The following is a 457,239-nucleotide window of genomic DNA, read 5'->3' as shown; positions in this document are numbered from 1 at the left end:
TAGGGGCATCCATCACCTCAAGTGGTGTTTCAACGGCGGTGGTTGTAACCGCCAAATCGCGGGTGACCTCATAGGCCATCAGCATCGAAATTTCGGTCAAAAGCCGCGCGAAATCTTGGGAGGCGCAGTTTTTATCGCGCATCAAGCTCAGCTTATGTTGCACAAGCGGATGGGTCACGATGGTCAGTGTATCGAATTCTGTCATAGTCTTCCCCCTAGCTTTCAAGCCGTTTTGCAACCCGCGCGCGGGTTTCCTCATCACAAAAGGCCGCCGCAAGCGCGGTTTGGTTTATTTCCGTGAATTCTGTCTCACCCCACCCAAAATGCTGCTCCAAGGCCTCATATTCACAGCTCATATTGGTATGGAAAAAGGGTGGATCATCGGTTGACACGGTTACCTTGACCCCAGCCTCGCGCAGACGCGCAAGGGGGTGACTTTTCCAATTTGGGAAAACCCCAAGAAAGACATTCGACACAGGGCAGCATTCCAAAACAACACCCGTATCGGCAAGGCGTGCGACCAAGTCAGGGTCACTGATCGCCTCGACACCATGCCCGATACGGAGCGGATTATAGACATCTAACGTCTCGCGCACCGATTGCGCGCCCCCCCATTCGCCTGCATGAATGGTGAAGGGTAGTCCTGCCTCGGCCGCGCAATCAAAGCTCCATGAAAAATCGCGCAGATGGCCAATCTTCTCGTCTCCCGCCATTCCAAAGCCGCAAATCATGCGCCCCGCCGTTTCCGCAGCACAGCGCGCGGCCCGTTTCGCCTGATCTGGCCCGAAATGACGAACTGCCGTAATCACGCCCCGCATCGTGATCCCAAAAACCCGCTCGGCGGCATCTGCGGCTTCGGTCATCGCAGAAAGATACTCGCGCCAAGCACCAATATCCCCACCGCCGCAAAAATCAGGGGACAGGAAGGTTTCGCAATAAACCACCCCATGGCCTGCTGATGCCTCAAGCACAGACCGCGTCAGACGCGCATAATCTTCGGGCGTGGTGAGAACCGATGTTGCCGCCTCATAGACGCGCAGAAAATGCACAAAATCATGAATGTCATAGCCGCCTTGCGCGGTGAAAATGCCCGATAAATCCACCTTTTTTTCGAAGGCGATCTGACGAATAAAATCAGGCTGTGCTGCCCCCTCAAGGTGAAGGTGCAATTCAACCTTTTTGACGCAGGCCATATCTGACATTGCACTTCCCCTAAAAATAATAGCCAAGCGCGGTGACCACTATGGCAAATAAGGTAGCCGCGCGCCATGAGATCACCCGCTGCGACAAGACCCGGGCGGCCAGACGCACCCCAAATAGGGCAGCGACAAAGGTCATGGCAGCATAGATGATTTGACTGTCAATCTGGCTCATAAGGCAGGGCTTCCAATCTGAAGGGGGCCAAGCCCCAAATGCGCGGTAAGACTTGCGCCAATATCGGCAAAGGCCCGAAGGCCAAGGACTTGTGGCGCATAGTCAGGGGCCACCACCAAAAATGGGACACGTTCACGGGTGTGATCCGTGCCAACCCATGTGGGATCATTGCCATGATCCGCGGTTAAAATCAGCATGTCACCCAGGCGCAGCGCGGCAACAATTGGCGCAATCGCTGCGTCAAACCATTCCAGCGCACCCGCATAACCCGCCACATCGCGGCGATGGCCAAAACGGGCATCAAACTCAACGAAATTGGCGATTGTGAGGCTACCATCGGGGGCGCAATCTACCGCGTGGGCCAGATGTTCCATCAGGCGGGCATCACCTCCCTTATGGCTTTCCGTGATGCCACGATGGGCGAAAATATCGCTGATTTTGCCAATGGCAATGACCGCGCGCCCTGCCTCAGATGCGTGATCCAACAAGGTTGGGTGGGGCGGCATCATCGCGTAATCGCGGCGGTTTTCAGTGCGCTCAAACGCGCCTAGGCGACCCGTAAAGGGGCGCGCGATCACCCGCCCTACCCGCATCGCGTGCAGCTGCGGGGCGATCCTTTCGCAGAGGTCATAGAGACGCTTTAGCCCAAAGACCTCTTCATGCGCGGCAATTTGAAAGACACTATCGGCGGAGGTGTAGCAAATCGGATACCCCGTTTGCAGATGTTGCGCCCCAAGGCGTGCTATGATCTCAGTGCCAGAGGCGTGGCAATTGCCCAAAATCCCCCCAACACCTGCAATTGATTGAACCGCCGCGACCAAAGCTTCAGGGAAACTGGGAAGGGTAGCGGGAAAATAGTGCCATTCCCAAGGCAAGGCGCAGCCCGTCAATTCCCAATGGCCTGATGGCGTGTCTTTGCCTTTGGCGGATTCTTCGGCCACACCCCAAATGGCATTCGGTGCAGCCGGTGTCAGGGGTGCAGGGCAGATGCCGCTTGCCAGATGCAAAGCGGCCCCGAGACCCAGACGATCTAAATTCGGCACTCTCAGCGGCTGTGCCTGCGCGATATGGCCCAAGGTATTCGCGCCTGTATCGGGATGGCCCGCATTGAAATATCGGTCTGCGTCTGGTGCGCCCCCGATACCAACAGAATCCATCACAACCAAAAATCCGCGCGCCATTCAGCCAATCCTTTCATGGATCAAGGCAGGGCGCGGCGGCCTTTCTTCGGAGAGAGTGAAGGCGTCTAACACAATTGCCCCCATATGTTTGGCAATCTCAGGGTCGCGCGCATGAAGGCGCAAAAGCGGGGTCGTGGGGTCGGCCAAATCACCAATCCGCTGGATGTCAGAAAGACCCACACGTTTGTCGATCTGATCCTCTGCCTGTAGGCGTCCCCCGCCAAGATGCACCACAACCTCGCCCAAGGTGCGGGCGTCAATTGCACGGATATAGCCCGTCTTTTGCGGAAAAATATCCACCGCATAGGGCGCTGCAGGCAAGCGATCTCGCCAACGTGCCACAAAATCTGTGGCGCCCCCTTGCGCCGCGACCATACGGCCAAAAACCTCGGCGGCGTGACCTTGGGTCAGCGCGTTTGTCAGTGCCATCTCACCTGCCGCCGCATCAACCGCAAGCCCCGCTTGCACCAAAACCTCACCCCCAAGGCTGATGGTTACGCGGATCAGATCACTGTCGAGCTTTGGACTGCAAAGCGCCTCCATCACCTCCATCATTTCCAAAGAATTGCCCGCTGCACGCGCAAGCGGTTGGTTCATATCGGTGACAAGCGCCGTGGTTTTACAGCCCGCACTTTGTGCTGTATCCACCAAGGATTGAGCCAGTTGCACGGCCTCTTGCGGGGTTTGCATAAAGGCACCCGTGCCGCATTTAACGTCTAAAACCAAGGCCTCTAGCCCTGCTGCCAATTTCTTGGACAAAATAGAGGCCGTGATCAAATCAATGCTTGGCACAGTGGCGGTGATATCACGCAACCCATAAAGCCTGCGATCCGCAGGGGCGATATCGGCATTGGCGCTGACAATCGCACAGCCCACTTGCCCCACAATGCGTTGCAAATCCTCAATGGAGACATCAATCTGCAAGCCCGAAATTGCCGAAAGTTTGTCCAAAGTGCCGCCCGTATGCCCCAAGCCGCGCCCTGAAATCATCGGCACATAGGCCCCGCACGCCGCTAAGGCAGGGGCAAGGATCAGCGACACACAATCGCCCACCCCGCCTGTGGAATGTTTGTCGATCACAGGGCCATCCAGTGACCACCCCAAAACCGTGCCGCTTTCCAGCATACCATGGGTCAGATGGGTGCGGTTCTCAAGGCTGAGACCGCGCAAACATACGGCCATCGCAAAGGCCCCCGCCTGCGCATCGCTGACAGTGCCATCCGCCAACCCTTCGGCAAAGGCAAACATCTCAAATTCGGTCAGAGTTTGCCCCTCTCGCAATTTTGCCAAGATGCTGCGCGGATCGGCCATGATCTGCCCTATTCCATCGCCGATTTCACAAAGGCGCCAGGCAGAATGTCCGCCATGCTCAGGATCGCCTGACCTGTGCCGCGCGTTGTGGCCATGGTGATCAGCACCTCATCTTTGCTGAATTCCAGCAATTTTTGACGACACCCCCCACAAGGGGCGACAGGAACGGGGCTATCTGCGATCACTGCAACCTCTAGGATCTCATGACAGCCTGCGGCAATCATCGCTGAAATTGCGCCCGCCTCGGCACAGGTGCCTTGGGGATAGGCCGCGTTTTCGACATTCACCCCTTGGTAAATCTGCCCATCTGCCCCACGCAGCGCAGCACCAACTGCAAAGCCCGAATACGGGGCATAGGCGCGCGGACGGATTTCTGCGGCGGCGGCCATCAATGCGGGGTCTGGTGTCTTTGTCTGGGGCATGATCCGCACTCCTTGAATTGCGTTGCCTCAATCTGTCCTGACGAACCGATGCACGCAAGGCGAAAGAAAAAGCGGGCCCAAAGGCCCGCCCTTCATCCCGTCTCGCCAAACCCGCCTTAGGCTTTGGGGTAGCCCAAGGTTTTCAAGGCCGCCGCAATCTCGTCTAAAATCGCAGGATCATCAATTGTTGCAGGCATTTTATAGCTTTCGCCATCGGCGATTTTCACCATTGTGCCGCGCAAAATCTTGCCCGAACGGGTTTTGGGCAGGCGATCCACCACAACGGCCAACTTGAACGCCGCAACGGGGCCGATTTTGTCACGCACAAGTTTCACGCATTCAGACACGACATCTGCCGTATCTTTGGTCGCCCCTTTATTGAGACACAAAAACCCCAGAGGCATTTGCCCTTTGAGATCATCTGCCACACCGATCACCGCGCATTCAGCCACATCTGGGTGGGAGGCAAGAACCTCCTCCATCCCACCTGTCGACAAGCGGTGACCCGCCACGTTGATCACATCATCCGTGCGCGCCATGATATAAAGATACCCGTCTTCATCCTTATATCCCGCATCACCCGTCTCGTAATAGCCTTTGAAATGCTCAAGATAGGATTTGCGGAAGCGGGCTTCGGCATTCCACAACGTAGGCAAGGTTGCAGGCGGCAAGGGCAATTTAATCGCAATCACGCCCAATTCGCCCGCAGGCAATTCATGCCCGCCCTCATCCAAAATTTGCACATCATACCCGGGCATTGGCACCGAGGGGCTGCCGATTTTGACAGGCAATTTTTCAATACCCAATGGGTTGCCACAAATGGCCCAACCCGTTTCGGTTTGCCACCAATGGTCAATCACGGGCACGCCAAGTTTTGCCTGCGCCCATTGGATTGTGTCAGGGTCGGCACGCTCACCCGCCAAGAACAGTGATTCAAGGCTAGAGATGTCATATTTCCCAATAAAGCTGCCTACTGGGTCTTCGCGCTTGATCGCGCGAAAGGCCGTTGGGGCGGTAAACAGGCATTTAACTTTATGCTCATCAATCACGCGCCAGAACGTGCCTGCATCAGGCGTGCCAATAGGTTTGCCTTCAAAGACGATTGTGGTGCAGCCAAAGGTCAGAGGCGCGTAACAAATATAGGAATGCCCCACGACCCAACCCACATCAGAAGCGGCCCAAAACACCTCGCCGGGGTTCATGTCGTAGAGATTGCGCATTGACCAATTCAACGCAACCAGATGGCCGCCTGTATGGCGCACAACGCCCTTTGGCTGGCCCGTTGTGCCAGAGGTGTAGAGAATATAGGCGGGGTGGTTGCCCTCTACGGGCACACAAGGCGCAGGCGCAACCCCGTGTTGGAAGCCATACCAATCGACATCGCGCCCATCGGTCAAGCTTGCCAATTCTTGCTCGCGCTGAAAGATCACGCAGAAATCTGGCTTATGGGCGGCGGCCTCGATGGCCGCATCCAAAAGCGGTTTATAATGCACCACGCGGCCCGGCTCGAGGCCACAGGAGGCGGCGATGATACATTTGGGTTGCGCATCATCAATGCGCACCGCCAATTCAGCCGCAGCAAAGCCGCCAAAGACCACCGAATGCACCGCGCCAATACGCGCGCAGGCAAGCATCGCCTCAACCGCCTGTGGCACCATCGGCATATAGATAATGACCCGATCCCCTTTGGTCACACCTTTGGCTTGAAGGCCACCCGCCAGAAGCGCGACACGTTCTTGCAATTCTGCATAGGAAATTTTCTGAACCGTGCTGGTGATGGGGCTGTCATAGATGATAGCGGTGCGATCCCCATGGCCTGCGGCAACATGGCGATCGACCGCGTTCCAACAACCATTCAGTTGACCATCTGCAAACCATTCATAAAGAGGCGCGTTTTCATCAGACAGCGCTTGGGATGGTTCAACCTCCCAATCAATGGCAGAAGCAGCCTCCATCCAAAACCCTTCTGGGTTGGAACGGGCATACTCATAAATCTTTTGATAGCTCATGCGGGCCTCCCTTTGCTTGCGCAATTTTCTATCCCTTCAACCATAGCTTGCGCAAGAAGGTGACTTTGACGCAGGCGCGAAAACTGCGACCATGCGCCACTTTGTTTTAACGGCGGGGACGTTAGATGGGGAATATCGAACAGGAGCCTCCCCCATGACCATGTCCTTAAACGAAGACACAAGCCATTATATCACACGCCATGTCACCTATCGCCTGCCCGTCATCGGGCGCATCGCGCGCGAGGTGGTCGAAGGCGAAGTAGACAACAGTTTTGCCCTTATTATCATGGTTGTTTCGGCTGTTGCCTCGGCCGTTCTGATTTGGGGCTTTCCCGCACTGATCATCTCGGGGCTTGGGGCAACCGCATTGATGTTTGTCACACTGTTGCGCATCACCTTTGGCTAAGGCGCGGCAGTGCGCCTGTCAGCCATAGGTGGCGACAGGCGTGCCTGCGAGGGCGGAGATATTCAACAGCCCCCGCGCGGTGATTGAGGGGGTGACGATATGCGCGCGATTGCCCATCCCCATAAGAATCGGCCCGACTTCCAGCCCGCCCGCCTTCATCTTTAGGATGTTCCGTGCCGCCCCAGCGGCATCAGTATTGGCAAAGACAAGCGCGTTGGCCTGCCCCTCAAGGCGCGAATTGGGGAAAATTCGGGCGCGCAGTTCGGGATCAAGCGCGCTGTCGATATGCATCTCGCCCTCATAGGCGAAATCAAGCGCCATCGCGTCCAGAATATCGAGCGCCGCGCGCATCCGCCGCCCACTGTCACTGTCGAGATTGCCGAATTGACTGCCAGAACACAGCGCAATTTTTGGCGCGATGCCAAAGCGGCGCACATGACGGGCTGTGGCAATCACCGTCTCGGCGATTTGGTCTGGGGTGGGCTGCGCATGAATATGCGTATCGGCAATAAAGAGCGGCCCATCTTCCAAAATCATCAAGGACAGCGCCCCAACAGGATGTAACCCGTCACGGGCCAAAAGCTGGCTGATATATTTCAAGTGCCACAAATACTGGCCAAAGGTGCCGCAGATTAAGCTGTCTGCCTCTTCGCGATACACCATGACCGCGCCGATGGCGGTGGTGTTTGTTCGCATAATCGCACGGGCCAAATCGGGGGTCACCCCGTGGCGTTCCATCACGCTGTGATAGCTGCCCCAATAATCCCGATAGCGCGGGTCATTTTCGGGGTTTACGATTTCGAAATCCACCCGCGGGCGGATGGTCAGGCCTGCCCTCTCGGCCCGCATTTCAATTACATCGGGACGACCGATAAGAATGGGGGTGTCTGTGGTTTCCTCAAGCATGGCTTGGGCCGCACGCAAAACGCGCTCATCCTCGCCTTCTGCGAAAGCGATACGGCGGGTCGTAGTGGCCGCTGCGGCAAAGACAGGGCGCATGATAAGCGCAGAGCGGAACACCGCCTGATTAAGTTTGGCGCGATAGGCGGCGATGTCATCAATGGGCCGCTTCGCCACACCCGAACTCATAGCCGCCTCGGCCACGGCACTGGCCACCACACCCATCAGCCGCGGGTCAAACGGCTTGGGGATCAGATAGTCAGAGCCAAAGGTCAGCTGCTCGCCCTTATAGGCCGCCGCCGCTTCGGCACTGGTGGTGGCGCGCGCCAAGGCGGCGATACCTTCAATACAGGCAATTTGCATCGCGTCATTGATTTCGCTTGCGCCGACATCCAAGGCGCCGCGAAAGATGAACGGAAAGCATAAGACGTTGTTCACCTGATTGGGAAAATCTGACCGCCCCGTGGCAATGATCGCGTCAGGCTTTACCGCGCGCACATCATCGGGGGTGATTTCTGGGTTCGGGTTCGCCAAGGCAAAGACCACAGGACGATCTGCCATGCGCGCAACCATCTCGCGCGTTAAAACACCCGGGCCAGACAGGCCAAGGAACAAATCCGCCCCCTCGATCACATCACTCAAGGAAGCAGGACTATCCCCTTGGGCATATTCGGCCTTTTGCGGGGTCATTCCCGCCTCACGGCCCTGATAGACCAGACCATCCAAATCGCAGAGCCAAACATTCTCACGCTTGAGGCCCAGTTTCAGCAGCATATTGAGGCAGGCAATCCCCGCCGCACCGCCGCCCGTAGACACGACCTTGATATCGGCAAAGGATTTCCCCGCAAGACGCAGCGCATTGGTTGCGGCCGCGCCCACGACAATCGCCGTTCCATGTTGGTCGTCGTGGAAAACGGGAATATTCATTCGCTCACGGCACAGTTTTTCTACGATAAAACAATCTGGCGCTTTGATATCCTCAAGATTGATTGCGCCAAAGGTTGGCTCAAGCGCGCAAACAATATCCGCCAATTTCTCGGGGTCGCTCTCGTTCAATTCAATGTCAAAGCAGTCGATGCCAGCGAATTTCTTGAAAAGAACGGCCTTACCCTCCATCACAGGCTTTGAGGCGAGTGCGCCAATATTACCAAGGCCTAGCACAGCCGTGCCATTGGTCACCACGGCGACAAGGTTGCCGCGTCCTGTATAGCTTTCGGCATGGGCGGGGTCTGCTTTGATTTCAAGGCAGGCTTCAGCAACGCCGGGGCTATAGGCCAAGGACAGGTCGCGCCCATTCGCCAAAGGCTTGGTCGCGCGCACCTCTAGTTTTCCTGGCTTTGGGCCTGCATGATAGGCAAGCGCGCGCTGGCGCAAACTGTCGTTGCTGTCTTCAGTCATGATCTATTCCCAATCGGCTATGGTCGCCAAACAGCCGCAATCGGCCACCCTCCACAATTAGTTTAACGTTAAACTATCGCCTAGGAAAGGGCAAATCCCGTTTGGATTACACGAATTGCTCGCGCAAAAGCCGCTCTTCCAAACCATGACCTGGATCGAACAGGATACGATGGGTCACGTCTTGCGCGCTGGATATCTCGACATGGGTGACATTGTTTACCGAAACGCTATCGGCATCTGCCATCACAGGGCGGTGGTCAGGATCGACCACTTCGAAAATCACGTTGGATGATTTGTTAAGCAGCGCCCCCCGCCACCTGCGCGGACGAAAGGCCGCCACGGCGGTCATCGCCAAAACATCTGCACCAATGGGCAAAATCGGGCCATGGGCGGAATAGTTATAGGCGGTCGAGCCTGCAGGCGTGCATAACAGCGCGCCATCGCAGACCAGTTCTTGCATGCGCAGCTTTCCATCAACATGGATGCGCAGCTTGGCGGCTTGGGGGCCTGCGCGCAGCAAACTGACCTCATTGATCGCCAAAGCCTCGATTGTTTCGCCTGTCGCGCGCCGCGCCTTCATCCGCAACGGGTTGATCTGCGCCTCCTCCGCCGCAGTGAGGCGGGCCATCAAACCATCGGCAGAATACTCATTCATCAAAAAGCCGACCGTGCCACGGTTCATTCCATAGACAGGACGATTAAGCGGTTGGGTTTCGTGCAAGGTCGACAGCATAAAGCCATCCCCGCCAAGCGCCACGATGATATCGGCCTCCTGAGGCGTTGATTGGCCATAAGCCGCGCTCAATTCCGCAAGGGCTGCCTGCGCAATCCGCGCCCGCGAAGCCAAAAAGGCTATTTTCAAATCTTTGCTCATCTGCGCGACCTTTGCGAGACTGGGGTGCCGCCATCCTGTTCCCTGCCATGCCGAAACACAAGACCCCGCAAAACAGTGCAAATTTGCCCGCCTTGCAGGGCGGCAGGGCGCGACTCTCTGTCAAATTGCCGCTTTCGCCCTTTTCCAAGGGGCTGTTCTGCCCTAAACCCCATGCGATAGACAGCGCCCGCGCGTGACCCAACAAAACGCGCCCCCGATGTAAGGAGCCCTCACTATGACTGCGCCCCACCGTGACGATGGATTTTTTACCGAAGCCCTCAGCACCCGTGACCCTGAAATCTTTGGCGCGATTACCAAAGAATTCGGTCGTCAAAGCGAAGAGATCGAATTGATCGCCTCCGAGAACATCGTCTCGGCTGCTGTGATGGCCGCGCAAGGCTCGGTGATGACCAACAAATATGCCGAAGGCTATCCAGGTCGGCGGTATTATGGCGGCTGCGATTATGTCGATATCGCAGAAAACCTTGCGATTGAGCGGGCATGCAAGTTGTTTGACTGTGCGCATGCCAATGTGCAGCCCAATTCAGGCAGCCAGGCGAACCAAGGGGTTTTCACAGCTCTTTTGACGCCCGGCGATACCATCTTGGGCATGAGCCTTGATGCAGGCGGCCACCTGACCCATGGCGCCAAGCCCAACCAATCGGGCAAGTGGTTTAATGCCATTCAATACGGCGTGCGCAAGCAGGACATGGAAATCGACTATGACGCGATTGCCGAACTTGCGGCTGAACATAAGCCCAAAATGCTGATCGCGGGCGGCTCGGCCATTCCGCGTGTCATTGATTTTGCAAAAATGCGTGAGATTGCTGACAGTGTTGGGGCCTATCTTTTGGTCGACATGGCGCATTTCGCGGGGCTAGTGGCATCGGGTCATTACCCTTCGCCTTTCCCACATGCGCATGTTGCAACCACCACCACGCATAAAACCCTGCGCGGGCCACGCGGTGGGATGATCCTGACCAATGACGAAGATATCGCCAAGAAGGTCAATTCCGCCATCTTCCCGGGCATTCAAGGCGGCCCGTTGATGCATGTCATCGCCGCTAAGGCCGTGGCCTTTGGCGAGGCGCTGCGCCCTGAATTCAAGGCCTATCAGACCCAAGTGATCGCCAATTCCAAGGCGCTGGCGGATCAGCTGATGAAGGGGGGCTTGGATATCGTCACTGGCGGCACAGATACGCATTTGATGTTGGTTGACCTGCGCCCCAAAGGCGTAAAAGGCAATGCCACTGAAAAGGCGCTTGGCCGTGCTAATATAACCTGCAACAAAAACGGCATCCCATTTGACACGGAAAAGCCAATGATCACTTCGGGCGTGCGTTTAGGAACACCTGCGGCCACAACGCGTGGCTTTACCGAGACCGAATTCCGCCAAGTTGCGGATTGGATTGTTGAGGTGGTCGATGGCTTGGCAGCGAATGGTGAGGATGGAAATGGCGCCGTAGAGGCGAAAGTTGCCGCAGAGGTAAAGGCACTCTGTCAGCGCTTCCCCATCTATCCAAGCATCTGAAAGCGCTTATAAAATTGTAATGTCACGCGGGGCGGGGTTTGTTAAAAACTCGGCCCCGTTTTCTGTCAGGACAATATTTTCTTCGGCCACTAGAATCCGTCCCTTTCCCAGATCAACAGATGGCTCAAGGGTGAGAACCATACCTGCGTGCAGCACTGTCTGGTCTTGCGGCGTAAGGGATGGCCATTCGGTGAGCGTCACCCCCAACCCATGCCCTAACCGCCCGCCACACGGCGTGCCGCCACGCGCGGCAATTTCGCGGCACAGCATCGCGTGCAGATCCGAGGCGCGTATATTAGGTTCGATCACTTCCATCACGGCATAAATCGCATCTTGTAAAATCTGATGCCCGCGGGCAGCGTCAGGGCTTGGGGTTCCGATAGCAAAATTTCGGTCGAAATCGCAAAAATAGCCGTCTTTCACCGCGCCCGTATCCAACATCAAAATATCACCATTGCGCAGCGGTGTCGGTGCGGCAGGTGAAATCACATCGCCATAGCCTCCCTCGCCAGCCCCCCCTGCGACATAAGACACCCAATCGGCCCCCTCCTCAAGCAGCAGGATTTGAAATGCGCGAAACACCGCATCTAACGGCGTGCCGCCGCGGGCAATTTCATCAACGCGGGCAAAGGCGCGATTGCCAATGGCGCAAGCAGAGCGCAGTTTTTCAATCTCAAGCGCCGATTTTATCTCACGAGTGCGGTGCATGATATCTGTTGCATCCACAAAACTGCGGGGGGCGAGACGGGTTTGCAGCACAAAGAAATCCCCCAAGGGCATCCGCAGCTGTGTCTCCAGGCCCATTGCAACCCCGATCTTTCCACTTTTGGGTGTGACTTCACATAATGCCTCAGCCAGCAGGCTGATCCCGTCATCTTCGGGGCGCGGTGCGGGCCATGTCCGGATATCTGTGATCACCGATTTCCCCATGAGATAAGCCCCGATCTCAGGGATCACGGCCATTGGAGCGCCTGTGGCGGGGATCAGCACAAACCACGGTCGTGCGGGGCTCTCCCAAAAGCGCGTGAGAAAGCCTGTGACGTAGAAAATATCCGCCGCTTGGGTCAGCAAAATTGCATCTAGGCCTATAGCCTGTAGGCGGGCCTGAATCCCACGATGACGGCGGTGATATTCAGCGGGTGGGAACAGATCAGACATCCTCTGGCCCTTCGCTAAGAACACAGAGGACTCGCGCATCTGGCGGAAAGTCATAGCCAAGATAAGCCGCTGCAATTACGCCCGCTGCACCCGATGGCGTGGAGGCAAGCCCCGCTTTAGTCAATCGCGCCACTCCAGAGGCGGCTTGGCCATCTGAGATCGTCAAAAACTGATCTGCATCGCGCGCCAGCCCCGCTAACGCCACAAGCGAGGCTGTCTTACAGTCCAGCCGCCCCATGATTGAGACAGGGCCTTTGCTGTCGACAACATGGCCTGCAGCAATCGCATCTTGAAGGGCGGGAGCTGCATCAGGCTCTACCACAATAATCTGTGGGGCCTGCCCCCATGTGGCGCGCGCATGCGCAGCCAAGGCTCCTGCCATTCCACCCACACCTGCTTGCAAGAAAATATGCGTTGGTGGGCTGTCCATCGCTTCGACCATTTCTGCCCCAATTTGCAAATACCCCTCCATCACCAAATAGCCTTGGGTCATCTCACCCTCCCATGTGCTATCCGGAAGAAGCGTGCCTTCTCCTGCCGATGCGGCGGCCTCAGCCGCGGCAATGCTTTCTTCATATATGGCGCCCGCACGGCGCGGCTCTGCCCCTTGCGCACGGAGGCGATCGGCAAAAGCCTCCGGCACAGTGTCAGACAGATAAATTATTGCACGCGCGCCAAAGACCCGCGCCCCTGCAGCTACAGACAGGCCATGATTGCCTGCACTCGCAGCAATAAATGCGCGCCCCTTGAGGGCTGAGCTGAAATCAGCGGCTCCGTCTTCCATGGCTGCGCGTGCTACGTGGGCGATCACATAGGCCGCTCCCAAGGCTTTAAAACTTCCAAGTCCCATGCGCCCGCGCTCATCTTTAACAAAAAACGCTGCTGTGCCGGCAGTTTTTGCCAAATCATCACGCACCAAAAGAGGCGTGGGCGCGTAAGCAGGACAGTGTTCCAGGAGAGCCTTCACAGGGCTTGCATCATCACTGGGGAAACCCCGCAGATTAGGCAGACCTACCCCACGATAAGGGTTCTGACGGATCACAGTTGGTTGCAAGACTTTGTCTTCCATGGCGCAAAATCCTTTTTTTAAACGCACCAAGCCTAAGACCAGTTAAAAAGCGCTTTTGTATTCCCTGCGTCACTCTAAACATGAAAAACGCCAATGTGCCAAATTAGCCGGGCTCGAACACGCAAACAAGACTAGACCCAAGTCGATTGGCGCGCTATCGCAGTGCTATGCGATTTTTCACGCCCTTTTTGTTAACATTACCCTTCATTTTGTCTGCCTGCAGCACCCAGGACAGCGCTCGCCAAGAAGTGCGTAATGCAAGCTATCCCGCGCTTTTGCCGCTTAGCGCGCTTGAGATTGAAGAGATGCGCAGTCCTGCCAGCGCCGAAACACTAAGCACCCCTGAAGCAACCGTTGGGGAATTGGCTGGTCGCGCGGAAGACCTGCGCCGCCGCGCAGCGGCTTTGGCTAATGAGCCCATTAATTAATGCTTGAGGAATAGTTGTTCTGCCTGCGTTGCACCTTTTCTTGGAAGGAGCTAACAGGGGTTCAACTTGATAATGTGCGCGATACGCACAGCTATTGGAGGTCGGCATCATGGAACGCCCTTTGCGTCTTGCAATCGCAGGTCTTGGCACGGTTGGCACAGGTGTCATAAAGATAATTCAGAACAATGGCGCACTGATCGAGGCTCGCACAGGGCGCAAGGTTACCATTTCTGCCGTAAGCGCACGCAGCCGTGACAAAGATCGCGGCGTGAATTTGGCGAAATACGCATGGGAAGATGATCCCGTTGCGATGGCCAAGCGCGATGATGTGGATGTATTTGTTGAATTGATGGGCGGCTCGGATGGCCCTGCAAAGACGTCGACCGAAGCAGCAATTGCCGCAGGCAAGGATGTTGTCACAGCCAATAAGGCGCTTTTGGCGTTGTATGGACAGGAACTGGCTCAAGCGGCAGAGGATAATAACCTTGTCCTGCGTTTTGAGGCTGCAGTGGCGGGCGGCATCCCAATCATCAAATCTTTGACCGAAGGGTTGGCCGGCAACCAGATCACCCGGATAATGGGGGTGATGAACGGAACCTGCAATTACATCCTCACGCGGATGGGCAATGCAGGCCTCACCTATGAGGAAGCTTTTGCCGAGGCTGATGGCCTTGGCTATTTAGAAGCTGACCCACAGCTTGATGTCGGAGGCATTGATGCCGGACATAAATTGGCGCTTTTGTCCTCTGTCGCTTTTGGAACAAAAGTCGATTTTAGCGGTATAAGCCTCGAGGGCATTGGCGCAGTCACCATCGAAGACATCAATCGCGCTGCTGATCTTGGGTTCAAGATTAAACTTCTCGGAGTGGCGCGTATGACAGCGCGTGGCTTGGAACAACGGATGAGCCCCTGCCTGGTTCCTGCTTCTTCGCCCCTAGGGCAGCTTGAGGGAGGCACCAATATGGTGGTGGTGGAAGGAGACCATGTTGGCCAAATCGTGCTGCGCGGTGCGGGTGCAGGCGAAGGTCCAACGGCAAGTGCAGTGCTGTCAGATATTTGCGATATCGCGCGCAACATACGGATTTCTACATTTGGCCAACGCGCGAATACCCTCAAAGCCGCACCGCCCGCATCGGCGGCCTCGGCTGCGCGTTACTATATTCGCATGACCCTCAACGACAAACCTGGCGCTTTGGCAAAAATTGCCACAGTATTAGGAGATAATGGCATTTCAATTGATCGAATGCGTCAATATGATCACCCTGACGAAGCTGCGCCCGTATTAATAGTAACTCACAAAGCGGCTCAGCCCGCACTGCAAGAGGCGCTTGCAGCCTTGCCGCAGACGGGCGTATTGATGAGCGCCCCAGTTGCTTTGCGCATCGAAGACGTCTGAAAGAAAGGCTATAGCGCCCATGTCGCAAAAATCCGATTTTAATGATCGCTTGCTCTCCCTGGGATTGGCGCGGGTATCTGAAGCAGCGGCAATTGCTTCTGCAGATCTCATTGGTCGGGGCGACGAAAAAGCCGCTGACCAAGCCGCCGTAAACGCCATGCGCGAGCAGTTGAACCTGCTCGATATCCAGGGTGTGGTTGTGATCGGTGAGGGCGAACGAGACGAAGCCCCAATGTTATATATCGGCGAAGAGGTTGGCACGGGAAATGGCCCCGCTGTTGATATAGCGCTCGATCCGCTTGAAGGGACTACCCTGACCGCAAAGGACATGCCAAACGCCTTGACTGTGATTGCGATGGGGCCACGTGGATCTATGCTTCACGCGCCTGATACTTATATGGATAAGCTTGCAATTGGGCCTGGCTACCCTGAAGGCATCCTCAACCTAGATATGACTCCTTCAGAACGTGTTACGGCTCTTGCCAAAGCGCGCGGATGCAGCCCAAACGATATCACAGTCTGTGTTCTTGAGCGCCCCCGACATGAGGCGATAATTTCGGAAATTCGCGGCACAGGCGCCTCGATCCGTTTGATTACCGACGGCGATGTAGCAGGTGTCATTCATACTGCAGAGGCTAATCTGACTGGTATTGATATGTATATGGGCCAAGGTGGTGCACCGGAAGGAGTTCTAGCCGCGGCAGCCTTGAAATGCATGGGCGGACAAATGTGGGGACGACTGCTGTTCCGAAATGAGGACGAGCGTGCTCGCGCTGCCAAAGCCGGTATTACCGATTTTGAACGTGTCTACACGCGCGATGAAATGGTAACAGAGGATGTGATCTTCGCTGCCACAGGTGTGACATCAGGATCGATCCTTTCCGGCATCAAAAGAGAACCAGGTTGGCTGACCACAGAAACGGTCTTAATGCGTTCCAAAACGGGATCAATTCGCCGTATGAGCTACCGTCATCCTACGGGTCGCTAAATGACCCAAACTACAAAACACACGGAGCTCATACCACAAAATCTGTTATGACAGATGATTTGAACGCTAATATCTGCCTGGAAGTAAAGGTATCGCTTACGGGCAAAAGATGGGTCGCGCCCGCAACTGAGATGGCGCGCCATGCAACCGTAATTACGCGTGAAGCGCAACTCCCCCAACCTGTGGCCATGCTTTTGGCGCAGCGCAGAGTATTGTCTGAGCAGGCCAAAAGTTTTTTGAACCCCACACTTCGCGACCTGCTGCCTGACCCAAGCAATTTGCTGGATATGAATAAGGCTGCAGTTCGTATCTTGACCGCTGCCACCAAGCGCCAAAAGATTGCAATTTTTGCAGATTACGATGTCGATGGGGCTAGCTCTGCCACACTTTTGGTCGACTGGCTGCGTCAATTGGGCCACGACGCCACCATATATGTGCCTGATCGAATTGACGAAGGCTATGGCCCAAACATCCCTGCAATGCAGGAACTAGGCGCTTCACATGATCTTATCATCTGTGTTGATTGTGGGACCTTGTCACATGAGCCAATCGCAGCAGCAAACTGTGATGTGGTGGTTCTCGATCACCATTTGGGTGGTGCTGAGTTGCCCAATTGTGTCGCCGTTGTAAACCCAAATCGCCAAGACGAAACTGGAGAATGGGGTCATCTTTGTGCGGCTGCTGTTGTATTTTTAGTATTAGTGGAAATGAACCGTGAGCTAAGAAAAGTTCATGACAAAATCGGCCCTGATCTAATGGCAATGCTAGATCTAGTTGCCCTGGCTACAGTGGCTGACGTTGCGCCATTAATCGGGGTAAATCGCGCATTTGTGCGTCAAGGACTAGCTGTCATGGCAAGACGTGCGCGTCCAGGGATTGTGGCGCTATGCGATGTAGCTCGCCTTGATCGTACTCCAAGCGCCTACCATTTAGGATTCGTCCTCGGCCCACGCATCAATGCAGGAGGACGTATTGGAGAAGCCGATCTTGGTGCGAAACTTTTGTGCGAGACTGAGCCGAATAAGGCCCAAGCGATAGCAACCAAGCTCGAAAGCCTGAACACAGACCGCCGCGAAATCGAGGCTGCAGTACGTAATGCAGCTTTTGCGCAAGCAGAAGCGCGCGGTTTGGATGCACCGCTTGTCTGGGCTGCAAACGATGGATGGCACGCTGGTGTGGTAGGTATTGTTGCAAGCCGACTAAAAGAAGCATCGAACCGTCCAGCCATTGTCATCGGCTTTGATGGGGATGCCGGCAAGGGATCTGGTCGTTCAGTTGCGGGTATTGACCTAGGCGCAGCCATACAAAAGTTAGCGGCAGAGGGCCTGATTGAAAAAGGCGGCGGGCACAAAATGGCTGCAGGTCTAAGTCTCGATCGCGCGCAACTAGAACCCGCGATGGCACGCTTGTCAGATCTTCTAGCTCGTCAAGGTTCAGGTCTCACCATACATCAAGATTTACGGGTCGACGCTATAATCCTACCCTCGGGAGCCACGACGGAATTAATAGAGCTGTTGGACCAAGTAGGACCATTCGGTGCCTCAGCCCCCGCTCCACGCTTTGGCTTTCCAAATATGAAAATCATCTTCTCAAAACCGGTGGGCGAAACTCATTTAAAATTCACTGCCACCGATGGCGGTCCTACGAAAATAGACGGCATTGCTTTTGGTGCTATGGAGGGCCCGCTTGGTCCTGCTTTACAAGAGGCACAGCGATCAGGACGCAACATCCACATCGCAGGGCGGCTCGAGTTGAACTATTGGCAGGGCCGCAGCAAAGTACAATTGCGCCTTGAAGATGCCGCGTGGGCAGATGGCCAAGCAAGCTGAGTTAGACCTAGATCAATTTATGAAATAAAAAATTAGCGCGCAGTAGTACAGAATCCTCTTGCGCCTCAGCCGCACATTTCCTAAGAACCGCCCACACTAAGCGTGGCCCGTTCGTCTATCGGTTAGGACGCCAGGTTTTCAACCTGGAAAGAGGGGTTCGATTCCCCTACGGGCTGCCACATATCCCCCAAAATAATTTTAATCACTTGGTGCATGGCGCTTTCACAAGTAAATGGCGATGTGTGCAGGACAAAATTTTCGTAAAATAGTCGGCTCTTGCAAATCACACGCCGCAGTTAAACACAATTTTATGCTCAACTCGAACCAACATCCAACGCGAGTGGCAGTGTGTTTGCTCCCGCCCGCGCACGCATTGCTTTCATTTGTTTGTTAAAGCTTTGGCACTTTCACGGACTGAGAGGACAGCGCAACGATTTTGGAAATTCGACCAGCGCGTGTTTCTTTACGTTTCGCAGCGTGAAGCCACCGAAGAACGTTTCGGCGATAGCTGGGTGCAGACGAACCAAAAAATTGCCAAGCTACTTCGTTGGCAGAAAGCGCATCCTGCAAATCCTTTGGAGTAATCAGCGCATCCACCTCATCGGTGTCATTCCAGAGACCACTCTGCTTTGAAAACATTATCGCGGCACGGCCAGCTTCGTGCATTTGACCGCTGGCCTCCAATCGCTCTGCTCTGTCCTTGTAGGATTTCGCCCATGCTTGCTGCTTGCGGGGTGAAATAAGTTGCATAGTCTTTTTTTCATCAAGCTGTCGCCTGATGCCATCCATCCAGCCGAACGCAATAAGCTGATCGAGAATCTCATCCCGAGACACGTAAGGGGCGTTCGCAGCTTTCTTCCATGTCACTAACCAAACACTCTCAGATTGAGCGTAATGTTTAATTAGCCAATCGCACAGTTCATTTGCTGATTTGACTTCCAATGTCTCGAATTTATCTCGGGCGTCCATTGCTTAACTGACCATGACGCTTCATCGGATACTATTAAACCACTGAGGTCGATGCACGTGTGGGCTTCGCGTTACTTTTCTTTTCTCTCATAGCAATGAGCACTCCTGAGACAAAAATTATAGTTCCACCGATCCAAGTGAAAACATCTGGGACTTCGCCAAAGAGCCAAAACCCGAATACAATTCCCCAAATTAACTTAACATAGTCAAAAGGCATCAATAAGGTTGGGTCCCCCTCCTTGAATGCCTGGCTAAGGGTGAGCTGAGTGGCAGATCCCAAGCATCCAATAACGACTAACCAAACAAGTTGATTAAAATCTGGGGTTTTCCAAACCAAAATAGCTGGAATAAACGATAAAATGATCGTGGTGACGCCCATCCAAGAAACTATGGTCAAGCTATCGTCAGTTTTTGATAAGATTTTAATAAATAGCATTGATCCAGCCCAAAAAAACGCTGACGCAAGTACCAATATCGAACCAGTGTCAATTTCCAACAAACCTGGGCGAAGAATGATGAGCATTCCTATGAAACCCATGACAATTGCCATCCAACGATAGATCCGGAAGCGCTCACCCAAGAAGATCACGCTTAATATCGCCAAAAAGATTGGGGCTGTGAAACTTAGCGAATTAACGCGAGCTAACGTAATCAATCCTAAACTAGAAAAGAACATTAGCATTGAAGTTGTGTTTAAGAGACCACGGACAAGGTGTAACCGTAACTTAGTCGTTTTTAGAAACTTAAAACGTGATCGAACTATCATCGGTAAAATCACGATAAACCCGAATAGACTCCTGAAAAAAGCGACCTCAAAGGCGTGCAAGTCTTCGGTATTAATCCTTACAAGAACATGCATCGTCGCAGCAAAGAAAGTGGATGCTATCATCAAAAAAATACTTTTTAACGATGCGGATTGATTTGCCCAAACAATCCCAATTTTATTAGTCAAATTTCACCACTTTTCTTTTATTTATAAAATTACTAGCTTCCACAGACACATCACAAAGTTTTCATTGTAAATTCAACAACGCACAGCCGTCCTAGCTAGCATGGTTGACTGATCAATCATTAGGGATTTCCATGAGAAATCATAGAACTTAAACAGACCATATTAATCACTTGTCCACTAACAAAATAACAATTTTCTCAAGACGATCGCGGATGAACACTTACGGATTGTACAGTTGCTTATGCGTTTGAGAGCAAAACTCCCATAGCCAATGCTACAGCTGCTTGAGTTGGATCAATCACAGGTATTCCAAGCGCCTCTTCTACCTTTTTTCGGTGCGTTGCCATTCCAGCACACCCCAATACAAGCACATCAGCGCCCTGTTTTTTCAGAAGTCCGCCCACATTCACAAGTTTTTCGAGCGTTTTAGTGCCCCGTGCGCTTTCATCAACGCTCATATTCAATGGCAATTCACCGGCCAGCCGATCAAGAACTTGCATCCTTGCCATAACTCGCCAATGACGTTGTATGGAGGCGTCTGAGATTGCGATAACTCCAAAGCGATCTGCGCGAGCTAGTGCGCTCAACACTCCACTTTCTTGAATTCCAAAAACAGGCTTTTTGGTAATTGATCGGCAAGCGTGAAGACCTGGATCTGAATAACAAGCTATAACAAAAGCCCCCGCATCCGTTCGGGACTGTACCAAATTAACTAACGGGATAATCACACTATCAGAATCCAACTGACTTTCGATTCCGAACGGCCCCTCCTTCAAAGTCACACACTCAATTGAGGGACTTTTGGGCAGATTAAATTCCTTCAACGCATCCCTTATGCCATCGGTAACCAATTCATTCGAATTTGGATTAATTACTACTATCGGACCATTCATGTAAAAATATTTGCTCCAAAATTGTATATTGGATCAGTTTCTGGCAAATGCGTTCCGGTTAAGCCCGACAAATCGGTACGACCCCGTTTGACAAATACTCCATCACCTGGATTAGCTATCAGCTTATCGTTCTCAACAATCTTTTGACCCCTTGTAAGAACAGTCACTGGCCAACCTGTAATCTCCATCCCTTCAAATGGATTATAATTCACATAATCATGCGTCTCACCAGCCACCTTCGTGAGGTTTGGATCCCATATCGCGATGTCAGCATCTGCACCAATGGCCATTGTCCCTTTGAAAGGGTGCATGCCATACAATCGAGCCGCATTAGTAGATGATAAAGCTACGAACTGATTAAGGTTAATTCGGCCCTTCATCACACCTTCTGAGAACAGAATTGGCAATCGCATCTCAATACCTGGCATTCCGTTCGCTATTTTGCGGAAATCGACATCCGGCCCATTGGCAAACTTACCCGTATCATCGAACCGGTAAGGGGCGTGGTCCGATGACACAACGCTAAACGTTCCAGCAGCGACATGACGCCACAAAATTGATTGCGTATTTTTGTCACGAAGTGGCGGCGAACAAATGTACTTTGCTCCTTCCTTGCCGGAGCGATCTAGATCATTTCGCGTCAATAATAGGTAATGCGGACAAGTTTCACCAAAGATGTATGCACCCTCAGATCTCGCTTCAGCAACCAAGGCGGCGCCCTTCGGTGTCGAAACATGAACAATCATCAACGGGGCATTTGTGAGCTTGGCTAAACTTATTACACGATTGATTGCTTCTTCTTCAGCTATAGCTGGGCGCGATGGAGCGTGAAATTTGGGATCGGTGTAGCCATTCTCCACTAAAGCAGAGGACATCCACGTGAGCATGTCATGATTTTCAGCGTGGACCATGGTAAGGCCCCCGTAGCGTCGCGCCATGGTCATAATATCAAGTATTTGCGCATCACTGACTCGGGTCGCATAAGTCATGAAAATTTTGAAAGAGGTAATCCCCCTCTCAAAGACGCCGGGAAGCTCTGCCAGAACGTCTGCATTCGGATCGGTAAGTATGAGATGATAAGAGTAGTCGATAACTGATTTTGTTGAAGCCCTGCCGTCATAGGTAGAAAGCGTTTCAGCAACACTCTGACCAACTTTTTGAGCTGCGAACGGTACGAAACAAGAATTTCCACCAAACGCCGCTGATATTGATCCAGTTTCATAGTCATCAGCACTCATGAGGCCCATGCCGCTCTCCTGAGCGATGTGGCAATGCGCTTCGATTCCGCCTGGCATTACCAGTTTATTGGTAGCATCAATGACCTCATCACCCGACAAATTGCTACCCAATGTGGCAATCTTACCACCCGAAACGCCAACATCAGCAACGAAGATTTCGGACGCGGTGACAACTTTACCGCCCTTTATCACCAAATCATGCTGCACCGTTTTCTCCAGACCTAATTATATTGAAAATATTTTACTGCAGTTCAGACAATCTTACATTCAGGCGCTCTATTAAACGCGTTAGCTCGGCGTGGTCGACATCGCTAAGCGCAGGACCAGGAGCTCGTACAGTAGGACTTTCAATTACACCTCGACGGAATAGTATCTCCTTGCGTATAGCTAAGCCGATACCAAGCTGATGTTCGTAGCGCACTAAAGGCAAGTAAGCATCAAAGAGGTTTTCAGCTGCATCTAAGTCACCTTCTTGATACCGGTTTACCACGTTCACTAACATTTCAGGGTAGGCAAAACCTGTCATTGCTCCATCAGCTCCGCGCTGAAGTTCTTGAGGAAGAAATAAAGCGGCATTTCCCGTTAGAATAGACAATCTCGGCGTATCGTCAGTGCCACTTTGAGCGCGAACCTGTGACAGTTTAGTTAGTCCAGGCCAATCTTCATGTTTTAGCATAACGATTTGTGCGTAAGTGCGAGTTAAATCGAGGATTGTTTCTACGCTAAAATTAACGCCTGTTGTCTGTGGGTAGTCTTGCAGGCAAATAGGGACATCATCCCCTAGAGCCTTACAAACTTCACCAAAGTAGTTTTTTAATTTAACCTCGTGCACAAGACCAGGCATGGGAGCTACCATTACACCCGCAGCACCATCATCCATGACGGATTTAGTCAGGTCAGATAGGTTCCCCAAACCAGCGCCAGATACGCCAACCACAACGGGAATTCGACCTGCAACACGATCCAAAACATGCTTGGAGAACTGGATGGCATCTTGCGCTGATAGTTTTTGAGCTTCGCCCATTATACCGAGAATGGTCATGCCGGTTACACCACATTCGATGTAAAACTCGATCAATCGGTCAGCGCTTTCTAAATCAAGCGCTCCGTTTTTCGAGAATGGTGTAACGGAAATGATAAATACGCCGCGCGAATGTCTGTTAATCTTTTCAGCCATTTTGACCGCTCCAATATCCTTCTCTAGTCATCAGACGCCCAAACCCACGCAACGCCTTCTCAAACTCAGACGACTTATTCTGAGCGTGCAATGCTTTTGGTCAGTCATTTGTAACTACACCAGCTTGTGTGCCTATCCGTTGATAATGTTCGATACGACGATGCCGGCCAAAGTCAAAAATTGTTGTTTTACCAAAGGTACAAGCATCCATATCACAAGCATGAACAACAAGTTCATCGACCTCAGAGGAAGCTCTCGCAACAACATAACCATTAGGATCTACGATTATTGATCCTGCCATTAGAGGGTGTCCGTCCTCCAAACCGGCTTTTGCAATACCCACCACCCAAGTCGCATTTTGATAAGCGCCTGCAGTCATCGAAAGTTCAGAGTGGTAAAGCCTTTGCTCAATACCTTCATCAGATAACTGACTATTCACCGTCGGAGTATTGTACCCAAGCATCACCAGCTCGACACCTTGCAAACCCATTTCACGATATACTTCGGGCCAACGGCGATCGTTACAGATACACATCCCCATTCTTGCATTCAAATTTTTCCACACTGGAAATCCAAGATTGCCAGGCTCAAAATAGCGTTTTTCAAGATGCTGGAATGAGCGCTCGGGATCATATTCCGAATGCCCAGGCAAATGCACCTTTCTATACTTGCCAATTATGTTCGCATCTCGATCAGTGAGCACAGAAGTGTTGTAGTAATGCCCATCTTGAGTGCGTTCCGCATATCCAAAACTTATCGCTATCTGAGCTTTCTTCGCTGCTGCAAAAAGTGGCGCAGTTGCAGCATTAGGCATTTCATTTTCAAACCAAAAATCAACCTCTGATTGGTTATCAATAAACCAGCGCGGGAAAAAAGTTGTAAGAGCTAGTTCCGGATATACGACCAGATCGCAGCCCGCTTCTTTTGCCTGATCAAGCAAAACAATCATCCGATCCACGACAGCTTCTCTAGTATCGGCTTTTTGAATGGCGCCCATTTGGGCGCCGCCAATCACTATCTCTCTCATAATTCACCTCCCGAACAGCTCAAAAACTTCAACCCAAACGCAACAACTGCCTTGGCTCTGTCCAGACTAGAATAGTCACGTTACAGTGCTAGCTCATAGAGGAAATTCTGAAACACTAATGTTTAAAGAGACAATGGCGAACACATCGATTGATCAACACCCCGTAGCTAAAGGATCGAAATTACAGCTTGATGCCCTCATCATCGGCGCTGGATTTTCCGGCCTATATCAGCTTCATTTATTGCGGGATAAATTGCACTTGAAAGCCGCTATTGTTGAGGCTGGCGCTGGTGTTGGGGGAACTTGGTACTGGAACCGGTACCCGGGCGCTCGGTGTGACTCAGAAAGCCACACATATTGTTATTATTTTTCCGACGAAATTCTGAATGAATGGAGATGGTCAGAGCGATATCCAGGCCAAGCTGAGATACTCTCCTATCTGAATTTTTGTGCAGACAAATTGCATTTGCGACGTGACATTTATCTTGATCAACGCGTCAAAACAGCTGTGTGGAATGAAGACACGGCATGCTGGCAAATACAGTGCAATAGTGGCTTTAGTATTGAAGCAAAATATCTGGTATCGGCGGTAGGCTGCTTGTCCTCGACGAACACTCCAGATTTTGATGGCGCGCAAGAATTTGAAGGTCAAATATACCATACGGGTAAATGGCCTCATGATGGCGTAGATTTTCGCAACAAATCGGTAGCGATTATTGGCACAGGCTCAACCGGAATTCAGGCAATTCCAGTGATTGCAGAAGAGGCGCAGCAGCTAACCGTCTTACAGCGTACCCCCAATTACAGTGTTCCAGCTAGAAATGCTCCACTGCACCCCGATTTTCATTCAAAATTTACAAAAGAACGAAACCATGTAAGGGCTCAGATGCTATCATCACGGCATGGCCATCCATGGACAGCTCCTCCAAGGAATCTAGTTGAAACACCTGAAAACGAACGCACCGAGATTTTAGAAGAAGCCTGGGAGGTAGGAGGCCTTCGGTTCCGCGAAAGTTTTCAGGACATTCTATTCAACGAGCAATCAAATAAGATCATGTCCGATTTTATACGCTCAAAGATATTTGAAATTGTCGGGAACCAAGACACCGCCCAAAAGTTACTGCCGTCCGATCACCCATTCGCGACAAAGCGTCCCCCGATAGATACAAATTATTTCGAAACCTACAATCGCAAGAATGTTCATCTTGTTGATGTTCGTGAAAACCCGATTTCGAAATTAGACAAGCACGGTTTGGTTCTTGAGGACGGGACAAAGATCGAAGTCGATATCATGGTATTTGCCACTGGCTTTGATGCGATGTCCGGCGCACTTCTTAATATGGACATAGTCGGAAAAAACGGCCTTCGGCTGTGTGACGCGTGGCGCGAAGGACCAAAGACCTACCTAGGTGTCGGCGTAGCTCATTTTCCAAATATGTTCATTGTCACTGGGCCAGGCAGCCCATCAGTCTTAACCAATATGCCAAGATCGATTGAACAAAATGTGAATTGGATTTCTGACTTATTACAATTCGCTGAATCTAACAAAGTTCGATCCGTTGAGGTTCGTGAAGAAGCGATGTTTCAATGGACAGAACACGTGAATACAGTTGCAAGTAACACCCTGCTACCTAAGGCAAACCACTCTTGGTATTTGGGAGCTAATATTCCCGGAAAACCACGTGTGTTCATGCCGTATGCTGGCGGGCTAGATGTCTACAGCGCCCATTGTGAAGATATAGCAAAGAACGGTTATACGGGCTTTCAAATGATCCGTGACGTCAGCATGTCGTAAATAATTAATCGCATCTGCGTACAAGCTACCAAATCCAAAGATCACAACAAAAATTGAAGGCCAAAGCGATACCTTGATTTGATGTGTTAAGGTGCTTGACTGCAGGGCAGTCTGGACATATCTGCGACTTTGCTACGGGGCTCAGCCGTAGTTTCACGGCCACGGACGCAACAAAGACGTTAGGCCAAGATTTAAAGTTAAAAAATCATGGGGTTTAACACCTTTTCCTCTGGCGATACGGCGGCAGATAGGCGCGCATCTTTTGCCGAGACCCTCGCCCATTTAGGCGATGCTGCAGGTGCGATCGAGGCGTTAAATTCCGCGCTTGAGTTATCCCCTGATTGGGCGGCTGGATGGTATCGTTTGGGTGAATATCACGAGGCCACAGGCGAAGCAGATTTGGCCCTTTCAGCTTGGCGCAAGGCCATGGCCCTTGACCCAAGCGATCCTTTTGGCGCGGCGATGAAATGTGATCTTGTGGCGCGGGTTGATCCCATTACCGACCGCATGCCCGCAGCCTTTGTCGAAACATTATTCGATCAATATGCGCCGCGCTTTGAGAAATCCCTGCGCGAGGGGCTTGGATATCGCGCCCCAGAATTGATTGCCGAAGGATTGGCGCGCGCAGGCCTACGCCACGCCGATGCTGCGCTGGATTTGGGATGCGGCACAGGTCTGATGGGAGTTCTGTTGCGGCCCCTTGCAGCGCAGCTTGTTGGTTACGACCTCTCTGCGGCCATGTTGTCAGAGGCGCAAGAAAAGGGCTGTTACGACAGGCTGGAAAAATGCGATATCACGGAACTGGCCCTTATCGGCCCAAGTTATGATCTGATCGTTGCGGCGGATGTGTTCAATTATATCGGTGCATTGGAACAGGTGATTGGGTGGTGCGCCGATGCGCTTTTGCCCGAAGGGCGGCTTTGTTTCACGGTTGAGGCTGGGGATGCGCCCCTGCGTCTGATGGCATCGCGCCGCTTCACCCATTCACAGGGATATATCACCGATCTTCTGGCACAAGCGGGCTTTGCCCCGCCGCAGATCACCAAAGCCCCTATTCGCCAAGATCGTGGAGAAGATGTGATGGGGTTGATCGTCTTCGCAACACCTGCCCCCCGCCCAGCCCCCTTGCGCGATGATGATCGCAACGAGGTCATGGCCTAAATCCCCGCCCCGCAAATTATCATTCCCAAAACCACCTGATCGTGCCAGTGATGGGCCATGCGCCCCTGTTTGGTGGGGCCACTCTCACGATGGATTACCGCATGCGCAGCACCGCAGATAAGCCCGTTTTGGGCATTCTTTTTATGATCGGCTTTTGCATCACCGCCCCAATCATGGATGGGATGGCCAAGCTGACCCCAAATGAAGTGCCTGTGCTGCAAATTGTTGCGGCGCGCTTTGGGATTCAAGTTGTGATCTTGATCCCCTTAGCAATCATGATGGGGGTCGCCATGCGTCCCACGGCGCGCGATGTTGTGGGGCATCTGATGCGCGGCTTGATGCTGCTCTTGGCAACATTTTGCTTTTTCTCAGCCATTCGATACATGCCGATTGCAAATGCTATGGCCATCTTCTTTGTCGAGCCATTCATCTTAACCCTCATGGGGGGCCTTTTGCTGGGCGAGCAGGTTGGCCCGCGCCGTATAACCGCCTGTGTTATTGGGTTTATCGGTGCGCTTTTTGTGATCCAACCAAGCTTTCAGGAATTGGGGTTTGTGGCGTTACTCCCCCTTGGCACGGCTGTGACATTTGCCGCCTATATGATCCTCACGCGCACGATGTCAGACCGCCAACATCCAATCGCGCTTCAAGCTTATACGGCCTTGGGGGCATCCCTGTTAATCCTGCCCCTCATTATTGGGTTTGAGGGCACGAACAACCCATGGTTAGATCCCGTTTGGCCCAGTGAATTTGCCATAATGGCCTTATTGGCCGTGGGTATCTTGGCTACAATTTCTCATCTGTTGCTGTCAGTCGCCTTAAAACTGGCACCCACAGCTACAATCGCGCCGCTGCAATATCTCGAAATCGCGGGATCGGTCGCGGTGGGGTATTTCCTGTTCCGAGATTTCCCAGACAGCCTAACTTGGTTAGGTATCGCGATTATCGTGGGATCAGGTTTGTATGTCTTCGCACGCGAGCGGCGCGCAGATTTGGAACGCCGCCCGACACCACCTGTCTAAGCCTGAAACACATCTGCATAGGTTTTGCGCATCTCGGCCTTTTGAACTTTGCCCATTGTGTTGCGCGGCAAGGCCTCGACAATCGCGAAATGACGGGGGCGCTTGAAGCCTGCAAGTTCGGCCTTGGCCGCAGCAAGGATGGCATCCAAATCAATGCTGCCTTCCGCTTCAGGCACCAAGAGCGCCACCACGCTTTCCCCAAAATCGGGGTGCGGCGCCCCGATGACAGCGCTTTCCTTAACCCCTGACTGCGCATCGAGGAACATCTCGATCTCTTTTGGGTAAATGTTAAACCCGCCCGAGATGATCAGATCCTTACCCCGCCCCACGATGGTGACATAGCCATCCGCGTCAATCTTGGCCAAATCGCCCGTGATAAAAAACCCATCTTCAAGCAGTTCTTCACGGGTTTTTTCAGGCATATTCCAATAGCCACAAAATACATTTGGCCCCCGCACATGAAGCATCCCGATCTCACCCGTGGGTAATTCTAGGCGCGTCTCAGGATCACAGACACGCACCTCCACCCCCTTCAGGGGGAAGCCTACCGTTCCTGCGCGCCGATCCCCCGTATAGGGGTTTGAGGTGTTCATATTCGTCTCAGTCATCCCGTATCTTTCAAGAATGCGGTGACCTGTGCGCCCCTCAAAGGCCAAATGGGTTTCCGCCAAAAGCGGCGCAGAGCCAGACACAAACAGCCGCATATGCGCGACCAAGTCACGGGTAAAGCGCGCATCCTCCAACAGTCGCGTGTAAAAGGTCGGCACACCCATCATCGTGGTGGCGCGCGGCAAAAGCTGCAAAATTGCCTCTTGGTCAAATTTTGGCAAAAAGATCATCGCATTGCCCGCCAATAAGCTGACATTGCACGCCACAAAAAGCCCATGAGAATGGAATATCGGCAAAGCGTGCAGCAGCACATCATCGCTTGTAAAGCGCCACTCCTCGGCCAAGGCGCGCGCGTTTGACAGCAGGTTCTCATGGGTCAACATCGCCCCCTTGGAGCGGCCCGTTGTCCCCGAAGTGTAAAGAAGCGCTGCAAGATCATTCTGGCCGCGCGGCACGGGCGTAAATTCCGTGGGGTGTTGCACCGCGGCACGGGCCAAACTGCCCTGCCCTGAGGCATCCAAGGTCAGGATTGTCGCCTTGCAGGTTTCAGCAATTGGGGTCAAGGCGGCCAGTTCAGACGGATCACAAACCACCAGCGCCGCATCCGCATCAGTGATGAAATAGGATAGTTCTGCGGGCGTGTAGGCGGTGTTCAGTGGCAAAAACACAGCACCCGCCGTGATGCACGCCGCATAAAGCGCCAAGGCAGGCGCGGTTTTCTCAACATGCACCGCAACCCGATCCCCCACCCCCACATCGGCGGCACGCAAGGCATGCGCCATTTGGTTGGCCAAACCAAGGAATGCGCTATGTGCCATTTCTGACCCGTCAGGCAAAATGAGAAAGCTGCTCTCCTTGGCCTGATGGGGGGCCAATAAAGCGTCAAAAAGGGGGTTGCTCATTTGCGATTTCCTCACTCCTATAGGCGCGCTGATTTGGGACGTTTTATCGCCCTCTGCCCTAAGAGGCGCAACCCTACTGTCTAGAAAGAAATGGTCAAATGCTGAGTGAAAAATCGGGTTTGTTGGATGAAATTCGCGGTCGCTTCGCCCATGTGGACACCTGCCCCTTTGAAGGGCCTCGGGTGTTTTTCGAGAATGCAGGCGGTGCATTGACGTTGAATTCTGTGGTCGAAACTTCGGCCAAATTCGCCGCCATCCCTGACAATCAAGGCCGTGACAACCCTGCCGCCCATGCCCTTGTGGCGCTGATTGACAAAGCAAAGGCAGATATGCGGTTGTTTTTCAACGCGCCGAAGGGGCAGTTTTTCGTCGGCGAAAGCGGCACAGAATTGCTGTTTCGCTTGATCCGAACCGCGATTGTCGGCACGGGCGCAGGCCGCATTTTGGGCAGCACATTGGAACATCCCGCCTCGCGCAGTGCCGCCGCCCATTGGGCCGAAGTGGCGGGCAAACCCCATATTCTTGTCGCGCATGATGACACCACGGGCACAGTCGGCCCCGAGGCCTATCGCCCCGAAATCACCCCAGATACCCGCGTGGCCACGATCCTGCACACCTCGCCCGTCACGGGCATGGGTGTGGATGTAGGCGCCATTGCCGCCGAAATCCGCAAAATCGCGCCTGATTGCATCATCATCGTTGATGGCATCCAGCACGCCGCGCATGGCAGGCTTGATATCGAAAGCTATGATGTCGATGGCTATGTCATCTCGCCCTATAAGGTCTTCTCGCGTCATGGCTATGGCGTGGCTTGGGTCAGCGACAGGCTGCATGCGATCAAGCACGAACATCTGATTGATGCGCCCGGAAACCCATGGGAATTCGGCACCCGCGATACGGGTGCCTATGTGACCTTTTCCGATGTGGTGGATTATTTTGTCTGGCTCGGCGGTGAAGTTTCAGATCACACCGATCCCCGCGCGCGGATTGTCGCGGCAGGCGAGGCGATCCACGCCCATGAAAAACACCTCACCGATGCCATGATCAACGGCATTGGCAATATCAAAGGCCTAAAAGATATGGCGGAGGTCGACATCATCGGTGGCCTCGATAACCCCGCCCGCGAGGGTCTGGTTTGCCTGACCGTCAAGGGCCAAGCCGCGCCTTATATTGTCACCAAACTGCGCGAACGCGGCATCCGCACCCATACCCGCAAGGCGGATCATTATTCAGGCAACGTGCTCTCCCCCTTGGGCCTAGACGCCGCCGTGCGCGTCTCAATGTGCCACTACAACACCGAAACCGAAGTTGCACAATTCCTCACCGCCATGCGCGAGATTGTGGAGGGGTTGTGACCTTATCGGGAATTTAGAAATCCTAAAAATTTTTTAAGGACGCAGCCGCGCGCGCAAGACGCCTATATTCGCAATGAATTCAGTGTCTTGCGCAAATTTTTGGGAAAATTTTTCGAGCACGCAGCCACGCGCGCGTGGAACGCGTTTCTTTCAATTATTTCAATGAGTTAAGATTTCACTGTGCCCCGCGTGAATTCTGTGCGTTTTGGGCGGTTTCTGGGTGGGACGCGCGCCTGGGCGGCCCCGATTGAGGCGCGGCAGATTAGCCGCCTCGATGCCAAATCCGAATGCCCGGACCCTCATCGGGCGCGCCCACGAACTCAATTCCGCGGGCCTCGAAAAATGACTTTAGTAGTTGAAGATGCCCTTTAGTAGCAGTTGGGACCTTAGCGGCTAGCTCATATCTTTTCAGTGACGACATACTAATTCCGGTGCTCACAGACAGCCCTCTAATTGATAATCCGAGTGCTGCACGTGCCAGAACTATTTGGCTTGCACAAATTTCATGTTGCTCTTGCATTTTGGACCAATTTAGTTCAAAATATGTTTCATGGGTATCCAACCAAATAATTGGCAGAACTTTATCACACGCCTAAACGGCGCATACGCGCCCGCCACGATTAAGTCGTACTATACCGACATGCGCGCGCTAGTCGACTGGTGCGTGAGGCATGGCCTCAATTGGGATGCCTTGTCGCCCAAGAGCGTGTGTGACTTCTTGGAGCATGAAGCCGAACGTGGCATGTGCCATGGCACTGTCGTGCGGCGTGTCTACAGCGCCCGCCGTGTCTTCACGCTGGCGGGAGTGTCTGACCCCACCAATAGTCCAGAAGTCGAATTGTGCCTGCGCCGGATTGCGCGGGCGCGGCCAACGCGGCCCAAGCAGGCTCGGGGTCTCAGTATCGCCGCACTATACGAACTCCGCGACATGCAGCCGGGCACACCTTGGGGGCTCCGCAATAGGGCCCTGCTCTCGCTCGGCTATGACTTGTTGGCGCGCCGATCAGAAATTACCGCGCTGCGCAGCGAGGATGTGAGTTGGCGCCGGGACGGCACGCTGGAGGTGATCCTGCGCCGCTCCAAGACAGATCAGTCCGGTCATGGCCGGATTGCATTCACGTCGCAGCGCTCTGCCAGTCTCTTGGGCGACTGGCTGGAGTGGCGCGGCAGCGAGATAGGGCCCCTCTTCTGCGCGATCTATCGCGGCGTGGCGATCAATCGATCACTCTCTGGTTCCACGGTGAAAAATATTATCAAGTCGAGCGCGCGTGTCGCCGGGTACGACAAGTGGGTCGTCGATGACTTCAGCGCCCACTCACTTCGTGTGGGAGCCGCGCAGGAATTACTGAGACAGGGGCACGACAGTATCGCCATAATGCGTGCGGGTGGCTGGAGGACCCATGCAGTTTTGGCTCGATACCTTGAGAAGGCAGAGCACAACGTTTGGGAAAGTGTGTAGAAGAATTTTGTAGCTCAGAAAAAACATTGATTGCATTTGATATTTTTGTGAATTTGGTTAAATGAAAAAATGAAGAAGGGAGCGCGTTGGAATTCCGGGGGCAACGCACTCGGCTACTAGCCTGAGTCATCAAAAGGCCAGGAATTTAATAGTGAGGACAAATTCTTGGCTTATGAGATTAGCATTGACCTCGGCACTGCCAACATCGTCATCGTCGACAACAAGAATGGCGTCGTCTTAGATGAGCCCTCGGTGATCGCCTATCAGTTGAAAAACGGGCAGAAGCGGCTCTTAGCGGTTGGGGATGACGCCAAACTAATGCTGGGCAAGACGCCGGAGAGTATTTTGGCTATCCGTCCCCTGTCCGATGGCGTGATTGCGGATTTCGACGCGGCCCAGGACATGATTTCTGCCTTCTTTAAAAAAGTTCTGAATAATTTTGCCTTCAGGAAGCCGATAGTATTCGTGTGCGTGCCATATGGCGCCACGCCAGTGGAGAAGCGCGCGATCAAGGCGTCCGTTGAGGCCGCTGGCGGCCGCCGTGTCGGCCTTGTCGAGGAGCCGATGGCGGCCGCACTGGGCGCCGGAATGCCAGTTCTGGAACCTACGGGCTCCATGATCGTGGACATTGGCGGCGGCACGACCGAGGTTGCGGTGCTGTCTCTAGGGGGCATTGTCGTCGCGCAGTCGATCCGAGTTGGCGGGGACCACTTTGACGTGGCGATAGCCGCATTCATCAAAAAGAAATATAATCTAAATGTCGGCTTGGCCACTTGTGAAATGCTGAAATTTGAGATCGGCACAGCCGTCTCGCCCAATGACGGCGTCGGGCGCAAGGCGAGCGTTCGGGGTCGTCACGGCGTCAGTGGCCTGCCACAAGAAATCGAGGTCACGCAGGCAGACATGGCCGAGGCGCTGCGGCCGTTGGTGAGTAGTATCTGCGAGGCCGTGATGCTCCTCCTGGAGCAGACACCGCCTGATTTGGCTGGAGACATTCAGGAAAACGGACTAGTTCTCACGGGAGGTGGGGCTGGCCTCGCAGGGATAGACAAGGCCCTGATGAATGCGACACACCTACCGGCTGTTGTCGCAGAAAATCACAAATACTGCGTGGCATTCGGCACTCAAATTGCGATGAACTTAGGCAAGCGCATCGAGCACGCAATTCAGCGAGATCCCTGAACTAGCTAGTGGTGGCGCCGGAAGCTCGTGCGTGCGCAGCACTGATTAAATTTGGAATAAAATTCACAAAAACATTAACTAAACGCTTGATAGACGGCTTTCTAACAGTTCACCAGTCTCTATTAGGAGCGGATACGCTAGTGTCGCAAATGATGAATTCAGCGTCTTCAAAGACCTCAGAAGATCTATATGGATTGCACTCGTCTCTATCGACGCCGTTTGCCCGTCACTTAAACGGATCAAATGTTTCTTTTCCAACTCTTGCTCCAGGTCTCTAACTGTTTCTTTTTGTTCAACTAATGAGCGCGCAATGTCCACATCGTCGGACATCAGTACTACTATGCCCTGCTGAACATTGCGCAACACATGATCATAAAAATCTAGAAGCTCTGCCTTGCCCTGATCTGAGAAATTTGTCTTTTCGAGGTGTTTTCTTCGAGCCAAGCTAATAATCTTCCTGGCGATTATATCTGAGCCGGTTTCAATATTGACTGCGTTACTCGCTAGGTCGAATGCGCGCGTTCCTATTGCCTCTTTGCGATCAGTGCTTCGTACACTTGACAGGTAAACTCTTACATCGTTTGCCATTCTGGCAATTTTGGCATGCTCATCTCTCAATCCATCTGCAGCGCGCTGGTCGAAGACGTCGAACAAATCCATAGCCTCCCGCAACATAGCTTCGACCCTATTACCCATTTCGACCATTTCGCGGCGTGCGCAAGAAAATGCGCGCTCAGGCTGATTGAGAACTGCCTGATCTAGCACAGAGCGATGGATAGATTGACCGTCAAAGGCTGCGCGAGATGGCACCAATAATTCGATTAAACGTAAAACTGGTCGCAAAAGTAGGAGGCCTATCATGACCAGAGAAAAATTGAACAGTACGTGCAGGCCCAATACTTTTTGTTCGTCGCTCATTCCCTGAAGCAGATCGCTCAATTGGAACTGCGCAATGCAGAATAGGCCCACAAACGCACCACCACCCCGTAAACATAAATTTCCAATCACAACTCTTCGAACGGGCAGCTCAGATCGAAGGGTCAAAACGAATGCAATTAAAGCACCACCCAAGTTTGCTCCCAAAACCATTGCAAAAGCAGCATCCACAGGGAGAATTCCATAGGCTGTGAACATGGCGAGCAACAGGATAGCAGCGACACTCGAGTGGACAAACCAGGCGAATAAAGCAGCCAGAATAAAAGCTGTAATCAGATCCCCAGATAAATATACCGTAATTGCCTGAAGAGCTTGAGCCTCAGCAACAGGTTGACTTGCAAGCCTAATTAAATCCAATGAAACAAAGATTAAGGCCAGTCCAATCAGAATGCGCCCAAGCTGTCGAAAAGTTCGACGAGAACTTCGTAGAAAGAGGGTCACGCCAGCCAAGAGTAGAATGGGCTCCAATACTGCAATTTTAGAATTAAGAATTTGGACTGCGATTGCTGATCCCAAATCTGCGCCCAAAACAAGCGCGAGGCCTGCCCTGGTGGCTATGGCGCCTGCGGACATGAAACCAGCTAGTAGAAGGATAACGGCAGTCGAGCTCTGCAGCAGTATAGCTGCCGCCGCGCCGGTAATTGATGCACTCACTCTGTTTTTAGTGGTGCGCTTCATCCACAAACGGATGTTGTTTCCATATGCGCGTTCAAAACCAGTGCGCACCAACCTTACAGCCCAAATCAGAAGCCCCGCAGCGGCGGCCAAATTCAGAGCAATTATGATTGGTGAATTTTCCATCCTAATGTGACCTAAAACGCGTGTGGACCGCCGAAGTAGGACGTGGGAACAGCACTCCAATGATACCCCGCACCCGTGTCCAGAACGGCAAAACCCGTTGGGCTTTCAAAAAAACCGACAAATGCATCGGGCTGTCGGTTCAACGCAAACGCACTGCAAATGGACGGGGCTGTGACCACCGGGTGGCCGCTCAACTGACAATGGTGCACACCGTGAACATGGCCCGCTAAAACGATAAGACTACGATTTTCTGTAGCCAAGGCTGCAGTCATCGCGCCAATGTTGGTCAAACCGATGGCATCCATAAATTTGATGCCTGTTAGGAATGGTGGATGGTGCATCAATACGACGGTCGGACTTTTATTTGAATGGGCGAGGGTCGACGTCAGTAACGCCAATCCATTTTCGTCGACCGTCCCTGACCCACTCCCCTCTACAAGAGTATCAAGTCCAATTACTTGGGTGCCAGCTATTTCTGCTTCCCAGTTTATGGAGCCACTTTTTGGTAAGGTCATGAAGTCACAGAACACCTCCCGAAATATGCTTCGCTTATCATGGTTTCCAGGTACTGAAAAAATCGGGAGCCCTAATCGATCCAGCTGCACGCGCGCAAATTCGTAACTGCATTGGGTTCCATCGTCGCTTATATCCCCGCTCACCAATACTGCATCAATAGGACTTAAGCCGGGCAACATTTCGATAATGTGATCAATCGTGGACGACAAAACACTCCGGGTATCCAACACGCCAGATGAAGTCGTGCCTTCGGCAACAACGTGCAGATCCGACAGATGTAGAAACCGAGCCATAGGATTATTTAATCCCCGCTCTTAAAAACGCTTGAACAAACTGACGCTGGAAAATCAGGAAAGCTAACAGCAATGGCGCTACGGACATCATAGTCGCCGCTGAAATTACGCTAATGTCTACCCCATTTTCAGGGGCTCCAAAAATCGACAAGCCCACAGTCAGCGGGCGCGTATCAGGGGAGTTCGTGACAATCAGCGGCCAGAGGAAGTTGTTCCAGTGCGTGGATACGGACACCAAGGCGTAGGCGAGGTAGGTTGGACGAGCCAATGGTACGTAAACGCGCCACAGAATTCCAAACCAACTGCAGCCTTCTACGCGCGCAGCTTCATGGAGCTCAATTGGAACCCCTTTAAATGCCTGCCGCATGAGAAAGATGCCGAACGCCGAGGCCATATATGGCATACCGACACCCAGTATCGTATCGAAGAGGCCAAGACGCGACACCATTGCGTAGTTCTCAACGATCAGCACTTCTGGAAGAATAAACAACTGCATCAACACCAGAATGAACATCAAATCTCGTCCCGGGAAACGAACTTGTGCAAAGGCAAAGCCCGCTAGCGTGGTAACAATAAACTGGCCAATCAGAATTACCGTGACCAATGCAAAAGTGTTTAGAAAGTAACGTATCCAGGGCGCACCATCCCACGCTGTACGAAAGTTATCTAGCGTCCAACTCGCCGTGAGATTGAAGTTTACTGCGTCAGACGTCGAATGAAACGCTGCCCAGAACGCGAACACGAGGGGCGAGACCCAGATTATGGCAAGAACAATGGCTCCAAGCGGCTCGATATTTTGAATGGTACGGCTCATTGATAATGGGTCCGCTTATCCAGAATTGTGAATTTGATCCCCGCGACAATGCCTAGGACCAAAAGCACTAGGATCGTCATCGCGGCGGCGTGCGGCGCATCAAAGAACGCAAAAGCCATCTCCCATATATAATAGAGGATAAGTTTTGATGCGTCATTGGGACCACCTTTGGTCAGAATAAACAGGTGATCTATCAGCTTCACTGAATTAATGAGCGCATTGACCATTATGAAAAGGGTCGTCGGCATTAACAAAGGCAAAACAATACGCCTTGTATAAGTCCACCTGCTCGCGCCCTCGATATCAGACGCCTCCTTCAAATCTTCCGGGATGGTCTGAAGCGCAGCGAGATAGAAAATCATAAAAAAGCCAGCCTCTTTCCAGATCGTAACCATGATGACTGCCCACAAGGCCGTCGAGGGCTGGCCTAGCCAGTTGACACTCGGCAGCCCAACCAAGCTACCAATTTGATCCAACACACCGAGACCCGGTGTATAGAAAAATAACCACAAATTTGCTGCCGCGATCATCGGCAGAACTGTTGGCGTAAAATACGCTGTGCGAATGAAGCCGCGTGCCGGGATTTTAGAGTTTGCCCAAAGCGCCATCGCCAATGCGATTACAATTGATATTGGGATCGTCGCACCAGCGTAGATCAAATTGTTTATCACAACTTTCCAAAATGTCGGATCGGCAAATAAGTCAGAGTAATTTTCAAACGCCACATACTCACTCGGACGCCGACGGGTTTGGCGACTGAAGATGCTGGCCCAAAAAGTTGCTACTGAGGGATAAAATGCAAATGTGCTCAACAAAACTACAGCGGGCGAAAGCAAAATCCACCCGTAAATCGCCTGCCGACGTCGCTCTATCTGAACAAATCTTGACATCAAGTTGACCTCTGCAAGACGTTGGACGCCCAAAAATATGGGCGCCCAACAAGTTATTACTGATAAGCGCTCAATAACCGCTCTGCAGCATCTTGTGCTTCGGACAATGCCGCCTCAGGCGTCGCAGCACCCGTCAAAGCCGCCTGAATTGCATTATTTAAGCCTTCACGAACTCGAGCCGTCTCAAAGGTTGAGAACTCTGCAACTGCATTTTCAAGTTGGTTCCGAGCAACCAATGCAGGTGGAAACTCAGCAGTGTAAGCCTTAAGAGCTTCGGTCTCATATGCGGCAGGTGACACACCCATGTAACCCGTTGCAATTGACCAAGCAGCTGCCTGCTCAGGCGACGTCATAAATTCAATCAACCGAAGAGCGGCTGCGCGCTCTTCTGGCGTGGTGTCTTCGAAAACGTAGAAGTTACCGCCGCCGGTTGGCGAGCCTGGACGAACATTGGCCGGCAGTTCTGCCACACCGAAGTCAAAGGTAGCGTTATTTTTAACTGCGGTAAGATTACCCGTGGAGTGCCACATCATTGCTGTTTGTCCTTCTAGGAAGGCTTGGCGCAATGTGCCCCACTCGACAGTACCTTCTGGCATGATGCCATGCTCTTGGCTGAGAGACAGCCAAAACTCCAAAGTATCGACCACTGCCTCATCATCGAAATAAGTAGTCAAGCCATCGTTTGACATAACTTCTTTTCCGTTCTGAATGGCCAACGCCTGGAACATCCAATACGGATAGCCGGTTGATGGGATCATGAGACCGTAGGTGTCACCGTTCGTGAGCGCCTGTCCCATAGAAATCATTTCTTCCCACGTGCTGGGGGGGCTTTCCGGATCTAGACCAGCGGCCCGAAACATATCTTTGTTATAGTAAGCCACAATTGTTGAGCGTTGGAATGGGATCCCCCAAGTCTTCCCTTCAATGCGGCCATTCGCCATCAAGGCAGGATAAAAGCTATCCAGCCAAGCTGGGTCGACACCTTCGATGTCGTCAAACGCAACAATCAGCTCCTGTTCAATCAGATCATAGGCATCGATTGAAAACATGACTGCCAACTGAGCAGGTTCGCCCGACGAAAGAGCCGAAAGCGCTCGAACCCGCGTGTCATCATAGTTGCCTGAATAAATCGCATTGACTGTGATGTCTGGGTTCGCCGCCTCAAAATCGGCAACGATCCCATCGACCACCTCCGTCAAAGCACCCCCTACCGCAATAGGGTAGTACATAGTGAGTTCGGTGTCCGCGATAGCGGGTGTGGCAAGCGCTGTCGCAGCGGTAGCAACAACTCCTAATTTGCGTGAAAGTGTCATTTAGTCCTCCCTGATTTGCATTAGACAGCTAATGCGCGAAGCCCTTAATGGGCATGATTTGCAAGTCGATTGCCTGCACTGTTGAAAAAGTGAAGATCGTTGTCAGAAAACGAAATTTCTATCGTTTCCCCTGATGGGATATTGTGCAGCCCAGGCAGGCTTAGAGTTAAACCTGAAGCGGCTTTGTGCTCCAATCCCACGAAAGTTTCGGAACCCAAAAATTCACACTCAGTCACCTTGCACGAGAGCCGTCCCTTGCCTTTTTGGGCCACTGTTATGTTTTCGGCACGCAAGCCAACTTTGTCGACGCCATCGAAACCTCCCAGTGCAGAGGCATTGATGAGTGCCATTGGCGGCGCCCCGACGAATTCAGCAACAAATGTATTTGCAGGAGAATAATAAAGGTCTTCTGGCGTGCCAGATTGCTGTATGCGGCCATCTTTCATTAAGACGACCATGTCAGCCATACTCATGGCTTCTGTTTGATCATGAGTTACGTAGACAACAGTTATACCGAGATCAATTTGTAGCTTTTTAATATCCTTGCGCACTGATGCACGCAATTTAGCGTCCAGGTTTGATAGCGGCTCATCCATTAAACAAAGTGGCTGGTTTGCGACAATTGCCCGCGCCAGAGCAACACGCTGGCGCTGTCCCCCCGACAGTTCGCCAGGCTTGCGCGCCTCGTATCCAAGCAAACCGGTAATCTCTAGTGCGCGTTGAAGCTTCTTCCGACGCTCTGCCGCTGATACTTTGCGTACCTTAAGCCCGAAAACTACATTTTCAGCGACGCTCAAGTGAGGAAATAGAGCGTAGGACTGAAAGACCATAGAAAGATTACGATCTGATGGCGCAGCATCAGTGACGTCCACGCCATCAATTATGATGCGGCCCTCATCGGGCAGCTCTAAGCCCGACAAAAGTCTCAAAGTAGTAGATTTGCCGCACCCACTCGGCCCCAAGAGAGCCACGAACGCTCCTCTAGGAATAGACAAGCAAACATCTTCAACACCGAGCTGGCCGTTCCAGCGTTTGGCAACGTTGTCAACTTTTACAAAAGTGGAAGGCTCTGTCATTCAGTTCTTCCTACAAACGAAATTCGATCTGCAACTGACTCAACTACAGGATCAAAAATTGGATCGGGCCTTACATCGCAAATGACCTCACTCACATCCGAAATCATTGCCCCGGCCGCGGGTGCAAGCCGACCAAATTTACTGCCGTCTATGACAAGAATTGAACGCTGTGCGTTTAGACGCATGGCCTCACTCGCCCTGACCTCTGCCTCATGAAACTCAAGCAGTCGACCATCCTCAGCCACTCCAGCCGTACCAAAAACCGCAAATTCAGCGCGATAACGGCCGAAAAACGATACCACTTCCTCACCGACAAAATCCCGGTCAGGCAAGCGCAGTTCTCCGCCCGGAAGAATGATCCGATTTGAAAGTTCTTCGCTAAGCGCCATAGCAACGCTTAAGTTATTCGTAATCACGGTCAGCTCTTTGTGATACCTCAGCGCGCGCGCGACAGTGAGAGGCGTCGAGCCAATCGACATGAAAAGTGTTGCACCGTTGGGAATTTGAGACGCCACAACTGATGCGATGGCGCGCTTGCCCATCAAATTCGTACCGGCACGCTGATCAAACGGTGTATTTATGTGCCCGGCGGTGAGCTCAATACGGCCATGAGCTCTCCGCAACGTCTTGCCATCGCACAACACGTCGACGTCTCGGCGAATGGTTTGCATTGATACGCCAAGCATCTCAGATAGCGAGCCAACGCTCACTCCTCCGCGCTCTCTGACGAGCTCCAAAATCAACTCATGCCTACGAATTTTTTTAGACGCCACGACCCGTGCCTCCCACAGAATCAGACGATACACCACAAAAACAACAAAGCAACAAAATTTGTAATTTTATGTTACAATTATACGAAAATTTTGGTAAAACTCTTTGGTAAATTAGAAAAATAATCTTAATTTATCAAATTATGTTGTTTTGTAACTTTCTTTCTATAGAAGAAGAGTGCAGGGTGAATGCGCTGACACTTTGATCGAAAGGCCACCTACATTCATGCATGACGTAGCAAGCATATTTGAACGGTACGAAGCCATTCGGCACAGACTTCCACGGGCTGTCCCTCCAGAGAAATCAAAGCTTATCGGCTCTCTCATCGAAATTTCAGATGATGCGGATGCCTTTGTGTTCGACGCATTTGGAGTTTTAAACGTTGGTGAGACGCCTATCCCTGGAGCGGCGCATAGACTTGATCAACTACGTCAAAACGGGTTCAGAATACGCATCCTGTCAAATGCTGCGAGCTATCCCCACGATCAGGCGACAAAAAAATTTAACAAGCTCGGTATGCGGGTCGAACCTCACGAAGTCATAACGAGCAGAGATGCTGCAATCAGAGATTTAGACGAACGAGTTTGGGGCTGTATTGCTGCAGATTTCGATCATCTAGGCGATATTGGAAAAGATACCATCAAACTATCGGATAAAAGCAATGATTATGACGCAGTAGATGGCTTCCTGTTTCTTTCAACCGAGAGGTGGACCCTTGAGCGCCAGTCGATACTGCGTGACAGCCTCCTGAAACGGCCACGGCCCGTAATCATTGCCAATGCCGATATCGCTGCTCCTCGTGATCACGGGTTTTCACTTGAACCAGGACACTTTGGCCATCTGTTGGCGGATAGCGGCGTGACAGACATTAGATTTTACGGGAAGCCGTTTCCAGAAGTGTTCCAGATGATTGAGCAGTCCCTGCCCAATGTACCTCCCTCCAGAATAGTGATGTGCGGGGATACACTGCACACTGATATTCTTGGAGCGGCTGCACGTAATTGGCGGACCGTCTTAGTAGAACGAGACGGAATGTTCGCAGGGGTCGAAACAAACAACTTTCTGGCCGCTGCTGCGCTGAACCCAACTTGGCGCTTGTCCAGAATTTAAAAGATCAGCTGGCCTGCTTAGACGCCTCCAGCCGAGCCTTGCTGCGGGTTTGTGTGGCAATTCGGTAGCCGTAATCTGCGATTAACCTCTGAACTCGACCAGGATAATCAGTCACAATGGCATCTACCCCAAACCCTAACATTCGCTTGATGTCAGCCGGCTCATTCACCGTCCAAACGGCCACTATCAGGCCAAGTTCTTTTGCCTGATCAATAATATCCTGGCTTACATCTTCAAAATAAGGGCACCAAAGCTTGCCGCCCGCGTCTTTTACCAGCTGGGGGATTGTTTCTTCACACCCATTAAATTCCGGTGAAACCGTTCGGGACGAATCCTCACCGCAATGCGTCTGCGGCGGATTTAAGTACGTCAAAAATGATGTGGGCAAATCCGGCGCATATGCCTGACAAACCTTCAACAAGTCCCAATCAAAACTATGGAGCACCGTTCTCTTTGACAGATCAGTCCTCCGAACAACCTTGACGACTTCCGCGACTAAGCGCTCACGGTATCTGGGAGCAGAAACAAATTGGGGATCAGACTTAATTTCTAGCATTAAGAAAGTATCTGAATGCTGGGTATGCGAAACTAATGTGAGCAAGTCTTCAAGTTTTGGCACATGGACATCGCCAACCTGCGCTTGGTCAGGAAACCGCTGACCATAAGCCGTAGATCCATCAATCCATCCAATTTCATATTGACGGAGTTCATCCCAAGTCAGCTCTGAGATACGTCGTTCTTCCGTAATAAAATGACCGTCGAGCCCTCGGAATGTTGGCGCATGAAGCCTGTGATTGTGCGTAATCACGGGTACGAAATCCGCAGTCATAACAACATCAAATTCAAGCAACTTTACCCCAGTATTAATGGCAAATTCAAAGCCAATCATAGAATTTTCGGGGAGTACGCCGCGGGCGCCTCGGTGACCAACTATTCGAACTGTATTTTGTGCACCGCGAAATGCTTCCGCCGCATCTAGCTCAATCATCCACCAACCTCTTTAGCGAAACTGGATCAAACAAATGAATATTGTCTGCAGCCACACTAAACCGCATGGGCGCTTGCACGCCTTCGAGATTGTGCACCCCATTTAAGCTTGCAGTTACCTGCTGGTCATCAGATGCCTGTAAGCGGCCATGCAAAAGCGTATTCGCGCCCAGGGGCTCTGACATGCGCATCTCAATGCTTATTGATCCCTCATTATCAGGCACAAGATGTTCTGGTCGAATGCCAAGTTTAACGGGGCCATCTGGGAGCCTGGCAGTTCCAATTTTGACAACGTCAACGCAAACCACTTTATCTTTTATGTGGGCGTCAAACACATTCATTGCAGGACTGCCAATGAATTGGGCTGCGAACAAGGTTTGTGGCCTCTCGTATACTTCTAGAGGCGTTCCGATTTGCTCCGCAACACCATCGTTCATGACAATCATCCGATCTGCCATGGTCATGGCTTCAACCTGGTCATGCGTAACGTATAGAGACGTAACTCCGAGAGTTTGTTGCAGCTCGCGTATCTCTAAGCGCATCTGGACGCGCAATTTGGCATCCAAATTTGACAGTGGCTCATCAAAAAGGAAGACAGATGGCTCCCTGACAATTGCGCGCCCCATCGCGACGCGCTGACGCTGACCGCCGGACAATTGTCGTGGCCTACGATCCAGCAAATCAGTCAATTGCAGCAACTTTGCAGCATCTTCGACTTTTGAGTGAATGAGTGCCTTAGGAAGCCCCGCAATTTTGAGGCCGTATCCCATGTTCTCGCGTACCGACATGTGCGGGTAAAGCGCATAGTTTTGAAAAACCATTGCAATATCCCGTTCCATCGGTTCCTTCTCATTCACACGATGATCGGCAATAAAAATATCGCCTGCAGTTACAGTCTCCAAACCGGCAACCATTCGAAGGAGAGTGGACTTTCCGCAGCCTGATGGCCCAACGATAACGATGAATTCTCCGTCCACAATATCTACGCTTATACCGTGTATGACATCGACCGGACCGAAGCTCTTTTTTATATTTTTAAGACTTACCGTCGCCATCCTATTTCTCACTATCAACCAGGCCTCGTACAAACAGCCGTTGCATCGAAACCACTACAAATATGGGCGGAACCATTGCTAGGATCGATGTCGCCATAATTACAGGCCACTCAGCAACATCGTCACCAGAAGGGAACATTTGATTTAGCCCCATCACAATCGTGTTCATGCTTGGATCCGTGGTGATCAAAAGCGGCCACAAATACTGGTTCCATCCATAGATGAACAAGATGACAAAGAGGGCCGCAATATTAGTTCGGCTCATAGGCACAACTATATCGATGAAAAATCGCATAGGCTTTGCGCCGTCGACGCGAGCCGCTTCAGCTAATTCATCTGGTATCGTCAAGAAAAACTGACGGAATAAGAATGTCGCCGTCGCAGAGGCTATGAGAGGGAAAATCAGCCCCGCGTAACTGTTGAGCATTCCAAACCCGGCAACCACCTCAAATGTCGGCACAATACGCACCTCAACTGGCAACATGAGAGTGATGAAGATCATCCAAAAGAAAGTTGTGCGCCCAGGAAAGCGAAAATATACAATTGCAAAAGCTGACAACAATGAAATCACAATTTTCCCAACAGCGATGCCAAGCGCCATCACAAGGCTGTTAAACAGCATCTGCAGAACTGGCACGTTGACGCCTGAAAAGAGAGCCGCCTTATAATTTTCCCAAAAGTGCTCTCCGGGGAGCAGCGGCATTGGCGGTCGAACAATTTCCGGCTGCGTGACCGTAGAGGCGACAAATGCGAGCCATATTGGGAAAAAAACTAACAAAACGCCGCAAATCATAAAGAGATGGCTCAGCCACAATCCCGCACCACGACGCTCCACCATTCCATGAGACTGAGCCATCAATAATGCACCTTTTTCTCGACATATTTAAATTGAATGACTGTCAATAATCCGACCACAAACAGCAAAATCACTGACTGGGCGGAAGAAGATCCCAAGTCTTGTCCGACAAATCCATCAGAGAACACTTTGTACACGAGGATAGTTGTCGCCTGTTGTGGTCCACCGGATGTAATCGTGTGGATTACTCCAAAAGTTTCAAAAAACGCATAGACTACATTAACCACCAATAAGAAAAACGCTGTTGGAGTGATCAATGGTAGAACGATGCCGAAAAACCTGCGCCAAAAATGAGCGCCATCAATAGCAGCCGCCTCAATAACCGATCTCGGCACTGACTGCAGGGCGGCAAAGAAAAATAGGAAATTATAACTGATGCGCCCCCATGCCGAAGCAACGACAACTAAGCCCATTGCCTCGCCATCGTTCAGCACATGGTTCCAATCGTAGCCAAGGTGACCTAGATACCACGAGACTACCCCAACACGGGTATTAAACATAAACATCCACAAAACTCCTGCTACTGCAGGAGCCACGGCATACGGCCAAATGAGAAGCGTTCGGTATAGTCCTGAACCCTTGATTAAGCGATCGGCGACTACGGCTAGAAACAGCGCGGGCACCATAGAACATAGAGTTACCAGCACGGAAAATATGGCCGTTGTCAAAAAAGATGCGCGGTAGTACCGATCCAACAATAGAAACTCAAAATTTCCAAGCCCGACAAATTCTGCGGACAGACCAAAGGGATCTGGAATGAAGAGTGACTGCCAAATGGCTTGCGCAGCGGGATAGAAAAAGAAAACAGCCGACACCAGTACTTGTGGCGCTATCAAAAGCAAGGGCAGAACCCAGCCACGAAAAGTTACACGCTTTTCCATTGTGAGACCCCGATGAGGTGCGGGCCGTAATAGCCCGCACCTAAACCATGGTGATTAGCGGTTCGCCTGCTCGAACCGACGAAGCAAGCCGTTTCCACGCTCAACTGCGCTGTCCATCGCCTCCTGTGGCGACTTATCACCGGACCAAATCGCTTCGAGTTCTTCATCAATAATTCCGCGGATTTGATCAAACGAGCCCAAGCGCAAACCTTTTGAGTTTGCCGTTGGCTCATTAGCTGTCATTTGGATAACAGCCACATCGGTACCTGGGTTTTCGTCATAGAAGCCAGAAGCGCGTGTGGCATCGCCAGCAGCCGCAGTGATGGGCAAGTATCCAGTATTCTGGTGCCAAGCGGCTTGGATATCGGTAGACGACAGGAAGCTTAAGAATTCGCCAACACCGCGATATTCAGCAGCATCATGACCCTCCATGACCCACAAAGACGCACCGCCAATGATTGTGTTTTGAGGTTCAGATGCAATTGCTTCCCAATAAGGAAGTGGCCTCACATCGAAATCAAACTCAGCCTCGGAGCTGATACCCGCGTATCCAGCGGAACTCTCCGTAAACAGAGCACAGTCACCAGAACGGAAGTTCGCGCCACCCTCATTGCGACGACCAGTGTAAATAAACTTACCGTCTTGAGCCCACTCTTGCATAGCAGTCAGGTGTGCGATCTGAGCGGGGCCATTAAATGTCAGTTCCGTATCTAGACCTGCAAAACCATTGTCGCGGGTCGCAAATGGAACATCATGATAAGCCGAGAAATTCTCCAAATGGATCCAGCTCTGCCATGCCGTCACGAGAGGGCAATCCTCTCCTCCTGCCTTCAGAGCGTCAAGGGCTTCCCCAACTTTCTCCCAAGTTGAGAGATCAATATCGGGATCGACGCCAGCTGCCTCGAATGCATCACGGTTGACCCACAAAACAGGTGTCGAGGAGTTAAATGGAAGGGACAACATGTCCCCATCGGTAGAGGTGTAATAACCTTTCACTGCCCCGATATAAGCGTCTGGATCAAACTGCGCACCGCTTTCAGCCATGACCTCATAAACGGGACGCACGGCACCTTCTGCTGCCATCATTGTTGCTGTGCCAACCTCAAAGACCATCAAGACGTGAGGCTGCTCACCTGCGCGGAAAGCCGCGATACCGGCATTCAACGTCTCCGAGTAGTTGCCTTTATGAGTTTGCACTACGACATAATCACTTTGGCTTGCGTTGAATTGTTCAACCTGCTCGGCAACCAGATCTCCCAACCGACCAGTAAACGCATGCCAGAAATGGACTTCCGTCTGAGCATATGCCGCGACTGGTGATAATGCTGCGGCAATCGCTGCACCGCTCACGAGATACTTTTTCATATTTCCCTCCCTTGTGCGCTCATTGGCGCAAAAAATCACACGGGTACCCACCCGAAAAGATCCTCAGATTTACAAGCGTATCTTCAAATATTTATAATGCAAGTAATTATTCTTGTGGATTTTCATAACATTTCATTATAATTATGGCACTAGGGGGTTAACCACATGACATCACGCAACATTCCAAAAATTCGTCAGCTTGAAGCGCTTATGTCAGTTATAGCAAGCGGCTCAATGACTGCAGCGGCATCAAATCTAGGCATAAGCCAACCCGCAATTAGTCGGCTGCTTTCAGACCTAGCAAAAGATTTTGATTTTCAGCTTTTTGAAAAACGCGATGGCCAACTTCGCCCAAGCCAAGAAATTCAAGTTTTAGAACCTGATATCCGTAGAGTGCTCGAACTGATGCGTCACATTGCCGACGTGAGCGCTGACATCACACGTCACAAAGCAGGGCATCTCAGAATTGCTTGCCTGCCAGGATTTGCAACCAGCCACCTGCCAATAGTCGTCGCCAACTTCTTGAAAGACCGCCCCGGTGTGACAATGACCATTGAACCAGATCGTCCAGAAAGAATTTTAGAGTGGATGGTGAATGAGCAATACGACCTCGGCATCACAGGTGAATTTTTTGGACACCCCGCGGTCGAACAAATCGCGCTGAACCTACGTACAGTATGTATCTTTCCTAGTGGGCATCGGCTTGAAAATTTGGAGGAGATTTCGCCATCAGATTTAGCGGACGAGCCCATGATACATACGCGCAAGGACAGTATCTTTTTCAGTCAACTTTCCAATCGCTTCCAAATGGCGAATTGTGCCATCAATTCGCATGTTGAAGTTCGCCAATTCACTGCGGCCTGCGAGCTAATTTGTAATGGGATTGGCGTTTCGGTCGTCAGCGAGCTTGACGCAGTCCAATATGCTCAAAAAGGACTTAGCTTTAGGCCATTTAGGCCATCGCTCCCACATAGAATTTCATTGGTCAGACCCGTCCATAAAGCGCCATCCATGCTCACCATAGACTTTATGGACCACTTTCAAAAAAGTGTTGAAGTGTTCCGCTGTTAATTTGCGCTCTGCGCATGATCAACTCTCAGATTGGTGACAGAGGTTGATATTTTTCGCAGTCCTTTCCCCCGAGTTTCATTCGCAAAAAAAGAGCCAAAGGACCCTACTTTGGCGCACAAATATCTTTGTATTCGTCCGGCTGGCGGTGAAGTGAAAAATTGAAAACGTTCTCGCGCAGTTCTTTACAACGATCCAAATTGATCTTGGCAATTACCAGTTCGTCACCGACGCCCTGTGCTTTGGCCACAATTTCTCCAGTTGGCGCGATGATGCAGCTACCACCGATCAAATCGCAGTTTTCTTCTAATCCTGCTTTTGCAGTCCCGATAATCCAGCAACCATTTGCATATGCACTCGCCTGCATGCACAAATGATTATGAAAATCTTGTAAGTGATCGTGCTCTGGAGCAAGAGGATAATGTCGCGGCGTATTGTAGCCGAGCATGACTAACTCTGCTCCTCGCAAGCCCATGACCCTGAACGTCTCGGGCCAACGCCGGTCATTGCATATACACATGCCAACCTTACCGCCAAACGCATCAAAAACCGGAAATCCTAAGTCTCCTTTCTCAAAGTAACACTTTTCGAGATGTTGAAATGGTCGCCATGGTTCATGTTCAAAATGGCCAGGCAAATGGATTTTACGGTATTTTCCGACAATCTTCCCAGAACCGTCAACAATTATTGATGTGTTGAAACGTTGCTTCTTCCCATTTTGCACAACCAACTCGGCGTAGCCGAGGTAAAAACCAACATTAAGTTTTGCGGCTGCGTCAAATAAAGGCTGCACATCAGCATTCGGCATCTGAGTTTCAAACCATGCATCCAACTCAGCATCATCCTCAGTGTACCATCTCGGAAAAAATGTGGTCAGCGCCAATTCTGGAAACACTACTAATTCAACGCCGCGCGCTTTTGCTTCATGTAGCAATGAAACCATTCGAGACACAGCCGAACTGCGCGGTTCATCCTTAGCTATTGGCCCTAATTGGGCCGCTGCAGCCATATATTCACGCTTCATTTTTTTCACTCTCATTAAGAGACCAATTCGGCCTGGCCTAATACAACCCCCAGCAACACATCGACACCGGGAGCAATATGCTCCGGAGCTGTAAATTCATTGATGTTGTGGCTTAATCCGTCTTTCGAAGGCACAAAGACCATAGCGGTGGGGCAATTTGGCGCGAACATCTGTGCATCATGACCTGCACCAGAGGGCATTAGGCGCACTGAATAACCCAAAGACTTCGCATGAGATTCAATCTCACCGACAAGACCTAAATCAAATTCAACAGGTGCAAACCTAGCAAGACTACGACGTTGAACTTTACACCCTTGTGCCACAGCGAAATCTTCAGCCGCTCGATTAAGGCGCTCTTCAGCTTTTTTGAGCGTCTCATCACAGGTGTTGCGCAAATCAACGGTCAACACTGCACGCTCAGGCACGACGTTTACCAGACCAGGTGAAACGTCAAACATGCCAACGGTGGCCACTTGAGGCGGCCCAAAATCATTCGCAATGGCGCGCGCTTCAACGGCAATTTGTGCAGCAACCAGCCCCGCATCATGTCGCATCACCATCGGCGTAGTACCCGCGTGGCAGGACTGCCCTTCAATGACATATTCAGCCCAAGAAATGCCTTGCACGCCGGTCACCGCGCCAATGGCCAAACTTTCGGCTTCAAGGACTGGCCCTTGTTCAATATGCAGTTCCAGGAAGCAGTGGGGACGTAGAGCAAGCACTGAGGCTTTGCCTGCGTAACCAATACGTAGAAGCTCTTCCCCTACCGTTTTGCCATCAATTCCCTGAACTGACAGCATTTCATCCAAATCCAGCGCGCCCTGTGCAACGCCCGAACCCATCATGTCGGGGGCAAACCGCGCACCCTCTTCATTTGTAAAAAAAGCAATTCCCACTGGCAGACGGGTCACTGCCCCCGCGTCATTCAAGGCCTGAATAATTTCAAGCCCAGCCAAAACGCCTAAAGCTCCATCATACAAACCTCCAGTGGCGACAGTGTCTATATGAGACCCAATGATCACGGGCGCTGCATCGTCAGAGCCTGCGCGCACTCCCCAGGTATTGCCAATTACATCAGTGGTAATTTGAAGGCCTGCCTCTTCCATCCACTGGATGACAAGGTCACGCCCTGCCCTGTCCTCATCGCTTAGAGCGAGACGCTTCACACCACCGCCGTGCAGTGCACCAATTTTGCCCAAGGCGAAGACACGGCCCATCAAGCGGTCTAAGTTGATCTGAACATTCATCTGATTTTCCGAACTTCATCAGCACTGCGCCCTATCAATTTTACGTATAGATCAGGATCCGTGTCACTTTCGGTGCCAAATATGAGAACTCTAGAATTAGCATCCAAACTCAATTTGCTGCGCGCTTGGGAATGATCCGCTGCGGCCATCAGTGCAGCCAAGCCTGCCACGGCCGACTCTCCAGCAACGATTGGTAAGTCTTCTGCGGTCGGATTAGCCAAAACCCGCATCATCATTACTGCGTCATCATCCGTAACTGACATTACGGCATCGGCAGTCTGGCGCAGGATATCCCAAGCGATCACACTAATTTCGCCACAGGCTAGGCCCGCCATTAAAGTGTCTAAATCACCATGCACTGGAGTAGGAGTTCCGTGTCTTATGGATTCAAGCCAACAAGCAGATTGATCAGGATCCGCCAACACAATCACTGGCCGATCATTGCCATATCTGCGCTTGGTGTAGGCAGCCACTGCCGCCGCCATACCGCCAACGCCAGTTTGTAAAAAAATATGTGTAGGCGCAGCCTCCAATTGGTCACAGGCTTCAGCGGCCATTAGTTCGTAACCCTGCATCACGTCCTTTGGTATATCTGTGTAGCCTGGGTACGAGGTATCAGAGACAACGAACCATCCCTCTCGGGTTGCTGACTCTTGTGCCTCACGCACGCTGTCATCGTAATTACCTTTGGTGCGGATTACAGTGGCCCCATAGGCCTCGATAGCGTGCTTGCGACCTTCGCTGACTGTCGAGTGAATTAAGATTACACATTTGCAGCCAAATGTCTGCGCACCCCAGGCGACAGAACGACCGTGGTTGCCATCTGTCGCGCAACACACAGTCACCTGAGATATCAAATCACTATATGTACCGTCTAAGAGCGCACTAATTTTGGGCATTTCAATGCCTTTGATCCTTGCGATTTCACGACGCAACAACTGTGAAACGGCATAAGCTCCACCTAGCGCCTTAAAACTTCCGAGACCAAAACGCGGGCCCTCATCCTTGTAATGTATGCTCTCAACACGTGCTTTGGCAGCGAGTGACTTTAGCTGGATTAGAGGGGTCGGCACATATCCAGGCCAGGCAGAAATAGTGGACTTGGCAATAGCAAATGCGTCATCGTTTAACACGGCCGATTGTTCTGGCCCATATGCGGCCCCCTTGCTTGCCATAGAATTAAGCAAGAGTTCATTGTCTTTCTCTAGGCCTAAAGTGTTGGTGAAGCGCACTGTCAAAGCTCCTCTCAAGGTGGGCTGCGAACGGCCCAGAACGCATCCTGCTCCCACATTAAAGCTTCGCAACGGACACTAAAATATATTTCAAGCTCTTTTAATTTCAGGTTAAGGATGATATAAAAATTTCACAAAAGCAAGAACTATGAAAAATTAATTTCATGTAATTAAGCGGTGATCTGTGTGACAAAAAATAAGAAAAAAGCAGGCGGACCTAGCTCACATAGTGTCATCGTAGATACCCTGCACAGAATTTATCAAGACTTCAGCAAGCAAGAAAAAAGGGTTGCCGATGTCATCCTTGATGCCCCAGGAGAGCTAGGACTTTACTCTGCCTCTGAGTTGGCTGAACGAGCAGATGTGTCCAAGGCCACAATCACACGCTTCGTGAGGCGCGCCCAGTTTTCTAGTTATGAAGAAATGCGGCTCGCCGCGCGTGACGCTCGCAGCTGGGGTTCGCCCTTGTTTCAAACAGGACCGGCCAATAACACTGCAGACAATGAATTTCTGTCAGACTTTTTAGAAGTAGAAACGCGTAATCTGACCCAATCCCTTAACGGCTTGGTGCCGTCTGAAATTGACGAGATGGCCGATGCTCTAGTTGCCTCGCGCAACCTCGTTTTCATGGGATTTCGCAATAGCCATTTTTTAGCCAGCTACGCTCGCAATCAATTTCTACAATTTCGAAGTGGAACACGCATTTCGCCTGGACCAGGCGAAACTATCACTGAGAGTACTGCGGATCTGACGAGTGAAGATGTGGTTTTGGTTATCGGCTTGCGCCGTATCCTCAGCTCGTTAAAAAATGAAATGGAGGCTCTTCATGATCGTGGCGTCCCAATCCTATTACTCACAGATCCCTCCGCGCGTGTCGTGCCAGCATTTGCGCGATGGACCCTTACCTGTCCAGTTGAATCTCCTTACCTGTTTGACAGTTATTCAGGTGTTCAATCAGTATTACGGGTATTGGCATATAAAAGTTTTCAAAAAGCAGGAAAGCGGGGACGCGCTTACATGGAAGCTATTGAGGCGCGACATGCCGAAACTGGTGTGTTCGAATAGCTTAGATGGCGAAATTAACACAACAAACTAATCGCCAATTGGTTGGTGCCGAATGGTGCCATGAAGAGCCCGCAGGGTGTTGCGGATTGACTGTAAATTAGCAGCGGCATCGGGCATCCGTGCCGCGATTGTTCCCATCAAACAATCGATAGTGAAAAGCTGTGCATAGCGCGTCTGTGCAGGCAGCATAAAAAAGGTGTGATCGTTGAAAAATTCGACCGGCAAGACAATTTCGCTCACCTTGGCCAGGGGACTATCAACTTGCGTAATCGCTAACGTCGTTGCGCCGTTCGATCGAGCCAATTCGATAGATTGCACCACTGGCGCGGGGACGCCGGTAGAAGAAATAGCAACGAACAGATCGCCCTTCTTCGCGACGGCTGCAGCCATTCGTTGACGATAGGAATCCAGAATTGATTGGACGGGAAGACCAAGTCGAAACATGCGGTTTTCGAGTTCTTCACACAACACACTTGATGACCCGCCCACGCCAATGCAGTAGGTGATCCGTGATTTGACGACCGCGGCGGCAGCCTTATCCAATACTTTGACGTCAGTTGCCTGCGCTGCACCGCGCAATGCCCCCATTGATGAGTCAAGCATCACCTTAACCAATTCACTGGGGAATGCATCACCGTCCTCCAGGTGCGGTGTGTTTAATACCTGCGTTAGAATTAAATCTTGAGCGAGACGATGCTTTAAAGCTTTAAAGCCTTCTAGGCCAATTCGACGGCACATACGTAAGACAGTTGGTTCGGAAACGGCAGCCCTATCCGCCACTGCTTTTATTGATGCATGTGAGACCCATTCAGTGTTTGCTAAAATGATACGCGCTACCTTGGCTTCGCCGTCGTTCAAATCAGGTACCGAGCTGCGCAAGATATCCATCAAGTTGCCAGAACCACGGCTCGGTAATTTAGATTTGCCTGACGAGGATAGCGGTGGAGTACGTTTCGTCATGTTGCAGTGCTTTCGTCAGTTGCGCGCGTCGGTATTTAGGTGGACCTCGGTCCACAATTCTCATTCATCAAACTTACAATCGCCTCAGAATGGACATAATAAATAAGGCGTTCGCGACAAAATAATCAACTCGGTCAGCAGCGATGATCATTTGACTTTTAGGGCCTGCATCGCCGCGATCTGATTTTATGGGGCAAACTGGCCAAGGTCCTCAACCACTGCCTTCAAACGCCTCACCACCTCCTCTGTTATCTTGTTTCCCTGCTCGACGCTCGCGGCATCAGGCTGGCCCACGACACCACTGCCTCCAGAAATACTGTGCATTGAGCGATAAAGGGTGCCTCCACTCTTATAAAGCATTGAACCGTCGGCCCAGGCGTAACTTTTGACAAAGAACTCCCCTGCCGGCAAATCGATACTTGGCGCAACCGCTCCCGCTGCCATCATCAAGGACGTCTCAAATTCACAAGCATGGCCTGTCCCAAACTGTCCAGTCTCGCTGACTTCAGCGAGCGCATCCCGAGCCAAAGTCCACCATGTCACTAATGCAATTCGACACTCCGGGTGGGCGGCTCCGAAATCCTCTAAGATGACCTGACCGATAGCCTGATTTCCGCCGTGCGAATTGAACAGAAGAATATTCCTAAAGCCAGCGCCACAGACCGAATTTAAAATTGAAATAACATATTCCATCATCACTCGATGGGGCACACTTAACGTTCCGCAAAAATCAAGATGATGCGCCGAGCACCCTACTTTCACTGTTGGGAGAATTAGTTGGCCCCCCGGATCATCCTGATCAAGCCTGGACAAAAAATGAGACCCGATGACTACGTCAGTATCGACAGGCAGATGAGGGCCATGCTGCTCTATGGCCGCCAAGTTCAAAATAACTGGTGTACTGCGCTCAACCTCCTCAATTCGAGCTGATGTCATCTTCTCCCAATACATGGCGCCCTCTACGTGTACAGACACAATTAAATACGTAGCGAAATTACTTAATGACCAAAAAATTGCAAAAGAAATAGTTTTACTATCCAAAAATAAATTTCGTGTTACGGTTGAATCCTAACGATTCTTTTTTGCTAGAGCCGATCACGGAGAACAGAGTGACCGACGCACCGCCCGAAAAAGATTATCCAGGATGGGAGTTTGCGGCCTTATGGAGCGACCGCATTAACCGCGCTGTGGAACTCATATTGGCCATTTTAATGGCGTTGCTCGTTCTGGATGTTTGGCTGGGTGTTATTGATCGCTACTATTTCCGTTGGCAACTCGACTGGCCTGAAGCATTTGCGCGGTACCTAATGATTTGGGCTGCACTTCTTGCGATCTCTGCAGGAATTGCTCGCCGCGATCATATCGGCCTCATGAGTTTCGTTGGACGACTGCCTATTGGTGTCCGTCGCGGATTTCTGATCTTTGCCGACTTAGTCACGCTCGCATTGTTTACCTATCTTTTTGTGACAGGTATCCCATTCGCTGCAGGCGGCTTCGGTAGAGAGGCAATGATCTTCGGGGCGAGTATGGGTCCCTTTTTCACTGCCGTTCCCGCGGCCGCATTCTTGGCCTCAGTTCAAATGTTTCTGACAATGCTGCGCGATCTTGGGTCGCATGTAGACAGGCCCAATCGAGAAGAAAGTTTGACATGATCGTAGCTGTCGTTTTCGTCGGACTTATTTTAATTGGAATGCCAATTGGCTTTGTCATTGGAGCCGCTGGTGTAGTTGGATTGATCTCGCTTGGAGGGACATCATTCCTCGCCATTTCACCATCGCGGATCTTCGCCGGGCTCGATCTTTTCCCGTTTTTAGCCATGCCCTTTTTTATACTTGCCGGCGAGATTATGAATGCGGTGGGAATTACACAGCGCCTCGTTGCCTTTGCGCAAGCTCTAGTTGGGCGGTTCCGGGGGGGATTGGCTCATTCGAATATGCTAGCTTCTGTATTTTTTGCAGGGCTAACTGGTTCGGCAACGGCTGATGCAGCAGCATTCGGGCGGACATTGGTTCCCGCAATGGTTAAAGCCGGTTATCGCCGTGACTATGCCTGTGCGGTTACAGCAGCAGGGTCGATTATCGGACCCACGATCCCACCTTCTGGCTTAATGGTGATTTACGGGTCACTGATGGGCGTTTCGATCGCAGGACTTTTCGCGGCAGGTATCTTGCCTGGCCTGGCGATAGCCGTGGTCTGCATGGGCATTATTGTTATCGGGGGAAAGCGCGAGAACTTGCCCGTCGCAGAACGCGGCGCCACTTTTGCGGAAATTTGGGCAACTTTCAAACATTCGCTAACCGCACTATTTATGCCCATAATTATTCTTGGCGGCATATTGGGCGGCATCGTAACCCCTACCGAAGCCGCATCAATTGCGGTGGCATACGCACTATTTCTCGGCGGGGTCATCTACCGCACATTAGTGTGGCGAGACCTCTACCAAATGCTGATCCGCACTGCTCGGATAACGGGCGTAATTTTTGTGATTATCGCCTTTGCGAACATCTTAGGCTTCTGGCTGACCTTTGAGCGTATTCCGCAGGCTGTCGCACAGGCCGTGCTAACCCTCAGTGAGAACCCCTATGTCATTATAGCAATAATCGTTGCGCTACTCTTAGTGGTCGGCATGATTATGGACATTACTGCAATTCTAATTCTGCTGGCTCCAGTTCTTACGCCGCTGACCGCAAGCATCGGTCTGGAGCCAATTCACGCAGGAATAATCTTTGTCCTCGCCCTAAACATCTCACTAATGACCCCACCGGTTGGCGCATGTCTGTTCGTTTTGTCATCGGTGACGGGCGAAACTGTTGAACGGATTTCTATCAAGCTTTTCCCATTCCTTTTGGCGCAAATCGCAGTCCTATTTGCGTTCGCCTTTATGGAAGACGTCGCGCTAGCCCTGCCTCGTGCTTTCGGGTTTGCAAACTAAACTAAACCAACCTAGGAGGACCTTACGGATGACCAAACTTCGAACAATGACGGCAACACTCGCGCTGTGCGCGGTAGCAGCCACTGCTAATGCCGAACAAACACTTAGATTTGGAACCGACAATAACCCTGATGTTTTTGATAACCCACAACACGCTTGTGCAGGCGTATTCAGCAACATTATGGAGTCTGCCACAAACGGAGAGATTAACGTCGAAATTTTCGGTAATAACCAACTCGGCAACGCATCTGAGCACGTGCAGCAAGTTCGCGACGGCATTATCCATGCGACACTTTCCTCCACGGGCGCCATGGCAAGCTATTACCCGCGGATTGACGTGTTGAACATGCCATTCGCATTTGCCAACAACGCGGCGACATATCATGTGTTTGATGGCGCCTTTGGCCAAGCCTTGGCGGCGGATATCGAAGAAACGCTCGGCGACGTCGTCGTTCTTGGGTTCCCAGATACGGGCGGCTTCTTTGCCATTACCAATTCCAAACAGGAAATCGCGTCACTGGACGACATGGAAGGCGTGCGTATCCGTACGATGACCCTTCCCTCTCACCAGGTCATTATCCAAGCACTCGGTGCTGAAGCTTATCCACTGGCCTGGGGCGAAGTATATTCGGGCCTCCAAACTGGCGTAATTGATGGGCAGATGAACCCCATCCCAATTATTTCGTTCTCGAACTTCAATGAAGTTCAGCAGTACATGACACTGACAAACCACCTGTTCTCGCCATACACGTTCTTAGTGAACCGCGCGATGTATGAGGGCCTCACGCCTGCGCAGCAGGCAACCATGCGCTTGGCTGCGGAAGAGTGTGTGGCCGCCAGCCGCGGGTTGGCACGCATAATCGAGGCATCTGACCGTGGTTTGGCGGGATTGATGCAGACTATGACAGTCACCGCACTAAACGACGAAACTCGGCAGGAGTTTGTCGATGCCGCCCAACCAGCATTTGAACAGCACATCGCAAACAACCTAGACGCCAAGGCAACCGAACTCCTTAACTTGATGAAGTCGGAGCTCGGGGCAGCAAATTCTCAACTTTATATGATGGATTAAGAAATAAGGGCGGCGGCGTTCGCGCCGCCGCCTCCACCGCCATAGATCGGGCATTGAATACAATAATGAATGACGAAAATTGAAAGAGTTTCGAATGTTGGACAATCTGCCCCCGGCTATGTTTGCTACGCTCGATACGCCTTCCGTCCTAGTAGACTTAGATATTGCGGAACGAAATATTCATCGGTTTCAGAGCTTTGCAAATAAAGCGCAAATAACCGTTAGACCTCACATTAAAACTCATAAGTTGCCAGACCTCGCGAAGGCTCAAATCAAAGCGGGTGCAGTGGGCATAACATGCCAGAAAATCAGTGAAGCAGAGGTAATGGCAAACGCTGGTCTGGATGACATTCTCATTACATACAATATTCTTAGCGCATCAAAACTCGACCGACTAAATCGTTTGGCTAGTAAGATTAAATTAACGGTAGTCGCAGACAATCTCACTGTGATTGAAGGCTTGTCAGCAGCCTTTTCTAACACAACTCCGCTAAGGGTCCTTGTTGAGTGTGACACTGGTGCAGGACGATGTGGTGTCCAAACGCCTGAAGCAGCTTGCGAGATTGCGCAGCGCATCAACAACACAGCTGGATTAATGTTTGGCGGCTTGATGACCTATCCTCCTACTGACAGGGAAAAAGAGGTCCAACAGTGGCTGACAGATGCTCAGCATGCTTGCCTCAACGCAGGGCTTCAAGTTGATACAATATCAACCGGCGGAACTCCTGGTATGTGGAAGGCGGATCATGTGCCCGTTGCAACTGAGTATCGTCCGGGAACATACATTTATAACGACCGATCGCTTGTCACTCGAGGAACTGCCAAGTGGGATGATTGTGCACTTACCGTTCTAGCCACTGTTATTTCAACACCCAGTGAAAAAAGAGCTATCATTGATGCAGGCTCAAAAGTTTTAACCTCTGATTTGTTGGGTATGGATGGCTATGGCTATGTCGTTGACCATCCTGATCTTACTATCCACGCATTGTCAGAGGAGCATGGAATAATGCTTTCTAAAACACCCCACCAACTATCGGTGGGCCAACGTGTGCGCATCATTCCCAATCACGCCTGTGTGGTCACTAACATGATGGATCGTATCACGCTGTTGCGTGGTAAAAAAATAGAAGGGGAAGAGATTGTAGCGGCTCGAGGCTGCGTCACTTGATCCTTAGTTAAATGGCTTTCGTTGTACTCAGGTTAAACCCTCAAAAACCATCTAAATAAAATAGGAAGGCTCTAAAATGACTAAAAAGCAAAGCTTAGGCTCCTCCCATGTGCCGCTGTCGCCCGCTGTACGTGCGGGAGATTTCGTTTTTGTCTCTGGTCAGGTGCCCGTCGGTGAGGATGGGGCTATCGTTCCAGGCGGGATCGGACCTGAAACTGACCAAGTACTGGCAAATGTGGCTAAAGCATTAGCCCTCGCTGGGTGTACACTAGCTGACGTCGTCAAAACGACAGTGTGGTTGAGGGACAGAGATGATTTTTCTGCATTCAATGAAGCTTATGGAAAACATTTCCCATCAGATCCTCCCGCCCGTTCAACAGCGGAGTCGCGATTGATGATCGATATCGCTGTCGAAATCGAAGCAATCGCCTACAAGCCGCTATGACAGGGTCGATTGTATTACGCGGTGGCCGGGTAATTGACCCCGCTAATGGCGTTGACCGGGTCGCTGACCTGGTCCTTGGAAAAGACAAAGTCTTAGGTCTCGACGTGCCGGAACCGGATGGGGCACAAGTTATTGATTGCAAGGGAAGCATTGTAACCCCGGGCATGATTGACCTGCACGTACATGTTTATTGGGGCGGTACTTCTCTTGGCGTTAAGCCTGAAAGCTTCGCGGACAAATCTGCATGTACAACACTCGTGGATGCAGGCAGCGCAGGCCCAGGAAATTTTACCGGCTTTAGAGAGCATGTGATTGAGCAATCCAGGGTGCGTATCCTAGCCTATCTCCACGTGTCGTTCGCAGGGATCTACGGCTTTGGCGGCACTATTATGGTCGGTGAGAGCCACGATATGCGCCTGATGGCTGCGCGTGAAGCTGCTGCGGTAGCCTCCGCGCACCCAGGCGTTATCGTTGGCATAAAAGTTAGAATAGGGGCTCACGCTTCTGGGCCATCCGGTATCGCTCCTCTGGATGTAGCGCAGGATGTTGCCGATCGAACGGGCTTGCCGTTAATGGTGCATATCGACGAACCGCCTCCATCTTATTCAGACGTAGTAGCGCGTCTACGAAAAGGAGATGTCCTAACTCATTGCTTCCGACCATTCCCTAATGCACCCTGCCATGGCGACGGCCGCGTGAGGGATGCTGTTTTGGCAGCTCGGGAACGTGGTGTAATTTTTGATATAGCGCATGGCATGGGGTCATTTTCGTGGGATACCGCACGAAAAATGGATGCCGCAGGGTTTCGGCCTGATGTAATTTCGTCAGACATTCATGCATTTTGCATTGACGGTCCGGCACATGACAATCTTAACGTTATGACCAAATTCTTAGCACTCGGCTGGTCAGTCGAAGATGTCATTGCTGCGGCAAGTATTGCTCCTGCTAAAGTTCTGAGCCGGCCAGATCTTGGCCATTTGGGCAAAACTGCTCAGCCTGAGGCTAGCGTAATACGACTAACTCCAGGCACCGTCAATTTGGCAGATGTAACAGGTGAAATCATGAGCCACGATAGCTTGTTGACACCAGTGGGAACTGTTTCCGGAGGCAAATGGCATCCAGCATAATTGCGGTGGACTTTGGCGCAAAAGCTAGCAAGCAACGTCCAATAAATGCATAAGTATTTTTGCTTCACAGATTACTTGTGCCGAAAGGAACCTGTGCGTGGGAAATCTAAAGCTGAATTTGGCACAATTGCGTCAAAACTTACACAAATCGCCTGAATTAGGCTTCCAAGAAACCAAGACCAAAGAAACGATAGCCGGCCTTTTACGTGACTTTGGTCTTGAGGTGTATGAAGGCGCTGGCGTGGTTGGAGTGTTACGATCGGGTTCTGGCAATCACGCTATAGGCCTTCGTGCAGACATGGATGCCTTGCCGATTTTGGAAAAAAGTACTCATGGATACGTCTCAAAGACCCCAGGAGTAATGCATGCCTGTGGCCATGACGGTCACACAACTATGCTCCTCGGCGCGGCGCAGCGGCTCTCTGCTGATAGAAACTTTGATGGGACTGTAATTTTTCTGTTTCAGCCTAATGAAGAAAATGGCCTTGGTGCTCGGGCGATGTTAGATGAAGGTATTCTACAACGTTTTCCAATTGAAGAAGTCTATGCAATCCACAACCTTCCGGGAGCGCCCTTGGGTCAGGTCTCAACTCGCGTTGGACTGATGTGTTCTTCTGAGAGCCTGTTCGAAATCCATATTCATGGACAAGGCGGACACGCATCTATGCCACAAGTTGGCCGCGACACCATCACCGTTGGTTCAGAAATTGTGCAAGCCCTGCAATCCATAGTATCCCGCAAAATTGCACCAGGGGCTGGAGCGGTGGTCTCGGTCACTGAATTCATCACAGACGGCAAGCGTAATGTTTTACCAGGTCAAGCCATCTTGAAAGGTGATGTGCGAGCACGCTGCACAGAAGATAGGACAGCTATCGAAACATATATGCGGCAGATCTCAGATGGTATCGCGGCTGCCCATGGGGTTAACGTATCAGTCGATTTTCGGACCGAGTTCATTGAGACAGTAAATTCAGAAACTCCGACAAATGCTGTCATTCGTGCTGGCAGGGCAGCGGGTTGCGACACAATCGGCGATCGAGATCCCATGAGTTTTTCCGAAGATTTTGCACATTTCTGCCATGAGGTGCCTGGCTGTCTTCTTCTCCTTGGAAACGGCCTCAACGGCACCCACGGGCAGCCATTGCATTCCGATACCTATGACTTCAACGACGCGCTTATACCCATTGGTGTTGAATTCTGGGTACAACTTGTGAAGGATCGGCTGCCCTCAAATCGTCTTGATCGATAACACGCCGAGCCATGCCCAAGTTGACGCAAACCATAAGTACTTCGCGGGAGCAGCTGGTATTTTCTGCAGTCCTTGCTAAGAAGTTTCATTCCCAGAAAATGAGCCAAAGCAACCCTTCTTCGCCGCACAAATATTTTCGCATTCATGCAGCCGTCGATGAAGCGAAAGGTCGAAAACGTTCTCGTGAAGGTTCAATTTTGTTCACCCAATTCTCGCGCCAAACCACGCAATAAGTACTTTTGAACTTTCCCAGTCGCTGTCTTGGGGAGTTCTCCAAAAACAACTGTTTTTGGCGCCTTAAAATGAGCGATATTGTTCCTACAAAAATCAATAATCTCTTGCTCTGTAGGATTACTCCCAACTCTTAATTCTACAAATGCACAAGGGCTTTCACCCCATTTGGCGTGAGGTCTCGCAACAACCGCCGCCAGTTGCACTGCTGGATGGCGGTGCAATACAGCCTCAACTTCGACGGAGGAAATATTCTCTCCCCCAGAAATAATGACATCTTTTAGGCGGTCACGAATTTGCACATACCCATCTGGGTGAACTACGGCAGCATCTCCCGACCAAAACCACCCATCTAAAAATGCGTCTTTAGTGGCGATCTCATTCTTATAATAGCCAGTCATTACGGTGTTGCCGCGGATAGCAATTTCTCCCTGAGTTTTTCCATCTGCGACAACATCGTTACCTGTTTGACGATCCACCACACGTACATCTTCAACCATCGGAAAACTAACGCCCTGCATGGCCTGCATAGACGCCCGTTCTGCCATTGAAAGATCAGCCCACTCATCCTTCCACAAACATTGAGATATGTGGCCGTAAGTTTCGGTTAAACCATAAACTTGCATGACTTCGAGGCCCAAAGCAGCCGCCTTTTCCAAGACAGATGGAGGAGGAGGAGCACCCGCTGTCATCACTTTTATCATTGGTGAAAAAGGATTCTCTGGCGCATCAGGGCTTTCACATAACATTTGCAACACAATGGGAGCCCCACCCATGTGAGTAACACCGTGAACCTTAATCGCCGAAATAAGTTTCGCAGGAAGAGGGTCGCGGGTGAAAACCATATTTCCACCTACAACTGCCATCGCCCACGGGTGGTTCCAGCCATTACAGTGGAACATTGGTACGATGGAGAGGTAAGTTGGCATTTGTGGAAGTGCCCAAGCAGCGACTGTACCCATAGCCATCAGATAGGCGCCGCGATGATGATAGACTACTCCCTTTGGCTGACCCGATGTTCCTGAGGTGTAATTCAAACAAATTGCCTGGTCCTCGGAGCCTGGCAGCCGCCAGTCAATCGGCTGACATTCTATCATCTTGTCATATGTGTCATCTCCACTTGCACTTTGACCTGCCTGAGCATCGACAATTTCAATTACAGGTAACGCTTTTCCATTGATCTCAAATGCTGCCTTGAGAAGCGGCAGAAATGCTTTATCGCAAAGAACAAGGCAACTGTCAGAGTGTTCAAGAATATAGGCAACGGTTTCTTTTTCGAGGCGAGTATTGATCGTATTTAATACGGCCCCGCTCATCGGGACAGCATAATGCAACTCAAAAAGCTGAGGTATATTTGGAGAAATTACCGAAACTGTATCGCCCGGTTTGATGCCGCGCGTAACCAGTGCGCCCGCAACTGAACGGCAACGGAGCGCCATGTCACGCCAAGTGCACTGCTCATCGCCATAAGTCCAAGCCGGATGATCACAATACACCGCGGATGCGCGCTTTAAAAAAGACACGGGCGAAAGAGGCACATGATTAGCTGGATTGAATTTAAGCTCTTCAAAATGCTCTCTCATACCCACTCCTCCTACGCAGGGCCATGCCAGTTAATCTGACAAATTTCCGCAGATCTACCTTCAAAGTCCCACACACGTCCGTGGGCGCGAACTCGCCCCTTATTGGCAGAGGCGATAGTGATTTCAGAACCCATCCAGTAGCCCGTGTTTATCACTTTAACGTCTTCATTCGGGTCAGGACCCTCAATGGGCTCCACCTCGCCCTGAATTATTTTGCCAACTATTAAGCGGCGCTTAGGACCGTCATTTTCAAAAACAACAGGTGCACGCTCAGCTCCCAGAAACTCTGAAACAAGCATTGAAAATAACCCAGTTGTGCCGCGCACTTTACCAGAGAAAATTGACACCAGTCCCTCAAAGGCCTTTTCAGTTGCCCGTTCGTCGATATAGGCGGCTGCCTTCCAGTTTCCTCGGCCCATGTTGCCAGGTATGTCTAGCACCATGCCTATGTTCAGGCCTGCCAAACTTTCACCGTCAAAATTGCCTTCATCAATTCTAACGCCCATCCACGCCTGGCAATAACCTTCGGTCGGTGGATGCTTCCCTAAACTTACAACGCATGGGCAGAAAACTGTACAGTTACAGTTTAAAATTAACTCGCCCTTCAAGTTCCATTCTGGGATCGTATTTTTCATAACTGTCCTCCTACCGTCATTAATATAACAAATTTTATCAGCGCAGCACCAATCAAGATAACCCCCAGAGGCTTAGTCACAAATCGACCAAACTCAGGAAGCTTTTCAAAAACCATGAAAATTGTCGCCGCACCCATCCAAAGAACGTTCATCGCGCCACCAATGAAACCAATCAGCATCAAAAGCCAACAGCATCCAATGCACCACAGTCCAAGCCTGACGCCCATTGAAAACGCCGGCCAGTATCCCGGTTTCCAATACTCCATGAAGAACAATAGCGGATGACGGCACTTGGACAGGCAAGCCATTTTGGACGCACTGAATTGGTAGCCGCCTGAGATACCCAAAAGGATTGCGGTTATCCAAGGGTTTAATAGTTGCCCAGCATCGCTTAGAGCTCCGGCTCTAGCCAATAATATCTGCAATGTAGTGGCGGCGCTTGCAAATATTAACCAAGCCGACAAATAGCCAAGAGCTAGAGCAGTCATGGATCCAGCACTTGTGGCGTCCACGCTCCCAAGGTCGCCAAACACTCGAGCTGCTGGAACAAACGTCGGTAACATCATCGCCGCAGACATCAGTGCCCACATGCTAAAGATCAAACTTGGATTGGAGGAACCGGCTGAAACACACAGAGCTGCCCAGTATTCAGCAGCGGTCATTCCAGGTAATGGCGAGGCATTCATCTTAATTAAAAGAACCCACGAAATAAGAATGACCCCATAAAATCCGACCCAAAAAATACCCCTTGCAAACAAAGGCCAACTTAAGCGGAAGATGGAAAAAAGCCGCGCTTGCATCACAAAAAAGGCATTTCTACGAGACGGCCATTACTGCGCCCTGCTTGGCGGAGTACTTCAACTTGGGCACCCACGGGGACGGCACGGTCAACCAAAGCAAAACCAATGTTGGCTTTGAGCCGATAGGACCAAACACAGTTGGTCAACATTCCAATTTTTTTTCCGGAGGCTACAATATCCTCGCGGTGCACTCCAAGCGGAGCGGGGGTATCGCCCTCCAAAATGATCCCAAGCTGGTGACGCCTAAAACCCTCAACTTTAATTTGCCGCAAAGCCTGTATCCCAATGGTGTCATCGGGCACATGTAAGTCGATGTATTTTTCCATTCTAATTTCAAAAGGATTGGTCTTATCATCGGTGTCACCGCCAACTGAAACAAGGCCACTTTCTACGCGCTCGGGTGTGGCAGGAGCGCCTGGACCAATATCCCAGGGCTTTCCGGCTTCCTTGAATATGTTCCACAACCTTGTCCCAAACTGGGCGTCCTTCAGATAGATTTCAAACCCTCCCTGCTTGGACCAGCCGGAACGTTGAATGGCGACAGGGATCCCCTCAATTTCACATTCTCTAAACCAAAAATACTTCAGCTCTCGCACCCAATTCCCGACCACATGCGCGACAACATCCTCGGCTTTGGGGCCCTGGATTGCCATCGGCGAAACATCGGGCTCACAGATCTCAACGTCGAGACCACGTTCCGCAGCGATTGCCCTAGCCCAGAGCTCTACATCACTGTCGGCGATGGAAAGCCAAAACAAATCATCAGCTAACTTTAGCAAAATCGGATCGTTAAAAATGGTGCCCCGGTGATCACATATCGCCACATATTTTCCTTGTCCGACCTCACACCTTGATAGGTCTCTTGTCACAAGAATTTGTGCCAACTTGGCTGCGTCTTTTCCTTTCAGCTGGACTTGGCGCTCAACACCAACATCCCATTGCGACACCCCATTAATTAGTCGCCAGTACTCACCCTCTGGGTCCCCATATGACGTAGGCATAATCATACGGTTGTAGACGTTTGCCATTTTGAGACCATCAAGGATTGCTGCCTCTAGAAAGGGTGAAGGCTTAATTCGACTATTAGGCTGAAATAAAAACATCTGCTCGCTCCCCAAGATCGAACAAAAGATAGAATTTAGTACTGTGGCACTCAATCAATCGATTTATGATCTTTGCCATTACAAAAAGTTATGCATAGTCATATTCTATGTATCGCGATCTTCCACCACTTACATGGCTTCGTGCGTTTGAAGCATCAGCAAGATTGCTGAGCTTCACGGCTGCGGCGCATGAATTGAACCTTACACAAGCGGCAATTTCCAAACATGTGAAGTCATTAGAGCTGCGCCTGAAACGCCAATTGTTCATTCGCCATCCCCGAAGCTTGGAAATGACAAAGTGGGCGGAGGCGTACCTCCCAAAAGTTCAGGACTCGCTACAAAGGCTATCGCGCGGGACTAGAGAAGTTTTTGGAAGCACTCAAGGGGATGTACTGACAATCCGCTGTGCCATTTCGTTCTTGGTAAACGTGCTATCTGAAAAAATTCCAAAATTCCTGGCTGACCACCCCGATCAGAAAATACGCATCATATCAAGTGTGTGGGTCGATGCATTTGATCATGAAGCCTACGATTTTGATATCCAATATGGAACGGGGACTTTTCCTGGCGCCAAAAGCTATCGTTTATCGTATGAGAAAATTACTCCAGTTTGCGCGCCATCCAGGGCGGAAACCCTGAAGCACCCTGAACAGCTTAGCACTGAGCGACTAATCCATGTACAAGGTTACCAAGATGGGTGGGGCACATGGCTCAATGCGGCAAATCTTCAGGGCGTTGACCACGGACTCGGGCTGCAAGTCGATAACTCGCTAGCCGCATATGAATTGGCTGCACAAGACGCAGGCATTGCACTTGGCAGAAGTTCGTTGGTCGCTAACGACCTGGAAACGGGCCGGTTGGTAGCACCATTTGAGTTTACTCAAGAAATTGAAGAAGGGTTCTTCCTATTAGAGCCTCTAACATCAACAACGCGTGCGGACGCCGCAGCATTTGCGAAATGGTTGTTGAATGAACTTCAATAGTAAATAGAAGCGGATTTTATTGCTCCATACTTTGGCCGGATGATGGAGACCGGGATAGACGCAATTCAGCGGGAGAATGAAAATAAGAATATGACTTCGAATGACACGCCCTCAGACGGGCTCAAAATTGAGTCTCGCTGATTACAAATCAGACCAATTTCCCCAAGGTCTCTATCACCCGGTCAAAGTCTCTGTCATCATTCCAGAGATGCGGCGTAATGCGCAAAGAACCCGCGCGCTCTGATAAATATACATTTTCTTTTGCCAATTGGAGCAAGAGGTCCTCGCGTACACCTGACGGCAACTGTGCGCCAATGAAATGTGCCCCACGGCTTTCAGCGGGAACAGTTTTCAATCCAAGCGCATTGAGCCTGCGACACAAATCTGCATTACGGGCAGCGAGCGTGCTCTCAATCGCCATTACATTCCAATCAAGCAATTGTCGCAGCGCCTCGTTCACACCGGGTAGAAGCGCGAAATTTGCTCGCTCACCCATATCATATCGGACTGCGCCAGCCTCAAATGTTTCTGGGTTCTCAGTGAGACGAGAAAAATTACGCCCACCCTGCCGCGTAACCCAGCCTTCTTCGAGTGGCTTCCCTTCAAAATAGGTGGGATCCACGTAAAGAAATCCAGTAGAATATGGGCAGAGCATCCACTTATAATTTGCCACGGCCGCAAAGTCTGGGCGGATTATAGTTAAGTCAGTGACCAGCGCTCCTGCAGATTGTGTCAAGTCCAAGACGAGCGCAGCACCCACTTCGTCACATCGCGAGCGCATTTTTACCAGGTCAATATAAGCCCCTGTGGTCCAGAGCACGTTAGGCACGGCCACGATAGCGGTGCGCTCATCAATTGCCTGTAGGAGCGCAGCGGTTGCTGCCGCACCCTGGGGAACGTCTACTTCAACAAAATCCCCACCGGTCTCACGCGCTTTGCGCTTCCACGGATAGGTGTGTGACGGAAACTGATTTTTCAGAGTGATAATGCGCTGACCCTGAGTTAGGGGAATGTTATTGGCCGCCGCACTCAACCCGTAAGAGGCGGAGGGAACGACCGCAATTCGGTCCTCAGGCGCATTAACCAACTGCCCAAATAACTTTTTGGCGGTGTCTACTTCTTCAAAAAAATGATCAATGGTTAGCCGCCAGGGTTGCGCCTTCAACCGCACGCCTTCATCGATTGCTGCGACAACAGAATGCATGAGCGGCGACATGTATGCGGTGTTCAGATAGGCGACCTCGTCAGGAATATCGAAGAGATGTTTTTGAGAGGCTATAATCGGCTTACCCATTATCTATTGTCCCTAATTCACTGGGAAAAGCTGTCTTTATTATCACTAGAACACAATCTTTTTCGACATCGCTATTTGCTTTTATTTCGTGATTTTGCACTCACCAAAATTCATTTGTTCCTAATATGTATAGCATAGCTTTGGGGTACCTTAAATTCCAGGAGAATGAAAAACACGCTCCCCATTAATGCGGATGTCCACATCCACCCGATAGGTTTCCAGGGCTTCGAGGTTCAGCTCAATTCCCAACCCTGGAGCATCTGGCAATTCAATCTCTCCATTGGCATTGGGGGCGATCTGAGTAATCGTCAGCTCGCGTGCCAGCGCCGACAAACCGGTGGGATACTCACAGATTTTATGGCTCTGGAGGCCGGCATAAGGTTGGATTGAGGCTGACAGAGCTAGGTTCGATGTGAACGTGTGATTTATGTAGACCACGTCTCGCTCGGCGGCATAGCGCGCCACATCGACCGCAGGCCCAATACCACCAATTCTACCGCAATCAATTTGGATGAAGCCAACGCCTCCAAAGTCAATCAAGTGCTCTGCCATGTGCCGATTATGTGCCGCCTCTCCGCCAGCGGTTTTGACTGTGCTACATTGGCTAGAAAGCGACTGATACGCACGATATGCGTGACCGTGAAAGGGCTCCTCAAATAGCATGACATTGGCAGCCTCCATAGCTGGCAGCCGCGCCGCTGCCGCCTCCACGTCTTCACCAAATATTTGACCGGCATCTATCAAGAGGATGCCGTCTGGACCCAATCCTTCTCGGGCTGCTGCCACTTGATTGGCGTCAGCTTCAACAGACTGGCCAAAAGGTGCCCAACCAAATTTTGCGGCTCGAAAGCCACTGGATCTTATGTCTTTGGCACGGGACAATGTTATCTCAGGGCTGCTGCCAAACAAGACTGAGGCGTAGGGAGTTTTGGCGTATGCCTTCTCCCAATTTAAGAGTTGCCAAACTGGGACGCCTCGAGCCCGGCCAAGCAAGTCCCATAGGGCCATTTCAATTCCGGACCACGTGTGAGCGGCCTGCAGTAGGTCCATAGAGTTGTAAGCAACCTTTGCGGCAATTGCTCTGATATCATTTGGGCTTTCGATCCGCGCCCCGAGCACTGCGTCAGATACTGGACGACATGCGCCGTGCGAGATTGGGCAGACAAATGCAGAAATTGACGGTAATGGAGCTGCCTCACACTCTCCCCATCCCTCGTAATCGCCCCCACGCACCCTGACCACCAATGCGTCCTGGCTCCCATCAGCTGCAACCGTGACTTGCGGCATTGACAGGTAAAAGAAATCAACACTCTCAATCCTCAAACTGGACATGTCTAAGTCTCCTCGACGAGTGATGGGATCACTCTTGTAGTAATCAATCATCACACACAGTGATATCGATTTCGTAAGATGCCTACCCTCAGCAGAGTATCAAAAACATGTCGGAAAAAAAGCTTTTCACTATGGAGGAGTAAGCTGCAAACCGTCAACCGTGGGCCAATTTCTAGAATTTAGCCCAGGCTGAGCTAACATTTAAAATAGGATTGTATTGCAAGAAGAAACAATGACGGATTGCACTGTTATCATTCTGGGATCTGGGCCAAGTGTTACAAAGACACGTAACCATCCGCGCAAACCCTCAGAATTTTTTGTTGCCATCAACAATGCCTGGCGGGTGCGTGAGGATTGGGACTGGCTGATACACCCCGAAGACTTTCCCGCAAATCGACGGCCAAATTCACTGCAAAGAGGACAACGTATCGTTGGCGCACGAGAGTATGTCCCGGTGCAAAATGAATTCGGTGGCTTTGTGTATGCCGGCGGAACAATGGCTTTTACTGCTGGCTACTGGGCGCTCGGAGCACTGAAGCCTCGCGTGATCGCGATGATCGGGTGCGACATGATATATCCGGATAAGGGCCCCACTCACTTTTATGGCCACGGCAAAGCAGATCCATTGCGAGATGATATCACCCTACGGTCACTTGAGGCAAAATCAGCTAGATTTTGGGCCTTAGCGTCAAGGGCTGGCTGTGCGGTCGTGAATTTATCTATGGCGCAACAAACACGGCTCTTATTCCCGCGAGCTTGTCGCTCCGAACTCGAAGGATTAACACCAACACAATTCAAAAAAAACTGCGTGGACAAAGCACTGCAAGCCGAAGCAGCCGCTAACTATTTCGTCCCTTCAGGAAGATACTGGGAAGAGAAAAGTAACTTCGATCCAAAGGTAGTCGACGCAATTGATCTACTTTGGCTAGATGCGGTCGGGCACCAGGTTAAGCTTAATTGATCTGTAAGTGCTTTTTTCGGAGCATTCGGAAAAGAATAAATATCTTTCTCGACAAACCTCACAGGCTACAGATTGGCGGGCGGCGTGGTGACGCTGGTTAACGCGGCAGTCACACACAGAATTGCGCACATTATGCCTGCTTCCAGAAGGATGGAGCGCCGTAGGCCCTGACCAGCCGATGCGGTGGATCGGGCCATTTCCGGAACTAGTTTTAGCTTGTTAATAGCGGCCAATCCCAAGAGCGCTGTCACTAGTATCAGTTTTGCGAGAAGTGTGACGCCATAGTCAGTCGTGACTAGTGAGTGCCAAGAACCCAGCATATTGGAAGCAAAAATCAGTCCAACGACTGCCAAAGCCGGCACTGCCAGGCTCGCAACGACCCCGAACCTGTGGAGGATTACCACACCGCCTGAAGTCATTGATACTCGATACAATGGAGCCAAACTTGCAAACCAAAAACCAACAAACAAAATGTGTGTAACTATTAGTGGAGCGAGAATAAGGCGTGGCTCTCCAAGGGAATGGCCAATGGCAGCGAATGAAGACGCCAAGCATAGGGATCCAATAAGTCCACCAATATATAGAAAGCCTTTCAGCCGGATAGCAATAAAGACTAGGAATGCACCTAAAATTTGCAGCACGGCGAAGGTGCCCAACGGGCTCTCCCAGACGATCTGCAGCATGACCTGGTCCAGCATACCATCAAGCCCAATCCCAGAAATACGAGCCGACCTAGTGGCAATGCGAAGCATCAAAAGAAAGGGCACTAGAATTGCGCAGGCAATGGTGACGCGCTTTACGACCTGCCGGATCCCACTTCCCGCCGCCGGAAAGGACATTATAAATAGTGGACCGCCTAAACATAATAGACTGGCGACATAATTCCCAGCTTTGAGCGCAATTGCGATCACGATAATGCCGTCGAACATTAGTCGACAACCTCAAATGAGAAGGCACCCTCCATCGGATGACCATCACTCGAGAGGCCCCGCCATTCCACCTGATAGTTCCCTGGCGCTAATACTCCTTGTGGAGTTGCAATAAACTCAGTCGTTGGCTCTAAACCAGTTTGGCGTTCGATTTCGGCCTCTCCATGAGGCCCAGTTAGCGAGATAGCAGTCACGCGCATCGGATCGTCAAACCGGATCTCAATCTGATCAACTTCAGTCACGGAGGACATGTTTACGGGGGTGGTTTCTTCAGATTTTGAGTGAGCCTGAGCCCCTCCATAACTGCTCAAAACTAAAACACACGCTAACAAAAGAGGTTTCATTACTGTCGCTCCATTTCATCGTACATGGTCTTAATTTGCTCGGGCCAAGTGGATTTTATATAACTCAGAACCGCTATGATTTCTTCATCACTCAATACACCGTCATACGCGGGCATGTTCGACTGATAGCTAGGGTCATTTATCAGCGCAGCCACACCGTATTTTGTTAAATTAAACAGAGTTAAGCTATCGTGATGCCAAGTGTGACCATCTTCGTTGTGCGGAGGTGCTGGAAGACGTCCGTCTGACCCCCTTTGACGCCAGTTAGGCTCACCTTGAAGATCAGCGCCGTGACAGGCTGCGCAATTGTCTCTATAGATTTGGCTGCCCTGTAAGACCAAAAAAGGGTTTTCAGCGTCGAGTGTGACCGCTTCAGCGGGCTTATTACTACCTAATGCAACATAGCCAATGACACTAATAACGAGGAATCCTGCACCAAGTTTTATTGCTCGTTTCATTTCTAAGTGTATCCTCATCTCTCAGCGAATTGCCTTATCTCAGCACAATGACTGATGGCTTAAATAATTGCTAGGAGCATGCCCGATATGAAACGCATTTATGATTTCTCAAGAAAACCCGCGAAGCGCAATTACACCATAGCGGACCTGCAAGACCTAAAGGTAAATCCCAAAAAACTGTCGATGGCCAACCCGGCAAACCGCGCTGAAATACTCGCGTGCAAAGAGGCAGGCATAGACTTGTTCGTTGGAGGGATGGAGCAAATAGATGACATTCGAGAAATTGCGCCGACCCATTTCGCACGAGTAGGCTCAAGATGGGCGCAATTTGGTTCAAATGCAGAAATTCTAGCTGACGCATTTGAGGCCATGCGACGTGGCGCAGACATGTACTACACACTGCGCTCGCTTGATGCTTTGGAAATGATGTCGAGAGAGGGGATCCCGGTTCAGAGCCACATTGGGTTGATCCCAACCTTCAGTCAGTACTGTGGTGGCCTAAGGGGTTGGGGACGCAATGCCGATGAAGCAATTAAAATTTTTGAAAATCTGAAACGCCTCGAAGAAGTGGGCGTAATTGCGGTCGAAGCCGAATGCATCGCAGAGGAAGTTTTGGAGGCCGTGAACTACAAGACGTCCATCGTCACGTTCTCGCTGGGATCAGGCATGGCCGGGGACGTGATTATGTCCTTTGTTGCCGACATTTGTGGGGAAGATAGCGAAGAGGAAAGGCCGCCAAAGCATGCACACGCATTTGGCAATGTTGGACGCTTACAGAAACAAATTCACGAGGAACGCGTCGCCGCACTCACACAATTTCATAATGAGGTAGCAAACGAAAACTTCCCATATCCAAAAAACAACATTTCGATGCACGAAGGCGAGAAAGACAAATTTCTCGAGGCCTTAGATAAGTGGAGGCCAACGCATCAATAAAATTTTGACTTGATATATAAGAAATGTGGACCTGGATCATACGTGCAACCGCACGTGTAAGTCTTTAACAAACCCTCCTCAGAGGTGGCATAAGCATTGATTTCACGCCGACCTTGGTTTCGCGATATCCAGTGCGTCGTCAGCCTCAGGCCCTCTACCGTAGCTCATGCGTTTCATTTGCTTCAATACCCGATCCATTTCATTATCGGAGAGCACTGGCGGTTCACCTAACGCACAGGCGTTAATGTAAATTTTTGCTAGGGACTCTACCTCGATGGCCATTGCAAGGGCGCCGTCAACATTCTTCCCTAGGCTAATTTGACCATGCTGCGCGAGCAGACACGCCATTCTGCCTTCCAGGGCGTCTATCGCTGCATTGGAGAGCTCTTGGGTGCCAAAAGTCGCATAAGGGGCACATCGAAGGGTATTACCGCCCATTAAACCAACGATATAGTGAAAAGCCGGAATGTCTCGATGGTGACAAGCCACAGCAGTGGCGAAGGTGGAGTGACAGTGCAACACAACATCAACGTCTACACGTGTTTTTAGTATATCGCGATGGAAGCGCCACTCCGATGACGGCCGGGGCCCAAGATAGGTGCCGTCCCAATCCATCTGCACAATATCCTCAGGGCTGATTTGATCGTATGGGGTTGAAGAGGGTGTAATCAAAAATCCATCACCATAGCGTACGGAAAGATTTCCAGATGTGCCCTGATTTATACCGTGCGCATTCATCTTTAAGCAGGTCTCAATCATAATGCCGCGCAGTTTCTTCTCATCAGGTTTCATTCAACTCTCTCCCTTGCAAGCCTTTGCCAATCATCGACATATTTTTTCAAACCTTGGACCTTATCCAGTTTGGATGGATGCCCGAGCGTTGGTGGTAAAACTGTAGATGGGTAACATAATGCGACCGCTCCCCTTGAGAGGCCATCAGCCGCCTCATTTATAAAAGTTTTCGCATTAGGCGCGGATAGGGAGCGTATTGAGTTTACCATTGCTGCGTAGAGTGGCTCCTGCAAGTAGCTCCCGTCTAATATCCATGTTCGATCAGGTCCCAAGGTGTTTGCGCACTCCACCGTAAGAAGCGCACTGTGAATGATCGCCAAGGCAAGACGCTGTTCTTGTGTGTCTGGTTTTGGACCGACTATCTGCCCAGAACGCGCAGAACCTGGAAACTGGCCATTATCATCGCCCAAACTCGGTAGCACCATGGTCCCCTGCAATACCAATTCCTGGATCACACTGAGGTCGGCTCTTGCTCCGGCGGGTTGGACACCTGCGATAGTCTCATATTCACGTCCAGCCATCGTCAGTGCGCCACAAACTGGGTTGCCAAACGGATCTGAATTGCACGTCATCCCCAGTGCCTCATTCAGCTGCAGCGGGTCAAATCCCCCAGCGAGGGCCACGGTCCAAGTGCCGGTAGACACAACGGTGAACTCCTCAAGGCCTAACGATTTATAACTATAAAAATTGGCCGATGAATCATGGATCCCCGCGTGCACTTTAATATCAAGAGGCAGTGAATATTTTTGGGCCAATTCCGGTCGTATCTTTCCAAGCACCGCATCAGACGAGGTCATTGGTGGTAATATTCTCTGCCAGTTGCGATCCCGCACTAACTCCGTCCAACTAGACTGAGGCACATTCCACAAGTGAGACTGAGCACCTAAAATTGTAAATTCACTGACAGCCACACCACTCAAACGCCATGCCCAGTACTGTGGAAGGCATAAAAACCACCGAGCATGCTTAATGGCTTCAGGTAGCTCAGTTTCAATCCAAAAAAGCTGACGGGCTACGTGACTGGCACCCATCATTAAGGCCGAACCACGATCTAGGTAGCTGGCCTCAATATTTTCGTACGCCATAGCGATGTCTTCTGGAAGCTCTTGTTCATAGTCGATCATAGGTACTAAGGCTCCATCGCCAACGACCTCATTACGATCCTCAACCAACACTCCACCCGACCCATGGGCCGCTACGATGAGATCTCCAATGAAGTGGTTTTGATTTAATTCAGCTAGTGTAGAGAACACCCATTCGTTTAGCCCGATAAGATCTGTATGCCGCCAATTTTTAGATTCTACCGACACATTCCGAGTCAAGCGGCTATCTATGACGTCACCACTCTTGCTACATATGAATAATTTGACGTTTGATTTGCCGTGGTCGAGGACGGCAACTGTCTGATTATCCATGCTCACTCACTCCCCTACCACAAAGGCACAATACACTTATGAAGAACCGTATTACGCCTACTGCACGCTACCTTTGCGTAAGTTTTGGCTCAATGGGGTTATTAGTTGCAGCCACATCCGATCATCGCTTGTCCGGAACACCATTCATAACACAAACAAAGCGTACTAGTAGCGGTACAGAGATCCAAAAGCGTCAAGAACTCCTCGAAACTTGGTCGCAAATTGACGCGTTCGGCCGCCGAACTTTCATAACGCTAGAGGCGGGAGGCGTGTTATGAACAATCACTTTCGAGACAGTCGCAAGATTGACCCCAGTCGCGGTGCTGTCACCGGTGACAATACGCCCAATGACCAAGATCGAATTGAAATTGGCCCGACTCAACTTGCCTATGCGGAGTGGGCCGATGCGGGTCTACTTCTACCTGATTTGCAGGAGATGCGACGTTATCGTTGGTTCCGCCTAACGCAGGCAATTCAGGCGCGCGACTACGCCGGCCTCTTGCTCTTTGACCCCCTCAATATTCGCTATGCGACTGACAGCACCAACATGCAGCTGTGGAACACCCACAACCCATTCCGTGCAGTCCTGCTGTGTGCGGACGGGTATATGGTAATGTGGGACTATAAGAACGCGCCATTCCTGTCACAATTCAATCCACTTGTGCGCGAGGCCCGGTCCGGGGCTGATCTCTTCTATTTTGACCGCGGCGACAAAATTGACGTGGCCGCGGATCAATTCTCCAATGAGGTGAGGATCCTCCTTGAGGAGCACGCCGGCCAAAACCACCGCCTCGCCGTTGACAAAATCATGATCCACGGGCTCCGCGCGCTCGAGGCGCAGGGCCTGGAGATCATGGAGGGCGAGGAATTGACCGAGAAGGCCCGCTCAATTAAGGGGCCCGACGAGATACGGGCCATGCGCTGCTCGGTCCACGCCTGCGAGACCGCCATGCAGAAGATGGAGGACTTTGCCCGGACCGAGGTGCCGCGTGGCGGAGTTTCAGAAGACGACATATGGGCGGTGCTGCACGCAGAAAACATTCGCCGAGGGGGTGAGTGGATCGAGACACGCCTACTCACCTCGGGCCCGCGCACCAATCCATGGTTTCAGGAGTGCGGTGGACGGATCGTGCAGAACAATGAAATCATAGCCTTCGACACTGACCTCGTCGGCAGTTATGGCATCTGCACTGACATGAGCCGGACCTGGTGGGTGGGCGATCAACGCCCTCGCCCCGATATGGTGGAGGCAATGCGGCACGCTCACGAGCACATGATGAACAACATGAGCTTACTGAGGCCCGGCATCAGCATCCCAGAGCTCGTGGCGAAATCGCATCGCCTCGCAGACAAATACCAAGCCCAAAAGTATGGGTGCCTGATGCACGGCGTCGGACTGTGCGACGAGTGGCCGTTGGTGGCTTACCCCGACCAGGAGGTCGCCGGGGCATTCGACTACACTCTGCAGCCCGGCATGACGCTCTGCGTGGAGGTACTGGTGAGTGAAGTGGGACAGGATTTCTCGATCAAGTTGGAAGACCAGGTCGTCATCACTGAGTGCGGATACGAAAATCTCTCGACCTATCCGTTTGACCCAGCATTATTGGCTTCATAGTGTTCTAGAGACGCACACCCAGTCATGTCGATTTTTTCCAACCCGCGGCAAAATCTAGCCTGCGTGGTTCAGCGTTGTACTTAACCTTTAAAAATATTTTCGCTTTAGCGAATTTTTGAGCCCGACTTTGTGCTGCCAAGGCTACTAATCAATGAAGCTGTGTACACGACAAGTGCGATCCAAATAAGTGGAAAAGCAATTACTTTAGGCCCAGTAAACGGTTCCTTAAAAATGAACACCGCGCACAGGAATATCATGGTCGGAGCAATATACTGTAAGATAGCAATCGTTGTCAGACGCAGCCGCTTAGCGCCGTTGGAGTACAACAACAAAGGGACAGCAGTCACCGCACCACACCCCAGAAGCAGCAGTGTTGTCACAGGACCCTCTACGAGAAAGCTACCCGCTCCAGTTAAAATTAAATAAAATATGTAACCCAGGGCGAATGGCAGCAACACCAAGACCTCCAAAAGGAAGCCTTGATTGGGGCCAATGGGCAAACGTTTTTTGGCTAGTGCGTACATGCCCCAGCTCACAAAAAGTGCCACTGTCACCACAGGCAGGCTACCCGCTGAAACTGTCAATATTACCACAGCAATTACTGCAAAACCGATTGCCACAAGCTGAATTAAGTTCGGGCGCTCTTTTAAAAAAATAGCCCCAAGTGCAACGCTAAAGAGGGGATTAATATAGTACCCTAGCGCGGCATCTAGCGCGTGGTCATTAGCTATCGCCCAAACATAAACTGTCCAATTGAAGGAGATGAGTGCCGCGGTCAAAAGGCCCATAGACAACATCTTCGGCGACTTTAGGGCTTGCACAAGGTCAGACACTCTACCCAATAATATCAAAACTGCGGCAGCTATTGGAACAGACCAAGCTACTCTATGAGCGACAACCTCCGCCGGTGACACATGTGCAAGTAGCTTCATGTAAATAGGAAGTATTCCCCAAAGGAGGTAAGCTGATACAGCAAATGCGAGGCCCGAACGGCTATCTGTGCTTTCGTTTGCCACTCGATCAACCCTAACTCGCAGAAAAAACTTTAGTGCAACATTATAGTGTTCAAGCAGCACACACTGTTACTTCATCACCATTAGCGATTGGTGAATGTATTCGCCAGTATCCTGAGCGCTTTATGGATTTACAGGGTCAGCTGTAGTAAGAAATACACAACTTAGCTAGAAAAATGCGCCTTGAAGCGATCAATGCAACTCCTGAAACCAGCTTCAAAGTCTCCGTCTCCCTTGTGGTATACGCTCTCAAAAGAGATTACCCCTTGGTAGCTGTCTTGTCGTAAGGAACTAGCAATTTTCGGAAAGTAGGGCGCTAGCTGTCCCTCATCCATTCGGCGCACTTCAAGGTGTGCCCTTGGGGTGTCAACTTGGACGTCCTTTATATGAACGTGGCCTAAGTAACCCTGGCTCAATTCCTTGTAGCCATCAGGAAATGCCACCTCGTGACACCAGCAATTATTAGCTGGATCCCACAGAACGCCCAAGACGTCCTTTGCATCCAGATCATCAATCAGACGACGACCCGTGTAACTGGAATTAACCATCGTGCCATTACCCGTTTCAACCACTAACTTGACACGTTCAGCCCTGGCCAACTCGATTGCTGGCGCAATCAGCGGCAGAATAGCGTCCCACGCGCCCTTCGCGACGTTCCATTGCTCTGCTCCATGACTACCCCAAAGTATTTGCTCCTTCTTTGGCGTCATGATCCGTACTAATCCCGCATCTAAAATGTGTGCCATGTCGATGACGCGTTTAAGTGCGTCCATATGGGTTGTGTGGAGTGTGTCACCGGGTTTGTTGTTTTGGGTCATACCCGCAAAGATGTGACGGGAGAGGCAGGAGACGGGCTTACCGCGATCTCTCAAGAGACTGTCCATTTCTTTGATCTGCTCTGGCGTGTGATCACCCACCTCGGCATCCCAAACAAATTGTAATTCTGCGTATTCTAAGTCGAACTCATCCATTACATCGACGGCATGGTAGAGATCACGGCTGATACCGTCACAAATCACACCAAGTTTCATCTAATGGCCCTCGCCCCATCGCGGTGCAATTCTACACCGACTATTTCCTCAATAACCCGCGTACAAACCCAATTGTCTCCATTGGGGTACTTTATTTTACCTGCATGAAACACTTGCATCGCTTGAGCAGCCATATGCAGCGGCACAGTCATTTGCTGTGCCAAATCAAGGGAAATGGTTAAATCCTTGTGCATGGTAGAGATGTGACTGCCCGTCCCCTCGAATTTACGGTCGATTATATTCTCGAGAGCCGCTTTAGTAACGCCACATCCAGCTCCAGATGTGGTGAAAACATCGTGGATCACTTGCCCCGAAATGCCCGCCTTTGCAGCAAGAACACACGCCTCAAAATTCGCTGCGAAAATCGATCCAATTACTGTCTGCAGGCACGCCTTGACTGTCTGACCTTGTCCGGGGGCTGAACCAACCCGATGAATTTTGGCTGACACAGCCTCCATGACAGGCGCCGCACGATCAAGGATATCTGAAGGAGCGGCGGCCATCATTGTAAGTGTGCCCGATTGTGCTCCGGGGAATCCGCCAGACACTGGAGTATCGACCAAATCGAGCCCAGTCGATTTTAATCCTTCTGCGATCTCTTCAAGCTCATGCGGTTTAATTGTGGCAGTGATCAGAATAATTCCACCCCTACGCATGGCTTCCACTAGCCCACCCTTTCCAAAGATCACCTCCTTGGCCTGCGCGCCAGTCATCACCATTACGAACGCTGCGTCCACATTGCGGCCTAACTCGAACAAATTTTCTGCCGGTGTTCCTCCAAACTCAGAAAAACTAGCCATTCGCTTCTGATCAATGTCAAAGCCCCAAGTCTCAAAGCCAGCCTTGATCAAATTCAAAGCCAAGCCGCTGCCCATATCCCCAAGGCCAACAACCGCTGCCTTCATAATCACCCTCCACTGTTCTGCTTGCCATCCGCCGTTAAAAAGCACCGCACAAGCGGCCAAAAGCCAAGAAAAATCCCTTGCAACTTTCATATTTGATGAAATTTGATGTGATATCTGATTTTAAGCGAGTTTATTTGATGTATTTTGATGTATTAGGTACCATATGACTGGTCGCGCTCGTATCAAGGAAATTGCAAGTCTCGCCAATGTTGGCAGTGCCACTGTCGATAGGGTTATACATGGACGCAGCCATGTGTCGGACGCGACCAGACAAAAGGTTCTCCAAGCCAAATCTGCAATAGAGAGTGGTGCGTGGACGGCGCGCAGCCCTAGGCCATGGCATCTAAAGGTGATTTTGCCTGAAATGGCCGGGCTATCCACTGAATATCTTGCCCAATGTTTTAACGAGTTTGGCGCTTTGGGGAATGCCATTGTCGAATGCGCATTTTCGCCCAAACTGGAGCCTGCCGCCTTAGCTCGCAAACTACGCAACTGTGGCTCAGGCAAGTGGGACGTGATTATATTTCAGGCTCTAGAAGATCCAAGGGTTCGTGATGCTGTCTCCTATCTTAATAATAGAGGAGTGCCTTGCCTTAGTCTTCTCTCTCCCCTGCCTAATGCGCCAGTTATTGGGTTTGTTGGTAGTGACGGACGAGCGGCGGGGCGAACTGCGGGGCTCTTAATGGGTCTAGCATGCCCTCACGGCGGCGAAGTTGTAATTATTTCGGGTGGCCAGTTATATCGTTCCCACGAAAATCGAGAAATGGGGTTTCGCTCTTATCTCAGGAGCCACGCAAAGCACCTTAAAATACTTGAAACTGTGCTAGGCCATGACACGGCTGAACAAAATCACGAGAACTTAAGCCGAATTATCCGTAACACTCCCGGCTTGGTCGGGCTGTACAATGTAGGTGGCGGCAACGAAGGGATTGTGCGTGCCCTGAGTGAGGCCAATTTAACTTCAGAAATTTGCGTCATTGCACACAACCTAACACCCAGAACCCGAAGTCATCTAGGAGAGGGCATTTTTCAATTTATTCTTCACCAAGATATGAGACTGATGGCTGAGCGCGCCATAAATGTTTGCCTAAACTACCTAATCAATGGGCAAAGTGACAACATTCACGTGCCTGTAGAGATTATAACCAGGGAAAATCTGGAACCTCGTGATAGCGGCCAGCAAACATTGAATAGTTTGCCTCAATAAATGATTTATTTATTGCCACTTTCGATCATGTGTGAGCGTCATGCTCACAACATAAACGATATGACTTCGGAGCATTCTTGAGCTTTCTCAAAATTAAAACCATACCACAGCTCTTTTGGAGTGCGCCGGTCCCACTTAGTATGCGCCCCCCTTTTACGTCGTGCGCCATGCTCATATTTGGGCTAATAATTTTTGGGTTTGGGGAGACACTCCTCATAGCATCAGGATCAGGGGTGAGCCCATGGACGGTTTTTGCTCAAGGGATTTCACGCCTTACCGGCTGGAGCATAGGGTTGACGACTTTCGTGGTCAGCTGTGCAGTACTTCTTCTGTGGATCCCGCTAAGACAAATGCCGGGCATCGGGACCATTCTAAACATTATCATCGTAGCCTCAGTGATGGATTTAGCGCTGCCACATATCCCAGTTTTTGAAGAACCAATCTTCAAAATAGCTGAAGGCGCATTGGGTGTATTCACGACTGGATTTGGTGGAGCAATTTATTTGATTGCCAATCTTGGCCCGGGGCCGCGTGATGGCCTGATGACAGGAGCTCAGAGGATTACGGGATTACCGATTGTATGGGTTCGCAGCGCAATTGAAATTTTGGTGGTGACTGTAGGGTGGCTGCTCGGTGGAATTGTGGGCATCGGAACTCTTTTATTCGCATTTGGGATTGGCCCGTCGATTGCACTCAGCATGGCTATTTTAATTTCCTTATTTGGCAAAAAAAATTCACACTAATGGAAAGATTTTTAAGTTTTTATCAAATAAAACGCATGCCAAGCTGCTAGGCAGAACCTTCAAAGCCCTCTTGAAGATTACTAAAATTTTTGAGAGCCCGGCCTAATGCGCTAAAAACTTGACCAAATTTTTATCTGCTGATTAGCTCAGAGGGCGTTTGTAATTCTCATAGGCATGGTGAGTTGAGCTTGGGAGGAAATTGATGTGCTGACAGATAAACAAAAAGAATCTTTTCACACCAATGGCTACCTCGTGGTCGAAGATGTGTTTGATCAAGAAACTATCTTGGAACCCGTACGTAAAGAATACGAAAACCTACTCGATGAGCTCGTTGACGGCTGGATTTCCGAAGGGAAAATTGCAGCTAGCATAAAAAAAGAAGACTTCTACACCAAGCTCATGCACTGCTATGAAGCAGGGTGCGACTGGTTCCAGCCGATGGATATTTCCCTGCCAGGGGATGAGATCAGTGAAAACACACCCATGCACTTTGGTCCCGCCGTCTTCAAACTCCTCACCGCTGACCGACTTCTTGACATCGTAGAAGATCTCATTGGTCCTGAAATCACTTCCAACCCAATCCAACATGTTCGATTGAAACCACCAGCGAAAAGATTGCACCAGGACGAGGTCCGTCCCCACATTGGTAACACGGCATGGCATCAAGACCGTGGTGTTGCCCACGATGAAGCCGACGCCACCGACATGGTTACTGTGTGGTGTGCCGTTAACGACGCGACCGTCAGTAACGGCTGCCTGCAAGTTATTCCAAAGAAGACTGAACAGAGCTTATTGCCTCATTGCCCACAGCGACAAACCACAATAGCGGACGGCTTTTTAGAACAGAGCAATGCAATACCTTTGCCCGTTAAGTCGGGCGGCATTTTAATCCTACATCCGTTGACGCCCCACGCGTCACTAGACAACATGACGAATAAATTCAGATGGTCTTTCGATATACGCTTCAACAAAACCGGGCAGCCTACGGGTAGATCACACTTCCCAGAATTTATTGCGCGTAGCAAAGCAGATCCCGGCCAGGTGCTGACAGACTGGAAAGCTTGGAAAAAATCATGGGAAGAAGCGCGGAAAAAACTCTCGACGCAGAGCCACATACCGATCCACCGCTGGACCAGCGACGCGCCATTTTGTGCTTAAATCCCAGTTCCTGTGTGGTCTGGTAGGCTTCACGGTAGCCGAGGCCTATTTCCGTACAACCAAACCCCCAGGTGCGCAGGGGGTGCGGCTGAAATTGGTTAGTTTTCTACCATTGAATGAAAAGCAGCGCGTTAAGTCTTAGGAACTTCTAATCTTCGTATCTGACATCACTGCCTTTCATTAAATCTGGCAACCACTTCGGCATTTTAAGGCCTTGTGCGACCTGCGCATCCAACTCGGCTTCGAGAGATTTTATGCGTTCCAGCTTTTGAATAACATCATCGATCTTGGCAAAGGGAACTACAACTACTCCGTCAAGGTCAGCAACAATCATGTCACCGGTCTCAACCTGTTGGCCACCAATTTGAATTGGAAAGCCAACTGTTCCGGGCCCCGACATGTAGGGAGATGCAGGTGTGAGGCCTGTACACCAAACCGGCAGACCTACTTCGACAATGCCTGAATAATCGCGGACGGGGCCATCGGTTATAAATCCAGCAGAGCCACAGTTTTTGTACATTCCTATCAATCGATCGCCAGCCGCAGCACAACTCTGATGGGCGTCAGAAGACACAACCACCATCTCGCCGCCTTCGATTAAATCCAGAACAGCAAAGCTAGCTAAAACGTCAGCCGGACCCGAATAAGCCGTTATTGCTGGTCCTGCCGCGACACATTTGATGTCTCGGCCCGCACCCAGGGGTTGAATGTTCTCACTCAGAGCGCCTTTTCCATCTAGCGCATCTGCAACAAAGCTGGTCGGTACATTTTGAAAAGCCGCAACCTGCGCTTTGGTAGGACGGCTAATATTCCTCTTGATGATTAACCTTGGCGGATTTTCAATCATAATGGACCTTTTCTCTAACCTGTAAAAATCAAAGAATGACAAATTTACAGCTCACTGGCTATCAATTTTCGTTAGATGGATATTACGTCTACAGCCATCAATTTAGGCCAGTTTCATGAGCGTGTTAGCGAAGTTGACCGAAAAAATGGATCGGTGCGCGGTTAAAATTTTCTTGCTTTTAAAGTGGTCCATTAGACACAGTTAGTTTGATCACAAGGTGTCGAGACAATGGTTCTAGAAAACAAAAAAAGCGTAACAAAGAATAAGGTAGCTAAAGGCCACCTTTCTGGGATGTTAGTCTTCGAATTTTTCTCGACTGGAATGCCCATGATAGCCGCGTCCGCGGGTGCTGATTTTCTTATGTATGACATGGAGCACACCGGAATTGGATTTGAGACATTAAAAAATCAAATGGCTGCATGCAGAGGGCTCGATATTGCGCCGTTTGTTAGGGTACCTACGGTGGAAGGGAACACAATCGGCCAGGCACTAGATATAGGCGCCCATGGTGTGATGATACCCATGATAGAAACTGCTGACCAGGCAAGAGACCTTGTAAAGCGGGCCTACTACCCACCGATTGGCAAGCGCGGCACTGCATTTGGTGTGGCACACGACGACTATTCAGACAGGGCCCCGGCGGCAATCATGGCAGACGCCAATGAAAAAACCATTTTAATCGCCATGATCGAAACAGCTGAAGGGCTTAAAAACGTCGACGAAATTGCTGCCGTCGAGGGTATTGACGTGCTATGGCTGGGACATTTCGACCTAACCAGCTCTATGGGTATACCCGGGCAACTAGATCACCCCGACTACCTTGCCGCTGTGTCGCGGATTGTATCTGCAGCCAACAAAAATGGGAAACTTGCAGGCTTCATGGCCGTCAACAAAGCGGTCGCTGAGGAGTATTGGGGGCATGGATTTCGTATGATTGCCTATGGCATAGATCACATTTTGCTTAAGGCGGAGCTAAACAGCGGAATTAATTTCATCAATTCTCTCAGTAACAAAACCGTAGAGAATTGATGTGCAAAAGTTCAGGGTAGGAATATCGGGTTCAATTTTTGGAAGTGACGGTGCACCGTGCTTCGACCCACAGATCTTGCAAAAACTCATGGATCGCCCGGACGTTGATGCCACGATCCTACCGGTAGAAAAGACCGAAATTGACGCGCATGATGCCGAAAATTTCAATGCAATCTACTTAATGCTGGAGAAAGTTTCATTCTCACAAATAGCGCCACGCACTGGCCCCTTCACTGGTCGGTTACGCCTGCTGGCGCGCCACGGAGTGGGCTTTGACTCAGTTGATATTGATGGCATGAACAACTTAGGAATTATGGTCACCAATACTCCTGATGCGGTGCGCCGCCCGGTTGCCACGATGGCCATGACTATGATGTTGGCTGTGACCCATCGCATTATTGAGAAGCATAATTTGACGCGTGCCGGCGGGTGGTCCCACAATGCCGATTACATGGGCACGGGGCTGACTGGTAAGGTGTTAGGTGTCCTCGGGGCGGGCAGCATCGGCAAAGAAATACTTCGCCTTGCGCAACCTTTTGAAATGAAATTAGCAGCTGCTGACCCAAATTGCTCCGTAGCAGAACTAAGTGCGTTGGGCGCGGAAAAGTTAAGTACTGAAGAGCTTTTTGAAAAAAGTGATGTCCTAATTATAGCGACATCACTCAACCAGGATACTTATCACCTGGTAGACATGAGTAAGCTGTCCAGAATGAAGCGAACTGCAGCTCTAATAAACGTGGCACGTGGTCCAGTGATTAAGGAAGTTGATCTGATCGAGGCGCTTCAAAAAAATTATCTATCGTGCGCAGGGTTAGATGTTTTTGAACAAGAGCCTGTAGACATGGCGAACCCACTTCTCAAAATGGACAATGTGATCACTACATCTCACTCATTATGCTGGACAGATGAATGCTTCGATAACATCGCACGAGATGCGATCGGGAGCGTTCTGTCATACGCTGACCGGAGAACACCTCAATACATTGTAAACAGAAGCGTGCTAGAGCATCCGAGGCAACAATCCTGGTTTTAAAGATTGTTTTTCATTGGTCTATTTTCATCCTGACCAAAATTTGACTAAGATTGCGATGGCCTTGCTTCCTGACGCCTTAAAAGCCAAGCTCTCCAAAAGGCATTATTAGGAGGGTTAATATGAGCGTTACGCTCTTCGATCTGACAGGAAAGACCGCACTGGTTACAGGGTCTTCACGCGGGCTGGGACTTGCTTTTGCCAAGGGTCTGGCACAGGCCGGAGCAAGTGTAATCCTAAATGGTACTAACGACGAGAACCTCGAGGTTGCCCGTGCTCAGCTACAGGGACTGGGATTGAGCACTAGAGTTTCCGCTTTTGATGTCACCAATGAGCAATCCGTTATCTGTGCGTTCCAAGAACTTGATGCAAACGGAATTAAAGTTGACGTTTTGGTCAACAATGCGGGGATCCAGTTTCGTAAACCAATGCTTGAACTGGAGACTAAGGACTGGCATCGCGTACTAGACACAAATTTGACTGCCGCCTTCATTGTTGGTCGCGAGGCAGCTAAGCGGATGGCCGAACGCGGACACGGCAAGATTATCAATATCGGCTCGCTCACCTCAGAGCTCGCGCGTGCGACGGTGGCTCCCTACACTGTAGCCAAGGGCGGCATCAAAATGCTTACTAAAGCCATGGCAGCAGAGTGGGGAGAATTAGGCATTCAGGCCAATGCTATTGGACCCGGTTACATGATCACAGACATGAACGAGGCGCTTATTAACAACCCAAAGTTTGATGAGTGGGTCAAGTCACGCACACCAATGCGGCGATGGGGGCGGCCTGAGGAATTAGCCGGCACGTGCATATATCTTGCTTCGGACGCCTCTAACTACGTGTCAGGACAAATTATCTATGCCGATGGCGGCATGATTTCAGTTCTCTGAAGGTGATCAGAATGAAAATTGTCTTCTACGGAGCGAATGCAGTCAGTTTTCTACCGGGAGTGTCCGACCGGTTAAAAATTCCCCATGAGATCACCAGCGTACCGGACGCGGTTGATCAAATTGCGCAGGATGAACTTAACGCAGCGGACGTTATAGTGGGTGTCCACTTCAAGTCCCCCGTCACCGCTCGAAATGCGCAACTGTTCCAGCTACCCGCAGCAGGCTACGACCAGGTGGCATTTGACGCTCTTCCGGCCACCTGCAAAGTGTGTAATGCCTTCGGCCACGAGAATGCGATTGCCGAATATGTGATGTCTGCCCTTCTATCCCGTCACGTACCCCTGGCGACGGCAGACGCTCAATTGAGAGCGGGAGCTTGGAATTTGTGGGCTGGTGCGGGCCCCAAAGCGCTACGAACCGAACTGGGTGCGCAGGGCATTGGGATCATTGGCCACGGCCACATCGGGCAGGCCGTTGCAGATCGGGCGGCGGCCTTTGGCATGGCGGTGCATGTTGCCAATCGAAGCCCCGTCACCGACAGACACTATACCGCCGTTTATGGTCTCGACGAACTAAACAATATGCTGGGCGCGGTTGACATTGTGGTCAACACGCTCCCGCTCACGCCCTCCACAGTCTCATTGATTGACCACTCAGCCTTTGCCGCCATGCGGCGCCACTGCGTCTTTCTGAACGTGGGCCGTGGCGGCGTGGTAGAAGAAGACGCACTATACGAGGCCCTCGCGGACGAGAAAATTGCAGGCGCAATCATAGACACGTGGTACAGCTATCCGACTGACGCCGCCACACCACACCGCCCCGCGACGCGCCGCTTCGAGGAGTTGTCAAACATAGTTATGACGCCGCACATGTCTGGCTGGACGGACGGCACTGTAGCGCGGCGGCAGGCAACAATCGCGGACAACATCACACGCCTGACCGAGGGCCGTCCACTCATAAATCAGTTAAATTAGGAAACTCTCCAATGACCAAGATTATGCGCGTCACCCTCACTGAATTCGAATTTGAAGCCGCAAATCTGGCGCCATCCGCCGGGGGCAGTTCAATCGGCGGGCTCTATTACAGAAAGGGCGCATCCACTCCAATCAAAAAGTACGCCGTCGAAATAGAGACAGGAGACGGCTGCATTGGAAGTTACGTCGTGAACTGGGGAGCATCACTCTCGGTATTTGGGCAAATGCAGATGCTGGCGCCAATGCTAATTGGCCGCGAGGCGGAGGAGCGTGAGGGGATCTACGACGACCTCAAGCGTGAGGCCCGCCAGTTTGATCATATGGGGCATGGGCCGCTTGATATCGCCCTGTGGGATTGGCAGGGGAGAGCGCTTGGGTGCTCAATAGCAACACTACTCGGTAGCCACCGGCGGGAATTCCCCGCCTATGCGAGCACCTACCACGGCGACCGCAGTGGTGGGCTAGACTGCAAGGAGGCCTACGGTGACTTCGCCTTGGCCTGCAAGGAAATGGGATATCGCGCCTTTAAAATCCACGGCTGGCATGATGGCAATGCCCGAGAGGAGGCAGAGTTAGTGCTTCACGTGCGTAAGGTTGTGGGAGATGAGATGACGCTGATGCTCGACCCAGCCTGTCAGTTGCGCAATTTCGCGGACACGCTTTACGTCGGGAAGGCCTGCGACGAGGCTAATTACTTTTGGCTTGAAGATCCCTACCGCGACAGCGGCGTCTCAGCCTTTGCCCACAAGAAATTACGCGAAATGTTGCGCACTCCGTTGCTACAAACTGAACACGTGCGTGGCGTTGAACCCAAAGCTGACTTCTTAATTGCGGGCGGCACTGACTTCCTGCGCTCTGATCCCGAATATGACATGGGGATCACGGGCTGCCTTAAAATTCATAATATGGCCGAAAGTTTTGGCGTGGATGTCGAAGTGCATGCCTGTGGACCCGCGCATCGCCATATGATCGCCCGCAGCCGCAACTCAAATTTCTACGAGGTGGCCCTGGTGGGGCCTGACTGCCCAAATGCAGTTCCGCCAGTGTATGAATGCGGCTACACTGACCAACTCGTCTGCATTGACGAAAACGGCATGGTCCAATTGCCTGATGGCGTGGGGCTTGGCGTGGCTTACGACTGGGAGTTTATTGCCGCGCACAAAACACACCAGCTCATTTACAACTAGAGGGCCGATCTAGTCATCAAGACAATATTGGGCCCTGAGCTGGCTATTGGATCTAATCCACACTACAAAATATCATTGAGGCTCAAAAGCACCTTCGGCAGAGAGGCGGCATCCGCACCGCATGAAAAATTTTATTCCAAAAATCGTTGAAGAGAGCCTCAAGCTGTTGGTGCAGCGCCCCGAGTGGGTTCAAGTCGGCGCACTGTGCTATCGCCAGAAAAAAGGGAAATTACAGATCCTGCTGGTCACGAGCCGCGGCACGAAGCGTTGGATTATTCCAAAGGGCTGGCCAATGCCGGGCAAACACGGGTCCCCCGCTGCAAAGCAGGAAGCTTGGGAGGAGGCCGGCGTGGCTGTTGCTCAGATCGAAAGCGAACCGCTCGGACAATATCGCTATCGCAAGAAAATGGCGAGTGGCCTGGCCCTGCCCGTCACGACTTTTGTGTATCCCTGCGAGGTATCGAAGGTCACAAAAAACTACCCCGAGAAAAGCCAGCGTAAGCGTAAGTGGTTCACCCCGAAGAAGGCAGCCAAAAAAGTTTCGGAACCCGAATTAAAAAAGATGATCTTAGATTTCTCGATAGCGATAGCAGGACAAGATACACCCGTGGGGCGCTGACGAACTTCACGGCCTTGGAGAGAGATATGGCACAAAATCAGTTTGATCCACGGCACTTGGAGACCCTCGACCGTGACCTCGATCGTCTTTCTGCAATTGAAGTTGCGTCTAATTATGTTTCGCGCCCAATTGTTGGCCCCAGCCTTGCGTTTGTTTTCATTGCGATAGCCGGTTTAGCCAGTGCCACAATGTTCGGCTTCTCCGATGGTGGCTTCCTAATTGTGTTGGCAGCAATTTTTGGTGCCTACATGGCACTCAACATTGGAGCCAACGACGTCGCAAATAATATGGGGCCAGCCGTAGGCGCAAAGGCAATTACAATGGCCGGCGCAATCGCGATTGCCGTTGTATTCGAGAGCGCGGGCGCGTTGATAGCGGGCGGAGATGTGGTCTCGACCATTGCGAAGGGCATTATTGACCAATCCGCACTGTCTAACACCCAGAGTTTCATTTGGGCTATGCTCGCCGCCCTATTGGCCTCTGCCCTGTGGGTTAACCTAGCGACTTGGATTGGCGCGCCAGTGTCCACCACTCACTCAGTTGTGGGCGGGGTCATGGGCGCGGGCATCGCCGCCGCGGGGTTGGCCAGCGTTAATTGGCCCACCATGAGTGCGATCGCGGCGAGTTGGGTCATCTCACCCGTGTTGGGTGGCGTCATCGCGGCGGGCTTTTTGGCGCTGATCAAGTCTCGGATCATCTATCAGGAAGATAAAATTCAGGCGGCTCGAAAGTGGGTGCCGATTTTACTTGGAATTATGGCCGGTGCATTTGCAACTTACTTGGCGCTCAAGGGCATCAAGAAGTTAGTGAAGATTGATCTCACCACAGCGCTCGGTATCGGAGTGGCAGCGGGCATCTTAGTCACAATCCTAATGTTTCCAGTGATCAAGAAACAATCCGAGGGACTGGAAAATAGAAATAAGTCGCTCAAGGTATTGTTCCGCATACCGCTACTCGTCTCCGCGGCATTGTTGAGTTTCGCACATGGCGCAAACGACGTGGCCAATGCCGTGGGTCCGCTTGCTGCCATTGTGCAGGCCTCGAAATCAGGTATGGTGGAAAGTACCGCAGCCATTCCCCTTTGGGTCATGATTATTGGGGCGCTCGGGATCTCATTTGGCTTATTCCTATTTGGCCCTAAGCTGATCCACATGGTCGGCAATCAAATCACGAAACTTAACCCAATGCGGGCCTACTGCGTGGCCCTCTCAGCGGCTATTACGGTTATTGTGGCCAGCTGGCTCGGGCTACCAGTAAGCTCAACTCACATAGCGGTTGGTGGTGTCTTCGGAGTGGGCTTCTTCCGAGAGTGGGATGCAGATCGTCGGCGACAGAGACTACAGATTGGCCTATCGAAATCTGACCTACCGGGGCGCGAGGAGAAGAAGCGCCGCAAGCTGGTACGCCGGTCACACTTCATGACGATTATCGCCGCATGGGTGATAACAGTCCCATCTGCGGCCTTAATTTCAGCAGCAATTTACTTGGTATTTTCAAACCTCTGAGACGACTATTGTCTACCCAGCGTTATTTGCTAGCCCATAGGCAGTCCTCAGGTGGTTAAAGTGGCGTGCCGCCATACCACGATAGGCCACCCAACCCTCTGCGGTATCCCTCGCCACTTTATCCTCTAGCACCGCCAGGGGGCGTCCAGTTGCATAGGCCAGCATGAGGGTCTGGGCCGCACGCTCGAAAAAATAAAGATCCTCAAACGCATCGGCAACGGTAGGTCCCACGACAGTGACGCCGTGGTTGCCCATCACGAGCACTGATTTATCAGACAGGGCCTCTGCAATCCTTTCGCCTTCCTCTAGCGCGTCCGCAATGCCACCAAAGTGCAGGTCGTACGCGACCCGGCCGAAGAAGCGTGCAGTGTTATTGTCAATCGGCCAGAGTGTGGGGTCTTCAAGGCAGGCTAAGGCAGTCGCATAGGGCGAGTGCACGTGCAACACCACACGCGCGCTCGGCAGTCGCCGGTGGATTGTCCCATGAATACACCAAGCAGATGCATCGGGCGCATTATCCCGCGTCATGACGGATGGGTCACCTGAGTTTAAGGCCAAGAGATCCTCGGGACTGATAGTCGCAAAGTGCTGCCACCGGGGATTTAGAAGAAAGACTTTGCCATCCGGGTCTAGCGCCGCGCTGAAGTGGTTACCGACACTTTCGCTCCAGCCGAGAGCGTGACAAATTCGAAACGCATCGGCTAATTCTGCGCGCAGGGTAATTTCATGTTCGTCCATCATGACTTGAACCGCCCCTCACTGACCAATGCGCGATATGTCGAGCGCATCTCGCCGCGATCAACGTAGCAACCGCGCAGATAGCGATCTCCACTCGTTGCTGAATAGGCCGCGCGCCCGTGAACAATTCGGTGATTATCAAACACCATGCACTCGCCGCCCTTCATCATGAAGCGCATCATATACTTGTCCTCTTGGAGCATACGGCCAAACCGGCAGAAGGCGGGGTAATACTCGTCCAACAGCGTCTGATCGAGGTCAAAAATATCTGCCATGTGCTGGCTAATTGTGAGACCCGACACCTCGCCATGATTGTCGAGTTCAATCACAGTCTGGCGTGAGCGTGCATCGTAGTGGTCGTGTTCACAGAAGAACGGAATTGAGATCGTTGAGAGGAGCTCAAACCCCCGTGGGTCTCGCAGCCGGAAGTCATTAGCCACTGCAACGCCATCAGAGTAAAGGCTCTGCCCTCCCTCAACTGTGTTGACACGACAGTGAAGGAACTGAATGCCCGGCGCAAACTCCTCGGCGGGTGTGTCTGTGTGTAGCTCGAGCGCAGCCGAGGTGTAGGCGGTGTTGGTTGGATTGATGTGAGTGCGCACATCAAAATACGTGCCGAAGAATGTCGGGCGAACATACCCCATCAACTCAGCAGTCTGGGTCAATCCCTCGTCACTGTCGGGCATGTCCGTGACTATCGTAAAGCCATGGACGATCATGGCCTCAATCCACGCTGAGCGCTGTCCAGTGTCTGCAAGGAGATCCGCTTGCGCAAAACGCGGAACGTTGGGGTAGTGATCGCTGTACCAAGCCTCACGCTTGAGGTCAGCTGGATCTGGGCGGGGCTTGCCAATTGCATAAGTTTCAATCCAGTGCAGCGGCATGCGCGTCACGTGATCCTCGTCTGCCCACTCAACGTGCAGGATGCCATCAACAATCCGGGCTGCTTTCGCTCTTGGCGCTTGCTCTAAATGAAAAATGTCAAAACTGCGTTCACGCGTGACTGGGCTGAAGGAACTAGGGCAATTGTCGCGCAGCCAATAATAATTTAGGTAGCGACGGCCCTGCTTGGGTAGGGTCACGAACAGGCCCCTATCCCCCAACTCTACTGCCGTCACGACTGAGGATTTTCCGTCAAGCATTACTTTAGTCCAGATGATTGCAATAATAAATAATTACAATTGCACATTGATTTTTTTAAATATAGATGGATTTATATGAATATAACATAAGTCATGAGTTATAATCATATTATGGACCACTTCCCCCCACTTCGCTTGTTAGTCTGCTTTGAGGCATTCGCCCGGCACGGATCCATGCGCGAGACTGCCGCACAAATGAACGTGAGCCAGCCAGCGATCAGCCAGGCGATTAAGGCGCTCGAGGAATATATTGGCACCACACTATTGGATCGGCGCCGCAAACCAGCAAGCTTGACGGAAGAAGGTGAGATGCTGGCACGCTCTGTGCGGGAGGGATTGAGCCAAATTCGCGCTACCATCAGCGACATTCAGGCAGCGCAAGCGGGACATGAGCTGCAAATCACAGTCGCTTGCACTCTGGGGGTTGCAACCTATTGGCTGATGCCCCGCCTCCCGCAGTTTTACGCGCTGCACCCAGAAATAACGGTGAATGTCCAGGCGCCACCCACAGACTTACCGGTACTGTCGCCGGATATCGATCTGGCCCTGCGTTATGGGGCTCAGAATTGGCGCGACGGGCACAACGAAAAGCTGTTTGATGAAGTGGTCTGTCCCGTGGGAGCCCCTAAGTTCATCGACACACTGCGAGCAAGTGGCACTCCAATATGGAGCGCCCCCTTGATACATGTGCGAAACCCGCACACACAACACTGGGCCGGGTGGGAGGCCTATCTCTCAGCCAAGGGCATGCCAGCGCCCAAGCAGGCAGGGCACTCATTCAATAACTATGTCCAAGCCATGCAGGCAGCTCTGGATGGCCGAGGCCTCATGCTGGGGTGGCGCTCAATTACTGCTGGCGCAATTAATGACGGAACACTTCGACCACTCGCAGATCTAGCCCATAATTTTGGCACGGCATATTACATCTCAAGCTCGAAAACACCGACACAAAATACCCGCTCGTTTATTAACTGGATCAAGACGGTGGCTTAGTCCGCGGGGCTAAGTCTACAAATTATATCGACGTGCAGTTATCTTTCATCTTGATAGAAACAACACGCATGGTAGCCTCACTTAATGAGCGATCCGATTCCAGAGTTGAGACTGTGGCAAGCCGTCCTGTGGAGGGCCACTCAGGATTTACAAACAAGCGAAAGCAGCAGAGGTCGAGAGTTTCAAGACGTCAGGCGCTGGATTGGGGAATACCCATCGAGGGACTTTCGAGAAGTGTGTATGATGGCGAACTTGGAACCTGATTTTGTACACCCGCGGCTTCATAAAGCACTATCAGAAAAGTTAGAGCACCTAGCACCACACAAACAAAGTAAAAACTTTGCCGCCGAGTAGTAGTGGCGACTGAGCTATACTGCTAGTGGGGGTAAGTTATGTTTGGGTGTGCAAAAATTTACTTCCACGGGCAGTCTGCTTGCCAATCAGCGCATTTGCAGATGGGCTCAGGAGACTTCGCGGAGCAATCTGAAGAAAAGCATCGAAACTACGAGCACTGCTGCAAAACCTAACACATCTCCGACAAAAACAGCGCCAGAGGCCCGCACGTCTGTTACATCCAAAGTGTAGTGCAGGGCCGCATTCATCATTGCACCAAACGCACCTGCGAGAACCAGACTTTTCCAATCGATTGAAACCGCGAGATAATTACGCTCGATAAAGTCAAAGCGGCTCAATACCTCAAAGGCCAGAACGCAGGCCACGAGACTCCCCAATGCCAGAACAAGCCCTTCGAGGATCGTGGCCGCATCACCCCCAAGCCCCGCATAGACCGCGCTGATAGGCAGAAGGTAGAGGATGCTTCGCCACCCAAATAAATAGGCCGCTAGCACCCGAACACCATGCGGGAAGAACAGCACACTGCCATAAATAATGCCCGGCACCACGGACTGCTGCAATTTATCCGACACAACGAATACAGCCTCAAAGGCCATCGCGTAAAAGATCGAACACATGACCAAGGCCACAAGATCGGTCATAAGTGCATGCCGCATACGCACAGCCTTACTCGGGAAATTAAAAGATCAAGCCACGATAATATAATCGGACTTGCGACCTGCGCCTGCGCGCTTCAGCTTGCCCTTATCGATCAGGCAGCGCAGGGTGCGAAACTTTGTGCTCACGGGCATGTCCGCAATCAAATCCTGCGCCTCTAAATCATGCAGCGAAAATGAGCCGTCTGCTTTTGCAGCCAATGCCGCGGCACTGAGCACATATTTCTCAGCCTCAGTGAGTTGGTGAATGCCCACTGACGCCTCCATTTTTTCCAACGTATAGCGCAACCGCGCGACATTGGTGAGGAAGTCAAAATTCATAGCCAATTGCCTGCACCTTACAAAAGTTTGCCTCACTGGGTTAGATTATAACCCGCGAAACACTTGCTGCATAGCCGCTCATGTGGCCAAGCACGACCCCGCCACATAACGCTTCGGTTACTTTATGAGCAAAGCGTCAAGTGACTTGCCGGAGGCAAGGTGTGCCTCGACCCACTTTGGCTGGCGCCCACGCCCAGTCCAAGTCTGCTCTGAATTGTCGGGGTTCACGTATTTTGGCGCCACCTTGGATACCGACTTCCTTGGCTTCCCCCCCAACAAGTCCGAAAGCGAAAAGCCCATCTCAGCAGCCTGCTTCTCAAGTTTGGCTAGCGCCTCCCTCTTCATTCGGTCTTCGTAGCCATCGATAGCCTTACTGACGCGCTTATTCAAATCACGGAGTTCAGCTAAGGAAAGGTTGTCAAGATCTATATTCATTTTGATACTCCAAATGAATCACTTGAAACCAATTCAATAAATAGAAGAAAAATTCAAGATTTTTTTATAGGAGCGCCAAAAAAATTTTTAAATTTCTCATCAATAATTAATTAATGAAGCAAAAATAATTAAGTGACTAAAAAACTTCAGAATGAAAAAGTAGATTTAATACCAAAAATATAATAATACTACTCTGGCAACGAAATTTCGTGTCCAGCTCTCTTGTCAGTTCCGAGCCTAGTTACGTAGCCACCTACACACAAAGCTTTGAGTGAACGAAAAAAGAACTCCGAGACACACCGTCCTCTCCCCTCAACATTTCAAGAACCTCAACCGGAGAAAATATATTTTCCGAATTGGATGCTGCAAAGGCTGCCCTCAACACCTTCCTCTCAAGATGAGACAGGCTGCCTATCCCAGCAGCCTGCTCAATGCGCTCCAGACGCGATGCCAGTACACAGATACGAGCTAAACTTGCATGCCGCCCCATTGGAAGCCACTCCAAATAATTTAATCCACGCGGACAACGTATCTCAGCAGGTCAAATCAATCAATTGCGCCAGTAATTGAGGGTAATATTATTCATGCAATGGCAGCCATTTAGTCAAGCTACCATTACATTAGCAATCGCCAGAAATAATAAAAATTCATCGTGAGACGAGCGGCCCCAAGATATCCATGACCATATAGGCCATCAGCTCGCTGGCGACGCCTCTTGAGTTGACGCGTCTGCTTCAGCTTCCGACTGGGCGGCCGCACGCTCGAGTGCAGCTGCCTGCCGGGCTATAAAGTCACAGTGAGCACCCAATTGAGCCGACAGTAATTTACCGTCATGCGAAAGGTCAGCAATTTTCCAACGATACCCGTCGCGCAATAACGTCACGTCCACGCGCTGCGAGCCTGGAGTGCGACCGGTCAATACGGATACCTGTGCTGCTTGCAAGGTCTCTATCTGGCTCTCATAGACCAAGGTTTCAGGGAGTTCCGCGAGGACTGGCAAGACGTCGCCCATCTCTAGTGGCCCCCCATAAGCTTCCTGATGGCAGGCAGCGGCACGGGCCGAGGCCTGCACCAAATCATCGGTGAGATATTGCGGCTGCAGTTCGGGATCTGTGAAAGCGGCCATAACCACCCCACCACGGGGCGGGATCACCTGCGCCAAAGCCTGTTGAGAGGGGCTCAACTCTTCCACAGGGGGCATGCTCATCGGTTGACACCCGGCAAGGAGGGTGGCGGTCAAGATCAAAGCAACGGGCAAGTGGCGCATGGGTTTGGCCCTCCTTGGGGCAGTCGAAATTCTGGTCACGCCTCCCCTAGCAAACCCTTGCGCTTGGGGCAAAGAAATAGCGCGGGCCGAAGATAAATTCAGCCCGCACCTGTGTCTACTTGGCGGGATGCCTTAATCAGTTAGGGTTAGGGCCACAAAGCGTGGATCCCCCGCGCGGCGGATCAGCAAGAGAATAGATTTTTGCCCCGCATCACGCGCCTCTCCAACAATTTGGTCAAATTCTTGCGGAGTGGAAATCGGCATTTGCGCAACTTCGGTCACAATGTCGCCCGCCTGTAGTCCCTTTGCCGCCGCGTCCGAGCTTGGATCGACCGCCTCAATCACCACACCGCTCAGGCCCCGTGCCGCGAGATCTACACGATCCTCTTCGGTGATAGGGCCAAGGCGCAGGCCAAGCACATCCACGGATGCGGGTTTAATCGGTTCGGGCTGCCCCGCGCCGCCTGCATCCGCGGTCTCGCGGCGCCCCAAGGTAACAGAGAGGGTTTCAACGTCACCACTGCGCAGAACGTCCATATCCACCGTTTCCCCAGCAGGGGCCGCGGCCACAACACGCACCAATTCGCGGGTATCCTGAATATCCTGCCCATCAAAGCTGAGGATCACGTCCCCCACCTCGACACCCGCATCACGGGCGGGGCCTTCTGGCACATCTGTGACCAATGCACCGCGTGCCTCCTCCAAGGACAGGCCATCGGCGATATCTTGGGTCACGTCCTGAATGCGCACGCCCAACCATCCACGGCGCGTTTCGCCGAATTGCTGCAATTGATCAACCACATCGCTGACCACGGCCGAGGCCATAGAAAACCCGATACCAATCGAGCCACCGTTGGGTGACAGGATCGCAGTGTTCACGCCGATGACATCGCCCTCGAGGTTGAACAATGGCCCGCCCGAGTTACCGCGATTGATTGCAGCGTCTGTCTGGATGAAATCATCATAGGCCCCAGACAATTCCCGCCCGCGTGCCGATACGACACCGACCGAGACAGAGAACCCCTGCCCGAGCGGGTTTCCCATGGCCATAACCCAATCCCCCACGCGCAGCGCGTCACTATCCCCAAAGGAAACAGAGGTGAGCGAGCTTTCAGGCTCTACCTTCAAAAGCGCAATATCTGTGTTGGGGTCTGTGCCAATCAATTCAGCCTGCAACACCTCGCCCGTGCGGAATTCGACCGAAATCTCATCGGCCCCCTCGATCACATGATTATTGGTGACGATGAACCCATCTTCAGAGATCACAAACCCCGATCCCAAAGCCTGAGAGCGGCGAGGGGCTTGGCCCCCTTGGCCATTGCGGTTCATGAAATCGTTAAAGAAATCTTCAAATGGCGATCCAGGTGGCAACATGGGTTGGATGCCCTGCGGCCCTTGTTGGCGGGCGGCAACGATTGAGGTTGTGGTGATATTCACGACCGCATCGCCCACTTGATCCACCAAATCTGCAAATGTGTCAGGCCGCGCCGATTGCGCATGCGCGGGGCTTTGCAGGGTGATTAGCCCAAGCGCCACAAGTGCGGCAGCCAGTAATAGCGCCGCTTGGCGCAGACGCGAGACCGGCGGTGGCGCAATGGCAATTGCCTTCACTCGCGCCACAGCTCTTGGCCGCATCCATTCCGTGGTTTGATAATCGCGTCTCACCTGCACACTCCTTTTTATCTCCCAAACCACGCCCGGACGAGCTGTGGTTAGGTTCCGTCATAACCAATAGGGTCAGATGAATATTTGGCCGCCCACAAGGTTATTCAAGAACCGTCCCGATAACCCTATCTCACAACCCCGTCACAAGGCCGTGAAAGTAAATTACAAACTTCCCGTAAAGGCCAGAATGATGACCCCAAAACACACCGCGCCAAAGCCGATGAGCCGGCGTGTTTCCACGGGGATCGCTGCGAGAAACGCAATCAGATTCTCCAAACGCGAAGGGGCCAGCACAAAGACCAGCCCCTCGATCAGCAGGGCCATACCAAGCCCTGCAATTATAATGTCCCACGACAATCCCAGCATCAGCGCGGGCTCTGCGAAGACCCCAAGTAATCAAAGAATTCGCTATCAGGGGCCAAGAGGAAGGTTGAATTTCCCGTGCGCAGGGCTTGGCTATAGGCATTCATCGAACGATAGAATTCAAAGAATTCTGTATCCTGCGAAAACGCCTCGGCAAAGATGCGGTTCCGTTCGCCATCTGCCTCACCGCGGATGATTTCGGCTTCGCGGGTTGCCGCTGACACGGTCTCAACCACGGTGCGGTCGGCTTGGGCGCGGACACGCTGTGCAGCCTCGGCACCACGTGCGCGTTCATCTGTGGCTTCACGCTGCCGCTCTGCCTCCATGCGGGCGAAGGTGGCTTCAAGGTTTTGCTGTGGCAATTCCGTGCGCTTGAGGCGCACATCGAGAACTTCAAGACCAACCCGATCGGCCAGGTTGCGTGCCTGTTCCGTGATGCGTGCCATAAGTGAGGCGCGCTCGCTCGACAAAATCGTGTTTGACGTCACACCGTCAGCACCCAACACGGCACGGATCTGTGGGTTGAGAATATCTTGTAGCTGCGCCTCAGCCGCGCGCAGACCGCCCGCGCCAATCGCCTGACGGAAGGCAACAACATCCGAAATCCGATAGCGCGCAAATGCATCAACCACCAAGCGGCGATCATCAGACGGGGTTACCTCAATCGGTTGAGTGTCAAGCGAAAGGATCCGGTCGTCATAATAAACCACCTCTTGGATGAACGGCACTTTGACGTTCAACCCTGGCTCCTCGATGACCTGACGGATTTGACCAAATTGCAGAACAAGCGCCTTTTGACGCTCATCCACGATGAACAGTGAGCTGAACGCCACGGCAACAGCGAGAACGACAACGGGGATTAGGAAAGCAATACGAGACATCAGTTATTCCCCCCTGCTGCAGGGTCAGTTCTGCGCAATTCATTGAGTGGCAAATACGGCACAACGCCATTCCCTCCGCTATTCTCATCCATGACGATCAGGTTCACATCACCCAAAACCTGCTCCATGGTTTCAAGATAGATACGGCGGCGTGTCACTTCGGGCGCCCCGCGATATTCTTGAAGAACCGCCAAGAAACGGCTTGCTTGACCCTCGGCCTCATTGACCACTTGGGCGCGATACCCTTCAGCCTCTTCCAGCAGCTGCGCCGCTTCACCGCGCGCGCCCGCGAGGGCTTGGTTGGCATAGGCATCCGCCTGACGCTCTAGTCGGTCGCGCTCCTGTTCTGCGGCTTGCACGTCACGGAAGGCGTCAATCACCTCGGCGGGCGGGTCAGCGCGGTCAAGGTTAAGGCGCACAATATTAATGCCTGAATCATATCCATCCATCGTGGCTTGGATCAAATCCCGCACCTGATCTGCAACTAGGCCGCGATCCCGGTTTAAAATTGGAGACAGCTCGGACTGCGCGATGACTTCACGCATCGCGGCCTCTGATACAGAGCGTACAGTTGCCTCTGGATCTCGAAGGTTAAAGAGGAAATCTGCGGGGTCTTTAATGTTCCAAACAACTTGGAAATCAATATCGACGATGTTTTCATCCGTGGTCAGCATGAGGCCTTCGCCCGCGCGGGAAGACCCAATCGCCTCGGTGCGCTGCGTGGTGACTTCGATCACTTGGGCGCGCACAAAGGGCCAAGGCGCCAAATGCGGGCCATCGCCCGTGGTGCGATAGAAACTGCCAAAGAATGTTTCAACGCCCTGCTGAGACGGCTGAACCGTGTAAAAGGACGCCAAGAACCAAGCAACGATGCCTGCGCCCGCGCCGAGTAGGAACATGCTGCGTGTCGGTTTAAAACCACCGCCGCCTGCGCCGCCGCCAAAGCCGCCATTGCCGCCACCGCGCCCCCCCATCAAAACGCGGAGTTGCTCTTGGCCCTTGCGAACCAAATCATCCAATTCGGGGATCTGTTGCCCACCTCCCTGTTCAGGGCGGCGCGGGCCGCCATTTCGACCATCATCATCGCCACCTCGATTTCCACCAGAGCCCCAAGGGCCGCCGTTATTTCCAGCCATGCTGCGCTATATCCTCTTGTGATCTCTCATCTTACATATTCAGTCAAATCTGTGCCCTGCCGCGCCACGCTGCACCACATGGGCCATCACCGTCTTGTCACAGATGTGCCTTTGCGCCTGATTTTCAAGCCACGCGGACGGGTGTTTTCAGTGTCACCAATTCCTCCGACATGGTGGGATGCACGGCGCAGACGCGGTCAAAATCTTCCTTGGTTGCGCCCATTTTCACAGCAATACCCGCCAATTGGATCATCTCACCCGCCTGCGGGGCGACAATGTGACAGCCCAAAACGCGGCGCGTTTCAGCGCAAACCACCAATTTCATCATCACCCGATCAGACCGCCCCGCAAAACTGGATTGCATCGGTTTGAAAGAGGTCGCGTAGACCTCAATTGGGCCTGCTGCGCGGGCCTCTTCCTCAGACAGGCCCACAGTGCCAAATTCGGGCTGTGTGAACACCGCCGAGGGGATTAAGTCATGATCCACGGGCGTCTTCTTGCCTTCAAAGACTGTCGCCACAAAGGCCATCGCTTCGCGAATGGCAACGGGGGTCAGGTTCACACGATTGGTCACATCCCCAATCGCATAAATCGAAGGCACGGCGGTTTGGCTGAATTGATCCACCACAATCTCACCACCACGGCCGAATTCCACGCCGAGGGCGTCTAACCCCAACCCATCTGTGTTGGGGCGGCGACCTGTGGCAAAAAACACCTGATCAAAACTTTGCATCTCGCCATTGGTCGCCTCAACACGCAAGCCCGTGTCTGTTTTCTCAATCCCGATCACATCGGTGCCCATATGGATCGAAATCCCATTGGCCCGCATTTGATCGCAAATCAGCCCACGCGCCTCATCATCAAAGCCACGCAGAATTTGCGCGCCGCGATAATATTGCGTGACCTCAACCCCGAGGCCATTGAGAATACAGGCGAACTCGCACGCGATATAGCCACCGCCCACAATCAATATTGATTTCGGCAGTTGCGGCAGGTTGAAAATATCATCCGATACGATGCCATATTCAGCGCCCTTGACATCGGGGCGGACGGGCCGACCGCCCGTAGCGATCAAGATATGTTTCGCGGATTTGATTGTGCCATCGGCAAGGCGCACGGAATGCGGATCCGACAGGGTGGCGCGCTGCGCAAAAACAGTGACACCTGATTTGTCCAACAGGCCGTTATAAACACCTTCCAAGCGATCTAACTCGGCGGATAATTTGCGCTGGAAATTCGGCCAATCAAATGCCCCCAGTGAAATGTCCCACCCATAGGCCGCTGCATCTTCTGCCATCGGCGCATATTCAGAGGCAAAGACCATCAGTTTTTTGGGCACGCATCCGCGGATCACACAGGTGCCTCCCATGCGGCTATCCTCGGCCAAGGCCACCTTAGCCCCCAAACCTGCTGCAACGCGTGCGGCGCGCACCCCGCCAGAGCCACCACCAATTACGAAAAGATCATAGTCAAATGTCATCAATCAGCCTGAGTTGAGGGGTTAGGAGAGGTTAAAGAGGTTATCACCCTCAAGAATTTCGATCTTTTCCCGCTCGACCGTGCCATCGTTGATATTGCGCACCTCAACGGTGCCATCGCCATTGCCGATTACGATAATGTCACAAATATCGAGGAACAGACCGTTCTCCACCACACCTGGGATCTGGTTTAGAACAAGCGAGGCTTGTTGCGGGTTGGCAATGCGCTTGAGATGCAAGTCGATGATGAAATTTCCTTCGTCTGTGCGATAGGGTTCTTCCCCCGAAAGGCGCAAAGATGTGCTGCGACCCAGAACATCGAGATTGACCAACACTTCCTCAATCAGGGCTTTGGTGGTTTGCCATCCAAACGGAATAACCTCAACGGGCAAGGGGAAGGCCCCAAGACCCGTTACCTCTTTTGCAGGGTCGGCAATCACGATCATCTGATCCGAAGCGGTTGCTACGATTTTTTCTTGCAACAAAGCACCACCACCACCTTTGATGAGGTTCAGGTTTGGGTCAAACTCATCCGCGCCGTCAATCGTGAGATCCAGCCATTTCACCTCGTCCAACGTTTTGACTGTGATGCCAACTTCACGGGCAAGCTCTGCTGTGCGGGTTGATGTGGCAACACCTGTGACCTGCAATCCGTCTTCGCGCACCATCTCGCCCAGACAGCGCACCATCCATGCTGCCGTTGATCCCGTCCCAAGCCCAAGGCGCATCCCATCTTCAACAAAATCAACAGCGCGCTTTGCCGCCACATATTTTGCTTTATCAATTGGGCTAAGGTCAGCCGCCATTCGCGCGTCTCCATATTGTCATGCCAAAGGGTCAGCCGCACTGCGCCAGTGGCGTTTGTCGATCTCGCATCATGTTTAACGAAACTTGTTCAGGGATGCGAGGGTCAAAGAGACAAACCGAAACTCTGCAAAACCTGATCACGGTAGCGCGCAGGCAAAATGGCAAGCAGCCCTGCCCCCTTGGCCATTAGACGCAGCGCCCCACCCTCGGCCTTGTTGGATGTGCCAATCTGCCCCATCGGATCGAAGGTCAAACCATCAAGAGGCCAACGCAGCCCCTCAGCGGCACAGGCCACAGGGGCAAAAGGGAACAAAGAGACCCGAGTATCTCGCGGTAATTCAAAAGCTATTTCGCGATGCGCAGGGAGGTGGAAAACCACATCCTGCGCGCTTTGCAAAATGACGGGCGCGCCTTGATGCCGTGCCAAGGCCTGCATCGCGGCCAATCCATGATCGGCGCGCGGCCCGAGAAACCCAAAACCAATGATGCCCGCAACATCCAAAACCCGCAAAGATTTCTCAAAATCGGTGCTGTCCTGCTCGGGAATGTGATGCAGAACATCCCCGAATTGAGCGCGCGTCTCAGGGCTGATGGAATCCATATCGCCAATCACGGCAACGGGCTGCAGACCAAGGCGTAAGGCGTGATTAGCACCACCGTCAGCCGCGACCACAATCGCTCCAGAGTTGACCAGCGCCTTTACTGGCTGTTCTTCAATTTCTCCACCACCTATCAGGCACACAAGACGTTCGGTGTAGGCTAAACTGTTCTCTGACGCTGATATCCCGCCAAAGCTAACCTGGTTATAATTCTCCTCTACGCTCACGAATGCGTTCAATCCAAATTCTGCAACAGTGAAAAAATCGTTTTAGTTTTGGCTCATTAGCCCTAGCGTATCACTCAAAGTGATACTGCAGAAGCTAAAAAACGCTTTTGGAAAATACATGGAGCATAGCTAAACAAAATACTAAGGGGCTCTATAGCTCATGAAGCTGCGCCAATGAATTTGGATTTAAAATGTTAGGATTACAAGTTGATAAATCAATTCAAGCTCAAAGATAAAGTTGTTGTTGTAGTAGGTGGAGCAAACGGTATTGGCGAAGCCTGTGCAAATTATATGGCGTCTTTAGGTTCGCATATAATAATATTGGACAAAGATGGAGCTGCAGCCAAATCGGTTAGCGAGAATATACCAAACTCACTCTCATTCGAGCTTGATATTTGCGACGCAAACCAAATCGACGAAGTGTTCGAGAAAGTCCCGAACGTAGACGTCTTGGTGAATAGTGCCGGCGTAGCGCGTCGGCAACCGGCTCTGGACCATAACAAGTCGGACTGGGATTTGGTTGCAAACGTCAACACCACCGGATCTTTTCTATGTGCTCAGGCTGCAGCCAGAAAGATGGTCAAAGCAAAACAACCGGGATGCATCACAAATATAGCCTCAATTATGGGGCTTTCAGGGGGGGGTATTTACCCCAATGTCTCGTATCAAACGTCAAAGGGAGCTATAGTAAATATGACACGTGCCTTGGCAGTTGAGTGGGCCCCTTATGATATCCGTGTCAACTCTGTTGCCCCTACGTATGTTAGAACGGAATTTATTAGACCGTTACTTGATGACCCCTATACTGTTCGACGCATCGAGGAAATGACGCCCCTAGGCAAGATTGCTGAGCCAGGAGATGTGGCTGCCGCTGTCGCTTTTCTATCGTCGTCAGCAGCATCTATGATCACTGGGCATACTCTCCCCGTCGATGGAGGTTTTTTGGCCCAGTAGTGACAGGGTTACGATGGACCTACCAAACCAAAAGGATACCGAAGTCGATGCAAGAAGTAACTTACGATTTTTCCAATAGAATTGCTGTAGTGACGGGGGGGGCAAACGGAATCGGCTCTCAGATTGCCTCACAATACCTTGATGCCGGAGCCAAGGTAGTCATATGGGATCTCCATCCCCCAAAGAACAAAAGAAAAAATGCAATTTTCAAGGAAGTTGACGTTAGTGACCTCAGCCAAGTCGAAAATGCAACCAAAGACACAATTAACAATTGGGGCAAGATTGATTTCCTCTCACACAATGCTGGTTATGCCGGCCCAACTGAGAACACAATTAACTACGACACGGAAGCTTGGATCAAAACTGTGCAAGTCAATTTAATTGGCACTTATATCGTAGCAAAAACAGTAGCTCCATGTATGGTCTCTGAGGGGTACGGTCGCATAATTAATATGGCGTCTCTTGCAGGCAAAGAGGGTACACCCTACGCATCTGCATATTCTGCGGCAAAAGCTGGTGTAATAGGCTTTACTAAGTCGCTCGCAAAAGAGCTGGCCGAAACCAATGTTCGAGTGAATTGTGTGGCACCTGCCGCAGTAAAAACGAACATTCTCGACCAGATGGAACCTGACTTTGTGGAAACTATGATAGCAAAGTCACCGATGAAGCGCCTTGGCTATGCACGGGAGGTCGCCGATATAGTGATGTGGCTTTCCTCTAGTGCATGCTCATTTAACACCGGCGCTGTTTTTGATATGTCGGGAGGCAGAGCCACGTACTAACGCGTTAGTGTTTACCGTCTTTGTCGCCGTTGTTATCTGCCTGTCCAACGCCCTTGAAAACGGCTTTGAACGGCAGGGCCCACAAAATACCAAGCCCCACATATATGGCAAACTCCACCCAGATGGAGGGGCGCTCAAACAAGCTCATCAGCCACCACGCCGCCGCGATATAGGCAGGCAGCCCGAAGATCAGGATAAGCAGGGACAATCGCTTGCGGGTTTTATAGCCAAGGGCCATGACGGGCAGCTCTCCCTTTGGTCGGTGATCAGATCAATCCGCGAACGGGTCAGTCACAAGAATTGTGTCTTCACGCTCGGGTGAGGTGGAAAGTAGCGCCACGGGGCAGTCAATCAACTCCTCCACACGGCGCACATATTTGATCGCATTGGCAGGCAAATCCGCCCAAGAGCGCGCGCCCTCGGTCGTCTCATGCCACCCTTCCATCTCTTCATAGATTGGCGTGCAGCGTTTTTGCGCCTCAGACGCGGTTGGAAGGTAGTCAATCCGCGTGCCGTCCAATTCATAGCCCACGCAGATTTTGAGCTTGTCAAACCCGTCAAGAACATCCAGCTTCGTCAGCGCAATGCCATTCACACCAGACGTCGCGCAGGTCTGGCGCACAAGGGCGGCGTCAAACCACCCGCAGCGCCGCTTGCGCCCTGTGACCGTGCCAAATTCATGGCCACGCGTCCCCAGACGGGTGCCATCGTCATCGTCCAATTCCGTTGGAAACGGCCCCTCGCCCACGCGGGTTGTATAGGCTTTTACGATGCCCAGCACATAATCAACCGCACCTGGCCCAAGACCGACACCTGTCGCAGCCTGCCCTGCAATGACGTTGGAGGAGGTCACAAAGGGATAGGTGCCAAAATCAATATCCAGCAGCGCGCCTTGTGCGCCCTCGAACAAAATACGCTTACCCGCGCGGCGCTGTTCGTTCAGAACCTTCCAAACGGGTGCGGCATAGGGCAAAATCTCAGGCGCAATGGCCTTAAGCTTTTCGATCAGCGCATCGCGATCGACAGGCGCGATACCAAGGCCACGGCGCAGCGGGTCGTGATGCTGTAGCGCGCGATCAACACGGGCGATCAAGGTGGCCTCATCCGCCAAATCCGCAACCCGCACCGATCGGCGACCAACCTTATCCTCGTAGGCAGGGCCGATGCCGCGGCCTGTGGTGCCGATTTTGGTGCCGGCGCTGGCCGCATCTTCGCGGGCACGATCCAATTCACCATGGATTGGCAGGATCAGCGGGGTATTCTCCGCAATCATCAATGTTTCAGGGCTGATGGTCACACCATCTTGGCGGATTTTGCCGATCTCTTCGATGAGGTGCCAAGGATCTAGAACAACGCCATTTCCAATAACGCTCAGCTTGCCGCCGCGCACCACACCCGAAGGCAGCGCGTTGAGCTTGTAGACCTTGCCATCAATAACCAATGTATGGCCTGCGTTATGCCCGCCTTGAAAGCGGCAAATCACATCTGCGCGCTCGCTGAGCCAGTCGACAAGCTTGCCCTTGCCTTCATCCCCCCATTGCGCGCCAACAACCACAACATTCGCCATTTTACGATCCGTCCTTATCCGCAGGCCAGAATGGCCGGCTCTTGCAAACGATGGCGTCTATAACGACACGCAGCCTCGGTGAAAAGCGCGAAACGCATAGCCCGCCTGCAGCAGAACGCGGGACGGGCCCGCATCCTTGGGTCATGGAACTGTCATATGTGTTGCAATATTCAAAGGATTCGCCTTAAAGTTGTGAAACTCTTGGCTTGCGGCGGCGGGTCGCATCCCCTAAGTAAGCCGCGAAAAGTGACAGATTGTTACAGACACGCACCTGAGGCCGCTCATGGAAAATATCGTTCTCGTCATCCATCTTATCCTCGCAATCTGCTTGATTGCCGTGGTGCTTTTGCAGCGCTCCGAAGGGGGCGGCATGGGCCTTGGTGGCGGCGGTGGTGCAGGCGGTGGCCTTATGACAGGCCGCCAAGCGGCAACAGCCCTCAGCAAACTCACATGGGCCTTTGCGACTGCGTTTTTGATTACATCGGTTACATTGACCATTTTGGCGGCGCAAAACTCGGACACCACATCTGTGCTAGACCGCATTGGCACATCAGCCCCCGCTGACGGGGCCGCAACCGATGGCACAACCGACAGCGCGCCTGCGGCAGATAGCCTTCTGCCCCCAGCACTGGGGGATGCGCCCGCGCTGCCGCCACGGGCGGAATAACGCAGCATCTAAAATTAATTCACCGCTAAGGCCCAATAAATATTGGGCCTTTGTTATTTTTAGCCACATGATATAGCGCTGACCGCTTGCCCTAAGGACACGAATCCTGATACGGTCAAATCCCGTGATACAGGTGGCAAACGCGGTCTGTTTCCAACAGACAAAATAGCCCGCGCGGGAGAATACAGGTATATGGCACGATACATTTTTATCACGGGTGGTGTGGTCTCTTCGCTTGGTAAGGGCCTCGCGTCAGCCGCGCTTGGTGCGTTGCTACAGGCACGTGGCTACACCGTGCGTTTGCGCAAGCTTGACCCCTATCTCAACGTTGATCCTGGGACGATGTCGCCCTTTGAACATGGCGAAGTTTTCGTGACCGATGATGGTGCGGAAACCGATCTGGATTTGGGCCATTACGAGCGCTTCACAGGCGTCTCTGCCCGCGCGACAGACAGCGTCTCATCAGGCCGTATCTATTCCAACGTTTTGGAGAAAGAGCGCCGTGGTGATTACCTAGGCAAAACCATCCAAGTGATTCCCCACGTCACCAATGAGATCAAAGATTTCATCGCCATCGGCGAGGATGAAGTGGATTTCATGCTGTGCGAAATCGGCGGCACGGTCGGCGATATCGAGGGCCTGCCGTTTTTTGAGGCGATCCGTCAATTCGGCCAAGAGCGCCCGCGTGGCCAGTGTATCTTCATGCACCTGACCCTGCTGCCTTATATCAAAGCATCGGGTGAGTTGAAAACGAAGCCCACCCAACACAGCGTAAAGGAGCTGCGCTCTATCGGGCTTGCCCCCGATATTTTGGTATGCCGTTCTGAGGGGCCGATCCCGCGCAAAGAGCGCGAGAAGCTTGCGCTATTTTGCAATGTGCGCCCCGATAGCGTGATTGCCGCACAAGACCTCAGCACGATTTATGATGCACCTTTGGCCTATCACCGCGAAGGGTTGGATCAGGCGGTGTTGGATGCTTTCCAAATCGCCCCCGCCCCGAAACCAGATCTCAGCCGTTGGGAAGATGTATCAGATCGTATCCACAATCCCGAAGGCGAAGTGCGCGTGGCGATTGTTGGCAAATACACGCAGTTGGAAGATGCCTATAAATCTATCGCCGAGGCGCTGACCCATGGCGGCATGGCCAATCGCGTCAAAGTGCGCGCCGAATGGATTGATGCCGAGATTTTCGACCGCGAAGATCCTGCGCCACATCTTGAGGGCTTCCATGCGATCCTTGTCCCTGGTGGGTTTGGCGAGCGCGGAACAGAGGGCAAGATCAAGGCTGCAGAATTCGCCCGAACCCGCAAGATCCCCTATTTGGGCATCTGCTTGGGTATGCAAATGGCGGTGATCGAGGCTGCGCGCAATCTGGCGGGCATGGCCAAAGCAGGGTCGGAGGAATTTGATCACGAAGCGGGTCAAAAGCGGTTCGAGCCGATTGTGTATCACCTCAAAGAATGGGTGCAGGGCAATTATAAAGTCACCCGCAAATCAGATGATGACAAAGGCGGCACGATGCGTTTGGGTGCCTATGATGCGGTTCTCGCAGAAGGCAGCCGCGTAGCCGAGGCCTATGGCACAACCGCCATCGAGGAACGTCATCGCCACCGCTATGAAGTCGATATCAAATATCGTGATAAACTTGAAAAATGCGGTCTGCTTTTCTCGGGCCTTTCGCCCGATGGGAAACTGCCCGAGATTGTCGAGATCAAAGACCACCCGTGGTATATCGGGGTTCAGTTCCATCCAGAATTGAAATCGAAACCCTTCGCACCGCACCCGCTGTTCCGTGACTTTGTGCGGGCGGCCAAGGATGTCAGCAGGCTTGTCTAAGCCTGCCTGACAGGCCCGCGATGCTGTCTTATCAACATATCTATCATGCGGGCAATTTGGCCGATGTGCATAAGCACGCGGCCCTCGCATGGGTATTGGATTACCTGACGCGCAAAGACAAACCGCTGAGTTATCTTGAAACCCATGCGGGGCGGGGGCTTTATGATCTTGCCGCCCCCGAAGCCGTAAAAACGGGCGAGGCAGAGGCAGGCATCGCCCGCTTGCGCGCAGGTTTTGCAGCAGATCATCCTTATGCGACCCTACAGAAAAAAATTGCCGCAAAATACGGCCTACAGGCCTATGCGGGTTCCCCCCTTTTGGCGGCTGAATTATTGCGGCCTATGGATAATTTACATCTCGCGGAATTGCATCCTCAGGAACATGAGGCCCTGCAGGCGGCAATGATCCAAGCGGGCGGGGCGCAGCTCTATCGCCAAGACGGGTTCGAGATGGCGCAATCCATTTGCCCACCTGATCCACGGCGTGGCTTGATGTTGATTGATCCCTCTTATGAGGTGAAGGCCGACTATGCCCGCATCCCAAAAATCATAGGGCAGTTGGCGCGCAAATGGAATGTTGGGATTATAATCTTGTGGTATCCGATCCTCGCGAACACAGCCCATCAGCCGATGGAAACAGAGTTACGCCAAACCTTTGCTGATGCGATGCTTCACCGCCAGACCTTCCCCCCCGCCCGCGAAGGGCATGGGATGATTGGCTCGGGCCTGTTTATTCTCAACCCGCCTTTCGGCATGGAGGCCGCATTGGCCGAGATTGCAGCGGTGTTTGCAAAAGCCAAGGCGCATTAGGCGGGTTCTCTTATCGCAAAAACGGCTTATATTGGGGCCTATGTTTGCAGATCTCCTTCGCCGTCTTGGCGCGCCCAAACCAAAACCCATCACTGATAGCGATGCGCGGCTGGCGCTTTGCGCATTACTCGTGCGCCTTGCGCGCAGTGACGGCGACTATGCCCAAGCGGAACGCGCAAAAATCGCGGAAACCTTAGCGGCGCGCTACCGCCTTGACCAATCAGGCGTTGATGCCCTGATCCATGAGGCCGAGGCGGTTGAAACAGAAGCCCCAGACACGGTGCGCTTTACACGCGTCATCAAGGAGTCGGTCGCCTATGAAGATCGAATTGTGGTGATTGAGGCCCTTTGGGCGATTGCCTTAGCCGATGGGCAGCGCAGCGCGGATGAGGATGCGCTATTACGTATGGTGGCGCCCATGTTGGGGATCAACGACCGCGACAGCGCCCTTGCGCGCCAACGTGTGGCCAAACTTTAGGCAGGCGCGCAAATTACGCGCAAGCCTGCGCGAATTTCGCTGCCATTTCAAAAATGCTGCGCTAGACTGGCCGCATGAGCAGCTATCTCAACGATAATCCAGAGATCAAAACGATCCGCGTTGCGGCCTCTGATCTCAATGGTCAGCCGCGCGGAAAACGCATTGCGCGGCGCTATGCGCAAAAAGCATGGGAAGACGGAACACGCTTTCCCTTCTCCGTCATGAATCTTGATATTTGGGGCGAAGATATCGATGACAGCCCGCTCGTCTTTGAAAGCGGTGATCCCGATGGTCTGCTTCTGCCGACCGAGCGGGGCTTTGTGCCAATGCCGTGGCTGAGCAATCCAACCGCGCTGCTACCGCTTTGGATGTTCCACGAAGATGGCCGCCCGTTTGCGGGTGATCCGCGCCACGCGCTGGCGCGGGTTCTAGATCGGTATAAGGCGCTTGGCCTGACCCCTGTTGTGGCCACTGAGTTGGAATTCTACATCATCGATGATCGCGGCCCCGACTTGCGCGTGCCGCCATCGCCCCGCTCAGGCAAAAGACGCAATCAAGCCGAAATTCTGGCCCTCAGGCAGCTTGATGCCTTTGATCAGTTCTTTACCGAAATTTATGATGCCTGCGAGGCAATGGATATACCCGCCGACACATTGATTTCCGAGGCAGGCCCCGGACAGTTCGAAATCAATATGGTGCACCAATCCGATGCTTTGAAGGCGGCGGATGACGCGTGGCTGTTCAAGCTTTTGGTCAAAGGCGTTGCGCGCAAATACGGCTTTGCCGCCTCGTTTATGGCGAAACCCTACGAAGATTACTCGGGCAACGGAATGCATATGCATTTCTCGGTCCTTGATCAGCAGGGGCGCAATATTTTTGACAATGGCAGCGCCGAAGGATCAGAGGCGCTGCACCATGCCATTGCGGGGTGCTTGAAAGCGATGGCAGGGTCTATGCTGATCTTCGCCCCCCATGCCAGCAGCTATGATCGATTTGTGCCAGGCGCCCATGCCCCGACTGCTTTGGCGTGGGGTTATGAGAACCGCACAACCGCGCTGCGGGTTCCCTCTGGCGCGCCTGCCGCGCGGCGGATCGAACATCGGGTCGCTGGGGGCGATGTGAACCCCTATCTCTTGGTGGCCAGTATTCTTGGTGCGGCACTCACAGGGATTGAGGGCAAACTCACACCCCCCGCGCCCACCCATGGAAACGCCTATGAGGCGGCGAGCCCGCATTTGCCCACCACATGGGGTGAGGCCATCGCGGCCTTTGAAGACTGCCAGATGACCGCGCAAATCTTTCCGCGGGAGTTGGTTGCAAACTACCTCGCCACCAAGCGTCAAGAGATGCATTACATGGCCGAGCTTTCACCCGAAGAGCAGATGCAACTCTACCTCGACACTGTCTAAACTGCCCCCTTGCCGAACGATGCGCGGCGGCGTAGCCTTTGGACATCCTTTTTTTACAGGCCACCCATGATCATTGGCATTTTACAAACAGGCCATATGCCTGACGAATTGAAACCTGATTTCACCGATTACGCGCGGCTTTTTGTCCAGCTTTTAGATGGGCAAGATTTCGAATTCCGCGTCTATAACGTGGTCGATATGGAGTTTCCCGCAGGCATATTTGATGCCGATGGGTGGCTCATTACTGGTTCACGTCATGGGGTCTATGAGGATCATCCGTTTATCCCGCCGCTCGAGGCATTGATCCGCGACATCCACGCCGCGCGCATTCCTTTAGTTGGGGTATGTTTTGGGCACCAAATCATCGCGCAGGCCCTTGGCGGGCGGGTTGAAAAATTTTCAGGCGGCTGGTGTGTCGGACGGCAAGAATACCACCTCAAAGATGGCCGCAAATTGCATTTGAATGCATGGCATCAGGATCAGGTCATTACCCCCTGTGACGGCGCGGAAACCCTTGCCTCGAATGAATTTTGCGCCCATGCGATGCTGTCTTACGGGGGGCATACCTTTACTGTGCAGGCCCATCCAGAATTCGGGGCTGATGTGATTGCGGGGTTGATTGCACATCGGGGTCAAGGGATTGTGCCCGCCCCCCTCTTGCAGCGCGCCAAGGCCGAGCTGTCAGCCCCTACCGATAACGGGATTTTGGCTGAACAGATGGCCAGCCTATTCAAAAGCGCCAAGGTGCCTGCATGAGCAGCGTTTATGACAGTTTTCTTGACAAGCTTCCTGAGGTTGCGCGCAGTTTTCTAGAAAATCGCCGCTTGGACGAGGTGGAATGTATCGTCTCCGACCTTGCAGGTGTTGCGCGTGGTAAGGCCATGCCCGGCCAGAAATTTGCAAGCCAAACCCAGTTTTACCTGCCCAATTCTATCTTCTTCCAAACGATCACGGGGGATTGGGCGGATGCCTCGCCCGATGGGTTCACTGAACCTGATATGGTGTTGACCCCTGATTGGGATACTGCCCTGCCTGCGCCATGGACAGCCGATTGGACTCTACAGGTGATCCATAACATTCATGACCAACAGGGTCAGATGGTGCCTTTTGCCCCGCGCAATGTGCTGCGCCGCGTGGTCGAAATGTATAACGCCAAAGGGCTCGCGCCGATTGTGGCGCCTGAGATGGAATTTTACCTCGTGGCCCCAAACACCGACCCCGCCCGCGAGATCGAGCCACCTATGGGCCGCTCAGGGCGGCGGGCTGCCGCCCGACAGGCCTATTCCATGTCTGCGGTCGATGAATATGGCCCCGTGATTGACGATATCTACGACTTTGCCGAAGCCATGGGCCTTGAGATTGATGGTATTTTGCAAGAGGGCGGCGCAGGCCAAATTGAGTTGAACCTCCGCCATGGCGACCCTGTGCGATTGGCAGATGAGATTTTCTATTTCAAGCGCATGATCCGCGAGGCCGCGTTGCGCCACAACTGCTATGCCACCTTTATGGCGAAACCGATTGAGGGTGAGCCTGGTTCAGCGATGCATATCCATCATTCAGTGGTGGATATGGCCACAGGGCAAAATATCTTCTCGACCCTGTCAGGTGATGAAACGCGCGAATTTCTACATTTCATCGCAGGGCTGCAGAACAACCTGCCTGCTGCGATTGCCCTACTAGCCCCATATGTAAACAGCTATCGCCGCTATGTCCCTGATTTCGCGGCCCCCATTAACCTTGAATGGGGCCGCGATAATCGCACGACAGGCCTGCGTGTGCCCGTGTCCGACCCTGCAAGCCGCCGTGTCGAAAACCGCCTGCCAGGCATGGATTGCAACCCCTATCTTGGGATTGCCGCCTCTCTGGCCTGCGGTTTGATCGGGCTGCAAGAGAGCAAAATGCCAAGCGCAGAATTCAAGGGCGATGCCTATCAAGGCGATGACAATATTCCCCGCGGCCTTGGCGATGCTTTGGATTTATTCGTGGAAAACGCGGCAATGACCGAAATCCTCGGGCCTGAATTTTGTAGCGTCTACAAGACCGTCAAAGACCTCGAATATAAAGAATTCCTGCAAGTCATCAGCCCTTGGGAACGCGAGCATCTTTTGTTGAACGTATGAACCCGCTCTATCGCAACGACATTTCGGGACATCATGCCCCCTCTTGGTATGCGGCCTCAGTGCCCCCCGCGCCTGATCGGCCCGCATTGGCGGATACGATCCGCGCTGATGTGGCCATCTTGGGCGCAGGGTTCACAGGTCTTTGGGCGGCCCTAACCCTTGCTCGCCGTGGCGTGCGGGTTGTGGTTCTAGACGCGCATCGCGTGGGGTTTGGGGCATCGGGACGCAATGGCGGGCAGGTGCATTCTGGCTTTAACAAAGGGCAAGATTGGCTTGAGGCGCGGCTTGGGGCCGATGCGGCCCGCGCCTTGTGGGCCCTTAGCGAAGCGGCGAAGAAAAACCTGCGCGATTTTTGCGAGACCCACGCGCCCGAAGCAGAATATCGCTCAGGCATCGCGCATGGCGCCTATAGCATGGCCGAGCGGGATGAATTGGCCCGCGAGGCAGATTATATGGCCCGCACCTATGGTCATGAAATCCATGTTATGGATCGTTCCCAATTTGCAGAATTGGTCAAATCCCCGCTTTATCGCGGTGGCACGCTTGACCCAAGCGGCGGACATCTGCACCCCTTGGCTTATGCCCAAGCCCTTGCCCGCGCGGCCGAGGCCGAAGGGGCGGTCATCCACGAATGCAGCGAGGTGACAGAAATTGTCCGCGGGGCAAAGGCAACCCTGAAAACCACCAAGGGCAGCGTCATAGCAGATCACGTGATTGTCGCAGGAAATGGATATCTGCCCAATATTCTGCCGCAAGTGAATGCGGCCGTGATGCCCATTAACAGTTTCATCGCTGCGACCGAAGCCCTGCCCCAAAAATGGCAAGAGGTGCTGAGCCAAGATATTGCCGTGGCGGATAGCAAATTTGTTGTGAATTACTATCGCTTCAGCACAGATCGGCGGTTTCTATTCGGGGGACGGGAAAGCTATTCGATTGGCTTTCCCGATGATATCTCCACCGCGCTTGTCGCACGGATGCATCGCCTATTCCCTCAGCTTGAGGGGGTGAAGATCGACTATGTTTGGGGCGGCGCGCTTGGCATCACCCCTACCCGTTTGCCGATGGTCAAGCGCATCGCGCCCAATATCATCGCCGCTGGCGGGTTTTCGGGACAGGGTGTTGCGCTATCAGGCATGGCGGGGCGCGCTATGGCCGAGGCTATTTTGGGGGATGGGCGCGGGCTTGAGACAGTCGCAACTCTTCCCACGCCCCGCTTTCCAGGTGGCAGCGCATTGCGCGCGCCAATCCTTGCCCTTGCAATGACATGGTTCGCTTTGCGCGACCGATTGGGAATTTAGCGTTGCGTCACTGATGCCACAGACGCATGGCGAATTGCCCTGACCGCCCCAGTGTCACAAAAGCTTCGCTAGATTTTGAACCGCGTTTTATGTAAAGATTTTTGAAAGGGACTTTTTCAAAAAGGTGAAATCATGACCGTTGCGCCAAATGTTTATGACGCAGAACCGATCCCCGAAGCCGCGCGTGCCGAGATCGACCGCCTTCTGCACTCTGGCGACCTGTTCCGCTACACCGCCCCCGCCGATGCGCCTGTTGCGCTGCTTGAGCGCGAATTTGCAGATTTGATGGGCGTGAAATACGCGCTAGCGGTGTCCTCTTGTTCCGCCGCGCTGTTTTTATCGCTCGAGGCGCTTGGCCTGAAGCAGGGCGCGCGGGTGATTATTCCCGCCTTCACCTTTGCCGCTGTCCCCTCGTCCATCGTGCATGCACGGATGCAGCCTGTATTGGTCGAAGTGGGCGAAAACTACCGCATTGATTTGGACGATTTCACAGCCAAGATCGACCAAAATATTGATGCGGTTTTGATCAGCCATATGCGCGGCCATACATCTGATATGGATGCCATCAAGGCGCTGTGTGACGCGCGCAATATCCCCGTGATTGAGGACGCGGCCCATTCGCTTGGCACGCTATGGCATGGCGAAAAAATTGGCACCATTGGCAAAGTTGGGTGTTTCTCTTTCCAGTCTTATAAAATGATCAACGCGGGCGAAGGAGGGATTTTAATCTCGAATGATCCCGACCTGATTGCCCGCGCTGTGATCATGTCAGGGGCCTATGAACATAATTGGAAAAAGCACAAAGGCCCGAATGGTCAAAATGACCCAGAATTGGCTGAGGCCTTTGCACGTTGGCAAAACCAATTGCCGCTTTACAACATGCGCCTGCAAAACCTGTCTGCCGCAGTGATCCGTCCGCAATTGCCTGAATTGGCGCGCCGTGTGCGCGATGGCCTTGCCAATCACGACTATGTCGCGGGTGAGTTGAACAAATCACCTTGGCTGAATGTGCCCCCTGCCTTGGCGCCAGAAACACGCGCACCAGATTCTATCCAGTTTAATCTGGTGGATTTTGCGCGCGATGAAGATGCGGTCGCCTTTCAAGATGCAGCAGCAGCGCGCGGCGTGAAGGTGCAGGTCTTTGGCCTATCGACCGACAATGCCCGTGCGTTTTGGAACTGGCAATTCATTCCCGGTGAGAGGCCTGATCTGCCAAAGACCCGCGCGATGTTGATGCGCGCCTGCGATGTGCGTCTGCCTGCCCGCCTAACACGCAGCGAGCTTGACTTTATCATCAACGCGCTGGTGATGGCGGCCGAAGATGTGATGGGGTCAGAGGAGGCCGCCTACGGCACGTAACGCAGCACCCCTGATCTAACAGCAAGACAGGCCCACGCACGATTTTGCGCGGGCTTTTTATTATGGCTTTGGCGCGTTTGCCCAATTGCAGCAGCGCAGATGCGGCGCTAGCCTCTGCACAGACACGCTTGAAGGAGTGACCAGATGCCCGCGCATGATCATAGCCCGCTCAATTCATGGGAAGCCCGCGCTGAAGAATATAGTCTATATGGCTTTACCGATCTCCCATCCGTTCGGGATCGCGGCACTGTCGTTTTAACCCATGGCGAGGGGCCTTATGTGTTCGACACAAACGGCAAACGCTATTTGGACGCGAACTCTGGCCTTTGGAATATGGTCGCGGGGTTTGATCACAAAGGTTTGGCCGAGGCCGCCAAGGCGCAATATGACCGCTTTCCTGGCTATCACGCCTTTTTCGGGCGGATGTCAGATCAGACTGTTGCCCTCTCTGAGCGTTTGATTGAGGTATCCCCCTTTGACAGCGGCAAGGTGTTTTACACCAATTCTGGGTCTGAGGCGAATGACACCATGGTCAAGATGCTATGGTTCATGACACAGGCCGAGGGGCGGCCACAGGGGCGCAAGATTCTGACCCGCAAAAATGCCTATCATGGCGTCACCGCGGTTTCAGCCTCGATGACAGGCAAACCTTACAACAGCCTCTTTGGTCTTCCGATGGAGGGGTTCATCCACCTGACTTGTCCGCATTACTGGCGTGAAGGGCGCGCAGATGAAACCGAGGCAGAATTCAGCGCCCGCCTTGGCGCAGAATTGGAGGAGGTCATCACGCGGGAAGGTGCCGACACAATCGCAGGGTTTTTCGCAGAACCCGTCATGGGGGCAGGCGGCGTGATACCCCCCTCAGCAGGCTATTTCCAGATCGTGCAACAGATCTTGCGCAAGCACAACATCCCGCTCATCGCAGATGAGGTGATCTGCGGCTTTGGTCGCACGGGCAACATATGGGGATGCGACACTTATCAGTTTGTGCCTGATGCGATTATCTCCTCCAAGGTGCTGACCGCAGGCTATTTCCCGATGGGCGCCGTGATTTTAGGGCCAGAATTATCCGCGCGACTGCAATCCACCATCGACCCGGTCGAGGAATTTCCGCACGGCTTCACCGCCTCAGGCCATCCTGTGGGCTGCGCCGTTGCGCTTAAGGCAATCGATGTGGTTCTGAACGAGGGATTGGCCGATATGGTAAAGATCGGCGCACCCCGCATGGAGGCAGGTCTTCGCGAGATCGCGAAGCACCCAAATATCGGCGAGTTGCGCGGGATCGGCTATATGTGGGCGCTTGAGGCGGTGCAGGATCGCGCCACAAAAACCCCCTTTGCCTCTGATTTATCGGTCAGTGAGCGCATCGCCAACACCTGCACGGATCACGGCCTAATTTGCCGCCCCTTGGGACAGTCCGTGGTTCTGTGTCCGCCGTTCAATCTGACCAATGGGCAAATGGACGAAATGTGCGACAAGCTGAACAGCGCATTGAACGCCGTGTTTCGGGAGGTTGCCTAAACAGGGAGTAGGGCCGCACCGATGCGCCGCCCCTCGCCAAGGAGCACATTATAGCTGCGCGCGGCTGAGGGGCTGCCCATCACCTCCACACCCAATCCCGCGCTTTCAAGTGCCGCGCGTAGTTTGGCGGGGATATGCGCAATTTCCGCCCCTGTGCCAATCAGCAAAACATCAATTAAACCCGCCGCTGCAAGCAGGGGCGCGGGATCATCATAGCCGCCCCAATCCTGCCGCCCATTGGGCAAGATCAGCTGAGCGCCGTGATAGACCGCCCCGTCAATTCGGAAAAAGCCTGCGCCATATCCATCAATCGGCATGCCGCCATTATAGCGCACCTCGTTAAGTTCCATCGGACATACGCCCCCCTTCGGATTAGGTTTTTTCCGCGAAGGTCGTGCCTGCCTTCTGGTCTGGTTTTGACCAATCGCGCTTTACGCCAATCATCAACACCACGTTCTTTGCAACATAGATCGAGGAATAGGTGCCAACGATGACACCCCAGAAAATCGCAAAGACGAAGCTGCGGATCACATCCCCCCCCCAAACAAGCAGCGCCAAAAGCGCCAAAAGGGTGGTGCCAGATGTCATCAAGGTGCGGCTGAGTGTTTCATTGGCCGATAGGTTCATCACATCCTGCAAATCGCGTTTTTTGTATTTGATCAAATTCTCGCGCAGGCGGTCAAAAATCACCACAGTATCGTTGATCGAATAACCGATTATCGTCAGAATCGCGGCAATGGTCGCCAGATCGAAACGGATTTGGAGAAGGGAAAAGAGGCCAATGGTCAGCAGAACGTCATGCACCAGCGCCGCAATTGCACCCACCGAAAATTGCCACTCAAATCGCAGCCAAATATAAATCAAAATCGCCGCAAGGGACGCGCCCACCGCAATGAGGGCTGTGGTGATCAATTCACCCGAGACTTTGGGGCCAACGGATTCCACCGATGGGAATGTCATATCAGCGGCGATGGTTTGCAACGCGGCTTCAACCGCCGCGATCATCTCGGGCGTAACAGACTCTTCACCCGCCTGTGCCTGAATTCGGATCATGGCCACATGTCGGTTTTCGCCAAAGCTTGGATCGAACACTTCGGAAATCGCGATATCGCCAAGGCCCAGCGGGCTGAGGGCTTCACGATAGGCCCCAACATCGACAGGGGTCGAGCTTTCGGCGCGGATGGTCGTGCCACCCAAAAAATCAATCCCAAAATTCAGACCAAGCGCGAACCAAATCCCAATGGACAGAAACACCGCCACCACAGAGGCCCCAAAGGTGATACGGGCATGACGGAAGAAGTCGATATTGGTGACTTCTGGAACCAGTCTCAGACGTTTCATATCAGACCTCGATCTTTTTGGGGCGGGCGCGTTCGAACCATGTCACGACCATGACCCGCGTCACATAAAGCGCAGTGAAAACAGATGTGATGATCCCAATGGCCAAAGTGACGGCAAAGCCTTTGACAGGGCCAGAGCCAAGGGTGAACAGGATCACCGCGATTAGGAAGGTTGTGATATTGGCATCCACAATCGCCGACATCGCACGATCATAGCCTAGTTCAATCGCGCGGGCGGGGCCGCGTGCAGTTTTCAATTCTTCACGGATCCGTTCAAAGACCAACACATTGGCATCAACCGCCATACCAATCGTCAGGACGATCCCCGCAATCCCCGGCAATGTCAGGGTAGCACCCACAAGGCTTAGGATACCAAAGATCATCGCCACGTTCATCAGCAGCGCGATATTGGCGAAAAGGCCGAAAAGGCCGTAGCTCGCCTGCATGAACAGCAGCACCGCCACAAAGGCCACAATCGCGGCAATCCGACCCGCTGCGATACTATCAGCCCCCAATTCAGGGCCAATGGTGCGTTCCTCAAGGAAGGTCATCTCAGCAGGCAAGGCCCCTGCGCGCAGAAGAACCGCCAATTGGGTCGAACTTTCGACCGTAAAACTTCCTGTAATCTGACCAGAGCCGCCCGTGATCGCCTGACGGATTGTGGGCGCTGAAATAACCTCATTGTCCAGAACAATGGCAAAAGGCGCACCGACATTAGCGGATGTATATTCCCCAAAGAGGCGCGCGCCATGCGGGTTAAAGCGGAAGCTGACATTGGGATGGCCATTTTGCGCGTCAAAACCGGGTTGGCTGTCAACAAGATCATCGCCCGTCACCACAGGGGTTTCTTCTAGAATATAATACGCGCCCTCTTCATCCATGGAGGGCAGCAGCAGTTGCCGCGCGTCCACACGGGCCTCAGGGTCGCTGGTGCGGGTGATGACAGGGTGAAAGGTCAGGCGTGCCGTGGTGCCAATCAGGTCTTTCAACTCTTGTGCAGAGCCGACACCAGGGACTTGGATCAAAATCCGATTTTCGCCTTGGCGTTGGATTGTCGGCTCGCGGGTGCCTGCCTCATCCACACGGCGGCGCACAATTTCCACAGATTGCTGCATAGTGCGATCATCGGTTGCGATCTTCTCCGCCTCAGAGAGCGAGACGATCAGCACATCGCCCTCGCCGCGCGCCTCAAGGCTGGCTGATCCTACACCTGTTAGGCTGACAACAGGGCCGCCCAAACCGCGGGCCAATTCCACCGCGCGGGCCATGCCCGAAGCCTCACCCAATTGCACCCGCAATTCGCCTGCGGGGGCATCGGTGCGGCGAATGGGGCCGACCTCATCGCGGGCATCGCGCAAGGCATCGCGCAACTCGGGCCACAGCGCGTCCATGCGTGCGGTATAGACATCCTCAACCCGCACCTCAGCCAAAAGATGCGCGCCACCGCGCAAATCAAGCCCAAGATTAACAAGGCTTGAGGGCAGAACAGACGGCCAAAGCGCCAAATCCGCTTCGAGTTCAGGCGTAGAGGGCGCGCCACCTTCGAGGGCAGCAAGGGCATCATTGTGACGCTCGACCCGATCATAGGCCAAATTTGGAACGGCCAAAGCCAGTGCAACCAGAACCACCCCCCAAATCAGGATGCGTTTCCATAGCGGGATATCGAGCATATCTTAGCCTTTTCTCACACAAAGCCCCGTCAAATGGCAGGGCTTGGTCAGTCGAAAATTATTCTTTGGCGGGTTCTGTTTTTGAAACAACCTGCGTGATAGTGTTGCGCACAACGCGGACATTTACACCCGCTGCAATCTCAAGCTCGACCTCGCGCTCATCCTTCACTTTGCTTACCTTACCCATGATACCGCCTGCGGTCACAACCTGATCGCCACGGCGCAGGGCGGCAACCATCGCCTGATGCTCTTTGGCTTTTTTCTGCTGGGGACGGATCAAAAGCAGATACATGATCGCGAAGATCAAAATCAGCGGCACGAATTGTGCAAATGCTTCCATGGTCGGTCTATCCTTATATTCGCGCCCGCAGCGGCGGAGGCTTGATCAAATTCACCCAAGATCGGGCAGATGGTTGGCGGCCTTGGGTGTATAATGATCCAAGGCCCCTCAATTTGGCGGCACGTTACTTTCCCCCCGCCCGAAGCGCAAGGCAGGCCAATACTGCAACTGCGCCCTGCGGCAATCCTGCCATCGCGCCCTATATGGGTATAAGATGCAGTGCTGTCAGCCCCTGGGGCGCCAAGAATTGTAACACCCCCTTTCCCCGCGCCGCGCAATATTGCATACCGCCCAAAAGGGAACCTGCGCCCCGTTCTGAGATAAAGGCAAATCCAATGCATGACATCCGCGCCATTCGTGAAAACCCTGCACAATTTGACGCAAACCTTGCGCGCCGCAGTCTCGCCCCACTATCTGCGGAAATTCTGGTGTTGGACGAGGCACGACGCGCCTGCATCACGGCATCCGAGGCGGCGCAGGCCGAACGCAATGCCGCATCAAAAGATGTGGGGGCGGCCAAAGCCCGCGGTGATGAGGCTGAATTCGAGCGCCTGCGCGCCCTTGTTGCAGAAAAGAAAGACGAAATTGCCCGCCTTGAGGACGAGGCCAAGACCCGTGATGCGGCTTTGCGCGATATGCTGGCCACGATCCCTAACGCGCCCGCAGCTGATGTGCCAGATGGGGCGGATGAGAATGACAATGTGGAATTGCACAAATGGGGCACCCCGCGCAGCTTTGATTTCAAACCTGTAGAGCATTTTGAATTGGCCTCTGTTGCGCCAAGCATGGATTTTGAGACAGCCGCAAAACTGTCAGGCTCGCGCTTTGTGATGCTTGGGAGTGCTGTGGCGCGGATCCACCGCGCCTTGGCGCAATTCATGCTCGACACCCATGTCGATCAAAACGGCCTGACTGAAATGAACGGCCCTGTCCTTGTGCGCCCTGAAACAATGTTCGGCACGGGCCAATTGCCGAAATTCGGCGAAGACAGTTATGAAACCACCAATGGTTGGTGGATGATCCCAACCTCCGAAGTGACGCTGACCAATATCGTCTCAGGCGAAATTGTGGAGGAGGCCGCGTTGCCAATGCGCTATACCGCGCATTCTCTGTGCTTTCGGTCTGAGGCAGGCAGCGCAGGGCGCGATACGGCGGGGATGCTGCGTCAGCACCAGTTCGAAAAAGTTGAAATGGTTTCGATCACGCATCCCGATCACTCGGATGATGAACAAAAGCGGATGTTGCGCTGTGCTGAGGGCATTTTAGAGGCGCTCAATATTCCCTATCGCACCGTCACGCTCTGCACGGGCGATATGGGCTTTGGTGCGGTGCGCACCTTTGACATTGAAGCATGGCTTCCGGGTCAGGATTGCTATCGCGAGATTTCCTCAGTCTCAAGCTGCGGAGATTTCCAAGCACGCCGCATGAATGCGCGCTTCCGCCCATCAGGCGGCGGCAAGCCTGAATTTGTGCATACCCTCAACGGCTCTGGCCTTGCGGTTGGGCGCTGTTTGATCGCAGTGCTTGAAAATGGGCAAGAGGCAGATGGCTCCGTCACCCTGCCCGCGGCGCTGCACCGCTATTTGGGCGGCAAAACACGGCTTTTGGCGGATGGCACGCTTGGCTAACTCTGGTTTAAACCCCACAACATTTCGTGCCGCGGTCACGCTGGTCTTGGTTTTGGCCTTTGCAGGCGCGCCGCTTTTAACCGCGCCTTTCACAGGATTTGATCCCGCAACCCTGCCCTATGATGTCAGCACCCCCCCTGTGCAACCTGCGGGCTATGCTTTCGCGATTTGGGGAGTCATTTACCTATGGCTGATTGCAAGCGCGGGCTATGGGTTGTGGCACCATGCCAACACTCCAAACTGGGATGCCATGCGCTGGCCCCTAATCGTCAGCGCAGGCATTGGCGCAATCTGGATTGAGGTTGCGCTGCGCAGTCCGATTTGGGCCACGATCCTGATTTTCGTCATGCTGATCACCGCCGTTCTGGCCTGTTTGCGCGCACCAATAAGCCCAACCGCATGGGCGCGGGCGCCTTTGGGCCTATACGCGGGGTGGCTTTCGGCTGCGGGGTTTGTGGCGCTTGCAACAACCTTGACGGGTTTTGACATAGTGCCCCGCGAGATCGCAGGTTGGGCAGGTCTTTTGGGGGCGCTCGCAACCGCCTCCGCCTTGACCACGCGGCTCAGGGTCATCACCTATCCGATTGCCGTGATCTGGGCCTTGGTTGGCGTGATTGTGTCGCAATGGCAAAGTGATCCATCGCTAAGCCTTGCCGCCGTTGGCGGGATCGCCGTCCTCGCCTATCAAGGGATCCGTGCCGGCGCGTGAGGCTTGCGCGCAATCTTGCAAATTGGCAAAATAGGGTTTGCAAAGCCAACCAAGGGGCAGATCCATGCGCGCAAATGGCCAAGACACACGCAAGCTCTATGTTGGTGCGAAATTGCGCGAATTACGTCAAAGGCTTGAGCTGACGCAGAAGGACTTCGCGGCCAAGCTTGGCATTTCCTTGCCCTATCTGAACCAAATGGAAAACAACAACCGCCCGCTTTCGACTGTGGTTGTTTTGGCCTTGGCGCAAGAATTTGGTTTTGATGTGACTGAACTGACCTCGGGCGATGCGGAACGCCTGATCTCTGATATGCGCGAGGCCTTGGCAGACCCTGTTTTCACGGATGGCCAACCCGCGCTGACCGATCTGAGGCTGGCCGCCTCAAACGCGCCCGCGCTTGCCCGCAGTTTCCTGTCCCTGCATCGCGCCTATCGTCAGGCGCAAGAGCGCCTCGCCTCCTTGGATGAGGCATTGGGCCGCGATGGCAGCGGCGCTGCCCCCTCACCTTGGGAGGAGGTGCGGGATTTCTTCCATTATTGCGACAATTACATTGATGCCGTGGATCATGCCGCCGAACGTTTTGCCGCGAAAGCGCAAGGGGACTTGGCCGCGCATACCGAGACCATGTTGGCCGCGCAAGGCGTCACAATTCGGCGCGCGACAGATCAGGGATTGCGCCGTTATGATACCGAAACGCGCGTTTTGACGCTGTCGCCACGCGCCGCGCCCGAAACACAGCGCTTTCAATTGCTGCATCAATACGCGCTTTTGGGGCAGGCGCAGTTGTTGGACGCAACGCTTGATTTCGCGCGGTTCCAATCGGAGACAGCGCGCGCCATTGCCCAAGTCGGCATGGCCAATTACTTCGCGGGCGCTGTGTTAATGCCCTATACCCGTTTTGCCGAGGCCGCGCGCACCACACGCCATGATCTAGAACGCCTGTCGATCCAGTTTGGCGCTTCAATTGAACAAGTTGCCCATCGTCTGGCCACCCTACAAAGACCAGGGGCCAAAGGGGTGCCGTTTTTCTTTACCCGTGTCGATCAAGCAGGCACGATTACCAAGCGCCATTCTGCGACACGCTTTCAATTCGCGCGCTTTGGCGGGGCTTGCCCCTTGTGGAATGTCCATCAGGCTTTTGAAACACCGACCCAATTCTTGCGTCAATTGGCCGAAACGCCTGACGGGGTGCGCTATTTTATTTTGGCGCGGGATGTTTCGAAATCAGGTGGGGCATGGGGCGCACCGCTGCGCCGCTTTGCGATCTCTTTGGGCTGCGAGGTTAAACATGCCAAGGAATTGATCTATGCCGATGGCATGCCCTTGGATGATGATGGGGCCTATCAGCCCATCGGAATTTCTTGCCGCATTTGCGAACGGCAAAATTGCCACCAACGCTCTGTGCCGCCTCTCGAAGGAAAACTGCGCGTTGATCCGCATGAACGCGGCACACTGCCCTATCGCCTCGAAACTTAGACCATGCTGAATTGACGGCTGACTACCCTAGGATATAGGGTTTTCGCAACATAGTGACGGAGATGACATCCATGGAATTAGTAGCCTCTCGTATTTTAAACGCAGACCGCGCAACCGTTTGGGCGGCGCTGAATTCCGCCGAGGTGCTCAAGGCCTGCATCCCAGGATGCGAGGAATTGACAGGCAGCCCTGAGGAAGGCTTCGCCGCTACAGTCAAACAGAAGGTTGGGCCTGTTTCAGCAACCTTTAAGGGCGAGGTCACGCTGTCCGATATCGTTCCGCTTGAAAGCTACACAATCACGGGCGAAGGCAAAGGCGGTGTCGCGGGCTTTGCCAAAGGGGGCGCGAAAGTGGCCTTATCCGATGCCGAGCGCGGTGGCACCGAACTGACATATGAAGTTGAGGCCAAAGTTGGCGGTAAAATCGCGCAACTTGGCTCGCGCTTGATTGATAGCTTTGCCACTAAAATGGCTGATCAATTCTTTGAACGCTTTCAGGCGCAGGTCGAAGCAACTGCTTAGGCTTAAGGCGGGGGCCAATCAGGCCCGCCCCCAAAGTTTCAGTCTGCGATTACGCCACCGCCAACATGGCGGCGATTTCGTCTTTGAGACGCATCCGCTCCTTGCGCAGCGCCATTTCAGCTAATTCTTCCAATGGCTCAACACCTGTCTCGGCACGATGCACGGCGCGGTTCACCGCGTGATAATCAGCCGCCAGTTTTGCAAAATGCGCGTTTTGGGTTTTCAGCTCATGGATTTTCTCAGCATCCTGCGGGAAATCTTCGGCCAGTTCATGCGGGGTGTTCGACATCGGTTCACGTCCTTTTGCCATTACAGTCACGCCCCATCTAAATCTCCAAACAGGCAGCGGTCTTTGCGCTAAATCAAATGATTGCGCTTTGCATGCGTCACAGCTTGGCGCTAGGGTTTCGGCATATAAGGGAGGGACAGAATGGAACATTACGTCAATTGGGGCATTTTGGGCGCATCCAATTTTGCACTAAACGAGATGGCACCCGCGCTGCATCTGGCGGGGCGTGGGCGTCTGGCGGGAATTGCCACGCGCGATGTCGGCAAGGCCGCGCCCTTCACTCGGATCGCCCCTGACCTGAACGTGCATCACAGCTATGACGCGCTCTTGGCGGATCCGATGATTGATGCGGTCTATATTCCGCTGCCCCATACGATGCATGTTGAATGGGGGATCAAAGCGCTCCAAGCGGGCAAGCATGTTTTGGTTGAGAAACCAACCGCAATGACCGCGCCCGAAATCCAACCTTTGATCGAAGCCCGAGATAAATCAGGTCTGGTTGCAAGCGAGGCCTTTATGATCGTGCATCACCCGCAATGGCAAATGGCCCGAGAGATTATTGCATCGGGCCAATTGGGGCAGGTGCAGCGCGTGCGTGCAGCCTTTACCTATAACAATGCGGCCGATACCCAGAACATCCGCAATAAGGCAGCCATGGGTGGCGGATCATTGCCCGATATCGGGGTTTACACCATCGGCTCGACCCGTTTTGCAACAGGTGGAACCTTACGCGAGATTTATGACGCGAAAATCGAATATGAGGGCGATTGTGAAGTTACCGCAGAGGCGCGTGCAGGCTTTGACGGGTTTGATGCGCAATGGCTCACCTCGATGCGGATGCACCCGTTCCAAGAGGTCACCTTCCACGGCAGCGATGGGGTTTTGCGCGTCCCAACCCCCTATAATGCGGGCGTGTTCGACCAAGCCCGCCTCGTGATTGAAACAGGGATGGAGCGCCGCGAAATCCGCTTCCCCAAGGTCAATCAATATGTGTTGCAGGTGGAAAATCTGAATGCGGCCATTTTGGATGGTGCCGCACTCAAATGGCGACTGGAAGATGCGGTTGAAACCCAAGAAACCATTGACGCAATCCGCGCCAAGGCAGGGTAAGAAAAAAGGGGCCACGCATCCGCGTGGCCCCTTTTTCTTTGGCTGTGGTGGCGCGGGGTTATTCCATCGCCTCTAGCTCATCAATCATGCTTTCAATCATCGACAGGCCCTTATCCCAAAACGCAGGGTCAGAGGCATCAAGCCCAAAGGGCGCAAGCAGTTCTTTGTGATGCTTTGATCCGCCTGCCTTTAGCATATCGAAATACTTCTCCTCGAACCCGTCTTGGCCCTCCTCATAGGCCGCATAAAGTGCATTCACCAACCCATCGCCAAAAGCGTAGGCATATACGTAGAAGGGCGAATGCACGAAATGCGGGATATAGGCCCAGAAGGTTTCATAGCCTTCCATGAAGTTAAACACAGGCCCAAGGCTTTCGGCTTGGACGCTCATCCAAAGCGCGTTGATATCGTCAGGGGTCAACTCCCCCTCGCGCCGTGCCGCATGGAGTTTGCATTCAAAATCATAAAACGCAATTTGCCGTACGACTGTGTTGATCATATCCTCAACCTTGCCCGCCAACATAACCTTGCGCGCAGCTTGATCTTTAGCTTCGGATAACATTCTGCGGAAGGTCAGCATCTCGCCAAACACGCTTGCCGTCTCCGCCAAGGTCAAAGGCGTGGAGGACAACAATTCGCCCTGCCCTGCCGCAAGGCGCTGATGCACCCCGTGGCCCAATTCATGCGCCAAGGTCATCACATCGCGCGGTTTCCCCAGATAGTTGAGCATCACATAAGGGTGGGCATCTGCCACAGTGGGATGCGCAAAGGCACCGGGCGCTTTGCCCTCTTTCACCGCCGCGTCAATCCAACCATCGGTGAAAAACGGCTCAGCCAATTCGGCCATGCGCGGATCAAAGGCCGAATAAGCCTCGGTCACAATACGGCGCGCCTCGATCCATGGCACCATGCGCTCATCCTCCATCGGCAGGGGCGCGTTGCGATCCCAGACCTCCAAGGTCTCAAGGCCCAGCCACTTGGCCTTAAGCGCGTAATAGCGGTGCGAAAGGCGCGGATAGGCCGCCACGACCGCGTTGCGCAGCGCCTCGACCACCTCGGGCTCGACATGGTTGGCCAAATGCCGTGCCGCCTGCGCGGAAGGCAATTCGCGCCACCGATCCTCGATCTCTTTTTCTTTGGCCAAAGTGTTATGCACCCGCGCAAAGAGGGGCAATTGCGCAGCAAACCCCTTTACCAACGCGCGCGCACCCGCCTCGCGCTTGGCGCGGTTCTGCTCAGATAGGCAATTGAGCGTGGCCTCAATCCCCATCACTTCGCCATCCACCTCAAAGCTCATGCCTGCGATCGTTTCGTCAAAAAGACGGTTCCACGCAGCCGCCCCCACGACCGATTGGTCATGCAGAAATTTCTCCATCTCGTCAGACAGCTGATAGGGCTTCATCGCGCGCATCCGATCAAAGACGGGGCGATACCGCGCCAGTTCGGCATTCGCAGCCGACAACGCCTCAAGATGGGCTTCGTCTAAACGGTTAAACTCAAGGCTAAAGAATACCAGCGCGGTGGTCGCGTTGGTGATCTTGTCCTGACAATCGGACATGAATTTCGCGCGGCCTGCATCGGTGGTTTTTTGGTAATAACGCAAACCTGCAAAGGACATGATGCGCCCTGCCACCATGTCGATCTTTTCATAGCGCAGCACGCAGTCCAGCATGGCCTTGGCATCGAGATTGGCCAATTTGCCCTCGTAATCCGCGGCAAATGCCGCGCATTCTTTGGTCAGAAATTCCATGTCGCGCTTGAGTTCGGGCGCATCAACTGATGGGTAAAGGTCGCTCAAATCCCATTCGGGCAAGTCCGCCCATGCCCCGCCACCTGTCTCGGACTGGGCATCGAATTGGCGGGGATCGGTATGATGGGTCATGGCACTGCCTTTGATAAACTGCGAAATATCTTTCCTAAGATATGCGGTGCAAACCCTGCGCCCTCAACCCCTAAGGCGCAGATTTCCTCTCAGGGCACCCAGTTAAAGGTCAAGATCAACCACAACGGGGAAGTGATCGGATGCCACCAATAGCGCCGTGCGCAGATCAATATCCGCATAGCAGGCGGCATTCTCAAACGGATGCCAGATGCGCCACTGCCCCCGTTTTGCGCGTAAATCTGGGCTAACCATGATGTAATCTAGCAGCGCAGACAGATAGCGCTTTTCCTCTGGGATATAAAACCGCGCGCTGGTTTGTGTTGCCGCAGTCAGGCTTTGCAGCGAGCGCGCGGCATGCGGATCAAACAATTGTTGCGTCCGCGGCAGATCGCAGCCCAAAACAATCTCAAGCGAGGAGCGCCCAAACAGTTTTTCATATTCATCCAAACCTGGCCCGTCATTGAAATCGCCCATCACAATCAACGGATCACCTGCGGCCAAATGGTCATCAACACGGGCACGCAACCAAATCGCTTGGGCCAGTTGTTTGCGCCGATTGGCAATGGCGAGGCGCATCACTTCCTCGGGGCTACGGGCCCCATGCGGGGCTTTGGATTTCACATGAACACCGATCATGCGCATTGCGCCTTTGGCGGTTGTCACCGCGACCTCAAGCGGCGGCTTGGAAAAGCCGATCACATCGGCGCGCGCATCAATATCGAGATCAATTCGGAATTTTCCGTCAAACCGCGGCGCGGCCTCGCTTGCCACGGGATCATGGCGCACATCCATCTGATCAGGATCATACAAAAGCGCAATTTGCTGTTGTGTGTCGTTATCAAACCCTTTGATAGCCTTACGGCAGCGCAGCTCAAATCGGGCTGCAAAATTTTCAAGGGCACACACTGTGTCGCGGGATTTCTTGGTGTCTGGGGCTTCGATGATCATCACCGCATCGGCATTTAGCTCGATGAACACCCGCCCCAAGGCCCGCACTTGATCCGCGCGGGTGATCTTGTAGCGCGATGACCATGTGCCATCTTCAAGCAAGCTGCCATCATCCGCAAACAGCGCATCAAACCATTCGACATTGTAGCTGGCGAGGCGCATCTATCCCCCCTGCCGGGTCTGGGATTTTACAATCTCGTCATAGGCGCGGTTGATCGCCGCCATTTTATGAGCAGCAAGATTAACCGCTTCGGGCGGCACGCCACGGGCCTGCATCTGGTCTGGGTGGTTTTCCCGCACAAGCGTGCGATAGCGGCTGCGAATGTCCTCTGCACTGGCCTCAGGGGATATGCCCAAAATGGCAAAGGGATCTTGCGGCGCATCAGGGATGAATGTTGCGCGCAGCGCCGAAAACCGCACAGGCGAAATTCCAAAAATCTCGGACACCCGCGCCAAAAATTCATCTTCAGCGGGGTGATAATGACCATCGGCTTGGGCGATATGAAACAGACCTGAAAGCAGATCCTCTAAAATTGGTGCGGCGGGCTCAAACATCCGTGCGATGCGGCGCGCATAATCCTGAAATCCCGCTACATCCTCGCGCGCTAGGTTGAAAACACGCGCGGCAGCAGCGGTATCCGCCGCAGGAATATGGAACACTTGCCGAAAGGCTGCGACCTCATCACGGGTGACTTGACCATCCGCCTTGGCCATTTTTGCCCCAAGCGCGATGACTGCAATGGTAAAGGCCACACTGCGCTCGGGCGGACGGCGCAGGCGCTCGAACAGAACCGAGAGGCTTTCACCACGGGCGAGGGCGGATATGGCATCCGATATTTTGGCCCAGATCGACATGGGCCTAGCCATAGCTTGTTTGGCAGGGCTTGTCAGAGTTTTTTGGGCTTTTGCCGCCACTCAAAGATCTTTCTGCATCAAGACCAGATCGTGCCAGCGTTCAAATTTCCACCCCATGCGCGGCATCCGCCCCGTTTCGGTATATCCCATCGATTTATGAAATTTCTGCGCGATGTCATTTTCGCCACCAATACCTGCCACAAAACGCGCGATGCCTGCCTTTCGCCCCTCGTCCTCAAGCGCCGATAGGAGGCGGGGGCCAAGCCCGCGTGCGCGCGCTGATGGGGCCATCAAGATCGTGTGTTCTGCGATGAACCTATAACCATCCCCCCCGCGAAACGGGCCAAAGCGCGCGAACCCAATGACCCGCGCGCCTTCAACCATAACGAGCGCGCATTGATCGGTGAGGATATGCTCCACATCTTCAATCGTCTTGAGCGTGCTTATGAACGTATAGGCCGTGTCACGGATCACATGGTTCCAGATCTCAAGGATCGAAGGAATATGTGCGGCACGGGCGGGACAAATTTCCGGGGTCATTTTGAAGGTGTCGATTGTTGAGAGAACCACATTTTAAAGAACCACCGTGCCAGTTTCAGTCGCAAGCGATACGGAAATCTTAGCCGCATCTGCCGTGGCGATAGACAGGCGAGTATCCGCGAAAAGAGGCGCAAGCGCGGCCCGAAGCGCCTCTGCCTGTGGCGTTTCCAGCGCGAGCGCCTCAAGCCGCACCCCAACCTCATTCAAGCGCGTTGCAGGGTGGCCGCCCGATTGCCATTCGATCAGCGCAGGGAAAAGGCCATCAAACGGCAAAATCCCATCTTCAGGGATCGTCATGCGCCACCGCAGATCACCACGGCCCAAATTCCAGACCTTGCCCACAGGAAAGGGAATTTGCGTCAAAGCAGCGTCCAAATCTGTAACCGCGCAGACCCAAGACCGCGCCCGCGGCGCGCCAGAGAACCGATCCAAATCAAACCAACGCGGTTGCGAAGGTGCGGGAATGTCTGGGCAGGGGGTGATCAGTTCCAAATATTCAGAAGGCCCAAGCCCAATCAGGCGGTTATGAGTGCCCATATCCATATGCTGACCGCCGCCTTGAAAGGTCAGGCCATGGGCCGCAGTCAATTCTGCCTCGGCGCTAGCCAAGTCTTCTGCGGCGATTGCCACGTGATCTAATACCATCATCATCTTCAAGTCGCCTTTATGCAGGGTTATGGTCGCGCGCAAACATCCTTGCGTCTTTGCACGACCTTATGATCGTGTTGAATGAAGATTTGGGCGCAAAGGCAAGAGGCAAAAATGACAACCCCGGATGACAAGGCGCTCTTGCGCAAATCTGCCTTCGCCGCGCGCAAATTGGCCCATACCGAATTAGGGCCTGCGCCTGAAGCCGCGACCGCGCGACTTTTGGCTGAAATCGGGCCAGTAGAGGGCGCAATCATCGCCGCGTATATCCCCATTCGCACGGAAATAGACCCCCGCCCTGCAATGGCACGTTTGGGGCAGAAAAATCGCCTTTGCCTTCCCGTAATCGTGGCCAAGGATACAGCGCTGCTGTTTCGAGAATGGGCTTATGATGGCCCGTTGATCACGGGAGAATTTTGCGCAGAAATCCCGCCCGAAGGGGCAAGCCTGATCCCTGATATCGTCATTGTGCCTTTGGTTGGGTTTGACGATCATGGCCAGCGTCTTGGGTATGGGGGCGGGTTTTACGACCGCAGCCTAGAAGGTCTGCGCGCAGCAAAGCCTAATTTGCGCGCGATTGGCTTTGCCTATAGTGCCCAACGATTTGGCGGCTTGCCCGTTGAGCCAACAGATCAACCTTTGGATGTGGTCGTCACCGAAAGCGGCCTTCACCATGCTGCGCTTGCGCAAAACACCAAAGGGGACTAGGGGTTTCCCCATGAAATGCCTTTTCTTAGGAGATGTGATGGGCCGCGCGGGGCGCGCCGCCATCACCACCCATCTGCCGCGTCTGCGCGAAGACTGGAAACTTGATTTTGTTGTTGTGAATGGCGAGAACGCTACTTCGGGTATGGGCCTGTCGGGTGGGCATGCGAAAGATATTCTGGCGGCTGGGGCTGATTGCATAACTTTGGGCGATCATGCGTTTGATCAAAAGGATATGTTTGGCTTTATCGAAAATGAGCCGCGCGTGATACGGCCCCTAAATATCTCGAAAGCGGCACCCGGACAAGGCGCGCGTATTTTCACAGCACCGGGTGGGCGCAAAGTATTGGTTGCGCAGGCCTTGGGTCAGGTGTTCATGAAACACCCCTATGATGATCCTTTCTCAGCCCTTGATCCAATCCTAAAGTCGCATCCCTTGGGCGGCATGGTGCAAGCGGTCATTGTGGATTTCCACGCTGAAGCGACATCAGAGAAGATGGCCATGGGCCATTACTGCAATGGCCGCGCGAGCCTTGTTGTGGGCACCCACACCCATGTGCCAACGGCAGACACGATGATCTTGTCAAATGGCACCGCCTATCAAACAGATGCGGGGATGTGCGGCGATTATGACAGCGTGATCGGGATGGATAAGGCCGAACCGCTGCGCCGTTTCTTGACCCATATCCCAAAAGAGCGTTTCAGCCCCGCCCTCGGTGAGGCGACTTTATCTGGGGTCTACATTGAAACCGATGACCGCACAGGCCGCGCCACTGTCGCGCGCGCAGTACGGGTCGGCGGCAAGCTGTCTCAGGCAACTGCGTGAATAGGGTGCTTGCGCTCTCCTGATCAGATGGGGAAGATGGGGCTGTGAGCGGGCTGACCTTGGCCTGCACAAGCGAGGGTGCCAATGCTAGACTTGGGACTGACACCAACGGGTGAGGCGATTACAACCCTGATCATTTTGGTTGGGATGTTCATCCTATTCCTGCGCGAGACCTACCCGACCGAGGTGGTGGCAATTGGGGCCGTTGGGCTGCTCCTAATCACAGGTCTTTTGCCCTATAGTGATGGTTTGGCAGTCTTGTCGAACCCCGCACCATGGACAATTGCGGCCATGTTCATCGTCATGGGGGCTTTGGTGCGCACAGGATCGCTTGATCGGGTGACGCGTTTGGCGGAAAGCACGGCCAAAACGCATCCAAAATTGGCGGTGACGCTGTTGCTTGGTTTTGCGGCTTTGGCCTCGGCCTTTATCAACAACACGCCCATTGTGGTCATCATGATCCCGATTTTCGTGCAGGTCGCGAAAATCCTCAAACAATCTGCGTCTAAACTTTTGATCCCGCTTTCCTATGCCGCAATCATGGGGGGCACGCTGACATTGATCGGCACATCAACCAATCTTTTGGTCGATGGGGTGGCGCGCAGTCAGGGACTAGAGCCTTTTACGATTTTTGAGGTAACGCCGCTTGGCCTTGTAGTGGTAGCATGGGGGATGATTTACCTTGCCTTGATCGGCCGGCATCTGCTGCCTGATCGCGCCTCTATGGCCACGCTTTTGGGTGGCAATCGGGCCAAAATGAAATTCTTTACCGAAGTGGCCATTCCAGAAGACAGTGCGCTGATCGGTCAAAATGTCACCGAGGTCGAGCTGTTTACCCGAGACGGGGTGCGCTTGATTGACGTTTTGCGCGGGGATGCCTCGTTGCGGCGCAACATGGACGGGGTCACGCTACAGTTGGGGGATCGTGTGGTTTTGCGCACCGAGATAGCCGAACTTTTGGGGATGCAAAGCTCAAAAGACCTGCGCACGATTGATAAGCTGTCTTCGGTGGAAACCACCACTGTTGAGGTTCTGATTACACCTGGTTGCCGCATGGTGGGTCGATCCCTCGGGTCTATGCGCCTGCGGCGGCGCTATGGCGTTTACCCATTGGCGGCGCATCGGCGGAACCAAAATATCGGTCGGCAATTAGATGACTTGGTTGTGCAAGTGGGCGACACCCTGTTGTTGGAGGGCGATCCCGCCGACATCCAACGCCTTGCGGCTGACATGGATATGGTCGATGTCTCAACCCCGTCCGAACGCCCCTATCGCCGCGAGAAAGCGCCAATCGCGCTGTTGGCTATGGCAGGCATCGTGGTTTTGGCCGCACTGAATTTGGCCCCTATTTTGCCCTTGGCCGTCTTAGCCATGGCCGTGGTTCTGATTGTACGCTGCATTGACGCCGAGGAAGCATTCTCGTTTGTCGAAGGACGGCTTTTGGCTTTGATTTTTGCCATGCTGGCTGTTGGCGCAGCACTTGAACACACGGGCGCCATCGAGCTGTTGGTTGGCAGTCTTGCCCCTTGGCTTGAAAATGTGCCGCCCGTGGTTCTGATTTGGACAATCTATTTCATCACAACACTTCTGACGGAACTGGTGTCCAACAACGCAATCGCCGTGATTATGGCCCCGATTGCCATCGCGCTTGGGCAGACGATGGGGGTGGATCCGCGCCCCTTGGTCGTGGCGGTGATGATTGCAGCCTCTGCCTGTTTTGCGACACCGATTGGATACCAGACCAATATGCTTGTTTACGGGCCTGGGGGCTATCGCTTTACCGACTATCTCAAAGTGGGTATCCCTTTGAATATATCCTTAGGTGTCGTGGTCTGTTTGACCATTCCTCTGCTTTGGCCACTGTGAAAAGGATGGTTCTTCATGACACGCAGTTTTGCACTTGTGCCTTTGATTTTTGCGCTTTGTGCTTGCGCGCTTTCCCAAGCGAACCCAAACCCTACGGACATCCGCCTGTCGCGTGTTGACCTAGAGGTGCGAATGAGTGATGGCACGACCTGCACCGCAACCGCGCCCGAAGCGGATGTGACGCTGCGGCAAGGGGCGCTTGACGGCTGCCCTGATGGCTTTGGCTATGTGGTTGAGATTGACCCGCGCAGCAATATCTTGCGCCGCGTGGTCGAATTGGTGATCAAATCCGTGGCACCCGAAGCCGAGCTTCCCCCGGTGGCAAGCGTGAGCATCACCGATCCGCGGGGCCAGACCTACGAATTTGTATCACCCCGCCCCGTGGCCCCCATTCGCTGATCATTCCGAAAGCCGCGCTTGCGCAATCTGGGCCGCAGGGCTAAAACCCCGCGCGAGTTTCAAACACAAGGACGCATGCCATGGCAGGCCATTCAAAATGGGCGAATATTCAGCATCGCAAAGGGCGGCAGGACAAGCTGCGCTCTAAGCTGTTTTCTAAGCTGGCAAAGGAAATCACCGTTGCCGCGAAGATGGGCGACCCCGATCCTGATAAAAACCCACGTTTGCGCCTTGCCGTGAAAGAAGCGAAGTCAAACTCGGTGCCGAAAGACGTGATTGAGCGCGCGATCAAGAAATCGCAAGGCGGCGATGCGGAGAATTACGAAGAAATCCGCTACGAAGGCTATGGCCCCAACGGGGTTGCGGTCATCGTAGAAGCCATGACAGACAACCGCAATCGCACCGCGTCAAATGTGCGTTCGACCTTTAGCAAGAATGGCGGGAATTTGGGCGAAACAGGGTCGGTTTCCTTTATGTTCGACCGCAAAGGTCAGGTCAGCTATCCCGCCTCAGCAGGGGATGCAGATAGCGTCATGATGGCCGCGATTGAGGCCGGGGCCGAGGATGTCGAAAGCAGCGAAGATGGCCATATCATCTGGTGCGCCGACACCGACCTGTCGGATGTTTCGACCGCCCTTGAGGATCAATTGGGGGAATCGGAAAGCACCAAATTGGTCTGGCGCCCCCAGACGACAACACCGCTTGATCTTGACGGGGCACAGAAGCTGATGAAGCTGATCGATGCGCTTGAAGATGATGACGATGTGCAAACCGTCACAGCGAATTTTGAAATTCCTGACGAGATCATGGATCAACTGTGATCTGATCTGCCCGCATGAGAATGAAAAAAAGCTGGCCATGTGGCCAGCCTTTTTTTGCACCTTATTCAGCGGCGTGTTGGCCCTGCCCGTCAGCGCTGGGTCTGACCAATCTTTTAATATCCAAAACATGCAGCAAGGGCAGGTCAGCAGGAAATTCGCCCTCTTCTGCCAAACGGCTGGGAAAGCCCACCACATGGCACCCCGCATCTTGCGCGGCATAGGCCGCGGCACCGCGATCAACGATTACCAAAACCTTGTTTGCTGGAACCTCTAGCGCCCTGATGCAGCTTTGCATGGCCTCAGGATGGGGGGCGTGGCGGGTGACATCGCCGCGCAGGATCACAGCGTCAAAGGAAATTCCTTCGCGGGCACGGGCCGTTGCCCCCAAAAGCGCGCGCACAGGCATCAAATCCGAGCGCGAGACAAAGCCAAGACCCCGCCCCCCATGGGCCGCAGCACGCAGCACATCGCGCACACCCGAACGCAAGTGAATGTTCTGAGCCAGTTTCGCTGCAAAGATTTTCTGGTGGGTCGCATCAAGTGCATCAGCACGATGATCTTCACCATGCAGCGCCGCATAGGCCGCCGCCAAATGACGATGCCCTACCTCATGGGTCAGGGACGCATATGTTTCCCATGACCAGAACCAATCTAACCCATGGATACGAAAGGCCGCGTTCCACGCGGCAAGGTCAAGCTCTGCACAATCGGCCAATGTGCCAAGCCCACCAAAAATCACCGCATCATAGCCCTGCAACCAGTCAGACATTCACCGCAACTCCTTTGGTTTGACTGAAGCAGATCAACGTAAAGGAACAATGAAATGGCCGCCCTTTCTGCATTGCAGCGTGGCAGGCTGGTGCGCGCTTGTGCAAAAAACAAGCGCGATGCCCAAGAAACAGGCAATCCAAAATTCACCTACTTTGTTTGCGGCACCGCTGGCGTGATTTGACGGCGATTCAAGACCGCTTCGCGCCATGTGATAAAGGAAATAGAGCCAATGATAATCGCCCCACCGAAAATCACATAGGGATCGGCCGCCTCGCCAAACACGACCGCCCCCATCGTGGTCGCCCATACAAGTTGAAGGAAGGTCACAGGCTGCGTGACAGTCAAAGGTGCAGCTGCAAAGGCCAAGGTCATTGTGTAATGTCCCGCCGTGGCGAAACAGGCCACAAGGAACAGCCAAAAAATCTGTTCCCATGTGGGTGTGATCCAAACCGCAAAAGCAAAGGGGGCAAGGCCGATGGTCACTGTGACCGACAGCATCCCAACCACCACTGCTGCATCAACCCGATCTGCCATGATCTTGGCGACCAAATAGCCGCCTGCAAAAAACAGGGCCGTGAAAATCATCGCGAAATGCCCCATCGATAATTCGCGAAAGCCCGGGCGCAAGATCACAAGCGCCCCAACAAAGGCCAAAAGCACCGCAAGCGCGCGGCGCAGCGCCATACGCTCGCCCAAGAAAAGCACTGCCATAACAGTGACATAAACAGGGTTCAGATAGTTCATCGCCGTCACTTCAGCGATGGGGATTTGCGTCATCGCATAGAACCAACAAATCACGCCCAAACTGTGCAACACGCCCCGCAAAGAAAACAGCGCCAGATCCCCCCGCGTCAGGCGCGCGCGCAAAATGGGGCGGATCATCGGGATCAAGAAACCCAAGCCTAAAATATAGCGCAAAAAGGCGGATTGTGCGGGCGGGACATCACTGCCAACATGTTTGACCAAGGCCGTCACTAGAACGAAACAGAGGCCCGTCAACAGCATCCACGCCATCCCAATCACGGGGCGCGTGGCTGTTTCTTTTTTGAGGCGTGGGGTGGTCGTCATAGCGCGCATGATGCGCCAATCTCAAAAAACCACAAGCCGCCCTTTGTCGATTTCAGGTGTAGCAAGCTATAGTTTGCCCCCGATGGAAATTGTCGCCTGCGCAAGCCCCGCAATGGTGCGCAATTATCCAGAGGCAGCCATCCTAAAGGCCCCCCGTCTGGTCACCGCGCCAAAATCATCTCTGCCCGATATTTGGGCCAAGGCACATTTTGGTAATAAGCATGATGCGTTTGGCCCTGCGCGGATCATGCCCTCGCTTGGGGATTGCGTGATTGGCGCACAATCGGGCCTTGGCTGGGTCGCGGCCCCACATGACATGCTCAAAGGCCCCCTTGAAACCGGCAGTTTGGTGCAAATAGGCAGCGGCAGATCGCGGGCCGAAAAACCATTTTACTGGCATCTTCAACAGCGACTTGAAGAGGCGTTTACCTCCCTCATCACAGCCCTGAACGCAGAACCCGCCTGAACGCAGGTTAGGCGGGAATGATCCCGCCCTTAACGGCCAGTTCACGCATTTTCTTTTGCAGCTTTTCAAAGGCACGCACCTCGATCTGGCGCACGCGTTCGCGGCTGACATTGTATTTTCCAGACAGTTCCTCAAGGGTGACAGGCACATCTTGTAGGCGGCGCTGCGCGAGAATCTCACGCTCGCGCTCATTCAAAACTTCCATGGCCTGCTCCATCAAGGCCATACGGCTTTGATACTCATCCCGCTCGGCGTAATCTTCGGCTTGGTTAGCATCCTCATCTTCAAGCCAGTCTTGCCATTGCATGGCACCCTCGCCATCGCTGCCAATCACCGCATTGAGCGAGGCATCCCCGCCCGACAGGCGGCGGTTCATTGAGATCACTTCATCCTCAGTCACACCCAAATCTGTGGCGATTTTGGCGACATTCTCGGGGCGCAAATCGCCCTCCTCCAACACGCCGATACGGGCCTTCGCCTTACGCAGATTGAAGAACAGCTTTTTCTGTGCTGATGTCGTACCAAGTTTTACAAGACTCCAAGAGCGCAGGACGTATTCTTGGATCGCCGCGCGGATCCACCACATCGCGTAGGTGGCGAGACGAAACCCTTTTTCGGGATCAAAACGTTTGACTGCCTGCATCAGGCCCACATTGGCCTCAGAGATCACCTCGGCCTGCGGCAAGCCATACCCACGATACCCCATCGCAATTTTAGCCGCCAAACGCAGATGCGATGTGACCAATTGATGGGCCGCTTCGGTATCTTGATCTTCCACCCAACGCTTGGCCAACATGTATTCTTGTTCGGGCTCAAGCAGGGGGAATTTGCGAATTTCCTGCAAATAGCGGTTCAACCCCTGTTCGGGGGAAGGTGCTGGAAGATTTGCATAGTTGCTCATAAGCATGTGATCCCTGATGTTCGTCTTAATTTGCACGATTTTTTTAAGAAACCGTGAATGTAACGATGATTAACTTTGTCTCAGATGGGAATTTTTATCCCCCATTCAAGGGGAAGCGTGCACAAAGACCCTAGACCTACCTCCGCAACGAGCAGCAAACAAGGCATACTGCCGTTATTTATAGCAAAGCTCACGCGGATATGATCGCAATGCGCCCCACCCCTTGTCACGAGGCAGCCGCGACATAAGCTAAGGCTCAACGCGTGACGAGGGACAAACCATGCTTAACACCACACAAGGATTTCGGGGCGCCGTGACAGCCCCCCATCATTTGGCCGCACAGGCAGGTCAGGATATTCTCGCCGAGGGCGGCAGCGCCGTTGAAGCGATGGTGGCCATGGCCGCAACAATCGCCGTGACCTATCCGCATATGAACGGGATCGGCGGCGATGGGTTTTGGCTGATCAAACGCAAGGATGCCCCTGTGCAGGCGATTTTTGCAGGGGGCCACTCTGCTGCGTTGGCAAGCCAAGCATGGTATGAGGCGGCAGGTTTCACCGATGCAATCCCCACCCGCGGCGCCAAGGCCGCGTTGACTGTTCCAGGATCAGTGGATGGGTGGCGCGCCGCGCTCGAAGCCGCTCCAAGCGCTACCCCCCTGCCCCTGTCTCGCCTTCTTCAGCATGCGATCTATCACGCAGAAGCAGGCTTTCCTGTCAGCAACAACCAATCCCAGTGCATCGCAGATAAGATTGACGGGCTGAAAGATGTGCCTGGATTTGCGGATACCTATCTGTTTGGCGGCGCAATCCCTGTTGCAGGTGCGCGGTTTACACAACCTGCTTTGGCGGCAACGCTGCGCCAGATCGCACAAAAGGGCATTAAAGATTATTATCACGGCGATTTGGCCAAAACCCACGCGGCCTTTCTTGAGGCTCAAGGCAGCCCTTTGCGTCTTGAAGATTTCACCGCATATAGCGCCCGTGCTGTGACACCGCTGTCGGTCAAGACATCAAAAGCGATGCTTTACAACATGATCCCACCCACCCAAGGGATGTCATCACTGATGATTTTGGGGATTTATGATCGCATCCAAACATGGGCCGAAGAAGGGGTCGCGCCTATTCACGCCCTGATCGAAGCCACGAAGCAGGCCTTTATTCTGCGCAATCGTGAATTGGGTGACCTCAGCGCCATGCGGCAACCGCCGGAGACGTTCTTACAAGATCAGGTGCTAGACGATCTGGCAGGGAAAATTGACCACAAGCGCGCATTGCCATGGCCCTATGAGCCAAAGAACGGTGATACAATCTGGATGGGGGCCAGCGATTCTGAAGGCACATCAGTGAGCTTCATCCAAAGCGTCTACTGGGAATTTGGATCAGGCCTGACCTGCCCCGACACGGGCGTGTTTTTCCAAAACCGTGGTGCAGGCTTTGGTATGGGCGATGGCCCGAACCAAATCGCGCCGCGCAAAGTGCCATTCCATACCCTCAACCCCGCAATGGCCGTGTTCGAAGACGGGCGGGTCATGGCCTATGGCACGATGGGCGGCGAAGGGCAGCCACAAACCCAAGCGGCGATTTTTGCGCGCTATGCCTATCTGGGTCAGGAGTTGCAGCAGGCGGTTACCGCGCCGCGATGGCTGTTGGGGCGAACATGGGGCGATGCAACGACCTCTCTGAAACTCGAGGCGCGGTTTGACCCTGACTGGATCACGGCCCTCTCCGATATGGGGCATGAGACAGAAATCTTACCCGATTACAGCGATTTGGTTGGTCATGCGGGCGCTGTTGTCACCCATGTGGACGGCTTGGTTGAGGCCGCGACCGACCCCCGCGCAAATGGTTTGGCCTTGGCGCGCTAAGCTAAGGTTGCCTCAAGGCGGGTGACGAGGGTTGCCATATCCTCGGGCAAACCCGCCTCAAAGCGCATCCATTCGCCACTGGCAGGGTGTGCAAAGCCAAGCGAGGCAGCGTGTAGCGCCTGACGCGGAAATTGGTTCACGGCACCCGCAAGCTCGGGCCCAAACAGCTTTTCCGAAACCCTACGCCGCCCGCCATAGACGGGGTCCCCCACAAGCGCGTGACCTGCATGGGAAAGATGCACGCGAATTTGATGCGTGCGACCCGTCTCTAGCCTGCATTCAATCAAGGCCAAGGCATCGTGATAGCTTTGCAAGGGTTTGACCCGCGTCACGGCGTGACGCCCCCCTTGGAACAGAACCGCTTGACGTTGACGGTCAGTTTTATGGCGCGCCAATTGGGTGGTGATCTTTAGGATATTACCATCCTCAAAACTTGTGCCACGCACACCGCGCAGGCGGGGATCAGCGGGGTCAGGGCTGCCATGGCATAGCGCGATGTAATGCCGCTCGGCACTATGGGCGGCGAATTGGTCGGCCAGCCCATGATGCGCACGATCTGATTTCGCAATGACCAGAAGGCCCGATGTGTCCTTATCGATGCGATGCACGATGCCTGGCCGCTTTTCGCCGCCCACCCCAGATAAATTGCCGCCAAAATGATGCAGCAGCGCATTCACAAGCGTGTGGTCAGGACTGCCTGGTGCGGGGTGGACAACCAAACCTGCGGGCTTATTCACCACAATCAGATCGTCATCCTCGTAGCAAATATCAAGCGGGATATCCTGAGGACGGGTTTCCACCTCTGACGCCTCGGCCACACGAATGGTGACCTGATCGCCCTCAACAACACGCGCGCGGGCATCTGTGATTGTTGCGCCATTGATCGCGACATCCCCTGCCGCAATCAACCGGGCAAGGCGGGATCGGCTGAGCGCGGCTTCTTCTGGCACATCGCGGCCAAGTGCCTTATCAAGACGAGGTGCAGGCTCTGGCCCAATCTCGAAACTAATGATGCGGAGTTCCGCCATGAACACGCCTTCCTCAGGTGACGATCCCCAATCTGCCGCGCTGCCATCCCATCTGGTCTGGCTGCAGCGTATAGTTTGGGTTTTGACCCTTGTGATGATCTTGGGCCTGATAACGGTGGTTTCGGTTTTTGTCACCCGTTTCCCAAAGCCCGCGCAAAATGAAATCACCCTCCCAACCGACCTTACCCTGCCCGAAGGGATCACAGCAACGGCCGTGACCTTTGGCGATGGGTGGATTGCGGTGGTCGATCAGCGCGCGCAGATCATTGTGTTTGACGCGACCACCATGGCCGAAATCGGACGGTTGGAAATAACAACCGCGGACTAACGACAGACTGGGAGAGAGAGATGGTACCGCCTCCCCGGCTTGAACGGGGGACCTCTGGATCCACAATCCAGCGCTCTAACCAACTGAGCTAAGGCGGCACTGTCGGCGGAAATAGCCCCCTCGCGCCGCGATTGCAAGGGGTGGATGACGCGGATATTGTCATTCATGGCGCAAAGGATTAGGGCCTTTGCCGCGAGGGGCAATGCATCCGTGCCTTTTGTCATCTGGAGAGGAAGAGATGAGTATCAATAGCGAAAGCGATATCGCCGCGAATCTACAGATCGGGCCAACAAGCCTTGGGATGGTGCGCATCTATGTCGAGGCCGAAGGTGTCGACCTTCCGCTTGATTTCGATCCTGACGAGGCAGATGAGATCGCCGAAGAATTGCGCCTCGCCGCCGAAGCCGCACGCAAATCGCGCAAATAATCAATAACGCCCCATCGGGTCGCGCATCCGCGCCAAGCGCCGCGCGGCAGTCTGCGCCAGATCATGCGTGATCTTTTTGCGCCGCGCGGGGGCCAGTTTCACCTCTGGCCCCATGCGGATCACTTCGGCATCGTAATCATCCGCAAAGATCAGCCCAGTATCCTCGGGCAGAATTTCGGTTGGGAAATCGGCATCAACCGCCCAGAAATAGCGGTCACACCATTCGAGGTAGCCGTCCCATTTGCCGTCACTGCGAAAATCAGCCACGCCTGATTTGCACTCGATAATCCAAATTTCACCTTTGGGCCCAAGTGCGATGACATCAACGCGCTTGCCCCGTTTGGGGCAAAACTCCTCCAATGTGGTGAAACCAAGCCGCGCAAAATGCCGACACACCCCCCGTGCAAGACGTTGGCCTGCGGTCATTAAATCGGACGGGTGCGGATCAGAGGCAGTCATAGCCATATGATTGGAACAAATACGGAACAAAAGCAAGGCTTGGGTTGATCCCGCCCCACTTGTCGAAAGCCACGGAAAGACCTAAGTGAAGCGGTGACGGTTCTGCGCCATTTGTATCTGTGGCAACATTCCGGTGGCCTTAATCATTTCTGAGGGAGCTGGCTCTGTCACGGCCCTGGTCGCGTTACCTGGCACCCACCTGTATATGCAGGCTCTCGGGAATTACGCCTCTACGGTGGATGCGGTTCCGTCACCTCAGCCTTAAACTTAGCCGCGCTTATCCTCACGGATACGAACGGGAATTGGCTGCATCTCGGGGGTAAGGGCCCGATCACGGCGACCCTGATCGCCTTTGTCATCATCTGATAGGGTCATAATGCGATACCCGATTTGCGCCGAACCGAAGGTAATGGTGCAAAAGATATAAAGCATCACAACGGCAAGAACCCCATAGGCGCTGTTCGGAACCAGATGACGCAGATTGGCAAGGTTGAAACCCAACAGCATCGCAAAAAAGGCAAAGGCGATCACGGCACCAATGGCCGCATGGCGTAGAATGAAATGGATATGTTCTGGCATCTCGCACCTCCCTTTGCAGGATAATTTGGGAATCCCTAAAAAGAGGTTAGCGCAAAGAAACGCCAGTGCAACGGCGATTCCTGCGACAGATCGGCCGCATGGCTTTGGCGGTTAAAACGCTTCGGGGCGTGCTTCGCGGGCGATATGATCTAGCACGGCGTTCACGAATTTTGGTTCGCGCCCTTCGGGAAAGAACGCCCGCGCAATATCAACAAATTCCGTAATGATGACCTTGGGCGGTGTATCAGACCCAACCAATTCCGCCCCAGCCGCGCGAAACAAAGCGCGCAAGGTGGGATCAATGCGGTCAATCGGCCATTTTGCAACCAAGGCACGATCGGTCATTTGGTCAATCTTGGCCTGACGCGCCACAGCATCCTCAAGAAGCTGGGTGAAGAGGTCGATATTGCCCTCAGCCATTTCTTCGCCATCCAGAACCGCACCAAAGCGATGCGCCTCGAATTCGCGGCGCACGGCGTCCACGCTTTGGCCAGAATGCTCCATCTGGAATAGGGCTTGCACCGCGTATAGACGGGCTGCCGATTTCATCTGCCGCGCATTTTGTGGGGCAGTCTCTCGGCTGGGGGTGTCATCTGACGGGGTGCTCATCGGGCTTGTATCAATCCTTGGGGCGCGGCATCTCGCGCGCGCATCATCTGTCATAGGTCGCGCCGCATCTAAGGTGCTTGGCGCGGCGCGTCAACGCAGAGAGGTGTTAACCTTTCCAATCCTGCAATCGGGCGACGTAGCGCGCGAGCATATCAATCTCGATATTCAGGCGCGCGCCCACCGCCATTGCCCCCCATGTAGTGACGGATTTCGTGTGGGGGATCACATTCACACCGAACACATCGCCTTCCACTTCGTTCACCGTCAACGATGTGCCATTCAGCGCGACCGATCCTTTTGGCGCGATAAATCCGGCCAAATCGCGTGGCGCGCGAAACCGCATACGGGTGGATTGGCCTTGGTCATACATTTCAATCAGTTCAGCCACGCCATCCACATGGCCCGAAACGATATGGCCTCCCATCTCATCACCCAAGCGCAAGGCCCGCTCAAGGTTGATGTGATGCCCCTCGACCCAGTCCGAAATCGTGGTTTTCGATACGGTCTCGGCCGAGATATCGACCGCGAACCAATCCTCACCCAATGACACAACCGTCAAACAAACGCCGTCACAGGAAATCGAAGCCCCGATATCAATGCGTGTCGTGTCATAATGTGTAGAAATGCGCGCACGCAAATCCCCGCGCGGCTCTAATGCCGTGACCGTTCCGATATCTGTGATGATGCCAGTGAACATCGGCCTGCCTTTCGTTTGAGACCCTCTTTGTCCCTCTGCCTAGCGCCGCCCCTAAGTTAGAGCAAGAGCGTGCCCAAAAGCTGCGCCAAATTTGTGCCACAATTTAGCCCTACTGCAACCAACATCTGAGCGTATGATTTTTGTGGGATCGCCTCAATCGTCTGCGCAAAGCGTTTTAGACGCGCGACCATTGGCTGATAATATCCGCCCCAACCGCACGATGGGTAAGGCGCGAGAACCGTGGTGCAGCGGCAAGTTCAGAAATCCCTAAAGCACCAAGCGCGGGCTTCCCCTCGGCACCAATCAGGCTGCCTGCGGAAAATACGCTAAGACGATCCACCAAATCCGCCGATAATAGACCTGCGGCCAAAGCCCCCCCGCCCTCGCAGAAAACGGAGGTCAGACCTACATCCCCCAACGCCTGCAATGCGGCGTTCAACTCAAGATGCCCCCCTTGGGACTGGGCAAGCGAGATCAAATGCGCCCCTGCCTCGCCCCAATAGGCACAGGCCTCATGCGGGGCGTCTTGGCCATGGACAAGCCAAAGCGGCGCCTTCACGATAGAGGCTTGCAAGCGCCCCCCACGCGGCAAATCTAACCTGCGCGAAAGGATAACACGCAACGGCTGATGCGGGCTGCCAATATCGCGCAAGGTGAGGTCAGGGTCATCGGCCCGCGCTGTGGCGGCACCGATCATCACAGCATCATGGCAGCCACGCATGACATGGGTCATACTCCGCGCCTCAGGGCCCGTGATCCAGCGGCTTTCGCCACTGGCCGTTGCGATGCGGCCATCAAGCGTTGTTGCCAATTTCAAATGCACCAAGGGCCTGCCGCGTGTCACACGCATGAAAAACCCTGCATGGGCCTGCGCAGCTTCGGGCGCAGCAATATTGGTCGTCACAGATATACCCGCGTCACGCAGCCGCGCGATGCCCTGCCCCGCGGTGCGTGGGTCGGGATCATCTTGGGCGATGACCACACGGGCCACCCCCGCCTCGATCAAGGCCATGCTGCAAGGCGGGGTTTGGCCGTGATGATTGCACGGCTCAAGCGTAACATAGGCAGTCGCCCCCCGCGCGCCCTCCCCCGCTTGAGCCAAGGCTTGCGTTTCAGCATGTGGCCGGCCCGAAGGTGCGGTCACGCCCCGCCCGATTACCAAGCCATCTTTAACAATCAAACAGCCAACAGCAGGGTTTGGCCAAGTGCGACCTTGCCCGCGCTGTCCGAGTGTCAGCGCGGCCCGCATGAAGCGTAAATCTTCTTCCTGCGATGCCGCGATCATTGCGGCTTACCCCTCAGGGGGGATCGGCGGGCGCAATTCAGCAACGAAATCTTCGAAATCATCCGCAGCTTGGAAATTCTTATACACGCTCGCAAAGCGCACATAGGCGACTGTATCAATCCGCGCGAGGCTTTCCATCACGATCTCACCGATGGTTTTCGATGGAATATCCGTGTCGCCGATGCTTTCCAAACGCCGTACAATGCCAGAGATCATTTGATCAATTCGCTCAGGCTCGACCGGACGCTTCTGCATAGAAATACGAATGGAGCGTTCAAGCTTATCGCGGTCGAAATCTTCGCGCTTACCATTGGTTTTCACGACCACCAAATCGCGCAGTTGCACCCTTTCATAAGTGGTGAACCGTCCCCCACAGCCTGGGCAGAGCCTACGGCGGCGGATGGCGACATGGTCTTCGGCGGGGCGGCTGTCTTTGACTTGGGTGTCAACATTTCCGCAAAAGGGGCAACGCATGGTGGTTCCTTATCCCTGCTCAATATCCTGCATCTGGATGTTAGTTATCCACAGCCAGTCTAGGGGAATCAATAGGGATTGGGTAGAGGCAGGTTCAAACTACTGCATTTTGCGACAAAACTACGCTTTCCACGATCACGGACGGATGCAGAAATCTTGCCGATGAATCGCTTGACACCTGCGGCGAAGGCCCGTATCCCCTCGCGAGATTAAGGGGCGTGGAGCCTTCCGCGCCCTTTTATAGTTACATACCGTTCTTATGACGAGGATGATCCAATGTCACGCGTCTGCGAATTGACTGGCAAGGGGCCGATGTCTGGCAACAATGTCAGCCATGCCAACAACAAAACCAAGCGCCGCTTCCTGCCAAACCTGACGGAAGTGAACTTGGGCTCTGAAATTCTTGATCGCAGCTTCAAACTGCGTATTTCCAACTCTGCTTTGCGCACCGTAGATGCGCGCGGCGGTTTGGATGCTGTTCTTCTGCGCGCGAAGGATGACGTCTTGTCGCCCCGCGCCTTGAAGATCAAGCGCGAGATTGCCAAAGCGCAAGCTGCGCAAGCCTAATCATCGCTTATCGAGATCCTGACCTTCGCGGGTGAGGATGCTGCAAGAAACGCCCCCGACCCTTGGTTGCGGGGTGTTTCGTTTTATGCGGCAGCGCGACACCATCGCGCAGGGCCAGACATTATCTTTTGTGGTTTTGATTGGCGCCATGACAAGCAAGGCTTCCAATTGGCTGATGACAGCGCTGATTGCGCTGATGGTGCTAACGAGCAGCGCCCACGCCATGGCGCGCGGTCAAATGGTTTGGGGCGACTTAACCACATTATGCCTCGGGGCCGAGCAGGTCTGGATCGTTACCGATGCGCAGGGCTTGCCACTTCTGGATCAAAACGGGGCGCCTGTCGCGCACAAACACGCCTGCCTTGATTGCCATCTGGCCCATGCTGCCCCGTTGATCCTCAGCCCCGCTTGGCAGGCGAATGCAAGCTATCATAAATTTGACCAGACACGTGAAGCCCCTACCCTAATTAGGGCCTCTCTCCTCCGCCACAAACAGGCCCGAGCCCCCCCATCGTTCTGTGAGTTCAACCCTATTTGAATTTCAACACAGATCTGGATGGAGATATCCAAAATGAAAAAACAGTTTTTCGTCGCGGCAGCCCTCTGCGCGCTGCCCTCTTTTGCGTTGGCCGATATGGTCGTCAGCGATGCCTATGCCCGCAGCACAGGCCCCTCGGCCCCCACAGGTGCGGCCTTTATGCAAATCACCAACGATACGGGCCAAGATGACGTCATTACAGGCGTGATGTCAGATGCGGCTGCCAAAGTTGAACTACACACTCATATCGCCGATGGGGATGGGGTGATGCGTATGGTGCATGTCGAAGCGGGGTTTCCCATTGCAGCAGGCGAAACCATCTTGCTTGAACGTGGCGGCAAGCACGTGATGTTCATGGGGCTGAATGCACCGATGGAAAATGGCGCTGAGATCGAAGTGACGTTCACCTTCGAGACGGCAAGCCCGCTGACGGTGACCATCCCCGTTGATCTTGATCGCATGCCCGAAGGCCATTCCATGAGCGGCCACGGGTCGATGGGCGAAGGCCATAACAACTGATCCCGCAAACCCGCGCAGGCAGGGCATGTGCTTGCGCGGGTTTATCATCTGAGCCCTCTTTCCTATTGGCCCGCCTTGCGCTATCTGACCGCCTACTGCACGCATAGCCTAGGGCCAACATGACCGAGCTTTCTCGCATTCGTAACTTCTCCATCGTGGCGCATATCGACCACGGCAAATCCACCTTGGCGGATCGGCTGATCCAACTGACCGGCACTGTGGCCGAGCGGGATATGAAAGAGCAATTGCTTGACGCGATGGATATCGAGCGCGAACGCGGGATCACCATCAAGGCCAATACTGTGCGGATTGAATACCCTGCCAAGGACGGCCAGACCTACGTTCTGAACCTGATCGATACGCCCGGCCATGTCGATTTCGCCTATGAGGTCAGCCGCTCGATGCGGGCGGTGGAAGGGTCGCTATTGGTTGTGGATGCCAGCCAAGGCGTTGAAGCGCAGACCTTGGCCAATGTGTATCAGGCGATTGAAGCGGATCATGAGATTGTTCCCGTTCTCAATAAGATTGACCTGCCTGCCGCCGAACCTGAGCGGGTTTGCGAACAGATCGAAGATGTGATCGGGATTGATGCCTCAGACGCGGTCATGATTTCCGCGAAAACGGGTTTGGGCATCCCTGACGTTCTAGAGGCAATCGTCACCCGCCTGCCTGCACCCACAGGTGACGCGAATGCACCACTCAAGGCCATGCTGATCGACAGCTATTACGACCCTTATCTCGGCGTGGTCGTTCTGATCCGCGTGGTGGACGGCAAGATCAAAAAGGGCGACCGCGTCCGTATGATGAAAACGGGCGGGCTGTATCAAATTGACCGCCTCGGCGTGTTCCGCCCCCAGATGGAAAATATTGCAGAGCTCGGGCCAGGCGAGATCGGGTTTTTGACCGCCTCCATCAAACAGGTGCGCGACACCCGTGTGGGCGACACCATCACCCATGATAAAGGCGGCTGTGCGGCAGCGCTTCCCGGGTTCAAGCCCTCGATCCCTGTGGTGTTCTGCGGCCTTTTCCCTGTGGATGCCAATGATTTCGAAGACCTGCGCGATGCGATTGAGAAATTGGCCCTCAATGACGCAAGCTTTACCTATGAGATGGAAACGTCAGCCGCGCTTGGGTTCGGCTTCCGCTGCGGGTTCTTGGGTCTTTTGCACCTTGAGGTCATCCGCGATCGTCTCGAACGTGAATATGATATCGACCTAATCACCACCGCGCCTTCGGTGATTTATCATGTGCACATGCGTGATGGATCGATGGTAGAATTGCACAATCCCGCGGATATGCCCGACCTGACCTATGTCGATCATATCGAAGAGCCGCGGATCAAGGCCACGATCCTTGTGCCTGATGATTTCTTGGGCGACGTTTTAAAACTGTGCCAAGACCGCCGCGGGGTGCAGCTTGACCTAACCTATGCGGGCAACCGCGCGATGGTGGTCTATGATTTGCCGCTGAACGAAGTGGTATTTGACTTCTACGACCGCCTGAAATCAGTGACAAAGGGCTACGCAAGCTTTGACTATCAGATGACGGGCTATCAACAGGATTACTTGGTCAAAATGCAGATCCTGGTGAACGATGAGCCAGTTGATGCCCTATCGACCATGGTGCATCGTGATCGGGCCGAACAACGGGGCCGCATGATGTGCGAAAAACTCAAGGAGCTGATCCCCCGCCATATGTTCAAAATCCCGATCCAAGCCGCGATCGGCGGGCGCATCATCGCACGCGAAACCTTGGCCGCGCTGCGCAAGGACGTGACTGCAAAATGTTACGGTGGGGATGCAACCCGCAAGCGGAAACTTTTGGATAAGCAGAAAGCGGGCAAGAAGAAGATGCGCCAATTCGGTAGGGTCGAAATCCCGCAAAGCGCCTTTATCAACGCGTTGAAGATGGATGATTGAGGGCGCAGCAAGGCATCAACCTGATCGGAACAGAAAAGAGATGTCAGAACCACTGGGCTATAGCGGCACGCAGATTGCGCTGCATTGGGGGATAGCCGCCCTCATCATTTATCAATTCGTCTACCACGAAGGCATTGAAGAGGCCTATGAGCAGGCGCTTGAAACAGGCGTTTACGCGCAATCCTTGGGATGGGCGAGCCACGCCATTCCGGGGATTATAGTGCTGCTTTTGGTGATCTGGCGGCTTGTTCTGCGCCTGCGGTGCGGCGCGCCTGATGCCCCCGCCGAAGAACCCACGATTTTCGCGCGGCTGTCGCATACCGCCCATTGGGCATTTTATGCGCTGATGCTGGCCTTGCCGATCACAGGGATACTGGCATGGGGTGGTCAGATTAAGGCGAGCGCCGAGGTGCATGATGTTCTCAAGTCGTTTCTCATGCTTTTGGCCTTGGTGCATGTGGGCGCGGTATTAATGCATCAATTTGTCTGGAAGACCAATATCATGCAGCGCATGAAACGCGCAGGTTAGCCCAAGAACACCTTAAGGCTTTCCACAAATTCCCGCGGAGTGTCAGCATGGAGCCAATGCCCAGCTTGCGGAATTTTGGCAAATTTCGCATTGGGAAATAGTGCCTTAATGGAGGGGCGATGCTCGGGTAGAACATAATCGGAACGCCCGCCCGATAGGAACAAGATATCACCGTCAAAGGGAGTAAGATCCCCCTCCGGCCAGCCTGTGATCTTCGCCATTTCGCGCGAGAGAACATCTAAATTTAGACGCCAAGCCTGTCCCTTAGCGTCCAGAGATTGCAGCAAAAACGCGCGTACCCCTGCATCGTCCACATGGGCCTGCAATTGGCGATCTGCATCCCCGCGCGTCGCAACCGCGCCGAGATCGATCGCGCGCATGGCATCAATCATAGGTTGTTGCGAATGGCCATAGGTCACTGGGGAAATATCCGCGATCACGGCGCGGCGGATCAATTCGGGCCGCTTCAGTGCCAACATCATTACGGCTTTGCCACCCATCGAATGGCCAACCACATCGGCACAGGCGCCATGCGCCTCGATCACTTGGGCCAGATCATTGGCCAGATCAGGGTAGCTGTGACTGTCATACCATGGGCTTGCGCCATGGTTGCGCATATCAACGGTGAGGCAATGTCGTTCGACCCGTTTTGCAATCACACCCCAATTGCGCGCTGATCCATAAAGACCATGTGCGATCAAAAGAGGCGGGCGATCCTGCGGCGTGCCATGTTCGACAATGTTCAACATAGGCCGCTTTTTAGGGGATCCCCCGCCCCTTGGAAAGGTGACTTAATGTGCGGGCGCCACAAAGGTGCCATTGCGCAAATCCGCAATTGCTTGGCGGATTTCGTCTTGGGTGTTCATCACAATTGGCCCATGCCACGCGACAGGCTCTTCGATCGGTGCGCCTGAGATCAGAAGGAACCGCACACCTTTAGGCCCCGCCTGCACGGTGATCTCATCGCCTGTGCCAAATCGGATCAACGTGCGGTCGCCAGACATATCGCGAATGTTCACTTCTTGCCCCATGACCTCTTTTTCCAAAAGCACGCCTGTGGGTTGACTTGCATCTGCGAACGCGGCTTGGCCTTCGAAGACATAGGCAAAGGCGCGGCGATAGGTGTCGATGCGGAAGTTTTTCTTCACGCCCGCAGGGATCGAAACATCCAAATATTGGGGATCAGCAGCAATGCCATCAACGGGGCCTTTCTTGCCCCAAAATTCTCCAACGATCACTTTGACACGGGTGCCATCGTCATCAATCACCTCTGGAATTTCTTGCGCGGCTACGTCTTGATAGCGCGGATCCGTCATTTTCATAGATGATGGCAGATTACCCCACAGCTGAAACCCGTGCATTTGTCCTTTGGCATTTCCGAGCGGCATTTCTTGGTGCAAGATACCCCGCCCTGCAGTCATCCATTGCACCGATCCTGCCCCCAATTTGCCAGTATTGCCAAGGCTGTCTGAGTGCTCAACCGTGCCTGCCAGCACATAGGTGATGGTCTCGATCCCACGATGGGGATGCCACGGGAACCCTTTCTGGAAATACGCGGGGTCTTCGTTGCGAAAATCGTCAAACAACAAGAACGGGTCAAGTTCGGTTGGATCGTGAAAGCCAAAGGCACGGTGCAAATGCACCCCTGCCCCTTCCAAAGTGGGCTTTGCGCTGCGCTCTTCTACAACAGGACGGATCGACATGAGCTTTCTCCTTCTTATGCCCCACACGGTCTGCAGGGTCGCGTTGTGGATCAAACTAGTGCGCAGCCCCCACCATGACAATCTGCACAAATCCGCAAAAAGATGTGCATCTTTGCGAGGGCCAATATTCCATGTATGAGCAAGGAGCAGATTTCAGCGAAAGGAATGCTTCGTGGCCAAGAAACGCGCCCCACACGAGATTATCGGTTATATCGCCCCCAATATTGCCCGCCGCAGCTTTGCGGTGTTTTGTTTGGGTGGCCTGGGGTTTCTGCTGATCATGATTGCGGCCACAAACCCGCCCCAACATCTCTTCTGGCTCTTGCTATTAATTGTGTTTGGCGTGGGGTCATTGGGGATGGCCTATAAATTGTGGAAAGCCTCATCGCATAAGCTGATCCTGACCCGCGAATGTCTGCGCGAAGAAAATGGCCGCGTGTTGTTCCATATCGACAATGTCGAAAGCGTGGATCGTGGGTTTCTAGCGATGAAGCCGGCGGGGGGCTTTATCGTATTTTTGCACAAACCCGAGGAAGGGGGACGCGTTTATGCCCCTGGTCTTTGGCGGCGTTGGGGGAAATCTGTTGCCGTTGGCGGCGTCACTTCGGCAGGCGAAGCCAAAGCTGTGGCCGATTTGATCAAAATCATATTGGCGGAGCGGGATTTGGAGGCGGAATCCTAAAGCGCGAGGCCGCCCCCGAAAGAGGTCGGCAAAATACCTGAGTTTGTCGCAACTTGACGAAACCCTTCTGCGCTGCTGTCCTAGGGTGAGCCTAGGGACAAAGGGAGAGGTCAGATGCGCTATTCAGGCCTTCGTGTGATCAGCGAAGGATTGCGAGGGCAAAAATCATGGACGCGCGCGTGGCGCGATCCTGCTCCAAAAGCGCAGTATGACATGATTATCATTGGCGGTGGCGGCCACGGTCTGGCAACCGCCTATTACCTCGCCAAAAATCATGGCATCACAAATATTGCCGTGCTTGAGAAGGGCTATTTGGGCGGTGGCAATATCGGTCGTAATACCACCATTGTGCGCGCAAATTACCTACTTGAAGGCAATTCTCAATTTTACAGCCATTCCCTGAAACTGTGGGAAGGGCTAGAGCAAGACCTGAATTACAATGTCATGCACAGCCAGCGCGGCATCATCAACCTGTTCCATTCAGACGGGCAACGTGATGCCTTTGCGCGGCGCGGGAATGCGATGATCAATCAAGGCGATGATGCGATCTTGTTGGATCGCGATGAATTGCGGCGCATGATCCCCTATCTCGATTATGATCAAACACGTTTCCCAATTTTTGGCGGGCTCTACCACAAACGCGGCGGCACAGCGCGGCATGATGCGGTGGCTTGGGGCTATGCCCGCGCGGCGGATCAACGCGGTGTAGACCTCATCCAGAATTGCGAAGTCACAGGGATTGATGTGCATCAGGGCCGCGTCACGGGTGTCCAAACCACGCGGGGTGCAATTAGCGCACGCAAGATTGGCGTTGTGGTGGCGGGACGCAGTTCTCAGGTGGCCGCAATGGCAGGCCTGCGCTTGCCCATTGAGAGCCATGTGTTGCAGGCCTTTGTCACCGAAGGGCTAAAGCCTGCAATTGACCATGTGATCACTTATGGCATGGGGCATTTCTATATCAGCCAGTCTGACAAGGGCGGACTGGTCTTTGGCGGTGACCTTGATTTTTATGCATCCTATGCCTCGCGCGGGAACCTGCCCACCGCAGAGCATGTGGTGGAAACAGGCATGACGCTCATGCCGATGATCGGACAGGCCAAAATGCTGCGCTCTTGGGGCGGGATTATGGATATGTCCTCGGATGGCAGCCCCATTATCGACAAAAGCCCGATAGAGGGCCTCTATTTGAATTGTGGGTGGTGTTATGGCGGCTTTAAGGCTGTGCCGGGATCGGGTTATGCCTTCGCGCATCTTATGGCCACAGATCAGCCGCATCAAAGCGCCGAGCGCTTTCGCCTCGACCGGTTTGAGACGGGGCGGGGCCTCATGGATGAAGAAGGCCGCGGCAGCCAACATAATTTGCATTAGAGATCGAGACGGTTATGCGTATCCCCTGCCCCATTTGCGGCGAAAGAGACAGCCGCGAATTTCGTCCCAAAGGCGATATTACATATGCAGATCGCCCTGCGGCTGAGGCGGGCGTGGCGGCGTGGCACAGCTATCTGCATTTGCGAGACAATCAACCGGGCCAAATCGTTGAGATTTGGCGCCATGCACACGGCTGCGGGGCGTGGATATCTGTAACTCGAAACACAGTCAGCCACGCCATCCTAGGGGCACAGTTGCTACGCGATCGAGGGCAAGATCATGCGGGTTGAGGGCAAAGGACGGATCAATCGCGACAAGCCGCTCAATTTTACCTTTGACGGCAAAACCTATCAGGGGTTCGAGGGCGATAGCCTTGCCTCTGCCCTTCTGGCCAATGATGTCGCATTAGTCGGGCGCAGTTTCAAATATCACCGCCCCCGCGGGATCGTGACGGCAGGCTCGGATGATCCAAACGGCTTGGTTGAACTGTCACGCGGGCCATATGGGGCCGCAATCCCGAACACACGCGCCACAATGCAATCCCTCTATGAGGGGCTTGTTGCGAACAGTCAAAACCATCTTGGGCCGCTTGGGTTTGATCTTTTGGCCGTGAATGATCTGGCCGCGCCCTTCTTAAGCGCGGGGTTTTACTACAAAACATTCATGTGGCCGCGCCGCTTTTGGGAAGCGGTTTACGAACCCCTGATCCGCCGCGCAGCGGGTTTGGGCCGCTTGTCCCGCGAGATGCAGGCAGAACCATCTGAAAAGGCCTTTGGGCATTGTGATCTTCTGGTCATTGGCGCTGGCCCTTCGGGCCTGACTGCCGCCCTTGTCGCGGCTGAGGCGGGCGCGGATGTGATCCTTGTTGACGAGAACACAGAACTCGGCGGCAGGCTTTGGCTTGAGGATGCTGCAATTGACGATATGCCTGCGCAAACTTGGCTCGCGCAGATATCGGCCAAGCTTTCTGCCATGCCCAATGTGCGGATCATGCCGCGTTGCACAGTCACGGGGGCCTATGATGGTGGCACCTATGGCATGATCGAGCGCGTGGGACTTGAGCACGCCCCGAATGGCACTGTGCCACGCGAATGTTTCTGGCGCATCACTGCGCGCGCTGCGATTTTGGCCACAGGCGCTGTTGAACGGCCCATCGCATTTGCAGACAATGATCGCCCCGCCATTATGATGGCAGGCGCAATGCGATCCTATCTCGACCGCTACGGCGTCTTGCCAGCGCGCAAAATCGCGCTGTTTGTCAGCACGGATCAAGGACATCGCGACGCGCTTGCCTTGCAGGCCGCGGGGGCAACCCTTGCCGCCGTCATCGATCCGCGCAGCGATGCGCCTGCGCTTGGCGATTATCCCCTTTATCGTGGTGCGGAGGTCGTGGCGACACGCGGCCGCACGCGTATCTCGGGCATAACCATTCGTGATGCCGCGGGAAAAACCACCGATATGGACATAGGCGCTTTGGGAATGTCTGGGGGATGGAACCCCAATATTCACCTTGCCTGCCATATGGGCGCCCGCGCAATTTGGAACGCGGAGAAATCCTGTTTTCTTGCCCCTGAGGGCGCGGTGCCTGCCCTGCATTACGCAGGCAGTGCTGCAGGATATTTCAGCACTGCCGAGTGTTTCACCTCGGGGTTTGCAGCGGCGATCAATGCCCTGTCCGAATTGGGCCTGACGGCCCCTCATACGCCCTGCCCAATCGCCCCCGCTTCGCGCGAGACAGCGAGGCCCCATTGGGTGGTTTCTGGCAAAAAGCGGGCATGGATTGATTTTGCCAATGATGTGACCACCAAAGATATCCGCCTTGCCGCGCAAGAAGGGTATCAATCGGTCGAACATATGAAGCGCTACACGACCCAAGGAATGGCGCCCGATCAAGGACGCAGTTCAAACACGACCGCGATTGCGGTTTTGGCAGATGCCACGGGTCGTGGAATTTCCGAGACTGGCACGACAACCTATCGCCCGCCCTTTGTGCCCGTGTCCCTTGGTGCGTTTGGCGCGGGCGCGCAAGGCAAAGGGTTTGCACCCGAACGCCTGACCACCAGCCATGCAGCAAGTGTTGCCCGCAATGCCCCGATGGTGGCCACGGGCCTGTGGTATCGTGCATCCTATTTCCCACAAAATGGCGAGACAACATGGCTGGAATCCTGCAACCGCGAGGTGGGCTATGTGCGCAATACGGTCGGTGTTGTCGATGTTTCCACTTTGGGCAAAATCGCCGTTTCTGGCCCTGATGCCGCGCGGTTTCTTGATTTTGTCTACAGCAATACGATGTCGACCCTGCCAGAGGGGCGTGTGCGCTATGGTTTGATGCTGCGCGAAGATGGGTTTGTTATGGATGACGGAACCTGCGCGCGGGTAGGCCCCTATGACTATGTGATCACCACGACCACTGCCGCCGCAGCCGAGGTCATGGCGCATCTGGAATTTGTGGCGCAGGTCTTTTGCCCTAATTGGAAACTCAGCCTGACCTCTACAACAGAGGCTTGGGCGCAATTCGCGGTGGCAGGGCCAAAGGCGTTTGACCTTGTGGCGGGTCTGACCACAGACCTGCGCCGGGATGAATTGCCCTTTATGGGATGGGTCGCGCGGGATGTTTTGGGCGTGCCTGCCCGCATTTTCCGCATCTCTTTCTCAGGCGAGGAAGGGTATGAAATCGCGGTTCCCGTGGGCTATGGCGCAAGCCTTTATGACGCGCTTATGCCCCGCGCCGAAGCGATGGGGGGCGGGCCTTATGGGGTCGAGGCCCTCAATGTCTTGCGTCTTGAAAAGGGCTTTATCACCCATGCCGAAATCAATGGCCGCGTGACCGCGGGTGACTTGGGCATGGCGGGGCTATTGTCCAAGAAGAAAAGTGATTTCATCGGCCGTGCAGGCGCGGCGCGCGAAGGGTTGCTTGACCCTGCGCGCCCCGCATTAATCGGGTTGCGCCCTGTTGATGGCCAATCAAAAATTCTTGCAGGCGGGCATTTGTTCGAGGCCGATTCAAAACCCAGTCGGGAAACCTCAAAAGGCTACGTATCTTCCGCCTGTTTCTCGCCAACCTTGGGCCATCCAATCGCACTTGGCTTCTTTGTGGATGGGCGCGCACGACATGGGGATCAGGTGAAAATGGTTGATCATCTACGCGGGCAAGAAACCCTTTGCGAGATTTGCCCGCCTGTCTTCTTTGACCCTGACGGAGGGCGGATGCGTGACTGATCTTTCCCTAGCCCCAGTTGTAACGGGCCCCAGTGAAATCTCTCATGGCGCGACTCAGCTCAGCATTGATGCCCCCCAAAACATCACGGCACTCTTGCCCCATCCAAACTGCCTTAATGCGGTGAACACGATCCTGAAATCTGATTTGGGCCTAAAATTTCCTGCGCCTAGTGAGGTCGTCACAAATGACACACTGCGGCTGATTTGGAACGGGCTAGATCATGCGCTTCTTTTGGGGGCTTCAGCCCCCCTTGCCCCCTTGGCACCTTACGCGCTTATGGCAGATCAAAGCGGGGCTTTGGCGCGGTTCACGCTGACAGGGCCTGATCTGGCCGAGGTTTTGGCGCGGCTTTGTCCTTTGGATCTGCGCCCGACCGCCTTCGGGCCACGGCGTTCTGCGCGCAGTTTATTGAGCCATATTGATGCGCTATTTGTGACAGCCGATGACGGAGATCACATCGAGATATTTGTGATGCGATCCATGGCACAATCAGCCCTGACCGAACTGACCCATGCTATGCAAGGGGTGGCAGCGCGCAGATCAGCCGCGCTGTGAATTTGCCCACAGGGTTCTCCACAGAGGATCGCGCGGCGGCATCTGGACAGCGCCTGCGTTCGCGCAGATACTCGCCCCATGAGTTTACCGCCTGGATTTTTGGATGAATTGCGCACCCGCATCTCGCTGTCGCAGGTGGTCGGGCGCAAAGTCATGTGGGACAACCGCAAATCCAATGCGGCCAAGGGGGATATGTGGGCCCCTTGCCCCTTTCACCAAGAGAAAACCGCATCCTTCCATGTCGATGATCGCAAGGGGTTTTATTATTGTTTCGGCTGTCAGGCCAAAGGCGATGCAATCAGCTTTGTGAAAGATACTGAAAATGTCAGCTTCATAGAGGCGATTGAAATCCTTGCGCGTGAGGCAGGTATGCCCATGCCAGAACGAGATCCACGCGCACAGGAAAAATCAGACGCGCGCGAGAAATTGGCACAGGCCACCGAGGCGGCGGTGCAATTCTATAAGCTACAGTTGAAATCCTCTGCGGCCCGTGACGCACGGGATTATCTTGAAAAGCGGGGCATAAATGAAGCCACGCTTGCGCGATTTGAAATCGGCTTTGCCCCATCAGCACGGCGCGGGGCCTTTGAGGCATTGCAGGCCAAAGGTTTCGCTGCCGAGGATATCATCACCGCAGGGATTGCCAGCAAACCCGATGACGGTGGCGCGCCCTATGATGCGTTTCGAGATCGGATCATGTTTCCCATCCGTGATCCGCGCGGGCGCTGCATCGGCTTTGGTGGGCGCGCGATGGATCCGAACGCACGCGCCAAATATCTCAACAGTCGCGAGACACCTCTGTTCGATAAGGGGCGCGCCTTGTTCAATCACGGCCCCGCCCGCGAAGCCGCGGGCAAGGGCCAGCCTTTGATCGTGGCAGAAGGCTATATGGATGTCATCGCGCTATGGCGTGCAGGGTTTGAGGCGGCGGTGGCCCCGCTTGGCACCGCCATCACCGCCGATCAATTGCACCTCATGTGGCGCATTTCGCCCGAGCCGATCATCGCCCTTGACGGGGATAAGGCGGGCTTGCGCGCCGCAATGCGCCTGATTGATCTAGCCCTGCCCATGTTGGGTGCGCAAAAATCCCTGCGGTTTTGCATCCTTCCTGAGGGCCAAGACCCTGATGATCTGATCCGTGCCAAAGGGCGCGGCGCAATGCAAACCCTGATTGACGGGGCGCAGCCCTTGGTCAACCTCTTGTGGCAGCGCGAAACCGAAGGCCGTGTTTTTGACAGCCCCGAACGGCGCGCCGAATTGGACAAATCGCTGCGCCGCGCCACGGCACAGATCCAAGATCCTGATTTACGCCACCACTACGATACAGCATTCAAAGACCTCAAATGGCAGCTGTTCCGCCAAAAACGGCAGAGTTCGGCAGCACCTAAAACAGCCCGCAGCCCCCGCAAGGCTGGGTTTATGCGCCCTGACCTCCCTCTCGAACCTTTGGCGGAAACCCTTGCCTCGGCCCTCGCATCAGGGGCAATTAGCGAAAAAGATCTGCGTTGGTCGGTCATCTTGGCGTTGTTGTGTCTTTACCCCGCCTTGCTCGATCATTTTGAGCCGCAGCTTGACCGACTACACCCTGAGCTGGAGGAATATCGCCGCCTGAGTGCGCATCTTTTGGGGACGCGATGCCGTGACAAAGAAAGCCTTAACCAAGAATTAGAGGCTTTTGGGTTATCTCCCCTTCTTGAAAATCTGCTCTCAATGGGCCATGTGCGCATCACACCGCCCATTTTATCGCAGGGCGCGGAAGACAAAGCACGAGACTGCCTCACGGAGGAATTCGCGAAACTGGCCGCGTGGCATGGGATCGACCATGAAATGGCCGAAGCCCTTGAGGGGTTGGATCGCACCGAAGACGATCCGCACCTGTCATGGCGTTTAACTCAGGCCTTAAAGACGTTACAACAAGCCACAAAGCCGAAAAGAAACGACCAAGCGGATGCCAGTGAAGACACATCTGCATATTCAAACCGCCTGCGCCACTTGATAGAGGAGCGCGTGTGGGAGAAGAAAAAACGTTAATCCGCTTTGCGAATCACTGATTCGCACTACAATGATTTCAGGTGCAAGCGTCAGCCGACCTTGGCCGAGCTTGAACGAAAAGGATAATCGCCGATGGCCAAAGACAGCGATGACGGCAAACCCGAAGGCGAAGAGACCGAAATCGGTCTAGATATGAGCCAAGCTGCCGTTAAAAAAATGATCGCCGAGGCCCGCGCACGTGGCTTTATCACCTATGATCAATTGAACGCTGTCTTGCCGCCTGAACAGGTCTCCTCTGAACAGATCGAAGATGTCATGTCGATGCTGTCTGAGATGGGCGTGAATATCATCGAAGATGATGAGGTCGAGGACGAGGAAAACAAATCCTCAGGCGGTGAGTTAGTGGAAACCTCCACCTCGCGTGAAGTGGCCTTGGCCAGCAGCGAGACCGAAAAACTGGACCGCACAGATGACCCTGTGCGAATGTATCTGCGCGAAATGGGCAGCGTTGAGTTGCTCTCGCGTGAAGGTGAAATTGCGATTGCCAAGCGCATTGAAGCGGGCCGCAACACCATGATCGCAGGGCTTTGTGAAAGCCCCCTGACCTTTCAGGCGATCACCATCTGGCGGGACGAATTGCTAGAAGAAGATATTCTTCTGCGGGATGTGATTGACCTAGACGCCACATTTGGCCGCTCAATCGGTGAAGAAGACGATGATGCGCCCGTGGTTGGTGGTTTGGATGGCGACAACCGCGACAGCGGAAGTGCTGCATCGAACCAGAGTGACGAGCAAGAATTGGACGCGGATGGGAACCCAATCGCCCGCGATGATGACGAGGACGAGGACGATCAAGCCAATATGAGCCTGGCCGCGATGGAGGCCGCCCTTAAGCCACGCGTTTTGGAAACCCTGGATCGTATCGCCAATGACTACATCTATCTGGCCGAAATGCAGGACAAGCGTATCTCGGCCACGCTTAACGAAGATTCGAGCTTTGATTCGGGCGATGAGGCCACCTATCAAAAACTGCGCGGCGAGATTGTGGAATTGGTGAATGAACTGCACCTACACAACAACCGTATCGAGGCGCTGATTGACCAGCTTTACGGCATCAACCGCCGCATCATGTCGATCGACAGCGCCATGGTGAAACTGGCGGATCAGGCTCGCATCAATCGCCATGAATTCATCGAGGCCTATCGCGGCTATGAACTTGACCCCACATGGGTGGATCGCATGGCCGAAAAACCTGGCCGTGGGTGGCAAGCCCTGATGGAACGCTCCCGCGATAAGGTCGAAGACTTGCGGGCCGATATGGCTCAAGTTGGCCAATATGTCGGCCTTGATATCAGCGAATTCCGCCGCATCGTGAACCAAGTCCAAAAGGGCGAGAAAGAGGCGCGTCAGGCGAAGAAAGAAATGGTCGAGGCAAACCTGCGCCTCGTGATCTCCATCGCCAAGAAATACACCAATCGCGGCCTGCAATTCTTGGATTTGATTCAAGAGGGCAATATCGGCCTGATGAAGGCGGTGGATAAATTCGAATATCGCCGCGGCTATAAATTCTCGACCTATGCGACATGGTGGATCAGGCAGGCGATCACGCGTTCGATTGCGGATCAGGCCCGCACCATCCGCATCCCCGTGCATATGATTGAAACGATCAACAAACTGGTGCGCACGGGCCGTCAGATGTTGCACGAAATCGGCCGCGAACCAACGCCCGAGGAATTGGCCGAAAAGCTACAAATGCCGCTTGAGAAAGTGCGCAAGGTCATGAAAATCGCCAAGGAACCTATTTCCTTGGAAACCCCGATTGGGGATGAAGAAGACAGCCAGCTTGGCGATTTCATCGAAGACAAGAATGCCGTTCTACCCTTGGACAGCGCCATTCAGGAAAACCTGAAGGAAACCACGACCCGCGTTCTGGCCTCGCTCACGCCGCGTGAAGAGCGCGTGCTGCGAATGCGCTTTGGCATCGGAATGAACACCGACCACACACTTGAGGAAGTGGGGCAACAATTCAGCGTGACCCGCGAACGCATCCGCCAAATTGAGGCGAAGGCGCTGCGGAAGCTGAAACATCCAAGCAGATCACGGAAGTTGCGGAGTTTCTTGGATCAGTGATGCACGGCCTGCCTTGGCTTTTGTTGATCGCCAAAGTCGCGCTCATACGGAAAACGGCCTAAGGGGCCATTTTGCCCAAAATCTCCGCCGCCGCCGCATCGGGGCTGATTTTGCCCTCTGCCACATCACGCACGCGGGTCTCGATGGCGGCGCGGATCGTCTTATCCTCGCGCAACCGCGCCAATAACCCGTCGCGCAATTCTGTCTCGAACCAATGGGCCGCTTGCGTGGCGCGGGTTTCTTCCCAGACGCCCGCCGCCTGCCGCCACTGGGCCAAATTTTGCATCTCGACCCATGCTGTCTCAATCCCTGCCCCTTCCACGGCAGAAACGGCCAGTGCCTTGGGGAACCCTTCGGGGTCTTGCGGGCGTTTGCGCAACAGCCGCAGCGCGCCTGCGTAATCGGCCACTGTGCGGGTTGCGGTGGCACGCAAATCACCATCGGCCTTGTTCACCAAGATCAGATCGGCGATTTCCATGATCCCGCGCTTGACCCCTTGCAATTCATCCCCGCCTGCAGGCGCCAAAAGCAGCACGAAAAGATCGCACATCTCGGCCACCATAGTTTCGGATTGACCCACGCCCACTGTCTCGATCAAGACCACATCAAACCCCGCCGCCTCACAAAGCGACACCGCCGCGCGGGTGCGGCGCGCCACGCCGCCGAGGCTTGCCTGACTGGGTGAGGGGCGGATAAAGGCAGAAGGCACGCGCGAGAGCTGCTCCATCCGTGTCTTATCGCCCAAGATTGACCCGCCTGAGCGCGCAGAGCTTGGATCAACCGCCAAAACCGCAACGCGCAGCCCTGCATCGGTCAGCATCATCCCAAAGGCCTCGATAAAGGTGGATTTCCCAACACCGGGCGTGCCCGAGAGGCCGATGCGCAGCGCCTCACGCCCATGGCCGCGCAGCGCGTCCAAAAGTGCGGCCGCCTGCGCACGATGATCGGCGCGGCTGCTTTCGACCAAGGTCACGGCACGGGCAAGCGCACGGCGTTCACCCGCCAAAATCCGATCCTTGAGATCGAGAATGTCCAATTCTGCCGTCATCGGGGCTGATTACTCCTTGACCTTACAAGGGCTTTTCTGCCTGTTCGGCCAAGCTACGTCCACCCCGAAAGATTTTTGCCGCCCTATGCGCCTGCCGATTGATGATATCCTGCCCGAGTTGATCGCCGCCCTTGCGCGCGCAGGCCGCGCCGTTTTGCAGGCCCCGCCCGGCGCAGGCAAAACCACCCGTGTGCCCCTTGTCCTGCTTGAGGCGGGGGCGGTGCAGGGTCGTATCCTCATGCTTGAACCCCGCCGTTTGGCCGCGCGTGCCGCTGCCGAACGCATGGCGCAAACCTTGGGCGAGGGGGTGGGGCAGACCATCGGCTACCGCATGCGCGGCGACAGCAAAACAGGCCCCTCCACGCGGATTGAGGTTGTGACCGAAGGCATTCTCACCCGCATGATCCAAGACGCGCCCGACCTGCCTGAAATTGGCGCGATCATATTTGATGAATTTCACGAGCGGTCGCTCAATGCTGATCTTGGCCTTGCCTTGAGTTGGGAATTACGCAGCGCGCTTCGGCCAGATCTAAAGATCTTGGTCATGTCGGCCACATTGGATGCGGCCCCCGTGGCGGCACTCCTTGATGACGCGCCCCTTGTCACATCAGCAGGCCAAGCCTTTGAGGTGGTGACCCATCACCTGCCCGCCCCCCTGCCGAAGGAGACGCGGCTTGAGCGCGCGATGGCCGATCTGATCCTGCAGGCCCTGCACGAAACGGACGGGGGCATCTTGGCCTTTTTGCCGGGTCAAGGCGAGATTGCGCGCACCGCAGCCCTGCTTTACTTACCCCGCGATATTCGCCTGCATCAACTTTATGGGGCAATGCCCTTGGCCGCACAGCGTGCGGCCATTACCCCCGAGGCAGATGGTGCGCGAAAATTGGTGCTTGCCACATCTATTGCAGAAACCTCACTGACCATTGCGGATATATCTGTGGTCATCGACAGTGGCCGCGCGAGGCGCGCGCGGTTTGACCCCGCCTCAGGCATGACGCGGCTTGTGACCGAACCCGTCAGCCGCGCCGAGGCGGATCAACGCCGTGGCCGCGCGGGTCGCGTCTCGGCAGGCATTTGTTATCGAAATTGGACGAAGAGCAGCGAAGGCGCACTGCCCGCTTTCCCCCCCGCAGAAATCGAGGCCGCCGATCTGACGGGCTTGGCATTGGAGCTGGCCCTTTGGGGCAGCGCGGATGGTTTGCCTTTTCTTACACCGCCCCCTCTGGGCGCTCTGGCTGAGGCGCGGGCCTTGTTGCAGGGGCTTGGGGGGTTGGACGCCGAAGGACGGATCACGCCCCATGGGCGCGCGATGGCGGCAATGCCCTTGCACCCGCGTCTTGCGCATATGCTGTTGTCTGGGGATGCGCGCGCCGCCCGTATTGCGGCCCTTTTGGGCGAGCGTGACCCCCTACAGGGGCAAACTTCGCAAAGTGATCTGAAACTGCGGTTGCGCCTTTTGGATGAGCCTGCAGGAAAAACCCCTACCCTTGCGCGTATCCGTCAGGAAATGGCGCGCCTCAAACCCTTGGCCAAAGGTCGCGCGTTAAGTGACGCGCAATATCTGGCTTTGGCCTATCCCGACCGCATCGGGATGCGCCGCAAGGGGGATGCCCCGCGATACATTCTGTCAGGTGGAAAAGGTGCCATCTTTGACGCAGGCGATGAATTGGCAGGCGCGCGCTTGATTGTTGCGAGTGATCTTGATGGCAACTCTCGCGAAGCCCGGATCAGGGGGGCGCTTGCCCTGACCGAAGCCGAGTTGCGCGACATCTATGGCGATCAAATTGCATGGCAAAAGATTTGCGACTGGAACCCGCGCTTGCGGCGCGTTGAAACCAAGCTGCAAGAACGCTTTGGCGCACTCATCCTAGACGAAAGGCATGACCCTATTCCAGACCCAGAGGAGGTTGCAAAAGCCCTCTGTGCGGGTATTCGCGACCTTGGCCTGAACGCGTTAGGGTGGACACGTGGCGCAAAATTTCTGCGGGCGCGCATTGCCTTTGCGGGCTTGGCCGATGTCCGCGATGAGGCGCTTTTGGCACGGCTTGAAGAGTGGGCTTTGCCCTTCCTCGGCACAGCGCGCACCGCAGATGATCTGGGGCGGTTCGACCCAAGCGAGGGGCTAAAGCTGTTGGTGGGATATGAGGCCTTAGCCGAGCTTGATCGTCTTGCACCTGCACATTGGACAACCCCCTTGGGGCGGCAAGTCGCGATTGACTATGGCGATGCCCAACCCGCCATTGCACTGCGCATCCAAGAAGTCTTTGGCGTGACCGAGCATCCGCGCATAGGGCCAGACCGCTTGCCCATTAAATTCACGCTGCTCTCTCCTGCGCAGCGCCCTATTCAGGTGACGCAAGATCTGCCGCAATTTTGGGAAGGCTCTTATGCGGATGTGCGCAAGGATATGCGCGCGCAATATCCTCGCCACCCTTGGCCCGAAGATCCACGCGCGGCTGACCCAACCCTGCGGGCCAAACCGCGCGGGACATAACCCTATTCTGCCGCAATCGCGCGGGTGGCTTCGATGGCCTCCCACAGGCGGGCGGGGGTAAAGGGCATCTCAACCTTGGCCCCCATATCCGCAAGCGCATCATTGACAGCATTGGAAACTGCCGCCAACGCACCCACTGTGCCTGCCTCGCCGCAGCCCTTCATCCCCAATGGGTTCGCGATTGAGGGAACAGGGCGGATGGAGAAGCCGATAAACGGCATATTATCGGCGCGCGGCATCGCGTAATCCATGAAGGTTGCTGTCAACAGCTGACCATCTGCGTCATAAACCACGCGCTCGCAAACCGCCTGACCAATCCCCTGCGCCACGCCACCATGCACTTGGCCCTCGGCCAACATGGGGTTCATCATATTGCCGAAATCATCTACCACAGTGTAGCGATCCACGGCCATCACACCTGTTTCGGGGTCAATCTCGACCTCTGCGATATGGCACCCATTGGGATAGGAACGTCCGGGCAGTTTGACATATTCCTGCACAACACACAGATCCGCACGGCCCGCACCGCGCGCGGCCTCGGCAGCCTCTAGCAGCGTTACCACCACATTTGATCCAGGCGCGCGGAAGACCCCTTCATCGGCATCGAAATTGACATCATCCGCATCGAGATGATCCGCCATGAAATCGCGCAAGCCACCGATGAGGCTGTCGCCTGCGGCGCGCAGCGCCATGCCCTGCACAGTGACCGAGCGCGATCCACCCGTGCCGCCACCCATTTCGATCAAATCACTATCGCCCTGCACGATCTCAATCGCCTCAAGCGGAAGGCCCGTTTGATCATGGACAAGCTGCGGATAGACCGTTTCGTGGCCCTGCCCGTTTGATTGCGTCCCGACATAAACGCGCGCGCCTGCATCAGTGAGTTCGATCTTGGCCCGCTCATCGGGGTCGCCTAGGATTGACTCGATATAGTAACAAATCCCCGCGCCGCGCAGTTTGCCCTTGGCAGCGCTGGCCGCACGGCGTGCATCAAAGCCTGATAGATCCGCTTTTTCCAAAGCACGATCCAAAAGCGCCCCAAACTCGCCCACATCGTATAGCTCCCCCGTTGCGGTGCGATAGGGCATCTGATCGGGGCGAATGAAATTGCGCCAGCGCAATTCGGCGGGATCCACCCCCAAGACGCGGGCAGCGTGATCCATGCTGCGCTCAAGGCAGAAAATCGCCTCAGGGCGCCCCGCCCCACGATAGGCATCGACCTGCGCGGTGTTTGTAAATACCGCACGGTTGCGGAAAAATACATTTTGAATGTCATAGGTGCCCGTCAAAACGCGGGCGAATAGGTTTGATTGGATCAGCTGCCCATATTGCGAGACATAAGCCCCAAGGTTCGACCAACTGTCCAAATGATAGGCCACGAGGCGATAATTCTCGTCAAAGCCAAGCTCGCTCACTGTGACCAAATCGCGGCCCGCGTTATCGGCCAACATGGCCTCGGTGCGATCGGACATCCACCGCACAGGGCGGCCCAGATGGCGGGCGGCCATCGCGGTTAGGAAATATTCGGGATAGCCCATGGTCTTCATCCCGAACCCGCCGCCTACATCGGGCGTGGTCACACGGACTTGCGAAGGATCAATGCCAAAGAATTTGGATAGATCACCTTTGGTGCCCCAGACCCCCTGACCATTTACGCCCAGATGGATACGCTCACCCTGCGGTTCCGCGAAACACCCACGCGGCTCGATTGAATTGACGATGATGCGGTTGTCTTCGATGCGCAGACTGACACGATGTTTGGCCTGCTCCATCGCAGTTTTAACAGCCGCCTCATCGCCATGTTCCCAATTATAGGCCACGTTATCGGGCGCTTCGTCATGCAGCGCCGCGCCGCCTGCAGAAAGATCTAATTTCACGGGCAGGTCATCAATATCCAATTCGATCAGTTCAGCTGCATCGCGCGCCTGAGCAAGGCTATCTGCCACGATGAAGGCCACGGCCTCGCCCACAAACCTCACACGCGAGGTGGTCAGGACGGGGCGGCGCGGGGCAGCCGCATCGCTGCCATCGCCGTTTTTCACAGTGACATAGCGCATCGCATTCAGATACCCCGCCGCCTCGATATCAGCGCCCGTGATGATCATATGCACCCCATCCGCCGCACGCGCGGCATCAAGATCAAGGGTGGTGATAGTGCCATGTGCAACAGGGCTGCGTAGCACGAACCCCACCAAGGCATCCTTTGGCGCAATATCATCAATATAGCGCCCCTGCCCCGTCAAAAGACGAGCATCTTCAAGGCGTTTCACCGATTGGCTTGATCCAAACTTTTTCATGATCCCTCCTACTGGCACGGCGCTGAGCTGCGAAACGCGCCTTCGCTTATGTTGCACAGTAGCGGGCCAGATCGATCTGTCCAGTCTCGCCCGCCGCTTTCTCACGATTTCCCGTAGAGAAGCGCCCCCTTGCCCCTTGGCCTCACCCGCCCCATTGGGTAAGGGAGGCTCTGAGAAACCACACGCAGATGCAGCCCGAAGGCGGATCAAATGGAAAAGACATTCGACGCAAAATCAGCCGAAGCGCGGATTTCCGCGAAATGGGAAGCAGGGGAATGCTTTAAGGCAGGGGCCAATGCCAAAGCAGGTTCCGAGGCGTTTAGCATCATGATCCCGCCCCCCAATGTGACGGGCGTGCTGCATGTGGGCCATGCGTTCAACAACACGCTGCAAGATGTGCTTGTGCGGTGGCATCGGATGCGCGGCTTTGACACGCTGTGGCAGCCTGGCACCGATCACGCGGGCATCGCCACGCAGATGGTGGTCGAGCGCGAATTGGCCAAGGAGGGCAAATCGCGCCGCGATATGAGCCGCGAGGAATTCCTCTCTCATGTTTGGGCGTGGAAAAAGAAATCTGGCGGCACGATCATCGAACAGCTTAAGCGCCTTGGAGCCTCCTGCGACTGGTCACGCGAGGCCTTCACCATGTCAGGCGCACCCAATGCGCCCGCAGGCGAAGAAGGCAATTTCCACGATGCTGTGATCAAGGTCTTTGTAGATATGTATAACAAAGGCTTCATCTATCGCGGCAAGCGGTTGGTGAACTGGGATCCGCATTTCGAGACTGCGATTTCCGATCTTGAGGTCGAGAATATCGACCAGACAGGCCATATGTGGCATTTCAAATATCCGCTCGCGGGTGGGGCCACCTATGAATATGTCGAGAAGGATGAGGACGGAAACGTCACCTTGCGTGAGACGCGCGATTATATCTCGATTGCCACGACACGGCCCGAAACCATGCTGGGCGATGGCGCGGTGGCCGTCCATCCCGATGACGAACGCTACAAGCCCATCGTGGGGATGCTCTGCGAAATTCCTGTCGGGCCGAAGGAACATCGCCGCCTGATCCCGATCATCACCGATGAATATCCCGACCCGAATTTCGGCTCGGGCGCGGTTAAGATCACGGGCGCGCATGATTTCAACGATTACGGCGTGGCCAAGCGGGGCAATATCCCCTGCTATCGCCTGATGGACACGCGCGCGCATCTGCGCGCCGATGGCGCAGCCTATGCCGAGGCGGCGGCGATTGCGCAGGAAGTGGCCAATGGGGAGAAGACCCTGACTGAGGCCGAAGTGGACACGCTGAACCTTGTTCCCGACCATCTGCGCGGGATAGAGCGTTACGCCGCCCGTGATGCGGTTGTGGCGGAGATCACCGCCGAAGGTCTGGCTGTGATGACCCGCGCCGATGACCCCCGCCTTGGCAAAACTGCGCTGAAACCAGACGCGGAAGGCGCGGATGCCTTGGTGCCTTTGGTCGAAGAAAAGACCATCACGCAACCCTTCGGGGATCGCTCAAAGGTCGTGATCGAGCCGATGCTGACCGACCAATGGTTTGTTGACACCGCCAAGATCGTGGAGCCCGCGCTAGAGGCCGTGCGCGAGGGGCGCACGCGGATCATGCCCGAACAGCACCGCAAGGTCTATTTCCACTGGCTCGAGAATATCGAGCCATGGACGATCTCGCGGCAGTTGTGGTGGGGGCATCAGATCCCTGTGTGGTATGATGACGAAGGCGGAATGTATTGCGCGCCAATAGAGGCGGAAGCGCAGGCGATGGCAGGCGGCAAATCCCTGACCCGTGACCCTGATGTCCTCGACACTTGGTTCTCCTCTGGCCTTTGGCCCATTGGTACGCTTGGCTGGCCTGAAAAGACACCAGAATTGGAACGCTATTTCCCGACCTCAACGCTTGTGTCGGGCTTTGACATCATCTTCTTCTGGGTTGCGCGGATGATGATGATGCAATTGGCCGTGGTCGATGATATTCCCTTCCGTGACGTTTACGTCCACGCGTTGGTGCGCGATGAAAAGGGGCGCAAGATGTCGAAGAGTATCGGCAACGTGCTTGATCCCCTCGAATTGATTGACGAGTTTGGCGCGGATGCGCTGCGCTTTACGCTGACCTCCATGGCGGCGATGGGGCGCGATTTGAAACTGTCGAAAGACCGCATCGCGGGCTATCGCAATTTCGGCACGAAACTGTGGAACGCCGCGCGGTTTGCGGAAATGAACGATTGCAAACCTGTTGCAGGGTTTAATCCAAAATCGGTCAGCCAAACTGTGAACAAATGGATCATCGGCGAAACCGCGCAGGCGCGTTTGGCCCATGACGAGGCGTTGTCGCAATATCGGTTCAACGATGCGGCAAACGGGCTTTATGCCTTTATTTGGGGTAAGGTGTGCGATTGGTATGTCGAATTCGCCAAGCCGCTTTTTGCCTCTGATGACGCGGCTGTCATCGCCGAAACCCGCGCGACCATGGCATGGGTCATCGACCAATGTCTGATCCTTTTGCACCCCACAATGCCCTTCATCACCGAAGACCTGTGGGGCGAGATTGCAAATCGTCCCAAAATGCTGGTGCATACAGATTGGCCCGACTATGGCGCGGAACTGGTCGATGCCGAGGCCGCACGCGAGATGACTTGGGTGATTTCGCTGATCGAAGAAATCCGCTCCGTGCGCGCACAAATGCATGTCCCCGTGGGGCTTAAGGTGCAATTGCTGCAACTTGATCTCGATGCGCGCGGTCAGGCCGCGTGGGACAATAACGCAGCAATGATCGAACGGCTTGCCCGCATCTCGGAGCTGACCCATGCTCATACCATGCCCAAAGGCGCGGTTACAGTTGCGGTTGAGGGCGGCACATTCGGCCTGCCCGTGGCTGATCTGATTGATGTGGCCGAGGAAAAGGCGCGCTTGCAAAAGCTGCTGGATAAATTGGCCAAGGAAATCGGTGGGCTGAAGGGCCGCGTGAACAACCCCAAATTCGTGGCAAGCGCCCCCGAGGATGTGGTCGCGGAGGCCCGCGAAAACCTTGCTGCCCGTGAGGAAGAAGAAGCCAAGATTAAAACCGCCTTCGCGCGTTTGGCGGAATTGGGCTAAGACGAACGCGGCGGCGCACGAGCGCCGCTGCTGCGTCAATCACAGTGCAAAATGTGCAAGGAAGGGCTTGGTAGCGGAGGAGGGACTTGAACCCCCGACACGCGGATTATGATTCCGCTGCTCTAACCAACTGAGCTACTCCGCCAGAAGCATCGCGGAAGTAGGACAAGCGGGGGCAAGCGTCAACCTCAAAATCGAAGCGCCCGCGCAGTTTTTCAATCCACCCGCCCGCTTGGCTCAATCGCGAGATCCTCCAAGATTGGACAATCGGGGCGGTGATCCCCCGAACAGCGCGACACAAGATCGGCCAAGGTCGCCCGCATCGCGGCCAATTTGGCCATTTTCGCATCAATATCCTGCAAATGGTATTGCGCGATCTCTTTCACATCGGCGCTTGCGCGCCCGCGATCCTCGTAAAGGGCCAAAAGCGCACGGCATTCCTCGATGGAAAACCCCAGTTCACGGGCGCGCCCAAGAAAGCCCAGCTTATGCACATCTTGTTGCGAAAAACTACGGTATCCGTTTTCACCACGCGCAGGGGCAATTAAACCAATTTCCTCGTAATAGCGGATGGTTTTGGCGGGCAGGCCCGTGGCCATGGCCGTTTGCGAGATATTCATCAATGCCCCCCCACATGACGCAGGCGTAGCGCGTTCATCACCACAAAGACCGAGCTTGCCGCCATTACGCCCGCCGCCAACATCGGGTTCAAAAGCGGCCCTCCGATCAGGGCCAATGCCCCTGCTGCCACAGGGATCAACGCCACATTATAGCCAAAAGCCCAAAACAGATTCTGCCAAATATTGCACAAAGTGGCCCGCGACAGGGTCATGGCATCCACAACACCCCATGGCGCGCCAGACACCAGAACCACATCTGCCGCCTGCATCGCGATATCGGTGCCACTGCCAAGCGCGATGCCCACATCTGCCTGCGCCAAAACAGGGGCGTCATTGATTCCATCACCGACAAAAACAACGCGCTGCCCCGCCTTTTGCCACGCAGCCACAAGTGCCAATTTATCTTCAGGCTTGAGGCGAGCATGGGCTTCTGTGATGTCCAATTCTGCGGCAAGCGCATCAACCGCAGGCGCCGCATCGCCTGAAAGAAGCGCGATCTTCAGACCCATGTTTTTCAACGCGTCAATCGTGTTGCGGGCATCTTTCTTAGCAGGGTCACGAAAGGCCAAACTGCCGGCATAGGCACCATCCTGTGCCAAGTGAATCAGGCTTGCACCCTGAGGGGGAATGTCTGGGACACTGACACCCAACTCTGCCAAATAGGCCTCTGTGCCTAGGGCGATCTCCGCGCCCCCGACAATCGCGCGGACGCCACCACCGATGCTGTTCTGGAACCCTTGCATCGCCGCGATGGTCAGCCCACGCGCCTCGGCCTCGGCCACAATTGCTTGGGCGAAAGGATGTTCTGATCCACGCTCAACACTTGCGGCCAAGGCAATCAGGCGATCTTCGTTCTGCGCGTTGTAACACGCCATAAGCGCAGGCGCGCCCGTGCTGAGGGTGCCTGTTTTGTCAAAGGCCACAATTTCAGCTTGCCGCAAATCTTGCAGTGCACGCCCCTCACGGAAATGCACCCCCAATTCCGCAGCGCGCCCCGTTCCCGCCATAACAGACACAGGTGTCGCCAGACCCATGGCGCAGGGGCAGGCAATAATGAGAACAGACACGCCAATCACCAAAGCCTGCACGGGGGATGGGCCAAAGACCCACCAAAGCGCCGTGGTTACAAACCCCACAGCGATCACGACAGGCACAAAAACCGCCGCAACGCGATTTATCAAAGATTGAATGGGCAGGCGCGTCATCTGCGCCTTTGTGACCATATCCACGATCTGCGCGAGAACCGTTTGCCCATCTGTTGCAGTCACGCGGTAAATGGCGCTGCCCGCGCGGTTCATCGTGCCGCCCACAACACTATCACCCACAGATTTCGTCACTGGAACAGGCTCGCCTGTGATCATGCTTTCTTCAACCAAGGCCTCGCCCTCGGTCACGATGCCATCGGTGGCAATTTTCTCACCTGGTTTGACGCGGATTAGATCCCCGATCCGCAGTTCAGACGCTGCCACCTGCCGCTCGGCCCCACCTTGCAAGAGGGTGGCTGTGTCAGGGCGCAGTTCCATGAGGCTGCGAATGGCTGCGCCCGCCTGACCACGCGCGCGAAATTCCAAAAAACGTCCTAAAAGGATCAAGGTGACGATGACCGCAGCGGCCTCGAAATAGATGAAGCGGCTGGCTTCTGGGATCAAACCCGGTGCAAATGTGACCACAGTGGAAAAGGCCCATGCCGCCGTGGCCCCCAACGCAACCAAGGAATTCATCTCTGGCGCGCCGCGCAGCAACGCAGGCACCCCTTGGCGGAAAAACACCGCACCTGGGCCAAATAAGACCAAGGTGGTCAGGGCGAATTGCACCAGACGAGTTGTAAATTCCCCAAAGGTCGCAACCTGCCAGTGATGAAATGCGGGGATAAGATGCCCGCCCATCTCCATGATAAAGACAGGCAGGGTTAGGAGCGCCGCCAAGATCAACTGTCGCTTCAGCAGGTGCCCTTCATTCTCTGCGCCGCTCTCGGGCTGCACCTCTGCCGCGGATGGCTCAGGCAGGATTGGATAGCCTGCTTGGCGCATCATATCGGTTAAATCGGAAATGGCCAAATCGGGGGTCGCGGTGACATAGGCCTCTTTCATGGCTAGATTGACTTCGGCTTTGATCACGGCGGGATGGGCATTTAAGGCTTTTTCAGCGCGGGAGGCACAGCCCCCGCAACTGAGATTTTCCACGGCAAAACGCCAGTGAGTGGTCTGCGCAGGGTCAAGCGCAACGGGATATCCCGCCTTGCGCATCGCTGCATCCATCGCCGACAGATCAAACTCTGGCGTGGCTGTCACTTGGGCAGTTTTGGTGGTCAAATTGACCTGAGCAGAACGAACATGCGGCAACGCCGCAAGCGCCTTTTCGGCCCGCGCAGCACAGCCGCCACAAGAGAGGTTCTCAACAGTCAGAGGGATCACGCGCTGCGCTTGGTGGTCTAGCATTCTAAAGGGTCACTTATCATTCAGTTGGGGCATTTCCCCCTTCAGATAAGGGTTCCAGTTACTGGAAGGTCAACCCCCTTTGATGAGTGCCTGCAAATATTGCCCATATTCATTCTTGCCAAACAACTGGGCGCGCGCGGCAAGATCTGCCGCCGAAATCCAGCCTTTGTGATAGGCGATCTCATCGGGGCTGCCTGTCCGCAAACCTTGGCGTTTTTGCAATGTATAGACGAATTCCGAAGCCTCGAGCAGACTGGCATGAGTGCCTGTGTCAAGCCACGCATACCCGCGCCCCATTTGGCAAACATCCAATTGCCCATCGTCAAGGGCGCTTTTGAACTGGGCTTGATCCTACGGGGTGGTGATGATCGCAATCTCGCGGATATCGGCCAACATCAGCACCGAAAGCGGATATTAGATCATAGGCTTATCATAAATCGGCAAAAGCTGTTTCGAGAGAGCCATGGTAATCGGATAAAGCCACGTTCCCGTGCCACCCGCCAAAATGATGCCTTTGCGTGCCATAGATTCCCCGTGCGTTCCGCGGGCCTGATGTCAGCTTATGCTATGCAGGGGGCAAGGTTGAAGCAGAAACTTCAACGGAACGGGGCGGTCACTTGACCGCCCCTTCCGATAGATTACCCCACCACGTTTTCGGCAGGGCCGTATGGATAGCCCGTAATATCCTCGGCCCCATCCTTGGTGATGATCAAAATATCATGTTCGCGATAGCCGCCCGCGCCTCCCATTCCCTCAGGGATTGTCAGCATCGGCTCCATGGAAATCACCATGCCTTCTTCGAGAACAGTGTCGATATCCTCGCGCAGCTCAAGACCTGCTTCGCGGCCGTAATAATGGCTTAACACCCCAAAGGAATGGCCATAGCCAAAACTGCGATATTGCAGCAAATCGCGTTCCACGAAGAAATCATTGATCGCATGGGTGATCTCAGCACAGCTGACACCCGGCTTCATCAGGCTCATACCCAATTCATGCGCCTCGATATTCGCCTGCCAATAACCAAGGCTTGCCGCATCCACTTCGCCCACAAACATCGTGCGCTCAAGCGCGGTGTAATAGCCCGAGATCATTGGGAAGGTATTGAGGCTCAGGATATCGCCGCGCTGCAAAACCCGCCCCGTGACAGGGTTATGCGCTCCATCGGTGTTAAGCCCCGATTGGAACCATACCCAAGTGTCCCGATATTCGGCATCGGGAAAGCGTTTGGCAATTTCCAGCTCCATCGCATCGCGGCCTGCCATGGCGACATCAATCTCGCGCACCCCCGCCTTCACGGCGTCCCGAATGGCATAACCGCCCACATCGGCAACTTTCGCACCTGCGCGGATCAACTCGCGCTCGGCGACAGATTTCACCATGCGCTGGCGCATCGTAGCAGGCGCGACATCGGCGGTGGATTTTGGCGCCAAGAACTCAGTGAGAAGCGCAAATTGGCTCAAGACCAGATGATCGGCTTCGTAACCAACTGCCTTGCCCTGCCCTGCCACATGGGCCACGGCGCGCCAGTAATTGTTGCGCTGCCAATCGGTATAGGTGATCCCATCACAGGCACAGCGCCGCCATGGCTGCCCCGCATCAATGCCCGCAGAGATCACGACCGCCTCAGATGCGGTCACAACCAACGCATAGGGGCGGCCAAAGGCACAGTAGAGAAAACCCGAATAATAGGCGATATTATGCATCGAACTCAGCACAACCGCATCTAGGCCTTGCGCATCCATAATTGCGCGCAGCCCCATCAGACGGGCGTCATACTCAGCTTGAGAAAACGGAAGAATGGCTTTTTCGCCATTGTGGAAACGGAAGAATTCAGGTCGCTGCATCGCCGACCCTCCTTTGACAGAAGACCCCGGCGTTCAGGGCGGTTAAGGTCTGCCATAGGACGACGCCATCGTCCCCAACCTCGTGGCACTATCTGCTGCGAAAGCCTTGAGTCGTGCAAGTCCCCTCTAGCGGCCTAGCACGCCTTCGGTCTAAGGTTTTGCCATGTTGAGCTATTTTCTCAATCGGGCGCTTGCGATGATCCTTAGCCTTGCCGTGGCAAGCGTGGTTATCTTTTGCCTCATTGAGGTGATCCCCGGTGATCCTGCCAGTTTCATGCTTGGCCTAAATGCCACAAACGAGGCGGTTGCAAACCTTCGGGCGGAACTGGGCCTCGATGGGGGACTTCTGCCCCGATATCTGGCATGGGTCGAGGGCATGGTGCAGGGAGATTTTGGCCTATCCTACACCTATCGCGTGCCCGTGGCCGATTTGATCCAAGATAGGCTTGCCGTTTCACTGCCCTTGGCCATTTACGCGCTGATCCTGTCAACTGCCCTCGCGATCCCTGTGGGGGTGCTGGCCGCGGCCAAGCGCGGCGCATGGCCCGATCTTGGGGTGATGGCGGCTGCGCAAATCGGCATTGCGATCCCCAATTTCTGGTTTGCAATGCTGTTGGTGCTGCTGTTCGCGATACAATTACAATGGGTGTCGGCGGGTGGATTTGCGGGATGGGACAGCTTTGGGGCGGGGCTCGCCTCGCTCACGCTGCCCGCTTTCGCCTTGGCCCTGCCGCAGGCGGCCATTTTGGCGCGGGTTTTGCGTTCGGCCCTCTTAGAGACATTAGAGCAAGACTATATCCGCACCGCCCGCGCCAAGGGCCTAAGCCGCAGGCAAACCCTATGGCGTCATGCGTTGCGCAATGCAGGCATTCCCGTGATGACGATCTTGGGCCTGCAATTCTCGTTTCTGCTTGCGGGTGCCATTATCATCGAGAATGTTTTCTTTCTTCCTGGGCTTGGTCGCCTGATCTTTCAGGGCATCACCCAACGCGATTTAATCGTGGTCGAGTCGGTCACCATGCTGCTTGTGTTCGCCGTGATCCTTGTGACCTTTTTGGTTGATCTGGCCTATGCGGCCCTTGACCCTAGGCTGCGCAGATGAAGGTGCAGCGATCCTTAATCCTTGGCGGTGCGATTAGCCTGTTTTTCCTTGCCCTCGCCACCCTTAGCCTCCTCTGGGTGCCCCATGAGGTCACAAGCCTTGCGATTGCCAATCGCCTGCATGGGCCAAGCGCCACCTATCTGCTTGGCACGGATCAATTCGGGCGTGATGTCCTATCTTTGCTGATGGTGGGCGCGCAAACCTCTATTGCGGTGGCGGTGGCGGCCATTGGCATTGGGGCAAGCATTGGCGTGCCTTTGGGTCTGCTGGCAGCCGCACAGCATGGGCGCTTTGGCGATGAACTGATTATGCGGGGCAATGATCTGATCTTTGCCTTTCCCGCGCTGGTGATCGCCATTCTGATCACTGCAACCTACGGCCCCTCGGCGTTTAACGCGATCCTTGCAATTGGCATTTTCAATATCCCCGTCTTTGCCCGCGTGACCCGTGCAGGGGCGCTGCCACTTTGGACATTGGATTACATCCTTGCCGCGCGTGTGGCGGGAAAATCCAAGTTTCGGATCAGCCTTGAACATATCTTGCCCAATATTCTGAACCTGATCATCGTGCAGGCCACGATCCAATTCAGCCTTGGGATTCTTGCTGAGGCCGCGCTCTCCTATGTTGGGCTTGGGGCACAACCGCCGACCCCCAGTTGGGGCCGCATGTTGGCCGAGGCGCAAACTATGATCTACACCCATCCGATGCTGGCCATTCTTCCCGGGGCCTGCATCATGGCCTTAGTTCTTGGCTTGAACTTGGCGGGGGATGGGCTGCGCGATCACCTTGACCCAAGACTGGAGCGCGCCCTGAAATGACCGCTTCGCCCCGCCTTGAACTGAAGAACCTGACAATCACCCATGACGGGGGCGCATTGGTTTCTGATCTTTCCCTGACGCTCGCCGCGCATCGGATCACGGCCTTGGTTGGGGAATCTGGATCAGGCAAATCGATGACGGCGCTGGCGATTATGGGCCTATTGCCCCAAGGATGCAGCGCGCATGGTTCGGTTCTGCTCAATGGCACTGACAGTCTCTTGGGCCTGTCAGATCGAAAAATGTGCCAGTTGCGCGGTCGAAGGATTGGGATGATTTTCCAAGAACCCATGACCGCGCTGAACCCCGTTCTGCAAATCGGCGCACAGGTTGCCGAAACCCTTATGGTGCATCGCATCGCTCCCAATCGGCGGGCCGCAATGGCGCAGGCGCGCACCGTTTTAGATCGGGTTGGCTTGGCGCAGATCGCGCTTGATCGTTATCCGCATGAGCTGTCTGGCGGACAAAGGCAGCGCGTGGCCATTGCCGCCGCGATCGCGGCAGCGCCCGAAGTTTTAATCGCGGACGAGGCGACAACCGCGCTCGATGTCACCACCCAACAGGGGATTTTAGCGCTTTTGAAAACCCTCGTTGCCGAGGATGGCATGGCGCTTTTACTGATCACGCATGATCTGGCCGTTGTGGCCTCGATGGCCGATGAGGTGGCGGTAATGAACCAAGGCCGCATCATTGAAAAAGGCGAGACAAAGCAGCTTTTGTCCCGCCCGCGCGACCCTTACACCAAGGCGCTCTTATCCGCCGCCCGCCCCGCCCCAAAAGAGACCGAACCCCTGACAGGCGAGACACTCTTATCTGTCGAAGGGGTCAGTCGCATCTATCCGCCCAAACGCCTAGGCTTGCGCAAATCTGAACCCTTCGTTGCGGTGCGTGATGCAAATCTTACCCTTAGGCGAGGGGAATGTTTGGGGATCGTTGGGGGCTCTGGATGCGGAAAATCCACGCTCGCCCGTGCCATTTTGGGGCTAGAGGCCGCGCAGTCAGGGAAGATTGTCTTAGACGGCACAGAGGTGCATCCGAACATGCCGCTTGAAAATCGGCGGCGTCTGTCGATTGTGTTTCAAGACCCCTATGGCAGCTTTGACCCCCGTTGGCGGGTGGGGCGCGTGATCGCGGAACCGCTTGATCTGCAAAATGTCCCATCTAATGAGGTCACATCTCGCGTTGCGACTGCACTTGAGCAGGTCGGGCTTTCGCCTCAGGATGCGCAAAAATACCCGCATCAATTCTCAGGCGGGCAAAGACAGCGCATTGCCATTGCCCGCGCGCTGATCACGCGACCCGATATCTTGGTGCTTGATGAGGCGGTTTCAGCCCTTGATGTCTCCGTGCGCGCACGGGTTTTGGACTTGCTAAAATCACTGCAACAGGAATTGCAGCTTTCGTATATTTTCATCACCCACGATCTCACGGTTGTGGCCCATATGGCCGACACTATTGCGGTGATGGAAAATGGGGTGATTGTCGAACAGGGGCCAGCGCCCCAAATTCTATCTGCCCCCAGACATCCTTATGCACAAAACTTACTCAACACCGCGCCCCGCTTGGACGCGGCCCCACAGAAAGGGACAGTTTCATGAGGCTTGCAGGAAAAACCGCAATTGTAACAGGCGGCGCATCGGGATTTGGCGCAGGGATCGTGCGCAAATTCCGCGCCGAAGGGGCCGAGGTGATGATTGCCGATCTCAATGGTGCAGCAGCTCATAACATGGCACAGGTCACGGGCAGCCTTGCCCATGAAACCGATGTCGCCAAGGGCGAGAGCGTGGCCGCCCTCGCCCAATCTGCGCTCTCCGCGTGGGGGCGTATTGATGTTGTTGTGAACAATGCGGGCATCACCCATCTGCCGCAGATGATGGAAGATGTTACCGAGGAGATGTTCGACCGCGTCCTCGCGGTGAATGCGAAATCTGTTTATCTGATGGCCCGTGAAATCGTGCCGTATATGAAAACTGCAAAAGCGGGCGCGATCCTCAATATCGCCTCAACCGCGGGCCTCAGCCCACGACCAAAGCTGAATTGGTATAATGCTTCAAAAGGTTGGATGATCACCGCAACCAAGGCGATGGCGGTGGAACTGGCCCCTCAAGGTATCCGCGTCAACGCGCTATGCCCTGTGGCGGGGGAAACCCCGCTTTTGTCCAGTTTTATGGGCGAGGACACGCCCGAAATGCGGGAAAAATTTCTATCAACCATCCCTTTGGGCCGCTTTTCCACGCCCGAGGATATGGGCAATGCTGCGTGCTTCTTGTGCTCGGATGAGGCCTCAATGATCACCGGTGCCGCCTTGGAGGTTGATGGCGGGCGCTGCATCTAGGGGGATTGCGATGTTTGAGAAAGGCGCGAAAAACTTAATCACCGATGTCGCGGGCCTATATGTCGGCCACGCTCAGGATGATGTGATCAAAACAGGGGTCACTGTTCTGACAGCCGAGCGCCCCTTTGTGGCAGGGGTGCATATCATGGGCGGTGCGCCTGGCACGCGAGAAACGGCGCTCTTATCGCCTGAGCGATTGGTGCAGGAGGTGGATGCACTGGTTCTTTCGGGCGGGTCTGCCTTTGGCCTTGATGCGGCCTCAGGCGTGATGGATGGCTTGCGGGCCGCAGGGCGCGGCTTCGCCGTTGGGGATCAACAGGTGCCAATCGTGCCCGCCGCAATTCTCTTTGATCTGATCAATGGCGGTGACAAAGCATGGGGTCAAAACCCCTATGCCGCCTTGGGACGTGCGGCGTTTGAGGCGGCATCGGCTGATTTTGACCTTGGGACAGTGGGCGCAGGAACTGGCGCGCTGACCGCAGACCTCAAGGGTGGGCTTGGCTCAGCCTCGGTCACCTTTGACGGGATCACGGTGGGCGCTCTGGTCGCTGTCAACGCATTGGGCCGCGTGACTATCGGCGATGGCCCACAATTCTGGGCAGCCCCATTTGAAATGGGTGCAGAATTTGGCGGGCTTGGAACAGGGGCGTTCGATCCATCCGCACGCCCCTTGGTCAAAGGTCATCGGGACGGGGCAACCACCATCGCGATTGTGGCGACAGATGCGATCTTGACCCAAGCGCAAGCCACCCGCATGGCCACCGCCGCGCATGATGGCATGGCGCGCGCGATTTACCCCGCGCATACGCCGATGGATGGGGATTTGGTCTTTGCCGCTGCAACGGGCGCGCGCGCCCTTCGCGATCCGCTCATGGATACGCTGCATTTGGGAAATGCGGCAGCCCTGTGCCTTAGCCGCGCGATTGCCCGCGCGGTCTATGAGGCCACCCCTGCAGCACATGATCCCCTGCCCACATGGGCCGAGAAATTTGGCTGATCACTCAAAAAGCCCCGTCTGGGCAGGCGGGGTAGGAACGGGCAGCCCTAGATGCGCAAAGGCCGATTGCGTCAGCATCCGCCCCCGCGGGCTGCGCGCGATCAGGCCTTGTTGCAAGAGATAGGGTTCAACCACCTCTTCGAGCGCATCGCGGCTTTCGGAAAGGGCGGCTGCAAGCGTTTCAATCCCGACAGGGCCGCCGCCATAAGACTCCGCGATTAGGCGCAAATACCGCCGATCTGCCCCGTCAAGCCCAAGCTTATCGACCCCAAGCCGTGTCAGGGCGCGATCTGCAATCGCCGCCGTTACGCGGCCATCCCCCTCGACCACGGCGAAATCGACCACGCGGCGCAATAAGCGCCCTGCAATGCGCGGGGTGCCGCGGGCGCGCTTGGCGATCTCGCGCGCCCCCTCCTCATCGGCAGGGGCGCCCATCAGGCGCGCGCCACGGGTCACAATCTGCTCCAACTCGGGCGTGTCATAATACACCAGACGCGTGGGGATGCCGAACCGATCCCGCAAGGGCGTGGTCAACAGCCCCAAGCGCGTGGTGGCCCCGATCAAGGTAAAGGGCTGCAATTCGATGCGCACAGATCGCGCGGCGGGCCCCTCACCTATGACCAGATCCAGTGCAAAATCCTCCATCGCGGGATAGAGCACCTCTTCGACTGCGGGGTTCAGGCGGTGAATTTCGTCAATAAACAAGACATCTCGCGGCTCAAGATTGGTGAGGATCGCGGCCAAATCCCCCGCTTTTGCCAAAACGGGGCCAGAGGTCATGCGAAAATTCACCCCCAATTCGCGCGCCATAATTTGCGCCAAGGTGGTCTTGCCCAAGCCGGGGGGGCCATGAAACAGCACATGGTCCATCGCCTCACCGCGCTTGCGGGCACTTTCGATAAACACCCGCAAATTCGCCCGCGCTTCGGCCTGACCAATAAACTCGGTCAGAAGTTCAGGACGCAAAGCGCGATCTTCGCGCAGATCATCCTGCGGGTGCGGATCGGGGCGCAATGTTGGATCAGGCGTGCTCATATCAATCCTTCGGGGCCAAGAGGCGCAGTGCCGCACGGATCAGCGCAGGGGTCGTGTCGGCCTCGTCTGCCGCGCGCGCAACCGCACTTGCCGCGTCAGAGGGGCCATAGCCCAAATTGGTCAGGGCTGAAATTGCCTCAGCCTGACTTTGCGCATCGGCCTGCGCGGTTGCAGGCGGCGGCGGTGCTGCAGGGGTTGATGCAGGCCCCTGCGGGCCTTCCACCACGGGCGCAGGGGCATTCTGCGCCAAATCGCGGGCCAGACTGCCGCCCATCGCCATCAAAGCGGGGCCTTTATCCTTTAGTTCATTGACCACACGCTGCGCCAATTTCGGGCCCACACCAGGGGCTGCTTTGACCGCGCCCCAATCCCCAATCGCAATGGCACGGGCCAAGGCCTCTGTGCCAAGCGCACCCGAGATTGCCATCGCGGCTTTGGCCCCCACGCCCTGAACAGACACCAACAAACGATGCCACTCACGATCATACGGGGTTAAAAACCCAAAAAGCTGCAAAAGGTCTTCGCGCACCAGAAGTTCGGTGTAAAGGCTTGCCACCTGCCCCGCATTCGGCAGGTTCGCAAGAGTGCGTTCTGAGCAATAAACCACATAGCCCACGCCACCGACATCCAAAAGCACATGGTCACTGGCGCGGTAATCCACGCGGCCTGTCAATTTCCCGATCACAGGCTTGCCCCCACTGCTTTCATGATCCGCGTCTGCGATTGCGCATGATGGGCATGACATATCGCAATCGCCAAAGCGTCAGCAGCATCAGGGGATTTTGGCGCGCATCCGGGCAATTGCAGTCGCACCATATGTCCAATCTGATCTTTATGCGCGTGCCCCACCCCAACCACGGTTTTCTTTACTGTGTTTGGCGCATATTCAGCCACAGGCAAGCCTGCCTTGGCAGGGGCCAACATCGCAACACCACGCGCCTGCCCCAATTTCAACGTAGCCGCGCCATCACGATTGACAAAGGTCTGTTCGACCGCCGCGCAATGTGGTGCAAATTCGGCAAGGACGGCGATTAATCCATCATATAGCGCCAAAAGACGCGGGGCGAGATCATCGCCCACCCCTTCGATAACGCCATTTGATATGTGGCGTAGGCGCGGGCCATCCGCCTCGATTACGCCCCACCCAAGATAGCGAAGCCCTGGGTCAATACCGATGATACGCATGGCCTGCTCGCCCTTTGTGGTTCTTTGCGTCAGCTTAGCCCATCAATAGCACGAAACAAGAACATTCAACAAGCGGGGCGTGCCAATCACCCCATGTAGCGCAGTGTCAGCGCCGCCCATTCCCCATGCTCGGACGCATAAACCCGCTCGAACCCTGCCGCGAGATAGGCGGCAGTGACGTCCTCAGCCTGCTCCAACAAAAGGCCTGACAAGATCAAATAACCGCCCTGCGCGGCATGACGCGCCATATCGGGGGCCAGTTCGATCAGTGGCCCCTTTAGGATATTGGCAAAGATCAAATCAAAGGGCGCGCGGGCTGCAAGGGTGGGATGATCAAACCCTGCGGCTTGCACAGCCTCGATCCGATCTGCGAGGTCATTCGCTTGGGCGTTTACACGGGCGACATCAACCGCGATCTCATCAATATCAGAGGCCAGAACAGTCTGCGGAAAGACCCGTGCCGCAGCCAAGGCCAAGACCGCCGTGCCACAGCCAATATCAACCACATTTTTGAAAACATGGCCCTCAGTGAGCAGGCGATCAAACGCAATCAAACATCCAGAGGTGGTGCCGTGATGCCCTGTGCCAAAGGCCATTGCGGCCTCAATCAGCAAGGGCACGGCATCGTTTGGAACTGTATCGGCATCATGGCTGCCGTAAAGGTAAAACCGCCCCGCGCGCACAGGGTGCAATTCACGGCGCACCTGCGCGACCCAATCGGTTTCGGGCAATTCTGAGACGACAAATTCCCGCGCGCCATGCGATGCCGCCAAAAGCGCCAATCCGATCTCATTGGGGGCCTCAAGGAAATAACCGCCCACCTCCCAACGGCCAGAGCCGTCTTCGATCTCAAAAACCCCTACGCCATAGGGCGCGGGATCAAGTGCCTCTATGGCCTCACCCAAGGCTTCGGCGGCGGATTTAGCAGGCAATGTGGTAAAGGCGGTAAAGGTCGTCATAAGCACCCTATTTGATCACAGTGGTGATGGGCGCAGCCACGGGTAAACCGCGCCGCGCAAGTAAGGTTTCATTCCCCGCCTCTGGATGACGCGGCACCAAAAGCGACAAGGCGAAAGATGTCGCAGCCATCCCTGACGCAAGCAGGAACACCGCAATCGGCGAGGTCAGCCAGATATACCCCAAGATCGCAGGCAAGAACACCGCTGCGATATGGTTGATGGTAAAGGCCACGGCGGCCGTAGGCGCAATATCAGCGGGATCTGCGATTTTCTGAAAATAGGTTTTGATGGCGAGGGCCAGCGCAAAAAAGATGTGGTTGCCGACATAGAGCACCGCCGCCATACCCACGCCCCAATCAAAATGATAGAGGCCCGCATAAAGCAGGAAAATCACGAACAAGCCCGCATATTCAAACATCAAGGCCGCACGTTCCCCAAAAAAGGCAACAGCACGACCCAGAAGCGGTGCTGCGATCATATTGGCGACCAATGTGACCATGAACAGCGCTGTGATCTCATGCACGGCAAAGCCATAGCGCTCGACCATCATGAAGCCTGCAAACACCACGAAAATCTGCCGCCGCGCGCCCGACATGAATTGCAGCGCATAGTAGAGCCAATAGCGGCGGCGCAGGATCATTTTGCGGTTCTGCGGGGTTGGGCCCTCAAATTGGGGGAAGGCGAAAAATGCAATCACTGCAACCAAGGCGGTGAAGCCGCCCGCCACCCCATAGACCAAGTCATAGCTCAAATCATAAGCACGCCATGTCAGCACGATTAACCCATAGGCCAAAAGCGTGGCCAAAGACCCCATCGACATCAGCCAACCAATGGTCTGTGGCGCGCGCTTTTTGTCGATCCATTGCAATTGAAGCGATTGGTTGACTGTCTCGTAATAATGGAACCCGATGGAGGAGATCAGGGTGACAATCAACAACCCCCCCAAGGAGGGGAATTGCGAGGTCAGCGCCGTGGCCAGACCCAACATAACCAAGGACACAAGCGCCAATTTCTGCTCGCGGATCACAAGCAATAGGGCAATCACGCCAATCGCGAGAAACCCTGGAATTTCGCGCACTGAATGCAGCCATCCTATATCAGCCCCGTCAAACCCTGCCGCCTCAATCACAAAATTATTGAGCAATGCAGACCATGTGGCAAAGGCCACAGGCATCGCAAAAGCCATCAGGAACAAAAGAACCTGCGGGCGCTGCCAGCGCGGCAAATGTGAGGTTTCAGAGAGGGGCACGAGCTTCATAGACTTTGCCATAGGCCCGAAGGGCTAGGCTTGGCAATTGAAACTTTCACCCCATACAATCTGCCAAAAGAAATTCCGCCGCCGCATCAAGGCGAATATGCGGGGGGCCAAGCCCCGCGCGCAGGCTTGATATAGGCGGGGCGAAATCTGTCACCGCGAATTCATGATCCGACCAATCCCGCGCGCCTTCGCGTGCAGGGGCAAGGATATGGTCGGGATGGTCTGGCAAGTGGCCCGCATAAAGGGCGCGCATCTGATTAGATTGCCCAACACGGCCCCGCACCAGATCAACCTCGGCCCCGTCTAGAATGCGGCTTTCCTCAACGGTGCTGCGCAGGCCTGCAATCGCCATAGCCCGCGTTTTCGCCCCCCGATAATCGGCGCGCTGTTTGGCCTGTTGCACCAAAGCCTCAAGAAGATTGGCATAGGCCTGATGCTGGGATTGATGCAGGTAATCTGCCTTGGTCGCGGCAAAAAGGATACGATCGGTTTTTTGCCCCAAGAGTGCCGCCAAAGGGCCATTCGCGCCGTGGCGGAACACCGACAAAATACCCGCCATCGCCTGTCGCAAATCTTCTAAGACCTCAGGCCCACCTTGCATGGCGCTGAGCAGATCCACTAAAACCACCTGACGATCAATGCGGGCAAAATGCGCGCGAAAGAACGGCCGCACTATTTGCGATTTATAGGCCTCAAAGCGCCGCGCGGCCTCGCGCGCGATTGTGCCACGCCTCAGGGCCTCAATCGGCAAGGGGCAAAAGGTTAGCGCAGGGCTGCCCTGCAATTCGCCCGGCAAGATAAAACGGCCGGGGGTCAATTGGCTGAACCCCGCCGCGCGCGCCGCGTGCAGATAGGCGGTGAAACTTTGCGCAAGGGCCGAGGCCTGCATCTCATCATGGCGCGTCTCAGCCACAGCTTCGGTGGCCATCGCCAAGAAATCTCGCGCCGCGGCCAAGCTCTGCGCTTTGGCGGAAATCTGCGCCAAACTGGACTTAGACCATTGCGCGTAGCTTTGCGTCAACAGTCCCAAATCCAACAACCATTCACCCGGATAATCAGTGATATCCAAATGCAAGCGGCGTGGGCCCGTCAGACGCGCAAACCGTGATTTTGGCGTGACGCGCAAGGACAAGCGCAATTGCGAAACGCTGCGCGTGCCAATCGGCCAATGCGCCTCTGGCCCCGTCATCGCGGCAAGATGGCTTTCGTAATCAAATCGCGCGACTGTATCATCGGGTTGTGGTTGCAGGTAGGCCGCTTCAATCCGACCTTCGCGCTCGGGCGAGAATGCCGCCATGCGGCCCCGCTCCATCAAATTGGCCACGAGAGAGGTGATAAACACCGTCTTTCCTGCGCGAGACACCCCTGTCACCCCCAAGCGCAGGCTTGGGTTTGAAAAGGCGCGCGTCAATGCTTCGCCCGTGCTCTCCACGCTGTCACGCAGCATATCGCCCAAAGATGATATCACGCTTGGCCTGCCGCCATCTAATGCCTTGCGCAAAGATAGGATGCCAAAGCCGCCATGGATAGGGGGTTATGGGCAATTGCATGGCGCGCGCGTTTCCGTTAGCCAAAGCCATGGCCCGTTATGCGCTCAAAGTCGAATATGATGGTCGCCCCTTTGCGGGGTGGCAACGTCAGGCTGATCAACCCTCAGTGCAGGGTGCGATTGAGGCTGCGCTTTCACAGCTTGAGGCGGATGTGCCCTCCATCGCTGCGGCAGGGCGGACAGATGCAGGCGTTCATGCCACGGGTCAGGTCGCGCAATGTGACATGGCCCAAGAGTGGCAGCCCTTTCGCCTGTCTGAGGCGCTGAATTATCATTTGAAACCTTTACCGGTGGCAATTGTGGCCTGTGCGCCCGTGTCAGAGGATTGGCACGCGCGGTTTTCCGCAGTTGAGCGGCGCTATACCTATCGGCTGATCAACCGCCGCGCGCCCTTGACCCTTGATGTGGGGCAGGCATGGGCCGTCAAGCAGCCCCTTGATCTTGCCGCCATGCAAGAGGCCGCACGCCATTTGATCGGCAAGCATGATTTCACAACCTTCCGTGCCTCTATCTGTCAGGCGAAATCGCCCGTCAAAACCCTTGATGAAATACGGATTGAGGCCTTCCCGCGCAGCGATGCGGTTGAATTTCAATTTCACCTGCGCGCGCGCTCGTTCCTGCATAATCAAGTGCGCTCGATTGTCGGCACGCTTGAGCGGGTTGGGGCGGGATCATGGTCGCCTGACGATGTGCGCATCAGCCTAGAGGCGCGCGATCGGGCCGCCTGCGGCCCTGTTGCGCCGCCTGATGGATTAATCCTGACGGGCGTGGGGTATCCAGATGATCCGTTTAGGGGTCAAGGATCATGACCCCCACCGCTTGGCCCGTGACCCGCGAAATTGTGCTTGTGGGGGGCGGGCATAGTCACGCGCTTGTCGCGCGTATGTGGGGGATGCGGCCGCTTGCGGGTGCGCGCTTGACCCTTGTCTCGCCCAACCCAACGGCGGCCTATTCAGGGATGCTGCCCGGTGCGATTGCGGGGCATTACCAACAAGACGAAATCGAGATTGATCTGGTTCGCCTTGCCCGTTTCGCCAATGCCCGCCTCATCCTTGCCCCCGCCATTGGGATTGATCGAGCGGAAAAACGCCTGCATCTCGCAGGGGGCAGGTCTATTTCCTATGATATAATGTCGATTGATATTGGCATCACGACTGATATGCCCGCCTTAGCAGGCTTTGCAGATCATGCCGTGCCCGTCAAACCTCTCGAGGGGTTTGCAGCCGCATGGGAGGGCTTTCTGACCCAAGCTCCCAATTCTGCACGCATCGCCCTTATCGGCGGCGGAATTGCGGGGGTTGAGGTCGCCATGGCCGTGGCGCACCGCCTGCGCACCACAGGGCGCAAGCCCGAGGTGACGATATTTGAGCGGGCACAGGCGTTGCAAGAATTGCCTCCGCGCGCGGCACGGCTTTTGCGACAAGACTTGCGCACCCAAAATATTACCCTGCGCGAGGGCGTAGAGATCACCGAGATCACCGCGCAAATGATCCATCTGCGAGATGAGTCCCCGCTGCCCTTTGATTTGATCCTTGGCGCGGCGGGCGCGCGGGCGCATCCGTGGCTGGCAGAGACAGGGCTTGCACTCAAAGATGGGTTCATCCGCGTGGGCGCCGATCTGCGCAGCGTGACAGACCCCGATATTTTCGCCACGGGGGATTGCGCGCATTTTGATCATGCCTCCCGCAGTAAGGCGGGCGTTTATGCGGTGCGCGCGGCAAAGCCCCTCTTTCACAATCTGCGCGCGGCTGTGATGGGGCGCAGTTCGCGCATCTATCAGCCGCAACGCCACTATCTCAAGCTGATTTCCTTGGGCGATAAGCGGGCCATTGCCACGCGCGGGCGGGTGGCTGCATCCTTTCCCTTTCTGTGGATGTGGAAAGACCAAATTGATCGCAAGTTCATGCGACAGCTGACCCAGTTGCCTGAGATGGCGGCACGACCGCAACCGCCGCAAGAACACGCGCTTGGCATAATCGAGGCCATGGGGCCAAAACCGCAATGCGGCGGCTGTGGCGCAAAACTGGGCCAAGCCGCGCTTGAGGCCGCCCTGCCCCCACCCCCAACCCACCGCAAAGACATTGAGATTGGGCGGGGGGATGATGCGGCGGTGCTGCATATGGGCGGCGCGCGCCAAGTGATTAGCACAGATCATCTGCGCGCGTTTTGCAATGACCCGGCCGTGATGGCGCGTATCACTGCCATTCACGCACTTGGCGACATTTGGGCCATGGGGGCCGCCCCGCAATCAGCCTTGGCAATGATCACCCTGCCCCCCTTATCTGAACCGCTGCAAAGTGCTTGGTTGACCGAAATCATGTCAGCCGCCGCCGAGGTAATGTCAGCGGCAGGCGCCGATATTATCGGCGGCCATAGTGCGGCGGGGGCGGAACTGAGCATCGGGTTCACTGTTACAGGTCTTGTTGCAGATCGCGCAATCGGACTTACGGGGGCGCAAGCAGGGGATGCGCTGATCCTGACCAAACCCATTGGCACAGGCGTTCTTCTGGCGGCAGAGATGCAAGGATTGGCAAAGGGCGGCGACATTGCGCGCCTTTATCAGGGACTTACGACACCGCAGGGGGCGGTGGCGGATATTCTCGTCCCCCATGCGCGCACCATGACCGATGTGACGGGGTTCGGCCTTGCGGGCCATATCATGAATATCGCCCGTGCCTCGGGCTTGGGGGCGCAGATTTGGCTTGATCAAATTCCTCTCTATCAAGGCGCGCTTGATTTGGCGGCGGCGGGGGTGCAATCGACCCTCTACCCGCAAACCCGCGCGCATCTTTTGGGGCAAATACGGGGCACAAGATCGGGCCCGCGCGCCGATTTGTTATTTGATCCTCAAACCGCAGGCGGACTTTTGGCAGCCCTGCCCCAAACCGTCCTGCCAGAGGTGCAAGCGGGACTTCGGGCCGCAGGTCACAACGGATGGGTTATTGGCAAAATAACGGATCAAACTGGCACGCTAGAGATCAGCTGAGGGGATTGAACCACAGCCCCCAAGCCGCTAATCCCGTGGTCTATGACCCAAGATGCAGTCACACCCTATTTCACCCGCGCTGATGGCAGCTATCTCTTCGCCCGTTGGGGTCGGCCTATCGCCCCTGTGGTGTTTGGGGTTGAGGATGCGACCGTGTCCATCGTCAAGGGCGCGCTTGAGGCGATTGTCGCACTCGCGGGCCACCAGATGGCCGAGACAGATCCCGAACTGGGCGCGAATTTCATGGTGTTTTTCATCCGTGATTGGGACGAGGTGCTTGCCACACCCAATATGGATCGCCTGCTGCCCGATTTGGCCGAGATCATTGCGCGGCTCAAATCGATAGATGCCAACCAGTATCGCGCATTTCGGTTTGATGCAGATGGTGGCATCAAAGCGGCCTTTGTTTTTGTGCGCATGGATGCGGATTTATCGCGTCTACCCGCAGATACCATCGCGCTGTCACAAGCGGTGCAGACGATTTTACTTTGGTCGGATCAAGCCTTTCCAGGGCAATCCCCACTGGCCGCAGGGACCGATGGCGCGGCGCGCCTGAAACCTGAAATTGCCGCGATTATTCGCGCAGGCTATGATCCTGTTATGCCCGTCTGCGCGCAAGACAGCACGCATGGCCTACGCATGGCGGCACGGGTGGCTGTCTTGGAGCATAGAAATTGAACATGACGCATCACTGGCCCATCCGTGTTTATTACGAAGATACCGATCTGGCGGGGATCGTCTATTATGCCAATTACCTAAAATTCATTGAGCGCGCCCGCAGCGAGATGGTGCGCGACCTTGGCATTGATCAAGCGGCGCTAAAGGCCACCCAAGATATCGTATTTGCCGTGCGCCGCGTTGAGGCTGATTACCGCGCTCCCGCAAAATTCGATGATGAATTGGTGGTTGAAACCAAAATTCTGCGCGCAAGCCCTGTGCGCTTGGAATTGAGCCAAGATGTCATGCGCGCAGGCACCGTGATCTTTGCCGCCAAAATCACCCTCGCCACGATCAATGGTCAAGGCGGCGTGGCGAAACTGCAGCCCGAAGTGCTGTCGAAATTCCGCTAAGCCCTGAAAGCAAGGATTTGCTAATCACGCGGGCTTGAGCGCGCGCCCATTCCCAAGTGATTTTGAACCTGATATAGGTGCATGTGACCCCATACTGAGTGCCGCAAAAAGAACGGCGCCGATTTGGGGGTGCTTTGCTCAAAAGGCAAGGTCGGGCATTGAGGCAAATAGAAAGAACGGGCATGGACGCTACAACGCTTAGCATGGCGCAAGAGGCTGATTTCACCCTCATGGCGCTGTTTTTCCGCGCATCCTTTATTGTGCAGGCCGTGATGATCGCACTGATCGTGGCCTCCGTTTGGGTCTGGGCGATCACGATCAACAAATTTCGGATTTATCGCCGCGCAAGGCAAAACACAGCGGATTTTGACGCGGCTTTTTGGTCGGGTCAGCCGCTTGATTTGCTCTATGATCAAATCGCGGAAAGCCCGCAATCGGCCGCGGAACGTGTCTTTGTGGCCGGCATGGCCGAATGGCGCAACTCGCTGCGTGACGATGGCGCGCTCATCCCTGGTGTGCAGCAACGCGTGGATCGCTCGATGGATGTGGCGATTGCCCGCGAAGCAGAGCGCCTAACCGCGGGCTTGACCTTCCTTGCCACAACAGGCGCAACGGCACCGTTTGTTGGCCTCTTTGGTACAGTTTGGGGGATCATGCGATCCTTCCAAGAAATCGCGATTTCTGGCAACACATCCCTTGCCGTTGTGGCGCCTGGTATTGCCGAGGCCCTGCTTGCAACGGGTCTTGGCCTGTTGGCCGCGATCCCTGCCGTGATTTTCTACAACAAACTGTCGTCCGACTCAGATCGGATCATTGCAGGCTATGAGAGCTTTGCAGATGAGTTTTCCACCCTCTTGTCACGGCAGCTTGACTGATGGGGGCCTCGTTTGCGCAAAAATCGGGCGGCGGTCGCAGACGCGGCCGCAGACGGGAGGGCAGCAGCCGCGCCATGTCCGAAATCAACGTCACGCCCTTCGTGGACGTGATGTTATGCCTTTTGATCATCTTCATGGTGGCCGCCCCGTTGATGACTGTTGGTGTGCCGATTAACCTGCCAGACACCGCCGCAGAAGCCCTGCCGAGTGAGGAAGAAGAACCGCTTACTGTAACCATCGCCCCCGATGGGCGGGTGATGATCCAAACCACCGAAGTTTCGCGGGATGAACTGGTCACGCGGCTGTTGGCCATTGCAGGCGAGCGCGACAGCACGCGCATTTTCCTGCGCGCAGATGGCGCCATTTCCTATGAGCAAGTGATGCAAATCATGGGCGCGCTGAATGCGGGCGGCTTTCGCGAAATCGGCCTTGTGACCGATTCGGGCGGGCCTGCGCTGGATGGCGCGGCGGGCAGCGGGCCTGAGGGGTAGGTTTGATGCGGCGGGAGCTTTATGTCTCGGCTGGGCTGCACATCGCGCTGCTCTTATGGGTGGCGTTTGGAGATATTTTGTTTCACCGCAACACGGAAACCGATTTTCAGGTGACGGGCGTTCAAATCATCTCAACCGCTGAATTTGAAGAACTCACCCAAGCGGCGAGCCTGCCGCCTGCGCCCGAACCTGCGCCAGAGCCAGCGCCAGACCCTTCACCGCAACCCGAGGTGCAACCACAGCCCCCAGAAATCAGCGCACCCCCTTTGGGCGCAGAGAATGCGCCCCCGTCAGACACGCCAACACCTGAGGCTGCGCCGCGCGTGGCACCAACACCCGCGCCTGCACCGCCGCCTGACGCCGAAATCGCGCCGACTGTTGTCGAGGCAACCCCTGAGCCTGATGCACAGAGTGAAACACCCGTTGAACAAGAGGTGGCCCAAGCCCCCGAAGCCGCAACGACCCAGATCGTAACAGAGGCCGAAACACCCGCAGCAAGCCTTGCACCGATTGCGTCACCTGTGCCGACCGCACGGCCACAGCGCCCCACACCCGAACCAACACCCGAACCAGAGCCGGAGCCTGAACCTGAACCCGCGCCTGAACCTGCTGACCCGCTCGCTGATGCGATTGCGGCGGCGGTTGCAGATGCGGTCAGCGCCCCTGCGACACCCTCCGTCCCCTCTGGCCCGCCCCTCAGCAGCGGCGAGGTGGATGGTTTGATCGCGGATGTGCGCGACTGTTGGAATGTGGGCGCGCTATCCTCCGAGGCGCAGCGCACAATTGTCACCATCTCGGTCACCTTGGGGCAAGATGGGCGGCCAGATGCGGGGTCTATCCGAATGATCGACAGTTCTGGTGGCTCGGATGCATCGGTCTCCCAAGCATTTGAAGTAGGACGCCGTGCGATTTTGCGCTGTGGCGCAAACGGGTTTAACCTGCCTCCAGAAAAATATGACCAATGGCAAACCATCGAGATGGTCTTCAACCCTGAACAGATGAGGCTGAGATGAAGGCGCAGTTGATTACAGTTTTTCGCGGCTTGGGGCTGTGCCTTGCGCTTGGCGCAAGCAGCCTACCCGCATGGGCCCAAGGTGCAGGCGGGCCTTTGCGAATTGAAATCACCGAAGGTGTGATTGAGCCGCTCCCCTTCGCCCTGCCTATCTTTATCGCGGATACGCCCGACATGGCCGATGCCGCCCAAGATATCACGCGGGTGATTGCCGCCGATCTGCGTGGCACAGGCCTGTTTCGCGAAATCCCAGCCGAGGCTCATATTTCCACAATCACCAGTTTTGACAGCCCCGTGCAATTTGCCGATTGGCAAGCCATCAATGCCCAAGCCCTGATCACAGGTTCGGTGGGCCGCACCCCAGAGGGGCAGATGGTTGTGCGCTTTCGGCTTTTTGATGTGTTCTCGCAACTGCCGCTCGGGGATGGGCTGCAATTCGTGGCAACACCCGAAACATGGCGGCGCATGGCGCATCGGGTGGCAGATCAAGTCTATAGCCGCATTACAGGCGAAAGCGGATATTTCGACACACGCGTGGCCTTCATCAACGAGGAAGGGCCCAAAAACGCGCGGCTCAAGCGTCTGGCCCTGATGGATTATGACGGCGCGAATGTTCAATATCTAACAGATAGCAGCGCGATTGTTCTTGCGCCCCGCTTTTCGCCAGATGGGCGCAGCTTGCTCTACACATCCTATGAAAGTGGCACGCCGCGCATCTATCAGATGGATATTGCGAGCGTGACCCACCGTCCTTTGGCCGATCTTCCTGGAACCATGACCTTTGCCCCGCGCTATTCCCCTGACGGGCAGCGCGTTGTGTTTTCGGTCGAACGGGGCGGAAATAGTGATATTTATGTGCTTGATTTGGTCACGGGCACGCAGACACGTTTGACCGAAGCGCCTTCGATTGAAACGGCCCCAAGCTTTTCACCAGATGGCAGCCAAGTCGTGTTTGAAAGCGACCGCTCTGGCAACCAGCAGCTTTACATCATGCCTGCCACGGGTGGCCCTGCGCAGCGTATCAGCCGCGGCAGTGGTCGTTATGGCACCCCAGTCTGGAGCCCGCGCGGCGACTATATCGCCTTCACCAAACAAGAGTCAGGACGGTTCCATATCGGCGTGATGCGCATTGATGGCAGCGAAGAGCGTCTTTTGACAGCGTCTTTCCTTGATGAAGGGCCAACCTGGGCGCCGAATGGGCGCGTGGTTATGTTCACCCGCGAAACTGCAGGCACAAATGGGGCGCCTGCGCTTTATTCGGTCGATATTTCGGGGCGCAACCTTCAGCGTGTCGCTACACCGGGAATGGCGTCCGATCCCGCTTGGTCGCCGCTGTTGCAATAACCCGCACGTGATTGGCCAAATCATTATGCCCGATTCACAACGCGCTTTGGACATGTTACACAGGGCCAAAGCGGTGCCCACAATCGGGGTGGAATGACCTGCCCCTTGTCTTAGGAATGTAAACGATGAAACTTTTGGTAAAATCAACTTTGATGGTTGCGATGCTTGGTCTTGCAGCCTGTTCGCAAGCAGGGCTTGGCGGCAATGGCGCAAGTGGCCAATATGGCGCGGGCGCAGGCGGGAATTTCGACCCTGCAAGCCCCGAATATTTCAACCAAACCATTGGTGACCGCGTGTTCTTTGCGGTGGATCAATCGAACCTGTCGGCTGAGGCAATTGCGACCCTAGACCAACAGGCAAACTGGCTGTTGAGCAACCCAAACTACACCGCGATTATCGAGGGTCACGCGGATGAACAAGGCACGCGCGAGTATAACCTTGCGCTTGGCGCGCGCCGCGCGGCATCGGCACAGGAATATCTGATCAGCCGTGGGGTGGCCCCCAATCGTCTGTCGACAATCTCTTATGGTAAAGAGCGCCCGATTGAGATTTGCTCGAACGAAGCGTGCTATAGCCGCAACCGGCGCGCGGTGACGGTGATTGCCGCTGGTGCGGGGGCCTAAACGATATGCTCAAGCGGGCGCTGATCTGCGGGGTTATGGTCATTGGCCTTGGGGGCGGCATGCCGCCCCAAGCGGCCTTTGCCCAAACTGACCAAGCCCAAAGCCTTGCCGATATTCGGCAAGAGCTATCGGTGCTTTACTTCGAGATACAGCGCCTCAGGCTTGAGCTCTCAACAACGGGCGGGCCAAGCCTGCCCGCAGGAACGGCGAACCCGCTTTCGCGGCTTGATGCCATTGAGGCGGAATTGCGCCGTATGACCGCCGCAACCGAAACGCTGCAATTGCGCATCGAGGCGATTGTGGGTGACGGCACCAACCGCATTGGTGATCTGGAATTCCGCCTGTGTGAATTGGAACCTAACTGCGATATCGCAACGCTGGGTGATACGCCCTCCTTGGGCGGTGTTGCCCCCAGTGGGGACACAGGCACGCCCTTGGGCCAAGGCAGCACCCTTGCGCCCGCGCCAAGCACCGGCGGGGCCAGTGATGGCCCGCAATTGGCCGTTGCAGAACAATCGGATTTTGACCGTGCCCTTGCGGCCTATGATGCGGGCAATTGGGCAGAGGCCGCACAAGCCTTTAGCCGCTTCGCAGAAACTTATCCCGGCGGCCCGCTGTCGGGCGAAGCACATTTCCTGCGCGGTGAGGCCGAAGTCCAGCAAGGGGCTTGGAGCCGTGCAGCCCGCGCCTTTCTTGACAGTTTCTCAGGCAGCCCCGATGGCCCTCGCGCGCCTGCGGCCTTGGCCCGCCTTGGGCAATCCTTAGGCGAATTGGGCCAAATTGAGGAAGCCTGTATCACGCTGTCGGAGGTCGCTACGCGCTATCCAGAGGCACGCAGCGAAATTGCGACTGCCGAAGCAACGCGCGCGGCGCTTGCGTGCAATTGAGCCTAAGCGATAAATTTCACAGTGAGATGGCGCGGCTATGCCCCGCGCCTTTACCGCCAGTTTTGGCCATCATGGTTTCAGGTGGCAGCGATAGCCTTGCCTTGATGATGCTGGCCCATGATTGGGCCGTAGAGATGCGCCAAGACCCTGACAATGGCCCCGTGACGCTGATTGCGATTACTGTGGATCACGGACTACGCCCCGAAAGCGCCGCTGAGGCGGAAGGGGTGGCGAAAATCGCACATGATCTTGGGATTGATCACGTCACATTGCAATGGAAATGGGATGGCGTGGGCAACTTACAGGCCGCCGCGCGCGCTGCGCGCTATAGTCTTGTTCAAGAATGGCGCAGACGCAAACGGCCTGAAATTGGCGCGATCCTTGTGGGCCATACCCGTGATGATCAGGCCGAAACCTTTTTGATGCGCCTATCGCGCGGATCGGGCGTTGAGGGGTTGGCCGCGATGAAAGCCTTGCCGCTATCGCATAAGGCCGCAGATGCGGCAGGGGCTGCCCCGGTTATTCGCCCAATCCTTTGGGCGTCCCGCGCTGACCTGCGTGCGGCCCTGCAAGCGCGCAGGATGCAATGGATCGATGACCCCTCAAACGATAACGAAGATTATCTGCGCGTGCGCACGCGCAAAGAGATGCGCGATCTGGCCGAAATTGGTCTTGATGTCGACACCCTCACGCGCACGGCAGACCACATGGCCCGCGCCAGCGTTGCACTTTGGGCGCGCGCGGCGGATGTGGCCCGCGATGTTGTCACCGAACCCTATCCAGGCATTCTGCGGTTTGACCTTACGCGCCTTGAACGGATTGAAGAAGAAACCCAATTGCGCCTCTTGGCACATGGGATTGGGTGCTTGACCCAAGCCCCCTACAGGCCCCGCCTCAGCAGCCTAGAGGCCTTGGCAGAAGCCGCATATGCGGGGCGCGGGGCAACGCTTCAAGGGGTGCAAAGTTTTGTGCAAGATGATGCGCTGATCTTGGTGCGTGAATTGCGCGCAGTGGCCGATTATGAATGCCCTGCAGATGGGGCGTCAGCATGGGACGGGCGGTGGCGCATCAAAGGGCGCCGTTTGGGCGAGGCTGTGATCCGCCCCATGGGCGCGCAAAGCCTTGCTGCGCTTGAGTTGCCAAAGGGTTTGCCAAAGGCCGCGTTTCAGTCTTATCCCGCGCTTTGGGCGGGCCAAGCCTTGGTTGCCGTGCCCTATTTGGCGCGCGAGGGACTATGCGCGCCGCAATATGATCCATCGGCAGAGTTCCACCGATCTATATTATCGCATTGAAGTCAGCCAAAGCTTCCTTATCTTAGAGGGAACGCAAGCGCGCATGTGGCGCGGCTGCCGCGAAAGCGAGGAGAATTCTCTTGGGCAATGCTCGTAATATCGCCTTTTGGGTCATTTTGTTTTTGTTGATCCTTGCGCTGTTCAATCTGTTCAGTGGCAACCAGTCATCGGTCAATGCCCGATCAGTGGCTTATTCTGATTTCATCTCTCAAGTCGAACAAGGCTCGGTGAGCACGGCAACGATAGATGGCGAAGCAGTGCAGTTCACCACTTCGGAGGGCACATTTGAAACCACCCGTCCTGCGGACAATGACATCGCCACCGCCTTGATTGACCAAGGCGTGCGGGTCGAGGTTCGCCCACAGGAGCAGTCGGGGTTTATGTCCATTTTGTCGCTGTGGCTGCCCGTTCTGGTTCTCATCGGAATCTGGATTTTCTTCATGAATCGCATGCAAGGCGGCGGTCGCGGCGGGGCAATGGGTTTTGGAAAATCCAAGGCAAAACTGCTGACCGAGAAGCATGGCCGCGTCACCTTTGACGATGTTGCAGGCATTGATGAAGCCAAGGAAGAATTGGAAGAAATCGTTGAATTCCTAAGGAATCCGCAGAAATTCAGCAAGCTTGGTGGCAAGATCCCCAAGGGCGCGCTGCTTGTCGGCCCTCCTGGAACGGGTAAGACCTTGCTTGCACGCGCCATCGCTGGCGAGGCGGGTGTGCCCTTCTTCACCATCTCTGGCTCTGACTTTGTCGAGATGTTCGTGGGTGTCGGCGCAAGCCGCGTGCGCGATATGTTTGAGCAGGCCAAAAAGAACGCGCCTTGTATCGTCTTTATTGACGAGATTGACGCGGTCGGGCGCTCACGCGGTGTTGGCTATGGCGGCGGCAATGATGAACGCGAGCAAACCTTGAACCAGCTTCTGGTTGAGATGGACGGCTTCGAGGCCAACGAGGGTATTATCATCGTGGCGGCGACCAACCGCCCAGATGTTCTTGACCCTGCCCTTCTGCGTCCAGGTCGTTTCGACCGTCAGGTGCAGGTGCCCAACCCAGACATCAAAGGCCGTGAAAAAATCTTGGGTGTTCATGCGCGCAAAGTGCCTCTTGGCCCGAATGTCGATCTGCGAATCATCGCACGGGGCACGCCAGGCTTTTCGGGCGCTGATTTGGCCAATTTGGTGAATGAAGCCGCTTTGATGGCGGCCCGCGTCAATCGCCGCTTTGTCACGATGGAAGATTTCGAGAATGCCAAAGACAAGGTGATGATGGGGGCTGAACGCCGCTCAATGGTGATGACTGAGGATGAAAAACGCCTTACCGCCTATCACGAAGCGGGCCACGCGGTGGTTGGATTGAACGTGCCGCAGCACGATCCAATTCACAAAGCGACAATCATCCCGCGCGGTCGTGCCTTGGGTTTGGTTCTCTCCCTGCCTGAACGCGATCAACTGTCAGTCAGCTACACAAAATACACCTCGAAAATCGCAATGGCGATGGGGGGCCGTGTGGCTGAGGAATTAGTGTTTGGCAAAGAGAACGTCACCTCTGGGGCGGCCTCTGACATTCAACAGGTCAGCCGCATTGCGCGCGCCATGGTCACGCAATTTGGCTATGCCGAAGAGCTAGGCTATGTCGATTACGCGAATGAGCAGCAATCCTATTTGGGCTCTTATGGCGGCGGCACGAACCATTCGGCGGCCACGCAAAAGATCATTGACGACAAGGTCAAGGAATTGGTGGATCAAGGTTATGAGACCGCCAAGCGCATTTTGACCGAAAAGCGCGATGATCTTGAGCGTTTGGCACAAGGTCTGCTTGAATATGAAACCCTCACAGGCTCTGAGATCACCCGTGTTGTCGCGGGCGAACCTTTGAACCGAGGCGATGATGGGGATGACACAGGCACAGGCGGTGGCGCCTCGATCACCGCGATTCCAAAAACCAAATCGCGCAAACCGCGCAATGACAATGGCGGGATGGAGCCTGAACCCACGCCCTAAGCGGCCATGGTTTTCTAGACCACAAGACACCCCCCGATCCGTTTCGATCTGGGGGTGTTTTCATTTCTACGCGCTCTGCTTCTGGCGCACCACGGCGCGAAAAGGTCGAAAACAGTCCGCGCGATTCAGAATCGCCTCCCTATAGTCGCGCTGAATTCGACCTTTTTTCTCAACCCCAAACTATGAATGGGACACGCGCATCATGGCCTTCAAAACCGACATCGAAATTGCACGCGCCGCAAACAAACAGCCAATCAAAGAGATCGGCGAAAAGCTGGATATCCCATATGCGGCGCTGCTGCCCTATGGGCACGACAAGGCAAAAGTGTCTCAGGATTTCATCGACAGCCTTGAGGGCCGCGACAATGGCAAGCTGATCCTTGTAACTGCGATCAACCCCACCCCTGCGGGCGAAGGTAAAACCACCACCACAGTGGGGCTTGGGGATGGTCTTTGTGCAATTGGCAAAAAGGCCGCGATTTGTATCCGCGAAGCCTCGCTTGGGCCAAACTTTGGCATGAAGGGTGGTGCAGCTGGCGGTGGCTTGGCGCAAGTTGTCCCAATGGAAGAAATGAACCTGCATTTTACAGGCGATTTTCATGCGATTACGGCGGCGCATAACCTGCTCTCTGCGATGATCGACAACCATATCTACTGGGGCAACGAGCTGCAGATTGACGAGCGCCGCGTGGTCTGGCGCCGTGTTCTCGATATGAACGACCGCGCCTTGCGCGATGTTGTGACCTCGCTTGGCGGTGTGTCCAACGGTTTCCCAAGGCAGACAGGGTTTGACATCACAGTGGCCTCCGAAGTGATGGCCATCTTGTGCTTGGCAGATGATTTGGCGGATTTGCAGCGCCGTTTGGGGGATATGATCGTGGCCTATCGCCGTGACCGCAGCCCGATTTACGCACGCGACATCAAGGCCGATGGCGCAATGACTGTTCTGCTCAAAGATGCCATGCAGCCAAACCTCGTGCAGACCCTCGAGAACAACCCCGCTTTTGTGCATGGTGGCCCCTTTGCCAATATCGCGCATGGCTGTAACTCGGTCATTGCCACCAAAACCGCGCTGAAATTGGCGGATTATGTGGTCACCGAAGCGGGCTTTGGTGCGGATCTCGGCGCTGAAAAATTCATGAATATCAAATGCCGCAAAGCAGGGCTTTCGCCCGATTGCGTGGTCTTGGTTGCCACTGTGCGGGCAATGAAAATGAATGGTGGCGTTGCTAAGGCTGACTTGGGCGCAGAAAATGTTGAAGCGGTCAAAAAAGGCTGCCCAAACCTTGGTCGCCACATTGATAACCTCAAAGGTTTTGGTGTTCCTGTGGTTGTCGCAATCAACCATTTCTACAGCGACACAGATGCCGAAGTCGCCGCCGTTCAGGACTATGTGAAATCACTGGGATCTGAGGCCATCTTGTGCCGCCACTGGGCAGAAGGATCAAAGGGGATCACCGACCTTGCGACCCGCGTGGCGCAATTGGCGGATAGCGGTTCTGCTGCCTTCCAAACGCTCTATGCCGATGACATGCCACTGTTCCAAAAAATCGAAACAGTGGCCAAGCGGATTTATCGCGCGGACGAGGTGTTAGCGGATCAAAAAATCCGTGATCAGCTCAAAGCATGGGAGGATGCAGGCTATCAAAACCTGCCCGTCTGTATGGCAAAAACACAATATAGCTTTACCACAGATCCAAACCGCCGCGGCGCACCAACAGGCCATTCCTTGCCCGTGCGCGAAGTGCGTCTTTCGGCAGGTGCAGGGTTTATCGTTGTGATCTGCGGCGAGATCATGACCATGCCTGGCCTGCCGCGCGTCCCCAGTGCGGAGAATATCCGCCTGAATGACGCAGGCGAGGTTGAGGGGCTGTTCTAAGCGCCTTTTTCAATAACGCGATCCCCGCCCGTTGCAGCAGTAACGCGGTGGGGATATGTGTCTTGCCAATAGACCGAAAAACGACCCCGAATAAGGAATGACGCCATGACCGCCCATATCATTGACGGCAAAGCTTTCTCGGCCAAAGTTCAGCAAATGGTGACTGACCATGTGACCGCAATGAAAGCAGATCATGGCATCACCCCAGGCCTTGCTGTGGTGTTGGTCGGCGAAGATCCTGCAAGCGAGGTTTATGTGCGCTCAAAAGGCAAGCGCACAGTTGAGGCGGGGATGAATTCCTATGAACACCGCCTTGATGCCACAACCTCGCAGGCGGAACTTCTGGCCTTGATTGATCAATTGAACGCGGATCAATCGGTGCATGGTATTTTGGTGCAATTGCCCCTGCCTGACCACATTGACAGCGCGCTTGTGATCAATGCGATTGATCCTGCGAAGGATGTGGATGGATTCCATATTTCGAATGTGGGTCTGCTTGGAACGGGGCAGAAATCCATGGTGCCCTGCACGCCATTGGGCTGCCTGATGATGTTGCGCGATCATCACGGCAGCCTTTCTGGCCTCAACGCTGTGGTTGTTGGGCGCTCGAATATTGTGGGCAAACCTATGGCGCAACTTTTGCTTGGCGACAGCTGCACTGTCACCATCGCCCATTCCCGCAGCAAGGATTTGGCCGCAATTTGCCGTGGCGCAGATATTCTGGTGGCCGCTGTCGGCCGCCCCGAGATGATCACGGGTGTCTTCGTCAAAGAGGGGGCTACGGTGATTGATGTGGGCATCAACCGCATCGCCACCCCTGAGGGCAAAACCCGCCTTGTCGGCGATTGTCATTTTGACAGCTGCGCGGCCCAAGCGGGCGCGATCACCCCTGTTCCTGGCGGTGTCGGGCCAATGACCATTGCCTGCCTTTTGGCTAATACGCTCACCGCCTGCGCGCGCAGCCATGGCTTGCCCGAGCCCGAAGGGCTTACCGCTTAAGCGGGATCATGACAGGCGGCTGTCCCAAAACGATGGCCGCCGCATCTGCCCCCAATAGCCCGGCAAAGGCGGGATCATCGGCCCAAAGACCGCCCGTATAAGCCCCAAATGCGGGCAAGATCAGGCGCTGTGCATCCATCAAAAACGCAGCGCGCGACAGGCTACGCCCACGCAAAGCCACGCGCATTTTTGGATGATAATGACCTGAAATCTCAAACCGCTCTTTGGGTAAATCAGCCCGCGCGATATGGCGCAGGATAAAGGGCGGCGTTTCAAATTCATCCAGATGTTCGCCCGAAAGATTTACAGGGCCTGCATCATGATTGCCCAAAATCCAAACCCATTTGCGCCCTGCTTGGATGGGCCCTAAACGCCGCGCCAAATAGGGCGAGAGGTTCCGCGCGGCCTCTAGGTCGTCAAAACTATCCCCCAGACAGATCACCACAGCGGGATCATAGGTGGCAATCTCTTCCGTCAATCGCGCAAGGGTTTCAGGGGTGTCATAGGGCGGCAATAACCCTGCACCACGCCGCGCCATCCGTTCAGATTTTCCCAGATGAAGGTCGGACACAATGAGAACATCCGCCTTTGGCCAATAAAGCGCGCCTTGCGGCGTAGCCAAAAGGCGTTCCATGCCAAACTGAAATTCAAGATGGGCTTGCATCGCCTATAGATGCGCCAAGCCAAAGACAGGGGCAAGCCCCCTCACCTGTGACCAAGCGCGGCTTGGGGCAGGAATTTTGCGGCTTCTTCCTCCAACAGACGTTGATCGGCAGAACCATGGACAGGGATGCGCCCCGCCTCAAGCAACAAGGGCGCTGCAAATGGGCTGACGCGGGGCAGCGCGATATGGTCAATACGCCCGCCTACGCGGGCCAACATTTCATCAATGCGACCAAAATCGACCAACCCCCGCAACGCATCACGGCGCGTCATCTCAAGTAAGATATGGTCGCTGTCATATTTGCGCAGCGTGTCATAAAGGATATCTGACGAAAACACAGCCTGCCGCCCTGTTTTCTTGGTGCCATTCACGCTGCGCTCGATCAGCCCAGAGATCAACGCAACCGCCTTGAAACTGCGCTTCATGACGGCGTTTTCTGACAGCCACCCTTCAAAGGCCGCACGCAATAAATCAGGCGCAAAGAGCGGCCTTGGATCAGCTATGGGATCAAGCCCCCAAATCAGCGTGGCATAATCATTGGCCACAAAGCCCATCGGGGCGAGACCCAGTTGATCCATGCGATGGGTCAGAACAAGGCCAAGGGTCTGCTGTGCATTGCGCCCCGCAAAACCATGCACACAAAGATGTGCGCGGCCCTCATGGGGGTAGGTTTCCACCAGCAATCGGTCACGCTGCGGCAAGCGGGACAGGCGCGTCTGATGATCCAGCCAGTCGGCAATATGGGCGGGCAAACCCGACCAATCGCCACTTTCCAATCGCGCCAAAATGCGATCAGAGAGTTGTAGGGAAGTTGCGAATTTCGTTCCCATGAATGTTGCAATTTTCGGCCGCTTTTGGGGGCTTGGGCTGACCTCAACCACCAATTCGCGCATGCCCTCATAGCGCACGATCTGCCCCCCGATGAGGAAACTGTCGCCTTGGCGCAATTGCGCGGCAAAGTTTTCTTCAACCTCGCCCAAAGGTGCCCCGCCGCGCCGTTTGGCCATGCGCACTTTCAACCTGTCGGTTTCGATAATCGTGCCAATATTTTGGCGGATGCGCGCCGCACTGCGTGGATCTCGCAAAGCTAGCGTCCCATCGGGCCGCGTGACCAGTCTTTGCCAGCGATCATAAGCGCGCAGCGCGTAGCCACCTGTCGCGCAAAACTCCAAGGCGCGGTCGAACTCGGCACGGGTCACGCCCGCATAGGGCGCGGCTGAGGTGATCTCGGCATAAAGATCATCGGGTGCAATCGGCCCTGCACAGGCACAGATCAAGATATGCTGGCACAGAACGTCCAGCCCGCCCTGACGGATGGGGTCATCTTCAAGCTCGCCATCGCGCACCGCCTCAAGCGCCGCTTGGCATTCGAGATATTCAAAGCGGTTGGCGGGCAAAATACGCGCCTTAGATGCAAGATCAAAGCGGTGCCCCGCGCGCCCGATGCGTTGCACAAGGCGCTTAACCTCTTTGGGTGCACCAATTTGGATCACCAGATCAACATCGCCCCAGTCGATCCCCAGATCGAGACTGCCTGTGCAGACGATTGCGCGCAGGCTGCCCTCACTCATCGCGGCCTCGACCTTAGCGCGGGCCTCGCGCGACAACGCGCCGTGATGGATGCCAATCGGCAGGGTGTCCTCATTGGCCTGCCACAATTCGTGGAAAAACAGTTCGGCATTGGCGCGGGTGTTGTGAAAGATCAGCGTGGCGCGATGGCGTTTAATTTGGTTATAGACCGCCTGCACGCCATATCGCCCGCCGCCCCCCGCCCATGGGGGCGGGATATCCGCCTCAAGAATGGCGATATCGGGCGCGGGGCCTTGCGGCGCGGTGATGATCTCAGCCCCGCTGTCCGGCGCCAAATAGGCCGCGATTTGAGAGGGGTCTTTTACTGTGGCGGACAAACCCACACGGGTCATCTGGGGGGACAACCGCGCAAGCCGCGCGAGACACAACATCAGTTGATCGCCCCGTTTGCTGTCAATCAGCGCATGAATTTCATCTAGAATAACCCGCTTCACCGAGGCAAAAATTTTATCCGCGTCAGGATAGGACAATAACAGCGCAAGCGATTCAGGCGTGGTCAGCAAAATCTGAGGCGGGTCAGCGCGTTGACGCCGCCGCATATGGGCCGATGTATCACCCGTTCGATCCTCAATACGAATATCAAGGCCCATATCGGCAACAGGGATCTGAAGATTGCGCCTGATATCTGCCGCAAGCGCCTTGAGCGGCGAGATGTAGAGCGTGTGCAGCCCTTGTTTGGGTGCATGGATCAAATCCACAAGCGAAGGGAGAAAGCCCGACAGGGTTTTGCCCGCACCCGTGGGGGCGATCAAAACCTGCGCAGGTGATGTCGCGCGCAGCATCGCGCGCTGATGCGGGTGCATCTGCCATCCGCGCGTAGCGAACCAATTGTCAATTTGGGCAGGCAATGCGTCCATACCCCGATCATAGGGCGGCCCGCCTGCCCGTCCAATCAAAGATCAGATTTGCGCCGCGCCTAATCCAAGATAAAGGATCAATGTGCCCGCTAAGGCCACGCCCATAGGAAACAATTTTCCGGCCTCCCAACTGGCCCATGTTGCGGTAGCCTTGCGGATCAAGGTGATTTTGCCCGCGATACGATGCACCAACCACGACGCCAACAAAACGCCTGCAAAAAGAACCAAAAATGCTGCCCATCCCGTTTGCCGAGACCCGGGCCTATGTGCCAAAAGTGGCTGGGGTGTGGCAGGTGGCGCGGCTGTTATGCATCACGCCACCTGAATTGATTTCGGATGGCTGCGTTTTTGCAACCATGCAGCCCTAAGGGTCAGACAATATGCGCCTCTGTTGCCGCGCGCAGTTCAGCTTCGGTGACACCATCGGCCAGTTGCACGATCTTGAGGCCGCCTTCGACCACATCCAGAACGCCCAAATTGGTGATGATACGATGCACAACGCCCGTTCCTGTCAGCGGCAAGGTGCAAGATTTCAAAACCTTGCTTTCCCCATGCTTGTTGGTGTGATCCATCACAACCACAACACGGCGCACGCCTGCGACCAAGTCCATCGCGCCGCCCATACCTTTGACCAATTTGCCAGGGATCATCCAATTGGCAAGATCGCCCGTCTCAGACACTTCCATCGCGCCCAAAATTGCCATCGCAATCTTGCCGCCACGGATCATCGCAAATGATGTTGCGCTGTCAAAATAGGCGGTATGGGGCAATTCAGTGATCGTCTGCTTACCCGCATTGATCAGGTCTGGATCTTCCTCACCCTCATAGGGGAAAGGCCCCATGCCCAGCATTCCGTTTTCGGATTGCAAGGTCACGGTCATGCCTTCTGGAATATAATTTGACACGAGGGTTGGAATCCCGATGCCAAGGTTCACATACATCCCGTCTTCAAGTTCTTGTGCCGCGCGGGCGGCCATTTGATTGCGATCCCATGGCATGGATTAGGCCTCCTCACGCTGGCGCACAGTGCGCTGTTCAATTCGTTTCTCATGCTGGCCCTTGATCAAGCGATGCACGAAAATTCCAGGCAAATGGATATGATCAGGGTCTAGGCTGCCCGCGGGCACGATTTCTTCGACCTCCATGATGCAAACCTTGCCACAGGTCGCAGCAGGCACATTGAAGTTCCGCGCGGTCTTACGGAAAATCGCATTGCCCGTTTCATCAGCCTTCCACGCTTTGACGATAGATATATCCGCGAAAATCCCTTCCTCAAGGATATAGGTTTCGCCGTTAAAATCTTTGTGGTCTTTGCCTTCGGCAATCACTGTGCCCACACCTGTCTTGGTGTAGAACCCCGGAATGCCTGCCCCCCCTGCGCGCATCCGCTCGGCCAAAGTGCCTTGGGGGTTGAATTCCAGTTCCAATTCACCCGCCAGATATTGGCGCATGAATTCTGCGTTCTCGCCCACATAAGAAGACATCATCTTTTTGATCTGGCGTGTGGCCAGAAGTTTGCCCAAACCAAAATCATCAACGCCCGCGTTGTTGGAGGCCACGGTCAAATCTTTAACACCGCTGTCCACGATGCCATCAATCAGCAATTCAGGAATCCCGCAGAGGCCAAAGCCGCCTGCCGCGATCAGCATTCCATCCTGCAAAAGGCCATCCAAAGCCTCAGCAGCAGAGCCATAGATTTTCTTCATCGGGTCTCACCCTTTTTCCAAAAAGATTTGTGGCAAATTGACCCGCAACCTGCGCAGTGTCAACGTGCTGCAATGCAGCAAATATCAGTTTGCGGGTCTGTTAGCGCATATCAGAAAGGCTTGCTTCCATCTCGGCGATCCATTCGCTCACAAATGCATCAAACCGCATATCGGGTTGCTGTGCGGTGATCCGTTCTGACAAAGGATCAGGGGCGGTGATGCGACTGCCGCTCATAACCTCCAGAACCGCATGGGCGCAGAACGGCACGTGCAATTCGGAATAACCGCCTTCATGCACCATCACGAGGCGACCCTCGCACAGCGCGTCAGCCGCGTCCCGCACCTGTTCTGCCATCGCACGGAACGTGTGGCTGCCTGCCATCATTCGCCCCAAAGGATCAACACCTGACGCGTCAAACCCACAAGCGATGATAATCACATCAGGCGCAAAGCGTTCCAATTCGGGGATCACCAAACGCTCCATCGCCTCAAGATAGGCATTATGCCCGCCCCCGGGGGGCAGCGGGATATTGAGGTTAAACCCTGCCCCAGCACCCGATCCACGATCCTCAAACGCACCGCTATCGCGGGGATAATTGCGATCTTGGTGAAGGGAGATGGTCAGAACATCATCACGATCATAGAAAATCGCCTCAGTTCCGTTGCCGTGATGCACATCCCAGTCAATCACGGCACATTTCGTGGCCAGCCCTTCGGCCCGCGCGGCCTCAATCGCGATGGCGATATTGGCAAGGAGGCAAAACCCATTGGGAAAATCAGGCAAACAGTGATGCCCTGGCGGACGAGACAGCGCATAGGCATTCTCCAAATCCCCCTCAAGCACTGCAAACAGGGCTGATTTGGCCAAACCGGCAGACAGGGCTGCAATCTCGAACCCATCGGGGCCGAAAGGTGTGCGCAACCCCAACTCGCCCCCACCCTGCGCTGAGATATCTTGAAACTGGCGCAAATAGGTTTCGGGATGAATGCGCAAAATATCTTCATCGGTTGCAGGATCCGCATGGCGGGGCGCAAGTTCAGACCACAGTCCCGTGATCTCAAGTAGGTTTTTCAAGCGCCGCTTCGTTTCAGGATTTTCGGGCAGGCCGCCTGCGGCAAGAGGTTGAACCAATCCGCCCACAGGGGCGAGAAAGGCATAATTGCCACCCGAATGCCAAAAGCAGCGCTCATCCCAGAAAAACCCTGTTGCCATGATCAAACCTTTCCTCATCACCAAATCCACCGCGCGCATCTTGCACCCTAAGAGACAGAGTGCAAGTTTGCTGCTCATTGGCTTTTGAGAGGCACCCCTTGCGCAAATCCCTACCCGACCTCAGCGCCTATGCGCAGACCGGCATACGGCTAAATTTACGTGTCACCGCAAAGGCCGCGCAGAACCGTATCGTGGTCGAAGAAGACCTGTTGCGGGTCTATGTGACCCAAGCACCCGATAGCGGCAAAGCAAATCGTGCGGTTCTAAAACTCTTGGCTCAGGCAATCGGGATCGCGCCCTCATGCCTGACGCTGATACGCGGCGAGACGGATCGGAACAAAGTGGTTGGCGTGAATATGGGCTAAACACTGCGGCTTTGCCAAACCGTATAAAGGCCCGAGGCAACAATAATCAAACTGCCAATCAAGGTCAGGGCATCGGGACGTTCGCCAAACACGGCCACGGCCAAGATCATCGCGAAAACCAAACGGGTATACCGAAATGGGGCAATAACTGCAATTTGCCCTGTTCGCATGGCCATAGTCAGGCACATATAGGCGGCAACGCCAAATAAGATGGCAGGCCCTGTCAGAACCATGCCGCCCGCGCCTAGTGGGGCCACGCCGCCCTGATAACCCCAAACGATACCGCCTGCGATGCTCAGCATGATAAACCCGTAAACGCCAAGCTGCGCCGTTGTCATGCTCTTTGGTGCGGCGCGTGTCGCCAGATCACGGCCAGCAAAGCCGATCATGCCCAAGACCGCGAAGAGGGACTGCGGTTCAAACGCGTCCAGCCCAGGCCGTAGGATTAATAGCACCCCAACAAACCCTGCGCCAATCGCCGCCCATTGCCGCCAGCCCACGGTTTCGCGAAAGACCATTACCGCCCCCGCCGCCACCACCAAAGGTGTGGCTTGCAAAATCGCACTGGCCGAGGACAGGGGCGTTAAGGCAATCGCGACCGTGTAACATACCCGACCCGTTATTTCGAACAAGGCACGCCACGCCATGGCGCGACCAAAGGCCTGAGGGTGCAAGATCACCTCGCCCCGAAGGCGCGCCATGGCCACAAAGGCCAACAGCCCACCAAGCCCAAAGGTCACCATAACTTGGCCCAAGGGAATATGCGCCGCTGCCGCCTTGATAAAGACATCCTCGAGGGTAAAGGCAAGCATTGCCAAAACCATGAACAAACTGCAGCGCAAATTGGCCGCGTGATGGGATGTATCAGGGGTCATTGGGGGGTCTTAGCGGGTCGGGCGATCAATCCGATACACCCCTTCTGGCAAGTTCAGCGCTGCCGCCAACTCCCGCAACTGCGCCATAGAGATTGAGATTTTCTGAATGCTATCACTGCGCGGGTCATATTGTTCAACCTGAACGACCTCTTCAAAAGCCGTCAGCACGACATCCTCTTGGAGCGGGCTTTCCCCCTCATCCATCAAGGTTACAACCGTGGCGTCAAAATCATGCTCAATGCTAAACATAAGATCACGCTAGGGGGGAATTTCCCTCTTGGCAATCATGTGATCCTCTCGTGATGAGAATTCGATTGAGATATCTCAAAATGGGCTGCTAAATAGGGTTGGCCTCAACAAAAAGGTATTTGGTTCTGATGCGTGCAATTCTGATTTTGCCGATGCTTGCATTCCTTGCCGCGTGTCAGGTGGCAAGCCCGCCACCAAGCGGCGCACCTACAAGCACGGCAAGCAGCGATAATCTGCCCAAACTAGCCCCAGATGTGGCAATGAATAATTTCCGCACAGTAGTCGCCAAGGTCGAACCCATTGCCGAAGATATTTGCCGCCAAGAAACACCAGATCAAAACTGTAATTTCACCATTGCGATTGAGCGTGACAGAAATGCAGGCATCAACGCGTTTCAAACCTTAGACAATGTGGGCAACCCATATCTGGTCTTTACGATTGGCCTTATTGAAGATGCGCGCAATATTGACGAATTGGCCTTTGTGATGGGTCATGAGGCTGCGCATCACATCGCCCGCCATATTCCCCGCCAACGGGCCTCTGCCCAAGGGGGGGCGTTAATTTTCGGCGTGCTTGCAGGGATTGCGGGTGGCGATGCCTCTATGGTGCAAAACGCGGCGGATATTGGCGCCACAGTGGGCGCGCGCCGTTTTAGCCAAGATCACGAATTGCAAGCCGATGCTTTGGGCACTGTCATCGCCTATCGCGCGGGGTTTGATCCGGAGCTTGGCGCGCAATATTTTACCCGCCTGCCTGATCCGGGCGAAACCTTTCTTGGAACGCACCCGCCCAATGCGAACCGCATTCAAATCGTGCGGGATACGATGGCAAGCTTGCGCTAAGGGTGAGGGTCAGGCGATCTGACCCCAAAGATCATATTCACTGGCCTCATCAACTGCCACAGTCACGATGTCGCCCGCTTTGAGATCTTGGTACTCTTCATCGATAAAGAGATTGCCATCAATCTCTGGCGCGTCTGATTTGGTGCGGCAGGTGGCCCCTTCATCGTCCACCTCATCCACGATCACCTCAAGACGCGTGCCAATTTTGTCGGCCAATTTCGCCTCGGAAATGCTCTGCGCCTTTTCCATAAAGCGCGCAAAACGCTCATCCTTGACCTCTTGCGGCACATGGTCTGGCAAATCATTTGACCGCGCACCCGCAACATTTTCGTATGTGAAACAGCCGACCCGATCGAGCTGCGCCTCATCCAACCAATCAAGCAGGATCTGGAATTCGGCCTCTGTTTCGCCCGGATACCCCACGATAAAGGTTGAGCGCAGGGTGATCTCAGGGCAGTCCACACGCCAAGCTGCGATTTCGTCTAAGGTTTTACTTGATGCCGCAGGGCGGGCCATACGTTGCAACGTATCGCGATGGGCATGTTGGAATGGGATATCCAGATAAGGCAGAACCAACCCTTCGGCCATCAAAGGGATCAACTCCCGCACATGCGGATAGGGGTAGACGTAATGCAACCGCACCCACGCGCCCAGTTGGCCCAAATCGCGCGCCAAAGGAAGAATTGGGAATTTCTCATCCCGACCAGCCCAATCCGTGCCATAGGCCGAGGTGTCCTGACTGATGACCAGAAGTTCCTTCACCCCTGCCTCAACCAGTTTTTCTGCCTCACGCAACACGGCCTTTGCGGGACGGCTTTGCAGGCGGCCCCGCATATCGGGGATGATGCAAAACTTGCACTTGTGATTGCAGCCCTCGGAAATCTTGAGATAGCTGTAATGACGGGGCGTTAGGCTTACGCCTGAACTTGGCAAAAGATCGACAAACGGATCAGGCGCGGGTGGCACGGCGGCATGCACCGCATCCAAGACCTGCTCATATTGGTGCGGGCCCGTTACGGCCAGAACACGCGGGTGCGCACCTGTGATATAGTCAGGCTCGGCCCCCAAACAGCCCGTCACGATCACGCGGCCATTTTCGCGCAGCGCCTCGCCAATCGCGTCCAAACTTTCGGCCTTGGCGCTGTCGAGAAAGCCGCAGGTGTTCACAATTACCGCATCGGCACCGCCATAATCGGCGCTGATCCCATAGCCTTCGGCGCGCAGTCGGGTCAGGATCCGCTCACTATCCACAAGCGCCTTGGGGCAGCCAAGCGAGACCATCCCGATTTTGGGCTGACCCTCGCGGATCGTCTCCTCAATACGCGCACGGGCAAGATCTGGGCGAAGATTTGGTGGATTCTGTGTCATATCCCGCGCTATAGCGTGGCTTTTGGCCATCGTGAAGCAAGAAAGCACTCAGGCACCATCGGCGCGGGGCCACATCCAGCCTAATCTTGTTCTGCCGTGACCTCGCGCAACCTTGAACATAAAGGCACCGCCAAGGCTTTACGGCCCCGAACCATAGCCGCTAAACGCAAAGGTGCTTGGGGTTACAAAAATAGTTTGGGGGATTCTCGATGAAGTGGGTGTTGCGGGTCATTTTGGCTGTCGTGATTTTCGTGGGCGTGGCTGTTGGAGGGATTGCGTTAATTCCAGCGGACACCATTGCCAGATTGGCGATAGAGCGGCTATCGACCAGCCTCGCGCGTGATGTGACCCTGACGGGCGCAGTGCGGCCAAGTTTTTACCCCATGATCGGGATCAGCGCCGAAGGTTTTGAAATTTCCAACCCTGACTGGGCTGCGGATCAAGGCCCGATGCTGCGGGCTGAGGCGTTGCATATCGGGGTCGAAGTCATGCCCCTTTTTTCTGGCGAGGTGCGGATTGCGCGCGCGGAACTGATAAAGCCTGACATCATTTTGCTGCGAAACGCGGATGGACAGGCCAATTGGGAATTTTCAACCACCGCCCCCACAGCCGAGACAGGCACAAGCGGTGACCTGCCGCAAGTCAGCCTCAGCCTTGCACAGATCAGCGATGGCACCCTGCGCTATACTGATGCCACAACAGCGCAAAGCTATGCGGCCGAAGCAGTCAATCTTCGCCTTGAAGCGCCCGATCTGAACGGCAGTCTGACAGGCAGCTTTAACGCCGCAATCAATGGCGCGCGCTTGAGGGGCGATGTGACTCTCACCACCCTTGCTGATGCGCTTGCGGGGCGTGAGGCGCGCATTGATATGTCCCTGTCTTGGACAGGCGGCAGCCTTGGCTATCGCGGCGCGCTTATGCTTGCCCCGTTCAGCCTTACGGGCGAGGTGAATGCCGATATCACCGACCTGACCCCGATCACGACTGCGGCGGGTGTCGCAGCGGTGACTTTGCCCGCGGGATTGGGTCGCGATAGTATCGCGCTGAACGGCCCCATTGCGATCACGCCCGAGGGCGTTGCGCAGATCATGGATGCAACCCTTGCGCTAGATGACACGGCCATAACCCTATCTGCAGATCTCAGCACAGGCGGTGAGCGCCCTAAGATCACGGGCCGCATCGCGGGCGGGCGCGTTGACCTAAGCGCCCTGACAGAAGGCAGCGCAACCGAGGGCAGCAGCGCAGGCGGCGGATGGCCGCGTGACGAAATCGACCTCACGGGCCTCTTCGCGGTAGATGCCGATCTTGATCTGGCCCTTGCCGAATTGGATTTGGGTATGATGCGGCTGTCAGATATTGCGCTACAAACCACGCTTGATGCGGGCCGTCTGCAGCTCGATTTGGCGCGCGCCGTGGCCTATGGCGGCACGATTGCAGGGCAAACTGTGATAAATGGCCGTGGCAATGGATCCGTGGCCAGCAACATGGCGATCCGTGCGGTGCAATTGCAGCCCTTGTTGCAAGATTTTGCAGATTATGACCGCCTTTCAGGCACGGGAAACGTCACCTTTAACATTTTAGCAGGCGGGCGGTCTGTAGCGGCATGGATGAATAGCCTTGAGGGCATTGCCGCGCTTGAATTTGGTCAGGGGGCGATTGAGGGGCTTGATCTTGCGGGGATGATCCGCAATCTCGACAGCTCCTATCGGGGCGAAGGCGCGCGCACAGTCTATGACAGCATCACCGCGACCCTTGCGATTGTGGGCGGTGTGGCGCGCAATGACGACCTCACCCTGACCGCTGGATGGGGCGGTGTCACAGGGACGGGCGAGATCAATATTGGGGGCCAGTCAGTGGAATATCGCGTGATCCCCGCTGTGCAAACATCCTCCGATGGGTCGAATATTGCCGTGCCCGTCATCGTGCGCGGCCCTTGGGCTGATCTCAGTTTTGCACCTGATCTAGAATATTTGGCCAATCAGCGGCTAGAACTAGAACGCGCAGAACTTGAAGCTGCGGCCCAAGCCCGCATTGACGAAGAGCGTGCTAGGCTGGAACAAGAGGCGCGCGATCGGCTTAAACTGCCCGCCGAGGGCGATGCGCGCGATGCCATCGAAAATCAACTGCGCAATGAGGTCGAAGGTGCCTTGCGCGGCCTGTTCGGGGGGAATTGATCTATGCGCCGCCTTATAATCACAGCCCTGTGCGGGATGCTTGTGGCCTGTATTGGCACGCCCGAACCTGAACTTTACCCGGGCGAAACAGCAGAAATTCGGGCCCTAGTGAATAAAATGGCGCGCCAATATGATGTGCCCGCCCCCCTGATCCACCGCGTGATCCAACGTGAAAGCGACTATCGCGCCCATGCCCGCAACGGCCCCTATTACGGGATGATGCAAATCTTGCCCGCCACAGCCCGCAATATGGGGTTTGCGGGTGAAGATGCCGATTTATTGGATGCAGAAACCAACCTCACCTATGCGGTCAAATATCTGCGCGGCGCTTGGCTGCTGTCAGATGGATCTTATGACACGGCCGTCATGCATTACGCGCGCGGCTATTACTATGTGGCACGGGACAGATGCATGTTGGTCGAGACAGGCCTGCGGGAACGCGAGGTCAGGCGGGACTGTCAGGGGTGAGACGACTATTTCCGCGCATCATCGCTGCCTTAATGCATGCTCGGCAGAACCAGATCAGGGGGGCGATGGCCATCTGCAAAGGTCTTAATGTTGATCAAGACCTTCTCGCCCATCTCAATCCGCCCTTCGAGGGTCGCTGACCCCATATGAGGAAGGAGGATCACATCATCCAATTCCCGCAATCGGGGGTTTACATCATGGCCACGCTCAAAAACATCCAAGCCCGCACCCGCGATCTCGCCCGCGCGCAACATGCGGGTGAGTGCGTTTTCATCAATCACCTCTCCACGCGATGTATTCACAATCACCGCTGATGGCTTCATCAGCTTCAACCTGCGTGCGTTGATCAAATGAAAGGTCGAAGGGGTGTGCGGGCAATTCACTGAAATCACATCCATCCGCGCCAACATTTGATCCAAGCTTTCCCAATAAGTCGCGCCGAGCGCGGCCTCTATATCAGCGTGAACCCTGCGGCGGTTGTGGTAGTGAACCTGCATTCCAAAAGCAGCCGCGCGGCGGGCTACGGCCTGACCGATGCGCCCCATGCCCAAAATACCCAAACGCTTACCCGCGATACGCCCCCCCATAAAGGCGGTTGGCGCCCAACCCTGCCATGCGCCCGTTTGCATGACAGCCTGCCCTTCTGGCACGCGGCGCAGAACACCCAAGATCATCGCCATGGTCATATCGGCGGTATCATCCGTCATGACGCCGGGTGTATTGGTGACCAAGACCCCGCGTTGGCGTGCGGTGGCAACGTCAATATGATCGACCCCTGCACCATAATTGGCAATCAGCTTGAGCCGTTCGCCCGCTTGCCCCAACATGCCTGCATCAATCTGATCCGTCACACATGGCACCAGAACATCTGCCGATTTCATAGCTGCGACCAGATCATCGCGGCTCATTTTGCGGTCTTCGTCATTGAGCTGAACATCAAATAATTCGCTCATGCGGGTTTCCACCGCTTCGGGCAAATGGCGGGTAACGACAACTTTTAACCTTGGTGCGACCATGGGCTTCTCCTGAGGCGGATGGCATGTCTGACGCTGTTACCCTTCCCCATTCTGCGCGCGGGTGCAAGCGTTCGCGGGGCCTTGGCCGCGACGGGCGCTTCGTAATGTCATCTTCCCCCGCGATGGCTTTCTCGCTATGGTGTGGGAAAGATCAAAATAACCCAGCCCAAAGCGGCGGGACGAGGCCTATTGAGGATAGTCATGCCACGGTCAGATTGGCGCATAACCCTAGCGATGGGTGCGGTTTGTCTTGTGTTTGCGGCCACCGCAGGGGCGCAAAGCACGGATGGCGCGGTGCCGTTGCCACGCCCTGATAATCTTGTGCCAGTCGAGACACCCGAACTTGAGACCGCCACCCCCTCCCCAACGCCCAGTTTTGACGCCCCGACCACTGGGCCAGAAACAGGCTTTCCGCTGCCGCGCTATGTTTCGATGGATGCGACACGCGGCTATGCACGGCGCGGCCCCTCGCGCAACCACCGCATTGATTGGGTCTTTCAAGAACGCGATATGCCGCTTATGGTTGTGGCCGAGCATGGGCATTGGCGGCGGGTCGTTGATCATGACGGGGTGGGCGGATGGATGCATTACGCCCTTTTGTCAGGGCGGCGCACAGCGCAAATTGACATTGACCTTGCCGATTTGCGCCAACGCCCTGATCCAGAGGCCACTATCATTGCCCAAGCCCAACGCGGCGTGGTCGGACGGGTAAGCGAATGCGAACGCGACTGGTGTCGCTTTGCAGTTGATGGGTATACAGGATGGGTCGAGAAATCCGCCCTTTGGGGCGTGATGGAGGACGAGATTTTCGACTAGTCCCCTGCGCAAACGGGGCAAGCCGCATTGCGCTTTAGCTTGACGATCCGTGTCTCAGGCGCAAGCCCATCATAGAGCAGCATACGCCCCAGAAGCCCCTGACCCGCACCTGTAATCTGCTTGATGGCCTCAAGTGCCATCATGGTGCCCACCACCCCTGGAAGCGCGCCGATGACACCCGTCTCGGCACAGGTGGCAGCCATCCCTGCCTGTGGTGGATTGGGAAAGACACAGGCCATGCATGCCCCGCCAGCACTTGGATGATAGAGGGTGATCTGCCCCTCCCATGCTGAAATTGCCCCTGCCAAAAGCGGGCGCTTGGCAGACACCGCAGCGCGGTTGATCATCACCCGCGTTTCAAACTGATCCGTGCCATCAATGATCAGATCATAGTCCGCGAATAGCTCTGCCGCGATCGTCTCGTCCAAAGCACGATTGTAAGGGCGGATATCAAGATGCGGATTTATCGCCTTCATCGCACGTTCTGCTGAAAACACTTTGGGCATATCTTGATCGGCATCGCGGTGAATGATTTGGCGTTGCAGATTCGACAGGCTGACATGATCCGCGTCAATCACCCCAATGCGCCCGACCCCCGCAGCTGCGAGATACAGCAAAACAGGCGAGCCCAAACCACCCGCCCCCACCACCAAAACCTTGGCCGATTTCAGCGCCTTTTGCCCCTGCCCACCAATGTCAGGCAGGGTGATGTGGCGGGCATAGCGCTCTAATTCCTCTGGCGTGAAGGTGCCGCTTTGGCGCGGCGCGGGCGTGATCATGGGCCGGGCCACGCGGCGCAAGCGGTTTAGAGCCGCGCGATAGGCCAGAACCAACAGAACCGCGCCGCCTAGAATCAACCATGGCGCGGCAGTTTCGCCTGTCGCGATGCGCAAAGGGTGGCCCTCGGGCAATACGAAATGGCCCAAGACAACCACCCCATAGACAAGGGCGATCATCACAAGACGGGGGGTATACGCGGTTTTCATCACGGCCCCAAAGCCCCAAAGCGCAGCCATGATTGCAAAAACCGTGACCATCAGCCCTGCCCAGTCGAGCCGAAACCACCCGCCCCACGCGCGGTTTCATCCAAACCCGACACAAGCGTAAAACGCACTTGGGTTACTGGCGCCACAACGCCTTGAGCAATCCGATCCCCATGGCCAATAACAAAAGGTGCATCGCCCAAATTGATGAGGATAACTCCCAATGGCCCGCGATAATCGCAGTCAACCGTTCCGGGCGCATTGGCAAGCGTCACCCCGTGTTTCAGGGCAAGGCCAGATCTCGGCCGAATTTGCAGCTCATACCCGCGTGGCACAGCCACACGAAACCCTGTTTGGATCAAGGCGCGCGTCTGCGAGGCAAGCGTCAGCCCTGCCTCGCGGGCGTCAGCCGTGAACTGTGCGCGCAGATCAAAACCCGCCGCCCCATCGGTTTCATATCGCGGCAGGGGCAGGTCAGGATCGGCCCAGTCTTCGCGCAAGAACTTTACTTCTACTTGCGCCATTATGCCCGCCCCAAAGCCTCGGCCACGCGCAGGGCAAGGCGTGCTGCAGTCTCAGATTTGCTCAAGCGCGGCCATGGATCAGCACCTGTGCGCGTGATCAGAGTGACCGCATTATATGCCCCCCCCATGATCCCCGTTTCAGGGGACACATCATTGGCCACAATCCAATCACATCCTTTGCGCGCCAATTTCGCCTGCGCATGATCAACCAGATTTTCGGTTTCGGCAGCAAAGCCCACAACCAAGGTCGGGCGGCCTTTTTTCATCTGTGCCACAGATGCCAAAATATCGGGGTTTTCCGCAAAGCTGAGACGGGGCAGCGCGCCATCGCCTGATTTCTTGATCTTTTGGTTCGCGGCATTATCCACGCGCCAATCGGCAACGGCAGCGGCAAATATAGCGGCATCTGCAGGCAGGGCCTCTGTCACGGCCTTTGCCATCTGCGCGGCAGTCTCGACCTTGATGACATCCACACCATGAGGCGGTGGCACAGATGCAGGGCCTGTGACGAAACTGACCCGCGCGCCCAAATCGCGACAGGCCGCAGCAAGTGCCGCCCCCTGCGCCCCTGACGAGCGGTTGGCGATATAGCGCACAGGATCTATGGGTTCATGTGTTGGGCCAGAGGTAATCAGAACATGTCGCCCCGCAAGCGGGCCTTCCGCAAATTGCGCGGCAATTGCGCTGACAATCTCATCGGGTTCGGCCATGCGGCCTAGTCCAAATTCGCCGCAGGCCATGCTGCCCTCATTGGGGCCAACAGAACGAATCCCATCCCCCAAAAGCTGCGCCAAATTGCGTTGCGTGGCGGGATGTTCCCACATCCGCACATTCATTGCAGGGGCGATCAGCGCGGGCTTGTCAGTTGCCATCAGCAGGGTCGAGGCCAGATCATCTGCATGACCGCCCGCCATTTTGGCCATCAAATTCGCCGTTGCTGGGGCCACCACAACTAGATCTGAGGCGCGGGATAATTCGATATGGCCCATTTCGGCCTCATCGGTCAGATCAAAGAGATGCGTGTATGGCTTTTGGCCCGCGAGGGCTGCGACCGAAAGTGGTGTCACAAATTCTTGTGCCGCCTGTGTAAGGACAGGGGTAACAGCGGCCCCTTGGTCGCGCAAACGGCGGATCAGCTCAAGGCATTTATAGGCCGCGATCCCGCCCCCTATGATCAACAATATACGTTTCCCCGAAATCATGATGATCTCACCTTTTCGCCTGTTCTGTTGCGAAACCTATGTGGCGCGGCGGCGTGGGGCAATGGGAAATGCCCCTCACGCGGCCCCTTTGCGGCGCAGCGCGCCCAGAATTTCTCCGAATGAAAAGGCGCCTAACAGGCGACCAAAAAGGGCATAGGCCCCGGCACCAACTGCAATCAGCCCCGCAAGCGCGAGATAGCGCACGCCCCCCACCTCAAGAACGGGGGCAAGGATCAATCCCGCACCATAGAGCACCGCCCCCATCGCAATGGCCGCCCCCGCAATGCGTGGAATGCGCGTGAGATACCGCGCATCATAGGCAGCGACATCACCATAGGTCTTTGCACCACGGCGCAGCTGATAGGCCATGACCCATGCAGAAATGGTGGTGGCCAATGCGGCGGCAATATAGCCGATGAAAAAAGCAAGCCCGATGGCGAGAGCGGCATTTATCACCATTGCCACCACGGCATAGTGAAATGGGCGCTTGGTATCCTCGCGCGCGTAAAACACGGGCTGCCAGATTTTCTGAAGAACAAAGGCGGGCAGCCCTGCCCCATAAATCGCCACCGCCCAAGCCGTGGCAATAGTGTCTTGGCCCTCAAAGGCCCCACGTTCGAACAAGACCGAGACCAAAGGCACAGGGATAACCATCAACGCAACCGCGGCAGGAATGGTCAGAGTCATCCCAATCTCAGCCGCACGCGATAAGGCCTGCCGGCCCCCTGCATCATCGCCTGCCCGCAAGCGGCGCGAAAGATCTGGCAACAACACAATCCCGATTGCGATCCCAACCACACCGAGCGGCAATTGATATAGCCTGTCGGCATAAGACAACCATGCAATCGCCCCATCAAAGAAGCTTGCAACCTGACGCCCCACCAAAAGGTTGATCTGCACCACCCCGCCTGCAAGCATGGCAGGCCCTGCCAAAACGGCCAGTCGGCGCAGATCAGGCGTGAATTTCGGCCAAGTTGGGCGGATGACCAACCCTGCGCGTGCAGCTGCCCCCCACACCAAAACCAGTTGCGCCACGCCCGCCACGGGCACCCCCCAAGACAGGGCCAGCCCGATCATGCGCGCGGCTTCGGGGCTGTCCGTAGCGCTCTGCGCGCCAAAGATCAGCGCCGAGACAAGGATCACATTCAACAGCACAGGCGCCGCAGCAGCCGCCGCAAAGCGCCCCGCAGCGTTCAGCATGCCCGAAATCAACGCCGCCAGTGAGATCAGCAAAATATAGGCGAAACAGATACGGCCAAATTCCACCGCGATCCCAAAGCGGGGATCATCGGCAAAGCCCGATGCCATCGCCAAAACCAACCAAGGCATGGCAATCTGCGCAAGCAAGGTGAAGCCAATCAGAAACACAGCGAGCATGGATAGTGCATTGCGCGCAAATGGCATCGCATCGCCGCCGCCTTCGAGTTTTTTAGAAAAAATCGGCACAAAGGCCGTGTTCATTGCACCCTCAGCAAAAAAGCGGCGGAACATATTTGGTAAAGAAAACGCCACCAAAAACGCCTCGGCCACGCCGCCCGCACCAAGATAGCGGGCAATCAGAATATCGCGCAGAAATCCCAAGACGCGGCTGACCAATGTCCAACCGCCGACCGTGAGAAAGCCAAAGCCCAATCTGATTTGCGGGGCCGCCACAGCCGCTAGACCCCTGCCCGCTCGGCCACGCGCGCGATGGCATCGCGCAACTTGCGCTCCAACACATCTTGGCGGGATTTGGAGTGGAGTTTTAGACCAAACATATCTTTCACGTAAAACACATCTACCACCTGAACACCAAAGGTCGCGATCATCGCACTCGCAATGTAAATATTGTTCGCGGCCAAGGTCTTGGTCAGATCATATAGCAGACCAGGACGGTCGCGTGTATCCACTTCGATAATGGTGTAGATTTCCGACCCGTCATTATCGAAGGTGATATTGGTCGCCACGTTAAACGTGCGCTCGCGCTTTTTGATCTTGTCGCGCCCCTCAAACGCTTTTGAGGCTACAACCTCGCCCTTTAGGGTTTTGTCGATCATCGAGGTCAGACGCGGCAGGCGGGCATCCTCATAGGGGTTGCCATCAGCATCTTGAACCCAGAACACGGCAGTCGCATAACCATCTTTCGAGGTATAGGTGCGGGCATCGACCACATTCGCGCCCACCAGTGACAGGGCGCCAGAAAGGCGGCTAAAGATGCCTGGGTGATCCACAAGCGCAAAGCAGACGCGGGTCGCATCGCGGTCAGTATCACGCTGTGTGTCAATCCGGATTTCATCATCCCGAAGGCCAAGCAGCATATTGGCAAAGATAATCTGGCTGGCCAGATCAAGCCCTTGCCAATAGGGGCCATAATGGCGGTCTATTTCAGTTTTAAGATCCGCCTTAGGCCAAGTTGCCAAAGCATCGCGCAGGGCCTTTTTTCCCTCACTTTCCAATTTGTCGCGGTTAAGATCCTCAAGACCCGTCTCCAAGGCTTCAGCCGTGGCGCGATAGAGGCCGCGCAACAGCGTGGCTTTCCAGTTGTTCCATGTGTCAGGCCCAACCCCGCGAATATCGCAAACTGTCAAAACAGTCAGCAAATCCAGACGCTGCCGCGTTTTTACCAGCTTGGCGAAGTCCCGCACTGTGCGGGGATCTGCAATGTCGCGTTTTTGGGCCATGTCGGACATCAACAGGTGGTAGCGCACAAGCCATTCCACTGTTTCAGTCTCATCGGGTTTGAGGCCCAAGCGAGGGCAGAGTGCACGCGCAATCCGCGCGCCCAAAATCGAATGATCTTCTTTCCGACCTTTGCCAATGTCATGCAGCAAACAGGCCACATAAAGCACTTTGCGGTTTACCCCACGCTTCAAAATACCAGATGCAATGGGCAATTCCTCGACCAATTCGCCCCGTTCGATCTGCGCAAGGGTAGAGACAACTTGGATCGTATGCTCGTCCACTGTGTAGCTGTGATACATATTGAATTGCATCATCGCCACGATAGCCGCAAAATCAGGGATGAATGCGCCCAAGAACCCCAATTCATTCATCCGCCGCAAGGCACGTTCGGGATTGCCTTGTTTCAAAAGCAAATCAAGGAAAATGCGGTTCGCCTCTTTGTCGCGGCGCATTTCTGTGTCAATGAGGTGCAAATTGGCCGAGATCATCCGCATTGCATCAGGGTGCAGAAGATAGCCCGTGCGCAAGGCTTCCTCAAAAATGCGTAATAGATTGATCTTATCGGCCAAAAACGCCTTTTCATTTTCGACAGTCAGACGATTTTGTTTCAGCGCATAGCCGTCTTTGAGTTTCTTTTTGCGACTGCGCCCGCGCAAAAAGCCCAAGATCATCGGTTCGCCTTTGGCGTGACTGGCCTCAAGCGCGGTCAAAAAGATGCGGGTTAATTCGCCCACGCGGGTGGCATGGCGGAAATAATCCTGCATGAAATGCTCAACCGCACGGCGGCCTGAGTGATCGGCATATTGCATCCGTTCCGCGACCTGCACTTGCAAATCGAAACTCAAACCATCCTGTGCGCGGCCTGCAATTGCGTGCAAATGACAGCGCACCGACCACAAGAACCGTTCGGCCGCATCAAACGCGTCAAATTCTTCGCGGCTGAACACCTTGAGGGCAACCAGATCTTCGGCCCGCGCCACGCCATGCTGATATTTCGCAATCCAATAGAGCGTCTGCAAATCGCGCAGACCGCCCTTCCCCTCTTTTACATTCGGCTCCAACATATAGCGTTGGCCACCTTGCTTTTTGTGGCGGCTGACCCGTTCCTCAAGCTTGGCTTCGATAAATTCGGAAAGGCTGCCCTCAAACAAATCTTTGCGCAGTGCCGTCTTGAGCTTGGCCGATAATTCGGCATTGCCCGTCAAGTGGCGCATTTCCAACAAGGCCGTGCGGATTGTAAAATCCTCGCGCCCTAGACGCAGACAATCTTTGATGTTGCGGGTGGCGTGGCCCACTTTCAGCTTGAGATCCCAAAGCATGTAGAGACTAGATTCAATCACGCTTTCGACCCAACCTGTGCTTTTCCATGGGGTCAAAAACAGAAGATCAACATCCGAGAACGGGGCCATCTCGCCACGCCCATAGCCGCCAACCGCCAAGATCGCCATCCTCTCCCCCTCGGTCGGGGTGGGATTGGGGTGCAAGCGTGTAGATGAGACGCGCAGCACCTGCTGCACCAACCCATCGGTCAGATGCACATAGGCGCGCGTCACACGGCGTGCGGTGAGGGGATTTTCCGCAAATGCCGCATCAATGGCAGATCGACCCTTTGCTTGGGCATCTTGCAAGATCGCCACGACCGCCGCGCGAATTTTGGCAGGATCGCTCAGATCAGATATCGCGTCATCAATTGCCGCCGTCACGGCCTCTGCGTCAAAAATATCTTCAGCGGGATAAATCAATTGCCCCGCTGCAGATGGGATGACCGAAAAGCGTGGGTTCTGCTCAGAATCCAGCGCCGAGGGTTCTTGGGGCGGGGTCAACAAGGATGATCTGCCTGTCTTGCAAAGTCACTACGGCAAGGCCGCGTTCAATAGAGCCATCGGGTAGCAATCGGAATACGCCGTTCGCGCCCGCAAAGCCAGAGCCTGATGCAAAATCCACACCGCCCAAACGGCCCGTGCGACCTACGGTGTCAATCACAGCGCGCATCCCGTCATAGGCCAAGGGCGCAAGGTTATGGGGGGCTTGCTGATAGGCCAATTGATAGCGCGTGCGAAACGCACTTTCGGCATTGGGATCGGGCAAGACAAACCACCCGCCCTGTAAGCCACGAATTTCCAAGGTCTGCGCAGGGATATCCCAACGGGTCAGACCAATGATTTTGGTGGCCTCAGTGTCAAAGCCATTATCTGGCAAGAGTTGACCGAAGAGCGGCAAAGCCCCTGAGGCGTCCGCGGTCAAAATCATCGCATTTGCGCCAGTTTGTGCGACCATTGCCTCAACCTCAGGCAAGGCAGCAACAACGCCAGTCTGACTGAACTCATAGGCGATTTCACCCACAACCGTGGCACCTGAGGCCGCCGCCGCACGGCGCACCGCATCACGCGCCACTTCACCCGCCAAATTGCGCGCATGCACCACCATGATGCGATCACGGCCATTCGCCGCCGCATAGGACACCATCCGCGCGGCGGCATTGTCGTAAGTCAGGCCAAGCACAAACAGATTGCGCCCTGCAATGCTGGCATTGTTCGAGAAACTAAGAACCGAGACATTGGTATTCGCCACGGCCACACCAACCGCCGCCGCCGCGTCCGAGCGCAATGGCCCAAGGATCACATCCGCCCCTTCCGCCACCGCCTGCTGTGCCACAGCTGCGGCCGTGCCTGCATCGGCTTGGGTTGGATAAACCACCAATTCGATTTGCGTGCCAACGGCCTCGGCGGCTGCGAGGCGCGCGGCGTTCTCAAGGCTACTGGCCAGAAGGTCGTCCCCTGCATTGGGCGAACCATAGGGCAGCAGCATCGCAACGCGCACCGATTGCCCGACCTGTGGCCCCGTTCCCATTGTGGCCTGACAGGCCGACAGAACCACGCCAAACAGCAAAAGCAAACTCAACCGCAAGAACTTGTGAAATCTTGTCAAAGCAGGGATCATAGTGATCTCTCCCAGTGGGGCCATTTTGCACAAACCCTAGCCAGTCCTGTCCGCCAAGTAAACGCTCGCAATGGACAGACTGCGCAGATATGTAAGTGAGCTGATGCGAAACGACACAGAAAACGGGCGCGAATTTGCCTACACCCCCCGCGACAGCAAACTGGCCGCAGGTTTGTATTTTGTCGCAACCCCGATTGGCAGCGCGCGCGACATCACCTTGCGCGGCTTAGACATTCTCGCCAGCTGCGATGTCATCGCCGCAGAAGACACGCGCACCTTGCGCCATTTGATGGAAATTCATGGGGTGGCGCTGAATGGCCGCGCAGTCTTGCCCTATCACGATCACAACGGCGCAGAGATGCGGCCAAGGATCATGTCCCTTTTGACCGAAGGAAAATCCGTGGCCTATGCATCAGAGGCAGGGACGCCGTTGGTGGCCGACCCTGGTTTCGCCTTGGGGCGTGCTGCCATTGCGGATGGGCATATGGTCACCACCGCACCGGGGGCATCCGCCTCATTGGCCGCACTGACCGTGTCGGGCCTGCCCAGTGACCGCTTTCTTTTTGCGGGTTTCCCACCCCCAAAATCGGGAGAACGGCGCAAATTTCTGCAAGATTTGGATCAGACCCAAGCAACGCTGATCTTATATGAAAGCCCGAAGCGCATTCATAAATTGTTAAACGAGATGGCCGAGATTTGGAGCCAAGATCGCCAGATCGCTCTGTGCCGCGAATTGACCAAAAAATTTGAGGAGGTCATTCGCGGATCGCTTGCAGATGTGATTGCGGCGATCGAAGGTCGAGCATTGAAAGGTGAGATCGTGGTTGTCATTGACCGCGCGGAAAAGCAAGCCGCTGATGAGGCCACCGTGATTGCGGCGCTTCGGGCGCGACTTAAGACAGCACGGCTGAAGGAGGCTGCGGCGCAGGTGGCAACCGAACTGGGCCTGCCGAAACGCGATGTTTATCAATTGGGTCTGTCCTTGGACGCGGATCCGTGAGCGGGAAAACCGCCTATCTTGCGGGGCTATCTGCCGAGGATCAGGTGGCGCGGCTCTATGAAACCCATGGCTATCACTTGCGGGCGCGGCGATGGCGCGGGCGGGGCGGCGAGATAGATCTGATTTTTGAAAAATCAGGCGAAATAACTTTTGTGGAAGTTAAAAAATCGCGGGATTCTGACACCGCTGTGTCACGGGTCAGCCTCGCACAAAGAGCGCGCATCCTACAGACAGGTGATGAGTATTTGGGTCTTTGTCCCATGGGCCTTGCGACACCGTGCCGTTATGATCTCGCAGCCCTCAACCAGATCAGACAGGTTCACATCATCGCGAATGCGTTTCTCGAATAGCCTGCCTGACATGAATTGGGCATTGCGTCCCCCCCTGCCAAAGGCCATGAAAGGGTTGGTATAGATACGGGGTGAGACATGGCACTAAAAGTCGCAATGCAGATGGATCCAATAGCGCCGATTAACATTGAAGCGGATAGCACGTTTCGCGTGGGGCTGGAGGCACAAGCGCGGGGGCATGAGCTGTTTTACTACACTCCAGATCGTTTGTTTTTTGACGAGGGTCGTGTCTGCGCGCGCGGGTGGCCGATCACCTTACGCTGCGAAAAAGGGAACCACTTCACCCTTGGGGCAGAGCAGACCATCGACCTAGGCGATTGGGATGTGGTGCTTTTGCGCCAAGACCCGCCTTTTGACATGGGTTACATCACCACCACCCATCTTTTGGAACGGATTCATCCCAAAACCTTGATCGTGAATGACCCGTTTTGGGTGCGCAATTATCCTGAAAAATTGTTGGTTCTGGAATTCCCCGATTTAACCCCGCCCACTATGATCGCCCGCGATCTTGGCGCTTTGCGTGAGTTCCGCGCGCGCCATGGGGAAATCATCATCAAACCGCTCTACGGCAATGGTGGCGCGGGCGTTTTTCGTCTTGAGCCAACGGATCGCAACCTCAATTCCTTGCATGAGATGTTCACTTCTATCAGCCGCGAACCCCTGATTGCGCAAAAATTCTTGCCTGATGTGACGGCGGGGGACAAGCGGATCATCTTGATTGACGGCGAGCCCGTTGGGGCGATCAACCGCGTGCCTGCCGAAGGCGAAACCCGATCAAATATGCATGTTGGCGGACGGGCTGAAAAAATCGGGCTGACCGCGCGCGAACATGAGATCTGCGCCAAAATTGGCCCGCTGCTGCGCGAAAAAGGCCAGATTTTTGTGGGGATTGATGTGATCGGCGATTACCTAACCGAGATCAACGTGACCTCACCTACGGGAATTCAAGAATTAGAACGCTTTGACGGGATCAATGTCGCCGAAATCATTTGGCAAGCCATCGAGGCACGGCGTGCGGGCTAATCTTCACGCCCTGTGCTGATGCGATAACTGACCGCTTCTAGGATATGCGCCTCTTCGGTTTTGTCGGATGCTGCCAAATCCGCAATGGTGCGCCCCATCCTGTGCCAAGGACACCACCGCTAGGGGCAATATCCAATTCTCACAACAGACCATCTGCCTTCTCTCTGGTGAAATTCTGTGACCGAGAGAGGGGGGATGGTATGGGCATAAGCCTGATATGCGCTTAGCCCTGAATGACGCGCGATTTGCGTTAGGATTGCGCCGAAATGGCATGTAAAGATCACATCTTGATCAGGGTGCTGCGCCAGAACGCGATCAGACGCGCGGCTCACCCGCGCAATGACCATCGCCCAACTTTCCCCGTTGGGCGGGCAGATGTCTTCCCCACCCTCCCAAAAGGCGCGCGAAAGTTCAGGGGCAGATTGGCTAACCGCATCAAACCCCTGCCCCTCCCATTCGCCAAAATGAAATTCGCGCAGATCAGGCTCATGAGGCAAGCGCAGGCGCGGCGATAGCGCATCTGCAGTGGCCTCAGCACGGTTGAGGTCAGAGGAAATCATCACTGCCTGTGCGGGAAGATAGGCGTCAAGCCGCGCGATTTGCGCGTGATCGCTGAGATCAGCAGGAACATCACGCCACCCCGTGATCACCTTGGCATGGGTCGGCCCATGACGCAGCCAAAAGGCACGGCGCATCACCCCTGCCCCTTTGGCAACTGCCCTTTGAGGACGACAGGCAGACCTGCGGCCACCATCACCACAAGATCCGCTGCGGCAGCGATGGCTTGGTTCAATTCCCCTTGATCCTGACGAAAGGCCCGCGAGAGGGGATGATCCGGCACAACGCCCATTCCAAGCTCGTTCGAAATAATGACAACAGGGGCCGGGCAATCAGCTATGGCGCGGGCCAGCGCCGCCCATTCAGCCCGCCAGTCCCGTTTAGCCATACCCAGATTGGCCAACCACAGCGTAGCGCAATCAATCAACACGGCCTCGCTTTTGTGCAGTTGCGTCAGAGCCGCAGGAATATCGGTCGGCACTTCGACTGTGCGCCACTGGGCCGCCGCACGCGCGGATTTATGCTTGGCGATTTTGGCTTCCATCTCGGCATCATGGGCCTGTGCTGTCGCGAGATAAACGGGCGACAGCCCCGTGTTCAGCACCAAATCCTCGCCAAAGCGCGACTTGCCAGACGCCGCACCGCCAAAAACCAATGTCAAACCCGCCAAACCCGTCAAAAGAAATTCCTCACCAAAAGTGATCCATTCATCATGCTGCCGCGTAACACCAATAGAACCGCACAAGATGCGGAACAAGACACTGCCAAAAATGATACGCCAACAGGGGGTGCTTTATGGCTTTGGACATGAGTGGAGAAAAAGCGCTTTCGCGCCGTGCGATGAAAGCGGAACTGTTAGACGCAGAGACGGAATTGCGACTGGCCTATGCTTGGCGCGATCATCGCGATGAGGAAGCCTTGCACCGTCTGGTGACGGCCTATATGCGCCTTGCGATTTCCATGGCCGCTAAATTCAAGCGCTACGGCGCGCCGATGAATGACCTGATCCAAGAGGCGGGTCTGGGTTTGATGAAGGCGGCAGATAAATTTGACCCTGATCGTGGCGTGCGGTTTTCAACCTATGCCGTGTGGTGGATCAAGGCATCTATCCAAGATTACGTAATGCGCAATTGGTCGATGGTGCGCACGGGGTCTACCTCCAGCCAAAAATCACTTTTCTTCAACATGCGCCGCGTGCAGACGCGCATCGAACGCGAGGCAATGGCCGCAGGCCAAAACCTCGACAAGCATCAATTGTTGCAGATGATCGCCACAGAGGTCGGCGTGCCGCTGCATGATGTTGAGATGATGGAAGGTCGCCTTGCAGGATCTGATTATTCTTTGAACGCCACGCAATCCGTTGAGGATGAAGGACGCGAATGGATCGACACGCTTGAGGATGACAGCGAACAGGCTGCAGATTTGGTTGAGCAGGCCCGCGACCGCGCGCAACTGCGCGAATGGTTGTTGAATGCCTTGTCATCATTGAACGAGCGCGAGCGGTTCATTGTGCGCGAACGCAAATTGCGGGATGAGCCGCGCACGTTGGAATCCTTGGGCGAAGAACTGGGCCTGTCCAAGGAACGTGTGCGCCAACTTGAGGCTGCCGCATTTGCCAAGATGCGCAAATCCCTTGAGGCGCAATCGCATGAGGTGACAGCATTTCTCGCGGGTTGATCCTTCACGCGCCCCTTGTGTTGATTTTTGGCTTGGCCATCTTGGCCATGACCACAAACACGCCGCAAGCGGTGGTAACAAAATCCCCGATTGAGCCAATAATCGTGGCTGCCGCCCGCTAGATCAGCGTTTGCGAAGGCGTTGCAAAAGCAAGGCCAACCCCCCTGGGATCAATACAAGCGACAGGGCAAATCCTGTCACAAATCCTGAAAGATCAGAGACCACGCTGCCCCAATCGCCTTGCAAAAAAGCGAATAAGATTTGAATGGCCAAAAGCATTGCAATCAGGGAAAAAGCACGCATCGGATTGTCACCTGTCCGACCCATATTGGCCCAGAGGATAAAGGTGAAGGCACCGATCAGAGCATAGACACCCGGATACCCGCCGATCAGGGGATAGGTGCTGTTTAACAAGCCCACAAAGGCCAAAGCCCCGATGATGGAACCCGCAAAGAACAGAACCAAGATCGACAGCCCTGAGAAAACCTGTGACACCATTTTGCCAATGGCCAGTATGAACACGCTGACGAACACGGCATGGATAAAACCGCCATGGATCAGCGGGTAGGTCACAAGACGCATCAGATCATTTGCGGGATAGCTGTTACTGGCAAACATCCAAGCGGCAATTTCGTGGAACACGCCATAATCCCGCACCGCGGCCATGCGCCACCCAATCCCGCCTGACCCGCCCAAAAGCCCAGCAGTGGCCAGCTGAAACATCACCTCAAGGCCAAAGATCACCACAGCCAAACCAAGAACGACTGGGTGAAGGTCGTTGAACAGGCTATTATTCTCTTGATCCATGGCTGCACCTTCGGTTGACCTTATTGCGCCTCGTGGGTAAGCGATGCGCAAGGCAAATGCCAGTATTGTGGAATGATTTTCTTCTGGCATCCAATCACAACCGCAATAGGTCACCAATGGCTGAGACAAAATTCACACCACGCGTCTTTTCAGGCATCCAACCTTCGGGCGGGCTGACCCTTGGGAATTACTTGGGCGCGATGAAGCGTTTTGTAGATATGCAAGAGGCGGGCGGATTTCAGACCATCTATTGCATGGTGGACATGCACGCGATTACCGTTTGGCAGAACCCAAGTGACCTTACCAAAAACACCCGCGAGCTTTGTGCGGGCTTCATTGCCGCAGGGATTGATCCAGAAAAATCCATCCTCTTCAATCAAAGCCAAGTGCCTGAACATGCGCAGCTTGGGTGGTTGTTTAATTGTGTGGCCCGCATGGGATGGATGGGCCGCATGACCCAATGGAAGGACAAAGCGGGGAAAAACGCCGAAAACGCCTCGCTGGGGTTATTCGCATATCCCGCGCTGATGGCCGCCGATATTTTGGTCTATCACGCCACCCATGTGCCGGTTGGCGAAGATCAAAAACAACATTTGGAACTGACCCGCGATATTGCGGCCAAGTTCAACCATGATTTTGGGGTCGACTTCTTCCCGATCGCTGAGCCCGTGATTGAAGGGGCGGCAACACGGGTTATGAGCCTAAAAGACGGCACCAAAAAGATGTCGAAATCCGACCCTGCAGATGCAAGTCGGATCAATATGACCGATGATGCTGATGCGATTTCCAAGAAAATCCGCAAGGCGAAGACGGACCCTGATCCGCTGCCGGATGCATTGGCCGAACTGGCGGCGCGGCCCGAGGCCCGCAATCTGGTCAATATCTACGCCGCTTTGGCAGAAATTGATCCGCAGGCCGTTTTGGATCAGCATCAAGGAGCGCTCTTTGGTCATTTCAAAATGGCGCTGTCTGATTTGGCTGTGGCAAAACTTGCCCCAATCTCGGCGGAAATGGCGCGCCTGATGCAGGATCAGGCCGAAATTGATCGCATTCTCGGTCGCGGTGCAGAACGTGCGCGCGAAATTGCAGCGCCGATTTTGGCGCAGGCCTATGACATTGTCGGGATGGTGCGCAGCTAGACGCCATTAGTGCATTTTTGCACAGAACCCCTACGAAATGGTCAGTTTATGTGCGCATGCTTTGGGAGCAGATTGCCCGTAAAGGAGGACATCATGACATATACTGCACCTGACAGCTTGGCCATTGGCCATGTCCACCTGAAAGTCACCGATCTTGAGCGCTCTATCGCATTTTATCGCGATGTCTTGGGGTTAGAGCTAAAACAACGCTATGGCCGCCAAGCGGCATTTCTATCGGCCGGGGGATATCACCACCATATTGGTCTCAACACTTGGGAATCCGCGGGGGCTGGCCCCGCACCGCGGCGGGCGGCGGGTCTTTACCACGTAGCTTTCCTCTATCCTGACCGCAAAAGCCTTGGCCGTGCCTTGGCGAATGTGGTTGCCAAGGGCGTGCAGCTTGAAGGGGCGGCGGACCATGGCGTGTCTGAGGCGCTCTATCTTTCTGACCCCGATGGCAACGGGATTGAACTCTGCCGCGACCGCGCGCCTGCTGATTGGCCCCGCGATGCATCAGGCGCATTGGAGATGGTCAATGCCCCGCTTGATCTAGAGGCGCTCTTGGCGGAGGCTTGACTTTTTGCTGCATTGCGGCGTATATTTTGCAAACGCGGCAAGAATAGTGCCGCGCTTAACACTTTCTTTGTCATACCGATGTTAAGGTTTGCACGCATCCTAAGGCAGGGCGCTTTTGCGCCCTCAACCTCCGTTGGCTGATTTCGGTCGACGGTTCACACGAAACGGAGGTTCGACATGACTACGATATCGAAGAATGAAACACCGCAGTCGCCCAAATTGGGCGCAGCACCACAGGCGGCAAAGCCTGCTCAAGATCCGAAAGCTGGCCCAAAACCCGCGTCATCAGCGATGGAATATCAATTGGGCTTTGCAACTGGCCCAACGGGCTGAAGCGGCCTATAGGTAGCCATGAGGAGGATCACTCATGGCAACTGGCAGCAATATAAAAACCTATTTCAACGGCGCGTGGCATGATGGGGATATCCCTGTCATCCGCGCCGCTGATCATGGCGCTTGGCTTGGCTCCAATGTGTTTGACGGCGCGCGCTATGTGGACGGGCTCGTGCCAGACTTGATGGCGCATTGCGCAAGGGTCAACAGATCTGCTGAGGCGTTGATGATCACGCCAAGCCATAGCCCAAAGGCCATGTTTGAAATCATTTGGGAAGGATTGGCGCGCTATCCCGCGGATGCCGCCGTATATATTCGCCCCATGTATTGGGCGCTTGATGGGGGCGAATTGGGGATATTGCCAAAGGCGGGCGCAACAGGATTTGCGATCAGCCTTGAAGAAATCCCAATGCCCGACCCCAAGAAAACCGTGCGCCTGACCACCACATCCTTCCGCCGCCCCGTCTTGGCGGATAATGTGGTCAACGCAAAAGCAGGCTGCCTATACCCCAACAATGCGCGGATGCTTCTTGAGGCGAAAACCAAGGGTTTTGACAACGCACTTGTGGCCGATGCGATGGGGAATGTTGCGGAAACCGCCACCGCAAATGTCTTTATGGTGCGCGATGGCGTGGTCTATACGCCAATTCCAAATGGCACATTTTTGGCAGGCATAACACGCGCGCGCCATATCAAAAACATGCGCGAAAATGGCATCACGGTGGTTGAAACCGTGCTCAGTTTTGATGATTTCCGCCGCGCCGATGAGGTATTTTTGACGGGGAACTTGCAAAAAATCACCCCCGTCAGCGCCTTTGACGAGATCTCCTATGAGATCGGGCCCATCAGCCAGAAAGCGCGCGATCTCTATTGGGATTGGGCGCGCAGCGAGGCGGCCTCATAAGGCATCACGCGTTTGTTGTTGAAATGGCGCGTGCAAATGCGCATCCTTTGATACGGTGAGAGGGGATGAAAATATGCGTAAGTTTCTGGTGGTTCTAGACGACACGCGTGAATGTCTTAACGCGATGCGCTTTGCCGCGATGCGCGCAGCCAACACCAAGGGCGCGGTTGAAATCCTCTCCATCATCCCACCTGAGGAATTCCAACACTGGATCGGCATTGGCGATTTGATGCGCGCCGAAGCGCGGGAACGGATCGAGGCACATTTCGAAGTGTTTGCAAAATGGATGCGCGACCGACAGGGGATTGATCCCAGTCTCGCCATCCGTGAAGGGGAACCTGTCCAAGAAATTCTCGCCCATATTCACGATGATCCCAATATTGGTGTGTTGGTTCTTGGGGCAGGATCGGGCAAGGGTGGGCCTGGCCCATTGGTCACTCAATTGACGAAACAGGCCGGCAGTTTGCCTGCGCCGATCACCATTGTTCCAGGTGAGTTGACCAAAGAACAGCTTGAGCAAATCACCTGATTGCTAAGTTTTAGAACTATTCTAAAACTTGACTTATCGGGGGTGCCATATCATATCAGGCTCATGCTTGCGCGCAGGAGAAAGCCCAATGTTTATTCAAACGGAATCCACCCCGAACCCAGCCACGCTGAAGTTTTTGCCAGGGCAAACCGTTCTGGACATGGGCACAGCCGATTTTCCATCGCGCGAGACGGCGGATAAATCGCCACTTGCCGCGCGCATTTTTGCGGTTGATGGCGTAACGGCGGTATTTTTTGGCACCGATTTCGTGACTGTGACCAAGGCCGATACAATCGAATGGGATCATATCAAGCCTGCCCTTCTCGGCGCGATTATGGAGCATTTCCAGTCTGGCGCGCCCGTGATGGGGGATGAGGGGCCCGCCGCAGGGGGCCATGCTGACCACAGCGGCGAGGATGCCGAGATCGTGGGTCAGATCAAAGAATTGCTCGACACCCGTGTGCGCCCTGCTGTGGCGCAAGATGGCGGCGACATTACCTTTCACGGCTTTGATCGTGGGGTGGTGTATCTGCATATGCAAGGGGCCTGCGCGGGCTGCCCCTCATCAACCTTGACCCTGAAAATGGGTATTGAAAATCTGTTGCGCCATTACATCCCCGAAGTGGTGGAAGTGCGCCCTGTCACGGTCTAATCCCCTTTGCTTTGCTTAGGGATAGATACATCGGCCGCGCATTGCGCGGCCGCTTTGGTAGACGGGGGCACAGTCCTTGCTGCGCGGTTTGAACCAATGGCGAAAGGTCAGGCGGAACGCCTGATGCCTTTGGTAGATGAGATTTTCGCAGAAGCAGGTAAAACAGCCGCAGACTTGGGTGCCATTGGTGTTGGCATCGGGCCGGGCAATTTCACAGGCCTACGTATTTCCGTCTCAGCCGCCCGTGGTCTTGCACTGGCCTTGGCGCGACCTGCGATTGGTGTCTCAATTTTTGAAGCGCGCCGTTATGGGATCAAAGGCCCCCTCAGCGTGATCGAAGATGCCCGCCGCGATGAGGCCTATCTGCAAAGCTTTGATGATCAGGGCCGCGCAGATGAAGCGCGGCTTGTCACCCTGAACACGCTCTCCGCTCGTGAACTGGCTCAGCAGGTCACAGGAAGTTTGGGGCCGCAAATTGCCGATGCTTATGGGCTAACCCATGTCGCCCCACCTGTCATGATCGCCACAGCAATCGCCCATATCGCCGAGGCCAAACAAGCTACAGATATGCCGCTGCCGCGCCCTTCGCCGCTTTACTTGCGCGCGGCAGATGCAGCCCCTGCGCGCGAATATGGGCCGCGTTTGCTGTGACCCGCACCGCTGCACAAATGGCCGAATTACACGCCCGCGCCTTTAACCAAGGCGGCGCATGGACGCGCAAGGATTTTGAAGAGTTGCTTGTGGCGCACAATATGACCATCAGCCATCATGATCACGGCTTTGCCGTTCTTCGGATCGTGCCACCAGAGGCTGAAATCTTAACCATTGCAATTGACCCAAACCATCAGGGAAAGGGTCACGGAAAAGCTCTGCTTTCTAGACTAATCTCAATAGCTAAGGAGGCTCAAATTAAAGAGATTTTTTTGGAAGTGGACAACAAAAACAGTATTGGCCGGGCGCTCTACACCTCTTTTGGTTTCAACGAAATTGGATTTCGCAAAGGCTATTATCAGTACAAAAATGGCAAGTGCAGCGATGCGATAATGTTAGCAAAAACTCTAGATACAAATTAAAAATCGCCGATTGATCCAAAATCATTGTGAAAGTTTTATTTTTTTTCCAATATCCTCTCCTGCCAGTAGACTACCCAATAAAAAACGATTTGGCATAGATCTCGTAACCACCAGGCCCATTCCCTAGGTTCAGATCACAAACATGGAGGTTAAAATGAAATTTGTAAAACAAACTAGCCTTGCAATAGGCTTCACGCTCTTATGCACTGCATCAGCCAATGCATTCACTGCATGCCAAGTTACTGACGTTGGCGGAATTGATGACGCTAGCTTCAACCAAACAGCTTGGCATGGGGTTGAAAACGCGATTGCCAATAGAGGGATCGAAGGAAGATTTTTAGAGTCCCAATCAGAAACTGACTACGCAGCTAATCTCAACGCATTGATGGATGGATCATGCGATATAATTGTTACAGTAGGTTTCCTGATGGGAGAAGCCACCGCTAATGCGGCCACTGCAAACCCTAATCAAAAATTCTCAATTGTGGATTTTGCATATGATCCCACAATTCCAAACGTCCTTGGGCAAGTTTTCGCGACTGACGAAGCCGCGTTTTTAGCTGGATACCTGGCCGCAGGAATGACAGAAACAGGTACTATCGGCACATTTGGGGGTTTAAACATACCTCCTGTGACAGCCTTCATGAATGGCCTTGTATATGGCGTTGACTATTATAATGAACAACACGGTACATCCGTAGCAGTTCTTGGCTGGAACCCAAGTTCACAGGAAGGCCTATTTACGAATAACTTCGATAGCTTGGATGACGGCCGTGCATTTGCACAAAACCTATATGATGAAGGTGCCGATATTGTAATGCCAGTAGCTGGTCCCGTTGGCTTGGGCTCGGCTGCACTAGCGGCAGAACTAGGTTCCGACAGTTTGAAAATTATCGGCGTGGACGCCGATTTAGTTGCTACTGATCCAGAACGTGCTGATGTATACCTAACTTCAGTCCTCAAGCGTATGGATAGTACTGTTGAAGCAGTTATCAACGCAGCTATGGATGGATCTTTTGAAGGAGGCCTTACCGTTGGCACTTTAGCTAACAACGGAGTCGGGATCGCACCATATCATAACTTTGAGAGTGCCGTCCCCTCTGAATTAAAGGCGGAAATTGACGCGGTTCGTGCCGGAATAATTGACGGCTCGATTTCGGTAGGGCCTTAAAAACCTAATCCCTCCCCTGATAAGTTCGGGGGAGGGATCCTTAAGGGTCTATGATAATGGACATAGAATTAAAAGGCATTACAAAACGGTTTGGTTCTGTAATTGCGAACGATCAAATTAACCTGCAAATCAAAGCGGGCGAAGTGCTGGGCTTACTTGGTGAAAATGGCGCTGGAAAATCCACGCTTATGAACATCCTTTCTGGGCTTTATGCGCCCGATGAAGGAAAATTACTAATCGATGGCATTGAAGTAAATTTTCGAGGCCCTGGAGACAGTATCTCTGCAGGAATAGGGATGGTTCATCAGCATTTTATGCTGGTACCAATATTTTCAGTCGCTGAAAATGTAGTTCTTGGAGTTGAGCCAGTTAAGACAGCTGACTATTTAGATTTATCAAAGGCTCGCACTCTAGTTAATAAAATTAGCTCTGAATATGGCCTATCAGTTCCCCCAGATGCCATTATCGAAGATCTTCCAGTTGGGATACAACAGAAAGTTGAAATTATAAAAGTTTTATTTCGAGAAGCTAATGTAATTATTTTTGACGAGCCAACTGCGGTCCTGACACCAGGTGAAGTAGAAGACTTTTTTTCAATAGTAAGGGCCCTTAAAGCGTCAGGTAAGGCGATAGTATTTATTACTCATAAATTACACGAAATCAAAGAAATCGCCGATCGTGTTACAGTGCTGAGGCATGGGCGTATTACAGGCGAAGGAAATCCTAAAAGACTTACCAAAGAAAAGCTTGCAGAGATGATGGTCGGGCGACAGGTGTCTTTTACTGTAAATAAAATAAAGTCAAAAATAGGCCACCCTATTTTAAAGCTCGATAATGTCGAGCTCTATACAAAAGATAACGAACGAGTTCTAAAAAATATAAATTTCAGTATTAACGCTGGAGAAATAGTAGGTGTTGCCGGTATTCAGGGGAATGGCCAGACAGAATTAATAGAAGTCATTACAGGATTAAGAAAAAACTACGCAGGTGAAATGTTTTTGGGCGAACTAGATATTACGAAAGCTAATGCACGCCAGCGCCATATAGCAGGTATGGCCCACATTCCAGAAGACCGTCATAAATTTGGAATGGTTGAAAACTTTTCAATCACAGAAAATATTATTATCAATAATTACTACGAAAATATTATCTCTAATTTTATCACAATAAATTGGAAAAAAGCTAGGTCGATTGCAGAACTATTGTGTGAAGAATTCGATGTGCGGACACCGTCAGTTGAACTTAATGGCAAGAGCTTGTCTGGCGGCAATCAACAAAAAATGGTTGTTGCAAGAGAACTAGGCCGCAAACCAAAAATCGTCATTGCTGCACAACCGACGAGAGGCGTTGATGTTGGCTCGATAGAGTATATCCACAGCCGCCTCGTCCAGAGCCGTGATGATGGAAATGGTGTGTTACTTGTTTCATCTGAGTTAGACGAAATCATATCTTTATCTGACCGGATACTTGTCATGTATGATGGCTCTATTGTTGCAGAATTTGACAATACAGATGCAAAACCCAAGCGAAACCAAATTGGACTAGCGATGGCAGGTTCGACAGAAGAAATTTACAATGATCACTAAATCAACTTTTCGAAAAACTGCCGCTGATTTACTAATGCTACAGCAAGGCGCTTACCGAGACGCCATAGTTTTGCCGATCATAGCTATAGCAACTGCGCTCCTAATTGGCGCGCTTATAATGACTGCAACCGGAGTTGATATTGATACTATTGGTAGAAGTTTTTCTGCATTGGGATACGGTGCATTTGGATCAATTAATGCAATTTCTGAAACTTTTACCGCCGCGATACCGTTAATATTAGCAGGTTTGGGGATTGGCTTAGGCTTCCGAGCGGGATTATTCAACATCGGAGCAGAAGGCCAGATAATTATCGGTGGCCTACTAGCAGTAATCTTTAGTTTTACTTTCTCAGATCTGCCAACAATCGTTTTAGTTACTTTTACGTTAATTGTGGGATCCTTGGCAGGAGCAGCCTACGCGGGAATTGCGGGGGTGTTGCGTGCTGTCACAGGCGCGCACGAAGTAATTCTTACAATTATGTTGAATTTAATAAGCTATCGGATCCTTGACTATGCATTACGCCAACCATTCATACAAAAAGATGGTCGCTCGGATCCAATATCTAAGTCGGTCCCAGACAATGGACAATTACCAAAATTACTAGACTGGATAGATCCAAATCTACGCCTTCATGTAGGTGTTTTTTTGATGCTAGGGGCTGTCATCCTACTGTGGTGGTTAATAAGAAAATCAAAAATGGGTTTTGCCATTCGTACAAACGGAGAGAACTCGCATGCAGCGCTTTACGCGGGCATGAACCCCAAGATGGTAATTATAGGCTCCATGGCAATAGCCGGAGGATTAGCCGGCCTTGCTGGCGCAGTGCAAATTTCGGGCGTTTTAGAACGCGCCAGTCCTGGTTTTTCCGCGGGTATTGGATTTGATGCAATCGCGGTGGCGCTCTTAGGTCGTAGCCATCCAATTGGAATTTTATTCGCGGGGATATTGTTTGGGGGACTTGAAGCAGGCGGCCGCCAAATGCAAATTGATGCAGGAGTTTCAATCGATCTAATTAGTATAATCCAAGCATTGGTTGTTGTGTTTATCGCTGCACCCTTAATTATTCGTACGATTACTCCATGGGCATTCTCAAAAAATAAGAGAACATCATGAGGATTTCCGATATTTTTAATCATAAAAAAATAAATAGATCTCAAACGAGTGGGATAATCCTTTTAACGCTTTCCGCGATTGTTCTGTTCTTTTTGAATGTACCAGATGGATCGTATGCAACTTTCAAACTATCGCGGCCAAACGATGCCCTACCTTTGAAAGACTTAGTTCTATCCGGTGGACCATTTAACACTGTGGCTTCAATGATCCTCGCATTTATTGGTGTGCGGCAATTTTTGAAGGGAGGTGGCCGATGGATCGCGCTTTCTTTAGGATTTGGCTTTCTGATAACAGTCGCCGCTTTTCTGGTTTGGGCCACTGCTGATAAAAGTCTTAATCTCACAGGAATGCTGCAAGCTACCGTAGTGAGGGCCGTACCAATAGCATTAGGTGCACTTGCGGGCCTTCTTTCAGAAAGAGTTGCAGTGATCAATATTGCTATCGAGGGAATGCTACTTGCGGGCGCATTCACGGGTGCACTGGCAGGATCATTGTTCGGTGGCTGGGGCGGAATGATTAGTGCAATAATCATTGGTGGAAGCTTTGGCTTTATCCTCGCAACGTTAGTTATCACTTTCCGTATGGATCAAATTATTGCCGGAGTGGTCATAAACCTATTAGTGCTTGGACTTACCTCATACGTATCCTCGCAGGTTTTTTCCGAATACAGACATCTGAACAACGCGCCAGTATTTAGGGCAATAAAAATCCCATTACTAAGCGATATACCTATAATCGGACCAGTAATTTTTTCCCAAAATATATTTGTTTATGGCGCACTAATTTTAGTTGCAATCACCACCTATTATCTTTTCTACACGCGCAATGGCCTTAGGGCTCGAGCAGTGGGCGAACATCCGAAAGCGGCAGACACCTTAGGTATAAACGTAATTCGTACGAGGTATTTCCACGTTGTGTTGGCCGGCGCAGTCGCTGGCTTTGGCGGGGCTTGGTTCACGCTCGGTTCAGTTGGACGATTTGATGAAGGGATGACCGGCGGCCGTGGCTTCATCGGCTTGGCGGCGATGATATTTGGACGTTGGCATCCTGTAGGTGCATTGTCAGCTGCACTCGTTTTTGGCTTTGCCGATAGTCTTCAACAAAAACTTGCGCTGCTGAATACTCCAATACCATCTGAATTTCTTGCGATGGCACCTTACTTAGCAACTATAGTCGTCGTCGCAGGTATAATCGGACATGCACGGCCTCCTGGCGCAATAGGAAAACCGTACCAGAAAGAATAGCCAACCACTCAAAATGTGATTTGACTATTTGTTCTCCACCAAACGCAAACTATAAATGAAATTATTGCAGTTAAAAAATGGATAATATCTCAAAAATTCAGTCAATTACGGGAACTATGCCACCCGATATAGGTGTAATCTTAGGGTCAGGAATGGGCCATCTTTTAGATTTAGTTCAGGGACACAAGATACCCTACTCTGATCTTTTAAATTTTCCAATTTCTAAGGTTTCAGGTCACAAATCTGAACTTGTTATAGGAGAATTGGAAGGTCGCAGAGTTTTAATTTTTAATGGCCGAAGTCACTACTATGAACAAGGCAAAGCAGATGCAATGCGCACACCGTTAGAAACTTTCAAGAAACTCGGTGGCAAGAGGATTATAATCACCAACGCGGCGGGATCGTTAAGTTCAGAATCTCTTCCCGGAGACTTAATGTTAATAAACGATCACATCAATTTTTCAGGACTAAACCCACTTATCGGTATCGAAGACGATGCCCGATTTGTTCCGATGAAAAATGCTTATAGTACTGCGATGCGTGCAGACTTGCGCCATGCCGCAGAGGAAAAGGGCATCCGCCTTCGCGAAGGGGTCTATGCGTGGTATTCTGGCCCTTCCTTCGAGACGCCAGCCGAAATCCGCGCAATCCGCACCCTTGGCGCAGATGCGGTGGGAATGTCCACTGTGCCCGAAGTCATCTTATGTCGCTTTTTAGGTCTTGAGGTTGCGGCGATATCGGTCATCACAAACATGGCAGCAGGCCTCTCTGATGAAGCCATCAGCCATGAGCATACAAAGGCCATGGCCCCCTTGGGAGCACAGAAATTCGAAAGCCTTTTGCGGCACTATCTCAAAAATGGTTAAAGAAATTTAACTTTTCCCGACTGTCTGCCTGTGCTGTAACGGGATAAGAGTGATGAACGGCCCCCCTTATGCAAATCTATCTGCCCATCGCCGAAGTCAGTGTTGACGCTTTTGCCATTCTCGGGATTGGCGGATTGGTTGGCATATTGTCAGGTATGTTCGGGGTCGGCGGCGGCTTTTTGATCACGCCTTTGCTGTTTTTCATCGGCATCCCCCCCGCTGTGGCGGTTGCCACATCCGCCAGTCAGGTCGTGGCGTCATCCGTTTCAGGCGTGATGGCCCATCTCAAGCGGCGCACAGTTGATTTGCGCATGGGTGCGGTTTTGCTGATTGGCGGCTTGATCGGCGCAGGCGCAGGTGTGCAGCTTTTCGCGATTTTGCGCGCCATGGGTCAGGTCGATCTGGTGGTGCAGATTTCCTATGTGGTGTTCTTGGGCATCATCGGCAGCATGATGTTTGTCGAAAGCCTACGCGCCTTGCGCAGAAGTCGCCATGGCACAGCCCCAAAGCGGCGCAAACATAACTGGGTTCACGCCCTGCCCTTCAAAATGAAATTCCGTGTTTCGGGGCTGTATATTTCTGTAATCCCCCCACTTGTTGCAGGGGCGTTTGTCGGGCTTTTGGCGGCCATCATGGGGGTCGGTGGCGGGTTCATCATGGTGCCTGTCATGATCTATCTCCTGGGAATGCCCACCAAAGTTGTGGTTGGCACATCCCTGTTCCAGATTATTTTTGTCACTGGCTTTGCCACTGTGATGCATGCCGCAACGAACCGCACGGTCGATATTTTTTTGGCGATTGTTCTTTTGGTCGGCGGCGCGATTGGCGCGCAAATCGGAACGCAAATCGGCACAAAATTACGGGCCGAGCAATTGCGGATTTTATTGGCGAGCCTCGTCTTGATCGTCTGTGCAAAATTGGCTTTTGATCTCTTGGTCGAACCCGCCGAGCTCTATTCCATATCCTACCAAGCGGGGGTGGGACTATGAGAATGCTTGTCGCAGTCTTGGTTTATCTGTCCACGCTGCTGCCGGTCTGGGCCGAAGATGTGGTCGCTGGGTTCAGCCAAGACAGCATCTCGATTACGACCAATTTCTCTGGTTCGGAAATTTTGATTTTTGGCGCTGTGCGGCGCGAAGCGCCCATTGCACGCAATACAGACCTTGAGGTCGTGGTGACTGTCGCAGGCCCAAGCCGCCCTGTCACAATGCGGCGTAAGGAACGCTTTGGCGGGATTTGGATCAACCGCGCCTTTGCGCATATCGATGCTGCGCCAACATTTTATGCTGTCGCCACCAGCGCCCCCTATCGTGACGCGATTAGCAGTGTTTCTGATGTGCTTTATAGCATCTCTCTGCCGCGTGCGTTTCGCAATGCCGCTGGCGGAGCAGATCATACCAGTGGGTTCCTCGAAGCCCTAGCCCGTCTGCGCGCCGAAGAAGGCCTCTATCAGATTAATGAAAACAGTGTCGATCTGCGGGAAGATACCCTATTTTCGACCTCTATCACCCTGCCCGCAAATTTGGTTGAGGGGGATTACTTGGTGCGCATTTTCCTGACCCGTGAAGGGCGCGTCATCAGTGCACATGAAAACACGATTGCCGTTCAAAAAGTCGGGATTGAGCGCGCAGCCTATCGTCTCGCAAATGAACAGCCGCTGCTTTACGGGTTTTTGGCGCTCTTCATCGCCATTGCCGTGGGGTGGCTTGTCTCCGCTCTATTCCGCATGATCCGGGCCTAATTGGGCAGCTAAGACCAAAGGAGCGCTTGGCACCTCCAGATCACTGACCCCAAGCGGGCTTTTGGGTTTTGACAGCATATAGCGCGTCACCCAAATCAAGCGGTTCTCAGCCCGCGTAATCGCCACATAGGCCAAGCGTTTCCACAAAGGTTGGCTCGCTTCGACACGGCCCATGCGGCTTGCCGCGTAAAGATCAGGGGCAAAGACCTGCACATCGGGCCATTGGCTGCCTTGTGCCTTATGGATCGTCACCGCAGCCCCATGCAAAAACGCAGCGCCCATATGGGCGGCATAGGGGATGAATGGTTCCTCCTCATCGGGCAGTTCAATTTTCACGATAGAGGCGGCCGAAAGGCGCGGCGCCTCGGCCCCTATGACATGCAAGCGCGAAAACCCAGGTTTCGAGCCTGGCCCAACATAGACAACCTGCGCCCCCTTAATCAAACCGCGGGCCTCAAGATCAATGCGCTTCTTGCGATGCTTCAGCGGCAATTCAATCCCATCACAAATCAGAGGTTCGCCTGGCAATAGCGCATCAGAGGGCACGCAATGCACCGATCGGAAGCCCGTGATCAATCGCACCCTTGTGGTATTGCGCCAAACCAAAACGGGGCTGCGGGCCATCAAATCACTATCAGCGCGCGGCGAAACAACCACGCGCTCATCCCGCGCGGCCGCCTGCTCAATCATCCGTTCAAATTGCTCGAACTCAAGCGCGGGATCCCCCAAGGCATGGGCCAGATCAAGGATCGGGTTATCTGCATCTTGGCGATGGATACGGCCCAAGGAAAAAACCGCTTTTTGATTGATCTGCTCGAACACCATTTTGCCTGACTGCCCCACGGGCGCCAATTGGGCAGGATCGCCGAACAGAACAAGCGCGGGAAATATCTCGCGCAAATCCGTGAATTGCTTATCATCCAACATGCTGGCCTCATCGACCAGACCGATATCCAACGGCTCCTCTCGCCGTTTCCAGCCTGTGATGAAATCTGATCCCCGCAACCCCGCCGCTGCCAAGGCTGCAGGAACCGATTTATGCGTTTCATAGGTCAGGCGCGCGCGCTCGAGCGCCTCATCACTCAGGGCTTCAATCTGCGGCCTTTCCCCCTGCCCTGTAAGCCATTCTGCGACCTTTTCAAATTCAGGGTCATAAACAGGCGTATACAGAATACGGTGGATCGTTGTGGCTGGCACCCCACGCATGCGCAAAACGCTTGCGGCTTTATTGGTGGGGGCAAGGATTGCAGCAGACCTGCGGTCTTTTCGGCGGCGTGGCTCGAAATCACCTGTGATCAGGTCGACCCCGGCGGTCTCAAGACCTTTTACCAAGGCCGATAGTAGCATCGTTTTCCCAGAGCCCGCTTTTCCCGTAATCGCCAGAACGCCTGATTGGCCATCTGAGATTGGGGTGATCGTCTCGGCTTCAATGTCCACACCATGCCCCGCCAACATGGCGGCAATACTATCAAAGGCCTCGGCCTGATCGGAAGAGAAGGTCAACGCAGACATGGGCTCACCCTAACGCCCAAGATGCCCCCCTTCCACGGCAAAAACACCACTTCGGAGAAGTTAACCAAAATTCATGGAAAGTGTTTTTCAAATTTTGGGTTTTTTTTATTCATCTTGGCACGGCATGTGCAGCACCAGAGCGCCCGCAGGGGAAGCCTGTCGGGATACGGCTCGGAGACTCTGGCCATAATTAATTGGTACGGGAAAACCCAACATGTCCATGGAAGATGAAGAACTGCTTGAGGCAGTTTTGGCTTTGCTTATGACTGAAACATCAGATTTCAGCGATTGCGCCAAAACTTGCAAAAGAATGGCCCGAAGTGGGCGTGTCCGATGTGATCGGCGTAGTGCTAAAAGCCTGCGAAGTGATCGCACGCACTTTCAAGGATGGCGAAAATCGTCAAGACATCCGCAAAGGGCGTGAGTTCGCGCTATGGCTCTCTTACACGGCTTACGAATTACCCAGCGCGGGGTCGATCCCGTGCTCATGCAAGACCTGCACAAGGTTGAGGGCGCAGATTAGGCAGCGCCCAACTCGACAGCCAAAACCGCTGCACAATCCCCTGATTTAATCAGGCCTGGTGCGTGGCGAGCCACGAGCAAACCATCACGCTTGGCCAGAAGGCCGAGCGGGGGTTTGCCTGTGGCCTCAACAGGCCAAATACGGGCGACAAGATCGCCCGCGCGCAGGCGCGCGCCCAAATCAACAACGGGTTCATAAAGCCCATTCATCTCGGCAAAGGTAAAACAATCCGCATCAGGCATATCTAACAGGCTGCTTGGTGCCTGTTCTACCTTGCCCTGCAAAACGCCCAAATGAACCAAAAAATTGCGCACCCCGCGCTTGGCGATCGCGACTGTTTCCGCACGCGCCATCCCTGCGCCACCAAGCTCGGTCGTCACGAAGGTTTTCCCTGCGCGCTCAACCGCGCCGTCAAACATACCTGTGTCATCAATCTCAAGCATTTTAACAGTATATGGTGCGCCAAAGGCGCGGGCGGCCTGCGCACAAGCCTGATCTTGGGCCGCATCGGGCAAGACATGGCTAGCGGCAAAGGGCAGAAAATCCAACGTCTTGCCGCCTGAGTGGAAATCCAAAACCGCATCAACCCACGGCAGGAGTTCATCGTTGAGATATGCTGCGATTTTCTGTGTGACCGTGCCCCGCGCATTTCCAGGAAAGGCGCGGTTCATATTACCTTGATCAATCGGCGATGTGCGGCTTGCCGCCAAAAAGGCGGGCGTATTCATCTGCGGCAGAATGATGACCCGCCCCGCGACATCAGAGGCCTCAAGCGAATAGGCCAAATCATGCAGGGCAATCGGCCCTTCATACTCATCCCCGTGATTGCCGCCCGTCAACAAAACGGTCGGGCCATCCCCATTGCCGATGACGCATATCGGAATCATAACATGGCCCCATGCGCTGTCATCGCGGCTATGGGATAGGCGCAAATGGCCATGCGCCTTGCCCATGCCATCAAGGGCAATGGTTGGGGTCATTTCACAAATACCTCGCGTGGCAAGTTAGACAGGCATTCAACACCTGTCTCGGTGATTAGGATCGGCTCAGTGATTTCAAGCCCGCCATCATCCAACCACAAAGCAGGCATGAAATGGAAGGTCATTCCTGGTTTAAGAACGGAACGATCCCCGCGCCGAAAGCTCATCGTGCGCTCGCCCCAGTCAGGCGGATAGCTTAGACCAATCGCGTAGCCACAACGACTGTCTTTCTCGAACCCCATTTCATTGAGCTTTTTGTTAAAGGCATTCGCAATATCTTCACAGAAATTCCCTGGCTTCGCTTGTTCAAGGCCTGCATGGATTGCCTCGACCACCGCCTCTTCGGCACGGCGATATTTTTCAGGCGGCTCGCCCAAGAATAGGGTTCGCGATTGAGGGCAATGATAGCGGCGATAACAGCCTGCGATTTCAAAAAAGGTCGCTTCGCCCGCAGCCATAGGTTTGTCATCCCATGTCAGATGCGGGGCCGTGGCATCCACACCTGAGGGGGTCAGGGGCACGATGGCGGGATAATCGCCCCAATGACCATCCGCACCCAAAATGCCTGTGCGGCTAATCTCGGCCACAAGAGCGTTTTTCGGCATGCCGGGCTCAGCCGTTTCACGGATGACTTCGTGCATCCGCTCCACAATCTTTGCAGCGCGGCGCATATAGGTGATTTCCTGCTCGGATTTCACCGCGCGTTGCCAATTGACCAAACCTGTGCTGTCCACAAATTCAGCATCAGGCAGCCCCTTCACTAGAGCCGCATAGGCAGCAGCAGAGAAATAGTAATTATCCATCTCAACGCCAATGCGCCCTCGCAGGCCACCATGATCATGGATCAGGCTCGCAAGGGTTTCATGCGGGTGTTTTTCGGGGTTTTGCACATAGGTGTCATCATAGCCAACCACAGCGTCATCTGACATCCAGACTGTGCGTAAAGCACCCAATCCATCCATCGCGCGGCCCCACCAAATCGGCTCGCCTTTATGGCCCAAGAGCACCGCTTGATGGACGTAAAATGACCAACCGTCATAGCCCGTCAACCACGCCATATTGGACGGGTCAGTTACAATGATGAAATCCAAATTTCGCGCGGCCATCTCGGCGCGCGTGCGCGCAATACGCGCCTGATATTCTTGGGTTGGAAAGTTATGAATGCGAGAAACCATCTGCCGCCTCCTGTTGGTGGGCCAAGTTTTCGATAATTCACCGCCCACCGCTTCCCGCTTCGCGTCATTGCTTGCACCAAAAACGTCGCTTGCGCCAATCACAGTGTCGGGTCTGTGATCCATGACTTCGCCGCAAGGCATGGCACTGGGACGGATTTTCTCTTAGGCTTGCGGCAAACGTGCCAAACCACATGACAAAGGACAAAGCCGATGCTTACCAATGATCAGCTGTCGAAATGGGATCGCGACAGCTTCATGCACCCTTCAACACATCTTGCGCAGCACGCCCGCGGCGAAAGCCCCAATCGGATCGTGCAAACCGCAAGCGGCTGTCACATCACCGACCGCGATGGAAATCGTTTTTTGGACGCATTTGCTGGGCTTTACTGCGTGAATATCGGCTATGGCCGTCAAGAAGTGGCCGAGGCCATTGCCGAGCAAGCCCGCGAATTGGCATATTACCACGCCTATGTAGGCCATGGCACTGAAGCCTCAATCACGCTTGCGCAGATGGTCATGGATCGTGCGCCCGACCATATGTCAAAGGTCTATTTCGGGCTTGGTGGATCGGATGCCAATGAAACCAACATCAAACTGGTTTGGTATTACAACAATATCCGTGGGTTGCCGCAGAAGAAAAAGATCATCTCGCGCTGGCGCGGCTATCACGGCTCAGGCCTGATGTCGGGATCCCTGACAGGGTTGAGCCTGTTCCATCAAAAATTTGACCTGCCTCTTGATGCGGTCTTGCACACAACCAGCCCTTATTACTTCCGCCGTGATGACCTCAGCCTCTCCGAGGCGGAATTCTCTGCCAAATGCGCGGCTGATCTTGAGGAGCTGATCGCCCGCGCAGGTGCAGACACTATCGCGGCCTTTATCGCAGAACCCTTGCTGGGAACAGGCGGGATTGTACCGCCGCCGGCAGGGTATTGGGAGGCAATCCAACCCGTTCTGCAAAAGCATGACATCTTGTTGATTGCAGATGAAGTGGTCACGGGCTTTGGCCGCATGGGATCAATGTTTGGCTCGCCCCATTATGGCATCACACCAGACATCATGACCATCGCCAAGGGCCTAACCTCGGCCTATGCGCCGCTCTCAGGATCCATTATTTCCAACAAAGTTTGGAAGGTTCTTGAGGATGGCACCGATGAATTCGGCCCCTTGGGGCATGGTTGGACATATTCCGCCCACCCCATCGGCGCGGCGGCAGGTGTTGCCAATCTCAAACTTTTGGACAGCCTGAATTTGGTTGAGAATGCCCGTGACACGGGCGCCTATTTCAACCAAGCCATGCGCACCGCCCTTTCCGAGCATGCCCATGTGGGCGAGGTGCGCGGTGATGGCATGCTCTGCGCGGTGGAATTGGTCGAGGATCGCGACACTCGCACCTTCTTTGACCCCGCCAAAAAGATTACCCCCCAGATTGTCGCCGAAATGGCGCGGCGCGGGGTGATTGCACGGGCCATGCCACAGGGCGATATCATTGGCTATGCGCCACCGCTATGCCTCAGCCGCGAGGAAGCTGATACTGTCGTCAGCGTGACGGCCGAGGCAATCAAAGAGGTTTTGGAACGACGTTAAATGAGGTCAATGCAACTTGGCCCCATTTCAAATCCATAATTTCTCAGAAAACAGGAGCTCTTAGCAGTATCACAGAATAGCTGCCCTCAAGCGTTGTAACTTTAAAAAACCGAGTTCCCTCAAGACCATTTGTCACTGCATTTTACCAGCATCAAAATACTCTTGAGGGACCTACACGCTCTTTTTGCTAACTTTTAGACGGACACGATTTGTGGCTTCTTTGGTGCCGTCATGATCTGTGCCAAACCAAACGTCTAATGGAACCTCCATAGTTCCATAGTTACATTCAAAATACCTATGATGTAACTGATGATGGAAGTCCGCCGAGTCGAGTAACGTCGTCTTTTTAGCCAGAATTTTTTCAAAACCAGAATGTGAAAAAGCCGGGCCAAGCGACGTCATAAATAGATGAACAAAGACTATAGCGGGTTCGGACGGTATCACAAAATGTATCAATACTGACGATTGATAAATTAAGTTTTCGATTGGATGCATTGAAATGCCAGACCATGGACCGGTGTGCACGTTCCTATGATGGGTACTGTGGACATGCTTGTACAAGAAGGGATGATGCAGCAACCGATGGATAAAATAAAAATGACCAGATCGAACCATTGGCAGCACCAAAAGCCATGCAAAAAATTGTAAAGGGTGGTCGTTGAATGGCATCACGCTTATCAAGCCATTGGCGAGAAGGTTCAAATACAAAATCTCGTATGCCGTCCACACGGTAACACCGCTAACCAGGCTCCAAAAAATATTGTCATACACCTGGTCATTAAAACTGAAAAACTTGTTTTTTTGGGCCATTTTTCGTTTTAAAAATTTAAAGTCATCGCCCTGCATCCTTAAAGAATAAAGATACATATGAAGTGACCCGGCCACCAAAAATAGTATGGCTGAGTTACGAACATAGGTTAAAGCTATAATTTCAGAACTTGGTTCCTGAAAGGCTTCAAGGCTAGGAGTTAAGTAATGATAAGCTCCAACCGCTAGTATTGCGATAAACAATGCCCGTGAAATGCTGATCCAACGGAAAACAATCCATCTGAACGTCTTCGCGACATCGATAGGCCACTCAAACAACGGATTGTATCGAATAGGCTCATTTGGACTATAGTTCCAAGATTTTTTATCAACGGAAGAATTAGCCATTTTTTATCACCAAGCCCAAAAACACAAGACACCGTACCCAAGAGACCACCTAGATCGAAAAAAGCGAATTCGTCAGCGGAACCCGTATGCTACTGCAGAATTCGTAATCTTCATAGTTCTCAAACAGTTTTGACAAAGCTTACCTTATTATTTCATCTTTCTATAAGTGTAAGCTTCAGAGGCAGTGTACCTATGACAGAACTCAAAGCATGCCCATTTATGCGACTTCATCCTGATGACAACACACTTGTTGCGAGAATTAACGCTGATGAGGGCACAAAGATCGACATGGATGGAGGCCAGGTGCAATTGTCTCAAATGATCCCAATGGCTCACAAGATCGCCTGCAGGCATATCAAGTCTGGAGATGTAGTCTTAAAATATGGCATGCCGATCGGCGTAGCTACAGTGGACATCGCGCCTGGCGAACATGTGCACGTCCACAACGTACGTTCTGCCTATACACCAAGCGTTGTATTACACGACGCAGATGCCGTCAGCTGAGGAGAGTAAAATGATTGAAGGCTGGCTGCGACAAGATGGCAGAAAAGGTATACGAAACAGTGTTTTAGTAGCGTATTTAGTGGAATGCGCACATTTTGTAGCATCCGAAATCGTGACAGAGTTCCGGGGCCAAGACGTACAATTAATTGGTTTTCCAGGTTGCTTTCCTAATGAATATGCTGCGCAAATGATGGAGCGCCTCTGCACCCATCCCAATGTTGGTGCAGTCCTATTCGTTTCTCTGGGATGTGAAAGCTTCGACAAAGTGCGTGTTTCTGCAGCCGTAGAAGCATCGGGCAGGCCCGTCCGCACGCTTGTAATTCAGAAAGCAGGTGGCACTAAATCGACAATAAAATTAGGCCAGGACTGGATAAAAAGCGCACTTTTAGAAATTGACAATGTTTCGCGCACACCGTTGGCACCCTCTGACCTAGTAATCGGGACGGTCTGTGGCGGATCAGATGGAACATCAGGCATATCAGGTAATCCTGCCGCTGGACGCGCATTCGATTTCCTAGTAGCCGAAGGCGCAGCCTGTATTTTCGAAGAAACAGGGGAGCTAATCGGTTGCGAAGAAATCATGGCAGAACGCGCAGTGACCCCAGAATTAGGGCAGGCAATACGAGAAAGTGTACTCAAAGCCGAACGTTATTATCAAACACTTGGGTATGGGAGCTTTGCTGCAGGTAATGCCGCAGGTGGGTTATCCACAATTGAAGAAAAATCACTCGGGGCCTATGTAAAATCCGGCAGTAGTCAAATATCCGGCCTTATCAAACCAGGCGATATCCCTCCATGCGGCGGACTGTATCTAATGGACGTGGTACCGGATGGAGACGTTCGGTTTGGCTTCCCGAACATCAGCGACAATGCTGAAATCGTTGAGATGATAGCCTCTGGTGCGCACATGACCCTATTCGTCACAGGGCGCGGCTCAGTGGTAGGCTCTGCAATATCACCAGTCATTAAAATTTGTGCCAATCCAGAGACCTATCGTGCCCTATTTGACGATATGGATATTAACGCAGGCGACATTATCGAAGGTCATCGTACGATCGACGAAGTAGGACAAGAGATTAGTGAACTTGTATATGCTGTCGCAGGCGGTCAACAAACTAAATCTGAACAGCTCGGTCATCGAGAATTCATACTTACCTACAAAAGCTTTGAGCCGATTGGACCAGCCTGTTTACCAAATCTTCATTCATAACTTGAGTGTTTATTGGCAAAGCATCCAATCATAGCTAACGGTTGCTCTGGGCTTTGAGAAACAAACAATCAAGAGTGCGCTGATTACGTGGCCGGTTGTACTGATGTGTTGGGTGCTTTTGAGCCATATTCAAAAGGCACTACAGCGAGTAGAAAGCGCATAAGCGCGCCCCCCAGTGCGATCGCCGTCAACGCCAAGATCGCTGCGAATGACAGGGTAGGCACACCAGACAAGCCAGCACCCACGGTGCATCCGCCGGCCAGAACTGCGCCGAAGCCCATCAGTCCGGCACCAGCCAAATAGCGCGCGGTTTGGCGAGGGCTGTCAAAGCTAGACCAAGCAAATTGCCCCCGTAAGAGCGCCGCCGAACCCGCACCCAGCACTGTGCCTCCCATCAATCCCACACCAAAGCCAGGCGCAATGGCGGTCGAGGCAACAACCCAAAACAAAGTTTCGGTGACAGGTGCCGTGAAAGACAGGCTTTGCAATGCGATTGGATCGAAGTCGTCAAACAAGATATAGCCCGTGCCAACCCAGCCCAGAGGCACCAAAAGCCCCAACAGCGCTGCCAGACCCAGCATTCCGGCCCCAAGGCCCGAACGCCAGGCAAAGACCAATGCAGCGCCCGCAATCAGCGCCGCCAACAGGAGTGGCGTACCCGGCAGAGCAGGGGCTAATTCCATGGTGATAGCTTTTAAGCTAGTGTGCAGGCCCGACAGCACCCCTTTTAACGTGGCATGGGCGACAATTGCGAATACCACTAGCACCAGAAGCGCTCGCAGATTGCCGCTCGCGCTCAGTACAGTCAGCCGCGACACGCATCCGCGCGTCAAGATCATGCCAGCGCCAAAGGCGAACCCGCCAACGACAATGGCCACAACGGGCAGATTTGTGACCATGAAGCGATGACCTGCAAAATCGATCCAGCCCATCAGTGTGGCTGCCTGCGTACCCAGCGTAGCTGTGGCCAGCGCCATCAGCCAGATACCGGCGGCTTGACGGCGGTCCTCACCATCGATCATCCGGCGAAAGCAGAGGCGCGTGATTTGCGCCAAAGCACCAAAGGCGCATCCCAAAATCAATGCAAACCACAGAGCGGCCTGAGGAGCAGTAAGGGTTTCAAAGCCCAGCTGTTCGAACATGGCGAATCCTCACAAAAGCGGAACTTTGTCCTCTTTCGCGAGAAAATAAGGTGCTGACAAGCCCAGAATAGCCCAGAAACACGGCTAAATGTGGAACATTTGTTCTGTTTTTTTGCATAGAGGCAAACGCCTTTCTGCCCAAGCGCCGAGGCAAGAGAAAATGGCCCGCCAGATCCGGTGGGCCATAACAATGGTTCTTTTTGTTTTACCGCCCGCGAGTGCCCATACTTAGTTGAAGCGCAGCGCGTGGGTAGTCAATCCTGGCGACCCAAAGGTAACGCTCTAATAGACCCGTAGCGGCGATATAACAGTGGCAGGGTGGGGTGTTAGAGCTTTTCGGGCAGGGTGACTACCCTCAGTCCCTAAATGTAATCTGACATGGATTTTTATTTTGGCGATGCGTTGTTGTTGAATGGGAATCATCTTGCAAAAAAAGGGATACAAATTATTTTCATGAGACCCATTGAAGTGTAATTTAATGAAACTATTACTCAACGGAACCTATCAAGATTAATACAGGTTATGGAGTTTCAACAATGTCACTCAATTCCTTACGAACTATCATTGTTAGTTTTTTAATTCTGATAATTTTTGCTCCAACATACGCATTTTCAGCCTCTGAATTTATAAAAATGCAGTGCTCTGGAGAACGTGAATTGATGCTGATCGCAGAAAATACTTATGATGGTCAGGTAAGAGGTGGCAATGATTTTATTTTTACTGAGATTAGTCCCGATAGGTTAAATTTTTCTTCTAAAGGCTCTGAATGGTCTGTTGATCTTGCTACTGGCAGTCTTTCAATGGACGGGATGTCTTTCCCTCAGCTGGTCACCTGCGAAGTGGAAACTATTAGTACCATTGAAGTGATCGCTCCTGCCACATCTGTACAATGCAAAATTGAGAACGAGGTTTACCCTTTTTTAATCGATAATGATTATGGGGATGTAGTTATTGGTGGCGATATATACAAAGTTAGCCAATTTTCTAACTACATATACATGAATAGTGACGCTGGCGTTTATACAATAGAACGAAGCACTGGTAATATGTACTCAGGATCGAGCATGATCGAGGGGATGAATTGTTCCATCGAAGATACTGACTTGGCATTAAACACTGCCCCTTTATATTCTGCGAATGGAAATATTGATCCGGCAAACATCAGTTCATGGCAATTGCCACAACCGCTAATCCTAACTTATCTGGAGCTTGAAGAACGGCCGGAAGAGTTCAGTTACGAGTATCGTCTGGAAGCAGATATCGCCACCAATGCCGATTACGTGATAACGGTAGTTTTCAATATTGGTTTTTTTGCGGTTGATGATACCTTTTTAGGCGGCTGTTCAGAGGTGGAGGATATAGCGCCTCGTGATCCAGCCAGTCTAAGATGCGATGTGGTTTTGGCGGAACGTCCATCTAACGGTTATCAAATCAAGTATTCAATTTTTGGATATCAGGAGAACTGATTTTTGATTTGGCAGGTTTACAAGCTCCAACTTTGAAGCCTGTGACCCACCGTTTGAACATTGCGATCCTTGACGGTTAGTTGTTTCGGTGGTCTCATTCTTGGATGAGGCATCGTATTAGTCAAATAGCAATCACCACACTTCTAGCCGTAACATCAGCTACGGCACAGGAAGTTGATCCTCGCATAGAGGCAATGGTCTCAGAACTTCATGCAGAAGGTTACACGGAGTTTACGCTCAATGACTCCATCTTCACGCCACCGACTTTGGTAGCTGAACAAGCGGCTATCCTTCTTCGGCTAAGGCTTGATCCTGATACTCTTGCACCAACAGCAGCTTCTATGGCGTTAGACACAGACGGTGACGGCATACTCTCTGCACGAGAGCGGCGTAAGCGGATTGAGCTAGTTGACGCATCTGGTCAAGCAATCTTGGCGTTGAGCGTAATAAACGAAGTAACTAACCGTATTGAACAACATATGCAGGCGTCTTTGGTATTTGTTCAATCTCTAGGGGGTGCTGGTGGTTGGGTTGCCATTCGTACAAATATACTGTTTGGCGGTTGTGATGCTGATCCAAATGAAGACTGTCACTTTGATCCAATATGTGGGTGTGAAGCTCCATATGCAAACCTGTCCCCTGTTGGCAAAGCTTTGGCTGATGGCAAAATCGGTGGTGGACAAAATAGCGATGCTGTTAGAGATGCCGCAAGAGATGCCGTAGCGCCTGCCATCAATGATCGTGCTAACGATGCCAGAGATGCCGCCAGAGACACCGCAAGAGATGCCATCAGTGATCGTGCAAGCGATAGACGATAGGGCCACGCCATGAAGCGCATCATCTTAGCCACAACCATTGCAGCCGCCACATTCGCAGGGCCAGCTTCTGCAGGACAGAATGATGGATAACCTTCTTCACCCAGCTACTCACTACAAGCAACGATGCCCTAGATGTCAGTCACCACTGAACACGATTGTTGTGCATGGGCATGAGCAGTGCGCAATATGTAAGTCCAATATTTTTGAATGCTGTTCAGGCGATACTTGTGAGACTGACCACAACCTGAATGTGGGCTATAAGCGGGGATGAAATTGACGGGTCATTCCGATGGCCCCCTAAACCCCTCCTTTGGAGCCTATGCGTACGTGTCGCCATACGTGCCACTGTACGTAACAAATGGTATTTTGTGGATTATATCTATATATTTTATAATAAAATAAATGGGTTAGGAGGATTTGGTGGAGCCTAGGGGGATCGAACCCCTGACCTCTTGCATGCCATGCAAGCGCTCTCCCAGCTGAGCTAAGGCCCCAAAACCGTTTGCAACATTCGTTGCGATCTGCGGTTTATGGTGTCGCGCGGGGCAGATCAAGGGAAAAAACCGCCCCACACGCAATGGTCAGCAGAGTGATCTACTCTTCATCATCCGAGCCGACATCGGCAATGTCATCAAGCGAGACATTATCGTCATCGTCATCTTCGAGAAGATCGTCATCCAGATCGGAATCATCATCCAATACCAAATCATCTTCATCATCCAAGATCACTTCATCGTCCTCACGGTCTTTGGCCTTGGCGGCAGACGCAGCAGATGGTTTTTCCGCAACCAAGCTGCGGCCACCTTTACCGGTGTCCAATGTAACCACCTCGCCCGTATATGGGCTAACGATCGGGTCTTTTTTAAGGTCGTAGAAACGCTTGCCTGTGGTTGGGCATACGCGTTTAACACCCCATTCCTCTTTGGGCATGACACCCCCTTCAATGAACGCTATCGAGAGAATTGCGATCCCCTGCCATAATGTGAATAGGGTGTCAAAGGCTTTCCGAATACTAATTCGCGGATTGCCCGTTTAATTGATGAAAGACGGAGGCTTATTGCGATGCTGCGCAAGATATCATCTTGGATTCACCATTTGGATGGGCCACAGCCCGTTGAGGTGGTGATCAAGAAATCAGTGCGCGCCACGCGGTTTTCCTTACGGGTGTCCAACAGAGATGGCACTGTCAGCCTAACCATGCCCCATTGGGCGCTCGAAAGTGAGGCTTTGGCCTTTTTGAACGCTCGCCGTGAATGGTTGATGAGGCATCTACAAGACCGCCCAGCAGCACAGCGCCCTGCTATTGGTGCGGTGATTCCCATCGAAGGTGCTCCCCATCCGATCATCGAAGGCAGTGGCCGTTCGGCAAAGCTTGCCGATGGGTGTTTAAGCGTTGCCGATGATCCACGCTTGCCCATTCGCGTGGCCGCGTTTCTGAAAACCCGCGCCAATGCGCGGCTCCACGCAGCCTCTGAATATTACGCTAATAAATTGGGAAGACAGTTTTCCAAGCTCACACTTCGTGACACCAAAAGCCGCTGGGGCAGTTGCTCGGCGCAGGGTCATTTGATGTATTCTTGGCGACTGATCATGGCCCCGCCTGAGGTGCTAGATTATGTCGCCGCCCATGAGGTTGCGCATTTGGCAGAAATGAACCACGGTCCAAAATTCTGGGCACATTGCGCCTCGCTCTGCCCTGATTATCAACGGCATCGCGCATGGCTGAAAACCCATGGGAACGAGATTTTAGCGTGGCGCTTTGAGAGCTTGCCAACAGGATAGGGTTTGTGATCACATATGGCCTATGCCGACTAACCCGCGCCCAACTGAACAAACCGTTGCGGTGGCCCATGAACGGGTCTATCGCGCTTTGCGCTCGCGCATTATGCATGGCGAAATTTTGCCAGGGCGGGCGATGACGCTGCGTGGAATTGGCCAAGAATTTCAGGTCTCGATGACGCCTGCACGCGAGGCGGTTAGGCGTTTGGTGAGCGAAGGCGCACTGTCCCTATCGGCGTCAGGCCGCGTGTCGACCCCCGAACTCAGCAATGAACGGATCGAAGAACTGGCGGCGTTGCGCGCATTGCTTGAGCCTGAATTGGCCGCACGCGCCCTGCCGCGGGCGCATATGGCCCTCATCGAACGAATGGAAAGCACTAATAGCGCTATTGCAGGGGTGATCCATACGGGCGATGCCATTGCCTATATCCGCCACAACCTTGAATTCCACCGCACGCTCTATTTGCGGGCGCAAGCGCCAGCAATGTTAGCTTTGGCCGAAACGGTTTGGCTGCAATTGGGACCAACAATGCGCGCGCTCTACGGGCGGCTACACCGAACCGATGCGCCACAGCATCATCGTTCCATCCTCGCCGCATTAAAAGCTGGAGATGAGCCAGGGCTGCGATTGGCTGTTCGGGCCGATGTCACCCATGGATTGAGGCTATTGGCCACCTGAGGCTGACCATTAACCATTGCTTAAACTGCATCAGGTTTTGAATGGGCCATGCGGTTTACAGTCCCCCAATCAAGAACCCGCCGTTAGACTTGCCCAAGGTTTTTTCAACTGTTGTGCAAGACACCCCAATGGAGAGATGCCGAATGCCTCCCCTGCATTCGGCATCTCTTTGTTTCAAACGCCGCAAGTCAGGCGTGGATCGCCCCATCCCCACAGGCCAATGCCGCCTCGCGCACTGCCTCAGAGAATGTAGGATGCGCATGACAAGTCAGCGCCAAATCCTGCGCACTGGCGCCAAATTCCATCGCGACACAAACCTCATGGATCAAATCCCCTGCCGCAGGGCCAATGATATGAGCCCCCAAAATGCGGTCAGTGTCTTTGTCGGCAAGGATTTTCACAAAACCATCCGCCGCGAAATTCGCCTTAGCGCGGCCGTTGCCCATAAAGGAGAATTTCCCAACCTTATAGGCGCGGCCCTCAGCCTTCAGCATCTCCTCAGTCGCGCCAACCGAAGCCACTTCGGGGTTTGTGTAAACCACGCCGGGGATCACACCATAATTTACATGACCATGTTTGCCCGCGACAACCTCGGCAACGGCCATACCTTCGTCCTCGGCTTTATGCGCCAACATTGGGCCTGCGATGCAATCACCAATCGCATAAACGCCCTTAATATTGGTCTGCCAGTGGCCATCCGTTTTGATTTGGCCGCGCTCGGACAGTTCCACCCCAAGCGCATCAAGGCCAAGCCCCTCGGTGTAGGGTTTGCGCCCAGTCGCAACCAGAACCACATCTGCAACAACCTGATGGTCGCTATCATCTTTCTTTAATTTGTAGCTGACAGTCGCATTGGTCTTGGTCGTTTTTACCCCTTGAACAGCGGCCCCAAGCGTAAATTTCAAACCCTGTTTTGAAAGAATTTTTTGGAAATTCTTGGCAACTTCATTGTCCATACCGGGGGTAATGGTATCGAGATACTCAATCACCTCGACCTCGACCCCAAGACGGGCATAGACCGACCCAAGCTCAAGACCGATGACCCCAGCACCAATGACAACCATTTTCTTGGGCACTTTACCCAGAGCCAAGGCACCCTCAGAAGTGACCACGACTTTTTCGTCTACCTCAATGCCTGGCAGCGTGGACGGCGTTGAGCCAGATGCAATAATGATCGATTTTGCGTTATGGGTTGTGTCACCAACCTTCACCTGACCCGCTGCGGGGATGGAACCGAAACCTTTGATCCAATCCACCTTGTTCTTTTTGAACAGGAATTCGATCCCTTTGGTGTTTTGGCCAATCACATCATCTTTATACGCCAGCATACCTTTCCAATCGACCTTGGGCGCAGCACCTTTGAGGCCCATCTTGGCGAAGTTATGTTCTGCCTCGTGCAAGGCATGGCTTGCGTGCAGCAGCGCCTTAGAAGGAATGCAGCCAATATTAAGGCATGTGCCGCCCAATGTGTCGCGGGCTTCGACACAGGCGGTTTTTAGACCCAACTGTGCGCAACGGATTGCGCACACATAGCCACCAGGGCCTGCGCCAATAACGATAACATCATAATCTGCCATAATCTTCGCCTCCTTAGCGCTCGGTCGTGGCCCTGTGTCAGGCCGAACTCGCCAAGCGCATAGGAAATTGGCGTGCGCGAAACAAGGATTTTCACCCCTCACCCCCCCAAAAACGGGCCAAAATAGCGCGGCTCAGGGGGTGATTTTCGACTTTGTGATCACAAATTAAAAAACTGCGATCACAACCATAGAGATTGTCGCAAAGAACCCAACCGCCCAAATGATAGACCGCCACGGCGTAAGTCCCTGCGCATAGGCAGGCACATAAAGAATCCGCGCCACCAAATAGGCATGTGCGCAGATTTTAGTGGCGGCATTAGACGCCCCAAGCGCTGTCACCAAACCCACCGCTATGGCAAAAAGGATCAATGCCTCAAAATGGTTGTTTAAGGCGCGCTGCAATCGGCCCGCAACACCCGTTAGGCTTTTGGCTGTATCCCTCGGGCTCATGGAATACCCGACCCCGACCTGTAAATTCGCAACAACGCCGTAAAGTATCAATTGGAATACCTGTAAAAAGAAAGCGAGGGCGAGAATGTAGAGCTCGGTCGTCAATGTGGTTTGCATGCCTAAGCCTTTCGTTGCAGCGGGCCAAGCTATCGCAGCTTGGGTGGTTTATCTGGATCCGATCCCGGCGCGGGGCGTTTCCGTGGCTTTTCAACCTGCGGCAAATCAAAACGCAAGCCAACCTTCGCTAATTTCGCGACAAAGGCCTCATGTGCCGGCAAAAACACCACATCAAGCATTCCCGCCTCAACGCCCGACAGATGGAGCGTTTCTGAAACGGCACGCGCCAAGGCCTCATGCGCCTCGGGCGCAGCATCGATAAAGCATAGGATATGGCTGTGACTGCCATCGGCATACTCGGCTAAGGCAAGATAGGCACCTGCGGCCAACCCCGTCAGCCCTGCTAATTTGGCATCCAACGCAATGAACATATCTTGTGGCAGGCCGCGTGGTGCGTTCAGCGACACGGGGCGCGCATCTATGGATGTTGGCCCCTTCTCTGCAATATCGCGCAGCCAAATCATCGCAGCGCCGTCAAGCAAGATCTCGCTGGGCGCGACCCCAAGGTTCAAGCCCAGACCAATATCCTGAGGCGCCAACATTTTGGCCAAGGCCCGCCCCGTAAGCGCAGCATAGGGCGCTTCTACCCAGTCCACGAACTGAGACAGCCGCTCTTCTCGGTCAAAGGCTAAGACGAAGGAAACCCCCTCAGATGTCAGGATTTTTGGCTCAATCCGATCCTGCCCAGCGGCCATTGGGCGCTCAAGCAGCACGAATAGCTCGGCCCCCAAAAGGCGGTCATAGAACCGCAGTCGCGGCATCTGGGCATCTGGGTCTGCTTGCATTTGCGCATAGGCATGATCCAAGGGCGTTTCGGTCATCCATCAACACTCCAACATCTTGCGCAAAAGACGCGCAGTTCAGGATTATTCACCCCGTCCCGTATTGCCCCGCCTCGGCCTGCGCAAGGGCGGGGGGCAGGATCACACGCAATCTTGCAACAAAATGCCAAACACTTTACCTATCTATAAGTGTCTTTCCTGTCGCGCCTGACGAGGTGGCTTATCAGCGCAGTTTTGAAAATACATTGCTTGCCTTCCTTGTGTTTTCGGGCATCTACCTGTTGATATCAATGACAGCATCCATTCTTCGCGAACAGGTATCGGCGTAAAAACTATGAGAGACGTGCAAATCGGAAATCTGACGGTCGGCAACGACCGCCCGCTCACCCTTATTGCGGGGCCTTGCCAATTGGAAAGCGCGGATCATGCGCAGATGATTGCAGGTATCCTAAAAGAGGCCTGCGAAAAGGCAGGCGCGCAGTACATTTTCAAGGGCAGCTTTGATAAGGCCAATCGCACCTCACTCAATGCCGCGCGCCCCTTGGGCTTGGATAAAGGCCTTGAGGTTTTGGCATCTGTTAAATCCACGATTGGCGTGCCTGTTCTGACCGATATTCACGAAAAAGAGCAATGCGCGCCCGTGGCCGAGGTGGTGGATGTTCTCCAGATCCCTGCTTTTCTGTGTCGCCAAACCGCCCTTTTGCTAGCGGCGGGAAGGACGGGTGCCGTGATCAACGTCAAAAAGGGACAGTTTCTTGCCCCGTGGGATATTCCCAATGTGGTCGCCAAAATCGAAAGCACGGGCAATGATCGGATCCTGCTCACCGAGCGCGGGGTCAGTTTCGGCTATAACCGCCTCGTGGTTGATATGCAGTCTCTGCCCGAGATGGCAAAAACGGGCTGCCCCGTTGTAATGGATGCAACCCACGCTGTGGCACAACCTGGGGGCTTGGGTGGCGCATCAGGCGGGCAGCGCGAATTTGCACCTGTTTTGGCCCGCGCCGCCGTGGCGGTTGGTGTGGCCGCGGTCTTTACCGAGACGCACCAAGACCCCGACAACGCCCCTTGCGATGGCCCCAACATGATCCGCCTGGCGGATATGCCCGCATTAATTGAAATGTTGATGCAGCTTGACCACTTGGCCAAAGCCAACCCAATCCGCATTTAACCCAAGCCCAATAAGGTATTCGTCATGACAAAACCCCTCACCGAGGTCACCCCGAATACATGGGCCTTCTTGCGCGATCCGATGATCAAACCGACAGGGTTTCGCGAATATGATGCACGCTGGCGTTTTCCCGAAGAGATTAACCTGCCAGGCGTTACTGCCTTGGGTCTAGGGCTTGGCACACAAATGCATGAGGCCGGCATTCGCCCTGAGATCGTGGTGGCCAATGATTACCGCGACTATTCGCTCTCGGTCAAAAACGCGCTGATCTTGGGTTTGATGCAGGCGGGGATCAAGGTGCGGGATATCGGCCCCGCCCTCAGCCCGATGGCCTATTTTGCGCAATTTCACCTTGATGCGCCAGCCGTGGCCATGGTGACAGCCAGCCATAACCCCAATGGATGGACAGGGGTGAAAATGGGATTTGAAAAGCCCCTCACCCATGGCCCAGTCGAGATGGCGCGTTTGCGCGATATCGTTTTGGACGGCGCGGGCGTGGCGCGCACGGGCGGCGCGTATGAGTTTGTCGATGGCGTCAAAGAGGCCTATTTGGATGATCTCGTTGGCGATTTCAAAATGACCCGCAAGCTGCGCGTGGTCTGCGCCACGGGCAATGGCACGGCTTCGGCCTTTGCCCCTGAGTTATTCGCGCGCATGGGGGTCGAGGTGGTCGCATCGCATAATGCGCTTGATTACACATTCCCGCATTACAACCCAAACCCCGAAGCGATGGAAATGTTGCATGACATGGCGGACACGGTGCGTGAAAGCGGCGCTGATTTCGCGCTTGGGTTTGACGGGGACGGCGATCGTTGCGGCGTGGTCGACAATGAAGGCGAAGAAATTTTCGCCGATAAGATGGGCGTGATCTTGGCCCGCGATCTGGCCAAACATCACAAGGGTGCGATTTTCGTAGCTGATGTGAAATCTACGGGGCTGTATGCCTCTGACCCTGAATTGCGGGCGCTTGGCGCGCGGGCGGATTATTGGAAAACCGGCCACAGCCATATGAAACGCCGCGTGCATGAATTGGGCGCACTCGCGGGGTTCGAAAAATCGGGCCACTACTTCTTCGCGCCGCCTCTGGGACGTGGCTATGATTGCGGCATGCGCGTTGCGGTAGAAATCTGCAAATTGATGGATCGCAACCCTTACGCCTCTGTGGCGGATCTGCGCCGCGCTTTGCCCCAAACCTACGCCACCCCGACCATGTCGCCCTATTGCGCGGACACGCAAAAATACGATGTTCTCGCTCGGTTGGTGGAAAAACTCGTGGCTTTACATGGTCAAGGCGGCTCACTGGGCGGGCAGAAAATCGTGGATGTCGTAACGGTAAATGGCGCGCGGGTGGTGTTGGAAAATGGCGGATGGGGCCTTGTGCGGGCCTCATCCAATACGCCAAATTTGGTGGTTGTCTGCGAAAGTCCCGCCAGTGAAGCAGAAATGCGCGCAATCTTCCAAGACCTAGACGCGATCATTCGAACAGAACCCGATGTCGGGGCCTATGATCAAACGATTTGAGACCACGAAAATAAACCAAAGATTTTTCACACAAGGGTCTTGATCCTACGACCCGCGCAAAGTAACTAGCGCGTCACAGTTGGGGTGTAGCCAAGTGGTAAGGCAACGGTTTTTGGTACCGCGTACCGTAGGTTCGAATCCTACCACCCCAGCCAGTTCTTCCCAAAACTGACCGCTACACCCGACAGGTAACAAAATGGCGCGCTCGCGGCTGATCATGCCATCCCAGCAGTGGATACGTCTATATTTCGTTGGGATTGCGCGCTTTGATGCGCGCATCCTTTCGCGATAGCTGATAGGGTCTCTCATTGGACAGGTTCGGAATTTGTGCCCTCGCGTGATCTGCACGACTCAAATCCAAATCGCAGATACGCAAAGCAGGCGCGGCCGTGCCTGCATCCACCAAAATCTCGCCCCATGGCGCGACAATCATCGAATGACCATAGGTGCTGCGCCCATCTTCATGGCTGCCTGATTGGGCGGCGGCTACGATAAAACTGCCCGTCTCAATGGCACGAGCACGCAGAAGAACCTCCCAATGAGCTTGGCCCGTGGTCACAGTAAAGGCCGATGGCACAAAGATCATGCGCGCGCCCGCCTTGGCATAGTCGCGAAAGAGATGGGCAAAGCGGATATCATAACACACGCTCATCCCCCACGGGCCCCAAGGGGTGTCGACCAACATCGCCTGATCCCCCGCGCTAAATCGGCTCGACTCTCCAATTGGGGCCTGCCCGTCCAATGCGATATCAAACAGATGAATTTTATCATAGACCGCGACCACATCCCCATCAGGCGCGATCAAAACAGCGTGATTGCGGAATTTTTCTGCGCCTTCAGGTCGGATCGGTGTTGTGCCTGCTTGGATCCAAAGGTTGTGCCTGCGCGCCGCATTGCGCGCGGCATCCAGAAACGGATCTTCCGAAGCGGTCTTGACCTGTGCCAAAGCTTTCTCACGATCGCGGCACATCAAACCCGCCACTTCAGGCAGACATAAAAGATCGGCGCCCGCTGCCGCCGCATCGCGTGCAAACTCTTGCATCACGGCGATATTTGGGGCGTGGGTCGTGGCAGAACACATCTGCCCAAGAGCCACACGCAGATGATCGGCGTCCTCGCTCATGACCCGCCTGCCTCGGCGCGGGCAATAAGGTTTGCAACCTCAGGGCCAAGTGCCTCGACCACCAAAGCCACGCCCTTGGCATTAGGGTGAATGCCATCGGGCTGCATCAAATCGCTCAATGCCTCTTGGCGGTTACTTTCTACGGCCGCGGCAATAGGCCCAAGAAAATCAAGCACGAGACTAGTCTCATATTGGGCCGCAAGATCGGGATAAATAGCGTCAAATTCAGCCTTAAATGCGGGGCCGTAATTGTTGGGCGCGGGCAAGCCCACCAAAAGAACAGGCAAATTGCGCGCAGATATTTTCTGCAAAATTGCCTCAAGGTTGGCGCGGCTGGTTGCAGGTGGAATGCCACGCAACAGGTCATTCCCCCCCAATGCCACGATCACGGCATCCACATCAGGGGTCAACGTCCAGTCAATCCGAGACAGCCCGCCTGCGGTCGTGTCACCCGAGACACCCGCATTGACGACTTGTGCATCAAGACCTTGCTCATTGAGCCAATTTTGCAGCTGCGGCACAAAACCTTCGCCTTGGGGCAAGCCGTATCCTTGCGTCAGACTGTCGCCCAAGGCAACAACCTGCACCTGCGCGGCGCCCGTCTGTGGTAGCAGCATCAGCAGCACGCCAAAGAGCGCCGCCCAGACAGGCCGCCCCTTGCCGCAGCGCGGCAAAACCCCATATCGAGATGCAACCAAGTATGCGGGGTTATTGAACATGGCCGAAACCATCCTTTCGCTTGAAGACGCGGGTCTGTCCTTGATAGGCAATGCGGGCCCTGTCGATATCCTACATGGGGTGTCTTTGACGATAAGCAAAGGGGAAAGCGTCAGCCTCGTTGGGCCATCGGGTTCGGGCAAGTCCTCGCTCTTAATGTTGATGGGTGGATTAGAGCGCCCCACATCGGGCACAGTGCGTGCGCTTGATCATGATTTAGGGCGTATGGATGAAGATGCCTTGGCGCGGTATCGCCGCAACCATATGGGCGTTGTTTTTCAATCTTTTCACCTGATCCCAACCATGACCGCGCTTGAGAATGTTGCAACGCCCCTTGAATTGGCAGGGGTGGCCGATGCGTTTGATCGGGCCGAGGCGGAACTGGCTTCGGTTGGCCTTGCGCATCGTGCGGGGCATTATCCTGCGCAAATGTCCGGCGGTGAACAACAGCGTGTGGCCTTGGCCCGTGCGGCAGCACCGCGCCCCTCGATCTTATTGGCGGATGAACCCACAGGGAATTTGGACGCAACCAATGGGGCGCAGATCATGGACCTTCTGATGGATCTGCAAACCCGTCACGGGGCTACGCTGATCCTCGTCACCCATGCTTCGGAACTGGCCGCAAAATGTGACCGCATGGTCACCTTGCGCGATGGTCGGGTCGTCTCAGAAACACGCCCGCAAAAAGGATCGCGCACATGATCATGGCGTGGCGAATTGCGCAGCGCGAATTGCGCGCACAATGGCGTGGGGGGTTGCGTGGTTTTCGCATTTTTCTCGCCTGTTTGATTTTGGGCGTGGCGGCTATCGGCACTGTTGGCACAGTGCGCAGCGCAATTGGCGATGGCTTGTCGCGTGAGGGGGCGGTGATCCTTGGCGGAGACGCTGAAATGGAATTCACCTATCGCGGCCCAAATGATGAAGAGCGCGCCTTTATGGCGGCAATCTCAACGGATCTCTCTGAGACCATCGAACTGCGGTCTATGGCGGGTTTCACGGGGCCCGAGGGGATGGATTACGCCCTGACCCAATTGCGGGCGGTCGATGCGGCCTATCCGCTCTATGGCGCGGCGGGTCTTATACCAGATCACCCGATCCAAGAGGCCATTTCTGCGCAAAATGGCCTGCATGGCGCTGTGATGCAGCAAGTGCTGATTGATCGTTTGGGCATGCAAATTGGTGATGTCTTCACCATTGGAACGGCAGAATTTCAGCTGCGCGCCGCCCTTGATGCAGAACCTGATGGCGCGGCAGGCGGCTTTGGCCTTGGCCCGCGCACCATCATATCGCTGGACGGATTGACCGCCTCAGGCCTGATCCAACCCGGCACACTTTATGAAACCGAAGTGCGGCTGAAACTGCCCGAAGGGGCAAATTTCGATAGCTTGCGCAGTCAGATGGAGGCAGCTTTTCCCGAAGGCGGTATCCGCTGGCAAGACAGCCGCCGCGCGGCCCCGGGGGTGCAACGCTTTGTCGATCGTATCGGCACGTTCTTGGTGTTGGTTGGCCTCGCAGGTCTGGCCGTAGGTGGGGTTGGCATTGCTGCCGCGGTGCGGGCCTATTTGGAAAATCGTCTATCCACCATTGCGATCCTGAAAACCATCGGGGCCGAGGGGCATACAATCTTTGCCGCCTATCTGATCCAAATTATTATTTTGGGTGCCGTTGGTGTTGGCATGGGCGTGGTGCTTGGGGCGGTGTTACCGCTTGTGGCGGCTCCGTTCTTGGCCCCGCATATGCCTGTGGATTTGAACATAACCATTGCCCCTGCTGCCCTTCTTGAGGCGGCAAGCTATGGCGCGCTGACGGCGTTAATCTTTACGCTGCTACCGTTGGCGCAAACCGAACGCTTGCGCGCCGCAGCGATCTTTCGAGATGCGGCAAGCCCGGCCATTGCCACCCCGCGCAAACGCTATATCGCAGCGCTGCTTGGCCTATGCGCAGCGCTCTTGGGTTTGGCGCTATGGCGGTCTGGCGTGCCGATTTTGACGCTTGGCGCAGCAGGGGGGATTGCCGCAGCACTTTTGATCCTATGGATGGCTGCATGGGTGTTGCGCCGCGTCTTACGCAATTTGGCGCGCGGGCGCGCCTTACGCGGACGGGTTATGCTGCGCGCGGCCCTCGCTGCGATTGCCGCCCCCCGTTCAGAAGCAACCGCGGTGATGATCTCGCTGGGTCTGGGCCTGTCAGTTCTGGCGGCGGTGGGGCAAATCTCATCCAATCTACAAAATGCGATTGACCGCGACCTTCCCGAGGTTGCCCCCTCCTATTTCTTTGTCGATATCCAACCAAACCAGATTGACGCCTTTCTCACCCGCACGGCAAGCGACCCGGCGGTATCACGGGTGGAAACCGCGCCTATGCTGCGCGGCATCGTGACGGGGATCAACGGGCAAGACGCGCGCGAAGTGGCAGGGGATCACTGGGTCGTGCGCGGGGATCGTGGCCTGACCTATCTGGACGAAGCCCCACCACCTGAACAAATCGTTGCAGGGCAATGGTGGAATGAAGGCTATGACGGGCCTCCTTTGATGGCCTTTTCCGCCGAAGAGGCCGCCGAATTAGGTGTCGGGCTTGGCGATCAGATCACTGTTAACGTTTTGGGGCGGGACATCACCGCGACCATTGCCGTGCTGCGTGAGGTTGATTTCTCGAATGCAGGGATTGGGTTTGTTATGACCCTCTCCTCTAACGCGCTTGCAGGCGCACCTCATACATTCATCGCAACAGTCTATGCCGAAGACTCCGCAGAAGCGCAGTTGTTGCGTGATATTGCGGGCGATGCCCCCAATATTACCGCCATTCGCATCCGTGATGCACTAGACCGCGTGGCCGAGGCGCTTGGGGCCATTGCAACGGCAACGTCCCTTGGCGCAGGCGTGACCCTGTTGACAGGATTGATCGTCTTAATCGGTGCGGCCGCATCGGGCGAACGGGCGCGCAGCTATGAGGCGGCACTTTTGAAAACCCTCGGCGCCTCGCGTGGGCAAATCCTGTCATCCTTCGCCCTTCGTTCCGCATTGTTAGGGGCGATGGCGGGCTTGGTCGCCCTTGGCGCAGGCACGCTTGGAGGCTTTGCGGTCATGGAATTTGTGATGGAGGCGCCCTTTCAGTTTGATCTCACCTCGGCCATTCTCATCATTGGGGGCGGTGCCTTGGTCAGCCTTGCTGCGGGGCTTGGTTACGCATGGCGACCTTTGGCCATGCGCCCTGCGGGACGGTTGCGCGCGCGCGATTAAGCGCGCGGCCGCACCGCAAATTTAGCCTTGCTTATGCGCCCATATCCGCGCAGATTTTAACCATGTTCAAACTGTTCAAGCGCACCCCCAAACCCACAGGACAGGCAGCCCTAGGTCAGGGCAAAGGCGGGCAACCGCGGCCTGAATTGGCAAGCTATATCGTGGGCGACCTTATGGGCTGCGCTAGTTTGCTTGAAGGCATTTTGGCGCGCATTGATGCCCATATCGGCAATAGTGGCGCAACAAATCCACAATTGGTGTTCGTTGGAAATTACCTGCACGCGGGCGGGCAAGGGCTAGCCACGCTCGATCGCCTGATGGATCTGACCCAAGAATTTCCAAATAACGTCACCTGTCTTTGCGGTGCGCAGGAGCGACTTTTGCTCGATAGTTTAGACGCGCCGGCGGTGCGACTTCAACGCTGGCTGCGTGCAGGGGCCCCGCGATTTTTACATGAACTCAAGCTTGACCCGAACCTGCCCCCCGATGACTTGGTTGCACATTTATCAGAAGTCTTGGGAGAGGCGCGCATTGCGTGGTTAGCCAACCTGCCGTTGTTTTGGAAATCAGGCAGCTTGGCTGCAACCCATGCTGGCGCTGATCCGCATCATCCGCTTGACCAACAAAGCGGGCGCAATCTGATCTGGGGCCATCCTGAATTTGCCTATCGCCTGCGTGGAGATGGCCTATGGATAGCCCACGGCCATAACGCTGTCGAAAGCGCAACCCAAGCGGAGGGGCGCATCGCGCTAAACACCCGCCCCGATGAAACAGGACGCCTAAGCGCCGTGGCAATTTTGCCCGATGGCAGCACCACCGAATTGCATACCTAAGAGAGAGGTGAGCGCGGACTAACCGGGGAGAGCTGATCAATCCGCGCTTTTAAGGAGAAATCGGGTGTCCCTCAGGGGTGACGGCAGGATCCCGTCAGGACACCCGAAACGCTTTGCCCATCTCAAACCACTGGAAGGGACTAACAACCAGAGACTTGGGCCTTGCGTGTAAATGGCCTTTGCGCGCGTGCCTTCGCATCGGCCCAATCAGATTTGCGCCTGATCATGACCAAGATTTAGGGTCACCCTTGCTGAAAGAAAATATTGCATTAAAACATATTTTGATAGGAAAAAACTAACGAGGCATCTGCCATGCCAATTCCAAAAATTCCGCTTACCTTGCGCCAACTTCGGTACTTGGTCGCGATTGAGGAAACGGGCCATTTCCGCCTAGCGGCAGAATCCTGTGGGATATCGCAACCCTCGCTCTCGGTGCAGATCAAAGCCCTGGAGGAGGCATTATCCCTGACCCTGATTGAACGGGGGCGCGGGCCTGTCAAATTGACCCTAGCGGGACGCGAAGTTGTGGCGCGCGCGCGCGATATTTTGGACGCGACCCAAGCAATTGTTGATCTATCCGCAACCTTGCAAACGGGCCTCGCGGGCACATTGCGCCTTGGCACGTCCACCACGCTGGGGCCTTATCTGATGCCACATATCGTGGGCGATTTGCATCGCTCCCACCCTGATTTGCGTCTCTATGTGCGCGAGGCGGCGCCACATGACCTTGCCCGTCAAATCAGCGAAGGGGGCCATGATCTGATCCTGACGCAGTTGCCAATCCCTGGCGCGTCTTTGGTCACGGAACGATTGTTCCGAGAGCCCTTGGTCGTGGCAATCTCAGCCGATCATCCGCTCGCGCAGCGCAGCCAAATTGAGCCGCAAGACCTCAGCGGCGAAACAATCCTGTCACTGTCACCGAATTATGCGCTGCATGATCAGATATCTGCACTTTGTGTTGAAACAGGGGCGACATTGTCGCGCGAATATGAGGGCACATCGCTTGATGCCCTGCGCCAGATGGTTGCAATGGGGATGGGGACCACGTTTTTGCCTGCGCTTTATGTGCGTTCTGAAATATTGGGGCGCGCGCAGGATGTTGCGGTAAGGCCTTTTAAGGGCAAGCGTTTTTCGCGCTCTATTGGGCTTGTATGGCGCTCAACCTCAGGGGCCAGCACTGCGCATCGGCAATTGGCCGATGTGATCCGCAGCTATGCGCGTCAATTGCCCGAACTGATCATCGAGGGCTAGGCGCGCCCCAATATCGCACCGCTTTTGCCGCGCTTGCGCCCTTCTGCCGCCGTTCTTGAGTGAAACAATCTGTGCCATAGAGGCTCAATGTTGAGCCGCAGTGTAAAAGGCGTCAGAGTATGAATGAGCAGCAAGACGAAAACAATCAACGGCTATGCCTTGCCGATTTAGAGGCGCTGAGTTTTGACAGCCTCAGCAGATTGTCGGCCCAAAACACATCAAGCCAAACCTCTTGCACGCCGCATCGCCCGCGCCGAAGCCGAAGGACGCGCCAGCGCAGGCCTTCGCTATTTATTGCATTGCCTTGAGGATCTGGCGCTTGGTCGCTGTGATGGGGGGACGATGCCGAAATTGCAGCCCAGACAAGGCATGCGGTTACATTGTGACATCGCCAACGGCTTTTTGCCCGCGGCCTTTGATCTGGCCCTGCCCGAGTTTCTGCAGATCGCCGAGGCGGAAGGGGCGGCCTGTTTGGCCTTTGCCAATGGTCATAGCCCAGGATTTCTGCCGCAGATGGCCGAAGACGTTGCGCGGCGCGGCTATGTGAGCTTGGCGCTATCGACCGATACGGCCTGCATCAGCACAAACCCGCCTTTGCCACCGACTTTGGGGGATAATCCAATGGCACTAGCAGTCCCTGACAAGCGCGGACAAGGTGTGTTGATTTTTGAACAAGGCCAAGCCGCGATATTGCGCGACACTGTATTTGATCACATCAAATCAGGAACCACCCTGCCGCCCCAGCTTGCGCTTGATGATCACGGGCGCGCCACGCAAAACCCCCGCGCAGCGATTGATGGCAGCATCTTGCCTGTTCAGGGCAGCTACGGGTTCAATATTGCGGTGATGGTCGAAATTCTCGTGCTCAGCCTTGTTGGGGCGGGGGCCTCGGCCATGATCAGTGACCCTGATGATCCAAGCAGCGGGCCGCTGCGCATGGGGCATTGTCTTTTTGCCATCAAGCCGCAATCATACGGGCAGGTATCGGCGCTTGAGCAATTCACCCAAGCGCTTCTTGCCGATGCCACCAATAGGTTGCAGGCGTTTTCGCGCAGGCAAAAATTTGAAACCGCGCTGACAGAAGGGGTCGCTGTGCCTCAGGCGCTATTGGAACGGATCATCGCCGCATGACGCGACCCGATCTTAAGGGGATCAGCCTCAAGAGCCTTGAGACCTTCGAGGTCATGGCGCGCACGGGATCGCTGTCCGATGCGGCCGAGGAGATGGGTCTATCCGTGCCCGCCGCCTCGCAACAACTGCGCAATTTATCTTTGGCGGTGGGGGTTGAATTGATTGACACCCGCAGGCGGCCTATTGGCCTGACACCTGCAGGGCGGTTGTTCTTAAAACGGGTGGAAGTGGCGCTTGGCGCGCTGCGTGCAGGGCAAAAAGATCTGAGCCGCTTGAACCTATCGGGCATATCCGCCCTGGGTCTTGGGGTTATTGATGATTTTGAGAATGATCTAACCCCACAATTGGCCGCACGTTTGGCCGAGAGGCTCAGCGATTGTAAATTCCGCCTGCAAACTGGGGCGAGTCACATCTTGCTGAATATGTTGGCCAAGCGGAACCTTGATATGATCATTTGCGCCGCACCGCAGACCGCGCCCGCCGATATCGTGGCGCACCCGATTTTGCAGGATCCCTATATTTTGGCCTTCCCAAAAGGATATGCTTTTGAGGGAAGGTTCGAAGACTTGGGCGGGCTTGCTTTTTTTGGTCGCGACCCTGCGCAGGTTATGGCGCAGCATATTGATGAGTATCTTCAGGCGCATGATATGCAGGTTAGTCGCAGATTTGAGATCGACTCGAACCAATCCATTTCGGCCCTTGTGGCGGCAGGACTTGGCTTCACCATTACAACGCCCCTGAGCCTGATGCGGAGCGAGCGATTTGCTGATGGGATTGACACCTACCCCTTGCCCGCGCCCGCGCAAACGCGCCAGATCATGCTCTATTGCACCGATGACTGGACGGGCGCCATTCCCAGTGAAATGGCGAACCTGATCCGCGATCTTTCACAAAAGCTGTTCATCGCGCCAGCCCTGCAAAGGATGCCTTGGCTGGGGGCGGATTTCCGTGTGCTTTAGCGCTCTTAATTTCAGGTGACTCGCGCGCGGTTTTGGCCCTCCATCAACCGATAATCAGGAAAAACACCACATGTTGGGGTTGCGCCGCAGCGCAGAATTTAGCGCCAACTCTCTAAAAACGCGCAAATACAACCTATGGTTAAAAATGCTCACCACCAAACTAGGTATGTTTTCCAAGGAAATTTTCGAAAATTGTTAATAAATTTACAAATTCTGCAACGCAGTGTAAATTTATTACACAGAAATCGTGGAAATCAGGATGTATTCCTTCTGAAGCCAAAAACTTGTTGTAAACTGTTTGTGATTGATAGCGGTGTGCCTGATTGGGAAATCAGGCCAAGGATGGGGCCGCTGTCGACTTTGCGAAACCGCCCAATGGAGGGGGCAAGGACGCAAAATTTGGGGATCGGGGAGGATCTGTTTTAGTCATCACATGAGCTGCGTTTGTGTCGTTTGTTTACGTTGAACAAGCACGAACCGCCATATTTCCACGAAGGGATCGGGGTGAGCGACACCCAAGCTGCGGCGCGGCACCCTTTGTCAAACGACATCCGCGCCGCCACCTTTGAGGGAGAACTACATTGCCAACGACTTCGAAATTCCCTGATCTTCTTGCTGGCGCGCACATTGACGCGGATAAATACACAGCAATGTATGAGGCCTCCATTTCCGATCCCGAGGCGTTTTGGGGTGAACAAGGTAAGCGCCTTGATTGGATCAAGCCCTACACCAAGGTGAAAAACACCTCCTTTGCCTATGACAACGTAGATATCCGTTGGTATGAAGACGGCACGCTGAACGTAGCGGCGAACTGCATTGATCGTCATCTGGCAACGCGCGGCGATCAGACTGCGATTTTGTTTGAACCAGACGATCCAAACGAAGCCGCGCAGCATATCACCTATTCACAGCTTGGCGATGAAGTGGGCCGTTTTGCCAACACCCTGAAATCATTGGGCGTTAAGCGCGGTGATCGTGTTGTTCTCTATTTGCCGATGATCCCCGAGGCCGCCTATGCCATGCTGGCCTGCGCGCGCATCGGCGCGATCCACTCCGTGGTCTTCGCGGGCTTCTCGCCTGACGCATTGGCAAATCGGATCAATGACTCGGAAGCACGGGTTGTCATCACTTCGGACGGCGCCCCCGCGGCGGTCGTGTGACCGATCTGAAATCTAACGTGGATAAGGCTCTTTTGCATTGTGATGACCATGTGAAATGCTTGGTTGTGAAGCGCACAGGCCAAGATGTAGCTTGGGCCGATGGTCGCGATATCTGGTATCATGAGGCCTCTGCGGGCCAATCCTCCGCCTGCCCTGCGGAAGAAATGAACGCTGAAGATCCGCTGTTCATTCTTTACACCTCGGGCTCAACGGGCAAGCCGAAGGGTGTTGTTCATACGTCAGGCGGCTATCTGACTTATGCTGCGATGACGCATCAATACACATTCGACTATCATGATGGCGATGTGTTCTGGTGCACCGCAGATGTAGGCTGGGTGACAGGCCACAGCTATATCATCTACGGCCCGCTTGCGAATGGCGCGACAACTTTGATGTTTGAAGGCGTGCCAACCTATCCTGACGCGGGTCGTTTCTGGGCTGTTTGTGAAAAGCACAAAGTGAACCATTTCTACACCGCCCCTACAGCCATTCGTTTGCTGATGGGTCAGGGTAATGAATTCGTGACCAAATATGATCTCTCTAGCCTCAAGCTTTTGGGGTCGGTGGGCGAGCCTATAAACCCCGAAGCATGGAATTGGTATAATGACGTTGTTGGCAAGGGGAACTGCCCCATTGTTGACACATGGTGGCAGACCGAAACGGGCGGCCATTTGATTACGCCTCTGCCAGGTGCAACCAAACTTAAGCCGGGCTCAGCAACAAATCCATTCTTCGGCGTTCAGCCCGTGCTGTTGGATGCGACCACAGGTCAAGAAATCCACGAAACCGCCGCAGAAGGCGTTTTGTGTATCAAAGACAGCTGGCCTGGTCAGATGCGCACCCTGTGGGGTGATCCTGATCGATTTGTGCAAGCTTATTTCAGTGACTATAGAGGTTATTACTTCACTGGGGACGGATGCCGCCGTGACGAAGATGGTTATTACTGGATCACGGGCCGCGTGGATGATGTGATCAACGTGTCGGGCCACCGCATGGGCACAGCCGAAGTTGAATCGGCGCTTGTGGCACATGAAAAAGTATCAGAGGCCGCAGTGGTGGGCTTCCCCCATGATCTCAAAGGTCAGGGGATCTATTGCTACGTCACGTTGATGGCGGGCGAAGAGCCCTCCGAAGAATTGCGGGCAGAATTGACCAATTGGGTGCGTAAAGAGATCGGCCCAATTGCAAAACCAGACGCACTGCAATTTGCACCTGGCCTGCCCAAAACGCGGTCGGGGAAAATCATGCGCCGCATTTTGCGTAAGATTGCCGAAAACGATTTCGGCAGCCTTGGTGACACATCAACCTTGGCAGATCCAAGCGTGGTGGATGACCTCATCGCCAATCGCATCGTCAAGTAACGCGTGGAATTCAGTAAATGACGGCAGATACGATGACACGACCAGTTAACTTAATCCTTCTCGGGCCTCCGGGCGCTGGGAAGGGCACCCAAGCCCGCATGCTAGAAGAGGCATTCGGGCTTGTGCAGCTGTCCACTGGTGACTTGCTGCGTGGCGCAGTCAATGCAGGCACACCCGCAGGCTTGGCCGCGAAATCGGTTATGGAAAAGGGCGAGTTGGTCTCGGATGAGATTGTGCTCGCCGTTCTCGAAGAACGCCTTCAGCAGCCCGATGTGGCCGCAGGCACAATTCTGGATGGTTTTCCCCGCACTGCCGCGCAAGCCGAGGCGCTTGATGGCCTTTTGGCGGCACGCAACCAGCAGATTGACGCTGTCATCAGCCTTGAGGTGGATGATGAAGCGATGGTGGCCCGCGTATCGGGTCGCTATACCTGCGCCGATTGTGGCGAGGGATATCATGACGAATTCAAGCAACCCGCAACAGCGGGTGTTTGTGACAAATGTCAGGGCAGCTCGTTTAAGCGCCGCCCTGATGATAATGCCGAAACAGTGCGCACGCGCCTGTCGGCATATCATGCCCAAACGGCCCCCCTTATCGACTATTACAATGCCCGCGGCACGCTTAGCAAAGTCGCGGCTATGGGGGCTATTGACGATATTGCCAAGGCACTTGGCAAGATCGTGTCCCACCTCACTGGGGCGTAATTGGGCAAAAGAATTCTGTCGGCGCCTTAGGAGGAGGCGGCGTCAGATGTCACCGTTGGGGCAGTGCCTCACTGGTTAGAAACCGAAGGGAGATATCAATGGCCGAAAAGGCAAATAACTCTGAATACTGGGCCGCGAACATCCGCTTGGTCACCCTATGCTTGGTGATCTGGGCGCTGTGTTCCTATGGCTTTGCTATTCTTTTCCGCCCGATGCTTAGCGGCATCGCGGTGGGTGGCACAGATCTGGGCTTCTGGTTTGCTCAGCAAGGTTCAATCCTCGTATTCCTTGTTCTGATTTTCTTCTACGCAGCGCGTATGAATAAATTAGACAAAGAATATGGCGTGGACGAAGAGTAAGGGACGGGCCAGATTATGGAACAAACAACACTCAATATTATCGTTGTGGGGCTGTCGTTTGCGCTCTACTTCGGTATCGCAATTTGGGCCCGCGCGGGCTCCACATCTGAATTCTACGCCGCGGGGCGTGGTGTTCCGCCTGTCTTAAACGGTATGGCAACTGCAGCTGACTGGATGTCGGCGGCCTCCTTCATCTCGATGGCAGGTCTTATCGCATTCGTAGGCTATAACAACTCGACCTTCCTCATGGGCTGGACGGGCGGTTACGTGCTTATGGCGATGCTTCTTGCACCCTATTTGCGCAAATTTGGCAAGTATACGGTTCCTGAGTTCGTAGGCGACCGTTTCTACAGCCAAACTGCACGCGTTGTGGCCGTAGCCTCACTGATTGTGATGTCCGTGACTTACGTTATCGGTCAGATGACTGGTGCTGGCGTGGCCTTCTCTCGCTTCCTCGAAGTTGACAAAACAACGGGTCTCTACATTGCCTCCGCAACCGTTTTCGTTTACGCGGTTTTAGGTGGCATGAAGGGCATCACCTATACGCAGGTGGCGCAGTATTGTGTTCTGATCACTGCGTATACGATCCCTGCTGTGTTCATCTCACTGCAACTGACAGGTAACCCAATCCCAAGCCTCGGCCTCTTCTCCGAGCATACCGCCTCTGGCCAGCCTCTGCTGACCACATTGGACGGCTTGCTGACGGATCTGGGCTTCAATGCTTACACCACAGGCTCTAGCCCATGGTTGATGGCTTTGTTTACCTTGTCTCTAATGATTGGTACCGCGGGTCTGCCCCACGTGATCATTCGCTTCTTCACCGTTCCCAAAGTGTCAGACGCACGTTGGTCTGCTGGCTGGGCGCTGGTGTTCATCGCGCTGCTTTACCTAACCGCTCCTGCGGTGGGTGCTATGGCTCGTTTGAACATCATGACCACCATGTGGCCAAATGGCGTTCAAGGTGAGCCTGTTGCACAAGCTGATCTGCCTGATTGGTTCAACACTTGGTCGGTGACTGGCCTTCTGGCTGTTGAAGACAAGAACGGCGATGGCCTGATCCAGTACTACAATGAAAATAACGCTGGTATGGCTGAAATGGCAGCTGAGCGTGGTTGGGCAGGAAACGAGCTTGTCACGTTCAACCGTGACATCCTCGTTTTGGCAAACCCAGAAATCGCACAGCTTCCAGGTTGGGTTGTCGCTCTGATCGCGGCAGGTGGTCTGGCAGCGGCTCTGTCCACTGCGGCGGGTCTTCTGTTGGCGATCTCCTCTTCCATCAGCCACGACTTGATCAAGTCGGTGATCAATCCTGACATCTCCGAGAGAGGCGAGCTTCTGGCCGCACGCATCTCGATGGCAGGCGCGATTGCTTTGGCAACCTATCTTGGTCTGAACCCTCCAGGCTTTGCGGCGCAAACCGTGGCTCTGGCATTCGGTCTGGCAGCAGCTTCGCTGTTCCCAACACTGATGATGGGTATCTTCTCCAAGCGCATGAACTCCGCAGGTGCAACAGCAGGTATGCTTGCAGGTCTGATTTCGACCTGTCTCTACCTGTTCACATTCTTGGGTTGGTTCTTCATCCCAGGCACCAACATGCTGGAGAACACTGCAGCGAACTACCTGTTCGGCATTCCACCAACCCATTTCGGGCCAGTGGGCGCGTTGCTGAACTTTGCAGTCGCATTCGCAGTATCCCGCGTGACAGCAGAGCCTCCGCAGGAGATCCAAGACCTCGTGGAATCCGTACGTATCCCACGTGGCTCAGGTGCAGCCCTCAACAAGTGATCCTTTGATCACTTAGGGGCTACCCCTTAAGAAAAATGGGCGCATTCCGATCAATCGGGATGCGCCTTTTTCATAAATAGTCTAGGCTGAGCCAGACCGACCAAACAGACCCAGATCCAGATGCCAAAAGAAATCCTGACACTTCTGTCACAAACGCACCCCTATGACAGCTTACCGCATGATTATCTGGCGGAACTGGCAGGGCAGGTGAACCGCTCCATGGCGAAAGCGGGCGCTGTGATTTATCACGCGGGCGCGCCGCTTGAGGCGCTTTACCTCATCGTGTCAGGGCAGGTTGATATCACCGAACCCAATGGTGAACTGGTCTCGATCCTCGGCCCCAAAAACTCCTTCGGAGAGCGTGGCTTGATGCGCGATGGTATTGCGCCTGTCACCGCAACCGCCGTGAAACCAACCGAATTTTTGGAAATCTCGGCGCCACTTTTCCATAAATTGGTGAAAGAGCACCCCGCCTTTCTAGATTTCTTTGACCGCACCCGCCCAGCCCGCGCCAAGCGCAGTGCGTTGTCGACCCAAACCTTGGGCGATTTAATGACGCACAATCCTCTGACCTGCACAGCGCAAGACAGCTTGCTGAGCGCCGCGAAAAAGATGCGGGATCACCGCGTCTCTTGCTTGCTTGTCACCTCCAAAACGGGGGCGCTGCAAGGGATCATCACCACACGCGACTTAACCAATCGCGCTATGGCGGCGGGGCTGCCATCAGACACGGCCGTGGCTGAAGTGATGACGCGTGATCCCAAGACCTTGCCCGCCTCCGCCCTCGTGGCTGATGCGCTGCATTTGATGGTCGAGCATGGGTTTACCCATATGCCCGTCATGGATCGCGGGCAGCCCGAAGGCATATTAAGCCAGACCGATATGATGCGCTTTCAGGCGACCAGTTCCGCCTCAATCATCATGGATATCGCCTATGCCGCGAATAGCGCAGAAATTGCCAAATATGTAAAAGGCATCCCTGCCCTTTTGATGCAATTGGTTGGGGCAAATAATGATCATCAGGTGGTCACACGCCTGATCACCGATATCGGCGATGCCGCGACCCGGCGGTTGCTAAAACTTGCCGAAGACCATCTTGGGCCGCCGCCTGTGCCCTATCTGTGGCTGGCCTGCGGCAGCCAAGGTCGGCAAGAACAAACGGGCGTGTCCGACCAAGACAATTGCCTGATCATAGACGATGCCATGCGCCCAGAAGATGACGCGTATTTCGCCGCTTTGGCAAAATTCGTCTCGGATGGTTTAGATGAGGCAGGCTATTTCTACTGCCCAGGTGATATGATGGCGACCGCCGCGCGTTGGCGGCAACCCTTACGCGTTTGGCGAAACTATTTCTCGAAATGGATCAACAAACCTGACACCGAGGCGCAGATGTTGGCATCGGTGATGTTTGACCTACGGCCCATTGGCGGCACGATGGCCCTGTTTGACGATCTTCACGCCTCGACCCTTGCAGAGGCTTCGGGAAATTCGATTTTTGTGGCTCATATGATTTCCAATTCGCTCAAGCATACGCCCCCGCTTGGTCTCTTTCGGGGCTTTGCCACTGTTCGGTCAGGCGAGCATAAAGATCGCATTGATCTCAAGCATAACGGCGTTGTGCCCGTGGTGGATTTGGGGCGCATCTATGCGCTGAAAGGACAGTTGACCGAAGTAAACACCCGCGCGCGCTTGGTTGCCGCAATTGACGGAGGTGCGGTTTCTGCCTCGGGCGGACGGGATTTATTGGATGCCTATGACATGATCGCGGAAGCGCGGCTTGCGCATCAAGCGCGCAAAATACGCAATGGCCACGCGCCCGATAATTTCATGGCACCTGCTTATTTATCCGATTTTGATCGAAGTCATCTCCGCGATGCCTTCGTTGTGATTAAAACAATGCAATCGGCAATCGGACAGCAGAGCGGGTTTCTATAACCCCTGCGCCTGTTTTTGATTGCCACGAAAAGAGAAAGACCAACGAAATGCAAATGTTCCTCGTCCTTATTGCGGCACTGTCCTCAGCCTTTGCAGGGGCAGGCATCGCCTATGGCCTGCGCCGCCTGATAGGAGAGCGGATACCAAAATGGTTTGTGCCTGCGGGCGCAGGGCTGGCGATGATCCTGACCACGATATCCCTAGAATACTCATGGGCGCGCGGCGTCATGGCCACCCTGCCCACAGACACTGTAATGATCGCCACCCGCGAACAGCGCGCAGCTTGGCAGCCATGGACATATGTGAAGCCATGGATCAAAGGCTTTGTCGCGGTTACCCCGTCAGAGACTGTCGAAACAGTCGAAGGCTCGGGCCAATGGGTTGTGCAAACGCGCCTGCACGAGCGGTGGCAACCCGCGATCATCAAGCCTATCTTGGTGGATTGCACGACCCCCGCCCGCGCAGAGATTTTTCCAACCACCAGTTTTGATGCCGATGGCCGCGCCGAGAATGCCGATTGGTTAGCGGTTTCCCCTGATGATCCGTTGATTGCCGTGGTCTGCCCAACTCTGGGCGGCTAGGCCGCGTCACCGCTGCGGGAGGAGGAGGCCCGCACGCCCATGTTCACCCATCTTAGTTTGCGTTTGCGCATCTTTTTGTTCTTTGCGCTCTTGGCCTTTGGGGGCGCGGCCCTGCTGACTGCGGGTCTGGTGATCGGGTATGTTCGTTTGGGCGAGGATCACGCGCTATCGGCCTTTATCACCGCAGGGGCGGTAGGGGCATTTGCAATTATCGGCCTGTCTGCTTGGGTTTGGACGAAGTTCGATGAATATGTCGCCCGCCCCCTTGAGGCATTGGCCGCGGATATGCGCGCCCGCGCCCATGCCAATGTGGATGATGAAATCAATCCAAACTATGCGCGATATTTGGGTGATTTAGCCCCTGCTGCTGCGGCTGTTGCCGCGCATTTGACCGAAACGCGCAACGCAATGGCATTGGCCGTGGGGCGTGAAACAGCACGGCTCGGCCTTGAGAAGCAGCGGCTTGAAACCTTACTGGCTGAAATTCCCGATGGGGTCGTGTTCTGCACGCCTGACCATAAAATCGCGCTTTACAATGGCAAGATGCGGGATCTCTTCAATGATGATGAGGGGTTGGGTCTGAACCGCCCCCTTGATCAGCTTTTGCGCATGGCCCCCTTGCGGGAGGCTTATGGCAGGCTGTTGCGCGCACAGAGCGCCAAAGGCACGGATATTTTGGTAACAACCCGCCACGATGCACGCCTTTTCGAGGCACGGATGCGCTTATTCTGGCTCGAAGGTCAGGAAACAGCCGATCCTGCCTATCTCTTGTGCTTGCAAGACCGATCCAAGGATTTAGCACTGCATGGCACGCGCGAGGCCCTGTTTTCCGATTTAATTGAGGCCGTGGATGCCGTTTTGCGAGACCTGCCTCAAGGGGCGCCACGTGCACAGTTGGAAAAGACGTTGCGCGATGTGCAAAAAGAAAAGGTCAAAACCGATACAGCATGGTGGCCCCTTGAGCAGCTTGACCTATCCGATATTGCAATCGCGCTTGCCACGCGCTTGGCGCAAAAGGATATCCAACTGCAGTATGACGCGCTGCCTGACTTGCGACTGCGCGCCGATGGCTTTGCTATCAGCCGCTTGTTAGAGCGCCTGACGCTGTCATGGATTGGCGCGGGGGCGTCTGACATTCGACTTGCGGCCCGTCTGACAGAGGGAGAGGCCATTCTTGACTTGCAGGGAGATGCAAAGGCCCCTGACGCAGCACGGCTCAAAGACTGGTTAGACAGCCCCCTGATCACGGGCCATTCACGCTTTGCGGGGGCCGATGTTTTACGCAGCCACGGCGCCAAGATCAAAGCCACAGATCATAGGATCAGCCTGTCCCTAGCCGCCGCCCCCGAAGCGCTGCAAACGCCGCGCGTGATCCAATATGATTTTGACCTGTTGCAAACCGCACTGCCTGCTGAGCTGTCACAGGCCCCGTTAAAGAACTTGTCTTTCGTGGTGTTCGACACAGAAACCACCGGGTTGAACCCGCAAGTCGATGAAATCTGTCAGATTGCCGCGATGCGGATCGTAAACGGCAAATTGGTCGAGAGCGAACGCTTTGACACATTGGTCAACCCTGCGCGCAAAATCCCTGCGGCCTCAACAGCGGTGCATCACATCACCAATGAGATGGTGGCAGACGCCCCATCGGTTGTTGATGCCTTATCGCGGTTTCATCGCTTTGCCGATGGCGCGGTTCTGGTGGCCCATAACGCCCCCTTTGACATGGCCTTTCTACAGCGGCGTGAAGGGGCCATTGGCGCGCGTTTTGATCAGCCGATCTTAGACACTGTTCTGTGTTCGGCCATCCTTTTTGGTCAGTCTGCGGAACACACATTGGACGCGCTATGTGACCGCCTTAGCATCCGCATACCCGACAATGCCCGTCATACCGCACTTGGCGACACATTGGGAACGGCGCGGGCCTTTGTGAAGATGTTGCCCATGCTTGAGGCGACAGATATCCAAAATTTGGGACAGTTGATCACGGCCTTTGATCGTCATGCGCGGCTCTTGCGCCATTTGAACTAAGGCGCGAAGGCTTGACATTCCCTTGCCCGCGCGCGTACTAAGGGCACAACTTCCAGCAAGCTTTGGCTTTCTGGTCTTAGGATATGTCCAAGATCGCCCCCCGTCAGCGAGTTTCGCCCACGGGGGCCTTGGTGCATTGCAATGCGGTGGCCTGATGCACAGAACACCAAAGAGATGACGCGAAAAAGGGGCCTTGGCCAATGTTTGAAACACTTTCAGAACGCCTCTCCTCGGTCTTTGAGGGGCTGACAAAGCAAGGTGCTTTGTCTGCTGATGATGTGAAAACAGCCCTGCGCGAAGTGCGGGTGGCTTTGCTTGAGGCAGATGTCTCTTTGCCTGTGGCGCGTGAATTTATTCGCGCGGTCGAGAAAAAGGCCACAGGCGCTGCGGTGACCAAATCGGTGACCCCTGGTCAACAGGTCGTCAAAATTGTGCATGACGAATTGATCGCCACGCTTCAGGGCGAAGGCGAGATTGGCGCACTGAAAATAGACAACCCGCCTGCACCCATCCTGATGGTGGGTCTGCAAGGGTCAGGGAAAACCACAACAACCGCGAAACTGGCCAAGCGCCTGAAGGAGCGCGAAGGCAAGCGCGTGTTGATGGCATCCCTTGACACAAACCGCCCTGCCGCGATGGAGCAGTTGGCCATCCTTGGCCAACAAATTGGCGTGGATACCCTGCCCATCATCAAAGGTGAAAACCCTGAGACGATTGCAAAGCGCGCCAAAACCCAAGCAGGGCTTGGCGGCTATGATGTCTATATCCTCGACACCGCAGGGCGCTTGCATATTGATCAAGACCTGATCGCGCAGGCCGCAGCCGTGCGTGACATTGCCAACCCGCGCGAGACACTCTTGGTCGTGGATGGCCTCACGGGCCAAGATGCGGTGAATGTTGCACAGGAATTTGACGATAAAATTGGCGTCTCTGGCATCGTTTTGACCCGTATGGACGGCGATGGTCGCGGCGGCGCGGCACTGTCGATGCGCGCCATCACGGGCAAACCGATCCGCTTTGTGGGTTTGGGTGAAAAGCTCGAGGCGCTTGAGACATTCGAAGCACAGCGTGTCGCTGGCCGCATCTTAGGCATGGGCGATATCGTGGCCCTTGTTGAAAAAGCCCAGGAAACCCTAGAAGCTGAACAGGCGGAGCGCATGATGAAGCGCTTCCAAAAAGGTCAGTTCAACATGAATGACCTTAAAGGCCAACTAGAGCAGATGCTGAAAATGGGCGGGATGCAGGGCATGATGTCGATGATGCCGGGCATGGCCAAGATGCAAAAGCAGCTTGATGATGCAGGGCTTGATGACAAGGTGATCAAACGCCAGATCGCGCTGATCCAATCCATGACGAAGCGGGAAAGGGCCAACCCTGACCTTTTGCAGGCAAGCCGCAAAAAGCGCATTGCCGCAGGCGCAGGGCAAGATGTCTCTGACCTGAACAAACTTTTGAAAATGCACCGCCAGATGGCCGATGCGATGAAGAAGCTGGGCAAAATGGGCAAAGGTGGGATGCTCAAGCAGGGCCTTGGCGCATTAATGGGCAAAGGCGCACCCAAAGATTTGACGGGCATGGATCCTTCAGCAATGGATCCCAAAGCGATGGAGGCCGCAGCCCGCAAGATGGGGCTTGGCGGCTTGGGTGGCGGCGGCGGTCTGCCGCCCCTGACGGGCTTTGGCAAAAAGAAATAAAGGGATTGCATCATGACCGATACAGCCGCCCGCGCCGCAGCGCTGCTCAAGGAACATCGCGCCTCGATTGATCGCTTGGACGCAATCCTCGTCTATACTCTTGGCGAGCGGTTTAAGCACACCCAAGCCGTGGGGAAATTGAAGGCACAACATGATCTGCCCCCGTCCGACCCAGACCGCGAAGCCAAACAAATCGCGCGGCTTGAGCGTTTGGCTGAGGAGGCCGATCTCGACCCCGAATTCGCCAAGACCTTTCTGAAATTCATCATTCAGGAGGTCATCCGTCACCATGAACAACACATTGAAAACGGGCAATAAACAAAAACGCCCCGATCATCTATCCGAAGGAGAAGACTAACATGGCAATGAAAATCCGCTTGGCCCGTGGTGGCTCGAAAAAGCGCCCATTCTACAGCATCGTGGCCTCTGACAGCCGCATGCCCCGCGATGGCCGCTTCATCGAGAAGCTCGGCACATATAACCCGCTCTTGGCAAAAGACAGCGAAGATCGCGTGAAAATGAACATGGAGCGCGTGAAATACTGGCTCGAGCAGGGCGCACAGCCCACCGACCGCGTAAGCCGTTTCTTGGAAGCAGCTGGCGTGTTGGCCGCGAAAACCCGCAACAACCCGAACAAAGCTGTTCCAGGCAAAAAGGCACAAGAGCGCGCAGAAGAAAAAGCCGCTAAGGCCGCAGAAGCAGCCGAAGCAGCAGCCGCACCTGCACCTGCCGCAGAAGAGGCGCCCGCAGAAGAGGCCGTTGTTGAAGAAGCAGCTGCACCTGAAGAAACGCCTGCCGCTGAGGAAGCCGCAGAAGAAGCAGTTGCACCTGAAGAAGCGCCTGCCGCTGAGGAAGCCGCAGAAGAAGCAAAGGCTGAGTAATCAGCCCCCTGCCTTGCCCCCGCTTGTTATGTCTTGGGGGCAAGGCGGCCTTAGGGCCAAGCGTAGATGTGGCTTTGAGTATCTTAAATGCGCCGCCTGATCCTAATTTCGATCCTGTGCCTTGTCGCCTATATAGGTGGGCGCGTTGAAGAACGGCGCAATGCGCAAGCGGCCTGTCTTGCCCTTTCGGGCGAATGGGTCAGCGCAGATCGGTTATGCCTAAGAGAGGGCCCCGTGGAATGAGCGATCAAAACCTGATTTGTGTCGGTGCGATTGCAGGCTCCTTTGGCGTGCGCGGTGAAGTGCGCCTCAAAAGTTTTTGCGCCAATCCCGAAGATATCGGCACTTACACCCCGCTGTTTTCTGAAAAAGGCGATCGAAGCTTTGATCTTAAAATCACCCGTGCGGTCAAAGGTGGCTTTGCCGCGCGGGTTGTTGGGGTCATGACAAAAGAAGCGGCAGATGGCCTTCGCGGCACCCGTTTGTTTGCCCCGCGCACGGCCCTGCCCGCTCTTCCTGATGACGAGTTTTATCACAGCGACCTTCTCGGTCTTAACGTGGTCGACACAGGCGGCGCAGCGCGCGGCAAGGTGGCAGCCGTTTTGAACCATGGCGCAGGTGATATTCTCGAACTGCGCAGCGTGCCCAATCACAAAGGCAGCGTTCTTGTGCCCTTTACACAGGCGGTTGTCCCCACAGTTGACCTCAGCGCCAAGCGCATCGTGATTGATCCGCCAGAAGGCTTGTTTGACGATGACGTCTAAACCACCCCGCAGCTATGGCCGTCTGTCGATTTCGGCCAATGCCACCCCACGCGATTTGATGGGGCCGCAGCGCCTAAAGGATGCATGGTGCGCGAAGGTCATCACACTCTTTCCTGACATGTTTCCAGGTGTCTTGGGGGGCTCGCTGACAGGTAAGGCATTGCAAAGCGGTCTTTGGGCCTTAGACACTATCGACCTGCGCATCTTCGGCGAGGGCAAGCACCGCAATGTTGATGATACGCCCGCAGGCGGCGGCGCAGGGCTGGTCTTGCGTCCCGACATTTTGGGGCGCGCCATGGACATGGCCGCTGATAACACACCACGTGACCCTGCACGCTGGCCGCGTGTCTATCTGTCACCTCGGGGGCGGCCTTTTACACAGGCCGATGCCGCGCGCCTTGCGAGCTGTGACGGCATGACCCTTTTATGCGGGCGGTTCGAAGGGGTGGATCAACGTGTAATTGACCATTACGAGATGGAAGAAATCTCGCTGGGTGATTTTGTTCTGACGGGCGGCGAGATTGCCGCCCAAGCGGTGCTTGACGCCACCATTCGCCTTATTCCGGGTGTCTTGGGAAATTTTGACTCGACCCAAGAAGAAAGTTTTTCCAATGGCCTGTTGGAGCATCCGCATTATACCCGCCCCGCTGAATGGCGCGGGATGGCGATCCCCGAGGTTTTGACATCTGGCAATCACGCCCGCGTTGCGGAATGGCGCCATGCCCAAGCCGAGGCTTTAACGCAATCGCGCCGTCCTGATCTTTGGGCGGAATATCTCTCTAAACAGGGCAAGACAGGGCGCGATAAGGCTTGATCCTTTGGGATTTGCAGCCTATACGCCATCCGTCCGCAGTCGGAATCGGCTGATCGGGCCCCTTTGGTTTTTCTTGGGGCTTCGTCCCCGCGCTTTTGCGGAACTTCGGCGCAAGGCAGATTAGCCAAAGATCACATTAGGAAAGTCAGCGTGACCTCTGGCGGACACCCCCATATGGGAACAGGTGGATCCGGTCGAAGACCAGAGCTCTCAGATGCGACCACACCTTCGCGGAGCAACCGCGAGCATTTAGAGGAGAAGATCCAATGGATCTGATCGCACAAATCGAGGCGGAACAGATTGCCGCCCTTGGGAAGACCATTCCCGATTTCAAAGCTGGCGACACCATTCGCGTTGGCTTTAAAGTGACCGAAGGGTCGCGTTCTCGTGTTCAGATGTATGAAGGCGTTTGCATCAGCCGTAAAAACGGCAAAGGGATCGCAGGTTCGTTCACTGTTCGCAAAATTTCATTTGGTGAAGGCGTAGAGCGCGTATTCCCCCTCTACTCGACCAATATCGATTCAATCGAAGTGGTGCGCCGCGGCCGTGTTCGCCGTGCGAAGCTGTACTACTTGCGTGATCGCCGTGGTAAGTCGGCCCGTATCGCCGAGAAAACAAACTATCGCGAACTCAGCGATAATGCCGAAGCGTAAGAAGGGCTTAGACGATGAAAAAAGACATCCATCCCGATTACCACGTCATCGATGTCAAAATGACCGATGGTACCGTTGTTCAGATGAAATCCACTTGGGGTTCCGAGGGCGATACGCTTGCGCTGGATATTGACCCTTCCGTGCACCCTGCATGGACAGGTGGTGGCGCGCGCTTGATGGATACAGGCGGCCGCGTTTCCAAGTTCAAAAAGAAATACGAAGGTCTGGGTTTCTAATCCAAACCCACCTGACTATTTCAAAACACCGTCCCTTTGGGACGGTGTTTTTTATTTTAACCACAATTTAAATGTCTTTGCTGCTTAACAGTGCTGAATTCCTTCCGTGTATTGAATGTCAACAGAATGCACCCCAAATGGCACAGCTCTTTCAATTCAGCAGGTGGTATTTCGGGTTATGTAATCCGGCGAATGGACGCCATGATTTCATCCCGCTCGAAGACGTTTTGCCAATCATCGCGCATCAGGGCTGGGATGCCGAATTCGATTGCTTTGTTGCACGCGTCCGAGAAAACACCGTCCTGAACATTAAAGATTACAGCACCCAAAATGTTCATATGACCGAGCAAGAAGTCACGTGCGCATTCCTCAGAAACGCCAGTTTTCACAACTTCGTCCATCGCTTGTTTCATCACGACCAGAAGCGAGGCACAGACGGTTTCGGACAGGCCAGGTTCTAGGTAGGCCATCTGTTCGACCGTCACGCGGTATGTGGTGCGCACGGGCGCGTAGATCGCTTTCGCCACCTCATCGCCGATCGCGTAGTGCTCTTCTGGGCCCTGCATCAGGGCATTCACGACGCCCTGCGGATGAGCCACCCCACCGAAACGATCGAGGCGCGCAGCTTCTTTGGCTTCATTGTGGTAGATCATCGGGTGACATGGGTGGGTCACAAAGTAAGTGATATCTTTTCGTTCTGGCAAATGGCCCGCGAAAGGTGCAGCCGCATCGAGGATCACAACCATTGTGCCTGGGTTCAGTTTGTCGACGATGCTTGTGGCGACAGCGCCAATGGCCGTATCCGGAACAGCAAGAAGCACGACGTCAGCGTTAGCAATTGCGGTCTCAGCATCAACGCAATCAACACCAACGGCCTCTTTTAGGCGTGCGCGGCCAGCTTCGCTCACTTCAATGTGGGACACATCAAAGTCAGTTTTAGCCAAATTGAGAGAGCATCGGACTCCCATTTTGCCACCAGCGCCAAAAACTGCCACGTTCGTCATAATATGTTCTCCTACCGCTCTATCCGAGCCCCTTGCATGCTATGCATCTCTGCCCTGCCCACATTGATACTTCGTTTGCCCGTGAAGCGCAAAAGATGAAAATTCTATCAGCTACGACGGCCTATCATACAGAAATAGAAAAAGCCCCGCTCTGCAGAGCGGGGCTTTTTCATTTCATAGCGGGGTCTAAAGCCAGCGCGATGATTACTCATCTTTGTTCAAGGCAGCTCCAAGAATATCGCCCAAGCTTGCACCAGAATCGGATGAGCCATACTGCTCGACCGCATCTTTTTCTTCGGCGATTTCGCGTGCCTTGATCGACAGACCCAGTTTGCGGGTCTTTACATCGATATTGGTTACGCGCACATCAATCTTGTCACCAACCGAGAAACGGTCAGGACGCTGATCACCGCGGTCGCGACTGAGGTCCGAGCGGCGAATGAAGGATTTCATGCCTTCATATTCCACTTCCAGACCACCTTCTTCGATCGAAGTCACAACAACAGTGATGACCGAGCCACGTTTCACGCCGCCAACTGCATCTGCGAATGGGTCGCCATCAACGGCTTTGATCGACAAGGAGATACGTTCTTTCTCAACGTCAACTTCGGAAACAACCGCCTTGACCATATCGCCTTTGTGGTAATCGCCGATCACATCCTCGCCACGGCCTTCCCATGTCAGGTCAGACAGGTGAACCATACCGTCAATGTCGTTGTCGAGGCCGATGAACAAACCAAATTCAGTGATGTTCTTGATCTCGCCTTCAACCGCGGTGCCAACAGGATGGGTTTCTGCAAACACTTCCCATGGGTTGCGCATGGTCTGCTTGAGGCCAAGCGATACGCGGCGCTTGGAGCTGTCGATCTCCAGAACCATTACTTCAACTTCTTGGCTGGTCGAAACGATCTTGCCAGGATGCACGTTTTTCTTTGTCCATGACATCTCAGACACGTGCACAAGACCTTCAACGCCAGGCTCCAGCTCAACAAATGCACCGTAATCGGTGATGTTGGTCACGCGGCCCATGTGAACGGATTCAAGCGGGAATTTCGCTTCAACGGAATCCCATGGATCGTCCAACAGCTGCTTCATGCCGAGGCTGATACGATGGGTGTCTTTGTTGACCTTGATCACCTGAACCTTCACGGTCTCACCAATTGTGAGAACCTCTTTTGGATCATTCACACGGCGCCATGCCATGTCGGTGACGTGCAACAGGCCGTCAACACCGCCCAAGTCAACAAATGCGCCGTATTCGGTGATGTTCTTGACCACACCATCCACGATGTCGCCTTCGCCCAGTTTGCCGATAACTTCGGCGCGCTGCTCGGCGCGGCTTTCCTCAAGGATTGCACGGCGGGACACAACGATATTACCACGGCGGCGATCCATTTTCAGGATTTGGAATGGCTGCTTGAGGCCCATCAAAGGCCCTGCATCCCGCACGGGGCGCACGTCAACCTGAGACCCAGGCAAGAACGCAACAGCACCGCCAAGATCAACGGTGAAGCCGCCTTTGACGCGGCCAAAGATTGCACCATCGACACGCTCTTCTGCGGCATATGCTTTTTCCAAGCGATCCCATGCGGCTTCGCGGCGGGCCATTTCGCGGCTCAGAACCGCTTCGCCACGCGCGTTTTCCACATTGCGCAAGTAAACCTCTACCTCATCACCAACTGCGATTTCGGGGGCCTCGCCGGGATTTGCGAATTCTTTAAGGTCGATGCGGCCTTCCATTTTGTAGCCCACATCAATGATGGCTTGGCCCGCTTCGATTGCGATGACCTTACCAGTGACAACCGCACCTTCTGCGGGGGTATCAATCTCGAAGCTTTCGTTCAGAAGGGCTTCGAATTCTTCCATAGTTGCTTTAGCGCACATAAATATTCAGTTCCTTTTCATAGAGCTATTCGGGCCATGCGGTTGTCTCCGCAGGTCTTTGGTTTCGTTTTCAATCGCCCCCTCGAAAATGATGAAGGGCCGGAGGATATCCCGACCCTGCTCAATCCGAGACGTTGACCGTCTGCTTGATTGCGTGGCTCATACAGTCATTGCGCCAGTATGACAAGGGTTTTGGCCATTTTTCACACTAGCCCTTGAGGCGGGCTGTCACATGTTCTGCCGCAAGGCGAACAGCTGCCTCAATGTCCAAATCGCTGGTGTCGATCACCACCGCATCCTCGGCGGCACGCAATGGGGCATCTGCACGCGACATATCGCGGCTGTCGCGCTCAATGATCTCGTTCAAGATCTGCGCTTCATCTCCCCCAAGTTCCAAATAGCGGCGATGCGCGCGCACTTCGGGGCGGGCTGTGATGAATAATTTCAAATCCGCATCGGGGCAGATCACCGTGCCAATATCGCGCCCATCCAAAACGGCGCCGCCACTTTGACGGGCAAACTCGCGTTGAAATGTCACCAAGGCACTGCGCACCTCGGGGATCACAGCAACTTTTGAGGCGGCTTGCCCCGCCGCATGGCTGCGCAGATCAGTGCGGGCCAGATCGGCGGCTGTCAGATTTTGCGCGGCCATCTCAGGCGCGGCGCCATCGGCCACTTTTGCCCCAACGGCCCGATAAAGCAGGCCTGTATCGAGATGGGCAAAGCCAAATTGATCAGCCAAGCGGCGGCTTATCGTGCCCTTACCTGCGGCCGCAGGCCCATCAATGGCGACCGTGAAAATCAAACGTCCACCTCGCCAAGCGTGGCGCCAAGCCCCCGCATCAGGTCAATGAAGATGGGGAATGAAGTCGTAATTGGCCCGCCATCATCAATTTGCACGGGTTCTTTCGTGGACAGCCCCAAGCACAAGAAAGACATGGCGATCCGATGATCCAAATGCGTTGCACATATCGCGCCGCCTTGCACACCGCCCGCACCGCGGCCCTGCACAATCCACCAATCAGGGCCATCTTCCACCTCAACCCCATTTGCGCGCAGACCTGTGGCCATGGCATCAATGCGGTCGCTTTCCTTGACGCGCAGTTCTTTGACCCCGCGCATCACAGTCGCGCCCGTGGCATTCGCGGCCACAACCGACAGAATTGGGTATTCATCAATCATACTTGCGGCGCGCTCAGGCGGAACTTCGATCCCCTTGAGACGAGGTGAGAAACGCGCACGGATGTCTGCCATAGGCTCTCCGCCTTCATCGCGGATGTTTTCATAGGTCAAATCCGCCCCCATCTCGATCAGGGTTTCAAACAAACCTGCGCGGGTGGGGTTAAGTCCGATATTTGGCACCAATACATCTGAGCGTTCCGTGATAAGCGCCGCACAAATTGGAAAGGCCGCGGAGGAGGGATCACGGGGCACAGTGATATCCTGTGGGCGCAATTCTGGTTGGCCCTCTAAGGTGATCACGCGCCCCTCATCGGTCTGCTCGCTCGCAATCGTTGCGCCAAAACCCGCAAGCATCCGTTCGGTATGGTCCCGCGTGGCCTCTTCTTCGATGACCACAGTTTGTCCGCGCACATTCAAGCCCGCCAACAGAACCGCAGATTTGACCTGCGCTGATGGCACAGGCAACTTATAGCGCACAGGCACGGGGGTTTCCGCACCGATAATCGTCATCGGCAAGCGCCCTCCTGAGCGCCCAAAGGCCTGTGCACCAAAAAGGGCGAGCGGGTCTGTGACCCGTGCCATGGGGCGCTTATTGAGGCTTGCATCGCCTGTAAAGGTGGCGGCAATTGGGGTTGTGGCCATAGCCCCCATAATCAGACGCACACCCGTTCCAGAATTGCCGCAATCAATCACATGATCAGGCTCGGCAAAGCCACCAACACCAACGCCGTCCACATGCCACTCGCCATCCCCAATACGCGTTACGCGGGCACCAAAGGAGGCCATCGCCTTGGCCGTATCCAAAACATCTTGCCCCTCAAGCAACCCTTTGATGCGCGTTTGCCCAATGGCCATCGCCCCAAAAATAAGGCTGCGATGCGAGATGGATTTATCGCCTGGCACATGCGCCTCGCCCGACAAACCCGCGGATTTCCGCGCCTGCATTTTGATAGGTTTTCCGTGGGCAGACATGCTTCATTCCCTCGCAAATTAACTTGGCCCATCTGATAGCGGTGACAGCCCGCCGCGTCCACAGGCTTTGAGGGTATTACCCCAATCGGCGGAAGGTCAGATAATGGGGAACCCGCCCCTCCCGCAGGGCTTTTTGTTCGTAACGGGTGGAAATCCAATCGCCCCAAGGTTTGCGCCAATCCTCTGGCCCTTCGGCCAACCATTCAAACCCTACCTTTGGAACTTCCTCCAATGTCTGGCGGACATAGTCGGGAATATCAGTGGCAACCCGAAAAATCGCGCCGGGCTGCAAAACCCGCGCTAAAGGTTCCAAATGCTCAGGCGTGACGAAACGGCGGCGATGGTGGCGTTTCTTCGGCCACGGATCAGGATAAAGCAAAAACGCACGCGCTATTGATGCATCAGGCAGCACATCAAAAATATCGCGCACATCGCCCGGAAAAACCCGCAGATTGGCGACACCGCTGGCGCGGATTTTGCCAAGCAGCATGGCCACGCCATTGATATAGGGCTCGCAACCAATCAATCCGACATTGGGGTTCAGCGCGGCTTGGTGCACCATGTGCTCGCCGCCGCCAAACCCGACCTCAAGCCAAACATCGCGCCCGCCAAACAGCGTCTCAAGATCAAGGGCTGTGCGATCGGGGTTCTCGTCCCAATCAACCGCGCCAGGACTAAGCTTGGCCAAGTCCTGTTCCAAATAGGCTGCTTGGCTGTCGCGCAGGTTATGCCCTTTACGGCGGCCATAGAAATTGCGGTGGGGTCTGGCTTCGGTCATCTTTGAAAGAAGGCCCCACCAAAATCGGTCAGGGCCATACTCCATGTGCAAGGTTCAAATTAGAGCGCGGATTTGATCGCATCGACCAGATCAGTGCGCTCCCACGAGAAGCCACCATCTGCCTCGGGGGCGCGGCCAAAATGGCCATAGGCCGCGGTGCGCTGGAAGATTGGCTTATTCAAACCCAAATGCAGGCGAATGCCGCGTGGGGTCAGGTTCATCGCCTGCGCCACGGCGCGCTCAATCGCGGCCTCATCGACATTGCCCGTGCCATGTGTGTCGGCATAGATCGACAAAGGCTTGGCCACGCCAATCGCATAGGAAAGCTGAATAGTGCAGCGATCTGCAAGACCCGCAGCCACCACGTTTTTCGCCAAATAGCGCGCCGCATAGGCGGCTGAGCGATCCACCTTGGTTGGATCTTTGCCCGAGAACGCACCGCCGCCATGTGGGGCCGCGCCACCATAGGTGTCTACGATGATCTTGCGCCCTGTGAGGCCCGCATCGCCATCAGGGCCACCAATGACGAATTTACCCGTTGGGTTAACGTGCCATTCTGTGGCGGCGGTCAGCCACCCCTCGGGCAGCACTTCGCGGATATAAGGCTCGACCAAGTCCCGCACACCAGCGGAGGTCATGCTTTCGTCCAAATGCTGTGTCGACAAAACCAAGGAAGTGATTTCAACTGGCTTGCCATCCTCATAGCGCACAGAAAGCTGCGATTTCGCATCTGGCCCAAGCTGCGGGGCCGCGCCCGATTTGCGTGCCTCAGCCAAACGGCGCAGGATCGCATGGGAATATTGGATCGGGGCGGGCATCAGATCAGGGGTTTCATTGGTGGCAAAGCCAAACATGATCCCTTGGTCGCCTGCACCCTCGTCTTTATCCTCTGCGGCGTTCACGCCTTGTGCGATATGGGCGGATTGCTCGTGCAAGAGGTTGGTGATCTCACAGGTTTTCCAATGGAATTTGTCCTGCTCATACCCAATGTCGCGGATACACGCGCGGGCGATATCTTCGATACGGCCCATGTAGTCGCGCAGCTTATCTTGGTCGGACAAACCAACCTCGCCGCCGATAACAACGCGATTGGTCGTGGCGAAAGTCTCGCAGGCAACACGCGCTTCGGGTTCTTCGGACAAAAACGCGTCCAAGACCGCATCAGAGATACGATCGCATACTTTATCAGGATGACCTTCCGAAACGGATTCGGAGGTGAAAACATAGTGCTTACGGGACATAATAAGTGCTCCATTGGGATTAAAGCCGCCACGTCAGGAAGCCGTTGTGGGGCCAAGATTGCGCCGCTTTATCTTCAACTGCGGGTGGGATCAACCATGTCAACACGCCGCTTACGCAAAAATGCGCCCAAGAGCCCGAAAAGCATCGCCCCATAAGCTACATCCCCAAACCGCGCATAAAGGGTCGTGGGTAAGGATGGGGGCAAGGTGGCATCAATCACACCCATCTCTCCCATTCCCAAAGCAGACATGATTTCGCCACGCGCATCTATCACGGCGCTGACCCCTGTATTGGCGGCGCGCAAAACGGGCAAACCTTGCTCTGCTGCGCGCAGCTGAAGCAGGGCCAAATGCTGGTACGGGCCTGAAAACTGACCAAACCACGCATCATTGGTGGCATGGAACATCCAATCAGGGCGCGGCACATCCGTGATATAATGCGGGAAAATCGCCTCGTAACAGACCATCGGGAACACCGTTCCAAGATCTGCGCCGAGGTCAAAGACCTGTGGCCCTGACCCGCGTGAGAAACTTAGACCCATGCGATTTGCGAGCCCGTGCAACCCCATCTCGCGCGCAAGGGATTGCAAGGGCATATATTCCCCGAAAGGCACCAAATGATGCTTATCATAGGTTGCAGTCACTGCGCCGGTTTGATCCACCAAGGCAAGGGAGTTATAAGCAACCTCCCCGTCAAGACGTTGTGCGCCCAAAAACAATATGCCACCGCCTGCAGCAGAGGCCAGATCCTGGCGGATGGTTTCAGTATTCTCCAAGAGCGAAGTTAAAACCGTTTCGGGATAAAGCACCAAATCGGGCCGTGCGCCCCCTGCCTCACGGACGGGCAGAGCGGTGAGATCAAGAATCCGATCTTGAAAAAACGGCTTCATCTCAGGCCGCCATTTGAGGTCTTGTGCAGCATTGGGTTGAATGATGCGGATGAGCGGCGCATCTGGGGCCGCCTGTGGCGCGGGAAAGACTGGCATGAACACCCAAAGCGCCACAATGCCGCCCAACAGCCCCCCAACGAAACGCCACGCGCCGTTAATTGTAAAATGGGCCAAAAGACCCGCCGCACCGAGCAACAGGAGGCCCATCCCATGCGCACCGATGACCCCTGCCAAAATCCGTAGATTGGTGCCAATCATGGCGTGGCCAAACATTGCCCAAGGAAACCCCGTCAGGATATAGCCGCGCAGATATTCCCCGAATGACAGCGCCAGAACTATCGCCATGATGCGGGCCGCGCGGCCTTGGGGACGGGCCAAGGCGCAGATCACCCAGACGGGCAGTGCGAAAAACAGGGCCAACCCACCTGATAAGCCCAAAATCGCGAAAGGGGCCATCCACCCCTCTTGCGCTGCATAGACCATGAAGGGCTCGACAATCCAATGCAGCGCAAGGATGAAGTAGCCCAATCCCCCCCAAAACGCAGAAACCGCGGCGGCCTTAGGGGTTGGCGATTGGGCCAAGAGATAGATCAAAGCGCCCAATCCCAACGGGATCGCGATGAGTATGTTAAACGGCGCAATGCCCAGAGCCGCGCCTAAACCTGCGCAAAATGCCAACAGACGTGGATCGCGCAGCCGTGTCATGATCACGCAGCGTCACCTTTGGGCAATCGCACACGCAACCGTTTGATCCGCCGCGCATCGGCATCGACAACTTCAAACTCGGCACCAGAAGGATGCGGAACGATTTCCCCGCGCGCGGGAATACGCCCCGTTAGTTTGAACACCAAACCACCAAGGGTGTCTATTTCCTCATCTTCGTCAGTGTCCAGCAGTTTGATCCCAATCTCGGCTTCAAACTCGTCTAATGGGGCGCGGGCAAGGGCGAGATAAGCGCCTGATTTCTCATGGCTCCATGGGCTGTCTTCTTCGACATCATGCTCATCTTCAATCTCACCGATGACCTGTTCGATCAAATCTTCGATGGTCACCAAACCATCGACACCGCCATATTCATCAATCACCAAAGCCATATGGGTGCGCTCGGTCTGCATTTTTTGCAGAAGCACCCCAATCGGCATGGAGGGCGGTGCATAAAGCAAGGGCCGCAGCATAGAGCGTAAATCGAAATCACCGTCCGACTTGTGAAAGCCATGGCCTAAAGCAACGTCTTTCAAATGGACGAGGCCGATGGGGCTATCGAGGGTGCTATCGTAAACAGGTAGGCGCGTGTTGCCGCTTTCGCGAAACACCGCGATGAGATCGTCAAGGCTGATATCAGCGGGCACCGCCGTTATCTCGACACGCGGGATCGACACATCCTCGACCCGCAAACGGCGCAGATTGGACATGCCAAATTGCGCAAAGGATTTACCCTCGCTTGCGGGGTGGCTCAAGCTTTCGCCTTCGGCATGATCTGCATGATCGGGGTCTGATGGGCTAGACCCAAAAAGACGGGAGAAGAAACTTTGCCTTTGCGGCAGAGGCTCGTCATCAAGGGGCGCGCTTTGCGCCGCGATAGACGAGGGTTCGGGATTTGAGCTCATAGCCCCTTTCCAAGGTTACACTGACAAAACTCGTGCCATCCACCCTAATATGGGTCAGCAACCCCCAGTCTGGCAAGGATGCGTGTCTCTAAACTTTCCATCACCGTGGCATCGGGGTCATTTACATGATCAAATCCCAACAAATGAAGGATCGAATGAACCATCAAATGGGTCAAATGATCATCAAAATCTTTGCCCTGCTCCTCCGCCTCGCGGGCGCAAGTCTCATAGGCGACTGCAATATCGCCCAATTCATGTGGTGGGCCATCCGCGGCGGGGGTCGGCAATTGGGGCATTTGACCAAGGGGCAGATCAATCTCTTCTACGGGCCAAGACAACACATTGGTCGGTGTCGGCTTGCCGCGAAAATCGCTGTTTAGGGTTGCGATGCGGGTATCGTCACAGGCCAAAACCGAAACTGCAAACCGCGCAGGATCAAGCCTAAGCTCGGCACATATACCTTCTGCCGCGCGCGCAGTGACATCTTCAATGTCACAGGCCTGCCACGCAGGGTTTTCCATCAGAATGTCAATTTCCATGCGCCTTGCGCCTAACCTTTAACCTCATCGGCGTCATAGGCCTCGATAATCTTGGCGACCATCGGATGACGCACCACATCTTTTGCGGTGAAATAGTTAAAGCTGATCCCTGAGACAGCACCCAAAATGCGTTCGGCCTCAGCAAGGCCAGAATTTACGCCACGCGGCAAATCAACCTGACTGCGATCACCCGTGATAACCATGCGGCTGCCGCGTCCCAGACGGGTCAAGAACATCTTCATTTGCATTGTGGTTGCGTTTTGGGCTTCGTCCAAAACCACATAGGCATTGGCCAATGTCCGCCCCCGCATAAACGCCAAAGGTGCAATTTCAATGGTTTTTTCTTCCATAAATTTCTGCAATTGCCGACCGGGCAGAAAATCGTGCAGCGCATCATAAAGGGGCTGCATATAGGGATCGACCTTGTCCTTCATATCCCCAGGCAAGAATCCCAAACGCTCGCCCGCTTCTACGGCGGGGCGCGACAAGATGATCCGATCCACATGGCCATTGATCAAGCGGTTCACAGCGACAGCAACCGCCAAATAGGTTTTTCCCGTTCCCGCAGGGCCGATCCCAAAGGCCAGTTCGTTTTTCAGCAAGTTTTGAACATAGGCTTTTTGCGCATCGGTGCGAGGCTCGACCGTTTTCTTGCGGGTGCCGATTTCCAACGAGGATGCACCAAACATTTCAATCTGGTCACCCGCGCTAACGCCTGTCCCCTCAACAGAGCCACGCATACGGATTGCGCCCTCGACATCTTCGGCCTCTACTGATTTTCCTGCCTCTAATCGCGCATAGAGACTGCCCAAAACTTCGGCCGCGCGCTCCCGCGCCTCGCCATGCACGACCAATTGGTTGCCACGGCGAATGATCTGCACCAATAGCGTTGTTTCAATTTGCGTGAGATTTCGGTCGAATTCTCCACAAAGGTCGATCAGAAGGCGATTGTCAGGAAAGCTCAGCTGCAAATCCGCAGGGGGGCCAGATTTAGGGGTGGCGGGTGCGCTCAACGTGGACAATGCCAACATACTCTCCTTCGCTCAGAGAAGATTCCTGAGTTGAGAGTGCCAAGCCCTCGCAGCCAAATCAATAGCTAGTGTGATATGCACGAAAATTTCACATATCTAGGCGACAGATGACCGATTTTTGCGCCTAGAACAGACCAGAGGAGCGAGTATCAGGCACAACCCCACCTGTAGCGTAGTCACCAACAACTGAATTTGGCAGCGCAAGAGCCGTGCAAACAGGCAAGCCAGACACGGGATCACGGCGGCGCGACCAATACCCTTCCGCGCCATCGTCAATCATCCAAATGTGGCAACCATCAGGGTCGAGATAGATGGCGGCCTGTAACTGGCTCAGGTCTTTTGCGTCAAAACCGCGATCACGATTACTCGCAATTGGGCGGTCTAGACCTGAACAACCCGACAAAAATGTAGCCGCCCTGATTAGGGTAATCGCCAAATATCGCTGACGCATCATGGCCCCCTTCATCTATAACATACGATTTCAACGCGGCGGTTGCGCTGCATATTGGAGGTGCTGTCATTGGGCGCAATTGGTCGGCGTTCGCCATAGCCAATTTCACGCGCCACGCACGCCCCAACACCGTGCGCCACATTGGCCACCGATTCGGCACGGGCCTGCGAGAGGCGGATATTGTATTCATCTGAGGTGCGCGCATCACTATGCCCATAAATCGCATAGGCAAACGCACCCGCCGAGCGGAAAAACTGTTCCAACTGCGCGCGACCATTTGCGGTCAAATGCGCGCTGTCTGTCGCGAAAAAAACATCGCTATTCGTCACTGCGCAGGCGTTGACGCGCATACAGACAGGCATCCCCGTTTGGGGATTCACACGTCCCTCCATGTAGCCCTCAAGACCGCCATCGGCGACCCAATGCATACAGCAGTCAGGATCAATCCAGATCCCCGGCTGCACGCGGCCAGAAATAGACCCACTCTGCGCCGCCGCGAATTGTGGCACAAAGGCAAGCAGCCCAATCGCCAAAAACCGCACGGCATGTGCCATTCCATGTTGGATAAGCTTTTCAAAAGCACGCCCAATCTCAAAATTCTTTCCCTGCGACCATCCAGCTAAAATGCGGAAGAATGGTTAACAGCGCGATTATTCGAGAGAATATCCGAGCAATTTCGCTTCGGAAAGAAAAATATATCAATATTTAGATATAAATTGAGAAAAAATCTCAACAAATTGTTAGAAATTGTTCCTATTGGGGCATCCTAACCGCCAAAGGCCACCCCAGACATCCGCAGACTATACCAACGCGCCTGTCAAGGAATTGGTGGCAGACTTAATGATTCGAACCATTGCCACTTGGCCAATTAATTCCGCGGGCGCGATAGCATGAACCGAATGCAAATAGCCCGATTTCCCAATCAATTGCCCTTCTTGGCGCCCATGCTTTTCAAACAGAACTGGCATTTCGCGCCCCACCATACCGTCTTGAGCCGCCCTTTGTTGTTCGGTCAAAAGCGCCTGCAATTCTTGCAAACGGGCATCTGCAATCTCAGGCGCGACATCTGCACGCTCGGCTGCGGGCGTGCCGGGACGCGCGGAATATTTGAAGGAATAGGCCTGTCCGTAATTCACTTTGCGCACCAAATCCATCGTTTGCGCGAAGTCTTCATCTGTCTCGCCGGGGAAGCCCACGATGAAATCCCCTGACAGCAACAAATCAGGGCGCGCGTCACGGATGCGTGCGATCAGGTCGAGATAGTCCTGCGCGGTATGTTTGCGGTTCATCGCTTTGAGAATACGATCAGACCCCGATTGCACAGGCAAATGAAGATAGGGCATCAGCTTGTCACAATCGCCAAAAGCCGCGATCAGGTCATCTTCCATGTCATTAGGGTGCGATGTGGTAAAGCGGATACGCGCCAAATCTTCGATTTTCGCCAATTCACGGATCAGGCGCGCAAGCCCCCATTCACGCCCATCCTCATCTTGCCCATGATAGGCATTCACATTTTGCCCCAAAAGCGTGATTTCGCGCACGCCGCGTTCGACCAGATCGCGCGCCTCCCCCAAAATGCGCGCAACGGGGCGACTGACCTCAGCGCCGCGGGTATAGGGCACAACGCAAAACGCACAGAATTTGTCGCAGCCTTCCTGCACCGTCAAAAACGCACAAGGCCCGCGCTTAGCACGGCGATCTTTTGGCAGATGCAGAAACTTATCTTCTTCGGGGAAATCCGTATCAAGGGCCTTTTCCCCTGCCTCAACCGCGCGCATCATGGCAGGAAGACGGTGATAAGTCTGCGGGCCAACGACCAAGTCCACAATCGGTTGACGGCGCATAATCTCTTCGCCTTCGGCCTGCGCGACACAGCCCGCAACACCGATTTTCAGATTGGGGTTTTCATCGCGCAAAGGTTTCAGGCGGCCCAATTCCGAGTAGATCTTTTCCGATGCCTTCTCGCGAATGTGGCACGTGTTCAGCAGGATCATATCCGCTTCTTCCGCACTGCCCACCTGCTCATAGCCCTGACCAGACAGCGCCTCTGCCATACGCTCGCTGTCATAGACATTCATCTGGCAGCCATAGGTTTTCACGAATAGCTTTTTGGGTTCAGTCATTGCATGGGGCCTTTTTCGCAGATCGCAGCACAGGGTCATTTAGCCCAAGAGGGGGCGCACATCAACGCATGTGACCCATTGCAATAGACCACAAAGCCCCGCAAATTGGGTTTGGGTTACAAAAATTTCAGAATTGGTCGGAATAAACCGCATATGCAGATCAAAGACTATGCATCTTTGGCCGAATTTCGCCGCCTGCCGCGGGGTGGGTTTGGCAAGGGGCCTTTTGCAATTTTGATTGCAGAGGATCGGGTTGAATTGGCCTCGACACTGTCTCATTTGATGCAATTGGGGTTTCGCCATGTGTTCATCGCAGCCCCCACTGGTTTGGACATTACCCCCGAGACAGAGGGGCACACCCCAAACACTGTTTCGATTATTCGCGCGCAAACCCGCCGCGCAGATGCTGCCGCCCGTCTTGTGAATGCGCTAATCCCTCTCGTGCCAAATGAATGGGTTCATTACTGCTATAACGCTGAATATTTCTTTTACCCGTTCTGCGAGGATCGCACTGACAGCGAAATGGCAGCCTTCATCGCGGAAGAACGCCGCGACTGCGCGCTGACCTATGTGATTGATCTCTACGCACAAGACCTGAACATCGCACCAAGTGCCGTGAACCTAGAGCATGCCATGCTCGACAGTGCAGGGTATTTTGCCGATGCGCGCCGTGATGAAACGGGCCGCGCTAAGGATCGCGAACATGATTTTTTGGGCGGTTTACGCTGGCGCTTTGAGGAACATGTTCCCAAAGAACGGCGGCGCATTGATCGGATCGGGTTCTTTCGGGCGAAGGAAGGGCTGCAAATGTTCGAAGATCATCGCCTCAGTGACGAGGAAATGAACACTTTTGCGTGCCAATGGCACCATTCCATCACCGCAACCATCTGTTCGTTTCGCGTGGCCAAAGCACTGCGCAGCAATGCAGGGTCTCGCTATGAGATCGGGGATTTTCGCTGGCACCGCTCAAAGCGGTTCCAATAGTCTAGTCAGCAATTGATGGATTTGGGGCTGATGGAACCGGGGCAATGGTTCTAGGGCCACGCCCAGTCCTGCCACCGATCACCGCCTGCGCGCGCGAGGGAGGGCGCACGCGCAGGGGTGTCTGAAGGTCTGTCTCAGACCTCTACATCTGTTACTTCAAGTGCAGGTGTTTGTTTGGATGCCTTGCCAGATGTGATTGCAATCTGACGCGGTTTTTTTGCCTCTGGCACCTCACGCAAGAGATCTACATGCAACATGCCGTTCTCATGGCTTGCTTGGGTCACACGCACATGATCGGCCAATTGGAACCGCTTCTCAAAGGCGCGGGTCGCAATGCCACGATGCAAATAGGTGCGGGCGGTGTCGTCTTTCTCTTTGCGGGCCGCGATGACCAGTTCCGTCTCGCGTTGCTCAACACGCAATTCAGCCTCTGAAAAACCCGCAACAGCGATTGAAATACGATAGGTATTCTCATCGGTTTTTTCGATATTATAGGGGGGATAGCTGTTCGCGCCCGTTTCCTGCGTCAGCAGGCTGTCTAACAAATCAGCCATACGATCAAAGCCGACAGTGGCGCGGTATAGGGGGGTTAGGTCGTAGTTTCGCATAGGACATCCTCCATCAGAAGCGATACCAAGGTTTTCGTGGCGCTCTACATCATGAGACACGCCAACAAAGGTTCAGGTCGGCCCGCTTGGCGGCACCGACCTCTCTGATATTGGAAGCAGCTGTTCGGGTTTCAAGACCCCTGAAACAGGGATTTAGCGCAAGATTGGCACAGGCATTTCCTGCGGTGCGCGCGACATCGCAGGCGGTTTCGGCCCACCTGTGGCCCAATCAAGCAACTCGACCGTATGCACCACAGGATGCCCTGTGCCTGACCCAATTTGCATCATGCAGCCGATATTGCCCGCAGCAATCACATCGGGCCGCAAGGCCTCAAGCGTGCGGATTTTGCGCGCCTTAAGCTTGCCCGAGATTTCAGGCTGCATGAGGTTATATGTGCCTGCCGATCCACAGCATAGGTGACTGTCGGCAGGTTCCAGCACCGTGAACCCTGCGGCTCTGAGCAAATCCTTTGGCGCGGTTTTCACCTTTTGCCCATGTTGCAGCGAACAGGCCGCATGATAGGCCACGTTCAAATCTTCGGGGGCTTTGGCGGCAGACAAGTCCAACTTTTGTAGAAGCTCTGAAATATCCATCGCAAGACCTGAGATGGTTGCAGCATCTTCCGCCAAAGTATCATTGCGGAACATATGTCCGTAATCCTTGACTGTGGTTCCACAGCCAGACGTGTTGATCACAATCGCGTCCAATCCTGCGCCGCGCGCCTCGCGCATCCATGCTTTGATATTGGCTGCCGCAAAGGCATGCGATTCCGTCTCGCGGCCCATGTGATGGGTCAAGGCCCCACAGCAGCCCGCATCTTCGGCCACAACCACCTCGCAGCCCAAACGGCGCAACAGGCGAATTGTGGCATCGTTGATATCCGTATTCAGCGCCCGTTGTGCGCATCCCGTCATCAAAGCAACCCGCATTTTGCGCGTGCCATGCGGCGCAAAACTTTGCGCATCATCATTGCGACTAACGGGCGGGATTTGCGCAGGCACCATGTTCAACATCGCCTTGAGCCGCGCATCAGGCATCAAAAAGGCAAAAGGCCGCCCAATCTTCGCCCCCAAAAGTGCAAGGCGAAACCGTGTCGGATAGGGCAGAATTTTCGCCAAGGCAAAGCGCAGAACACGATCCATAAAGGGGCGCTTATAGGTGCGCTCAATATGGGCGCGGGCGTGGTCGACCAAATGCATGTAATGCACCCCCGAAGGGCAGGTGGTCATGCAGGCCAAACAGGACAAGCAGCGGTCAATATGTTTGACGGTGTTTGCGTCTGCTGGACGCCCAGATTCAAGCATATCCTTGATCAGATAAATCCGCCCACGCGGACTGTCTAACTCATCGCCCAACACTTGATAGGTTGGGCAAGTGGCCGTGCAAAATCCGCAATGGACACAGGCGCGCAAAATCTCGTTCGAGCGCTCAGTGGCGGGATCAGCAAGCTGTTCTAGGGTGAATGTCGTCTGCATGGCGAAACACGCCCTTCCTTATGCGGCAGGCATGGCCGTGGCCATCAGCCCTGTGTTCAAAATTCCTTTTGGGTCGAATTTGCGGCGCAACCCATCTGACAGCGCCGCCAAAGGCGCAGGCTCAGGGTGGAAGGTCGGGATGCGCGCATGCGTGGCCTCAGATGCACGGATCAGCGTGGCATGGCCACCAGATGCACCAAGGGTCTTGCGCAGATCATGCCCTTCGCCAACCAAGGCCCAAATGAGACCGCCACCCCAGTCATAGATCACTTCGCCCTTGATTTTCGCGCCGATTGCAGGCCCGTCACTAGGTTTGCACGAGATGCGCCAGACATCGCCCGTTTGCCCCGCAAACGCAGTCACATCACGTTGATCTTTCCACATCTGGCGCACCAGATCGGGATCAGATATCACCTCCACTTCCCCGAACTCGGCAAGAACGCCGCGTAGGGCATCTGTCCGATAGGCCACGCTTTTGGCAAAACCTTCAAGACGCAGCATGGTGCGTGACCTGCTACCACGATTGGCGGCATGCGCGGCCCCTGTCACCTCATAGGGCGAAGCTAGGGCGCGCGACAGCGCGGCCACGGCGGACTGATCCGACAGCCCCTCAAGGATCAGGCAGGCGCAGGTTTCGACTTCAGGAAGAAGCTTGAAGGAGACTTCGGAAAGAACCCCAAGCGTGCCGTAACTGCCTGCCATCAGTTTCACGAGGTCATAGCCCGTGACGTTTTTCATCACGCGACCGCCATTCTTGATGACGGTTCCCGCCCCATCAACAAAACGCACGCCGATCAAGCTGTCACGCGCGGCGCCCGCTTGAATGCGGCGCGGCCCCGAAACATTGCCAGCAACCACCCCACCGATTGTGGGCGTGCCGTCTGTGCCCAAAAGCGCGCGATGATCCATCGGCTCGAAGGGCAGGCGCTGGTTCTCGGCATGAAGCACGGCCTCAATTTCGGCCAAGGGCGTACCAGCTTGCGCGACCAAGGTCAGCGCACCCGGCTCGTAAAGCGTGATCCCCGTCAAGGCCGCCGTTGACAAAACTTCGCCCGCAACCGCGCGGCCAATCGGGCGGGTGCCACCACCACGGATCGCCATGGGATGTTTTGCTACGGCGAGACAATCGGCCAATTCAGCCTCAGATTTCGGTTGCAACATAGCGCAACGTCCCTTTCATAAGGTAGGCCCCCAAGAGCGAGATCGGGGGATGAAATTTCGCTTAGGCAGCGTGATCGCGGCGGGTTTCAGTGACCGAAAGCGGAAACACCTTTGCAGGGTTCAAGAGCCATTTGGGGTCGAACACATCCTTCACCCAAAGCTGCGCTTCGAGGTCTGTTGGGGTATATTGCGTCAGCATCAGATCACGCTTTTCAATACCCACCCCATGTTCGCCCGTCAGGCAACCGCCCACCTCAACACAGAGCTTGAGGATATCCGCGCCAAAAGCCTCGCACAGCTCCAGATCGCCTGGTTTGTTGGCATCAAACAGGATCAACGGGTGCATATTGCCATCCCCTGCATGGAAGACATTGGCAACGCCAAGTCCGTATTCCTTGCTCATCTCGCCGATGCGGCGCAGAACGTAAGGCAAGCTTGAGACGGGGATCGTGCCGTCAAGGCACATATAATCATTGATCTGACCCATCGCACCGAAGGCGGATTTTCGGCCCAACCAAATGCGTGCGGCCTGATCGGCATCTGCCGCCTCACGCAATTCCACGGGATTGTGGCGCTTGGCAATGTCGAGGATCACATCCAATTGTTCGCGGATTTCCGCTTCAGATCCTTCAACCTCGACAATCAACAAGGCCTCGCACATCGGGTAGCCCGCCTTGGCAAAGGCCTCGGTCGCCTCGATACAGGGTCGATCCATGAATTCGATTGCCACAGGCAGAACGCCCGCCTTGATAATATCAGAGACGCATTCCCCTGCGACCTCATTGCTGTCAAATCCCATCAATACGGGGCGCGCACCTTCGGGTTTGCGGAGGATACGCAAAGTGGCCTCCGTGACTACGCCAAGCTGTCCTTCGCTGCCGCAAATCACGCCCAAAAGATCAAGGCCGCCCGCATCCAAATGCGCGCCTCCAATCTCAACAACTGTGCCATCCATCATCACCATCGTGATGCCCAATAAGTTATTGGTCGTCACCCCATATTTCAGGCAATGCGCACCGCCAGAATTCATTCCGATATTCCCCGCAATCGCGCAGGCCAATTGGCTTGATGGATCGGGGGCGTAGAAAAAATCATTCGCCTCAACAGCGCCCGTCACGCTGAGATTGGTGCGCCCTGTCTGCACACGGATGAATCGATTGTCGTAATCGGTTTCCAACACCTGTGTCAGGCGCGCCACCCCCAAAATGACGCTATCGGCCGTAGGCAAGGCCCCGCCTGCAAGCGAGGTGCCAGAACCACGCGGAACAACAGGCACACCCTCTTCGTGGCAAATGCGCAGCACCTCAGAGACTTCAGCCGTGGACTGGGGCAACACCGCCGCCAAAGGCGGGCAGCGATAGGCCGTCAAAGCGTCACATTCATAGGCCCGCGTTTCATGCGGATCATCAATAACCGCATCATGGGGCAGCACATCGTGCAACCGCGAAATGATCCGCGTGCGCTTGGCCAAAATGGCGGGGTTTGGTTTTGGCATTTCCATAATCAGCCCTCCCTGCGGTATTGGTAAGATTTCTAGACCAATTTGAAGGATTGCGCAAGCAAAAGCCATGCGCGACCGAATTGCCCATAGACGAGACATAACAAAAGAGGCAGCAAGGCAGCATGGATTGGGTCAAAGTCATACATATTCTTTGCGTCATGGGCTGGATGACAGGTATTTTTGCTGTCCCCCGCGCCATTATCTTTTGGAAACGGGAATATGCGTGGCTTGGTGAATTTGGCCCAACAGGCGATCTGACGATTCGCATTTACCGCTTTTCGCTAGGGCTTGGTGTCATTGCGATTGCCACTGGGCTATGGCTTGGGTGGTTTTGGAATTTCGCGCCTTGGGTCTGGGTGAAACTGGGCCTCGTCAGCCTGCTTGGCGCGCATTACGCGTGGACGGGTCGCTTGATCCTGCGCGCCCTAAAAGGCGAGTTCCGCGAAAGCGATTTTTACCTGCGGGTCTTTAATGAGGTCAGCGTGTTTGGCGCCATCGCCGTTTTAATCGTGGTGGTCTTTAAGCCCTTCTAAAGCGCCCTTCACGCAGCCATGCGGCGGCAAGCGCAGCCAAACCTACGATCAGATACACCCAAACAGGAACAAGCGGTCGGGCGCGCACATCCTCCGTGACAAAGGCGTCACGGGCATAAATCCCCATCCAACCGCGCCCCACTGCACCGCGCCCTTCTGGCACAAGACGCAGACCAGGCAGAGCATCGCGGAGGAAAAACACCGCCCCGCCCGTTGCCTCTAGGTGAGGACGAAGAAGATCGCCTGTCGCTACAACCTCGTTAAATTCACGCGGGTTGGCAGGGCCAATGCCCACAACGATATCTGACAGATCTGCCGCATTTGGATCGCTTACGCGGTAAAGCCCATCTTCGGGGGCAAGATAGCTGCCTTCAAACATGCCTTCGGCCGTCTCACGCAATGGCACGGTGATGTCTTCCCCATCTGGCGCTGTCACAATGACTAAGGCAACGCCCGCCCCCATAGTTTGACGAATGATGCGCATCTCGCGACCATCGGCTTCGGCGCTTAGCGCCTCCTCCTCAAGATCTGGCTCTTTCATCATCCAATGGGCCAGACGGCGCAAAAGCTCTAATTGTGGGCCGCCGCCCTCGTATCCCCGATCCCACAGCCATGCATGATCCGAGGCCAAGAGCGCGACACGCCCCTCGCCCACACGATCAAGGATCAAAAGCGGCGCATCACCCACCCCCTCAAGCACGACGTCGCCCGCGTTTGGGGCAACCTCAACTTGCCGGAACCACCGCCCCCATGGCTGATCTGATCCTGCTATGGGTAAATGCGCCGCCTCAAGGCCACGCGTCACAGGGTGGCGCGCACCAAGGCGGGAAAGATGCGGCACATATGGTTCTTCAAACACGCGCGCGGTCGGCTCGGCGGGCAAAATATCGGCCAAAGGTGAGCGATACAGCGACCCTGCCCCCGCAAAATCTGGGCCCGCCGCCACCAAAACCGCGCCGCCATCGCGGACATAGCGCGCCACATTTTCAAGATAGATCAGGGGCAATATCCCGCGCCGTTGATACCGATCAAAGATGATCAAATCAAAATCATCAATTTGATCCATGAACAGCTCACGCGTGGGAAAGGCAATCAAGGACAATTCCGACACAGGAACATTGTCGCGCTTTTCAGGGGGGCGCAGAATGGTAAAATGCACCAAATCCACCGCAGGGTCAGATTTCAACAAATTGCGCCATGTCCGTTGGCCCATATGTGGCTCGCCGGAGACAAGCAACACCGACAAACGATCCCGCACCCCATTGACCTGCGCATAAGCGACATTGTTGCGCGGGGTTAATTCCCCCGCCTGCACAGGCACCTCAAAGCGCACAACGTTTCGTCCTGCATGGGCGAGGTTCAATGTTAATTCAAGCGGCTGCCCAATTGGCACAATCGCGCGTTGTCGCTCGTTCCCGTCAATCGAATAAATCACCTCGGTCTGGCGCGCATCCACCCCATCAGGGAGGGGGCCGAAATCACTGACACGCAATGCAATTTTTACATCTTCGCCCAAAATGCCATAGGCGGGGGCAGTTTCAATTTGAAGGGCACGATCCCAATCATCCGTCTGCCCCGTGATCAGCGCGTGAACGGGGCCAATCCCTCTGGGCATTGCGTCCAGATCATGCACTTGCCCATCTGTCAGCAAAAATGCGCCAGCAATGCGCTCTTGGGGCAATTCCGCGGCAAGCCCGCTTAAGGCAGACAACAGCTGCGTCCCTTGATTGCCATCCGCATCGGCCACATAGCGCAGTTCAACCTCGACCCCTTTTGCCTCTAATTCTGCGACAAGGGCGGCAAGCGCGGCTTCGGTTTGGGCGGGACGATCGGCCAAGCCTTGCGATGCCGATTGATCCACCACCACTAGGGCGATATCGGCCAGAGGGGCGCGGGTTTCCTCCTGCCAGATTGGGCGCATCAGCGCCACAAGTGCAACCATCGCCGCAACGGCACGATAGGGCCACCCGCGCAGGCCGCGCAGTACAGCATAGCCCGTGATCACCAACAACACAGCCGCCAAAACAGCCACGCCCATGGGAGGGAGATAAGGATCGAATAGGATCATCATACCCATCCTTTAATTCCCCAATCTTTGCAGCAAGGCCGGCACATGGACTTGGTCGGATTTGTAATTTCCAGACAAGACATGCATTACAAGATTGACCCCAAACCGGAGCGCAATTTCGCGTTGCCGTTCACCGGCATATCCGTGCCCAATGGGCAAGAGTGGACGACCTACCCCATCAACCGCCCATGCCGCAGCCCAGTCATTGCCACCAATAATCACGGGGCTCACCCCATCATTGAGCGCGCGAAAGGGCATGCCCTCGGCAGGGTCAGGTTCGGGTGGGGCCGCCTCAACCCAAATATCGCGCGATGTATAGCGCCCTGGGAAATCGGCCAATAAATAGAAGGCGCGGGTCAAAACATGATCCTCTGGGATTGGCGCGAGGGGCGGAATGTCCAAGCCCTGCGCCAAATCCTGCAAACGGCGTGCAGCGGGCGTTGCGCCACCAATGCCGCCAAGATCCCCATCTCGGGTATCAAAAACAATCATGCCCCCACCGCGCAAATAGGCATTGAGGCGCTGATAGACATCATCAGAAGGGCGGTTTTGGCCTTCTGTCACGGGCCAATATAGGAGCGGGAAAAACGCCAACTCATCGCGCGTCAACTCTACACCTACGGGTGGGCTCGGCTCAATCGTGGTGCGCGCCCAAAGCGTATCGGACAAACCCTGCAGCCCTGCGCGCGAAATCTCGTCCACCGCATCATCGCCGGTAACGACATATGCCAAGCGCAAATCTTCGGTAGCCATCAGGCCAAACATGTCTTCGGGCGCTAGGGTTTGCGCGTCACTGGGTGCGAAGGGTGCAACCAAGACCACCACAAAAAGCGCGGCTTTGGCCCGCACAGACAGCCGCCCCGTAACAGCCAAGCTGCCAATCATGTCTGCGGCAAGCGCAATCAGCGCCAATAGGAACAACCAAGGTGCAAGGGGCGTTGGTGGGGCGCTCAGCCCCCGTATGACCGACACATTTTCAGGCCAATCTGCCACGGTCAGATCCTGCGCAGATTTAATCACATTTAGCGCCACGCGACCCGTGGTGGTCTGATACAGGCCTGGCGGCATATCGGCCGATAGTGCCCCGTTTTGCAAATCTTCACCTGCAACTGTGATTTCGCCCTGCGCATCATAAAGCGCACCAAACCCGTCCAACACTTGCGCAGAAACAAAGCTAAGCCCTGTGTAATCTTTGCTCTCCGTGCTGATCGGGAGGGTAGAGACAGAGAGCCGCTCTAACATCTGCACAAACAGACCCGACAGCGGCAGGTTCGACCATTCTGCATTGGCGGTCACATGGAACAAGACGACACGACCTGCGCCCCGTGTCATTTGCGTGACCAATGGCGTGCCATCTTCCAAGGCGGCCAAACTGCGCGCCGCCAAATCTGGGCCTGGCTGCGCCAAAACCTGTTGGCTGACCGTAACCTCATCAGGAATGGCAAGGCCAAAAAAGGGGGATGTCTCTGGGAAATGGTCTAGCTTGCGCGGATCGGCCCATGACATCGCCCCGCCCAAAGCACGCCCACCTTGGCGCAGTTGCACGGGCATCAATGCATCGGCTTGCATCTCGGCGGGTGACAATGCGGCCATTCGTGGCCCAGCAAAGCGTAATAACAGACCGCCTTGTTCCACCCATGCCGTCAAATCAGATTGTTCTGTTTCGGGCAAACGGGTCACATCAACCAAAATGATCACATCGGGGTTTGCGGGCAAAATCTCGGCCAAACCGTCCTCGATAAGATCGACATTTGGGGCCAGCGCCTCGCGCAGATAATGAAATGGGGAAAGCAAGGCCTGCCCTTCCTGAGGGGCATTTGTCGCGACCAAACCGATCTCGCGCCGTGCGAGACTGTCATCAATCAATAAACGCGCAGCCGCCTGCGGTTGTCCCGCCACTTCAAAGCGGGTCAGGCGATTGCGCAATTCGGGCGGCAGGGTAAGGGCAAGGTTAGCCGCTACAGCCCCCTCTTCAAAGACCGCTTCAGCCTCAACCAACACGCGCGGCACGCCTGATGGATCCGGCCCAAACCCTTGCACGAGATAACGCGCCGTTGGCAACGCAGGCCATTCCGCGCGCAAGAGCCTAAGTGTGACACCATCCCCGCCTTGCTCAAGCGGGGCAAGGGCGACCATCCGCAAAAGATTGTCGCCCGTTTCGATCACGCGCAGCCGCGCCGCCCGCGCCGCCAAAAGCTCAGCTAGGCCCGCGCGTTCACTGCCATGCGCCAATCCGTCTGAAAACCAAAGCCCGTCAAAGAGGATGGATTGCTCTGCGAACCAGTCTGACCATGCGCCATAATCGGGCACGAAGGGTGCGGGACGCATCGCAGACAACCGCGTGATTTGCTCATCCCCAGAGGTCAACAGCGCCTCAAGCGAAGCCTGAGGCTGCTCGGTCAGGCTAATGACGACAGCAGCACGCCCATCGCGGATGGCGGCGCGCAAATTGGCCTCGATGGCCTGTTGTTCTACAGACCAATCAAGCGCGCTTGCCCAACCCCCATCGCGCAAAATCACCAAAGGGGCTTGTGGCGTTTCATCCCCCTCAGACGGAGGCGGGTTCAACAAGGGGCCAGACAAGGCCAAGATTAAAAACCCTGCCGCCATAAGGCGTAGCATCAACAGCCACCACGGGGTTTTGGCACTGTCATTTTCTTGATCGGTCAATCCCAGCAAAAAGATCAGCGCGGGGAAGTAAACGCGCTTTGGCTGCGGCGGCACAACGCGCAACAGCCAACAAAGGGCGGGCAACACCGCCAAAGCCGCCAAGGCCCATGCCGCCGAAAATCCAAGCGCCCCAATCATTGCCGCGCCTCTAACAAAGCCTGATAGATAGACTTCAACGCCACACTGGCAGGGTGGTCGGTTACATGAGTGAAAAAGGGCCATCCATGGCGCTGTGCCTCGGTCATCAGATTGGCACGATGGGCGTCTAACCGTGCTTGATACTCATGGCGCAATGCATCTGCCGCTTGCGTCTCGAACTCGGGCCCTGCGTGATGATCTTGGAACAAAACGCGTCCCGCAAAAGGGAAGGCCATTTCAGCGGGATCCATAAGATGAAGAATGACACCGCGCGCGCCCGCCTCGGTCGCCTTGCGCAGAACCATGGCCAATTCATCCGTCCCCCGCAGAAAATCGGACAGGATCACGATCTTTGCGCCTTTGGGTATGCTCTGCGCCATGACCGCGCCTGATTTTGGGGCAAGCAAATCGCGTACCAAACCTTCGCGCTGTGTGACCCCTGCACGCGGCGGGGTCTGGCTATTTAACCACCCGACCCGTTCACCCGCGCGTAAAACCAATTCGGCCAAGGCCAACGCAATCACATCCGCGCGCATCCGTTTTTGCGCCATTGGATCAGAGAGAGAACTATACCGCATAGAGGCTGCAGGGTCAGACCATATCAGCAGGCTTTGCGCAGCCTGCCATTCGGTTTGGCGGGCGTAATATCCATCCCCTCGCCCCGACCTGCGCCAATCAATCGCTGTGGCGCTGTCCCCTGCTTGGACATGTCGATATTGCCAAAACTCATCCCCCCCGCCTGCGCGGCGGCGGCCATGATCCCCCAAATGCAGGCTGGACGCCAAATGCTCTGCCGCAACCAACAACGCGGGCAAACGTGCGGCATGGGCAGCCGCATCAGCGCGGAGGCGCATGAGATCGTTTGGATCACTATGCAAGGCGCGTGGGGGCATTTAGGCTGCGTGATCCAAAACAAGATCAATTTCGCGGGTCAAGAGAGCGGCCAGATCATGGCCTTCGGCCCGCGCGGCAAAACCAAGCGCCATGCGGTGGATCAAAACAGCAGGGGCCATAGCGCGAATATCCTCGACAGAAGGCGCATATCGCCCCTCCATCAACGCCCGTGCGCGCACCGAAACCATCAAGGCCTGCGCGGCACGCGGCCCCGCACCCCAAGCCAAATGCGCCGCGATCCGCGCGGGATCAGCCGCAGGGTCAGGGCGACATCCGCGCACCAGATCAAGGATCATGTCACAAATCCGATCCCCTACGGGCATGTGGCGCACCAATTTTTGTGCCGCAATCAAATCGGCTTCGGTAAAGACTTGGGCTGTTGCCGCCTCACTTGGGCCCGTTGTCGCAATCAATATGTCCCGCTCCGCCGCGCGATCAGGATAGGCCACATCAATGCGCAACAAAAAGCGATCAAGCTGCGCCTCAGGCAATGGATATGTGCCCTCTTGTTCAATCGGGTTCTGCGTGGCCAGAACCAAAAATGGGGCGGGCAATGGGCGTGCAGCACCCGCGATTGTGACCTCTCGCTCCTGCATCGCTTGCAGGAGGGCGCTTTGCGTGCGCGGGCTGGCGCGATTGATCTCATCGGCCATCAACAGCTGACAAAATACAGGCCCCTCCAAAAAGCGAAAGCTGCGCTGCCCATCTGCGCCTGTATCCAAAACTTCGGACCCCAGAATATCGGCGGGCATCAGGTCAGGGGTAAATTGCACCCGATTGGCACGCAGACCCATGACTTGGGCCATCGTATCGACAAGCCGTGTTTTCCCCAAACCAGGCAACCCCATCAGCAGGGCATGGCCGTTTGACAACATCGCTGCCAGGGCCAAACTGACCACTTGATCTTGACCGATAATGCGTTTGGAAATTTCTGCCCGCGCCTGACCAAGCTGCGCACCAAGCCGATCAATCTCGGATGTCAGGTTTTCAAGCTCAGCCATAGAAATGCTCCGCATAATGATTATGTTGGGGTCGTAACCTGTTCGCTAGTAAATCTAACTATGGCGCCGACCACAAATGGCAAAAGCCCATAGGAGACAAAACATCGTGACCATGACGCCTGAATCCCTATTGGCCGCCGCGACCAATGCGCAAAAGCAAGGCAAACTGCCCCCTGTAGATCAATGGAACCCACCCTTTTGCGGCGATATCGACATGGAAATTCGGCGTGACGGGACATGGTTTTACAACGGCACCCCGATTGGGCGACCGCGCATGGTGCGCCTGTTTTCAACGATTCTGAAACGGGAGGGGGACAAATACTTCCTTGTGACCCCCGTAGAAAAGGTGGGGATCAGGGTCGAAGATGCCCCGTTCGTAGCGCAGGATTTTACCGTGATAGGCGAGGGCGCGGCGCAAGAGGTGCAATTCACAACCAATGTGGGCGACACCGTCAGGGCCAGCGCCCAAAGCCCCATTCGCCTCACCCGCAGCGCAGATGGGAAACCTTCGCCTTACGTTATGGTGCGCAGCGGCCTTGAGGCGCTTATCGATCGCAAGAGCTTTTATCGGCTTGTCGATCTTGGTGTGGCGTATAACACGAGCGGCGCAGACTGGTTCGGCGTCTGGTCTTGCGGGACATTCTTTCCCTTTATTCCTGTCTCAGAACTCACAACCTAAGCCAAAGCTCTACTGGCGTCATGCCGCTGAAACTCAAGCGCAGAGGCGAAGCACCACGGACAAACAAACCTAAAATGTAAGGAAAATGGCGCGCTGGGGAGGATTCGAACCCCCGACCCCTTGATTCGTAGTCAAGTACTCTATCCAACTGAGCTACCAGCGCGTGGAGGTGGCTCTTAACGCCCATGTCACCGCAGCGCAAGGGCGAATTCACCCCAAAGGTTGCGAGGGCAGCCAAATTCTAAATTCAGTGCCCTCAGAGGTGCTGCATTCTAAAGTCAGCGCGCCACCATGCCCGCGCACCAATTCCGCCGCTATGGCAAGGCCAAGACCCGAGCCACCTTTGCGCGCGCTGCCTTGGAAAGGTTTGAACAAATGTTCTAGAGCCTTTTCTGACAGTCCCGGGCCCGTGTCGCGAATACGAATTTCCCACCCGTCTTCATTTGGCGCAGCTTGGGCCGAGATACAGATCACGCCTGCCCCCCCTTGTGCTGCAATGGCCTGCCTTGCGTTGCTGATAAGGTTGCTCAACACGCGGAAAATCTGTTCAGCATCACAGCGCAGGGTCAAACCTGTTTCAACAGAGATATCGAATTCAATCGCCTCCGCATCTGGCCCAAGCGATTCACTTTCCACCACATCGCGCAGTAACCCCGCTGCATCGACCCGTGCTAAGGCAGGTGGTGGCTCTTGCGCACGGCCAAAGGCCAAGGTGCCTTCGCAAAGATTGACCGCCCGTGACAAGGATTGCAGCAACTTTGGCGCGGTGCGCTGCACGGCAGGATCATCGCTGCCCTCCAAACGATCCGCCATCAGACTGGCTGTGGTCAGGATATTTCGCAAATCATGGCTGATTTTGGCCACAGCCGCGCCCATCTGCGCGAGATGATCCTTCTGCTTCAGGGCGGCGGTCAGTTGGGTCTGCATCTTATTCAAAGCGACCTCGGCATCCCGCAACTCATGCAAGCCCGCGCTTGGCGTTATGATGCGGCGGGCATCTTCGGGTGCATCTGCATAGGCGCGCACCTGCCCGACCACGCGGTTCATAGGTGTCACAAGGAAAAACCGCACAGAGAAAAATAAAAGCGCCGCCGTGAAGGCAGAAATCACCGCCGACAGGGCAAGGATCCGCAGGCCAAACTCGACCATCGCGGCGCGTAAGGGGGCGCTGTGCATGGTCACCTCGATCTCAAGGCCCGCATCGCGCACAGGCGCCCCAATCACGCGGATTGTGCGATCTCTTTGATCCCAAAGCTGCATCATGGCATCGCGGATCAAACCCAAGGATGGAGGATTGCGCAGATCATAGGTGGTGGCCACAGGTGGGATTTGCGGCGCAGCGAGCACCAGTTCCCGCACCGCGTCCCGCCGCAACACAACGTTTAAAACATCAGCATTGCGCAGCAATTCATCCTCAAGCGCAGGATCAACCATCCCATCATTCGCCAAAAGGGCCAGTGACGCAATTTGCGCCCTCTCAAGGCGCGACAAAAGATAATCCTCACGGAATCGGGCCACCGATGGCACGAAGATCAAAACCTCTGCCAACATTACGAAGCACAGGGTCAAAATCAAAAATCGTCCCGAGAGTGTGTTAAACACGAAACCTTCCCCGCATACCCTCAACCACATAGATAGTTGTTTTATTGTGGAATTGTAACGCCCCGCGCATATGTTGCGCGATTCTATGCCCATCACAATAAACTTGAGTTAGGTTGCATTTTACCGCGCGCATTTATTGACACGCCGCTTTGCTTTGCGTATGCCGCAGGCCTTATACGGATTCTTTTGGTCGTGTGACTTGCGCGCGTAGGCGCGCGCCGACCAACAAACTGGAGCAAGCCGATGTCAAAACGGACTTTTCAGCCTTCGAACCTCGTGCGCAAGCGCCGTCATGGCTTCCGCGCACGCATGGCGACCAAAGCAGGCCGCAAGGTTTTGAACGCGCGCCGCGCGCGTGGCCGCAAATCTCTGAGCGCATAAGCGTTTCTCAGGCTTTGAGGGGCAACCCTCAACGCGCCCCTGCCGAGATTTCGTCAGGGGCTTTTTGCATTTGAACGCCAGATCGAGTTTGGATCATGGAAACCTTGCGCAAACGTGCCGATTTCTTACGGGCTGCCAAAGCGGCCCGTGCGCCTGCGCCTGCCTTCTTGCTTCAGGCGCGCAAGCGTGATGCGGATGAGGGCGTGGATCCAAAGGTGATCCGCGTTGGCTATACCTGCTCCAAAAAGATCGGCAATGCGGTGGCGCGTAACCGCGCAAAGCGCCGCTTGCGTGAAATTGCGCGCGACACACTGGCCCTGCATGGGCAAGCGGGGTGGGACTATGTGTTGGTGGGCCGCCCTGAAGTCACTTTGTTGCATCCTTATGCGCAAATGCAGGTGGAGTTGGTCGCAGCCTTATCCCGCATCCACGCGCCGCGAACGCGGGGGGCGTAGATGCGCATCTTGGCATGGATCCTATCTTTGCCCATTCGGGCTTATCGGCTGATTTTCAGCCCATGGGTGGGGTTTAACTGCCGCTATCAGCCGACCTGCAGCGCCTATGCGCTTGAGGCGCTTGAGCGACATGGGCCGATCAAAGGCAGCTATCTTTTGCTGCGCCGCATTGGACGCTGCCACCCTCTTGGCGGATCAGGTTATGACCCGGTGCCGCCAAAGGGCGAGGATCAAACCCGTTCAAAATAAATGATGACCTCGCCGATGGTCACGCCAAAGCGCTTCATATAGGCACGGTTGAGCAATCGGTCATCACTCAAGAGCCACATCCAGTCATCAAAGCTGACCCGCAGGGTTTCACCCTGCCCCACTGGCAAATCGATCGTATAGGCCCAATTAAAGACATCTCCACGCTCCTCACCCGCTGCGATGCCGATCACACCGTCAGCCGTGCCTTGCCATCGTTGTTCGTCCAGCCTTTCCAAGAGCCAAATACGCTGTTCAGTGCTGCCATCTTCATAAACGAAATCTTCGACCAAACGCAGGGTTTCCCCATCCCATGTCCCGTTGATCTTCACCTCAAAGCGGCGGCGCACCTCGCCCAAGACATCCTGAAACTGACCATAGGCCACAAGATCACCTTGAAAGAACTCTTCTAGTTTCAAGTTGCGGGTGCTGAGATTTGGATCATCAAGCGCAGGTTTACCCGTGCAGGCCGCCAACATCAAAAGCACCGCCAATGCCAATTTTTTCATGATGCCCCATCCTTATCTGCCTATTTGCGAAGCTAGCGCAAACGAGCAGAAAGCAAGTTTACTTGACGTTTCTGCCTTGCCTCGCCTATGGCAGGCACATCAAAACCACGTGAAGATGAAGGCCGCACCATGTTGGACGATGCAGAGGATATCCACCCGCTCTTTCACGGCGCGCCCTCAAGCACCGAATTTAAGAAACTGCGCAAGCGGATCATCCGTGAAACCCGCGAAGCGATTGACCGCTACGGCATGATCGAGCGCGGCGCGAAATGGTTGGTCTGTCTGTCGGGCGGCAAAGACAGTTACACGCTTGTGGCAGCCTTGACCGAATTGCAGTGGCGCGGCGTGCTGCCCGTACAGATTTTGGCCTGCAACCTAGATCAGGGCCAACCTGGATTTCCTGCAACGGTGTTGCCAGAGTTTCTCACAAAGATGGGCGTGCCGCATCGGATTGAATACCAAGACACCTATTCAATTGTGATGGATAAAGTGCCGCAAGGCCGCACTTATTGCGCGCTGTGTTCACGATTGCGCCGTGGCAACTTATATCGCATTGCCCGCGAAGAAGGGTGTTCAGCCGTGGTTTTGGGCCACCACCGCGATGACATTCTGGAAACATTTTTCCTCAATCTGTTTCACGGCGGCAAACTGGCCTCGATGCCACCCAAGCTTTTGAATGATGAAGGGGATCTTTTTGTCTATCGTCCGCTGGCCCATGTCAGCGAAGCGGATTGTGAAAGCTTCGCCCGCGCGATGAACTATCCCATCATTCCCTGTGATCTTTGCGGATCGCAAGACGGGCTACAACGCCAAGCCATCAAACGCCTCTTGGATGAGTGGGAGGCCCGCGCACCTGGACGGCGGCAAAAGATTTTCTCGGCCTTGATGAATGCGCGCCCTTCGCATCTGCTTGACCCTGAATTATTTGATTTCATCGGCTTGACGCGGCGTGCCGAAAATACGGGCCAAGACTAGGCCAGATTGGCGCAGTTCTCGCGATATTCGGCGCAAACCCCTTGACCTTTGCGCCGCTAGCCTATTGAACCCGACTGTCAATAAATCATAGGGCATAGCGCGATCATGGAAGATCAGAACAAGAACCTGATCCTGGCCACGGCCTTGAGCTTTCTCGTCATTTTGGTGTGGTTTCTTTTGTTTCCCCCCGAAGACCCACAGGTAACGCAAACGGACGCGGCAGTCGCATCCGATACGGCCGCGCCCGCAGATGCCATTCTGCCGCCAAGCGCAGGGTCAAGCGACCCCGTTCTGATCGGTGCGGAAGAAACACGCGCCGTGGCTTTATCCTCCTCGGCACGCGTGGCGATTGAAACCGATGAATTGCTCGGCTCAATCTCACTGTTGGGCGGGCGGATTGATGACCTATCCCTGAAAAACTATCGTGAAACGATTGATGAAGACGCAAATATCGTGCGCCTTCTGTCGCCAGTTGGCGGCCCAAATGCCTATTACGCCCTTTATGGATGGGCGCCCGGCGGCGCGCTTGATTTTGACCAAGTGCCTGGCCCTAACAGCGAATGGCGTTTGGTCGAGGGCGAAACCCTAACGACCACAACCCCCGTTACCCTTGAATGGGATAATGGAAACGGCCTGATTTTTAATCGCGTGATCTCGGTTGATGAGAATTTCATTTTCTCTGTGACGCAATCTGTGCGCAACACCACAGGCGAAGCTGTGCGCTTGGCCCCTTACGGTATCGTGGCCCGCCACGGCCTACCCGCAGATTTGCAGAATTTCTTCATCCTTCATGAAGGTGTTGTTCGTAAAGCAGACGGCACTTTGGACGAGATCGGTTATGAAAACGTCACCGAATTCGATGTCATGCCCAGCGAAGGCGCGGCGGCAGAATTGGTGGATATTGCCGACAACGGCTGGATCGGTTTTACCGATAAATATTGGATGACCACCTTGATCCCCGGCGCGGGTCAGCCCTTTGTGGCCGCAACGCGCCACGTGGCGGGGGCGGACATCTATCAAACCGAAGCGCGGATGCCTGCAGTTGATGTTTCTGCTGGGGCAACGGCCGAAGTCACCACCATGCTCTTTGCAGGGGCGAAGGAATGGGAAACCATCCGCAACTATCAAGACGCAGGCGGGATTGATCGCTTTCTCGACTCGATTGACTGGGGTTGGTTCTATTTCATCACCAAGCCTATGTTCTGGCTGCTGCACAATCTGAATGTGATGATTGGCAATATGGGTCTTGCGATTATTGCGCTGACCTTCATCGTCAAGGCTGTCTTATTCCCGCTTGCCTATAAATCCTATGCCTCTATGGCGCGGATGAAAGAACTTCAACCAGAGATGGAGAAGCTGAAAGAGCGCGCAGGTGATGACCGCGAAGCCATGCAAAAAGGCATGATGGAGCTCTATAAGAAGAACAAGGTGAACCCCGCTTCGGGCTGCTTGCCGATTTTGCTGCAGATCCCGATTTTCTTCTCGCTCTATAAGGTGATTTTCGTGACGCTAGAATTGCGCCACGCACCGTTCTTTGGCTGGATTCGGGATCTATCCGCGCCTGATACGACCTCGATCTTCAACCTGTTCGGCCTGTTCCCATGGCCCGCGCCAGAGCCAGGCACGATGCTTGCGCTGATCTTTATCGGGGTTCTGCCCATCCTTTTGGGCATCTCGATGTGGTTGCAGCAAAAGCTGAATCCAGCGCCCACTGACCCAACACAAGCCGCTATTTTCGCGTGGTTGCCCTTTATCTTTATGTTCATGTTGGGCCATTTCGCGACAGGCTTGTTGATTTACTGGATCGTGAACAACACCCTGACCTTTGCGCAGCAATACACGATCATGCGCCACCAAGGGTATAAGCCCGATCTGTTTGGCAATATCCGCGCAAGTTTCAAACGCGGCGGAGCAAAGAACGCCAAGTGAGCGTCACACTCGATCAAATATGGCGACACCCGATTAAGGGTATTGGCGCAGAACGTATTTCGGGGGCCTTTATGGCCCCCGATTGCGCTTTGCCGCTTGATCGCGCCTATGCGGTCATTGAAGCGGGGGCTGACCCCTTGCAGGGGCAATGGCAGCCCTGCCGAAATTTCCTGCGCGGCGCAAAAGCCCCTCAGCTTATGGCCATCACGGCCTACTGTTTGGACAATGGCACAGTCTGCCTGTCGCACCCTGATTTGCCAGATCACATATTCGACCCAAATGGCGACCACAGCGATTTGATTGCATGGCTAGGGGCAATTTATCCGCCCGAGCGACCCGCCCCGAAGGCGGTGGTCGCAGCGCCTAAATCAGGCATGACCGATGCAAATTTTGCCTCGATTTCAATTCTAAATCTTGCCTCGCTGCGCGCCTTAGAGGCGCGGGCCGATATGCCACTGGATCCGCGCCGCTTTCGTGGGAATCTTTGGCTTGAGGGTCTAGCCCCTTGGGAAGAGCTTGACCTGATTGGGGCGAGCCTTGTGATTGGCGAGGCCCGCCTAAAAATCGTAGGACCAATAACCCGTTGTCGCGCAACTGAAGCAAATCCTGACACAGGGGTAAGGGATGTGCCAACTCTGCAAATATTGCAAAGCGGTTGGGATCACAGCGAATTTGGCGTATACGCAAAAACCACCCAAGCAGGGCATATCGCCCAAGGGGATAAAGTGGAGATTATCTGGTGAGTGCAGCCCTGCCTTTCCCGCTGGCCGAAGATGCCGATGAGATCAGCCTTGAGAAGGGGCGGCTGCTTTTTGCGCGCGGTGCAGATTTTGTCAAAGGCGTTGTTGCCATGGATGGCCTGCCCCCTGCAGATCGGCTTGAAATATGCTTTGCTGGGCGCTCGAATGTTGGGAAATCTTCGCTGATCAATGCGCTGACTGGGCGTAAAAACTTGGCACGGGCCTCAAACACACCCGGACGGACGCAAGAAATCAACTTCTTCACACTTGGCGAGAGCCATTATGTGGTCGACTTGCCGGGCTATGGCTATGCAGAAGCGCCTGTTGCGGTGGTCGAGAAATGGCAGAAATTGCTCAAGGCCTATCTGTCAGGCCGCGTCTCATTGCGCCGCGCTTTCGTGCTTATCGACACACGGCATGGGATCAAGGCGGTTGATGACGAGATCATGACCCTGCTTGATCAATCAGCTGTGACCTTTCAGGTCGTGATGACCAAAGCCGACAAGGTAAAAGAAGCTGAACGCGATAAAATTTTGGCCCAAGTGCGCAAGGCGCTGTCAAAACACCCCGCCGCCTATCCCGAGCTCTTGATGACCTCGTCAGAAAAAGGTTGGGGTATTGAAAACCTTCGGGCCTTGATCGCAGGGCTTGCTTGAGAACAGCCACCTTCACAGCCAAGCCTTCCTGCCTTATGGAAGTAATCGAGCGCGCCCAATATAGCGCGGGATCAGTTTGGAACGCCAAAGATGAAGAAGCAGACAGCCAAAATGCGTGATTTTCTCTCGACCGCCCGCACCTTGAACGAAGCCCTGCCTTACTTGCAGCGCTATCACGGGGCGATTGTGGTGATCAAATTGGGCGGTCATGCGATGGGATCGGATGAGGGGATGGCCTCATTCGCGCGCGATGTGATGCTGATGCGCACTGTTGGGGTGAACCCTGTGGTGGTGCATGGCGGCGGGCCAATGATCAATGAGATGCTTGAAAAGCTTGGCGTGACCTCCACCTTCACGCGCGGCAAGCGGGTCACAGATACCGCCACGATGGATGTTGTGGAAATGGTTCTATCGGGTCAGGTTAATAAGCGGATCGTGCAGGCGATCAACGCCGAAGGCGGGCGCGCAGTTGGTCTGTCGGGCAAAGATGCCTCGATGATCACCTGCACAATGGCCGACCCCGAACTTGGCTTTGTCGGCGAACCCAGTGAGGTAGACACGACCCTTCTGCGGCAACTCTTTGAAGCCGAGATGATCCCTGTGATTGCCCCCATCGGTGCAGATCGTGATGGTCACAGCTATAATATCAATGGCGACACGGCAGCGGGGGCTATTGCCGCCGCCCTGAAGGCAGATCGCCTGCTGCTTTTGACTGATGTGTCGGGCGTCAAAAATGCCGATGGCGAAGTGGTAACCGAATTGAGCGCCGCCGATGTTGAGGCCATGACCGAAAGCGGGGTCATTGCAGGCGGCATGATCCCCAAAACCGAAACGGCCCTGTCAGCCGTGCGCGCAGGCGTGCGCGCTGCCGTTATTTTGGACGGGCGCGCGCCCAATGCCTGCCTTTTGGAATTGTTCACGGATCACGGGGCAGGATCAATCATCCGCGCCTAGTTTCGCTTGCGCAGCGCAGAACAATCAGCGCAGGCTAAAGAATGAACCTGACCGACCTTTTACAAGGCGCGCATGCGCGGCACCTGCGCATTTTGGGGCATTTTGCCCCAGAGGACAGTCACGGCCTAGGCCATGAGGTAAAAACCGTGGTGCTTTTGGGGCCTGATGAGCCTCAGTTTTGGTCTGCGTTTGAAGACAGCGCCGAATATCGTGATGGCGCCCCTGACCCGATGGATCGCTGGTCTGCGCGGGTCATCGGTGACTGGGCCCGCGAGATTGGGGGAGAAGCCTATTTTCCCTTTGGTGGCCCACCCTATGCACCATTTTACCAATGGGCTTTGGCGACAGGTGCGGTATGGCCCAGCCCAATAAGGCTGCTCATCCATGCGCAATCAGGATTGTTTGTCTCCTTTCGCGGCGCACTTGGCTTGCCCTATGCGATACCTCAAGCGCCTGCCCAAGACCGCCCATGCGACAGCTGCACGCACCAACCCTGCCGCAGCGCATGCCCTGTCGCAGCTTTTGACGGATCGGGCTATGATACGATCCGATGCCACGACCATCTGAACACAATGGCGGGGGCAGATTGCATGACCAAGGGCTGCAGGGCGCGGCGCGCCTGCCCGATCTCACAAAACTTTGGACGCGTTGAGGCGCAATCACATTTCCACATGCGGAGCTTTCACCCATGACCCTGACGTTGATCTTAATACGCCATGCAAAATCAGATTGGGGCAATGCAGGGTTGGATGACCATGACCGCCCCCTCAATGCCCGCGGGATAGAGGATGCACCGCGCGTTGGAACATGGCTTGCGGCGCAGGGGTATCGGCCTGATCACGTGCTTAGCTCGACCGCAACCCGTGCTGTCGATACATGGGCGGCGATTTCCCGATGCCTCAGCGGTGCGGAAATCGAAGTTTCTTATACACGCGCGCTTTATCTCGCGATGCCGCCTGATATGCTGAATGTCATCAGGGCCAGTGAGGGCCGCACATTGGGCGTCATCGGGCATAATCCCGGTATTGGTAGCTTGGCGCGCTCGCTGGTGGCAACACAACCCCAACACGAGAAATTCACCCGCTACCCTACAGCCGCGACCTTAGTCGTGGACTTTAACGCAACATCTTGGGCCAATATAGAAATAGGCGCGGGGGTCGCCCGCGCCTTTATCACCCCGCGTGACTTGCCCTAAGCGGGATCAGTGCCCCAAGATTTGGCTCAAGAACAACTTGGTGCGGTCATTTTGCGGGTTGGTGAAGAACGGCTCAGGCTCGTTTTGCTCAACAATCTGGCCTGCATCCATAAAGATCACGCGATTGGCAACCTGACGGGCAAAACCCATCTCATGGGTCACGCAGAGCATGGTCATACCTTCTTCAGCCAATTGGATCATCGTATCCAAAACTTCCTTGATCATCTCAGGGTCAAGTGCCGATGTCGGTTCGTCAAACAGCATGATACGCGGACGCATACAGAGACTGCGCGCGATGGCCACACGCTGCTGCTGGCCCCCTGACAGCTGACCTGGATATTTATGCGCTTGATCGGGGATTTTCACCTTCTCAAGGAAATACATTGCCGTTTCTTCGGCCTCTTTCTTGGGCGTCTTGCGCACCCAAATTGGGGCCAATGTGCAGTTTTCCAAAATGGTCAAATGCGGAAACAGGTTGAAATGCTGAAAGCACATCCCAACCTCGGAACGGATTTTGTCAATGTTCTTGAGGTCATTTGACAGCAATGTGCCATCCACAGTGATGGAGCCCTTTTGATGCTCCTCCAATGCATTGATGCAGCGGATCAGCGTAGATTTCCCCGAGCCAGATGGCCCGCAGATCACGATACGTTCGCCGCTGTTCACAGTGAGGTTGATGTCCCGCAAAACATGGAACGAACCATACCATTTGTTCATATCGCGAATTTCAACCGCCACCTCATCGGTGACTTTCATCTGCGAACGGTTGATCTCACGATCTTGGATGGAGGGGGTGGCTTCACTCATATCGGCCTCTCCTTAATGACGATCTGTTGCGAGCTTGCGCTCAAGATATTGCGAATAGCGGGACATCGCGTAGCAAAACACAAAGAAGCAAAGCCCGATGAAGATGAACAATTCCCAGTAAATCCCATTCCATTCGGTCGTGGCGCGGATCGCGTTAGACAATCCGATTGGGTCAAGCAGACCTATGAACACCACGAGGGTTGTGTCTTTGAACAAACCGATAAACGTGTTCACGATGCCCGGGATTGAGATTTTCAAAGCCTGAGGCAGGATGATCAAGCGCATGGATTGCCAGTAATCCAAGCCCAGACTATCTGCCCCCTCATATTGCCCACGAGGCAGGGCGGCCAAACCACCGCGCACAACCTCGGCCATATAGGCAGCGGCAAAGAGCGTGACCATGATAATCACGCGGAGCATCAGGTCAAAATTCGTCCCAGGCGGCAGGAAGTAGTTCAACAAAAGCGATGCCGTGAACAGCCACACAATCAACGGAACGCCACGGATCACCTCAATAAAGATCACCGAGAATTTGTTGATGATGAACAAATCAGACTGACGCCCAAGCGCCAGCAAAATCCCAAGCGGCAAAGACAGAACAATGCCCGTGATCCCGATGATCAGCGCCAACATGAACCCGCCGAAATCCTTGGATTGAATATTTTCAATTCCAATGGGCAAAATGCCATCGGCCAGTCCCGTTAGTGGGGCAACCCCAAAGCGCCAATAGATCAGCGGCACAAGGATGCTCGCCAGGATGCCTGCCAAAGCCCCGAATTGCCGTGTGATCTGGCCATAGGCCAACCATGCCAAAACAAAGCCCAGAGCCGTCAGGATTGGCCCCCAAATCGACCCGCCCCATAACAGCCAGTAGCAAATGAAGGGCGACACGGCCGAGAAGATCGCCAATTTGCGGCCACCAAAGTTGAACATCACAGGCGCAACGGCGATGAAAAACACAATCAAAGCCACAACAGGGCGCCAATATGCATCGGCGGGGTAGAACCCAAAGAGAAGTTGGTTCCAACGCTCGCTCAAGACGGCCCAACAGGCGACATTGCGACCATCGGCGTAAAGCGCGTCACGCACCTCACGGCATTCACTCAGTGAATTTGCAGTCCAAATGCCATATGCGAACCATTGGAAAACATGGCTGACCACCCAATAGATCGCGACCAAAGACAGAATTGTTAGGATTGTATTGAGCGGGCCAGAGAACAGGTTTTCACGCACCCATTTCACCACGCCTGCTTCCGAGACAGGCGGGGCCTGCTCGGGCAGCATCTCGGTGCGCACATAAGAAACGGAGCTATTCGCAGAATTTGCCATCTCAGCGCTCCTTCAACTTAACGGCGTTGTTGTAGACATTCATCACGCCCGAAATGATTAGGGATGTGACCAAGTAAAAGACGCCCAAGAGGAGCATCCCTTCAAGCTCGCGGCCTGTTTGGTTGATCGTGATCCCACCCAAGGTAGACCGCACATCCATATAACCCACAGCAATCGCCAAGGAGGAGTTCTTGGTCAGGTTTAGATATTGCGAAATCAGGGGTGGAATGATCACGCGCAAGGCCTGCGGCAGGATCACCAAATTCATCGTGCGGTTGGGGCGCAGGCCCAAGGCAAAGGCTGCTTCAGTTTGCCCGCGTGACACCGCCAAAATCCCTGAGCGCACAATCTCTGCGATGAACGCACCCGTGTAGAGCGACAACGCAAACCACAAGGCAATCAGCGAGTTGCGCACCTGTAGGCCGCCCGTAAAGTTGAACCCACCCAATTCAGGCAACTGCAGCGTGACTGGCCCGCCCAGAATGAAGTAGAAAACAACCGAAGGCACAAAGAACAAAGCCGTAGAAATCCAGAACACAGGCAGGATTTGACCCGTTGCCTCTTGTTTTTTGCGCGCATAGCGGCGGAAGGCCCAAATGGCAAAGAGTGAAGCAAAAAACACAGCCACAAGCAGGGTTGAGCCCTCACCCCAAATCGGACGTGGGATAAAGATACCGCGATTTGTAATCGCGATACTGTCGAACAGGATCATGGACGCATCCCCGCCTTCGCGGAAATCGCGCGGCTGTGGGGTGGCTTCGGTCATGACGGCGAAGATCACAAGGATCCACAACAGCAACGGCACATTGCGGAACCCTTCTACATAAACCGCCATCAACCGCGCTACGATCCAGTTTTTTGACAGACGCAAAACGCCTGCGATCACGCCAATTATCGTGGCAAGAATACAGCCCAGAAAAGCGACAAGCAGCGTGTTTAATATCCCAATAATCGCAGCACGGCCATGGGTGCTGTCGTTGGAATATTCGATCAAGCGCTGGTTGATATCATAGCCTGCGCGCGACCCTAGAAAGCCAAAATCAAAATCTTTGCCAAGCGCGGACAGGTTTTGAACCGTGTTCCAGCCAAGCTGCCAAAGAAAGGCCATGATCGTAATGAAAGCGAATACTTGGATCGTCATTGAGCGATAACGACGATCGTAAATCAATTGACCCAAGCGGAAGGGTTCAGAACTTGGATCCGGTATCGAGGCCATGGCGGAATCCTGTCAATAAATCAGCGTAAAAAAGTTTGAGTGCGGCACAAACGGGTCGCAACACTTTCAGCGTAATTTTGGATATTAAAATAGAAGAAGGGCGCGAGAATGCCGCGCCCAACTTCCGTTCAGACCTTAGCGGAATGGTGGGGTGTAGAGCAGGCCACCATTAGTCCACTGCGCGTTCAAGCCGCGTGCCAGACCGATTGGGGTGCTTTCGCCCAAGTAACGCTCAAAGATCTCGCCATAGTTACCACCAGCAGAGATCGCGTTAACCGCCCAGTTTGCCTCAAGACCGAGCATCGCGCCGAGGTCGCCCTCAGTGCCAAGAATACGGTTGATTTCTGGGTTCTGACCAGGTGCAGCAGCCAATTCAGCAATGTTTGCCGAAGTGATGCCCAGCTCTTCAGCTGCGATCAAAGCGTTCAAAGACCAGCGAACGATGTCGCCCCACTCGTTGTCGCCGTGACGAACAAGCGGCCCGAGAGGCTCTTTAGAGATGATTTCAGGCAGAACAACGTGGTCACCTGGGTTCTCGAAGGTCGCGCGGGTTGCCGCAAGACCAGACGCGTCTGTGGTGTAAACGTCACAAGCGTTTGCGAGATACTGCTGCTGTGCTTCCGCGTTTGTTTCGATAGGCACGGGCTCGTAGCTCATGTTGTTCGAAGCAAAGAAGTCAGCCAAGTTCAACTCGGTGGTTGTGCCAGTCTGGATACATACGGTTGCACCGTCCAACTCAAGCGCGGAAGACACGCCCAAGGATGCAGGAACCATAAAGCCCTGACCGTCATAGTAGTTCACGCCCACGAATTCGAACTTCAGATCAACGTCACGGCTGAAGGTCCATGTGGTGTTACGTGCCAACATATCAACTTCGCCAGAGGCCAACGCGGTGAAGCGGGTCTGACCAGTGGTTGGAACGAACTCAACCGCCATTGGGTCGCCGAATACGGCGGCTGCAACGGCACGGCATACCGCAACGTCAAAACCTTCCCAAACGCCGCTGGCATTTGGTTCTGCGAAGCCTGTGAGACCTGTGGTCACACCACAGTTCATGCTGCCACGCGCTTTGACCTCATCAAGGGTCGACGCTTGGGACATACCCGCAGCCATACCAGCAACTGCCAGCGTAGCTAGGACTACAGATTTTTTCATATTTACCTCTTCCTATTGGACCGCCCTTTTGGGCTGTTTCCTCAATGGCCGTAAGACCACCTTCATGTGAGTGGCCCGCAGAAGCGAGCCAATGCCGCTTAATTGGGCAAAAATACCGCCCAAGGTCAAGGCTTGAAGCTAGGTTTACGAAACGTAAAGCCTAACTTTACAGCAGCCGTTCGTGGGATGCTTGCTGCTTAGGCAGATTACATATTCATTAAAAAACAAGGCCTCAACCTGCCACAAGGGCCTCGTGCCCGCCTGCAAGTCTGTAAAAATGTGCTGCGTGAAGAAAAGCGTCCTTTTTCTTCGCGGCCACATCCAAGGCTTCTTCGTCTTCGCCCCAAAGCTCTGCCTGAAAATTTTCATCGATTCGCGACAGATTCCATGCCTCTTGCGGCGAGAACTGGCCTTTCGCCACGGCAAGCCCCAATAGGGCTGAGCCAGAGATGGAAATCAGGTCATGCAATGCGGTCAAAGAAAAATTATCAAACTGCGAGAGAAGTTGATGCACCCGATCAAGGCTATCTTGCGGTTGCGGTACAGGCAAAACGCCGATTGTGACGATCAAGGGCGCGTTAAGCTCGCTTGCAGCCCAGTCCAAGACGGGTCGCCATCCCGCTTCTTGGCGTGTGGCCAATTCCTGTGGATGATCGGCCCTGTGACAGAGTAAATCTGTCTCAGCATAGGCCGCTAGCATCGCCACAACCTCTAGCTTTTGTGCGCTGACCTTATCAATCGCGGCATTTGCCGACCGTGTGACAGGCATGGTGAGGGGATTAATCTCTTCGGCTTGGGCCATCCATTCTGCTGCAATCGCCTCGGCCATGGTTTGGGTTGGCACAATCAGCGGCGCCTTAAGCGGTGTTTTGACGGCCCGTGTGTCCAAGTGAACCGTATAGCCACCTTCCACCGTTTCAACGCTGGCAGATGTCCAAAAACGGCGGGCTTTCCATTCGCTCATGTCAGGCTCCAAATTCGTTCAAGGGCAGCGGGCAAATCACCAAAGTGCTGCAAAATGGGGTCGGCCCCAGACTGCCGCAAATCCTCTACGCTGTGATACCCCCAAGAGACGCCAATAGCCTGTGCACCTGCGGCCTTCGCCATTTCGACATCATAGGTCGTGTCACCAATCACCACGGCCCGCGCGGCGGGCACATCACATTCAGACAAACAGGCCTTCAACATTGCGGGATGTGGCTTTGAGGGGTGATCATCGGCGACCTGAACGGAGGCAAAATAGGGTCGCAGCCCATGTTGATCCAAAATATGTTCCATCCCCCGCCGTGACTTGCCAGTTGCAATAGCCAAAACAAAGCGCGGGTCAGACTGCAGTTTCTCTAGAACTGACATCGCCCCCTCAAACAACGGCGACAAGGCCGCCCCATCCGCGCTGAGGCGCAAAGATTGAAAGGCCGCCTTATACCCTTCGACCAAATCGGCGCGCATCTCGGCACTATGATCAGGCGCAAGGCGCAGCATGGCCACGGGTAGCGATAGGCCTACGATTGACAAGGTCTGCGCACGGCTTGGCGCAGGCAAATCAAGGCCGCCAAATGCCGCCTCCATCGAAGCTACAATATGTGCCTGACTGTCGATTAACGTGCCATCGACATCGAAAATGATCAGATAAGGCGCAGTCATCCAAGCTCGTCATAAAACGGGTCAACGGGCACATCTTCGGCGCGCCAGTCGAACAATTCCCAAGTGCGGGCCATGTGATCAGGCAAGGCTGCGGTTAACGTTAGATCCCGTTTTGTGAAAGGGTGACGGAATTTCAGATAGCGCGCGTGAAGATGCAGTTTGCGGCTGATTTCACCCCCCAATTGCGCGCCCCATCCATCGCCCAAATTTTCCTGACTGCTGCCGCCATATTTGCCATCCCCCACGATCGGGTGGCCAAGCTCTGCGATATGGGCGCGCAGTTGATGGGTGCGACCAGTAATCGGCACCATCGCCACCCATGACACCCGCCCCCCAAGCGCAGAGAGCGTTGCATAATCCGTCTCGGCCCGCTTGGCCCCATCGGTGGTGGCGATTTCAGACGGATGAAGGCAGCGCATCTTTTCGCCTTCGCCCCCTTTGCCATGGCCTGCGGCCTTTACCAGTCCAAACTTGATTTTGCCCATTCGGGGCAAAGGCGCGCCTGCAACGGCGGCCCAGTAAATCTTGCGCGTCTCACGATGGCGAAAGGCATCGGTGAGGGCCTGCGCGGCTTGCCTGCTGCGCGCCAAGAGCAAAACGCCCGATGTGTCCTTATCCAAGCGATGAACAAGGCGCGGCTTATCCTCACCCTCGCGCGCGAGACAGGTCGCCAAAGCATCAACGTGCCGCCCCCCTTGCCCGCTGCCGCCTTGTGTGGGCAAACCTGCGGGTTTGTTAATCGCAATCAGATGATCATCTTGATAGAAGACCGTGCGGCGCATCATCGCGGCATCCGCGTCCGAGATGGCCGATTTCTGCACCCGCGGCGCGCTAAGCGCATCTTCGGGCATTGGGTCAGGCAAGGGGGGAATGCGCACCTCCTGCCCAGATTGCAGGCGTGTTGCGGGTTTCACGCGCCCACCATCGACACGGATTTCACCTTTACGGCACATCTTCTCAATGCGGCCTTGCGGGATATGCGGGAAAAGGCGGCGGAACCACCGATCAAGCCGCTGGTCCGCATCTGCATCTGCGACAGCCAAAACCTGAACACCCGTCATGGCAGCGCCACCCGTGTCAGCATCAACCCCAAGAAAATCGCAACGAGAGACAGGATGACTGAGCCCAGAATATATGCCGCCGCCAACCCTAAATCGCCCCGCTCATAAAGCGTGATGACCTCAAGCGAAAAGGAAGAAAATGTTGTAAACCCGCCCAAGATCCCCGTCATGACGAAAGGGGATAAATGGGTCAGCCCGCGCTGTGCGGCAAGACCCACAAAAAGACCCATCAATAAAGAGCCAAGGATATTGACCGATATCACCCCAACAGGAAACGCGGTCTGCCCAAGCGCACGATGTAGACCCACGCCAACGAGATAGCGCAGCGATGCACCAATCGCGCCCCCAAGGGCCACCTGAAAAACTGTCCAAATCATGGGTGGCTCTTTCTGCCCCTGCCTGTCTGTTGTCAACCAAAAGCCGCGGCACGGGTCACTCATCGCGGTTTCGGTCGCGCCTAAGCTTCGCAAAATATGCCACCCGCTTTCCAAGATCACGCTCAAACCCACGCTCTACAGGTTCATAGAAACTGGGGCGCGTGATTGTATCGGGAAAGTAATTCTGCCCAGAAAACCCATCTTCTGCATCGTGATCATAGGCATAGCCTGCGCCATAGCCCTGCTCTTTCATCAGCTTTGTTGGGGCGTTTAAGATATGCTTTGGAGGGGCAAGTGACCCTGTCTGCGCCGCCAATTTACGCGCGGCCTTATAGGCGACATAGGCGGCATTCGATTTTGGCGCGAGGGCCAGATAGATCACAGCATTGGCCAAGGCCAGCTCACCCTCGGGCGAGCCCAAACGCTCGTAGCTTTGCCACGCGGCCAAACACACCTGCTGCGCCTGTGGGTCAGCAAGGGCAATATCCTCTACCGCCATACGCGTCAGACGGCGCGCCAAGAACCGCGGGTCTTCGCCCCCCTCCAACATGCGCGAGAACCAATAGAGAGCAGCGTCTGGATCAGACCCGCGAATGGATTTGTGCAAAGCAGAAATCAGGTTGTAATGGCCATCGCCCGACTTGTCATATTGCGCGGCGCGGCGCTGTAGTCGCACAGAGAGCGTGGCCGCGGACACCCCCGCATGGTCGGGCCATGCAGCCACCTGTTCGATGAGGTTCAACATGGCACGCCCGTCCCCATCGGCCATGGCAATGAGGGCCGCTTGAGTTTCTTCAGGCAAGGCCAAATCGCGCACCAATTCGCGCTCAGCCCGTGCCAAAAGGGCGCGCAGGTCGTCCTCGCTAAGACGGTTCAAGGTGAGAACCTGCGCGCGAGACAGCACAGCGGAATTGATCTCAAAACTGGGGTTCTCGGTCGTGGCCCCCACTAACAAGATTGTGCCATCCTCCATCAGGGGCAAAAAACTATCTTGTTGGGCTTTGTTAAAGCGGTGGATTTCATCCACGAATAAAAGCGTGCCCTGCCCCGCTTTGCGGCGCAGCTTTGCGGCATCGAATGTTTTGCGCAGCTCCGCCACGCCTGAAAAAATCGCGCTGATCTGTTCAAACTGGAAATCCGTCTCGCGCGCCAAAAGCCGTGCAAGCGTGGTCTTGCCCACGCCAGGTGGCCCCCAGAAAATCAACGAGGACAGCGCCCCGGCATCCAACATCAACCGCAAACTGCCCTCAGGCCCTAGCAAATGCTGCTGACCAATCACATCCTTCAACTCGGACGGGCGCACACGATCTGCCAAGGGGCGCATAGCCTGCGCCTTTGGGGAGGGGTCTGGATCAGATTGAAAGAGATCACTCATGGCCAAAGCCTAGCCTTTGCAGAGGCAGAGGAAAATCCCCCATGCGCGGTCGTGCAAAAAGAAAACCCCCCGCGATTGGCGCGAGGGGTTTTCAAAACTATTCGCAAAAGAGTTGCGCTTATTCAGCAGCCGCTTCTTCTGCAGCAAGGCGGGCACGATCTGCGGCACCTTTTGCTTCGGGATCACGATCCACGAATTCGATGATGGCCATTGGCGCCATGTCACCATAGCGGAAACCCGCCTTGAGAACGCGCACATAGCCGCCCTGACGCTCCGCATAGCGGGGGCCGAGAACTTCGAACAATTTCTTTACATGGGCGTCTTGCTTCAACGCAGCAGCCGCTTGACGGCGTGCGTGCAAGTCACCGCGCTTGCCCAATGTGATCAGCTTCTCAACCACACGGCGCAGGTCTTTCGCCTTAGGCAGGGTGGTTTTGATCTGCTCATGCTCAATCAATGAGCCAGCAAGGTTCGAGAACATCGCTTTGCGGTGTTCATGGGTTCTGTTCAGACGGCGATAGCCAGATCCGTGACGCATGGTTAAATCTCCTTCATTTCATGCTTTGTCCGAGAGCCGTGCGTTGCGTCTCTCTCCTTATTGGGGCGGGATGCCCGGGGGTGCGAGAGGCGCGCATCACGCGCGCCCCTTGCGAAATCAAAAATTGTCTTCGTATTTCTTAGCCAGCTCTTCGATATTGTCTGGCGGCCAATCAACGATATCCATACCCAAATGCAGGCCCATACCAGACAGAACTTCCTTGATCTCGTTCAAGGACTTGCGGCCAAAGTTTGGCGTGCGCAGCATCTCGGCTTCGGTTTTCTGGATCAGATCACCGATATAGACGATGTTGTCATTCTTCAGGCAGTTTGCAGAGCGAACCGACAATTCCAACTCGTCCACCTTCTTGAGGAGCAACGGGTTGAATTCGAGATCATCATCATCATCCTGACGACCTGCGGCTTCTGGCTCGTCAAAGTTGACGAAGATCTGCAATTGATCCTGCAAGATACGTGCAGCATAGGCCAAGGCATCCTCAGGGGTGACCGAGCCATCTGTTTCCACTTTGACAGTCAGTTTGTCGTAATCGAGAACCTGACCTTCACGGGTCGGCTGCACGTCATAGGATACTTTCTTGACGGGCGAATAGATCGCGTCAATCGGGATCAGACCAATTGGCGCATCTTCCGGGCGGTTCTTATCTGCAGAGACATAGCCTTTGCCCGTGTTCACCGTCAGTTCCATGAAGAAATCCGCGCCGTCATCCAAGTGACAGATCACGTGATCCTTGTTCAGAACTTCAATACCTGCGCTTTCGGAAATGTCGCCTGCGGTGACAACCTTAGGCCCTTTTGCGGTCACGGAAAGGCGCTTTGGCCCCTCAACTTCCATGCGCAAGGCCACGCCTTTGAGGTTGAGAACGATATCCGTCACATCCTCGCGCACACCGGCGACCGAGGAAAACTCGTGCAAGACGTTGTCGATCTGCACAGATGTGATGGCCGCGCCTTGCAGCGAGCTCATCAAAACGCGGCGCAGCGCGTTGCCAAGCGTCAGACCAAAGCCACGCTCAAGCGGCTCGGCAATCGCAGTTGCCTTGCGCGCAGGGTCGGTGCCAGGGTTTACAACCAGCTGGGTTGGCTTGATCAGTTCTTGCCAATTCTTATGGATCATTGTGGAGCCTCCATTCCTGTCGCTGACCGATCCAAGGCCAGAGACGCTCGAGGATCAAATAACCACTCAGGCCGCGTGACGCGCACGCGGCCCAAGAAAAATCGCATTTGTCACACGCGGCGACGCTTTGGCGGGCGGCAGCCATTGTGCGCGATTGGGGTCACGTCACGAATAGACGTGATCTGGAACCCAACAGCGGCCAAAGCACGAAGTGCGGATTCACGACCAGAGCCTGGCCCCTGCACTTCGACTTCGAGTGTTTTCACACCATGTTCCTGTGCCTTGCGGCCCGCATCTTCTGCGGCCATCTGCGCGGCATAGGGGGTGGATTTACGGCTGCCCTTGAACCCCATCGTGCCCGCAGACGACCAAGAGATCGCATTGCCCTGCACGTCAGAGATCAGGATTTTTGTGTTGTTGAACGAGCTGTTCACATGCGCCACACCAGCGGCGATGTTTTTACGTTCTTTGCGTTTTACGCGGGTCTTATCACGAGCCATTTATCTGCCTCCCCTTACTTCTTCTTACCCGCGATTGCCTTTGCAGGCCCCTTACGGGTTCGCGCGTTGGTGTGGGTGCGCTGACCGCGCACAGGCAGGTTGCGGCGATGACGGAGGCCACGATAGCACCCCAAATCCATCAAACGCTTTACGTTCATCTGAACTTCACGGCGCAAGTCACCTTCTACGGTGAAATTCGCATCGATATGTTCACGAATTTTCAAGACTTCGGCGTCAGACAATTCATTCACGCGGCGCGCAGGGTCGATCCCCACGGCTTCGCAGATTGAATATGCAGATGATTGGCCAATGCCAGTGATATATGTCAGCGCAATAGGAACGCGCTTGGCTGTGGGGATGTTGACCCCTGCGATACGTGCCACTTATCTTTCCTCTCGTTGCGGTTCCGTAGCCCCAGAACCTTTTTTCACAACCAAAAGGTCTTGCTGCAAAAAAGCCGCAAGACCTTTTTCGATTTATCAGGCGGCATCCGCCCGATGATTCCCTTCATGGGAAGCCTGCGCATAGGCTTTTTCCCTTCCCCCGTCAAGGGGATAGGGGTTAAGATCTGGGTTGATTAAGTATGGCTGCGATGCCGCCTGCGACCGCATCAATCTCGCCCAAACCATCCACCGCCTGCAAATGCCCCTTGGCATAGTAGTAGCCAATCAGCGGCGATGTCTTTTTGTAATATTCCATCAGGCGCTGTCGTAGACTGTCTTCGTTGTCATCCGCGCGGCGCTTGAACTCGGCACCGCCACAGGTGCTGCAGGTGCCATCGGCAGGAATTGGTTTGGTGATGTCATTATACACCTCACCGCAGCCACCGCAGGTTGAGCGCGCCGTGATCCGCGCCACAAGGGCCTCATTATCCACACGCATTTCAATCACTGCATCAAGTGCAAGACCCATCTCGGCCAGCAATGCCTCAAGCGCATCTGCCTGTGCCAAAGTGCGGGGAAACCCGTCAAAGATCACGCCGCCTGCGAGGCCTGCATCTAATTTCTCGCGGATCAGGCCAATGACGATCTCATCCGTCACCAATTCACCACGGGCCATCACATCGGCGACCCGTTTGCCCATTTCCGTGCCAGAGGCCTGCGCCTCGCGCAACATATCCCCAGTGGAAAGCTGAACCATGCTACGCGCCTCAACCAAGAGGCGCGCTTGGGTTCCCTTGCCCGCACCTGGGGGGCCGAGGAGAATAATCGCGGTCATTTGCGCTGTGGCGTGCGGCGCTTGGTACGCCCCGTGCCCGTCCCTTTGCGGCCACGCAGTTGAGACCGCTCAAGCAAGCCCTCGTATTGATGGGCAAGCAAATGCGATTGGATCTGCTGCACGGTGTCCATGCCGACCGAGACGATGATCAGAATGGATGTGCCGCCGAAATAAGCCGTGATTGACAAGTTCGAGCGCACAATCTCGGGCAAGAGGGCGACCAAGGTCAAATACCCTGCACCCAGCACAAGAACGCGGTTCACCACATATTCCAAATATTCCGAAGTGCGCTGACCAGGACGGATGCCCGGGATAAACCCATTTTGGTTTTTCAGATTGTCCGCCACATCATCGGTCTTGAAGGCCACGTTCAGCGTATAGAAATAGGTGAAGAAAATCAGCATACCAGCAAAGAACAGCAGATAGAGGGGCTGACCGGGGCCAAAATTTGCAAGGATCCATGACAGAGCTGGCCCTGCCGCTTCACTGCCCGAGAAGGTGGTCATGGTTGTTGGCAACAACAACAAGGAAGATGCAAAGATCGCTGGGATAACGCCCGCAGGGTTAACTTTGATCGGCAAATGGCTACTGCCGCCGTCATAGACCTTCATGCCGACTTGGCGGCGGGGGTATTGAATGTGGATCTTGCGCAGGCTGCGCTCCATGAACACAACGAAAAACAGCGTTGCAATCAACATCACAATCACGCCCAAAACCATAGGCGTGGACAAGGCACCAGAACGGCCCTGTTCAAAAAATTGCGCCAGAGCCGCAGGGATTTCTGCGATGATACCAACAAAGATGATCAGAGAAATACCGTTACCGATGCCGCGCTGCGTGATCTGCTCGCCAAGCCACATCAGGAACATCGTGCCGCCCACTAGGGTGATCACACAGGCCGCGCGGAAATACCAACCCGGATCCGAGGCAAGACCGCCCGACTCCATGCTGACAGCCAGACCATAGGCCTGCGCGGTTGCCAAGGCGACCGTGCCGTAGCGCGTATATTGGTTGATCTTCTTACGGCCTTGTTCGCCCTCTTTCTTCAACTGCTCCAAGGCAGGCACCATCGAGGTCATCAGCTGCACAATGATCGAGGCCGAGATATAGGGCATGATCCCCAATGCGAACACACCCATGCGGCTTAGGGCGCCGCCTGTGAACATGTTCAGAACACCGCCCAATCCCGCAGAAGCCGCGTCAAAGAAATTGCGCAACTCTTGCCCGTCAATCCCTGGAACAGGAATATAGGTGCCGATCCGATAAATGATCAAAAGACCAAGCGTGAACCAAATGCGCTGGCGCAATTCGGACGCTTTGCCAAACGACTTCCAACTCAGATTAGCCGCCATCTGTTCAGCTGCTGAAGCCATACCGCCCCTCATCATGTATTGCGCCGCAAGACCGAGCTTGCGATCTTGCGGCGCGAAAAACCCTGCCCTTGATGTATGCGGCTCAGCCGCAAGTCTCAAGGCTCATCTTGGTCGAAAGCCTGCGGCAGATTACTCTGCCGCTGCTGGTGCCGCTACGTTGAGCTTGCCACCTGCTTTTTCAACAGCTTCAACCGCTGCTTTGGAAGCACCTGTGACAGTGATCGTTACTTTCTTCGAGATGTCACCTTTGGCCAAAACGCGGATGCCGTCCAATTTGCGGCGCACCAAGCCCGATGCAACCAATGCATCTTCGGTGATTTCTGCTTTTGCGTCCAATTTGCCCGCCTCGAGGAATTTCTCGATCAGGCCCAAATTGATGACAGCGAATTCTTTGCGGTTTGGCTTGTTGAAGCCACGCTTTGGAAGGCGCTGATAGAGGGGCATCTGGCCGCCTTCATAGGCGTTGATGGCCACACCCGAACGGGATTTCTGACCTTTGATACCACGGCCACCCATTTTACCTTTGCCAGAACCAGGGCCACGGCCAATACGCTTGGCTTTCTTGGTTGCACCTGGGTTATCGCGCAATTCATTCAGTTTCATGTCGCTACTCCTTTAGCCGGAATTACCACCCGAGCGACCGTGGCGGCAAACGCGGCATAATGATCAAAAGCGCCCCAGAAATCTGGGGCAGGATTAAGGGCGCGGATTAACCGCGCTCCTCAATGATTTCTACCAGATGCGGGATCTTGTTGATCATACCACGCACGGAAGGGGTATCTTCCAACTCGCGGGTTTTGTACATCTTGTTCAAACCCAAACCAATCAGCGTTGCGCGCTGATCTTGAGGGCGGCGGATCGGCGAGCCGATCTGTTTTACAACGATAGTTTTAGCCATTGCTCACTCTCCTCAGGCGTCTGCCGCAACTTCGGCTTCGGGCTTGCGCAGGATGTCGGCAACTTTCTTGCCGCGGCGCGCAGCCACCTGACGAGGCGAGCTTTCCTGACGCAGACCATCAAGGGTTGCGCGGATCATGTTGTAGGGGTTCTGCGAGCCCAATGATTTCGCAACAACGTCCTTGATGCCAAGCATCTCGAACACGGCGCGCATTGGACCACCCGCGATGATCCCCGTCCCTTCAGGGGCGGTGCGCATCACGACATTGCCTGCGCCATGACGGCCCTGCGCGTCGTGGTGCAGAGTGCGGCCTTCGCGCAGAGGCACGCGAATAAGGTTGCGCTTGGCTTGTTCGGTTGCCTTACGGATCGCTTCAGGCACTTCTTTGGCTTTCCCTTTGCCAAAGCCCACACGACCACGCTGGTCACCGACAACCACAAGAGCGGCAAAGCCAAAACGCTTACCACCTTTTACGGTCTTCGATACGCGGTTGATTGCGACCAGACGGTCGGCGAATTCTGGGGTTTCTTCGCGCTCTTCGCGGCGACGGCCCCGACGTTGTTCACGTTCTGCCATGTTTGGCATCCTTCAGTTCTGGCGCATCCCGCGCGCCTGTTTTGGTCAATCGCAGTGAGGGGCACATGAAAGGCCCTCTCCCCGATCATCGAGGCGGCACTTGCGCGCCGCCTACATGGATTAGAACTTCAAACCACCTTCGCGGGCTGCGTCAGCCAAAGCTTTGACGCGGCCGTGGAACAAGAAACCGCCACGGTCGAAATAGCATTCCGACACGCCGGCTTTCTTTGCACGGTCTGCAATCGCTGCGCCCACTTTTGCGGCCGCTTCGACATTGTTCTTGCCAACAACGCCCAGATCTTTTTCGAGCGAAGATGCCGAGGCCAAAGTCACGCCTTTTACATCGTCGATCAACTGAACGCTGATATTCTTGTTCGAGCGGTGAACAGAGAGGCGCGCGCGCCCGTCTGCCATTTTCCGCAGCTTGTTCCGAACGCGCAGGCGGCGCTTGAGGAACAGTTCTCGTTTGCTGTTTGCCATCTTCGTCGCCCTTACTTCTTCTTACCTTCCTTGCGGAAGATATATTCGCCCTTGTAGCGGATCCCTTTGCCCTTATAGGGCTCGGGCGCACGCCATTCGCGAATGTTTGCTGCAACCTGACCGACCAATTGCTGATCAATCCCTTCGATCACCACTTCGGTTGGCTTTGGTGTTGTCACCGTCACACCTTGTGGCACTTGGAAATCCACATCGTGGCTGTAACCCAAGGACAGTTTCAGAACATTGCCTTGGATCGCGGCGCGGTAACCCACACCTGTGATCTCCAGCTCTTTCTTGAAGCCATCCGTCACGCCCGTGACAAGGTTCTGAACCATCGAACGGCTCATACCCCATTGCTGGCGGGCACGCTTGGACTTGCCGCGTGGTGTCACATCAACCGCGTTGTCATTGACTGCGATTGTGACATCATCGGTGGCGGTAAAGCTACGGGTGCCTTTCGGCCCCTTCACCTCAATCGTCTGGCCCGACACAGTGGCTGTTACACCACCAGGCAGTCCGACCGGTTTTTTCCCAATACGAGACATGCTTCAGGCCTCCTTAGAATACGGTGCAGAGAACTTCGCCGCCGACATTGGCCTGACGTGCATTCGCATCGGACATCACACCTTTGGAGGTGGAGACGATGGAAACACCAAGACCTTGCCGAACCTGCGGAATATCCTGCACGTTCATGTAAACACGACGACCGGGGGTGGATACGCGCTTAATCTCGCGGATCACAGGGCTGCCTTCATAGTATTTCAGGCTGATTTCCAGCGCGGGATGCCCTGCGGCATCAGAGGTGCGCTCGTAGCCGCGGATATAGCCTTCATCGGCCAACACATCCAAAACCCAAGCACGCAGCTTGGAAGCGGGCGTCACGACTGTGGACTTGCCACGCATCTGCGCATTGCGGATGCGGGTCAGCATATCACCAAGAGGATCATTCATCTGTCAGACCTCCTTACCAGCTCGACTTAACCATGCCGGGGATTTGGCCGTTCGAGGCCAATTCACGCAGCATGATACGCGAGACTTTCAGCTTACGGTAATAGGCCTTTGGGCGCCCCGTGAGCTGGCAACGGTTATGAAGACGAGTGGCTGAGCTATTACGTGGCAGCTCTGCCAATTTCAGACGAGCCTTAAAACGCTCTTCCATCGGCTTCGATTCATCATTCGCGATTTCTTTTAGCGCGGCACGCTTTGTTGCGTATTTCGCAACAAGCTTTTGGCGCTTAACTTCGCGTGCAACCATGGACTTCTTTGCCATTGTTCTACTCTCCTCCCGCGATCACGAATTGAAGGGCATGTTGAAATGCTTCAACAGCGCCTTGGCTTCCGCGTCAGTTTTCGCGGTGGTGCAAATGATAATGTCCATCCCCCAAACCTCATCGACCTTGTCGAAGTTGATTTCAGGGAAAACGATATGTTCTTTGATCCCCATGGCGTAGTTGCCACGGCCGTCAAAGGACTTGCCAGACACGCCGCGGAAGTCGCGGATGCGCGGCATAGCCACAGTGATCAGACGATCAAGGAATTCATACATGCGGTCGCCGCGCAGGGTAACCTTTGCGCCAAGAGGCATATCTTCGCGAACACGGAAGCCCGCGATAGATTTCTTTGCCTTGGTCACAACGGCCTGCTGGCCTGCAATCGCGCTGAGGTCTTCCTGAGCGGATTTGACTTTTTTGCTGTCGCGCACGGCTTCGGCGCCTGCGCCGATGTTCAGAACGATCTTATCCAAACGTGGAATTTGCATATCATTCTTATAGCCGAACTCTTCCTTCATCGCAGGGCGAACAGTCGAAGCAAAAGCCGCCTTCAGGCGTGGGGTATAGTTTGCCGTATCAAGCATTAGATGGCCTCCCCCGTGGTTTTGGCGATACGCACCTTCTTGCCGTCTTCAACCTTGAAGCCAATACGGGTGGGTTTGCCGTTTTTGTCCAGAAGCGCCAAATTGGACAGGTCAATTGGCATCGCCTTTGGCAGGCGGCCGCCTTGGCCCTGTGCAGATTGGCGGGTGTGACGGATGGCGATGTTCACGCCGTCCACGATGGCTTTGTTGGCCTTTGGCATAACGGCAGAGATTTCACCCTCTTTGCCCTTATCCTTGCCAGCAAGCACGACGACCTTGTCGCCCTTTTTCAACTTGGCAGCCATATTACAGCACCTCCGGAGCGAGCGAGATGATCTTCATGAAGTTCTTCGCACGCAACTCACGCACAACTGGCCCGAAGATACGGGTGCCAACAGGCTCGTTGTTGTTGTTGAGGATCACGGCCGCATTGCGGTCGAAACGGATAGCTGTGCCATCTTCGCGGCGAACTTCTTTTGCGGTGCGCACGACAACGGCCTTACGGACATCGCCCTTTTTTACACGACCGCGTGGGATGGCTTCCTTCACGGAGACCACGATGATGTCACCCACCGAGGCATATTTCCGCTTGGATCCACCCAGAACCTTGATGCACTGAACTCGGCGAGCGCCAGAGTTGTCAGCTACATCCAGATTGGTCTGCATCTGGATCATAGTGGTATCTCCCGACCTTTGGGGGCGCCGATGCGGACATTACCCCCAGGGTTTCGTTAAACTGAAATTCAGCGCTTAGTTTGCGATGACTTCCCAGCGTTTCGACTTCGAAATTGGCGCACATTCCTGAATGCGGACGATATCGCCAACTTTGAATTGGTTCTGCGGATCGTGGGCCCGATACTTCTTGGACTTACGAACCGTCTTCTTCATCACTGGGTGCGTAAAGCGGCGCTCTACAGACACGGTGACAGTTTGTTCATTCTGATCAGAGGTGACAACACCTTGCAGGATACGTTTGGGCATTAGTTGGCCTCCCCTGCGGCTGCTGCTGCCTTCTGAGATAGAATCGTGTTCACACGGGCCACGTCACGGCGCACTTGGCGCATACGAGCGGTGTTTTCCAATTGGCCAGTGGCCTGTTGGAAGCGCAGGTTAAACGCCTCCTTCTTCAACTGAACAAGCTGATCACGCAGCTGGTCAGGCGTTTTATCACGTAGGTCTTGCGCGTTCATCGCGTTGGTCTTCCTTTTCAACAATCAACGGAGGGCCGCAAAAAGCGTCACCCTGATTCCGTTGGAGTAGGTGGATAGGGGCGGCACATACGCGCATCTTGGGCATATGGCAACCCCACGGGGGAATTTATCCGCGTTTTTCAAAGGCGGTTGTGGTCTACCCTCGCCCCGCACCTAGACCTAGGCTATGGTTCCGTCATCCGTTCCGCGCGGCTTGGCGCATCTTGATCTAAGGAAGGCCTATGGCACAGATATCATCCTTATTCGTCACACGCCTCTATCACGGCAATCTGCAAGAGGCAGCCCCTCACCTTGATTTGGCCGAGTTAGAGCAATCTTGCCTCGTTATCGCAGAAGATGACGAAGCGGGTCAAACATGGTGCGAGGAAAACGGATATCCTGGATATACGTCCTATGCCTCGCTCACCGATCTGCCTTGGCGCTTTCCGATCTTTGCGGATTTGGTGAAAATTCTCGATCATCATGTCGCTGAATTCGTCAAGGATTTGGAATTCGATTTGGATGGCCGCGCTCTGGTTCTTGAGGATTTATGGATCAACATCCTGCCCAAAGGCGGCACGCATAGCTCGCATATTCATCCGCATTCGGTGATTTCAGGGACGACCTATGTTGCAATGCCCGAAGGTGCATCAGCGTTGAAACTGGAAGACCCGCGCCTGTCGCGCATGATGGCGGCCCCAACGCGCGCCAAGACCGCACGCGCAGAATTACAGCCCTTTATCTATGTAAAGCCGAATGTCGGTGATGTGCTGCTCTGGGAAAGCTGGTTGCGCCATGAGGTGCCCATGAATATGGCCGAGGATGAACGGATCAGCGTCAGCTTTAATTATCGTTGGGACTAAAGAAAAACCCCCGCTGATTGCTCTGCGGGGGTTTTGATTTTCACAAACGAAACTGAAATTACCAGTCTTCGCGTGCCACTGTGCGTGTTTTGATTGGCAGCTTCATCGCGGCAAGGCGCAGCGCCTCGCGTGCGATTTCTTCGTTTACGCCGTCAATCTCAAACATAACGCGGCCTGGTTTGACCTTGCACGCCCAGTAATCGACCGAACCTTTACCTTTACCCATACGCACTTCGGTTGGCTTCGAAGTTACAGGGGTATCAGGGAAGATGCGGATCCATACACGACCTTGACGCTTCATGTGGCGTGTCAGGGCGCGGCGGGCAGCTTCGATCTGGCGCGCGGTAACGCGCTCAGGCTGAAGGGCTTTCAGGCCAAAGGTGCCAAAGTTCAGGTCAGACCCGCCTTTTGCTTCACCCTTGATGCGGCCTTTGTGCATCTTGCGGAATTTTGTGCGCTTTGGTTGCAGCATCTGTCAAACTCCTCAGCGATCACGGCGCGGGCGTGGTGCCCCACCGCTATCCTGCATTTCGGCCAAACGGCGATCACGCGCCGATGGATCATGCTCAAGGATTTCACCCTTGAAGATCCAGACCTTGATCCCAATGATCCCGTAAGGTGTGGACGCCTCTGCATGCGCGTAGTCAATGTCTGCGCGCAATGTGTGAAGCGGCACGCGGCCCTCACGATACCATTCGGTACGAGCGATTTCAGCGCCACCCAAGCGACCAGCCACGTTGACACGGATACCCAAGGCACCCATGCGCATCGCGTTCTGCACGGCGCGCTTCATTGCGCGGCGGAACGAAACGCGGCGCTCAAGCTGCTGCGCGATGGACTCTGCCACCAATGCCGCATCAACTTCTGGCTTACGCACTTCAACGATGTTGAGGTGCAATTCGCTGTCGGTCATTGCGGCCAGCTTTTTGCGCAGGCCTTCAATATCCGCACCTTTTTTCCCGATGATAACACCAGGGCGCGCGGTGTGGATGGTGACGCGGCACTTGCGGTGCGGACGCTCGATGATGACTTTGGAGACACCAGCTTGCTTGCACTCTTTCGCCACGAATTCACGCATACGCAGATCTTCGAGCAACAGGTTGCCGTAATCCTTGGTGTCCGCATACCAGCGGCTGTCCCAAGTGCGGTTGACCTGCAGGCGCATGCCAATTGGATTTACCTTATGACCCATTACGCTTGCTCCTCGACCTGGCGAACCTTGATGGTTAGTTCAGAGAACGGCTTGTGGATGCGGCCAAACCGACCACGGGCACGTGGACGACCACGCTTCATGATCAGGTTCTTGCCGACATATGCTTCGGCAACGACCAATTCATCCACATCAAGGCTGTGGTTGTTTTCAGCATTCGCAATGGCAGACTGAAGGCATTTCTTCACGTCAATCGCGATGCGCTTGTTGGAGAAGGTCAACGCGGTCAATGCCTTGTCAACTTTCTTCCCACGGATCATTTGCGCGACGAGGTTCAATTTCTGCGGGCTTGTGCGCAACATGCGCAGTTTTGCCATCGCTTCATTGTCCGCCACGCGGCGGGGATTCTTATCCTTGCCCATGGCTTACTTCCTTTTCGCTTTCTTATCCGCAGCGTGCCCGTAATAGGTGCGCGTTGGGGAATATTCACCGAATTTCTGACCGATCATGTCTTCAGTGACGTTCACGGGAATATGCTTTTGCCCGTTATAGACACCAAAGGTGAGGCCAACGAATTGCGGCAGGATGGTTGAACGGCGCGACCAGATTTTGATCACTTCGTTGCGGCCAGACTCCCGCGCTTTTTCTGCCTTCTTGAGGACGTATGCGTCGACAAAAGGGCCTTTCCATACAGAACGGCTCATCTATTAACGCCCTTTCTTCTTGGCATGACGCGAGCGGATAATTAGCTTCTGCGATGCCTTGTTCTTGTTGCGGGTGCGTGTGCCCTTGGTATCCTTACCCCATGGGGTAACTGGCGTACGGCCACCAGATGTGCGGCCTTCACCACCACCATGTGGGTGATCGATTGGGTTCATCGCAACACCACGGACGCTTGGACGCTTGCCCATGTGGCGGACGCGGCCCGCTTTGCCAAGGTTTTGGTTCGAGTTGTCAGGGTTTGACACGGCACCAATGGTTGCCATGCATTCCTGACGCACCAGACGCAATTCACCAGAAGAGAGGCGGATCTGAGCATAGCCACCGTCACGACCAACGAACTGGGCATATGTGCCCGCCGCGCGTGCGATTTGGCCGCCCTTACCGGGCTTCAATTCGATATTGTGAACGATTGTCCCGATGGGCATGCCCGAAAATGGCATTGCGTTACCGGGCTTAATATCTGCTTTTGCAGAGGCGACAACCGCATCGCCAACAGCCAAACGCTGTGGCGCGAGGATATAGGCCTGCTCGCCATCGCTGTAGCGGATCAACGCAATGAAGGCGGTGCGGTTAGGATCGTATTCGATCCGTTCAACCGTGGCTGTGACGTCAAATTTACGACGCTTGAAATCCACGATACGATAGAGACGCTTCGCGCCACCACCGCGGCGGCGTGCGGTAATCCGTCCGGTATTGTTCCGACCGCCCTTTTTCGTCAAACCCTCAGTCAGGGATTTGACAGGACGTCCTTTCCACAGCTCCGAACGGTCGATCAGCACCAGCCCGCGCTGGCCCGGCGTCGTCGGCTTATACGACTTAAGTGCCATGCTTTCTGTCTTCCGTTTGCTAACGGCAGGTCATTAAAAACCCACCTATGTTGTAAGTCCCCCGAATTGGGTGACCGATAAATGAGGGCCCCGAAGGTCCCAGTGAAATGTAGTTCATGCGAACAACAGCAAAGCCCCAGACGAATCTGGGGCTATCGCGATGGCGCTGTGTAGGAAAGTGACGCCCTAAGGTCAAGGCCCCTTCCCGACTGTGCAGCTGCCTTTGCGATGGACAAGGCCCCAACCGCATCCGCAGTCGGGGCCTCGCTCAGGTCAGATCAGGCAAAACGCCCGAACGTGGGACAGATCAAAGACCTGTAGCCACGTCGATTGTGTTGCCTTCTTCCAGCGTTACATAGGCCTTCTTAACATCCTTACGGGTGCCCGCGATGCCACGGAAACGCTTGTTTTTGCCTTTGGTGACAGTTGTATTGACTGCTTTCACCTTCACACCAAACAGGCTTTCAACGGCCTCCTTGATCTGGGGTTTATTCGCATCAATCGCAACTTCGAACACAACCGCATTGTTCTCGGAGGCCATAGTGGCTTTTTCCGTGATGATCGGGCGGCGGATCACGTCATAATGTTCTGGCTTCGTGCTCATTTTAGGCGAGCCTCCAGTGCTTCGACACCCGCCTTCGTCAACACCAGAGTGTCGCGCTTGAGGATGTCATAGACATTCGCGCCCATGGATGGCAGCACATCGAGACCCTCGATGTTACGCGCCGCTTGGGCGAAGTTCGCATCAACCGTTGCACCGTCAATGATCAAGGCACGCTTCCAACCGAGGTTCTTCACCTGCTTGGCCAACTGTGCGGTTTTCGCCTCGGCCATGGCCGCTGCTTCGATGATCACCAACTCGCCTGCTGCCACTTTGGCAGACAAGGCGTGCTTCAGACCAAGCTTACGGAACTTCTTAGGAAGCTCGTGCGCATGGCTGCGTGGGGTTGGGCCTTTGTAAATGCCACCCTTACGGAAGATCGGCGCCTTACGAGACCCGTGGCGCGCGCCACCAGTGCCCTTTTGGCGATAGATCTTCTTGGTCGAATAGCTGACTTCAGAACGGGTTTTAACCTTGTGCGTGCCGGCCTGCGCCTTGTTACGCTGCCAACGGACAACGCGGTGCAGGATGTCAGCACGGGGCTCAAGACCAAAAATGTCATCGCCAAGATCAACAGATCCCGCTTTGCCACCGTCCAATTTAATGACGTCAAGTTTCATTATGCTTCACCTCCCTCGGCGGGGGCGTCCTCTGCGGGGGCCTCGGTTGCAGGCGCAGCTGCGGCGGCGGCGGATTTCAAAGCAGCAGGCAAAACAGCATTCTCAGGGAATGGCTTTTTCACCGCGTCTTTGATGGTCACCCAACCACCTTTGGTGCCAGGAACAGCGCCCTTGACCATGATCAGGCCACGATCTGCATCGGTGCGGACAACTTGCAGGTTTTGAGTGGTGACGCGCACCGAGCCCAAATGGCCTGCCATTTTCTTGCCCTTAAACACGCGGCCAGGATCTTGACACTGACCTGTCGAACCATGCGAACGGTGGCTGATCGAAACGCCGTGAGACGCACGCAAACCGCCGAAGTTGTGGCGCTTCATCGCACCCGCGAAACCTTTACCGGTCGAGGTGCCCGACACGTCAACGAATTGGCCTTCGAAATAATGGTCTGCGGTGATTTCTTCACCAACGGCCACCAAATTCTCAGGGTCGACGCGGAATTCCGCAAGCTTACGCTTAGGCTCAACCTTTGCAGCGGCGAAATGGCCGCGCATTGGCGCCGAAACGCGCTTTGCTTTTGCGGAACCTGCACCGAGCTGGATGGCGGTGTAGCCATCTTTATCAGCGGTGCGCTGTGCCACAACCTGAAGACCATCCAATTGCAAAACGGTCACAGGGATCTGACGACCATCTTCCATGAACAGGCGGGTCATACCCAATTTTTTAGCGATCACTCCAGAGCGCAACATATCCGATGCCCCCCTTAGACCTTGATCTCGACATCCACGCCAGCGGCGAGGTCGAGCTTCATCAATGCATCCACGGTCTGTGGTGTTGGATCAACAATATCCAACAGACGCTTATGGGTGCGAATTTCCCACTGGTCGCGGCTCTTCTTGTCGATGTGAGGCCCACGCAAAACAGTGAATTTTTCGATCTTGTTTGGCAGCGGGATAGGCCCGCGCACCTGTGCACCCGTCCGCTTGGCGGTGTTCACGATTTCCTGCGTGCTAGCATCCAGAACGCGGTAATCAAACGCCTTGAGGCGGATACGGATGTTTTGGCTTTGAATGGCCATTACTCTGATCCTTTACGATTGAGAGGAGGGCAATGTGTCATCACATCCCCTCGTCAAACCGGTTTCAATTTGGGTGCGCAATTGCACCCAGCGGGTGAAGTTGGCACACGGGGTCTCCCCCGCGCGCCAATCTCAAATTTTAAGCGATGATTTTGGAGACCACGCCTGCGCCGACTGTGCGGCCGCCTTCGCGGATGGCGAAGCGCAGACCATCTTCCATCGCGATGGGGGCGATCAGCTCGACTTCGAACTTCAGGTTGTCGCCGGGCATAACCATTTCCGTGCCAGAAGGCAGGGTCACAGTGCCGGTGACGTCCGTGGTGCGGAAGTAGAACTGAGGACGGTAGTTCGCGAAGAATGGGGTGTGACGACCACCTTCTTCTTTCGTGAGGATATAGGCCTCAGCTTCGAACTTCGTGTGTGGCTTCACAGAACCTGGCTTGCAGAGAACCTGACCACGCTCAACGCCCTCACGGTCAACACCACGCAGAAGCGCGCCGATGTTGTCGCCCGCTTCACCACGGTCAAGCAGCTTGCGGAACATCTCAACGCCTGTGCAGGTCGTCTTGGAGGTGTCGCGGATACCAACGATCTCAATCTCGTCACCCACATTGATCACACCGCGCTCAACACGGCCCGTCACAACTGTGCCGCGGCCAGAAATCGAGAACACGTCTTCGATCGGCATCAAGAAAGGCTGGTCAACTGCGCGTGCAGGCGTTGGGATGTAGCTGTCAACAGCTTCCATCAACGCGCGGATCGAGTTCTCACCGATCTCTGCGTCACGACCTTCCATCGCCGCCAAAGCAGACCCTTTAACAACAGGAATGTCATCGCCAGGGAAGTCGTAAGAAGACAGAAGCTCGCGGATTTCCATCTCAACAAGTTCCAACAACTCTTCGTCATCAACCTGATCGACTTTGTTCATGTAAACAACCATCGCAGGGATACCAACCTGACGACCAAGCAAAATGTGCTCGCGCGTCTGTGGCATAGGGCCATCCGCCGCGTTCACAACCAAGATCGCGCCGTCCATCTGCGCCGCACCTGTGATCATGTTCTTCACATAGTCAGCGTGACCAGGGCAGTCCACATGCGCGTAGTGACGCGCATCTGTCTCATACTCAACGTGCGCAGTCGAAATCGTGATCCCGCGCGCCTTCTCTTCAGGGGCGCCGTCAATCTGATCATACGCCTTGAAATCACCAAAATACTTCGTGATCGCTGCCGTCAGTGTCGTCTTGCCGTGGTCAACGTGACCAATCGTGCCAATGTTCACGTGCGGCTTATTACGTTCAAACTTTTCCTTTGCCATGATGGCCTCCTTGTCTTGTTCAGAGCGGCGGGAAACTGCCCGCCCTACGGTTGGTGGGTAGGGCGGGGTCCACCCCGCCACCCTGGTTTAGGCGTATTTCGATTGAATCTCGTCCGAGATGTTCTGCGGAACAGGATTGTAGTGATCGAACAGCATGGTGAACTGCGCGCGGCCCGAAGACATCGAACGCAGAGTGTTGATGTAGCCAAACATGTTCGCCAACGGAACGAAGGCATTGATCGCAACAGCGTTACCGCGTGGCTCTTGGCCAGAAACCTGACCACGGCGCGATGTCAAATCGCCAATGATCGACCCTGTGTATTCTTCAGGGGTGACCACCTCGACCTTCATCATCGGCTCAAGCAGTTTCGCGCCTGCTTTTTTCAGACCTTCGCGCATACACATACGAGATGCGATTTCGAAGGCGAGAACGGAGGAGTCCACATCGTGGAATTTACCGTCCAAAAGCGCGACTTTGAAGTCGATCACAGGGAAGCCTGCGAGCGGGCCAGAGTCCATAACGGACTGGATGCCCTTTTCAACACCGGGGATGTATTCCTTAGGAACAGCACCACCAACGATGCGCGACTCAAAGCTATACCCTTCGCCGGGCTCAGTTGGCGTGATTTCCAACTTAACTTCCGCGTATTGACCCGAACCACCCGACTGCTTCTTGTGGGTGTAAGTATGCTCAACCGCGTGACCAATGGTTTCGCGATAGGCCACCTGGGGCGCACCAATATTCGCTTCCACTTTGAATTCACGCTTCAGACGATCCACCAGAATGTCGAGGTGCAATTCGCCCATGCCCTTCATGATGGTCTGGCCTGATTCAAGGTCAGTTTCCACACGGAAAGAGGGGTCTTCTGCCGCCAGACGCTGAAGACCTTGAGACATTTTCTCTTGGTCGTTCTTTGTCTTTGGCTCAATCGCGATCTCGATCACAGGATCGGGGAAGGTCATGGTTTCGAGAACCACAGGATCTGCCGCATCGCAAAGCGTGTCACCTGTTGTGGTTTCTTTCAGACCTGCCAAGGCGATGATGTCGCCTGCAAAGGCCTCATCAATCTCTTCGCGGTTGTTGGAGTGCATCATCATCATACGACCAACACGCTCTTTTTTGCCTTTGGTCGCATTGAGGATAGAACCGCCCTTTTCCAATTTGCCCGAGTAGATACGGGTAAAGGTCAAGGAGCCAACAAACGGGTCGTTCATGATTTTGAACGCCAGACCTGCAAAGGCCATGTTGTCATCTGCGCGGCGTGCAATGTTACGGGTTTCCGTCTCATCGCCTGGCTTAAAGCCCATGTAGTCAACCACATCGAGAGGGCCGGGCAAGAAGTCAATCACAGCATTGAGCAAAGGCTGAACGCCTTTGTTCTTGAACGCAGAGCCGCCCAACACAGGCACGAAGCTCAAGGACAAGGTGCCTTTACGGATCAGCTTGCGCAGGGTCGCGATGTCTGGCTCGTTGCCTTCGAGATAGGCTTCCATCGCCGCATCATCCTGCTCAACCGCATTCTCGATCAGGATCGAGCGCCACTCGTCAGCGGTATCCTGCAGGTCAGCGCGGATTGGCTGGCGCTTCCAAGATGCACCAAGGTCTTCGCCTTCCCAAACCCATTCTTCCATCGTGATCAGGTCGACAATGCCTTCCAGCTTGTCTTCGGCACCGATGGGGAAGTTCACAGGAACAGGTGTTGCACCTGTGCGGTCTTTGATCATCTTCACGCAGTTGAAGAAGTCAGCCCCGATCTTGTCCATCTTGTTGACGAACACGATGCGAGGCACCTTGTAGCGATCCGCCTGACGCCAAACGGTTTCCGTCTGAGGCTCAACGCCTGCGTTACCATCAAGCAAGCAAACCGCACCATCGAGAACGGCCAAAGAACGCTCAACTTCGATGGTGAAGTCAACGTGTCCAGGTGTGTCGATGATGTTATAACGGAACTTCGTGTCCGAAGTGCCTTCCGCGGATGGGTCTTCTTGCCACTGCCAGAACGTGGTGGTCGCAGCGGAGGTAATGGTGATCCCACGCTCCTGCTCCTGCTCCATCCAGTCCATGGTGGCTGCGCCATCATGCACTTCGCCGATCTTATGCGAGCGGCCTGTGTAATACAGGATACGTTCTGTGGTTGTGGTTTTGCCCGCGTCAATATGGGCCATAATCCCAAAGTTGCGGTAGCGCTCCAGCGGATATTCGCGTGCCATCTGGTGGTCCTCAGGCTAGAATTAAAATTACCAACGATAATGGCTGAACGCTTTGTTCGCATCCGCCATCTTGTGGGTGTCTTCACGTTTCTTGACGGCTGCGCCGCGTGCGTTGACCGCATCCACCAATTCGCCTGCAAGGCGCTCTTCCATGGTGTTTTCGTTACGGGCACGGGCCGCATTAATCAGCCAGCGGATCGCAAGCGCTTCACGGCGCTCAGGGCGCACTTCAACAGGAACCTGATAGGTCGCACCGCCCACACGGCGGGAGCGCACTTCAACAGCAGGTTTGATATTGTCGAGCGCTTCGTGGAACACTTCCACAGGCGCGCGCTTGAGACGCTGCTCAACGCGATCAAACGCGTTGTAAACGATCTTTTCTGCGACCGATTTTTTACCATCGATCATCAGATTATTCATGAACTTTGTCAGAACACGATCACCAAATTTGGCGTCGGGCAAAACTTCGCGTTTTTCAGCGCTGTGACGACGGGACATGTCTGTATCCTCTTACTTCGGACGCTTCGCGCCATATTTCGAACGACGCTGACGGCGATCTTTAACGCCCTGCGTATCAAGCACACCGCGCAGAATGTGATAACGCACACCTGGAAGGTCTTTCACACGGCCGCCACGGATCAGAACAACAGAGTGCTCTTGGAGGTTGTGTTTCTCACCAGGAATGTAGCTGATGACCTCAAAACCATTCGTCAGGCGCACCTTGGCAACCTTACGCATAGCCGAGTTCGGCTTCTTTGGCGTCGTGGTGTAGACGCGTGTGCATACGCCGCGCTTTTGCGGGCAGGATTCCAAGTGCTGCGACTTGGAGCGTTTTACTTTGGGCTGCCGCGGTTTACGGATCAGCTGTTGAATCGTAGGCATTCGGTTCCCCGTCTTGCTCATGTCAAAGGGCATCTTGCGTATGCAAAACACCAAAACCGCAAGCGCCCTTTCCCTACCTGGAGGCCGCCGCGGTGGAATTCTCAGAGGATCGAGGCATCAAATCGCCTGGATCATGACCACTCAGTTCTGTATCTCGGGCAAGCTCGCGCAACGCGCAAAATGCCGCTCATGGCGCGGCGTATAGGGGGAATCGTATGGGGTGTCAACAGCGGCAGGGTCTGCGCTAGTCCCGCTGCATTTGAGACGGGCCAGATATTGGGGCATCGGCCACTGCGGTTGCCGTCAGCGAGGCCGCCAACCGTTCAGCACGGCGCGCCACGCGATGTTCACGCAGCAACGTGAAAATGCCCGAGGCCACGACAATTGCAGCCCCAATTAAAGTCAAAAGATCGGGCCAATCCCCAAACGCGAAGAACCCCAAAATCAGCGCCCAAACAAGGGCGGTGTAGCGAAACGGCGCGACCACGCCAATTTCACCTACGCGCATGGTCATGATAGAAAACAGATAGCCCCCAATGATGCAGATTGCAGCGCCAATGATATAGGTCGCCTCAATCATGTTGATCGGTTGCCAATCTTCACTGATGGACAAAACCCCACCCGATAGGCCCACTGCAATGGCCGTGATAAAGGCCACACCCATCGAGGGGGCGTCGGGTGACAAGCGGCGGGTCAGAAGATCACGAATGGTCACAAAACCCACAGTCATCAGCGCATAGATGGAGTAGATGGTGAACCCCTCGCCCCCAGGTTTTACGATCAGCATGACACCTGCAAAACCAACCGCAATGGCCAGCATCCGCCGCCACCCGACAGGTTCGCGGAACACGAGAAAGGCAACCAACGTCACACTCAGCGGCAGAGCCGCCAGAATTGCGGCAACATTGGCCAAAGGCATATGGATCAATGCAATCATAAACGTGATCATGGCGGCTATTTCGGCCAATATGCGGCTGATCACCTTGCCGCGATCCACAGGTGGAATGTTAAAGCGCAGCTTCCCCATCCACCAAAGCAGGGCCACCATCATAATGGCCGTTAGAACCCCCCGCAAAAAGATCATCTGAAACAGTGGCACAGTCTGAGTGACCAGTTTCACCAATGTATCATTGAGCGTAAAGGCGGCCATGGCGCCTGACATCAGCAATGCGCCCTTGATATTGGGTGTCAAAAACCGCGCTCCTTGGTGGTCTGAGCGAAAATCTAGGCTCAGTCATCGTCACTATTGGGGTCACTTTCGCGCAATCGCACAAGCGCATCAAGGGTCTTGATCGGTTGCAGCGCAAAGCGGTCGCGCATCAGGGTTTGTGCTTTGGTGATCTCCATCAACTCGGCAGTGGGGGGATAGAACGATTACTGTCATTCACCCCATGCAGCGTGCGCACGAACATCACATCATTTGGATCACACCATGTGCGCACATTGGCTGCAATCTTGCGATGGTTCCACCGATAAACATTGGCGAGACTGTCATTATGCGTGACCATCGCACTGGCCAATCCCAAGGGGCCGATTTCCGAAAATTCCCAATAGGGTTTTTCTTGGGAATTCATGTTCCAATAAATGCCACGATGAAAGGCGATAGCGGCAGGCGTGTCTTCATCAGCCCACCCCAGTTTCAACAACTGATCTGCGACCGCGCGTGTCTTGTCGATATAGTCACAGGCCACGGCATCATCGTCATCAATGCGAAACCCCGTGATGAATTTCGAATGACGATCCCACCCACGCCGAAAGGCGCGGCGGGTGGAGTTTAAAGGCCCCGCTGCCTTAAGGGTGCAAACCTGCAGGAAGGGATAAGGGCCCATCAAATCCTTCAGACGCCGCCGCCACCGATAGGGCATCGTATCCGCGATCAAAGCGATCAATTTGAAATCCTGATCCGTTTGAGCGGCCAAGGACTGGAGACAGATTTGTTCAAACAACACAAATCGCTGCTTCATGCGCGCAGGATCATAGAGCATGGCCTCTAGCGCCCATTGCTTCATAGTGGCCGAAGCAAAGCCACCTTCGCCCGCATAGGAAAAACGGCAGACGCCCACAATCTGATTGGATAAATTCTTGGCCATATGCCGCTTTCATTCCCAGTTTAGCACCCCAAGCTTACGAGATGGGCGCGCATCGGGAAAGAGGCGGTATAAAAAAGGAAACGCCCCATTGCGAGATCGCAACGGGGCGCTTCAATGGCTTACTGCGCATAGCGCAAGACGCTCTTACTCTTCGCCCTCGCTTGCAGCGTCTGCAGTGGCATCGGCCAGATCAGCATCGCTTGGTGCAGCCAGGGCTGCAGCGGCTTCTGCCTCAGCGCGGGCCGCCTCAATCACCTTGTTGTCACGCTCGGCTGCGATGCGGCGAACGCGCTGTGTCGCGCCGCCTGTGCCCGCAGGGATCAAGCGACCCACGATAACGTTTTCCTTGAGGCCAACCAACTTGTCGCGCTTGCCCTGCACCGAAGCCTCGGTGAGAACGCGGGTTGTCTCTTGGAAGGACGCCGCAGAGATAAAGCTACGAGTCTGCAAGCTGGCCTTAGTGATACCAAGCAACACGGGCTCACCTGTCGCTGGACGACCACCACGGGCTTCGACCTTGGCGTTCTCCTCATCGAATTCTGCTTTGTCGACATGCTCACCCTTCAGCAGCGTTGTCTCGCCTGAGTCGAGGATTTCAATTTTCTGCAACATCTGGCGCACGATCACTTCGATATGCTTATCGTTGATCTTCACACCTTGCAGACGATAGACGTCCTGCACCTCGTCAATGAGGTAATCTGCCAAAGCCTCGATCCCCATGATCCGCAAAATATCATGCGGTGCAGGGTTGCCGTCCATGATGTAATCGCCCTTCTGAACGAAATCACCTTCGACAACGGGGATGTGCTTGCCTTTTGGAACCATGTATTCCACGGGCTCCATTGACTCATCAACAGGCACAACACTGATGCGGCGCTTGTTTTTGAAGTCACGGCCAAAGCGCACATAACCATCAACCTCTGCGATGATGGCGTGGTCTTTTGGACGGCGGGCTTCGAACAATTCCGCAACGCGCGGCAGACCACCGGTAATGTCCTTGGTCTTTGCACCTTCGCGCGGGATACGGGCCACAACATCACCCGCCTCGACAGATTGGCCATCTTCCACCGAAAGAATGGCGTCCACCGACATCGGATAGGTCACAGGGTTGCCCTGATCATTGCGCACAGGTTCGCCATCGGCACCCACGATCAAGATTTCAGGCTTAAGTTCATTGCCCTTTGGCGCAGCGCGCCAATCCATCACGATCTTCTGGGTCATGCCAGTCGCGTCATCAGTTTCATCGCGAACTGCGATGCCGCTGACGAGGTCGACATATTTCACTGTGCCCGATTTCTCGGCGATGATTGGAAGGGTGTATGGATCCCACTCAAACAAGCGGTCGCCACGAGACACTTTCGCGCCCTCGGCCACGTGCACCTTGGTGCCGTATCCCAGTTTGAACGCGGCGCGCTCGACCCCGTTATCATCAATGATAGCAATCTGCATATTGCGGCCAACAACGATCACATCGCCTGCGGCGTTCTTCAGCGTGTTGGCGTTGCGATACTCAATTTTGCCTTCTTGACCGGCTTCTTGGAAACTCTGCTGGCCACCTTGTGCAACCCCACCAATGTGGAATGTGCGCATCGTCAGCTGTGTGCCAGGTTCACCAATGGACTGAGCCGCGATGATACCGACCGCTTCACCCACGTTTACACGCGTGCCGCGTGCAAGATCACGACCATAACAGACGGCGCAAACCCCCTCTTCCGCCTCACAGGTCAAAGGCGAACGGATTTTGATCGATGCAAGACCGGCGGCTTCCACCGCATCTGCCTTGCGCTCGTCAATCAGTTCACCCTTGGAGACGATCACTTCGCCCGTTGCAGGTGCGATGACGTCTTCGCCAGCCGAGCGGCCCAAAATCCGCTCTGCCAATGAAGAGACAACCTCGCCATCATTGATCGCTGCTTCAGCGGTGATTGTGGCATCAGTGCCGCAATCGACCATACGCACGATGCAATCCTGCGCCACGTCCACCAAACGGCGGGTCAAGTAGCCCGAGTTCGCCGTTTTAAGCGCCGTGTCAGACAGACCCTTACGGGCGCCGTGGGTCGAGTTGAAGTATTCAAGAACGGTCAGACCTTCCTTAAAGTTCGAGATGATTGGCGTCTCGATGATCTCGCCCGATGGTTTGGCCATCAGACCGCGCATACCACCCAGCTGCTTCATCTGCGTCACAGAACCCCGCGCGCCCGAGTGGGCCATCATGTAAACGGAGTTTGGCTCGGACTCTGCGCCATTCTCATCGAATTTCTTCGCCGAGATGGTCGCCATCATCGCATCAGTGACTTTGTCGTTGGCCTTCGACCACGCATCAATCACCTTGTTGTATTTCTCACCTTGGGTGATGAGACCGTCCATATATTGCTGTTCGAATTCCTTCACTTGGTCGCGGGTTTCATCAACCAACGTCCATTTCGTGTCAGGAACAACCATGTCGTCCTTACCGAAGGAGATACCTGCACGGAACGCTTCACGGAAACCAAGGCTCATGATCTGGTCACAGAAAATGACGCTCTCTTTTTGACCGCAATAGCGATAGACAGTGTCGATGACCTGCTGCACTTCTTTTTTGCGCAGCAAGCGGTTCACCAATTCAAACGGCGCTTTTGCGTTTAGCGGCAGAAGCGCGCCAATGCGCAAACGGCCAGGCGTGGTTTCAAACCGCTGGTAAACCTCGTTGCCCTCGTCATCAATTTGCTTGATGCGCGCGGTCACTTTGGCGTGCAGATGCACCTCACCTGCGGTCAGGGCGTGCTCGACCTCCTCGATGGAGGAGAAGGACATGCCTTCACCCTTCATGCCTTCGCGTTCCATGGTCACATAGTAGAGACCCAAAACCATGTCCTGAGACGGCACAATGATCGGTGCGCCGTTTGCAGGCGACAGAACGTTGTTCGTGGACATCATCAAAACGCGGGCTTCAAGCTGCGCTTCAAGGCTCAATGGAACGTGAACGGCCATCTGGTCGCCGTCAAAGTCTGCGTTAAACGCAGAACAGACCAAAGGGTGCAGCTGAATAGCCTTACCTTCAATCAAGACAGGCTCGAATGCCTGAATGCCCAAGCGGTGCAAGGTCGGCGCGCGGTTCAAAAGAACGGGATGCTCGCGGATCACTTCGTCCAAGATATCCCAAACTTCGGGGCGCTCTTTTTCAACCAATTTCTTGGCTTGCTTGACTGTCGAAGACAGGCCCTTGGCTTCAAGGCGCGAATAGATAAACGGCTTGAACAGTTCCAAGGCCATTTTCTTTGGCAGGCCGCACTGGTGAAGTTTCAGCTCAGGGCCCGTCACAATGACCGAACGGCCGGAGAAGTCGACCCGCTTACCCAAAAGGTTCTGACGGAAACGACCCTGCTTGCCCTTGAGCATATCAGACAGCGATTTCAGCGGGCGCTTATTGGCACCTGTGATCACGCGACCACGGCGGCCATTGTCAAACAACGCATCTACAGATTCCTGCAACATCCGCTTTTCGTTACGGATGATGATGTCAGGTGCGCGCAATTCGATCAGACGCTTCAGACGGTTGTTGCGGTTGATCACGCGGCGATAAAGATCGTTCAAATCCGATGTCGCGAAACGACCACCATCAAGCGGCACAAGCGGACGCAATTCTGGTGGGATCACGGGGATCACTGTCAGCACCATCCATTCTGGGCGGTTGCCAGACTCGATGAAATTCTCAACAATCTTGAGGCGCTTGATGATCTTCTTCGGCTTCAACTCACCGGTGGCTTCCTTAAGGTCTTCGCGCAGCTGTGCTGCTTCAGCCTCAAGGTCGATATTGGCAAGCATTTCGCGGATCGCTTCCGCGCCGATATTTGCTTGGAATGCATCAGACCCATAAGCGTCCTGCGCATCCAAGAACTCTTCTTCGGACAAAAGCTGACCATAGCTCAGATCGGTCAGACCTGGCTCAATCACCACATAGTTTTCGAAATACAGGATCCGCTCCAGATCACGCAGCGTCATATCCAGCATCAGGCCAATGCGGGATGGCAGCGATTTCAGGAACCAAATATGCGCAACAGGTGCAGCCAATTCGATATGGCCCATGCGTTCGCGGCGTACCTTTTGCAAGGTCACCTCAACGCCGCATTTTTCGCAGACAACGCCACGATACTTCATGCGCTTATATTTGCCGCACAGACATTCGTAATCTTTTACAGGTCCAAAGATACGCGCGCAGAACAGGCCGTCACGCTCGGGCTTAAATGTGCGGTAGTTGATCGTCTCAGGCTTTTTGATCTCGCCATAAGACCAGCTGAGAATACGCTCAGGGCTGGCAAGCGAGACTTTAATCTCGTCAAACGCTTTTGGCGCGACAAGCGGGTTGAACGGGTTGTTCGTGAGTTCCTGGTTCATTTTCAAATCCTTGAATTCGGGCAGAGAGATGGGGGATCACGCAGCGGCGGGGACGGGCCCCGCCAACCGCTTACTCTTCATCCTCCGCATCCAGGAGTTCCATGTTGAGGCCGAGGCCACGCACTTCCTTGACGAGAACGTTGAACGATTCAGGCACGCCTGCTTCGAAATTGTCCTCGCCTTTGACGATCGATTCATAGACCTTGGTGCGGCCTGCAACGTCATCCGACTTAACAGTAAGCATTTCCTGCAAGGTGTATGCAGCGCCATAAGCCTCCAAGGCCCAGACCTCCATCTCACCAAAGCGCTGCCCACCGAATTGCGCCTTACCGCCGAGCGGCTGTTGAGTGACAAGGCTGTATGGCCCTGTCGAGCGCGCGTGGATTTTGTCATCCACGAGGTGATGCAGTTTCAGCAGGTATTTCACACCCACGGTGACGGGACGAGCGAATTGCTCACCCGAGCGGCCATCGTAAAGAACCGATTGGCCCGATGTGTCAAAGCCCGCGCGGGTCAGCGCATCGTTTACATCGGCCTCTTTTGCGCCGTCAAATACAGGCGTTGCAATCGGAACACCGCGGGTCACGGTTGAAGCGGACTCAACCAATGCTGTGTCGTCCAGATCGGCAAAGGCCTCGCCATACACCTCATCACCATAAGCGATTTTGAGGGCATCGCGCACAGGCGTCATGTCACCAGAGCGGCGATATTCGTCCAAGGCTTCGTCAATCTTCAGACCCAGACCGCGTGCGGCCCAACCCATATGGGTTTCCAAAATCTGACCCACGTTCATACGCGAAGGCACGCCGAGAGGGTTCAGAACGAAATCAACAGGGGTGCCATCTGCAAGGAAAGGCATATCCTCCATCGGAACCACTTTCGAGATCACACCCTTGTTGCCGTGACGGCCCGCCATCTTATCACCTGGCTGAAGCTTGCGCTTCACGGCGATAAAGACTTTGACCATTTTCATCACGCCTGGAGGCAGGTCATCGCCGCGGCGAACTTTCTCGACCTTATCCTCAAAACGATGATCCAAGGTGCGCTTCTGTGCGTCAAACTGTTGGTTCAGCGCCTCTACTTCAGCGGCGTCTTTTTCATCACCAAGGGCAAGCTGCCACCACTGGCCGTGGCTGAGCGTTTCAAGCAACTCTTCCGTGATCTCAGACCCTGCTTTGACGCCTTTTGGCCCTTTTACCGCAGTTTTGCCAAGCAGCATGGACTTGAGGCGCGCATAGATGTTGCGCTCAAGAATTGCCAACTCGTCATCACGGTCGCGTGCCAGACGCTCGACAATCTCGCGCTCAATTTGCAGCGCACGCTCGTCCTTGTCGACACCATGGCGGTTGAAAACGCGCACTTCCACGACTGTCCCGAAATCACCCGGTGGCAGGCGCAAAGATGTATCACGCACATCAGACGCTTTTTCACCAAAGATCGCCCGCAGAAGTTTTTCTTCTGGGGTCATTGGGCTTTCACCCTTTGGCGTGATCTTACCAACAAGAATGTCACCGGGCCCAACTTCGGCGCCGATATAGACGATGCCCGCCTCATCGAGGTTGCGAAGGGCTTCTTCCCCTACGTTTGGAATGTCGCGGGTTATTTCCTCAGGCCCAAGCTTGGTGTCACGGGCAGCAACTTCGAATTCCTCGATATGGATCGAGGTGAAAACGTCATCACGCACGATGCGCTCGGAAATGAGGATCGAGTCTTCGTAGTTGTAGCCATTCCATGGCATGAACGCGACAACCACGTTCTTACCCAAGGCCAATTCGCCCATATCGGTCGAGGGGCCATCGGCAATCACTTCACCTTTGCCAACACGATCGCCCACTTTCACCAAGGGGCGCTGGTTGATGCAGGTGTTCTGGTTTGAGCGCTGGAATTTACGAAGGCGGTAAATATCCACGCCCGCATCGCCCAGTTCCAGATCTTCGGTGGCGCGCACAACGATACGTTCTGCATCGACTTGATCGATGATCCCGCCACGTTTGGCCATGATCGCCGCACCAGAATCGCGTGCAACAACACTTTCGATGCCTGTGCCTACGAAAGGCGCGTCAGCTTGCAACAGCGGAACCGCCTGACGTTGCATGTTCGAGCCCATCAAAGCGCGGTTCGCGTCATCGTTTTCCAAGAATGGAATGAGCGAGGCAGCAACCGAAACCAACTGCTTGGGCGATACGTCAATCAGGTCAACCTGATCGCGCGGTGCAAGCGTGTATTCGCCCGATTGACGGGTGTTCACCAGATCATTGATGAACTTGCCGCTTGCGTCCAAGGTCGCGTTGGCCTGCGCAACTGTGTGGCGCATTTCTTCGGTCGCGGACATGTAGACGACCTCATCGGTCACTTTGGTGCCCACAACGCGGCGATATGGCGTTTCGATGAAGCCATATTTGTTCACCCGCGCGAAGGTCGCAAGCGAGTTGATCAGACCAATATTGGGCCCTTCTGGCGTTTCAATCGGGCACATACGGCCATAATGGGTTGGGTGAACGTCACGAACCTCGAACCCTGCGCGCTCGCGCGTCAGACCGCCAGGCCCAAGAGCCGACAAGCGGCGCTTGTGGGTGACTTCCGACAGCGGGTTGGTCTGGTCCATGAACTGAGACAACTGGCTTGAGCCAAAGAATTCGCGAACAGCCGCAGCGGCGGGTTTCGCGTTGATAAGATCCTGTGGCATCACAGTATCGATTTCGACCGAGGACATACGTTCCTTGATCGCGCGCTCCATACGAAGCAGGCCCACGCGATACTGGTTCTCCATCAATTCACCCACCGAACGCACGCGGCGGTTGCCCAAATGGTCAATATCGTCAATGTCGCCCTTGCCATCGCGCAGTTCAACCAAGGCTTTGATGCAGGCAACGATATCTTCGCGGCGCAGAATGCGGGTTGTGTCAGGCGCATCGAGATCGAGGCGCATGTTCATCTTAACGCGACCAACGGCAGACAGATCATAGCGCTCGCTGTCGAAGAACAGCGTGTCAAAGAGGGCGCTTGCCGCTTCAACGGTTGGTGGCTCGCCTGGGCGCATGACCCGATAGATATCCATCAACGCACCTTCGCGGTTCATGTTCTTATCAACCGCCATAGTGTTGCGGATATAGGCGCCAACATTGATGTTATCGATGTCGAGAACTGGGATGTCGGTGATGCCCGCATCCATCAGATCCTTCAGCGTGCCACCCGTGACATTGCCATCCTTGTCGGTTTCCCATGTCAACTCGTCCCCAGCTTCGACATAAATCGCGCCAGTTTCTTCGTTGATGATATCCTTCGCAACAAAGCGGCCCACGATGTGATCGAAAGGGACCAACAGTTCGGAGACTTTACCCTCATCAATCAGCTGCTTCACAGCGCGCGGGGTGATCTTCTTGCCTGCCTCAGCGATGACTTCACCCGTGGCTGCATCAACAAGATCAAATGTAGGACGGGTGCCGCGCACGCGCTCGGGGAAGAACTTGGTTGCCCAACCTTTGTTCTTAACAGAGCGGAACATCACAGTGTCATAATAGGCATCCATGATGCCTTCTTGATCCAAACCAAGCGCATAAAGCAGCGTGGTCACTGGCAATTTGCGGCGGCGGTCAATGCGCGCAAATACGATATCCTTGGCGTCAAACTCGAAATCCAACCAAGAGCCGCGATAAGGGATGATGCGGCAAGCAAACAAAAGCTTGCCCGAAGAATGGCTTTTGCCTTTGTCATGGTCGAAGAACACACCAGGGGAACGGTGCATTTGGCTGACGATCACGCGCTCGGTGCCGTTCACGATGAACGTGCCATTTGGCGTCATCAAAGGCATATCGCCCATGAACACATCTTGCTCTTTGATGTCTTTGACGGATTTTGCGCCCGTATCCTCGTCAACATCAAATACGATCAAACGCAAGGTCACCTTGAGCGGCGCAGCATAAGTCAAATCGCGGCTTTGGCATTCCTCGACATCAAACTTCGGGGCTTCCAATTCGTATTTAACGAATTCCAAAACCGAAGTTTCGTTGAAATCTTTGATCGGGAAAACCGACTGGAAAACACCCTTGATGCCTTCACCATCCAAAGGCGTGTCTTGGTCGCCTGATTTCAGGAAGAGGTCATAGGAAGATTTCTGAACCTCGATTAGGTTCGGCATTTCCAATACTTCACGGATTTTGCCATAAAATTTGCGAATGCGCTTCTGGCCTGCGTAGGTCTGAGCCATGCTCTGATACACCTTTCGTTTCTTTCGCTCCACGCGCACCGTCGGGGCCACGGCACGGGGGGCTTTGAAACAAGCGGATGGAGGATCCATTCATGCCTGCCGTCCCACCGGCAAGCTCCCGATCCTGCACCACACCTAGAAGAAGGTCTTGGCCACCAAGGCCCTCATCTAGGTGAGGATGGCTGGACAGGAAAAACCCACCCAGCCACATCGCAACATGGGGAATGCGCCAAGCGCATTCCTTCCATGATTACTTGAGTTCGACTTCTGCGCCAGCTGCTTCGAGCTTGGCTTTGATGTCGTCTGCTTCTGCTTTTGCAACGCCTTCTTTGACGGCCTTGCCACCTGCTTCAACGAGGTTCTTCGCTTCAACGAGGCCAAGACCTGTGATGCCGCGAACTTCTTTGATGACAGCAATTTTATTGCCGCCAGCAGATTTCAGGATAACGTCAAATTCGGTTTTCTCTTCAGCAGCTGCGCCGGCGTCACCACCAGCAGCAGGGCCTGCCATCATGACAGCGCCGCCTGCAGCAGGCTCGATGCCATATTCGTCTTTGAGGTAGTTCTTCAGTTCTTGTGCTTCGAGAAGGGTTAAGCCCACGATCTCTTCGGCAAGTTTTTTGATATCAGCCATTTTTCGGTTTCCGTATCTAAATTTGTGATCCAACGTCATGCGACATAGCCAAACATAACGGGTCTCAAGGTTGCATTATGCGGCTTCGGCCTTCTCTTCGATGGTCGAAAGGATGCTCGCAATATTCGAAGCAGGTGCGCCAATTGCGCCAGCGATGTTGGAAGCAGGTGCCCCAATGCAGCCCACGATCGAAGCAATAAGCTCCTCACGGGATGGCATGGACGCAACGGCTTTAACGCCAGCTTGATCAAGTACAGTGCCGCCCATAGCACCGCCAATAATGACGAATTTTTCATTCGCCTTGGCGTAGTCCTGGACAACCTTGGCCGCAGCCACAGGATCCTCGGAATAGGACAACACAGTCATGCCCGTCATCAGGTCAGCAATGCCTTCGGCAGGCGTTCCTTGAAGGGCGATCTTGGCGAGCCTGTTCTTGGCGACGCGTACAGACCCACCAGCTTCGCGCATTTTCGCGCGCAGGTCTTGCATCTCAGCAACCGTGAGGCCCGCGTAGTGAGACACCACGACAACGCCAGAGCTTTCAAAGATTTGGCCGAGTTCCTCGACCACTCTCTCTTTCTGGGCTCTATCCACAGTTCTACTCCAATTAGGGGGTCACCCCCCGGCTCAAGTTTGGCAGGTTTCCCTACCTCTTCGGGTCCAAGTGAGGGGCCCGAGCCAGACCGCCCGAAGGCGCGGTGGCCTTGCGGAAATCCGAAACTCGTTTCCCATCTCAGGAAGGATTTACGGGCATGTGCCCACCCTCCGTCTCGGACAGGTGACCGCGCCCACGAGCGAATCGCAGACACGGGTCGAAACGGGGCCATACGACAGAACGCAAAGAAACCCAAGAGGGAACACCACTTTGTGACCAAAGTTGTCCCACCCGAGTTCTTGCGGTCAAACCCCGCGGCTTTCGGCCCCCTCGCACAGAGAGGGCCAAAACTGTTTACGCGTTGGTCGCGCTTTCAACGCTAACCGACACGCCAGGCCCCATGGTGGAGCTGAGCGTGATACGCTTCAAATAAGTGCCCTTCGCGCCTGCTGGCTTGGACTTCGATACTGCGTCAACAAAGGCCCGGATATTTTCCGCCAGTTTCGCTGCGTCAAAGCTGGCTTTGCCAACTGCACAATGAACGATGCCCGCCTTCTCGACCTTGAACTGAACCTGACCGCCTTTGGCCGCTTCTACGGCCTCTTTAACGTCCATGGTCACAGTGCCGATTTTTGGGTTTGGCATCAGGTTACGAGGCCCAAGAACCTTACCCAAACGGCCCACGATTGGCATCATGTCAGGGGTTGCGATGCAGCGATCAAACTCGATCTTGCCGCCCTGAACGATTTCCATCAGGTCTTCTGCGCCAACGATATCCGCGCCGGCGGCATTGGCTTCGTCTGCCTTAGGACCGCGTGCGAAAACCGCAACGCGCACAGATTTGCCTGTGCCATTTGGCAAGGTCACTGTGCCGCGCACCATTTGGTCAGCGTGACGAGGGTCAACACCCAAGTTCATTGAAATATCAACCGACTCATCGAATTTTGCCGAAGCATTGGCTTTGATCAGCTCAACAGCTTCTTCGATTGTGATGTCTTCTTTTCCTGCGAAGGCGGCACGGGCTGCCGTTACGCGCTTACCAATCTTGCCCATAACTTACCCTTTCACCTCAATACCCATCGACTTTGCAGAGCCGAGGATGATTTTCATTGCCGCTTCAACATCGTTCGCGCTGAGGTCTTTCATTTTGGCTTCAGCGATTTCACGAACCTGAGCAACAGTCACAGTTGCGATGGTCTCACGACCAGGATTTTCTGCACCGCGTGGGCGGTTGCGCTTGCCAACAGATTTCAAACCTGCGGCCTTTTTCAAGTAATAAGACGCAGGCGGCGTCTTGATTTCCATCGCAAAAGATTTGTCTTGATAATAGGTGATCAAGGTAGGGCAAGGTGCGCCTTGCTCCATATCTGCGGTCTTGGCGTTGAACGCCTTGCAGAATTCCATGATGTTAATCCCGCGCTGACCCAATGCAGGGCCAACAGGTGGGGATGGGTTAGCTTGACCTGCAGGGATCTGCAGCTTCATCGTTCCAGCAAGTTTCTTGGCCATTTGGCCTCTCCTTTTTTTCATCGGCACAGCTTGGCTGCACCCTATCAGGATCGGGACGCGTCCCTTTCCCAGTCGCTAGCGTGGTTCGGCACATCATGCGCGCATGATCCTGCCTCCCACGAATGAGCGGAGCCTGCGCGCCGCACCCACATCAGGCGGTTTTCGACACCTGCGTGAATTCCAATTCCACGGGCGTTGCGCGCCCGAAAATCGAGACCGTCACCTTGAGGCGCTGGTTCTCATCATCAACTTCTTCGACCATGCCATCAAAATCTTCAAACGGCCCGTCATTAACCTTAACCTTTTCACCAACATCAAAAGTAATGGTCGAGCGGGGGCTGGCCTCGCCCTCTTCGACACGGTTTAGGATTACGTTCACTTCGTCATCGCGCATCGGCATGGGGCGGCCCTGCGGCCCAAGGAACCCTGTGACGCGCGGGATCGAAGAAACAGCATGATAGGCGCGGTCGGTCAATTCCATTCGCACCAAAACATAGCCAGGCATAAAGCGGCGCGGGACGGTTACTTTCTTGCCACGGCGAATCTCGATCACTTCCTCTTCAGGAACGAGAACTTCTTCGATCTCATCCTCGAGGCCCTTTTCGGCCACGGCGTTTCTGATCTGCTCGGCGATGCGCTTTTCAAAATTTGACAGCACACTCACCGAATACCACCGTTTCGCCATCCGCTTCTTCCATCCTCGAAGTAAGGCGCGATCGCGCGCCAATTATTTTAGTGTCCAACCGCTTGGCATCATGCCGCGCGTGCCGTCCCGAAACAAAAAATCAGCGTGTATCTCGAATCGATACACGCCGCCGGGAAATATTCTTTGTCCCCCTACCCCCCGAAATAGGGAAAATCAAGGGTTCAAGGGTCTTAGCCTACCGCCGTCAGCAGCAATTCCAAACCTTGGCGGATCAGCCAATCGACCATGAAAAAGAACAACGCTGCCAAAACCGCCATCGCGAATACCATCGCGGTGGTGGTCACAAGCTCGCGGCGGGTCGGCCAAACGATCTTGGCGATCTCGGCGCGGGTTTGTTGAACAAATTGGATCGGGTTGGCCATGGTCTTTTACCTTTTTCGATTGTCGGCTGATATAGGCAAGCGCGGCCGATGATGCAAGCCGCGAAGCGCGCTATATGCAGTCCAAGGCTGATAATCGGAAAAGTGGCAGGGGCAGCAGGATTCGAACCCGCGGCCTACGGATTTGGAATCCGTTGCTCTACCAACTGAGCTATACCCCTAAGGCCGTGCATGCTGATAGCGGGGCTTGGCCCCCAATGCAAGAGGAAGGCTGCGCAGATTTCTATGGTTTATCTCCCGCTTGATGCTTGCACGGCGGGACAGTTTGCGCGAAGGAACCTAGCTATGACCAAGACCGCCACAACCCTACGCAAAAGGATCGCAAATTCCGCCTTTGCAAATCGCGCGGTTGCAGCGGTTTTTGGGGCATGGGCACAGTTGGTGCGCGCAACCTCGCGCCGCGAGGAAGAGGGTTGGGCACAGGTTGAGACGGCATTGGCCACCCATGGCGCTGTGATCATCGTTTGTTGGCATCAACGGCTGATGATGACGCCCTTTATGTTTGATCTTTCTAAATATCGCTGTCGCAGCCTGACGTCTGATGCACGGGCGGGGCGGTTGGTGGGCCATATCCACCGCCATTTCGGCTATGAAAGCGTGCCAATGCCGCGCGGTATCCTTGGGGCCGCTGAAATGCGCCTGATCCTGAAAGGGTTGCGCGAGGGCATCTCGATTGGCGTCTCGCCAGATGGGCCACGCGGGCCTGCGCGGGTCGCAAAATCAACCCCGATCCAATGGGCGCGCTCCGCCCAAGTGCCTGTGGTCAGTTTTACTTTTTCAGCCAAACATTATCTCACATGGCCAACATGGGATCGGCTGATCTTTCCGCTGCCCTTTACCAAACTGCATCTGCGTTGGCGGGTTTGGGAGGCGACTGTGCCCCCGAAGCTCTCGGAGGCCGAGACCGCCACACTGGCCGAAAGACTGCAATCCTTCATGGATGCAGAGGCGCTCGCAGCAGATCAAAAAGTAGGTCACAATACCGCACAGCTTTAATGAAAAAAGCCGCCCCCGAAGGCGCGGCTTTCTTTGAGTTTAGAAAATCGCTAACGATTAAGCGATGATTTTGGAGACCACGCCTGCGCCGACTGTGCGGCCGCCTTCGCGGATGGCGAAGCGCAGACCATCTTCCATCGCGATGGGGGCGATCAGCTCGACTTCGAACTTCAGGTTGTCGCCGGGCATAACCATTTCCGTGCCAGAAGGCAGGGTCACAGTGCCGGTGACGTCCGTGGTGCGGAAGTAGAACTGAGGACGGTAGTTCGCGAAGAATGGGGTGTGACGACCACCTTCTTCTTTCGTGAGGATATAGGCCTCAGCTTCGAACTTCGTGTGTGGCTTCACAGAACCTGGCTTGCAGAGAACCTGACCACGCTCAACGCCCTCACGGTCAACACCACGCAGAAGCGCGCCGATGTTGTCGCCCGCTTCACCACGGTCAAGCAGCTTGCGGAACATCTCAACGCCTGTGCAGGTCGTCTTGGAGGTGTCGCGGATACCAACGATCTCAATCTCGTCACCCACATTGATCACACCGCGCTCAACACGGCCCGTCACAACTGTGCCGCGGCCAGAAATCGAGAACACGTCTTCGATCGGCATCAAGAAAGGCTGGTCAACTGCGCGTGCAGGCGTTGGGATGTAGCTGTCAACAGCTTCCATCAACGCGCGGATCGAGTTCTCACCGATCTCTGCGTCACGACCTTCCATCGCCGCCAAAGCAGACCCTTTAACAACAGGAATGTCATCGCCAGGGAAGTCGTAAGAAGACAGAAGCTCGCGGATTTCCATCTCAACAAGTTCCAACAACTCTTCGTCATCAACCTGATCGACTTTGTTCATGTAAACAACCATCGCAGGGATACCAACCTGACGACCAAGCAAAATGTGCTCGCGCGTCTGTGGCATAGGGCCATCCGCCGCGTTCACAACCAAGATCGCGCCGTCCATCTGCGCCGCACCTGTGATCATGTTCTTCACATAGTCAGCGTGACCAGGGCAGTCCACATGCGCGTAGTGACGCGCATCTGTCTCATACTCAACGTGCGCAGTCGAAATCGTGATCCCGCGCGCCTTCTCTTCAGGGGCGCCGTCAATCTGATCATACGCCTTGAAATCACCAAAATACTTCGTGATCGCTGCCGTCAGTGTCGTCTTGCCGTGGTCAACGTGACCAATCGTGCCAATGTTCACGTGCGGCTTATTACGTTCAAACTTTTCCTTTGCCATAGCCCTGGCGCCTCATTTTTTGGGGGGCAAAATCTGTGCCCGAGTTCAACACGCGCGCTCGTTACGAGGCTTGAGACAAAAAATCAAGACGACATTCAGACCATTCAGCCCATGGTTGCAAACTGGCTTAGGGCGTAGGACGTGGAACGGGCCTGACAGTTGGCGTGGCACTGGTTTCTGCCATGGCCATTTCGGGCACCTCAAGGGCAGTAAGATCCGCATCAGCCAAAGGATCGGGGGGCACATCTAACCCCTCAAGCGCCGCATTGGCCGCATCGGGGTCAATGCCAAACCATTGCGGGTTTTCAAGCATCCATGCCTGCACGCGCTTCGCCGCGTTGCGGGCCAAAATCTGCATCTGTTCTTCGCGGTCACGGGTGAAGCCCGATCCAAATATCGTATCGGGTGACGCGCCCTCAAAAATGGTGATTTGGTTGGGTGCCTCATGCAATTTCACCCCTGCCGCATCGTCCCAAATATTGGCAGAAATCACCAAAACCGATTTTGGGCTGAGAAGGACGGGAATACCAGGAGGGGCCAGAGAATAGGCATCTACACTCAGCGCAATATGGTAGAGCTTATCCCCCTCATAGGCCCCAAATCGGCGATCAATCTCTGAGGAGATCACCGCAATCCACTCTTCGGGCGTGGCATCGCGTGAGGGGGAGACTTGCTGCATATTATCAGCAACAACAATATTGAACCCCAAGGCAAAATCCCCCATCGGGATTTGCGCCTGACCCAAAGGATCGAGGGCTGCACAACCAAGTAGCAGCAGGGATATCATTCCCGCCGTAACACCGCGCCTTGAGAATGTTAAAAATCGCATGACAGACCCCCAGTGTTGTCAAAGCGGTTATGTAAAGCGGTTATCCCTTGGGAAACCGCGCGGTGCCATGCGCCCTGCCGTGGCCCGTTTGCCAATCCAATCGGCAAGTTCTGTTTCCGTGCGGGTGCGCCCCGCAGGATCAGACCAACTTAGACCATCGGCCAAACGCAAGCCACGCGCATCGACCAAACCGCCATCTTTGTATTTTTGCAGCCGCACACCTTTACCGCGCGCAAGTTCGGGCAGTTCGTCAAGAGGGAAGATCAGCACTTTGCGATTTTCACCGACAACTGCGATGTGATCATCCTCTGCCGCCAATCTATGGCAGACAACCGCACGTACACCTTCGCGCAGGTTCAAGACTTGCCGCCCTGTGCGCGTCTGCGCCAAAACCTCATCTTCAGCAACGAGGAACCCATCCCCCGCACTTGAGGCCAAAAGTAATTTCTGCCCCTCAAGATAGGGGAAGAACGCCAAAATCTCGGCCTCATTGGGCAAATCTACCATCAGGCGCAAAGGTTCGCCCAAGCCGCGCCCACCGGGCAGGTTCGAAGCTTGGATCGTGTAGAAACGTCCGTTGGAGGCAAAAGCCAGCAACTTATCGGTTGTTTCCGCATGGAACAGGAAACGGCCCGCATCACCATCGCGGAACTTCATCTCTGTGCCAAGATCAACATGGCCTTTGACCGCCCGCACCCATCCCATGGCTGAACACACCACCGTAACCGGTTCGCGCTCAATCATCGCCTCAAGCGGCACATCTTCAATCTCGCCCGCTTCGGCAAAGGCGGTGCGGCGTGCGCCGCCTTCGGCGCTTGCGCCAAATTTCTTGCGGAATTCACGCAATTCATCGGCAATCCGTGCCCATTGCAGGCTTTCGGTTTCCAACAAATCCTCTAGGCTCGCACGTTCTTCCATCAGAGCGTCACGTTCGCGCTGCAATTCCATCTCCTCCAGTCGGCGCAGACTGCGCAGACGCATATTGAGAATGGCATCGGTCTGCGTTTCGGTCAGTTCACCCTCGCCTTCGGGCGGGGTCTGATAATCCAATTCGGAGGTAGCGCGCACGAATGTGCGTGACCAATCTTCGCGCATCACTGCAGCTTTGGGGTCTTGGTCATAGCGGATAATATCAATCACGCGGTCAAGATTAAGGAAGGCGATCAGAAAGCCTTCAAGAACCTCTAAGCGGTGATCGATTTTTGCCATGCGATGCTCGGAACGGCGGATCAACACATCGCGGCGATGGTCGAGGAAGGCGCGCAGCACTTCCTTGAGGCTGCACACTTTTGGCACGCGCCCATCAATCAGCACATTCATATTCAGCGAAAACCGCGTCTCAAGGTCTGAATTGCGGAACAGCATCCCCATCAAAACTTCTGGGTCTACATTGCGCGAGCGCGGCTCAAGCACGATGCGAATATCTTCGGTCGATTCATCCCGAAGATCGGCCAAAATTGGCACTTTTTTCGTTTGGATCAGTTCGGCCAGCTTTTCGATCAGCTTGGATTTCTGAACCTGAAACGGAATTTCTGTAACCACGATCACCCATGATCCGCGGCCTTGATCCTCGACCTCCCATTTTGCGCGCAAGCGAAACGCGCCACGGCCCGTGCGATATGTTTCCGCAATACTATCACGCGGCTCGACAATCACGCCGCTCGTGGGGAAATCGGGGCCTTGGATATAATTCAAAAGTGTTTCATCGCGGGCATCTGGGGTTTTGATCAAATGCAAACATGCGGCAATGAGCTCGTCCAAATTATGCGGAGGAATGTTTGTGGCCATGCCCACCGCAATCCCGCTCGCCCCGTTGGCCAAAAGATTGGGGAAGGCTGCGGGCAGAACCTCGGGTTCCGTCAAGGTGCCATCGTAATTTGGGCGAAAATCAACGGCGTTTTCGTCCAACCCTTCAAGCAGCGCCTCGGCCATCGCGGTCATACGCGCCTCAGTATATCGGCTTGCCGCGGGGTTATCGCCATCAATATTTCCAAAATTTCCCTGACCATCAACCAGTGGATAGCGCAGGTTAAAATCTTGGGCCAAGCGCGCCATTGCGTCATAAATCGCGGCATCGCCATGTGGGTGGTAATTCCCCATCACATCGCCCGAGATTTTCGCAGATTTACGGAAGCCCCCGTTCGAGGCCAAACGCAACTCGCGCATTGCAAACAGGATACGGCGATGAACAGGTTTCAGGCCATCACGCGCATCAGGCAGGGCGCGATGCATGATGGTGGAGAGCGCATATTGCAGATAGCGCGTGCCAATGGCACGGCTGAGCGGCTCAATTTCCCGCTTCTCGTCAAAACTGTCATTCTGCTCGCTCATTGCACAACCTGATAGGCAAATTGCCCCGACCAAACAAGCGCCCCGTGCACCCATTGCGATAAATTATTCCTCGCCTGCGCGGTTTTTTGCCCCAGATCGCCAGAATAGCATGCCGCCGCTGTGATCCGTGATTGCGCATTTTGTGCATCACACATAGGCAAAGGCTGCGACAGGGCAAAGGCAAAGACCATGACAAAATCTATTCTGATAACAGGCTGTTCGTCAGGCATCGGGGCGTGCTGCGCGCGCGGGTTGCGGGCACGCGGTTGGCGGGTGATCGCAAGCGCCCGCAAAGCGGCGGATGTTGCGGCGCTGCGCGCCGATGGGTTCGAGGCCGTGCAATTGGATTACGCCGACCCTGCATCTGTGGAGACAGGGCTTGCAAACTGCCTTAAGGTGACGGGCGGCACCCTTGATGCGCTCTTCTCAAACGGGGCCTTTGGTATCCCCGGTGCAGTCGAAGATTTGCCACGCGGCGCTTTGGCTGAGATTTTCGAAACCAATGTTTTCGGAGTTCATGATCTGACGCGCCGCGTGATCCCTGTGATGCGCGCACAGGGGCATGGCCGCATCGTGCAACATTCGTCTATCTTAGGGCTTGTGACCTTGAAATGGCGCGCGGCCTATGTGTCGACCAAATTCGCGCTTGAAGGGCTGACCGACACGCTGCGCCTTGAGATGCGCGACACAAATATCAGCATCAGCACATTGAACACGGGCCCCGTCACCTCGAAAATCCGACAGAATTCCATTCCGCTTTTCGAAAAATGGATTGATTGGGAAAATTCTGCACGCGCGGATCAATATCGCAACGGCTTGTTGAAACGCCTTTATGAGGAGCGTGGGCCTGACCCGTTTGAACTGCCCCCCGAGGCGGTTCTGAAGAAGCTTGTTCATGCGCTTGAGGCATCACGCCCCAAGCCGCGCTATTACATCACAACGCCAAGCTATTTCATGTCGACCGCGAAACGGGTGTTACCAACCCGCACTCTTGATTGGCTGATCGCAAAAGGGTGAGATTGCCGCATCCGTCCATTGCCCTCTGGCAAAAATAATTCGCCTCTGTGAAAAACGCACTAGCTGTGGCCTATCACAGACCGCCACGACCGAAGGGAAACCCAAATGATCAACGACCCGCTTTTTATTGTTGTCGCCTTGGCCTGTCTGGTCGTTGTGGCGATCTTGTTTCTTGGCATTAATTCCTTCCGCAAAGGCACCGCCGAAAGCGCGAAGCAATCAAATAAATTCATGCAAGCCCGTATCATCGCACAATTTGTGGCGGTGATTTTGATCGTTCTTTTTGTCATTTTGCGCGGCTAGGCAGCCAATTAAGGGAGCAGACCCATGGTCGTTTTGAACAAAATTTACACAAAAACAGGTGATGACGGTGAAACCGCCTTGGGTGATGGCAGCCGAGTGGCGAAACATTCCATGCGCGTCACAGCATATGGAACCGTGGACGAGTTAAACGCGACCTTGGGCATCGCGCGGCTTGAAGCCAGTGACGAGATGAGTGCGCATCTTGCCCGCATCCAGAACGATCTTTTCGACCTAGGGGCTGATCTTTGCACCCCAAATATCGAGAAAGACGCCGAACGCCCCTATCCCGCCCTACGCATTGTTGAGGTGCAAGTGACGCGTTTGGAAAAAGAAATCGACAAGATGAACGCCGATTTGGAACCGCTGCGCAGTTTCATTTTGCCAGGTGGCACCGCCTTGTCGGCACATCTGCACATGTGTCGCACCGTCTGCCGCCGCGCCGAGCGCAATTGCGTGGAATTGGCAACAATGGAATCGGTCAACCCTATGGCGGTGAAATATCTAAACCGCCTTTCTGATTGGTTCTTCGTTGCAGGTCGCGTAGCCAATGAAGGTGGCAAAGCGGATATTTTGTGGACACCCGGCGCCAATCGCGAGGCTGAGTAGGTTACCGCAAACAAGCCATTAAAATTAGTTTTCTCGAGAGCAGCGCCGCGTTAGAGCGTCTCAGATGCCGCTTTTGGTCTGTTGCCGCAGGGAATCAGCGATTACAACAGCGTCTGAATAATCGCGCCGCGGCGCGTGATCGAAATGCTTTAACTGGAGAACGTGCGGATGAAAATTCTGGTGCCGGTCAAGCGCGTGATCGACTATAACGTAAAAGTTCGTGTCAAAGCGGATGGCTCGGGTGTTGATCTCGCCAATGTGAAAATGTCGATGAACCCGTTTGACGAGATTGCCGTGGAACAGGCAATCCGCCTGAAAGAAGCGGGCAAGGCTGAGGAAGTGGTGGTTGTGTCCATCGGCGTCAAACAGGCGCAAGACACATTGCGCACCGCTTTGGCTATGGGGGCAGATCGCGCGATCCTTGTAGAAGCCGCCGATGATGTGCATCAGGATATCGAGCCTCTGGCCGTTGCCAAAATCCTGAAGGCTGTGATTGCGGACGAGGGCCCAAGCCTTGTGATTGCAGGCAAGCAGGCCATCGACAATGACATGAACGCAACCGGTCAGATGCTTGCCGCCCTTCTAGGGTGGAGCCAAGCAACCTTCGCCTCTGCCCTTGAGGTCGAGGGCGACAGCGCCACCGTGACCCGCGAGGTTGATGGCGGCTTGCAGACAATTACGGTCAAAATGCCTGCAATCGTCACAGTTGACCTACGCTTGAACGAGCCGCGTTACGCGTCGCTGCCAAACATCATGAAGGCGAAGAAAAAGCCCCTCGATGAAAAAACGGCGGCAGATTACGGCGTGGATGTGACCCCGCGTTTGACAGTGATCAAAACGACCGAGCCAGAAACCCGCAAAGCGGGCATCAAGGTGGCTTCGGTAGAAGAGCTTATCTCGAAACTTAAAGACGAAGCGGGGGTAATCTGATGGCGGTTCTTCTTCTTGCAGATGTCACCAACGGCCAGCTTGCCGTTGATCAGGTGTCCAAGGCCCTGACAGCCGTATCTGGCTTGGGCGATGTTCATATTCTGGTTGCAGGCGAAGGTGGCGATGCCGCTGCTGCAGAGGCCGCAACCCTTGCGGGCGCATCCAAAGTAATCTTTGCGGGCGATCACGGCTTTTGCCACATGTTGGCCGAACCCGTTGCAGATTTGATCTTGTCGATGGCGGGCGGCTATAGCCATATTGCCGCTGCGGCGACCTCGGACGCAAAAAACGTGCTGCCCCGTGTGGCGGCTTTGTTGGACGTGATGATCATTTCCGAAGTTGTGGGCCTTGTGGATGCAGACACGTTCGAGCGTCCCATTTACGCGGGCAACGCCATTCAAACGGTAAAATCAAACGACAGCGTGAAGGTCATGACCATCCGCACCGCAGGGTTCGATGCCGCCGCCACTGGCAACTCGGCCCCTGTTGAGGCCCTTGGCACAGCCGCCACAACAGGCCTGTCCCAATGGGTTGAGGATAAGGTGGCTGCTTCGGATCGTCCCGAACTAACCTCTGCAGGGATCGTTGTTTCGGGCGGCCGCGGCGTTGGCAGCCAAGAACAATTTGCCCTCATTGAAGGACTGGCCGACAAGCTGGGCGCTGCGGTTGGCGCAAGCCGTGCTGCGGTCGATTCTGGCTACGCCCCCAATGATTGGCAGGTGGGCCAGACAGGTAAGGTTGTCGCGCCGGATCTCTATGTTGCCGTTGGTATCTCAGGTGCCATTCAGCACCTTGCGGGTATGAAAGACAGCAAGGTGATTGTGGCAATCAACAAAGACGAAGAAGCCCCCATCTTCCAAGTGGCGGATTACGGGCTGGTTGGGGATTTGTTTGATGTCGTGCCTGAATTGACAGGCAAGCTCTGATCCAATCAAACTTGGCACTAAAGACCCGCGCCCCGAATTGGTAGCGCGGGTTTTGTTTTTTCTAAAGCTTGAGGATTTTTTCTGAGAGGTCACGCGCCGCGCGGACATGGATATCAGGCCCAAGCAAAGCGCGCGCTATTTTCTCCTCTCCCAATCCAAAGAACATGCCCCGCGTTGGTTTTTGTTGTTCCTCACGCGTTGTCACGCAGATCGTCAATGAGGCCGCTTGCGCAGCAATTTCTTCCAACATTCCTTTGGTGACAAAAAGCGGGTCTGACCCCAACTCACGGCAATAGCCCGTTTCCGCAGGAGGGCGATGCCCGATCCATAGCAAGCGAACTGGGCAAATGGCGCGGTTCAAAAGGCTGCGCATACGCGCCATCCAAGCCATCTTTAATTCATCCACAACGATCTGAAACCGATCTTCGGAACAGGTTAAAAGATGTTCCAACATATGGCGCGACAAGTGGAAATCCGTGAAATCAACCTCGCGATAGATTACCCGTAATATGTCAGAGGGTTGCAGGAACCTATCATTGCGGCGTTGATGCACCTGATAAAAGCGGTTGGTCAGGTGATGCGCACCTGTAATTTGCAACACAATCGCCTCGGCCCTACTCATCGCATCGGCGATAGCCCCATCGCCAAGCGCCAATTCCAACCCCGCATTCATTGCGGCCATATTCGCCACGGGGCGCCCCAACATCGCCGACAAGCGGTCAGGATAGGGCTGCGGCACTAATTTGCCGAATGTCTCAGAGCCGCCCAAACACAGCAAAAACGGCTTGGTTAGATCAATTTGCGGCCCACGAAACCGCATCGGTGACCCCTTATAGGTCACAAGTTTATAATCGAGGGGGCCATGCCCCTTGAAGGCAAAGCTCATTGCCTGCTCCCACCTTGATTCGTCTCACCCAAGGGAAAGAATGGCCAAAGCCTCTTACGAATTCCCTAACCATCAGATTTTACGAGATTTTATGTTGATTTTTGAATGATCCTGCAGCTTTGCGTTCTCAACTGCTGCAGCGCTTTTGCGCGGTTACGGCTTGTGTCTTTGGGGCTTCGCCTTTTATGGTGCGGCATGCAAAGACCACGCGTTTTCAAGACAAAGGTTCAGCGATGGAAATCAGCAAAATCGGCATCGTAGGCGCAGGCCAGATGGGCAATGGCATCGCGCATGTCTGCGCCTTGGCAGGTTATGAAATCTGGCTGAACGATGTCAGCCAAGATCAGTTGGACAAGGGCGTAGCGCTGATTGACCGCAACCTTGAGCGCCAAGTAAGCCGCGAGAAAATCTCGGCCGCAGATAAGGCAAGTGCCTTGGCGCGCATCCATACGACATTGCACCTCTCTGACTTAGGCAAAACTGATCTCGTCATCGAGGCCGCGACTGAACGCGAAACTGTGAAGCAAGCCATCTTCGAAGATCTGCTTCCACATTTGCAGCCGCATACTATTTTGACATCCAACACCTCCTCTATCTCCATCACGCGCTTGGCCAGTCGCACGGATCGGCCTGAGAAATTTATGGGGTTCCACTTTATGAACCCTGTGCCCGTTATGCAGTTGGTTGAACTGATCCGCGGCATCGCAACAGATAACGAAACCTTTACGGCCTGTAAGGCGGTCGTGGATCGCCTTGGAAAAACATCGGCCACAGCAGAAGATTTTCCTGCGTTCATCGTTAATCGCATCCTGATGCCGATGATCAACGAGGCGGTTTATACCCTCTATGAAGGTGTCGGCAGCGTGCAATCAATTGACGAGTCGATGAAGCTTGGCGCCAATCATCCAATGGGGCCGCTTGAATTGGCGGATTTTATCGGTTTGGACACCTGCCTTGCCATTATGAATGTCTTACATGATGGATTGGCCGATACGAAATATCGGCCTTGCCCGCTTTTGACCAAATATGTCGAGGCAGGGTGGCTGGGACGCAAGACCGAGCGTGGCTTTTACGATTATCGGGGCGAAGTGCCCGTGCCCACCCGCTAGGGCCTAGACATAAATCGCGCGTCAGGGTTGTCTTTCAAAGACAAAACATGCGCCCTCAAATCAGCCATAAATTGACGCGGGGAGGCGCTGGCCTCCTTCCAGTCTTCTGGTAGGATCGGGTGCCCGATTACAGGGGCCTGCGGTTTATCAAACGCATTGGCCACCTCATGCAGCAAAAGACCCTGCCGCAAAATGGGCGAAATCCGATTGGCAATTTGATACCACCGCGAATTTGATCCAGGGAAATTGAGCGGCAAAATTGTTGCCCCCGATGTGCGGATCATCTTTGCGGTAAACACATTCCATTCCGCTTCAACCGCAGGGCCGAAGGCGGTTTTTGCGGCGGCGACCACCCCTGATGGGAAAAGCGCAATCAACCCGCCCGCCTTGAGATGACTCATCGCTTTGTCGCGCATTTCAACCATTTTGCGCTGGGCCTCGAATTCATGGGGAAACGGCACGGGGATCATGTATTGAGCCGCGCTTTCATCAATTCCAGTCAAGAGCGCGCGGGTCAAAATGCGGTAATCTGGCCTTTTGCGCCCGATCAGATCAGCCAAGATCATGCCATCCACCAAACCATGCGGATGATTGGCCACCAACACCACGGGCCCTGTTGCGGGAATACGGTCAAGCTGTGCCTCTGGGGTCAGCAAATCAATGCCCATGACCTTCATCGTAGCAGGCCAAAACTCCTGCCCTTTCGGGGCACCAAGTTTTTCAAATGCACGCACGCGGCGGATAATCGTGATCTTGCCCGTCATCCATTCTATCGCGCGAATAATCGTGCGTGTGACGGGGCTGTCGAATGTGTTGGAGTAGGTCAAGCTGCGCCGATCATAGACGGGGCCTTGCGGCACTTTGGCCGCCACAATGGGCGCTGCGCCAGATTTTGTTTCTGTCGTCTCAGTCACGCAGTCTGTCCCCTCCAGCCGCTTGTCGCAAACGGACCTTAACGGCCTTCGCCAAATTTATCTGCGACGAGCTCCGTTAGCGCCTCTGCCAGAGATTGCGCTTGAGTGCCAGTTGTTTCAACCTCAATTTCAGTGCCAATCGAGGCAGCAAGCATCAAAAGGCCCATAATCGAGTCGCCCGAAGCAGAAATGCCATCTTTGCTCACTGTCGCTTCGGCATCGAATTTTTCGACTGTTTCAACAAATTTCGCAGAGGCCCGCGCGTGTAGGCCTTTTTCATTCACGACTTTCAGAACACAGCGTACCGTCTCAGTCATTCAGGGGTTCCATCAAAGCTGTTGATATAGCGCCGCCCCGCCTCGGTGGCGCGCGCCACCGCTTGATCCAAGGGCAAATGGCGCGATTTGGCCAATTTGATCAGCATCGGCAGATTAACACCGGTCAGAATTTTGCGGTTGGCACTGCGGCACGCAGGCAAGGATAAGTTCGAGGGTGAACCACCATACATATCGGTAACCACAACCACACCATAGCCTGTATCCACGGCATCTGCGGCGGCAGAAATATCACGTTGGCAGGTGGCGCGATCATCTTCGGGGCCGATGGGGATCGCGCGGGCCGCGTGAACAGGCCCCACCACATGTTCAGTCGCGGCCAACAATTCGCGGGCCAATCCACCATGTGCAACGATAACAATCCCTATCACCCGCAAGACCCTATTGTATTTCAGGGCGTGGCGATGAGGCCGCGCCGCTCCAATTCTCTATGACGTTTTGACACTTGCCAGCCCGCTTGTGCAAGGTGGCTTACGATGATTTCCGTCATTGCAACAGAGCGGTGTTGCCCCCCCGTGCACCCAAACGCAACTGTCAGATGCGTTTTTCCTTCGTCAACATAAGCAGGAAGGAGCGTTTCAATCAGTCCCAAAACTTGGGTGGAGAAGGGCGCGAACCGCGGATCTTTGGCAATGAAATCGCGCACGGCTTGGTCGCGCCCATCAGATCGGCGCAGATCATCGTGCCAATACGGATTTTCCAAAAAGCGACAGTCAAACACCATATCGGCGCCAGTCGGCAAGCCGCGCTTGTAAGAAAAGCTTTGGATCGTCAGCGCCAAGCGATGCGGGGTTGTTGCGCTAAAATGGCGCGCAATCTCCTCGCGCAACTCATGCGGGCTGAGGGTGCTGGTATCGATCAGGCTTGTGGCGCGGGCGCGCACGGGACTAAGCAATTCCTTCTCACGGCGTATGCCTGTCAGTGTATCCTCAGCGGGGGCCATTGGATGACGCCGCCGCGTCTCTGAAAAGCGGCGAACAAGAACATCATCGGCGCAGTCGAGATAAACCAGTTCGGATAAAACCTGCTCATGCGCGGCCAATCCATCGACCGCAGCAATCAATGCCTGTGCGGAGAAATCGCGGTTTCGTGGATCTGTGCCCAGCGCCAGAGGCCGCGTCAAAGGTGGGCCTTCCAAGAGGCGGGGTAAGAGCGACAATGGCAGGTTATCAATCGCCTCGTATCCTAAATCCTCTAATGTATGGATGGCGCTGCTGCGGCCCGCACCAGACGGCCCTGTGACAAAGACCACCCGTTGCGCCTCGTCATCTCCGGAGGGGCGCTTGTGTTTTGGGTGGCCTGTTTTATCTTCGCTATCCATCGGCTTGGCACTTGTTAAGAACGGGTGGCATTGGCGCTTTTTCACAACTGTAGCGCAAATGGGCTGCGATCCAAGCGATTACGCGAGCGGGGCGAAGCCATGTCGCAGGGCGTGAACCACCGCGCTGGTCTGCGGGACGCGCGCATTGACGCTCAAAAGACGCGCAAAATGCCCGCGCCACATCGCCATGCGGGTGGCAGGCAGGCGTGGCTGCGGCATGTCTTGCAGATGTAAGACAAGCGCAAGGCCCGCCTGATCCACCAATGGACCCGCATTCAAAAGCCCAATCCCCCGCGCCTCAATCATCGGCAGGCGTTCAGGGGGCGCGCGCAAGGTTAAACCTTCGGCATCTGCCTCAAGCAGGATCGCGTCATCACAGATCAGCTCTGCACCAAACGCCATCAAATCAAGCGCAAGCAAGGATTTGCCTGCACCAGATGCCCCCAAGATAAGCACTCCCTGCCCTTCATACGCCACCGCCGTGGCGTGCAAACGCAGCGCAGCATCGTGCATATGGCCAAACTGCGCCAAATCGAGCGCATTGGCGAAATCCCCACGATCCTCAGCCATAGATTAAATCGGCAAGCCTACGATGAACCGCGCACCAAGCGGGTCGGAGGTGACATCAGCCTCAGTGGGGCGAATATTTTCAGTCCAAATTACCCCACCATGCGCCTCAACAATCTGCTTGGAAATCGCAAGGCCGAGGCCCGAGTGATTGCCAAATTGTGCTTGGGGCCGCTCTGAATAGAAACGGGTGAACACTTTCGTCAGCGCGTCATCAGGGATGGCTGGCCCTGTATCTTCTACCACCACCAAAATGCGATCCTCTCTTTTGCGCGCCCAGATGCGGACAGCATCCCCAGCATCGCAGAAAGACAAGGCATTGGACAAGAGGTTGACAAAGACCTGCGCCAAACGCCCCTCTAGCCCAGTGATCAGGATGGGCGCATCTGGCAAATCCGTGATCAAACTCACATCTTTCGCGCGCGCCTCGCCCGCGTGATAGTCGCAGATGTTGCGCAAGGTTCACAGAAGATCGAATTCTTCTTCCTCCTCCTTGACCAAATCAGCATCTAATCGCGAGGCATTCGAAATATCTGACACAAGCCTGTCCAATCGTTGCACATCATGGGTGATCACCTCATAGAGCCTGCTGCGCTGATCATCCGTATTGGCGCGCTGCAAAGTGCTGACCGCTGACTGCAAACTGGCCAATGGGTTTTTGATCTCATAGCTGACATCTGCGGCAAACTGCTCGTTTGATTCAATCCGATCATAGAGCGCGCCCACCATGCCACGCAGGGCCGCAGAGAGACGGCCTATTTCATCTAGTCGCCCCGTAAGATCAGGGATGCGGACACGGGTGAGGCTAAGCTTGCGGGCATTTTTATCGCGGCCCAGTTCGGCGGCATCGGCCAAATCGGACAGAGGGTTGGCAATGGTTGAGGCCAAGACAAGCGACAAAACAATCGAAATATTTCGAATCACGGTTTTTCTGCGGCCAGAATGTGGCATCTGCTTGTGAACGAACCGTTAGCGCCTCAACAAATCGGGCGAGTTCGACAAAATTTGTCCAATCGGGGAAATGGTTGCGCTAACTGTGCGGATGCGTCCTGTTCAGTAATAAAACCGTCATGTTATACGGGGCTCACGCGGGGTTGAGTGCAGCTCTGTTCCCGCGTTGATTTTCATCACTGCCGGGCAGCATCGGCACAGGAGCACAAGAGAACATGAGCACAGGACGCGTGAACCCCGCCCATCGGCTGGAGCATCAAGGCATTTCGGATCTGGGCCAGGTTCACTATAACCTGCTTGAACCTGCACTGATCCAAGCCGCTTTGACCCGCAATGAGGGTCGCCTTGGCAACGGCGGCACTCTGTTGGTCAGCACGGGGAAATATACGGGCCGCTCTCCTAAAGATAAATTTGTTGTCGCAACCCCTTCGGTCGAGCCGCATATCTGGTGGGACAACAACGCCCGCATGGAAATGGATGCCTTCGATCGCCTCTATTCCGACATGGTCGCGCATATGAAAGGCGGCGAATATTTCGTGCAAGATCTCTACGCTGGCGCGGATGCAGACCACCGCCTTGATGTGCGCGTGATCTCGGAGTTGGCATGGCACAACCTGTTCATCCGTCACCTGCTGCGCCGCCCATCGCGCACAGAACTGGACAGCTTTGTGCCCGAATTCACAATCGTCAATTGCCCCAGCTTTAAGGCGGATCCTGCGAAACATGGCTGCCGCACGGATACAGTGATCGTACTGAATTTTGACAAAAAACTGATCTTGATCGGTGGCACCGAATATGCGGGCGAAAACAAGAAATCGGTTTTCACCTTGTTGAACTATCTCTTGCCTGAGAAGGGCGTCATGCCGATGCATTGCTCGGCCAATCACGCCACGGGTAACCCTGATGATAGCGCGGTGTTCTTTGGTCTTTCTGGCACAGGAAAAACCACGCTTTCCGCTGATCCTGTTCGCGTGTTGATTGGTGATGATGAGCATGGATGGTCAGAAAATGGCATCTTCAATTTTGAGGGTGGCTGTTACGCCAAGACCATCAACCTGCGCAAAGAGGCAGAACCAGAAATCTACGCCACGACCCATAGTTTCGGCACTGTGATCGAAAATATGGTCTATGACGAAGAAACGCTCGAGCTTGATTTTGACGATGCAAGCCTGACGGCAAACACCCGCTGCGCCTATCCGTTGGAGCAGATCTCAAACGCATCCGACACAGGGCTTGGCGGGCATCCGAAAAATATCATCATGCTGACCTGTGATGCTTTTGGTGTTTTACCTCCGATTGCGCGCCTGACCCCTGCGCAGGCGATGTATCATTTCCTGTCAGGTTTCACCTCTAAGGTTGCCGGCACAGAGCGCGGCGTGACCGAGCCAGAACCAACCTTCTCAACCTGTTTTGGCGCCCCCTTTATGCCGCGCCGCCCTGAGGCCTATGGCAACCTTCTGCGCGAAAAAATCGCTGTTTACGGGTCGACCTGCTGGCTTGTGAACACGGGCTGGACGGGCGGGGCCTATGGCACAGGGTCGCGCATGCCCATTAAAGCAACCCGCGCCCTTTTGACCGCGGCACTGGATGGGTCACTCAATCAAGGCCAATTCCGCAAAGACCCTAATTTCGGGTTCGAAGTGCCTGTCGGCCTTAAAGGGGTGGATGATGCCTTGCTTGATCCACGCAGCACATGGTCAGATGCCGCAGCCTATGATGCGCAGGCCGCAAAATTGGTTGGGATGTTCGCAGATAACTTTGCGCAATATGTGCCCTACATAGACGAAGACGTAAAGGCAGCCGCGATCAGCTAAACCTCATCACAAGAGCAAGGCTTCGAAAACCGCCCCCGACACAGGGGCGGTTTTTTCATCAGCCCATCAGACCGCGGCGCACCAAATTGGCCCCTGCCACCAGTAGAACGATCAAAGTGATCTTACGAAATTTGACGGGATCAAGCCGATCAGACAGCTTAAACCCCACCTGCATGCCCAGAAAGGCAGGGATGAGCAGCGCCACCGAAAACGGTGCCGTGGAAAGGTTCAGCACCCCTGAGGAAAGATGCCCCGTCAACAGGCTGACCGACCCCAGACCATAGACCACACCCTGCACCAACATCTGGCGGGCCTTTGGGGTATCAAGAGCAATGAGATAAAGAACCGTGGGCGGCCCCCATGTGCCTGTCAGCCCCCCCAAAGCCCCCGCCAAAGTGCCGACACCCCATTCCGCCTTGCGGCGGTGCTGCGGTGGAATGTGAAATTTGATGCCCATCAACTGGATCAGGGTTAACACCACCACAGGCAAACCAAGGATCAGATACATCGTTCGGTTTGGTATGACGGTCACAAATTGCGCAACGATAATGATCATCACACAGACGATCAGGATATACCGCCAATATTCCGCGAACGCCGTTTTGGCCTCAGCCCAGCCATAACGGGCCACCTGCAATCCGTTGGAAAGGACGATCGGGAAAATGATGCCTGCAATCGCCAATTGCGGCTCTAGAAACATCGACAGACCCGAAATCATGATCAAGGGCATGGCAAAGCCAACCGCACCTTTCACGAAACCCGCTGCGAAAGTCACGCCAAGGGCGAGGGCGAAAGCCCAATATGGCATAAGGTGTAAGAAATCTGTCATGGCTGCTCCCTGCCTTGGTCAGGGTATTGCGCACATCCAACACCAAAACAAGCGCGACATTTTAATTCTTTTCGGTGCATTTTTTCGAATTAATGTTGCGCTGCGCCTGCAAAATGATTTAGAAGCAGGTGCAGAATCGAAAGATAAGCTTGCCCTTGCGCACCCTCAATTTGGAGAGACGCTATGCCCCGTGACGCCGAAATGACCGCTGCCCCTGTGATCTTGGCCAATCTCACCGCTTTGACGGCAGAGGCCCTGCCCCCAGTCGAGGCGGTTTTGGCCCGTGCCAAAGACGCCGTGCGCGATTTGGTGACAGTGGACGGGAAAATCTCGGGCGCGGCGATTGAGGCGGAACAGACTGCTGCCCATGGTCTGGCCTGGCTTGCCACCTATGTTGAGGCACTGCGCCAGATGCAAACATGGGCCGAACTCTTGGGCAGTGAGGGCAAGTTTGGTGATATTGAACAATTAATCTTGCAAATTGCTTTTGGCGAATATCTGGCCCAACTTCAGGGCGGGATTGCCATGAACCAAGGCGAAGTGCTGCGCCTGCCTGAACTTGGGCTTGGGAACACAGATGCAAATCTTCTGAAAACGGATGCAATCGCCACATTGGTCATACGCGGCAACACCCAAGCGGCCCGTTTGCGCCTTGTTGAGTTGATGCAGGAGCGCGCCGCAGAAATCACTGTTGGCGCCTCAGGCCTTGAAGATGAATTGGAAATGATCCGCGAACAATTCCGCCGCTATGCGCTGGAAAAGGTCGAGCCTTTCGCACATGACTGGCATCTGAAAGACGAACTGATCCCCCTCTCGGTGATCGAAGAGCTGGCAGAGATGGGCGTGTTCGGCCTCACCATTCCAGAGGAGTATGGTGGCTTTGGCCTGTCCAAAGCGGCGATGTGTGTCGTCTCGGAAGAACTTAGCCGCGGATATATTGGTGTGGGGTCCCTTGCAACGCGTTCAGAAATCGCAGCTGAGTTGATCCTTGCTGGGGGAACGGATGAGCAAAAGAAAAAATGGCTGCCCGCCTTGGCAAGCGCCGAGAAGCTGCCAACAGCCGTGTTCACCGAACCCAACACTGGCTCAGACTTGGGCAGCCTGCGCACCCGCGCGGTCAAGGATAAGGCGGGCAATTACCGCATCACGGGTAACAAGACATGGATCACGCACGCGTCACGCACCCATGTCATGACCCTCTTGGCCCGTACTGACCCCACGACCACCGATTACCGTGGTCTGTCAATGTTCTTGGCCGAAAAGACACCGGGCGATGACGAAAACCCCTTCCCCACCGCAGGTATGACCGGCGGCGAGATCGAGGTCTTGGGTTATCGCGGCATGAAAGAATATGAACTTGGCTTCGACAATTTCGAGGTGAAGGGCGAGAACCTTTTGGGCGGCCAAGAGGGGCAAGGCTTCAAGCAACTGATGCAAACTTTTGAAAGCGCGCGCATCCAAACCGCTGCCCGCGCCATCGGCGTGGCACAATCCGCCTTGGATGTTTCGATGCAATATGCCCAAGATCGCAAACAATTCGGCAAATCCCTAATCGAATTCCCGCGTGTTGCCTCAAAATTGGCCATGATGGCCGTAGAAATCATGATTGCGCGGCAACTGACCTATTTCTCCGCTCGCGAAAAAGACAATGACCGCCGTTGCGACCTTGAGGCAGGAATGGCCAAATTGCTTGGCGCACGGGTGGCATGGGCCGCCGCGGATAACGGATTGCAAATTCATGGCGGCAATGGGTTTGCGCTTGAATATAAAATCAGCCGTATTTTGTGCGATGCCCGTATCCTTAACATCTTTGAAGGCGCGGCAGAGATCCAAGCTCAGGTGATTGCGCGCCGCCTACTGGGCTAATCATGCGCGCCTTGAGGGCATGGCCCGCCCTTCTGGCACTTGCCGCCTGCAATGAAGACACGCCTATGCCCCCTGTCGGGGCATGGGTCTTGCAGTCTGATCCAAGCATAACCTTGGAGGTGGACGCAGAATTTAACTTTTACGGTCAAGGCCCCTGCAACCGTTATTTTGGTCGGTTCGAAGTGGTGGATACTGGCCTTAGGTCAGGCCTAATTGGCGCTACGCTGATGGCCTGCCCCAATCTCGACCAAGAATTCGCCTATTTCAGCGCCCTTGAGGCGACCCGCAGCACGTCTGTGAAGGATGGGCAATTGGTTCTGCGCAGTGCTGAGGGCGCAGCCCTCGTTTTCAGCCCTCAACCTTGACGGTTGAGGATATCCACTAAGCGCCCACGCGCGGCGGGAAGTGGGCGATCCCCCAAACTGGGGGCCAAATGATTGGCCAAGAAATGCCCTGTCAGGCGCAAGCCTGCTTGCAGTTCAGCGTGATCAGCGGGGCCAACCCCCTGCAAAAAACGCGGCAAGGGCAAAAGGCGATCTGCCCATTCACCCGCCGCATCGCGCGCCACAGCGCGCCCTGTGCGCGGCGACACATAGGCCAAATCCTGCGACACACCTGTGCGGGCGCAGTGGCTTAGATCAAGGCCAAAGCCCAACTCAGACAACAGCGCCAATTCCCATTGCACATAGGCATCGAGCCAATGATCCGCACCAAGCCCATCCAGCAGTGCAAGGCTATGGGCATAAAGCGCGGGGTAAGCGCTGCGTTCAGGCAGGGCAAAAGACAAAAGTGCGCAAACCGCGTTGAGCCCTGCAAGCTGCACAGGGTCGCTCATCACAGGGGCCGCGCGCGCGATCAAAGGCTCGATTGTGAAGGCGCCCATATGATCCGCGAGGCGCGCGCGCCATGTCGCCTGAAGCTGCGTTCCAACTTGCAAATGGGCGGCCATTTTGCGAGAGGCGCCACCCCGCAAAACGCCCACGAAACGGCCCTGCTCTGCCGTGAAAATTTCAAGGATGGCGGCAGATTCCCCATGACGCCGCGCCGCGAGCAATACACCTTCTGCGTGCCATTCCATCAGATCAGACCCTTTGCTGAGGCTAAAGCAATCCCTCTTGATCTAGCATATGCCGACCCGCACGATCTTCCACCTCAATCACCCAAAGATCAGGGTCAAATTCGCGCTGTTTGGCGATGGCTGCATCCACCTCGGCCTCTGGCCCTTGCGTCAGCACATCCCAGACCCGCGCACCAGTCTCTAGATCAAACCCACGATGAAACAAGGAGGCAGTGCCATCAAGCAAGGACAGCTTAACCAAGACCGCACCCGCATCGCTGTCACCCCGCGCCACGACAAAGGCGGGGATCTCGGACAAAGACAGCCGCCGCAGATAGGCCTGAACCCAAAACTCTGCGCGCAGACGGGGGGTCACTTGGTGTTCCCGTCCTTAAAATCGAGGCCCATTTCTGAGTAGCGCTCAGATTCTTCGAGCCAATTCGGGCGCACTTTAACCTGCAAAAATAGATGCACTTTGCGGCCAAGAAACTCGGCCAATTCTTCGCGCGCGGCGCGCGAAACAGCCTTAATTGTTTCGCCCCGATGGCCCAACAAAATGCCCTTATGTCCGTCACGGTTGACGTAAATCACTTGATCAATGCGCGCGCTGCCATCATCGCGTTCCTGCCAACTCTCGGTTTCCACCGTCAATTGATAGGGCAATTCTTGATGCAGGCGCAGTGTTAGCTTTTCACGGGTCATTTCCGCAGCGATCATGCGCATTGGCAAATCCGCAATCTGATCCTCAGGGTAAAGCCACGGCCCCTCTGGCATCTCTTGCGCCAACCATTCGCGCAAATCGCCCACACCATGGCCGCGCTCTGCTGAGATCATAAAGGTTTTCACAAATGGAAAAGCCGCGTTGGCCTCTTCGGTCAGCTTCAACAACTGAGGGGCCTCAACGCGGTCGATTTTGTTTATCGCCAAAGCGATCTTCCGACCCGAGGCCTTTTCAAGCAAACCGCTCAAGATTTCCCTGACCCCTTCGGTCAATCCACGATGGGCCTCGATGAGCAGGACAACCACATCCGCATCTGCGGCCCCTGTCCAAGCGGCCGCGACCATCGCCCGATCCAAACGGCGGCGCGGCCGAAACAGACCAGGCGTGTCGACAAAAACAATCTGGCTTTCTCCCTCAAGCACCACACCACGAATACGTGCGCGGGTGGTCTGCACCTTATGGGTCACAATTGAAACTTTTGCCCCGACCATATGATTAAGCAAGGTAGATTTACCTGCGTTCGGCTCACCAATAAGGGCAACAAATCCAGCGCGGCTGGTCATGGGCAGTTCCTTTTTTCAACGATCTTTGGGCATAGCGGGAAATCAGCCCTAGCGCCAGACGCATTAAGCGGAACCACCCTCTAGGGCGGCAAGCAATTTTTTTGCGGCTTCTTGTTCGGCATGACGCTTGGCTTTGGCACTGGCCTGCGCGGCCTCGCCCGAACTGAGCGTAACTTCGATGGTGAAGGTGGGGGCATGATCTGGCCCCTCACGGCTTAGCTCGGCATAGCGAGGCAAGCCTTTGCCCTTGGCCTGCGCCCATTCCTGCAAGGCGGTTTTCGCATCGCGGGCGTCATCGGCCACTGTATCGGCCTTGCCCGCCCAAAGACGACGGATCAGCCCACGCACCGCGTCATAGCCTGCATCCAAATAGACGGCGGCAATCACAGCCTCCATCGCATCGCCCAAAAGGGCATCTTTGCGGCGCCCTCCCGTCATCATTTCGGATTTGCCCAATTTCAACACCGCGCCCAAATCTACGCTGCGCGCGACTTCGGCACAGGTTTCCTTGCGCACAAGTGCGTTAAAACGGGGGGCCAATTGCCCCTCTGGCGCGTCTTGATCCTGTTCGAGCAACAGCTCAGCAATGACCAATCCCAAAACGCGATCTCCCAAGAATTCCAAGCGTTGATTATCCGCACGGGTCGGAGAGGAGAGCGAAGAATGCGTCAAAGCCCGCAAAATCAATTCGGGGCGGGAAAAGCTATGCCCTAAACGGGCGCAAAACTCGTCAATCTCACGCGATAATTTCACTGTAATGCTCTAAAAAACCGATCACTGCGCCATGTCCAGAAATAGACCATGCGATTCCCTGCAGAGGAAAAGATCACCCGATCTGCGCGACCCAAAAGATTTTCAACAGGCACGAATCCAACCCCGCCAATAGAACGTGGGAAACGGCTATCTTGAGAGTTGTCACGATTGTCGCCCATCACGAAGACATGGCCTTCGGGCACGGTAAATTCGGGGGTGTTGTCCGCGAAGGAGCGGTCATCAATATTTAACACCGCATGCGATACCCCATTGGGAAGCGTTTCAATCGCGCGGTCTTTTTCGCAGATCCCACCCGCCCCAACAGGCGCATTGGAACAGCGCGGCAGGTGGCCCAACGGGCCTTGTGGCTCGAACGCCTCAACGAAAGGTGCTGTTGGCTCTTGTGGGACGGGCGTGCCATTGATGATCAACTGGCCGTCTTGAACTTGGATCACATCCCCGGGCAGACCAATAACACGCTTGATAAAATCTGCGTCATTGGTGGGATGGCGGAAGACGGCGATATCACCACGCTCGGGCAATGTCTCGAAGATGCGGCCCGGGAAGGGACACATCGAGAAAGGGCAGCTGTGACGCGAATAGCCATAGGCCATTTTATTCACAAACAGGAAATCACCGATCAGCAACGTGTCTTTCATCGAGCCTGACGGGATCCAAAATGGCTGAAAGAACAAGGTGCGAAACACACCCGCAATCAACAGCGCGTAGACAATCGTTTTGATCGTCTCACCAATTCCCTCTTTTTTTGCCTTATAGCTTGCCATGCGTTTCGCCCCATCCGCTAAAAAATCGCGGTGGCCTTCGCCTGTGGCACCCTTGTGTCGCATCGCGGCAGGATTGCCAAAACGTCAACCGACCCATGCCCCTCATGGGCTGCGCGCGCCCTGCTGTCAAGCAAGCGAACCGTTTGGCTGGGTTGGCATAGCGGGAAGTTGCGCAGATATCTCATCAGGCAGCGCCTCGATCACAACGAATGCCTGCGCCCATGGGTGATCATCGGTCAATGTAACGTGGATAACGGCATCATACCCTTCTGGGATCATTTCGTTGAGCCGCTCTTGCGCCCATCCTGTGACGTGCATCACGGGCTGGCCCGTTTCCAAATTCGTCACCGACATATCGCGCCACGCAATCCCCATGCGCAGCCCCGTTCCCAGTGCCTTGGAACAGGCCTCTTTGGCGGCCCATCTTTTGGCGTAAACCGCAGCAGGGTTTTGCATGCGTTCGGCACGTTTTTGTTCATGTTCGGTGAACACGCGGTTGCGGAACCGATCACCAAACCGATCAAGCGCACGTTGGATGCGTTCGATATTTGCCAGATCCGTTCCGATCCCCAAAATCACGCGCGGGCCTCCTCCATCAGGCGGCGCATTTCACCGATGGCCGCAGACAACCCTGTAAACACCGCTTCGCCGATCAAGAAATGACCAATATTCAATTCGCGCACCTCTTTGATGGCCGCAATCGGGGTGACTGTCTCATAATTCAATCCGTGCCCCATATGCACCTCAAGGCCCAGATCAGCCGCCTGTTTTGCACCTGCAATCAAGCGAGAAAGTTCGGCTTTGTGGGCCTCCATCTCACCCTCGGCATGGTAATCGCAATAGGCCCCCGTATGCAGTTCAATAACAGGCGCCCCAATGCGCGCGGCCGCCGCGATTTGCAGCGGGTCTGCGGCGATGAACATCGACACACGGATGCCGGCATCGCGCAAAGGCGCAATGAATTCCGCAAGGCGCGCCTCGTCCCCTGCCACATCAAGGCCACCTTCGGTGGTGCGTTCTTCGCGCCGCTCAGGAACGATACAGGCGGCATGCGGGCGATGAGACAGGGCGATTCTTTGCATCTCCGCGGTGGCGGCCATCTCGAAATTGAGCGGGGTTTTAATCGCCGCCATCAGCCCCGCGATATCTTCGTCCCGAATGTGACGGCGGTCTTCGCGCAAATGCGCCGTGATGCCATCAGCCCCCGCCGCTTCGGCCAAGAGGGCAGCCCGCGCAGGATCAGGAAGCGCACCACCGCGCGCGTTTCGCAATGTTGCGACATGGTCAATATTGACCCCCAGCCTAAGATCGCGGGTCATCTGGTGCCTCCCACCTATTGGACAATGAACATTAATCTAGCGTTTTGCGCCCGAAGTGCCAGCCTGTTCGCGGCGTTTCTCAATCTTCGCTCTGCGCTTGGCAATACGGCGCTTTTGATACGCACGGATCAGAGGCACACTGATAAAATAGGCCAAGATTGATGATAAAATCCCCGGAATAATCGCCCCAATCATCCATGGGAAAAATGCCGTGTCATAGAAAATCTTGAGTTCATGCCAATGCGCGGGCGCCCCTGAGAAGATCGACCACAGGTTATGCAACAAATCACCCGCCGCCCCCCGAAACCGCGCAATCAACCCTGCATTCACATCACTGCGCATGGTTGAGCCAAGCATGAAATGCCCTGTTTCAAGCGAGATTATCGCAATCGGCACATAGGTCAGCGGGTTGCCGACAAAAGTCGCCAGAAGCGAAGCAATCACATTGCCCCGCAAGATCCATGCAAGCAGAGCTGCGATGAAAAAGTGGAACCCAAAAAAGGGCGTAAAGACCGCAAATACACCAGCGGCAACACCGCGCCCAATCGATTCCGCCGATCCCGGCAGGCGGTTCAGACGATGGGTGACATATTGGAAGGCACGCATCCATCCGCCACGCGGATAGACCAATTCGGCCACAATCCGAAGCAAGGGTCGCTGATCCCTTCGCTTAAACACCACGGATTGTTCCTCTCCCTTACTCGCGTAGCTACACCCGCGCCGTGTCGGGTCTAAGGATGCCTTTCGACATCTCGATAACGGCCAAGCTTAGCGACATCGCTATCAGCTTCCAATGCCATCATCACCGCATGCAGATGTTCAGCATCCCTTACATCAACATCAATTAATAAACGAAAGAAGTCTGGCTTTCGGTCGATAAAATGTAAATCAGAGATATTGGCATTTTGTTCGCCAATCAATGTGCAAATTCTTCCCAAAACACCGTTAAAATTCGAAATCGTCACGTTGATCGTGACGTTATGCACCGCAGCGTGCCGACCTTCTGACCAATGCAGGTCAATCCAACGCTCGGGCGCGTTGTCGAATTCAGCCAAAGATTCGCAGTCAATCGCATGAACCATTGGCCCACGCCCCCGATAGGTGATGCCCACAATCCGTTCACCTGGCACGGGCTGGCAACATTGGGCACGCTGCACATCTGACCCCGAAGGCAAACCAATCACAGCCCGCTTTTGATCGACATCGACAAAATCACCGCTGGTGGCGAGTTCTGGATAAAGCTTGGTCACCACATCGCGCGCCGAAATTTCAGCAGATCCGATCCGCGCCAAAACCTCGTCACCATCTTCTAAGCCAAGCGCCTTGGCGGCTGTGTCCAAGGCCTTGGGGGTGGATTTCTTATTGGCATGCTCAAACGCCACCCGCGCCAATTCGCGCCCCAATTTGATGTAACGCCCCCGATCCTCTTCGCGGAGGCGGCGGCGGATTGCGGCCTTGGCACGACCTGTCACCACGATATCAATCCATGTGGCCTGCGGGCTTTGACCTTCGGCGGTCACAACCTCGACCGATTGGCCATTTTTCAGGCGTGTCCAAAGCGGCACGCGAATGCCATCAACCTTGGCCCCCACGCAAGAATGGCCAATGCGCGTGTGAATCGAATAGGCAAAATCCAACGGGGTCGCCCCGCGCGGCAACTTCACAACATCCCCTTTAGGCGTGAAGCAAAACACTTGGTCGGAATACATTTCCAACTTCACATGTTCGAGGAATTCGTCATGATCCTCGGCCATCTCAAAGCGTTCTGTCAGCGTGGACAACCATTTTGCAGGATCAACCGCAAACGGGTTCGCCGCGCGCACACCGTCTCGATAGGACCAATGCGCCGCGACACCAGATTCAGCAACTTCGTGCATCTGGCGCGTGCGGATTTGGATTTCAACACGCTTACCATCTCGCCCTGAAACAGAGGTATGGATCGAACGATAGCCGTTCGACTTGGGCTGGCTGATGTAATCCTTGAATCTTCCCGGAACAGAACGCCATCTTTGATGCATCGCCCCTAAAACGCGATAGCATTCATCCTCTGTCTCAACGATGACGCGAAATCCGTAAATGTCAGACAAACGCGAAAACGCGAGGTCTTTTTCCTGCATTTTGCGCCAAATCGAAAAGGGCTTTTTGGCACGCCCATAGACATCGCCAGAAATACCATGCTTGGCCAAAACGGCTTCGATATCATCGGTGATCTTTGGGATCACATCGCCCGATTCTTTCTGCAGGGTCAAAAAGCGGCGCATGATCGAATTGCGCGCTTCGGGATTGACCACGCGAAAGGCGAGGTCTTCCAACTCCTCGCGCATCCATTGCATCCCCATACGGCCTGCAAGCGGCGCGTAGATATCCATTGTCTCGCGCGATTTTTGCAGCTGCTTTTCGGCGCGCATATGGCGGATGGTGCGCATATTGTGCAATCGGTCGGCCAGTTTCACGAGGATCACGCGCAGATCCTTGGACATGGCCATGAACAATTTGCGGAAGTTCTCAGCCTGCTTTGATTCGCGATTGGACAGCTGCAAATTGGTCAGCTTGGTCACGCCATCGACCAATTCCGCAACATCCGTCCCAAAACGGCTTTCCAGTTCGGAATAGGTGCCCTTGGTATCTTCGATCGTGTCATGCAGCAGCGCCGTTGCGATTGTGGCATCGTCCAGCCGCATCTCGGTTAGGATCGCTGCCACCGAAACAGGGTGGGTGAAATAAGCCTCACCCGATTGGCGCATTTGACCCTGATGCATATCCTGCGCATAGGAATAGGCCCCCCGCAGGAGGGCCTCATTGCATTTTGGATTGTAGTTTCGGACAAGACTGATCAGATCATCGGCGTCAAAAAGGCCGCTTCGATCTGATCCATTTCCGTCCATAAATCGCCTATATTACTTCTGCCCCTGCGCTTCAAGCAGGGCACGCAACATCTGTTCTTCGGTCATGTCATCCGCTTGTGGACGATCCTGATCGGCGCTTTGCAGCAATGTCATCGTGTCTTCTTCAGGCTCATCAACCTCAATCTGAGTTTGATGCGATTCAATGAAACGCTCGCGCAGGCCATCTGCGGATTGTGTCTCTTCTGCAATCTCGCGCAAAGCAACGACAGGATTCTTGTCATTGTCGCGATCCACAGTAAGCGGCGAGCCAGACGCCATTTCGCGGGCGCGATGTGCAGCAAGCATCACCAATTCAAAGCGGTTGGGAACCTTGTCTACGCAATCTTCTACCGTCACGCGGGCCATACTAAACTCTCCAAGGCTGATTAAGGGAGGGGCGCAAGCCTCGTAAATAGTCAGACCGCCCCCGAAATACAAGTGCAAAAGACCGCGCGCGCGCTCACAGTGGATTGATCTCACGACACTGTTCGGGCGGCAATTTTGCGCGCAATTCAGAAACCGTTTCGCCAAGGATCGGGTGACACCAATTTGGGGCAACATCACAGAGCGGGATTAAAACAAAGCCGCGCTCAGCCATGCGGGGGTGGGGTAAAATCAATTGATCAGGCGCGCGCGATTGCGCCTCTTTTGTCGAAAGATTGGCCCAAACTTGCCATGTGTCTGGATCTGGCAAAACCAAATTGCCGAGGCCTAAAAGATCTAAATCCAACCCACGCGCGGCCCAGCGTTGCAGACGGCTACGGCCAAAATCAGCCTCTATGGCATGCAGCTTTTCCAGCAGCAAATTTGGGCCTAACGGCCAGTCAAAGGAGATCGCTGCATTCACAAAATCAGGGCCAGAACCTGCAGGAAATGCAGGGGTTCGATAGAATTGGCTCAACTTGAAATCGCCACCACCCTGCGCGGTCACATAGTCCCGCAACTGTGCAATCGCACGATCCAAAACCACGCGCGGCGCCTGCCCCTCGACAGGTAGATTTGAGCCGAGCGCGACAAGTGCCTTGCGCGGCTCCGCATTAGAAAGGAAAGCTTGCGCCAAATGATTTATCCCCTATTTTGCTCTGCATTGCTGATCGTGATATTTTGACGAATTATTCAAGGCCACGATTGGTCTGTTTATTATAAGGTCTTTCAAATGTTTTATCGTGATGAGCGCCTCGCGCTCTTTATTGACGGCTCAAATCTTTATGCGGCAGCCAAGGCTTTGGCTTTTGATATCGACTATAAACACTTACGCCAAGAATTCATGCAACGCGGAAAACTTCTTCGCGCATTTTACTATACGGCCCTTCTTGAGAATGACGAATACTCCCCGATTCGCCCTCTGGTGGATTGGTTGAACTACAACGGGTTCACCATGGTGACGAAAGCCGCCAAGGAATTCACAGATGCGCAAGGGCGGCGCAAGATCAAAGGGAATATGGATATTGATTTGGCGGTCGATGCGATGGAAATCGCAGACCATGTCGATCATATCGTGCTGTTTTCTGGCGATGGCGATTTTCGTCCGCTTGTGGCTGCCATCCAACGCAAGGGCGTTCGGGTTTCGGTTGTGTCCACCATCCGCTCGAACCCACCTATGATTGCCGATGACCTAAGGCGGCAGGCGGACAATTTCATTGAATTGGACGAGTTAAAAGACGCAGTAGGACGCCCCCCGCGCGAAAATGGCGGTGAGGATGACTTTGAGGAAAGCTATTAAGGCGCCCCGCGCACAGGACCGCGCCCCTCTTCCTCCCCCACCAGATAGAGCGACAACATCTTCGACAAATCCCCCAAGCGCACAGGCTTGGTCAGATAGGCGTCCATGCCGACATCAATCCCCTTTTGGCGGTCATGGCCAACGGCGTCAGCTGTGATGGCGATTATAGGGATTTTTGAGAACCCTGACGCACTTTCACGCGCCCGAATTTCGCGGGCCATTTCAAAACCATTCATCGTGGGCATGTGACAATCGGTGAGGATCAGATCGAAGCAGTCTTGATCCAGCGCTGCAAGCGCCTCGCGCCCATTGATTCGCAGGAAATGTGGCATGTGTGAGGCGTTTGCGCCGATGCCGTTTAGGCAGAAACGCTAGACGGCGGGGCCACAAAGACTTAACTGTGGGGTGATCGGAGAGATACTATGCAAAAACCGCCCCTCACCCTCTATTTGGCCGCGCCGCGCGGATTTTGCGCAGGTGTAGATCGCGCAATTAAAATCGTGGAAATGGCTCTCGAGAAATGGGGCGCACCCGTCTTTGTGCGCCATGAAATCGTGCATAACAAATTCGTGGTGGATGCCCTACGCGAAAAGGGCGCAGTTTTTGTCGAAGAATTGGACGAGTGCCCAAATGATCGACCCGTGATTTTTTCTGCCCATGGGGTGCCCAAATCTGTTCCCGCAACCGCAGAGCGGCGGCAGATGATATATGTTGATGCAACCTGCCCGCTTGTGTCCAAAGTGCATATCGAGGCGGCGCGGCATCATGAGGCGGGGTTGCAGATCGTGATGATCGGCCACGCGGGCCATCCGGAAACGATTGGCACTATGGGCCAATTGCCCGAAGGCGAAGTCGTCTTGGTTGAAACAGTAGCGGATGTGGCGGCCCTCACGGTGCGCGACCCCCTGAAACTGGCCTTTGTGACGCAAACCACCCTTTCGATTGATGACACCGCCGATGTTGTTGCGGCCCTCAAGACACAGTTCCCTGCGATTATCGGCCCGCACAAAGAAGACATTTGCTACGCCACCACCAACCGCCAAGAGGCCGTCAAGGCGATGGCGGTCAAGGCAGATGCCATGCTTGTCGTGGGCGCGCCCAATTCCTCAAATTCAAAACGCTTGGTCGAGGTGGGGGCAAAAATGGGCTGCAACTATGCGCAGCTTGTGCAACGGGCGACTGATATTGACTGGCGCGCGCTTGAGGGGATTACCAGCCTTGGTCTGACGGCGGGCGCATCTGCGCCAGAGCTGTTGGTCAATGAGGTGATTGATGCCGTGCGGGCGCGCTATGATGTGACAGTCGAACAGGTTGAGACTGCCGTGGAAAATGTTGAGTTCAAAGTGCCGCGCATCCTGCGTGAGCCTGCCTAACCATCGCCCATGGATCCGCTTTACCCATTTGTTTTTGCAGGGCTGTTTTCGCCTGGGCCAAATGTTATCCTCTTGACCACATCAGGCGCGCTGTTCGGGTTTCGCGCGACCATTCCGCATATTTTCGGTGTCGCCGCAGGGGTGGGGGTGATTGCTGCTGCCTCAAGCTTAGGTGTCAGCGCGATTTTATTGGCCTATCCAGTGGCTGCCTTAGTGATGAAAATAGCCGCAGCATCTTGGATCCTTTATATGGCATCCACCCTATGGCGGGCCAGACCGGCAGATCCTAAGGCGCGACAGGTCGCAAAGCCGTTTACCTTTCTTCAGGCTGTGATGTTTCAATGGGTCAATCCCAAGGTTTGGGCCGTTAGCCTTGCCGCTGCTGCGGGCTTTGGCGCGGGTGGCACGCTTTTGACAGAAGCCTTGCGCCTTTCGTCCGCCTTTTCAGGAATTAATCTTTTTGTCTGTCTGTTTTGGGCAGCAGCAGGAACGGCCTTGGCGCGGCTTCTGACCACGCCGCGTGCATGGAATATTTTTCGCAAAACCATGGCAAGCGCCCTCGCGCTGACAGCCGCAATGGTCTTTATGTGAGCCCCGCCCTATATTGCGCCACAGGGTCAGGCTGCGACCCAATCAACCAATCAGGCCCGATGCAATGTTCCGATTTTTCGAAACACTGGTAGATCCCTATACGCCCTACGCCGATGAGGATACGCCCCCCAATCGACTCTGGCCGTTTTTGCGCGGCTATGCGCAACCCTTCAAACGGGTGTTCATCGCAGCCGCCTTTATGTCGATGGTGGTCGCTTCGATTGAATTGGGGCTGATCGTCTATTTGGGGCGCGTTGTTGATCTGCTATCAGTCAGTAGTCCCGCAGAACTGTTTGCAAATCACGGGCTCGAGCTTGGCTTAGTCGCGCTCTTTGTGGTGCTAGTCCGCCCTTTGATGCAGCTTTTGGATGTGGGGCTTTTGAACAATGCGATCCTGCCGAATTTCGGCACGCTGATCCGTTGGCGGGCACATCGGCATGTTTTACGTCAATCGGTCGGATGGTTCGAAAATGATTTTGCGGGCCGTATCGCAGGGCGGATTATGCAAACCCCGCCCGCCGCAGGCGATGCGGTGTTTCAGATTTTTGACGCCATCACATTTTCAATCGCCTATTTCATCGGCGCGGTGATCCTACTGACCCAGTCAGACCCACGGCTTGCCGTGCCCTTGGTGATTTGGTGCGGGCTCTATGGGCTGTTGGTGCGCTGGACAATCCGCAATGTCACCCCCGCCTCCAAGGCCAGTTCAGATGCGCGATCCATGACAACGGGACGGGTCGTTGACAGCTATACCAACATCCACTCGGTCAAGCTTTTCGCGCATACAACACGCGAACTGGACTATGCCTACGAGGCGATTGAGCATACCCGCCAAACATTCGCCCGCGAGATGCGGATATTCACGATAATGGACGTCACGCTATTGACCTTGAACGGACTTTTGATTGTGTCCGTTGTCGGTTGGTCGGTCTGGTTGTGGTATACGGGAACGGCGACTGTGGGCGTTGTGGCGGCGGCAGCCGCCCTCACCTTACAACTCAATGCAATGACGGGCTGGATCATGTGGGCTCTCTCAAGCCTATTCCGAGAATTGGGGGTGGTGATGGAGGGGATGGAGACCATTGCCCAACCGATCACATTGCGTGACCGCCAAAACGCATCCGCGCTCAAATTCGAGAAAGGATTGATCGAATTTGATGCGGTCAGTCACCATTATGGGCGCGGCGCGGGTGGCTTAGATCGCCTCAGTTTATCCATCCAGCCCGGCGAAAAGGTCGGGCTTGTCGGGCGCTCTGGCGCTGGGAAATCGACCCTCGTTAAACTTTTGCTACGATTTTATGATTGCGAAGGCGGCGTAATCCGCATTGATGGCCAAAATATTGCCGATGTGACCCAAGACAGCCTGCGCGCCACAATCGGCGTTGTGCAGCAAGACAGCAGCCTGTTGCACCGCTCCGTGCGCGACAACATCGCCTATGGCCGCCCCGATACAAGTGATGCTGACGTAATCCGCGCCGCAGAACGCGCCGAGGCCTTAGGGTTCATCCATGATCTAGAAGACCCAGAGGGCCGCACAGGGTTTGAGGCCCATGTTGGCGAACGCGGGGTGAAACTTTCAGGCGGACAAAGACAGCGCATTGCGCTTGCGCGGGTGGTTCTGAAAGATGCGCCGATTTTAATTTTAGACGAGGCCACAAGCGCGCTTGATAGCGAGATTGAAGCGAGCATCCAAAACACGCTGAGCGACCTGATGGCAGGCAAAACCGTGATTGCGATTGCGCATAGACTGTCGACCATTGCGCAGATGGATCGCATCATCGTTTTAGATGAAGGCCACATCATCGAAGATGGCCCACATGAGGTGCTTTTGGCAAAGGGCGGGCTCTATGCTTCGCTGTGGAACCGCCAATCGGGCGGCTTTCTTAATCCAGACGGAGGTTCCGCGTGAGCGAAGAAACCCTCACCATCACCCGCCTCGGACATCGCGGCGATGGCATTGCACAGAACGCGGGCGGAGGCCAAATCCTTGTCCCCCTTACCCTGCCTGACGAGGTGGTGCGCGGCGTGGTAAACGAAGGTCAATTGGACGGGGCCAAAATTGTGACCCCTTCCCCCGCGCGGGTAAAACCTGTCTGCGCGCATTATAAATCCTGTGGCGGGTGCAGCCTGCAACATGCCTCGGACACATTTGTCAGTGCGTGGAAGGCAGACCAAATTGCAATTGCGCTTGCCGCGCACGGGATCACAACTGATATCCGCGCAACCCTAACTTCGCCTGCGCACTCACGCAGGCGCGCCACCTTTGCCGCGCGGCGTACAAAATCGGGGACGATGGTAGGATTTCATGCCCGAAAATCGGACGTCCTTGTGCCGATCGGCGAATGTCACCTTTTGCCCGATGAGATGGTGGCCACGCTGCCCGTATTGGCCGAGATCGCCCGTTTGGGGGGATCGCGCAGTGCGGTTTTGGGCTTTAGCCTAACCCAGTCGGAAATCGGGCTTGACCTCCACGTGACGGGCGGCAAGCCCTTGGATCATGCGCTGCGGGTTGAATTGCCAAAATTCCGCACCGAATTTCTGCGCCTGACATGGGGGGATGAGGTCGTCTTTATGGAAACCCCACCCTATCACCAAATGGGGCACGCGCGTGTCACCCCACCCGCAGGTGCATTTTTGCAAGCCACCAAAGCGGGCGAAGCAGCGCTTTTGGCCACTGCACGCAGCGCGATTTCGGGGGCCACACGCATCATTGACCTTTTTGCGGGATGTGGAACCTTTACCTTTCCACTGGCCAAAACAGCGCCCGTGCACGCAGTCGAAGGCAGCGCCGATATGGTCAAGACCTTGCAAAACGCCGCCCGCTATGCGGACGGGCTAAAGCCCATTACCGCCGAAACCCGCGACCTGTTTCGCCGCCCCGTTTTAAGTGACGAATTAGCCAAATATGACGCGGTGGTCATCGACCCGCCCCGTGCAGGCGCACAGGCACAGGTGCATGAATTGGCGAAAACCGACATCCCCCAGATTGCATTTCTATCCTGCAACCCGATCAGTTTTGCACGTGACGCAAAAACCCTCATTGACGCAGGTTATTACCTTGAATGGGCGCAGCCCATCGACCAATTCCGTTGGTCGCCGCATATAGAACTTGCCGCCCGCTTTATCCGACCCCTTATGACGCGGTAACGCGCTCAAGGATGGCTGCTATGACCAGTGATTTTACGACCACGCGACAGATACTTGCCGATTGGCTAGACCGCCCTCACATCCGCCAATTCATCATCGGCGTGATCATTTTTAACGCCATTCTTTTGGGCCTTGAGACACCGCCCGAAGTTATGGGCACGGCGGGCACTATTATCCTGACATTGGACTGGATTTGCCTTGCGATTTTCGTGATCGAAATTGCGCTGAAACTGGTGGCCCATGGCGCGCGGTTTTTCCGCTCGGGATGGAACGTTTTTGATTTCTTGATTGTTGGGATCGCGCTGATGCCCGCCACCCACGGGCTGTCAGTTCTGCGCGCCTTGCGCATCTTGCGGGTATTGCGGGTCATCTCAGCAGCGCCACGATTGCGCCGCGTGGTCGAGGGGTTTGTGACCGCCCTGCCAGGAATGGGCAGCGTGTTCTTGCTGATGGGGATCATCTTTTACATCGGTGCCGTGATGGCAACCAAACTGTTCGGGGCATCTTTCCCCGAATGGTTCGGCACGCTTGGCGCGTCTTTCTATTCCCTGTTCCAAATCATGACGTTGGAAAGTTGGTCCATGGGCATCGTGCGCCCCGTGATGGATGTTTATCCTTACGCGTGGCTGTTCTTTGTGCCTTTCATCATGGTCACGACCTTTGCGGTGGTGAACCTGCTGGTTGGCCTGATCGTCAATTCCATGCAAGACGCTCATGCCGAAGAAAGCAATGCCGCCACAGATGCCTATCGTGATGAGGTGCTAGACCGACTGCGCAAGATTGAGGAGCGGTTGGGGAAGTAGGCGTTTAAGCCCGCTTCCCCAAAACATCTACGCCCAAGGTCACGAAAACCTTGGTCACGATATCCTCGGCATTCATGCCTGCCACCGCATACATGTCGCGCGGGCTGGCTTGGTCGATGAAAATATCGGGCAGCACCATGGAGCGGTATTTGATCCCCCGATCAAACACGCCCGTTTCCGCCAGATGATGCGCGACATGGCTGCCAAAGCCGCCAATTGCCCCTTCTTCAATGGTGATCAGCGCCTCGTGATGACGGGCGAGTTGGTCGATCAAATCTGTATCCAACGGTTTGGCAAAACGCGCGTCAGCAATCGTGGGCGTGATCCCTTTCTGGGCCAAAATCTCCGCAGCTTCGCGCACTTCTTTCAGGCGGGTGCCAAAGTTCAAGAGAGCCACGCGATTGCCGTCTGCGATCATCCGCCCCTTGCCGATTTCAAGCGCCTGACCGCGTGCAGGTAACTCGACCCCAACACCTTCGCCGCGCGGAAAGCGGAAGGCAGACGGGCGATCCCCAATCTCTAGGGCGGTGCGCACCATATGCACCAATTCCGCTTCATCGGCAGCCGCCATCACCACGAAATCGGGCAAATTTGCCAGATAGGCGATGTCAAAACTGCCCGCATGGGTGGCGCCATCGGCACCAACAAGCCCCGCGCGATCAATCGCAAAGCGCACAGGCAGACGTTGTATGGCCACGTCATGCACAACTTGATCATAGCCGCGTTGCAAGAAGGTCGAATAAAGCGCGCAGAAGGGTTTCAACCCACCCGCCGCCATACCCGCCGAAAAGGTCACCGCATGCTGTTCGGCAATGCCCACATCAAAACAGCGTTCGGGAAAGCGTTCTTCAAATAGGTTCAGGCCTGTTCCGTCTGGCATCGCCGCCGTGATAGCCGTCACCAACGGATCCTCGGCGGCCTCGGCAATCAGCGCATCTGCAAAGACACGCGTATATGAGGGCGCGTTTGAGGGCGCTTTGTGTTGCTTGCCCGTGACCACATCGAAGCGCGCGGTGGCGTGGCCGCGATCTGGGCGATCTTCGGCATAGCCTTTGCCCTTCTTGGTAATCGCATGAATGAGCATCGGCCCATCCGCCCGCGCCTTGACGGTGCGCAAAACCGCAAGCAGCTGATCCATATCATGTCCATCAATCGGGCCAATATAATCAAAGCCCAATTCTTCGAACAAGGTGCCGCCGACTGTCGCGGATTTCAGAAGTTCTTTCGCGCGGCGCGCCCCGTGTTGGAACGGCTCGGGCAAAAGCGATACTGCGCCCTTGGCGGCGGCTTTGAATTCCTGAAACGGCGCGCCTGCATAAAGACGGGACAAATAAGCCGACATCGCACCTGTTGGCGGCGCAATCGACATTTCATTGTCGTTGAGGATCACAATCAACCGCTTTTTCAGATGGCCCGCATTGTTCAGGGCCTCATAGGCCATGCCTGCGGAAATGGAACCATCACCGATAATCGCAATCGCATCTCCCAAACCTGTCTCGCAGGCACCGCTTAAATCGCGCGCAACGGCAAAGCCGAGCGCCGCAGAAATAGAGGTGGAACTATGCGCAGCGCCAAATGGGTCATAGGGCGACTCGCTGCGTTTCGTGAAACCTGACAAGCCACCCTTTTGGCGCAGACTGCGGATACGATCCCGCCGCCCTGTCAAAATCTTATGCGGATAACATTGGTGGCTGACATCCCAAATGATCTTGTCACGCGGGGCATCAAATACGGCATGAAGTGCCACCGTCAACTCAACCACACCCAGACCAGCCCCCAAATGCCCACCCGTCTCGGAGACAGCCGAAATCGTCTCGGCGCGCAATTCATCGGCCAAGCGGGTCAGATCATGATCAGAAAACCGCTGCAAATCGCGCGGCGTGGTCACTTGATCCAAAAGCGGTGTTTTAGGTCTATCTGTCATCGGCCCTCCAGTGGTCGCCATATAGCCATGACAGGGGCCAAGGGCAACGGATCACGCCTATCTGTCGCGGGCAATGATGAATCGGGCAAGGTCGCGCAGGCTTTGGGCTTTATCCCCGAATGGTGCAAGAGCCGTTTCCGCCTCAGCGACCAAGCGCGCTGCCTCAGCCTTGGCACCGTCTAGCCCCAGAAGCGTGACAAAGGTCGCTTTGCCCGCATCGGCATCTTTGCGCAGGGCCTTACCTGCCTTGCTGCTGTCGCCTTCCACATCCAAAATGTCATCAGCAATCTGAAAGGCGAGGCCAATTGCACGGGCATATGCCCTCAACGGTGCGGGATCTTGGCCCGCTATGATCGCTGCGGCATGGGCGGGCCATTCCAACAGCGCGCCCGTTTTATTGCTTTGCAATTCCGTGATTTGTTCAAGGGTCAAGGGGGACGCAGCGGTTTCTGCGGCAATGTCCTGCGCCTGCCCTAAAACCATACCGCGCGCACCTGCGGCTTCAGCCAAGGTCGACACCAATTTGATCCGCACCTCCGCAGCCCCAAGATTAGGATCAGCCAAAAGCGTGAATGCAAAACTTTGCAGCGCATCCCCCGCGAGAACCGCAATCGCCTCGTTCCATTTTTTGTGAACAGTGGGCTGACCGCGGCGCAGGTCGTCATCGTCCATGCAAGGCAGATCATCGTGGATCAGGCTATAGGCATGGATGGCCTCAACCGCACCCGCCGCAGGAAGCGCGGAGGCCGCAGGAATGCCATATAGCGCCGATGCCTCAAGCACCAAAAACCCACGCAAACCCTTGCCACCCTGCAACGCATAGCGCATCGCCGCCGCGACATCATCTGTGCCATATTGCGCAAGCGACTCGGTCAAGAACGCAGCAATGACGCGGGAATGGGTGCTGAGGCGGGTTTGAAACTCAATAGGGGCCAAAGGCGCTCAAAGCCCCTCAACTGGGGTGCTGCCCGTTGGCGCGCCTGTGCCATCTAGGGTGATTTTGGAGACTTTTTCTTCGGCCTCTTTGAGCTTGGACTCACAACGTGCGCGCAGCGCAGCCCCCCGTTCATAGAGCGCGATGGATTGGTCAAGTGGCACATCCCCACGCTCAAGCTTGGCCACGACTTCCTCTAGGGCGCGCAAGGCGTCTTCAAAACTCATCTGCGCAAGGTCGTTGTCATCTGTCATTTCGAAGCTTCCATCAATTCTGTGACATGGGCCGCAACACTGCGCCCCAGTGAGGGCAGATCATAACCGCCCTCTAGCGCCGAGACCACCCGCCCCGCGCATTGGGTTTCGGCAAATGCGCAAATTTCTCGCGTCAGCCATGCAAAATCCGTTTCATCCCAATTTAGATTGGCCAATGGATCGGCCTGATGCGCGTCAAAACCTGCGGAAATCAGGATAAGGTCAGGCGCAAATTCAGCCAATCGCGGAAATACATCGCGAAGATAGGCCTGTTGCATCAAGGCCCCGTCTGAATTGGGTGGAAGGGGCACATTCAGGATGTTACCCGCCACGCCACGTTCGCCACGCGCCCCCGATCCTGGATAAAGCGGCATCTGGTGTGACGAGACAAACAAAGCGCGGGTTTCATCCCACAGCAAATCTTGCGTGCCATTGCCGTGATGCACATCGAAATCAATCACGGCCACCCGTGCGGCCCCCGCCCGCTCGAGTGCATGTTTGGCCCCAATCGCTACTGACCCAAAGAGACAAAACCCCATGGCTGTTGCAGTTTCGGCGTGATGCCCAGGTGGTCGCGTGAGGACGAATGCGTTTTTGGCGCGGCCCTCCATCACGGCATCTATTGCTGCGATCATACCCCCTACACCCGAAAGCGTGGCCTGCCATGACGCGGGCGACAGAAAGGTATCGCCATCAAGCGCAACTTGCCCTTGTGTGGGCAAAGCCGCTTTGAGTTGATCAATATAGGCTTGGGGGTGGCACAATCGCAGATCGTCTTCCGTGGCCAATGGGGCTGCGTGGCGTTCAAGCCCCACGAAATCTACGCCATCCAAATGGGCCTTTATGGCCGCAATGCGCGCCACCTGTTCGGGATGGCCCTCTGGCGTCAGATGATCTTGCGCAAATGGGTTTTCAAATAGCCATGTCGCCATCAGTCAGGCACCAACATGTAGCCCGCGCCGCGGACAGTTTGCAGATAACGGGGTTGTTTCGGGTCAGCTTCAATCTTGCGGCGTAGACGGGTGATTTGCACATCAATCGCGCGCTCTTGCGCAGGGTCGCCGCCTGCCATCTTGTCACGGCCCAATTCTTCGACCAACTGCTGACGGGTCACAGAACTGTTCACATGGGTTGCAAAGATCCGCATCAATGCGGCCTCGGTTGCAGTCAGGCGCAAAGGCTGATCACCCTGCCACAACTCGCCACGATCAATGTCAAAGCGCATGGCACCAAGATGCAGCAGTTTGGGCAGGTTTTGGCTGGCTTCGGATTGTGGCATACGGCGCAGGATCGCGCCGATACGCAATAGCAATTCCTTGGGCTCAAAGGGTTTTGGCAAATAATCATCTGCCCCCGCCTCAAAACCTGCAATACGATCTTGCGCCTCGCCCTTGGCCGTCAAAAGCAAGATTGGGCAATCCATCGTTTTGCGCAAATCTTGTGTCAGGGTAATGCCATCCTCACCCGGCATCATCACATCAAGCACAATCAAATCGAAATCCAACCCCTGCAACAGGCGGCGGGCTTGCGCAGCATCGCGCGCAACACTGGCCAGAAACCCGTTGCGGATCAGAAATTTCTGCAACAGCCCGCGGATGCGTTCATCATCATCCACGATCAGGATATGCGGGTTGGTGTCTGCCATTTTAGGTATCCAAACCTGCTTGGAAATGGCGCAGCATCTCAGGATCCATCATCTGCTCAAGGACAGCACGAAATCCTGCCACGGCCTCTGGCCCCGCATTGCGATAGGCCGCGCGCATGCGGTTGCGCTGCGCCTCTGACAATTCGCGTTCAAGCTTGGCGCCTGTTTCGGTGAGATAAAGATGCCGTTCGCGCTTATCCTGCACCCCAACGCGGCTTTCGACCAAACCATCGGCGATCAGACTCCGCAGAACGCGATTGAGGGACTGCTTGGTCACGCCCAGAATATTCAGCAGGTTATTGACTGTCGTTCCAGGGGTGCGGTTGATGAAATGGATGGCACGATGATGGGCGCGACCATATTCGTAATTTTGTAAAATGCGATCAGGATCAGCGGTAAATCCCCGATAGGCGAAGAACATAGCCTCAATCCCGCGGCGCAGCTGCTCATCCGTCAAAAAGAGCAAGCTTTCGCCCGTGCCGATAGGGTTATTGACTGCACGTTCTGCCATCTTCATCTCCCGCATCTTTTTGGGTCTTTGGCATCGGAACCAAGGAACACTTCACAGTTTATGTCAGCCTTGTTGACTTTCCAAGAATCAATTGTTACCGAATTGCCAGTTTTGCGAAATATTATGTCCGAAACGACCGTATTTTGCACAACATTTGCAAACTGGCGCAGATATGCGCCCTGAAGGAAAGATGGGATTGGAAAGATGAGCGGCACCTACGATAACCGCGATGGGAAAATCTGGCTGGATGGGGCTTTGGTCGATTGGCGCGAGGCCAATGTGCATATTCTGACCCATGCGATGCATTATGCATCTTCCGTCTTTGAGGGCGAGCGCGCCTATGGTGGCAAAATTTTCCTCAGCCGCGCTCATTCCGAACGGCTGCATTTTTCCGCAGGCCAATTGGACTTCGAAATTCCATTTACCGTTGACCAAATTGAGGCAGCCAAGGCCGAGGTTCTCGCGGCCAATGGCCTGAGCGATGCCTATGTGCGCGCGGTTGCGTGGCGCGGCGCGGGTGAGGATATGGGTGTCTCCTCTCGCCGTAACCCCGTTCGTTTGGCCATCGCGGCATGGGGCTGGGGCAATTACTATGGGGATGCAAAAACCAAAGGCGCCAAACTTGATATAGCGCGTTGGAAACGCCCCTCGCCCGAAACGGCGCCAAGCCATGCCAAGGCCGCAGGCCTGTATATGATCTGCACAATGTCTAAGCATGAGGCCGAAGCCAAAGGCTGCTCGGATGCCATGATGTTTGATTATCGCGGCTATGTCGCCGAGGCGACAGGCGCAAATATCTTCTTCGTCAAAGATGGCGAAGTGCATACACCAAAGCCAGATTGCTTCCTCAATGGCCTAACCCGCCAGACAGTTATCGGTATGTTGAACGATCGCCAAATCAAGGTGCATGAGCGTCATATCATGCCGGAAGAATTGGAAGGGTTTGAACAATGCTGGCTGACGGGAACCGCCGCAGAAGTCACCCCAGTGGGTCAGATTGGTAGCTATAATTTCGAGGTTGGCGCCCTGACGCGGGACATCTCGGACGCCTACGAAAAACTGGTTCGCGCCTAAGCGACACCACGCATCACGGCCCGCAAGATCAGCTGACCTTGCGGGCCTTTTTATGATCTCCCTTGCATTTCTTAGAATTCATGCCACCATCAGGCTATGGTGATGCATACTCAATCCTTTGGCGCTTCCCATATTCCCGAAAAGGTCGCCTTTGATCGTGGCGAATTATCGGCGATCCTGTCGATTTACGGCCGCATGGTGGCTGCAGGTGAATGGCGCGATTATGGAATGTCGCTGCTGAGTGATGTTGCGATTTTCTCAGTTTTCCGCCGCACCGCCGAACACCCCATTTATCGGATTGAAAAGCGCCCCAAATTGGCAGGCAAGCAGGGAATGTATTCCGTGATTGGGATGGACGGGCGCATTCTCAAGCGCGGGCATGATCTGCGCAATGTGCTGCGCGTGCTAGAGCGCAAATTGATCCGCGCCGTTGACGATTAATACCCCGTCATTCTATCAAAACATGTTTGCGCGCGGTGATCTCGCCGCCGCCAGACGTGCGAATGCGCGCCTCGGCATGGGCAAGCGGCTCATAGGCCACCGCCATGTGATGGGCATTTGCGTGCAACAGCATCTCTTCATCGGCCATGATCCCGACATGGCCCCTCCAAAACACCAAATCCCCGCGGCGCAGTGGTGCACCCTCGGGCAAAAGCGCGCCGAGCGCTGCCTCTTGTTGGTCACTGTCCCGTGGACAGTCTTGACCACAGGCGCGCATCGCCAATTGGATCAGGCCAGAGCAATCAATGCCCCATCGGCTGCTGCCGCCCCAAAGATAAGGGGTTCCAAGGAATAGATCAGCCACGCCCACCGCATCCGAAAACCGCGCCGTTAATGGGCGCAGGTGGGATTTTGGAACATGATGCCCCGTCTGGATGCGATGAAAGCTTTCACCCTCTTTCGCAGGCTCAACCACGTTGACACGTGCGCCGAAAAAGATCGACACATCGGGCGACGATTTTACATCGGGGCGCGGATAGAGATGGGTTGCGGGGGCGGTGACCCAATGGGTGACGGGCGTTTCTGCCGCAAGGGCCTGCAATAAAATATAACCTACTTGGCCGTCCCGCTCTGCTTGACCAAAAACTTGCCCATCGCGCGTTTCAAGCGCCAAAAACCGCTCGCCAAACAACAATTGGCTCGCCCGCGTGCCCTTTGGTTCGGTCATGATATTGGCCAACGGTTGCTGCACCGTCATCCATGTGCCGTCCAAGAATTCATCCGCCATAACCTGACCTTGCAGCGCCCGAAGCGCCACCCGCCCATTGCTTGCCGTGATCCGTGGATCGCTTGCCATGTCTTAAACCCCTTCAGACAGCACCGCGTATAGCGCACGAATGCCCTGACCCAAACCCCCTTTTGGGCGCGCAGGTGCATCACTTTGCTGCCAAGCAAAAATATCGAAGTGACAATAGCGCGCGGCGCCTTGGGTGAAGCGGCGCAAAAACAAGGCCGCCGTAATCGACCCCGCCATGCCCCCAGAGGGCGCGTTATCCAGATCGGCAATGCCCGGTTCAATCATAGCCTCATAAGGGGCGTGAAAGGGCATACGCCAAACAGGGTCGAACTGATCAGGGCTTTTGGCAGTAATCTGCGCGGCAAGACCCTCATCATCAGTGTAAAATGGCGCAAGGTCTGGCCCCACTGCGACCCGCGCAGCGCCAGTTAATGTTGCCATAGAAATCATTAGATCGGGGGCGCCTTCAGCCCCAAGCGCCAAGGCATCAGCCAAGACCAGCCGCCCCTCTGCATCGGTATTGTTGATCTCGACCGTCATGCCGTTGCGGGCGGTCAAAATATCACTGGGGCGAAAGGCTGAACCATCAACGGCATTTTCAACTGCAGGGATCAAAACCCGCAACCGCAGCTTTAGACCCGCATCCATGATCATCTGAGCAAGGCCCAAAACATTGGCAGCCCCCCCCATATCCTTTTTCATCGTGCCCATTGATGATCCAGGTTTCAGGTTCAAACCGCCTGTGTCAAAACACACGCCCTTGCCCACCAAGGTGATTTGCGGCCCGCCTTCGCCCCAAGTCATATCAATCAAACGAGGCGCGCGGGGACTGGCCCGACCGACCGCATGGATCATCGGGAAATTCTGCGCCAATAGATCGTCCCCAAGGATCACGGAAATCTTGGCGTTATAGCGCGCCGCCAACTCGCGGGCGGCCCCCTCCAATTCTTCGGGGCCCATGTCTTGCGCAGGGGTGTTGACCAGATCACGCACCATGGCCTCGGCTTGGGCGAGCCGTTCGAAATGCGGGGCATCTATGCCCGCAAGCGCCACTAAGGCCGCCTCGCGACCCGATTTTTTACGATAGTGGTCAAACCGATATTCCGCCAGTAAATACCCCAGTGCAATTTCTTCGCGAAGGTTTTGCGGGTGGGCCTCCAATGAGGCTGAGGCCACCTCATAAAGACCTTTTGGCAAATCAGAAATCGCGGCACCTGCAGCGAACCGTTTCCTGATCCGATCAGCGGACGTTCCTACCCCCAACAAAACAGCCGCAATTCCACCCGCCTCATTGGGCAGAAGACAGGTTTTGCCCAATGCCCCGCTAAAGCCATGGGTCACGGCCCATTGCCGTGAGGCAGCGCCCAACTGAGCCAAAGCTGCATCAGCCCCATCGGCGCTGATCGCATGAACAGGGATTGCGTCCGTATCAGGAAATTCATCTGGGCGGGCAAATCGCAGCGCGTGGGACATTCCGTCATTCCTTTGAGGTCAGGGCAATATCGCTGAACCGCAAAGTAACAACACCATCCCGCGCCGCAAGGGCGATCACACACTCATATCCTCAATATCGTAAATCGCATAAACAGATCGCTCACCCACACGGCGCAAACGAGCGAAGGTTGCGCCGATTGCGGCCATATCTTGGCGCGCCATCACGATATGAACATCGCGCGCCACCCGCGCCAAGGTCGCCATACCGATCTTGCTGGCAGAGTCGGCAATCTCAGCGAAAATCTTTTTCCGTTCAAGCGTGCTGTCGACACAGTCAATCTGCGCGAGCGCGATCATGATACGCTCTAGCCCCACAGCCACTTCATATTCTGCTTGCGTCTCGCCAATATCGCGACAAAGCCGCTCTAACCTGTCGGGATCAAACCGCGCAGGTTCTTCAAAACGCAAGACGGTCACCACATCCGTCATTTTCCCATCCCACCATGCGCTGCATGTGGTCACAGGGTGATATTTGGGGGTGAAGAAAAGGTTGATTTGAGACAGGAATGAAAAGACAGTTTATAGAAAATTATCAGAGATTGTGATCAAGTGCTCTGAAGGGACATTATGGATGCACCGCATTAAATCACTGCCAAGTTATTTGCTTGAACGCTATCAGGATTGGAAAGTGAAATCCTTTCCTGAGAACCGTGATTGGTTTCGCAAATTGGCAACCGAAGGGCAGAGTCCAAAGGCCATGGTCATAGCCTGCTGCGACAGCCGCGTTGCCGTGACATCCGTGTTTGGACAGCGCACAGGTGAATTATTCATTCACCGCAACATCGCCAATCTGGTGCCCCCTTTTACCCCTGACGGGCAGCATCACGGCACCGCTGCCGCGGTCGAGTTTGCAATTAAGAACCTCAAAATCGAGCATCTCATCATCATGGGCCATTCCAATTGCGGCGGCGTGCGGGGGTGTATTGACATGTGCCAAGGCCGCGCCCCCGATTTGGAAAAGAAAGAAAGCTTTGTGGGCCGTTGGTTGGATGTTTTGCGGCCAGGATTTGAGAGGGTCAAAGATATCACCCCCCCTGAGGTTCAACAAACCATGCTGGAAAAAGAGGGGATACAAGTCTCGCTTGAAAACCTGATGAGCTATCCCGTGGTGGCCGAGGCTGTAGGTTCAAAGAACCTGACCCTGCATGGGATTTGGGCCGATATCGCGGATATGGATATCGAAAGCTATGACGGCACATTGCGCCATTTTGTGAAAGTCTAAACTTTACCACTTGGCCCCGCTTCGTTAGGCAACGCTGAGCAAAATCTGGAGGTGTTCATGGACTCGATCCTGTCGCTCGCGGCGCAGAACCTGATCTCGCCCATCATCTTGTTTTTCGTCTTAGGATTTGCAGCTGCTTTTGCGCGCTCTGACCTCAGCGTGCCCGAGGCCGTAGCGAAAGGGATGTCGCTCTATTTGCTCTTTGCCATTGGCTTCAAAGGCGGGGCCAGCGTGGCCGCGCATGGCATTGACCAAACGCTGATCTTCTCGATTTTGGCTGGGGTGATTTTGTCGTTTGTTCTGCCTTTCATAGCCTTCGCTTTGCTGCGCGTGATGACGGGGCTAACGGCCATTGATGCCGCCGCAGTGGCGGCACATTACGGCTCGATCTCGATCGTGACCTTTGTCGCGGCAAGTTCAGTGCTGCAAACCGCAGGTTTGATGAGCGAAGGCTATATGGTCGCGGTCGCCGCCGCGATGGAGGCCCCTGCAATCTTAGCAGCCCTGTGGCTTGTGGCACGGGCGGATGCAAAAGCGGGTCAAGGCGGCGGTATGGATGCGGGTCTGCTGCGGGAAATCCTGCTAAATGGGTCTATTGTTTTGCTCATCGGATCCTTCATTATTGGCGGGATCACGGGCCAAGAGGGCTTGGATAAAATCGCCTCTTTCATCGTATCCCCCTTCCAAGGTGTGCTGTGCCTTTTCCTTTTGGATATGGGCCTTGTGGCGGGGCGCGGCCTGCGGGATGCGCGGCATTTGCTGAAGCCAGGGCTTTTCGCCTTTGGCGTGCTGATGCCCTTAATCGGCAGTTGTCTTGGCCTTGGAGCCGGGTTGCTTTTGGGTCTGTCGACAGGCGGCGTGATGTTGATGATGACGCTCTCCGCCTCGGCCTCTTATATCGCGGTGCCTGCTGCAATGCGCGTGGCCCTGCCTGAGGCCAATCCTTCAATTTATCTCACCATGTCACTTGGGATTACGTTCCCGTTCAATTTGACATTGGGCATACCAATTTATCTGGCATTGGCGCGCGCCGCCACGGGAGGCTAAGGCAATGGAAACGCATAAGGCAAAGCGGGTTGAGATCACAATTGAGGCGGTCATGGAAACCCGCCTCACGGATGCATTGGTCAAGGCGGGGGTGACAGGCTTCACCATCCTACCCGTTTTGGGCGGGTCGGGCCGTTCAGGACAATGGAGCCGCGAGGGTCAGGTCAGCCGTGCAGGCGGAATGATCAACGTGGTCTGCATCATTCGCCCAGAAAAGCTAGAGGCGCTGCTCAAAGCGGCATTCGCAGTGGTGGAGCGGCATATCGGCGTGGTCAGCGTGACTGACTGCGAAGTCCTCCGCGCCGAACGATTTTAAGAAAAAGGGGGGCCAACGGCCCCCCAATATATCTGATGCGCAACGCCATGCGTCAGCCTTTTTTCAGAACCCGATTGCCCAAGGTTTCTGCAATCTGAACCGCATTCAACGCAGCGCCTTTGCGCAGGTTGTCACTGACGCACCAAATATTCAGACCATTCTCAATCGTGCTGTCTTGACGGATACGGCTGATAAAGGTGGCATAATCGCCGACACATTCCACGGGGGTCACATAACCGCCCGCCTCACGCTTATCGACCACCATCACACCTGGGGCCTCGCGCAGAATGTCACGGGCTTCTTCCTCGTCTAGGAAATCTTCAAACTCGATATTGATCGCCTCGGAATGGCCAACAAAGACAGGCACACGCACGCAGGTTGCAGTTACCTTAACCGAAGGATCGAGGATTTTCTTGGTCTCAGCGACCATTTTCCACTCTTCCTTAGTAGACCCATCTTCCATGAACACATCAATATGCGGGATCACATTGAAGGCAATCTGCTTGGGGTAAACGCTCGGGGCAACTTCCTGACCTGGAACGAACATTCCCTTTGTCTGGTTCCACAGCTCATCCATCGCATCTTTGCCTGTGCCAGACACAGACTGATAGGTCGACACCACAACACGCTTGATCCGCGCGCGGTCATGAAGCGGCTTCAATGCAACAACCATCTGGGCGGTGGAGCAATTGGGGTTCGCGATGATGTTCTTCTTCGCATAGCCCTCAACCGCCCCAGGGTTCACCTCAGGGACAACCAAAGGCACATCAGGATCATAGCGATAGAGCGAGGAATTATCGATCACGATACAACCTTGCGAGGCCGCAATCGGTGCATAGGTTTTTGTAGCTTCAGACCCAACCGCGAAAAATGCTATATCCCAGCCTGTGAAATCGAATGTATCGAGATCCTTGGTCTTTAGGGTCTTGTCACCAAAGCTGCATTCTGTGCCAAGCGATTTACGCGAGGCAAGCACGGCGATCTCGTCAACGGGGAATTGACGCTCGTCTAGAATGTTGAGCATTTCGCGGCCCACATTGCCCGTGGCGCCGACAACGACAACTTTGTAACCCATGTTCCATATCCTTCAGGCTTACGACTGCGCATGCCCTTAAATCATGTGCGACCAAAGCGAAAGGGGCACTTGGCGCGCAATCTGGTCGCGCTTAGTCAAGGCGATCTTCGCTAAAGAGGTAAATTGCGCATCCGATCAGAACGGCAAGCCCAAAGACCCCAAACAAGGCCCCATAGGCGGCAGGCAAGGCCATCGTGCCTGACAGCGCAGTGAAGAAAGGGGCTGAGGTGAATTGCATCACACCCACCCCACCGATGCCAAACAAATTCATCAAGGTCACACCACGCCCAACCAAATGCGGGGGAAAGAAGCTGCGCCCATGGGCAACAAGGGCAGGGAAGGACGCCCCAAACAACCCCAAGGCCGCAACCAGAACAGTAGCTGTCAAAATACTGCTTTCGGGCACAGCCCAAATCGCCAAACAGGCGAAGGCACCCAACAGGTTCCCAATCAAGATAACCCATTTGCGCGTGCCAAAAAACCGATCCAGCGGGCCATAGGCAAAACTGCCCACCACCATCGCAACCCCCATGATCAGGCTCACCGTGCCGATCTCAGCAACAGTTAGATCAAAGACATCCCCCACATAAGGCCCAACCCACAGGCCACGCACCCCCGCTGACGGGGCATAGCCCACAAACATCAACGGGAAGATAAGCCAAAGCGCAGGAATGCGCAGCAGATCCATCAAGCTGCCTTTTTGATCGCCTTCTGGTTTTGCGGGGTCTTTGATCAAGAGGAACAAAGCCAGCGCAACAAGACCCGTCACAAGCGCCAAGCCCCAAACGGTTTCGCGCCACCCCACGGCCTCAACCGCCCAAGCCATGGGTGTTGCAGCTGCCAAGTTGCCCATTGATCCAATGCCAATCGTCACACCTGCCAGCGTGGCAAAGATGGCCGCAGAATAAACCCGCGCAAAGATGTAATAGGTTGCCATCAAAACGGGCGAACAGCCCAATCCGATCAACCCCATTGCAATTTGCACATCGCGCACATCCGCCGCAGTCGCAAACAGGGCAGCACCCCCCGCACCGCCAACAAGCAGCAACACCGATGCGGTCAGGCGCGGCCCAATGCGGTCAAGTGCGATACCCACAGGAATTTGCATCGCGGCAAAAACGGCGAACCACACGCCCGAAGCTGTCGCCAAGCTTTGCGGAGTAGCTCCGATATCGGATGCCAAAACAGGGGCCATGACGGCCAAAAACGCACGATAAAACTGGCTCAGCACATAGGCGAGCACAAGAAAAGCAATGCCCGCTTTCATGGCTGGCTGTCCTCCTCATCCCTCAGGCAAACTGATGCCGTAGCACCAAGGCAAGGGCAAGCCAGAAGTTAAATCTGATAATTTTTGTCGGAATTTATTTGACCCGCCGCGTGAATCGTGATCAAAAGCTGCATCCCGACTAAAATTGTCGGAAATAACTCGAACAGGAGCTTTAGGATGACCCGACCCCTCTCCCTGCTGCTTGGCAGCGTCGTTTTTCTAACCACCCTAACCGCGGCGCAGGCGCAGGAATTGAACCTGTATTCTTCGCGCCATTACGACACGGATGAGCGGCTATATTCTGATTTTACCGCTGCAACAGGCATCACCATCAACCGCATCGAAGGCAATGCAGATGAGCTGATCGCGCGGATGCAGGCCGAGGGCGCCAATAGCCCTGCAGATGTGTTTTTGACTGTTGACACAGTGCGCTTGGCGCGGGCTGCCGAAATGGGACTGTTGCAGCCCGTGGAAAGCGATGTGCTAGAAACCCGCATTCCTTCTCATCTTCAAGATGACAGCAACCAGTGGTTCGCGTTCTCGCAGCGCGCACGGATTTTGTTCTATGACAAAACCGATGTCGCCAACCCGCCCCAAACCTATCAGGATTTGGCCAAGCCAGAATATGCAGGCCAGATCTGCATCCGCTCTGCCACGAATGTCTATACACAGAACTTCACAGCAGCCTTGATCGCACATTTGGGTGTCGATGCTGTGGAGGACTGGGCCAACGCCGTGGTAGAAAATTTCGCCCGCGCGCCCCAAGGTGGCGACACGGATCAGCTGCGCGGCATTGCCTCTGGTGAATGTGACATTGCGATGTCGAACACCTACTACTTCGCCCGCATCCTGCGCCAAGGGGACGACCAAATCACCCCTGACCAACTGGCCAATATCGGATGGGTTTTTCCAAACCAGAACGATATCGGCGCGCATATGAACGTGTCTGGCGGTGGGGTCGCGGCCCATGCCCCGAACCGCGAGAACGCGATTGCCTTTCTGGAGTATCTGACCTCAGATCAGGCGCAACAGTATTTCTCAGCGGGCAATGATGAATACCCTGCCGTTCCGGGTGTGGGCCTCGCCCCATCGGTCGCGGCACTGGGCATCTTCCGCCCTGATGCGATTGATCTGTCGGATATTGCCGAAAATGTCGGCGCAGCGGTTGAGGTTCTGAACACCGCAGGTTGGGAATAGGTTCGCGCAACAGGCCACGAACCACCAAACAACTCACGAGCGCCCTATCAAGTGGCGCTCGTTTGCTTTTGGGGCGCTGAGGCGTGTTATGTCCTGACCCCACATTGCCCACCTATGGGCGCGGGGTATGACTAACCCGTTCACCTATCTTCTCGGCTCAGGCTCCAACATAAGATGGCAACTGGGACCAAACCAACGGCGCCAATGATCAGACTGGGAACTGCGGCCTCAGCCAGTCGTTCATCCGCTGCCAATCGGTGCGCTTGCACGGCGAGCGTATCATAGTTGAAGGGGCGCAGGATTAAGGTGGCGGGCAGCTCCTTCATCACATCCACGAAAACAATCAGCAGCGCAGTCAAGATCGAAGGCTGTAGGATCGGCACATGGATCCGCCGCAACATAGGTGCAGGCCCATGCCCCAATGTGCGCGCGACCGCGTCCATGTTGGGGTTCAGGGTGGCCATGCCCGCCTCATAGGTGTTCAGCGCCACCGCCATAAATCGCACCATATAGGCCATGATCATCAGCCAGATCGACCCGCTGATCAAAAGGCCCGTATCAATACCGAAATTCGTCTCCATGAAGTGGTCAAGCGCATTGTCAAAGGCCGCAAAGGGAAACAGCAGACCTACCGCAATCACGCCACCGGGCACAGCATACCCAATGCCCGCAACCCTAAGGGCCGTTTTTGACATCGGCGTGGGCCGCAAGCGCGCACGAAATCCAAGCGCGATGGCCGCCCCTACAGTCAGGAAGGCGGCAATCGCTGCAAGTGTCAAAGAATGCCGCAAGAAGCCCAAATAGCGCTCTGTGAAAAGGATATACGCTTGGTCAGCCGCAAGTGAGATCAAGATCCACACGGGCAAAACAAAGCCAAAAAGAACGGGCAAACCGCAGAATAAAATAGCCCCCAAAGCAGCGCGGCCATTGAGGGTGACAGGCTCCATCACCTCAAGTCTACGGCCCGCGTCATGATGACGGGAATTGCGGCGCTGTCGGCGTTCGAAAGTGGCAAGGGTCAAGGCCACAACCAACAGACACAGGGCAAGCTGCGCCGCCGCTGCGCGGTCAAACAAGCCAAACCAACTGACATAGATGCCCGTGGCAAAGGTCTGAACACCGAAATAGGCGGTGGTTCCGTAATCAGCCAAGGTTTCCATCAAAGCAAGCAGCACACCCCCTGCAATCGCCGGGCGAGCAACGGGCAGACTGACGCGCCAGAATGCGCCCCATGGCCCCTGCCCCAACGTGCGCGCCGCGATATAGGCGGTAGCGCTTTGGCGCAGAAACGCTGCGCGCGCCAGAAGATAAACATAAGGGTAAAGCACCAAGACCAACATTGCCGCCGCACCACCAAGTGATCTGATTTCAGGGAACCAGTAATCGCGAGGGCCCCATCCCATAAAGGCGCGCAAGGTGGACTGCACGAGTCCTGGATGATCAAGCAAATCCGTATAGGCATAAGCCAGAACATAGGCTGGGAAGGCCAAAGGCAGGGCGAGGGCAATTTCCAACACCCGCCGCCCAAAAAACCGCGTCATGGTGACAAGCCATGCGGCACCCGTCCCAATTACGGCCGTTCCTAGCCCTACGATCACACTGAGTTGCAAGGTCGCCCCGACATAGCGGGGCAGAACGCTTTGGCTAAGACTAACAATTGTGTCCAAACCACCCGAAAGCGCGGCAATCGCCACAGCAATCATCGGCAGAAGGCATAATGCGACCACAAGCTTGCCCAAAAGGCCAAACCAATGATCCCCCGTGATGCGCATTTTCTCAGTCATGAGAGAGGGCTTATGTGATTTTCAGACCTGAGGGAAGACATCCGATTAAAACAGTCGGAAATATGCGCCGCTAGTCTGTTTCTTCCTTACCGCGCAAAATTGCCGTCATCCGTGGCACGCTTGGTGCCCCAATGCGGCCATGTGTACGCAACACAGGCTTTTGGCTATCCGCAGGCCGGCTATCTTCGCGCAGCACGATATAAATACCTGACGCGATGATAACGGCTGCACCGATTACTGTGGCTTGATCCACCCCTTCGCCGAAAAACATTGTGCCAAAAAACACGGCCCAAAGGATCTGCGAATATTGCATGGGCGCAACGATCACCGCATCAGCCATGCGATAGGCCAAAATCACAAGCCACATCGCAAGCAAGGCCAAAATTGCGACCAGCGCCATCAATGCCATATCCAAGAGCGGCATCGGCTCGTAGACGAAAGGCAGTAGCGCGCCCATGACGATAAAATTGGCCATCATCGGATAAAGCATCAGGGTAACGGAGCGTTCCTCAGACCCGATCTTGCGCAAAATCACCGAGACTAAGGCGCCGCCAAATGCAGCCGCCAGCGCGGATAAATGCCCAAGGTTCAAATCCGCCGCCCCTGGTCGAAGCACGATCAAAACACCGACAAGCCCCATGACCACCGCGCTTGTGCGCCGAATGCCAATGCGTTCGCCCAACATAGGGATTGCCAGCAATGTGATCAGAACTGGCATCGCAAAAATGATCGCATAGGTCTGGGTCAAGGGCAGGGTTGAGAATGCGTAAAATGCAGTCGCCCCCGTGAACACCACCGCAATTGACCGCAATGCTGTCCAGAACGGGTATTTGGGCCGCAATGTTTCTGGCTTGGGCTCGCCCATCAGCAACAACATGGTGACGGGAAAGCCAAACAAAACCGAGAAGAACACAATCTGAAAGACCGAATAGCTTGCGCCAAGATATTTGATCACCACATCGTGGGTGGCGTAAATTCCGAATGCCGCCAATGCGATCAATGCGCCTTTGATATTGGTGCTCTTGCGATCTTTGGACATGGCATTTCCTTGGCTTATTACTCAATCAAGGCATCGGCACAGCCGCTTGCCAACATTGAATATGCGAGATGGCGATATTCCTGCCCCCGATGCTGCAGCTTTGCATCGGGTGGCATATATAAACAAAAACACCCGCTCAACCTTGCGGTCAAGCGGGTGAAAATCATAACAGAGCCGAAACTTACAAAGACGCGTCTAGCGCTTTGACAATGGCATCGCCCATCTGAGCGGTCGAAACGGGTGATCCGCCCTCTGGCCCCATCAAATCGGCTGTGCGCAGGCCATCGGCCAAAACGGCCTCAACCGCTTTTTCCAAACGGGTCGCCTCATCCCCTTGATCAAAGCTATAGCGCAGCGCCATCGCAAAGCTGAGAATGCACGCAATCGGGTTTGCTTTGCCTTGGCCTGCAATATCAGGTGCAGAGCCGTGAACGGGCTCATACAATGATTTGGGGCGGCCATTTGCCATCGGCGCACCCAGACTTGCCGAAGGCAACATGCCCAAAGACCCTGTCAACATTGCTGCCAAATCCGACAGCAGATCACCAAAGAGGTTATCAGTCACGATCACATCAAACTGCTTTGGCCAACGGGTCAGCTGCATTGCGCCAGCGTCAGCATACATATGCGACAATTCCACATCAGAATATTCAGCAGCATGCACTTCGGTCACAACCTGACGCCACAACACGCCCGATTCCATAACATTGGCCTTCTCCATTGAGCAGACCTTGTTGTTGCGGCGGCGCGCCAGCTCGAAGGCCGACCGCGCCACGCGGGCGATTTCGCTCTCGGTGTAACGCTGGGTGTTCACGCCAACGCGCTCATTGCCTTCTTGATGAATGCCGCGTGGCTCACCGAAATATACCCCACTGGTCAGTTCGCGGATGATCATGATGTCCAGACCGCCGACCACATCCGCCTTCAACGAAGAAAAATCCGCGAGGGCATCGAAACACTGCGCAGGCCGAAGGTTCGCATAGAGATCCATCTCTTTGCGCAGGCGCAGCAGGCCGCGCTCGGGCTTTACGCTGAAATCGAGATTGTCATATTTCGGGCCGCCGACCGCGCCAAGCAATACCGCATCAACGCTTTGCGCTTTTTCCATCGTCTTATCGGTCAAAGGCGTGCCATGCGCATCATATGCGCAACCGCCCACCAAATCTTCGGTGACATCAAAAGTCAGGCCACGCTTTGCGCCATACCAGTCGATGATTTTACGCACCTCGGTCATAACCTCGGGGCCGATCCCGTCACCGGGAAGAATGAGAAGCGATGGGTTGCTCATGGAACTAATCCGTCTTGAAAATCCTGATTGCGCACGCCCTATCCTTTGACTGCGTCTGGGTCAAGAAAGGGCCAGTCTTTTATCAGGTGTCAGCGCCGCAATGATCCTCTTTTGATAGCTGCGGATCATGTAGCGCAACCGCAGCAGGGCCATTGCCCTGACCAACAGGCACATTGGCAAAAAGGCCCATAGGGTCACAACCCAAACCGCGCCTTGCCCATCATAGGCAAGGGTGCTCCCTGTCTGCGAAAAAACAGAACCCAAGACAGGCGGCAATATCAGCGGCAGGCCCAAGTCCCATATGATATTTCTGCGCGCATCACATTTTAAACGATGGGTCACATCGCTGCCCACTGTCGGGTCGAACATGGGCAGGTTTACCCACATGTTGATCGACATTCCCCGACCAGGCCATTTGCTAAAACGTATGAACAGGGCGAATATGAGTAATGTGCCAAGGGCGATGGTCAGGGCCAGAGCGGCCATGATCCGGACGTGATCCATGGACTCCACGGACAGGGGCGCTGCCCCAATGGTGCGCTCTATTGGCCATTGCACTGACTGTACCCTCTGGCCCGTTGAACTGCTGCAAATGAACAGGGTCAGCTGAAACAAGGCTCAGCAAGATTAACACCGAAAACAAGGCCAAAATGCGCAGACGATTATAGGGGGGCGCATCTCGAAACTCGATGATAGCGGGATGACGGGCGCTATATTCAAACACCACAAAGAGGGCCGCAATCAATCCAAACAGCATAACGCCTTCCACATCCCCGCGGGATGTATCGCCAAGGACAAGCGATGTTGTCGCGATAACAAAAAACACCAATACTGCCCTAAGCACAGCGCCAAAAAGCTGTGAAAGCACCTGCTCTTCCTCGTTCTGGATGGGGTCGGTTCATGCCTGCCCCTTATTCCACAATTTCGCCTCATTCTGACGATAAGGCCGCCTCAATTTCCATAATATTGCCTAAATTTAATACCTAATAAAACACATTAAAAAAGACCCCCACACCGATGAGGATGCAGGGGCCTGAAATTTATCCAGTCGGATCAGGGCAACAGCGCAGACGCGCTTGAAACTAGACCCAAGGACGCGCGGATTGCGCGGTTGCTTCAAAGGCGTCAATGGCCTCAACCTTGGTCAAGGACAGCCCGATATCATCCAATCCATTGAGCAAGCAATGTTTGCGGAACGGGTCGATTTCGAAGGCGATCTTCTGGCCATCGGGGCGGGTGATCTCTTGAGCCTCAAGGTCGATGGTCATAGTCGCATTCGCGCCGTTTGACGCGTCATCCATCAGCTTATCGACCTCTTCCTGCGGCAGAGGGATCGGCAAAATTCCGTTCTTAAAGCAGTTGTTGAAGAAAATATCAGCAAAGCTCGGTGCAATTACGCAACGAATGCCAAAATCCAACAAGGCCCAAGGCGCGTGTTCGCGCGAGGAGCCGCAGCCAAAATTGTCGCCAGCGACCAAAATCTGCGCGTCCCGATAAGCAGGTTTATTCAGAACGAACTCGGGGAGTTCGTTGCCTGATTGATCAAAGCGCATCTCGTCAAAGAGGTTTTTTCCCAAACCAGAGCGTTTGATCGTTTTCAAAAACTGCTTGGGGATGATCATATCTGTGTCGATATTGATCAGCGGAAGCGGGGCTGGAATCCCCGTCAGGGTTGTAAACTTATCCATAGGCCTCTCCTTGAAATTGGTCAGGCTTTAGCCAATCTGGCACGCAGGGGCAAGCCATACTCACACCCTGCGTTCATGGGATCATAAAACTCAGACCTGCCCAACGCGTGCCCCACACGGCGCCATCTTCTTGGGGTGTAATCTCATCCAAAACAACAGCATCGGCAAAATAGTCGTAACCTGACATGACAGGCAAGTTCACCTCGCCTTGATCATTGGTGCGATGCAGCGTGATCGTAACCTCGCCTTCGGGGCTGCGCGCAAACAGCTCAACCTGAACAGCGGCGCGCGGCGTGTCTTGATCAAAAAGCTGCAGCAAGAACCCATCGCTCACATCGTCATGATAGGGGTTCTCCAATGCAATGAATTCGGTCGACAGACCAAATCGCTGATCTTGTCCCGCCCCCTCACCTACGGCGAACAACGCCTTTACATGGCGGGTATAGGCCTCGGAAAAACCTGCGCGCGGCAGTCCGCGTGCATTGTGGCGCGCTTCGATTGCGCCAAAATCCTTATGCGCGGAAAATGCTGCAAATGTTTCCCACTCTGACCATGTGACCAATTTCGGCGTGCTCTCGTGGATCATCACCACCAATCCATCAGCAACACCCGAAACATGGGCGGCAGGGCGATCCCCAAAACGCCCCTCAACAGGCCGCAAACCATTGGCATCAGCAATTTCAAACCGCGTGAAATCTCGCGGCAGATACACCATCGGCGCACCACGAAATTCGGTGCCAACACGCAGGTCAGCGCGAATATCCCCGCCTGACGGAACCATGTATTCGAGGGGATCAATCCAAAATTCATGCGCAAATAACTTGCCCGCCAACAAAATTGCGCCAATGTTCAGACAAACGGCCAGTTTCATTGCATCTCTCCCCTTTAACCTAGGCAGTGACGATGATCTTAAGACGCATTTTGTCAAACAATTCCCACATCACTTTTTTGTTGGCGGCCCTCTGCTTGATGTTCAGCACATCAGCGCGGGCCCATGAAATCCGCCCCGCAGTGGCCGATGTGTCTGTCACCACCGATGCGGTGGAGATGAGCATCTCCCTGACGCTAGAGCCGCTGATTGCAGGCATTAACCTTGCGGGTCTAGAGAACACCAATGACGCGCCAGAGGCGTTGATCTATGACCAATTGCGCGCGCAATCGCCCGAGGCCCTGCGCACCGCGTTCGAGGGGGCATGGCCGCGCATTCAGGACAATATCCAGATTATGGTGGATGGGGTGACACTGCCCCCTGAATTTGTGGGTGTCAGCATCGCACCCAATCCCGATTTGGAATTACCACGCGACACCACTTTGACCCTGCGCGCAGATTTACCTATGGGGGATGCGCCCGTTCAAATTGGCTGGAGCGCGGCTTATGGCGAATTGGTGCTGCGTCAGGTCGGCGGCGGCGCGGATGCCTATCAAGGCTTTCTCGCCAATGGCGAATTATCAGCACCTTTGCCCCGCGGCACTGCTCTCAGCGAGGGGGCATGGCCCGTCTTTACCCGATATGTTGTCGCTGGGTTTGAGCATATTATCCCCTTAGGGATAGATCATATTCTGTTTGTTTTGGGCCTGTTTTTCTTCTCGCTGCGCCTCAAGCCTTTGTTGCTTCAGGTCAGCGCATTTACTTTGGCCCATACCATTACGCTCGCCCTTGCAAGTCTTGAGATTGTGCGCGTCCCCGCCTCGGTGGTCGAGCCATTAATCGCTGCTTCAATCGTCTATGTGGGTGTCGAAAACATTCTTGGCCGTGAAAACCTACGCGCCCGTACCGCGTTGGTGTTCGGGTTTGGCCTGTTGCACGGGCTCGGCTTTGCCTCGGTTCTTGGGGATTTTGGGATCACTGCAGACCGCTTTGGCGTGGCATTGGTCGGGTTCAATATTGGAGTCGAATTTGGTCAGCTTGCGGTAATCGGTCTGGCCTTCCTTGCGGTTGGCCTCTGGTTTGGCAAGCGTGATTGGTATCGCCCCTTCATCGCAATCCCCGCCTCGGTGGTCATCTCCGCCATTGGGGCCTATTGGGTGGTCGAGCGCACCTTGCTGTGACGCAACAAAAAAGCCCCGCCAAATCGGCGGGGCTTTTTCGAAATTCACCAAAGGCGAAATTACATCATCTCGCGCACATCGGTGAGGCGTCCTGTTATCGCCGCAGCCGCAGCCATTGCAGGGCTCATCAAATGGGTGCGGCCACCGCGCCCCTGACGCCCCTCAAAGTTGCGGTTTGATGTTGCTGCACAGCGTTCACCAGGCTGCAGTTGGTCAGGGTTCATCGCAAGACACATGGAGCACCCCGCGAGACGCCATTCAAAACCTGCCTCGATGAAGATATCAGCCAAACCTTCTTCTTCAGCCTGCGCGCGCACAAGGCCAGAGCCGGGCACAACCATCGCGCGCTTTACAGCGATTTTCTTACCCTTAAGAATTTCAGCTGCCGCGCGCAAATCTTCGATGCGGCCATTTGTGCAAGACCCGATAAACACCGTGTCAATCTCGACATCCTGCAAACGCTGACCCGGTTTGAGGCCCATATATTCCAAGGAACGGCGCGCAGCATCGACCTTACCGCCTTTGAAATCTTCGGGTGCAGGGACAAAATCGGTAATTGGCAATACATCCTCAGGGCTAGTGCCCCATGTCACCACGGGCGCAATGTCCTCGCCCTTGATGGTGATGACCTTATCCCAATGTGCGTCCTCATCCGAGAACAGGGTCTTCCACCATGTCAAAGCGGCCTCCCATTGCGCGCCCTTTGGCGCGTGGGGACGGCCCATTACATAGTCAAAGGTCTTTTGATCAGGCGCGATCAGGCCCGCGCGCGCGCCGCCTTCAATCGCCATGTTGCATACCGTCATGCGCCCTTCCATCGACAATTCGCGAATGGCTTGGCCGCAATATTCGATCACATAGCCTGTGCCGCCCGCCGTGCCCGTATGGCCGATGACGGATAGGGTAATGTCCTTGGCCGTCACGCCTGGGCGCAGACTGCCTGTGATCTCGACCTTCATATTCTTGGATTTTTTCTGAATCAGGGTCTGGGTGGCCAGAACATGCTCAACCTCAGATGTGCCGATCCCATGCGCAAGCGCCCCAAAGGCCCCATGGGTCGCGGTATGGCTGTCGCCACAAACCACGGTCATGCCTGGCAATGTCCAGCCCTGTTCAGGGCCAACAATATGCACAATGCCCTGACGCACATCAGAAACGGGGTAATAGTGTATCCCGAAATCCTTGGCGTTTTTATCAAGCGCCTCAACCTGAATGCGGCTTTCCTCATTCATCCCACCTTTCAAACGATCAGGTGTGGTGGGGACGTTATGATCTGGCACAGCGATGGTTTTCTCTGGCGCACGCACAGTGCGCCCTGCCATACGCAGACCCTCGAAGGCCTGTGGGCTTGTCACCTCATGAACAAGGTGGCGATCAATATACAAAAGGCAGGTGCCATCCTCAGCCTCATGGACGAGATGGGCATCCCAGATTTTGTCATAAAGCGTTTTTCCTGCGGTCATGTCTTTACTCCTTACGGGCGATTGGATCAGGGAAATCGGTTTGCGTCACAAGGACGGCAAACGCCCCCTGTCGCCAGAGGCACGCCCGAAAAAGCGCCACGGCAGGCGCGCGCGATCATCCATGTCAAACACCCGTGTCATATGGGCCATTTACTGCGCTTGAGGCTGCGGCGCAAGCGGTGAGCGCGCCACCTAGCCGTTGAGATCAGAGAGGTTAAAGGATGGCGCCAGCATATCTGGGTCAAGCCGCAATTCGATCAGATGCAAGCCTCCCTCCAAAGCCGCCTCAAAGGCAGGCGCAAATTCAGCTGTGCGGGTCACCAAATGACCCGTCCCGCCATAGGCCTTTGCCAAGGCGACATAATCAGGGTTGAATAAATCCGTGCCAGACACGCGCGCTGGATAGGTTTTCTCTTGGTGCATCCGAATGGTGCCGTAGCGGCCATTATTGGCGATCACGACGACAATATCCGCCCCAAATTGCCGCGCGGTCGACAGCTCCTGCAAGGTCATTTGCAAGCAACCATCCCCCGCCATGCAAATCACAGGGGTTTCATGATGCGCCAATTTGGCCGCGACCGCCGCAGGCAATCCATATCCCATCGAGCCAGAAGTCGGCGCAAGCTGTTGACCGTAGCGGCGATAAGAGAAATAACGATGCACAAAAGCCGCGTAATTGCCTGCGCCATTGGTCACGATCCCACGCCCCCCAAGAATACGGGACATCTCAAGCACGACTTCCTCAAGGCGCACATCACCCGTTGTGGTTTGGGGGTTTTGCCACGCGCGATAGGCCGCATGCGCGCGCGCGGCGCGACCCTGATCTTGTGCGGGGATATCGTCGAGAACCGCTCGCGCCACCCGCAGAAAAGCGGGGATTTCACAAACCATACTTGCATCAGGGCGAAAGACGCGACCCAATTCATCCGGATCAGGATGCGCGTGATAAAGCCGCCCCTGCCAACCCTTACGCGGATCGCGCAACACATATCCACCTGTCACCACCTCACCCAAGCGGGTGCCTAGGGCCAGAACCCCATCCGCCTTGGCAAAACTTTGCATGGTTGCAGGACAGGCCCCGACACCCAAATACCCCGCGAAGCAAGGGTGATGATTATCAACGTAATCCTGTCGCCTGAAACTGGTGGCGATTGGGATGTCCAAATGTGCTGCAATCTTTTCAGCATCCGCGCGGGTCTGTTCTGACCAATCGCTGCCACCCACCACCATCATGGGTAATTTGCACGCAGCGAGGGCGCCAAGCCATTCCCAAACAATCTGCGGATCAGGCAAAGAGGACGAAACACCCGAATGGGCCAAATCAACACAGTCCGCCACAGCCGAAAGAATATCCTCGGGTAGAGCCAAAACCACGGGCCCCTTCCGGCCCGATTGCGCCACGCGAAACGCGCGCGCGATATATTCTGGCAGTCGGTCAGTTTCCTCCACCTCCGCGACCCATTTCACGAGCGGGCCGAAAAACGCACGATAATCAACCTCTTGGAAAGCTGCGCGATCCCGATGCGCCAGCGGAACCTGCCCGACAAAACAGACCAAAGGGGTGCTGTCATGCATGGCCACATGCAGACCAGAGGCGGCATTGCTGGCCCCAGGCCCGCGGGTAACGAATAAAACGCCCACCTCGCCCGTGGTTTTTGCATGGGCCTCGGCCATCATGGCCGCACCCCCCTCTTGGCGACACACGATGTTCTCGATTTGGTGGTCGTAAAGCCCATCCAATGCGGCCAGAAAACTTTCACCTGGAACAGAGAAAATACGCCGCACCCCATGCGCTGCAAGTTGATCTGCAAGGATTTTGCCGCCATGGCGTGAAGGGGGGGTCATTGTTTCAATCTCTATCCTGACTATCTTTGCGAGGAGCATAGACGAAGAAGGGTGCGAGATGTCCAGAGGAAGATTAATCGGGCTGTGCGGGGCGTTGCGCAAAGGATCAAGCAATCGAAAACTGATGAACGCGGCTGCGCAGAGCTTTGACCCCGCTGAATTTATTGAAGCGAATTTGCAGCTTCCGCTCTATGATGGGGATGTTGAAGACAGCCAAGGCATCCCTGACGCGGTGATCCGCCTGCGCGATCAAATCGCAGCGGCGGATGCGGTGATCATCTCGACCCCCGAATATAACAAGGCGCTGTCAGGCGTTTTAAAAAATGCGCTTGATTGGATCAGTCGCACCGACAGCAACCCGTGGCGCGATAAACCCGTTGCGATTATGTCTTCAGCAGCAGGGCGCGCAGGCGGCGAGCGGGCGCAATATTCACTGCGCCTCTGTCTAACGCCATTTCGTCCACATCTTTTGACTGGGCCCGAGCTCTGTTTGGCGCAAGGGCCAGATCAATTTGATGGCGAGGTTTTGATCAATGCGCGCGCGCAAAAAACCCTTGATGAATTGATGGGTGAATTGCGGCGTGCAGCGGGGCTTTAGGCCTGTGCTGGCAAGGACACAGCGGGTGCGAAATCAGAGGGGATAGTATCGCGCCCCTCCAGCACCAAATCTGCCATGACATCGGCAACACGGGGGGCAATGCCAAACCCAATCTTAAAGCCACCATTGGCAATAAAGTGATCCGTCCGAAGCGGATGCCGCCCCAGCATTGGCGCGCGGCTTTTGGCACGGGGGCGCAGACCCGCCCAACGCGTGACAACCTGCGCCTCTGCCAAAGCGGGGCATAGCCTGCGCGCCTTTTCAATCAAAAAATCTAGATTGGCGTCCGTGCTGGATGGATCATTAAAGTCGCGCTCTGACGTTGACCCGATGGCAACCTGCCCGCGCCCCTGCGGCCCTTCATGCGGCACGAAATGCACCCCATCTATGAAAAGCTGTGGAAGGCTGCCCATATCCGCATCAAGGATTGCCGCCTGTCCCTTTTGGCCCGCGCCCACCACCGCGCCAAAAGCATCGGATAGCTCTGCCAAACCTGCGGCACCTGTAGCCTCAACCACGGCCCCCATCAGCGGGGCATCACTGACGATCTGCCCACCCTTGGCCCGCAAAGCTGCGGCCAAGGCGACCAAACCCTGACGCGGAGCAAGCCTTGCGCTGAGACTGTCGAAAATAACCTGCGCGGTGGGGCTTGTGATCCATGGCGCATAATCGGCGGCAGGGCGGATTTCCCAGATATAACGGCCCTGCCAATGGGTCTTGGCCCCGCTTTGACGCGCGCGCGCTAGATCAAGCCCTGCCTGATCCATGATCGGCTGCACGCGTCCGACCCGCGCATAGCCAGAAGGCAGGTTTGCGGCGTCAGCGACACCTGCCCAAAATACGGCTGCCCCATCAAGAGCTTCGAATTGGAATTGTTTTTTCGCGTTCCATTGTTCGGGCACGTGAGGGGCCAAGGCCCCCACAACACCGCCAGAGGAACCTGCGCCAATGCCGTTAGGATCGATAACTTGCACCTTTGCGCCGCGCGCGGCACAGGCCCATGCAATCGCAAGCCCAAAGATCCCTGCCCCCAAAACTGTCACATCGTAGCGCATGATTTCGGCCCTTGCCAAATTTCGGCGACAGGCTCAGTTTGCCACAAGCCCGCAATGTCGCGGGTCTTTTAAGGCAAGCCATGAATAAGAGCCAGCCACATCCCCTTGAATGGCGGACGGGTGATGTTCCCGTCTCGCGCCAATTCGATGATCCGTTCTTTTCGCTCGATAACGGATTGGCGGAAACCACCTATGTCTTCCTCAGCGGCAATGACCTACCCGAACGGTTTTGCGATGGGTTTCACATTGCGGAACTTGGCTTTGGCACGGGCTTGAATTTTCTGGCCAGCCTTGCCGCGTTTCGCGCGGCCAAGACCGTGGGCGTTTTACATTTCACATCGTTTGAAGCCTTCCCGCTGCAAAGTGATGACTTGACCCGCGCATGGGGGGCGCATCGCGCGAATTTGCCCGCCGATGCCTGTGCCGCGCTGACCCAAACCCCTAATTTGCCACCACAAATCATAGGCCCTGACTACGTTTTGCAGCTTGTTTTCGGTGATGCGCGCATGACATTGCCCCAATGGGATGGGGTCGCAGATGCGTGGTTTCTTGACGGGTTTTCACCTGCCAAAAACCCCGAGCTTTGGGAAGATGATCTTATGCAAACCGTGGCAGAGCATACCAAACAGGGCGGCACTTGTGCGACCTACACCGCCGCAGGCGCAGTGCGCCGCGCCCTTGAGTGCGCGGGGTTTTCTATCACGAGGGCGCAAGGGTTTGGCCGCAAACGCCATATGACGAAGGGGCGCAAGAATTGATCGAGCAGAACACCCGCAAGGGCATTTTCCTGATGATTGCCACGACCATCGTCTTTGCCATTCAAGACGGGATCAGCCGCCATTTGGCGGGTGAATACAATGTCATGATGGTCGTGATGATCCGCTATTGGTTCTTTGCGGCATTCGTCATCGCCATATCCGCCCGCAAGGCAGGCGGGCTCAAGGCGGCTGCCGCCACCAACCAACCTTTTTTGCAGGCCTTCCGTGGGATTCTGTTGGCAGCCGAAGTTTGCGTGGCGGTGTTGTCCTTCACGCTTCTCGGTCTGGTCGAAAGCCACGCGATCTTTGCCTGCTATCCGCTTTTGGTTGCGGCCCTATCAGGGCCAATCCTTGGTGAAAAGGTGGGCTGGCGCAGATGGGCGGCCATTGGCACGGGCTTTATCGGCATCCTCATCATCCTTGAACCTGGCGTGACTGTTTTTGCCATTGAGGCGCTAATCCCATTGGCATCGGCGCTGATGTTCGCGGTCTATGGGCTTTTGACGCGCTATGTGTCCCGCCAAGACAGCGCGGCAACCAGTTTCTTTTGGACGGGGATCACGGGTGCGATCTTTATGACAGCAGTGGGCATCTGGTTTTGGGAGGCCATGGCCCCAACCGATTGGATCTGGATGGGTTTTTTGTGCATGACAGGCGCGCTTGGGCATTATTTACTGATCCGCGCTTATGAAGTGGCCGAAGCCAGTGCCGTGCAGCCTTTCGCCTATTTGCAGATGCCGTTTTCCTCGATCATCGGGATATTAATCTTCGGCGATGTGCTGCGGGAAAACGTGGCACTGGGCGCAGGGCTTGTGGTTGCGGCAGGGTTGTTCACCCTATTCCGCGCCCGCGCCAAAGAAAAAGCGGAGCAAATCAACGCCGTTGCAGCAGTTCCGACAAATGCGGACGCTGCAACGCCCCCTTCAGACGCGCCTCGTAAATCTGAAGGCTCTCCGTGACGCGCATGATGTAATTGCGCGTTTCGGTAAAAGGCACAGCTTCGATCCAATCCACAATATCAACGGAGGGATCGCGCGGATCACCAAATCGCTCGATCCAAGAAGTCGCGCGTGAAGGCCCCGCATTATAAGCAACAGCCAAAAGCACGGGGTTCGTCCCGAAATCTTCGCTGAGATATTGCAAATATCCTGCGCCAAGCCGCGCGTTATAGGCGGGGTCGCTCAGCAAGCGCTGCTCTTCATAAGCAATGCCTTGTCGGCGCGCCTCGGATTGGGCCGTGCGCGGCATCACTTGCATCAAACCGCGCGCGCCTGCAGGGCTGATAACTGTGGGGTTAAACTCGGACTCGCGCCGCGCGATAGACAGAACAAAAGCAGGGTCAAACCCCAAATCTGCCGATGCCAAATCGGTCACGGGAAAATAGGCAGGCATGATCTCATGCCCATCCAAAGCCGCGCGTTTTGCAATCATGACCGCATAATGCGGCTCGCGCAATTCAAGCGCGAATTGCGCCAGCGCACCCGCCTCGGCACGGCTCAGGCTTTCGGTCAAATGGGTCATAAAGCGTTCCGCCAAATCCCCCTCGCCGGCCTGATGTAGCAACAACGCCGCGTGAAACACCGAAGAATTCGCAAAGGAAGCCTGCCGCCAATCGCCAAATTGCTCGCGGCCTAGGAACCCTTCATCTTGCGGGAAACCTCCGCGCTCTGCGGCCAATTGACCATAAAAACTCGATTGGAATTCAGCGCCATGGGCATAGGCAGAACGGGCCGCCTCTGTGTTGCCCAAGGCCTCATGCGCGCGTCCAATCCAATAGCCCGCACGCCCTGACGAAATGGGTGAATCCACAACCGATCGCATGGCCTCAAAATGGGTCAAGGCGCGGGCAGCATTGCCAGATTTCAGGGCATTATATCCCGCCAACCATTCCAATTCCGCGTAATCGCTTGCATCGCGTTCGGGCGAGAGGAAATGCGGCGCGGCTAATTGGTAGGCCTGCGCAAAATCCCCTTCACGCATCACATCACGGGCCAATGAGGCACGCCGCCACGACCAATATTCAGGGCGACCCAATCCGTCTTGCGAGTTTGAGCGCGCCAACATCATCTCACGCGCGCCATCCCAAAGCCCCGCCTCCATGCGCCATCGAAACCGCTCAAAAGCAAGCCCCGCATCATCTGCATATTGTGCTGGAACAGCATCAATCAGCGCATTGATGCCATCACTGCGCCCAGCCCGAAGGGCCAAACGCGCCGCCGCCAAGGCACGTGCCCCACTCTCCACTTCGGCCATCATCTGCTCGGCAAGGGCGGTTTCACCCTCCCAGAGCAACATATCAAGCCGCGCAAAATTCAGCTCGGCCAGATCCGAACGATGCCGCGCCAAGAGATCTGCAACCAAATCGCGGGACAGTGGCATGGTCATCCAAGCCTCACGCAGCACTTGCTGATAGGCTGTGTTGCTTCCACGCGCCTCAAGGGCCGCCAACAAACCGCGCAGCCCATCGGTGGTCAGGGGCATAGCACCGCCAAAATAGACAATAACCTGATCAGGGCTGCCCCCCTCAGCCATGGCCCCCTCACCTTGTTGGTGAAGATATGGCAGACCCGGCCAATCGCTACGGCGCTCTAGAAAATCGGGATATTCTGCCGCTGTGCCCCCTTCGGCGCGCAAAATAACCCATTGCACAACATCGCGGGCAACAGCGTCAGACAGACCCGATTGAAGCGCGCGCGCGCGCTCAAAATCGCGCTCTGTTGCCGCCGCGATTGCCTCGCTGAGGGGGCTTTGGGCCAACGCAGCGCGAATTGGCATCACCAATGCGACCAAAGCCAAACCCACGGCCATAATGATCTTATGCCATCTACGTCCTGTGCCTATCGCGCCTGTCACGGGTGAACCCCTATATTTTAAAAGATTAAAACCTGCTCGGGCGCTGTTATGCACCTCTTTGACCCCCAAGCTATATCTTCCCTCGACATCTGCAAGAGAGGAACTTGGCAATTCTGTCGAAGATCGCTAGTGTCCGCGCGGTCTTGCGCTTATGTTGGGACGGCAAGGCAGATCATCTGTCCAGAAACGAAAAAAGGAAGCGTGTCATGTTTAAAGGCTCTATGCCCGCATTGGTAACGCCGTTCACAAACGGCGCTGTTGATTTCGGCACGCTTGAAAAACTCGTGGACTGGCAGATCACCGAAGGCAGCCACGGGCTTGTGCCTGTTGGCACCACAGGCGAAAGCCCGACCCTGAGCCATGAAGATCATGAGGCCGTGATCAAGGCGGTTGTGAAAACCGCCGCAGGGCGCGTGCCCGTTATTGCAGGGGCAGGATCCAACAACACAGTCGAGGCATTGCGCTTTGTGCAATTCGCCAAGGATGTAGGGGCGGAGGCCGCTTTGGTGGTAACGCCCTATTACAACAAGCCCACGCAAAGAGGCATGATTGCCCATTTCGAGGCGTTAAATGAAGTCGGCATTCCGATCATCATCTACAACATTCCACCCCGCTCTGTGGTGGATATGATGCCTGATACGATGGGCGCACTCGCCAAGTTGCCAAATATTATCGGGGTGAAGGATGCCACTGGTGATCTCAGCCGTGTGCCCAAGCAACGCATTACCTGTGGCACGGATTTCGTGCAGCTGTCAGGTGAGGATGCCACTGCCATAGGCTTTAACGCACAAGGCGGTGTGGGCTGTATTTCCGTCACAGCGAATGTTGCGCCCGCACTCTGTGCCGCGATGCAAGAGGCAACTCTACGCGGCGATTACGCGGCAGCGCTTGAGTATCAAGACAAGCTTATGCCGCTGCATGAGGCCATTTTCCTTGAACCAGGTGTCGCCGGTGCAAAATATGGGCTGTCTCTGTTGGGGCGCGCAAATGATGAGGTGCGGCTGCCATTGACCACGCTGAGCGATGCTACGAAAGCACGGATCAAATCGGCCATGCAGCACGCGGGTCTGATCGCCTGATCGGCAAGAAGGGCCGATATGGCAAAGAAAGACGAGAATAAGAACTACAAGGTCATTGCCGAGAACCGCCGCGCGCGGTTTGACTATGCCATTGAATCTGACCTTGAGGTTGGGATCGTCTTGCAAGGCTCAGAGGTGAAGTCGCTGCGCCAAGGCCAATCCAATATCGCCGACAGCTATGCGGCGGTTGAGGATGGCGAATTGTGGTTGGTGGCCGCCTATATCGCACCATATGCCCAAGCCAAAACTTGGGGTCATGAAGAACGGCGTAAACGCAAACTTCTTTGCTCGAAGCGGGAGGTCGCGCGTCTGTGGAACGCCTCACAACGCGAAGGCATGACCCTTGTGCCCTTGGTCATGTATTTCAACGATCGTGGCATCGTGAAGCTCAAGATTGGCATCGCCAAAGGCAAGAAAGTCGCCGATAAGCGCGAAACCAGCGCCAAGCGTGATTGGAACCGCCAAAAGCAGCGGATTCTCAAACAGAACGGGTAAGCTGTCATGCGCCCTTTGCCTGATCATCAATTTGGGCTAGGTCTGTCTGGAGGTCGCCTTGACCCAAACGCGCCTTGGAGTTTGCTATGACTGATGATCCTAAAACCCTAGTCTCAACCGAATGGCTTGCGGCCCATCTGTCGGATCCTGACATGCGGATTTTGGATGCATCTTGGTATTTGCCCGATATGAACCGCGATGCTCGCGCGGAATATGACGCGGGCCATATTCCCGGCGCTCGCTTCTTTAATATTGACGAGATTAGCGACACCCAATCTGCCTTGCCCCATATGGCACCACCCTCTGAAAAATTCATGTCGCGGATGCGCGCGATGGGTGTGGGTGATGGGCATCAGGTGGTGGTCTATGACGGCGCGGGCATATTTTCAGCCGCCCGCGTGTGGTGGCTTTTCCGCCTGATGGGCAAAACGGACATCGCCGTTCTTGATGGGGGTTTGAAAAAATGGAAGGCCGAAGGTCGCCCCTTGGAGGATATGGCACCAATCCTGCGCGACCGCCACATGACCGCACAACGCCAAGCAAATTTGGTCATGGATGTGACCCAAGTCGCTGCTGCCGTGAAATTGCGCGATTGGCAGATTGTTGATGCGCGCGGCCCCGCGCGGTTCCGCGGTGAGGAACCTGAACCACGGGCAGGACTGCGTGCTGGCCATATTCCGGGCGCATTGAACGTGCATTATGCCACGCTGCTCAATTCCGATGGCACCATGAAAAAAGGCGAGGCTTTGCGCGCCGCCTTTACTGATCAAGGCGTTGATCTGGAGCGGCGGATTATCACAAGCTGCGGCTCTGGCGTAACGGCGGCTATTTTGTCCTTGGGGCTAGAGATCCTTGGCCATCGCGATCATGCGCTTTATGATGGATCTTGGGCCGAATGGGGCCAATTCGATCAGCTGAAAGTTGAAACGGGATGAGCCTGATTAAGGCAGGAACCGAGGTTCCCTATCGCGTCACTTTTTTGAGTATGACCGCGCGGCCTGACAACCAAACGGCACTGCCCCAAGACATCATGCTTGAGCGCGCTATGGATCCGCCCCTTTGGTATTTTTTTGCGCTCTATGACGCGGTGGGACGCGATTACGAATGGGTGGATCAACATAATCGTCCCGAGGCTGAACTGCGCGCCTTTCTCGAAAGCCCCTTGGTCGAGCTGTGGGTCGCCAAACGTGGCGGCGTGCCGCAAGGGTTTTTCATCCTTGACTTCACCGACCCGCCGATCTGCGATCTGGCCTATTTTGGCCTCACGCCAAATGCCGTTGGCCAGGGGTTGGGCCGCGCCCTTTTAAACCAAGCATTGGCACAAGCATGGGATGGCGCAGGCGTCACATCCGTCACAATAAACACCTGCACGCTTGACCATCCGCGCGCACTGGCGCTCTATCAATCGGCGGGTTTCGTGGCTGAGCGGTTCGAAGATCGCAGTCGCGTTCTGACCCGCGACAGAGACACATCGCTTCACCCTGCCTAAAGGCCTATGATGTTTGAAACGCTGACCGCCCCCGAAGCTGATAAAATCATCCGTCTGATGGGGATTTTTGCGGCTGACCCGCGCCCTGAAAAAATCGACCTTGGCGTAGGGGTCTATAGAAACAGCCAAGGGCAGACCCCAATCATGGCAGCGGTCAAACAGGCCGAGCGTAAGATTTGGGACGCACAGCACAGCAAATCTTATGTCTCGCTTGCAGGCGATAAAGCCTATCTTGATGCGGTCGAGGAGCTGCTATTTTCCACGCGCGGGGCCAAAGCCGCGATTGCAACACCTGGTGGAACGGGGGCATTGCGCCAATGTTTTGAGGCGCTCAAATATCTGCGCCCAAACCTGACGGTATGGCTGCCAGAACCAACATGGCCCAACCACGCCTCAATCCTGCGTTATTTGGGTCTGCAGGTTCAAACCTATCGCTTCCGCGATGAGGCAACAGGCGGGTTAGATCACGCAGGCCTGATGGCGGATCTGGCACAAGTGGCACAAGGGGATGCCGTGGTCATCCACGGCTGCTGTCACAATCCAACGGGGATTGAACCAACCCCAGACACATGGCGCGACATCGCCGTGACACTGGCCAAGCGCGGGGCCCTGCCCGTGATTGATATGGCCTATCTGGGATTTGGCAGTGGGATTGAACAAGATCGCGCGGGTTTAGATGTGATCTGCGCTGAATGCCCCGAAGTTTTGGTGGGGTTTTCAGCCTCTAAATCCTTTGGGCTGTATCGGGATCGCGTGGGTGCGGTTCTGGCTCAATGCCACAGCCCTGCCATTCAATCTGAGATGCAAGGCTTGCTGACATGGCTTAATCGCCAGAATTATGCCTTTCCCCCAGATCATGGGACGCGGGTGGTGCAAGTGATTTTGGATGATCCCGAACTGCGTGCAAACTGGGTGGCCGAGCTATCGGCGATGCGTCACGAGATTGACGCGAACCGCCAATGCTTTGCCGATGATTTGCGTCAGCACCAAATGGGTCGCCTTGCAGATCAAATCGCGGCACAACGCGGGATGTTCTCGCTGCTGGGCCTCAGCCCCAATGACGTGCGTCAGTTGCGCGAAACGCGGGGGATTTATCTGGTTGAGGACAGTCGCGTCAATCTTGCAGCAATGACACCCACCGCCAGCCGCATCGTGGCCGAAGCCATTTCAACGCTTGCACAAGCTGGGCAATCAGCATAGAGCGCGCCCTGTCCCGCAATGCGCGCGGGGCCAAGTCTCCGACTACCTTGTCAAAACGGATGAACATTATGAAATCTTCCTATCTTCCTGGCATCCTTGCCATGGCGGCCATCGTTTTGGCCTCAAATATCCTTGTGCAGTTTCTATTCGGCAATTGGCTGACATGGGGTGCCTTTACCTATCCATTGGCCTTTTTGGTCACTGACATCATGAACCGCGTCTATGGTGTGGCAGCCGCGCGGCGCGTTGTATTTGCGGGTTTTGTGACGGGCGTGATCTGCTCTCTCATAGGCACGCAAATCATGGGCGAGTTTGGGCCATTGGTGACGTTGCGTATTGCTCTTGGTTCTGGCCTTGCGTTCCTCGTGGCGCAGTTGATGGATGTGGCCATATTTGACCGCCTGCGCGCTGGCGCATGGTGGCGCGCGCCTGTCGTCTCGACCTTAGTTGGGTCTAGCCTTGATACCGCGCTGTTCTTCACCATCGCGTTTTCGGCAAGCCTCAGCTTCCTTGAACCTGCCAATGATGTCTCTTGGGCGGGCGACATATTGCCCATCTTGGGCCACGGCCCCGAAGCGCCGCTGTGGGTATCCCTTGCCATTGCTGACTGGTTGGTCAAGCTCGCGCTCGCGTTGATCGCGCTTGTGCCATTCCGCCTGATTACCCGCAAAGTTTTGGCACAGGTTGCGTAAAAACTTTTGACAAACACAAAATATGTGGCAACCTGTGGATAACAGCAACGTAATGAAAGGAGGTGATCCAGTGTCTAGAGAGGTATTGGAGAAAGGGTTCGGGACAGCGATGGAGGTGCGCCTTTAAGCAGCCTTAAGGGCAATAACCGAAATGGCTGGGCGATGATTTCCTAACCGCGCCCACCTCCTGATTTCTCGAAGGGCCGCTTGCAAGAGCGGCCCTTTTCGATGAGAGGTTTCCTATGACTGAGATAGATCATCTTGCATTGGCCCGCCGCGAAGGCCTGCCCGATGCGCTGCGTATTCTGTTGCAGGATTACCCGCGCGAGATATGGCAAGCGCATCCAAATTTTGGTGGCTTGGTCGCATTCTGGTTGGACCGCCACCTTATGTTCCGCAGACTTGACGCCATGTTGACCGATGCGGTGCAACAGGCGCTAGATCGCAACAATGATCCGCAAAACTTTGCGCGCAACATATCTCGCTTTGGCGGGATGCTGCTTGAGCAATTGCACGGCCATCACATGATCGAAGATCAGCATTATTTTCCGTTGCTTGCGCAAAGAGAGCCCAAACTTGAACGTGGTTTTGACATTCTTGACCATGACCACCACGCGCTTGATCCGTTGTTGGCGGAGTTTGCCACAGCAGCGAATGGGGCGATTACGGGCGCGCTTGCGGGCAAGGGGCCAGATGCAATTGCCCCTCTTGAGCGCGAGATGACCCGCCTGTCCCGTCTGTTGGATCGGCATTTGCAAGATGAAGAAGAACTGGTGGTTCCCGTTATTCTAAAATTCGGCTCTTCAGGCCTAGACGGATAACGCAAAGCCCCCGCCAGTGGGGGGCTTTGAAAGAACGTTTAGAAATCTAAGTTCTCAACACTCAGTGCGTTGGCTTGGATGAATTCGCGGCGGGGTTCTACGACATCGCCCATCAGTTTGGTAAAAATGTCATCCGCATCGGCCAGATCGTCAATTTTGACCTGCAACAAGGTGCGCGCCTCTGGATCGAGGGTGGTTTCCCACAGCTGGCCTGGGTTCATCTCACCCAAACCCTTATAGCGTTGCAGGGTCAGGCCCTTTTCACCCTCCGCCAAAATGGCATCCAGCAATTCGGTCGGGCCATGGATGATCTGGCTACGTTCTTTACGGGCAAGATGCGCTGGCTTTGCAAAAATCTCGCGTGTTTCGGCGCTGACGGAGGAGAGCTTGCGCGCCTCACCAGACCGCAGAACTGCACCATCAAGGTTTCTGATTTCTTCCACCCCGCGCAAAACGCGGCTAAGGCGGATCCCATGATCTTGGGTAATACGCCCTTGCCATCCGCGCTCGTATTCCACGGCGACCAAGTCGAGGCGCGCCGCGATTTGATCCGCAACACCCTGAAGATCGCTGTTCAAGCGGTCTTGATCAAAGCCACCCGCAAGCGCGGCCTGTTCAAGGATGTGACGGGGATAATGGGTTGGGAAGGCTTCAAGAACACGGCGGAAGGCACGCGCGCCCTCAACAACGCGCGCCAAATCTGCGCCTGCAATTTCTTCGCCAGAGGGCATACGCAGCACTGCGCCATCAACGCCCATTTGAATCAGGTAATCCTCAAGCGCTGCTTGGTCTTTCAAATAGACCTCGGATTTACCGCGCGCCACCTTGTAAAGCGGCGGCTGCGCAATAAAGAGATTTCCCGCCTCAATGATCTGCGGCATCTGACGGAAGAAGAAGGTCAACAACAGCGTGCGGATATGCGCGCCATCAACATCCGCATCCGTCATGATGACAATCTTGTGGTAGCGCAGTTTTGATAGGTCAAACTCGTCTCGCCCGATGCCTGTGCCAAGCGCGGTGATCAGCGTGCCGATCTCTTGGCTTGACAACATGCGATCAAAGCGCGCGCGTTCCACGTTAAGGATTTTCCCGCGCAGAGGCAGAACCGCCTGATTATGCCGCGACCGGCCCTGTTTGGCGGAACCGCCGGCGCTGTCGCCCTCGACCAAGAACAATTCAGATTTGGCGGGATCTTTTTCCTGACAATCCGCCAATTTACCGGGCAGGCTGGCCACATCCATTGCCGTTTTGCGGCGAGTCAACTCGCGCGCTTTACGCGCGGCTTCGCGGGCCAAAGCCGCTTCGACAATCTTGCCCACGATATTGCGGGCCTCTTGGGGATGTTCTTCAAACCATTCGCCAAGCTTTTCGTTGACCAAATTCTCCACCGCAGGGCGCACTTCTGAGGACACCAATTTGTCCTTGGTCTGGCTTGAGAATTTTGGATCAGGCACTTTGACAGACAACACGCAGGTCAGCCCCTCGCGCGCATCATCGCCTGTGAAATTGACCTTTTCGCGCTTAGCGATACCCGATGTATTTGCGTAGTGGTTGATCGTGCGGGTCAGCGCACCACGAAAACCTGCCAAATGCGTGCCGCCATCACGTTGTGGGATGTTATTGGTGAAGGGCAGCACGTTCTCATGATAGCTGTCATTCCACCACATCGCGACCTCAACGCCGATGCCATCGCGTTCGCCCGACATAAAAATTGGATCTTCCAGCATTCCTGATTTGGAGCGGTCGATATATTTCACGAATTCGCGCACACCGCCCTCATAGACCATCTCGCTGCGCAAAGGTTCGGCTGGGCGTTCATCCTCAAGCACGATTTTGACGCCCGAGTTCAAAAAAGCCAATTCACGCAGACGCGTCTCTAGGGTTTTGAAACTATATTCCAAGTTCGAAAATGTGGTCAGCGAGGCGAGAAACCGCACTTCCGTGCCCTTTTCACCATCGGAGTCCCCCACAACGCGCAAATGCTCGACCGTTTCGCCACGTTCGAACTTGGCGTAATGCTCTTTGCCATTACGCCAAATGCGCAGTTCCAGCCAATCGGAAAGGGCGTTTACAACCGACACGCCCACACCATGCAGACCGCCAGAAACCTTATAGGAGTTCTGGTCGAATTTGCCGCCTGCGTGCAGCTGGGTCATAATCACTTCGGCAGCAGACACGCCTTCCTCAGCATGCATATCCACAGGGATACCACGGCCATTATCGCGCACGGAAACTGAATTATCGGCATGAATTTTGACGGAAACTTGCGTGGCGTGACCTGCCAATGCCTCGTCAATGCCGTTATCGACAACCTCATACACCATATGGTGCAGGCCAGAGCCATCATCAGTGTCACCGATATACATACCGGGACGCTTGCGAACTGCCTCTAAGCCCTTGAGAACTTTGATGGAATCTGCGCCGTATTCCTGCGGCGCGGGCGCGTTTTCGGCCATGGGGACCTCTGCCTGTTTCTTATGCGGTTTTATAACGCGTTGTTGTGGGAATGTCACGCCTTTGCCACAATATTTAGCGGTTGAACACCGCAATCGCTATGGCCACCAAGATCAGCAGGCCGCCCGCGATCTTGTTAATCCGTGTCAGCGCCACTGGGTTCGTCACAAGGCGGCGCGCACGATCCACAAAAAGCGCAAAAAACGTATTTCCAACCAATGGCACAAACATGGAGATGGCCCCAATCAGGGCGATATCGGTCGCGTTAATCGTGCTGAGATCAAAGAACCCCGGCAGCATCCCCATGTAGAATAAAATCGCTTTGGGGTTGGCTAAAATCACCGCAAGGCCTGCAATGAACCCTGCCCAGACCCCTTTGCGATTAAGGCGGCTATCGGCGCTGATTTGGTGGCCTGCATGACGGATTAGCATGACCCCCATACCTACAAAAACAACCACAGCGAGCCAACGCAGCGCCTCCATCACCCAATCATAGCTTGCGACAATCCATGCAAGCCCGACCAAGGCCAGAACTGACCATGCGGTATCCCCCAGTGCCACCCCCAGCATCAGGGGAAACGCCCCACGCATCCCATGCGCCAATGTGCGCGCGGTCAAGGCCAACCACACAGGGCCAGGGGTGAGAAACAGCACGAAAAGCGCGCCCGCATAGAGCGCCATTTGGGCGAGCGTTATTGTCATTGTCCTACCTAATTGGCCGCCTCCACCCCGAGCGGCACCTCTTGCGCACGCGCGCCAAATTCCATGAACAATTCTGCGCCAGTGCCTGTCAAGAAAGCTTGTGCATTCAGCGCGCATATTTCGTCAAAGAGGGCTGCTCGCCTGTCTGCATCAAGATGTGCCGCCACTTCATCCAACAGCACCAAAGGTGCGCGGCCCGTGTCCTGCTTTAACGCGCGGGCATTGGCCAAAATCAGAGAGACCAAAAGGGCCTTTTGCTCACCCGTGGAGCATTGCCGCGCTGGGGCATCCTTGACGCGATAAATCGCGCCAAGATCAGTGCGATGCGGCCCAACCAACGTGCGCCCTGCTGCCATGTCCCGTGACCGTGTATCAGACCACAACGTGACCAAATCGGTGGGCGCGGTAAAACCCTCTCCCTCCTCCAAGGTCAGATCTGCGATAGGGAACCTGGTTTCCGCCTCCTCTTGCGCGGCAGCAATGCGGGTCAAGGCAGCGCTGCGATTGGCACATATTTGCTCTGCGGCACTCATCATCTGACGTTCAAGCGCTGCATACCAACCCGCATCGCGCACCTGATCCTTTAGCAAGCGATTGCGATCCCGCATGGATTTTTCATAGGCCAGAACCGCCTCACCATGATCTGGAAAGAAGCTCAGCGTAATGCGATCCAAAAACCGCCTGCGCCCTTCGGCCCCTTCAATCCAAAGCCGATCTTGCGATGGCACCAGCCAAACCATCCGCAAAAGGCGCGCAAGCGCCAATTGGGGCGCGGATTTCTCATCTATCTCGACCTGACGGGGGCTGCTTGGCTCGGCGCGGGTGATGAGCTCATGCACAGTGTCGTCAATCTGCAGGGTCGCCGCCACGCGCCACCCAATCACCTCTGGGCGGCGGATCAAATCCTCGGACGGGGCGCGCCGCAGCCCCCGACCAGGGGACAGCATCGAAATCGCTTCTAAGATATTTGTCTTACCCGCCCCATTTGGCCCATAAATCGCAACAGGCCGCCCATCGAAAGACATCCGCAAACCACGATGGCTGCGAAAATACGACAGATGCAAATTCGAGATATAGGCACTCATCCCGCGCGCTCTTTCAATCCACTTGGCGCGCGCGGCGCCTCAGACCCGCATCGGCATTACAACATAGATCGCGCTGGTGTCGTTCCCTTCGCGCATCAAGGTTGGATCACCCGATGAATTGAACATGAACACAGCGTTCTCGCGATCCACTTGGCTGGCGATTTCAAGCAGGTATTTAGCGTTAAAGCCGATCTCGAGCTTTTCATCCGCATAGGCAACCGCCAACTCTTCCTCGGCGGCGCCTGCATCTGGGGCATTTACCGACAGAACCAAACGATCCTCATCAAGGGACAGTTTCACCGCGCGTGAGCGCTCGGACGACACTGTGGCAACACGATCAACTGCACGCGCGAATTCAGAGGCATCCACCTCCAATTTGCGAGTGTTTCCCGATGGGATCACGCGCTGATAATCAGGGAAGGTTCCATCAATCACCTTCGAGGTCAGCGTGATCTCAGGTGTAGCGAATCGAATTTTTGTCTCAGATACGGAAACCGCAATCACCGCATCGTCATCTTCCAACAATTTGCGGATTTCACCCACGGTTTTGCGCGGCACGATCACGCCGGGCATGGCCTCGGCACCTGTGGGCAACTCGGTATCCACGCGCGCCAAGCGGTGACCATCTGTGGCAACCGCGCGCAGCATCCGTCCCTCTTCACCTTCGGCAATATGGAAATAAACGCCGTTGAGATAATAGCGTGTTTCCTCAGTCGAAATCGCGAATTTGGATTTATCGAACAAGCGGCGCAGCGCCGGCGCTTTGGCCGAGAAATTTGCGCTATATTCGGACGAAGACATCACAGGAAAATCTTCCTTGGGCAATGTCGCCAAAGAGAAATTCGATCGGCCCGCCTGAACGATTAAGCGACCCGAGGCTGCATCATCACTGATTTGCACCAAGGCCCCGTCAGGCAGTTTGCGCGTAATTTCATGCAGTGTGACCGCCGAAACCGTGGTGGCACCCGCTTGTTCGACATGGGCATCCACCTTGTCGACCACCTCAATATCAAGGTCGGTGGCACGAAAGGAAACATGGCTACCATCCGCCTCGATCAACACATTCGCCAAAATAGGGATCGTGTTACGGCGTTCGACAACAGATTGGGCTTGGCTGACAGCTTTGAGCAGGGCCGCGCGCTCGATCGAAAATTTCATAGCCTCGTCTCCAACATATAGCGGGGCGCAGAGGTTACTATCTCTGCGCCGCAGCACAAGTATTTTATCAGCAATGTTTCGATTGGCACAGTCGCGGTCAATGACAATCTTTCGATTGGCATGGCTTAGTGCGGAAAATCACGCCTCCAAAAGACGGCGCAGCAATTCTGCATCTTCCACGAATTGGCTATCCGTGCTCATCAATTCTTCGATTTTGCGGACGCCATGCAAAATGGTCGTATGATCACGGCCCCCAAATTTGCGCCCAATTTCTGGCAAGGATCGCGTTGTGTATTTCTTGCACAAATACATCGCCATTTGCCGAGGACGCACAATATTGCGCGCGCGATTGGGACTCATCAAATCTGCTGGACGCACTTTGTAATAGTCGCAGGTTTTTTTGATGATTTCATCCATCGTCACCTTGCGGCTGGTCGCGCGCAAAATGTCAGAAAGGCATTCTTGGGTCAGATCGAGCGTGATCTCAGCACCAACCAGGTCAGCAAAGGCGCAAAGACGCGTCAAGGCTCCTTCAAGCACCCGCACATTCGATGAGACACGATGCGCAATGAATTCCAAAACCCCGTCTGCGATTTTCAAATCACGATAGCGTTGGCGCTGTGTCTCGAGTTTGGATTGCAGGATACCAAGGCGCAATTCATAGTCGGTTGGATGTAAATCCACCACCAAGCCGCATTGCAAACGCGAGGCGATCCGACTGTCAAGATCCTCCATATCAACGGGCGCACGATCCCCCGAAATGATAATCTGTTTACCAAGTTCCACCAAAGCGTTGAACGTGTGAAAGAACTCTTCTTGTGTAGAATTCTTGCCTGCGATGAATTGCACATCATCAACCATTAAAACATCAACCGAACGGAACATCTGCTTAAAGCCGATCGTATCTTTTTCCCGCAACGCACGAACAAAGCGATACATGAACTGTTCAGCAGATAAGTAATGAATGCGCTGATTGGGCTTGTTTTTGGTCAACTCCCAAGCAATCGCGTGCATCAAGTGGGTCTTGCCAAGGCCAACACCGCCGTAAAGAAACAGCGGGTTAAACGCCACGGGGCCACCTTCGGCAACACGGCGCGCGGCAGCATGGGCCAACTCATTCGGTTTGCCCACGATAAAATTCTCGAACGTGTAAGCAGGGTTCAAATTAGACAAAGGAATGTCCGCATCGGCGCTGATCGCGGCCGAGAGGTCAGGCGCAGACTGCACTAGCGCCCCAACTGCAGGCGTTTGCAGTGCACTAGGTGTTTGGGACGTGCTCTGCACCAAGAATTCCAAGCGGTCTACTGCAAGCCCTGCGCCATGCAGGTGGCGCAAAATTACATCCCCAAATTTTTGCGAAACCCAAGTTCCAAAGAAATTCGTGGGGACACGGAAACGCGCGATGCGGGCATCGATGCTGTCAAACTCAATCGGCTCAATCCAAGATTTGAAGTTATTTTTTCCAATCGCCGATTGCAGTTCATTACACACATCCGCCCACTTGTCGTTCGTCATCATGCACCTACGCTTATTTTTAATTTTGCCGCATGAGAACCACCGTTCTGGCAGTTCCCACGCGGATCATCCCCGCTTAACGTTTTCAGAAAATCTGCCTGACCCATTGCAAGTCCAACAGCATAATTATGCCCGCTTGCAACGTCCAAACCGCGAGAGCGAACCGTCTTGAACAATCTTTACAAAAAAGGTGCCCACTCGCAGTTTGCGAGATCCTTTTTTGCCGTTCTTAAAATACGGTCACTCTCTCGAGGGAACACAAACACCTTCGGTGCATACACTTGGCATCTAAGCCATAGGTCACAGCGATAACCATGCGTAGAAACGCAAAGGCATCACTCAACCTATGGGCAGACTAATCCACCCTGTGCCGCGCACAAAAATTTGCGCGCGTTGGTTTTTACACCTGTCAGCTGTCCCCCCAGACAATCTGAATCACCTTGCGAAGCTAGCGGGAGTCGCGCCCCCCTCGCAATAGAACTTCACGCTTGACACAATTCTTTTTCAAACCCGAATCTGATGCATCCACAGAACGGCCTTGATCAGCAAAGATTTTCCCAAAAAAAAACGCCCGCAGAAGCGGGCGAATTTGTCATAATAATTAGGTCAAAGCCTAATATTACTTGGCCGAAAGCGCCTTCACACGGGCCGATAGGCGCGACATTTTCCGCGCAACCGTGTTTTTATGCAGGACACCTTTTGTCACACCGCGCATCAGCTCAGGCTGTACATCGCGCAACGCGGCTGCAGCAACAGACGCATCGCCTGTTGCAATCGCTTCTTCAACTTTGCGCAGGTAGGTGCGGATACGCGAACGGCGCGCTTTATTTACTTCATAGCGACGCTCATTCTGGCGGGCGCGTTTTTTGGACTGAGGCGTATTTGCCATTGGTTGATCCCTTCTCTCAGGCTCGTATCAATTAAAATGCAACGCGCGCCTGTCCAGCACCAACCACGGGTTTATAACCGGGTCCTCTGGCCAAAGCGGGCCTCACACGCATGTCTGAGACGCGCAGTACGGGAATTCTGACAGAATGTGAAGCCCTGAATCACTTGTCGCGAAACTGGGCTTCGCGCTTTTCAAGAAAGGCTGCCATGCCTTCCTTTTGATCTTCAGTGGCGAATAGCGCATGAAACAGGCGGCGTTCAAACAAAACGCCTTCACGAAGCGTGGTTTCATAGCTGCGATTGACCGATTCTTTGACAGCCATCACAGTGACCATGGATTTCTCAGCAATCTTGGCCGCCGCACCCATGACCTCTTCCATCAATTTTTTGGCAGGGACAACACGGCTGACAAGACCTGCCCGCTCTGCTTCTTCAGCAGTCATAAAGCGGCCTGTCAGATGCATATCCATCGCTTTCGACTTACCCACAAAACGGGTGAGGCGCTGCGTGCCGCCGATCCCCGCGACAATGCCCAAATTGATCTCAGGCTGTCCGAATTTTGCAGTATCCGCTGCAATGATGAAGTCGCACATCATCGCCAACTCGCATCCCCCGCCCAAGGCATAACCCGCAACGGCGGCAATAATGGGCTTACGACAGCGCAGTAATTCTTCGGTCTCAGTTGTGAATAAATCGCCTGCGAATACATCGACAAAGCTTTTCTCGGACATTTCTTTGACATCTGCCCCAGCGGCAAAGGCCTTATCCGAGCCAGTAATAACGATTACGCGAACCTTATCATTAGAATTGGCGGATTTAATGACCTTGGACAATTCGCCGAGCAACTGAATGTTCAGCGCGTTCAACGCATCGGGTCTGTTCAGCTTGATTAGGCAGACATGGTTTTCAATGTCCACAATCAGGGTTTCATAGGCCATCGCCAGTCAATCCTCGCAGGTTCGCATGTGCGACAGGGTTAACAGGATAAGCCAAAAGTTGAAACTACCTTTGGCAGGCAGGGCAGTAGAAACTTGACCGCCCCGATTGCACAATACGGCGGATCACGCCCGCGCATCCCGACTTGAGGCAAGGCTGGCCTTCGCGGTCATAGGCTTGGAATCCATGCTGGAAATATCCTAATTCCCCATCTGCTTGGCGATAGTCACGCAAGGATGACCCGCCCGCTTCAAGTGCCTCGGATAAAACCTCGCGAATGATTGGGACAAGGGACGCAACACGCGCAGGTGCAATTCGACCTGCTTGACGGGTTGGGGATATCCCCGCGCGAAACAGGGATTCGCAAACATAGATATTTCCCAAGCCCGCCACGATCCGCTGGTCGAGCAATGCCGCCTTGATCGGTGTTTTGCGCCCAGACAGCGCATCGACCAAATAGCGTTCATCAAACTGGTTGCCCAAAGGTTCTGGGCCAATCTCGCGGATCAGCCAGTGATCCGCCTCACCCGCAGTCGCAAACAAATCCATCGCACCAAATCGGCGTGGATCGTTAAAGGTGACACGCGCGCCTTGTGCCATTTCGAAAACAACGTGATCATGTTTTTGAGGGGCAGGATGGCCATGCACGAACTGCGCAAGTGTCTCGCGAGCGCCTTCAGGCAGCGAAATCAACATTCGCCCCGACATGCCCAAATGGATCAAGACAGTCGTGCCGCGATCTAAATCCATCAAGATGTATTTCGACCGCCGCCGCAAACGCAGGATACGCGCTCCAGAAACATCCCGCGCCATATTGGCAGGGAATGGCCAACGCAAACCCTCACGATTGAGGCGCAATTCTGTGATCACCTGCCCCTCCATGACGGGGATAAGACCACGGCGCACTGTTTCCACTTCGGGAAGTTCTGGCAAATTCTTCACTCCTTGTTCCAAGCGTCGCATTGTCAGGCGGCCCTTGCTGCCTATAAGAGGGGGGAGTTGAGAAGGAGGGCAAGGCCCGATGACATCGAAAGATGAAAGCCAAGACAGCCGCACCACCCATTTCGGTTTCCAAACCGTGGGCGAGGATGAAAAGGCAGGCATGGTGCATGGCGTGTTTTCCAATGTGGCAAGCCGCTATGATGTGATGAATGATGTCATGTCCGCAGGTATTCACCGCGTTTGGAAAGATGCGATGATGGATTGGCTTGCCCCGCGCGCGGGTCAGGACTTGCTCGATGTTGCGGGAGGGACGGGCGATATCGCTTTCCGCTTTCTCAAACGCGCGCCTTCTGCGAAGGCAACAGTGCTTGATATGACGCAATCCATGCTGATCGAGGGGCAAAAGCGCGCTGAAGCCGCGCATATGGCCGACAGCCTGAATTGGATTGTGGGCGATGCCATGGCGCTGCCCTTTGAAAACAATCGTTTTGACGTCTACACCATCAGCTTCGGCATCCGTAACGTAACCCGAGTGCAGGATGCGCTGAATGAGGCGTTTCGTGTCCTCAAACCTGGTGGACGCCTGATGGTTTTGGAATTCAGCCAATTGCCGAATACGGGCCTGCAAAAGCTTTATGATCTCTATTCATTCAATGTGATCCCGCGCATGGGTCAGATAATTGCCAATGATCGCGACAGCTATCAATATTTGGTCGAGTCGATCCGTAAATTTCCCGATCAAGAGACCTTTGCAGGGATGATCCGCACCGCTGGGTTTGAGCAAGTATCCTATCGTAATCTCAGCTTTGGCATCGCCGCGCTGCATTCTGGTTGGAAAATTTAACCGATGCGCGGGCCACATAATATTTGGCGTGTTATCCGCACAGGCGCCACATTCGAGCGCACAGGTGCGATGCGTGTGGCGCTTGAGGCGCTGAAGGCACCGCGATCCTTGCGCATTACAGCACGGGTTTTGGGCCTGCCGTTTGCATGGCTGGGGCATCGCGGTGACCCCGCCCTACCACCTGTAACACGCGCGCTGACGGCCCTTGGCCCTGCCTATATCAAATTTGGACAAATTCTATCGACCCGCCCTGATGTGGTGGGTTCAGAATTGGCGCAACAATTGCGCGTTCTGCAAGATAAGCTGCCACCCTTCTCGACAGAGCGCGCCAAAAAGGTCATTTCCGATGAATTGGAAATTCCTGTCGACCAATTATTCAGCTCCTTTTCCGAGCCAGTCGCAGCCGCCTCTATCGCGCAAGTGCATCAAGCGACGTTGGCTGAGACAGGACAAGAGGTTGCAGTTAAGGTGTTACGCCCCCAAATCGGGCGCGCCTTTCGCAAAGATATCAATGCCTTTTACCTGATCGCGTGGCTGGTCGAAACCCTTGCGCCTGCCACGCGGCGGTTGCGTCCACGTGAAGTGGTCGAGCATTTCGAAGGTGTGGTTCTGCAGGAACTTGATCTGAGGATCGAAGCTGCCGCAGCAGGGGAATTTGCGGCCAACACGGCAAATGACGAAGGCTTTGATGTGCCTCAAATTCAATGGGGCCTGTCATCACGGCAGGTGATGACGATGAGTTGGGCCAAAGGTGTGCCGCTTGGCGATGTCGCAGCGATTGACGCGGCAGGCTTTGACCGCCGCGCCTTAGCTGCGCGCGTGCTGCAGATGTTCCTACGCCACGCTCTGCGGGATGGCTATTTCCATGCCGATATGCACCAAGGCAATCTCAAAGTTTCACCTGTGGGTGACATTGTGGCCTTGGATTTCGGAATCATGGGGCGGCTCGATGAATACACGCGCCGCGTCTACGCCGAAATTTTGATGGGCTTTATTCGCAAAGATTACCGCCGCGTGGCAGAGGTGCATTTTGAAGCGGGATATGTGCCCGCCGATCGCGATGTTGATCAATTCGCACAAGCCCTCAGATCAGTTGGCGAGCCAATTTTCGGCATGGATGCAAGCCGCATTTCCATGGCACGACTTCTGTCATATCTCTTTGATGTGACTGAAAAATTTGGCATGGAAACGCGCACTGAACTGATCTTGCTGCAACGCACAATGGTTGTTGTTGAGGGGGTTGCGCGCTCCCTTGATCCACATATCAATATTTGGGATGTGGCAAAGCCCGTGGTGGAAGATTACATCGCCCGCAACATTGGACCTAAAGCCGTAATCGCCGACCTTCTGAAAACGGCAAAGGTGCTCGCGCGGTTCGGGCCACGCTTGCCAGATTTAGCTGAGGCGGCGCTGCTTGCGCAGGTCAACACCAAACCCACAAAGCCTGTCTCGAGGTGGAAGGAGCGTGTGGCCTATGGCGCGCTCGGCTTTGGTTTGGCGGGGGGAATTTTGGCAATCGCTGAATTTCTATAAGCGTCTTTATGGCATGCGCAGCGCCTCAACCTGATCGGCGGCGATTTCAACCCCACCTGCCATTGTCCTTGCCCCCAAACTCTGCCGCCCCTCTGTGGGTCGGCGATTGGTCGCGCCTGTGCCATTTTGCGCCACGGAGAGCTCGGAAAAGGGGCTTTCACCGCCAAATGCGCCCTCGCCACCACCAGAAATTCGGGCAATTGGAACATTGGGGCTAAAATAATCTGCGATACCCTTGCGCTGCTGCTCGGTTGTGGCGTTCAAAAGCCACATCAACATAAAGAACGCCATCATCGCGGTCACAAAATCCGCATAGGCCACTTTCCACGCGCCGCCGTGATGACCATCCCCGCCAACAACCTTTTTCCGTTTAATGATAATGGGGCGATTTTTCAGATCATCAACCATAGGCGGCATCCACATTCCCAAAGACAAAGCCTCACGAGCCCATAGCGTAATGCGAGAAACTTTAGGATCGGGTAAACGGCTTTTGCACTTCCCCCAAAGCCGTGGTTAACTGCGCGAAAGAACAATCTGCTCATATAGGATGGCATAACGATGGCGCGGATGATTTACATTCTCAATGGCCCAAACCTTAATCTCTTGGGCAAGCGAGAGCCGCATATTTACGGGCATGAAACCCTTGAAGATGTTGAACGGCGGTGTAAGGCGCTGATTCCCGAAGGGTTTGATCTCTCTTTGCGCCAATCAAATCACGAAGGCCAACTCATTGACTGGATCCATGAGGCGCGCGAAGCCGCCTGTGGTATTGTCATCAATCCAGGCGCCTATACCCATACCTCAATCGCAATTTATGATGCGCTTTGTGCCTATGAGGGGCCAGTGATTGAGGTGCATATATCGAATGTTCATAAACGCGAAGCGTTTCGCCATCATTCCTATGTCTCTGGACGTGCCGAAGGCGTGATCGCAGGGCTTGGGCTTGACGGATATGAGGCCGCCACGCGGCGTATCGTGACCTTAAATGGCGCGTAACTACACCACGCGGCGGTCATGCCCTAGTTTTCGGATATAGGTTTCCAAAGTCGCGCCAAGCATATCATTGCGGCGGG

At 54.8% G+C, this 457,239-nt stretch carries 454 protein-coding genes, 7 tRNA genes, 1 other RNA gene, 8 pseudogenes and 1 riboswitch (2 of these 471 running past the window's edge); of the genes and pseudogenes, 207 read left to right on the top strand and 263 right to left on the bottom strand.

The window, feature by feature from the left end; all coding sequences use genetic code 11:
• The 7 genes from upp to AAC621_RS09530 all read right to left on the bottom strand — a co-directional run.
• Positions 1-205 carry the beginning of a uracil phosphoribosyltransferase gene (gene upp, locus AAC621_RS09560; RefSeq protein WP_340254848.1) on the bottom strand. 434 nt of this gene lie to the left of the window's left edge, so only the first 205 of its 639 coding nucleotides appear in the window; it begins with the start codon at positions 203-205; its stop codon lies beyond the left edge, outside the window.
• A 10-nt stretch (positions 206-215) separates the two neighbouring features.
• The gene (locus tag AAC621_RS09555; RefSeq protein WP_340254845.1) at positions 216-1,202 is read right to left on the bottom strand and encodes an adenosine deaminase; all 987 of its coding nucleotides are present in this window, start codon (positions 1,200-1,202) and stop codon (positions 216-218) included.
• A 10-nt stretch (positions 1,203-1,212) separates the two neighbouring features.
• Complete coding sequence (locus tag AAC621_RS09550; RefSeq protein ID WP_340245198.1) at positions 1,213-1,374, bottom strand: hypothetical protein; 162 nt, start codon at positions 1,372-1,374, stop codon at positions 1,213-1,215.
• Positions 1,371-2,555, bottom strand: a complete 1,185-nt coding sequence (locus AAC621_RS09545) for a phosphopentomutase (RefSeq protein ID WP_340254841.1) — start codon at positions 2,553-2,555, stop codon at positions 1,371-1,373. The genes AAC621_RS09550 and AAC621_RS09545 overlap by 4 nt, the downstream gene beginning before the upstream one ends.
• Positions 2,556-3,866, bottom strand: a complete 1,311-nt coding sequence (locus tag AAC621_RS09540) for a thymidine phosphorylase (protein ID WP_340254838.1) — start codon at positions 3,864-3,866, stop codon at positions 2,556-2,558. It abuts the gene before it with no gap.
• 8 nt (positions 3,867-3,874) lie between these two features.
• The gene (locus AAC621_RS09535) at positions 3,875-4,288 is read right to left on the bottom strand and encodes a cytidine deaminase (protein ID WP_340254836.1); all 414 of its coding nucleotides are present in this window, start codon (positions 4,286-4,288) and stop codon (positions 3,875-3,877) included.
• A gap of 116 nt (positions 4,289-4,404) precedes the next feature.
• On the bottom strand, positions 4,405-6,297 hold the full coding sequence (locus AAC621_RS09530; RefSeq protein ID WP_340254834.1) for a propionyl-CoA synthetase: 1,893 nt from the start codon (positions 6,295-6,297) through the stop codon (positions 4,405-4,407).
• Between the two features lie 154 nt (positions 6,298-6,451).
• Here AAC621_RS09530 and AAC621_RS09525 point away from each other — a divergent pair, with 154 nt between their 5' ends.
• Entirely contained in the window at positions 6,452-6,703 is a 252-nt protein-coding gene (locus AAC621_RS09525; protein WP_340254832.1) for a hypothetical protein, read from the top strand.
• 18 nt (positions 6,704-6,721) lie between these two features.
• On the opposite strand, the gene AAC621_RS09520 is transcribed toward AAC621_RS09525, so the two are convergent.
• Together AAC621_RS09520 and AAC621_RS09515 are read right to left on the bottom strand one after the other, a co-directional pair.
• Positions 6,722-9,001 (bottom strand): NADP-dependent malic enzyme, encoded by a 2,280-nt coding sequence (locus tag AAC621_RS09520; RefSeq protein ID WP_340254830.1) that lies wholly within the window; start codon positions 8,999-9,001, stop codon positions 6,722-6,724.
• Positions 9,002-9,107: 106 nt separating this feature from the next.
• Positions 9,108-9,875 (bottom strand): NAD kinase, encoded by a 768-nt coding sequence (locus tag AAC621_RS09515; protein ID WP_340254827.1) that lies wholly within the window; start codon positions 9,873-9,875, stop codon positions 9,108-9,110.
• Between the two features lie 235 nt (positions 9,876-10,110).
• Between AAC621_RS09515 and glyA the strand changes: the two genes are divergently transcribed.
• Positions 10,111-11,406 carry a serine hydroxymethyltransferase gene (gene glyA, locus AAC621_RS09510; protein WP_340254824.1) on the top strand — a complete coding sequence of 432 codons (1,296 nt, stop codon included), beginning with the start codon at positions 10,111-10,113 and terminating at the stop codon, positions 11,404-11,406.
• Between the two features lie 6 nt (positions 11,407-11,412).
• On the opposite strand, the gene AAC621_RS09505 is transcribed toward glyA, so the two are convergent.
• Complete coding sequence (locus AAC621_RS09505) at positions 11,413-12,564, bottom strand: M24 family metallopeptidase (protein WP_340254821.1); 1,152 nt, start codon at positions 12,562-12,564, stop codon at positions 11,413-11,415.
• The gene (locus tag AAC621_RS09500) at positions 12,557-13,633 is read right to left on the bottom strand and encodes a pyridoxal-phosphate dependent enzyme (protein ID WP_340254818.1); all 1,077 of its coding nucleotides are present in this window, start codon (positions 13,631-13,633) and stop codon (positions 12,557-12,559) included. The genes AAC621_RS09505 and AAC621_RS09500 overlap by 8 nt, the downstream gene beginning before the upstream one ends.
• 248 nt (positions 13,634-13,881) lie before the next feature.
• On the opposite strand from AAC621_RS09500, the gene AAC621_RS09495 reads away from it, so the two are divergent.
• The 5 genes from AAC621_RS09495 to AAC621_RS09475 all read left to right on the top strand — a co-directional run bounded on the left by AAC621_RS09495 (position 13,882) and on the right by AAC621_RS09475 (position 18,453).
• On the top strand, positions 13,882-14,061 hold the full coding sequence (locus AAC621_RS09495; protein ID WP_340254815.1) for a hypothetical protein: 180 nt from the start codon (positions 13,882-13,884) through the stop codon (positions 14,059-14,061).
• 109 nt (positions 14,062-14,170) lie between these two features.
• Entirely contained in the window at positions 14,171-15,457 is a 1,287-nt protein-coding gene (locus AAC621_RS09490; protein WP_340254812.1) for a homoserine dehydrogenase, read from the top strand.
• Between the two features lie 19 nt (positions 15,458-15,476).
• The gene (gene glpX, locus AAC621_RS09485; RefSeq protein ID WP_340254809.1) at positions 15,477-16,445 is read left to right on the top strand and encodes a class II fructose-bisphosphatase; all 969 of its coding nucleotides are present in this window, start codon (positions 15,477-15,479) and stop codon (positions 16,443-16,445) included.
• A 47-nt stretch (positions 16,446-16,492) separates the two neighbouring features.
• The gene (recJ, locus tag AAC621_RS09480) at positions 16,493-18,274 is read left to right on the top strand and encodes a single-stranded-DNA-specific exonuclease RecJ (protein ID WP_340254806.1); all 1,782 of its coding nucleotides are present in this window, start codon (positions 16,493-16,495) and stop codon (positions 18,272-18,274) included.
• A gap of 104 nt (positions 18,275-18,378) precedes the next feature.
• A tRNA-Glu gene (locus AAC621_RS09475) sits at positions 18,379-18,453 on the top strand.
• Between the two features lie 211 nt (positions 18,454-18,664).
• On the opposite strand, the gene AAC621_RS09470 is transcribed toward AAC621_RS09475, so the two are convergent.
• The 6 genes from AAC621_RS09470 to AAC621_RS09445 all read right to left on the bottom strand — a co-directional run bounded on the left by AAC621_RS09470 (position 18,665) and on the right by AAC621_RS09445 (position 24,530).
• Positions 18,665-19,243 carry a YdeI/OmpD-associated family protein gene (locus AAC621_RS09470; protein WP_340254803.1) on the bottom strand — a complete coding sequence of 193 codons (579 nt, stop codon included), beginning with the start codon at positions 19,241-19,243 and terminating at the stop codon, positions 18,665-18,667.
• Positions 19,244-19,277: 34 nt separating this feature from the next.
• On the bottom strand, positions 19,278-20,195 hold the full coding sequence (locus AAC621_RS09465; protein ID WP_340254800.1) for a DMT family transporter: 918 nt from the start codon (positions 20,193-20,195) through the stop codon (positions 19,278-19,280).
• A gap of 239 nt (positions 20,196-20,434) precedes the next feature.
• Positions 20,435-21,088, bottom strand: a complete 654-nt coding sequence (locus AAC621_RS09460; protein ID WP_340254797.1) for an aspartate/glutamate racemase family protein — start codon at positions 21,086-21,088, stop codon at positions 20,435-20,437.
• Positions 21,085-22,533 (bottom strand): dihydropyrimidinase, encoded by a 1,449-nt coding sequence (hydA, locus tag AAC621_RS09455; RefSeq protein ID WP_340254794.1) that lies wholly within the window; start codon positions 22,531-22,533, stop codon positions 21,085-21,087. Before hydA ends, AAC621_RS09460 begins: the two co-directional genes overlap by 4 nt.
• Positions 22,534-22,567: 34 nt before the next feature.
• Complete coding sequence (locus tag AAC621_RS09450; RefSeq protein ID WP_340254791.1) at positions 22,568-23,503, bottom strand: dihydrodipicolinate synthase family protein; 936 nt, start codon at positions 23,501-23,503, stop codon at positions 22,568-22,570.
• 100 nt (positions 23,504-23,603) lie between these two features.
• Positions 23,604-24,530, bottom strand: a complete 927-nt coding sequence (locus tag AAC621_RS09445) for an N-carbamoyl-D-amino-acid hydrolase (protein WP_340254788.1) — start codon at positions 24,528-24,530, stop codon at positions 23,604-23,606.
• A gap of 118 nt (positions 24,531-24,648) precedes the next feature.
• On the opposite strand from AAC621_RS09445, the gene AAC621_RS09440 reads away from it, so the two are divergent.
• The 3 genes from AAC621_RS09440 to AAC621_RS09430 all read left to right on the top strand — a co-directional run bounded on the left by AAC621_RS09440 (position 24,649) and on the right by AAC621_RS09430 (position 28,508).
• Positions 24,649-26,325 carry a flavin-containing monooxygenase gene (locus AAC621_RS09440; protein ID WP_340254785.1) on the top strand — a complete coding sequence of 559 codons (1,677 nt, stop codon included), beginning with the start codon at positions 24,649-24,651 and terminating at the stop codon, positions 26,323-26,325.
• 207 nt (positions 26,326-26,532) lie between these two features.
• Positions 26,533-27,486: a class I SAM-dependent DNA methyltransferase gene (locus AAC621_RS09435; RefSeq protein ID WP_340254782.1), complete on the top strand. Its 954-nt coding sequence runs from the start codon at positions 26,533-26,535 to the stop codon at positions 27,484-27,486.
• A 101-nt stretch (positions 27,487-27,587) separates the two neighbouring features.
• Positions 27,588-28,508 (top strand): DMT family transporter, encoded by a 921-nt coding sequence (locus tag AAC621_RS09430; protein WP_340254779.1) that lies wholly within the window; start codon positions 27,588-27,590, stop codon positions 28,506-28,508.
• Here AAC621_RS09430 and AAC621_RS09425 read toward each other — a convergent pair.
• Complete coding sequence (locus AAC621_RS09425; protein ID WP_340254776.1) at positions 28,505-30,019, bottom strand: malonate--CoA ligase; 1,515 nt, start codon at positions 30,017-30,019, stop codon at positions 28,505-28,507. The genes AAC621_RS09430 and AAC621_RS09425 overlap by 4 nt on opposite strands.
• Positions 30,020-30,117: 98 nt before the next feature.
• Between AAC621_RS09425 and AAC621_RS09420 the strand changes: the two genes are divergently transcribed.
• The 3 genes from AAC621_RS09420 to AAC621_RS09410 all read left to right on the top strand — a co-directional run bounded on the left by AAC621_RS09420 (position 30,118) and on the right by AAC621_RS09410 (position 34,015).
• Positions 30,118-31,374, top strand: coding sequence for an aminotransferase class V-fold PLP-dependent enzyme (locus AAC621_RS09420; protein ID WP_340254773.1), 1,257 nt, complete (start codon positions 30,118-30,120; stop codon positions 31,372-31,374).
• A 550-nt stretch (positions 31,375-31,924) separates the two neighbouring features.
• Entirely contained in the window at positions 31,925-32,833 is a 909-nt protein-coding gene (locus tag AAC621_RS09415; RefSeq protein WP_340254771.1) for a tyrosine-type recombinase/integrase, read from the top strand.
• Positions 32,834-32,998: 165 nt separating this feature from the next.
• Positions 32,999-34,015, top strand: a complete 1,017-nt coding sequence (locus AAC621_RS09410; RefSeq protein WP_340254768.1) for a rod shape-determining protein — start codon at positions 32,999-33,001, stop codon at positions 34,013-34,015.
• Positions 34,016-34,093: 78 nt separating this feature from the next.
• Here the strand turns inward: AAC621_RS09410 and AAC621_RS09405 are convergent, their stop codons facing one another.
• From AAC621_RS09405 to AAC621_RS09375, 7 genes are read right to left on the bottom strand one after another with little or no spacing between them, the layout of a single operon-like run.
• The gene (locus AAC621_RS09405; RefSeq protein ID WP_340254765.1) at positions 34,094-35,752 is read right to left on the bottom strand and encodes a Na/Pi cotransporter family protein; all 1,659 of its coding nucleotides are present in this window, start codon (positions 35,750-35,752) and stop codon (positions 34,094-34,096) included.
• An 11-nt stretch (positions 35,753-35,763) separates the two neighbouring features.
• A complete protein-coding gene (locus AAC621_RS09400; protein ID WP_340254763.1) occupies positions 35,764-36,561 on the bottom strand; it encodes a metallophosphoesterase in 798 nt (265 codons plus the stop codon).
• Between the two features lie 4 nt (positions 36,562-36,565).
• Positions 36,566-37,375 carry a carbohydrate ABC transporter permease gene (locus AAC621_RS09395; protein WP_340254761.1) on the bottom strand — a complete coding sequence of 270 codons (810 nt, stop codon included), beginning with the start codon at positions 37,373-37,375 and terminating at the stop codon, positions 36,566-36,568.
• Positions 37,372-38,265 (bottom strand): carbohydrate ABC transporter permease, encoded by an 894-nt coding sequence (locus tag AAC621_RS09390; protein WP_340254759.1) that lies wholly within the window; start codon positions 38,263-38,265, stop codon positions 37,372-37,374. Before AAC621_RS09390 ends, AAC621_RS09395 begins: the two co-directional genes overlap by 4 nt.
• A gap of 56 nt (positions 38,266-38,321) precedes the next feature.
• Positions 38,322-39,578 carry an ABC transporter substrate-binding protein gene (locus AAC621_RS09385; protein WP_340254756.1) on the bottom strand — a complete coding sequence of 419 codons (1,257 nt, stop codon included), beginning with the start codon at positions 39,576-39,578 and terminating at the stop codon, positions 38,322-38,324.
• 44 nt (positions 39,579-39,622) lie between these two features.
• Positions 39,623-40,654, bottom strand: a complete 1,032-nt coding sequence (locus tag AAC621_RS09380; RefSeq protein ID WP_340254753.1) for an ABC transporter ATP-binding protein — start codon at positions 40,652-40,654, stop codon at positions 39,623-39,625.
• On the bottom strand, positions 40,651-41,427 hold the full coding sequence (locus AAC621_RS09375; protein ID WP_340254750.1) for a DeoR/GlpR family DNA-binding transcription regulator: 777 nt from the start codon (positions 41,425-41,427) through the stop codon (positions 40,651-40,653). The genes AAC621_RS09380 and AAC621_RS09375 overlap by 4 nt, the downstream gene beginning before the upstream one ends.
• Before the next feature lie 223 nt (positions 41,428-41,650).
• On the opposite strand from AAC621_RS09375, the gene AAC621_RS09370 reads away from it, so the two are divergent.
• The gene (locus AAC621_RS09370; protein WP_340254747.1) at positions 41,651-42,535 is read left to right on the top strand and encodes an HAD-IIA family hydrolase; all 885 of its coding nucleotides are present in this window, start codon (positions 41,651-41,653) and stop codon (positions 42,533-42,535) included.
• Positions 42,536-42,539: 4 nt separating this feature from the next.
• On the opposite strand, the gene AAC621_RS09365 is transcribed toward AAC621_RS09370, so the two are convergent.
• From AAC621_RS09365 to ugpB, 5 genes are read right to left on the bottom strand one after another with little or no spacing between them, the layout of a single operon-like run.
• Positions 42,540-43,523, bottom strand: coding sequence for a glycerophosphodiester phosphodiesterase family protein (locus tag AAC621_RS09365; RefSeq protein WP_340254744.1), 984 nt, complete (start codon positions 43,521-43,523; stop codon positions 42,540-42,542).
• Entirely contained in the window at positions 43,516-44,577 is a 1,062-nt protein-coding gene (gene ugpC, locus AAC621_RS09360; protein WP_340254741.1) for a sn-glycerol-3-phosphate ABC transporter ATP-binding protein UgpC, read from the bottom strand. The genes AAC621_RS09365 and ugpC overlap by 8 nt, the downstream gene beginning before the upstream one ends.
• 1 nt (position 44,578) lies before the next feature.
• Positions 44,579-45,415, bottom strand: a complete 837-nt coding sequence (gene ugpE, locus AAC621_RS09355; protein WP_340256440.1) for a sn-glycerol-3-phosphate ABC transporter permease UgpE — start codon at positions 45,413-45,415, stop codon at positions 44,579-44,581.
• Positions 45,416-45,432: 17 nt separating this feature from the next.
• The gene (gene ugpA, locus AAC621_RS09350; RefSeq protein ID WP_340254738.1) at positions 45,433-46,314 is read right to left on the bottom strand and encodes a sn-glycerol-3-phosphate ABC transporter permease UgpA; all 882 of its coding nucleotides are present in this window, start codon (positions 46,312-46,314) and stop codon (positions 45,433-45,435) included.
• Positions 46,315-46,368: 54 nt separating this feature from the next.
• Positions 46,369-47,679: a sn-glycerol-3-phosphate ABC transporter substrate-binding protein UgpB gene (gene ugpB / locus AAC621_RS09345; protein ID WP_340254735.1), complete on the bottom strand. Its 1,311-nt coding sequence runs from the start codon at positions 47,677-47,679 to the stop codon at positions 46,369-46,371.
• 165 nt (positions 47,680-47,844) lie between these two features.
• Here ugpB and AAC621_RS09340 point away from each other — a divergent pair, with 165 nt between their 5' ends.
• Entirely contained in the window at positions 47,845-48,750 is a 906-nt protein-coding gene (locus tag AAC621_RS09340; protein ID WP_340254732.1) for a LysR substrate-binding domain-containing protein, read from the top strand.
• 103 nt (positions 48,751-48,853) lie between these two features.
• Here AAC621_RS09340 and AAC621_RS09335 read toward each other — a convergent pair whose 3' ends face one another.
• The 3 genes from AAC621_RS09335 to AAC621_RS09325 are packed head-to-tail and all read right to left on the bottom strand — an operon-like array spanning position 48,854 to position 52,250.
• Positions 48,854-49,771 (bottom strand): N-carbamoyl-D-amino-acid hydrolase, encoded by a 918-nt coding sequence (locus AAC621_RS09335; protein WP_340254729.1) that lies wholly within the window; start codon positions 49,769-49,771, stop codon positions 48,854-48,856.
• A 14-nt stretch (positions 49,772-49,785) separates the two neighbouring features.
• On the bottom strand, positions 49,786-51,018 hold the full coding sequence (locus AAC621_RS09330) for a Zn-dependent hydrolase (protein ID WP_340254726.1): 1,233 nt from the start codon (positions 51,016-51,018) through the stop codon (positions 49,786-49,788).
• A complete protein-coding gene (locus tag AAC621_RS09325) occupies positions 51,015-52,250 on the bottom strand; it encodes a diaminopropionate ammonia-lyase (RefSeq protein WP_340256437.1) in 1,236 nt (411 codons plus the stop codon). The genes AAC621_RS09330 and AAC621_RS09325 overlap by 4 nt, the downstream gene beginning before the upstream one ends.
• A gap of 186 nt (positions 52,251-52,436) precedes the next feature.
• Here AAC621_RS09325 and AAC621_RS09320 point away from each other — a divergent pair, with 186 nt between their 5' ends.
• The gene (locus AAC621_RS09320; RefSeq protein ID WP_340254723.1) at positions 52,437-53,315 is read left to right on the top strand and encodes a MurR/RpiR family transcriptional regulator; all 879 of its coding nucleotides are present in this window, start codon (positions 52,437-52,439) and stop codon (positions 53,313-53,315) included.
• A 27-nt stretch (positions 53,316-53,342) separates the two neighbouring features.
• On the opposite strand, the gene AAC621_RS09315 is transcribed toward AAC621_RS09320, so the two are convergent.
• Positions 53,343-54,275: a MurR/RpiR family transcriptional regulator gene (locus AAC621_RS09315; protein WP_340254720.1), complete on the bottom strand. Its 933-nt coding sequence runs from the start codon at positions 54,273-54,275 to the stop codon at positions 53,343-53,345.
• Positions 54,276-54,461: 186 nt separating this feature from the next.
• Positions 54,462-55,316, bottom strand: coding sequence for a creatininase family protein (locus AAC621_RS09310; RefSeq protein WP_340254717.1), 855 nt, complete (start codon positions 55,314-55,316; stop codon positions 54,462-54,464).
• 68 nt (positions 55,317-55,384) lie between these two features.
• Between AAC621_RS09310 and AAC621_RS09305 the strand changes: the two genes are divergently transcribed.
• The 7 genes from AAC621_RS09305 to AAC621_RS09275 all read left to right on the top strand — a co-directional run bounded on the left by AAC621_RS09305 (position 55,385) and on the right by AAC621_RS09275 (position 62,268).
• On the top strand, positions 55,385-55,927 hold the full coding sequence (locus AAC621_RS09305) for a TRAP transporter small permease (protein ID WP_340254713.1): 543 nt from the start codon (positions 55,385-55,387) through the stop codon (positions 55,925-55,927).
• On the top strand, positions 55,924-57,207 hold the full coding sequence (locus AAC621_RS09300) for a TRAP transporter large permease (protein ID WP_340254710.1): 1,284 nt from the start codon (positions 55,924-55,926) through the stop codon (positions 57,205-57,207). The genes AAC621_RS09305 and AAC621_RS09300 overlap by 4 nt, the downstream gene beginning before the upstream one ends.
• A gap of 28 nt (positions 57,208-57,235) precedes the next feature.
• Positions 57,236-58,279: a TRAP transporter substrate-binding protein gene (locus tag AAC621_RS09295; RefSeq protein ID WP_340254707.1), complete on the top strand. Its 1,044-nt coding sequence runs from the start codon at positions 57,236-57,238 to the stop codon at positions 58,277-58,279.
• A 94-nt stretch (positions 58,280-58,373) separates the two neighbouring features.
• Positions 58,374-59,447 carry a D-TA family PLP-dependent enzyme gene (locus tag AAC621_RS09290; RefSeq protein WP_340254704.1) on the top strand — a complete coding sequence of 358 codons (1,074 nt, stop codon included), beginning with the start codon at positions 58,374-58,376 and terminating at the stop codon, positions 59,445-59,447.
• Between the two features lie 76 nt (positions 59,448-59,523).
• Positions 59,524-59,892, top strand: a complete 369-nt coding sequence (locus AAC621_RS09285) for a RidA family protein (RefSeq protein ID WP_340254701.1) — start codon at positions 59,524-59,526, stop codon at positions 59,890-59,892.
• Entirely contained in the window at positions 59,889-61,019 is a 1,131-nt protein-coding gene (locus AAC621_RS09280) for an amidohydrolase/deacetylase family metallohydrolase (RefSeq protein ID WP_340254698.1), read from the top strand. The genes AAC621_RS09285 and AAC621_RS09280 overlap by 4 nt, the downstream gene beginning before the upstream one ends.
• Positions 61,020-61,116: 97 nt before the next feature.
• The gene (locus AAC621_RS09275) at positions 61,117-62,268 is read left to right on the top strand and encodes an amidohydrolase (protein ID WP_340254695.1); all 1,152 of its coding nucleotides are present in this window, start codon (positions 61,117-61,119) and stop codon (positions 62,266-62,268) included.
• A gap of 191 nt (positions 62,269-62,459) precedes the next feature.
• Here AAC621_RS09275 and AAC621_RS09270 read toward each other — a convergent pair whose 3' ends face one another.
• The 4 genes from AAC621_RS09270 to AAC621_RS09255 are packed head-to-tail and all read right to left on the bottom strand — an operon-like array spanning position 62,460 to position 66,620.
• Positions 62,460-64,082, bottom strand: a complete 1,623-nt coding sequence (locus AAC621_RS09270) for an AMP-binding protein (RefSeq protein ID WP_340254692.1) — start codon at positions 64,080-64,082, stop codon at positions 62,460-62,462.
• 11 nt (positions 64,083-64,093) lie between these two features.
• Entirely contained in the window at positions 64,094-64,717 is a 624-nt protein-coding gene (locus AAC621_RS09265; RefSeq protein WP_340254689.1) for a DUF1326 domain-containing protein, read from the bottom strand.
• Positions 64,714-65,517, bottom strand: coding sequence for a DUF2182 domain-containing protein (locus AAC621_RS09260; RefSeq protein WP_340254686.1), 804 nt, complete (start codon positions 65,515-65,517; stop codon positions 64,714-64,716). The genes AAC621_RS09265 and AAC621_RS09260 overlap by 4 nt, the downstream gene beginning before the upstream one ends.
• Complete coding sequence (locus AAC621_RS09255) at positions 65,517-66,620, bottom strand: glycine cleavage T C-terminal barrel domain-containing protein (RefSeq protein ID WP_340254683.1); 1,104 nt, start codon at positions 66,618-66,620, stop codon at positions 65,517-65,519. Before AAC621_RS09255 ends, AAC621_RS09260 begins: the two co-directional genes overlap by 1 nt.
• Before the next feature lie 107 nt (positions 66,621-66,727).
• On the opposite strand from AAC621_RS09255, the gene AAC621_RS09250 reads away from it, so the two are divergent.
• On the top strand, positions 66,728-67,603 hold the full coding sequence (locus AAC621_RS09250) for a LysR substrate-binding domain-containing protein (protein ID WP_340254680.1): 876 nt from the start codon (positions 66,728-66,730) through the stop codon (positions 67,601-67,603).
• Positions 67,604-67,751: 148 nt separating this feature from the next.
• Here the strand turns inward: AAC621_RS09250 and AAC621_RS09245 are convergent, their stop codons facing one another.
• Both AAC621_RS09245 and AAC621_RS09240 read right to left on the bottom strand, forming a co-directional pair.
• Positions 67,752-68,897, bottom strand: coding sequence for an aminotransferase class V-fold PLP-dependent enzyme (locus AAC621_RS09245; protein ID WP_340254677.1), 1,146 nt, complete (start codon positions 68,895-68,897; stop codon positions 67,752-67,754).
• A gap of 150 nt (positions 68,898-69,047) precedes the next feature.
• Positions 69,048-70,280 (bottom strand): mandelate racemase/muconate lactonizing enzyme family protein, encoded by a 1,233-nt coding sequence (locus tag AAC621_RS09240; RefSeq protein ID WP_340254674.1) that lies wholly within the window; start codon positions 70,278-70,280, stop codon positions 69,048-69,050.
• Between the two features lie 181 nt (positions 70,281-70,461).
• Between AAC621_RS09240 and AAC621_RS09235 the strand changes: the two genes are divergently transcribed.
• Positions 70,462-71,190, top strand: coding sequence for a hypothetical protein (locus AAC621_RS09235; RefSeq protein WP_340254671.1), 729 nt, complete (start codon positions 70,462-70,464; stop codon positions 71,188-71,190).
• A 65-nt stretch (positions 71,191-71,255) separates the two neighbouring features.
• Here the strand turns inward: AAC621_RS09235 and AAC621_RS09230 are convergent, their stop codons facing one another.
• Genes AAC621_RS09230 through AAC621_RS09220 form a run of 3 tightly spaced genes read right to left on the bottom strand, consistent with a single transcriptional unit; the run spans position 71,256 to position 72,921 of the window.
• Complete coding sequence (locus AAC621_RS09230) at positions 71,256-72,119, bottom strand: copper resistance D family protein (RefSeq protein WP_340254668.1); 864 nt, start codon at positions 72,117-72,119, stop codon at positions 71,256-71,258.
• On the bottom strand, positions 72,119-72,463 hold the full coding sequence (locus tag AAC621_RS09225; protein ID WP_340254666.1) for a copper resistance CopC family protein: 345 nt from the start codon (positions 72,461-72,463) through the stop codon (positions 72,119-72,121). Before AAC621_RS09225 ends, AAC621_RS09230 begins: the two co-directional genes overlap by 1 nt.
• Entirely contained in the window at positions 72,463-72,921 is a 459-nt protein-coding gene (locus AAC621_RS09220) for a c-type cytochrome (RefSeq protein ID WP_340254664.1), read from the bottom strand. The genes AAC621_RS09225 and AAC621_RS09220 overlap by 1 nt, the downstream gene beginning before the upstream one ends.
• Positions 72,922-73,008: 87 nt before the next feature.
• Here AAC621_RS09220 and AAC621_RS09215 point away from each other — a divergent pair, with 87 nt between their 5' ends.
• Positions 73,009-73,857, top strand: a complete 849-nt coding sequence (locus tag AAC621_RS09215; protein WP_340254662.1) for a 3-methyl-2-oxobutanoate hydroxymethyltransferase — start codon at positions 73,009-73,011, stop codon at positions 73,855-73,857.
• A 102-nt stretch (positions 73,858-73,959) separates the two neighbouring features.
• Here the strand turns inward: AAC621_RS09215 and AAC621_RS09210 are convergent, their stop codons facing one another.
• Together AAC621_RS09210 and AAC621_RS09205 are read right to left on the bottom strand one after the other, a co-directional pair.
• Complete coding sequence (locus AAC621_RS09210) at positions 73,960-74,649, bottom strand: class II aldolase/adducin family protein (RefSeq protein WP_340254659.1); 690 nt, start codon at positions 74,647-74,649, stop codon at positions 73,960-73,962.
• Positions 74,646-76,064: an FGGY family carbohydrate kinase gene (locus tag AAC621_RS09205; RefSeq protein WP_340254656.1), complete on the bottom strand. Its 1,419-nt coding sequence runs from the start codon at positions 76,062-76,064 to the stop codon at positions 74,646-74,648. Before AAC621_RS09205 ends, AAC621_RS09210 begins: the two co-directional genes overlap by 4 nt.
• 274 nt (positions 76,065-76,338) lie before the next feature.
• Here AAC621_RS09205 and dddP point away from each other — a divergent pair, with 274 nt between their 5' ends.
• Positions 76,339-77,679 (top strand): dimethylsulfonioproprionate lyase DddP, encoded by a 1,341-nt coding sequence (dddP, locus tag AAC621_RS09200; protein ID WP_340254653.1) that lies wholly within the window; start codon positions 76,339-76,341, stop codon positions 77,677-77,679.
• A 104-nt stretch (positions 77,680-77,783) separates the two neighbouring features.
• Here the strand turns inward: dddP and rarD are convergent, their stop codons facing one another.
• The 3 genes from rarD to AAC621_RS09185 form a co-directional block, all read right to left on the bottom strand.
• Positions 77,784-78,716 (bottom strand): EamA family transporter RarD, encoded by a 933-nt coding sequence (gene rarD, locus AAC621_RS09195; protein ID WP_445322520.1) that lies wholly within the window; start codon positions 78,714-78,716, stop codon positions 77,784-77,786.
• 140 nt (positions 78,717-78,856) lie between these two features.
• Positions 78,857-79,723 (bottom strand): sugar phosphate isomerase/epimerase family protein, encoded by an 867-nt coding sequence (locus AAC621_RS09190; protein WP_340254647.1) that lies wholly within the window; start codon positions 79,721-79,723, stop codon positions 78,857-78,859.
• Positions 79,720-80,628: an NAD(P)-dependent oxidoreductase gene (locus tag AAC621_RS09185; protein ID WP_340254644.1), complete on the bottom strand. Its 909-nt coding sequence runs from the start codon at positions 80,626-80,628 to the stop codon at positions 79,720-79,722. The genes AAC621_RS09190 and AAC621_RS09185 overlap by 4 nt, the downstream gene beginning before the upstream one ends.
• A 163-nt stretch (positions 80,629-80,791) precedes the next feature.
• On the opposite strand from AAC621_RS09185, the pseudogene AAC621_RS12275 reads away from it, so the two are divergent.
• From AAC621_RS12275 to AAC621_RS09170, 4 genes and pseudogenes are all read left to right on the top strand, one after another.
• Positions 80,792-80,905: pseudogene (locus AAC621_RS12275) on the top strand (LacI family DNA-binding transcriptional regulator); the annotation flags it as partial.
• 72 nt (positions 80,906-80,977) lie between these two features.
• Positions 80,978-81,835, top strand: coding sequence for a substrate-binding domain-containing protein (locus tag AAC621_RS09180; protein ID WP_340254637.1), 858 nt, complete (start codon positions 80,978-80,980; stop codon positions 81,833-81,835).
• A 140-nt stretch (positions 81,836-81,975) separates the two neighbouring features.
• Positions 81,976-82,578 (top strand): membrane protein YczE, encoded by a 603-nt coding sequence (gene yczE, locus AAC621_RS09175; protein ID WP_445322519.1) that lies wholly within the window; start codon positions 81,976-81,978, stop codon positions 82,576-82,578.
• Between the two features lie 204 nt (positions 82,579-82,782).
• Positions 82,783-83,736: a phytanoyl-CoA dioxygenase family protein gene (locus tag AAC621_RS09170; RefSeq protein ID WP_340254631.1), complete on the top strand. Its 954-nt coding sequence runs from the start codon at positions 82,783-82,785 to the stop codon at positions 83,734-83,736.
• A gap of 148 nt (positions 83,737-83,884) precedes the next feature.
• Here AAC621_RS09170 and AAC621_RS09165 read toward each other — a convergent pair whose 3' ends face one another.
• Positions 83,885-84,583, bottom strand: coding sequence for an RraA family protein (locus AAC621_RS09165; protein WP_340254628.1), 699 nt, complete (start codon positions 84,581-84,583; stop codon positions 83,885-83,887).
• Positions 84,584-84,811: 228 nt separating this feature from the next.
• Here AAC621_RS09165 and AAC621_RS09160 point away from each other — a divergent pair, with 228 nt between their 5' ends.
• The 7 genes from AAC621_RS09160 to AAC621_RS09130 all read left to right on the top strand — a co-directional run bounded on the left by AAC621_RS09160 (position 84,812) and on the right by AAC621_RS09130 (position 91,817).
• Positions 84,812-85,612 carry an HpcH/HpaI aldolase family protein gene (locus tag AAC621_RS09160; protein WP_340254625.1) on the top strand — a complete coding sequence of 267 codons (801 nt, stop codon included), beginning with the start codon at positions 84,812-84,814 and terminating at the stop codon, positions 85,610-85,612.
• Position 85,613: 1 nt separating this feature from the next.
• On the top strand, positions 85,614-86,645 hold the full coding sequence (locus tag AAC621_RS09155) for a 2-hydroxyacid dehydrogenase (protein ID WP_340254622.1): 1,032 nt from the start codon (positions 85,614-85,616) through the stop codon (positions 86,643-86,645).
• A gap of 119 nt (positions 86,646-86,764) precedes the next feature.
• Positions 86,765-87,532, top strand: coding sequence for an SDR family oxidoreductase (locus tag AAC621_RS09150; protein WP_340254619.1), 768 nt, complete (start codon positions 86,765-86,767; stop codon positions 87,530-87,532).
• Positions 87,533-87,543: 11 nt separating this feature from the next.
• Positions 87,544-88,506, top strand: a complete 963-nt coding sequence (locus AAC621_RS09145) for a 2-hydroxyacid dehydrogenase (RefSeq protein WP_340254616.1) — start codon at positions 87,544-87,546, stop codon at positions 88,504-88,506.
• An 11-nt stretch (positions 88,507-88,517) separates the two neighbouring features.
• Complete coding sequence (locus tag AAC621_RS09140; protein WP_340254613.1) at positions 88,518-89,693, top strand: enolase C-terminal domain-like protein; 1,176 nt, start codon at positions 88,518-88,520, stop codon at positions 89,691-89,693.
• A 121-nt stretch (positions 89,694-89,814) separates the two neighbouring features.
• Positions 89,815-90,312, top strand: coding sequence for an NUDIX hydrolase (locus AAC621_RS09135; protein WP_340254610.1), 498 nt, complete (start codon positions 89,815-89,817; stop codon positions 90,310-90,312).
• A 26-nt stretch (positions 90,313-90,338) separates the two neighbouring features.
• On the top strand, positions 90,339-91,817 hold the full coding sequence (locus AAC621_RS09130; RefSeq protein ID WP_340254607.1) for an inorganic phosphate transporter: 1,479 nt from the start codon (positions 90,339-90,341) through the stop codon (positions 91,815-91,817).
• Positions 91,818-91,829: 12 nt separating this feature from the next.
• On the opposite strand, the gene AAC621_RS09125 is transcribed toward AAC621_RS09130, so the two are convergent.
• Positions 91,830-92,558 carry a class II aldolase/adducin family protein gene (locus AAC621_RS09125; protein ID WP_340254604.1) on the bottom strand — a complete coding sequence of 243 codons (729 nt, stop codon included), beginning with the start codon at positions 92,556-92,558 and terminating at the stop codon, positions 91,830-91,832.
• The gene (locus tag AAC621_RS09120) at positions 92,555-93,697 is read right to left on the bottom strand and encodes a TauD/TfdA family dioxygenase (protein WP_340254601.1); all 1,143 of its coding nucleotides are present in this window, start codon (positions 93,695-93,697) and stop codon (positions 92,555-92,557) included. The genes AAC621_RS09125 and AAC621_RS09120 overlap by 4 nt, the downstream gene beginning before the upstream one ends.
• A 93-nt stretch (positions 93,698-93,790) precedes the next feature.
• Between AAC621_RS09120 and AAC621_RS09115 the strand changes: the two genes are divergently transcribed.
• Complete coding sequence (locus tag AAC621_RS09115) at positions 93,791-94,690, top strand: LysR substrate-binding domain-containing protein (RefSeq protein WP_340254598.1); 900 nt, start codon at positions 93,791-93,793, stop codon at positions 94,688-94,690.
• A gap of 461 nt (positions 94,691-95,151) precedes the next feature.
• Here the strand turns inward: AAC621_RS09115 and AAC621_RS09110 are convergent, their stop codons facing one another.
• The 11 genes from AAC621_RS09110 to AAC621_RS09060 all read right to left on the bottom strand — a co-directional run bounded on the left by AAC621_RS09110 (position 95,152) and on the right by AAC621_RS09060 (position 104,879).
• On the bottom strand, positions 95,152-95,700 hold the full coding sequence (locus AAC621_RS09110; RefSeq protein WP_340254595.1) for a hypothetical protein: 549 nt from the start codon (positions 95,698-95,700) through the stop codon (positions 95,152-95,154).
• A 30-nt stretch (positions 95,701-95,730) separates the two neighbouring features.
• On the bottom strand, positions 95,731-96,021 hold the full coding sequence (locus AAC621_RS09105; protein ID WP_340254592.1) for a hypothetical protein: 291 nt from the start codon (positions 96,019-96,021) through the stop codon (positions 95,731-95,733).
• A 117-nt stretch (positions 96,022-96,138) separates the two neighbouring features.
• Positions 96,139-96,456, bottom strand: a complete 318-nt coding sequence (locus tag AAC621_RS09100) for an H-NS histone family protein (RefSeq protein WP_340254589.1) — start codon at positions 96,454-96,456, stop codon at positions 96,139-96,141.
• 694 nt (positions 96,457-97,150) lie between these two features.
• On the bottom strand, positions 97,151-97,723 hold the full coding sequence (locus tag AAC621_RS09095) for a hypothetical protein (RefSeq protein WP_340254586.1): 573 nt from the start codon (positions 97,721-97,723) through the stop codon (positions 97,151-97,153).
• 132 nt (positions 97,724-97,855) lie between these two features.
• Positions 97,856-99,358: a Do family serine endopeptidase gene (locus AAC621_RS09090; RefSeq protein ID WP_340256433.1), complete on the bottom strand. Its 1,503-nt coding sequence runs from the start codon at positions 99,356-99,358 to the stop codon at positions 97,856-97,858.
• Between the two features lie 192 nt (positions 99,359-99,550).
• On the bottom strand, positions 99,551-99,754 hold the full coding sequence (locus AAC621_RS09085) for a DUF2065 domain-containing protein (protein ID WP_340254583.1): 204 nt from the start codon (positions 99,752-99,754) through the stop codon (positions 99,551-99,553).
• A complete protein-coding gene (gene hflC, locus AAC621_RS09080) occupies positions 99,754-100,632 on the bottom strand; it encodes a protease modulator HflC (protein ID WP_340254580.1) in 879 nt (292 codons plus the stop codon). Before hflC ends, AAC621_RS09085 begins: the two co-directional genes overlap by 1 nt.
• Positions 100,632-101,768 carry an FtsH protease activity modulator HflK gene (gene hflK, locus AAC621_RS09075; protein WP_340254577.1) on the bottom strand — a complete coding sequence of 379 codons (1,137 nt, stop codon included), beginning with the start codon at positions 101,766-101,768 and terminating at the stop codon, positions 100,632-100,634. Before hflK ends, hflC begins: the two co-directional genes overlap by 1 nt.
• 124 nt (positions 101,769-101,892) lie before the next feature.
• Positions 101,893-103,248 (bottom strand): glutathione-disulfide reductase, encoded by a 1,356-nt coding sequence (gene gorA / locus AAC621_RS09070; RefSeq protein ID WP_340254574.1) that lies wholly within the window; start codon positions 103,246-103,248, stop codon positions 101,893-101,895.
• Between the two features lie 21 nt (positions 103,249-103,269).
• Positions 103,270-104,052 (bottom strand): ribose-5-phosphate isomerase RpiA, encoded by a 783-nt coding sequence (rpiA, locus tag AAC621_RS09065; RefSeq protein WP_340254571.1) that lies wholly within the window; start codon positions 104,050-104,052, stop codon positions 103,270-103,272.
• 104 nt (positions 104,053-104,156) lie between these two features.
• Entirely contained in the window at positions 104,157-104,879 is a 723-nt protein-coding gene (locus AAC621_RS09060; RefSeq protein WP_340254568.1) for a thiamine diphosphokinase, read from the bottom strand.
• A 207-nt stretch (positions 104,880-105,086) separates the two neighbouring features.
• Here AAC621_RS09060 and AAC621_RS09055 point away from each other — a divergent pair, with 207 nt between their 5' ends.
• Together AAC621_RS09055 and AAC621_RS09050 are read left to right on the top strand one after the other, a co-directional pair.
• Positions 105,087-105,833, top strand: coding sequence for an SDR family NAD(P)-dependent oxidoreductase (locus AAC621_RS09055; protein WP_340254566.1), 747 nt, complete (start codon positions 105,087-105,089; stop codon positions 105,831-105,833).
• 47 nt (positions 105,834-105,880) lie between these two features.
• Complete coding sequence (locus AAC621_RS09050; protein ID WP_340254563.1) at positions 105,881-106,615, top strand: SDR family NAD(P)-dependent oxidoreductase; 735 nt, start codon at positions 105,881-105,883, stop codon at positions 106,613-106,615.
• Between the two features lie 4 nt (positions 106,616-106,619).
• Here the strand turns inward: AAC621_RS09050 and AAC621_RS09045 are convergent, their stop codons facing one another.
• Positions 106,620-106,853, bottom strand: a complete 234-nt coding sequence (locus tag AAC621_RS09045; RefSeq protein WP_340254560.1) for a DUF2842 domain-containing protein — start codon at positions 106,851-106,853, stop codon at positions 106,620-106,622.
• A 33-nt stretch (positions 106,854-106,886) separates the two neighbouring features.
• Entirely contained in the window at positions 106,887-108,182 is a 1,296-nt protein-coding gene (locus tag AAC621_RS09040; RefSeq protein WP_340254557.1) for an adenylosuccinate synthase, read from the bottom strand.
• 283 nt (positions 108,183-108,465) lie between these two features.
• On the opposite strand from AAC621_RS09040, the gene secG reads away from it, so the two are divergent.
• From secG to AAC621_RS08990, 10 genes are all read left to right on the top strand, one after another.
• The gene (secG, locus tag AAC621_RS09035) at positions 108,466-108,849 is read left to right on the top strand and encodes a preprotein translocase subunit SecG (protein WP_340254554.1); all 384 of its coding nucleotides are present in this window, start codon (positions 108,466-108,468) and stop codon (positions 108,847-108,849) included.
• A gap of 192 nt (positions 108,850-109,041) precedes the next feature.
• Positions 109,042-110,685, top strand: coding sequence for a CTP synthase (locus tag AAC621_RS09030; protein ID WP_317655514.1), 1,644 nt, complete (start codon positions 109,042-109,044; stop codon positions 110,683-110,685).
• A 20-nt stretch (positions 110,686-110,705) separates the two neighbouring features.
• Entirely contained in the window at positions 110,706-111,494 is a 789-nt protein-coding gene (gene rlmJ / locus AAC621_RS09025; protein WP_340254551.1) for a 23S rRNA (adenine(2030)-N(6))-methyltransferase RlmJ, read from the top strand.
• A 40-nt stretch (positions 111,495-111,534) separates the two neighbouring features.
• Positions 111,535-111,972: a tellurite resistance TerB family protein gene (locus AAC621_RS09020; RefSeq protein WP_340254548.1), complete on the top strand. Its 438-nt coding sequence runs from the start codon at positions 111,535-111,537 to the stop codon at positions 111,970-111,972.
• A gap of 74 nt (positions 111,973-112,046) precedes the next feature.
• Positions 112,047-113,381 (top strand): glutamine synthetase family protein, encoded by a 1,335-nt coding sequence (locus tag AAC621_RS09015; protein WP_340254545.1) that lies wholly within the window; start codon positions 112,047-112,049, stop codon positions 113,379-113,381.
• A gap of 66 nt (positions 113,382-113,447) precedes the next feature.
• Entirely contained in the window at positions 113,448-114,137 is a 690-nt protein-coding gene (locus AAC621_RS09010) for a type 1 glutamine amidotransferase (protein ID WP_340254542.1), read from the top strand.
• Positions 114,134-115,501: a glutamine synthetase family protein gene (locus AAC621_RS09005; protein WP_340254539.1), complete on the top strand. Its 1,368-nt coding sequence runs from the start codon at positions 114,134-114,136 to the stop codon at positions 115,499-115,501. The genes AAC621_RS09010 and AAC621_RS09005 overlap by 4 nt, the downstream gene beginning before the upstream one ends.
• Positions 115,498-116,799 carry an NAD(P)/FAD-dependent oxidoreductase gene (locus AAC621_RS09000; protein WP_340254536.1) on the top strand — a complete coding sequence of 434 codons (1,302 nt, stop codon included), beginning with the start codon at positions 115,498-115,500 and terminating at the stop codon, positions 116,797-116,799. Before AAC621_RS09005 ends, AAC621_RS09000 begins: the two co-directional genes overlap by 4 nt.
• A 132-nt stretch (positions 116,800-116,931) precedes the next feature.
• Positions 116,932-118,158 (top strand): DegT/DnrJ/EryC1/StrS family aminotransferase, encoded by a 1,227-nt coding sequence (locus tag AAC621_RS08995; RefSeq protein WP_340254533.1) that lies wholly within the window; start codon positions 116,932-116,934, stop codon positions 118,156-118,158.
• A 144-nt stretch (positions 118,159-118,302) separates the two neighbouring features.
• A complete protein-coding gene (locus AAC621_RS08990) occupies positions 118,303-119,679 on the top strand; it encodes an aminotransferase (RefSeq protein WP_340254530.1) in 1,377 nt (458 codons plus the stop codon).
• On the opposite strand, the gene AAC621_RS08985 is transcribed toward AAC621_RS08990, so the two are convergent.
• Genes AAC621_RS08985 through yajC form a run of 4 tightly spaced genes read right to left on the bottom strand, consistent with a single transcriptional unit; the run spans position 119,676 to position 123,029 of the window.
• Entirely contained in the window at positions 119,676-120,029 is a 354-nt protein-coding gene (locus AAC621_RS08985) for an Mth938-like domain-containing protein (RefSeq protein ID WP_340254527.1), read from the bottom strand. The genes AAC621_RS08990 and AAC621_RS08985 overlap by 4 nt on opposite strands.
• 22 nt (positions 120,030-120,051) lie before the next feature.
• Positions 120,052-121,020 (bottom strand): protein translocase subunit SecF, encoded by a 969-nt coding sequence (gene secF / locus AAC621_RS08980; protein ID WP_340254524.1) that lies wholly within the window; start codon positions 121,018-121,020, stop codon positions 120,052-120,054.
• A 1-nt stretch (position 121,021) separates the two neighbouring features.
• Positions 121,022-122,689 (bottom strand): protein translocase subunit SecD, encoded by a 1,668-nt coding sequence (gene secD, locus AAC621_RS08975; RefSeq protein ID WP_340254521.1) that lies wholly within the window; start codon positions 122,687-122,689, stop codon positions 121,022-121,024.
• 58 nt (positions 122,690-122,747) lie between these two features.
• Positions 122,748-123,029: a preprotein translocase subunit YajC gene (yajC, locus tag AAC621_RS08970; protein ID WP_340254518.1), complete on the bottom strand. Its 282-nt coding sequence runs from the start codon at positions 123,027-123,029 to the stop codon at positions 122,748-122,750.
• 335 nt (positions 123,030-123,364) lie between these two features.
• On the opposite strand from yajC, the gene serS reads away from it, so the two are divergent.
• The 4 genes from serS to AAC621_RS08950 all read left to right on the top strand — a co-directional run bounded on the left by serS (position 123,365) and on the right by AAC621_RS08950 (position 127,364).
• Positions 123,365-124,657: a serine--tRNA ligase gene (gene serS, locus AAC621_RS08965; RefSeq protein ID WP_340254515.1), complete on the top strand. Its 1,293-nt coding sequence runs from the start codon at positions 123,365-123,367 to the stop codon at positions 124,655-124,657.
• On the top strand, positions 124,641-125,366 hold the full coding sequence (locus AAC621_RS08960) for a hypothetical protein (protein ID WP_340254512.1): 726 nt from the start codon (positions 124,641-124,643) through the stop codon (positions 125,364-125,366). Before serS ends, AAC621_RS08960 begins: the two co-directional genes overlap by 17 nt.
• Before the next feature lie 64 nt (positions 125,367-125,430).
• On the top strand, positions 125,431-126,843 hold the full coding sequence (locus tag AAC621_RS08955; protein ID WP_340254509.1) for a helix-turn-helix domain-containing protein: 1,413 nt from the start codon (positions 125,431-125,433) through the stop codon (positions 126,841-126,843).
• A gap of 71 nt (positions 126,844-126,914) precedes the next feature.
• On the top strand, positions 126,915-127,364 hold the full coding sequence (locus tag AAC621_RS08950) for a CoxG family protein (RefSeq protein WP_340254507.1): 450 nt from the start codon (positions 126,915-126,917) through the stop codon (positions 127,362-127,364).
• Between the two features lie 49 nt (positions 127,365-127,413).
• Here AAC621_RS08950 and AAC621_RS08945 read toward each other — a convergent pair whose 3' ends face one another.
• Complete coding sequence (locus tag AAC621_RS08945; protein WP_340256430.1) at positions 127,414-127,653, bottom strand: YdcH family protein; 240 nt, start codon at positions 127,651-127,653, stop codon at positions 127,414-127,416.
• A 141-nt stretch (positions 127,654-127,794) separates the two neighbouring features.
• Here AAC621_RS08945 and AAC621_RS08940 point away from each other — a divergent pair, with 141 nt between their 5' ends.
• On the top strand, positions 127,795-128,763 hold the full coding sequence (locus AAC621_RS08940; RefSeq protein ID WP_340254505.1) for a Gfo/Idh/MocA family protein: 969 nt from the start codon (positions 127,795-127,797) through the stop codon (positions 128,761-128,763).
• Positions 128,764-128,821: 58 nt separating this feature from the next.
• Here AAC621_RS08940 and AAC621_RS08935 read toward each other — a convergent pair whose 3' ends face one another.
• The 5 genes from AAC621_RS08935 to AAC621_RS08915 form a co-directional block, all read right to left on the bottom strand.
• On the bottom strand, positions 128,822-130,645 hold the full coding sequence (locus AAC621_RS08935; protein ID WP_340254502.1) for a M3 family oligoendopeptidase: 1,824 nt from the start codon (positions 130,643-130,645) through the stop codon (positions 128,822-128,824).
• 102 nt (positions 130,646-130,747) lie between these two features.
• Positions 130,748-131,755 carry an endonuclease/exonuclease/phosphatase family protein gene (locus AAC621_RS08930; RefSeq protein ID WP_340254499.1) on the bottom strand — a complete coding sequence of 336 codons (1,008 nt, stop codon included), beginning with the start codon at positions 131,753-131,755 and terminating at the stop codon, positions 130,748-130,750.
• Positions 131,756-132,448: a molecular chaperone DjiA gene (locus AAC621_RS08925; protein ID WP_340254496.1), complete on the bottom strand. Its 693-nt coding sequence runs from the start codon at positions 132,446-132,448 to the stop codon at positions 131,756-131,758. It lies immediately after the preceding gene.
• 60 nt (positions 132,449-132,508) lie between these two features.
• Complete coding sequence (locus tag AAC621_RS08920) at positions 132,509-132,988, bottom strand: GNAT family N-acetyltransferase (RefSeq protein ID WP_340254493.1); 480 nt, start codon at positions 132,986-132,988, stop codon at positions 132,509-132,511.
• A gap of 33 nt (positions 132,989-133,021) precedes the next feature.
• Complete coding sequence (locus AAC621_RS08915; protein WP_340254490.1) at positions 133,022-133,639, bottom strand: VOC family protein; 618 nt, start codon at positions 133,637-133,639, stop codon at positions 133,022-133,024.
• A gap of 111 nt (positions 133,640-133,750) precedes the next feature.
• Here AAC621_RS08915 and AAC621_RS08910 point away from each other — a divergent pair, with 111 nt between their 5' ends.
• The 5 genes from AAC621_RS08910 to AAC621_RS08890 all read left to right on the top strand — a co-directional run bounded on the left by AAC621_RS08910 (position 133,751) and on the right by AAC621_RS08890 (position 138,253).
• A complete protein-coding gene (locus AAC621_RS08910) occupies positions 133,751-134,344 on the top strand; it encodes a 5-formyltetrahydrofolate cyclo-ligase (RefSeq protein WP_340254487.1) in 594 nt (197 codons plus the stop codon).
• A gap of 10 nt (positions 134,345-134,354) precedes the next feature.
• Positions 134,355-135,167: a TIGR00282 family metallophosphoesterase gene (locus AAC621_RS08905; protein WP_317655543.1), complete on the top strand. Its 813-nt coding sequence runs from the start codon at positions 134,355-134,357 to the stop codon at positions 135,165-135,167.
• Positions 135,168-135,251: 84 nt separating this feature from the next.
• Positions 135,252-137,033, top strand: a complete 1,782-nt coding sequence (locus AAC621_RS08900; protein ID WP_340254484.1) for an SLC13 family permease — start codon at positions 135,252-135,254, stop codon at positions 137,031-137,033.
• Between the two features lie 15 nt (positions 137,034-137,048).
• Positions 137,049-137,432 carry a hypothetical protein gene (locus AAC621_RS08895; protein WP_340254481.1) on the top strand — a complete coding sequence of 128 codons (384 nt, stop codon included), beginning with the start codon at positions 137,049-137,051 and terminating at the stop codon, positions 137,430-137,432.
• An 80-nt stretch (positions 137,433-137,512) separates the two neighbouring features.
• A complete protein-coding gene (locus AAC621_RS08890; protein WP_340254478.1) occupies positions 137,513-138,253 on the top strand; it encodes a YebC/PmpR family DNA-binding transcriptional regulator in 741 nt (246 codons plus the stop codon).
• 61 nt (positions 138,254-138,314) lie between these two features.
• Here the strand turns inward: AAC621_RS08890 and AAC621_RS08885 are convergent, their stop codons facing one another.
• Both AAC621_RS08885 and AAC621_RS08880 read right to left on the bottom strand, forming a co-directional pair.
• Positions 138,315-139,022, bottom strand: coding sequence for an HAD family hydrolase (locus AAC621_RS08885; protein WP_340254475.1), 708 nt, complete (start codon positions 139,020-139,022; stop codon positions 138,315-138,317).
• 149 nt (positions 139,023-139,171) lie between these two features.
• Entirely contained in the window at positions 139,172-140,101 is a 930-nt protein-coding gene (locus tag AAC621_RS08880) for a DMT family transporter (RefSeq protein ID WP_340254472.1), read from the bottom strand.
• Position 140,102: 1 nt separating this feature from the next.
• Here AAC621_RS08880 and AAC621_RS08875 point away from each other — a divergent pair, with 1 nt between their 5' ends.
• Complete coding sequence (locus AAC621_RS08875) at positions 140,103-140,558, top strand: hypothetical protein (protein WP_340254469.1); 456 nt, start codon at positions 140,103-140,105, stop codon at positions 140,556-140,558.
• A 7-nt stretch (positions 140,559-140,565) separates the two neighbouring features.
• Here the strand turns inward: AAC621_RS08875 and rpoH are convergent, their stop codons facing one another.
• The gene (gene rpoH, locus AAC621_RS08870; protein WP_340254466.1) at positions 140,566-141,459 is read right to left on the bottom strand and encodes an RNA polymerase sigma factor RpoH; all 894 of its coding nucleotides are present in this window, start codon (positions 141,457-141,459) and stop codon (positions 140,566-140,568) included.
• 280 nt (positions 141,460-141,739) lie between these two features.
• Here rpoH and AAC621_RS08865 point away from each other — a divergent pair, with 280 nt between their 5' ends.
• A complete protein-coding gene (locus AAC621_RS08865; protein WP_340254463.1) occupies positions 141,740-143,326 on the top strand; it encodes a gamma-glutamyltransferase family protein in 1,587 nt (528 codons plus the stop codon).
• Here the strand turns inward: AAC621_RS08865 and AAC621_RS08860 are convergent.
• Positions 143,323-144,354, bottom strand: coding sequence for an RluA family pseudouridine synthase (locus AAC621_RS08860; RefSeq protein WP_340254460.1), 1,032 nt, complete (start codon positions 144,352-144,354; stop codon positions 143,323-143,325). The two genes, AAC621_RS08865 and AAC621_RS08860, sit on opposite strands and share 4 nt — an antisense overlap.
• On the opposite strand from AAC621_RS08860, the gene AAC621_RS08855 reads away from it, so the two are divergent.
• The gene (locus AAC621_RS08855) at positions 144,353-144,682 is read left to right on the top strand and encodes a DUF6476 family protein (protein ID WP_340254457.1); all 330 of its coding nucleotides are present in this window, start codon (positions 144,353-144,355) and stop codon (positions 144,680-144,682) included. The two genes, AAC621_RS08860 and AAC621_RS08855, sit on opposite strands and share 2 nt — an antisense overlap.
• 21 nt (positions 144,683-144,703) lie before the next feature.
• On the opposite strand, the gene AAC621_RS08850 is transcribed toward AAC621_RS08855, so the two are convergent.
• Positions 144,704-144,780: transfer RNA gene (locus tag AAC621_RS08850), tRNA-His, on the bottom strand.
• Between the two features lie 140 nt (positions 144,781-144,920).
• On the opposite strand from AAC621_RS08850, the gene AAC621_RS08845 reads away from it, so the two are divergent.
• A complete protein-coding gene (locus AAC621_RS08845; protein ID WP_317655555.1) occupies positions 144,921-145,109 on the top strand; it encodes a DUF6324 family protein in 189 nt (62 codons plus the stop codon).
• Here AAC621_RS08845 and AAC621_RS08840 read toward each other — a convergent pair whose 3' ends face one another.
• A complete protein-coding gene (locus tag AAC621_RS08840) occupies positions 145,110-145,568 on the bottom strand; it encodes an MmcB family DNA repair protein (RefSeq protein WP_340254450.1) in 459 nt (152 codons plus the stop codon). It abuts the gene before it with no gap.
• Between the two features lie 96 nt (positions 145,569-145,664).
• On the opposite strand from AAC621_RS08840, the gene ssrS reads away from it, so the two are divergent.
• A non-coding RNA gene (gene ssrS / locus AAC621_RS08835) (6S RNA) lies at positions 145,665-145,820 on the top strand.
• A gap of 15 nt (positions 145,821-145,835) precedes the next feature.
• On the opposite strand, the gene AAC621_RS08830 is transcribed toward ssrS, so the two are convergent.
• From AAC621_RS08830 to nrdR, 5 genes are all read right to left on the bottom strand, one after another.
• Positions 145,836-146,147 (bottom strand): hypothetical protein, encoded by a 312-nt coding sequence (locus AAC621_RS08830; protein WP_340254447.1) that lies wholly within the window; start codon positions 146,145-146,147, stop codon positions 145,836-145,838.
• Between the two features lie 111 nt (positions 146,148-146,258).
• Positions 146,259-146,756 (bottom strand): transcription antitermination factor NusB, encoded by a 498-nt coding sequence (nusB, locus tag AAC621_RS08825; protein ID WP_317655558.1) that lies wholly within the window; start codon positions 146,754-146,756, stop codon positions 146,259-146,261.
• Positions 146,757-146,862: 106 nt separating this feature from the next.
• Complete coding sequence (locus AAC621_RS08820) at positions 146,863-147,453, bottom strand: riboflavin synthase (RefSeq protein ID WP_340254444.1); 591 nt, start codon at positions 147,451-147,453, stop codon at positions 146,863-146,865.
• Positions 147,454-147,628: 175 nt separating this feature from the next.
• On the bottom strand, positions 147,629-148,738 hold the full coding sequence (ribD, locus tag AAC621_RS08815) for a bifunctional diaminohydroxyphosphoribosylaminopyrimidine deaminase/5-amino-6-(5-phosphoribosylamino)uracil reductase RibD (protein WP_340254441.1): 1,110 nt from the start codon (positions 148,736-148,738) through the stop codon (positions 147,629-147,631).
• A 6-nt stretch (positions 148,739-148,744) separates the two neighbouring features.
• Positions 148,745-149,212 carry a transcriptional regulator NrdR gene (gene nrdR, locus AAC621_RS08810; RefSeq protein ID WP_317655566.1) on the bottom strand — a complete coding sequence of 156 codons (468 nt, stop codon included), beginning with the start codon at positions 149,210-149,212 and terminating at the stop codon, positions 148,745-148,747.
• Between the two features lie 276 nt (positions 149,213-149,488).
• Between nrdR and rpmB the strand changes: the two genes are divergently transcribed.
• The 5 genes from rpmB to AAC621_RS08785 all read left to right on the top strand — a co-directional run bounded on the left by rpmB (position 149,489) and on the right by AAC621_RS08785 (position 153,284).
• Positions 149,489-149,779: a 50S ribosomal protein L28 gene (rpmB, locus tag AAC621_RS08805; RefSeq protein WP_340254438.1), complete on the top strand. Its 291-nt coding sequence runs from the start codon at positions 149,489-149,491 to the stop codon at positions 149,777-149,779.
• Between the two features lie 175 nt (positions 149,780-149,954).
• Positions 149,955-150,317 (top strand): hypothetical protein, encoded by a 363-nt coding sequence (locus AAC621_RS08800; protein ID WP_340254435.1) that lies wholly within the window; start codon positions 149,955-149,957, stop codon positions 150,315-150,317.
• A gap of 33 nt (positions 150,318-150,350) precedes the next feature.
• Complete coding sequence (locus AAC621_RS08795; RefSeq protein WP_340254432.1) at positions 150,351-150,836, top strand: copper chaperone PCu(A)C; 486 nt, start codon at positions 150,351-150,353, stop codon at positions 150,834-150,836.
• Positions 150,837-150,955: 119 nt separating this feature from the next.
• Positions 150,956-152,755 carry a translation elongation factor 4 gene (gene lepA / locus AAC621_RS08790; RefSeq protein WP_340254429.1) on the top strand — a complete coding sequence of 600 codons (1,800 nt, stop codon included), beginning with the start codon at positions 150,956-150,958 and terminating at the stop codon, positions 152,753-152,755.
• A gap of 40 nt (positions 152,756-152,795) precedes the next feature.
• On the top strand, positions 152,796-153,284 hold the full coding sequence (locus AAC621_RS08785) for a cytochrome b (protein WP_340254426.1): 489 nt from the start codon (positions 152,796-152,798) through the stop codon (positions 153,282-153,284).
• Here the strand turns inward: AAC621_RS08785 and AAC621_RS08780 are convergent.
• Positions 153,281-154,033, bottom strand: a complete 753-nt coding sequence (locus AAC621_RS08780) for an alpha/beta fold hydrolase (protein ID WP_340254423.1) — start codon at positions 154,031-154,033, stop codon at positions 153,281-153,283. The two genes, AAC621_RS08785 and AAC621_RS08780, sit on opposite strands and share 4 nt — an antisense overlap.
• Before the next feature lie 42 nt (positions 154,034-154,075).
• Entirely contained in the window at positions 154,076-154,987 is a 912-nt protein-coding gene (locus tag AAC621_RS08775; RefSeq protein WP_340254420.1) for a pirin family protein, read from the bottom strand.
• A gap of 172 nt (positions 154,988-155,159) precedes the next feature.
• Here AAC621_RS08775 and AAC621_RS08770 point away from each other — a divergent pair, with 172 nt between their 5' ends.
• The 7 genes from AAC621_RS08770 (at position 155,160) to rpoD (ending at position 164,934) form a co-directional block, all read left to right on the top strand.
• Positions 155,160-155,669 (top strand): hypothetical protein, encoded by a 510-nt coding sequence (locus tag AAC621_RS08770; protein WP_340254417.1) that lies wholly within the window; start codon positions 155,160-155,162, stop codon positions 155,667-155,669.
• A gap of 114 nt (positions 155,670-155,783) precedes the next feature.
• On the top strand, positions 155,784-157,037 hold the full coding sequence (locus AAC621_RS08765; RefSeq protein WP_340254414.1) for a sarcosine oxidase subunit beta family protein: 1,254 nt from the start codon (positions 155,784-155,786) through the stop codon (positions 157,035-157,037).
• Positions 157,038-157,051: 14 nt separating this feature from the next.
• The gene (locus tag AAC621_RS08760) at positions 157,052-157,327 is read left to right on the top strand and encodes a sarcosine oxidase subunit delta (protein ID WP_340254411.1); all 276 of its coding nucleotides are present in this window, start codon (positions 157,052-157,054) and stop codon (positions 157,325-157,327) included.
• Positions 157,317-160,256 carry a sarcosine oxidase subunit alpha family protein gene (locus AAC621_RS08755; RefSeq protein ID WP_340254408.1) on the top strand — a complete coding sequence of 980 codons (2,940 nt, stop codon included), beginning with the start codon at positions 157,317-157,319 and terminating at the stop codon, positions 160,254-160,256. Before AAC621_RS08760 ends, AAC621_RS08755 begins: the two co-directional genes overlap by 11 nt.
• The gene (locus AAC621_RS08750; protein ID WP_340254405.1) at positions 160,249-160,812 is read left to right on the top strand and encodes a sarcosine oxidase subunit gamma; all 564 of its coding nucleotides are present in this window, start codon (positions 160,249-160,251) and stop codon (positions 160,810-160,812) included. Before AAC621_RS08755 ends, AAC621_RS08750 begins: the two co-directional genes overlap by 8 nt.
• A 78-nt stretch (positions 160,813-160,890) precedes the next feature.
• The gene (dnaG, locus tag AAC621_RS08745; protein WP_340254402.1) at positions 160,891-162,843 is read left to right on the top strand and encodes a DNA primase; all 1,953 of its coding nucleotides are present in this window, start codon (positions 160,891-160,893) and stop codon (positions 162,841-162,843) included.
• Positions 162,844-162,936: 93 nt separating this feature from the next.
• Positions 162,937-164,934, top strand: a complete 1,998-nt coding sequence (rpoD, locus tag AAC621_RS08740) for an RNA polymerase sigma factor RpoD (protein WP_340254399.1) — start codon at positions 162,937-162,939, stop codon at positions 164,932-164,934.
• 58 nt (positions 164,935-164,992) lie between these two features.
• Here the strand turns inward: rpoD and meaB are convergent, their stop codons facing one another.
• Complete coding sequence (gene meaB, locus AAC621_RS08735; RefSeq protein ID WP_445322501.1) at positions 164,993-165,982, bottom strand: methylmalonyl Co-A mutase-associated GTPase MeaB; 990 nt, start codon at positions 165,980-165,982, stop codon at positions 164,993-164,995.
• Positions 165,983-166,067: 85 nt separating this feature from the next.
• Here meaB and hrpB point away from each other — a divergent pair, with 85 nt between their 5' ends.
• Positions 166,068-168,476, top strand: coding sequence for an ATP-dependent helicase HrpB (gene hrpB / locus AAC621_RS08730; protein WP_340256424.1), 2,409 nt, complete (start codon positions 166,068-166,070; stop codon positions 168,474-168,476).
• A 2-nt stretch (positions 168,477-168,478) separates the two neighbouring features.
• Here hrpB and AAC621_RS08725 read toward each other — a convergent pair whose 3' ends face one another.
• Positions 168,479-170,773: a xanthine dehydrogenase family protein molybdopterin-binding subunit gene (locus AAC621_RS08725; protein WP_340254396.1), complete on the bottom strand. Its 2,295-nt coding sequence runs from the start codon at positions 170,771-170,773 to the stop codon at positions 168,479-168,481.
• Between the two features lie 210 nt (positions 170,774-170,983).
• On the opposite strand from AAC621_RS08725, the gene AAC621_RS08720 reads away from it, so the two are divergent.
• Positions 170,984-173,887, top strand: a complete 2,904-nt coding sequence (locus AAC621_RS08720) for a valine--tRNA ligase (protein ID WP_340254393.1) — start codon at positions 170,984-170,986, stop codon at positions 173,885-173,887.
• A 68-nt stretch (positions 173,888-173,955) separates the two neighbouring features.
• Here AAC621_RS08720 and AAC621_RS08715 read toward each other — a convergent pair.
• The 5 genes and pseudogenes from AAC621_RS08715 to AAC621_RS08695 form a co-directional block, all read right to left on the bottom strand.
• Positions 173,956-174,032, bottom strand: a tRNA-Met gene (locus AAC621_RS08715).
• A gap of 70 nt (positions 174,033-174,102) precedes the next feature.
• On the bottom strand, positions 174,103-174,507 hold the full coding sequence (gene cueR / locus AAC621_RS08710; RefSeq protein ID WP_340254390.1) for a Cu(I)-responsive transcriptional regulator: 405 nt from the start codon (positions 174,505-174,507) through the stop codon (positions 174,103-174,105).
• Positions 174,507-176,945, bottom strand: coding sequence for a heavy metal translocating P-type ATPase (locus tag AAC621_RS08705; RefSeq protein ID WP_340254387.1), 2,439 nt, complete (start codon positions 176,943-176,945; stop codon positions 174,507-174,509). The genes cueR and AAC621_RS08705 overlap by 1 nt, the downstream gene beginning before the upstream one ends.
• A 69-nt stretch (positions 176,946-177,014) precedes the next feature.
• Positions 177,015-177,470 (bottom strand): annotated as a pseudogene (locus AAC621_RS08700) (sugar phosphate nucleotidyltransferase).
• Between the two features lie 113 nt (positions 177,471-177,583).
• Positions 177,584-178,789: an aminopeptidase P family protein gene (locus tag AAC621_RS08695; RefSeq protein ID WP_340254384.1), complete on the bottom strand. Its 1,206-nt coding sequence runs from the start codon at positions 178,787-178,789 to the stop codon at positions 177,584-177,586.
• A 163-nt stretch (positions 178,790-178,952) separates the two neighbouring features.
• On the opposite strand from AAC621_RS08695, the gene AAC621_RS08690 reads away from it, so the two are divergent.
• The 5 genes from AAC621_RS08690 to AAC621_RS08670 are packed head-to-tail and all read left to right on the top strand — an operon-like array spanning position 178,953 to position 184,038.
• Complete coding sequence (locus AAC621_RS08690) at positions 178,953-179,891, top strand: ABC transporter permease (RefSeq protein ID WP_340254381.1); 939 nt, start codon at positions 178,953-178,955, stop codon at positions 179,889-179,891.
• Entirely contained in the window at positions 179,888-180,709 is an 822-nt protein-coding gene (locus tag AAC621_RS08685) for an ABC transporter permease (protein WP_340254378.1), read from the top strand. Before AAC621_RS08690 ends, AAC621_RS08685 begins: the two co-directional genes overlap by 4 nt.
• Complete coding sequence (locus AAC621_RS08680) at positions 180,706-182,304, top strand: ABC transporter ATP-binding protein (protein WP_340254375.1); 1,599 nt, start codon at positions 180,706-180,708, stop codon at positions 182,302-182,304. The genes AAC621_RS08685 and AAC621_RS08680 overlap by 4 nt, the downstream gene beginning before the upstream one ends.
• Positions 182,301-183,041 (top strand): glucose 1-dehydrogenase, encoded by a 741-nt coding sequence (locus tag AAC621_RS08675; protein WP_340254372.1) that lies wholly within the window; start codon positions 182,301-182,303, stop codon positions 183,039-183,041. Before AAC621_RS08680 ends, AAC621_RS08675 begins: the two co-directional genes overlap by 4 nt.
• A gap of 10 nt (positions 183,042-183,051) precedes the next feature.
• The gene (locus tag AAC621_RS08670) at positions 183,052-184,038 is read left to right on the top strand and encodes a P1 family peptidase (protein ID WP_340254369.1); all 987 of its coding nucleotides are present in this window, start codon (positions 183,052-183,054) and stop codon (positions 184,036-184,038) included.
• Here AAC621_RS08670 and ruvB read toward each other — a convergent pair whose 3' ends face one another.
• The 6 genes from ruvB to AAC621_RS08640 form a co-directional block, all read right to left on the bottom strand.
• Positions 184,039-185,073 (bottom strand): Holliday junction branch migration DNA helicase RuvB, encoded by a 1,035-nt coding sequence (gene ruvB, locus AAC621_RS08665; protein WP_317655609.1) that lies wholly within the window; start codon positions 185,071-185,073, stop codon positions 184,039-184,041.
• Between the two features lies 1 nt (position 185,074).
• Positions 185,075-185,758 (bottom strand): Holliday junction branch migration protein RuvA, encoded by a 684-nt coding sequence (gene ruvA / locus AAC621_RS08660; protein WP_340254366.1) that lies wholly within the window; start codon positions 185,756-185,758, stop codon positions 185,075-185,077.
• Positions 185,755-186,258 carry a crossover junction endodeoxyribonuclease RuvC gene (gene ruvC / locus AAC621_RS08655; RefSeq protein ID WP_340254363.1) on the bottom strand — a complete coding sequence of 168 codons (504 nt, stop codon included), beginning with the start codon at positions 186,256-186,258 and terminating at the stop codon, positions 185,755-185,757. Before ruvC ends, ruvA begins: the two co-directional genes overlap by 4 nt.
• An 86-nt stretch (positions 186,259-186,344) precedes the next feature.
• Positions 186,345-187,217: a 50S ribosomal protein L11 methyltransferase gene (locus tag AAC621_RS08650; protein WP_340254360.1), complete on the bottom strand. Its 873-nt coding sequence runs from the start codon at positions 187,215-187,217 to the stop codon at positions 186,345-186,347.
• A 7-nt stretch (positions 187,218-187,224) separates the two neighbouring features.
• Complete coding sequence (locus AAC621_RS08645; protein ID WP_340254357.1) at positions 187,225-188,475, bottom strand: MFS transporter; 1,251 nt, start codon at positions 188,473-188,475, stop codon at positions 187,225-187,227.
• Positions 188,476-188,521: 46 nt separating this feature from the next.
• Positions 188,522-189,922: a YcjX family protein gene (locus AAC621_RS08640; protein ID WP_445322518.1), complete on the bottom strand. Its 1,401-nt coding sequence runs from the start codon at positions 189,920-189,922 to the stop codon at positions 188,522-188,524.
• A 131-nt stretch (positions 189,923-190,053) separates the two neighbouring features.
• Here AAC621_RS08640 and truA point away from each other — a divergent pair, with 131 nt between their 5' ends.
• From truA to folD, 14 genes are all read left to right on the top strand, one after another.
• The gene (gene truA, locus AAC621_RS08635; RefSeq protein WP_340256421.1) at positions 190,054-190,833 is read left to right on the top strand and encodes a tRNA pseudouridine(38-40) synthase TruA; all 780 of its coding nucleotides are present in this window, start codon (positions 190,054-190,056) and stop codon (positions 190,831-190,833) included.
• Positions 190,830-193,010 carry a selenide, water dikinase SelD gene (selD, locus tag AAC621_RS08630; protein WP_340254351.1) on the top strand — a complete coding sequence of 727 codons (2,181 nt, stop codon included), beginning with the start codon at positions 190,830-190,832 and terminating at the stop codon, positions 193,008-193,010. Before truA ends, selD begins: the two co-directional genes overlap by 4 nt.
• A 42-nt stretch (positions 193,011-193,052) precedes the next feature.
• On the top strand, positions 193,053-193,688 hold the full coding sequence (locus tag AAC621_RS08625) for a hypothetical protein (RefSeq protein ID WP_340254348.1): 636 nt from the start codon (positions 193,053-193,055) through the stop codon (positions 193,686-193,688).
• Positions 193,689-193,690: 2 nt separating this feature from the next.
• The gene (gene ybgC / locus AAC621_RS08620) at positions 193,691-194,080 is read left to right on the top strand and encodes a tol-pal system-associated acyl-CoA thioesterase (RefSeq protein ID WP_340254345.1); all 390 of its coding nucleotides are present in this window, start codon (positions 193,691-193,693) and stop codon (positions 194,078-194,080) included.
• Positions 194,081-194,262: 182 nt separating this feature from the next.
• Entirely contained in the window at positions 194,263-194,955 is a 693-nt protein-coding gene (gene tolQ, locus AAC621_RS08615) for a protein TolQ (protein WP_317655619.1), read from the top strand.
• Positions 194,955-195,446, top strand: coding sequence for a protein TolR (gene tolR / locus AAC621_RS08610; protein ID WP_340254342.1), 492 nt, complete (start codon positions 194,955-194,957; stop codon positions 195,444-195,446). The genes tolQ and tolR overlap by 1 nt, the downstream gene beginning before the upstream one ends.
• Positions 195,447-195,451: 5 nt before the next feature.
• On the top strand, positions 195,452-196,459 hold the full coding sequence (locus AAC621_RS08605; protein WP_340254339.1) for a hypothetical protein: 1,008 nt from the start codon (positions 195,452-195,454) through the stop codon (positions 196,457-196,459).
• A complete protein-coding gene (tolB, locus tag AAC621_RS08600) occupies positions 196,456-197,802 on the top strand; it encodes a Tol-Pal system beta propeller repeat protein TolB (RefSeq protein WP_445322500.1) in 1,347 nt (448 codons plus the stop codon). Before AAC621_RS08605 ends, tolB begins: the two co-directional genes overlap by 4 nt.
• 125 nt (positions 197,803-197,927) lie before the next feature.
• Positions 197,928-198,425 carry a peptidoglycan-associated lipoprotein Pal gene (gene pal, locus AAC621_RS08595; RefSeq protein ID WP_340254337.1) on the top strand — a complete coding sequence of 166 codons (498 nt, stop codon included), beginning with the start codon at positions 197,928-197,930 and terminating at the stop codon, positions 198,423-198,425.
• Between the two features lie 5 nt (positions 198,426-198,430).
• A complete protein-coding gene (gene ybgF, locus AAC621_RS08590; protein ID WP_340254334.1) occupies positions 198,431-199,312 on the top strand; it encodes a tol-pal system protein YbgF in 882 nt (293 codons plus the stop codon).
• Positions 199,309-200,604 carry a tRNA lysidine(34) synthetase TilS gene (gene tilS, locus AAC621_RS08585; RefSeq protein ID WP_340254331.1) on the top strand — a complete coding sequence of 432 codons (1,296 nt, stop codon included), beginning with the start codon at positions 199,309-199,311 and terminating at the stop codon, positions 200,602-200,604. Before ybgF ends, tilS begins: the two co-directional genes overlap by 4 nt.
• 80 nt (positions 200,605-200,684) lie before the next feature.
• Positions 200,685-202,601, top strand: coding sequence for an ATP-dependent zinc metalloprotease FtsH (gene ftsH, locus AAC621_RS08580; RefSeq protein WP_340254328.1), 1,917 nt, complete (start codon positions 200,685-200,687; stop codon positions 202,599-202,601).
• Between the two features lie 202 nt (positions 202,602-202,803).
• Complete coding sequence (locus tag AAC621_RS08575; RefSeq protein WP_340254325.1) at positions 202,804-204,480, top strand: formate--tetrahydrofolate ligase; 1,677 nt, start codon at positions 202,804-202,806, stop codon at positions 204,478-204,480.
• Positions 204,481-204,585: 105 nt separating this feature from the next.
• The gene (folD, locus tag AAC621_RS08570; protein ID WP_340254322.1) at positions 204,586-205,479 is read left to right on the top strand and encodes a bifunctional methylenetetrahydrofolate dehydrogenase/methenyltetrahydrofolate cyclohydrolase FolD; all 894 of its coding nucleotides are present in this window, start codon (positions 204,586-204,588) and stop codon (positions 205,477-205,479) included.
• Here folD and pdeM read toward each other — a convergent pair.
• Genes pdeM through AAC621_RS08555 form a run of 3 tightly spaced genes read right to left on the bottom strand, consistent with a single transcriptional unit; the run spans position 205,469 to position 208,818 of the window.
• Positions 205,469-206,143 carry a ligase-associated DNA damage response endonuclease PdeM gene (pdeM, locus tag AAC621_RS08565; protein WP_340254320.1) on the bottom strand — a complete coding sequence of 225 codons (675 nt, stop codon included), beginning with the start codon at positions 206,141-206,143 and terminating at the stop codon, positions 205,469-205,471. The genes folD and pdeM overlap by 11 nt on opposite strands.
• A gap of 41 nt (positions 206,144-206,184) precedes the next feature.
• Positions 206,185-208,590, bottom strand: a complete 2,406-nt coding sequence (locus tag AAC621_RS08560; RefSeq protein ID WP_340254318.1) for a ligase-associated DNA damage response DEXH box helicase — start codon at positions 208,588-208,590, stop codon at positions 206,185-206,187.
• A gap of 42 nt (positions 208,591-208,632) precedes the next feature.
• A complete protein-coding gene (locus AAC621_RS08555) occupies positions 208,633-208,818 on the bottom strand; it encodes a hypothetical protein (protein ID WP_340254316.1) in 186 nt (61 codons plus the stop codon).
• A 14-nt stretch (positions 208,819-208,832) separates the two neighbouring features.
• On the opposite strand from AAC621_RS08555, the pseudogene AAC621_RS08550 reads away from it, so the two are divergent.
• Positions 208,833-208,958, top strand: a pseudogene (locus tag AAC621_RS08550) (lytic transglycosylase domain-containing protein); the annotation flags it as partial.
• Between the two features lie 3 nt (positions 208,959-208,961).
• On the opposite strand, the gene AAC621_RS08545 reads toward AAC621_RS08550, so the two are convergent.
• From AAC621_RS08545 to AAC621_RS08535, 3 genes are all read right to left on the bottom strand, one after another.
• Complete coding sequence (locus tag AAC621_RS08545) at positions 208,962-209,588, bottom strand: CoA transferase subunit B (protein ID WP_317655652.1); 627 nt, start codon at positions 209,586-209,588, stop codon at positions 208,962-208,964.
• A gap of 3 nt (positions 209,589-209,591) precedes the next feature.
• Entirely contained in the window at positions 209,592-210,296 is a 705-nt protein-coding gene (locus AAC621_RS08540; RefSeq protein ID WP_317655654.1) for a CoA transferase subunit A, read from the bottom strand.
• Between the two features lie 100 nt (positions 210,297-210,396).
• Complete coding sequence (locus tag AAC621_RS08535; RefSeq protein WP_340256415.1) at positions 210,397-211,509, bottom strand: class II histone deacetylase; 1,113 nt, start codon at positions 211,507-211,509, stop codon at positions 210,397-210,399.
• Between the two features lie 98 nt (positions 211,510-211,607).
• Between AAC621_RS08535 and AAC621_RS08530 the strand changes: the two genes are divergently transcribed.
• On the top strand, positions 211,608-211,874 hold the full coding sequence (locus tag AAC621_RS08530) for a DUF167 domain-containing protein (RefSeq protein ID WP_340254313.1): 267 nt from the start codon (positions 211,608-211,610) through the stop codon (positions 211,872-211,874).
• On the opposite strand, the gene AAC621_RS08525 is transcribed toward AAC621_RS08530, so the two are convergent.
• Together AAC621_RS08525 and AAC621_RS08520 are read right to left on the bottom strand one after the other, a co-directional pair.
• Positions 211,871-212,749, bottom strand: coding sequence for a DMT family transporter (locus AAC621_RS08525; RefSeq protein ID WP_340254310.1), 879 nt, complete (start codon positions 212,747-212,749; stop codon positions 211,871-211,873). The genes AAC621_RS08530 and AAC621_RS08525 overlap by 4 nt on opposite strands.
• 9 nt (positions 212,750-212,758) lie before the next feature.
• Positions 212,759-212,998 carry a hypothetical protein gene (locus tag AAC621_RS08520; RefSeq protein WP_317655657.1) on the bottom strand — a complete coding sequence of 80 codons (240 nt, stop codon included), beginning with the start codon at positions 212,996-212,998 and terminating at the stop codon, positions 212,759-212,761.
• Between the two features lie 128 nt (positions 212,999-213,126).
• Here AAC621_RS08520 and AAC621_RS08515 point away from each other — a divergent pair, with 128 nt between their 5' ends.
• Positions 213,127-213,840, top strand: a complete 714-nt coding sequence (locus AAC621_RS08515) for a M48 family metalloprotease (RefSeq protein WP_340254308.1) — start codon at positions 213,127-213,129, stop codon at positions 213,838-213,840.
• A gap of 9 nt (positions 213,841-213,849) precedes the next feature.
• On the opposite strand, the gene rimO is transcribed toward AAC621_RS08515, so the two are convergent.
• Complete coding sequence (rimO, locus tag AAC621_RS08510) at positions 213,850-215,208, bottom strand: 30S ribosomal protein S12 methylthiotransferase RimO (protein ID WP_340254305.1); 1,359 nt, start codon at positions 215,206-215,208, stop codon at positions 213,850-213,852.
• Positions 215,209-215,417: 209 nt separating this feature from the next.
• On the opposite strand from rimO, the gene AAC621_RS08505 reads away from it, so the two are divergent.
• Positions 215,418-217,382 carry an AsmA family protein gene (locus AAC621_RS08505; protein WP_340254302.1) on the top strand — a complete coding sequence of 655 codons (1,965 nt, stop codon included), beginning with the start codon at positions 215,418-215,420 and terminating at the stop codon, positions 217,380-217,382.
• A gap of 3 nt (positions 217,383-217,385) precedes the next feature.
• Positions 217,386-217,850: a lytic transglycosylase domain-containing protein gene (locus tag AAC621_RS08500; protein WP_340254299.1), complete on the top strand. Its 465-nt coding sequence runs from the start codon at positions 217,386-217,388 to the stop codon at positions 217,848-217,850.
• 29 nt (positions 217,851-217,879) lie between these two features.
• Here AAC621_RS08500 and AAC621_RS08495 read toward each other — a convergent pair whose 3' ends face one another.
• Positions 217,880-218,866, bottom strand: a complete 987-nt coding sequence (locus AAC621_RS08495) for a 2-hydroxyacid dehydrogenase (RefSeq protein WP_340254296.1) — start codon at positions 218,864-218,866, stop codon at positions 217,880-217,882.
• Positions 218,867-219,067: 201 nt separating this feature from the next.
• On the opposite strand from AAC621_RS08495, the gene AAC621_RS08490 reads away from it, so the two are divergent.
• On the top strand, positions 219,068-219,682 hold the full coding sequence (locus tag AAC621_RS08490; protein ID WP_340254293.1) for an SH3 domain-containing protein: 615 nt from the start codon (positions 219,068-219,070) through the stop codon (positions 219,680-219,682).
• Here AAC621_RS08490 and AAC621_RS08485 read toward each other — a convergent pair.
• The 6 genes from AAC621_RS08485 to AAC621_RS08460 all read right to left on the bottom strand — a co-directional run bounded on the left by AAC621_RS08485 (position 219,679) and on the right by AAC621_RS08460 (position 228,016).
• Positions 219,679-220,719, bottom strand: coding sequence for a HesA/MoeB/ThiF family protein (locus tag AAC621_RS08485; protein ID WP_340254290.1), 1,041 nt, complete (start codon positions 220,717-220,719; stop codon positions 219,679-219,681). The genes AAC621_RS08490 and AAC621_RS08485 overlap by 4 nt on opposite strands.
• Entirely contained in the window at positions 220,719-221,189 is a 471-nt protein-coding gene (gene dut, locus AAC621_RS08480) for a dUTP diphosphatase (protein WP_340254288.1), read from the bottom strand. Before dut ends, AAC621_RS08485 begins: the two co-directional genes overlap by 1 nt.
• The gene (coaBC, locus tag AAC621_RS08475) at positions 221,189-222,391 is read right to left on the bottom strand and encodes a bifunctional phosphopantothenoylcysteine decarboxylase/phosphopantothenate--cysteine ligase CoaBC (RefSeq protein ID WP_340254286.1); all 1,203 of its coding nucleotides are present in this window, start codon (positions 222,389-222,391) and stop codon (positions 221,189-221,191) included. Before coaBC ends, dut begins: the two co-directional genes overlap by 1 nt.
• 75 nt (positions 222,392-222,466) lie before the next feature.
• Positions 222,467-224,044, bottom strand: coding sequence for a murein biosynthesis integral membrane protein MurJ (murJ, locus tag AAC621_RS08470; protein ID WP_340254284.1), 1,578 nt, complete (start codon positions 224,042-224,044; stop codon positions 222,467-222,469).
• Between the two features lie 5 nt (positions 224,045-224,049).
• A complete protein-coding gene (locus AAC621_RS08465) occupies positions 224,050-226,875 on the bottom strand; it encodes a [protein-PII] uridylyltransferase (protein ID WP_445322517.1) in 2,826 nt (941 codons plus the stop codon).
• Positions 226,838-228,016, bottom strand: a complete 1,179-nt coding sequence (locus tag AAC621_RS08460; RefSeq protein WP_340254282.1) for a penicillin-binding protein activator — start codon at positions 228,014-228,016, stop codon at positions 226,838-226,840. The genes AAC621_RS08465 and AAC621_RS08460 overlap by 38 nt, the downstream gene beginning before the upstream one ends.
• Positions 228,017-228,095: 79 nt before the next feature.
• Here AAC621_RS08460 and rsmI point away from each other — a divergent pair, with 79 nt between their 5' ends.
• The 3 genes from rsmI to gshB all read left to right on the top strand — a co-directional run bounded on the left by rsmI (position 228,096) and on the right by gshB (position 230,365).
• Positions 228,096-228,992, top strand: coding sequence for a 16S rRNA (cytidine(1402)-2'-O)-methyltransferase (gene rsmI / locus AAC621_RS08455; protein WP_340254279.1), 897 nt, complete (start codon positions 228,096-228,098; stop codon positions 228,990-228,992).
• The gene (locus tag AAC621_RS08450) at positions 228,989-229,342 is read left to right on the top strand and encodes a YraN family protein (RefSeq protein ID WP_340254277.1); all 354 of its coding nucleotides are present in this window, start codon (positions 228,989-228,991) and stop codon (positions 229,340-229,342) included. Before rsmI ends, AAC621_RS08450 begins: the two co-directional genes overlap by 4 nt.
• Positions 229,343-229,420: 78 nt before the next feature.
• A complete protein-coding gene (gene gshB / locus AAC621_RS08445; protein ID WP_340254274.1) occupies positions 229,421-230,365 on the top strand; it encodes a glutathione synthase in 945 nt (314 codons plus the stop codon).
• Here the strand turns inward: gshB and AAC621_RS08440 are convergent.
• The 3 genes from AAC621_RS08440 to cobU are packed head-to-tail and all read right to left on the bottom strand — an operon-like array spanning position 230,362 to position 231,680.
• Entirely contained in the window at positions 230,362-230,463 is a 102-nt protein-coding gene (locus AAC621_RS08440; RefSeq protein WP_340254272.1) for a magnesium chelatase subunit ChlI family protein, read from the bottom strand. The two genes, gshB and AAC621_RS08440, sit on opposite strands and share 4 nt — an antisense overlap.
• A gap of 21 nt (positions 230,464-230,484) precedes the next feature.
• Positions 230,485-231,060: a histidine phosphatase family protein gene (locus AAC621_RS08435; protein WP_340254269.1), complete on the bottom strand. Its 576-nt coding sequence runs from the start codon at positions 231,058-231,060 to the stop codon at positions 230,485-230,487.
• Positions 231,060-231,680: a bifunctional adenosylcobinamide kinase/adenosylcobinamide-phosphate guanylyltransferase gene (gene cobU, locus AAC621_RS08430; protein ID WP_340254267.1), complete on the bottom strand. Its 621-nt coding sequence runs from the start codon at positions 231,678-231,680 to the stop codon at positions 231,060-231,062. The genes AAC621_RS08435 and cobU overlap by 1 nt, the downstream gene beginning before the upstream one ends.
• Before the next feature lie 38 nt (positions 231,681-231,718).
• Here cobU and AAC621_RS08425 point away from each other — a divergent pair, with 38 nt between their 5' ends.
• Positions 231,719-232,600, top strand: coding sequence for an RNA polymerase factor sigma-32 (locus AAC621_RS08425; RefSeq protein ID WP_340254264.1), 882 nt, complete (start codon positions 231,719-231,721; stop codon positions 232,598-232,600).
• Positions 232,601-232,723: 123 nt separating this feature from the next.
• On the opposite strand, the gene AAC621_RS08420 is transcribed toward AAC621_RS08425, so the two are convergent.
• Positions 232,724-233,407, bottom strand: coding sequence for a rhomboid family intramembrane serine protease (locus AAC621_RS08420; RefSeq protein ID WP_340254261.1), 684 nt, complete (start codon positions 233,405-233,407; stop codon positions 232,724-232,726).
• A gap of 116 nt (positions 233,408-233,523) precedes the next feature.
• On the opposite strand from AAC621_RS08420, the gene trpS reads away from it, so the two are divergent.
• From trpS to AAC621_RS08345, 15 genes are all read left to right on the top strand, one after another.
• Positions 233,524-234,546, top strand: a complete 1,023-nt coding sequence (trpS, locus tag AAC621_RS08415) for a tryptophan--tRNA ligase (RefSeq protein ID WP_340244483.1) — start codon at positions 233,524-233,526, stop codon at positions 234,544-234,546.
• Between the two features lie 93 nt (positions 234,547-234,639).
• Entirely contained in the window at positions 234,640-235,122 is a 483-nt protein-coding gene (locus AAC621_RS08410; RefSeq protein WP_340254258.1) for a VOC family protein, read from the top strand.
• 177 nt (positions 235,123-235,299) lie between these two features.
• On the top strand, positions 235,300-235,455 hold the full coding sequence (locus AAC621_RS08405) for a hypothetical protein (RefSeq protein WP_340254255.1): 156 nt from the start codon (positions 235,300-235,302) through the stop codon (positions 235,453-235,455).
• Positions 235,456-235,489: 34 nt separating this feature from the next.
• Positions 235,490-236,359 carry a branched-chain amino acid aminotransferase gene (locus AAC621_RS08400; protein ID WP_340254252.1) on the top strand — a complete coding sequence of 290 codons (870 nt, stop codon included), beginning with the start codon at positions 235,490-235,492 and terminating at the stop codon, positions 236,357-236,359.
• Between the two features lie 73 nt (positions 236,360-236,432).
• Complete coding sequence (locus AAC621_RS08395) at positions 236,433-236,888, top strand: universal stress protein (RefSeq protein WP_317655687.1); 456 nt, start codon at positions 236,433-236,435, stop codon at positions 236,886-236,888.
• Between the two features lie 88 nt (positions 236,889-236,976).
• Positions 236,977-237,540, top strand: coding sequence for a NifU family protein (locus AAC621_RS08390; protein WP_317655688.1), 564 nt, complete (start codon positions 236,977-236,979; stop codon positions 237,538-237,540).
• A gap of 6 nt (positions 237,541-237,546) precedes the next feature.
• Entirely contained in the window at positions 237,547-238,191 is a 645-nt protein-coding gene (gene tsaB / locus AAC621_RS08385) for a tRNA (adenosine(37)-N6)-threonylcarbamoyltransferase complex dimerization subunit type 1 TsaB (RefSeq protein ID WP_340254249.1), read from the top strand.
• Positions 238,188-238,613 carry a ribosomal protein S18-alanine N-acetyltransferase gene (rimI, locus tag AAC621_RS08380; protein WP_340254246.1) on the top strand — a complete coding sequence of 142 codons (426 nt, stop codon included), beginning with the start codon at positions 238,188-238,190 and terminating at the stop codon, positions 238,611-238,613. Before tsaB ends, rimI begins: the two co-directional genes overlap by 4 nt.
• 154 nt (positions 238,614-238,767) lie before the next feature.
• The gene (locus AAC621_RS08375; RefSeq protein WP_340254243.1) at positions 238,768-239,784 is read left to right on the top strand and encodes a BMP family lipoprotein; all 1,017 of its coding nucleotides are present in this window, start codon (positions 238,768-238,770) and stop codon (positions 239,782-239,784) included.
• A gap of 56 nt (positions 239,785-239,840) precedes the next feature.
• Positions 239,841-241,370, top strand: coding sequence for an ABC transporter ATP-binding protein (locus tag AAC621_RS08370; RefSeq protein ID WP_340254240.1), 1,530 nt, complete (start codon positions 239,841-239,843; stop codon positions 241,368-241,370).
• The gene (locus AAC621_RS08365; protein ID WP_340254238.1) at positions 241,360-242,484 is read left to right on the top strand and encodes an ABC transporter permease; all 1,125 of its coding nucleotides are present in this window, start codon (positions 241,360-241,362) and stop codon (positions 242,482-242,484) included. The genes AAC621_RS08370 and AAC621_RS08365 overlap by 11 nt, the downstream gene beginning before the upstream one ends.
• Complete coding sequence (locus AAC621_RS08360; protein WP_340254236.1) at positions 242,481-243,728, top strand: ABC transporter permease; 1,248 nt, start codon at positions 242,481-242,483, stop codon at positions 243,726-243,728. Before AAC621_RS08365 ends, AAC621_RS08360 begins: the two co-directional genes overlap by 4 nt.
• Before the next feature lie 77 nt (positions 243,729-243,805).
• Positions 243,806-244,594 carry a purine-nucleoside phosphorylase gene (locus AAC621_RS08355; protein WP_340254233.1) on the top strand — a complete coding sequence of 263 codons (789 nt, stop codon included), beginning with the start codon at positions 243,806-243,808 and terminating at the stop codon, positions 244,592-244,594.
• Between the two features lie 68 nt (positions 244,595-244,662).
• A complete protein-coding gene (locus AAC621_RS08350; protein ID WP_340254230.1) occupies positions 244,663-245,583 on the top strand; it encodes a sulfite exporter TauE/SafE family protein in 921 nt (306 codons plus the stop codon).
• 2 nt (positions 245,584-245,585) lie between these two features.
• On the top strand, positions 245,586-246,335 hold the full coding sequence (locus tag AAC621_RS08345) for a TIGR02186 family protein (protein WP_340254227.1): 750 nt from the start codon (positions 245,586-245,588) through the stop codon (positions 246,333-246,335).
• Here AAC621_RS08345 and AAC621_RS08340 read toward each other — a convergent pair.
• From AAC621_RS08340 to doeA, 3 genes are all read right to left on the bottom strand, one after another.
• Complete coding sequence (locus AAC621_RS08340) at positions 246,312-247,847, bottom strand: ATP-dependent DNA helicase (protein ID WP_340254224.1); 1,536 nt, start codon at positions 247,845-247,847, stop codon at positions 246,312-246,314. The genes AAC621_RS08345 and AAC621_RS08340 overlap by 24 nt on opposite strands.
• A gap of 519 nt (positions 247,848-248,366) precedes the next feature.
• Complete coding sequence (gene doeB / locus AAC621_RS08335; RefSeq protein WP_340254222.1) at positions 248,367-249,350, bottom strand: N(2)-acetyl-L-2,4-diaminobutanoate deacetylase DoeB; 984 nt, start codon at positions 249,348-249,350, stop codon at positions 248,367-248,369.
• Positions 249,347-250,525, bottom strand: a complete 1,179-nt coding sequence (gene doeA / locus AAC621_RS08330; RefSeq protein ID WP_340244512.1) for an ectoine hydrolase DoeA — start codon at positions 250,523-250,525, stop codon at positions 249,347-249,349. The genes doeB and doeA overlap by 4 nt, the downstream gene beginning before the upstream one ends.
• Positions 250,526-250,735: 210 nt before the next feature.
• On the opposite strand from doeA, the gene AAC621_RS08325 reads away from it, so the two are divergent.
• On the top strand, positions 250,736-252,112 hold the full coding sequence (locus AAC621_RS08325; RefSeq protein ID WP_340254219.1) for an aspartate aminotransferase family protein: 1,377 nt from the start codon (positions 250,736-250,738) through the stop codon (positions 252,110-252,112).
• A gap of 171 nt (positions 252,113-252,283) precedes the next feature.
• On the opposite strand, the gene AAC621_RS08320 is transcribed toward AAC621_RS08325, so the two are convergent.
• Positions 252,284-253,267 (bottom strand): sterol desaturase family protein, encoded by a 984-nt coding sequence (locus AAC621_RS08320; protein ID WP_340254217.1) that lies wholly within the window; start codon positions 253,265-253,267, stop codon positions 252,284-252,286.
• 192 nt (positions 253,268-253,459) lie between these two features.
• Between AAC621_RS08320 and AAC621_RS08315 the strand changes: the two genes are divergently transcribed.
• On the top strand, positions 253,460-253,771 hold the full coding sequence (locus tag AAC621_RS08315) for a UxaA family hydrolase (protein ID WP_340254214.1): 312 nt from the start codon (positions 253,460-253,462) through the stop codon (positions 253,769-253,771).
• 10 nt (positions 253,772-253,781) lie between these two features.
• Positions 253,782-254,981, top strand: coding sequence for a UxaA family hydrolase (locus AAC621_RS08310; protein ID WP_340254211.1), 1,200 nt, complete (start codon positions 253,782-253,784; stop codon positions 254,979-254,981).
• 83 nt (positions 254,982-255,064) lie between these two features.
• Here AAC621_RS08310 and AAC621_RS08305 read toward each other — a convergent pair whose 3' ends face one another.
• Positions 255,065-256,123 (bottom strand): YeeE/YedE family protein, encoded by a 1,059-nt coding sequence (locus AAC621_RS08305; RefSeq protein ID WP_340254208.1) that lies wholly within the window; start codon positions 256,121-256,123, stop codon positions 255,065-255,067.
• Between the two features lie 536 nt (positions 256,124-256,659).
• Between AAC621_RS08305 and AAC621_RS08300 the strand changes: the two genes are divergently transcribed.
• Together AAC621_RS08300 and AAC621_RS08295 are read left to right on the top strand one after the other, a co-directional pair.
• Positions 256,660-257,589 carry a hypothetical protein gene (locus tag AAC621_RS08300; protein ID WP_340254205.1) on the top strand — a complete coding sequence of 310 codons (930 nt, stop codon included), beginning with the start codon at positions 256,660-256,662 and terminating at the stop codon, positions 257,587-257,589.
• A gap of 194 nt (positions 257,590-257,783) precedes the next feature.
• Positions 257,784-258,407 carry a hypothetical protein gene (locus tag AAC621_RS08295; protein WP_340254202.1) on the top strand — a complete coding sequence of 208 codons (624 nt, stop codon included), beginning with the start codon at positions 257,784-257,786 and terminating at the stop codon, positions 258,405-258,407.
• A 418-nt stretch (positions 258,408-258,825) separates the two neighbouring features.
• Here AAC621_RS08295 and AAC621_RS08290 read toward each other — a convergent pair.
• Both AAC621_RS08290 and AAC621_RS08285 read right to left on the bottom strand, forming a co-directional pair.
• Positions 258,826-258,901, bottom strand: a tRNA-Ala gene (locus AAC621_RS08290).
• Positions 258,902-259,001: 100 nt separating this feature from the next.
• On the bottom strand, positions 259,002-259,337 hold the full coding sequence (locus tag AAC621_RS08285; protein ID WP_340254199.1) for a TIGR02300 family protein: 336 nt from the start codon (positions 259,335-259,337) through the stop codon (positions 259,002-259,004).
• Between the two features lie 132 nt (positions 259,338-259,469).
• On the opposite strand from AAC621_RS08285, the gene AAC621_RS08280 reads away from it, so the two are divergent.
• Together AAC621_RS08280 and AAC621_RS08275 are read left to right on the top strand one after the other, a co-directional pair.
• Positions 259,470-260,189, top strand: coding sequence for a M48 family metallopeptidase (locus AAC621_RS08280; protein ID WP_340254196.1), 720 nt, complete (start codon positions 259,470-259,472; stop codon positions 260,187-260,189).
• A gap of 22 nt (positions 260,190-260,211) precedes the next feature.
• Positions 260,212-260,865, top strand: a complete 654-nt coding sequence (locus tag AAC621_RS08275) for a GntR family transcriptional regulator (protein WP_340254193.1) — start codon at positions 260,212-260,214, stop codon at positions 260,863-260,865.
• A 188-nt stretch (positions 260,866-261,053) separates the two neighbouring features.
• On the opposite strand, the gene lpdA is transcribed toward AAC621_RS08275, so the two are convergent.
• From lpdA to AAC621_RS08260, 3 genes are all read right to left on the bottom strand, one after another.
• Positions 261,054-262,442 (bottom strand): dihydrolipoyl dehydrogenase, encoded by a 1,389-nt coding sequence (lpdA, locus tag AAC621_RS08270; protein WP_340254190.1) that lies wholly within the window; start codon positions 262,440-262,442, stop codon positions 261,054-261,056.
• 165 nt (positions 262,443-262,607) lie between these two features.
• Positions 262,608-263,009: an MAPEG family protein gene (locus tag AAC621_RS08265; RefSeq protein ID WP_340254187.1), complete on the bottom strand. Its 402-nt coding sequence runs from the start codon at positions 263,007-263,009 to the stop codon at positions 262,608-262,610.
• Between the two features lie 29 nt (positions 263,010-263,038).
• The gene (locus tag AAC621_RS08260; RefSeq protein WP_340254184.1) at positions 263,039-263,830 is read right to left on the bottom strand and encodes an SseB family protein; all 792 of its coding nucleotides are present in this window, start codon (positions 263,828-263,830) and stop codon (positions 263,039-263,041) included.
• A gap of 128 nt (positions 263,831-263,958) precedes the next feature.
• Between AAC621_RS08260 and AAC621_RS12270 the strand changes: the two are divergent.
• The 4 genes and pseudogenes from AAC621_RS12270 to AAC621_RS08245 all read left to right on the top strand — a co-directional run.
• A pseudogene (locus AAC621_RS12270) lies at positions 263,959-264,120 on the top strand (capsule biosynthesis protein); the annotation flags it as partial.
• Between the two features lie 5 nt (positions 264,121-264,125).
• Positions 264,126-264,959: a 3-deoxy-8-phosphooctulonate synthase gene (kdsA, locus tag AAC621_RS08255; protein ID WP_340254181.1), complete on the top strand. Its 834-nt coding sequence runs from the start codon at positions 264,126-264,128 to the stop codon at positions 264,957-264,959.
• A 24-nt stretch (positions 264,960-264,983) separates the two neighbouring features.
• The gene (locus AAC621_RS08250; RefSeq protein WP_340254178.1) at positions 264,984-266,480 is read left to right on the top strand and encodes a phosphomannomutase/phosphoglucomutase; all 1,497 of its coding nucleotides are present in this window, start codon (positions 264,984-264,986) and stop codon (positions 266,478-266,480) included.
• 80 nt (positions 266,481-266,560) lie between these two features.
• A tRNA-Gln gene (locus AAC621_RS08245) sits at positions 266,561-266,635 on the top strand.
• Positions 266,636-266,721: 86 nt separating this feature from the next.
• Here AAC621_RS08245 and AAC621_RS08240 read toward each other — a convergent pair.
• Together AAC621_RS08240 and AAC621_RS08235 are read right to left on the bottom strand one after the other, a co-directional pair.
• Positions 266,722-267,603 (bottom strand): carbon-nitrogen hydrolase family protein, encoded by an 882-nt coding sequence (locus AAC621_RS08240; protein WP_340254175.1) that lies wholly within the window; start codon positions 267,601-267,603, stop codon positions 266,722-266,724.
• Positions 267,600-268,322 (bottom strand): arylesterase, encoded by a 723-nt coding sequence (locus tag AAC621_RS08235; protein WP_445322499.1) that lies wholly within the window; start codon positions 268,320-268,322, stop codon positions 267,600-267,602. Before AAC621_RS08235 ends, AAC621_RS08240 begins: the two co-directional genes overlap by 4 nt.
• On the opposite strand from AAC621_RS08235, the gene AAC621_RS08230 reads away from it, so the two are divergent.
• The 21 genes and pseudogenes from AAC621_RS08230 (at position 268,321) to rpmE (ending at position 290,688) form a co-directional block, all read left to right on the top strand.
• Positions 268,321-269,022 carry an ABC transporter ATP-binding protein gene (locus AAC621_RS08230; protein ID WP_340254172.1) on the top strand — a complete coding sequence of 234 codons (702 nt, stop codon included), beginning with the start codon at positions 268,321-268,323 and terminating at the stop codon, positions 269,020-269,022. The genes AAC621_RS08235 and AAC621_RS08230 overlap by 2 nt on opposite strands.
• Before the next feature lie 2 nt (positions 269,023-269,024).
• Positions 269,025-271,559 carry an ABC transporter permease gene (locus AAC621_RS08225; RefSeq protein WP_445322498.1) on the top strand — a complete coding sequence of 845 codons (2,535 nt, stop codon included), beginning with the start codon at positions 269,025-269,027 and terminating at the stop codon, positions 271,557-271,559.
• Positions 271,508-272,392 (top strand): serine/threonine protein phosphatase, encoded by an 885-nt coding sequence (locus AAC621_RS08220; RefSeq protein ID WP_340254167.1) that lies wholly within the window; start codon positions 271,508-271,510, stop codon positions 272,390-272,392. The genes AAC621_RS08225 and AAC621_RS08220 overlap by 52 nt, the downstream gene beginning before the upstream one ends.
• Before the next feature lie 312 nt (positions 272,393-272,704).
• A complete protein-coding gene (locus AAC621_RS08215; protein ID WP_340254164.1) occupies positions 272,705-273,643 on the top strand; it encodes a hydrogen peroxide-inducible genes activator in 939 nt (312 codons plus the stop codon).
• 183 nt (positions 273,644-273,826) lie between these two features.
• The gene (locus tag AAC621_RS08210; protein WP_340254161.1) at positions 273,827-274,774 is read left to right on the top strand and encodes an Ldh family oxidoreductase; all 948 of its coding nucleotides are present in this window, start codon (positions 273,827-273,829) and stop codon (positions 274,772-274,774) included.
• Positions 274,771-275,733 carry a LysR family transcriptional regulator gene (locus AAC621_RS08205; RefSeq protein ID WP_340254158.1) on the top strand — a complete coding sequence of 321 codons (963 nt, stop codon included), beginning with the start codon at positions 274,771-274,773 and terminating at the stop codon, positions 275,731-275,733. The genes AAC621_RS08210 and AAC621_RS08205 overlap by 4 nt, the downstream gene beginning before the upstream one ends.
• Before the next feature lie 650 nt (positions 275,734-276,383).
• Positions 276,384-278,254 (top strand): annotated as a pseudogene (gene acs / locus AAC621_RS08200) (acetate--CoA ligase).
• A 17-nt stretch (positions 278,255-278,271) separates the two neighbouring features.
• On the top strand, positions 278,272-278,958 hold the full coding sequence (locus AAC621_RS08195) for an adenylate kinase (RefSeq protein ID WP_340254155.1): 687 nt from the start codon (positions 278,272-278,274) through the stop codon (positions 278,956-278,958).
• A gap of 98 nt (positions 278,959-279,056) precedes the next feature.
• Complete coding sequence (locus AAC621_RS08190) at positions 279,057-279,317, top strand: DUF4212 domain-containing protein (RefSeq protein WP_317655725.1); 261 nt, start codon at positions 279,057-279,059, stop codon at positions 279,315-279,317.
• Positions 279,318-279,332: 15 nt separating this feature from the next.
• Positions 279,333-281,102, top strand: coding sequence for a sodium:solute symporter family protein (locus tag AAC621_RS08185; protein WP_340254151.1), 1,770 nt, complete (start codon positions 279,333-279,335; stop codon positions 281,100-281,102).
• Positions 281,103-281,222: 120 nt separating this feature from the next.
• A complete protein-coding gene (locus AAC621_RS08180) occupies positions 281,223-283,037 on the top strand; it encodes a DUF294 nucleotidyltransferase-like domain-containing protein (protein ID WP_340254148.1) in 1,815 nt (604 codons plus the stop codon).
• Between the two features lie 47 nt (positions 283,038-283,084).
• The gene (locus AAC621_RS08175; protein ID WP_340254146.1) at positions 283,085-283,618 is read left to right on the top strand and encodes a hypothetical protein; all 534 of its coding nucleotides are present in this window, start codon (positions 283,085-283,087) and stop codon (positions 283,616-283,618) included.
• A 39-nt stretch (positions 283,619-283,657) separates the two neighbouring features.
• The gene (locus tag AAC621_RS08170) at positions 283,658-285,646 is read left to right on the top strand and encodes a 3'-5' exonuclease (RefSeq protein ID WP_340254144.1); all 1,989 of its coding nucleotides are present in this window, start codon (positions 283,658-283,660) and stop codon (positions 285,644-285,646) included.
• 200 nt (positions 285,647-285,846) lie between these two features.
• On the top strand, positions 285,847-287,340 hold the full coding sequence (gene ffh, locus AAC621_RS08165) for a signal recognition particle protein (protein ID WP_340254142.1): 1,494 nt from the start codon (positions 285,847-285,849) through the stop codon (positions 287,338-287,340).
• A 12-nt stretch (positions 287,341-287,352) separates the two neighbouring features.
• Complete coding sequence (locus tag AAC621_RS08160) at positions 287,353-287,658, top strand: chorismate mutase (RefSeq protein ID WP_317655731.1); 306 nt, start codon at positions 287,353-287,355, stop codon at positions 287,656-287,658.
• 41 nt (positions 287,659-287,699) lie between these two features.
• Positions 287,700-288,098, top strand: a pseudogene (gene rpsP, locus AAC621_RS08155) (30S ribosomal protein S16); the annotation flags it as partial.
• A gap of 210 nt (positions 288,099-288,308) precedes the next feature.
• A complete protein-coding gene (locus AAC621_RS08150) occupies positions 288,309-288,464 on the top strand; it encodes a hypothetical protein (RefSeq protein ID WP_340254140.1) in 156 nt (51 codons plus the stop codon).
• Positions 288,461-288,985: a ribosome maturation factor RimM gene (gene rimM, locus AAC621_RS08145; protein WP_340244548.1), complete on the top strand. Its 525-nt coding sequence runs from the start codon at positions 288,461-288,463 to the stop codon at positions 288,983-288,985. Before AAC621_RS08150 ends, rimM begins: the two co-directional genes overlap by 4 nt.
• Positions 288,975-289,799: a tRNA (guanosine(37)-N1)-methyltransferase TrmD gene (gene trmD, locus AAC621_RS08140; RefSeq protein WP_340254138.1), complete on the top strand. Its 825-nt coding sequence runs from the start codon at positions 288,975-288,977 to the stop codon at positions 289,797-289,799. Before rimM ends, trmD begins: the two co-directional genes overlap by 11 nt.
• Before the next feature lie 266 nt (positions 289,800-290,065).
• Positions 290,066-290,452, top strand: a complete 387-nt coding sequence (gene rplS, locus AAC621_RS08135; RefSeq protein WP_317655735.1) for a 50S ribosomal protein L19 — start codon at positions 290,066-290,068, stop codon at positions 290,450-290,452.
• A gap of 14 nt (positions 290,453-290,466) precedes the next feature.
• Positions 290,467-290,688 (top strand): 50S ribosomal protein L31, encoded by a 222-nt coding sequence (gene rpmE / locus AAC621_RS08130; RefSeq protein WP_317655736.1) that lies wholly within the window; start codon positions 290,467-290,469, stop codon positions 290,686-290,688.
• Between the two features lie 176 nt (positions 290,689-290,864).
• On the opposite strand, the gene AAC621_RS08125 is transcribed toward rpmE, so the two are convergent.
• The 13 genes from AAC621_RS08125 to miaB all read right to left on the bottom strand — a co-directional run bounded on the left by AAC621_RS08125 (position 290,865) and on the right by miaB (position 304,390).
• Entirely contained in the window at positions 290,865-291,692 is an 828-nt protein-coding gene (locus AAC621_RS08125) for a phosphogluconate dehydrogenase C-terminal domain-containing protein (RefSeq protein WP_340254135.1), read from the bottom strand.
• Positions 291,693-291,896: 204 nt separating this feature from the next.
• Positions 291,897-293,576: a 30S ribosomal protein S1 gene (gene rpsA, locus AAC621_RS08120; protein ID WP_340254133.1), complete on the bottom strand. Its 1,680-nt coding sequence runs from the start codon at positions 293,574-293,576 to the stop codon at positions 291,897-291,899.
• 208 nt (positions 293,577-293,784) lie between these two features.
• The gene (locus tag AAC621_RS08115; RefSeq protein WP_317655741.1) at positions 293,785-294,381 is read right to left on the bottom strand and encodes a (d)CMP kinase; all 597 of its coding nucleotides are present in this window, start codon (positions 294,379-294,381) and stop codon (positions 293,785-293,787) included.
• Positions 294,378-295,730 (bottom strand): 3-phosphoshikimate 1-carboxyvinyltransferase, encoded by a 1,353-nt coding sequence (aroA, locus tag AAC621_RS08110; protein ID WP_340254130.1) that lies wholly within the window; start codon positions 295,728-295,730, stop codon positions 294,378-294,380. The genes AAC621_RS08115 and aroA overlap by 4 nt, the downstream gene beginning before the upstream one ends.
• A 76-nt stretch (positions 295,731-295,806) precedes the next feature.
• A complete protein-coding gene (trmB, locus tag AAC621_RS08105; RefSeq protein WP_340254127.1) occupies positions 295,807-296,508 on the bottom strand; it encodes a tRNA (guanine(46)-N(7))-methyltransferase TrmB in 702 nt (233 codons plus the stop codon).
• A gap of 59 nt (positions 296,509-296,567) precedes the next feature.
• Positions 296,568-297,749, bottom strand: a complete 1,182-nt coding sequence (gene metK, locus AAC621_RS08100) for a methionine adenosyltransferase (protein ID WP_340254125.1) — start codon at positions 297,747-297,749, stop codon at positions 296,568-296,570.
• 6 nt (positions 297,750-297,755) lie between these two features.
• Positions 297,756-297,805: riboswitch (SAM-SAH riboswitch) on the bottom strand.
• Between the two features lie 18 nt (positions 297,806-297,823).
• A complete protein-coding gene (gene lnt / locus AAC621_RS08095; RefSeq protein ID WP_340254122.1) occupies positions 297,824-299,344 on the bottom strand; it encodes an apolipoprotein N-acyltransferase in 1,521 nt (506 codons plus the stop codon).
• 2 nt (positions 299,345-299,346) lie between these two features.
• Complete coding sequence (locus tag AAC621_RS08090) at positions 299,347-300,246, bottom strand: hemolysin family protein (protein WP_340254119.1); 900 nt, start codon at positions 300,244-300,246, stop codon at positions 299,347-299,349.
• Positions 300,247-300,290: 44 nt separating this feature from the next.
• Entirely contained in the window at positions 300,291-300,785 is a 495-nt protein-coding gene (gene ybeY, locus AAC621_RS08085) for an rRNA maturation RNase YbeY (protein WP_340254116.1), read from the bottom strand.
• Positions 300,786-300,796: 11 nt separating this feature from the next.
• Positions 300,797-301,816: a PhoH family protein gene (locus AAC621_RS08080; RefSeq protein ID WP_445322497.1), complete on the bottom strand. Its 1,020-nt coding sequence runs from the start codon at positions 301,814-301,816 to the stop codon at positions 300,797-300,799.
• Between the two features lie 124 nt (positions 301,817-301,940).
• Positions 301,941-302,267, bottom strand: a complete 327-nt coding sequence (locus tag AAC621_RS08075; RefSeq protein ID WP_340254113.1) for a hypothetical protein — start codon at positions 302,265-302,267, stop codon at positions 301,941-301,943.
• Positions 302,268-302,278: 11 nt separating this feature from the next.
• Complete coding sequence (locus tag AAC621_RS08070) at positions 302,279-302,821, bottom strand: OmpA family protein (RefSeq protein ID WP_340254110.1); 543 nt, start codon at positions 302,819-302,821, stop codon at positions 302,279-302,281.
• A 246-nt stretch (positions 302,822-303,067) separates the two neighbouring features.
• Positions 303,068-304,390 carry a tRNA (N6-isopentenyl adenosine(37)-C2)-methylthiotransferase MiaB gene (gene miaB / locus AAC621_RS08065; RefSeq protein WP_340244573.1) on the bottom strand — a complete coding sequence of 441 codons (1,323 nt, stop codon included), beginning with the start codon at positions 304,388-304,390 and terminating at the stop codon, positions 303,068-303,070.
• A gap of 153 nt (positions 304,391-304,543) precedes the next feature.
• On the opposite strand from miaB, the gene AAC621_RS08060 reads away from it, so the two are divergent.
• The gene (locus AAC621_RS08060; protein ID WP_340254108.1) at positions 304,544-305,374 is read left to right on the top strand and encodes a hypothetical protein; all 831 of its coding nucleotides are present in this window, start codon (positions 304,544-304,546) and stop codon (positions 305,372-305,374) included.
• Positions 305,375-305,508: 134 nt separating this feature from the next.
• On the opposite strand, the gene AAC621_RS08055 is transcribed toward AAC621_RS08060, so the two are convergent.
• The 4 genes from AAC621_RS08055 to AAC621_RS08040 form a co-directional block, all read right to left on the bottom strand.
• Positions 305,509-305,982 (bottom strand): Hsp20 family protein, encoded by a 474-nt coding sequence (locus AAC621_RS08055; protein ID WP_340244575.1) that lies wholly within the window; start codon positions 305,980-305,982, stop codon positions 305,509-305,511.
• A 153-nt stretch (positions 305,983-306,135) separates the two neighbouring features.
• Positions 306,136-307,458, bottom strand: coding sequence for a glycolate oxidase subunit GlcF (gene glcF / locus AAC621_RS08050; protein WP_340254105.1), 1,323 nt, complete (start codon positions 307,456-307,458; stop codon positions 306,136-306,138).
• Between the two features lie 18 nt (positions 307,459-307,476).
• Positions 307,477-308,616, bottom strand: a complete 1,140-nt coding sequence (locus AAC621_RS08045; protein WP_340256403.1) for an FAD-binding protein — start codon at positions 308,614-308,616, stop codon at positions 307,477-307,479.
• Between the two features lie 64 nt (positions 308,617-308,680).
• Positions 308,681-310,120: an FAD-linked oxidase C-terminal domain-containing protein gene (locus AAC621_RS08040; protein ID WP_340254102.1), complete on the bottom strand. Its 1,440-nt coding sequence runs from the start codon at positions 310,118-310,120 to the stop codon at positions 308,681-308,683.
• 122 nt (positions 310,121-310,242) lie between these two features.
• Here AAC621_RS08040 and AAC621_RS08035 point away from each other — a divergent pair, with 122 nt between their 5' ends.
• Entirely contained in the window at positions 310,243-310,653 is a 411-nt protein-coding gene (locus AAC621_RS08035; RefSeq protein WP_340254099.1) for a CopD family protein, read from the top strand.
• On the opposite strand, the gene AAC621_RS08030 is transcribed toward AAC621_RS08035, so the two are convergent.
• From AAC621_RS08030 to AAC621_RS08015, 4 genes are read right to left on the bottom strand one after another with little or no spacing between them, the layout of a single operon-like run.
• Entirely contained in the window at positions 310,640-312,730 is a 2,091-nt protein-coding gene (locus tag AAC621_RS08030) for a hypothetical protein (protein ID WP_340254096.1), read from the bottom strand. The genes AAC621_RS08035 and AAC621_RS08030 overlap by 14 nt on opposite strands.
• A 3-nt stretch (positions 312,731-312,733) precedes the next feature.
• Positions 312,734-315,529 (bottom strand): DUF4159 domain-containing protein, encoded by a 2,796-nt coding sequence (locus AAC621_RS08025; protein ID WP_340254093.1) that lies wholly within the window; start codon positions 315,527-315,529, stop codon positions 312,734-312,736.
• Complete coding sequence (locus tag AAC621_RS08020; RefSeq protein ID WP_340254090.1) at positions 315,526-316,422, bottom strand: DUF58 domain-containing protein; 897 nt, start codon at positions 316,420-316,422, stop codon at positions 315,526-315,528. Before AAC621_RS08020 ends, AAC621_RS08025 begins: the two co-directional genes overlap by 4 nt.
• Positions 316,423-317,424 (bottom strand): AAA family ATPase, encoded by a 1,002-nt coding sequence (locus AAC621_RS08015; RefSeq protein ID WP_340254087.1) that lies wholly within the window; start codon positions 317,422-317,424, stop codon positions 316,423-316,425.
• A 112-nt stretch (positions 317,425-317,536) separates the two neighbouring features.
• On the opposite strand from AAC621_RS08015, the gene AAC621_RS08010 reads away from it, so the two are divergent.
• Complete coding sequence (locus AAC621_RS08010) at positions 317,537-318,103, top strand: DUF1285 domain-containing protein (RefSeq protein WP_340254084.1); 567 nt, start codon at positions 317,537-317,539, stop codon at positions 318,101-318,103.
• A gap of 86 nt (positions 318,104-318,189) precedes the next feature.
• Here AAC621_RS08010 and AAC621_RS08005 read toward each other — a convergent pair.
• Positions 318,190-318,266: transfer RNA gene (locus tag AAC621_RS08005), tRNA-Arg, on the bottom strand.
• 47 nt (positions 318,267-318,313) lie between these two features.
• On the bottom strand, positions 318,314-319,705 hold the full coding sequence (locus AAC621_RS08000) for a sensor histidine kinase (RefSeq protein ID WP_340254081.1): 1,392 nt from the start codon (positions 319,703-319,705) through the stop codon (positions 318,314-318,316).
• 243 nt (positions 319,706-319,948) lie between these two features.
• On the opposite strand from AAC621_RS08000, the gene rpmH reads away from it, so the two are divergent.
• From rpmH to yidD, 3 genes are all read left to right on the top strand, one after another.
• Positions 319,949-320,086: a 50S ribosomal protein L34 gene (gene rpmH / locus AAC621_RS07995; protein WP_317657449.1), complete on the top strand. Its 138-nt coding sequence runs from the start codon at positions 319,949-319,951 to the stop codon at positions 320,084-320,086.
• A gap of 95 nt (positions 320,087-320,181) precedes the next feature.
• On the top strand, positions 320,182-320,541 hold the full coding sequence (gene rnpA, locus AAC621_RS07990) for a ribonuclease P protein component (RefSeq protein ID WP_340254079.1): 360 nt from the start codon (positions 320,182-320,184) through the stop codon (positions 320,539-320,541).
• The gene (gene yidD, locus AAC621_RS07985; protein WP_340254077.1) at positions 320,542-320,790 is read left to right on the top strand and encodes a membrane protein insertion efficiency factor YidD; all 249 of its coding nucleotides are present in this window, start codon (positions 320,542-320,544) and stop codon (positions 320,788-320,790) included.
• On the opposite strand, the gene AAC621_RS07980 is transcribed toward yidD, so the two are convergent.
• Entirely contained in the window at positions 320,772-321,296 is a 525-nt protein-coding gene (locus tag AAC621_RS07980) for a DUF3833 domain-containing protein (protein ID WP_340254075.1), read from the bottom strand. The genes yidD and AAC621_RS07980 overlap by 19 nt on opposite strands.
• 129 nt (positions 321,297-321,425) lie before the next feature.
• Here AAC621_RS07980 and ttcA point away from each other — a divergent pair, with 129 nt between their 5' ends.
• From ttcA to AAC621_RS07945, 7 genes are all read left to right on the top strand, one after another.
• The gene (ttcA, locus tag AAC621_RS07975) at positions 321,426-322,271 is read left to right on the top strand and encodes a tRNA 2-thiocytidine(32) synthetase TtcA (protein ID WP_340254073.1); all 846 of its coding nucleotides are present in this window, start codon (positions 321,426-321,428) and stop codon (positions 322,269-322,271) included.
• Positions 322,272-322,376: 105 nt separating this feature from the next.
• Positions 322,377-324,200, top strand: coding sequence for a membrane protein insertase YidC (gene yidC / locus AAC621_RS07970; RefSeq protein WP_340254070.1), 1,824 nt, complete (start codon positions 322,377-322,379; stop codon positions 324,198-324,200).
• Complete coding sequence (locus AAC621_RS07965; protein WP_340254067.1) at positions 324,197-324,943, top strand: MOSC domain-containing protein; 747 nt, start codon at positions 324,197-324,199, stop codon at positions 324,941-324,943. The genes yidC and AAC621_RS07965 overlap by 4 nt, the downstream gene beginning before the upstream one ends.
• Complete coding sequence (gene yihA / locus AAC621_RS07960; protein WP_317657443.1) at positions 324,940-325,596, top strand: ribosome biogenesis GTP-binding protein YihA/YsxC; 657 nt, start codon at positions 324,940-324,942, stop codon at positions 325,594-325,596. The genes AAC621_RS07965 and yihA overlap by 4 nt, the downstream gene beginning before the upstream one ends.
• A gap of 90 nt (positions 325,597-325,686) precedes the next feature.
• Complete coding sequence (gene argB / locus AAC621_RS07955; protein WP_340254064.1) at positions 325,687-326,550, top strand: acetylglutamate kinase; 864 nt, start codon at positions 325,687-325,689, stop codon at positions 326,548-326,550.
• Between the two features lie 41 nt (positions 326,551-326,591).
• Positions 326,592-327,242 (top strand): ferredoxin, encoded by a 651-nt coding sequence (locus AAC621_RS07950; RefSeq protein WP_340254062.1) that lies wholly within the window; start codon positions 326,592-326,594, stop codon positions 327,240-327,242.
• The gene (locus tag AAC621_RS07945; protein WP_340254059.1) at positions 327,239-327,745 is read left to right on the top strand and encodes a SixA phosphatase family protein; all 507 of its coding nucleotides are present in this window, start codon (positions 327,239-327,241) and stop codon (positions 327,743-327,745) included. Before AAC621_RS07950 ends, AAC621_RS07945 begins: the two co-directional genes overlap by 4 nt.
• A 6-nt stretch (positions 327,746-327,751) precedes the next feature.
• Here the strand turns inward: AAC621_RS07945 and AAC621_RS07940 are convergent, their stop codons facing one another.
• From AAC621_RS07940 to rpmC, 27 genes are all read right to left on the bottom strand, one after another.
• Positions 327,752-328,552, bottom strand: a complete 801-nt coding sequence (locus tag AAC621_RS07940) for an amino acid ABC transporter ATP-binding protein (protein ID WP_340254056.1) — start codon at positions 328,550-328,552, stop codon at positions 327,752-327,754.
• 12 nt (positions 328,553-328,564) lie between these two features.
• Complete coding sequence (locus AAC621_RS07935; RefSeq protein ID WP_340254054.1) at positions 328,565-329,881, bottom strand: amino acid ABC transporter permease; 1,317 nt, start codon at positions 329,879-329,881, stop codon at positions 328,565-328,567.
• A gap of 1 nt (position 329,882) precedes the next feature.
• A complete protein-coding gene (locus AAC621_RS07930; protein ID WP_340254051.1) occupies positions 329,883-331,097 on the bottom strand; it encodes an amino acid ABC transporter permease in 1,215 nt (404 codons plus the stop codon).
• 135 nt (positions 331,098-331,232) lie between these two features.
• The gene (locus tag AAC621_RS07925; RefSeq protein WP_340254049.1) at positions 331,233-332,252 is read right to left on the bottom strand and encodes an amino acid ABC transporter substrate-binding protein; all 1,020 of its coding nucleotides are present in this window, start codon (positions 332,250-332,252) and stop codon (positions 331,233-331,235) included.
• A 232-nt stretch (positions 332,253-332,484) separates the two neighbouring features.
• Complete coding sequence (locus AAC621_RS07920; RefSeq protein ID WP_340254046.1) at positions 332,485-333,216, bottom strand: ATP12 family chaperone protein; 732 nt, start codon at positions 333,214-333,216, stop codon at positions 332,485-332,487.
• Positions 333,213-333,896 carry an HAD-IA family hydrolase gene (locus tag AAC621_RS07915; RefSeq protein ID WP_340254043.1) on the bottom strand — a complete coding sequence of 228 codons (684 nt, stop codon included), beginning with the start codon at positions 333,894-333,896 and terminating at the stop codon, positions 333,213-333,215. Before AAC621_RS07915 ends, AAC621_RS07920 begins: the two co-directional genes overlap by 4 nt.
• A complete protein-coding gene (locus AAC621_RS07910) occupies positions 333,893-334,957 on the bottom strand; it encodes an RluA family pseudouridine synthase (protein WP_340254041.1) in 1,065 nt (354 codons plus the stop codon). Before AAC621_RS07910 ends, AAC621_RS07915 begins: the two co-directional genes overlap by 4 nt.
• On the bottom strand, positions 334,954-335,334 hold the full coding sequence (gene crcB / locus AAC621_RS07905) for a fluoride efflux transporter CrcB (RefSeq protein ID WP_340254038.1): 381 nt from the start codon (positions 335,332-335,334) through the stop codon (positions 334,954-334,956). The genes AAC621_RS07910 and crcB overlap by 4 nt, the downstream gene beginning before the upstream one ends.
• Positions 335,335-335,389: 55 nt before the next feature.
• Positions 335,390-336,709, bottom strand: coding sequence for a replication-associated recombination protein A (locus tag AAC621_RS07900; RefSeq protein ID WP_340254035.1), 1,320 nt, complete (start codon positions 336,707-336,709; stop codon positions 335,390-335,392).
• A gap of 118 nt (positions 336,710-336,827) precedes the next feature.
• Positions 336,828-337,247 carry a 50S ribosomal protein L17 gene (gene rplQ, locus AAC621_RS07895; RefSeq protein WP_317657430.1) on the bottom strand — a complete coding sequence of 140 codons (420 nt, stop codon included), beginning with the start codon at positions 337,245-337,247 and terminating at the stop codon, positions 336,828-336,830.
• Positions 337,248-337,364: 117 nt separating this feature from the next.
• Complete coding sequence (locus AAC621_RS07890) at positions 337,365-338,381, bottom strand: DNA-directed RNA polymerase subunit alpha (protein ID WP_317657429.1); 1,017 nt, start codon at positions 338,379-338,381, stop codon at positions 337,365-337,367.
• A 110-nt stretch (positions 338,382-338,491) separates the two neighbouring features.
• A complete protein-coding gene (rpsK, locus tag AAC621_RS07885; RefSeq protein WP_317657428.1) occupies positions 338,492-338,881 on the bottom strand; it encodes a 30S ribosomal protein S11 in 390 nt (129 codons plus the stop codon).
• Between the two features lie 14 nt (positions 338,882-338,895).
• Positions 338,896-339,264: a 30S ribosomal protein S13 gene (rpsM, locus tag AAC621_RS07880; RefSeq protein ID WP_317657427.1), complete on the bottom strand. Its 369-nt coding sequence runs from the start codon at positions 339,262-339,264 to the stop codon at positions 338,896-338,898.
• 178 nt (positions 339,265-339,442) lie between these two features.
• Entirely contained in the window at positions 339,443-340,099 is a 657-nt protein-coding gene (locus AAC621_RS07875) for an adenylate kinase (RefSeq protein WP_340254033.1), read from the bottom strand.
• On the bottom strand, positions 340,096-341,472 hold the full coding sequence (gene secY / locus AAC621_RS07870; RefSeq protein ID WP_340254030.1) for a preprotein translocase subunit SecY: 1,377 nt from the start codon (positions 341,470-341,472) through the stop codon (positions 340,096-340,098). Before secY ends, AAC621_RS07875 begins: the two co-directional genes overlap by 4 nt.
• A gap of 129 nt (positions 341,473-341,601) precedes the next feature.
• Positions 341,602-342,075: a 50S ribosomal protein L15 gene (rplO, locus tag AAC621_RS07865; RefSeq protein ID WP_340254027.1), complete on the bottom strand. Its 474-nt coding sequence runs from the start codon at positions 342,073-342,075 to the stop codon at positions 341,602-341,604.
• Between the two features lie 106 nt (positions 342,076-342,181).
• The gene (gene rpmD, locus AAC621_RS07860) at positions 342,182-342,370 is read right to left on the bottom strand and encodes a 50S ribosomal protein L30 (RefSeq protein WP_340254025.1); all 189 of its coding nucleotides are present in this window, start codon (positions 342,368-342,370) and stop codon (positions 342,182-342,184) included.
• A gap of 12 nt (positions 342,371-342,382) precedes the next feature.
• A complete protein-coding gene (gene rpsE, locus AAC621_RS07855; RefSeq protein ID WP_317657423.1) occupies positions 342,383-342,946 on the bottom strand; it encodes a 30S ribosomal protein S5 in 564 nt (187 codons plus the stop codon).
• A gap of 120 nt (positions 342,947-343,066) precedes the next feature.
• Positions 343,067-343,426: a 50S ribosomal protein L18 gene (gene rplR / locus AAC621_RS07850; RefSeq protein WP_317657422.1), complete on the bottom strand. Its 360-nt coding sequence runs from the start codon at positions 343,424-343,426 to the stop codon at positions 343,067-343,069.
• A gap of 11 nt (positions 343,427-343,437) precedes the next feature.
• A complete protein-coding gene (rplF, locus tag AAC621_RS07845) occupies positions 343,438-343,971 on the bottom strand; it encodes a 50S ribosomal protein L6 (RefSeq protein WP_317657421.1) in 534 nt (177 codons plus the stop codon).
• 13 nt (positions 343,972-343,984) lie between these two features.
• Positions 343,985-344,377, bottom strand: a complete 393-nt coding sequence (gene rpsH, locus AAC621_RS07840; RefSeq protein ID WP_317657420.1) for a 30S ribosomal protein S8 — start codon at positions 344,375-344,377, stop codon at positions 343,985-343,987.
• 13 nt (positions 344,378-344,390) lie between these two features.
• Positions 344,391-344,696, bottom strand: coding sequence for a 30S ribosomal protein S14 (gene rpsN / locus AAC621_RS07835; RefSeq protein WP_340244635.1), 306 nt, complete (start codon positions 344,694-344,696; stop codon positions 344,391-344,393).
• Between the two features lie 21 nt (positions 344,697-344,717).
• Entirely contained in the window at positions 344,718-345,281 is a 564-nt protein-coding gene (rplE, locus tag AAC621_RS07830) for a 50S ribosomal protein L5 (RefSeq protein WP_317657418.1), read from the bottom strand.
• A complete protein-coding gene (gene rplX / locus AAC621_RS07825) occupies positions 345,281-345,586 on the bottom strand; it encodes a 50S ribosomal protein L24 (protein WP_340254021.1) in 306 nt (101 codons plus the stop codon). The genes rplE and rplX overlap by 1 nt, the downstream gene beginning before the upstream one ends.
• Position 345,587: 1 nt before the next feature.
• Entirely contained in the window at positions 345,588-345,956 is a 369-nt protein-coding gene (gene rplN / locus AAC621_RS07820) for a 50S ribosomal protein L14 (RefSeq protein WP_005621870.1), read from the bottom strand.
• A 75-nt stretch (positions 345,957-346,031) separates the two neighbouring features.
• On the bottom strand, positions 346,032-346,262 hold the full coding sequence (rpsQ, locus tag AAC621_RS07815; RefSeq protein ID WP_317657416.1) for a 30S ribosomal protein S17: 231 nt from the start codon (positions 346,260-346,262) through the stop codon (positions 346,032-346,034).
• Positions 346,262-346,471 (bottom strand): 50S ribosomal protein L29, encoded by a 210-nt coding sequence (gene rpmC / locus AAC621_RS07810; RefSeq protein ID WP_317657415.1) that lies wholly within the window; start codon positions 346,469-346,471, stop codon positions 346,262-346,264. The genes rpsQ and rpmC overlap by 1 nt, the downstream gene beginning before the upstream one ends.
• 242 nt (positions 346,472-346,713) lie before the next feature.
• On the opposite strand from rpmC, the gene AAC621_RS07805 reads away from it, so the two are divergent.
• Positions 346,714-347,334: a 2OG-Fe(II) oxygenase family protein gene (locus tag AAC621_RS07805; RefSeq protein ID WP_340254018.1), complete on the top strand. Its 621-nt coding sequence runs from the start codon at positions 346,714-346,716 to the stop codon at positions 347,332-347,334.
• A 58-nt stretch (positions 347,335-347,392) separates the two neighbouring features.
• On the opposite strand, the gene rplP is transcribed toward AAC621_RS07805, so the two are convergent.
• The 24 genes from rplP to AAC621_RS07685 form a co-directional block, all read right to left on the bottom strand.
• Complete coding sequence (gene rplP / locus AAC621_RS07800; protein WP_317657413.1) at positions 347,393-347,806, bottom strand: 50S ribosomal protein L16; 414 nt, start codon at positions 347,804-347,806, stop codon at positions 347,393-347,395.
• Positions 347,807-347,818: 12 nt separating this feature from the next.
• Positions 347,819-348,526 carry a 30S ribosomal protein S3 gene (gene rpsC / locus AAC621_RS07795; RefSeq protein WP_317657412.1) on the bottom strand — a complete coding sequence of 236 codons (708 nt, stop codon included), beginning with the start codon at positions 348,524-348,526 and terminating at the stop codon, positions 347,819-347,821.
• Positions 348,526-348,906 carry a 50S ribosomal protein L22 gene (gene rplV, locus AAC621_RS07790; protein ID WP_317657411.1) on the bottom strand — a complete coding sequence of 127 codons (381 nt, stop codon included), beginning with the start codon at positions 348,904-348,906 and terminating at the stop codon, positions 348,526-348,528. The genes rpsC and rplV overlap by 1 nt, the downstream gene beginning before the upstream one ends.
• A gap of 3 nt (positions 348,907-348,909) precedes the next feature.
• Entirely contained in the window at positions 348,910-349,188 is a 279-nt protein-coding gene (gene rpsS, locus AAC621_RS07785) for a 30S ribosomal protein S19 (protein WP_217777634.1), read from the bottom strand.
• Positions 349,189-349,191: 3 nt separating this feature from the next.
• A complete protein-coding gene (gene rplB, locus AAC621_RS07780) occupies positions 349,192-350,034 on the bottom strand; it encodes a 50S ribosomal protein L2 (protein ID WP_317657410.1) in 843 nt (280 codons plus the stop codon).
• A gap of 307 nt (positions 350,035-350,341) precedes the next feature.
• Positions 350,342-350,638 carry a 50S ribosomal protein L23 gene (locus AAC621_RS07775; protein ID WP_317657409.1) on the bottom strand — a complete coding sequence of 99 codons (297 nt, stop codon included), beginning with the start codon at positions 350,636-350,638 and terminating at the stop codon, positions 350,342-350,344.
• Complete coding sequence (gene rplD / locus AAC621_RS07770; protein WP_317657408.1) at positions 350,635-351,255, bottom strand: 50S ribosomal protein L4; 621 nt, start codon at positions 351,253-351,255, stop codon at positions 350,635-350,637. Before rplD ends, AAC621_RS07775 begins: the two co-directional genes overlap by 4 nt.
• A complete protein-coding gene (gene rplC / locus AAC621_RS07765) occupies positions 351,255-352,001 on the bottom strand; it encodes a 50S ribosomal protein L3 (RefSeq protein ID WP_340254015.1) in 747 nt (248 codons plus the stop codon). Before rplC ends, rplD begins: the two co-directional genes overlap by 1 nt.
• 14 nt (positions 352,002-352,015) lie before the next feature.
• Positions 352,016-352,324: a 30S ribosomal protein S10 gene (rpsJ, locus tag AAC621_RS07760; protein WP_010400227.1), complete on the bottom strand. Its 309-nt coding sequence runs from the start codon at positions 352,322-352,324 to the stop codon at positions 352,016-352,018.
• Between the two features lie 145 nt (positions 352,325-352,469).
• Entirely contained in the window at positions 352,470-353,645 is a 1,176-nt protein-coding gene (tuf, locus tag AAC621_RS07755) for an elongation factor Tu (protein ID WP_340243653.1), read from the bottom strand.
• 87 nt (positions 353,646-353,732) lie between these two features.
• Complete coding sequence (gene fusA / locus AAC621_RS07750) at positions 353,733-355,856, bottom strand: elongation factor G (RefSeq protein ID WP_340254012.1); 2,124 nt, start codon at positions 355,854-355,856, stop codon at positions 353,733-353,735.
• A 27-nt stretch (positions 355,857-355,883) separates the two neighbouring features.
• A complete protein-coding gene (gene rpsG, locus AAC621_RS07745) occupies positions 355,884-356,354 on the bottom strand; it encodes a 30S ribosomal protein S7 (protein ID WP_317657479.1) in 471 nt (156 codons plus the stop codon).
• A 12-nt stretch (positions 356,355-356,366) separates the two neighbouring features.
• Complete coding sequence (gene rpsL, locus AAC621_RS07740; protein WP_150420941.1) at positions 356,367-356,738, bottom strand: 30S ribosomal protein S12; 372 nt, start codon at positions 356,736-356,738, stop codon at positions 356,367-356,369.
• 244 nt (positions 356,739-356,982) lie between these two features.
• Entirely contained in the window at positions 356,983-357,930 is a 948-nt protein-coding gene (locus tag AAC621_RS07735; RefSeq protein ID WP_340254009.1) for a DMT family transporter, read from the bottom strand.
• A gap of 154 nt (positions 357,931-358,084) precedes the next feature.
• Positions 358,085-358,828, bottom strand: a complete 744-nt coding sequence (locus tag AAC621_RS07730) for a glycosyltransferase (protein WP_340254006.1) — start codon at positions 358,826-358,828, stop codon at positions 358,085-358,087.
• Positions 358,829-358,972: 144 nt separating this feature from the next.
• On the bottom strand, positions 358,973-363,202 hold the full coding sequence (gene rpoC, locus AAC621_RS07725; RefSeq protein ID WP_340254003.1) for a DNA-directed RNA polymerase subunit beta': 4,230 nt from the start codon (positions 363,200-363,202) through the stop codon (positions 358,973-358,975).
• A 70-nt stretch (positions 363,203-363,272) separates the two neighbouring features.
• Positions 363,273-367,409 carry a DNA-directed RNA polymerase subunit beta gene (gene rpoB / locus AAC621_RS07720; protein ID WP_340254000.1) on the bottom strand — a complete coding sequence of 1,379 codons (4,137 nt, stop codon included), beginning with the start codon at positions 367,407-367,409 and terminating at the stop codon, positions 363,273-363,275.
• A 250-nt stretch (positions 367,410-367,659) separates the two neighbouring features.
• The gene (gene rplL, locus AAC621_RS07715; protein ID WP_317657484.1) at positions 367,660-368,043 is read right to left on the bottom strand and encodes a 50S ribosomal protein L7/L12; all 384 of its coding nucleotides are present in this window, start codon (positions 368,041-368,043) and stop codon (positions 367,660-367,662) included.
• Positions 368,044-368,118: 75 nt separating this feature from the next.
• Positions 368,119-368,637 carry a 50S ribosomal protein L10 gene (rplJ, locus tag AAC621_RS07710; protein WP_340253997.1) on the bottom strand — a complete coding sequence of 173 codons (519 nt, stop codon included), beginning with the start codon at positions 368,635-368,637 and terminating at the stop codon, positions 368,119-368,121.
• Between the two features lie 355 nt (positions 368,638-368,992).
• On the bottom strand, positions 368,993-369,691 hold the full coding sequence (gene rplA / locus AAC621_RS07705; RefSeq protein ID WP_340253994.1) for a 50S ribosomal protein L1: 699 nt from the start codon (positions 369,689-369,691) through the stop codon (positions 368,993-368,995).
• Positions 369,692-369,694: 3 nt separating this feature from the next.
• A complete protein-coding gene (rplK, locus tag AAC621_RS07700; RefSeq protein WP_340253991.1) occupies positions 369,695-370,147 on the bottom strand; it encodes a 50S ribosomal protein L11 in 453 nt (150 codons plus the stop codon).
• Between the two features lie 151 nt (positions 370,148-370,298).
• A complete protein-coding gene (gene nusG, locus AAC621_RS07695) occupies positions 370,299-370,832 on the bottom strand; it encodes a transcription termination/antitermination protein NusG (protein WP_340253988.1) in 534 nt (177 codons plus the stop codon).
• 191 nt (positions 370,833-371,023) lie between these two features.
• Positions 371,024-371,215: a preprotein translocase subunit SecE gene (gene secE, locus AAC621_RS07690; protein ID WP_317657489.1), complete on the bottom strand. Its 192-nt coding sequence runs from the start codon at positions 371,213-371,215 to the stop codon at positions 371,024-371,026.
• A 103-nt stretch (positions 371,216-371,318) separates the two neighbouring features.
• Positions 371,319-371,394, bottom strand: a tRNA-Trp gene (locus tag AAC621_RS07685).
• Positions 371,395-371,518: 124 nt separating this feature from the next.
• Between AAC621_RS07685 and AAC621_RS07680 the strand changes: the two genes are divergently transcribed.
• A complete protein-coding gene (locus AAC621_RS07680) occupies positions 371,519-372,229 on the top strand; it encodes a lysophospholipid acyltransferase family protein (RefSeq protein ID WP_340253985.1) in 711 nt (236 codons plus the stop codon).
• Between the two features lie 57 nt (positions 372,230-372,286).
• Here AAC621_RS07680 and tuf (AAC621_RS07675) read toward each other — a convergent pair whose 3' ends face one another.
• The 3 genes from tuf (AAC621_RS07675) to AAC621_RS07665 form a co-directional block, all read right to left on the bottom strand.
• Entirely contained in the window at positions 372,287-373,462 is a 1,176-nt protein-coding gene (tuf, locus tag AAC621_RS07675) for an elongation factor Tu (protein ID WP_340243653.1), read from the bottom strand.
• Positions 373,463-373,589: 127 nt separating this feature from the next.
• The gene (locus AAC621_RS07670) at positions 373,590-374,291 is read right to left on the bottom strand and encodes a hypothetical protein (RefSeq protein ID WP_340253982.1); all 702 of its coding nucleotides are present in this window, start codon (positions 374,289-374,291) and stop codon (positions 373,590-373,592) included.
• 27 nt (positions 374,292-374,318) lie between these two features.
• Positions 374,319-376,622, bottom strand: a complete 2,304-nt coding sequence (locus AAC621_RS07665) for a DNA topoisomerase IV subunit A (RefSeq protein ID WP_340253979.1) — start codon at positions 376,620-376,622, stop codon at positions 374,319-374,321.
• Positions 376,623-376,811: 189 nt separating this feature from the next.
• Between AAC621_RS07665 and AAC621_RS07660 the strand changes: the two genes are divergently transcribed.
• The 5 genes from AAC621_RS07660 to AAC621_RS07640 all read left to right on the top strand — a co-directional run bounded on the left by AAC621_RS07660 (position 376,812) and on the right by AAC621_RS07640 (position 380,404).
• A complete protein-coding gene (locus tag AAC621_RS07660; protein ID WP_340253976.1) occupies positions 376,812-377,639 on the top strand; it encodes an SDR family NAD(P)-dependent oxidoreductase in 828 nt (275 codons plus the stop codon).
• Positions 377,640-377,744: 105 nt separating this feature from the next.
• On the top strand, positions 377,745-377,942 hold the full coding sequence (locus AAC621_RS07655) for a twin transmembrane helix small protein (protein WP_317657285.1): 198 nt from the start codon (positions 377,745-377,747) through the stop codon (positions 377,940-377,942).
• Between the two features lie 24 nt (positions 377,943-377,966).
• Complete coding sequence (locus AAC621_RS07650; protein WP_340253973.1) at positions 377,967-378,548, top strand: cob(I)yrinic acid a,c-diamide adenosyltransferase; 582 nt, start codon at positions 377,967-377,969, stop codon at positions 378,546-378,548.
• 168 nt (positions 378,549-378,716) lie between these two features.
• A complete protein-coding gene (locus AAC621_RS07645; RefSeq protein ID WP_340253970.1) occupies positions 378,717-379,478 on the top strand; it encodes an electron transfer flavoprotein subunit beta/FixA family protein in 762 nt (253 codons plus the stop codon).
• On the top strand, positions 379,478-380,404 hold the full coding sequence (locus AAC621_RS07640; RefSeq protein WP_340253967.1) for an electron transfer flavoprotein subunit alpha/FixB family protein: 927 nt from the start codon (positions 379,478-379,480) through the stop codon (positions 380,402-380,404). The genes AAC621_RS07645 and AAC621_RS07640 overlap by 1 nt, the downstream gene beginning before the upstream one ends.
• Positions 380,405-380,465: 61 nt before the next feature.
• Here the strand turns inward: AAC621_RS07640 and AAC621_RS07635 are convergent, their stop codons facing one another.
• The gene (locus tag AAC621_RS07635; RefSeq protein ID WP_340253965.1) at positions 380,466-381,290 is read right to left on the bottom strand and encodes a DUF6473 family protein; all 825 of its coding nucleotides are present in this window, start codon (positions 381,288-381,290) and stop codon (positions 380,466-380,468) included.
• Between the two features lie 233 nt (positions 381,291-381,523).
• Between AAC621_RS07635 and AAC621_RS07630 the strand changes: the two genes are divergently transcribed.
• Entirely contained in the window at positions 381,524-382,399 is an 876-nt protein-coding gene (locus tag AAC621_RS07630) for a 3-hydroxybutyryl-CoA dehydrogenase (RefSeq protein ID WP_340253962.1), read from the top strand.
• Here the strand turns inward: AAC621_RS07630 and AAC621_RS07625 are convergent.
• The 6 genes and pseudogenes from AAC621_RS07625 to AAC621_RS07600 form a co-directional block, all read right to left on the bottom strand.
• Positions 382,396-383,274 (bottom strand): lysophospholipid acyltransferase family protein, encoded by an 879-nt coding sequence (locus AAC621_RS07625; protein WP_340256400.1) that lies wholly within the window; start codon positions 383,272-383,274, stop codon positions 382,396-382,398. The genes AAC621_RS07630 and AAC621_RS07625 overlap by 4 nt on opposite strands.
• A 77-nt stretch (positions 383,275-383,351) precedes the next feature.
• Entirely contained in the window at positions 383,352-383,630 is a 279-nt protein-coding gene (locus AAC621_RS07620) for an HPr family phosphocarrier protein (protein ID WP_340253959.1), read from the bottom strand.
• Positions 383,627-384,019, bottom strand: coding sequence for a PTS sugar transporter subunit IIA (locus AAC621_RS07615; RefSeq protein ID WP_317657278.1), 393 nt, complete (start codon positions 384,017-384,019; stop codon positions 383,627-383,629). Before AAC621_RS07615 ends, AAC621_RS07620 begins: the two co-directional genes overlap by 4 nt.
• Positions 384,020-384,039: 20 nt before the next feature.
• On the bottom strand, positions 384,040-384,969 hold the full coding sequence (rapZ, locus tag AAC621_RS07610; protein ID WP_340253956.1) for an RNase adapter RapZ: 930 nt from the start codon (positions 384,967-384,969) through the stop codon (positions 384,040-384,042).
• A gap of 78 nt (positions 384,970-385,047) precedes the next feature.
• Positions 385,048-385,539 (bottom strand): HPr kinase/phosphorylase, encoded by a 492-nt coding sequence (locus tag AAC621_RS07605; protein WP_340253953.1) that lies wholly within the window; start codon positions 385,537-385,539, stop codon positions 385,048-385,050.
• Between the two features lie 3 nt (positions 385,540-385,542).
• A pseudogene (locus AAC621_RS07600) lies at positions 385,543-386,448 on the bottom strand (sensor histidine kinase); the annotation flags it as partial.
• 254 nt (positions 386,449-386,702) lie between these two features.
• On the opposite strand from AAC621_RS07600, the gene AAC621_RS07595 reads away from it, so the two are divergent.
• A complete protein-coding gene (locus tag AAC621_RS07595; protein ID WP_340253951.1) occupies positions 386,703-388,301 on the top strand; it encodes a phosphoenolpyruvate carboxykinase in 1,599 nt (532 codons plus the stop codon).
• A gap of 58 nt (positions 388,302-388,359) precedes the next feature.
• On the opposite strand, the gene AAC621_RS07590 is transcribed toward AAC621_RS07595, so the two are convergent.
• Entirely contained in the window at positions 388,360-389,130 is a 771-nt protein-coding gene (locus AAC621_RS07590) for a sulfite exporter TauE/SafE family protein (RefSeq protein WP_340253948.1), read from the bottom strand.
• Between AAC621_RS07590 and AAC621_RS07585 the strand changes: the two genes are divergently transcribed.
• The 3 genes from AAC621_RS07585 to AAC621_RS07575 are packed head-to-tail and all read left to right on the top strand — an operon-like array spanning position 389,129 to position 391,361.
• On the top strand, positions 389,129-389,335 hold the full coding sequence (locus AAC621_RS07585; RefSeq protein ID WP_340253945.1) for a hypothetical protein: 207 nt from the start codon (positions 389,129-389,131) through the stop codon (positions 389,333-389,335). The two genes, AAC621_RS07590 and AAC621_RS07585, sit on opposite strands and share 2 nt — an antisense overlap.
• Positions 389,314-390,996 carry an acyl-CoA dehydrogenase family protein gene (locus tag AAC621_RS07580; protein ID WP_340253942.1) on the top strand — a complete coding sequence of 561 codons (1,683 nt, stop codon included), beginning with the start codon at positions 389,314-389,316 and terminating at the stop codon, positions 390,994-390,996. The genes AAC621_RS07585 and AAC621_RS07580 overlap by 22 nt, the downstream gene beginning before the upstream one ends.
• Before the next feature lie 2 nt (positions 390,997-390,998).
• Positions 390,999-391,361, top strand: coding sequence for an META domain-containing protein (locus AAC621_RS07575; protein ID WP_340253939.1), 363 nt, complete (start codon positions 390,999-391,001; stop codon positions 391,359-391,361).
• Here AAC621_RS07575 and recO read toward each other — a convergent pair.
• The 11 genes from recO to folK form a co-directional block, all read right to left on the bottom strand.
• Entirely contained in the window at positions 391,352-392,074 is a 723-nt protein-coding gene (recO, locus tag AAC621_RS07570) for a DNA repair protein RecO (protein ID WP_340253936.1), read from the bottom strand. The genes AAC621_RS07575 and recO overlap by 10 nt on opposite strands.
• A 22-nt stretch (positions 392,075-392,096) precedes the next feature.
• Complete coding sequence (locus AAC621_RS07565; RefSeq protein WP_340253933.1) at positions 392,097-392,429, bottom strand: DUF1491 family protein; 333 nt, start codon at positions 392,427-392,429, stop codon at positions 392,097-392,099.
• Complete coding sequence (era, locus tag AAC621_RS07560) at positions 392,426-393,337, bottom strand: GTPase Era (protein WP_340253930.1); 912 nt, start codon at positions 393,335-393,337, stop codon at positions 392,426-392,428. The genes AAC621_RS07565 and era overlap by 4 nt, the downstream gene beginning before the upstream one ends.
• Positions 393,338-393,400: 63 nt before the next feature.
• Positions 393,401-394,090, bottom strand: coding sequence for a ribonuclease III (gene rnc / locus AAC621_RS07555; RefSeq protein WP_317657266.1), 690 nt, complete (start codon positions 394,088-394,090; stop codon positions 393,401-393,403).
• Positions 394,087-394,875 carry a signal peptidase I gene (gene lepB, locus AAC621_RS07550; protein WP_340253927.1) on the bottom strand — a complete coding sequence of 263 codons (789 nt, stop codon included), beginning with the start codon at positions 394,873-394,875 and terminating at the stop codon, positions 394,087-394,089. Before lepB ends, rnc begins: the two co-directional genes overlap by 4 nt.
• A gap of 126 nt (positions 394,876-395,001) precedes the next feature.
• On the bottom strand, positions 395,002-395,454 hold the full coding sequence (acpS, locus tag AAC621_RS07545) for a holo-ACP synthase (RefSeq protein ID WP_340253924.1): 453 nt from the start codon (positions 395,452-395,454) through the stop codon (positions 395,002-395,004).
• Positions 395,451-396,194 carry a pyridoxine 5'-phosphate synthase gene (locus tag AAC621_RS07540; RefSeq protein WP_340253921.1) on the bottom strand — a complete coding sequence of 248 codons (744 nt, stop codon included), beginning with the start codon at positions 396,192-396,194 and terminating at the stop codon, positions 395,451-395,453. The genes acpS and AAC621_RS07540 overlap by 4 nt, the downstream gene beginning before the upstream one ends.
• A 36-nt stretch (positions 396,195-396,230) precedes the next feature.
• Positions 396,231-396,872, bottom strand: a complete 642-nt coding sequence (locus tag AAC621_RS07535; RefSeq protein ID WP_340253918.1) for a DUF2062 domain-containing protein — start codon at positions 396,870-396,872, stop codon at positions 396,231-396,233.
• Positions 396,873-396,925: 53 nt separating this feature from the next.
• Positions 396,926-399,079 (bottom strand): RelA/SpoT family protein, encoded by a 2,154-nt coding sequence (locus AAC621_RS07530; protein WP_340253915.1) that lies wholly within the window; start codon positions 399,077-399,079, stop codon positions 396,926-396,928.
• A 12-nt stretch (positions 399,080-399,091) separates the two neighbouring features.
• Positions 399,092-399,445 carry a DNA-directed RNA polymerase subunit omega gene (rpoZ, locus tag AAC621_RS07525; RefSeq protein WP_340253912.1) on the bottom strand — a complete coding sequence of 118 codons (354 nt, stop codon included), beginning with the start codon at positions 399,443-399,445 and terminating at the stop codon, positions 399,092-399,094.
• Between the two features lie 94 nt (positions 399,446-399,539).
• Positions 399,540-400,139, bottom strand: coding sequence for a 2-amino-4-hydroxy-6-hydroxymethyldihydropteridine diphosphokinase (gene folK, locus AAC621_RS07520; protein WP_340253909.1), 600 nt, complete (start codon positions 400,137-400,139; stop codon positions 399,540-399,542).
• A 96-nt stretch (positions 400,140-400,235) separates the two neighbouring features.
• Between folK and AAC621_RS07515 the strand changes: the two genes are divergently transcribed.
• Positions 400,236-400,802: a LabA-like NYN domain-containing protein gene (locus tag AAC621_RS07515; RefSeq protein WP_340253906.1), complete on the top strand. Its 567-nt coding sequence runs from the start codon at positions 400,236-400,238 to the stop codon at positions 400,800-400,802.
• Here AAC621_RS07515 and AAC621_RS07510 read toward each other — a convergent pair.
• Positions 400,799-401,134 (bottom strand): response regulator, encoded by a 336-nt coding sequence (locus tag AAC621_RS07510; protein WP_340253903.1) that lies wholly within the window; start codon positions 401,132-401,134, stop codon positions 400,799-400,801. The two genes, AAC621_RS07515 and AAC621_RS07510, sit on opposite strands and share 4 nt — an antisense overlap.
• 90 nt (positions 401,135-401,224) lie before the next feature.
• On the opposite strand from AAC621_RS07510, the gene ispH reads away from it, so the two are divergent.
• The 5 genes from ispH to AAC621_RS07485 all read left to right on the top strand — a co-directional run bounded on the left by ispH (position 401,225) and on the right by AAC621_RS07485 (position 406,716).
• Entirely contained in the window at positions 401,225-402,175 is a 951-nt protein-coding gene (ispH, locus tag AAC621_RS07505; RefSeq protein WP_340253900.1) for a 4-hydroxy-3-methylbut-2-enyl diphosphate reductase, read from the top strand.
• 9 nt (positions 402,176-402,184) lie between these two features.
• Complete coding sequence (locus AAC621_RS07500; protein WP_340253897.1) at positions 402,185-402,766, top strand: LysE family translocator; 582 nt, start codon at positions 402,185-402,187, stop codon at positions 402,764-402,766.
• 64 nt (positions 402,767-402,830) lie between these two features.
• On the top strand, positions 402,831-404,675 hold the full coding sequence (locus tag AAC621_RS07495) for an ABC transporter ATP-binding protein (RefSeq protein WP_340253894.1): 1,845 nt from the start codon (positions 402,831-402,833) through the stop codon (positions 404,673-404,675).
• Positions 404,672-405,913, top strand: a complete 1,242-nt coding sequence (locus AAC621_RS07490; RefSeq protein ID WP_340253891.1) for a class I SAM-dependent RNA methyltransferase — start codon at positions 404,672-404,674, stop codon at positions 405,911-405,913. Before AAC621_RS07495 ends, AAC621_RS07490 begins: the two co-directional genes overlap by 4 nt.
• Before the next feature lie 20 nt (positions 405,914-405,933).
• Complete coding sequence (locus AAC621_RS07485; protein ID WP_340253888.1) at positions 405,934-406,716, top strand: ion transporter; 783 nt, start codon at positions 405,934-405,936, stop codon at positions 406,714-406,716.
• 4 nt (positions 406,717-406,720) lie between these two features.
• Here the strand turns inward: AAC621_RS07485 and dxs are convergent, their stop codons facing one another.
• Genes dxs through AAC621_RS07455 form a run of 6 tightly spaced genes read right to left on the bottom strand, consistent with a single transcriptional unit; the run spans position 406,721 to position 411,984 of the window.
• On the bottom strand, positions 406,721-408,640 hold the full coding sequence (gene dxs / locus AAC621_RS07480; RefSeq protein WP_340253885.1) for a 1-deoxy-D-xylulose-5-phosphate synthase: 1,920 nt from the start codon (positions 408,638-408,640) through the stop codon (positions 406,721-406,723).
• A gap of 57 nt (positions 408,641-408,697) precedes the next feature.
• Positions 408,698-409,567 carry a polyprenyl synthetase family protein gene (locus AAC621_RS07475; protein ID WP_445322516.1) on the bottom strand — a complete coding sequence of 290 codons (870 nt, stop codon included), beginning with the start codon at positions 409,565-409,567 and terminating at the stop codon, positions 408,698-408,700.
• Between the two features lie 15 nt (positions 409,568-409,582).
• A complete protein-coding gene (locus AAC621_RS07470) occupies positions 409,583-409,828 on the bottom strand; it encodes an exodeoxyribonuclease VII small subunit (protein WP_340253882.1) in 246 nt (81 codons plus the stop codon).
• On the bottom strand, positions 409,825-410,760 hold the full coding sequence (locus tag AAC621_RS07465; protein WP_340253879.1) for a histone deacetylase family protein: 936 nt from the start codon (positions 410,758-410,760) through the stop codon (positions 409,825-409,827). Before AAC621_RS07465 ends, AAC621_RS07470 begins: the two co-directional genes overlap by 4 nt.
• Positions 410,760-411,473 (bottom strand): response regulator, encoded by a 714-nt coding sequence (locus AAC621_RS07460; RefSeq protein WP_340253876.1) that lies wholly within the window; start codon positions 411,471-411,473, stop codon positions 410,760-410,762. Before AAC621_RS07460 ends, AAC621_RS07465 begins: the two co-directional genes overlap by 1 nt.
• 1 nt (position 411,474) lies before the next feature.
• The gene (locus AAC621_RS07455) at positions 411,475-411,984 is read right to left on the bottom strand and encodes a MarR family winged helix-turn-helix transcriptional regulator (RefSeq protein WP_317657248.1); all 510 of its coding nucleotides are present in this window, start codon (positions 411,982-411,984) and stop codon (positions 411,475-411,477) included.
• 204 nt (positions 411,985-412,188) lie between these two features.
• Here AAC621_RS07455 and AAC621_RS07450 point away from each other — a divergent pair, with 204 nt between their 5' ends.
• Both AAC621_RS07450 and AAC621_RS07445 read left to right on the top strand, forming a co-directional pair.
• A complete protein-coding gene (locus AAC621_RS07450; protein WP_340243737.1) occupies positions 412,189-413,058 on the top strand; it encodes a branched-chain amino acid aminotransferase in 870 nt (289 codons plus the stop codon).
• A 96-nt stretch (positions 413,059-413,154) separates the two neighbouring features.
• A complete protein-coding gene (locus AAC621_RS07445; RefSeq protein WP_340243739.1) occupies positions 413,155-413,499 on the top strand; it encodes a DUF2794 domain-containing protein in 345 nt (114 codons plus the stop codon).
• 7 nt (positions 413,500-413,506) lie between these two features.
• On the opposite strand, the gene AAC621_RS07440 is transcribed toward AAC621_RS07445, so the two are convergent.
• The 3 genes from AAC621_RS07440 to AAC621_RS07430 form a co-directional block, all read right to left on the bottom strand.
• A complete protein-coding gene (locus AAC621_RS07440) occupies positions 413,507-414,355 on the bottom strand; it encodes a C40 family peptidase (RefSeq protein ID WP_340253873.1) in 849 nt (282 codons plus the stop codon).
• A 3-nt stretch (positions 414,356-414,358) separates the two neighbouring features.
• Positions 414,359-415,768: a leucyl aminopeptidase family protein gene (locus AAC621_RS07435; protein ID WP_340253870.1), complete on the bottom strand. Its 1,410-nt coding sequence runs from the start codon at positions 415,766-415,768 to the stop codon at positions 414,359-414,361.
• A 75-nt stretch (positions 415,769-415,843) separates the two neighbouring features.
• Complete coding sequence (locus AAC621_RS07430) at positions 415,844-416,218, bottom strand: hypothetical protein (protein ID WP_340253867.1); 375 nt, start codon at positions 416,216-416,218, stop codon at positions 415,844-415,846.
• A gap of 142 nt (positions 416,219-416,360) precedes the next feature.
• On the opposite strand from AAC621_RS07430, the gene AAC621_RS07425 reads away from it, so the two are divergent.
• Genes AAC621_RS07425 through AAC621_RS07415 form a run of 3 tightly spaced genes read left to right on the top strand, consistent with a single transcriptional unit; the run spans position 416,361 to position 418,374 of the window.
• On the top strand, positions 416,361-417,011 hold the full coding sequence (locus tag AAC621_RS07425; RefSeq protein ID WP_340253864.1) for a carbonic anhydrase: 651 nt from the start codon (positions 416,361-416,363) through the stop codon (positions 417,009-417,011).
• A 57-nt stretch (positions 417,012-417,068) separates the two neighbouring features.
• On the top strand, positions 417,069-418,058 hold the full coding sequence (locus AAC621_RS07420) for a sodium-dependent bicarbonate transport family permease (protein ID WP_340253861.1): 990 nt from the start codon (positions 417,069-417,071) through the stop codon (positions 418,056-418,058).
• A gap of 4 nt (positions 418,059-418,062) precedes the next feature.
• Positions 418,063-418,374 (top strand): P-II family nitrogen regulator, encoded by a 312-nt coding sequence (locus AAC621_RS07415; RefSeq protein ID WP_317657240.1) that lies wholly within the window; start codon positions 418,063-418,065, stop codon positions 418,372-418,374.
• Positions 418,375-418,426: 52 nt separating this feature from the next.
• Here the strand turns inward: AAC621_RS07415 and AAC621_RS07410 are convergent, their stop codons facing one another.
• Positions 418,427-419,449, bottom strand: a complete 1,023-nt coding sequence (locus AAC621_RS07410) for an aspartate-semialdehyde dehydrogenase (RefSeq protein WP_340253858.1) — start codon at positions 419,447-419,449, stop codon at positions 418,427-418,429.
• Between the two features lie 91 nt (positions 419,450-419,540).
• Positions 419,541-420,716: an MFS transporter gene (locus AAC621_RS07405; RefSeq protein ID WP_340253854.1), complete on the bottom strand. Its 1,176-nt coding sequence runs from the start codon at positions 420,714-420,716 to the stop codon at positions 419,541-419,543.
• Positions 420,717-420,893: 177 nt separating this feature from the next.
• Between AAC621_RS07405 and AAC621_RS07400 the strand changes: the two genes are divergently transcribed.
• Positions 420,894-421,913, top strand: coding sequence for an extracellular solute-binding protein (locus AAC621_RS07400; protein WP_340253851.1), 1,020 nt, complete (start codon positions 420,894-420,896; stop codon positions 421,911-421,913).
• 140 nt (positions 421,914-422,053) lie between these two features.
• Here the strand turns inward: AAC621_RS07400 and AAC621_RS07395 are convergent, their stop codons facing one another.
• From AAC621_RS07395 to AAC621_RS07365, 7 genes are all read right to left on the bottom strand, one after another.
• Positions 422,054-423,697, bottom strand: a complete 1,644-nt coding sequence (locus AAC621_RS07395; RefSeq protein WP_445322496.1) for an ABC transporter permease — start codon at positions 423,695-423,697, stop codon at positions 422,054-422,056.
• Between the two features lie 70 nt (positions 423,698-423,767).
• Positions 423,768-424,736 carry a DMT family transporter gene (locus AAC621_RS07390; RefSeq protein ID WP_340253849.1) on the bottom strand — a complete coding sequence of 323 codons (969 nt, stop codon included), beginning with the start codon at positions 424,734-424,736 and terminating at the stop codon, positions 423,768-423,770.
• A 181-nt stretch (positions 424,737-424,917) separates the two neighbouring features.
• Positions 424,918-426,024, bottom strand: coding sequence for a 3-isopropylmalate dehydrogenase (gene leuB, locus AAC621_RS07385; RefSeq protein ID WP_340253846.1), 1,107 nt, complete (start codon positions 426,022-426,024; stop codon positions 424,918-424,920).
• Positions 426,025-426,084: 60 nt separating this feature from the next.
• Positions 426,085-426,423 (bottom strand): hypothetical protein, encoded by a 339-nt coding sequence (locus AAC621_RS07380; RefSeq protein ID WP_340253843.1) that lies wholly within the window; start codon positions 426,421-426,423, stop codon positions 426,085-426,087.
• A gap of 19 nt (positions 426,424-426,442) precedes the next feature.
• Positions 426,443-426,850: a hypothetical protein gene (locus tag AAC621_RS07375; RefSeq protein WP_340253840.1), complete on the bottom strand. Its 408-nt coding sequence runs from the start codon at positions 426,848-426,850 to the stop codon at positions 426,443-426,445.
• 256 nt (positions 426,851-427,106) lie between these two features.
• The gene (leuD, locus tag AAC621_RS07370; RefSeq protein WP_340253837.1) at positions 427,107-427,712 is read right to left on the bottom strand and encodes a 3-isopropylmalate dehydratase small subunit; all 606 of its coding nucleotides are present in this window, start codon (positions 427,710-427,712) and stop codon (positions 427,107-427,109) included.
• A 73-nt stretch (positions 427,713-427,785) separates the two neighbouring features.
• Positions 427,786-428,583 carry a DUF4198 domain-containing protein gene (locus tag AAC621_RS07365; protein ID WP_340253834.1) on the bottom strand — a complete coding sequence of 266 codons (798 nt, stop codon included), beginning with the start codon at positions 428,581-428,583 and terminating at the stop codon, positions 427,786-427,788.
• Positions 428,584-428,681: 98 nt separating this feature from the next.
• Here AAC621_RS07365 and AAC621_RS07360 point away from each other — a divergent pair, with 98 nt between their 5' ends.
• Positions 428,682-429,761, top strand: coding sequence for a HupE/UreJ family protein (locus AAC621_RS07360; RefSeq protein WP_340253831.1), 1,080 nt, complete (start codon positions 428,682-428,684; stop codon positions 429,759-429,761).
• 59 nt (positions 429,762-429,820) lie between these two features.
• On the opposite strand, the gene leuC is transcribed toward AAC621_RS07360, so the two are convergent.
• Both leuC and AAC621_RS07350 read right to left on the bottom strand, forming a co-directional pair.
• Positions 429,821-431,224 (bottom strand): 3-isopropylmalate dehydratase large subunit, encoded by a 1,404-nt coding sequence (gene leuC, locus AAC621_RS07355; RefSeq protein WP_340253828.1) that lies wholly within the window; start codon positions 431,222-431,224, stop codon positions 429,821-429,823.
• Between the two features lie 192 nt (positions 431,225-431,416).
• On the bottom strand, positions 431,417-433,069 hold the full coding sequence (locus tag AAC621_RS07350; RefSeq protein WP_340253825.1) for a thiamine pyrophosphate-dependent enzyme: 1,653 nt from the start codon (positions 433,067-433,069) through the stop codon (positions 431,417-431,419).
• A 58-nt stretch (positions 433,070-433,127) separates the two neighbouring features.
• On the opposite strand from AAC621_RS07350, the gene AAC621_RS07345 reads away from it, so the two are divergent.
• Positions 433,128-433,667: an NADPH-dependent FMN reductase gene (locus tag AAC621_RS07345; RefSeq protein WP_340253822.1), complete on the top strand. Its 540-nt coding sequence runs from the start codon at positions 433,128-433,130 to the stop codon at positions 433,665-433,667.
• On the opposite strand, the gene AAC621_RS07340 is transcribed toward AAC621_RS07345, so the two are convergent.
• Complete coding sequence (locus AAC621_RS07340) at positions 433,664-434,722, bottom strand: NAD(P)/FAD-dependent oxidoreductase (protein WP_340253819.1); 1,059 nt, start codon at positions 434,720-434,722, stop codon at positions 433,664-433,666. The genes AAC621_RS07345 and AAC621_RS07340 overlap by 4 nt on opposite strands.
• Before the next feature lie 80 nt (positions 434,723-434,802).
• Between AAC621_RS07340 and mnmD the strand changes: the two genes are divergently transcribed.
• Both mnmD and AAC621_RS07330 read left to right on the top strand, forming a co-directional pair.
• Positions 434,803-435,480, top strand: a complete 678-nt coding sequence (mnmD, locus tag AAC621_RS07335; RefSeq protein WP_340253816.1) for a tRNA (5-methylaminomethyl-2-thiouridine)(34)-methyltransferase MnmD — start codon at positions 434,803-434,805, stop codon at positions 435,478-435,480.
• On the top strand, positions 435,477-436,439 hold the full coding sequence (locus tag AAC621_RS07330) for a DMT family transporter (RefSeq protein ID WP_340253813.1): 963 nt from the start codon (positions 435,477-435,479) through the stop codon (positions 436,437-436,439). Before mnmD ends, AAC621_RS07330 begins: the two co-directional genes overlap by 4 nt.
• Here AAC621_RS07330 and AAC621_RS07325 read toward each other — a convergent pair.
• Positions 436,354-438,333 (bottom strand): lytic transglycosylase domain-containing protein, encoded by a 1,980-nt coding sequence (locus AAC621_RS07325; RefSeq protein WP_340253811.1) that lies wholly within the window; start codon positions 438,331-438,333, stop codon positions 436,354-436,356. The genes AAC621_RS07330 and AAC621_RS07325 overlap by 86 nt on opposite strands.
• A gap of 206 nt (positions 438,334-438,539) precedes the next feature.
• Here AAC621_RS07325 and dapA point away from each other — a divergent pair, with 206 nt between their 5' ends.
• From dapA to AAC621_RS07290, 7 genes are all read left to right on the top strand, one after another.
• Positions 438,540-439,412 carry a 4-hydroxy-tetrahydrodipicolinate synthase gene (dapA, locus tag AAC621_RS07320; RefSeq protein WP_340253808.1) on the top strand — a complete coding sequence of 291 codons (873 nt, stop codon included), beginning with the start codon at positions 438,540-438,542 and terminating at the stop codon, positions 439,410-439,412.
• Positions 439,413-439,430: 18 nt separating this feature from the next.
• The gene (smpB, locus tag AAC621_RS07315) at positions 439,431-439,907 is read left to right on the top strand and encodes an SsrA-binding protein SmpB (RefSeq protein WP_317657220.1); all 477 of its coding nucleotides are present in this window, start codon (positions 439,431-439,433) and stop codon (positions 439,905-439,907) included.
• 86 nt (positions 439,908-439,993) lie between these two features.
• On the top strand, positions 439,994-440,842 hold the full coding sequence (gene sseA, locus AAC621_RS07310; RefSeq protein WP_340253805.1) for a 3-mercaptopyruvate sulfurtransferase: 849 nt from the start codon (positions 439,994-439,996) through the stop codon (positions 440,840-440,842).
• Positions 440,839-441,396 carry a GNAT family N-acetyltransferase gene (locus tag AAC621_RS07305; protein WP_340253802.1) on the top strand — a complete coding sequence of 186 codons (558 nt, stop codon included), beginning with the start codon at positions 440,839-440,841 and terminating at the stop codon, positions 441,394-441,396. The genes sseA and AAC621_RS07305 overlap by 4 nt, the downstream gene beginning before the upstream one ends.
• 6 nt (positions 441,397-441,402) lie before the next feature.
• The gene (locus tag AAC621_RS07300) at positions 441,403-442,596 is read left to right on the top strand and encodes an amino acid aminotransferase (protein WP_340253799.1); all 1,194 of its coding nucleotides are present in this window, start codon (positions 441,403-441,405) and stop codon (positions 442,594-442,596) included.
• A gap of 68 nt (positions 442,597-442,664) precedes the next feature.
• Positions 442,665-443,288: a queuosine precursor transporter gene (locus AAC621_RS07295; RefSeq protein WP_317657216.1), complete on the top strand. Its 624-nt coding sequence runs from the start codon at positions 442,665-442,667 to the stop codon at positions 443,286-443,288.
• A gap of 242 nt (positions 443,289-443,530) precedes the next feature.
• Positions 443,531-444,109, top strand: a complete 579-nt coding sequence (locus AAC621_RS07290) for a hemerythrin domain-containing protein (RefSeq protein WP_340253796.1) — start codon at positions 443,531-443,533, stop codon at positions 444,107-444,109.
• Positions 444,110-444,147: 38 nt separating this feature from the next.
• Here AAC621_RS07290 and gyrB read toward each other — a convergent pair whose 3' ends face one another.
• From gyrB to mutM, 8 genes are all read right to left on the bottom strand, one after another.
• Complete coding sequence (gene gyrB / locus AAC621_RS07285) at positions 444,148-446,565, bottom strand: DNA topoisomerase (ATP-hydrolyzing) subunit B (RefSeq protein WP_340253793.1); 2,418 nt, start codon at positions 446,563-446,565, stop codon at positions 444,148-444,150.
• 73 nt (positions 446,566-446,638) lie between these two features.
• Positions 446,639-447,265 (bottom strand): LysE family translocator, encoded by a 627-nt coding sequence (locus AAC621_RS07280; protein WP_340253790.1) that lies wholly within the window; start codon positions 447,263-447,265, stop codon positions 446,639-446,641.
• 8 nt (positions 447,266-447,273) lie between these two features.
• Positions 447,274-448,350: a DNA replication/repair protein RecF gene (gene recF, locus AAC621_RS07275; protein ID WP_340253787.1), complete on the bottom strand. Its 1,077-nt coding sequence runs from the start codon at positions 448,348-448,350 to the stop codon at positions 447,274-447,276.
• A gap of 39 nt (positions 448,351-448,389) precedes the next feature.
• Positions 448,390-449,508 (bottom strand): DNA polymerase III subunit beta, encoded by a 1,119-nt coding sequence (dnaN, locus tag AAC621_RS07270; RefSeq protein ID WP_317657211.1) that lies wholly within the window; start codon positions 449,506-449,508, stop codon positions 448,390-448,392.
• A 138-nt stretch (positions 449,509-449,646) separates the two neighbouring features.
• Positions 449,647-451,023: a chromosomal replication initiator protein DnaA gene (dnaA, locus tag AAC621_RS07265; protein WP_340253784.1), complete on the bottom strand. Its 1,377-nt coding sequence runs from the start codon at positions 451,021-451,023 to the stop codon at positions 449,647-449,649.
• A 619-nt stretch (positions 451,024-451,642) separates the two neighbouring features.
• A complete protein-coding gene (rpsT, locus tag AAC621_RS07260; protein WP_340253781.1) occupies positions 451,643-451,912 on the bottom strand; it encodes a 30S ribosomal protein S20 in 270 nt (89 codons plus the stop codon).
• Positions 451,913-452,072: 160 nt separating this feature from the next.
• Positions 452,073-452,849, bottom strand: coding sequence for an enoyl-CoA hydratase (locus tag AAC621_RS07255; protein WP_317657209.1), 777 nt, complete (start codon positions 452,847-452,849; stop codon positions 452,073-452,075).
• 64 nt (positions 452,850-452,913) lie between these two features.
• A complete protein-coding gene (gene mutM, locus AAC621_RS07250) occupies positions 452,914-453,780 on the bottom strand; it encodes a bifunctional DNA-formamidopyrimidine glycosylase/DNA-(apurinic or apyrimidinic site) lyase (protein WP_340243788.1) in 867 nt (288 codons plus the stop codon).
• An 88-nt stretch (positions 453,781-453,868) separates the two neighbouring features.
• Between mutM and ubiE the strand changes: the two genes are divergently transcribed.
• Positions 453,869-454,633 (top strand): bifunctional demethylmenaquinone methyltransferase/2-methoxy-6-polyprenyl-1,4-benzoquinol methylase UbiE, encoded by a 765-nt coding sequence (gene ubiE, locus AAC621_RS07245; protein WP_340253778.1) that lies wholly within the window; start codon positions 453,869-453,871, stop codon positions 454,631-454,633.
• A 3-nt stretch (positions 454,634-454,636) separates the two neighbouring features.
• Positions 454,637-456,166 (top strand): 2-polyprenylphenol 6-hydroxylase, encoded by a 1,530-nt coding sequence (ubiB, locus tag AAC621_RS07240; protein ID WP_340253775.1) that lies wholly within the window; start codon positions 454,637-454,639, stop codon positions 456,164-456,166.
• A 69-nt stretch (positions 456,167-456,235) separates the two neighbouring features.
• On the opposite strand, the pseudogene AAC621_RS07235 reads toward ubiB, so the two are convergent.
• Positions 456,236-456,574: pseudogene (locus tag AAC621_RS07235) on the bottom strand (flagellar motor protein MotB); the annotation flags it as partial.
• A 150-nt stretch (positions 456,575-456,724) separates the two neighbouring features.
• Between AAC621_RS07235 and aroQ the strand changes: the two are divergent.
• Positions 456,725-457,162, top strand: a complete 438-nt coding sequence (gene aroQ, locus AAC621_RS07230) for a type II 3-dehydroquinate dehydratase (protein ID WP_340253772.1) — start codon at positions 456,725-456,727, stop codon at positions 457,160-457,162.
• Here the strand turns inward: aroQ and AAC621_RS07225 are convergent, their stop codons facing one another.
• Positions 457,163-457,239: the end of a hypothetical protein gene (locus tag AAC621_RS07225; RefSeq protein WP_340253769.1), read on the bottom strand. Its footprint extends 268 nt past the window's final position; only the last 77 of its 345 coding nucleotides appear in the window; the start codon falls outside the window, past its right edge — the gene reads right to left on this strand; its stop codon occupies positions 457,163-457,165.

The organism is Roseobacter sp. HKCC-CH-9208, assembly GCF_037805125.1.
GTDB lineage: Bacteria > Pseudomonadota > Alphaproteobacteria > Rhodobacterales > Rhodobacteraceae > M30B80.
This window is presented reverse-complemented; position numbering and strand designations above follow the sequence as displayed.

Excerpts from the sequence above, each read along its gene's own strand:
- AAC621_RS08645 (WP_340254357.1), bottom strand. The coding sequence starts at position 188,475 with ATGAAGCTCGTGCCCCTCTCTGAAACCTCACATTTGCCGCGCTGGCAG.
- AAC621_RS08930 (WP_340254499.1), bottom strand. The coding sequence starts at position 131,755 with ATGCGCCTCGCCAGCTACAATGTCGAATGGTTTGATGCGCTGTTTGCG.
- rsmI (WP_340254279.1), top strand. The coding sequence starts at position 228,096 with ATGCGAAACGACACAGAAAACGGGCGCGAATTTGCCTACACCCCCCGC.
- rpiA (WP_340254571.1), bottom strand. The coding sequence starts at position 104,052 with ATGGCGGCTGACCTTAGCCCAATTGATAAAGCAAAATATGTGGCGGCA.
- AAC621_RS08920 (WP_340254493.1), bottom strand. The coding sequence starts at position 132,988 with ATGACCCCGGAAATTTGTCCCGCCCGTGCCGCACATATTCCTTCGATC.
- AAC621_RS09330 (WP_340254726.1), bottom strand. The coding sequence starts at position 51,018 with ATGAATGTTCAGATCAACTTAGACCGCTTGATGGGCCGTGTCTTCGCC.
- AAC621_RS08520 (WP_317655657.1), bottom strand. The coding sequence starts at position 212,998 with ATGTTTAGCATTGAGCATGATTTTGACGCCACGGTTGTAACCTTGATG.
- metK (WP_340254125.1), bottom strand. The coding sequence starts at position 297,749 with ATGTCCCGTAAGCACTATGTTTTCACCTCCGAATCCGTTTCGGAAGGT.
- AAC621_RS08755 (WP_340254408.1), top strand. The coding sequence starts at position 157,317 with ATGCGGGTTGAGGGCAAAGGACGGATCAATCGCGACAAGCCGCTCAAT.
- AAC621_RS09540 (WP_340254838.1), bottom strand. The coding sequence starts at position 3,866 with ATGGCCGATCCGCGCAGCATCTTGGCAAAATTGCGAGAGGGGCAAACT.
- doeA (WP_340244512.1), bottom strand. The coding sequence starts at position 250,525 with ATGGTTTCTCGCATTCATAACTTTCCAACCCAAGAATATCAGGCGCGT.
- AAC621_RS08040 (WP_340254102.1), bottom strand. The coding sequence starts at position 310,120 with ATGGAAATGCCAAAACCAAACCCCGCCATTTTGGCCAAGCGCACGCGG.
- ugpC (WP_340254741.1), bottom strand. The coding sequence starts at position 44,577 with ATGGCGACGGTAAGTCTTAAAAATATAAAAAAGAGCTTCGGTCCGGTC.
- AAC621_RS08055 (WP_340244575.1), bottom strand. The coding sequence starts at position 305,982 with ATGCGAAACTACGACCTAACCCCCCTATACCGCGCCACTGTCGGCTTT.
- yidC (WP_340254070.1), top strand. The coding sequence starts at position 322,377 with ATGGAAGATCAGAACAAGAACCTGATCCTGGCCACGGCCTTGAGCTTT.
- AAC621_RS09230 (WP_340254668.1), bottom strand. The coding sequence starts at position 72,119 with ATGTTCGACGGCATTATCGTGATCGCAATTGCGCTCAAAGCTGGGAAT.
- AAC621_RS09450 (WP_340254791.1), bottom strand. The coding sequence starts at position 23,503 with ATGGCTGAAAAGATTAACAGACATTCGCGCGGCGTATTTATCATTTCC.
- AAC621_RS07460 (WP_340253876.1), bottom strand. The coding sequence starts at position 411,473 with ATGGCAGACACCAACCCGCATATCCTGATCGTGGATGATGATGAACGC.
- AAC621_RS07620 (WP_340253959.1), bottom strand. The coding sequence starts at position 383,630 with ATGACTGAGACGGTACGCTGTGTTCTGAAAGTCGTGAATGAAAAAGGC.
- AAC621_RS09300 (WP_340254710.1), top strand. The coding sequence starts at position 55,924 with ATGATCGTAGCTGTCGTTTTCGTCGGACTTATTTTAATTGGAATGCCA.
- AAC621_RS09120 (WP_340254601.1), bottom strand. The coding sequence starts at position 93,697 with ATGCTTGACGGAAAATCCTCAGTCGTGACGGCAGTAGAGTTGGGGGAT.
- rlmJ (WP_340254551.1), top strand. The coding sequence starts at position 110,706 with ATGCTGTCTTATCAACATATCTATCATGCGGGCAATTTGGCCGATGTG.
- rplL (WP_317657484.1), bottom strand. The coding sequence starts at position 368,043 with ATGGCTGATATCAAAAAACTTGCCGAAGAGATCGTGGGCTTAACCCTT.
- AAC621_RS09435 (WP_340254782.1), top strand. The coding sequence starts at position 26,533 with ATGGGGTTTAACACCTTTTCCTCTGGCGATACGGCGGCAGATAGGCGC.
- AAC621_RS07415 (WP_317657240.1), top strand. The coding sequence starts at position 418,063 with ATGGAAACGCATAAGGCAAAGCGGGTTGAGATCACAATTGAGGCGGTC.
- AAC621_RS08840 (WP_340254450.1), bottom strand. The coding sequence starts at position 145,568 with ATGACTGCCTCTGATCCGCACCCGTCCGATTTAATGACCGCAGGCCAA.
- AAC621_RS07645 (WP_340253970.1), top strand. The coding sequence starts at position 378,717 with ATGAAAATTCTGGTGCCGGTCAAGCGCGTGATCGACTATAACGTAAAA.
- AAC621_RS08990 (WP_340254530.1), top strand. The coding sequence starts at position 118,303 with ATGCCCGCGCATGATCATAGCCCGCTCAATTCATGGGAAGCCCGCGCT.
- dut (WP_340254288.1), bottom strand. The coding sequence starts at position 221,189 with ATGGCGCAAGTAGAAGTAAAGTTCTTGCGCGAAGACTGGGCCGATCCT.
- AAC621_RS08865 (WP_340254463.1), top strand. The coding sequence starts at position 141,740 with ATGCTTAACACCACACAAGGATTTCGGGGCGCCGTGACAGCCCCCCAT.
- rplC (WP_340254015.1), bottom strand. The coding sequence starts at position 352,001 with ATGTTGCGCTCTGGAGTGATCGCTAAAAAATTGGGTATGACCCGCCTG.
- AAC621_RS08685 (WP_340254378.1), top strand. The coding sequence starts at position 179,888 with ATGAAGGTGCAGCGATCCTTAATCCTTGGCGGTGCGATTAGCCTGTTT.
- AAC621_RS09260 (WP_340254686.1), bottom strand. The coding sequence starts at position 65,517 with ATGCAAGCGCGGCTTTTTTCCATCTTCCGCTTAAGTTGGCCTTTGTTT.
- AAC621_RS09440 (WP_340254785.1), top strand. The coding sequence starts at position 24,649 with ATGTTTAAAGAGACAATGGCGAACACATCGATTGATCAACACCCCGTA.
- rimM (WP_340244548.1), top strand. The coding sequence starts at position 288,461 with ATGAGCGATCAAAACCTGATTTGTGTCGGTGCGATTGCAGGCTCCTTT.
- AAC621_RS08955 (WP_340254509.1), top strand. The coding sequence starts at position 125,431 with ATGCGCGCAAATGGCCAAGACACACGCAAGCTCTATGTTGGTGCGAAA.
- AAC621_RS09385 (WP_340254756.1), bottom strand. The coding sequence starts at position 39,578 with ATGACACTTTCACGCAAATTAGGAGTTGTTGCTACCGCTGCGACAGCG.
- AAC621_RS08370 (WP_340254240.1), top strand. The coding sequence starts at position 239,841 with ATGGACATAGAATTAAAAGGCATTACAAAACGGTTTGGTTCTGTAATT.
- AAC621_RS08400 (WP_340254252.1), top strand. The coding sequence starts at position 235,490 with ATGGCAACTGGCAGCAATATAAAAACCTATTTCAACGGCGCGTGGCAT.
- AAC621_RS07350 (WP_340253825.1), bottom strand. The coding sequence starts at position 433,069 with ATGACCCCCCCTTCACGCCATGGCGGCAAAATCCTTGCAGATCAACTT.
- AAC621_RS08605 (WP_340254339.1), top strand. The coding sequence starts at position 195,452 with ATGCGGCGGGAGCTTTATGTCTCGGCTGGGCTGCACATCGCGCTGCTC.
- AAC621_RS08230 (WP_340254172.1), top strand. The coding sequence starts at position 268,321 with ATGGCCGAAACCATCCTTTCGCTTGAAGACGCGGGTCTGTCCTTGATA.
- secG (WP_340254554.1), top strand. The coding sequence starts at position 108,466 with ATGGAAAATATCGTTCTCGTCATCCATCTTATCCTCGCAATCTGCTTG.
- AAC621_RS08785 (WP_340254426.1), top strand. The coding sequence starts at position 152,796 with ATGTCAGAACCACTGGGCTATAGCGGCACGCAGATTGCGCTGCATTGG.
- AAC621_RS09420 (WP_340254773.1), top strand. The coding sequence starts at position 30,118 with ATGCTGAGTGAAAAATCGGGTTTGTTGGATGAAATTCGCGGTCGCTTC.
- rpmH (WP_317657449.1), top strand. The coding sequence starts at position 319,949 with ATGTCAAAACGGACTTTTCAGCCTTCGAACCTCGTGCGCAAGCGCCGT.
- leuB (WP_340253846.1), bottom strand. The coding sequence starts at position 426,024 with ATGAGCAACCCATCGCTTCTCATTCTTCCCGGTGACGGGATCGGCCCC.
- AAC621_RS07900 (WP_340254035.1), bottom strand. The coding sequence starts at position 336,709 with ATGAGTGATCTCTTTCAATCTGATCCAGACCCCTCCCCAAAGGCGCAG.
- AAC621_RS08515 (WP_340254308.1), top strand. The coding sequence starts at position 213,127 with ATGCGTGCAATTCTGATTTTGCCGATGCTTGCATTCCTTGCCGCGTGT.
- AAC621_RS07920 (WP_340254046.1), bottom strand. The coding sequence starts at position 333,216 with ATGAGCGAATGGAAAGCCCGCCGTTTTTGGACATCTGCCAGCGTTGAA.
- AAC621_RS07420 (WP_340253861.1), top strand. The coding sequence starts at position 417,069 with ATGGACTCGATCCTGTCGCTCGCGGCGCAGAACCTGATCTCGCCCATC.
- AAC621_RS08890 (WP_340254478.1), top strand. The coding sequence starts at position 137,513 with ATGGCAGGCCATTCAAAATGGGCGAATATTCAGCATCGCAAAGGGCGG.
- AAC621_RS08225 (WP_445322498.1), top strand. The coding sequence starts at position 269,025 with ATGGCGTGGCGAATTGCGCAGCGCGAATTGCGCGCACAATGGCGTGGG.
- AAC621_RS08625 (WP_340254348.1), top strand. The coding sequence starts at position 193,053 with ATGACCCAAGATGCAGTCACACCCTATTTCACCCGCGCTGATGGCAGC.
- rplS (WP_317655735.1), top strand. The coding sequence starts at position 290,066 with ATGGATCTGATCGCACAAATCGAGGCGGAACAGATTGCCGCCCTTGGG.
- AAC621_RS08375 (WP_340254243.1), top strand. The coding sequence starts at position 238,768 with ATGAAATTTGTAAAACAAACTAGCCTTGCAATAGGCTTCACGCTCTTA.
- AAC621_RS07875 (WP_340254033.1), bottom strand. The coding sequence starts at position 340,099 with ATGACCGCGATTATTCTCCTCGGCCCCCCAGGTGCGGGCAAGGGAACC.
- AAC621_RS08150 (WP_340254140.1), top strand. The coding sequence starts at position 288,309 with ATGCGCCGCCTGATCCTAATTTCGATCCTGTGCCTTGTCGCCTATATA.
- AAC621_RS08960 (WP_340254512.1), top strand. The coding sequence starts at position 124,641 with ATGGCACGCTTGGCTAACTCTGGTTTAAACCCCACAACATTTCGTGCC.
- rapZ (WP_340253956.1), bottom strand. The coding sequence starts at position 384,969 with ATGGATAGCGAAGATAAAACAGGCCACCCAAAACACAAGCGCCCCTCC.
- mnmD (WP_340253816.1), top strand. The coding sequence starts at position 434,803 with ATGAATAAGAGCCAGCCACATCCCCTTGAATGGCGGACGGGTGATGTT.
- AAC621_RS08020 (WP_340254090.1), bottom strand. The coding sequence starts at position 316,422 with ATGCCCCCACGCGCCTTGCATAGTGATCCAAACGATCTCATGCGCCTC.
- AAC621_RS08830 (WP_340254447.1), bottom strand. The coding sequence starts at position 146,147 with ATGCCAGAACATATCCATTTCATTCTACGCCATGCGGCCATTGGTGCC.
- rplK (WP_340253991.1), bottom strand. The coding sequence starts at position 370,147 with ATGGCCAAGAAACTTGCTGGAACGATGAAGCTGCAGATCCCTGCAGGT.
- AAC621_RS08125 (WP_340254135.1), bottom strand. The coding sequence starts at position 291,692 with ATGACGAACGTGGCAGTTTTTGGCGCTGGTGGCAAAATGGGAGTCCGA.
- AAC621_RS07485 (WP_340253888.1), top strand. The coding sequence starts at position 405,934 with ATGACCAGTGATTTTACGACCACGCGACAGATACTTGCCGATTGGCTA.
- nusB (WP_317655558.1), bottom strand. The coding sequence starts at position 146,756 with ATGAGCACCCCGTCAGATGACACCCCCAGCCGAGAGACTGCCCCACAA.
- rpsK (WP_317657428.1), bottom strand. The coding sequence starts at position 338,881 with ATGGCTCGTGATAAGACCCGCGTAAAACGCAAAGAACGTAAAAACATC.
- meaB (WP_445322501.1), bottom strand. The coding sequence starts at position 165,982 with ATGACGGCAGAATTGGACATTCTCGATCTCAAGGATCGGATTTTGGCG.
- rplO (WP_340254027.1), bottom strand. The coding sequence starts at position 342,075 with ATGAAACTGAATGAATTGCGCGATAACCCAGGTGCAACCAAGAAAGCC.
- AAC621_RS09135 (WP_340254610.1), top strand. The coding sequence starts at position 89,815 with ATGAAAAATTTTATTCCAAAAATCGTTGAAGAGAGCCTCAAGCTGTTG.
- AAC621_RS07465 (WP_340253879.1), bottom strand. The coding sequence starts at position 410,760 with ATGGCGACATGGCTATTTGAAAACCCATTTGCGCAAGATCATCTGACG.
- AAC621_RS07390 (WP_340253849.1), bottom strand. The coding sequence starts at position 424,736 with ATGTCCAAAGATCGCAAGAGCACCAATATCAAAGGCGCATTGATCGCA.
- AAC621_RS07775 (WP_317657409.1), bottom strand. The coding sequence starts at position 350,638 with ATGAGCACGAAGCCAGAACATTATGACGTGATCCGCCGCCCGATCATC.
- AAC621_RS07290 (WP_340253796.1), top strand. The coding sequence starts at position 443,531 with ATGACTGAGATAGATCATCTTGCATTGGCCCGCCGCGAAGGCCTGCCC.
- AAC621_RS08500 (WP_340254299.1), top strand. The coding sequence starts at position 217,386 with ATGCGCCGCCTTATAATCACAGCCCTGTGCGGGATGCTTGTGGCCTGT.
- AAC621_RS07540 (WP_340253921.1), bottom strand. The coding sequence starts at position 396,194 with ATGACCCGCGATCTTAGGCTGGGGGTCAATATTGACCATGTCGCAACA.
- AAC621_RS07680 (WP_340253985.1), top strand. The coding sequence starts at position 371,519 with ATGACCAAGACCGCCACAACCCTACGCAAAAGGATCGCAAATTCCGCC.
- ubiB (WP_340253775.1), top strand. The coding sequence starts at position 454,637 with ATGCGCGGGCCACATAATATTTGGCGTGTTATCCGCACAGGCGCCACA.
- AAC621_RS07915 (WP_340254043.1), bottom strand. The coding sequence starts at position 333,896 with ATGACTGCGCCTTATCTGATCATTTTCGATGTCGATGGCACGTTAATC.
- AAC621_RS08775 (WP_340254420.1), bottom strand. The coding sequence starts at position 154,987 with ATGTCGATCCGTCCTGTTGTAGAAGAGCGCAGCGCAAAGCCCACTTTG.
- AAC621_RS08800 (WP_340254435.1), top strand. The coding sequence starts at position 149,955 with ATGACAGCGCTGATTGCGCTGATGGTGCTAACGAGCAGCGCCCACGCC.
- AAC621_RS09110 (WP_340254595.1), bottom strand. The coding sequence starts at position 95,700 with ATGCGGCATGCACTTATGACCGATCTTGTGGCCTTGGTCATGTGTTCG.
- gyrB (WP_340253793.1), bottom strand. The coding sequence starts at position 446,565 with ATGGCCGAAAACGCGCCCGCGCCGCAGGAATACGGCGCAGATTCCATC.
- AAC621_RS09525 (WP_340254832.1), top strand. The coding sequence starts at position 6,452 with ATGACCATGTCCTTAAACGAAGACACAAGCCATTATATCACACGCCAT.
- miaB (WP_340244573.1), bottom strand. The coding sequence starts at position 304,390 with ATGACTGAACCCAAAAAGCTATTCGTGAAAACCTATGGCTGCCAGATG.
- AAC621_RS08300 (WP_340254205.1), top strand. The coding sequence starts at position 256,660 with ATGTCACTCAATTCCTTACGAACTATCATTGTTAGTTTTTTAATTCTG.
- AAC621_RS07655 (WP_317657285.1), top strand. The coding sequence starts at position 377,745 with ATGATCAACGACCCGCTTTTTATTGTTGTCGCCTTGGCCTGTCTGGTC.
- rplV (WP_317657411.1), bottom strand. The coding sequence starts at position 348,906 with ATGGGCAAGGATAAGAATCCCCGCCGCGTGGCGGACAATGAAGCGATG.
- smpB (WP_317657220.1), top strand. The coding sequence starts at position 439,431 with ATGGCAAAGAAAGACGAGAATAAGAACTACAAGGTCATTGCCGAGAAC.
- AAC621_RS08505 (WP_340254302.1), top strand. The coding sequence starts at position 215,418 with ATGAAGTGGGTGTTGCGGGTCATTTTGGCTGTCGTGATTTTCGTGGGC.
- AAC621_RS08535 (WP_340256415.1), bottom strand. The coding sequence starts at position 211,509 with ATGGCAACAGGGTTTTTCTGGGATGAGCGCTGCTTTTGGCATTCGGGT.
- leuC (WP_340253828.1), bottom strand. The coding sequence starts at position 431,224 with ATGACCGCAGGAAAAACGCTTTATGACAAAATCTGGGATGCCCATCTC.
- AAC621_RS07300 (WP_340253799.1), top strand. The coding sequence starts at position 441,403 with ATGATGTTTGAAACGCTGACCGCCCCCGAAGCTGATAAAATCATCCGT.
- gshB (WP_340254274.1), top strand. The coding sequence starts at position 229,421 with ATGGCACTAAAAGTCGCAATGCAGATGGATCCAATAGCGCCGATTAAC.
- AAC621_RS07510 (WP_340253903.1), bottom strand. The coding sequence starts at position 401,134 with ATGCCACATTTCCTGCGAATCAATGGGCGCGAGGCGCTTGCAGCGCTG.
- AAC621_RS08940 (WP_340254505.1), top strand. The coding sequence starts at position 127,795 with ATGGAACATTACGTCAATTGGGGCATTTTGGGCGCATCCAATTTTGCA.
- AAC621_RS09165 (WP_340254628.1), bottom strand. The coding sequence starts at position 84,583 with ATGATTGAAAATCCGCCAAGGTTAATCATCAAGAGGAATATTAGCCGT.
- AAC621_RS08440 (WP_340254272.1), bottom strand. The coding sequence starts at position 230,463 with ATGGGGCGCACCATTGCGGATTTGGCAGCATCCGACAAAACCGAAGAG.
- selD (WP_340254351.1), top strand. The coding sequence starts at position 190,830 with ATGACCCCCACCGCTTGGCCCGTGACCCGCGAAATTGTGCTTGTGGGG.
- AAC621_RS09245 (WP_340254677.1), bottom strand. The coding sequence starts at position 68,897 with ATGGGTAAGCCGATTATAGCCTCTCAAAAACATCTCTTCGATATTCCT.
- AAC621_RS09250 (WP_340254680.1), top strand. The coding sequence starts at position 66,728 with ATGTATCGCGATCTTCCACCACTTACATGGCTTCGTGCGTTTGAAGCA.
- AAC621_RS09145 (WP_340254616.1), top strand. The coding sequence starts at position 87,544 with ATGAAAATTGTCTTCTACGGAGCGAATGCAGTCAGTTTTCTACCGGGA.
- tolR (WP_340254342.1), top strand. The coding sequence starts at position 194,955 with ATGGGGGCCTCGTTTGCGCAAAAATCGGGCGGCGGTCGCAGACGCGGC.
- rplQ (WP_317657430.1), bottom strand. The coding sequence starts at position 337,247 with ATGCGTCACGGATCTGGCTATCGCCGTCTGAACAGAACCCATGAACAC.
- AAC621_RS08310 (WP_340254211.1), top strand. The coding sequence starts at position 253,782 with ATGATTGAAGGCTGGCTGCGACAAGATGGCAGAAAAGGTATACGAAAC.
- AAC621_RS08090 (WP_340254119.1), bottom strand. The coding sequence starts at position 300,246 with ATGAGCTCAAATCCCGAACCCTCGTCTATCGCGGCGCAAAGCGCGCCC.
- AAC621_RS08340 (WP_340254224.1), bottom strand. The coding sequence starts at position 247,847 with ATGTCTGCGTTGACCTTCTCTTCCGATCAGGCCGAGGCCTTTGATAGT.
- AAC621_RS09005 (WP_340254539.1), top strand. The coding sequence starts at position 114,134 with ATGAGCAGCGTTTATGACAGTTTTCTTGACAAGCTTCCTGAGGTTGCG.
- tuf (WP_340243653.1), bottom strand. The coding sequence starts at position 353,645 with ATGGCAAAGGAAAAGTTTGAACGTAATAAGCCGCACGTGAACATTGGC.
- AAC621_RS08220 (WP_340254167.1), top strand. The coding sequence starts at position 271,508 with ATGGCGACCTTTGGCCATGCGCCCTGCGGGACGGTTGCGCGCGCGCGA.
- AAC621_RS08030 (WP_340254096.1), bottom strand. The coding sequence starts at position 312,730 with ATGGGTATGATGATCCTATTCGATCCTTATCTCCCTCCCATGGGCGTG.
- AAC621_RS08355 (WP_340254233.1), top strand. The coding sequence starts at position 243,806 with ATGGATAATATCTCAAAAATTCAGTCAATTACGGGAACTATGCCACCC.
- glcF (WP_340254105.1), bottom strand. The coding sequence starts at position 307,458 with ATGCAGACGACATTCACCCTAGAACAGCTTGCTGATCCCGCCACTGAG.
- AAC621_RS08080 (WP_445322497.1), bottom strand. The coding sequence starts at position 301,816 with ATGTTGGCATTGTCCACGTTGAGCGCACCCGCCACCCCTAAATCTGGC.
- yajC (WP_340254518.1), bottom strand. The coding sequence starts at position 123,029 with ATGGAAGCATTTGCACAATTCGTGCCGCTGATTTTGATCTTCGCGATC.
- rpoC (WP_340254003.1), bottom strand. The coding sequence starts at position 363,202 with ATGAACCAGGAACTCACGAACAACCCGTTCAACCCGCTTGTCGCGCCA.
- rpoD (WP_340254399.1), top strand. The coding sequence starts at position 162,937 with ATGGCCAAAGACAGCGATGACGGCAAACCCGAAGGCGAAGAGACCGAA.
- serS (WP_340254515.1), top strand. The coding sequence starts at position 123,365 with ATGCATGACATCCGCGCCATTCGTGAAAACCCTGCACAATTTGACGCA.
- AAC621_RS07580 (WP_340253942.1), top strand. The coding sequence starts at position 389,314 with ATGCCCCGTGACGCCGAAATGACCGCTGCCCCTGTGATCTTGGCCAAT.
- secF (WP_340254524.1), bottom strand. The coding sequence starts at position 121,020 with ATGAAACGTCTGAGACTGGTTCCAGAAGTCACCAATATCGACTTCTTC.
- dnaN (WP_317657211.1), bottom strand. The coding sequence starts at position 449,508 with ATGAAATTTTCGATCGAGCGCGCGGCCCTGCTCAAAGCTGTCAGCCAA.
- rpmB (WP_340254438.1), top strand. The coding sequence starts at position 149,489 with ATGTCACGCGTCTGCGAATTGACTGGCAAGGGGCCGATGTCTGGCAAC.
- AAC621_RS09415 (WP_340254771.1), top strand. The coding sequence starts at position 31,925 with ATGGGTATCCAACCAAATAATTGGCAGAACTTTATCACACGCCTAAAC.
- AAC621_RS09010 (WP_340254542.1), top strand. The coding sequence starts at position 113,448 with ATGATCATTGGCATTTTACAAACAGGCCATATGCCTGACGAATTGAAA.
- ruvB (WP_317655609.1), bottom strand. The coding sequence starts at position 185,073 with ATGAGCACGCCTGATCCAACATTGCGCCCCGATCCGCACCCGCAGGAT.
- AAC621_RS09225 (WP_340254666.1), bottom strand. The coding sequence starts at position 72,463 with ATGAAACCTCTTTTGTTAGCGTGTGTTTTAGTTTTGAGCAGTTATGGA.
- AAC621_RS09220 (WP_340254664.1), bottom strand. The coding sequence starts at position 72,921 with ATGAAACGAGCAATAAAACTTGGTGCAGGATTCCTCGTTATTAGTGTC.
- rplP (WP_317657413.1), bottom strand. The coding sequence starts at position 347,806 with ATGCTGCAACCAAAGCGCACAAAATTCCGCAAGATGCACAAAGGCCGC.
- AAC621_RS07890 (WP_317657429.1), bottom strand. The coding sequence starts at position 338,381 with ATGATCCATAAGAATTGGCAAGAACTGATCAAGCCAACCCAGCTGGTT.
- lepA (WP_340254429.1), top strand. The coding sequence starts at position 150,956 with ATGACCGAGCTTTCTCGCATTCGTAACTTCTCCATCGTGGCGCATATC.
- AAC621_RS07430 (WP_340253867.1), bottom strand. The coding sequence starts at position 416,218 with ATGACGGATGTGGTGACCGTCTTGCGTTTTGAAGAACCTGCGCGGTTT.
- AAC621_RS09425 (WP_340254776.1), bottom strand. The coding sequence starts at position 30,019 with ATGAGCAACCCCCTTTTTGACGCTTTATTGGCCCCCCATCAGGCCAAG.
- AAC621_RS08360 (WP_340254236.1), top strand. The coding sequence starts at position 242,481 with ATGAGGATTTCCGATATTTTTAATCATAAAAAAATAAATAGATCTCAA.
- AAC621_RS08195 (WP_340254155.1), top strand. The coding sequence starts at position 278,272 with ATGACGGCAGATACGATGACACGACCAGTTAACTTAATCCTTCTCGGG.
- AAC621_RS09405 (WP_340254765.1), bottom strand. The coding sequence starts at position 35,752 with ATGGAAAATTCACCAATCATAATTGCTCTGAATTTGGCCGCCGCTGCG.
- AAC621_RS09535 (WP_340254836.1), bottom strand. The coding sequence starts at position 4,288 with ATGCCCCAGACAAAGACACCAGACCCCGCATTGATGGCCGCCGCCGCA.
- AAC621_RS07665 (WP_340253979.1), bottom strand. The coding sequence starts at position 376,622 with ATGAGCGAGCAGAATGACAGTTTTGACGAGAAGCGGGAAATTGAGCCG.
- lnt (WP_340254122.1), bottom strand. The coding sequence starts at position 299,344 with ATGACACGGCTGCGCGATCCACGTCTGTTGGCATTTTGCGCAGGTTTA.
- AAC621_RS09015 (WP_340254545.1), top strand. The coding sequence starts at position 112,047 with ATGAGCAGCTATCTCAACGATAATCCAGAGATCAAAACGATCCGCGTT.
- AAC621_RS07395 (WP_445322496.1), bottom strand. The coding sequence starts at position 423,697 with ATGACTGAGAAAATGCGCATCACGGGGGATCATTGGTTTGGCCTTTTG.
- AAC621_RS09255 (WP_340254683.1), bottom strand. The coding sequence starts at position 66,620 with ATGTTTTTATTTCAGCCTAATAGTCGAATTAAGCCTTCACCCTTTCTA.
- AAC621_RS08460 (WP_340254282.1), bottom strand. The coding sequence starts at position 228,016 with ATGGCCCCACTGGGAGAGATCACTATGATCCCTGCTTTGACAAGATTT.
- rpsG (WP_317657479.1), bottom strand. The coding sequence starts at position 356,354 with ATGTCCCGTCGTCACAGCGCTGAAAAACGCGAAGTTTTGCCCGACGCC.
- AAC621_RS09000 (WP_340254536.1), top strand. The coding sequence starts at position 115,498 with ATGAACCCGCTCTATCGCAACGACATTTCGGGACATCATGCCCCCTCT.
- AAC621_RS08880 (WP_340254472.1), bottom strand. The coding sequence starts at position 140,101 with ATGCGCGCTATGACGACCACCCCACGCCTCAAAAAAGAAACAGCCACG.
- AAC621_RS08690 (WP_340254381.1), top strand. The coding sequence starts at position 178,953 with ATGTTGAGCTATTTTCTCAATCGGGCGCTTGCGATGATCCTTAGCCTT.
- ugpB (WP_340254735.1), bottom strand. The coding sequence starts at position 47,679 with ATGAAAAAGTATCTCGTGAGCGGTGCAGCGATTGCCGCAGCATTATCA.
- AAC621_RS07630 (WP_340253962.1), top strand. The coding sequence starts at position 381,524 with ATGGAAATCAGCAAAATCGGCATCGTAGGCGCAGGCCAGATGGGCAAT.
- AAC621_RS08545 (WP_317655652.1), bottom strand. The coding sequence starts at position 209,588 with ATGCCATGGGATCGCAATCAAATGGCCGCCCGCGCGGCACAAGAACTT.
- AAC621_RS07360 (WP_340253831.1), top strand. The coding sequence starts at position 428,682 with ATGTTCAGCACATCAGCGCGGGCCCATGAAATCCGCCCCGCAGTGGCC.
- AAC621_RS07295 (WP_317657216.1), top strand. The coding sequence starts at position 442,665 with ATGAAATCTTCCTATCTTCCTGGCATCCTTGCCATGGCGGCCATCGTT.
- AAC621_RS07910 (WP_340254041.1), bottom strand. The coding sequence starts at position 334,957 with ATGACGGGTGTTCAGGTTTTGGCTGTCGCAGATGCAGATGCGGACCAG.
- rpoH (WP_340254466.1), bottom strand. The coding sequence starts at position 141,459 with ATGAGCAACTATGCAAATCTTCCAGCACCTTCCCCCGAACAGGGGTTG.
- AAC621_RS08705 (WP_340254387.1), bottom strand. The coding sequence starts at position 176,945 with ATGCTAGACCACCAAGCGCAGCGCGTGATCCCTCTGACTGTTGAGAAC.
- rpsT (WP_340253781.1), bottom strand. The coding sequence starts at position 451,912 with ATGGCAAATACGCCTCAGTCCAAAAAACGCGCCCGCCAGAATGAGCGT.
- AAC621_RS07585 (WP_340253945.1), top strand. The coding sequence starts at position 389,129 with ATGGCTGCTCCCTGCCTTGGTCAGGGTATTGCGCACATCCAACACCAA.
- AAC621_RS09520 (WP_340254830.1), bottom strand. The coding sequence starts at position 9,001 with ATGACTGAAGACAGCAACGACAGTTTGCGCCAGCGCGCGCTTGCCTAT.
- AAC621_RS08285 (WP_340254199.1), bottom strand. The coding sequence starts at position 259,337 with ATGCCCAAAGAGGAATGGGGTGTTAAACGCGTATGCCCAACCACAGGC.
- AAC621_RS09285 (WP_340254701.1), top strand. The coding sequence starts at position 59,524 with ATGACTAAAAAGCAAAGCTTAGGCTCCTCCCATGTGCCGCTGTCGCCC.
- AAC621_RS07940 (WP_340254056.1), bottom strand. The coding sequence starts at position 328,552 with ATGAGTGAAGCCACCCCCTCCATCCAAGATCGTGAGATCAACCGTTCG.
- AAC621_RS07280 (WP_340253790.1), bottom strand. The coding sequence starts at position 447,265 with ATGACAATAACGCTCGCCCAAATGGCGCTCTATGCGGGCGCGCTTTTC.
- AAC621_RS08365 (WP_340254238.1), top strand. The coding sequence starts at position 241,360 with ATGATCACTAAATCAACTTTTCGAAAAACTGCCGCTGATTTACTAATG.
- recJ (WP_340254806.1), top strand. The coding sequence starts at position 16,493 with ATGACAGATGATTTGAACGCTAATATCTGCCTGGAAGTAAAGGTATCG.
- AAC621_RS09550 (WP_340245198.1), bottom strand. The coding sequence starts at position 1,374 with ATGAGCCAGATTGACAGTCAAATCATCTATGCTGCCATGACCTTTGTC.
- AAC621_RS09400 (WP_340254763.1), bottom strand. The coding sequence starts at position 36,561 with ATGGCTCGGTTTCTACATCTGTCGGATCTGCACGTTGTTGCCGAAGGC.
- AAC621_RS08345 (WP_340254227.1), top strand. The coding sequence starts at position 245,586 with ATGCTTGTCGCAGTCTTGGTTTATCTGTCCACGCTGCTGCCGGTCTGG.
- AAC621_RS07605 (WP_340253953.1), bottom strand. The coding sequence starts at position 385,539 with ATGGCTGAGGATCGTGGGGATTTCGCCAATGCGCTCGATTTGGCGCAG.
- rimO (WP_340254305.1), bottom strand. The coding sequence starts at position 215,208 with ATGACACAGAATCCACCAAATCTTCGCCCAGATCTTGCCCGTGCGCGT.
- AAC621_RS08190 (WP_317655725.1), top strand. The coding sequence starts at position 279,057 with ATGGCCGAAAAGGCAAATAACTCTGAATACTGGGCCGCGAACATCCGC.
- AAC621_RS07670 (WP_340253982.1), bottom strand. The coding sequence starts at position 374,291 with ATGCGATTTTTAACATTCTCAAGGCGCGGTGTTACGGCGGGAATGATA.
- AAC621_RS08295 (WP_340254202.1), top strand. The coding sequence starts at position 257,784 with ATGGTCTCAGAACTTCATGCAGAAGGTTACACGGAGTTTACGCTCAAT.
- tuf (WP_340243653.1), bottom strand. The coding sequence starts at position 373,462 with ATGGCAAAGGAAAAGTTTGAACGTAATAAGCCGCACGTGAACATTGGC.
- AAC621_RS08015 (WP_340254087.1), bottom strand. The coding sequence starts at position 317,424 with ATGGCTGAGCTTGAAAACCTGACATCCGAGATTGATCGGCTTGGTGCG.
- AAC621_RS09295 (WP_340254707.1), top strand. The coding sequence starts at position 57,236 with ATGACCAAACTTCGAACAATGACGGCAACACTCGCGCTGTGCGCGGTA.
- AAC621_RS08060 (WP_340254108.1), top strand. The coding sequence starts at position 304,544 with ATGCAGATCAAAGACTATGCATCTTTGGCCGAATTTCGCCGCCTGCCG.
- AAC621_RS07470 (WP_340253882.1), bottom strand. The coding sequence starts at position 409,828 with ATGACAGATGACAACGACCTTGCGCAGATGAGTTTTGAAGACGCCTTG.
- AAC621_RS08395 (WP_317655687.1), top strand. The coding sequence starts at position 236,433 with ATGCGTAAGTTTCTGGTGGTTCTAGACGACACGCGTGAATGTCTTAAC.
- AAC621_RS07495 (WP_340253894.1), top strand. The coding sequence starts at position 402,831 with ATGTTCCGATTTTTCGAAACACTGGTAGATCCCTATACGCCCTACGCC.
- AAC621_RS08010 (WP_340254084.1), top strand. The coding sequence starts at position 317,537 with ATGACGCCTGAATCCCTATTGGCCGCCGCGACCAATGCGCAAAAGCAA.
- ribD (WP_340254441.1), bottom strand. The coding sequence starts at position 148,738 with ATGATCGCGGCATCGCAGGAAGAAGATTTACGCTTCATGCGGGCCGCG.
- AAC621_RS07925 (WP_340254049.1), bottom strand. The coding sequence starts at position 332,252 with ATGAAAAAATCTGTAGTCCTAGCTACGCTGGCAGTTGCTGGTATGGCT.
- AAC621_RS08025 (WP_340254093.1), bottom strand. The coding sequence starts at position 315,529 with ATGATTGGGGCGCTTGGATTTTCGGCGGCATGGGCCTTGGCGGCTTTG.
- rpsN (WP_340244635.1), bottom strand. The coding sequence starts at position 344,696 with ATGGCAAAGAAGTCCATGGTTGCACGCGAAGTTAAGCGCCAAAAGCTT.
- AAC621_RS08650 (WP_340254360.1), bottom strand. The coding sequence starts at position 187,217 with ATGACGACCTTTACCGCCTTTACCACATTGCCTGCTAAATCCGCCGCC.
- AAC621_RS07255 (WP_317657209.1), bottom strand. The coding sequence starts at position 452,849 with ATGGCCTATGAAACCCTGATTGTGGACATTGAAAACCATGTCTGCCTA.
- AAC621_RS07435 (WP_340253870.1), bottom strand. The coding sequence starts at position 415,768 with ATGTCCCACGCGCTGCGATTTGCCCGCCCAGATGAATTTCCTGATACG.
- AAC621_RS08275 (WP_340254193.1), top strand. The coding sequence starts at position 260,212 with ATGCCGACTAACCCGCGCCCAACTGAACAAACCGTTGCGGTGGCCCAT.
- hflK (WP_340254577.1), bottom strand. The coding sequence starts at position 101,768 with ATGGCTGGAAATAACGGCGGCCCTTGGGGCTCTGGTGGAAATCGAGGT.
- AAC621_RS07650 (WP_340253973.1), top strand. The coding sequence starts at position 377,967 with ATGGTCGTTTTGAACAAAATTTACACAAAAACAGGTGATGACGGTGAA.
- AAC621_RS09115 (WP_340254598.1), top strand. The coding sequence starts at position 93,791 with ATGAGTTATAATCATATTATGGACCACTTCCCCCCACTTCGCTTGTTA.
- AAC621_RS09125 (WP_340254604.1), bottom strand. The coding sequence starts at position 92,558 with ATGATGGACGAACATGAAATTACCCTGCGCGCAGAATTAGCCGATGCG.
- coaBC (WP_340254286.1), bottom strand. The coding sequence starts at position 222,391 with ATGATTTCGGGGAAACGTATATTGTTGATCATAGGGGGCGGGATCGCG.
- AAC621_RS08915 (WP_340254490.1), bottom strand. The coding sequence starts at position 133,639 with ATGATGATGGTATTAGATCACGTGGCAATCGCCGCAGAAGACTTGGCT.
- nusG (WP_340253988.1), bottom strand. The coding sequence starts at position 370,832 with ATGGCGAAACGGTGGTATTCGGTGAGTGTGCTGTCAAATTTTGAAAAG.
- ugpE (WP_340256440.1), bottom strand. The coding sequence starts at position 45,415 with ATGGTGGAGCGTCGTGGTGCGGGATTGTGGCTGAGCCATCTCTTTATG.
- ruvC (WP_340254363.1), bottom strand. The coding sequence starts at position 186,258 with ATGCGTATCATCGGTATTGACCCAGGGCTTCGCTATCTTGGGTGGGGC.
- AAC621_RS08820 (WP_340254444.1), bottom strand. The coding sequence starts at position 147,453 with ATGTTCACTGGCATCATCACAGATATCGGAACGGTCACGGCATTAGAG.
- dapA (WP_340253808.1), top strand. The coding sequence starts at position 438,540 with ATGTTTAAAGGCTCTATGCCCGCATTGGTAACGCCGTTCACAAACGGC.
- AAC621_RS08410 (WP_340254258.1), top strand. The coding sequence starts at position 234,640 with ATGACATATACTGCACCTGACAGCTTGGCCATTGGCCATGTCCACCTG.
- AAC621_RS08575 (WP_340254325.1), top strand. The coding sequence starts at position 202,804 with ATGGCCTTCAAAACCGACATCGAAATTGCACGCGCCGCAAACAAACAG.
- AAC621_RS08160 (WP_317655731.1), top strand. The coding sequence starts at position 287,353 with ATGACCGATACAGCCGCCCGCGCCGCAGCGCTGCTCAAGGAACATCGC.
- recF (WP_340253787.1), bottom strand. The coding sequence starts at position 448,350 with ATGAGTGCCTATATCTCGAATTTGCATCTGTCGTATTTTCGCAGCCAT.
- trmD (WP_340254138.1), top strand. The coding sequence starts at position 288,975 with ATGACGTCTAAACCACCCCGCAGCTATGGCCGTCTGTCGATTTCGGCC.
- AAC621_RS07345 (WP_340253822.1), top strand. The coding sequence starts at position 433,128 with ATGTCCAGAGGAAGATTAATCGGGCTGTGCGGGGCGTTGCGCAAAGGA.
- AAC621_RS09290 (WP_340254704.1), top strand. The coding sequence starts at position 58,374 with ATGTTGGACAATCTGCCCCCGGCTATGTTTGCTACGCTCGATACGCCT.
- gorA (WP_340254574.1), bottom strand. The coding sequence starts at position 103,248 with ATGACATTTGACTATGATCTTTTCGTAATTGGTGGTGGCTCTGGCGGG.
- AAC621_RS08485 (WP_340254290.1), bottom strand. The coding sequence starts at position 220,719 with ATGGTCACGGTTTTTGCAATCATGGCTGCGCTTTGGGGCTTTGGGGCC.
- AAC621_RS08405 (WP_340254255.1), top strand. The coding sequence starts at position 235,300 with ATGACTACGATATCGAAGAATGAAACACCGCAGTCGCCCAAATTGGGC.
- AAC621_RS09270 (WP_340254692.1), bottom strand. The coding sequence starts at position 64,082 with ATGAGAGAGCATTTTGAAGAGCTTAAATTCAATCCAGCTAATCATGTG.
- rpmC (WP_317657415.1), bottom strand. The coding sequence starts at position 346,471 with ATGAACGCGCAAGACCTACGTGATAAAACGCCTGACCAGCTGCGTGAT.
- AAC621_RS08070 (WP_340254110.1), bottom strand. The coding sequence starts at position 302,821 with ATGGCACATGCCGTGCGGTTTTTGGCGATTGGGCTGCTTGCCTTTGTG.
- AAC621_RS09370 (WP_340254747.1), top strand. The coding sequence starts at position 41,651 with ATGCATGACGTAGCAAGCATATTTGAACGGTACGAAGCCATTCGGCAC.
- rplA (WP_340253994.1), bottom strand. The coding sequence starts at position 369,691 with ATGGGCAAGATTGGTAAGCGCGTAACGGCAGCCCGTGCCGCCTTCGCA.
- AAC621_RS08985 (WP_340254527.1), bottom strand. The coding sequence starts at position 120,029 with ATGGAACTTAACGAGGTGCGCTATAATGGCGGCATGCCGATTGATGGA.
- AAC621_RS08265 (WP_340254187.1), bottom strand. The coding sequence starts at position 263,009 with ATGCAAACCACATTGACGACCGAGCTCTACATTCTCGCCCTCGCTTTC.
- lpdA (WP_340254190.1), bottom strand. The coding sequence starts at position 262,442 with ATGGCAGATTATGATGTTATCGTTATTGGCGCAGGCCCTGGTGGCTAT.
- AAC621_RS09365 (WP_340254744.1), bottom strand. The coding sequence starts at position 43,523 with ATGATTGAGCTAGATGCGGCGGAAGCATTTCGCGGTGCACAAAATACA.
- AAC621_RS08420 (WP_340254261.1), bottom strand. The coding sequence starts at position 233,407 with ATGGATCAAGAGAATAATAGCCTGTTCAACGACCTTCACCCAGTCGTT.
- AAC621_RS08320 (WP_340254217.1), bottom strand. The coding sequence starts at position 253,267 with ATGGCTAATTCTTCCGTTGATAAAAAATCTTGGAACTATAGTCCAAAT.
- AAC621_RS07635 (WP_340253965.1), bottom strand. The coding sequence starts at position 381,290 with ATGAGCTTTGCCTTCAAGGGGCATGGCCCCCTCGATTATAAACTTGTG.
- AAC621_RS07530 (WP_340253915.1), bottom strand. The coding sequence starts at position 399,079 with ATGGACGGAAATGGATCAGATCGAAGCGGCCTTTTTGACGCCGATGAT.
- AAC621_RS08680 (WP_340254375.1), top strand. The coding sequence starts at position 180,706 with ATGACCGCTTCGCCCCGCCTTGAACTGAAGAACCTGACAATCACCCAT.
- ffh (WP_340254142.1), top strand. The coding sequence starts at position 285,847 with ATGTTTGAAACACTTTCAGAACGCCTCTCCTCGGTCTTTGAGGGGCTG.
- rpsQ (WP_317657416.1), bottom strand. The coding sequence starts at position 346,262 with ATGCCCAAACGTATCCTGCAAGGTGTTGTCACCTCTGATCAGAATGAA.
- pdeM (WP_340254320.1), bottom strand. The coding sequence starts at position 206,143 with ATGCAAGCCCATCTTGAATTTCAGTTTGGCATGGAACGCCTTTTGGCT.
- sseA (WP_340253805.1), top strand. The coding sequence starts at position 439,994 with ATGACTGATGATCCTAAAACCCTAGTCTCAACCGAATGGCTTGCGGCC.
- tolQ (WP_317655619.1), top strand. The coding sequence starts at position 194,263 with ATGGACGCTACAACGCTTAGCATGGCGCAAGAGGCTGATTTCACCCTC.
- AAC621_RS09445 (WP_340254788.1), bottom strand. The coding sequence starts at position 24,530 with ATGAGAGAGATAGTGATTGGCGGCGCCCAAATGGGCGCCATTCAAAAA.
- AAC621_RS09500 (WP_340254818.1), bottom strand. The coding sequence starts at position 13,633 with ATGGAAGACAAAGTCTTGCAACCAACTGTGATCCGTCAGAACCCTTAT.
- AAC621_RS09020 (WP_340254548.1), top strand. The coding sequence starts at position 111,535 with ATGTTTGCAGATCTCCTTCGCCGTCTTGGCGCGCCCAAACCAAAACCC.
- AAC621_RS07305 (WP_340253802.1), top strand. The coding sequence starts at position 440,839 with ATGAGCCTGATTAAGGCAGGAACCGAGGTTCCCTATCGCGTCACTTTT.
- ubiE (WP_340253778.1), top strand. The coding sequence starts at position 453,869 with ATGACATCGAAAGATGAAAGCCAAGACAGCCGCACCACCCATTTCGGT.
- fusA (WP_340254012.1), bottom strand. The coding sequence starts at position 355,856 with ATGGCACGCGAATATCCGCTGGAGCGCTACCGCAACTTTGGGATTATG.
- AAC621_RS08935 (WP_340254502.1), bottom strand. The coding sequence starts at position 130,645 with ATGACCCATCATACCGATCCCCGCCAATTCGATGCCCAGTCCGAGACA.
- AAC621_RS08495 (WP_340254296.1), bottom strand. The coding sequence starts at position 218,866 with ATGGTCGCACCAAGGTTAAAAGTTGTCGTTACCCGCCATTTGCCCGAA.
- ispH (WP_340253900.1), top strand. The coding sequence starts at position 401,225 with ATGCAAAAACCGCCCCTCACCCTCTATTTGGCCGCGCCGCGCGGATTT.
- rplE (WP_317657418.1), bottom strand. The coding sequence starts at position 345,281 with ATGCTTGATACGGCAAACTATACCCCACGCCTGAAGGCGGCTTTTGCT.
- dxs (WP_340253885.1), bottom strand. The coding sequence starts at position 408,640 with ATGACAGATAGACCTAAAACACCGCTTTTGGATCAAGTGACCACGCCG.
- AAC621_RS08390 (WP_317655688.1), top strand. The coding sequence starts at position 236,977 with ATGTTTATTCAAACGGAATCCACCCCGAACCCAGCCACGCTGAAGTTT.
- rpmE (WP_317655736.1), top strand. The coding sequence starts at position 290,467 with ATGAAAAAAGACATCCATCCCGATTACCACGTCATCGATGTCAAAATG.
- AAC621_RS07400 (WP_340253851.1), top strand. The coding sequence starts at position 420,894 with ATGACCCGACCCCTCTCCCTGCTGCTTGGCAGCGTCGTTTTTCTAACC.
- AAC621_RS09470 (WP_340254803.1), bottom strand. The coding sequence starts at position 19,243 with ATGGACGCCCGAGATAAATTCGAGACATTGGAAGTCAAATCAGCAAAT.
- AAC621_RS08875 (WP_340254469.1), top strand. The coding sequence starts at position 140,103 with ATGCGCCAATCTCAAAAAACCACAAGCCGCCCTTTGTCGATTTCAGGT.
- AAC621_RS09085 (WP_340254583.1), bottom strand. The coding sequence starts at position 99,754 with ATGCTGGGATTGTCGTGGGACATTATAATTGCAGGGCTTGGTATGGCC.
- AAC621_RS07380 (WP_340253843.1), bottom strand. The coding sequence starts at position 426,423 with ATGTCGATCAACATGTGGGTAAACCTGCCCATGTTCGACCCGACAGTG.
- AAC621_RS09515 (WP_340254827.1), bottom strand. The coding sequence starts at position 9,875 with ATGAGCAAAGATTTGAAAATAGCCTTTTTGGCTTCGCGGGCGCGGATT.
- AAC621_RS08560 (WP_340254318.1), bottom strand. The coding sequence starts at position 208,590 with ATGGACGCATTGCCTGCCCAAATTGACAATTGGTTCGCTACGCGCGGA.
- AAC621_RS08540 (WP_317655654.1), bottom strand. The coding sequence starts at position 210,296 with ATGAAGAAAATCTATGGCTCTGCTGCTGAGGCTTTGGATGGCCTTTTG.
- AAC621_RS08900 (WP_340254484.1), top strand. The coding sequence starts at position 135,252 with ATGCTAGACTTGGGACTGACACCAACGGGTGAGGCGATTACAACCCTG.
- AAC621_RS08315 (WP_340254214.1), top strand. The coding sequence starts at position 253,460 with ATGACAGAACTCAAAGCATGCCCATTTATGCGACTTCATCCTGATGAC.
- AAC621_RS09530 (WP_340254834.1), bottom strand. The coding sequence starts at position 6,297 with ATGAGCTATCAAAAGATTTATGAGTATGCCCGTTCCAACCCAGAAGGG.
- rplF (WP_317657421.1), bottom strand. The coding sequence starts at position 343,971 with ATGTCTCGTATTGGGAAAAAACCGGTCGGACTGCCTGGTGGTGTAACA.
- folD (WP_340254322.1), top strand. The coding sequence starts at position 204,586 with ATGACCGCCCATATCATTGACGGCAAAGCTTTCTCGGCCAAAGTTCAG.
- AAC621_RS08860 (WP_340254460.1), bottom strand. The coding sequence starts at position 144,354 with ATGGCGGAACTCCGCATCATTAGTTTCGAGATTGGGCCAGAGCCTGCA.
- doeB (WP_340254222.1), bottom strand. The coding sequence starts at position 249,350 with ATGACCCCAACCATTGCCCTTGATGGCATGGGCAAGGCGCATGGCCAT.
- rpsH (WP_317657420.1), bottom strand. The coding sequence starts at position 344,377 with ATGAATGATCCTCTTGGTGATATGCTGACCCGCATCCGCAATGCGCAG.
- AAC621_RS09545 (WP_340254841.1), bottom strand. The coding sequence starts at position 2,555 with ATGGCGCGCGGATTTTTGGTTGTGATGGATTCTGTTGGTATCGGGGGC.
- AAC621_RS08905 (WP_317655543.1), top strand. The coding sequence starts at position 134,355 with ATGAAATGCCTTTTCTTAGGAGATGTGATGGGCCGCGCGGGGCGCGCC.
- AAC621_RS09090 (WP_340256433.1), bottom strand. The coding sequence starts at position 99,358 with ATGCGGCCAAGAGCTGTGGCGCGAGTGAAGGCAATTGCCATTGCGCCA.
- AAC621_RS09555 (WP_340254845.1), bottom strand. The coding sequence starts at position 1,202 with ATGTCAGATATGGCCTGCGTCAAAAAGGTTGAATTGCACCTTCACCTT.
- AAC621_RS08235 (WP_445322499.1), bottom strand. The coding sequence starts at position 268,322 with ATGTTCAATAACCCCGCATACTTGGTTGCATCTCGATATGGGGTTTTG.
- AAC621_RS08280 (WP_340254196.1), top strand. The coding sequence starts at position 259,470 with ATGCTGCGCAAGATATCATCTTGGATTCACCATTTGGATGGGCCACAG.
- AAC621_RS09100 (WP_340254589.1), bottom strand. The coding sequence starts at position 96,456 with ATGAATATAGATCTTGACAACCTTTCCTTAGCTGAACTCCGTGATTTG.
- AAC621_RS08855 (WP_340254457.1), top strand. The coding sequence starts at position 144,353 with ATGAACACGCCTTCCTCAGGTGACGATCCCCAATCTGCCGCGCTGCCA.
- AAC621_RS09490 (WP_340254812.1), top strand. The coding sequence starts at position 14,171 with ATGGAACGCCCTTTGCGTCTTGCAATCGCAGGTCTTGGCACGGTTGGC.
- rplN (WP_005621870.1), bottom strand. The coding sequence starts at position 345,956 with ATGATCCAGATGCAGACCAATCTGGATGTAGCTGACAACTCTGGCGCT.
- rplD (WP_317657408.1), bottom strand. The coding sequence starts at position 351,255 with ATGAAACTTGACGTCATTAAATTGGACGGTGGCAAAGCGGGATCTGTT.
- yczE (WP_445322519.1), top strand. The coding sequence starts at position 81,976 with ATGCGCCCCCCTTTTACGTCGTGCGCCATGCTCATATTTGGGCTAATA.
- AAC621_RS08205 (WP_340254158.1), top strand. The coding sequence starts at position 274,771 with ATGACGCGACCCGATCTTAAGGGGATCAGCCTCAAGAGCCTTGAGACC.
- rplR (WP_317657422.1), bottom strand. The coding sequence starts at position 343,426 with ATGGCAAACAGCAAACGAGAACTGTTCCTCAAGCGCCGCCTGCGCGTT.
- kdsA (WP_340254181.1), top strand. The coding sequence starts at position 264,126 with ATGAGAGACGTGCAAATCGGAAATCTGACGGTCGGCAACGACCGCCCG.
- AAC621_RS09190 (WP_340254647.1), bottom strand. The coding sequence starts at position 79,723 with ATGAAACTTGGTGTGATTTGTGACGGTATCAGCCGTGATCTCTACCAT.
- secE (WP_317657489.1), bottom strand. The coding sequence starts at position 371,215 with ATGGCCAACCCGATCCAATTTGTTCAACAAACCCGCGCCGAGATCGCC.
- AAC621_RS08845 (WP_317655555.1), top strand. The coding sequence starts at position 144,921 with ATGAGTATCAATAGCGAAAGCGATATCGCCGCGAATCTACAGATCGGG.
- tolB (WP_445322500.1), top strand. The coding sequence starts at position 196,456 with ATGAAGGCGCAGTTGATTACAGTTTTTCGCGGCTTGGGGCTGTGCCTT.
- AAC621_RS08490 (WP_340254293.1), top strand. The coding sequence starts at position 219,068 with ATGCCACGGTCAGATTGGCGCATAACCCTAGCGATGGGTGCGGTTTGT.
- AAC621_RS07500 (WP_340253897.1), top strand. The coding sequence starts at position 402,185 with ATGGATCCGCTTTACCCATTTGTTTTTGCAGGGCTGTTTTCGCCTGGG.
- AAC621_RS09460 (WP_340254797.1), bottom strand. The coding sequence starts at position 21,088 with ATGAATGGTCCGATAGTAGTAATTAATCCAAATTCGAATGAATTGGTT.
- AAC621_RS08260 (WP_340254184.1), bottom strand. The coding sequence starts at position 263,830 with ATGACCGAAACGCCCTTGGATCATGCCTATGCGCAAATGCAAGCAGAC.
- secD (WP_340254521.1), bottom strand. The coding sequence starts at position 122,689 with ATGCTCGATATCCCGCTATGGAAACGCATCCTGATTTGGGGGGTGGTT.
- AAC621_RS08350 (WP_340254230.1), top strand. The coding sequence starts at position 244,663 with ATGCAAATCTATCTGCCCATCGCCGAAGTCAGTGTTGACGCTTTTGCC.
- AAC621_RS08640 (WP_445322518.1), bottom strand. The coding sequence starts at position 189,922 with ATGCTGCGTGACAGCGTGGAGAGCACGGGCGAAGCATTGACGCGCGCC.
- AAC621_RS09160 (WP_340254625.1), top strand. The coding sequence starts at position 84,812 with ATGGTTCTAGAAAACAAAAAAAGCGTAACAAAGAATAAGGTAGCTAAA.
- AAC621_RS08305 (WP_340254208.1), bottom strand. The coding sequence starts at position 256,123 with ATGTTCGAACAGCTGGGCTTTGAAACCCTTACTGCTCCTCAGGCCGCT.
- AAC621_RS08895 (WP_340254481.1), top strand. The coding sequence starts at position 137,049 with ATGACACGCAGTTTTGCACTTGTGCCTTTGATTTTTGCGCTTTGTGCT.
- AAC621_RS09240 (WP_340254674.1), bottom strand. The coding sequence starts at position 70,280 with ATGATTGATTACTACAAGAGTGATCCCATCACTCGTCGAGGAGACTTA.
- dnaA (WP_340253784.1), bottom strand. The coding sequence starts at position 451,023 with ATGACGAACGACAAGTGGGCGGATGTGTGTAATGAACTGCAATCGGCG.
- AAC621_RS09040 (WP_340254557.1), bottom strand. The coding sequence starts at position 108,182 with ATGGCGAATGTTGTGGTTGTTGGCGCGCAATGGGGGGATGAAGGCAAG.
- AAC621_RS08675 (WP_340254372.1), top strand. The coding sequence starts at position 182,301 with ATGAGGCTTGCAGGAAAAACCGCAATTGTAACAGGCGGCGCATCGGGA.
- ybgC (WP_340254345.1), top strand. The coding sequence starts at position 193,691 with ATGACGCATCACTGGCCCATCCGTGTTTATTACGAAGATACCGATCTG.
- yidD (WP_340254077.1), top strand. The coding sequence starts at position 320,542 with ATGCGCATCTTGGCATGGATCCTATCTTTGCCCATTCGGGCTTATCGG.
- ttcA (WP_340254073.1), top strand. The coding sequence starts at position 321,426 with ATGTTGGACGATGCAGAGGATATCCACCCGCTCTTTCACGGCGCGCCC.
- AAC621_RS07425 (WP_340253864.1), top strand. The coding sequence starts at position 416,361 with ATGCACCGCATTAAATCACTGCCAAGTTATTTGCTTGAACGCTATCAG.
- AAC621_RS09030 (WP_317655514.1), top strand. The coding sequence starts at position 109,042 with ATGGCACGATACATTTTTATCACGGGTGGTGTGGTCTCTTCGCTTGGT.
- AAC621_RS07660 (WP_340253976.1), top strand. The coding sequence starts at position 376,812 with ATGACAAAATCTATTCTGATAACAGGCTGTTCGTCAGGCATCGGGGCG.
- AAC621_RS07805 (WP_340254018.1), top strand. The coding sequence starts at position 346,714 with ATGGCACAGATATCATCCTTATTCGTCACACGCCTCTATCACGGCAAT.
- rpsS (WP_217777634.1), bottom strand. The coding sequence starts at position 349,188 with ATGAGCCGTTCTGTATGGAAAGGCCCTTTTGTCGACGCATACGTCCTC.
- trpS (WP_340244483.1), top strand. The coding sequence starts at position 233,524 with ATGGCTGAGACAAAATTCACACCACGCGTCTTTTCAGGCATCCAACCT.
- AAC621_RS09505 (WP_340254821.1), bottom strand. The coding sequence starts at position 12,564 with ATGTCTGATCTGTTCCCACCCGCTGAATATCACCGCCGTCATCGTGGG.
- rpsE (WP_317657423.1), bottom strand. The coding sequence starts at position 342,946 with ATGGCAGAACGTGAACAACGTCGGGGCCGTCGCCGCGAAGAGCGCGAA.
- AAC621_RS09205 (WP_340254656.1), bottom strand. The coding sequence starts at position 76,064 with ATGGATAATCAGACAGTTGCCGTCCTCGACCACGGCAAATCAAACGTC.
- AAC621_RS09395 (WP_340254761.1), bottom strand. The coding sequence starts at position 37,375 with ATGAGCCGTACCATTCAAAATATCGAGCCGCTTGGAGCCATTGTTCTT.
- AAC621_RS07945 (WP_340254059.1), top strand. The coding sequence starts at position 327,239 with ATGACCCTGACGTTGATCTTAATACGCCATGCAAAATCAGATTGGGGC.
- AAC621_RS09215 (WP_340254662.1), top strand. The coding sequence starts at position 73,009 with ATGAAACGCATTTATGATTTCTCAAGAAAACCCGCGAAGCGCAATTAC.
- rpmD (WP_340254025.1), bottom strand. The coding sequence starts at position 342,370 with ATGGCTAAAACTATCGTTGTAAAACAGATCGGCTCGCCGATCCGCCGC.
- AAC621_RS08795 (WP_340254432.1), top strand. The coding sequence starts at position 150,351 with ATGAAAAAACAGTTTTTCGTCGCGGCAGCCCTCTGCGCGCTGCCCTCT.
- AAC621_RS09130 (WP_340254607.1), top strand. The coding sequence starts at position 90,339 with ATGGCACAAAATCAGTTTGATCCACGGCACTTGGAGACCCTCGACCGT.
- AAC621_RS07515 (WP_340253906.1), top strand. The coding sequence starts at position 400,236 with ATGTTTTATCGTGATGAGCGCCTCGCGCTCTTTATTGACGGCTCAAAT.
- AAC621_RS08250 (WP_340254178.1), top strand. The coding sequence starts at position 264,984 with ATGACAAAACCCCTCACCGAGGTCACCCCGAATACATGGGCCTTCTTG.
- rpoZ (WP_340253912.1), bottom strand. The coding sequence starts at position 399,445 with ATGGCCCGCGTGACGGTAGAAGATTGCGTAGACAAGGTTCCCAACCGC.
- AAC621_RS09095 (WP_340254586.1), bottom strand. The coding sequence starts at position 97,723 with ATGCGCCACTTGCCCGTTGCTTTGATCTTGACCGCCACCCTCCTTGCC.
- AAC621_RS07450 (WP_340243737.1), top strand. The coding sequence starts at position 412,189 with ATGAGCGGCACCTACGATAACCGCGATGGGAAAATCTGGCTGGATGGG.
- AAC621_RS07950 (WP_340254062.1), top strand. The coding sequence starts at position 326,592 with ATGAACCTGACCGACCTTTTACAAGGCGCGCATGCGCGGCACCTGCGC.
- AAC621_RS07365 (WP_340253834.1), bottom strand. The coding sequence starts at position 428,583 with ATGAAACTGGCCGTTTGTCTGAACATTGGCGCAATTTTGTTGGCGGGC.
- AAC621_RS07935 (WP_340254054.1), bottom strand. The coding sequence starts at position 329,881 with ATGGCAAATTCTGCGAATAGCTCCGTTTCTTATGTGCGCACCGAGATG.
- glyA (WP_340254824.1), top strand. The coding sequence starts at position 10,111 with ATGACTGCGCCCCACCGTGACGATGGATTTTTTACCGAAGCCCTCAGC.
- AAC621_RS08780 (WP_340254423.1), bottom strand. The coding sequence starts at position 154,033 with ATGTTGAACATTGTCGAACATGGCACGCCGCAGGATCGCCCGCCTCTT.
- lepB (WP_340253927.1), bottom strand. The coding sequence starts at position 394,875 with ATGGCAAGCTATAAGGCAAAAAAAGAGGGAATTGGTGAGACGATCAAA.
- AAC621_RS08765 (WP_340254414.1), top strand. The coding sequence starts at position 155,784 with ATGCGCTATTCAGGCCTTCGTGTGATCAGCGAAGGATTGCGAGGGCAA.
- AAC621_RS07455 (WP_317657248.1), bottom strand. The coding sequence starts at position 411,984 with ATGGCAGAACGTGCAGTCAATAACCCTATCGGCACGGGCGAAAGCTTG.
- glpX (WP_340254809.1), top strand. The coding sequence starts at position 15,477 with ATGTCGCAAAAATCCGATTTTAATGATCGCTTGCTCTCCCTGGGATTG.
- AAC621_RS08995 (WP_340254533.1), top strand. The coding sequence starts at position 116,932 with ATGACCGTTGCGCCAAATGTTTATGACGCAGAACCGATCCCCGAAGCC.
- AAC621_RS09235 (WP_340254671.1), top strand. The coding sequence starts at position 70,462 with ATGACGGATTGCACTGTTATCATTCTGGGATCTGGGCCAAGTGTTACA.
- trmB (WP_340254127.1), bottom strand. The coding sequence starts at position 296,508 with ATGACCGAAGCCAGACCCCACCGCAATTTCTATGGCCGCCGTAAAGGG.
- AAC621_RS08695 (WP_340254384.1), bottom strand. The coding sequence starts at position 178,789 with ATGCAGCGACCTGAATTCTTCCGTTTCCACAATGGCGAAAAAGCCATT.
- rpsA (WP_340254133.1), bottom strand. The coding sequence starts at position 293,576 with ATGTGCGCTAAAGCAACTATGGAAGAATTCGAAGCCCTTCTGAACGAA.
- secY (WP_340254030.1), bottom strand. The coding sequence starts at position 341,472 with ATGGCTTCAGCAGCTGAACAGATGGCGGCTAATCTGAGTTGGAAGTCG.
- AAC621_RS09280 (WP_340254698.1), top strand. The coding sequence starts at position 59,889 with ATGACAGGGTCGATTGTATTACGCGGTGGCCGGGTAATTGACCCCGCT.
- AAC621_RS07575 (WP_340253939.1), top strand. The coding sequence starts at position 390,999 with ATGCGCGCCTTGAGGGCATGGCCCGCCCTTCTGGCACTTGCCGCCTGC.
- AAC621_RS09185 (WP_340254644.1), bottom strand. The coding sequence starts at position 80,628 with ATGAAGGCAGCGGTTGTTGGCCTTGGGGATATGGGCAGCGGCTTGGCT.
- AAC621_RS08435 (WP_340254269.1), bottom strand. The coding sequence starts at position 231,060 with ATGCGCCGTGCCTTTTGGCTGCGTCATGGGCCGACCCATGCCAAGGTG.
- hflC (WP_340254580.1), bottom strand. The coding sequence starts at position 100,632 with ATGTCTCGTATTGCTTTCCTAATCCCCGTTGTCGTTCTCGCTGTTGCC.
- AAC621_RS07445 (WP_340243739.1), top strand. The coding sequence starts at position 413,155 with ATGGTGATGCATACTCAATCCTTTGGCGCTTCCCATATTCCCGAAAAG.
- cueR (WP_340254390.1), bottom strand. The coding sequence starts at position 174,507 with ATGAATATCTCGCAAACGGCCATGGCCACGGGCCTGCCCGCCAAAACC.
- truA (WP_340256421.1), top strand. The coding sequence starts at position 190,054 with ATGGCCCGTTATGCGCTCAAAGTCGAATATGATGGTCGCCCCTTTGCG.
- AAC621_RS08425 (WP_340254264.1), top strand. The coding sequence starts at position 231,719 with ATGGCTTTGGACATGAGTGGAGAAAAAGCGCTTTCGCGCCGTGCGATG.
- AAC621_RS08325 (WP_340254219.1), top strand. The coding sequence starts at position 250,736 with ATGCTTACCAATGATCAGCTGTCGAAATGGGATCGCGACAGCTTCATG.
- rpsC (WP_317657412.1), bottom strand. The coding sequence starts at position 348,526 with ATGGGTCATAAGGTAAATCCAATTGGCATGCGCCTGCAGGTCAACCGC.
- aroQ (WP_340253772.1), top strand. The coding sequence starts at position 456,725 with ATGGCGCGGATGATTTACATTCTCAATGGCCCAAACCTTAATCTCTTG.
- AAC621_RS09335 (WP_340254729.1), bottom strand. The coding sequence starts at position 49,771 with ATGAAGCGTGAATATATGGCTGCAGCGGCCCAATTAGGGCCAATAGCT.
- AAC621_RS07440 (WP_340253873.1), bottom strand. The coding sequence starts at position 414,355 with ATGGCAAGCGATCCACGGATCACGGCAAGCAATGGGCGGGTGGCGCTT.
- AAC621_RS08215 (WP_340254164.1), top strand. The coding sequence starts at position 272,705 with ATGCCAATTCCAAAAATTCCGCTTACCTTGCGCCAACTTCGGTACTTG.
- AAC621_RS07980 (WP_340254075.1), bottom strand. The coding sequence starts at position 321,296 with ATGAAAAAATTGGCATTGGCGGTGCTTTTGATGTTGGCGGCCTGCACG.
- dddP (WP_340254653.1), top strand. The coding sequence starts at position 76,339 with ATGAACAATCACTTTCGAGACAGTCGCAAGATTGACCCCAGTCGCGGT.
- AAC621_RS09315 (WP_340254720.1), bottom strand. The coding sequence starts at position 54,275 with ATGACGAAACGTACTCCACCGCTATCCTCGTCAGGCAAATCTAAATTA.
- AAC621_RS08885 (WP_340254475.1), bottom strand. The coding sequence starts at position 139,022 with ATGTCTGACTGGTTGCAGGGCTATGATGCGGTGATTTTTGGTGGGCTT.
- AAC621_RS08950 (WP_340254507.1), top strand. The coding sequence starts at position 126,915 with ATGGAATTAGTAGCCTCTCGTATTTTAAACGCAGACCGCGCAACCGTT.
- leuD (WP_340253837.1), bottom strand. The coding sequence starts at position 427,712 with ATGGATAAGTTTACAACCCTGACGGGGATTCCAGCCCCGCTTCCGCTG.
- AAC621_RS09150 (WP_340254619.1), top strand. The coding sequence starts at position 86,765 with ATGAGCGTTACGCTCTTCGATCTGACAGGAAAGACCGCACTGGTTACA.
- AAC621_RS08725 (WP_340254396.1), bottom strand. The coding sequence starts at position 170,773 with ATGAAAAAGTTTGGATCAAGCCAATCGGTGAAACGCCTTGAAGATGCT.
- AAC621_RS08175 (WP_340254146.1), top strand. The coding sequence starts at position 283,085 with ATGCAAATGTTCCTCGTCCTTATTGCGGCACTGTCCTCAGCCTTTGCA.
- AAC621_RS08945 (WP_340256430.1), bottom strand. The coding sequence starts at position 127,653 with ATGTCGAACACCCCGCATGAACTGGCCGAAGATTTCCCGCAGGATGCT.
- AAC621_RS08035 (WP_340254099.1), top strand. The coding sequence starts at position 310,243 with ATGGATTGGGTCAAAGTCATACATATTCTTTGCGTCATGGGCTGGATG.
- AAC621_RS08185 (WP_340254151.1), top strand. The coding sequence starts at position 279,333 with ATGGAACAAACAACACTCAATATTATCGTTGTGGGGCTGTCGTTTGCG.
- AAC621_RS08720 (WP_340254393.1), top strand. The coding sequence starts at position 170,984 with ATGGAAAAGACATTCGACGCAAAATCAGCCGAAGCGCGGATTTCCGCG.
- AAC621_RS09390 (WP_340254759.1), bottom strand. The coding sequence starts at position 38,265 with ATGTCAAGATTTGTTCAGATAGAGCGACGTCGGCAGGCGATTTACGGG.
- ugpA (WP_340254738.1), bottom strand. The coding sequence starts at position 46,314 with ATGGAAAAGCGTGTAACTTTTCGTGGCTGGGTTCTGCCCTTGCTTTTG.
- AAC621_RS09340 (WP_340254732.1), top strand. The coding sequence starts at position 47,845 with ATGACATCACGCAACATTCCAAAAATTCGTCAGCTTGAAGCGCTTATG.
- AAC621_RS07930 (WP_340254051.1), bottom strand. The coding sequence starts at position 331,097 with ATGGCCTCGATACCGGATCCAAGTTCTGAACCCTTCCGCTTGGGTCAA.
- AAC621_RS08170 (WP_340254144.1), top strand. The coding sequence starts at position 283,658 with ATGTTCACCCATCTTAGTTTGCGTTTGCGCATCTTTTTGTTCTTTGCG.
- AAC621_RS08180 (WP_340254148.1), top strand. The coding sequence starts at position 281,223 with ATGCCAAAAGAAATCCTGACACTTCTGTCACAAACGCACCCCTATGAC.
- pal (WP_340254337.1), top strand. The coding sequence starts at position 197,928 with ATGAAACTTTTGGTAAAATCAACTTTGATGGTTGCGATGCTTGGTCTT.
- recO (WP_340253936.1), bottom strand. The coding sequence starts at position 392,074 with ATGGAATGGCACGCAGAAGGTGTATTGCTCGCGGCGCGGCGTCATGGG.
- AAC621_RS07340 (WP_340253819.1), bottom strand. The coding sequence starts at position 434,722 with ATGCGCTACGATGTGACAGTTTTGGGGGCAGGGATCTTTGGGCTTGCG.
- AAC621_RS07590 (WP_340253948.1), bottom strand. The coding sequence starts at position 389,130 with ATGACAGATTTCTTACACCTTATGCCATATTGGGCTTTCGCCCTCGCC.
- AAC621_RS08075 (WP_340254113.1), bottom strand. The coding sequence starts at position 302,267 with ATGCGTCAGCGATATTTGGCGATTACCCTAATCAGGGCGGCTACATTT.
- AAC621_RS07410 (WP_340253858.1), bottom strand. The coding sequence starts at position 419,449 with ATGGGTTACAAAGTTGTCGTTGTCGGCGCCACGGGCAATGTGGGCCGC.
- AAC621_RS08670 (WP_340254369.1), top strand. The coding sequence starts at position 183,052 with ATGTTTGAGAAAGGCGCGAAAAACTTAATCACCGATGTCGCGGGCCTA.
- AAC621_RS09265 (WP_340254689.1), bottom strand. The coding sequence starts at position 64,717 with ATGAAAAATACGATCCCAGAATGGAACTTGAAGGGCGAGTTAATTTTA.
- argB (WP_340254064.1), top strand. The coding sequence starts at position 325,687 with ATGAAGAAGCAGACAGCCAAAATGCGTGATTTTCTCTCGACCGCCCGC.
- dnaG (WP_340254402.1), top strand. The coding sequence starts at position 160,891 with ATGAGTTTACCGCCTGGATTTTTGGATGAATTGCGCACCCGCATCTCG.
- AAC621_RS08525 (WP_340254310.1), bottom strand. The coding sequence starts at position 212,749 with ATGACCCCTGATACATCCCATCACGCGGCCAATTTGCGCTGCAGTTTG.
- AAC621_RS08910 (WP_340254487.1), top strand. The coding sequence starts at position 133,751 with ATGACAACCCCGGATGACAAGGCGCTCTTGCGCAAATCTGCCTTCGCC.
- ybeY (WP_340254116.1), bottom strand. The coding sequence starts at position 300,785 with ATGGAAATTGACATTCTGATGGAAAACCCTGCGTGGCAGGCCTGTGAC.
- nrdR (WP_317655566.1), bottom strand. The coding sequence starts at position 149,212 with ATGCGTTGCCCCTTTTGCGGAAATGTTGACACCCAAGTCAAAGACAGC.
- crcB (WP_340254038.1), bottom strand. The coding sequence starts at position 335,334 with ATGATTTGGACAGTTTTTCAGGTGGCCCTTGGGGGCGCGATTGGTGCA.
- AAC621_RS08760 (WP_340254411.1), top strand. The coding sequence starts at position 157,052 with ATGCGTATCCCCTGCCCCATTTGCGGCGAAAGAGACAGCCGCGAATTT.
- rpoB (WP_340254000.1), bottom strand. The coding sequence starts at position 367,409 with ATGGCTCAGACCTACGCAGGCCAGAAGCGCATTCGCAAATTTTATGGC.
- AAC621_RS09045 (WP_340254560.1), bottom strand. The coding sequence starts at position 106,853 with ATGGCCCTTGGCTATAAAACCCGCAAGCGATTGTCCCTGCTTATCCTG.
- AAC621_RS08240 (WP_340254175.1), bottom strand. The coding sequence starts at position 267,603 with ATGAGCGAGGACGCCGATCATCTGCGTGTGGCTCTTGGGCAGATGTGT.
- AAC621_RS09210 (WP_340254659.1), bottom strand. The coding sequence starts at position 74,649 with ATGAAACCTGATGAGAAGAAACTGCGCGGCATTATGATTGAGACCTGC.
- AAC621_RS09105 (WP_340254592.1), bottom strand. The coding sequence starts at position 96,021 with ATGAATTTTGACTTCCTCACCAATGTCGCGCGGTTGCGCTATACGTTG.
- AAC621_RS07595 (WP_340253951.1), top strand. The coding sequence starts at position 386,703 with ATGAGCACAGGACGCGTGAACCCCGCCCATCGGCTGGAGCATCAAGGC.
- aroA (WP_340254130.1), bottom strand. The coding sequence starts at position 295,730 with ATGTCTGCCCACGGAAAACCTATCAAAATGCAGGCGCGGAAATCCGCG.
- AAC621_RS09430 (WP_340254779.1), top strand. The coding sequence starts at position 27,588 with ATGCGCAGCACCGCAGATAAGCCCGTTTTGGGCATTCTTTTTATGATC.
- rplB (WP_317657410.1), bottom strand. The coding sequence starts at position 350,034 with ATGGCACTTAAGTCGTATAAGCCGACGACGCCGGGCCAGCGCGGGCTG.
- AAC621_RS09380 (WP_340254753.1), bottom strand. The coding sequence starts at position 40,654 with ATGACAGAGCCTTCCACTTTTGTAAAAGTTGACAACGTTGCCAAACGC.
- era (WP_340253930.1), bottom strand. The coding sequence starts at position 393,337 with ATGACCAGCCGCGCTGGATTTGTTGCCCTTATTGGTGAGCCGAACGCA.
- AAC621_RS07405 (WP_340253854.1), bottom strand. The coding sequence starts at position 420,716 with ATGAAAGCGGGCATTGCTTTTCTTGTGCTCGCCTATGTGCTGAGCCAG.
- AAC621_RS07730 (WP_340254006.1), bottom strand. The coding sequence starts at position 358,828 with ATGGCCAAGAATTTATCCAATCAGATTGTGGGCGTCTGCCGTTTTTCC.
- rpsL (WP_150420941.1), bottom strand. The coding sequence starts at position 356,738 with ATGCCTACGATTCAACAGCTGATCCGTAAACCGCGGCAGCCCAAAGTA.
- rplX (WP_340254021.1), bottom strand. The coding sequence starts at position 345,586 with ATGGCTGCCAAGTTGAAAAAGGGCGACAAGGTCGTCGTGCTTGCTGGC.
- AAC621_RS09050 (WP_340254563.1), top strand. The coding sequence starts at position 105,881 with ATGCAAGAAGTAACTTACGATTTTTCCAATAGAATTGCTGTAGTGACG.
- ybgF (WP_340254334.1), top strand. The coding sequence starts at position 198,431 with ATGCTCAAGCGGGCGCTGATCTGCGGGGTTATGGTCATTGGCCTTGGG.
- AAC621_RS09140 (WP_340254613.1), top strand. The coding sequence starts at position 88,518 with ATGACCAAGATTATGCGCGTCACCCTCACTGAATTCGAATTTGAAGCC.
- hrpB (WP_340256424.1), top strand. The coding sequence starts at position 166,068 with ATGCGCCTGCCGATTGATGATATCCTGCCCGAGTTGATCGCCGCCCTT.
- rnpA (WP_340254079.1), top strand. The coding sequence starts at position 320,182 with ATGGAAACCTTGCGCAAACGTGCCGATTTCTTACGGGCTGCCAAAGCG.
- AAC621_RS08925 (WP_340254496.1), bottom strand. The coding sequence starts at position 132,448 with ATGTCGATCTGGGCCAAAATATCGGATGCCATATCCGCCCTCGCCCGT.
- AAC621_RS07640 (WP_340253967.1), top strand. The coding sequence starts at position 379,478 with ATGGCGGTTCTTCTTCTTGCAGATGTCACCAACGGCCAGCTTGCCGTT.